This is a genomic window from Actinoplanes sp. NPDC049598 (genome assembly GCF_040675435.1).
Classification (GTDB): Bacteria; Actinomycetota; Actinomycetes; order Mycobacteriales; family Micromonosporaceae; genus Actinoplanes.
The window spans coordinates 1-339,540 of the sequence record NZ_JBFAOX010000010.1; the positions used below are offsets into that span (position 1 = coordinate 1).

Here is a 339,540-nt window from a genome sequence, read left to right on the forward strand (position 1 = left end):
GGCATTCCTGCACGACTACAACCATCACCGGCCCCACACCGCAATCGGCAAGAACCCGCCGATCACCCGGTTGACCAACCTGGCTGGACATCACATCTAGCTCAGGCTGTGGCCGGTGATGGCGTTCTAGCTGAGGCTGTTGCCGGTGATGGCGGAGGTCAGCACGGTGGCCAGGCCGCCGCCGACGACCGCCGCGGCCAGGCCGACGCTGATCGCCTTCCAGGAGTGGCTGATCCACCGCAGGCCGACCGCCACCAGGACGCTGAGCACCAGCGAAATGCCGAACTGCGGCGCCGCCTTGCCGAGGGTGTCCAGCGCGTGCGTCTGCGTACCGGCCCCGAAGACCACCATGTAGACGACGAACAGCACGACCGGCACGCCGTACCAGAGCAACGTGTAGCCGACCGCGGCCAGCGGCCCGCCGGCCTCCTGCTCGTCCTCCTCGTCGTCCGGGTCGAGCAGGTCGCTCTTCGGGCGGATCGTGGGATAGCCGCCGGTGACCGGACGACGCTCGTACGACCCGCTCAGGCCCGGATAGCCGGCCGCGACCGCCTCGCGCTGCTCCCGCGGCACAGGCGAGATCAGCGACGTGGACGTCATGGATAAGTTCGATGTTCCCTCGACGGCGGCTGAGCCGCTCGACCGAAAGGGCACGTAATCCGAGGTGCCGTACCGCCGGGACTCCCCCTCGGCGAGATCACTCTGATCGGCGAGATCCCGCCGCCAGTCGTTACCGCCGCCCTCGCGGTAGGACGCGCTGCCCCGGGCCCGCTCCTCGCGCTCGGCCAGATGCCAAGCGCCGGGCTCGGGGCGCTGCCTGATTTCGGTGGTGCCGCCGGGCGACCAGGGCGGCGCGTCCCCCTGCGGGGAATCGCGGCGCCAGGCGTCGGGACTCAGCGGCTCCTGGGCGTACGCCGTGGGATCGAGCTCGCCACGGCGGGTGGGAGGTTCCTGGTCGTCGGCGCGGCGCCGGCCGGCACCGTACTGCGGGGCTCCGGGGGTCTCCGCCGCCGGGAGGCCGCTGGCCGGGGTGGCGCTCGAATAGCGCGGGGCGATGGCGGGTTGGCCGCTCGACGGGAGGCCGCTCGCCGGGGCGGACGCGGAGTAGCGCGGGGGCTCGGCCGGGAAGCGGCGGGTCTCGCCGCCGAGATCGTCGGTCGGCGAGTAACGCGGGGCACCCGTGGGCAGGCCGCTTGCCGGAGCAGACGCGGAGTAGCGCGGGGTGTCGGCGGGCAGGCCGCTGGCGGGGGCGGACGGCGAGTAGCGCGATGTGTCGGCTGGTAGGCCGCTCGCGGGGGCCGAGGCCGAGTAGCGCGGGAGGCCGCTGGCCGGGTTGGCGCTGGAGTAGCGCGGTGGGCCGGGCTCGCGATCGGGGCTGGGGTAGCCGGTCGGACCGCCGGGGTAGCCAGCGGGGCCATCGGGGTAGCCGCCGGTGGGAGTTGCGCCGTAGCTGGGGGCGCTGCGTGGGGCGCTACTGGGCGGGGCGCTGCGGGGGCCCGCGCTGCTGCCGTAGCCGCCTCCGCTGTAGGGCGTGCCGCTGCGAGGGGCGGCCGCAGGGTCGTCGTAGGAGCGGCGGCCGGGCGAAGCCTCATCTGGGTAGCCGCGACCGGTCGGAGGGCTGTCGGGGTAGCCGCGGCCGGTCGGAGGGCTGTCGGGGTAGCCGCGGCCGGTCGGAGGGCTGTCCAGGTAGCTGGGGCGGCCGGGTTCGGGGCTGTCCGGGTAGCTGGGGCGGCCGGGTTCGGGGCTGTCCGGGTAGCTGGGGCGGCCGGGTTCGGGGCTGACCGGGTAGCTGGGGCGGGCCGGGGCCTCGCCGTAGGTGCCGTACGGAGTGCCGCTGCGCGGGGCCGGAGCGGGCGGGAGGGCCGGTGGGGTACGCCTGGCCGGGGGTTCCGGCTCCGGGCGCCGTACGGGCTGCTCCTGGGCCTGTTCGGCCGGTCCGGCGGTGATGGCGCGCGGGGCCTCGCCCATCGCCTCGCGGCGGGCCGCCTCACGACGCCAGGCCAGGATGCGCGGGTCGTCCTCGGAACGGCTCCACTGGCCGGTGTCCGGATCCCGGGTCCAGCTGCTGGTGTCGGGCTCGGCTTCCCACGAGCCGGTCTGCTCGCGCCAGTCGGCGGAGCCGGGGTTGTAGCGGGCCTTGGGCGCGGCACCCGGCCTCGGCTCGCCGCGGCGCGGATCGGCCGGGGACGGGCCCGGCTGCGGCCGGGCCGGCGGGGTCCGGTCCTGCTGGGGGATGCCGCTCGGCGGCGCGGCCGGCCACGGTGAGCTGGCCTGCTCCGGGTACGCCGTGGGGGCGGCGCCGAAGGTGGACGTCTCGTCGCGGTCGATCGGCTGGGCGGCGCGAGCTCGGCGGGCGGACCGGGTTTCCTGTGGATAACCGGTGGGCGGGCCGGCCAGGCCCGAGGTGGGTGCGGCGCCACTGCGGCCCGGGGTGTCGTCGTCCGCGTACCTCGGGCCCCGCTCGCGACGGCTCCGCGGGGCGGGTGTGTCCTGCGCGTAGCCCCGCGGCTCGCCTGTGTCCTGCGCGTAGCCCCGCGGCTCGCCTGTGTCCTGCGCGTAGCCCCGCGGCTCGTCGTAACGGCCGGGCGGCAGGGCCGGAGCGCCGGCGGTGTCGTCGTAGCGGGCGGGGCGCGTGGACTCGTACGCCGTCGCCGGAGGAATCTGGTAGCCCGGCTCGGTTTCGTACGGCTTGGTCTCGAAAGATCTTGACTCGTAGGGCGAGCTTTCCGGGGAGAAGGACCGGCGGCCGGTGCGCTCCTCGCTCCGCTCGCTCGGCTCACTCCGCCAGGACGAGGTCGTCGAGGCGCCGGGGTCGCCGTAGAGCTGGATGTTGCCTGTGTCGGCGTGCCCGGCCCAGTTGTCGGCGTCCCAGCTGTCGCTCTCGGAGCGGCCGGTCGACCAGCCGGAACCGCCGGACGGACCCGGCTCGGGCGCGCGGCGGCGACCGATCGGGCCCGGGGTCTGCTGCGCGCCACGGCGCCAGGCGGCCCGGTCGTCCTCGCGCACCAGATGGCGGCCGTCGTCGCGGGAATTGTCGGTGCGCAGCCAGCTCGCGTCGGTCGTGCTGCCCGTGTCGTTCCAGGTGGCGGAGCCCTCGATGGCGTCGCGCCGCCAGGATGGCGAGCTTTCCGCGGGCGTACGCGGAGACGGCTGCTGCCAGGTGCTCGAATCGCGCCAGCTTGGCGGATCCTGCCGGCTGTAGGTCGTGTCGGGCTCGGTGAACTGCTGCCAGGAGGGCCGCGTGTCGGTGGCCGGGCTCGGCTCGTCCTCGGTGGCCGACCAGGCCGAGCTCGAGATGGCCGGCTGCGAGGCCGGGGTCTCGGCGGCGGGCGGGTAATCGCGGCGGCCGCCGCTCTGCCACGCCTCGGTGGTGGACCGCCAGCCGTGGGAGCCCGTGGTGGAGCGCCACTCGGTGGTCTGCTTCCATCGGGCGCCGGTCGCGCGCCACTCGGCGGTCTCCGTGCGCCAGCCGACGCCGTCGGCCGGGAAGGTGGTGCGACCGGTGGACGCGACCTCGGACCAGCGGCTCGCCGGCTCGACCGACTGGCTCTGGTCGGACTCGGCCTGCTGCGCCCACGCGTCGGCGCGGCGCTGCCAGTCGAGGGCCTCGGCGCTGGGCTGCATGCTGCCGGTGTCCGTCAGGGACGACCATTTCTGCTCAGGCTCGGCGAAATCCGGAGAATCCGGACTTCGAGTGGCCCACGAGTCCGCAGCGCGCCGATCGCGCGACATGCGGGCGCCGTAGTCCCACTCCCGTTGGTCCACCCGAAAAGCGTGCCGTGCCGACGGGCGAACCGCAACGCCTCCGGGCGACGGCTTGCTCACGCCCGGCATCTTTTCGCACTTGTGCAGGTGTTTTTCTGCTCTCCACAGTTGGGGACGGCGTAATCCCTGCTGGTGAAGGGACGTTCGGCGTCACGGCCGAGAGTTGTCCACAGATATCCACAGAGATATCCACAGGCTCAGGCGGGATGTCCACAGGTTGTCCCAAGACTCGTCCACCGATGCAGTTGGGCAGGTGGCGGACGGGTTCGTACAGTGGGCCAGCCGCTCACGCGGGCTTGATCAGGATGGTGCTGCTGATCAGGGTGGGGAGTTCAGCCGAAAGTGTCACACCCCGGTTGTTGGATCAGGGCGTGTTCACGTACGGCAAACGGAGGAGGTCCGGGTGTCGATCACCGATGACGCGAGGCCGGAGGCGCGCGCTCCCGGCCCGCAGTCCGGATCAGGGCCGGCCGCTGGCGGGTTCGACAAGTCGCCGCCGCAGGACGTGGCGGCCGAGCAGGGTGTCCTCGGCGGCATGCTGCTCTCCAAGGATGCGATCGCCGACGTGGTCGAGATCCTCAAGACCCACGACTTCTATCGCCCGGTGCACAGCACGATCTTCGACGTCATCCTCGATCTGTACGGACGTGGCGAGCCGGCCGATGCGCTGACCGTCTCCGCCGCCCTGGCCGACTCGGGTGACCTGCAGCGGATCGGCGGCGTGCCCTACCTGCACACGCTGATCGAGAGCGTGCCGACCGCGGCCAACGCGTCGTACTACGCGCGCATCGTCGGCGAGCGGGCCATCCTGCGCCGCCTGGTCAACGCGGGCACCAAGATCGTCCAGCTCGGCTACGGCGCGAACGGCAACGGCGGCCGCGACGTCGACGACATCGTCGACCTGGCCCAGCAGGCGATCTACGACGTCACCGAGAAACGCGTCAGCGAAGATTTCGCCTCCATCGGCGACATGCTCCAGCCCACGGTCGACGAGATCGAGGCGATCGGCGCGGCCGGCGGCGGCATGGCCGGCATCCCGACCGGCTTCTCCGATCTCGACCGGCTGCTCAACGGTCTGCACCCCGGTCAGCTGATCATCGTGGCCGGGCGACCCGGTCTCGGTAAGTCGACGGCCAGCATGGACTTCGCCCGGAATGCGGCTATTCGCGCCAACTGCGCAAGCGCCATCTTCTCCCTCGAAATGAGCAAGATCGAGATGGTGATGCGTCTGCTGTCGGCCGAGGCGCGAGTTCCGCTGCACGTGTTGCGCTCCGGGCAGCTCACCGACGACGACTGGAGCAAGCTGGCCCGCCGGATGGGCGAGATCAGCGAGGCGCCGATCTTCGTCGACGACACCCCGAACATGAACCTCATGGAGATCCGGGCCAAGGCGCGCCGCCTCAAACAGCGTCACAACCTCAAGCTTCTGGTGATCGACTACCTGCAGCTGATGTCCTCGCCGAAAAAGACCGAGAGCCGTCAGCAGGAGGTCTCCGAGCTGTCCCGTGGCCTCAAGCTCCTGGCCAAGGAGATCGAGTGCCCGGTGATCGGCGTGTCCCAGCTGAACCGTGGTCCCGAGCAGCGCACCGACAAGCGCCCCCAGCTGTCCGACCTGCGTGAGTCCGGCTCCATCGAGCAGGACGCCGACGTCGTGATCCTGCTCCACCGCGACGACTACTACGACAAGGAGTCCCCCCGCGCCGGCGAGGCCGACTTCATCGTCGCCAAACACCGAAACGGCCCCACCGACACGGTGACGGTCGCCGCCCAGCTCCACCTATCCCGCTTCGTCGACATGGCCATCGTCTAGGAGGCCTACGAGCGCGGAGGACCGTAGGCCCAACCGTTCGCCTCACCCTCGTCGGACATCTCGGCGAGGGTCTCCTCATTGGGCAGTTCAGTGTCGAGAACGTCGCGCGCGATCCGCTCGGCCGTTTGACGATCTACGCTGCGACCCCGGTCCTGCTCCTGGTCGTCATAAAGGATCGGGGCCGCGATGTTCGGCGCATACATCCATTGCTGGCGGCGGGCGCTCCAAATGACGGCCCGAAGTTTTCGATCGTGTGGTGCTTGGTAGGCCATCATGCTTGTGATAGTCGACCGGTCGTCACTTCTCAGGATCACCTTGTAGGCAAAGCCGCGTTGTGTCATTCGAGCAAGCCCATCTCGTCGAGGCCAGGCACGTCGGCGGGCTCGAGGCCATAACGCCGTAGGTGGTCCTTGAACGATAAGTCGTGTGCTGAGAGCCCTTCTCGATACTGGCCCAGCAACTCCTCCTCAGAGTTCAACCACTCCGCCAAGGTGCTCGTCTTCAGCTTGACGGAGCCTATGAGTCCAAGATCCGTGGGTCGATGAGCGCTGATCTCCAAGGTTTTGTTGATCGCGAGCATCTTGAGGAACGCGCTCACGCGTTCGAAGCTATCGAATCCACCAAATCGCATTATTTCGTAGCTGCGGTGAGTGAGCTTGCCGATCTGACGAGACAGAGGCGTTGGGAACTGGACCTCGACGAGGAAACCTTGAGGGTCCGACAACCAAACATTGAGACCGTTGTGGCGTCCGCACTCCGCCCAGAAACTGGCTGCTTGCCTCGTGCGGTAACCGAGACGCCTGAGATCCGCAAGTACTCGGGCAACCGTTGCCCCGTAGTTCCCCTCCGGCGTTTCGACTGAGAAGCGGACACGATCTTTGACCTGGTTCAAGAACTGTTCTGGCGAGAGATTATCTGTTTCGGCTGCTTCCAGGTACTTCCGTCCGAGCGATTCTACTGACTTGACCTGGTGTTCCTCGTCTGTGACGCGTGCGCCCACGCTGAGTCTCTCCACCACCGCATGTAGGTCTCCGGACATCCGCGCCGCCGCTACTTCAGCGTCTGCAAGAGAAGCCGACAGGACGGCGCGCTCAGCCGAATCGAGCGAGTCGAACGCTTGCCGTTCAGCGGCACGAATCGCCTCTATTGAGGCAGGGTCGTCCGGGAGGTCTTCGAGGCCGGTGGGTGGGGTGGTGGACCACTGGCCTGGGGGGTGGTGGGGGAGCGGGGCGGGGGTGCCGTTGGCGGTTACGACCAGGGCGTCCATTGAGGTGATGTTGGAAGGGGTGGGGGTGCCGGTGTGGTGATAGAGGGGGGTGGACTCGGAGAGTTGCGAGATCTGGGGGTCCAGGAAGAGGACGGTGCCCTGGTGGTTGATGGCGGCCCAGGAGTGGCAGCCGCCGGCTTCGAGGTCGGTGATTATGAAGGCGTAGGCGCCGTGGCCGGTGTTGAGCAGGTGGTTGGACAGGTTGGCGAAGGCCAGGTCCATGGCCTGTTTGGCCTCGGTGGGGGTGGTCCTGTCCAGTGGGGGGCAGAGGGACTGGAAGTCGCTGCCGGTGGCCTGGCGGATGCGGTCCACGCCGGCCTGCTCGCCGCCGAGGGGGCGGGTGGGGTCGCCGTGGGCGTAGGTGTCGAAGGTTCGGGGGGCGGAGACGCGGGGGCGGCCGTGGATGTAGGTGTCGAAAAGGGACAGGACGCCGTCCACGCAGTTGAGGCCGCGGGTGGGGTCGGCGGTGGGGCCGCCGTCGTTGGCCAGGCGGAACCAGCGGCCCGATCGGGGGTCGGGGAGTCGAGCCGGGCGGCCGTCGGGGTCGCGGGGGACGGCGTTTTCCAAGTCGACCTGGTGGATGGCCAGGGGCGGGCGTAGGCCGCCGACCGAGTTGTAGTGCCGGGTGGCGTCGATCGGTGGACGGTTCCCGGCGCTGGTCCGGGCGGTGTGATCGCCGGTCGGCATGCCGGTGGACGAAGTAGTCGGCGTGTTGTGGGAGGACGGGCGGGCGAGGGCGGAGCGGTCGCCGGTGGTTACGCCGCCGGGGGCCAGGTTGCCGACGTCGCGGTTGATGCGGGACCACGCCGCGGGAGACACCTCGACGGTGTCGGGGGTCAGAGTGCCGGCGCGGACCTGGTCGATCTGGGATTCGATTTCGGCGACCATGTCGCTGAGGTCGAGCGCCTGCTTGCGGTAGTGCTGGGCCTCCAGGGTCGAGCCGGTGCGCAGGACCTGATCGGCGTGGCGGCTCAGGTTGAAGATCTTTGCCCGGTTTTCGTCCGCGACCCCGGTGAGGTAGGTGGCGTAGTCGTCGCGGCGGTTGAGCTCGTAGGTGCGGCGGGCGTGATCGGCGTAGCCGAAGTAGGCGGCCTCGGCTTGGGCCGGGGTCGGCTGGGGAGCCGGGGTTCGGTTGACGTAGGGGCGGGCGTCGAGCGGGGCGTTCGTCTGGCTGCGGGGACGGTCGGACAGCGGCGACGGTTTGACGCGCGGCGCCAGCGCCTGATCCAGGCGTGCTGCTTCCGAGGGGCGGGGGGTTCGGTCCAAGGGGAGCGGCGGCTGCCGGCGCGTAGTGGTGGGGCGGGGGCCGAGGGCGTCGGCGATGCGGTCCAGGTCGGACAGTGGGGACCGCCGGGTGGCGCCGGGTGGCCGCCGGTCGGGAGAGGCGGCGGGGCGGCTGGGCATGGCCGGTATCCAGGGAGTCATGCCGGGGCCGGCCACCGGCGAGACCGCGGGCGCCGGAGGCAGTGGGGGCGTCGGAGGTGCGGTGGCCGGAGCCGCAGTCGATTGCCCGGCCAGATCTGGCGAAGGCGACGGCAAAGGTGCGAGCGAGGGCGAGGGCGAGGGCGAGGGCAAAGGCGAGGGCGAGGAAGAGGGCGAAAACGAGGACGAGGCAGGGGACGGGGCAGGGGACGAGGGAGAGGGCGACGCCGAAAGCGAGGGAGAAGACGAGGGCGACCCCGAGAGCGAGTGGGAGGAGGAGGGCGACCCCGAAAGCGAGTCCGAGGACGAAGCGGAAGCCGACGACGAGATCGAGGTAGCGCCGGAATCCGCGGGCGGAATGTCGGGACCGGGCGATACGTCGGGGACGGCCGAGATGCCGGCGACGGCGACCACGGACGCGGGCGAAGAATCAAGGGTCGGGGCGAAAGAGGAAACCGACGGCGCCTGAGCGTCAACCGCCGCCGTCGGCAAAGGCCCGGGGACGACGTCGGCGGAAATAGGCGCTGGTGAGGCAGCGACCTGACCGCCACCGGCGAACGGGACATTCTCAGGAAGCGGCCCGGTGAACACCCCACCGTCGAAATCGGGCGCGCTCAGATCCGTACCGCCGAAAGCGAAGTTGAAATTGGACGGCAGGGAATGCACAGCCGATCCCGCCGCGCCCGAAGTCGCAGACTTCGCGAGATTGCCTGGATCGGGCAGATCGCCGAAGGCCGCCGCCGCCCCGAACTCGGCCAGCACCTCCCCGCCGGCGCCGCGAGCGACCCCGTGGTGACCGTGGGATCCCACCCCGGCCCCGCTGGCCGCCGCCCCGCCGGCGAACCCGGCCACCGCCGACGTCCGTAGATCGCCGAGGTCGAACCCGTCGGCCCGGCCTGTCGTCTGCTGATAGGTCTGGATCGCGCCGTTGGTCGCCAGTTCTTCGCGGGCCTCGTCGAAGCCCTCGTCGAGCGCCTCGCGGCCGAGCTTGCGCAGCCCTTCCTTGGTGGCCAACTGCTTGATGGCGTGGGTGGCCGTCTGTTTCAGGGCCTTCGCGCCGAGCTGCTCGACCAGCTTGCGGAAGATCTGCTGGATGGCGAGCCGGGTCGCCACGATCATCCCGCCGGCCGCCGGTGAGGCGGCCCCCAAGGTCAGGATCACGGTGATGCCCATGCCGATGAGTTCGGTCAGGAAGATGCCGATCTCGATCCAGGCCTCGAGCTTCGCGCCCTCGATGTCGCGCCCGGCTCCTTCGACCAGCCCGCCGAGCTGGTGTGAGGCCTCGAGCAGGGCGTTGAGCGGCGCGCTCTCGTCGCCCGCGAGTCGATGCCAGGCGTCCTGGAAGCTGTCGGCGCCGGATCCCTCGTAGCCGGCGAGAATGTGCGAGACCGCGCCGAAGGCGGCGTCGTTCGGCTCGACCAGGGCCGTGGCCAGGGCGTACCAGCGGTCGGCGACGTCCCAGGTGCTGACCTCGTTGCCGGCCGGCCAGTCGAAGCCGACCACCCACTCGAGCGCCGTGTAGGCCCAGCCGGGCACGTCGAACGGGCTGTATTCGAGCGGATGCGGTACGGGGCTGGGCAGCACGCTCATGATCGGCTCCGGTGGACTCGCCCGGCCGCGGCCGCGTCGGCGGCGAGGTTGTCGTGGACGGACTTCGCGACCGCCTCGCCGAGACCCGTGACGTGGGCCGCGATCAGCCGCCAGGCGTCGAGGACCTGCTGCTCGACCGGGTGGTACTGACGCTCGAAGGACTGGCCGTACTCGTCGCGGCCCCACGGTGACGCGGCGGTCGCGGCGGCGATCTCGGCCCCGGCGTGGTTGCGCCGCGCGGCCAGGTCCTCACCGGCCGCGGCGAGCAGGCGCGAGCCGTCGAGAGCGTCTTCGGAGTCGAGCCGGACGAGAGCGTCAGACATGGCGGCCGACGATCTCGTCGGAGCGGCCGAGCAGCGAGCCGAGGTCGCCGCTCTCCAGGTAGCGCAGCGATCCGGAGTCGGCCGGCAGGTAGTCGGCCATCATCGCCTGGACCTGCTGCCGGGCCTGGGCGGTGGCACTTTGGACGGTGGCCACGATCGTGCGGGAGACGTATTCGTTGTCCATGTTGCGGGTGGCCCGCCGGGTCAGCCGCAGGTCGATCAGTTCGCCTCGCGGCCCGACCGTGGCCCGTACCAGGCCGTCGGTCGAGGTGGCGGTGATCCGCAGGGCTTCGAGGCGGCGTTGGAGGACGTCCAGATCGGAGCGGAGCCGCGAGTAGCGCCCGTGGATCTCCTCGAGCCGGTTGCGCAGGTCCCGGTTCGCGTCGCGGTTCGCCGTCGTCGCCATCGTCGCCACCCTTCGAACACTTTGCGTGGTCGGTTAGCTTCAATCTGCGAACGTCATCACGCCGCAAAGGGTTCAGGGAGGGATACAAATGGCGATCACCAGGGCCGAGGCCGAAGAGATCGCCGCCCGCTGGGCCAGCACCCAGGACGGCGAGCCGATGGTCGCGGAGTTCGACCTCGGCTACGTGATCTGGACCAAGCAGGTGGCGCCGCAACAGCCGGGCGACGGCTCGCGGACGGTGATCGACCGGGAGACCGGCGTGCTGTCGTCCTGGCCGAGCGTGCCGACCGAGGAGATCGCGGAGATCTACCGCGAGCGTCGCCCGCTGCCGCCGGGCACGGTCGACCCCGCCGTCGCGCTGCGGCGGTTGACGCACCGGTCGCCGGCGCCGACCACCGTCGCGCACCTGACCGCCGGCGATCGGCTCTTCCGAGCGCAAGGCGCCAAAGGGGATCAGGAAATCAACCACCACCCGCTCGTACGGGCGCGGCTGGCGGAGGCTGATCCGGCCGGTGTGGTGCGCGGCGCCGAGCGGCACGCGGAGCTGATCGCGCTCTCCGACGCGCTGCACTCCCGCGGCCCGGAGATCACTCTCGACGAGGCCCGGGCCTGGCTGCTGTCCGCGAGCTTCGAGTCGTTCCTGGTCCGCGAGCCGGGTGACCCGCTCGGCGGCACGGAGGGCCGGCCGTGCGAGACGTGCATCGCCGTGCTGGTCGACTTCGCGGTGCTGCCGTGGTCGGATCTTGCGTTCACGACGGAGTGGCGGCACGGGTCGGAGCGGGTGCCGGAGCCGGGCCGCTTCCCGCACGACGTGGCGCGGACCTTGGCCGGCGGCGGCTGGGTCGGCCCGCTGGATCAGTCGGCCCTGGTGGACCGGGCCGTGGAGATCGGCGGCGGGCGGTTGCGGCCGTCGGAGGCGGCCCGGAAGGCGATCGCTGAATTCGCCGGCGTGCGATGTGGCCGGCGGGGGCCGGGCGCGCGGCGGGCCGTACGGCTGTTGCGCCTGGATCCGGTGCCGGGCGCGTACGCGGCGACGGCGCTGGCCGAGCTCGGCGACGATCTCTTCCCGATCGGCCTCGAGGGCGACGACGCCGTGGTGGCGATCGACGCGCACGGCCGCGTCTTCGTGCTCGATCAGGGCGGGGAGTGGATGGTCGGCGCCTCACTGGACGAGGCCTTGGTCAACCTGCTGACCGGGGACGGGCCCGAGCGGCGCCTGAACGATCAGGGCAGCTGGTGACGCCGCCGGGCCGTGACGGGCCCGGCGGCGGGAAGCCCGATGGTCAGTCGAACAGGTCGTGCAGGAAGCCCTTGCGCTTGCGGTAGTGGCCGTGGTGGCCGCCGTGCCGGTAGTGGCCGTGGTGGCCGTAGGCCGGAGCCGGCGCGTAGCCGGGCACCTGGGCCGGGTAGCCGTGGGAGGGCTGGCCGTACGCGGGCGGCGGGGGCGGCGGCGCGTAACCGCCAGGCTGCGGCGCGTGCGGCACCGGCGGCGGGGCGGCCGCGGGACGGGAGGCCTGGCGAGTGTTGTAGCTCGACTCAGCGTCGAAGAGTTTCTCGAGCTCACCGCGGTCGAGGAAGATCCCCCGGCACTCGGTGCACTGGTCGATCGTGACGCCGCTGCGCTCGTACACCCGCATCTCGCCGTGACACTTCGGACAGGTCATCTGCATCTCACAGACGGTACAAGGCTGTGTCATCCGTCGGGGCTCTAAAAGCTGTGTGGTTCCTGTGTGGCGCGCGCAGGGCGAGGCCCCAGACGAGGAACGCGATCGGATACAGCAGGTAACCGAAGCGGGTCGTCGGCATCAGCAGGATCGCGGCCAGCAGGCCCCACCCACAGATCATCGAGGCCGTGGCGGCGGTGCGCGGTGGACTCAGCACAATGCGCACGGTGATGGCGACCGCCACCGCACCGAGCAACCCCAACGCGACGAAGCGGCCGGCCGGAAGATGCTCGGCGATCAGATAGCCCGGGAACGGCGACTGGGCCGGGCTCTTGACCAGACCGTGCCCGAGCGGAAAACGGATCACGTTCTCCAGGAAGGCGTCCCGGTTGACCAGGAACGGCGGGATCAGCACGAGAATCGGCAGACCGATCGCGGCCGGGGCCAGATGCCGAACGCGCTTCGCGACGATGGCCAGCACGATCAGGACGGCCACGACCGGGAAAGCGAAGAGCTTGCACGCAGCGGCAGCACCCACGGCCACACCGGCCCAGCCGTAACGATCGGTAGCGGCGCAGGCGAGCGCGAGCAGGCCGAGCGCCAGCACCGGGATGTCGTCGCCGCCGGTGGCCAGCGTCAGCGCGCAGATCGGCAGCACGGTCACGGCCTGTAGGGCCCGCACGGACCACGACGACTCCCCCAGCAGCCGCATGGCCACGACGAGGGCGACCGCAGTGACGACCGCGAACCAGACCCGCGAGTCCGTCCACCAGAAGTCACCGAAAATCGCGCGGGGCAGCCCGAAGATCGCCATGCCGGGTTGGTAGGGGCTGTAGCCCATGAGCCGCTCGTCCAGCGGCAGGGCGGCGATCGCGTCGCGGCTCAGATAGGGCGTGCCGTCGTGCAGCAGCCGCTCGCCCATCCGCTCGACGACCAGCACCTCCTCCTGCGCGCGGTCGGTGCGCCCGCCGGCCCGCTGCACCGCCTCGACGACGAGGGGCAGCAAGGCCGCGGCCGTCCAGGTGGTCCAGGTGAGTGCGATGCTCAAATTCTTGCGGTACGCGACGAGCTGCGCGACTGTCACGAGGGTGGCCGCGGCATAAGCCCAGACCGCGATCGAACCCCAGGCGCGGTGCGGCAGCAACGTCGACGAGGTGGCGGTGAACCAGGCGAACCCGGCCGAGAGGGCGTACAGCGCCAGGTCGATCACGTACTCCCGGACACCCCGGCCCCCAGCTGCTGTTTCCGCACTCACGCGGGCAAGTGTGGCAGAGAAGATCTCCCTGTTGAGCCGGACCGCCGCGGCGACATGCGCACCACCGCGCCGCCGTCGTGCAGCGACGCCGCCAGCGCGCCCGTCCGCCCGCCGGTGCCCCGCTGCATGGTCGCCAGCAGCCGGTCGGCCGACATCGAACGCGCGAAGAGGTGACCCTGCCCGGCCACGCAGCCCAGCTCCCACAGCGAGTGCCGCTGCGGTTCGCTCTCCACGCCCTCGGCGATGACGGTCAGGTGCAGGCTGCGGGCCAGGTCGACGGTCGACCGGATGACCGCGACCGCCTCGGACGAGGTCTGCACGGCGCTGACGAACTCGCGGTCGACCTTCAGCTGACTGACCGGGATGTGCGACAGCACCGACAGCGGTGACACCCCGGTGCCGAAGTCGTCGAGCGCGAGGCGCACACCGGCCTCGCTCAGCTCGTTGAGCGCCCGCCGCACCACGTCGAGCTGGGTGAGCGTCAGCGTCTCGGCCAACTCGAAGATCAGCATCTCGGGCGGCACCCGGTGACGGCCGAGCCGGGCCAGCACCATCTTCGGAAAGCTCGGGTCGAGCAGGCTGCGCGGCGACACGTTGACCGCCACCGGCATGTCGAAGCCGGCGTCCCGCCACTGGTTGGAGGCGTCGAGCGCCTGCTCGAGGACGGCGTCGGCGAACGCGGGCAGCTGACCGGAGCGCTCCACCGTCTCGAGGAACTGCATCGGCGACAGGTAGCCGTGCTCGGGGTGGTGCCAGCGGGCCAGGGCCTCGGCCCAGATGACCTCGCCGCTGCCCAGGTCGACGATCGGCTGGAACTCGACGACGAACTCCCGCTCGGCCACCGCCCGCTGCAGCTCGCCGCCGAGGACCAGGCGCTCGACGTCGGCCGTGTCGCGCGCGTGTGCGTACGTCGCGGTCTGCTGTCCGGCCCTTTTCGCCTGGTACATGGCGATGTCGGCCCGGCGCATGAGCTCGTTGACGCCGCCGCTGCCGGGCGCGAGCGCGATGCCCGCGGCGGCCGAGACGGTCAGCTGCATGCCCTCGACCTCGATGGCGTCGTCGAGCGAGGCCAGGACGGCCTCGGCGCGGTGCCCGGCCATGGCCGGGGTCGGCAGATTGGTCAGCAGCATCGCGAACTCGTCGCCGCCGAGACGCGCGACCAGGTCACCGGGCTCGGCGGCGGCACTGAGCCGGCGGGCCACCTTGCGCAGCACCGCGTCACCGGCAGCGTGCCCGAGCGTGTCGTTGACCTCCTTGAAGTGGTTGAGGTCGATGAGCAGCAGGGCCACCACGCCCTCGTCGCTGTCACCGGAGAAGTGGCGGGTGGCCCGGTCGTAGAGGTGGCGGCGGTTGGCCAGGCCGGTGAGCGCGTCGTGGGCCGCGTCGTGCGCGTTCTGGGCGCTGATCCGCGCCAGCTCCGCGTACGCCGCGGCGTTGCGGATGGCCGTGCAGAGCGCGGAGGCGAAGGTCTTGAGCTTGTACTGCTCGAACTCGGTGAGCTTGACGGCGCCGCCGAAGCGCAGCCGCAGCACGCCGACCCGCAGCGTCCCGTCGTGGGCGATGAGGTCGGTGGTGACCTCGCCCCGGTGCTTGTTCTTGGCCGTGCCGGGCGGGCCGTCGTGCCGGATGCCGGCGGCCGAGCCGATCACCACACGGTCGTCGGTGCCGGCCACGGCCAGGTCGATCTCGGCCTCGCTGGCCGAGAAGATCACGGCGGCCCGGGACACCGCGGAGTGCAGCACCTGGGTCAGGTCGACCGCGTTGAGGGCGTCGGTCGCCTCGGCCAGGCGCTGCCAGGAGTCGCGCTCCTCGCGGGTGCGCACGCGGCCGGACTGCCACAGCTGCAGACACGCCACGATCAGCGGCAGGAGCAGCAGGAGCAGCGGATCACCGTTGTAGGCCAGGAACGCGAGCGTCACCAGCGTGGCGGTCAGCCGGACCACATATCCGACGATCTTGACGTCGAGATTGCGGCGGGCGATGTCGCGAAGCCGTGCATGCGAGGAAATCGCCATTACCGGCACAAAAGCCAATTGCTCGATCACGGCCATCGCGCAGAGCGCCAGAACGACGGTGCCGACCGCGAAAGGCGGATGCTCGGCGTCCGGCTCGACACCGACGAGCAGGAAGACGCCGGCGGCGGACGAAGCGGACAGGGTGTCCTTGGAAACCTGCCACACGTTCTTGACCAGCGGGCGACGCGGCACCAATCGGTTGATCGTGATGGCCAGCGCGGTGCCCAGGATGACCCACGGCCCGGGGACCAGGGCGAGCCCGATCAGGACCGGCACCTCGGTCCAGCTGGTGACGTCCCGTGTGGACATGACGCGGAAGTGCACCCGCAGCCGGTTGGCCAGGATGATCGCGCCGAAGATGAGGACGATCACCAGGTAGTTCGGCGGGGGAGCCGGCCGGGTGAACGTGATCGCGAAGACCCCGGCTGCCGCACCGAGCGCCAGAACGACGACGAGACCGACGAACAGCCTCAGCTGTCGATCGGTCGCGTCGTCGTTGGAGCTTTGAGGGGGCATCTCCAAGGTCCTGTCACTGAGCGCATCGAAGCCGTCGCTTCCGGCTCAAGCCTAAGCACCCGGTGCCCGTTCGCGCACTAGCAGTTCAGTCCCAGTCCTGGCTGTAGCGCATGGCCATCTCCCTAGCTGATCTCGGCGGCGGGTAGTGCAAGCAATTCGTCGCGACACCGGAAAGGTATTTGGCTTTCATCCAGGTTCATAGCGTTTCGTGTCGGTATGAGCAGAAAGTGATAACCGTTGAGTCGGTTGTTACTCACTGCTTATGAATGGAAACTCAGAGCGAGCTGGAATACCGTTATGGCCGCAGTGTCCAAATCGCACGCTGTGCCTTTGTTCTTACGCTCCGAATAGCCATTTCCACGCCGGCCTCCACCCGCTCTGAGCAGCGCATAGGCGCCCGACATTCCGTTTGCGATTTAAATTGTGCAGGCTTGATCGCGGCCGCGCTGGACCACGGCCGTATGAGTTTTTCTATAAGCTCCTGGTATGCCCGACGAATCCCAGCTCACTCACGTCGACGAGGCCGGCGCCGCCCGTATGGTCGACGTCTCCGCGAAGGAGATTTCGGCTCGCCGTGCGATAGCCGCCGGCCGAGTCGTCACCACCGCGGAAGTCATCACCCTGTTGCGCGGTGACGGTCTCCCGAAGGGTGACGCGCTCGCCGTCGCCCGCCTGGCGGGGATCATGGGCGCGAAGCGCACGCCCGATCTCATCCCGCTCTGCCACCCCATCGGGTTGCACGGTGTCAAGGTCGATCTGACCCTCACCGACACCACGGTCGAGATCACGGCGACCACCAGGACCGCCGATCGCACCGGGGTCGAGATGGAGGCGCTCACCTCGGTCGCCGTCGCCGGGCTGGCCATGATCGACATGATCAAGGCCGTGGATCCGGCGGCGAGCATCGAGGCCGTCCGCGTCCTTCGCAAGGAGGGCGGCAAGACCGGTGATTGGGTCCGTCCGGAGGATCGTCCGTGAGCGAGATCACCGCCCGCGTCATCGTGGCGAGCAATCGTGCCGCCGCGGGCGTCTACGAGGACACCAGCGGCCCACGACTCGTCACTGGACTGCGTGAGCTCGGCTGCACGGTGACCGGCGACCCGGTGGTCGTCCCGGACGGCGAACCCGTGGCCCGGGCGCTGCGCCAAGCCGTCGCCGATGGCATCGACGTCGTGCTGACCAGCGGCGGAACGGGTGTCACCCCAACCGACCGCACCCCTGAGGCGACCCGTGGCATCCTCGATTTCGAGATCCCCGGGATCGCCGAGGCGATCCGTGCCCACAGCCGCGACAAGGTGCCTGCCGCGGCGCTGTCCCGCGGCCTGGCGGGGGTCGCGGAGCGCACGCTGATCGTCAATCTGCCGGGTTCAACCGGCGGGGCTAAGGACGGTCTTGCCGTGCTGGGCCCCCTGCTCCGGCACACGGTAGACCAGATCCGCGGCGGCGACCACCCCCAAAGCAGTGGGGCTGGATAGGCTCGTCCGGTGAGCGCAGACGACACGACCCCGGTCGACTGGGAGCAGGCCCGTGCCCTGGCCTACGAGGCCGGCCGCTCGGCGGCGGGCGCGGCCGAGCCGGTCGCGCTGCCGGAGGCGGACGGGCGCACCCTCGCCGAGCCGCTGCGGGCCCTGACCGACCTGCCGGCCTTCCCGACCTCGAGCATCGACGGCTGGGCGGTGCGCGGCCCGCAGCCGTGGCGGCCGGTCGGCCGGGTGCTGGCCGGCGGCGTCGCCGACCCGCTGACCGAGGACGGCACCTGCGTCGAGATCGCCACCGGCGCGATGGTCCCGTCGGGCGCGGCCGCCCTGGTCCGGGTGGAGGACTCCACACGCGACGGTGAGGGCCGGGTCAGCGGCGAGCCCCGCCGCCACGCGGTGCCCGACTGGCGCATGCCGGGCGAGGAGGCGGCCAAGGACGAGGTGCTGCTGCCCCCCGGCACGGCCATCGACCCAGCGGTGATCGGCGTCGCCGCCACTTGTGGGTACGAGGCGCTCAGCGTTTACCCGCGGGCGCACGCCGGCCTGCTGGTCTTCGGCGACGAGCTGCTGACCGCCGGCCCGCCCGGGTCCGGCCGGGTCCGGGATTCGCTCGGCCCGCAGATTCCGGCCTGGCTGCGGCGCTACGGCGCGACCATCGACCCGTCGGCGATCACCGGCCCGGTGCAGGACACATTGGAGGCTCACCTGTCCGCGGTGCGCGGTGCGCTGCGGTCGGCCGACCTCGTCTGCACCACCGGCGGCACCATGCACGGCCCGGTCGACCACCTGCACCCGGCGCTGGCCGAGCTCGGCGCCGAGTACGTGGTGAACACCGTCGGCGTCCGCCCCGGCTTCCCGATGCTGCTGGCCCGGGTGCCGGGCGAGGACGGCCGCCCGCGCTTCCTGGCCGGCCTGCCGGGCAACCCGCAGTCCGCCGTGATCGCGCTGATCACCCTGGTCGCGCCGCTGCTGGCCGGTCTGCAGGGCCGTCCCGCCCCGGCGCTGGCCACGGTCGAGGCGGCCGCGGTGGTGCGCGGCCGCGGGAGGGACACCCATCTGGCGCTGGCCCGTCTCGACCGCACGGGCCGGACGGCCATGCCCGTCGGCCACGTCGGGTCGGCGATGCTGCGGGGGCTGTCCACCGCGCACGGCTTCGTCGTCGTCCGCCCGGGCACCGAGGTCGCCGCGGGTGATCTCGTCCCGTTCCTTCCACTTCCACTCGTCACCGGGGAGCGCCCATGACCGGGATCATCGCCGTCAGCGACGTGCTGGACACGCCGCTCGACCTGGCCGCGCACGAGAAGGCGGTGACCGACGTCCGGGCCGGTGCCGTGGTGTCGTTCCAGGGCGTCGTCCGCGACCACGACCACGGTCGCGGCGTGACCCTCCTGGAGTACGAAGGGCATCCGAGCGCGGCCGCGGTGCTGCGCGAGGTCGCCGAGGAGATCGCGGCCGACCCGGACGTCTACGCGGTGGCGGTCTCGCATCGCGTGGGCACGCTGGCCATCGGTGACGTCGCGCTGGTGGCCGCGGTCAGCACGGCCCACCGGGCGGCGGCGTTCGCGGCCTGCGCCCGGCTGGTCGACGAGGCCAAGGCCCGGCTCCCGATCTGGAAGCGCCAGGTCTTCACCGACGGCACCGACGAGTGGGTCAACTGCCCCTAGGGCCGGGGATCGAGGGCACCCGTCGTACGGCCGTGGCGGGAACAGGGGGCGGGCGGCGCCGTACGGGCGCTGCGGGCCGCCACGGCAGCGCGTTGAGCAACACGATGACCGTGATGGCGTAGAGGTTGCCCACAGGTGGCAGGGCGAAGACGAGGGCGACCACAGCCGCGGCGACAAGAGGCCCGAGGCCGCTGAGCCGGCGCGGGTCGGCCCGCTGCCGGGCGGCCGCGTCGACGAGGATCAGGATCGCCGGCAGCACCCAGAGCAACTCGTTGCTGCTGGTGACCGGGCAGACGGCGGCGCCGGCCAGCCCGACCAGGGTGAAGGCGGCGATCTCGTCGCCGTCGGCATGGGCCGAGCGGGCCCGGATCAGGCCGACCGCCAGCAGCAGCACCGCGAACGACAGCCAGACCAGCACCGGGGTGCTGGTCGAGTCGTACAGCCGGGCCAGCACGCCGGCCAGCGACTGGTTGGCCGGCGAGTCGAGCGGGTCCCCTCGGTCGAACCCCGGCCACAGCCGGGCCGAGGTGGCGCCGGGTGCGACCAGCCAGGCCGCACCGAGAAGCACCGCCGTGGTGGTGAGAGCGGTCAGCGCGGCCCGCCACTGCCGGGTCAGGCCGAGGAAGACGACGAACAGCAGGGTGACCGGGGCCAGCGCCGACGCCAGGCCGATGCCGGCGCCGGCCCAGGCCCCGGTCGACCAGATTCGCCGCCACCGGCCGCCCCGAGCCGTCCCGGGCCACCAGGTGGCCCGGGTGCGGGCCCAGGCCGACCGGCGCAGGGCGACCAGGTCGGCCACCACGAGACCGAACAGGACCAGATCGACGTGGGTGAGGCCGATCGCGGCCCGGGCCGGCTCCAGGAGCAGGGCCAAGGCGGCCGCGACGACCACGACCGGGCGCCGGGCCCGGCCGTAGCGGCGCGCGACCGGGCCGGCCAGAGCGGTCAGGCTCACGACGAGGATCGCCACCCCCACCGAGAGGGCGACGGGAATCAAGCTCGTCGCGGCCAAGGCAACCCATAAAGAAACCGCAATTATCCACAAAGCGGACTTTCTACCCCGCAGGCGTTCCACCGCCGACATGGCGCGACCCCCGTCGCTCTCGATCGCCAGGCACAGCGGCCCCGCGAGGGGACTGCCGCAGCCGGGCGGAGCGAGCTTCAAGGCCCCTCGTCGGCTTTAACGCAAAGATCGCGAGGAGGTTGTTAGCCGGGCATCCGGCGCGCGGCCGTCGCGCTCATCGCCGCGATCTTGGCTTCACGCTTGGCCGTCCGGACGGCCCGCCGGACCTTGCGCTGGGAGCGGTCGACCGCATGCGAGGTGCGGTAACGCAGGTTCGGCCGGCCCTCGGTGTCGGCCGCGGCGAGCAACAGGCCGCCGAGCAGGCCCAGGTTCTTGAGGAACTGGGTCTCCTGCTGGGCCCGGTCCGGGCGGGACCGGTCCCAGAACGGGTGACCGGCGGCGGTCGTCGGCAGCAGGCCGGCCGCCAGCACGGCGGCCGCGGGACGGGTGAGGTGGCCGGTGGCCAGGGCCAGCCCGGCGACCACGTCGCTCGCCGCCTTCACCTGCACGAGGGTCCGGGTGTCGGACGGGAGGCGCGGATCGGCCTTCTCCAGCCACGGGCCGACCTTGTCGGTGACCCGCTGAGCGGTCTCGACCTTGGAATCGGGATTGAGCAGGGTGCGGACGCCGCTGACCACGAAGATCGAGGCCAGCATCGCGCGGGCGACGGTGCGTACGGGCTTCATGACCCTGGTTATACCCGCCGGCGGGCGATCACACCGGCTGGGTGCGCAGGTACCGGCCGAAATGGGGCACCGTGAAGGCGACCGTGCCGCGCTCGCCCGAGTAGATCAGGCCCTTCTTGATCAGAGCGTCGCGGGCCGGGGAGAGGCTGGCCGGTTTGCGGCCCAGCGCGATCGCGATCTCCGCGGTCGGCACGGCCGCGTCCATGTCGTTGTCCTCCTCGCCGGAGAGGGTGGCCATGGCCCGCATGTACTCCCGCTCGGCCGGGGTGGCCCGCTCGAACCGCGAGCCGAAGAAGCCGACGGCCAGCTCGACCTCGGCCTCCGGGGCGGCCACCCGCACGTCGGCGTCGGTCACCGGCGACTGCGGCGCGTGGTCCCAGGTCGCCTTGCCGTAGGCCTGCACGAAGTACGGATAGCCGCCGGACTTCTCGTAGAGCAGGTCGAGCGCCTTCGGCTCGTACTCCACCTCCTCGCGGGCGGCGGGCGCGCAGAGCGCCAGGTCGGCCGCGACCCGGTCGAGCCGGTCGATGCGCTGGTAGCGGAAGAGCCGCTCCGAGTAGGACTTCGCCGCCGACAGCACGGCCGGCAGGTGGGGCAGCCCGGCCCCGACCACGATCAGCGGCGCGCCGAGCTGGGACAGCTCATGACAGGCGGCGCAGAGCGCCGACACGTCGGCCGGCCCCAGATCCTGCATCTCGTCGATGAACAGGGCGATGCCGGTGCCGACGTCGGTGGCGAGCGAGGCCGCGTCGGTGAAGAGCTCGACCAGGTCGATCTCGATGTCGCCGGAGTCGGCCCGGCCGCGGGCCGGCGGCACGTCGATGCCGGGAGCCCAGCGGTCGCGCAGCTTGGCGTTGCTGTCGTTGGCCCGCAGGGCGAACGCCTTGAGCACCCCGAGCACCTCGTCGACCCGGTCGGGGTCGCGGTGGTGCGGCGCGAGCTCGCGGATCGCCATGTGCAGCGCGGCCGAGACCGGGCGGCGCAGCGACTGGTCAGGGCGGGCCTCGATCTTGCCGGTGCCCCAGAGCCGGCCGATCGCGGCCGAGCGCAGCGTGTTGAGCAGGACGGTCTTGCCGACGCCGCGCAGGCCGGTCAGCACGAGGCTGCGCTCGGGACGGCCGCGGGACACGCGCTCGAGCACCACGTCGAAGGCATCCAGCTCGCGGTCGCGCCCGGCCAGCTCGGGCGGGCGCTGGCCGGCGCCGGGGGCGTACGGGTTCCTCACCGGATCCACGGATTGCACAGTATCGGGCCGTCTAGCTTCAACGCTAGAGATGGCTAGTTTTCGGTCACAAGCGTCTCGATGATGCTCTAGCCATATCTAGCTTTGAAGCTAGAAAGCGCTAGAGCGACCTATGAGGCCTTGTGCTCCTTCAGGCAGAGCACGAAATCGAGGTCGTCGAAGGCGCTGTCGTAGAAGTACCACTTCGTGTAGCCGGTCACCGAGGAGCACTTCTTCTCGGCGTCCTTCACCCCCGAGGTCTTGCCCTTGACCTGCTTGAGCACCTCGAAGGTGCCCGAGGTGCAGGCCGAGGTGCGCATGTCGGGCGCCACGTCGGAGCCCTCGTTGACCACGCAGTCGCCCTCTTTGACGTAGAACCGGGCGTCCTCGCTGCCCCGTGGCGCGGGCCCGCCCGGCTCGGCGGTGGCCGAGGCGGTCGGTGACGCCTGATTGCCCTGGTTGTCGTTGCGCTCCTTGAGCAGCCAGGCCGTCGCGCCGAGCCCGATCAGGATCAGCACGCCGAGGGTCACGACGAGGGCGATGATCGGGGTGTTGCGCTTCGGGGGCGACGGCGGCGGCGTCCGCAGCCAGTCACCGTCGGGACTGACCGGCGCGTTGATCGGGGCCGAGTGGTAGGCGACCGGCTGCTGCGGGATCGACGGCGGGTGGGCGCCCCACGCCGGCTCCTGGACCGGGGCGCCGTGGTCACCCCACGGGTCGGCAGGCTCCGCATACGGCTCGTCGGAGCCCCCGCTCGACCACGGCGGGCCTGAGTACGGGCCGTTCTGCGACATCAGGGATCCTCCGGAGGCGGGTTTGCGCTCTCACCGTAGCGTGCACCGCCGACACAAACCCGCACGGAATCGCCGCCGGTGTCGGCAACACGACGCCCCACCCGCTGTCCCGGCCCGCTACGGTCCACGTCCGTGTCCGCACTCCTAGTGATCTTGGCGGCGACGTTCGGCGCGTCAGCCGCCGCGTTCCTGCCCCGCCTCGCCTATCGGCTCGCCGTCCCCTTCGGCTCACCCCCACGATCCACTTGCGGCTCGTGCGGGCTCGAGCTGACCACCTGGGTCCGGGTGGGTGCCTTCTGTCGCTGTTCCCGGGGGTACGCGGTGACGACCGTGGCCGGTGCGGCGGTGGCCACGGTCCTGGCTGTCGAGATCGGAGCGTCGCCGCTGTTGCCGGTCTACCTGCTCGCCATGGTCCCGGGGCTGCTGCTCGCGATGATCGACCTCCGCTGCCTGCGGTTGCCCGATCCGTTCGTCGGTTTGCTGGCCGTCGTCGCCGGCGGGCCGCTGATCATGCTGCGGCCGGGGCGGATCGGCGTGGCGCTCGTGGCCTCGGTGCTGGTCGTCACGGCGTACGGCCTGATCGCTCTTATGCCTGGGGGTGGTCTGGGTCTGGGCGACGTGAAGCTGGCCGGGGTGCTGGCCTTCGTGCTCGGCTTCTCCGGATGGCCGGCGGTGGTGGCCGGGCTGGTGGCGCCGCATCTGATCAACGGGCCGATCGCGCTGGCGCTGCTGCTCACCCGGCGGGCGAGCCGGCGCCGGGCGATCCCTTTCGGACCGGCCCTGCTCGCCGGCGCGCTGATCGCGGTGGTTACAGCAGCCTGAGCTGACGGTCCTTCGGGCGGGACGGCACGGTGTCGCCGAGCCGCTCGAAGAGGCCGGAATCGATCACGTCGAGGAACGGGCTCGGCGTCTGCTCGCGTTCACTGCCGTGCCGGAACCGGCGCGCCGCGTGGCTGACGTAGAGGCGGTCCTGGGCCCGGGTCAGGCCGACGAAGAAGAGCCGGCGCTCCTCGGCGATCTCGTCGTCGGTCGTCCGGCCACCCGGCCAGCGCAGCGGCAGCAGGCCGTCCTCGCAGCCGACCAGGAAGACCACCGGGAACTCCAGGCCCTTGGCCGCGTGCAGGGTGAGCAGGTTGACCGCCTCGGCCCGCGGGTCCAGCGCGTCCACCTCGGCCCCGGTGGCGATCTCCTGCAGGAAGCGCGGAAGGTCGTCGCCGATCCGGTGGGCCAGCGGCAGCAGCAGCTCGGCGGCGGCCCAGATGTCCTCGGGAGCGATCTGCTCGCCGTCCAATGTGGGCGCCGCGAAACGCTGGGCCAGCACCTGCGCGGTCAGCTTGACCCGGGCCGCCAGCGAGCCGCCCAGGCCGCCCTCGTGCCGGAGCTCACGCGCGATCTCCTGCACCCCGGCCCGGTCGCGCAGCCGGTTGTGCGAGCGCTTCTGCACCGGGACGCCGGCCCGGGAGAGGGCCTCGACGATCGCCGGCGACTGCGAGTCGGTGCGGTAGAGCACGGCGATGTCCGAGAACGACAAGTTGCCGGCCACGCCCGCCCGCGAATCGACTCGGCCCGAGTCGAGCGAGCGGTGCGAGAGGCCACCGACCAGCTCGTCGATCGTGCGGACGACGAAGTCGGCCTCGTCGGCCACGCTCCCGGCCGGGTAGCGGCCGACCAGCGGCGCCTCCGGATCGAGCCGCGCCGGGTCCAGCCGCCGGCCGTTGACCAGCGACGACGGCGCGATGGCCTGCACCGCGGCGGCGAGGATGGGGGCCGACGAGCGGTAGTTGCGGGTCAGCCGGACCAGCCGGGCGTCGACGAAGTCCTCGTTGAAGCGCAGGAAGTACTTCACGTCGGCGCCGCGGAACGAGTAGATCGCCTGATCCGGGTCGCCGATCGCGCACAGGTTGCCGTCGGCCGGGCTGAGCAGGCGCAACAGCTCGTACTGGGTGTCGTCGACGTCCTGGTACTCGTCCACGAAGATCCACTGCCACTGGCGGCGGTACTTCTCCACCAGCGCCGGGTCGTCGCGCAGCAGGGCGACCGGCATGCTGATCAGCTCGTCCAGATCGACCAGGTCCTGCTGGCGCAGCAGCTTGGCGTACGCGAGATCGTCGTCGCCGGCCTGTTCGCGCGCCTCGGCCCGCTCGCTCTCGTCGGCGATGCGCCAGTTTGCGCCCAGCCCGGCCGCCTTCGCGTTGTCGCGCAGGATCGACAGGCCGACCGAGTGGAAGGTGCCCACCGTGATGTCCTCGCCCATGTCGCCCAGCAGGGCGTCGAGGCGCTCGCGGAGCTCGCCCGCCGCGCGCCGGGTGAAGGTGATGGCCAGACAGCGCTCGGGGAAGACGCCCAGCTCGGCGCAGAGGTAGGCGATGCGGTGGGTCAGCGTGCGGGTCTTGCCGGTGCCCGGGCCGGCCACGATCAGCAACGGGCCGCCCGGGGCCGACGCGGCCACCCGCTGCATGGCGTCGAGCCGGTCGAGCAGGCCGGTGCCGACCTCCTCCATGCCGGAGAGCATCGGCTCGAACGGCTCGTGCGGGCTCGGCGGCGAGGCCAGCGGCGGGACGACGGCCCTCTTGGGCTCCTTGACCGGCTTCGGCTTCGGCTTGGGTGCTGGGGCGCGGCCGATGGCCGGCTCGGGCTTGCGCTGCTGCGGCAGGTCGAACAGCGTCTCGACCTGCGGGGCGCTGGTGCGGTTGCGCAGCTCTCCCTGATCGAAGAGCGTGATCACACCGTACTCGCCGTCGTAGCCGGGCACCCGGCGCACGTCACCGGCACGCAGCCGGGTGATCGCCTCCCGCAGGTCGTCGCCGCCGGCCTGGCCGATCTCGTCGAGCGGCACCTTGCGCAGGATGTCGAGCTCGGCCCCGAGCGTGGCGACCAGATGGTTGAGCTGCGACTCGACGGTCTTGGACTTCGGGCCGACCCCGTTGATCTCGCCGAGGATCTCGTGGATCTGGATCAGGTGCTCGACGTGGACGTCCTTGTGGAAGCCGGCCGGGCGGTCGGCCAGGTCCTCGACGCGGCTCAGCACCCCCACGGTGAGCGGCTTGCCGCACTCGGGGCAGCGGCCGGCGTTGGCCCGGGTCCGCTCCGGCTCCCAGTTCACGCCGCAGGCCCGGTGGCCGTCAGCGTGATACTTACCCTCCTCGGGGAAGAACTCCAGCGTGCCGGCCAGACCGGCCCCGGTGCGCACGGCCTCGTAATCCGGCGTGCCGGTGAAGAGGGTGGCCTCGCGGGCCAGCGCGGCCGGCGAGTGGGCGTCGGAGTTCGAGACCAGGCGGTACCGGTCGAGGCTGGAGACGCGCCAGTTCATCTCCGGGTCGGACGAGAGGCCGGTCTCGACCGCGGTGACATGCTCGGCCAGATCGGCGTAGCAGTCGGCGATCGCGTCGAAGCCCGACTTCGAGCCCAGGGCGGAGAACCACGGCGTCCAGATGTGGGCCGGGATCAGGTAGCCGCCCGCCTCGAGCGTGATCTCCAGCAGATCGCGCGAGTCGAGCCCGAGGATCGGCCGGCCGTCGGCGGTCAGGTTGCCGATCCGGCCCAGCGCGGTGTTGAACCGGGCCGCCGCGGCCAGGTCGGGCATGTAGATCAGGTGGTGCACCTTGCGGGTGCGGTCGTCCCGCTTGTAGATGGTCGAGATCTCGACGCTGAGCATGAAGCGGGCCGGGACACTGGCCTGCAGCGAACCCGGCAGCCGCTTGGTGACCTCGGTCTCGTCCTGGTCGGCCAGCCGGTAGAGGCCGTGGCCCGACTCGACCAGGCTCTGCTTGAGGTGATCGAACCAGGCCGGGTGGGTGAAGTCGCCGGTGCCCAGCAGGGCGATGCCCTTGCGCCGGGCCCACCAGGCCAGATTGGGCAGCGTCAGGTCGCGGCTGCAGGCTCGCGAGAAGCGCGAGTGGATGTGAAGATCCGCGACATATGTGTCCGCGGCGACCGAGGACCCTGCGTTGTCCGAGGGCACGGGCTGCATCCTGTCACGCCCCCCATCCCTCGCACGAATCGCCACGCCTCACAAACTTACGGATCTTGATGCCCCGGGGCCGCATCAGGTCCATCACATCTCACGTCGAGCGCAACTCGATCACGCTGACCTGAGGCGGCGCGCCCACCCGCACGGGCGGACCCCAGAAGCCGGCGCCGTTGGTCACGTAGACCGGCACCCCATCCACCCGGCCGAGGCCGGACACGACCGGCTGCTGGAGCTTCACCAGCAGGTTGAAGGGTGCCATCTGACCGCCGTGCGTGTGCCCGGAAACCTGGAGATCGACCCCGAACGGGGCGGCGTCGCGCACGGCCACCGGCTGGTGCGCCATCAGGACGACCGGCTTGGCGGTGTCGCGATCACCCAGCGCGCGGGCGAAATCGGGCGCGTCACCGTGCTCGGCCCCACCGAGATCGTTCACGCCGGCCAGGTCGAGCCCGTTGATCTCGACCCGCTCGTTGCGCAGCGGCCGCACGCCGAGCCCCGCCACCTCCTCGACCCACTCCTGATAGCCCGAGTAGTACTCATGGTTGCCGGTCACGAAAAACGCCCCATGCCGCGACTCGATCTCGGCCAGCGGCGTCGCGAGCCGCCCCAGTTCCGCCACGCTGCCGTCCACAAGGTCACCGACGACGCACACGATGTCCGCCTGCACCGAATTGATCTGGTCGACGATCCGCCGCGTGTGATCGATGCCGGTCAGCGGCCCGAGGTGGATGTCGGAGACCACGGCCATCCGGAAGCCGTCCATGCTCCGCGGCAGTTTCGCCAGCGGCATCTCCAGCCGGTCGATCCGGGGGCCGCCCAGCGCGGTCCTGACCCCGTAGCCGGTGACGGAGGCCGCCGTGAGCCCCGCGAAGATCGCCGCACCCCGGGCGAGCAACAGCCGCCGATCGATGCCTTCCCTGCTCGCGGGGCTCTCGTCGGCCGCGCCCGGTGCCGCCACGGCTGGGCCGGCTCCGGCGGTGGCCATAGCCTTGTCCGGTTTTGCGGGCATTTGCCGGCGCCACACAAGCAGGATGGCGAGCCGGGGGATCTCCAGGATGGCGAGGGTCACCAGCAGGTAGAACATCAGCGCGATCCATAGGTAGCCAGGCCAGGCCAGCCACGGCACCGCCCCCGACCGCACCCCGATCAGCGTCGCCGGCGCGAGCACCGCCAACAGGATCGCGATCGCCGCACCGGCCCGCCGCGCCGTACGCGACCGCAGCGGGTCCTTGACGAGCCGCTTCCACAGATAGAAGTGGACCAGGCCGATGACTATGAAGACCAGCCCGACGAACACTGCCAACGTTCCTCCCCAACCGCGTGCGAGCCCAGCAAGTCTCCCGATCGCGGCTGAGAGTCTGCTGATGGGCACGGTACCGCCCCGGCTCAGAGCAGGCGGGCGAAGAGTTTGATCCCCTCGACGAAGGCGGGCAGGTCGGTGATCCGCTCGACGGCCTGAGTCTCGATCGTCGCCCGGTCATGGGGGCCCAGCGGCTCCAGTCCGAGCGACATGCGAAGCCGCTCGGCCAGCCGCCCGAGCCGCAAACCCACCCGCCGGACCAGCACGTCCTCCCCCGCGAAGCGCGCGCCGCCGCCATCGGCGTAAGCGTCGACCGTGCGCCGGACGACCGCCGCCTCCGGCATCCCGGCCCGCGTGGAGAAGCTGAACGTCGCCTGCGCGGCCTCGAGCCGGGCACTGTCCGGCCCCGCGACATCCCAATCGATCAGCACCGGCCCTTTGCCGGTCATCAGCACGTTCCAGGGCTCCACGTCCCGGTGCGTCACCACGTGGTCGCCGGCCTGCTCGAACACCCGCCGAACCCACGACGCCGCGTCGACGACGCCGGCCATACCCTCCCGCAGCGCCGGCGCCCACGGCTTTCCCAGCCGCTCACCCTCCCGCAGCCATCCCGCCCAGCCCTCCGCGTCGTCGAGCCGGTACCACTCGGGTGCACCCTCACCCGCGGGCCCCCGCTCCGGGGCGAGCGGCTCAATCCGGTGCAGACGGGCCAGGGTCGTACCCAGCCACTCGCTCACGTCGTCGGTGTCGTCGAGCGACCGCCCATCGATCCACTCATAGGCACGAACCAGGCCGACCCCCTCGACCTCGACCGCGTAGCCGAACGCCGCCCCCGGCGGCCGCACCGGCCGGCCCATCGCGATCCCGGCCGCGAGCGCTTTCTCCTCGAACCGCATCGCCCGGGCGAAGTCCTCCCGCCACTCCTCGGTCGCGCCCTGCTTGACCAGCACCCGCCCATCACGCGTCGACAGCGTCCAGGTCCGCGAACTCCGATAGCTCAGCGGCACGAGAGGCCCAGTGGCCCGCCCCAACCCGAACGCCGCCGCCACCGCTTCCCCCGCCCCGAGCACGCCGAGCAGCGTATCCAGCCCTCCGCCCCACCGCGGCCCCGTCAACCGCTCCACCACGGCCCCGCCCCACCGCGGCCCCGTCAACCGCTCCACCACGGCCCCGCCCCACCGCCGCCGCGGTACGCCGCCATCCCGCCGCTGCGGTCGGTTGCCGCCTCGCCGTCGCCGCCTCGCCGTCGCCGTCCCGTCGCCGTCGCGGTGCCGCCGACCCGGCCCGCCGCGAGCCCGCCGCGGTCTCGCACCCCCTCCTGCCGTCGCGGTCCGTTGCGGCCTCACTGCGGCGCCCGCCGCCCTGCCGTCGCCCGCCCGCCTCATCCTCGTGCCCACCGCGTCCTCTTGGCCGCCCTTCCGCGGGTCGTTGGCCGCAGCGAGTGATACCGGTCGGCGGCCGGGCGGGTGCTGTTCGCGGCCCACCAACCGGACGGAACCCACCGCCCGATCCTTTGCCGGCTAACTACCAAGGAATCCCTGCTCAGAGTCATCGTTCGCCGGCTAAGCGTCGTTAGGCGAGATCGAACGCGCCGTCTTGGCGTCGCCGTGGCGGGAAGCCACCAGCCGGCTTGGCGTTGCCGGAGTGGAGGGGCAGCGGCGCGGCCTGGGGTCAGTCGCCGGCTTGGCGTTGCCGGAGTGGAGGGGTAGCCGCTCGCCGAGCGGCGGAGCCAACGGTCAGCCGCCAGTTTGGCGCTGCCGAGGGAGGGCCAGCTGCTGACCGGACACTGCCGCCGAGGACCAACCGCTGACCGAGCAGCGCCGCCGACGGCCGACCGCTGACCGGGCCGTGCCGCCGAGGACCAACCGCTGACCGAGCAGCGCCGCCGACGGCCGACCGCTGACCGGGCCGTGCCGCCGAGGACCGACCGCTGACCGGGCAGTGCCGCCGACGGCCGACCGCTGACCGGGCAGTGCCGCCGACGGCCGACCGCTGACCGGGCAGTGCCGCCGACGGCCGACCGCTGACTGAGTGGTGCTGCCATAGGCCAATCGAACCGGGCCGTGCCGGCGTGACGTCAGCCGCTGAACCGGATGGTGCTGCCGTGAGTCAGTCGCTGGGCGGGCGGTGTCGCCGTGGGGTCAGCCGCCGGCGAAGGGAGGGAGGACGTCGATGGTGGCGTCGGTGGGGAGGGGGGCCTGCGGGTCGTGGCAGGTCAGGCCGTCGACGAGGAAGCTGGCGGCCTTGAGGACGACGCCGAGGCGTTCGCCGTGGCGGGTGGTCAGGGTTTGCTTCAGGTCGTCGAGGGAGGTGGCCTCGACGGGCTCGGTCGAGGTGCCGTGGGCGGCGGCGCGGGCGCCGGCGAAGTAGCGGACGGTCAGCTGGGCCACTCATCCTCCGATCGCGGACATGGGGCGGGCGGGCTGCAGGAAGCTGGGGTCGTCGATGCCGTGGCCGGCCCGCTTGCCGCGCATGGCCACCTGCCAGGCCGTGGCCAGCTCGTCGTCGGTGGCGCCGCCGCGCATCAGGTTGCGCAGGTCGCTCTCCTTGGTGGCGAACAGGCAGTCGCGCACCTGGCCGTCCGCGGTCAGCCTCGTCCGGTCGCAGTCGCCGCAGAAGGGCCTGGTCACTGAGCCGATGACGCCGACCCGGGCCGGGTCGCCGGCCGCGTCGACGTGGCCGGGGACGAGCCAGGTCTCGGCCGGCGCCGTTCCACGTGAAACCGAATCGGGCCGCAGGGCGAAGGGCGCGAGGTCGGCCAGGATCTGATCGGCGGTGACCATGGTGTGCCTGTCCCACTGGTGCTGGGCGTCGAGCGGCATCTGCTCGATGAAGCGCAGTTGATAGCCGTGGTCCAGGGCGAACTGCAGCAGCCCGGCCGCCTCGTCGTCGTTGATACCGCGCATGAGGACCGTATTGATCTTCACGGGGGTCAGGCCGGCCGTGGCGGCCGCCTTGAGCCCGCGAAGCACGTCGGCGTGACGGTCGCGGCGGGTCAGGGCCTGGAAGCGGGCCGGGTCGAGGGTGTCGAGCGAGACGTTCACCCGGTCGAGCCCGGCGTCGCGCAGGGGCTCGGCCAGCCGCTCGAGCCCGATGCCGTTCGTGGTGAGCATGAGCCGCGGACGGGGCTCGAGCTGCGCCACCGCTTGGATGATGCCGACCAGCCCGCGTCGCAGTAGTGGCTCGCCGCCGGTGAAGCGGACGTCACGGATGCCGAGCCGCTCGACGCCGACCCGGATCAGCCGGATCACCTCGTCGTCGGTGAGCTGATCCTGTTTCGGGAGCCAGGCCAGGCCCTCCTCCGGCATGCAGTACGTGCAGCGGAGGTTGCAGCGGTCGGTCAGCGAGACCCGCAGATCGGTCGCCACCCGCCCGAACCGGTCGGCGAGCGCGCTCATCGACGGCACCCCCGGGCGTTGTCGGACCTCCACCGCATGCTCACCCACCGAATCTATCCGCTCGCCCGGCCGTCCGCCGATGCTGATTTCGGCCTGTGGACAACCGAGAGCGATCACACAGCCCGGAGAGCGGCCTCGGCGGTGACGCGTACGGCATCTCGGTAGGCGGCGCCGAAGGCGGCGGTATGAACCAGCATCAGGTGCAACTGGTGCAGCGGGACGCGAGCCGGCCAGCCGTCGGCCAGCGGATGCACCTCTTGATAGGCGGCGAGCACGGTCTCCAGGTGGGCCACGCCGCCGAAGAGGGCCAGCTCGGCCAGGTCGGTCTCGCGGTGGCCGCCCTGCGCCGCCGGATCGATCAGCCAGGCCCGCCCGTCGGCCGCCCACTGGACGTTGCCGGGCCAGAGGTCGCCGTGTGTGCGACTGGGTGGCTCGCTGATTTCGTACGTCTCAATGGTGTTGATGATCCTCTCGACCAAGGCCGCCTCGGTCGCCGAGAGCGCGCCACGGTCAAAAGAGCTTTGGAGGTACGGATGCAGGCGGCGCTCGGCGAACCAGGGTGCCCACGATCCGCTGGTCAGCGTGTTGTCCAGCGGTAGGGGGCCGATGAAGCCGGTCCACGGGGCGCCGAAGGCGTCGGCCCCCGAACGGTGCAGCGCGGCCAGGTCACGGCCGAACCGCTCGGCGCCGGCCCGGCTCGGCTCGCCGGGCTCGATCCACTCCATCGCGATGAGCTCGGGCAGGGCCACGATCACTTCCGGTACGGGCGCACCGGCCGCCCGCAGCCAGGCCAGACCGGCCGCCTCGGCGGCGAAGAAACCCTCGGGCGCCGATCCCGAACGCCACGTCTTGGCGAACAGGGAGGTGCCGTCGTCGAGGGTCAGACGGTTCGCGGCCGAGACGCTGCCGCCGCCCACCGGCGTCTCCCGGATGCGCTGGTGGGTGAGAAATGTCGGGAGGTGCTCGGGGTGCGCGCGCAAGTACGCCTGGTCCACCGCCTTATCTTCCGCTTCGGCTTACGGTCGCCCGAAATCGGAGTCAAAATGTCGGCATGAGCCCTGTCACAGTGCGTTCGTACCGTCCGAGTGATCACTCCGCGGGCCGTCGCCTGTGGGCCGAGCTGACCAGTCAGCACAACGAGATGTACGGCGAGCCCGAGCGCGACAACGGCGAGGGCTTCGAGGAGTACCTGACCCGGCTCGACCTGGGCGGCCTGTGGGTGGCCGACCACGCCGACGACGGGGTGATCGGCCTGGTCGGGCTGGTGCTGCGCGGTCGCGCGGGCGAGGTCGAGCCGGTCGTGGTCACGATCTCCCACCGGCACAAAGGCGTCGGCCGCAAGCTGTTGCGGCACGTCGCGAACGAGGCCCGGCGGCGCAACATGACCCAGCTGACCATCTCCCCCGAGTCACGGAACGTGGACGCGATCCGCAGCCTGCACGCCGCCGGCTACGACGTGGTGTCGTCGATCGAGCTCACTCTCGATCTCGGCCGCGCGCCGAACGAGCGCCAGCAAGAGGGACTGGAGCTGCACGACATGCAGTTCCGGTCCTAGCGCCTGTGGACAACCGCGTGTCGTCCACAGGCTGACGATTCGGCCCGCCACGGCCGGGCCGGAGCGGGCAGGCTGCTCCGCATGACGCCCGAGTGTTCGATCTCCGTTCGCAACCCCGCCGAGCTGATCACGGTCACGCCGTTCGTGATCGGGTTCCACCCGACCGACAGCATCGTGGTCATCGGGGTGGCCGGCGGCCTGATCGCCTTCGTGGCGCGGCACGACCTCCCGCCGCCGGGCGAGGAGCTCGATCCCGGTCGGCTCGCCGCCGTGACGGGCGACCAGGGGATCGGCACCGTCGCGATCATCGGCTACGGCGAGGCCGCGCGGGTCACCCGGGCCGTGGAGCGGACGATCCCCGCGCTGCGCGCGAACGGGCTGTTCGTCTTCGAGGCGCTGCGGGTGACCGAGGGCCGCTGGTGGTCCTACCTCTGCCCGGAGCCGGAGTGCTGCCCGCCCGAGGGCACCCGCTGTCTCCGGCCGGACGACCCGATCGCCGCCACCGCCGTCTTCAAGGGCATGGTGGCGCTGCCCAACCGCAAGGCTCTCGAGGGGCGGGTCGCTCCGGTCGACGGCGAGGCCCGGGCGGCGATGGTGGTGGCGACCGCGCGGGCGCGGGTCCGGGCGGCCGAGCTGAGGGCTGCCGGCCGAGAGGGCCACACGGTGCCGCGGGCCGGGCGTCTTGCGGTGCGCGAGGCCGAGAAGAAGACGCGGGCCCGGGGTGCCCTCACCGACGACGAGGTGGCCTGGCTGGGGGTGCTGCTGGTCGACGCGGTGGTGCTCGGTTATGCGGCCGACCGGTTCGGCCCGGAGCCGTGGCGGATCGATCTGTGGACGGCGGTGCTGCGGCGGGTCGAGCCGGGCTTCGTCGCCGGCCCGGCGTCGTTGCTGGCCCACGCCGCCTGGCGGGCCGGCGACGGGGCGCTGGCCCGGGTCGCGCTCGACCGCGGGCTGCGGGAGGAGCCGGGGCACCGGCTGCTCGGGGTGATCGACGGGCTGCTGGCGGCCGGCATCGGGCCACAGTCCGTTGAGGACTTCGCGCCGCCGCCCCGCCCCGCGCGACGGCAGTCGCCCCGGCGCTCCGCGCCCCGGACGCGCACTGAAAGCAGCCGGCGCCGGAAGCCCCGAAAGCGGGACGGGCAGGCCCGGGCCGGCGAACGGAGGCGGCAGTGAGCCGGTCAGGGCCGCGCAGTCTCCTGCCGGATCGTCTCACGGCCCAAGTCGGCCGGCCGCCTCGCGACGGGCCGGCCCGTCGCGGAGGCGACCTGCGGGGTCGGCGCGTCGGCCAGCTTGTGCAGGCCGGGCACGCGGTCCTCGATGGCGAAGGTGGCACGAGTGTGCGCCGGCGCTCCGGGCATGGTCACGTAGGGCAGCACCCGGAAGTCGGCGGTCATCGTGGTGGGCTCGATCCGGGTCCGTACGTAACCGCGCTGGTTGTTGTGGAAGCGCAGGTGCGGGTTCCAGGCGGCCCATGGGTGCCGGCCGTCCGGCACGTCGGCGCCGTCGCCGTTGGAGGTGATCGACGAGCAGACCAGCTCGGCCCCGACGGCCGGTGCGGCCGGGTCGGTCCAGTCCAGCTTGAGCTCGTTGGCCCAGTGGGAGTGGACGTCCCCGGTCAGCACGACCGGGTTGCGCACGCCGGCGTCGACCCAGCCCCGGCTGACCCGCTCGCGCGAGGCCACGTATCCGTCCCAGGTGTCCATCCCGGTCACCGTGGCCGGTCCGGGGTTGCTGTCGCGCCGGGCGAAGAAGACCTGCTGGGCCAGCACGTCCCAGTGCGCGGTGGACTCGCGGAAACCGTCGAGCAGCCAGCGTTCCTGCTCGGGGCCGGTGATCGAGCGGGCCGGGTCGGCGGCCGCGGCACAGTCGCGGTAACCGTCGTGGCACGCCTGGTCGTCGCGGAACTGTCGCGTGTCGAGCAGGTGGAAGGTGGCGAGCCGGCCCCAGCGCAGCCGTCGGTGGACCCGGATGCCGGGCCCGTCCGGGATCGAGGCGCGCCGCAGCGGCATGTTCTCGTAATACGCCTGGAAGGCGGCCGCGCGCCGGGCCGTGAAGTCCGGGTCGGGCCGGGCCGGGTGGTCGCCGGCCCAGTTGTTGCTGACCTCGTGGTCGTCGAAGGTGACGGCCCACGGCGCGACGGCGTGCGCGGCCTGCAGGTCCGGGTCGGTCTTGTACTGGGCGTGGCGCCGGCGGTAATCGGCGAGCGTGCGCGTCTCGGGGCCGGCGTGGTCGCGCGGATTGCCGCCAGGCAGAACGTAGGAGTTCGGGCCGTACTCGTAGAGATAGTCGCCGAGATGAAGGATCAGCTCGGGTTCGTCCTCGGCCAGCCGGCGGTAGGCGGTGAAGAAGCCGTGCTCGTACTGCGCGCAGGAGGCGAACGACATCGCCAGCGAGCGGGGCCGAGCCGTCGGCGCCGGGGCGGTGTGGGTGCGGGCGGCCGGCGAGAGGTAGCGCTCGACCCGGAAGCGGTAGAAGTAGTCGCGGCCGGGTGGCAAGTCGGTCAGCTCGACGTGCACGCTGTGGCCGAAGTCGGGGCGGGCGACCTCGACGCCGCGCCGCACGATCCGGCGGAAGCCCTCGTCCTCGGCGACCTCCCAGTCCACCGGGACGTCGCGCGGTGGCATGCCGCCGAGGCCGTCCTCGGCCAGCGGTTCGGGCGCGAGCCGGGTCCAGAGCACGAAACCGTCCTCCGCCGGGTCGCCCGAGGCGACACCGAGGGTGAACGGGTCGGATCGCAGCGGGCCACGCGGGCGGCTAGCGGCCGCGACCAAAGGCCAGATCGATGTCGCGGTGCCGAGCAGAAGGGAACGCCTGGAGAGAGCCATGGAGAAGCCCTGTCGTCATCGGATGGCCGGGTGTCGAGGCCGGACCCGACGACGGAAGGGTGTCGCGTGATCAGACGGTGACTCGCTGTGGGGAAGTGTATATGTTCATGCTCTGACCACGGAGGAAACCGACAAGAGTCATGCCGGCCTCGTCGGCCAGCTCGGCCGCGAGGGTGCTCGGGGCGGAGACGGCGGCCAGCATGGGCAGACCGGCCATCCACGCCTTCTGGGTGAGCTCGAAGCTGGCCCGGCCCGAGACGAGCAGGATGTGCCCGGTCAGCGGCAGGCGGCCGTCGCGCAGCGCCCAGCCGATCACCTTGTCGACCGCGTTGTGCCGGCCGACGTCCTCGCGGAGGACAACCAGCTCGCCGGCCGCGGTGAACAGGCCGGCCGCGTGCAGGCCGCCGGTGCGGTCGAAGGTGCGCTGGGCGGCGCGCAGCCGGTCGGGCAGGGCGGTCAGGGCGGTGGCCGGGATGCTCAGCGGGTCGGCCGAGACGTCGAAGCGGGAACGGGTGCGGACGGCGTCGATGCTCGCCTTGCCGCAGACGCCGCACGAGCTGGTCGTGTAGAAGTTCCGGCTCGGGTCGGTGACCGGGGGCGGGACATCGGCGCCGAGCACGATGTCGACCACGTTGTACGTGTTCGGGGTGTCGGTGCCGGCGCAGAGCTGGGCCGTGACGACATCGCCGGCCGCGCCGATGATGCCCTCGGTCAGCAGGAAGCCCATGGCCAGATCGATGTCGTGGCCGGGGGTGCGCATGGTGACCGCCAGCGGCTGTTTGCGCAGCCGGATCTCCAGCGGTTCCTCGGCCGCGAGGTCGTCCGGGCGGCGGCGCGGCTCGCCGGTCGCGGCCAGGTTGATCTTCACGACCGGCCGCCGGGTGCTCGTCCTCGCCATGGGTCGAGAGTAGGCCGGTTCGGCCTTGGCGGCGCGGCTCGGGCGGCGGGCCGCGGGGAGTGATCCACCACAGGTAACTGAGCGCGCGGTCACGCTCGACACGCGGTCGGGATACGGTACGTACGTGGGGGGATTTGCGGCGGTGGTGCTGGCCGGTGGTGCGGCGCGGCGGATGGGTGGCGCGGACAAGCCGACCCTGCCCGTGGCCGGTCAATCCATGCTGACCAGAGTGCTGGCCGCGGTGCACGACGCCGACCCCCGGGTCGTGGTCGGGCCGGTGCCGCCCGACCTGCCCGTTCCGGTGCACTCGACCCGGGAGGATCCGCCCGGGGGCGGCCCGGTCGCGGCGACGGCGGCGGGTCTCGCGCTGGTGCCGGAAGGCGTGACGTTCACCGCGCTGCTCGCGGCCGACCTGCCGTTCCTCACCGGGGAGGCGATCGACGTGCTGCGGCTGACCGCGGAGTCGGCGCCGATGCAGGGCGCGGTCTACCGCGACGCCGAGGGGCGGCGGCAGATGCTGTGCGGCGTGTGGCGCACGGCCCGGCTGCGCGAGGCGATCAACAAGCTGTCCGAGGAGCGCGGCGGGTTGCACGGCGCCTCGGTGCGGGAGCTCATGGAGCACCTGCGAGTGGCCGAGGTGTCCTGGCGCCGGCCGGGACCGCCGCCCTGGTTCGACTGCGACACCGACGACGACCTGCGCGCCGCCGAGGAGTGGGCACGGTGACCTGCGAGGCCGGCGAGTGGGCGCAGTGACCTGCATGGCTGAGGAGTGGGCGCGGTGATTGATCTCGATGCTTGGGTCCGGGCGCTCGGGGCGGAGCTGGGCGTTGATCCGGCCGAGGTTCCTACCGGGGCCGTGCTGAACGTCGCCAAGGATGTGGCGCACAACGTCGTCCGGCCCGGGGCGCCCGTGTCGGCGTACCTCATGGGTCTGGCCGTGGGGCGGGGAGCGGACCCGGCCGAGGTGGCCGAGAAGGTCCGGGGTCTCGCGCTGGGCTGGCCGGGCGGCGGGGACGAGGCCTGAGCGGTCCAACCTCCGATACGGGCGCGTGGGGGCGGACGCCGCTCGATAGGGTGGCGGGAACGGAGGTGACGATCATGACGGCAGAGAGCGCCGAGGGCGCGTCCACCGAGGCTGTTTTCCTGGACGAGCCGACCACGGCCGATCTGCGGGCCAAGGTCGTCGACGCGTGGCGGGAGTTCGGGACGGCGCTGGCCGGCCTTCTTCCCACCCTGCAGGCGGGCGGGCACGTCGACCTGACCCTCGACCCGACCGCGTCCGGCACCGGCCTGGCGGTCTACTCGGTGAGCATCCGGGTGCGTGACGGCGGCGTCGTCGAGGCGTTGGCCACCGGGAACGCCGGGCTGCCGGAGGGCTTCCGGATGGACCGCTCGTCGATCGGCGATCTGGTCGCGCTGGGCTGGTCGCCGCCGGGCGTGCTGCCCGGCTCGGGTGACTCGTTCGGTCTTAGCTCCACCCAGGAGAAGGCGAACCAGCTGGCCACCATCATCGTCCGCACGCTGCGTGACGTCTACGGCGCGCCGCACCCGGCCTTCCTCGTCTACCTGGTGCACGACGAGAACGACGAGCCGATCGAGAGTGCCCCGCTGGGCACGGCCCGGCACGAGCCGAGCATCGACGCCGAGCTGAGCCTGGACGACCTCGACGACGACGGCGCCCTGGCCGCGGCGCTGGCCGACGCGGCCGACGAGGTCGTGCCGCTGGACGAGCGGGTCCGCACGGTCGTCGCCACCATGTCCAAGACCACCGTCGACCAGCTGCAGTACGACGCGGACGGTGACATCGGCATCCGGGCCGGCTCGGCCATGGTCTTCGTCCGGGTGCGCGACAACCCGCCGCTGGTCGACGTGTTCTCGCCGATCCTGACCGAGGTCGAGCCGACCGAGCAGCTCTACGTCAAGCTGTCCGAGCTGACCAACCGGATGCCGATCGGGCGTCTGTACTGCGCGAAGGACACGGTGTGGGCGTCCATCCCGGTCTTCGGCCGTAATTTCCAGGCCACCCACCTCATGCTGGCCGTGCAGGTGATGACCGGCCTGGCCGACGAGCTGGACGACCGGCTGCACGGCGAGTTCGGTGGCAAGCGCTTCTTCGGCGAGGGCGACAAGCCTGTGCCCTCGAAGGAGCCGGTCGCCGACGACCACCGCCCCGGGATGTATCTCTAAGAGCAAAGGGGTGGGGCCTGCCCGCCGGTCACGCGGGGCTGAATCCGCGACCGGCGGGGCAGGCCCCGGCTCATGTGGCGGCGACCCACGCCAGCCGGTCCAAGGTGGACGCGTTGGAGGCCAGCAGGCCGGAGTCGGCGATCGACCAGAGCACGTCGCCGATGACCAGGGAGCGCCGCACCGGGCCGGCCACGGTGATGCGGTCGGTGGTCTGCAGCTTGCCGCCGGTGACGTGCAGCGCGAGCGGTCCGTCATCGAGGGGGATGACCAGCAACGACGTCGCCGGCCACCACAGCACCGCGTGCGGATCGACCTCGGCCTCGGACATGGCGCCGGGGACGACGTGCTGGTCGAGGCGGCGCGGCGCGGCCGGGTCGCTGACGTCGAAGAGCGAGATCTGGGTGCCGACCGGCCGGCCGTCGGCGGTCGCCTCCTGGCCGATGCCGATCAGCTGGTTCTCGCCGGCCGGCTGCAGGTGGGCCGAGTACCCGTTGATCTTCAGCTCGCCGGTGACCCGGGGATGGGCCGGGTCGGCCAGGTCGAGGCTGTAGAGCGGGTCGGTCTCGCGGAAGGTGACCACGTATCCGCGGTTTCCGGCGAAGCGTACGGAATAGATCCTCTCGCCCTGGCCGAGCCCACCCACCGAGCCGACCTCGGCGAGTTTGCCGTTGTTCTCCCGCAGCACCCGCACCGCCGAGCTCTGCGTCGACGGGTCGGTCGTGGCGACGCGGAGGTGACCGTCCCATTCGGACATCGAGTATTGGTTCAGCAGCGTGCCGGGCACCTTGCCGGCCGCGTCGTAGACCGGCTTGCCGGTGGCGGGCAGGCTGAACCGGTAGATCTCGGTGTCCCGCCCGGTCGACTCGGCCCGGCGGAAGGACGGGCTCTCGTTGTTGGCGATGTAGAGGCTGCTGGGCGTGGCGTAAACGGCGTCACCGTCGGCCACGACCGCGACCGGCGAGCCGTCACTCAGCGCGTTTGCGCCGAGGTCGAAGGTCAGCACCCGCAGCATCGAGGCACCGGTGAACGTCTCCGGCTTGGTGATCTGCGCGCAGTCGAGTTTCCCGGACGAGCGGGCCGAGCCGGTCGTGATCTCCCAGTTCGGCACCCACGAGTCGATCTGTGGCCGGCTGCTCAGCACGACCCGGGCCACGCTGCCGGTCTGGCGGGCGTCGACCAGCGAGCCGTCGCCCTGGTAGCGGCTGAGGACCCGCGGCGTCCCGGCGAGATCGATCAGCAGGATCTCGGAGCGGCCACTGCCCGGCCGCTGGAGGCGGGCGCTGTCCTTGAGGTACGACGGTCCGCCGTCGGAGAGCACGAGCGCGTGGTCGCCGGCGAGCAGCATCTTCGGCTCGCCGGACGATTCGAGGCCGAGATCCAGCCGTCCGGTCTGGGCCCGGGAGCCGGCATCGACGACGCGCAGGACGCCGCCGGTGATGGTGACGATCCGCCGCCCGTCGGTTTTCACGATGTCGGGCTCGTCGGCGCCCGCCTCGTGCACGTTGGTCCCGGAGTAGGACTTCTCGGCCGGGACGCTCCCCCGTGCGGCCTCCGGCATGGCCCGCATGTCGTCGATGGCGACCGGCTCGCGGCCGTACTTCTTGGCCGCCGCGCGCAGCTCCTTCTCGAGCTGGGCGCAGGAGTCGAAGGCGACGAGCTTCAGCGCGGGCCGGGGCGGCGGCGAGTCTTTCACAGGCGAACCGGTGCAGCCCGCCAGCGGGAGGACGGCCAGTGCGGCGAAGAGCCAGGATCGACGGGACATGTCCGGTTGGACGGCGCCTCCTACGAAGCGGTTCCCTCCGGCGCGGGGACCGCGGTCGGCGTCTCCACCAATCGGGACAGCACGATCATGCTGCGGGTCGAGGTCACGAACGACTCCGCCCGCAGCCGCTCCAGCGCCTGCTCGAGGTGGCCGATGTCGGCCGCCCGCAGGTGGACCAGGGCATCGGCCTCGCCCGAGACGGTGTATGCCCCGACGACCTCGGGATGGCGCCGGGTGGCCACCGTGATCTGGGCCGGAGTGGTGCGCCCGGTGCAGTAGAGCTCGACGAACGCCTCCGTCGTCCAGCCCACCGCGGACGGCTCGATCACCGTGGTGAAGCCCTTGATGACCCCACTGGATCGAAGCCGGTCGACCCGGCGTTTCACGGCCGGGGCCGACAGCGAGACCTTGGCGCCGATCTCGGCGTACGACGATCGGGCATCCGCCACCAACAGCGCAACGATTCGCTGGTCCACCGCGTCCATCTGCAACGATTCGCCTCCACTGAGCAAGAATTCTCGCTGTTTCGTGCGCCTGAGCCTACCTACGCTCTAGGTCATGAACCACAGCGAGCGCCAGCCGCGGAATCGGACATATCTCATGTGTCCCCCGGAGCATTTCACGGTCGAGTACGCGATCAACCCCTGGATGGACACGACCGTCCCGGTCGACGCGGCGCTCGCGGTCAAGCAGTGGACGATGCTGCGCGACACGCTCGGTGACCTCGGCCACACGGTGCACGTGCTCGACCCGGTGCCCGGCCTGCCCGACATGGTGTACGCGGCCAACGGCGCGTTCTCGGTCGACGGCACCGTCTACGGCGCCCGTTTCCGCTACCCCGAGCGGGCCGGTGAGGCCGACGCCCACGCCGCGTTCTACGGCGCCGGCAGCTGGCGCTTCGCCGGCCCGGCGCACATCAACGAGGGTGAGGGCGACTTCGCGTATCTCCCGGGCGCCTATGGCGGCCTGGTCCTGGCCGGTTACGGATTCCGGACGGAGCCGGGGGCGCACGCCGAGGCGCAGGAGGTGCTCGGCCGGCCGGTGCTCTCGCTGCGCCTGGTCGACCCGGCCTTCTACCACCTGGACACCGCGCTGGCCGCGCTCGACGACCGCACCATCGCGTATTACCCCGGCGCCTTCTCCGCGGCCTCGCAGCGGGTCCTGGCCCAGCTCTTCCCGGACGCGGTGATCGCCGACCGGGCCGACGCCGAGGCGTTCGGGCTCAACCTGGTCAGCGACGGCCGTCACGTGATCCTCAACACCGAGGCCATCGCCATGGGTGACCGGGTGCGTGCGGCGGGCTACCGCCCGGTCCACGTCGACCTCTCCGAGCTCAAACGTGGCGGCGGCAGCGTCAAGTGCGCCGTGGCCGAGCTGAGGCCGTAGCGGATGAATGGAACGGGTGCGGGAAGATAGACCTCATGACCGACGAGAATCGCACCTTGGAGAAGCAGGACGACGGCTCTGTGATCGTGGTCGGGCCTGACGGGCGCCCGCTGGGCACCATGGACGCCGACGGCAAGCTCGATCCCGAGGAGCCGGGCAACCTGATCGAGCAGCCGGCCAAGGTCATGCGGATCGGGAGCATGATCAAGCAGCTGCTCGAGGAGGTCCGCGCCGCTCCTCTGGACGAGGCGAGCCGGGGCCGCCTGCGCGAGATCCACCAGCGGTCGATCACCGAGCTCGAGGACGGACTCGCGCCCGAGCTGCGTGAGGAGCTCGAGCGGCTGTCGCTGCCGTTCGAGGGCGAGACGCCGCCCAGCGAGTCGGAGCTGCGCATCGCCCAGGCCCAGCTGGTCGGCTGGCTCGAGGGTCTCTTCCACGGCATCCAGGCCGCGCTGGTGGCCCAGCAGATGGCGGCCCGGCTCCAGCTCGAGCAGATGCGCGGCGCCGGCGGGGGCCGCCCGGCGCTGCCGATGGGTGCCCTGCCCGGCGGCGGCTTGCCCACCCAGCCGGGTGAGGGCGGCCGGACGGGTCAGTACCTCTAAAGGTCGAACAGCTCCTCGAGGTAAAGCGCCACCCCGTCGTCGTCGTTGGTCCGCCCGATCTCGTCGGCCACCTCTTTGACGGCGGGGTGCGCGTTGCCCATCGCCACCCCGCGCCCGGCCCAGGCCAGCAGCGGGATGTCGTTGGGCATGTCGCCGAACGCGACGACCTGTTCGGCCTTGATGCCCTCGTTCTCACAGAGCCAGGCCAGGCCCGCGGCCTTGGTGACGCCGGCCGCCGAGATCTCCACCAGCGCCGTGCTCGACGAGTGGGTGGTCTCGGCGACCCCGCCCAGGGTGCGGCTGACCAGCTCGAGGAACTCGTCCGGCTGGTGCGCGGCCGACCGGGCCAGCAGCTTCACGGCCGGCACGGAGGTGAGCTCCTCGGGGGTGGACAGCACCCGGACCTGCTTGTGCTCGGGCTCCCAGCGCACCGGCCAGGCCTCCTCGTACCAGAAGGCGCGGCCGTCCTCGACCTCGACGGCGAGGGCGACGTCGGGCACCGCCTCGCGCAGCTTGGCGCTGACGTCGAGCAGCAGCTCGACCGAGAGCGGGTCGGCCCGCAGGATCTCGTCGGCCTCCGGGTCGTAGACCACCGCGCCGTTGGCGCAGATCGCCGGCACCGGCGCTTTCATCTGGTCGAAGAGCTGCCGCAGCCAGCGGACCGGCCGGCCGGTCACGACGACGAACGGCACGGGCAGGGCGTCGAGCACCTCGATGGTCCGCTTGCTCAGCGTTCCGTCGGTGCGGATGAGGGTTCCGTCGATATCCGAGGCGACCAGCTTGAAAGGCGACATCACCTCGACATTAGCCGGTCGAGGTACACCGCCACGCCGTCCTGATCGTTGGTGAGAGTCACGTCATCGGCGACCGTGAGCAGCTCGGCGTGCGCGTTGGCGACGGCCACCCGGCCCCAGCCGGCCCAGGCGAACATCGGCAGGTCGTTGGGCATGTCGCCGAAGACCAGCACGTCGGCCGGGTCGACGCCGACGGCCTCGGCCACCACGGCCAGGCCGGTGCCCTTGTCCACGTTCGCCGGGCAGATCTCGACGTAGTCGAGACCGGCCTGGGTGACCGAGGCCACCTCGGGCGGGACGATGCGGCGGGCCACCGCGAGCAGGTCGTCGACGTGGTGGTCGAACGAGCGGGCGAAGGCCTTGATGACCTCGCCCGAGCAGCACTCGGCCCGGGTGCGCGGCTCCACGACGACCGGGTAGCGCCAGGTCGGGTCGTAGTCGCCCCAGAGCGGCGAGTCGTCGTGCTCCAGCGCCTCGACCATCACCGAGAGGGGACCGACCTCCGCCTCCAGGGCGGTCAGGACCCGGCCGAGCATCTCGCCGCTGAGCCGTGACCGCAGCAGGTAGGTGGACTCGGCCTGGTCGAGGACCCAGCCGCCCTGCGCCATGACCAGGAAGTCGGCGTCGCGGATGTCGTTGCGGGTCAGGGAGGTGAGCCGGGGGCCGCGGCCGGTGGCGCCCACGACCCGGATGCCGGCGGCCCGGACGCGGTCCAGGACCTCGTGGGTGTACGCGGACACGGTGTCGTCGCTGCGGACCAGCGTGCCATCGAGATCGGTCGCGACCAGCTTGGGGAGTCCAGGCTTGACCATCGATTACCTCCGGGGTGTCGCACACCCCCGCGGAGGGCGGAAGGAGAACGGTACACCCGCCCGACTACCAGCGGCTATAACTTCCGGTAGCCGGGCGGTGTATGGACCGTTAGCCCTTGATCAGCGGGTCGGCTCGAGGACGTCCCGGCCCCCGAGGTACGGCTGGAGCGCCTTCGGGACGCGCACCGAACCGTCCGGCTGCTGGTGGTTCTCGAGGATCGGAATCAGCCAGCGGGTGGTCGCCAGCGTGCCGTTGAGCGTGGCCGCGGTCTGCGGCTTGCCGTCGGCGTCCCGGTAGCGGATGTTGAGCCGCCGGGCCTGGAAGGTCGTGCAGTTCGAGGTCGAGGTGACCTCGCGGTAGCGGCCCTGCGACGGCACCCAGGCCTCGCAGTCGAACTTGCGCGAGGCGCTCGAACCGAGGTCGCCGGCCGCCACGTCGATCACCCGATAGGGGATCTCGACCTTGGCCAGCATCTCCTCCTCCATCGCGAGCAGGCGCAGGTGCTCCTCGGCGGCCTCCTCCGGCTTGCAGAAGGAGAACATCTCCACCTTGTCGAACTGGTGCACCCGCAGGATGCCGCGCACGTCCTTGCCGTACGACCCGGCCTCGCGCCGGTAACAGGACGACCAGCCGGCGAAGCGCTCCGGGCCGCTCTCGAGGTCGAGGATCTCGTTCGAGTGGTACGCGGCCAGCGCGACCTCCGACGTACCGACCAGGTAGAGGTCATCGGCCTCGAGCCGGTAGACCTCGCTCGCGTGCGCGCCGAGGAAGCCGGTGCCCTCCATGGACTCCGGCTTGACCAGCGACGGGGTGATCGACGGGACGAAGCCATGCTCCACCGCCTGGGCGATCGCCATCTGCAGCATGCCCAGCTGGAGCAGCGCCCCGACCCCGGTCAGGAAGTAGAACCGCGAGCCCGAGACCTTGGCCCCGCGCTCGGTGTCGATCGCCCGCAGCGCCTCGCCGATCTCGAGGTGGTCCTTCGGGTTGTCGATCTGCGGGCGGTCGCCGACCTCGCGCAGCACGACGAAGTCGTCCTCGCCGCCGGCGGGCACACCCTCCTGCACCACGTTGGGCACGGCGAGGTGGGCCTGGCGCAGCGCCTCGTCGGCCGCGCTGGTCTCGGCCTCGGCCGCCTTGACCTCGGCCGCCAGCTCCTTGGTGCGGGCCAGCAGGGCGGCCCGCTCGTCGCCGGAGGCCTTGGGCACCTGCTTGCTCAGCGATTTCTGCTCGGCCCGGATCGCCTCGAACCGCCGGGTGGCGGAGCGGCGGGCCTCGTCGGCGCGCAGCAGCTCGTCCACCACCTCGGTGGACTCGCCGCGCACTCGCTGGCTGGCGCGGATCCGGTCGGGGTCGTCGCGAAGCAGACGCAGGTCAATCACGATTGACGAGCCTACCGGCGACCGGGACCGTTCTTCATCCGGATATACCCGGGTGTCCCGGTCAGCGAGCGTCGTCGGAGTACGTGGTGAACGGCTTGGCCGGGGCCACGGTCAGGTCGAGCGGCTCGTCGGGCTGCTTCTCCTCGTCGCGGTCGCGGGCCGGCGGGCGCCGCCACGACCACGGATCGGCCGGCTCGGCGGTCTCGCCGGTGGCCGCCTCCCCCGGGGCCGCCGGCGCGCCGAGGTAGCGGCCGGCCAGGTAGAGGGCGGCCAGGGTCAGCGCCATCGCGACCAGGGCGCACCAGATGCCCCGCCCGTAGGTGAAGGAGATCTGGTCGGTGTCGAGTGCGATCTCGTAGACCCGGTCGATCGCGCCGCTGCGGTCACCCAGCGAGGCGGCCAGCGCGATCAGCAGGCCGAGCGACGTGCCGGCGAAGCTGAGGCCGGCCAGTCGCGCATAGCGCCGGCCGGCGGGCGGGCCGAACAGGGTCAGCACCACGGCCGGGATCACGAGGAACAGGCCGATCAGGTAACCGGTGCCGAGCGCGCCGAGATCGCCGATCTCGGCCGAGACCGTACGCGGGCCCGAGTCGCCGCCGAGCATCTCGGCGTCGATCGTCGTGACCTGCCACTCGGAGAAGAGCGAGGCGAGGGCGGCGACGGCGGCCAGGCCCCCCAGCAGCGGCACGACCCGCCGGTCGGACACCAGCTCCCGGACGGAACCGATGGACGGCCACCGCGAGCGGCGGGTGGGTGGCTCCGGGCCGAAATCGACCACCGACTCGGCGGGGGCGACGCCGAGGTCGATCGGCTGCTGCTGGGCGGGCATGGGAACCATGATGACCGGTGCGCAGGTCCCCCGGCCACCGGCCGAAGGATGGACTAGCGTTCTCGATATGCCTATTCGTACCGCAACCGCCCGCTGGCAGGGGAACCTCACCGAAGGTTCCGGCACGATCAAGACCGGCAAGGGCGGCATTCAGGGGAACTACTCGTTCAAGTCGCGCTTCGAGGAGGGTGAGGGAACGAACCCGGAGGAGCTGATCGGCGCCGCCCACTCCGGCTGCTACTCGATGGCCTTCTCGAAGGCGCTGGCCGACGAGGGCTTCACGCCCAACTCGGTCGAGACCGTCGCCAAGGTGCACCTGGACAAGACCGACGCCGGTTTCAGCGTCACCCGGATCGACCTCGAGACCGTGGGCGACGTCCCCGGCATCGACGACGCCGCCTTCCAGAAGATCGCCGAGGCCGCCAAGGAGGGCTGCCCGATCTCCCGGCTGCTCTCGCCCGGCGCGCAGATCACCCTGAGCGCCAAGCTCGCCTGATCCTGATCGACCGGCGCGCCACGGGCACAATGGTGGCGTGCCGGTCGAGATGAGCACCGAACGCTTCGAGGAGTTGGTGGGCGAGGCCCTCGACGAGGTGCCCCCCGAGCTCCTGCGGATGATGAACAACGTCGTGATCATGGTGGAGGATCTCCCACCGGACGGCAGCGACGATCTCCTCGGGCTGTACGAGGGAACGGCGCTCACCGACCGCGGCTGGGACTACGCCGGTGTGCTGCCCGACCGGATCACCATCTTCCGCCTGCCCACGCTGAAGATCTGCGACACCGAGACCGACGTGATCGACGAGGTCGCGATCACCGTGGTGCACGAGATCGCCCATCACTTCGGCATAGATGATCACCGCTTGCACGAGCTCGGCTGGGGTTAGCCCAGTTGAGAGCCCCTCCTACCCTGTGATCCAAGGCCACACAACAGGAGGACGTTCATGCGCAGTGAGCTTTTCTCGGCGGAAAATCTCGAGAAGGAGTCGGCCCAGCCCGGGTTGCGGCTGCAGAACTCCAAACTGCTCAAGGCGGAGCTGAACGGCGAGTTCATGGCCCGCGTGGGTTCGATGGTCGCCTACCAGGGCCAGGTCAACTTCGAGGCGCTCGGCTCGGGGGGCATCGGCAAGTTCCTCAAGCAGAAGCTCACCGGCGAGGGCGTCCCGCTCATGCGGGTGAAGGGCCACGGTGACGTCTTCCTGGCCGAGCGGGCGGCCGACATCCACCTGATCGACCTCGAGCCGGGCGACGCGCTCTCGATCAACGGCGCCAACGTGCTCGCCTTCGACTCGTCCCTGCAGTACGACATCAAGATGGTCAGCGGGGCCGGGATGATGTCGAACGCGGGCCTGTTCAACTGCGTCTTCAGCGGCCAGGGCCGGATCGCGGTCACCACGCACGGCACCCCGGTGGTGCTCACCGTCGACCAGCCCACCTATGTCGATCCGCAGGCCGCGATCTGCTGGTCGGCCACCCTGCAGACCGGCTACCACCGGGCCGAGCAGCTCGGCATGGGCACTCTGCTGGGCCGCAGCACGGGCGAGCGTTTCACGATGAGCTTCGCCGGTCAGGGCTTCGTCGTCGTCCAGCCGTCCGAGGAGCCCCCGGGCGGCCTGGCCGGCCTCGGCGGCGGCAACCAGCAGCAGGGCGGCGGCGGCATCCTGGGCAACCTCTTCGATTGAGCCTCCTGGCGCCCATCCTACGGCTTCCCGGTCGCGGCGAGGCTCTGAGAACGGCACCCGTCTAGCCACGGGTGCCGTTCGCTTTGCTGGGCCGGCGGCGGAGTGAACAGTCACTTCGACCTCCGGCAAAAGGTCCGTCGGGCTGATTTCTCACTACGGTATGTGTCGTCACCCGCCGGTCTCTCACCGGACGCACACCTGTCTCATGATCTAGTCGCAACGTCATCGGGCGACCGCGGGGCGTTATGAATCTGATGCCGGGCGCGTGAGAGTCGGCGGCGCGAGTTGTTGCCAGACCGGTAGGTCGCTGGTGTCAGGCCGTTTCGCCGGAGCGGATCTGGGCGAGCCACGCGGCTGAGTCGGCGAAGTCGGCGTTGGAGAGCCCTCGAGGTGAGGCGACGGGGGCCTCGGGAACGAGGCGGTGCCGGGGGTAGCTCCCCAGGAAGCGGACCTCCGCGCAGATGCGGCGCAAGCCCTGGAGGGCCTCGCCGAGGCGGGGCTCGGCCACGTGGCCGGTGCAGTCGAGGAAGAAGACGTACGTGCCCAGCTGCTCACCGGTCGGGCGGGACTCGATGCGGGAGAGGTTGATCCCGCGCACGGCCAGCTCGGTGAGCACCGCCAGCAGGGCGCCGACCTGGTCGCGCCGGATCGAGACGGCCAGCGACGTGACGTCGTCGCCGGTCGGCCCGGCCGGGCGGCTGGGGCGGGTGAGCAACGCGAAGCGGGTGACCGCCTCCGGGTTGTCGGCCACCTTGTCGGCCAGCACGGTCAGGTTGTTGCGGGTGACGCCGATGGGGGCGCAGAGCGCGGCGTCGTGCTCGCCCGCGGCGGCGCTGATCGCGGCGGCCGCGTTGGAGAGCACGTCCACGATCACCGCGTCCGGCGCGTGGGCCCGCAGCCAGTTGCGGCACTGGGCCGAGGCCTGCGGGTGGGCGGCGATGGCGCGGATCGCGGGCAGCGGGGTGGGCTGCCGGGCCGCCAGCACGAACTCGACCGGGAGCACGACCTCCTGGGTGATCACCAGCGGGGTGCCGGTGGCCAGCTCGTCCAGGGTGACGGGGACGGCGCCGCCCACCGAGTTCTCCAGCGGGACCAGCGCGGCGTCGGCCTCACCGGCGCGGACCGCCTCGAGGGCCTCGGGGACGCTGCGCGCGGGGCGGCGGTCCCCCTGCTCGGCCGCGGGGATCGTGCGCAGGGCGGCCTCGGTGAAGGTGCCCTCCGGGCCGAGATAGACGAAGCGCATGGGGCGAAGTCTAGGTGCTCAGAAGCCGCAGGCGAGCACGCGGATGCCGGGCGGCGCGCTGTTCTGCACCGGGTCGATGCAGACCTCCGTGCCCGCCGCGACCAGCTTGAGCGTGGCGCCCGAGCCCGTGGCCACCACCATGAACGGATCCTCTTCGACGCCGCTGAGCTCGAGCGCGGTGAAGGACCACACGCCCGAGCAGCGCGGGCCCTCCTGCACCTTGAGCGGCTTGCCGGCCATGCCCTGCTGCTGCTTGGCCAAGGCCACGATCTCCGGGCCGGTGGGCGCCGTCGTGCACTTGGGCGCGTGCGAGGGGGTCGGCGTGGGCGATTTCTCGGTCGGCGCCGTGGTGGTCGGCGGCAGGGTGGTCGCCGTGATCGCCGTTGTCGGCGCCACGGTCGGATAGGTCGTGGGCAGCGGCGGCACGGTGACCGGCGGGGTGGTCACGGGCGGAGTCGCCGGCAGGGCGAGCGACGGGTCCAGCGGGATCGGCGCCACGCTGGCGGTCGCGTAGGTCGGGGAGGTCGGCTGCGGTTGCGGCGGCTCACCGCAGGCGGCGAGGAGCGCCGGACCCACGATGATCAGGGGGATGACACGTGTGCGGGGGAACACCCGGACATGCTAAGCCCGCCGGATCAGGACGCAATGCGATGACCGGCGGCGTGCAGGGTGTCCATGGCCTCGGTGAGACGCACGGCCGGCACCAGCAGGTAGTCGGTCGTGTAGGTGGAGAACGTCACGATGTTCACGCGGGCGTCGGCCAGTGGGCCGATCAGCGAGGCCAGCACCCCGGTCAGCGCGAGGTCGAGCGGCCCCACCACCCGCAGGCAGCGCCAGGCGGTGTCGGCCGTGGCGCCGTCGGGCACCCGGTCGCTGGGGCAGATGATCGACAACTCCTCGGGCGCCCAGCTCAGGGAGATCACGCTTTTCTCGTCCGGCCCCTCGCTCAGCGAAGCCGGAATCGGTGCGCCGGCCGGAAGGCGGCACACCGCGTACTCCCCTGGTAGCAGGTCGAGATCGAGCATGAACGCAGACTACGTTTCGCCGATCTTTCCTGCCTATGCCCTCCAGGTGCGGTAAACACCACAGCGCTTAATAACGCACCGGGGAGAAGAAGGTCAGCGAGCCCGCCACGCGCTCGTTGTCGAACAGCGGCGTGGCGATGGCGTCGACCGTCAGCGGCGGCTCGCCCGGGCTCGGCACCACGCGCAGCAGGCCCCGGGCCAGGCGCTCGCTGCGCACCGCGAGCAGCGGCGGGATCTTGTCCGCGTCCGACTCCTCGAGCTCGCCCGCGCCGGCCGTGAAGTCGATCAGGTGCAGCACGCCGCCGAGCGGTTTGCCGATCACCTCCGGCGGCTTGCCCAGGCCGAGCAGCTCAGCGGCCGAAGCCGAGAGCGCCTGGATCGTGGTGGAGTTGTCGATGATCAGGCACGGCTCGGCGGCGGCCGCAACGGTCGCCGTCCACCTCTCGAGACTGGGGACGAACTCGGCCTCGGACGGTGTGCGCGCCTGGGGGACGAACGCTCCGGAAAGTGAGAGTTCGACGTGCGCCACCCGGTCCTCCTCGCTCCTGCGGATCGACGGCGGCGCCGCGGCCGCGACCGGTCACCCGGGCGCTCGCCGCGGCGATGAAGCCGTCGACATCAACCGCAAGGAACGTTACCGGCGAGCCGGACGCTTGTCAGCGGCCGTTTGTCCGTCAGCGTGCCAGCGGTAGTCGCCGGCCGGCCGGTACGGGGCGTTGGCCCAGGTCGCGGGGTGGCTGGCCACGGCTGAGAGCTTGCTCGCGGTGGCCGGCGAGATGCGGGCGCCGCCGGCGATCAGCAGACGGTCGAGCTCCTTGTCGGTGGCGACCAGCACCTCCTTGGGCAGGCCGTGGACGCTGATCACGCCCGACCCGACGAAGGTGAGCACGGGGGTCACGGGGACGCTCAGGCCGACCGCGGCCGAGAGGGCCTTGCTGGCGCGGCGGGCCTCACGGCGGGCCTCGGCGATGTACGCCGGGCGCTTGCCGTTGATCTGGACGACGTCGCCGGCGATGAGCACGCGGGCGCGGCCGTGGTCGGCGACGGTCACCGCGTAGACCCCACCGGGGCCGATCGCCAGGAAGCCGGCGCGGTCGTCGGCCGGGTCGGGCTCGTAGTGGCCCAGGGCGTCGGTGCGCGGCCAGTCGACGATGTGCCAGGCCGGGCCGAGACGGTCCAGGCGGGTCAGGGCGCGGTTACCCGCGGCCTCGAGACGCTTGGCGTCGCGCTCGGTGCGGCGGCGCTTGAAGTACTCGGTGGGCGTGGTGCGGGGCGGTGCCTCCAGCGCTGCGGGCTGCGCGAGAGATCGATCGATGAGGCTGGTGGGCTTCGCGGGCAGAGCGGGGCGTGCGGGGAAGACAGTCACTTCGACCTCCGGCAAAAGGTCCTTCGGGCTCTCTTTTCACTACCGTAAGTGCTCGACCCCATACGGAAGCAAGACACCAGGGCGGAAAGAAAGGGGAGTGAGTGGGGATGAATGCCGCATTCACGCATCGCTACTTCTTGCGGATGGTGCATCTCGGCGCCTGTTCCCCTGTTCGACTGGTTCTCGGACAAAGTTAGTCGGATCCTCGGGACCATGCACGGCTGTCTCATGATCTAGACAGAACGTCATCGGCCGATCGCTGGGAGTGCCGGGAGATCGACTGGGGAGTACCGTCGGCCTGTGGCGCACTACGTCGACAGCGAGGTGGGCAGGCTCCGTACGGTGCTCCTGCACCGCCCGGGGCCCGAGCTGGCCCGCCTGACCCCCCGGAACAACGACTCGCTGCTGTTCGATGCGATCCCCTGGGTGGGCCGGGCCCAGGAGGAGCACGACGCGTTCGCCGCGGCCCTGCGCGAGCGCGGCGTCGAGGTGCTCTACCTCGGCGAGCTGCTGGCCGAGACGCTGGCGGTCACCGAGGCGCGCGACGAGCTGACCGCCGGGGTGCTGGCCGACCGCCGGCTCGGTGACACCCTGCGCGACAGCGTCGGGCGCTACCTGGCCGATCAGGATCCGCGCCGGCTGGCCGACGTGCTCATGGCCGGCCTGGCCCACGAGGAGCTCAAGCCGGGGCCGGGCGGCCTGGTCTACGAGCTCATGGACCGGCACGACTTCGTCATCGACCCGCTGCCCAACCTGCTGTTCACCCGCGACTCCTCGGTCTGGGTGCGCGACCGGGTGGCGGTCACCAGCCTGGCCATGCCGGCCCGCAACCGGGAGACGAAACTGACCCAGGCCATCTACCGCTACCACCCGCGCTTCGCCGCGGCCGAACTGCTCTACGACCCCGGGCTGGAGCACCTCGAGGGCGGCGACGTGCTGCTGCTGGCGCCGAACGTGCTCGCCATCGGTGTCGGCGAGCGCACCACACCGGCCGGCGCCGAGCGGCTGGCCCGGCGGGTCTTCGCGGCCGGGCTGGCCCACACGATCCTGGCCGTGCCGATCGCCCAGGAGCGGGCGACCATGCACCTGGACACCGTGTGCACGATGGTCGACGTCGACGCCGTGGTCATGTACCCGAACATCGCCGACACCCTGAAGGCGTACACCGTCACGCCGGACGCCGACGGGGAGCCGCGGGCCCGCGGGCCGAGGCCGTTCCTGGAGGCCGCGGCCGAGGCGATGGGCATCGAGCGCCTGCGCATAATCGACACCGGTCTCGACCCGGTCACCGCCGAGCGCGAGCAGTGGGACGACGGCAACAACACGCTCGCGATCGGCCCCCGGCTCTGCGTGGCTTATGAGCGGAATGTCGAAACCAACGCCCAGCTGGAACGGGCCGGCATCGAGGTCGTCCGGATCAGCGGCAGTGAGCTCGGCAGCGGCCGCGGCGGTCCCCGCTGCATGAGCTGCCCCATCGAGCGGGTGCCGCTCGGCTAACCGGAGTGCTTCACCCGCGAGACGACCAACTCAGGCACCGGCACCGGGCCGTCAACCGCCCGATCAGGAAAGTCAAAGACCGCGATCTCCAGCTGTACGGGGTAGTCCGGCGCCTGATTCACGCGCTTGACCACCTCGCCGTCGATCGTGAACGTCAGCGATCCAGGACGCCACTGCACGCCATACCGGTGAAAGTCCGAAATGTCACCCGAGAAGTGGACCGTTTCCCAATCCTCGGTGAGCTTGGGATCACGGAAGCGGTGCAGGCCCATCCCGACCTCGTGCGGAGCGGTGCCGAAGACCTCCATCACGCAGATCTCGCCGGAGAGCTCAGGAATGGTCTCGATGCCGGAGAGCCAGCAGGCGACCATCGACCGGGGCGTGACGACGCCGCGCATGGTGATCTCGAAGTCGCCGTAGAGCGGCGTGAAGCCCCAGAACTCACCCTGCTCCTCGCGAACTCGGAGCCCGTCCTTGAACGGCTGGCCGCCCTCGGTGCTGCCGAGCGGCCCGGAGTAGTTCGCGCTCTGGATGCCGGAGACCCGCAGCGGCGTCTCGTGTACGCCCTCGGCCCACAGCGGCTGGCCGGCGGGGATGCTCAGCCGAAGCTCCCCGCCGCCCACCTCGTACGTCGCCTCCGAGCTCGCCCGCGAGCTCCAATGCGGCAAATACCACGGAACCCAGACAGAGCGGTCCAACTCGTCCGCTGCGAACCGCTCATCAAGCACGTCAAGCCCTCTATGAGCGCGACCAAAGTCGCATTGCGCCCGTCGGTGTCGAGGGCGCCGAAAACGACAAGGCGCAGCCGAGGTCGTTTTCGGTGACCACGACACCGGCTCCTTGGGGCGCAATGCCCGCCGAGCGCAGCGAGGCCATCAGCACAGCCATTAGCGGAGCGTGAGCTGCCGGCCGATCAGGCCCTGCTTGGCGCGGCGGGCGTCGGCGTCCAGCGGGCCGGTCTCGGCCAGGGTGTCGGCGTAACGCTTGGCGAAGTCGGCCAGCGGGGCCTCCCAGTCGGCGCCCTCGGGCTCGCCGGGGATGTCCCAGACCGGCACGAGCAGGCCGTGGGCCCGGAACATGCCGGCGAACTTGGTGTTCTCGCCCAGCAGCAGCTCGCCGGCGGCCGAAAGGCGGGCCAGCGCGTCCAGCGCCTTGTCCTCCTCCTCGGGCAGGACCCAGCGGACGTGACCCTTGTCCGGCGCGATGCGGCACCAGTACGCCGCGTGGGCGCTCTGCAGCCGTACGGTCGGGTAGATCGAGGCGTTCGCCCGTTCGAGGGACGCCTTCACGTTCGGGTCCTCGGCCTGGTCGGCGTCGAGCCAGTACTCGAAGCCGTCGTGCATGGTGATCTCGAGCGGGCCGTCGACCAGAACGTCCTGCAGGCGCGGGCCCTCGCCGGGCAGCGCCGGCACCGACACCGTGTCGCCGGGCCCGGTGCGCAGCGCGCTGAGGATGGCCACCGCGAGGTCGCGGGAGACGTCGCCGGACTGCACGTGCCGCTGCAGGCCGATGAAGACCCGGCCGTCCTGGCGGGTCATGGCCGGCCAGGCCATCGGCAGGACGGTGGACAGGGTGACCGGGCGGTCGCCGTACTCCTCGATGATCTCGGGCTTGAGGGTCAGCGGCGCGGAGGCGGCCGGGACGAGCTCACGAAGCGCGATCCACTCCGGCTCGTCGGCCATGCCCTCGAAGGGCCGGGCCACGAAGATGTCCCGCACCTTCTCGCGTTTCGGTGCGGACTGGCGTTGGTTGCGACGCTTGCTCACGGCGACACAGCCTAGGCGGTGAAGCGCCGCGTGTCTTTTCAGGCTCGCGGGAGGCGTACCTCGGCGGTGGTGCCGCCGCCCTCGCGCGGGCGCAGCGAGACCCAGCCGTGCTGGCGCTCCACGAGCCGGCGCACCAGGTAGAGGCCCAGGCCGGCGCCGGGGTGGTGCTGCCGGTCGCCCGACTCGGCCTGCCAGTAGCGCTCGAAGGCCCGCTCGACGTGCTCGGGCCGGATGCCGGCGCCCCGGTCGGAGACCCGGAAGCGCAGCGTCTCCTCGTCGGCCCCGGCGCAGAGCTCGATCAGCGAGTCGGGCGGCGAGTACTTGTCGGCGTTGGTGGTCAGCTCGGTCAGGATCGTGGCGATCGAGTCGCGTTCGCCGTACGCCTTCGGCAGCTCGGCCGGCAGGTTGCCGGTCAGCATGCGCCGGCGCAGGTCGGCCGGCAGCTCCTCGACCGCGGCCCGCAGCGTCTCGGACAGGTCGAACGGCCCGGCCGGGGCGCCGCCGATCTCGCCGTCGGCGCTGGCCGCGGAGAGCAGGCGGTCGACCAGGCGGGCCAGCTCACCGGCGCGGGTGCCGATGATCCGGACGGCCTCCTGGCGCCCGGACTCGCCGAGCGAGTCCCAGTGGTTGGTGAGGGTGTCGGCGTACCCCTTGATCACCGTGACCGGGGTCCGCAGCTCGTGGCTGGTGACGGCGACCCAGAGGTCACGGTCGTCCTGCCGGGCGGCGCTGTGCACCGGCAGGCCCGCGCGGGCCGCGTAGAGCCGCCCCACGTGCGCGGCGAGCAGCTCCAGCACCGCGTGGTGCTCCGGGCCGGGATCGCCGTCAGCGTCGCCGAAGTAGACGTGCAGCGAGCCGACGATCGTCTCACCCACCTCGCAGCGGGCGCCGAGCATGCGCCGCACGTCGCCACCCTCGACGTGCTTGGCGAACTCGTCGTTGAGCGAGTCGAGCGGGATGAGCAGGGTGCGGCCGCCGCGCAGCCGGGAGTCGGCGCGGTCGACCCGGCGGCCGATGGCCGGGGCGCAGGCGCCGGTGGCGGCGATGATGCGGCCGTGGTCGGGTGCATACTCCGCGAAGCCGGCGCCGCGGCCGCCGAGCGCCTCCTGGGCCAGCCGGACGACGTGCTGCAACGCCGGCAGGCCCGTCTCGCCGGCGTTGATCCGGTCGAGGATGGCGATCTGACCTCGCGTCAGCGCGCTGTAGTCGGGGCGGTCCGGCATGCTTGCGAGTTTGCCTCGCTTCCCCGGCTTTGGGCAGGGCCGGAGAGTGTCGTGCGTCACACTTGGGCGAGACGGTCCAGGACGAAGCGCGGCCGGTCGGTGATGATCCCGTCCACCCGCTGCTCCAGCACGAGCTCGAGGTCGGCCGCCTCGTTCACGGTCCAGATGTACGCCTGATGGCCGGCGGCCCGGATCGCGGGGACCAGCCCCGGCCGGGCCCGCACCAGCCCCACCCCCGGCCCGGCGATGCGGGCCCCGAACGGCAGCCGCCCCCGGGTCACCCCGACCCCGGGCGGCAACAGCTCGACCAGGTAGACCGTCGGGATGGTGGGCGCCTGGGCCCGGATGCGCCGCAGCGCCAGCGCCGCGAACGACATCACGGTCACCCGGACGGGGTCGTCCGGCTTCTGCTCGGCCAGCCCGTGCCGGCGCAGCATCTTCACGAGCCGGCGCTCGACCTCGGCGCCGAAGCGTGACGGATGCTTGGTCTCGATGAGTAGCCGTACCGGCCGGCCGCTGTCACGCACCGCTCCCAGCAGCCGGTCGAGGGTCAGCAGCCGGGTGAGGTCGGGCAGCGGCTCCTCGTCGACCGGGTAGCCCGGGTGCCAGGAGCCGAAGTCGAGCGAGTCGAGCTCGGCCAGCGTCTTCGTGCTGACCAGGCCGCGGCCGTTGCTGGTGCGCCCGAGCCGGCGGTCGTGCACGCAGACCAGGTGGCCGTCGCGGGTCAGCCGGACGTCGCACTCGAGCCCGTCCACACCGTCCTTGAGCGCCTGCAGGTAGGCGCCCAAGGTGTGCTCGGGCAGCTCGTCCCCGCCGCCTCCTCGGTGCGCGAAGACAAGTGGGCGGTAGTGACTCACAGGACTTGGGCCGGCTGCCCGTTCTCGCTGATCACCTCGCGACCCGAAGCCTCCCAGGACTTCATGCCGCCGTCGAGGTTGCGCACGTTGTCCCAGCCGTTGCCCATCAAGTAGGACACGACCTGGCCGGAGCGGCCGCCGGAGCGGCACACCACCACGACCTCGACATCGGTCGGCACCTCGGCCACCCGGGCCGGGATCTCCATCATCGGGACGTGGTGGGCGCCGGGCGCGTGGCCCGCCGCCCACTCGTCGGGCTCGCGAACATCGAGCAGGTACGCGCCGTCCTCGACCTCGACGGCAGTCACGCTGGGCACTTGGGGTCCGAACACGGCATCAAGCCTACGGGGCTCAGCCGCCGGCGTTGGCGGTCGACCCCTTCTTGAGGTTCGCCGTCATCCAGGAGCCGAGCTCGTCGGCCGCGACGGCCTTGTAGAGACCCAGCGCCTTCTCCCGGTCGGCGACCACCACGGACTGCCCGGAGATGGTCTCGCTGCCCTTGTTGGGGCTGGTGATGAAGGTGAGGTTGTCGCCGCGGACGCCGCGCAGCTCGGAGGCCATGTCGGTCAGCGAGAAGTCGTTGTCGACGGTGACGGCGGCGGTGACCGACTTGAGGAAGGAGTTGAGCTTGCCCGGGTTGGTGATCGTGCCGGAGCTGGTCGCCTTCTCCATCAGGGCCTTGAGGAACTCCTGCTGGTGCTGCATGCGGGCGAAGTCGCCGCGGGCGAACTGCTTGCGCTGACGCACCCAGTCGAGCGCCTGCTCGCCGTTCATGTGCATCATGCCCTTCTTGAACACCCGGTGCGGCTTGTGGATCGACGTGATCGTCTGCTCCACCTTGAGGTCGACGCCGCCGAGCGCGTCGGTGACCTCCTTGAAGCCGCCGAAGTCGATCGCCATGACGTGGTCGATCTTGACGTCGGTCATGCACTCCACGGTGTGCACCGCGCGCGGCAGGCCGCCGAAGGCGAAGGCCGCATTGATCTTGGCGCGGCTGCCGTCGCTGCACTGGGCGTCGTTGCTCTTGGGGATGGTGACCCACAGGTCGCGGGGGATCGAGATGAGCTGGGCGCTCTTGTGGTCCTCGGGGACGTGCATGAGGATCAGCGTGTCGGCCCGCCACTTGCCGGCCCCGTCGTCCTTCGAGTCGGGGTCACGGGAGTCGCTGCCGACCAGCAGGATGTTCTGCGCGCCCTCGATCGCCTTGGCCGGACGGTCGTCCGACAGGCCGTTGAAGGCGTCGGTGCGCTTCAGGTCGTTGTCGAGGCCGCGGGCGTACCCGTAGAGCGAGATGCCGGCGATGACCGCGATGATCAGCAGCGCCAGGCCGCTGAGCAGGGCGATACGGCGCCAGCGGGGCCGCGGGCGGTTGCCCCGGTAGGAGTTGCCACCGCCTCCGCCCCCGCCGGGCGGCCGGCCACCGCGCCCGCCGCCGCCACCCCCACCGCTGCCGCGGGGCGGCCACTCCTCGCCCGGCCCGGACGGGCGTGACGGACGTGCCGATGCCCGGCCCGCGGGCGGAACGGAGGCTCTTCCCGACTGGTTGCCGTACGGAGAGGTGGGAGCAGACATGAAAGCAAGGTTACGGACCCCGCGCCCGTTCGCCTCGTCTTAGCGGGCGACGCGGCACGAAGGGGGGAGAGGACCGCTCTCCCCCCTGCCAAATGTGCTGGTCAGTGCGCCCCGTGGCCGGTCAGCGACCGGACCTCGAGCTCGGCGTACTTGTCGGCGTCGGTCTCCTTCGAGATCACCGTGCCGATCCAGCCGGCCAGGAAGCCGGCCGGGATCGAGATGAGACCCGGGTTGGAGAGCGGGAACCAGTGCCAGTCGTGGTCGGGGAACATGGCCGTGGCCGAGCCGGAGACGACCGGCGAGAAGAACACCAGGCCGACCGCCACGATCAGGCCACCGTAGATCGACCACATCGCGCCGGAGGTGTTGAACCGCTTCCAGAACAGGCTGTAGAGGATCGCCGGCAGGTTGGCCGAGGCGGCCACCGCGAACGCGAGGGCCACCAGGAAGGCCACGTTCAGGCTCTGCGCGAAGATCGACAACGCGATCGCCACCGCGCCGATGACCAGGGCCGAGATCCGGGCGACCCGGACCTCGTCCCGCTCGGAGGCCTGCCCCCGCTTGATCACGTTGGCGTAGAAGTCGTGCGCGAGGCTCGACGACGAGGCCAGGGTCAGACCGGCCACCACGGCGAGGATCGTGGCGAAGGCCACCGCCGCGATCACGGCGAGCAGGATCGCCCCGCCGGTGTCACCGCCGAAGTAATCGATGCCGAGCGCCTGGGCCAGCTGCGGCGCGGCCGTGTTGCCGGCCTTGTCCTGGGCGGTGATGTTCTTGCCGCCGACCAGGGCCGCCGCACCGAAGCCGAGGGCCAGGGTGAACAGGTAGAAGACGCCGATGATGCCGATCGCCCAGAGCACGCTCTTGCGAGCGATCTTGCTGGTCGGCACCGTGTAGAAGCGGGTCAGGATGTGCGGCAGGCCGGCCGTGCCGAGCACCAGCGCGATGCCCAGCGAGAGCAGGTCCATCTTGCTGTAGAAGGTGGCCGACGCGCTCGCCGTCTCGACGCCGTAGCGCAGACCCGGCTCGAGGAAGGCCGCGCCCTTGCCGGACTGCTCCGCGGCGTCGCCGAGCAGGTTCGACAGGTTGAACTTGTAGTGCGCGAGCACCAGGATCGTCATCAGCAGGGCGCCGGTCATCAGCATGAACGCCTTGACGATCTGGACGTACGTGGTGCCCTTCATGCCGCCGACCACGACGTAAACGATCATCAGAGCGCCGACCAGGATGATGGTGGCGACCTTGGCCGTGTCCGCGTCCATGCCGAGGAAGGTCGTGCCCGGCTTGATGCCGAGCAGCAGTGAGACGAGCGCGCCGGCGCCGACCATCTGCGCGATCAGGTAGAAGATCGACACGACGATGGTGGAGACGCTGGCCGCCGTACGGACCGGGCGCTGGCGCATCCGGAACGCCAGCACGTCGGCCATCGTGTACCGGCCCGCGTTGCGCAGGTACTCGGCCACCAGCAGCAGGGCCACCAGCCAGGCGACCAGGAAGCCGATCGAGTAGAGGAAGCCGTCGTAGCCGTAGAGGGCGATCAGGCCGGCGATGCCCAGGAAGGACGCCGCCGACATGTAGTCGCCGCCGATCGCCATGCCGTTCTGGAAGCCGGAGAACTGGCGGCCGCCGGCGTAGAAGTCGGTGGCGGTCTTGGTCTGCCGGCTGGCCCAGATCGTGATCCCCAGGGTGATCGCGACGAAGACCAGGAACAGCGTGATCGTGAGCCCGCGCGAGGAGGAGGCGGTGGCCTCGGCGGCGAACAGGTGGCTGTGCATCAGTCGTCGCTCCCCTTGGCGTTCGGGGTCGGGCCCGCGGACAACTCGGCGTGGATCTTGTCGGCCAGCGGGTCGATCTTCTGGGCCGCGTAGCGCGAGTAGTACCAGGCGATGAGGAACGTCGTCACGAACTGGAGCAGGCCGAAGACCAGCGCCACGTTGATGTTTCCGACGATCTTGGCGCTCATGAAACCGCGGGCGTACGCGGAGAGCAGGACGTAAAGGGCGTACCAGAGGAAGAACGCGGCCGTCATCGGGAAGACGAAGCTGCGGACAACGTGGCGCAGCCGTCCGAATTCCTCGGACTGCTGCACCTCCAGGTACCTCTCGGCGGAGGTCGAGGGCACTTCGGTAGTCACCGGGTTTCACCACCTTCGGTGGGGCGGACTTTCCGGCAACGTACGGAGATATCGCAGCCGCCACCGACGCCCGGTCGGCCGCTGCGCCGAGTGGTGGTCTGAATGCGCCGAGCGGGTCAAAGCTCCCGGTACCGCCCTCGATAGTGGATCAACGGCGCGCTCGCCGAATCGATTGTGATCGACTCGATCACCGCTTCCACCAGCATTGCCCACCCGAACGGCCGCGACGACTCCAGCCGGCAGCCGGCCCACGAGCCGTGCCCGGCCGGTATCGGCCCGTACTCGGTCTCGGTCCACTGCTCGATCGTGAACAGCCCGCCGGCGGCCGGCATCAGCCCGGCGAACCGGTCGGCCAGTTGACGGTCGGCCGGGGTCAGCGGGATGACCGTGAACCGGCAGGTGCTCTCCACCGCCTCCCAGAAGTCGCTCTCGTCGTCGATCAGGCCCAGGGCCCGGCCCGGGTCGCCGTCGGCGATCAGGGTCGACGACACGGTCAGCCCGGCCGGGCCGGGCGTGGTCCAGAGGGTGACCGGGCTGGCCAGCCGGCCCCGCAGCCGGCGGACGGCGGACTTCTCCTCGTCGGGGGTGGCGAAGGGATCGGTCGAGTGAATCGTCACGACGACCATTCTGGCTTCGCCGGCCGAAGGCGTACGACGCCGGGCGGGATTACGCCCCGCTCACTGAGAGATTCCTGCGAGTAACGTGGCCCTTCTACTCAGGGAGGGTCGCGGATGGACGAGGCGTTGCCGCGACCCGGCGACGTGCTCTACGTGGGTGGTGCGGCCAGCGTCCAGTTCCAGGGCGATCGGGCCCTCACCCTGCGGGTGATCCGCGTCGACGAGCGGCTGACCTACAACGGCTGGCTCTGGATCGACGGCTACGTGCTCGGCCCGTCCGGCGAGGCGATCGAGCGGCGGGTGATCTTCGTACGGCAGGACGGCCTGGTCAAGCGGCGCTGACTCACCGGCCGGCCGTGACCGCGGCCAGCACCTCGGGCATGCGCTTGTCCAGCAGGTCGCCGGCCACCCCGGAGCCGATCAGGTAGGCCGCGCAGCCGTAGGCGATGCCGGCCGGCAGCCCGAGCCACAGCCAGGCGTCGCCGAGGAAGAAACCGACGACCTGCAGCGGGGCCGACACCACGATCGTGGCCAGGATCGCGCCGAGGGTGAGCAGGCCCTTGGCCGCGCCGCCGCCCGAGGAGAGCGCGAACGGGCTGGTCGTCTCGGGTAGCGCGTAGGCCGCGAGCACCGAGATCGGCAGCACCACGCCGAGCCCCACGCCGTACGCCGCGACCAGGCCGCCGAACTGCGCGCCGATCGCCTCCGGCCGCCCGCCGACCACGGTCGCCACGATCGCCACGACCACCAGCAGCGGCATCGTGAACAGCGCGTGCGCGGCCGCCCGCGAGTGGATCTCGGTGCGGCCGGGCACACCCGCGGTCAGGTTCGCCGCGTACGCGCTGCCCTCGTACCCGAACTGGTTGGCCAGCCCGATCGCGGCCAGCGCGCCCACGAACAGGGCCACCGGGCTGACCGACCCACTGCTCATCGAGATCGAGACCGGCAGGAAGAGACCGACCACGGTGAAGGTGATCAGCGAGGCGCGCCGCCGGGTCTCGCGCAGCCAGTAGCGGACCTCGCGTGCGACCAGGGCGCCGAACCGGGTCGCGGGCAGCCGGCGGCCGAACAGCAGACGGCCCACGAGCCGGTCGACCGGTGATCCGGTCTCGGTCGCCTCGCCGCCGCGCCCGCTCGCGGCCGCGCCGAGCATGGCCCGCTCCAGGGTCGCGCTCCACCACCACAGCAGGGCGGCGATGGCGGCGCAAGCGATCAAGAGCTTGAGCGGTACGGCCCACACGCGCCCGGCGGCGACATCGAGGCCGACCGAGAACGGCGCGCCCAGCGGAGTCCACCCGGCGATGTCGGCGACCGTCCCGAACGCCGCCCAGTCGGCTCGCTGCAGGGCGGCCAGCACCGCCAGCTGCAGCGGCCCGAGCAGCGCGGCCGTCACGGCGAGCAGGACGACGGCCAGGTCGCGGGAGCGCCGCGACCGCAACCCGGTGGCGAAGGCGCTGGTCACCGCGCGGCTCACGGCGACGCAGAGCAGGAGCCCGACGAGGATCCCGGCCAGCTGGACGAGAGCCGCCGGGGCGCCGCCGAAATGGGCGGCCGTGGTGACCGCCCCGGCCGTGGCGACGAGGGTGGCCACGGCCGGCAGCCCGACCAGGGCGGCCACGAACAGCCCGACGATCAGGGTGCGGCGGCGGAGCGGGAAGAGCGCGAAGCGGGCCGGGTCGAGCGACTCGTCGACGCCGAAGAAGACCAGCGGCAGCACGACCCAGCCGAGCACCAGCGCGGCGCCGCCGAGCGGCAGCAGGATGCCCGCCGCCTGCTCGTTGTCGAGCACCCCGGGCGAGGCGAAGATCGCATAACCGGCGACCGCCCAGATGCCGGAGACCAGCAGGCCGGTCACGAACAGCGCGACGCGGCCGGGGCGGCCGCGTAAGCCGTTGGCGATCAGCCGCAGCTTGAGCCGGACGAAGGCTAGAGCCACGCCAGCTCCGACCCGGTGGCCACCCGGGCCCCGACCACCTGGACGAAGACCTCCTCCAGGGACTTCTCGCCGCGGACCGCCTCGAGCGTGCCGTGCAGGCGCAGCACGCCGTCGGAGAGGATCGCCACGTGCGAGCAGAGTCGCTCGACGACCTCCATGACGTGGCTCGAGAAGATCACCGTGCCGCCGCCGGCCACGTACCGCTGGAGGATGTCGCGGATGCGCGCGGCCGAGACCGGGTCGACCGCCTCGAACGGCTCGTCGAGCACCAGCAGCCGCGGCGCGTGCAGCAGCGCGCAGGCCAGGCCGATCTTCTTGCGCATGCCGGCCGAGTAGTCGACCACCATCGTCTTGTTCGCCGTGCCCAGCTCGAGCACGTCGAGCAGCTCGCGGGCGCGCTGGTCGACGGTCGCGGCGTCCATCCCGCGCAGCAGGCCGTGATAGGCCAGCAGCTCAGGACCGGTGAGGCGGTCGAAAAGGCGTACCCCGTCGGGCAGCACGCCGAGCCGGGACTTGGCCGCCACCGGGTCGGCCCACACGTCGTACCCCAGCAGTAGAGCCTGACCGGCATCGGGGCGTAAGAGACCGACGGCCATGGACAGAGTGGTGGTCTTGCCGGCCCCGTTGGGGCCGAGCAGGCCGTAGAAGGAGCCGGGGGGGACGTCGAGGCTGACCCCGGAGACGGCGAGCTTGGTGTCGAAGCGCTTGACCAGACCGCGCAGCGACATCGCCACCGGTAGCTGTTCTTCGGAACGCTGCGCCGGCACGGTCATGGTCTCGAACGTAGCATTTCACGACACCCGCAACGACTCCGGCGCGTGCAGGCGGAGCATGGTCGCGCCCACGTCGCGGGGCACCCGCCGGCCGGTCAGCAGCGAGCCGGTGACCATGACGAAGAAGGCCAGCGGAACGGTCCAGGCGGCGGGCTCGCCGATGAACTGGGCCGGCCATCCGTGCAGCGGCGGGCCGAGCACGGTGATCAGGACGGCCGCCATCGAGGCGCCCCCGCCGACCAGGATGCCGGCGATCGCGCCGACGTCGGTCAGGCGGCGCCACCAGATGCCCAGCACCAGCAGGGGACAGAAGCTCGACGCGGCGACGGCGAAGGCCAGGCCGACCACCCGCGAGACGTCCATGTTGGAGACGTAGAGGGACAGCAGCACGGGTACGACCGCGGCCAGCACCGTGGCCAGGCGGAAATCACGCACCGAGCCGCCCCGGCCGGCGTGCATGACGTCGGTGAAGACCACTCCCGCCACGCTGGTGAGCAGACCGGATGACGTGGAGAGGAAGGCGGCCAGCGCGCCCGCGGTGACGAGCGCGGCCAGCAGCCGGCCCAGGTGACCACCGCCGAGCGCGGCCTCGGGCAGTAGAAGGACGACGGCGTCGGTACGGCCTGTCATCAGCAACTGGGGCGTATAGATGCGGCCGAGCACGCCGTACAGCGTCGGCAGTAGATAAAAGAGCCCGACCAGACCGAGGACGACCAGGGTGGTCCGCCGGGCGGAAGCGCCGTCGGGGTTGGTGTAGAAGCGGACGAGCACGTGGGGCAGGCCCATGGTGCCGAGGAAGGTCGCCAGGATCAGGGAGTACGTGGTGAAGAGCGTGCCGTCGCCGCCGGGGAGCAGCCAGCCCGCGCCGAAATGGGCGTCGACCGTGCTGACGACGGGCACGGGCTCGCCCGCGGCGTAGGTGAGCTCCTGTCCTTTTTGTACGGCAGCGCCGTCGATCACCGCGTCTTGTTCGACGACGACGGTGGTCGCGGTCGGGAACACCGTGGGCGTGACCTCGGGGCGGCCGTCCGACTGCCACTGCAGCACCAGGAAGATCACCGGGACGGCGAGCGCGGTGAGCTTGAGCCAGTACTGAAAGGCCTGTACGAAGGTGATGGCCCGCATGCCGCCGAGCGCCACGTTCGCGGTCACCACCACCCCGACCAGCAGGGCTCCCCACGCGTACGAGCCGCCGGTGACCGTGGTGAACGTCAGTCCGGCCCCCTGCAGCTGCGGGACCAGGTAGAGGCAGCCGATGAAGACGACGAAGACGCTGGCCAGCCGCCGCAGGGTCGGCGAGCCGAGCCGCACCTGGCAGAAATCGGGCAGGGTGAACGCGCCCGAGCGCCGCAGCGGCGCCGCCACGAAAAGCAGCAGGGCCAGATAGCCCGCGGCGAAACCGACCGGGTACCAGAGCACGTCGACGCCGTAGCGCAGCACCAAACCGGCCACGCCCAGGAACGAGGCCGCCGACAGGTATTCACCGCTGATGGCAGCCGCGTTCCAGGCCGGGCTCACCGACCGCGAGGCGACCAGGAAATCCGAGGTCGTCCGGGCGAAGCGCAGCCCGTAGACACCGATCCCGACGGTCACCAGAACCACGACCACCAGGCCGGGCACGACGTACGGGTTCACCGCTCCGGCCTGCGGATCACAGCCACGAAATCCTGCTCGTTGCGCTCCGCCCAGCGCACGTAGGCCCAGCCCACGCCGAGCAGGAACGGGAACGACAGCCCACCGAGCAGCAGCCACGGCAGATGGACGCCGAAGACCTTGACCGACGCGACGCCCGGCGCGGCCACGAACAGCAGCGGCAACGCGCCGAGGGCGATCACCACCACCAGGGCCAGCCGCAGCGCGAGCGCGAGCTGGGCCCGGACCAGGCCCTTGATCAGGGCCTCGCCCACCGGCGTCTGCTCGGCCAGATCGGTCCGGGTCAGGTCGGCCGGGCGGCTCCGGGCCGCGACCTCGCCCAGCACCACCCGGGTGCGGCGCGGGGTCTCGTCGTCGGCGGCCATGCCCCGGAGTCTGTCCGCCGGGGACAGGATGTCAAGACCCGCACCGCGTATTGGCGCCGATCAACTGACGCGCGTGCTCCCGGCCCCAGTTCCAGCTGCGCCAGTCGCCGGTGGCGATCTCGATGTGGCTGAGCACGCAGTCGCGCCGGTCACCCGGCATCCGGGCGATGACGGGCACCGCGTCGGGCGAGAGGTTCTGCAGGTAGACCAGGTCGATCTCGCGGTGGGGGGCCGGGTGGAGATTACGCTCGGCGATCATCGCGTCCGGGTTGGCGGCGGCCAGGCCGAGCAGGGCCAGCACGCCGGCCGCGATCGCCACCCGGGGCAGCCAGGGCGCCCGGATCCGTACGCCGGCCAGCAGCACCAGGCCGAGCGCGAACATGATCCAGAGTTCGCAGCAGAAGACCAGCAGGCGGAGCCGGGTCAGCCCGTACTCGGCGGTGTAGATGTTCATCCGGTGCAGCGCGGTGGCCGCGATGACCATCGTGAGCGTGGTCAGGGCGCCGAGGATGACCCGGATCAGCACCCGGTCGGCGGGCCGGTCGCGCGGGGCCCAGCGAGCGGCGCCGGCCAGCACCACCAGGGTCAACCCGGTGACGGCGCTGAGCTGGAAGAAGCCGGTGCGGGCGGCGTTGGCGTACTCGGCCACCACGTAGTTGCCGTGCAGCAGCACGACCGCCTGCACGCCGACGAACGCGCCGAACAGCATGGTGAGCAGGCCCAGCGGCACAGCCCACTCCCAGCGGTGCACCTTGCGGCCCTCGGTCTCGTCCAGCTTGGACAGGTGCGGAGGCGACGCGACCAGGAAGGCCGCCCCGCCGACGATCATGACGGTGACCGTGAAGATGAAGACCCAGCGGATGAACGAGCCGCCGCTGAGGTCGGGAATCACGCTCGCGAGAGCCTGCGAGAAGTAGAGGTCGGCCGAGGCCAGCAGACCGCCGAACGCGGCCAGCAGGACGATCGAGACGGCGGCGGTGGCGGCGATCCGGACCCCGGCGCCCGCCCCGGGACGGTGCAGCCGGGCCAGACCACGCGCCAGCCAGGGCACGGCACGGAAGGAGGCGATCAAAGGCATGGTGTACGCCGCGTAGATGCCCCGCAACGATCGGCCGCCGGCCAGGGTGAGAGCCAGGGTGATCGTGGCCGTGGCCAGGCACAACGCGAAGAGCCAGCCGGCCGAGCGGACGGTGCCGACGGCGATGAGCGCAACCGTCGCGAAGGCCCAGGCGAGCCGTGCCTTGCCGGGTCGGTGCTGGGGGCGTACCACCAACGGGGTTGGACCGGTCGGGGCCGGCCTCGCTTTTTGCGTCACCATAAGGGCGGCGGCGCTGGTCAGGGCGATGATCAGCCAGCCGAAGCCGATGTGGTCGGGGAAGACGGCGGCCGACACCGCGGCGGTGGCCAGGACGGCGAGCAGGGCGAGGCCCCGGGGTGGGGCCGCGGGGCCGGACCACTGCCGTCCCCAGGGGCCGTCGGCGGGCCATGGGCCGTGCAAGGGGCCTCGCTGTCTTTGTTCGGTCGTGGTCGTGGACATGGCGACCTCGCTTGATCGTTTTTGGGCAGCGTTGATCGCGCCCGCTGCTCGGGCTGTGTGGGCTTGGGCTTTACAGCGGCAGGGTCACGTGGATGTGGCAGCCGGGGCGGCCCCGGTCGGGGTCGACGACGGCGATGGTGCCGTGGTGCATCTGAACCACCCAGCGGGCGATGGCCAGACCCAGGCCGGTGCCGCCGCCGGCCGGGCGCTCACCCCGGGTGAAGCGCTCGAAGACCCGGTCCCGCTCGGCCCGCGGAATGCCCTCACCCTCATCGGCCACCGCGACGAGCAGGTGCTCGCCGCGGCGCTCGGCCCGGACCTGCACGGTCCCGCCGGGCGGGCTGTGCCGGGCCGCGTTGTCGATCAGGTTGGCGAAGACCTGGTGCAGCCGCTCCCGATCACCCGGCACGACGATCTCCGGGGCGGTGACCTTGAACAGGACGTCCCGGCCGGCGCCGGCCGCGTTCACCTCGGCCTCGCGGACCACGTCGTCCAGGAACGACGGCACGTCGATCGGGGTGCGGGCCAGCGACGTCACCCCGGCGTCGACCCGGGAGAGGTCGAGCAGTTCGGTGACCAGGCGGCCGAGGCGCTCGGTCTGGTTCAGGGCGGTCTGCATCATCGCGGGATCGGCCTCGGCGACCCCGTCGACGATGTTCTCCAGCAGGCCTTGAAGAGCGGTGATGGGCGTACGCAGCTCGTGCGAGACGTTCGCGATGAGCTCGCGCCGCTGGCGGTCGGCCGCACCCAGGTCGGCCGCCATCTGGTTGAACGCGCTGGCCAGCTCGCCCACCTCGTCGGCCGAGGTGGCCCGGACCCGGAGGTCGTAGTCGCCCTGGGCCATGGCCCGCACGGCGGCGGTCATCTCGCGCAGCGGCGAGGTCATGCCGCGGGCCAGGAACTGGACGATCGTCACGCCGATCACGGTGGCGGTGACGCCGGTCCAGATCGGGAACCAGCCCAGCCACAGGTAGAACCAGAGCAGCCCGCTGAAGCCACCGGCGAACAGCACCATGATGATCTTCATTTTGATCGACCGCACCGGGTCCAGGGGGCGCGGCAGCTTGAGCTTCACCGTTCCACCTCGAGCGCATAGCCCACCCCGTGGACCGTACGGATGAGGTCGGAACCGAGCTTGCGGCGCAGGCCCTTGATGTGGCTGTCGACCGTGCGCGTGCCGGAGGCATCGGCCCAGCCCCAGACGTCGGCCAGCAAGCGCTCCCGGGGCAGGACCGTGCGCGGGTGGGCGGCCAGATGCGCCAGCAGGTCGAACTCGGTCGGGGTCAGGTGGGCCTCGACCCCGGCCCGGGTCACCCGCCGCTCGGCCTGGTTGATCTCGAGATCGCCGAACCGCAGGCTCTGCTGGCCGGCGCCGCCGGTCTTGGTCGCCCGGCGCAGCAGCGCGTGCACCCGGGCCGCCAGCTCCCGCATCGAGAACGGCTTGACCATGTAGTCGTCGGCGCCGACGGCCAGGCCCACCAGCAGGTCGGTCTCGTCGTCGCGGGCGGTCAGCATGAGGATCGGCACCGGGCGCTCGGCCTGGATACGCCGGCACACCTCGAGACCGTCGAAGCCGGGCAGCATCACGTCGAGCACGATCGCGTCGGGCGGGGTACGCCGCGCCGCCGCCACCGCCGACGGGCCGTCCCCGGCCACCTCGACCGTGAAGCCCTCGGCCCGCAGCCGCGCCGCGACCGCGTCGGCGATCGTCCGCTCGTCCTCGACGACCAGGACCCGTCGCTCGGTCTCCACGGCCCACCCCTCTTCGTCGTTGTGGCGCGGCCGGTGCGCCCCCGTGACCCACCGGCCGAACGGCGCTGAGCCTATTGATCACTCGTGCCCCAGCGGCGGTGAGTTTGTGAACGACCTGTGGAGATCTCCCGTCTCCGCAGACTAGCCGCGGACACTTTCGCCGGCCGGGACGTTCTATTCCTCAAAAGCCTCCAAAAGCGGCAAAGGAGGGCAAGTGGACATCCTGGAACCTCTGATCGGCGCGCTGATGACGCTGCTGATGCACATCGCGACCGGCCAGCTGCGCATCGACATCCACATCACATGGCACAAGAGTCCGCCTTGCTGACCTTCGAGGAGTTCTACACCCGGCACTTCAAGTGGCTCTTCGTCCGGATGGTGCTGGCCGGCCTCGACCGGCAGGAGGGCCGCGACGTGGCTCAGGAAACCATGCTCCGGCTCTATCGGAAATGGTCCGATCTGGACGGCGACTCCTCGGAGGAGGGCCTGAAGTTCTACGCCCTCACGACGGCCCAGCGCATACGAGCCGATCAGGTCGACCGGGCGGTGCGGCAGCGGGACGGGCTCGCCAAGATGGCGCCGCTGGTGCGGGTCGCCGAGGAGAACGCGTACGCCCGGACCGAGGCCCTTGACGTTCTGCGGGCCCTTGACGAGGACGACCGCGAGGTCATGTCACTCGTCTACGACGGGCTGCGCGTCTGCGAGATCGCCGAGCGCCTCGGCCGGAACGCCTCCACCGTCCGGTCGCAACTGAAGAAAGCCCGCGAAACCATGCAGGCCCTGTTGGCCCACGAGAAGGAGACAGACCATGGCCGATGAGGACCTGACGGCCGAGGAGCGCGAGCTCTTCGCCCGGGCCGAGGCGGAGGCCCTGGCCGGCCTGACCTTCGACTACGAGGCCGGCCTGGCCGACCTGCGCGCCCGGCCGTTCCCGCCGGGCCCGTTCGTGCCGCGGCCGAGATCCGGCTCGGCGTGGGGCGCCCGGGTCCGGATGGGCGTGGTCGGGCTGGTCCTGCTGGCGTCGTTCGGAACCAGCGTCGGGCTCCAGCGGGTGATGAGCCAGGAAGAGGTGGCCGAGCCGCCGCTTTTCTCCGCGCCGTCACCAGCACGGGTGACGCCGGCGCCCGGCACCTCGACCCGAGACGGAGACCGAGTGGGGCCCGGTGGCGCGGCAGCCTCCCTGGGCCGGCCCGCCGTCTCCCCGCCGGTCACCCCACCTTCTGGCCGGCCCGGCCCCTCCAGCACGCCTTCCGCCCAGCTCAGTCGCCCCTTCACCCAGCCGGGGCCGCCTTCCGCGGAGCCCACCTGGCCTTCCGACGCTGAGCCCACCCGGTCTTCCGCTCAGCCCACCCGGTCTTCCGCTCAGCCCACCCGGCCGGACTCGGAGTCGCCGCCCTCGAAGCCCGGGTCCTCCTCGCCGTCGCCTTCATCGCCGCCAGCCGAAGAACCTCCCTTTCCTTCCACCTTCCACGTCCGCTATCAGGCCACCCTCGTCCCGGTTCCGCTCGGCGGGGCCGGCACCGGCACCGGGACCCCGAGCCTCGAGCTGACCGAGCCGAAGGTCGTCGACGACGGGCCGGTCCGCATCAGCGGGGCTCCCGGCACCGGCGACTCGGTCCTGACCAACGACGCCGGCGTCCTGACCGCGGTGGTCCCGTCTCCCGGCGCCGGTCCGGACGACTGCGCCGCAGCTCTGCGGGAGACGACCGGCTCGGAGTCCCCGGTGCCGCTGCGCGAGGACCGCTCGTACTGCCTCATGACGGCGAGTCGCGGCGAGCCGCGGACGCTCGTCCGCCTGACTGTGGAGCAGCCGGAACAGGACGGCGAGATCTTGCTTCGCGTGAAGGCCTGGGACGTGACGCCGTGACCGGCTCTTCTGGGCGAGTCCGTTCCAACCGGTGCCGCTGAGTGCTCTCTGGCGCTCATGCGGTAGACCCGGGCATGAGCACGGCCGAGCCGGGCCGCCGCCCGTCGCCAACGTTTCGACGCGCGGCGCCCGGTGCGCCGGTCCGAGCCGCTCTTGCGCGACAGCGCCCGCCCGAGCGCCCGTAGCCCGGCCTGGGCGGTCACCAAAGTGGCGCGGGTTGTCGATCAACTCGCCGGTCGACCACACGGCAAGGTGTTTGATGTGACGTCCACCCGGACCGCCGAGCCGGGCCTGGTCCGGGTACGGGCAGCGCACTGGACCTCGAGCCGAGAGCCTGTGGATAACTCTGTGGACAAGCCTATGGGGCTGTGGATAACTGTGTGGATTGGGGTGGGGACAGGCAGGAGTCAGCGCTGCCAGCGGGGTGGGACGGGCGGGGGTCAGCGCTGCCAGTCGTGCTTGGCGGCGCGGATCAGGCGGTCCTTCAGCTCGCGTGTGTGGCGGCGGCTGACCGGGAGTTCGACGCCGTCGACGGAGACCACGTAGCCGGAAGGGGTCAGGCGGAGCTCGGCGATCAGGCGGATCTGGACCAGGAAGGATCGGTGGATGCGGACGAAGCCGGCGTCGGCCCAGCGTTCGGCGAGGGTGGCCAGGGAGACGCGGACCAGGTGGGACGCGTCCGCGGTGTGCAGGCGAGCGTAGTCGCCCTGGGCTTCGACCCAGCGGACCGACGAGCGGGGCAGCATGCGGGTGGTGCCGGCCAGCTCGACGGGGATGGCCGGCTCGTCGGCGGGTGCGGCGGGGACCGCGGCCGGGACCGTACGCAGGCCGGCCACCCGCCGCAGGGACTCGCCCAGGCGTTCGGCCCGGACGGGTTTGCGCACGTAGTCGGTGACGCCCAGGTCGAAGGCGTCGACCGCGCCGTCGTCGTAGGCGGTGACGAAGACGATCGCGGGTGGGCGGGCGAAGCGGCGCAGGATGCGGGCCAGCTCCATGCCGTCGAGCCCGGGCATGCGGATGTCCAGGAAGACCGCGTCGACTTCGGTGTCGCGCAGGACGCGCAGCGCCTCGGTGGCGTCGCCCGCCCGGTGCACGTGCGCGACCCGGCCGTCGGCGTTGAGCAGGTAGGCCAGCTCGTCGAGGGCGGGCGGCTCGTCGTCGACGGCCAGCACGACCAGGCTCACGCGCGTACCTCCGGGTGGAACTTGGGAACTCGCATGCTCACCTTCGTCCCCGCGCCGGGCGCGGTCTCCACCACCAGGCCGAAGTGGTCGCCGAAGACCGAGCGGAGGCGCTCGTCCACATTTGCCAGGCCGACGTGCTGCCCGTCGTCGGTCTCGGGCCCGCCCGTCGCGAAGACCTCCGGATCCATGCCGACGCCGTCGTCCTCGACCGTGATGTGGCATTCGGCCCCGGCGTCGCGTGCTTCGATGCTCACCATACCGACGCCCGGCTTGCGGGACAGTCCGTGGCGGACGGCGTTCTCGACGAGCGGCTGCAGGCACAGGAAGGGCAGGCCGACGGGGAGGACCTCGGGGGCGATCTGCAGGCGTACCTGCAGGCGGTCGCCGAAGCGGGCCCGCTCGATGGTCAGATAGCGGTCGATGGAGCGAAGCTCCTCGGCCAGGGTGGTGAAGTCGCCGTGGGCCCGGAAGGAGTAGCGGGTGAACTCGGCGAACTCGAGGATCAGCTCGCGGGCGCGCTCGGGGTCGGTGCGCACGAAGGACGCGATCGCGGTGAGCGCGTTGTAGATGAAGTGCGGGCTGATCTGGGCCCGCAGCGCCCGTACCTCGGCCCGGGCCAGGCGTTCGCGGGACGATTCGAGCTCGGCCAGGGCGATCTGCGTGGCCGCCCAGCGGGCGGTCTCCAGGGTCGCCTGTACGAGTCCGGGCGCGGGCTGGTCGTCGGCCACCGCCACCAGCGCGGCTGTGGCCCGGCCGTCCGGCCCGGAGAGCGGGGCGATCACGGCCCCGCGGACCACGCAGTCGACCCGGTCGCAGGGCAGGTCGGCCGTGGCGAGCACGACCGAGCGGTGGGTGTCGAGGGCACGGGTGGCGGCGGCGGTGAACTGCTCGCTGTGGTGGCTGCCGCGGCCGTCGAAGGCGAGGCAGCGGTCGCGGTCGGCGATGGTGAGCCCGGGCGCGCCGACCAGGGCCCGCAGGTGACGGGCGGCCTTGCCCGCGCTAGCCGGGCTGAGGCCGCCCCGCAGCGGTTCGGCCGCGAGCGCGGCCGTGTGCAGGACGTCGTAGGTGGCCCGCTGCATGGCGGTGGCTATCCCGCGGCGGGCCCGCAGCCGCACCACGGCGACCACGGCGGCGCCCAGCGCGGCGAGCACAGCGACGACCGCGAGCACCTGAGCCACGCAGCGATATTGACGGTTCTGCGGACAAAGGTCCACCCGTCATATCTTGTTGGCAGGGTGCCAACTGGTATTACCTGAAAGTAACAAGGCGATCAACAATCGAACTACATCGATACATGCGCGACACCCCACACCCCAGGGAGTGCTCCATGAGAAAACTCGCGCTGATCGCCGCGGTCACCCTCGCAGTAGCCGCGCCGGCAGCACCCGCTCAAGCCGCCAACCCGTACGAGCGGGGCCCGGCCCCGACCACCGCCAGCATCGAGGCCTCGCGAGGATCGTTCGCGATCGCGCAGACCACCGTGGCCCGCGGTTCGGTCAGCGGCTTCGGCGGCGGCACGATCTACTACCCCACCAGCACCGCGTCGGGGACCTTCGGCGCCGTCGCGATCTCCCCCGGCTTCACCGCCTCGCAGTCCAGCGTCGCGTGGCTCGGGCCCCGGCTCGCCTCGCAGGGCTTCGTGGTGATCACGATCGACACCAACAGCACGCTCGATCAGCCCGACAGCCGCGGCACCCAACTGCTGGCCGCGCTCGACTACCTGACCGGGCAGAGCTCGGTCCGGACCCGGATCGACGCCACCCGGCTCGGCGTCATGGGCCACTCGATGGGTGGCGGCGGCAGCCTCTCGGCCTCGCGCACCCGGCCCAGCCTGCAGGCGGCGGTCCCGCTGACCCCGTGGCACGGCACCAAGAGCTGGACGACCGACCGGGTGCCGACGATGATCATCGGCGCCGAGAACGACACGGTGGCGCCGGTCAGCTCACACTCCGAGCCGTTCTACACGAGCCTGACCAGCGCTCCGGACAAGGCGTACCTGGAACTCAACAACGCCAGCCACTCGGCCCCGACCTCGACCAACGTGACCGTGGCCAAGTACTCGCTGTCGTGGCTCAAGCGCTTCATCGACAACGACACCCGTTACGACCAGTTCCTGTGCCCGGCCCCGTCGGGATCAGCGATCCAGGAGTACCGGGACACCTGCCCGCATAGTTAAGGGTTTAGTAGGCGCCCTTGCGCTTGAGCACCACCCAGATGGTGCGCCAGAGGATGCTGAGGTCGTACGTCAGGGACCAGTTGTCGACGTAGTACAGGTCCAGGCGTACGGCCTCGTCCCAGGAGAGATCGGACCGGCCGGAGACCTGCCACAGGCCGGTGATGCCCGGCCGGACCAGCAGGCGGCGCCGCACGTCGCCCAGATAGTCGCCGTCGTCGGCGGGCAGCGGGCGCGGCCCTACCAGCGACATCTCGCCCTTCAGCACGTTGAGCAGCTGGGGCAGCTCGTCGAGCGAGGTGGCCCGCAGCTTGGCCCCGAAGGCGAAGATCCGCGGATCGTTCTTCATCTTGAAGAGCATGCCGTCGGACTCGTTGAGCTCCTCGAGCGTGCGCTTGCGCTCCTCGGCGTCGACGTACATGGTGCGGAACTTCCACACTCGGAACGTCCGGCCCTCGTGACCGACGCGGGGCTGCCGGAAGAAGACCGGGCCCGGGTCGGAGAGCTTGATGCCGGCCGCGATGATCAGCAGGATCGGGCTCAGCAGGAGCAGGCCGAGGCCGGCGGCGACCCGGTCGATCAGGTTCTTGATCAGCCAGCCCGGGCCGGAGAGGGTCGGCTCCTCGACGTGCAGCAGGGGCAGGCCCTCGATCGGGCGGATGTGCACCCGGGGCCCGGCGATGTCGGTGAGCTGCGGGGCGACCACCAGGTCGACGCCGGTGCCCTCGAGCTGCCAGGCCAGCCGGCGCAGCTCGCCCGGCTCGGCGCTGGCCGAGCCGCAGACCGCGATGGTGTCGGCGCCGACCTCACGCACCAGCGAGAGCACGTCGCGGGCGGCGTAGACCGGCACGGGGGTCTCTATGCCGCGGGCGGCCGCGTAACCGTCGGTGATGTGGATGGCGACCGGGATCAGGCCGGCGGCCGGGCTGCGGGTGACCGCGGTGTAGACCTCGAGCGCCTCGGGCAGGGTGCCGACCAGGACCATCCGGTGGGCGCCGTGGCCGGTGCGACGGCGCGCGAAGTGCAGCACCTGCCGGGCCAGCACCCGGTCGAGCAGCAGGAACAGCACGGCGCTGAGCGAGACCAGGGCGACCGTGCCACGGGAGAGCTGGGTCTTGGTGGCGAAGGCGAGCAGCGACACGCAGGCCACGACGGTGACCGACGTGCGCACGATGCGCTTGAACTCCTCGCTGCCCAGGCCCAGGTAGCGCCGGTCGTACGTGCCGTTGGCCCAGAGCAGGATCAGCCAGCCGAGCGGCAGCACGAGGTACGCGAAGAAGTAGAAGAGCTCGGCGCCGTGCAGGAACCCGAGGGTCCGCTCCTGGAAGCCGGACTTCGCCTTCTCGAGGTAGGTCGCGGCGAGGTAGCTCGCCGACAGGACCGAGAGAAGATCGAGAACGAGCAGAACCGCGGTGTACGGACGGTGCCAGCGCGACAGGCGCTTGTGCTGCCGGGTCCAGGCCGATCGGGGTACGCCGTTGCTCGGCGGCGGCTCCTGCTGCCACTCGAAGCTGTCGTACGGCACGGGTCTGCTCCGGCTGCTGTCGGTAACTGGGCGATGCAGGCTAGCGGTCACCTCGCCTACGTCCTCCCGCATCCGGAAAAGATTACGCACCGCCACGGAATTCGCGGCCGGCCGCGACTCCGGGGCCCGCTCGAACGTGTGACGCTTACGTTGGACCGGGCCACTATACCGATGGATCGGGCGGAAAGAAGCGGACGTTCAGGCCGCTTTCCCACTCCTGTACGCAGGGTGACCGTTGCGGCGCTAACGGATCAACTTGGACAGGCGTCGGTCGGCCAGCGGCTTTCCTCCGGTCTGGCAGGTCGCACAGTACTGGAGGCTCTTGTCGGCGAACGACACCTCCCGCACCGTGTCGCCACAGACCGGGCAGGGCAGCCCCGTACGGGCGTGCACCCGCATGCCGGCGCGCTTCTCACCCTTGAGCTCGGCCGCCTTCTGCCCGACGGAGCGGGCCACCGCGTCGGTCTCGACCTCGCGCATGGCCGCGTACAGCGTGTCGATCTGCTCCTCGGTCAGCTTGCCGGTGAGCTGGAAGGGCGACATCTTGGCCACGTGCAGGATCTCGTCGGAGTAGGCGTTGCCGATGCCGGCGAGCACCTCCTGGTCGACCAGCACGCCCTTGACCTGGCCGTTGCGCCCGCGCAGGCGCTCGGCGAACTCGTCCCGTGAGACGGCCAGCGCGTCGGGGCCGAGCCGCGACACGCCGGGCACCTCGGCCGGGTCGCGGACGAGGTAGGCGGCGAGGGACTTCTGGGTGCCGGCCTCGGTCAGATCGAAGCCGGAGCCGTCGTCGAGGCGGACCCGGAGGGCGATGGGCCCGCTGCCGGGCTTGAGCGGCGCCGGCGACTTGAAGGAGTCGCGGTAGTGCAGCCAGCCGGCCCGGGCCAGGTGGATCACGAGATGGAACTCGGGGCCGAGCCCGATGTCCAGGAACTTGCCGTGCCGGCCGGCGGAGGTCAGCTCCAGGCCGTTGACGGCGGTGGCGGGCGGATCGTACGTCTTCAGCGCGCTGAACGAGGAGACCTCGAAACGCTGCACGGTGTGGCCGACCGCGCGCTCACGCAGGTAGGCCGCGAGCGCCTCGACCTCGGGAAGTTCGGGCACGACGTCAACGGTAGCGTTTCTGAGCGTGAAGGTCGTCGTTGCGCACAACCGGTACCGGGAAGCGATGCCGTCCGGTGAGAACGTCATCGTGGACACCGAGATCGCCCAGCTCCGCGCGGCCGGGGCCGAGGTGCTGCCGTTCCTGCGCAGCTCGGACTCGATCGGCGAGCTGCCGCTGGCCGAGAAGGCGCTGCTGCCGCTCTCGCCGATCTACGGCCGGGCCGCCCAGCGCGACCTTGCCCGGCTCCTCGAGGCGGAACGACCGGATGTGCTCCATCTGCACAACCCTTACCCCCTGCTGTCGCCCTGGGTCGTCCGGACGGCGCATCAGCACGGGGTGCCGGTCGTGCAGACCGTGCACAACTACCGCCAGGTCTGCTCGTCCGGGCTGTACTTCCGCGACGGGCACAACTGCCAGGACTGCCGGGGCAAGTTCTTCGGCTGGCCCGCGGTGCAGCACAAGTGCTACCGGGGCTCGGCCGCGCAGAGCGCGCTGATGGCGACCACGCTGGCCGTGCACCGGCCGACCTGGCGCTCGGTCGACCGGTACATCGCGCTGACCGACCGGATCGCCGCCCACCTGCGTGACTACGGCATCGCCGACGACCGGATCGTGATCAAGCCGAACGGCCTGCCCGACCCGGGTGAGCCCGAGCCGCTGGGTGAGGGGTTCCTCTACGGGGCCCGGCTCTCCCCCGAGAAGGGCCTGGGTCTGCTGCTGGACGCCTGGCAGCGGCACCCGGACGGCTCGCTGGGCACGCTGCGCATCGCCGGCGACGGCGAGCTGCGGCCGCTGGCCGAGCAGGTCGCCGCCGCTCGCAACGACGTGCGGTACCTCGGGCTCCTCGACAAAGCGGGGATCGAGGCGGCCCGGCGCGAGTCGGCGGTGGTGGTGCACACCCCGACCTGGAACGACACTCTGCCCACGGTGCTGCTGGAGGCGCTCTCGGCGGGCCGGCCGGCCCTGGGCACCGCGGTCGGTGGCATCCCCTACATCGTCGGCGACACGGGCTGGGTCGTGCCGCCGGAGCCCGAGGCCATCGCCGCCGCCCTGCCCCTGGCCCGGGCCGAGGCGCCGGCCCGGGCCCGGGCGGCCCGCGAGCGCTACCTGCGCCATTTCCACCCGGATGTGCTCACCGCCCGGCTTCTGGAGATCTACGCCGGACTCACAGCGAACTCCGAGCGCTCGCCTAGGTAGAAAAACATCTAAGCGGGGAAGCCTTGATCGGTGACGACCCGCAGAAATCTTCTGATCGGCGCCGGCGCGGCCGCGCTGACCGGAGTCGCCGGCGGCGGCTTCGGCTATGCGCTGGGCAAACCCGCCGCCAAGGCGGCCGCTCCCACCACCCCCGTGGTGAAGTACCGCTCGCGCCCCGACTTCCAGAACATCGCCGACGTCACGATCACCACGCCGGCGTCCGGCACGGCGCCCGGGCAGATCTTCCTCAGCCCGGCCTCCGGGACGAGCCTGTGGGGACCGCTGATGGTCGACGAGGCCGGCTCGCCGGTCTGGTTCCGCCAGACACCGGCCCCGGCCACCGTCTCGATCGACTTCAAGGCGCAGACGTACCGCCAGCAGCCCGTCCTGACCTGGTGGGAGGGGACCATCGGGGGCACCGGCGGCCAGGGTGTCGGCCAGGGCGAGTTCGTCGTCGCCGACACCTCCTACCGCGAGATCACCCGGATCCGGGCGGCCGGCGCCGAGCAGGCCGACCAGCACGACCTGATCATCACGCCGCGGGACACGGCGCTGTTCTGGGTGTACGACCCGAAGGCGTACGACTTGACCTCGGTCGGTGGCCCGAAGGACGGGGTGCTGCACGACGGCGTGCTCCAGGAGATCGACATCGCGACCGGCCGGCTGGTCTTCGAGTGGCGGTCCAGCGACCACGTCGGCGTCGACGAGTCGTACGCGCCGCTGCCGCAGGGCGACTCGGCCCACCTGCCCTACGACTACTTCCACGCCAACTCGGTCGGCCTGGCCGCGGACGGCGACCTGATCATTTCGGCCCGGCACACCTGGGCCGTTTACAAGATCGACCCGAAGTCCGGGGCCGTGCGGTGGCGTCTGGGCGGCAAGAAGTCCGACATCGCCGTCGACGAGCGGACCAGCTTCGCCTGGCAGCACGACTTCCGGCAGCGGCGGGACGGCTCCTGGAGCGTCTTCGACAACGGCGCCGGCGTGACCAAGGTCCGCGACTACTCGCGCGGGGTCGTGTTCACAGTGGACGAGGCGGCCAAGACAACCACCTTCGTCGCCGAATACCTGCACCCCGACAAGATCTCGGCCCCGACTCAGGGCAACTTCCGCGAGCTGGCCGACGGCGGCTCGTTCATCGGCTGGGGCCAGATGCCGCACTTCACCGAGCACAACACCGACGGGTCCGTACGCCTGGCCGGCCACATCCCGCTCGACAACCAGTCCTATCGCGCCTACAAGACCGAGTGGACCGGCACCCCGCCCGACCGCCCCGCCCTCGGCCTGACCGTCGACGGCGACAATGTGATCGTCTCGGCCAGCTGGAACGGCGCCACCAAGGTGGCGAGGTGGCGGGCCCGCTGGGGCACCCAGCCCGGCGCCCTCACCGGTGGCACCATCGAGGCCGCCCGCTCCGGCTTCGAGACCCGCCTGACCGTCCCCGGCACCCCCGAGTACGTGGTCGCCGAGGCCCTCGACAGCAACGGCGCCGTCCTCGGCGTCTCGTCAGCCGTCCCCGTCCGAGTGTGATGCCGCGTTGAGCAGGATCTGCGGGCCGCTGCCGTTCGAGGCGAAGCGGTCGCCGGGGTTGATGAGCTGGCAGCGGTGCAGGGAGAGACAGCCGCAGCCGATGCAGCCGGTCAGCTGGTCGCGCAGGCGTTCCATCAGGGCGATCTTCTCGTCCAGGCGGTGCCGCCAGTGGGCCGACAGCCGGGCCCAGTCCGCCTTGGTCGGTGTGCGGTTCTCCGGCAGGTCGGCCAGCGCCGCTCGGATCTCGTCGAGCGAGACGCCGACCTGCTGGGCGATGCGGATGAAGGCGACGCGCCGCAACTCGGCGCGGTCGTAGCGGCGCTGGTTGCCACCGGTGCGGGTGGAGCGGATCAGTCCCTCACGCTCGTAGTAGCGCAAGGCCGAGGGCGCCACGCCGCTGCGGGCCGCGAAGTCGCCGATGGTCAGGGTCTCCATACGGGTCCTTGAGTTGAAGTGAACTTCAACTTGCACCCTATCCTCATGACAGTCACCGCGATGCATACCGACCGGCTCCGCCCGTTGTTGCGGCGGCTGACCGGTGACGAGAAGCATGCGCCGAGCGCCCACTCGACGCTGGACGTTCTCTGGGTCCTCTACGACCGCGTCCTGCGGGTCAGCCCGGAGACCGCCGACGACCCCGGCCGCGACCGGTTCCTGCTCTCCAAGGGGCACGGTCCGGCCGCCTACTACGCCGTCCTGGCGGCCAAGGGCTTCATCCCGGAGTCGGCATTGGACGACCTCGGCGGGTGGGACAGCCCGCTCGGGCACCACCCGGACCGCGTACGGATCCCGGGGGTCGAGATCGGCACGGGATCGCTGGGACACGGTCTCGGCCTGGGTGTCGGTGTCGCCCTCGGCCTGCGGGCCCAGGGCTTCTCGGGGACACGCACGTTCGTGCTGGTCGGCGACGCCGAGCTGGACGAGGGGGCCAACCACGAGGCCATCGCGTACGCCGGCGCGACCGGTCTGCCGCTGACCGCCATCGTGATCGACAACCAGTCGGCCACGCACGGCTGGCCGGGCGGGATCGCCGCCCGCTTCATCGGCTGGGACGTCGCGGTCGTCGACGGTCACGACCGGATCCAGCTGGAACGCGTCCTGCAGGCCCGGCACGACCGGCCCAACGTCATCGTCGCCACCGTCGAGAGGAAGGGAAGCTGAGATGCGCCAGACCTTCGTGGACACGACCACGCAGCTCCTTCGGGACGATCCCCGTACCGCGCTGGTGTTCGCCGACATCTCCGGTGACGCCTTCGCCCCGGCCCGGCGGCGGCATCCCGACCGGGTCATCAACGTGGGCATCCGGGAACAGCTGATGACCGGGGTCGCGGGCGGGCTGGCGCTCACCGGCATGCGGCCGTACGTGCACTCGTACGCCCCGTTCCTCGTCGACCGGGCGTACGAGCAGGTGAAGTTGGATCTCGGGCACCAGGACGTGGGCGCCGTGCTGGTGAGCATCGGCGCCTCCTACGACGCCGCGGCCGAGGGCTACACGCATCAGTCGCCGGGCGATGTGGCGCTGCTCGACACCCTCGACGGCTGGACCGTGCACGTGCCGGGACATCGCGACGAGGTGCCGGCGCTGCTGCGCGACGCCGCCCGTCACGACGATCGCGTCTACATCCGGCTCAGCGTGCAGGAGAACCACCGTGCCCAGACCGCGGAGAAGGGCCTGCAGGTCCTCAAGCGTGGCGGCGCGCTGATCGTGGCGGTCGGCCCGATGCTCGACCCGGTGCTGGCGGCCACGCGCGACCTGGACGTCACCGTGGCCTACACGAACACGCCGCGCCCGCTCGACGCCGAGGGGCTGCGCGCACTGACCGAGCACGCGGTGGTCATGGTCGAGCCCTACCTGGCCGGGACGTCGGCCGCCGCGGTCAGCTCGGCCCTGACGAGCCTTCCGCACCGGGCGCTGCACCTGGGCGTGGGCAAGGCGGAGGTACGCCGTTACGGCAGCTGGCGCGATCACGCACGGGCCCACGGGCTGGACGCCGAGGGCCTGCGCGCCGCGCTGGACGCGTTTCTCTAAGCGGCTATCGCGCGGGGCCGGGCGAACACGGTCTGCAGGAGCGTGTCGAAGCGCATGACGGCTTTCGGATGGGCCAGCCGCAGCCGGAACTGCTCCCGGACCCCGTCCACCGCCGTCGCGGTGATGTCCATGGTGGACCGCTCCGGCTCCGGCCGCCACGACACGTTGCTCAAATGGCGCAAATTGGCGTTGAGGTGCAGCCGGAGCCGGTGCAGCACCTTCGTCTCCTGCGTGATGACGAGCCGCCGGTAGGTCAGCACCATCATGAACTCGCCGGCCAGCGGCGCGTCCGGTCGCAGACATCGGCTGACCAGCACGGTCTTCTCATCCGGCTCGATGCAGCGGCGGAAGATGGGCATGTGCCGGCTCACGGTCGGGATGGCGACACCGGCCTCGGCGGCAGCGGGGAGGAACGTACGGGAGAACACGTCCATACGGCGTTCAACGGTGCCGGGCCGAGGAAGTCACTGCATAGTTGGGGCATGCAGTGGCGCGTCAAGCCGGTCCTCCCGGTCTCGAAGCTGATGGGTGCGGTCGCCGTGGTGATCCTGGCGGTGGCCTTCGCGGCCGGCGACCCGGTGCGGTGGGCGCTCGGCGGGGCCCTCGCCGTCGCGCTGGCCCTGTGGGCGCTGCGCGATCTGATCGCGCCGGTCCGCCTGGCGGCGGATCCGTCCGGGGTCACGGTGGTCACCGGCTTCGCGCGCCGTCGCCGGTTGCCCTGGGATCAGCTCGAGCGGGTACGCGTCGATCGCCGCACCCACCGCGGTCTGCGCAGCGAGATGCTCGAGCTCGACGCGGGTGACGCGATCTATCTTCTCAGCACCAACGACCTGGGCGCCGAACCGGAAGAGGTGGCCGCCGCCCTGGCCGACCTGCGCCTGGCGCCGTCTTCAGGCGAGCAGCATCTGGGTGCGCACGACGGCGCCGATCAGTAGCAGTGCCAGCACCACGGCGCAGCCGATGAGCTGGATGCGGTTGCGGTTGGCCGAGGGGGCGTAGGCCAGCACGTAGGCGACCGCGCCGCCGATGATCAAACCGCCGAGGTGCCCGGCGATCGACACGTTGGGCACGGCGAACGTGAAGAGCAGGTTGACCACCAGCAGCGGGATGAGCTGGCTGATGTCGCGCTGGAGCCGCCGGTTGACCACGATCATGGCCAGGAACAGGCCGAAGATCGCCGTCGAGGCGCCCGCGGCGGGCTGATTCTGCGGGGTGAACAGGTACGCCGCGACGTTGCCGCCGAGGCCGGCCAGCAGGTAGAGCGCGGCGAAGCGAAGCGGCCCGAGCTGGACCTCGAGATAGCGGCCCAGCTGCCAGAGCAGGTACATGTTCAGCAGCAGGTGCAGGATGCCGTAGTGCAGGAACATCGCCGTCACGAGCCGCCACCACTCGCCGGCGGCGATGCCGTGCGGGTCGCCACCGAGCACGTACGGCGCGTAGCCCAGCACCTCACCCCAGCGGGTGAGCGGGGTCTCGGAGCCCATCAGCCCGAACCAGCCGCCGGACCCGGCCAGGGCCGTGGCCCCGCCCAGGATCGCCGACAGGGCCATCACGGCCACGTTGATGCCGATGAGCGTGCGGGTCACGTAGCCGGCGGTACCGGCGCGGCTGCCGCCGAAAGCGGTGCGCGCCGGCCGCTGGCTTCGCTTGCCCTCCGCGACACACTCCGGGCACTGGTGACCGACGGACGCCTCGTTCATGCAATCGGGGCAGATCGGCCGGTCACAGCGGGTGCACCGGATGTAGGTCTCCCGCGACGGATGGCGGTAGCAGACCGGGACCGTCGAGGGAGCCTCACTCATGTATCAACGGTACTTCAGGACTGCACCCGCTCGATTTCCACCCGCTCCACGACGACGTCCTCCCGCGGACGGTCGCCGGGGCCGGTCGGGGTGCCGGCGATCGAGTCGACGACCTTGGCCGACTGCTCGTCCGCGACCTGGCCGAAGATCGTGTGCCGCCGGTTGAGGTGCGGGGTCGGGGCCACGGTGATGAAGAACTGCGAGCCGTTCGTGCCCGGGCCCGCGTTCGCCATGGCGAGCAGGTACGGGCGGTCGAACTGCAGCTCCGGGTGGAACTCGTCGGCGAACTGGAAGCCCGGGCCGCCGCGGCCGGTGCCGGTCGGGTCGCCGAGCTGGATCATGAAGCCGGCGATGACCCGGTGCGAGATCGTGCCGTCGTAGTACGGCCCGTTGCCCTTCTGGCCGGTGCGCGGGTCGACGTAGTCCTTCGTGCCCTCCGCGAGCTCCACGAAGTTGCGCACGGTCGCCGGGGCGTGATCCGGGAACAGCTGGAGACGGATCGGGCCATGGTTGGTGTGCAGGGTGGCGTAAAGCGTCTCGGCCACGGGTACTCCTGTCTGTGTCACGGTCGCCCCACAGGTACCTCTCAGGGGGCGATTGGACAGTTCTTTGCAGTTCGGATCCTCCCCCATGTGTCTGAAAGCGGCAGCGCGGGGGTACCGAAGCAGGGCACGATGACGTGGGAGAGAGCCACAGGAGGTGGGCACTGGTGTTCGCAACGATGCGCCGTAAGAACCGCAGCCGGCGGATGAAGAACGAGCTCAATCAGGGCGTGGATCACTTCAAGCGCGCCGCCACGCTGGCCGCGCAGGAGACCAGCGCGACCGTGGGCCCGACGCTGACCGCCGCCGTCGACCGGGTTCAGCCGGCCGCCGTCAAGGCCAAGGACGCGGCGTCGAGCGGTTGGGGCAGCGCCGTGGCGACCATCACTCCGCTGGTCGCGGCCGCGAGCGACAACGTGAAGCAGGCCGGCAAGGTCAGCAAGCGCTCGGTCAAGAAGTCGGCCAAGCAGAACAAGAAGGACGCCAAGAAGCTCCAGAAGCGCGCGAACAAGACCCTCGCCCGCGCGGAGAAGAAGCAGAAGAAGGGGCGTGGCTCCAAGCTTCTCGGCTTCGCCCTGATCGGCACGGCGATCGGCGTCGCGGCGGCGTACGCGAACAAGCGCCGCCAGGCCGCCCAGTGGGACGAGTACGAGCCGGCCGCCCCGCTGACCACGACGGACCGCGCCACGTTCGAGCCGGACGAGGCGCAGACCTTCCCGTCGTCGCCGAACGGCACCGTGCCGGAGCCGGCGCCGAAGAACGTGTAGTGATCGGGCTCCGCGTCATTGCGGGGCTGTCTGACGGGCCCGGGCTGGATCCAGCGCCGGGCCCATCGGCATGAGCGACATCAGCTCGGCCGGGATCTGCTGCGGTTTCACCCCGCCGTAGCCCAGCTTGGTCAGCAGGGCGCGGTTGGCCAGCGGGTACTGCCGGCCGGTGTCGGTGACGACGCTGACCGTGCCCGAGCCGGCCGGAGCGGTCGGTGAGGCTGCCGACACGGTGACCGCGCCCTTGCCGCGCTCGACGAACACCCGGTCGGCCTGCACGCTGTTCTCCGCGCCGGCGACCCCGGCCACGGCCAGGCCCTGCGGAATGGTGGGGTCGATCCGGACGCCGTCGCCCGCCTTGTCGACCGGAAGGGTGACGCAGGCCCGGCTCGGCGTCCCGTCGGCCAGCGCCGGCACGGTGGGCGGCAGGCCCTCCGGGTCGCCGGCGTCGCTCACCCTGGTCCGTGAAGTGGGGATGGCCAGGAAGTCGTTGCCGATCGCCACCGGCTGCTGAGCGCCGGGCACCGTCTGCATCAGCGCCGCCTGCATCTCGGTCAGCACGGCCTTGCCGTCGGCCAGGATCACCGCGACCTGCCGCCCGTCGGTGACCAGTTGGCCGACCCGGAAGTCGCTGCCCGCCGAGCCGCCGCCGACACCGCGGATCTGCGGGGCGACCAGGTCGGGACCGGCCGGCACGGCGTTGATCCAGGCCACCGAGACCGGCCACGGCGACTGGGCGCCCAGGCGCAGCGCGTTCAGCGTGACGTCGACCCGGTTGGCCGGGATGGCGAAGCGCCGGTTGCCGGAGATCAGATACGTACGGTCGTCGGGGTCGCTCACCAGCAGCGCCTTGCCGTCCCGGGCGACCACCGATCCGTCGGTCAGCCGCACGCCGGCCAGCAGCGTGCTGGTCGGCGAGCCCGTCGTGTTGTCGGTGCAGACCGACCAGCGCTCCGTGAGCAGCACCTTCTTGCCGGGTAGGGAGTCGGGCGCGTCCGGGATGCCGAGCGGGTCGCCCAGCGGCACACTGGACAGCTTCTCCGACGAGATGCCCTTCATCTGCGGCGCCTCGGCCGTGGCGAGCAGCAGACCCGAGGTGTAGTTGAGCACCGGGTGCAGCCGGCTGTCGGCCTCCGAGTAGACGAAGCGGGCGCCGGTGCCCTTCTCCTGGAAGACGACGCTCGCGTCCTTCGGGCTGACGTTGCTGTTGCCGGTGACAATGCCGTAGATCGTCGCCGCGAGCACCGCGAGGGCGGCGATCAGCAGGCTGACCAGCGCCGTCGTGCCGGCCCGGCGCAGCGGCGAGCGCTGCGGATCGGGGTCGTGCGTGACCAGCGCGGCCACCACTCGCTGCAGCGAGTACTGGTACGAGTGGAGCTGGTCCTGACGCGACGGCACGGCCTCACTCTAGGGGCCGCCGTCTATATGGGCACACTCAGTGATGTCGTTACAACCAGCCGCTGCGCCGCAGCGCTCGGTAGAGCAGCACCGACACGATCAGAATGACCGTCCACCACGCCGGATAGCCGTACTGCCAATCCAGCTCGGGCATGAACTTGAAGTTCATCCCGTAGATGCCGGCGCCGGCCGTCCACACGGTCGCGATGGCGGCCCAGGCGGCGATCTTGCGCATGTCGTTGTTCTGGTCGACCGTGACCTGGGCCAGGCGGGCCTGCAGGATCGAGTTGAGCAGGTCGTCGAAGGAGGAGACCTGCTCCACCGTGCGCGTGAGGTGATCCTGCACGTCACGGAAGTACTTGCCGATGCGCTTGGGGACGAGCGCGACGATCATCGCCAGCGGGCGCTGCAGCGGCGTCACCGCCCGGCGGAACTCCACCAGCTCCCGCTTCATCTGGTAGATGGCGGGGATCGGGCTCGCCTGGTCGCGGGCGAACACACCCTCCTCGATCTGGTCGAGGTCGACCTCCACCTTGTCGGCCACCGCGACGTAGTGGTCGACCACCCGGTCGGTGACCGCGTAGGCCACCGCCCACGGGCCCTGCTCGAGCAGGTCGGCCCGCTCCGACTCCAGATCGGCCCGGACCGAGCCCATCTCCGAGGCGTCGCCGTGCCGGACGGTGATCACGAACTGCTCGCCCACGAAAATCATCATCTGGCCGGTCTCGACCACCTGCGAGGTCTCGGTGATCTGGCTGTGCGGCACATACCGCGCGGTGCGCATCACCAGGAAGTGCACCGAGCCGAAATTCTCCAGCTTGGGCCGCTGCTCGGCCTTGACCGCGTCCTCCACGGCCAGCTCGTGCAGGCCGTACGTCCGGGCGATGGCGGCCATCTCCTCCTCGCCCGGCTCGTGCAGGCCGAGCCAGACGAAGGCGTTCTCCTGCGAGCAGGCCACCTTCAGCGCCTCGTCCGGCGAGTGGTCACCGGGCAGGCGCTGCCCGGCCACGTAGACCGCGCAGTCGACCACGGCGCTGCCCGCGCCGTGACCGGGCCGGGCGCCGTTGACACTGCCGTCGGCCGCGCCCAGCACCCGGTTCATCGCCCGCAGAGGTGCGGAGAGGGCTCGCGACAGCGGCCTGTTCCGTTCGCTCACTTGAACCTCCCCACACAGACGGCGACCGGGCAAGGGTAGACGTACCCGCCCGGTCGCCGGTCATGACTCTCGCGTCAGGCGCGGACCTCGTCGATGGCGGCGGCGAGGCGGCGCACGCCCTCGTCGATCTGGTCGACCGTGACCGCCGAGTAGGCCAGGCGCAGCGAGTGGTTGCCACCGTCGAGCAGGAAGTCGCTGCCCTTCACGACCGCCACGCCCTTCTTCATCGCGGCCGGGAACAGCTTGTCCACGTCCACGTCGCCGGGCAGGTCGACCCAGAGGAAGTACCCACCGTCGGGCTCGGTGAAGCTCGCGCCCGGGATGTGCTTGCGCAGCGACTCGGCCAGCACCTGGGCCCGCTCGGCGAGCGCCGTGCTCACGGTCTGCACCGAGCGCTCGATGTCGCCCGAGACGCAGAACTGGTGCACGATCGCCTCGGAGACCATACCGGGCGAGATGTACAGGTTGGTGGCTTTCTTGGCGATCGCGTCGATCAGCGCGGCCGGGCCGACCAGGTAGCCCACGCGGACACCGGGGCAGACCGTCTTGGTGAAGCTGGAGGCGTGCACCACGGCGTTCTCACTGTCCATCGACAGCATCGAGGGCAGCGCGTCACCGCGGAACCGGATGTCGACGTACGGGTCGTCCTCGAAGATCGTGAAGCCGTACTCGACGGCCAGCGCGAGCAGGGCCCGGCGCTTCTCGACCGAGAGCGTGATGCCCGCGGGGTTCTGGTAGTTCGGGATGATGTGCGCGAGCTTGGGGCGCACGCCCGACTCGAGCAGCGTGCGCAGCTCGTCGACGTCGATGCCGTCGGACTGCAGCGTGACCTGGTGCACCTTGGCCCCGAGGTTCTGCAGGCTCAGCAGCGTACGGTCGTAGGTCGGCTTCTCCACGACGACGTCGTCGCCGGGCTGGACCAGGTGGTTGAAGAGGAAGGCGTCGGCCTGCAGCGAGCCGTTGGTGACGATGACCTGGTCGGGCGAGACGTTGTGCTTCTCGGCGATCCACTTGCGCAGCGGGACGTAACCGACGGAGGTGCCGTAAGCGGTCACGCCGGCCGGGTCGGCGTCGAAGGCACGCGTGGCGGCGGCCTTGAGGCCCTCGACGTCGATGATGTCCAGCGACGGAGCGCCACGGGCGAAAGAGATCAGCTGCTCAGCGGTCATGCTGACAAGCTTACGAGCAGCCTCTATAGAATTTTCGTCTGCCTCGCGCGGTCCGGGCAGTGGGACACGGGCCGTATTGTGCTGCTTTTACGAACACTCGGGAGACACCTTCATGATCGGCTTGATCCTCGCCGCCGGCGCCGGGCGCAGACTTCGTCCGTACACGGACACGCTGCCCAAGGCCCTCGTCCCGGTGGACGGGGACACCACCATCATGGATATCTCGCTGCGCAACCTCGCCGCCGCCGGGCTGCCCGACGTGACGATCGTGGTCGGCTACCGCGCGAGCGCCGTCGAGGAGCGGGTGCCCGCCTTCGAGCAGAAGTACGGCGTGAACATCACCCTCGTGCACAACGACAAGGCCGAGGAATGGAACAACGCGTACTCGCTCTGGCTCGCCCGTGACCACTTCGCGCAGGGCGCGTTGATGGTCAATGGGGACACCGTCCACCCGGTCAGCGTCGAACAGACCCTCCTCGATCACCGTGGCCCGAGCATCCTGCTCGCCATCGACAATCTGAAGAAGCTGGCTGAAGAGGAGATGAAGACCGTCTTCAGCCCGGATGGACAACTGACCAAGATTACGAAGCTGATGGAGCCCGGCGACGCGTTCGGCGAGTACATCGGGGCCAACATCATCGAGGCCTCGGCCGCGTCCGCCCTGGCCGACGCGCTCAAGACGACCTGGGAACGCGACCCCAACCTCTACTACGAGGACGGCTTCCAGGAGTACGCGAACCGCGGCGGCGAGGTCCGCGCGGCGACCATCGGCGAGGTCGACTGGGTCGAGGTCGACAACCACGACGACCTGGCCAAGGCCCGGGGCATCGCATGCCGCTACTAGCCCGCAGCGTCCAGGCGCCGCTGCACATCATCGTCCGCCGCGGCGCCGTGGCCGACCTGGGCCGGATCCTGGCCGACGGCCGCATCTCGGCCGGCGGCGACGTGGCGGTGGTGGTCGGGCCCGGTCTGGGCGAGCGCATCGTCGAGCTGATCCGCCCGTCGCTGCGGTCGGCCGACATCTTCACCACGACCGGCGGCACCCTCGACGCCGCCCTCGAGCTGGCCGACAAGCTGCGCTCCCGGCCCTACGACGCGGTCGTGGGCATCGGCGGCGGCACCACCGTCGACGTGGCCAAGTACGCGGCCAGCCGGTGGGGCCTGCCGATGATCTCCGTGGCCACCAGCCTGGCCAACGACGGCATCGCCTCCCCGGTGGCCAGCCTGATCAACGACGGCCTGAAGAACTCCTACGGCGTCCACATCCCGTTCGGCGTGATCATCGATCTCGACTTCGTGGAGACGGGCCCGGACCGGGTCAACCGCGGCGGCATCGGCGACGCCATCAGCAAGATCAGTGCGTTGGCCGACTGGGAACTGGCCCGCGAGGTGCGCGGCGAACCCGTCGACGGCCTGGCCGTGTCGCTGGCCCGGATGGGCGCCGAGGCCGTGCTGGCCATGCCCGGCGACCTCAACGACGACGCGTTCGCCACGGTCCTGGCCGAAGCGCTGATCTCCAGCGGCCTGGCCATGGCGGTCTGCGGCAGCAGCCGCCCGGCCAGCGGCGGGGACCACGAGATCATGCACGCGATCGACTCGCTCTACCCGGGAACGGCCTCCCACGGCGAACTGGCCGGGCTCGGCGCGCTGTTCTGCACGTTCCTGCGGGGCGACGAGCGGCGATTCGCCCAGATCTCCGACTGCCTCAGCCGGCACCACCTGCCCCGGGTGCCGTCGGACGTCGGGCTGACCGACGAGCAGTTCGTCGAGGCCGTTCTCTTCGCCCCGCGTACGCGTCCCGACCGCTACACGATCCTCGAGCACCTCGCCATGTCCCCCGACGAGATCAGCCGAAAGCTGGCCAGCTATGTCGAAGCAGTCGCCGCCCACTGACGCCCCCGCCCCCACCGCCGCCGACTACTACGCGGTCAACCGGGGCGGCGGCCTGTTCAGCGAGGGCCTCAGTCAGCACATCGGCGCCCGGATCGCGGTGCGGGCCTACAAGCACAAGATCGCGCCGTCGGTCCTGACCGTGCTCAACCTCGGCCTCGGCTGCCTGGTCTCATTCGTCGTGGTGGCGGCGGCCGGCCCGGTCGCCGACGGCCAGGTCTGGGCCTGGCCCATCGGCCTTCTCGCGCTGGTCGGCTGGCAGTTGGCGTACGCGTTCGACTGCGCCGACGGGCAACTGGCCCGGGTCACCGGCCAGACCAGCGTGGCCGGCGGCCGCCTCGACGTGCTGTGCGACGTCGCGGTCCAGATCTCCCTGGTCGCCGCGATCGCTGCCACCGCCGAGGCCCAGGTGCCGGACACTCCGGCCTGGCTGCTGGCTGCCTTCGCCGGCACCTGGATGGTCAACCTGGTCACCTCGGTCATGCAGACCGGCGCCCAGGCCGCCAGCATGGTCACCAGCCGCTCCCTGCCGGTCCGCGTGGTCAAACTGGTCCGCGACTACGGCGCGGTGATCGCCCTGGCCGGCGTCGTCCTGGCCGTCGCCCCCCAGTGGACGATCTGGTTCGTCGGCCTGTTCACACTGGTCAACGCCGCCTTCCTCGCGGCCAGCGTGGTCTTCTCCGCCCGCGAGGCCCTCCGCGGCTCCTGAGGTGGCCGGCCGCGACAGTCGGCGTTCTGCACCTCATCGTCATTCGCGCTCCGATGACTTTCCCGAGGCCGGGTGGTCTATCGGGAAACCGACCGCTCAGGAGCGCTCATGACCTCGATCCAGCCCGTCATCAGCACACCCGGCCTGCACCGGTTGCGGGCCTTCTACGAGAAGGTGCTCGGCGCCACCCAGACCCTCCGCGTGCCCGAGGACGGCCCCGAGTTCTACGTCGAGTTGCGGATCGGCGCGACCACGCTCGGGCTCGTGCAGGAGGAAGACACCCCGATCGGCGCGCCGGTGCGGATCGTTCTCAGCGCGGACGTCGCGGACGTCGACGCGCTGCTTCCCACGGTGGAGCCGGCCGGTGGGACCGTGCCGGGACCGGCCAACGACATGCCGTGGGGGCAGCGGGTGGCGCACGTCCTCGACCCCGACGGCAACATGGTCAACCTGACCATGTGGCTCTGACGGCTGATCAGGCCTGCGCGGCCGGGCTCGGCCGCCGGTTGGTTGTGCAAGAGCTCAGCCCGGCAGGACAGCCCGGCGGCGGCGTGAGGAGGGTGACCCACGACGGCGCCGGGCGATGAGGCGGGTGCTGTCCGGCGATGCGTGCCTCGGTCTGGTCCTCAGCTGATGTCGGGGCCGGTGAGCACGGCGCTGGGGTTGTCGACCAGGTGGCGGACGTCCCAGACCCAGGCGCCGCCGGTCCAGGTGGGCTGGAAGCCGAGGAGGTTGGTCATGGCGCGCAGCATCTCGGTGTCGCGCAGCTGGGGGGTCAGGAGGATGACGGCGGCCTTCCAGTAGCGGAGGTCGGCCAGGGTCATCTCGCGGCGGGTGTCGGTGATCTCGGGGATCGGGTTGCCCTGGCGGATCGAGGCCATCAGGCCGCTGGTGGGGCGCCACGGGGGTGAGAAGAGCGCGGTGCGGTCGTCCGGGTTGAGCGGGTTCTGCGTGGGGAGCAGGGCGTAGGCGCCGGCGATGCGCATGTCCTGGCCGGTCATGGCCGACCAGCGCATCGGGTCGGGGTAGCTCGAGTCGGGCAGCGGCAGGGTGACGACGGTGTGGTTGTCGTCGACCAGCTGCTTCCAGGCGCCCGAGGTGACGAACTCGGGAGTCGGGGCCATCGGGGCGATCTGCAGCTGGACCGGGGCGAGCGGGACCAGGGCCATCGCGACTGCGGTGATCATGGCGACCCGGACCGGGCCGCGGGCCGACGGCTGTGCCTTGACCAGGTCGGCCGCGCGCTGACAACCCAGGGCCAGAATGATGCCGACGACCGGGGCGATGGCCAGCGCCCAGCGGGTCGGGACGGCCGAGTTGAGCACCGGGACGCTGTGCAGAACGGACCAGATGCCGGGGATGCCGGTGTTGATGCCGTTGAGGAAAATTCGCGGTCCGAGCGACATCGCGGCGAACAACAGCGCCACCGCGCCCAGGGTGACGATCGTGGCGGTCCGGCGCATCCAGACGATCAGACCGAAGAACAGAATGATCAAGCCCCAGCCGAAGAACGCATTTTCCTCGGCCGGGTTCTGCGCGAGCTCGGCCGCCACCGCGGAATTGCCGGCGACGGAACGGCTCGAATAGGCGGTGAACGAGGCCAGGTCGGCGCCGAAGTTACGGACGAACTGCGGCAGGCCGTGGTAGCTCTGCGGCCCGAAGAACTGCACCGACAGCGGGTACGCGAGCACGGCCAGCGTCACCGCGCCGGCGACGGCCAGCCCGCGGATGAACCGCCGGGTCTCGCCGCGGTGCGTCTTGCGCCGGACGAACGCCATGACCAGGCAGAACACACCCAGGCCGACGGCCGTCATGAAGAGGATCTCAAGGTTGATGAAGGCCTGCCAGATCAGCAGACCGGCCAGGATCAGGCCGTTGCGCACCGTGCGGCCCGGATCGCGCAGGCGCAGGGTCCGCACGATGATCCACGGCACCAGGAATTGCGAGACGATGTTCGGGTGGCCGCCCGCGTGGGAAACCATGCTCGGGGCGAAGGTGCAGAACAGGGCGCCGACCCAGGCCGCGAGGCGCGAGCTGACGAAGTGGCGGGAGAGCGCGAAATACCACGAGACGCCGGTGATCGCCAAAGCCAGAGTAAGAAATACGTTGAACGCCACATGGGGACCGAACAGAAGGGTCACCGGTGACATCGACAACGAAACGGCCAACACCGAGGTGTTGGCCATCATGTTCACCCCATCGGGGTAATTCATGCGATCGGAGAAGAACGGATATGCGCCATCGGTGAGCACTCGCGCACCATGCGCCATCATCCACTCAAAGAAAGCCTGGTCCTGTGGATCATCACGCAACTGATGATCAAGATTGAGCCAGAGCGGCGCGGTGATGTAGAACGCGATGACGACGAAGGTCGCGCAGGCCAGTAGATCCCGCCATGCGGGAAATCGCAGGCGGCGGACTATTGGCTGCTCAGCGCGCCGGTCCGGAGCGGGGGCGATGGCTGATTCGAGCGCCACCAACTCGGCGTCGAGATCCTCGGTCCCGGTCACTTGACGGGGCGGAAGCACGTTCCCGCCGGCCGCCTGGCCTGTCGAGTCAATACCCGTAATCGTCATAGCGTCGGCGAGCCTATCCGAGGTCCGTAACGTTGCAGTGACAAGCGGGCCATGCGTGACCGAGCCGATATGAACGGGGCTATCCGGACGCGAAGCAACCACACGTAGTACCCACCATGCCTATGTCTCAATCAGGCAAATAATGGGCGGCCGGCCCGGGCTCAACTTTTGGTTACGAGCCGAAGATGGTTAACTCTTCCGGTCCCGCTGTCAGCTTCGATCGGCAAGACGAGGGAACCTTACATATGGCAGACATCACTGGAGACCAGCGGATCCAGTCCGAAGTGCTCGAAGGCCTCGCCACGGCCGTGAACCACCGCCGGTGGTTCGTCGAGCTCGCTCTTCCGTACCTCGGCGACAACCCGATCGAGATCGGCAGCGGTCTCGGGGACTACGCGATCGAGTGGGCGGAGCACCTTCCGCGGTTCACGGCGACCGAAGCCGACCCCGACCGTCTCGTCCTGCTCAAGGAGCGGATGGCCGAGCACCCGAACATCGACGTGAAGCAGATGCTGCTCCCGGCGTCCGACGCCTCGGGTGAGTACAGCGCCGCCGTGTCGTACAACGTGCTCGAGCACATCGAGGACCACGTCGGCGCGCTGCGCAGCATGGCCGAGCTCGTCCGCCCCGGCGGCCGGGTCATCATCATCGTGCCGGCCTTCATGTTCGCCATGAGCCAGGTCGACATCGCCACCGGCCACATCCGGCGGTACACGAAGAAGACCATGCGCGCGGCGATGACCGAGGCCGGGCTGCAGATCGAGAAGATGCACTACGCGAACGCGCTCGGCCTGATCGGCTACTACGGCGCGACCAGCATCTTCAAGCTGGCCCCGAAGGAAGGCCCGATGGTCAAGGTGTACGACACGCTCGTGCTCCCGGTGACCAAGGCCGTCGAGCAGGTCGTCCGGCCGCCGTTCGGCCAGTCGGTCTTCGTGGTGGCGCGCACGCCCGCGGCCTGACTCTCATAGAAAAAGGGGGCCGGTCGGCCCCCTTTTCTCATGCCTGGAACGTCGGGCGGATCGTGGCCCGGGCCAGCGTGTGGAACGCCAGGTTGAAGCCGACATAGGCGGGCGTCGCATCCGGGCCCACATCGAGCTTGTCGACGTCGATCGCGTGCACCGCGAAGACGTACCGGTGGACGCGGTCGCCGGGCGGCGGGGCCGAACCGCCGTAGTTGCGCTCGCCGTAGTCGTTGCGGACGCAGAAAGCGTCACCGGGCAGCGGGTCGACGCCACGGGGCAGCTCGGTGACGGTCGCGGGCAGGTTGACCAGGACCCAGTGCCAGAACCCGCTGCCGGTCGGCGCGTCCGGGTCGAAGCAGGTCACCACGAAGCCGCGGGTCTCGTCGGGGAAGCCCGACCAGGCGAGCTGGGGTGACACGTTCTTGCCGCCCGCGCTCGGGTGCGCGAACAGCTCGTCGAGCGGCCGGCCGTCCTGCAGATCTGTGCTGGTCACCGTGAAGGACGGGACCGGGGGCAGCAGATCGTACGGATCCGGGGCTTCGGCGCGGTCGAGACTCATGGTGATTTGTCCTCCGGCCAGACGGTATTGGGGCTCTCTGTACGGAGCGTAGCCCGTGTCACCCGATCGGGCGGACGCACACGTGGTGCGCGGGGTGCCCGCCGGGCCGGGTGATGCTTCTGTCGACATCCGATCGGGTGTGTGCGGCAGAGATCCCCGCGCCCGATGGCGATAAGCAAGTCGGCACTCGCTCCCCGGGAGCGAGTGCCGACTGCTTTCCCGTCCAACCACCCCGCCGCCACCCTTGACCGGACTGAAGGCTGCTATATCGGCTTAAAAAGGTGAGACGATCGAGCCATGAGAGCGCCGATGCCCGCCAACGAACCGGCCCGGCTCGCGGCTCTGCACGACGCGCAGGTCCTCGACACCCCGCCCGAGGAGGACTTCGACGACATCGCGCTGCTGGCGTCGGAGATCTGCGGCACCCCGATGGGTCTGGTCAGCCTGGTCGACCGGGACCGGCAGTGGTTCAAGGCCAAGGTCGGCCTCGAGCTCGAACAGACCGCCCGGGACCTGTCGTTCTGCGCGCACACGATCAACGGGCCCGACCTGCTCGAGGTGCCCGACGCCACGGCCGACCCGCGGTTCGCCGACAACCCCGTGGTGCTGCCGGAGAACGGGGCGGTCCGCTTCTACGCCGGGGCGCCGGTGGTGCTCGACGGGACGTACTCGGTCGGCACGGTCTGTGTCGTCGACCACGTCCCGCGCACCCTCACCGCGTCCCAGCGGCGGGCCCTGCGCAGCCTGGCCAAGCACGCCTCCGTGCAGCTGGAGCTGCGCCGGTACGCCCGGCACGCCGGCGAGATCGCCGACCGGACACGCCAGCTCGACCGGATGAAGGACTCGTTCCTGGCCACGGTCAGCCACGAGCTGCGCACGCCGCTGTCCACGATCCGCGGCTACCTGGAGATGCTGCTCGAGGACGACTTCGACACCGACACGTCACGCCGGTTCCTGTCGGTCATGTCCCGCAACTCCGACCGGCTGCTGCGGCTCATCGACGAGTTGCTGCTGGTCGCCCGGCTGACCGACGAGCGGATGCAGCTCGACCGGACCGAGATCGACCTGGCCGACCTGGCTCACCAGGCCGCGACGGCGTGCCGCCCGCTGGCCGATCACCGCGAGGTGAAGCTGCGCGACCGCACCGAGAACCCGGTGCCGGCCCGCGGCGACGCTCAGCGGATCGCCCAGGCGCTCAACCATCTGCTGGTCAACGCCATCAAGTTCACCCACCCCGGCGGTGAGATCACCATCGACTCGACGTCGATCGGCGAGCCCGAGCTGACCATCACCGACAACGGCGTGGGCATCGCGGCCGACGAGCTGCCGCACGTCTTCGACCGCTTCTACCGCTGCCAGGCGGCCGAGGTGATGGCGGCTCAAGGCCCCGGTCTGGGCCTGGCCATCGTCAAGTCGATCATCGACGCCCATCACGGCAGTGTCCATCTCGAGAGCGAGCCCGGCGTCGGCACGACGGTGCGGCTGACGCTGCCGCGCTCTTGACGCTGCCGCGCTCCTTCTCCAGGAGCGCGGCAGCGACAATGCTATTTCAAACGCTCGACCCGCAGCCCCGAATAGAGCTTGCGATAGACGACTCCGGTGCGTGAGTTACCCGCGTCGATCATCATGCCGCGGCCCATGTAAATGCCCACGTGGCCGGGGCCGACGACCAGGTCGCCCGGCCGTGCGTCATCGGTGGAGATGCTCCGGGCCCGGGCCGCCTGCGCACCCGAGGAATGCGGCAGGTGAATGCCGGCCAGGGCGTACGCCCGTTTGGTGAAGCCCGAGCAGTCGAAGCCGCCCGGGCCCGTGCCGCCGTGGACGTACCGCTTGCCGACCTGGGCCCGGGCGAACGCGATGACCGCCGTCATGCCACCCCCGAGCGGGACGACACGCTGGGCCCGGCGGGCCGTCGTGTGCCGGGTGACGATCACCCGGACGCGGTGACGGGCCTGACGCTCCCGGATCCTTTCCCGGATCCTTACGCGGATCCGCTCCCGAGTCCTTCGCTCGGCTTTGGCCGCCTTGACCACGGCCTTGTGCACGACCGGGATCCGTGGCACGGTCCGCAGCAGTTCCGGGCCTTCCCGGAGCAGCTTCGGGCCGTCTCGGAGCACCGCACGGGCCTCGGCCGCCGCCTCGGCGGCCGGGGAGCGCAGGGCCTCCCGCCCGTCGACCGCGGCGAGGGAGACCGCGGTCCGGACGGCTTCGTGGCGGACCTCCTCAAAAGCTTCGGGGCTCATTTCCGGCAGGGGGGTCCCGCCGGAGAGCGTGTGGAGGGCCAGCGGGGTCGCGGTCAGCCGGCGTTCCCCGGCAGTGCGGCGCTGGTGGGTACGGGAGGCACGTTCCGTGGCGGTGGCTCGCTCGGTGACCGTCTCCGCGAATGCGGCGGCGGCTGCGGTCTGGTCGGAACCAGCGTGCTCAGCGGGCGGAACGGCCTCGGCGGCGTGCTCGGCAGGGTCGAGGGCCGGTGAGATGACGGCCAGCGCGATAGCGCCGGCGGTCAAGGCCCGGCTCGGGGACGGACGATGCAGTGTTGCCTCCGAAATCGGCCCGGGGCACTCGCGCGAATCCCTGTCGACGTGGCATTACCGTTTGCCGCGCCGGACACCGTGCGTTCGACGCACGGCAATGGGAACCCGGACAACTCGCTAATTCCGACGATCATGCCAACACACATCAGGAATGTTCCGGGGCGGATTTCCGATAATCACCCTCGTCCCATCGTGGAAAGAAAGGACTTTTGAGGTGTAAATCCATGGTGATGGATTTTCGAAATACGCCCGTGATCTGCGTTAACGCACGTTCAACTGACCGGGACGCGAGCCCCGGCACTGTCCATGGCGCTGTGCAGGACCAGCTCCGACAACTGGGTCTGAGCCGGAACGTCGAACGGCAGGACGCCCTTCACCGTCGCCCCGGGCGCGATCTCCTCGAGCAGGGTCGGCTGGGCCTCGTTGAGGAAGACCAGGGCCTGCTCGGCCAGGGGGTGCTCGGCGCCCTGGGCGTCGATCGCGCGCTGGGCGCCCGGGTCGAGCAGCTCAGCCTCGCTGCTCGTGTTCTGAACTTCCACGTCGACCAGGCAGAACTGGCCCTGGGGACGCTGCGGCAGATCCTGCGGGCCGACCGAGGTCACACCGCAGCGGCTGCCGAGCACGGTGAGCTCGAAGTGGCCCTCGAAGGCCGACGGCGGCTGGGCGGCTGGATCCGGCTCGTCGCGCGTCACGGCGAAGGCGGCCACGCCGATCGCCACCGCGGCGACGGCGGCGGCAACCAGCCACGGCCAGCGCTTGCGGCGCTGTCTCGGCACCGGTCTTTCCGGCAGCTTTTCCGCCAGCGGTGAGCGCGCGGGGCGCAGCGGCGTGTCGGTCACGAGACCTCCCGGGGCCTGGATCGGGTGCGGCCCTCATGCTGTGCCGCTTGCGACCCCCGGATGCGGAACCACGCCGCAAATCCGGACTAACCCGACCCAAACTCCCGCTACTTGTCACCCGAAGGTGGTAACTTCCTCCTGGGGATCACGGCAGCAGCAGGATCTTGCCCAGGTGGTCGCTCGACTCCATCAGGCTGTGCGCCTCGGCCGCCTCGGAGAGCGGCATCGTCGTGTGGATGATCGGCTTGATCGCGCCGGCCTCGACCAGCGGCCACACGTCGCGGGTCACCGCCGAGACGATCCGGGCCTTGTCGGCGAGCGGGCGGGCGCGCAGCGACGTGGACGAGATCGAGCCGCGCTTGGCCATCAGCAGGCCCAGGTCCAGCTCGGCCTTGCGGCCGCCCTGCATGCCGATCACCGAGATCCGGCCGTTCGGCGCGAGGGCCTCGATGTTGCGGGCCAGATATTTCGCCCCGACGATGTCGAGGACGACGTCGACGCCGGCGCCATCGGTGAAGTCCTTCGTGGCGGTGACGAAGTCGTCGGCCGTGTAGTCGATGCACAGGTCGGCGCCGAGCTCACGCAGCCTTTCATGTTTGCCGGCCCGGGCGGTCGTGATCACCGTGGCGCCGAGCGCATGGCCGAGCTGGACCGCGAACGTGCCGATGCCGCTGCCCCCGCCGTGCACCAGCAGGGTCTGCCCTTTGCGGAGCCGATCGCGGTCGACGACGTTGGACCAGACCGTGCAGCTGACCTCGGGCAGCGCGGCCGCCTCGTGCAGCGACAAGCCGGTCGGCACCGGCAGCAACTGGCCGGCGGGCACGGCGACCCGCTGCGCATAGCCACCGCCGGAGAGCAGGGCGCTGACCCGCTCACCCACGTGACGGCCGGTGACGCCGGGACCGACGGCGCTGATCACGCCGGCGCACTCGAGGCCGGGATAGACCGGTGCACCGGGTGGCGGCGGGTAGAAGCCCTGGCGCTGGGAGACGTCGGCCCGGTTGACACCGGCGGCAGTGACATCGACGACGACCTCGCCCTCCGCGGGCACCGGGTCGGGCACCTCGCGGAGGGCGAGCTTCTTGTCCTCGATCACGATCGCGTGCATACCTGCAGTGTGCCCGAGGGGTATGACGGAAAACCTCGCGGGCTAACTCACAGTGACCACTTCTGGTTCGCCGCGCCCGTACAGGCCCAGATCTGCAGTTTCGCCCCGTTGGCCGTGCTGTTGTCCTTCACATCGAGACACTTGCCCGAGGCGGTGTTGACGATGTCGCCGCCCGCGGTGACCGTCCACTTCTGACTGGCGACCGTGCCGATGCAATCCCAGAGGTGCACCGCGGCGCCGTCCGCGGTCGAGTTGCCGGCCACGTCCAGGCACTTGCCGAGCCCGGTGATCGTGCCGTCGGCGTTGCGCGTCCACTGCTGGTTGGTGTTGCCGGACGTGCAGTCCCACAGCTGTGGCTGGTTGCCGTTCGCGGTCGAGCCATCGGTCACATCGAGGCACTTGCCGCCGAGACCCTTGATCGTCCCGCCGGTCGAGCCGTTGCCCGACTGCGTGCCGCTCCAGGTGAAGGTGGCCGACGTCCGCGCGGGCAGACTGTAGACAAAGGACTGACCGCCCCAGTTCACCTTGACGCTCTGCGTGCTGCCGCTGGTGTTGTAGGCGATCAGCGCCTTGGACCCGTCGGAGTTACGGAAAGCAACATTCGGCACCGTTCCGTTGGCGCTGGAGTCGATGCGTACGGCCCCGGGCCTGACGAACTTGGTCAGGTGACCCATGGTGTAGTACTCGATGGTGTAGTCGACCTGACCCCGCCGCGCGTCGTTGCGGTGCACCGTCACCAGGCCGGTGCAGGTGCCGCAGCCACCGTTGTGCGGGCCCATGTTCTCGTCCACCGCCATCGACCACTTGGTCCAGCTACGACCCCAGTTGCGGAAGTAGTCGATCAAGTCACCCATGTCCTCGGCGTGCTGGTTGCTCACCCAGGTGCCGCCCGAGTGCTCGGTCATGTACGCGTTGACCTGCGGATACTGGTTGTGCACGGCGGTCGCGGTGGACGGGTTGCCGCCGTAGTCGTGCCACGCCACACCACCGAAGTTCGGGTGGTTACGGATCGCGGTGTCGGCCAGCAGCGGCGCCACCCACGTGTCGTACGTGTCGAAGTTCCAGTCACCGACCAGCAGCTTCGTGCTCAATCCGGCGCTCTGCAGGGCCGGCAGCAGATTGGTCTTGGAGAAGTACTGCAGCCCGGCCGCGTTCCACTGCATCGACGGGTAACCGGCGCAGCAGGTCGGCTCGTTCTGCGCGGTGACGTACCGGATCGGCACGCCCTGCGACTGGTAGCCCTGGATGTACTTCACGAAGTACTGCGCGTAGGCCGGGTAGTACTGAGACTGCAGCCAACCCTGGCTGTACGCGTTGTTGTCCTTCATCCACGGCGGGGCCGACCACGGCGAGGCCATCACGAACATCGACGGGTTGAGCCCGACCGCCTGCTTGGTCAACGCCATCACATCGGCGTCCCGGCTCAACGAGAAGTCGTTCACGTCGCAACACGTGTTGTCGTACGAGAAGTTGCCCTGCGCCAGATCCGACGAGCCGATGACGTTGCGCAGCGCGCTCACCCCGATGCCCTGCGACGGGCTGAAGAGCTTGGTCATCACCTCGTTCTGAGTGGCCGCCGAGAGCGCGCCGCTCCCGCGGATGTCGAAGGCGGCGGTGTCGGTGAACGACGCGCCGGCCCCCTCGAACTGCTGATAGGTGGTGTTCTCGTTGACCGTGATGGTCTGGTTGGCGCTGCCCGAGCTGCCGCCGAACGCGACGTTCGCCTGCTGCTGCAGCCCACGCGAGACGGTCCGCCCGCCGGCGTCGCTGGTAGTGGTGAGATAGACGTTGACTGCCTCGCCGGCGGCGACTGACGCCGACGGCACGCTCAGGACGGCCGCCGAAACGACCACGGCCGCCGAAGCGGCCCATCCGATCTTCATGGGGACTCCCTTGCCGGAGGTGGGGGCCTAGCCGGGAAAAGGTTAAGACGGTGAACAATAAACATCTGTGTCGATGCCGTGTCAACCGTCACGCCCGCGTCAGAGTCGGTTGTTTGCGCTGGCCAGACCTATTTTCACAACCTTGATACAAGTTGCTTCGCGAGTGCCTGCGGACGGCGCGGCCCCCGTCTGGCAAACTGGGACGGCAACATCGGGAGGGCTCGCCTAGTGGCCGATGGCGCCGGTCTTGAAAACCGGTAAGGGGAAACTCTTCGTGGGTTCGAATCCCACGCCCTCCGCTTTTGTCTGCCTGGGGACGACGGCCGCTGGGTAGGTGAACGTGTGCCCGGTGCCGAGGCAATGCCTCGTTGACCGGCTTCGCGGCCGGCGCGCCAGCGGAGCCCTCGTCGGTGCCCAGCCTGATCAGGTGCTCGCTGTCTGTCGGCAGCCTCGGGCGGCTAGGAGTTGCCGGGGGAATCGCGGACGTAGACACCGACGCCGGGCAGTGTTTCGGTGAGCTCTTTGACGCGCAGAATCTGCATCGCGCGGTCGATGACCGGGGCCGTCACCTCGTAGTGCGCGGTCAGTTCGCCGCGGCTGGGCAGGTGGGAGCCGGGCGGGAACTCGCCGGCCTCGATGCGGTTCTGCAGGTCGTCGGCGATTTCTCCGTATCGGTAGCGCGGCGGCACGGTATCTCCTCGGTCGGCACCCCGCGTAGACCACCAATGACTACCCCTCAACCATCCAACGCTGGTTGTGGAGGTTGGCATTGGGCAACCTCGGTTAACGCTAAGGAGGCCCAAGACAGCGAGGCCGGAACAGTGATGATCCGCCCGTGGTCGAGGCGAAAGCCCGGAGCAGACATAGTGCTCCGGGCTTTCACCTGCGCATGTCACGCGGGCCAGCGGGCTTGGGTCAGGATCAGCCTGGCCACTGTGGTTGCTTGGTCGTTGTTCGCTACGGTGAAGTCCTCGAGGGCGAGCGAGTTCAAAGCTGCCTCACGATCGGCAAGCCAGTTCAAGTGGCGCCGTGCGGGCACCTCGCCGTCGCGCGCCTGGAGCCGACGGCGGATGGTGTCCAGGTCGGCGGTCAGCCGGACCACTTGAACCTCGCATCCGTCGAGGCTGTCGACGTATCGGTTCCGGAGGCCAGCCCGGTCGATGTTGGCGCTGACTACGACGAACTGGGCGCCACGATCGCGAAAATGAACCCAGACCGCGGCCAGATTGGCGCATTTCAGGGCGTCGTAGAAATCGGGGTTGGCGGGGGATGGTGGAGGGCCGAACTGCGCCAGGGCATCGGTGTCGATGACCCCGGTGGTGTGGCCGGCGTCGGTGAGCAGTTCGCCGATGGCTTGGGCCACGGTGGATTTGCCGACGCCGGATACGCCGATGAGGATCAATGCCCGTCTCATGGACCGATCATGCGCCGTACTTGTTGTAGGGGACGGTCCAGTCGCCGAGGCCGTCCCAGGTGGGGAGGGGCTTGGGGCTGTGGGTGACCTCGACGACGTCGCCGATCAGGAAGTTTTTGTAGACCCACTGAGCGTCGGCGGTGCTCAGGTTGATGCAGCCGTGTGAGGTGTTCGCCTTGCCCAACTGGGTGTTCCAGGGGGCGGCGTGCAGAAACTCGCCCGAGTAGGAGATGCGGGTGCAGAACTCGACGTCCTCGGGTTCGTAGTAGAACGGGTTGTTCTTGTCGCTCAGGCCGTAGCTGGCCGAGCTCATGCTGTGCGTGCGTTCTTTCGACAGCACCACGTGCGGGCCGTTGTGGGTCCAGAAGTGGATCTGCTCGCCGTTGGTGATGGTGGTGTAGCCGCCCTGGCCGTTGCTGCAGGCCATGTCGCGGGCCAGCTTGCCGTCGATGTAGACCCGGGTGCGGCGGGTGCTGTCGTCGCTGATCGCGATCAGGGAGCGGCCGATCGTGAAGTGGGTGCTGGCGTTGGCTTTGCCGTACAGGCCGTTGCCCAGATCGACGCCCAGGGCGTTGACGCTGACCTTGATCGTGGTGCCGCGCGCCCAGTACTTCGCGGGGCGCCAGTGCACGATCGTGTTGTCGACCCAGAAGAATTTGCCGTCGACGGCCGGCGTGGTCTCGACCTTGATGGCTTTCTCGGCGGCCGCCCGATCCTTGACGGCTTTGCTGAACGCCACGATCACCGGCTGGCCGATTCCGTACGTACCGCCGGTCTCAAGCGCGGTCAGCGCGTTGGCCTGAAAGGTGACTCCGGTGACCGCGCGCGGTTTGACGGTCCGGAAGGTCGCGGTCTTCGTGACGGCGGCGCCGAGGCTGTCGAGCAGGTGGGCGGTCAGCTTGTACGTCTTGTCGTAGGCCAGCGGCCCGCTGGAGCGCCAGGTCACACCGTCGGCCTGGACCGTTCCGGGCAGGCCGCTGACGGACTGGAGAGTTCCGCCGTCGACCTTGATGACGACCGGATCGGCCGGGGAGATCTGCCCGGAGGGCGCCGTCAGCCGCAGGGGCGCCGCCGTCGGTTGTTCCCACGTCAACTTGGCCGTGGTGGGGGCGGAGGAGCAGGCGGCCAGCCCGGTCACGCCGAGGGCGCCGATGAGCAACTTGCGTCGTTGAACCACACCTACCTAGATGCGGCTGCCGCCTCGAATGTTGTCCGCATCTGCTGAGCGAAACCTTCGGCCATCTCCAACTGCGCGCGCAGCGCCCGAACCCTCTCGTCGGCGGCCGCATGAAAAACGGCCAGCCGATCGATCAAAGCCGCCCGGCCGGCGTCTTGCGTGACGGAGAGGCCGTCGATGATCTCCAGCAGGTCGCGCATCTCCTCCAGGGTGAAGCCGAGCGGCTTCATCCGCTTGATGACGCGGAGCCGGTCGAGGTCGGGTTCGGTGTAGAGCCGGAACCCGCCCTCGCTGCGGGCCGACGGGACGACCAGGCCGGCTTCCTCGTAGTGGCGGATCGTGCGGATGCTCAGCCCGACTCGTACGGCCGCCTCACCGATCTGCATCAATGGGAAGCTCCGAGCTTGCCGCTGAGGTTCTCGTGGAACCGCGTGCTGGCCTCGTTCAACCCGATGATCTCGGCCCGCTTGCCGCGCGACTCGTACTTGGTGGTGATGGCGTCCAGCGCCGCCACCGAGGACGCGTCCCAGATGTGGGCCGCGCTCATGTCGATCACCACCCGGCCCGGGTCGCCGGCGTAGTCGAACTGGTGCACGAGGTCATTGCTGGAGGCAAAGAACAATTCGCCATGTACGTGGTAGATGCGCGTTCCGCCCTCGGGAGCCGGCGTGCTGGTCACGGTGGCGAAGTGGGCCACCCGCCGGGCGAAGACCACCATGGCCGCCAGCACGCCGAGGACGACGCCCACGGCCAGGTTGTGGGTGGCGAGCGTGCCGGCCACGGTCACCAGCATGACGACGATCTCCCCGGCCGGCATCCGCTTGAGGGTGGCCGGGGCGATGCTGTGCCAGTCGAAGGTGCCCACCGACACGATGATCATGACGGCGACCAGTGCCGCCATCGGGATCAGGGCGACCACGTCACCCAGCGCCACGACCAGGATCAGGAGGAAGACACCGGCCAGGAACGTCGAGAGTCGCGTACGGGCGCCCGAGGTCTTGACGTTGATCATCGTCTGGCCGACCATCGCGCAGCCGCCCATGCCACCGAAGAAACCGGTGACGATGTTGGCGACGCCCTGGCCCCAGGACTCGCGGGTCTTGTCGGAGCGCGTGTCGGTGATGTCGTCGACCAGCTTGGCCGTCATCAGGGATTCCATCAGACCCACGAGCGCGATGCCCAGAGCGTACGGCGCAATGATCTTCAAGGTGTCGAGGGTGAACGGCACATCGGGCAGGCCGAGCGCGGGCAGGCTGTCCGGCAGCCTGCCCTCGTCGCCGACGGTGGGCACGGCGATGTGCGCGAGCAGGGTGACGGCCGTCAGCACCACGATGGCGACCAGCGGCGCCGGCACGGCGGTGGTGAGCTTGGGCAAAAACCAGATGATGGCCAGCGCGACCGCCACCAGCGGATAGACCAGCCACGGTACGCCCGTGAGGTGTGGCAGCTGCGCCGAGAAGATCAGGATCGCCAGCGCGTTGACGAAGCCCACCATGACGCTGCGCGGGATGAAGCGCATGAGCTTGGCCACCCCGGCCAGGGCCAGCACGATCTGGAAGACGCCACCAAGGATCACCGCCGCGACCAGGAACCCCAGCCCGTGCTCCTTGGCCAGCGGCGCCACGACCAGCGCGATCGCCCCGGTCGCGGCCGAGATCATGGCCGGGCGGCCGCCGGTGAAGGCGATCGTCACCGCCATGGTGAACGAGGCGAACAGCCCGATCCTGGGATCGACCCCGGCCAGAATCGAGAACGAGATCGCCTCGGGAATCAGCGCCAGCGCGACGACCAGGCCGGCCAGGACTTCGGTACGGAACACCCGCGGTGACGCCAGCCAGGCGGGACGGGCACGTCGGTTGAGGAGCACAGACATAAGGTTCCCGACCGTACTCTTCCGTAGGGGGAGAGTTGGGCGGCTCGTGGCAATGATCACGCGGCGCAGGGCCTGGTGGGGCAGCATGGCAGTCATGAAGCGTCGCTGGCTGTTCGCCGACCAGCTCGGCCCGCACTTCCTCGACGAGCCCGGCCAGCCGGTGCTGCTCATCGAGTCGAAGGCGGTCTTCCGGCGCCGCGCCTTCCACCGGCAGAAGGCTCATCTCGTGCTCTCCGCCCTGCGGCATCGGGCTGAGGACGACAACGTCCTCTTCAAGCAGGCCGAGACGTACGCCGGCGCGGCGACCGGCCCGCTCAGCGTGTGCCACCCCACCTCGCGCGCCGCCCGTGGGCTGGTGACCCGGCTGCCCGGCGTCGAGGTGCTGCCACCGCGCGGCTTCGTCACTGCCCCGCAGGACTTCGTGTCCTGGGCGGCTGGGCGCGACCATCTGCGTCTCGAGGACTTCTACCGGTTTGCCCGGCAGCGTCACGGCGTACTGATGGAAGGCGCCGAACCGGCCGGAGGCCGATGGAACCTCGACGCCGACAACCGGGAGCCACCCCCGCGCGGCGCCGAGCGGCTCGGCGTGCCGGCCCCGCCCGAGATCGTCGAGGACGAGATCGACGAACAGGTACGGGCCGACCTCGACCGTTGGGAACGCGACGACGGCATCACCTTCGTCGGCCGTGACGGGCCACGCCTCTTCCCGGCGACCCGGCCCGAGGCGCTGGCCCGCCTGCGGCACTTCGTCGAGCACCGGCTGCCCGCCTTCGGCCCGCACGAGGACGCGATGCTGGCCGGCGACCCGCTGATGGCCCACAGCATGCTCAGCGCGGCCATCAACCTCGGCCTGCTCGACCCGCTGGAGGTCATCGAACGCGCCGAACAGGCGTACCTGGCCGGTGAAGCGCCGCTGGCCAGCGTCGAAGGCTTCGTCCGGCAGATCCTCGGCTGGCGCGACTTCATCTGGCACCTCTACTGGTACTTCGAACCCTCATACCGAGCCGAGAACGAACTGCACGCCCGCCGCGAACTGCCGAAATGGTTCGCCGACCTGGACGCCGACGCCGTCGAGGCCCGCTGCCTGTCCGACGTCCTGGCCGGCGTCCGCGACCGCGGCTGGGTCCACCACATCCCCCGCCTGATGATCCTCGGCAACTACGCCATGCAGCGCGGCTGGCGCCCCGGCGCCATCGCCGACTGGTTCCACCGCAGCTTCGTCGACGGCTATGAATGGGTGATGACGGCCAACGTCGTCGGCATGAGCCAGTACGCCGACGGCGGCCGGATGAGCACCAAGCCGTACGCCGCCGGCGGCTCCTATGTGAACCGCATGAGCGACTATTGCGGCGGGTGCCGCTACGACCCGAAGGTCCGAGCCGGCGACAACGCCTGCCCTTATACGGCGGGGTATTGGAGCTTTCTCGCCCGCCATGAGCAGACCTTCGCGGGCAACCACCGCATGCAGCAGCCCCTCAAAGGCCTACATCGTCTGCAGGACCTGGACGCCTTGCTGGAGCAGGAGAAAGCCCGCGGTTCCCGGGCGCCGTGAACCCTTTCGCTTCGGGTGACGGACAACAAGCGTCACCGAAGAAAGAGGATCAGGGATGGATGACGCTTCGATACTGCTCCGGTCGCGAAGCCGGCCGGAGGAGTTCGCGGTGCTGTTCGATCGGCACGCTCCCTACATTCACCGGTACCTGGCCCGCCGTCTCGGCGACCAGCATGCCGACGACCTGGTCGCCGAGACGTTCCTGGCTGCCTTCCGGCGCCGCGACACCTTCCGGCCCGAACACGGTGACGTTCGGCCCTGGCTCTACGGCATCGCCACCAATCTGATCGCCCAGCACCGCCGCGACGAGGCGCGCGCCCTACGGCTGAAACGAGCCGTACCGCCGGACACCGACACCGTCTGTCATGCCGAGCAGGTCGCCGTGGATGTCACCGCCGCCGCATTGTGGCAAGTGCTCACCGCGGCGTTGGCCGACCTGGCCGACGGCGACCGCGACGTGTTCCTGCTGATCGCACAGGAGGAATTGACGTACGAGCAGGTCGCGGCGGCCCTGCGAATCCCGGTGGGCACGGTTCGCTCGCGTCTGCACCGCGCCCGTACCCGACTGCGCGCCGCGCTCGGCGGCAGCAACCCGTTGACCACCGTCGAGCAGGAGATACGCCATGGATGAGATCACGCTGACCCGCGAGCTCGGCCGGGGAACGCCGCTCCCGTCGCCCGATCGGCTCGCCCCGGCCCGGGCCCGGCTGCTGGCCGAGCTGACGGCAGACTCGGCCCAGTCGCCGGGCGAAACGTCGCCACAGACCCACCCTCGGCGGCTGACCCGTCGAGTCCTCGCGCTGGCCGCCGCGGTCGCCGTTGTCGTAGCCGGCGCGACGACGACGCTGGGCGATCGGGGCCCGGAAACCCCGCCGGTCGCGACGGTGCCGGTCGCCCAATTCCTCGACACGGCCGCCGCGGTGGCCGGCAAGGAGCAGGACGTCGTGCCCCGCGGTGATCAATTCGTCTATGCCAAGACGATCGGCCCGGACGGTACGTCGCGCGAAAGCTGGTACTCAGTCGACGGCCGGCACGACGGCCTGGCGCGAACCTCCAAGGGCGCGGAAGAGGTCATCCCCGGCTGCATCGAGGGCCGGCAGAAGGGCTCCGACAGCACGGGACAGGCCGTCCAGGTTTCGTGCGAGCCTGAGCCGCACGTCCGGCCCGACCTACCGACCGATCCGTCGGCCTTGATCACCTGGCTGACCAAGCGCAGCCTCGACAAGAACGGCAAAAGGAACGTCAACGGCGTCGCCAAGGACATGTGGTCGCTCAGCGACGGATACTGGCTCCGTCCGGCCCAGCGAGCCGCCCTCTACCGTGCGGCCGGCATGATCGACGGCATCAGCCTGGTGCCGAACTCGAAGGACAGCACCGGCCGAACCGGCACCGGCGTCGCCTGGACCTCCCCAGGCGAGTCCGAGCCCCAGGTCATGTGGATCTTCGACGCCACAACGCACGTGCTGCTCGGTTCGCCGCTTTCCTCGCTGGTGACGCCGCCGCTCATCGTCGACGAGCCGGGCCAACGCCCCTGACCCACCACGAAAGCGGAGCGGCGCCCCTGAGCTGGCGTCTCCCGGTTGCTCAAGTGGCGGTGGATCCGACCGATCCATGCGGCGATCCCGCCCACTCGAGAGGTCCTGCCGGTATGTCACAGCATCCGTTCTCGCCGTCGTACGCTCCGATGCCGCCCTTCGCCCCGCGGCCGGTCCGGAGCCCGTTGCCGCTCTGGGCGCTGGGCACTGGGATTGCCGCTCTCGTGTTGTCCTGGGTGCCGGTCCTGGGGCTGCTGCTTGGTCTGGCGGCGGTCGCCCTCGGGGCCGTCACTCTCGCTAAGGCGATGAGCAAGGCCAAGGCGGCGATCGGTCTGGCGCTCGGCGTCCTCGCCTTGATGATTAACGTCATCGTGCTCGCGGCATCAGGCTCGGCTCCCTCGAACGAGGTGAGCGCCGCCGCCACCGCGCCCACGACGGCCGCCACCACGGTTGCGACCGCTGACCCGACTGTCGAGCCCGTCGTCGACGTCACCAGCGAGCCGCCGACGGAGCCGCCGACGGTCGCGCCGACCACCGAAGCGGCCGCGCCGACCGTCGCGCCCACCACGAAGGCAGCCCGGCCCACGGTCAAGCCGACCACGAAAGCGCCCACCGCCAAGCCGGTGTCGTTGGAGGAGCAGAACGCCATCGAATCGGCCCGGAGCTACCTCGAGTTCACCGCGTTCTCCCGTAAGGGCCTGATCGACCAGCTGTCCTCCGACGCGGGCGAGGGGTACCCGGTGAAGGTGGCCACCCGCGCGGTGGACTCTCTGCACATCAACTTCAACGAGCAGGCCTACAAGTCTGCCAAGAGCTACCTCGAGTTCACGTCGTTCTCACGCAAGGGTCTGATCGACCAGCTCGAGTCGGACGCCGGCGAGGGCTTCACCCACTCGCAAGCCGTCTACGGAGTCAACAAGGTGGGCCTCTGACCAGCAGGTCCGCGGCAAGCTCCAGGCCCCGCCCGACCGCGACCTCGCGGCCCGGCGGGGCCTTTCCGGCTGTTCAGCGGTTGTCGCCGCTGCCGCCCACCTGATCCGTGGGCTTGGTGTAGAGGATGTCGCGGGCCTGTTCGGCGGCGCGGATGATGCTTTCGGCGACGAAGTCCATGAAGCGGGCGACGTTTTCCAGGCGCACGGCGGCGGGGGTGCCGGGGCCCAGGATGGGGATGCCCTCGCGGGCGGTTTTGGCCAGGTCGATGTTGGATTGGGCGCTGGCCAGCATGGACTGGAACCAGACGTCGTCGTCGACGCGGTAACGCTCGCGGCGGCGGTCGTCGCGTTCGCGGCGGATCAGGGTCAGGTCTTCGAGCAGGGCTACGGCTTTGGAGACAGAAGCGGGACTGACCTGCAGGCGCTGGACGAGCTCGGCGGCGGTGAGGCTGCCCTCGTCGGTGGTGAACAGGCAGGTCAGGATGCGGGCGGTCATTTTCGGCAGGCCCTGCGACATGATCAGGGTCGTGAAGGTTTCCTGATATTCGAGCAGGGCGGCGGGGTCGCGGCCGGGCGTTGGTGGGGTGGCCGGGCTGCCCGCGGCGGGTGGCCGGCGGCGGTGGGCGCGGCGTTCGGTGGCGCGGTGGGCCAGGTCGGAGCGGTAGCCGGTGGGGCCCCCGTTGCGCATGACCTCGCGCGTGATGGTCGAGGTGGGGCGGTCGAGGCGGCGGGCGATCTCCGCGTACGCCAGGCCGTCGGACAGGCCCAGCGCGATCTGCTGGCGTTCCTGCTGGGTGAGCCTGCCTCCAGGCATGCCGTCTCCCTTCACTGGATCGGTGTCAGCCTAGCGTTCACTTCGGCCCAATGCAACGCAACGTTGCGTTGATCGCCACTCTAGTGCAACGATTAGCCGGTCTTGAGCTGGCAAAACTATAACTCAGTGCAACAAGTACATTGCCTAATCCTTGAACGCAACGTAGCGTTTCCTGCATCGGAAACAACGACTGCAAGGAGCAGGCAATGACAACGTTCGAGACCCCCGCCCCGATCGCCGCCGTCCTCGACATCCCGGCCGGGCGAGTTCAGTTCATCGCCGCCGACCGGGCCGACACCACGGTCGAGGTCCGGCCGGCCGACGCTTCGAAGAGCCGGGACGTCAAGGTCGCCGAGGAGACGACGGTCGAGTACGCCGACGGCGTTCTGCGGATCGCGGCCGCCGCCCGCAACCAGCTGCTCGGCAGCTCCGGCTTCATCGAGGTGACCGTCCAGCTGCCGGCCGGCTCGCGGGTCGAGGCCAAAGCGGCCAGCGCCGAGCTGCGCGGCGTGGGCCGGCTGGGCGACGTCGTCTTCGAGGGCGCCCTGGGCGAGATCAAGCTCGACGAGGCGGCGAGCGTCCGTTCCACCACCTCGGCCGGCGACGTGGCGATCGGCCGGCTGACCGGGCCGGCCGAGATCACCACGGTCAAGGGCGACGTGCAGATCTCCGAGGCCGTACGGGGTGCCGTCGCGCTCCGGACGCAGGCGGGCTCGATCACGGTCCTCGCCGCCCCCGGCGTGTCGGCCTCGCTCGACGCCGGCACCGGTTACGGCCGGATCAGCAACGACCTGCGCAACGACGGTGCCGCCGTCCTCGACATCACCGCCACCACCGGCTACGGCGACATCGTCGCCCGCAGCCTCTGAAAGGGACAGTCATGACGAACTTCGCTATCGAGGCCCGCGGTCTGCACAAGTCGTACGGGGACAAGGTGGTGCTCGACGGCATCGACCTCGCCGTACCGGAAGGAACGATCTTCTCGTTGCTCGGCCCGAACGGGGCCGGCAAGACGACCGCGGTGAAGATCCTCTCGACTCTCGTCGCGGCCGGGGCCGGCTCCGGCGAGACCCGCGTCGGCGGTCACGACCTGGCCGCCGAGCCGCAGGCGGTTCGCGCCGCGATCGGTGTCACCGGGCAGTTCTCGGCGGTCGACGGTCTGATCACCGGAGAGGAGAACATGCTGCTCATGGCGGATCTGCACCACCTGCCGCGGGCCGAGGGCCGCCGGGTCGTGGCCGACCTGCTGGCCCGCTTCGACCTGGTCGAGGCCGCCTCGAAGCCGGCGTCCACCTACTCCGGTGGCATGAAGCGCCGCCTCGACATCGCGATGACCCTGGTCGGGCGGCCGCGGATCATCTTCCTGGACGAGCCGACCACGGGTCTCGACCCGCGCAGCCGGCACAACATGTGGCAGATCATCCGCGAGCTGGTCACCGGCGGCGTCACCGTCTTCCTCACCACGCAGTACCTCGAGGAGGCGGACGAGCTGGCCGACCGGATCGCCGTGCTCAACGGCGGCAAGATCGTGGCCGAGGGCACGGCCGAGGAGCTCAAGCGGCTCGTCCCGGGCGGGCACATTCTGCTCCGCTTCACCGACCCGGCCGCCTACCAGGCCGCCGGCACGGCCCTGCCCGGCGCCGTCGGCGACGACACCGCCCTGACCCTGCAGATCCCCAGCGGCGGCAGCCAGCGCGACCTGCGCGCGATCCTCGACCGGCTCGACGCGGCCGACGTCGCGGCCGACGAGCTGAGCGTGCACAGCCCCGACCTGGACGACGTCTTCTTCGCCCTGACCAGCACCGAAGCCCCGACCAGCACCGACACCCTGACCAGCACCGACACGGAGGTTGCCCGATGAGCTCGCTCGCCCTGGACTCGACCACGATGCTGCGCCGGAACCTGCTGCACGCGCGGCGTTACCCGTCCCTGACGCTGAACCTGCTGCTCACGCCGATCATGCTGCTCCTGCTGTTCGTCTTCATCCTGGGTGACGCGCTGAGCGCCGGCATAACCCACGGTGAACCCGACCGCTCCCGATATCTGGCCTACCTGGTTCCCGGGCTACTACTGATGACCATCGGCAGCACCGTGATCGGCACCGCGGTCTCGGTCTCGAACGACATGAGCGAGGGCATCATCGCCCGCTTCCGGACGATGGCCATCCACCGGGGATCGGTGCTCGTCGGGCATGTCATCGGCAGCGTGCTGCAGTCGGTGATGAGCGTGATCCTGGTCGGCGCCGTCGCCGTCGCGATCGGCTTCCGCTCGACCGATGCCACGCTCCTCGAGTGGCTGGCCGCCTTCGGGTTGCTGGTCCTCTTCGCCCTGGCCCTGACCTGGATCGCGGTCGGCATGGGCCTGGTCAGCCCGAACGCGGAAGCGGCCAGCAACAACGCGATGCCGCTGATCCTGCTGCCGCTGCTGTCCAGCGCCTTCGTCCCGGTCGAGTCGATGCCCGGCTGGTTTCAGCCGATCGCCGAGTACCAGCCGTTCACGCCGGCCATCGAGACGCTGCGGGGCCTGCTGCTCGGCACCGGGATCGGGCACAACGGCTGGCTCGCGGTGGCCTGGTGCGCCGGTCTGGCGATCCTCGGCTACTTCTGGTCGACGTCGCGCTTCAACCGCTCCTGAAGCAAGAAAATGGGGGCCGGTGAAAACCGGCCCCCATTTTTACATCAGCTGACGCGGCGGCACGGGTCGCCGTAGTCCGGGTCGACGTGCTTGATCGCCTTGCGGGTCAGCGGGCCGTACATGCCGTCCGCGCCGGTGCCGGCGACGCTCTGCACCTTCTTCAGCGCCTTCTCGGTGTTGCCACCGAAGTCGCCGTCGATGGTCAGCGGGTAGACGTCGACCGCCTGGAGCGCCGACTTGTAGCAGTCGTTCAGCGTGTCCTGCAGGCGGCGGACGCCGTCGCTGTTGGCGCCGCGGACCATGCCGCAGTTCACCGAGCCGTTGGAGGCCGCCGGAACCAGGGCGCCCTGGTAGGTGACCGACTTGGTGCAGACCGGGTTGGCCAGGATGGAGACCAGCGGGTCGGCCGAGGCCGGGCCCGCCGCCACCAACTGGAAGCCACCGATGCCGGCGGTCACGAAAGCCGCGGCTGCTACTCGTTTTGCCCAACGCGTTGCCATGACACACTCTCCCCGTTGTTGGTACACAGTGGAACTGGACCGCCGCGTACGGTAACAGAGGGCAGAGGAATTCATCTATCCCGTCAGGGCAGCTGGGACGGCCGCAGCTCGGTGGTGCCGCGGGCGGTGTGCACGACCACGGTGAACGTGTCCGGGCCGTCGCCACCCTCGGGACCGGGCCACCAGGCGCCCCACCAGCCGTTGCGGACGCTGGCCTGGAAGGTCTTCCCCCGGTCGAGCCGGATCTCGACGGCGGTGACCTCGGGGCCGGCCAGACCGACGATGTTCGACCACAGGTTGTCGCCGTCGCCGGCCGAGCTGCGGGTCTCCAGAGTCACCGAGTCGGGGGCGGCCGCGGGCGGTGGGGTGACGCCGTCGGTCAGGCCCATCGAGGCGAACCGGTCCTTGTCCACGCTCAGGCACTCGACCAGCGCGCCGTTGTTCTTGCGCAGGATGAGCAGGGTCATGTCGCCGCGCTGCTCGGCCAGGATCACGTCGGACGGGCTCACCTTCCCCGGCGGGCCGCCGGTGTCGCCGGCCCCGCACGTGGCGGCTTGGGGCATGACCTGCTCGCCGGTACGGGCACTGGGCATGGCGGTCCACGAGGCGATCGCCTTCTCGCCCGCACCGGGAAGGACCGCCGGCACGACGACCGCCGCCACCACACCGGCCGCCGCCGCGACCGCTCCGACGGTCAGCATCCGCCCCCTCCGCGCCGGGACCCGGCGCTCGGCCATGGTGCGCTCGACGAAGGCTCGGGAGCGGGCCCACTGCTCCGGGGTGGGTTCGTGGCCGAGGGCCGGATCGAGAAACTTGATGTCGTTCACGACTGCTCCTGAAGGGTGGGGCGGGTGTCGGCCGGTTCGAGGGCGGCCTGCAGCCGCTGACGGGCCCGGGAGAGGCGCATCGCGAACGTCGAACGGCGGCAGCCGAGCACGGTGGCGGCCTGCTCGGCGGTCAGGCCGTCGAAGCCGACCAACGCGAGCGCCTCGCGGTCGGCCGCGCTCAGCGTGCGCCAGGCCCGCTGCAGGTCGAGCCGGGCGGCCGCGCCGAGCGACTCGTCGTGCCCTTGCGGCTTTTCGGTTGACGTCAGGCGTACATCCAGGGCCTTTCGCCGCAACCAGCCCCGGGTCTGGTTGGCCATGACCCGGCGGGCGACCGCGAACAGCCACGGCCGGGCGTCCTCGGGCAGATCGCCGAGGCGTCGCCAGGCCGTGAGGTACACGGTCGAGACGACGTCCTCGGCCTCGTCGTCCGGTACCCGCCGTTGCACGAAGCGGAGCAGGTCGGCGAACGTGTCCTGGTGCAGCGCCCGGAACCGTTGTTCGCTTGCTTGGTGGTCCATGCCCCCTACCTGTCCGGCTGGGCGGAGACTGTCACACCGGTTCGACGACCTTGATGACGGCCCGGCCGGCGGCGAACGCAGCGGGCGCCTCGGCGAGCGGATGCACGGGGTTGGGCAGCGGCTTGAGGCGGCCGTCGCGCACGCGTGCGGCCAGGTCGGCGAGCCGGGCGCGATCCGCTTCGACGACGAAGAAGACCGCACGCCCGTTGCGGGGCAGGGTCTTGGGCGGCGTCACGATGCTGACCAGCGTGCCGCCGGCCCGGACCAGGGCGGCCGAGCGGTCGAGGATGTCGCCGCCGATCACGTCGAGGACGACATCGGCCTCGCCGGCGTCCTCGAGCCGGTCGCTCTCCAGGTCGATGAACGCGTCGGCCCCGAGGGCGAGGGCCCGGTCCCGGGCGGTGGCCCGGCCGGTGCCGATGACGCGGGCGCCGGCCTCGCGGGCGAGTTGCGCGGCGATCGAGCCGACGTCGCCCGTGACGCCGTGGATCAGGACGGTCTGGCCTGCGGCCAGGTGGCCGTGGTCGAACAGGGCCTGCCAGGCGGTCAGCCCGGAGATGGGCAGCGCGGCGGCCACGGTGTGCTCGATGTCCGCCGGCAGCGGGGCGAGATTGCGGGCCTCCACCGCCGTGTACTCGGCCAGCGTGCCGTTGCGGGCCCAGTCGGTCAGGCCGAACACCCGCTGGCCGACGGTCAGGCCGGTGGTGCCGTAGCCCAGCTCGGCGACGACACCGGACACGGCGTGGCCGGGCACGCTCGGCGTCCGGTCCCGGCCGGCGCGGTCGGTCCAGGTGGTCGGCCAGTCCAGCTCGGTGCGGGTGTACGCGGCGGCGTGCACCCGCACGACGACGTCGTTCTCGGCCGCGTGCGGGTAGGGCAGCTCGGCCAGGGACAGCCCGGTGGTGCGATCCCGGACGATGACGGCTTGCATGGTGTGCTCCTTCGTCTTTTCAGGGAGACGAGGTAGCCCCCCGGGGTGTGACGGCCCCGAGCTTTCGAGGATTGATGACCCGGCGGTACGCGGTGACGCGGCCCCCGGCGATCTCCATGGTGTCGACCGAGTAGACGTGGCCGTCCCGGTAGTACACGAGGGCGAGCTCGCCGCCGACCTCGGCCACCTGGACCCGCCCCAGCTGCCACTGGCGCTTCACACGCAGGAGGACCTCGCCGACGCGTACGCCGCCGCGAATGGGTTTGCGGGCCGCGAAGGCCTCGCCGCCCCCGTCGGTGAGATAGACGATCTCCGGATGGAGCAGCGCGACCAGCCCGGCCAGATCGCCCTGCTGATACGCGGCGCGGAAGGCCGTGAGGACACGTTGCCGCTCCGCCTTCGACGCCTGGGGCGCGGACTCCTTCGCCTTGGCCACCCGCTGCCGGGCCCGCGAGGCGTACTGCCGGGCGTTGGGCGCCGCGACGCCGAGCACCTCGGCGATCCGCGGGAAGCCGATCCCGAAGACGTCGTGCAGCACGAAGGCCACCCGCTCGGGCGGGCTCAGCTCCTCCATGATCAGCAGCATGGCGGTGCTCACCGACTCGTCCACCAGCACCGGCTGCGCCGCGTCGGGCCCGGTCAGCAGCGGCTCGGGCAGCCACGGCCCGACATAGGTCTCCCGGCGGACCCGGGCGCTCTTCAAGATGTCGTACGCCCGTCGTGCCGCCACCGTCACCAGCCAGGCCCGCAGATCCGTGACGCCGGCGAGCTCGGCCGCGGACGCCCGCAGCCACACGTCCTGGGTCACGTCCTCGGCGTCGGCCACGCTGCCCAGCAGCCGGTAGGCCACCCCGAAGACCGCGGGCCGATGCGACTCCCACTCGGCGCCGAGCCGGTCCTCCATGCCGACCAGCGTAGCTACGAGGCCGGATCGGAGTCGGAGGAGATGAGCACGACGTTGCCGTCCGGGTCGTCGATCATCGCCGCGTAGGGCCCGGCGGTCTTCCTGGGCGCCATCCGCCCGTGATAGCCGGCCGCGGTCAGTTGGCCCACTCGGCGTCGACCGCCGCGTCATCACCGACGAAGAACTCCAGGAACTGCTGGTAGCCGCGCTCCGGGCGCACCCAGTCGGGGTCGTTGAGCGCCGCGAAACCCTCGGCCAGCACGAGACTGACTCCGCTCGGCATCCGGTAGAGCGAGAAGGGCCGGTCGGGAGGCGGCTCCGGCATGTCCAGGCCGAGAAGCCGGTAGAACTCGATCGACCGTCCGAGATCCCGTACGTCGAGGCCGATCATTCCGAACTTGATAGTAGGCATGCGCTTATCGTCTGCGTTAGCTTACGATCTGTCAAGCCATGAAAGAGTGAGACCCGTGGGTGACGACAGCGAGCGGGCGGATCTGGCGGCCATGGCCGTACGGCTGACCCGGCGCCTGATCGCCATGGAGGAGCCGATCCTGGCCCGCCACGACATCGCGATGTGGGCCTACGCCGTCCTCAGCGCCCTGCGTGAGCGGCCCACGCGCACCCAGGCCGCCCTGGCCACCGCCATCAACGCCGACAAGACCCGCCTCATCCCGGTCCTCGACGACCTGCAGCGCCGGGGGTTGATCACCCGCGACCCCGACCCCGCCGACCGCCGCGTCCGCCTGTTGAGTCTCACGCCGGCCGGCCGCGCCCTCCACCAAGCCGTGCAGGCCGACATCCGCGCCGCCGAGCAGACCCTGCTGGCCGACCTCGCCGAGGATGACCGCGCCGGTTTCCTGGCCGCGCTCGACAAGCTCAGTCATTGAAGTCCAGCACCACCCGCTCGGCGCCGCCGTCAGCAACCTGCTGACGGAAGTCATCGAGTTGAGGGGCGGTGCTCATGTCTATTTGACCGCCACGTGCACCACGGTGCAGGCCCGGCCCACCCGCGCGGACAATTGCAACTCCACGACCGCCTCCGAACCGACGCCCTTGCCGGCGCCGCTGAGCACTCCGCTACATCAACAACCCAGGGGGCGAGCGCCGAATCAAGCCTTGCCGCTCTTCCACAATGGCCGGACCGGCCGGGCTCAGGTCGCGGTGGCGGCCCGCCTCACCGTCGGCGACGAACTGGCCGAACGGGGCGAGGACCGGCCGAGATGACACCATGATCGACATGACTGCTGACGAGCATGCTGCCCGCGCGGCCGAGCTCACCGCCGAAGCCGAACGCCTCTACCAGATCTGCTTGGTCGACTATCAAACCAACATCAACGAAGACGACCACTCGGACGAGCCGTACGTTCCCGGCGCCGACCTCGCGATGCTCACCGCCACCACACAACTCGCCCAGGTCCACGCGACGCTCGCCCTGCGGTGAAGCGCGGCCGAAGGGACTCGAACCCCTGACTCATCCGCAAAGTCAAGAGCGAAGCCGGTTCGACTGCCTCGTCAAAGTCAGCGGATCCCCCCGGTACGGCTCCACGACCTGTGCCACTGCGCCGCCACCTACCTACGCCACGGCGGCGCCGACATGAAAGAGATCCAGGAAGTCCTCGGCCACTCCACCATCGGCCTCACCTCCGACACCTACACGTCGGTTATCCTCGAGCTGCGGCGGCCGAACGCCGACGCGGCCGCCAAGCTCATCCCTCGCGATGCCGCGTAGCTTCCGCAACAGGAACGCAGGCCCGACGCGCTGCACGGGTCGGGCGGCGAGAGGCACTAACAACGGGCGGTGCAGATGGTCAGGGCTTCGCGCGGAAGGGCGTTTGCGCCGTCGCGTAGTTCACCGACTTCTATCGGGACGTCCGGAGTCCTGCAACGCTTGACTCATGACTCTGTTGCCTAACGCCACAAGCGCCGACGAGCGGAGGCGCGGGGCGAAAGTCGCGGTGCTACCAGTCGGAAGCTTCGAGCAGCACGGCGCCCATTTACCCTTGGCGACCGATACCGTCGTCGCTTGCTCGATCGCCGAGCGCGTCGCTGCTGCGTACGACCTGTTCCTGCTTCCTCCAGTGACGATCTCCTGCTCGCACGAGCACAGCGCCTGGCCCGGCACCGTAAGCATCAGTCACTCCACGCTGAGCGCGATCGTCTCCGACGTGTTCGGCTCACTTCGGCTATCAGGGATCGAGCGGCTGGCTTTGGTGAACGGGCACGGCGGCAACTACGTGCTCGGCAACATCGTGCAGGAGGCGAACGTCGCAGGGCCCACGATGACCCTGTTCCCGGCACGCGAGGACTGGAACGTCGCTCGGCAGGCGGCCGGCCTCGGTAGCAATAGCCACGACGACATGCACGCCGGTGAGCTTGAAGTCTCGGTGCTACGCCACGTCGCCCCCGAACTGGTGAAGCCTGGAGTCGAGGATAGCGATCACCGCGCCCGGGAACGCAAGCTTCTTCTGGTCTATGGCATGGCCGGGTACACCGAGACTGGAGTGATCGGAGTGCCATCGAGCGCCTCCGTCGACAAGGGCCGTGCGGTTCTCGACAGCCTCACGGCAACCTTCAAGGAGCATCTCGATGCGCTGACGGCCGGTCATTAACCCCGCCGGATGGTCAGCGATCGCCGTCTCACACGGCTGATCGATGCCGACGAGGACGTGGTCAGGATCCTGGGGACGGGAAGCGTCGGTCTTGACGACTCCGCTGCATTCGCCCTATACCGACCGGACGTCGCTCGGTTCACCGCAACCGAGGTACCGGACACGGCGGCCGTGCTCACCGCCGGCGCAACGGCCTGAGCGTCAGGGCACACCATCAACCCGTCCCGCCGCCTTCGCGGCTGCGGGACGGGCCCAATCAGGACGCGCTGCTTGCCGCCGGCTCGGCGCTCGCCATGACCTGATCGACGGCCACCCGCCGCCCGGCGATGGCCGTGGCGGCCGCCGCGGTGATCAGCAACAGGCCTGCGCCCGCAAACGCGGTCTTTGGGGCCGCGTCGACGGCGAGGGGCAGGGTCAGCATGCCGACGGTTCCGGTGGTCCGGATGACGGTCTGGTCGACCGTGAGCAGGCGCAGCCGTTGCGCCGGGGCGAATCCGGCGAGCCTGGTCCGCAGGGTGACCGCAGCTGCCGGGGTGGCCAGGCCGGCGGCGAACCCGACGGCCAACAACACCGGCAGCGTCGGTGCGACGCTGTATCCGATAAGCGCCAGCCCGGTCACCGACCAAGCGCCGCAGTACACCGTCAACCATCGGCCCAGGTTGAGGTTCCCGATGAGCAGATTCCCGGCGAGCGCACCGGCGCCGACGGCGGACAACGCCAGCCCGTACCCGGCCGCGCCCTGCCCGAGCCGCATCGCGAGCAAGGCTGGCAGCCCTACAGCGGACACTGCTGCGACGAAGAACCCGATCCCGTGCAGGCCGACCGCGACCGCGATGTCGGGGTTCCGGCGCAGCACTGGCCACGCCGCGACTGGCTCTGTACGACCGGGCGGCGCGGCGGCGGTGCCCGGCGTCACCGCCCGTGCGGCACGGCAGGTGTGCCCGCGTAGCCACCACATCGCGATCGCCGAGACAGCGAACGTGACACCGTCCAGCGCGAAAAGTTGGACCTCGGAGACGACCATGAGGATCAATCCGACGCAGCCGGGTCCGGCAACCACGGCGATCCGGTTGGTCAGATCCAGGAGCGCGGTAACCTGGCGCACCTGGTCCCGCTCGACCAGATCGGGGACCAGACCACCTAGGTTCGGGTCGAACAGGACACCGAGGGCACCGAGCGCGAAGACCAATACCAGCAGCACGGCGATACCCGACCGGCCAGGCGTCCACAGCAGCGGCACCGCACAGGCAACAGCGGCGCGGCCGGCGTCCAGCCAGCCCAGCGCACCGAACGACGAGAATCGGGCGATCAAGCCCCGGCCGAACGTCCCGATCAAGATGTACGGCAGCGACTCGACCACCGCGGCGATACCCATCCACACCGCCGACCCGGTCGCCTCGTAGACGACCCACATGATCGCGAGCCCGTAGAGCCGATCGCCGAGGACGTTGAGCGCGGCCGAACTCCACAGCACCAGAACCGGCCGCTGCCGTAGAAGTCCCAGATATCCCACGCGCCGTACCTCCAAGATCGGGTGATGCGGAGCCGGGCCCTGATCCCCGTCCACTAGCCACCGACCCGGGCTCGGGGTCACCGCGGCAACCTAACGACTCCCAAGGCGCCGTGAGGGCGCTCGACACACCTTCGACGGAACCTGTCACCCCATCTACGTATGACGTAGAGGTCATCAATGGACGACTGTGGACTCTTCGACCAGCAGGCAGCCCACTGGGATCAGTGGGCACCGTTCTACGATTCCGACTCCGTGGGCCACCTCGATCATCGGCCAGCGGTCGACCTGCTCGCCGAACTGGCCGGTGCCGGCCCGGCGCTGGAACTGGGTATCGGCACCGGTCGGGTCGCCCTTCCGCTTGCCGACCGGGGAGTGCCTATCAGCGGCATCGACGCCTCGCCGGAAATGATCGACGTTCTGCACCGTCATCGCGGCGACCGCAAGATCGACGCGCGGATCGCAGACATGGCCAATTTCCGGCCGCCAACGTCGTCGCCGTTCCCGTTGATCTACGTAACCAGCTCGACGTTCTTCCTATTGGGCACCGCCCAACGGCAGATTGCCTGCCTCCGCAGTGTCGCGGACTCCTTGACGGTCGATGGTTGCTTCGCTATCGAGGCGTCCTTCCCGGACGTCATCACCGCGCAGGGTCAGCAAGTGATCGTCCGTGATGTCGATGACAGCCACCTGCGGCTGACCATCCAGGCTCACGATCCTGTTGGACAGTTAGTCACCTCTCAAGAGATCCGCCTTCAGAGCGATGGCACGTGGCGAATGCTTCCGTCGGTGCGCAGGTACGTCAGCCCCGCGGAGCTTGACCTCATGGCACAGCTGGCCGGGCTGCAGCTCAGGGACCGCTACGGCGGCTGGGACCGCAGCCCGCTGACAACAACGAGCACCCGACACGTCTCCATCTATCGGCGTGGCAAGGTGGATCGCTTTGCCTGACGGCGAAACTGCGCCGATCCATGTCTCTGGGTCAGCCGCCAACGGCAACCGGATGCCTTGCAAGGAGCGAGGACAGGGCAGACGGCCACGCGCCGGACTCCCTGCATGCGGGAGGTCCGGCGTCGCTGCCACAGCGTGGATCAACCTGCGATCTCGCCACGGTGCCAGCCGGTCGCATCAGCGCCCGGCTGGGTACACGAACGATTGCGTGACTCGCCGCATAGATCAAGTCAGATCGATCGGCTTGGGGAGGGTGCCCTGAGTGACTGACTCCGGCGGCAAAGACAGGGCCGGATCGGCCGTCGGAAAACTGCCGATCACCCTCGGATCACCACGGTCCCGGTAGGCGGGATGTCGGCGAGCGGGAATGGGAAAGCAAGAAGGCCGTGCCCCTGCTTTCGCAGGTCACGGCCTTCTTCAAACGTGCGCCCGAAGGGACTCGAACCCCTAACCTTCTGATCCGTAGTCAGATGCTCTATCCATTGAGCTACGGGCGCTTGCCTTGGTGCTCGACCAGCATACACACCGGCTTCACACGCGGAGACTCCGGGATTCGAACCCGGGATGGGCGGTTAACCCAAACCGCATTAGCAGTGCGGCGCCATAGACCAGACTAGGCGAAGTCTCCCCGGCAGCCACAGGGCTGCCGACGGTTGAGAATACCGGACCGGCTCCGGGTGGCACAAAGAGGGCCACGCCAGGCGGGTCGCACCGGTTGCCAACAGGTGAAATGTGCTCGTTCCGGCTAGGCTCCCACGGCATGGAGGAGAACCCGCCCAGCGAGCCCCGGCGTGCACCGCGAGCCCGTGGCCCGCGGCCATCGTTCAGCGCTCCCGCGGAGCCGGAGACGCCCGAGCAGCCCAAGCCGAAGCCTCCTCGCCGGGCCGCCAAGGCGGCGCCGCCGGTCACGTTCCAGCCTCCCAGTGCGGAAGATCACCCATCCGGGGGTCCCGCTCCGGCCGACACGCCCGGCCGTCCGCCTTCCAAGACCCCTGGCCGTACGCGGGGACAGCGCGCCACGCCCGCACATGCGGACGCGGAGCAGCCGACCGGGTCGCCGCCTGTGCGCAAGGCCACACCTCGCAAGGCTCGCCAGCCCAAGCCCACCCCGCCGCCCACCGCCAAGCCGGCCTCTGCCGAGCCGCCCCAGTCCGGGTCCGCCGGATCGGCCCGGTCGGCGTCCGCGGAGTCGCCCCGGTCGGCGTCCGACGAGTCGCCCCGGTCGGCGTCCGACGAGTCGCCTAAGCCGGAGTCCACAGCCCTCAAGCCGACCGACGCGCCGCCAGTGGAAGCCGAGCCCGCGGCGGGTGAGCCCCGGCCGACTGAGGCGGCGACGGCGCCGGCCGAAGGTTCGTCGGCTGAGGGGGTAGGCGCTGCTGAGGCGGCGAAGGGCGAGACGACGGCTGAGAAGCCTGCCCCGCGGGCACGCCGAAGCCGCGCAGCGAAAGCGGCCGGTCAGGGTGGCGACTCCAACAACCGCAAGGTGGCGACTGAGACTGCCAAGCCGGAGCCGGCTCGGCACGTGCAGGAGGAGCTGATCCCACAAGGGCGGCAGCAGGAGCCTGCCGGCCCAGCGCAGGAGCCCAGCTCGCCACAGCAGGAGCCGATTGCGCCCGTCGGAGAGCAGTCAGTGGAGAAGGCGCCGGTGAATGTCGCGGCGGAGGAGCCGGCGGCCACCGTCTGGGTGGAGCCGGCCGAACCAGCGAAGCCAACGGCGCCAGCGGAGCCCGTTCAACCGGCGGCCGCGGCCGAGCCCGCAAAGCAAGCCGAGCCCGCGAAGCAAGCCGAGCCCGCGAAGCAAGCCGAGCCCGCGAAGCAAGCCGAGCCCGCGAAGCAAGCCGAGCCCGCGAAGCAAGCCGAGCCCGCGAAGCAGCCGGTGCCGGTCAACCGCGTCGAGCAAACAGCGCCGGTCGAGCCCGCGAAGCAAGCGGCGCCCCCGAAGCCCGTACGGCCGAAAGCCGAACCCGCCCAGAGTGACCACACGGATCCGTGGGCGGCGTTGATCGCCGACCCCGCGCGGGCACCCGAGCTGCTCGCCATCGCCGCTGTTCAGACGCTTGGGCCCAGGGCGCAGGAGTGGGCGGCCCGCACCCGGGAGGCCTATCCGACGGCGACGCCGGAGGCGCTGGTGCGGCTGGCGACGCGGCAGTTCACGCGGTTCGGGAGTCTGACCGGGATCATGGGGGCGGTCGCCGGCTCGTATGCCCCGATTGCCCTGCTTGGGGCGGCGGCGATCACCGATGCCGAGCTGACGCTGCATATCGCGGCCGCGCACGGGCTTGACCCGACCGATGAGGAGCGGGCGGCCGATCTGCTGGTGGTGGCGCGGGTTCATGCGACCAAGGACGATGCGCTCGGCGCTCTGGCCGAGGCGCGCCGGCCCGCGTACGACTCGAAGGAGCCGCTCTGGCGTCTGGCCGGGCTTCTCACCACGCAGGCCGCGGCCTGGGTGGCCATCCGGACGATCAACCGTCGTTTTCCGGGGACGAGCCTGCTGGCGGCGTTCCTGGCCAACACGGCGGCGGCCAACGCGACCGCCGCGCGGGCGGCCAAGTACTTCAGAGCCAGTTGAGCCAGGAGTCGGGGAGCAGGGTGTAGCCGACGAAGGCGACCACGTCCAGCAGCGTGTGCGCCACGATCAGCGGCATCACCCGCTTGTAGCGCAGGAAGAACAGCGCGAAGAGCACGCCCATGACCGCGTTCCCGACGAAGGCGCCGAAGCCTTGGTAGAGGTGGTAGGAGCCGCGCAGCACGGCCGAGCAGACGACGATCCAGACCGGTGACATCTGGAGTTGGCGGAGCCGGGTCATCAGGTAGCCGACGACGACGACCTCTTCGAGGATCGCGTTCTGGGCGGCGGAGAGGATCAGCACCGGCACCGCCCACCACACCGGCTGGAGGGCGGCCGGGACGATCTGCGCGTTCAGCCCGAGGACCGAGGCCACATAGACCAGCCCGAGGCCGGGGATGCCGATCAGCGCGGCCAGCCCGTAGCCCCAGCCCGTGTCGAAGGCGGGACGGTCGAACCCCAGGCCCAGCTCACTGCGTACGGCCAAGCGGTCTCGAAGCAGCAGGTAGAGCGCGAGCGCGACCGGGATCAGGTCGAAGAAGATCCCGAGCAGCTGATAGGTCAGGTCGAGGTAGGGGCGGGTCGACTGCGACGCGTTCAGCACGGCGGCCTGGGCGGACAGCGGTTTGCCGGCGGTCAGCTTGGCGATGAGCGACACCACCGCGTAGATCGCGCTCTGCCCCAGCGACAGCAGCAGAACGATGATGATCTCGCCGGTCAGGAGCTTGCGGCTCACCTGCTGATCAAGAGTCACGCGATAAAGCTACTCACCCGAACGAGGAACCCAGGCACCACCTAAACGGACTTTTCCGGTCAAGGGTCACGGCGTGAATGGAGATGAGTCGCACGTTCCGTGCGTCGCCTATCCGACTGTTGTGAGCAGGCTGCATTCATGGGAGACCTCGGACGAATGCTCAAGGAGAGCTGGAGCCTCATCGAGGAGCATCAGGAAAAGGTCGCCGGCTACTTCTACGCCCGGATGTTCCTGTCGCATCCCGAGCTGAGGGATCTCTTCCCGGTCCACATGGACATGCAGCGGTCGCGGCTGCTGAACGCGATCGTCACCGCCGTCCAGACGCTCGAGGACCCGGAGAAGTTCGATTCGTACCTGCGCGGCCTCGGCCGTGATCACCGGAAGTTCCACGTGGAACCAGAACACTACGAGGTGGTGGGTGGCGCTTTGATCGAGGCCATGCGGCAGTACGCCGGCGAGAGCTGGAGCGTCGAGTACGACCAGGCGTGGGCGGACGCGTACGCGGTCATCGCCTCCAAGATGCTCAGCGGGGCCGAGGCCGACACCAACCCGCCCTACTGGTACGCCGAGGTGGTCTCCCACGAGCGCCGGGCCCAGGACATCGCGGTCTTCACCGTCCAGCCCATGCAGCCCCTGGAGTTCCGGGCCGGGCAGTACCTCAGCATCGAGTGCCCGCGCATCCAGCCCCGGCTGTGGCGCACCTACTCGGTGGCGAACGCACCCCGCCGGGACAACACGCTGGAGTTCCACGTGCGGGCGGTCGGCGCCGGCTGGGTCTCCAGTGCGCTCGTCCGCCGGCTCGAGGTCGGCGACATGGTCCGGCTGGCCGCCCCGATGGGCTCGATGACCCTGGACCGGCGTTCGACCCGCGACACCGTCTTCGTGGCCGGCGGCACCGGACTGGCCCCGATCAAGTCGCTGCTCGAAGAGCTGACCCGCTACAACCGGACCCGCTGGGTGCATGTCTTCTTCGGCGCCCGCAACCGTGAGGACCTGTACGACCTGGCCGAGCTCAACCGGCTCGCGGCGCGGTATCCCTGGCTCTCGGTGGTGACCGCGTGCAGCGACGACCCCACCTACCCGGGCGAGCAGGGCCAGATCTCCGACGTCGTGGCCCGGTACGGCCCGTGGAACGAGCACGACTTCTTCGTCTCCGGCTCCGGCCCGATGGTCAAGGCCACCCTGAAGACCCTGGCCGAGCAGCAGGTCCCCTCGATCCGCATCAAGTACGACAGCTTTTCCGAAATGGGTTAAACCGCCCACGGGCGCTGATAGTCGGGCACGAGGTTCGACTCGGCGTTCATCCGATCGACGTAGAGGCGGCCCTCCAGGTGATCGATCTCGTGCGCGACGAGCCGGGCCATGGTCCGCTCGAAGCGCGTGATCACCCGCGTGCCGTCGTACCGGGCGTGCTCGACGTCGATCCGCAGCGGCCGTTTGACCAGGCCGCGGTAGTCGAAGAACGACAGGCACCCCTCGTACTGCTCATCGCGCTCGGCCGACTCGCCGACCACCCGCGGGTTGAGCAGCACCACCGGCTCGGCCGCGCTGTCGGCCGGGCGTACCACCGCGACCGCCACCGACCGCCCGATCTGCGGCGCCGACAGCCCGACCCCCTTGGTGAAGTCGTGCACCTGCTCGAGCCGGCTCAGGGCGCCCAGCAGCGCCTCGACCGTCTCATGGGCCTCGACCTCCTCGCGCGGCAGCTGGAAGTGCCGGGCCCGCTGCCGCAGCAGCTCCGAGCCGCGCTGCACGATTCCTGTCCCGCGCGGCGGGCCGCTGCCGTTGCTGGTGGTGGCCGGGGCCACCGCCGGGTACGACGGCGCGTTCGCGCCCCGGAACCGCCACTCGAGCCGGTAGCGCGCGTTGAGCTGCGGCGCGTCGGTCGACCATTCGAAGACCGCGCGCTCGCCCTCGTCGTGCCGTTCCATCGGAGTGCGCACCGGCACCTCGGCCGCCAGGGACGTCTCAACGCCCCACACCTGCGGGTCGAAGGCCACCGGGAAGTCGAGCCGCACGGTCAGGTGGCGGGTGGGCAGCCGGACGGCCCGCTGGAACCACTGGCCCCACTTCTCGACGCCGACCGTGTACGCGTACTCGATCGTGGTCCGCTCGCCCGGATAGAGGGCGAACTGGCCGCGCTCGTTGGCGAACAGCAGCCAGACCTCCTTGGAGGCGTCCCGGTCGAGCTTGACCCGCCACTGCATGGGCTCGATCGCGTCGCCCTCGCCGGCACAGGCGACCAGCGCCATCTCGTCGAACGAGAGCGGGTGCTCGCGGTGGTGCCGGTTGGAGCCGGTGGGGTCGTTCGGGTAGCGGTCGACCGCGATCTTCACCAGGTAGCGGGTGACCGGTTCCGAGCCCGCGTTGTAGAGGGCCCGGCGCACCCGGCAGCGGTAGGTGCCGTCGACATACGTGAGCTCGGCGACCTCCCGCTCGACGATCAGGCCGGTGCCCGGCGGCAGCCATTGCACCGGGACCGGCGGGTCGCGGTGCAGGGCCGTGCTGCGGGCGTGGCGCAGCTGGTCGTACTCCTGGAAGCGTTCCCAGATGGCGCCGCCCGCGCCGAGCACGGCCTCGGCGCGCCGCGCGAAGTCCTCGGTGGGCTTGTGCCGCCGGCCCTCGACGTGGCTGACGTACGAAGGGTCGAAACCCATGCGCGCGGCGAGCTGCTTCTTGCTCATCCCGCGCTCGACCCGCCAGTGCGCCAATGCCGTAACGAATTGGTCAGCGGCCCGCTCGACGGGCGAGGTGGTCATCATCGATGTCCCCTTCGCGACGAGAATTTCAGTGTCGCCGCCGCGCGTGTCCGCATCGCGCTACTAGCGCGTTGCCGACAGATACCTTGACGAATCTGGCAACGTGGGTGCCCCACGTTAGGTCACCCTTGCTGTGGGTATTAGTCCGAAAGATCGGCTTGGTTAGCCTACCCTTAGAGGTGTACGGTGGGTCGTCATGACGGGCCCGTTTCGGCCCCCCGGCTTTAGCGAGGTGAATGCGGTGGCAGCTCCCCAGATGTCGCCGCGGGCGGGCAGCTCCCGGTGACCACAGCGCTCCACCGAGTGACACGCTCCGTCACGAAACCGGACCCCCTCGCGCCGGTGATCGCGACCCTTCGTGCCATGTTCGGCACGAGCACCGAGATCCCCGGCGTCGCCCCCGATCTGGTCGTCACCGATCCGGCCGGCTGGGTGCCCGCCGCCACGCTCGCCACCGAAAATCTCGACACTCTCCTCGACTCCGCCCGCCGCCGCTGGAACGCCCAGCCCCACGCCGCCGCCGCGCTGGCCTGGAAGGCGTACACGTACTGGCTGGCCCTCCCGGCCGTGCTCGGCTGGGCCTCGGCCCGCCGCGTCCCGCTGCTCACCGGCGACAACGTCCTCATCCACTTCAACGACGCACGCCCGCTGGTGACCCTCGGCCTGCGCGCCGACACGCCGATCGCGGTCCTGCCGGGCGACCCGATCGCCATCGCCGGCCTTCCGCGGGTCCGCGTCGTCCCCGACGAGGAAGCCCTGCTCGGCGAGCTGCGCGCGTCCCTGCTCGACGCGCATCTGACGCCGCTGCTCGACGCCATCCACAGCCGCGTCCGCCTCGGCCAGCGCACCCTCATGGGCTCCGTGAGCTCGGGCGTCGCCCAGGCCGTCCTGCGCTCGGCCGACGTCATCCCCGGCCCCTCGGCCGACAACATCGCCCGCCTCCACCGCGCTCTCGGCGTCGAAGACCTGATCGACCTGGTCCCCGGCCCCACCGGCAAGCTCGAGGTTCAGCGCAAGACCTGCTGCCTCGCCTTCACTCTGCCCAAGCCCAAGGTCTGCCAGGGCTGCTGCATCAAGGCCTAGAGGTACGGATCGTCGGAGAACCGCCGCCGCTTCCACGGGCCCGGGCCGTCGTGGGTCACCCTCCGCGCGCTGCCGCCGGGCTGTCCCGCGGGGTCAAGCCCGCCCGTCTACCCCCTTTTCGAGCGGGCCAACGAGCAATCATCTGATCCCCCCGTGCGGGGAAACCGCGCTTGGCGGGCACTGATCCGCGGCTATACGCTCGCCCCCTTCGACAGGGGGAAAGGCGATGAAATCGACGCCGACGGAGCACATCTCCGCGACCTGTCTCGACGACGTGACGGCCGCGCTGGCCGACGGGCACACCTCGGTGCTCGCCGGCGGGCAGAGCCTGTTCACCGACTCGGCCCGGGGCGTTCGCCGGGTGGTGGACATCAACCGGGTCGCGGGGTTCGACACGCTGGCCGTGACGGACGGCCGGTTGCGGATCGCGCCGCTCGTCCGGCACCGGACGTTCGTGATCGGCGGGGCCGACGGTCCGCTCGGCCGCCTGCTGTGCCTGATCCTGCAGAACATGGGACATCCGCCGGTGCGGGAACGCGGCACGGCCCTGGGCAGCCTGGCCTACGCGCATCCGGGCGCGGAGTGGCCGGTGGCCGCGGTGCTCCTGGACGGCGAGTTCGACCTGGTGGGGCCGGACGGGTCGCGCACGGTGGGTGCCGACCGCTTTTTCGTCGAACCGTTCACCACCGTCCGCCGGCCGGAGGAGTTCCTGGCCGAGGTGCGCCTGCCGTTGCCGCCGCCGGCGGCCGGCATCGGTTACGCCGAGGACCGCCCCGGCGCTGGGTGCTTCGTCCAGGCGGCCACCATGGCGGCCGTGACAGTGACCGACGATGTGGTCAGCGCGGCCGCGGTCGGCCTGATCAACGCCGGGCCGTGTCCCGTGCGGGCCCGGGCGGCCGGGGCCGCCCTGATCGGGGCGGCGTTCTCCGACGCCGCCATCAACACCGCGGCCGAGGCCGCCGCAGACCTCGACGCGCCATTGGACCTGGTCCCGGAGGCCCAGCGGAACAAGCGGCGGCGCCTGATCCGGCTCCTGACCCGCCGGGCCCTGACCCAGGCCCGCAGCCGGCAACCTCAGCTCGGTGACGGGAAAGCCGGCTCCGCCTGCTCGACCCGGAGGATCTGAAAAAGGCCGGTGATCTCCAGGACCTGGCGGACGTCCGCGCTGACCCACGGCATCGACATGCGCGAGCCGGCCTCCTCGATCATCCGGCGACAGCTGAGCAGCGACCGGATACCGGCGGAGTCGAGGAAATCCAGTCGACTGGCATCGATGAGAACGGGCGCGGGCGCGAACCGGGTCACGACCTCCGCCATCGTGGCCCGCAGGAACTCGCTCTCCTCGCCGTCGAGCTCGCCGGACAGGCCAACGTGGATCGAGCCGTCGGGGGCCGGCTTGGGATCTTCAATGTGCAGCCGGCGCGCCGGCTGATAGTCGAAGGATGTCACGGAAGGCTCCTGCCCAAGGTAGTCAGGTGTTGCCTCGCTGTCGAAGGCCTTCAAACTCGACCGTACAGCGCGATCGGCGCGGCAGCAGGCGACGAATGGACCTCAGTGGTTCTGTCACTGTCACCCCGTGTCTGACCATTGCGAGCAACATGAAGTGGTGTCTTCCCTGAGATGCGATGTCGAGACGATGGGTGCGCGCCTACTCGTCCGGGTTCGGGGCGAGCTGTCGGTGGCCTCCGCTCCCATGGTGCGCACCGCCATCCTCAAATGTCTGGTCGAGCAGCCGGACGTCGTCGTCATCGACCTGTCGGGAACGACCCTCGCCGAACCCACCGCCGCGGCGGTGTTCCGCGCGGCGTCCCGCCAGGCGTCACTGTGGCCAGGCACCCCGATGCTGCTGGCCGCCCCCGATCCGGCGCTGTCCGAGCTTCTGGCCCGCAGTTACGGCCGGCTGGCGGTCTACGACTCGGTCGAGGAGGCGCTCGACGCCGAGCCGCGGCCGCCGACGCCGAGCATCAACGACACCCTCCTGCCGGCCAGCGGGGCCGCCCGGCACGCCCGCGACCTGGTCTCCGAGGGGTGCCGCCGATGGGATCTGGCCCACCTGACCGGCCGCGCCCAGGTTGTGGCCAACGAGCTGGTCACCAACGCGGTCGTGCACGCCCAGACGATGATCAATTTCCGGGTCACGCTGGGCCGCCGATACTCATCCTGGCAGTGTGCGACGGCAGTGACGCCGAGCCGGTGCTGCCGCCGGTGGCTTCGGCCGACCCGGCCGGCCGGCGCGGACTGCAGCTGGTCAACGCCATGGCGTACCGATGGGGCGCGCTGCCCGCGTACGGCGGGAAGGTCGTCTGGGCGACGTTGCTCCGGCAGCCGCCGGAGGCCTGAGGTCTCAGCTCCGAGGCTGCGGGTCGCCCAGCACGCGGCTACGGACCACCTCGATGTCCCGGCGTACCCGTTCCGCCTCGCCCTCGTAGGTTTTCCGGGACTGCTGGTCACCGGCCCGCTCGGCCTCCGCCGCGAGCCCGCCCAGCACCGTCACCTTCTCCTGCATGGCACTGATGGCCGTCCACAGCGCCTCCTCGATGCCGTCGTCGCTGGCCGCGACGAATGACTGCGGCGACCAGGAATGCCCGACGTGGCACACGTAGTGAACGGCGTGCCCGGTACGGATCGCGAACATGCCACCCCGGCACTCGGGACAGCCCAGCCCCACGGGATCTCCCGGAGTCCTACCTTCCGCACGGCCCTCGGCGATCATGTCTGTCTCCCAGATCAGTTCGTCCTGCGGGGTTCCCACTCCCTCGAGCGGGCGCCCGGCGATCTCGCCGATCAGGCGGCCGAGCTCCGCCGCCGGCGCCGGCCGGGCCGACGGGACCGCGGTCCGGGCGGCCGTCGGCATGCCCGGGAACCTGGCCTCGCCCGGATCCTGAACCAGTGCCACGCCACCCTGCTGGGCCACCGCGGCCAGACCCGCCGCCCCGTCGTCGAGGGACCCCGACAGCACCACACCGGTGACCCGTGGGCCGCACCACCGGGCGGCCGCCCGGAACAGCGCGTCGACCGCCGGGCGGGTCCGGTTCTCGCGCGGCCCGGTGGTGAGCCGGAGAACGTCGCCGGCGCTGATGACCAGGTGCCGATCCGGGACCCCCACGTGGACCCGGCCGGGGCGGGCGGGCTCACCGTCGACCGCGGTGCTGACCGGCAGGGCGCAATCGCGGTCCAGGATATGAGCCAGGTTGCTGCGGGCCCCGGGCGCGAGATGGGTGACGACCACGACGGCGGCCGGCAGATCGGCCGGCAGCTGCGCCAGCAGACTCAGCAGCGCCGCATGGGCCCCGGCCGAGCCGCCGATCACGATAATGTCGCGCTGCGCCATCAGTCCCCTAGGTCGTTGGAGCCGCCGAGTTCCCAGCGCGGGCCAGGTGAAACCGCTCAGTGTGGCCGGACACCCTCCAGGGCCAGTTGCACGAGCCGAGTGGCCTCCCCGGCCGCGTCCGGGCTGCCCTCGGTCGCCAGCGATACCGCGTTGACCAGGGTCAGCAGGTCGACGATGGAGACGCCGGGCCGCACCGCGCCGGCGTCACCGGCCCGGCGCAGCAGCTCACCGCCGGCGTCGACCAGCATGGCCTCACAGGTGCTGTCCGTCGGCCGACCCGGCTCGCGAACACCGCTACCGCCACCGCCACCGCCACCGCCGAGCAGAGAGCGGGCCAGCCCTCGCGTCGTCGCCCCGTAGACGGCGACCGCCTGCAGCCACTCGCCGAACGCCGCGCCCACGTCCGGACCGTCGGCCAGCTCGCGCGCCCGGGCGCACAACAGCTCGACCCGGTCGTGGAACACCGCCTCGAGCAGCGCCTGCCGGGACGGGAAGTGGCGGTGCAGCGTGGCCGAGCCAACCCCGGCCCGGCGCGCGATCTCCTCCAGGGAGGCGTCCGCCCCGTGCCGGGCGATCTCGGCCTCGGCCGCCGCCACGATCTGGTCGTAGTTGCGCCGCGCGTCCGCCCGTCTCGGCCGTTCCGGTGCCACTGACGCCTCCCCTTCGCTGGTGCCCCGGACTTGCTAACCGGGGGGCCACCCCATATCGTACTGACGTGAAACGGGGTGCCACCCCATTTTGCAACCGAGGAGGACGTCATGGCAGTCACGCTGGTGACCGGCTCGAGCTCGGGCTTCGGCCGCTTGACCGTGGAGGAGCTGGCCCGCCGCGGCCACACGGTGTTCGCCGGGCTCCGCGACATCCGCGGACGTAATGAGAAAGCCGCTGCGGAGTTGGAGTCACTCGGCCTGAACGTCGTCGAGCTGGACGTCACGGATCAGACCTCGGCCGATCGGGCCGTCGCGGAGGTGCTCGCCACGGCCGGCCGCCTCGACGCCGTCGTGAACAACGCCGGCATGATCTTCCCCGGCCCGCTCGAGGCCTTCACCGCCGACGAGGCCCAGCGCCAGTTCGACGTGAACGTGCTCGGCGCCCTGCGGGTGAGCCGGGCCGCGCTGCCGCACATGCGCGAGCAGCGCAGCGGCGTCCTGATCCAGGTCGGCTCGATCTCCAGCCGGGTCACGATCCCCTACTCCGGCCTGTACGCGGCGAGCAAGGCCGCGCTGGCGAGCCTCACCGAGGCCTGGCACCACGAGCTGGCCCCCTTCGGCGTGCAGTCGATCATCGTCGACGCCGCCCCCTACCCGACCAACATCGGCGCCAACGCGGTCATGGCCGCCGACACCGACCGGATGGCCGCCTACGCCGACGGCTTCGGCCGCTTCGTCGCCACCCTCACCGGCTTGCAGACGGAAGCACCGGCCGACCCCACCGCCGTCTCCGACGCGATCGTCGCCCTGATCGAGTCCCCGGCCGGCCAGCGCCCCCTCCGCACGGTCGTCGCCCCGCCGTCCCAGCGCGAGGCCGTCGAAGCCCTCAACACGGCCGCCGCCGCGACCGCCCGAACCGTGAGCGCCGACATGGGCGTGGCAGCCTTCCTCGCGCCGTAGCAGGAGGGCACAGCACGGCGGCACGGCTGGGAGTTCGTCGATCAGACTCCGGGCATGCTTCGTTCCACCATCAACTTCCGCCGCGCGAAGAAGCCGGTCCCGTGGCGCCTGATCGGCGCTGGGCGGCGGTGCTCGCGGTCCTGATCGGCGGGATCGTCGTTGCTTCGGCACTCGGCGGCGGTGGCGAGAAGAAAGAGAAGCCGGCCCAGGCGGCTCCAGCTTCGACTTCGGCCTCTCCTGAAGCTGCGCCTGAGCCGGCCGCCCCGAAGGTGATCACCGCCCAGAACAATCCGGAATTCGCGGCGCTGCTGAAGGCGGACGACTGCGACCAGGCCAACGTGAACTTCGCCAACCGCCACCAGGGCCAGAGCGTCGCGTTCAACGGCTCGATCGTGAACATGGCGCCCCACGATGGCTAAAAGACCCGTTACGACTTGCTGCTCGGCCCGGGCGACAAGGGGCCGAACACGACGACCGGCCCGGCTTTCAAGTACGAGGACGTCAACATGCTCGACCTGAAGCTGACCGTGAAGGCGACCGTGGGCGAGGGCGACAAGTTCCGCTTCGTCGCCACGGTGGGCGAGTTCAATGCCGACCAGTGCCTCTTCTACCTGGACCCGGTCTCGACGGAAGTTCGATAGCCGAACGGCTATGGACGACGTAACGGTACCGTTCTATGATCTGGCCCGCGGATCACGGGGAGGATCTCTATGGTGCGGTCCAGGTGGCTGACTTGTGTCGGTCTGGCCATGCTCACGGGCGTGTCGGGTGGCGTGGTGGCGGCGCCGGCTCAGGCGGCTGAGGGTGAGACGGCCAATGTGGTGGTCGAGGTGACGGCGAAGCGCAATCTTCTCGACACCTCGGGCTGGTCCAGTGTGGACGTGTTCGTCCGCAACGACGGGGCGGCGCCGGCGGCGGGGGTGACGGTGGCGCTGACCGTTCCGGCCGGGCTTCGTCCGTTCGGCGGCTCGAGCACGAGCGACTGGGATTGTGACTGGGGCACTTCGGTCATGACCTGCACGTATCTCGGCGAGCTGGCGCCGGGGGCGTCCGAACGGCCGATCACCCGCTCGGTCGAAGTCGAGGGGCTGGCGGTCGGCGCCGTGCTCCAGGTCGGCGCGAGCGTCACGACGTCGACGCCGGAGAGTTCGACCGCGGACAACGCCGCCTCCGCCCCGATCCGGATCGTGGAGACCGGGGAGATCCGGGGGCGGATCTGGAACGACCTCAACGCGGACGGGATCCGGCAGGCGACCGAGCCGGGCGCGAACGACGTCGGCATGTCGATCCGGTCGCAGGACGACGAGGACAGTTACGGGACGGCCAACACGTACGACGGCTCGTTCCGGTACGAGGTGCCGAGCAAGCGCTTCAAAATCGTCACCGACCTGAACCCGTTCTTCTGGCTCTTCACGAAGCCGGACGTCGGCAGCGACGCCACCGACTCCGACCTGCGGATGATCAGCGACGACAGGTACAGCCAGGTCGGCGAGAGTCCGGTGTTCCCGGTCACCGCGGCCAAGCCGGCCCTGCTCGACCTCGGTGTGGTGGCCGCGTACCGGCCGACCGCGATCGTGCCCGCGGTCGCGCTGCAGGGCACGACGGCCGTGGTGAAGCTGACCGGGCGAGCGTTCACCTCCAGCCTGGACGTCAAGCTCACGCGGTCCGGCTCCGAGCCGATCACGGGCACGCTTTCGAACATCGCGGCCGACGGCCGGTCCATGGACGTCACGTTCCCGCTGGCCCAGGCGGCCGCGGGGGCGTGGACGCTGACCGTGGACCGGCAGTACGGCCCGCACGCCGAGGTGGCCGGCGCTTTCACGGTCACCCTGCCCCAGCTGCGGCTGGCCGCGGCGCCGGTGATCTCCGGAGCGGCCGCGGTCGGTTCCACGGTCAAGGCCTCGGGCGGTACGTGGACTCCCACGGCGACCAGATACGCGTACCAGTGGGCCGCGAACGGCGTGGCCATCGCCGGCGCCACCGGGTCGTCCCTGACGATCCCGGCGTCCGCCCTCGGCAAGCGGATCACCGTCAAGGTGACCGCGGCCCGGGACGGCTCCGCGCCGGGCGCCGCGTGGTCGGCGGCGACGGGCGTCGTGGCCCGGGGCAAGGCCCCGGTGGCGACCAAGAAGCCGGTGATCACCGGCACCGTCAAGGTGGGTTACACGCTGAAGGCCGCGGCCGGGACCTGGAGCCCGGCGGCGAACAAGTACGCCTACCAGTGGACGGCCAACGGTGTGCTCATCCCCGGCGCCGGCGGGTCCGCGCTGACGGTCTCGGGTGGGCTGGCCGGCAAGCGGATCGCGGTGAAGGTGACCGCTCTGCGCGACGGTCACCTGTCGGGGGCCGCGTGGTCGGCCACCACGGGCGCGGTGGCCAAGGGCAAGGCCCCGGTGGCGGCCAAGCGGCCGGCGATCAGCGGCACGGCCAAGGTCGGCCGCACGGTCAAGGCGGCCGTCGGCGCCTGGTCACCCGCGGCCAACTCCTACCGGTACGAGTGGCGGCTGAACGGAAAGCTGATCAGCACCGGCGCCTCCCTGAAGCTGACCTCCGGTATGCGCAACAAGAAGCTCACGGTCACCGTCGTCGCCCGCCGCACCGGCCACCTGGACGGCCGGTCCACCAGCACCATGGTCACCGTCAAGGGCTGATGTTCTGTCGTGTTGCTGACGGGGCTCATGTTTCGGCGTGCGCCCCGGTCAGTGACGTTCGCCACCTTCTCAGGTTGATCAATGCCCTGAGCTGCGATGTTTCCGCTGGTCCTCAGCCACCCGGGCCGGTGACGGACCGAAAGCTGCGAAGCTGAAAACCTGGTGCAAGCGATCGGTGTGTAATGCAACCATCGCCGTCTGCCGGGCGCGCGCGGCCCTTCTGACCTGCGGGCGCGTCGATGCCGGAAGCCAAGGACCCTGGAGTTCTCCGTGACAGAGCAAACCGCCGCGCCACCCAACAAGCTCGACGGCGCCGTTTTGAAGATCGCCGGGGTCGTGGTCCTCGGCGCGATCATGTCGATCCTCGACATCACCGTGGTCAGCGTCGCGCTGCCCACCTTCCAGACCCAGTTCGACGCGACGTACGCCGAGGTCGCGTGGACCATGACCGGGTACACGCTGGCGCTGGCCACCGTGATCCCGCTCAGCGGCTGGGCCGCCGACCGGTTCGGCACCAAGCGGCTCTACATGCTGGCGCTGCTGCTGTTCACCCTCGGTTCGGCCCTCTGCGCCACCGCCGGGTCGATCGAGCAGCTGGTCGGCTATCGCGTGCTGCAGGGCCTCGGCGGCGGCATGCTCATGCCGATCGGCATGACGATCATGACGCGGGCGGCCGGCCCGGAGCGGATCGGCCGGCTCATGGCCGTGCTGGGTGTGCCGATGCTGCTCGGCCCGATCGGCGGCCCGATCCTGGGTGGCTGGCTGATCGACGTTGCCAGCTGGCACTGGGTCTTCCTGATCAACCTTCCGATCGGCGCCATCGCGCTGGTCTACGCGTGGTTCGTGCTGCCCAAGGACGAGCCGCATCCGTCCGAGTCCTTCGACTTCGTCGGCATGCTCATGCTCTCGCCGGGTCTCGCGCTCTTCCTGTACGGGGTCTCGTCGCTGCCGGAGACCGGCACCATCACCGCCACCAAGGTGTGGGCGACCATGCTGATCGGCGCGCTGCTGGTGATCGGCTTCGTGCTCTACTCGTTCAAGCCGAAGCATCCGCTGCTCGACCTGCGGCTGTTCCGCAATCGCAGCCTGGCCATCGCGACGATCTCGCTGTTCGTCTTCGTCATCGCCTTCATGGGCGCCGGCCTGCTCTTCCCGAGCTACTTCCTGCAGGTGCGCGGTGAGTCCACGCTCAACGCGGGTCTGCTGATGGCGCCGCAGGGCCTGGGCGCGATGCTGACCATGCCGATCGCCGGCATGCTGGCCGACAAGATCCCGGTCGGGCGCACGGTGCCGTTCGCGATGGCGCTGATCGCGGCCGGCTTCTTCACCTTCACCCAGGTCGGCACGGACACGTCGTACCTGCTGCTGTGCGGCTCGCTGTTCGTGATGGGTCTCGGCATGGGTGGCACGATGATGCCGATCATGACGTCGGCCCTGCGGACGCTGTCGCACGCCGAGGTGGCCCGCGGGTCCACGCTCGTCAACATCCTCCAGCAGATCGGCGGCTCGATCGGCACCGCGATCATGTCGGTGATCCTGACCAGCCAGCTCAACGGCTCGGCCGACATCCCCGGCCTGAAGGGCCCGAGCGGCGACCCGGTCACCGAGGCCGGCGCGGCCATCGCCGTGCAGCAGGGCGCCCAGATCCCGTTGCCGCCCGACATCCTGCAGCGCGGCCTGCAGTGGGCGGCCGACTCGTTCGCGACCACCTTCTGGGTGGGTTTCCTGCTGACGGTGGCGACGCTGATCCCGATCGCCTTCCTGCCGAAGAAGCGCGTCGTGAAGGACGAGAGTGGCGAAGGTGCGGTCGAACCGCCCGTTCTGATCCATTAAGGATCGTTCAAGTCTATGGCCCCGTCTCGCGGATAAAACGAGGCGGGGCCAAGCTTTTACCTGCGGCAATGCTTACTCGTTACCTGAAAGAGAATCGATCGTCATTCGCGATCCATAATCTCCGACGGATCAACGTCCTTCGGAGGATAAATCTCTATGCGTCGATATAAACGGAGCGTGGCCGCCACCGGCCTCGTCACCGCGCTCGGCCTGACCCTGGCCGGCCCGGCCGTCGCGGCCGACGCGACACCGTTCATCAGTGAGATCCACTACGACAACGTCGGCACCGACAGCGGCGAGGCCATCGAGATCCAGGCCCCGGCCGGCTTCGATCTCAGCGGCTGGCAGATCGCCCTCTACAACGGCTCGAACAACGCCGTCTACAACACCGCCACCCTGAGCGGGGCCGTCCCGGTCGCCGGCGTGGTCGTGCAGAACTACGGCGTGGACGGCCTCCAGAACGGCGCCCCCGACGGCGTCGCCCTGGTCAAGCCGGACGGCTCGGTCGCCGAGTTCCTCTCCTACGAGGGCACGATGACCGCCGCCTCGGGCCCGGCCGGAGGGCAGACCAGCGTCGACCTCGGCGTGGCCGAGACCTCGTCGACCCCGGTCGGGCAGTCGCTGCAGAAGGTCGACGGCAAGTGGCTGGCCCCCGCGGTCAGCTCGTTCGGGACGAAGAACGGAACCGCGCCCGAGGAGCCGGAAGAGCCGCAGCCCGGCTGCGACACCCCCGCCACCACGACGATCGCCGCCGTACAGGGCACTGGAGCGGCGACCGGCCTGGCCGGCAGCAAGGTCACCGTCGAGGGTGTGGTGACCGCCGACCACCGCTCGGGTGGCTACAACGGCGTCTACCTCCAGACGGCCGGCAGCGGCGGCGACCGCCCGGTCCAGGCCGGTACCGCCTCGGACGGCATCTTCGCCTACTTCACCACCAACACCGCGATCCACCCGTCGGTCGCCGTGGGCGACCTGGTCCGGGTGACCGGCACGGTCAGCGAGTTCAACGGCTTCACCGAGCTCACCACCGCGGCCAAGACCGACGTGCAGGTCTGCGCGAGCAACGCGCCGCTGCCGGCCCCGGTCGCGCTGAGCCTCCCGCTGGACGACGCGGCCCGCGAGTCGGTCGAGGGCATGCTGGTCGCCCCGATCGGCCCGTTCACCGTCTCCGACGTCTACAACACCAACCGGTACGGCGAGATCATCCTGGCCGCCGGTGACAAGCCGGCCAAGGTGCCGACCGACGTGGCCCGGCCCGGCACCGACGCCAGCGCCGCGGTCAAGGCCGACAACAAGGCCCGCCGGCTCCTGCTGGACGACGGCAAGACCACCAACCTGTCGAGCGCCGGCCTCGCGCCGCCGTACCTGGCCCAGAACGACCCGGTCCGGGTGGGCGACACGGTGGAGAAGTTCGGCCCGGCGGTGCTGAACTACAGCCTCAACGACTGGCGCCTGCAGCCGGCCACGCCGGTCGACGCCGGCACTCCGGCCGCCGCGCGGACGACGTTCAAGGACACCAACCCGCGTACCGCCGGGCCCGCGAACGTCGGCGGCGACGTCAAGGTCGCCAGCTTCAACGTGCTCAACTACTTCGTCCACTTCGGTGGCGAGGCCCGGGGCGCGACCGACGCGGCCGCGCTGGCCAAGCAGCAGGCGAAGATCGTCTCGGCCATCTCGGCGCTGGACGCCGACGTGGTGGCGCTCATGGAGATCGAGAACTCGGTCCGCTTCGAGCCGGACGACCCCCAGGTGGCGCTCAAGACCCTGGTCGGCGCGCTCAACGCGGTCGACGGGGCGGGCACGTGGGACTACGTACGGTCGCCGGCCGAGCTGCCCAGCCCGGCCGAGCAGGACTTCATCACCACGGCCATCATCTTCAAACCGGGCAAGGTGGCGACCAAGGGGGCCTCGAAGTCGCTGAGCGACGAGACGGTGTGGGCCAACGCCCGCGAGCCGATCGCGCAGACCTTCACCGCCGGCGCGGCGACGTTCACCGTGGTCGCCAACCACCTCAAGTCGAAGAGCGCGTCGGTCGCGCCGACCGGGGACAACGTCGACACCGGGGACGGGCAGGGCCCGTACAACGGCGACCGGGTGCGTCAGGCCAAGGCCCTGGCCACCTTCGTCGACGGGGTGAAGACGGCCAGCGGCAGCAACGAGGTGCTGCTGCTCGGCGACTTCAACGCGTACACGCAAGAGGACCCGATGCAGGCCCTCTACGCCGCCGGCTACAGCGACCTGCACTCCACGTTCGCGCCGGACAAGAACTCGTACGTCTTCAGCGGCGAGTCCGGCTCGCTCGACCACGCGCTCGCTACCAGCGAGATGGCCAAGCGGGTCACCGGCGTGGACATCTGGAACATCAACTCGGGGGAGTCCTTCGCGTACGAGTACGACGGCTACGCGCCGTTCTACGCGCCGGACCCGTACCGGGCCAGCGACCACGACCCGGTCGTGATCGGCCTCAGGACCACAGCAAGCGGCCCGGTCGACCTGCAGCTGCTCAGCGTCAACGACTTCCACGGCCGGCTCGAGCAGCCGACCGCCGGCAACGGTGGCGCCGCCCAGCTGGTCGGCATGATCGACGCGCTCCGGAAGCAGAACCCGAACACCGCGTGGGTGTCGGCCGGTGACAACATCGGCGCGTCCACCTTCATCTCGGCCATCGACGGCGACAACCCGACGATCGACGCGCTGAACGCGGGCGGCCTGGCCGTCTCGGCGGTCGGCAACCACGAGTTCGACAAGGGCCTGGCCGACCTGCAGGGCCGTGTCGAGGACCGGGCGAAGTTCCCGTACCTGGCCGCGAACGTCTACCAGAACGGTGAGCGGGTCCTCCCCGGCTACAGCGTGCAGACGGTCGGCGGCGTCAAGGTCGGCTACATCGGCGTCGTCACCGAGCAGACCGCGTCGCTGGTCAGCCCGGACGGCATCGCCGGGGTCGAGTTCCGCGACCCGGTGGCCGAGACCAACACCCTGGCCACCCAGCTCTCCGACGGCAACGAGGCCAACGGCGAGGCCGACGTGCTCGTGCTGCTGGCCCACGAGGGCGCGGCGACCGAGAACATCGGCTCGGCCCAGGCGCTGCAGAACGACCCGGTGTTCGGCGACTTCACCCGGGTCGACGCGAACATCGACGTCATCTTCAGCGGGCACACCCACCAGCCGTACGCCTTCGAGGTGCCGGTCCCCGGCACGGACCGGACCCGTCCGGTCATCCAGGCCGAGGACTACGGTTTGAAGGTCGGCCAGGCCGTGCTGACCTACGACCCGGCCACCAAGGCGGTCACCAAGTCGACCGCCGAGCTGCTCAATGTCAACGGCTACCCGGCCGACGCCGAGGTGGCGGACATCGTGGCCAAGGCCAAGGTGACCGCGGACGAGCTCGGCAAGCAGCCGCTCGGCAAGATCACCGCGGACATCAACCGGGCCTACAGCGCCGCCGGCGCCGAGGACCGGGGCGCCGAATCGGTGCTGGGCAACTTCATCGCCGACGTCCAGCTCGACCAGACCAGCGCGGCCGGTCGCGGCGGGGCGCAGATCGCCTTCATGAACCCGGGCGGCCTGCGGGCGGACCTCAAGTACGGCGCCGACGGCACGGTGACCTACGCCAACGCGTTCTCGGTGCAGCCGTTCGCCAACGACGTGGTGACCCAGACCCTCACCGGCGCCCAGATCAAGCAGGTGCTGGAGGAGCAGTGGCAGCCGGCCGGGGCGTCCCGCCCGGTGCTGCACCTGGGCTCGTCGAAGGGGCTCACCTACTCCTACGACGTGAACCAGCCGCAGGGCTCGCGGATCATCGCCTCGACCCTGAAGCTCAACGGCGCCAGGCTCGACCCGGCCGGCGCCTACCGGGTCACGAGCAACTCGTTCCTGGCCGCGGGGGGCGACAACTTCCTCACCCTGGGCAAGGGCACCAACAAGGTGACCACCGGCGACAACGACCTGACGATGCTGGTCAACTACTTCGCCGCGCACTCGCCGGTCACCGCCGACCCGAAGCCGCGCTCGACCGCGGGCGTGCTCGACGGCACCGCGCCGACCGGCACCTTCACTCTCGGCCCGACGGCCGGCGCCCTGTGGGCCGGCCAGTCGGTGACGCTGACCCAGGTCGCGCTGAGCGACGACGTCAGCGCCGCGGCCGGGATCAAGCGGGTGGTCACCTGGGGCGACGGCAGCGCGCCGGAGACCCTGGCCGCCGGCACGACCACCGCGACCCACAAGTACGCCAAGACCGGCACCTACACCGTGTCGGTGGCGCTCACGGACGAGGCCGGCAACAGCGCCGCGGCCACGTTCCAGGGTGCGGCCACGGTCAAGGTGTCCGCGCAGCCCACGGGCCGCAACGTGCTCGCGCCGACCTCGATCGGGGCCGGCCAGCCGGCCGTGCTCGTGGTCGGCCAGGTCACCGGGGCCGGCAAGCTCGTCGTCGCATGGGGAGACGGGGCCACCACCACCGTCCCGGCCAAGGGCGGCGTGGTGACGCACGCCTACACCAAGGGCGGCTCGTTCGCGGTGACGGTCACGCCGTGGAACACGGCCGGCGCCGGCATGCCGGCCACGGCCGGCACGGTGAAGGTCAAGGCGGACACGGCCGCGCCGGTCGTCTCGCTGACTGTGCCGTTCCGGGCCACCGAGGCGTCGTCGTGGCGCTCGCTCTCCGGCCTCGTGGCCGACGCGGGCACTGGCGTCGACAAGGTCCAGGCCACTCTGATCCAGGAGCGTTCGGGCAAGTGGTACTACTTCGACGGCGCCAAGTGGGTCAAGGCGGCGTCGCAGTCCGAGGCGGCCGGCCAGGCCAAGGTGCTCGCGGACGACAACCCGTTCCTGGGCATCCTGTGGAACATCGGCGTCCAGGGGGTCGAGAAGGGCACGCTGAAGGTCACCTACTGGGCGACCGACAAGGCGGGCAACTCCTCGGCTCAGAAGTCCTACTCGGTGAAGGTCACCAAGTAACGTCTCCCAGGTGGAGATAGCGCCGTTCCGTCCGGCCGCCCGCGTCGTCTGTGTCGACGCGGGCGGCCGGATTCTTCTGCTGCGCTGGCACGACCCGTACGACGGCTCCTATCTCTGGGAACCGCCGGGCGGAGGCATCGAGGCCGGCGAGGCGCCGGCCGAGACCGCGCGACGCGAGCTGCTGGAGGAGACCGGCCTGACCGCCGAGATCACCGGCCCCGGGCTCGAGGTGCACCGGGACACGCAGTGGAAGGGCCGCCGCTACGTCGGCCCGGAGCAGTGGTTCCTGGCCCGTTTCCCGGTCCATGAGCCGCCAGTGGTCCGGGACGGCCTGCTGGACTACGAGCAGACCGACCTGGACCGGCACGCGTGGGTGCCCTGGCCTGATATCTCGGACATGCCGGATCGGATTGAGCCGCCGGAGATGCTCGACGTGCTGCGGCGGCTCGACCCGGCCGGTCCGTGGGTCACTTCGTGAACGTGAAGTACTGGTACGACCCGTACGTCGTGTAGTTGACGTTGTCGCCGGAGGTCCCGGTGACGTAGACCGCGCGGACCCGGTAACGCGCGCCGGCCGGGTGGGCGCCGGTCAGCGTGAAGGCCGACTTGCCGGCGCTGGTCAGCGGGACGTCGAGCACGCGCCACGTCTTCCAGGCGTCGCCCGAGGCGACCTCGAAGATCAGCCGCTGCTTGCGGCCGGGGTAGGCGGTCATCGTGGTGACGAAGTACGGGTGGACCGTGGTGCGGTAATAACGGTAGGGCACCGACCCGATCTTGGCCGCCTTGTACTGCCGCGAGGGCTGCAGCGCGATCGCGACCCGGGTGTTGAGCACCGCCTTGGCCGTGGCCGGCAGGTACTTGGCGTCGCCGGCGAACTTCACCTGCACGGCGGTGGTCCGGGTCAGCTTCAGCGAGGCGGTCAGGTTGCCCTTGGCGTCGACCGTGGTCTTGCGCAGCAGGCGGGCGGGCTCGGTGCCGTTCGGGTCGGCCCAGATCTCGACCACGCGGTTGGTCGCGGTGGTGCCGAGACGGGCGGTCACCGTCACGGTCGAGCCGTACGCGTTGACCGTGTTGTTCGGCGTCAAAGTGAGCGCGGGACTGACCCGGGTGACCGGCGGCGCCGCCTGTTCGGGGCCGTTGATCACCCAGAGCCGCCACTCGGCCTTGTAGTTGTAGCCGAGGGTGAAGACCCGCTGGCCGCCCGGCTCCCAGGTCACCTTGCCGACCTGATCGGGGATCGGCTTGTTCTCGGGCGCCGTGTTGGGCAGCTGGAACTCCTGGCCGGCGGTCTGCGAGCCGGCCGGGTAGAGCGCCACATCGGTGGTGCTGTCGTTGTTGCTGTAGCCGATCGCCACCCGGCCGTCAGTGTTGACGTCGATCGAGGCCGGGCTGCAGATCTTGTTGTCGTACGCCGTGGTCTGCGAATGAGGGCTGGTGATCGGCGCCTGCCAGATCGGGCAGCGGACCCCGAACCCGAGCAGCGAGGCGCCGTCCGCGGTGAACGCAGCGCCGCGCAGGAACGAGTCGCTCGACGTGGTCTTGACCTTCAGCGTCTCGGCCGCGCCGGACACGTCGTAGACGGCGACCGCGCCGCTGGTCACGGCGTTGTTGGAGACGTCGGCGACGACCAGCGTGTTCGGGGCGCCGGGCGAGGTGAGCAGCTGCGGCGCGTCGTGGAACGAGGTGCGGTCGGCGGTCGAATCGTGGAACGTCAGCGGCAGGCCGCCGGAGTGGTCGAAGAACCCGAAGCCACCGACGTAGTCCTTCTCGGCCGAGCCGTCGTAGCCGAACCACACCTTGCGGCCGGCCAGGGCCAGCGTGCGCGGGTACACGGTCGCGCCCAGGTCGTAGCGGGCCGTCTCGGCCAGGGTTTGCGGGTCGAAGGTGACGAGCGCGTGCGCCTCGGCCACCGCGGCGTACAGGGTCGATCCGTCGGCTGACAGCTTCAGGCCCCGGATGCCGGGCAGGCCGGTCTTCCTGGTCACGACCGCGCCGGCGTACGTGGTCTGCACGAGCTGGCCGGTGTTCTCGTCGCTGATCAGCAACCGCTGGTGGGTGGTGTCGACCACGACGTCGCTCGGCGTGGAGATCGGCAGCAGGGTGCCGCTGCCCAGGGCAGTGGCGGCCGAAGCGTCGAGGGTGCCCACGGCCACTGCGGCGGCGGCGGTGCCGAGGACCGCCGCCGCCGTCAGAGCGGCCCGAATTTTGCGCATGGAGCAGGAGCGTACGGCACCTGATCTTGCGTTGTTGATCAGCCGATCAGGTCCTACTTCGTGAACGTGAAGTAGTAATACGGGCTGGCCGTGGAGTAGTTGACGTTGTCACCGGACGACGTGGTGATGTAGTCGGCCCGGACCCGGTAGTAGACGCCGGTCGGGTGGGCGCCGGTCAGCGTGAAAGCGGACTGCCCGGCCGAGTTGAGCGGCAGGTAGAGCACCCGCTGGGCCTTCCACTTGCCGCCCGAGTAGGCCTCGATGGTCAGACGCTGCTTACGGCCCGGGTACGAGGTCATGGTGGTGAGGAAGTACGGGTGCACGTTCGCCCGGTAGAAGCGGTACGGCACCGACCCGATCTTGGCGGCCTTGTACTGCCGGGACGGCTGCAGGTTCAGCGCGACCCGGGTGTGGAGGAACGAGACCGCCTGAGCCGCCGCGTACTGCTCGTCGCCGGTGAACTTGGCGACGATCGCGGTGGTGCGGGTCAGCTTGAGCGAGGAGGTCAGGTTGCCCTTGGCGTCGACGTTGGTCAGGCGCAGCAGCCGGGCCGGCTCGGAGCCGACCGGGTCGGCCCAGATCTGCACGGCCCGGTTCGAGTACGTCGAGCCGAGGTGGGCCGTCACGGTGACCGTCGAGCCGTACGCGTTGACCGTGTTGTTGGGGGTCACGGTGAGCGTGGGGGTGTTCTTCCGCATGGTCACGACCGCACTGGCGGACGACGGCGCGTACTTGTCGGTCCCCTGATACTGAACGGTGTAGGTGAGCCGGCCCTGCATGGTCGGCTGGTCGATGAGGGTGAACCGGCCCGAGGCGTCGGCGATGGCAGTGCGCATCGGCGTGTAGTCGTAAGGCGCCTGCGCGTAGTCCCGGATGAGCTCGACGTGGGCGCCGGGCACGGCGATCGTGCCGGTGATCTTCACGTCGGTGTCCGGCACGGCCGTGGCCGGGGCGTTGAGCGTGATGGTCGGCCGGAACGCGGCGGAACCGTGGACGGGCCAGAAACGCCACTTGCCCTTGTAGTTGCTCGCGCTGTGGCTGAGCACGAACAGCCGCTCGCCACCCGGCTCCCAGGCGACGTCCCAGACCTCGTCGGGCAGGGTGTTGACGTCGTCGGTGACCGGGGCGGCGAACTGCTCGGCCGGCAGCTCGGAGCCGGCCGGGGAGATCGCGACGTCGGGCGTGCTGCTGGTGTTGCCGTAGGCGAACGCGACTTCCCCGTCGGTGTTGACGTCGACGGCGTGGGGCGTGCAGATGCCGTTGTGGTAGGCGTTGGTCCGCTTCTCCAGCTCGGCGATCGGCGCCTTCCAGATCAGGCAGCTGTTGCCGAAGCCGATCAGCGTCTTGCCGTCGGCGCTGAACCCGACATCGTTGAGCAGGCCGTCGCTGAACCGGCCCTCGTTCTTCAGCTTCGCCGTCCCGCCGGTCACGTCGTAGACGTGGACGTCACCGCTGCCCGGGGCGTAGGGCCCGGCGTCGGCCACGACCAGGGTCCCCGGGGCGCCGGGCGAGGTACGCAGCTCGGGCGCCCACCGGTTGCCGATCAGGTCGTGCCCCGTGGTCTTTCCGGTGGCCGGGTCGAGCGAGCCGAAGCCGCCGTCGTAGCCGAACCACAACTGGCCACCGGCCACGATGGCCGTGCGCGGCCACACCTCCTGGCCGAGCTCGTAGGTGCGCCGCAGATCCAGGGTGGCCGCGTCGAACACGTGGATCTGGTGGTCGTCGGCGACCGTCACGTACAGCGTGGAGTAGTCGGCCGAGAACGCCATCCCGCTGACGCCGCGCGCGATCGGAACGTACTTCTGCACGCCACCGAAGTACGACACCGAGACCAGCTGCCCCTTGAGCGCGTCGCTGATCAGAACCCGCTTGTGCACCGGGTCGACGGCGACATCGGTCGCGGCGTCGATCGGCAGGATGACACCGTTGCTGAGCGCCGGCGGCCCCGCCGTGGCGGGCCCGGCGCCCGCGACGACAGCGGTGACAGTGGCGGTGCAGGCGACCGCCGCGGCCGCCAGAGCGGCTCGAAACCTGTGCATATGTAGACCCCCGTGGTCGATGGTGGCCGACAGCATACGGTCCATGATCGACAACCGTGATCGGCCGATCGGGCATCGATCGTAATGATCCGGCTACGACCGCTTAACCGGTTCAGGATTGGGTGTGGCCACATCCAAGTACGTGATGCTCCTCTGAGGAAGGGAACTCGTGGCCACGAGCCTCCGAGCGCTCTCGGCGCTCACTCTCTCGCTCACCCTGACCGCAGCCGGTCTCGGTGGGCCTGCGCACGCCCGGGCCGGCACACCCCTGCCCGACCTGGGGCTGGTGCGCGAAGGACGGACACCGGCGCCGCTCACCGGCGGCGCCGCGCTCCGTTCGCAGCCGGCCGCGGCCGGTCTGACCGACGGCCAGTACATCGTCCGGCTCCGCGAAGCGCCCGTCACCTCGTACGCCGGCGGCGTCGAAGGGCTGGCGGCCACCCGGCCGGCGGCCGGCCAGGAGTTGGCGCCGCACTCGGCCGCGGCCGAGAAATATCGCGGGCACCTGGGCGCGGCGCAGCGCGACGTGCTGGGTGACCTGGGCATCCAGGCCCGGCAGACCTACACCACGGCCTTCAACGGTTTCACCGCGAAACTGACCGGAGCCCAGGCCACGGCGCTGGCCAAAGACCCCCGGGTGGCCGCCGTCAGCCGGGCCCGCGTGGTCAAGGCCGACGCCGCGACGCCCAGCGGGCCGGGTGGCGCGGCCCCGGCCACGACCATGGCCAAACCCGTGCCGGGCAAAGGATCGGGCGTCGTCGTCGGCGTGATCGACACCGGGATCTGGCCGGAGAGCGCGTCCTTCGCGGCGACCATGCCGGCGCCGAAGGGCTGGCACGGCACCTGCCAAGGCTTCCCGGCCGGCACCTGCAACGGCAAGATCCTGGGAGCGCGGTACTTCGCCGACGGCTGGCTCGCCATGGCCGGTTCCCTGCCCGACGGGGAGGTGCTCTCACCGCGCGACATGCAGGGGCACGGCACGCACACCGCGTCCACCGCGGCCGGGTTGCCGGTCGAGCACGCGATGGTGCTCGGACGCGACCTCGGCCGGATCTCCGGGGTGGCGCCGGACGCGCAGATCGCCGTCTACAAGGCGCTGTGGGGCGGATCGGGCAGCGACGCCGACATCATCGCCGCAATCGACGCCGCGGTGGCCGACGGCGTCGACGTCATCAACTACTCCATCGGCAGCGCGATGGGCGACTACCAGGCGAACAGCCCGATCGGGAACGCCTTCCTCAACGCGTACCTGGCCGGGGTCTTCGTGGCCGCCTCGGCCGGCAACGACGGCATGTCCGGCATGATCAGCAACGCCGAGCCGTGGGTGACCACGGTCGGCGCGGCGGTCGAGCGGGCCAACGAGGCGACCGTACGCCTCGGCGACGGCACCAGGATCGTCGGCACGTCGATGGACGTCCTGCCGCCCCGGGCGCGGACCCCGATCGTCTTCGCCGACCGGGCCGGGTCGGCCGAGGACGGCGCGCAGTTCTGCCTCGGCGGCAGCCTCGACGCGGCCAAGGTGACCGGCAAGATCGTCGCCTGCGACTTCGACAGCGCGACCGGGGCCGTCGAGGAGGTCAAGGCCAAGGGTGGTGTGGGCGTCGTGCTCTTCCAGACCAACGGCAACGCGCGGCTCAACGTCATCTACGACTTCCCCACGGTCTACCTGTGGAGCACCGAGCAGGCCGGGCAGATCTTCAACTACCTGTGGGCCCACCGCGACGACGGCACGGCGGCGCTGGTGACCGGGGGCGACGGGTCGAGCCTGGCCGGGCTGCCGAGCGTGGCCGGGCTGTCCTCGTACGGGCCGGACCAGGTGCACACCGGACTACAGAAGCCGGACCTGGTGGCCGACGGCATCGACGTCGTGGCGGCGGTGTCGCCGATGACCGGCGGGCGCCTGTTCGACGCGTACTCCGGCACCTCGATGGCGGCGCCGCACGTGGCCGGCATGGCCGCCGTCCTGCGCGCGCAGCACCCGGGGTGGTCGCCGGGCGCGGTCGCCTCGGCCCTGCGGACCACCGCGGCCGACACCAAGGCGACCAGCAGCCCGCTGCAGCAGGGTTCGGGCCGCCCCACCGTCGCCCGCGCCACCGACCCGGGCCTGATCGTCGAGCCGTCGGCGGCCTCGCTGAGCGCGTTCGCCACGGCCACGGCGCCTGACGGCAAGGAACTCAACCTGCCGTCCATCGCGCTGCGGGAGTACGACGGCCTGCACCCGGTCGTCGTGACCCGGCGCCTCACGAACGTGGGCACCCGGACCGAGACCTACCGGGCGCGGGTCGAAGGCCTGTCCGGCATGGACGTCACGATCAACCCCAAGGTCATCACCGTACGGCCGGGAGCGACGGCGACCGTGACGATCAAACTCGCCCGGGGCAGCGCGACGTGGGACCGGTACGCGACCGGATCGCTGGTCTTCGCCGGTGACCAACACCGGGTGCGCTTCACCGTGGCCGCACGGCCGTGGGGCTTCACGCCCCGGACGTACGACGACACCGGCATCGAGTTCGGCCGGGTCGGCGGCGGCGGCCAGGGCTACCTCGAGCCCGGCTTCACCGGCCCGCTCACCGGGCGGACCACCGGCTACAAGCCGGTGACCTGGACGGGCAAACAGCTCAGCACGACCGTCAGCGGCGGCGCCTTCGCCCCCGGCGGCGTCGGCACCCAGGGCACGAAGATCGTCGTCCCGCGCGGGACGGCCGGCCTGATCGTGCAGACCGCCTCGGACGACCCGAACCTCAACCTCGACCTGTATCTCTACCAGGACGGCAAACTGGTCGAGCGGAGCTGGGCGTTCTGGCACAGCAACGAGCGGATCGTGCGTTTCACCCCGCCGCCCGGCGTGTACACGGCCTACGTCCACGCGCAGTCCACGTACACCCCGGACGTGCCGTACCAGCTGGGCGTGACGGTCGTGCCCGGCGCCGGGAACGTCCGGAACGCCACGATCGAAGCACCGGCCCGGGTCACGCGCGGCGGCTCCGGCCAGGTCACGCTGACCCCGGCCGGCCCCCAGCCGGACGTCGAGCAGTGGGCCTACACGGAGTTCCGCACCGGCCGGACGGTCGTGCCCGGTCTGCTGATCAGCTCCCGGTAATCGAGGATCCGGAGCGGCCTGCCCTGCTTCCGGGCAGGCCGCTCCTTCAGCGCCGGCCGTTGCGGATCGCCACCGACACGGGTCGAAAGAACTGCTCCCGCGGGGGCGGTCTCGGCGGGCGCTCCCGCCTCGACCTTGGTTTCCACGTTGAGCTTGACGCCGTCCGCACGGTAGCGCCTGACCAGCGCGAACACCTCGCGCAGGAGGGGCCTGCGAGCGCCCGGCACGGCGACCCGGCCAGGCTTGTCGGGCAGCGTCTTCGAGCCGCAGTCCAACGTCCGGACCTGGGCCAGGTCAGCGCGTTGATGTTTTTAAGCGAAGCGATGGTGACGTGGGGCCGCCAGGACGGCGAGGGCCGTGGTGATGGGGACCGAGGCGACCAGGCCGATGGTGCCGACGGCGCTGCGCAGGATCTCCTGGGCCAGCAGCTCGCCGGTCAGCAGGTCGCCGACCGGCTGCGTGCCCGTGGAGATCAGGAGCAGCAGGGGCAGGGAGGCCCCGGCGTACGCGAGGACGATGGTGTTGACCGCCGATCCGACGTGGGCGCGGCCGACCCGGATGGCCGCCCGGTACAGCGGCCGGCCCGAGGCGTGAGCGCTCATCTCGGCCACGGTGACGGCCTGGGTGACGGTCACGTCGTCGAGCACGCCCAGCGCGCCGATCACGATGCCGGCCAGCAGCAGGCCGCGCATGTCGATGCCGCCCAAGGTGGCCGACAGGAACGCGTCGTCGTCGGTGGCGACGCCGGTCAGGTGCAGGGCGGCGGTGAAGGCGACCCCGAGCAGGCCGGTGAGGACCAGGCTGGCCAGCGTGCCGGCGACCGCGACCGAGGTGTGCGTGGTGACGCCGTGGGTCAGATAGAGCGCGGCGAACATGATGGCCGAGGCGCCGACGACCGCGACCAGCAGCGGTGGTGAGCCTTCGAGGATGGCCGGGATGATGAAGAACAGCAGGACGGCGAAGCTGATGGCCAGGCCGGCCAGCGAGGTGAGCCCGCGCCAGCGGCCGAAGGCCAGGATGACCGCGATGGTCAGGGCGAGCAGCCAGGTCATCGGCGTGCCCCGCTGGCGGTCGACGATCGCGTAGTCGGTGCCGCCCGGCACCGCGTTCGGTGTGTGGAGCAGGACGACACCGTCGCCGGTATGCACCCCGGCGGCGCCTTCCGCTGTGATGTGGCGGCCGTCGTCGAGGCGTACGGCTGCGGTCGGGCCGTTGATCGTGGTGACCGTGCCGTTGATCTTGGCGGAGGCGGTGGGGGCCTTCGTGAGGCCGGGCCAGAGCGCGATCATCGCGATCAGCGTGGCCACGGCGGCCGGGATGAGGATCGCGGCCACCACCCGTCGCGAGGCGCCCGGAAGCTGATCGTGGGAATGGGTGTGTCGACCGGCCATGGCGGCAAGATTAGTTCCGGTAATACATGCGCAATTGCTTATATCAGTGCCCAATCAACGACAGAGGGATTGACAAATTCGTTTTATGCATGCGCAAACAAGAATGAGTGATTGACTCATCACTGCGGGTATAGAAAGTGGTCCGACCATCGGTTAGGTTGGGACAACCGCCAAGCGGGAGGTCGCCATTGTGCCCGGTCTGTCACCGCTCTATCTGACCCCGAGAATCGAACCACCGGTCCAATCGGTTCTGGACCAGGACGAGCTGCTGAGGCAGTTGGTGAACGGCCTCGGATCGCCCCTCAACATCGTCCTTCCCGACCTGCTGGAAGCGAATGTCGAGGCCTTTCGGCAGTCCTATCGTCACCACCGGTTGCGCGGCCGCATCTACTTCGCGCACAAGGCCAACCGGTCGGCCGCGTTGGTGCGCCGGCTCGCCGCCACCGAGGCCGGGGTCGATGTGGCCTCGGTGGCTGAATTGCAGCACGCGCTCGGCGCGGGATTCGGCCCGGAACGGATCATGGCCACCGGCCCGAAGAACCGCGAGTTCCTCTGGCTGGCCGCTCGAACGGGTGTCATCGTGAACGCCGACTCACTAGGGGAGCTCACGGACCTCGCGTCGCTGGTCGCCGAGCACGGCCTGCCGCGGGTGCGGGTGATGGTGCGCCTGTCCGGCTTCGCGTCCCAGGGTGTTCAGGTGGTCAGCCGGCGCAGCCGCTTCGGCGTGCCTTCGGGGGCTCTCGCGGAGGTGCTCGACCAGCTGGAGAAGCACCGCGAGGAGCTGGAGCTGGTCGGCGTCGCCTACCACCTGGACACGATCGGCCGGCCCGAGAAGGCGGTCGCGCTCGAGGGCTGCCTGGCCGCGCTCGAGGAGTGCGAGGCGCGCGGGCTGGGGGTGCGCTCGGTCGACATCGGTGGCGGCTTCGGCGTGAACTACCTGGCCGACGGCGCGCAGTGGGAGCGGTACACGTCCGAGCTGGCCCAGGCCGTGCTCGGCCGGCGGCCGCCGATGACCTGGAACGGGCACGGCTACGGGCTGCGCAACGAGGCCGGGACGCTGCGCGGGGTGCTCGGGCTCTACCCCTCGTACCGGCCGGTCTCCGGTGCGGGCTATCTCGATCAGTTGCTCGAGGCGGACGCCCCGGGGCGGCGCCGGCCGCTCGGGTCGCTGCTGCTGGACAGCATGTACGAGCTGGACATCGAGCCCGGCCGGGCCCTGCTCGACCAGTGCGGGATCGTCCTGGCGACGGTGCTCGAGGTGCGCGATTCGATGATCCGATTGGACTGCAACGCCCGCGATGTGAGCCTGGAGGAGCACGGCGTGCTCATGGACCCGGTGCTCCTGCCTCAGCGCGAGGGGCCGGGCGCCTTCCATCTGCTGGGCAACCTGTGCCTGGAAGCCGATCTGATCACCCGCCGCCAGGTGTTCCTGCCCGGCACGCCGCGGCCCGGCGACCTGCTCGCCTTCGTGAACACCGCCGGCTACTTCATGGACTTCAGCGCCACGCACGCCCTGCACCAGCCGATCGGCCGCAAAGTGGCGGTCTACCGCGACGGCGGCGCCTGGCGCTGGTGCCTCGACGAGCAGTACTGGCCCGTCCACCCGCGCGCGGAGGAATCATGAGATTCGACGACATGACCGAGGCGATCGGCAACACCCCGCTGGTACGCATCGAGCCGGCCGTCCACGGCCTGCGCAACATCGACCTGTACGCCAAGATGGAGCTGCTCAACCCGTTCGGCTCGCTCAAGGACCGGGCCGCCTGGTCGATGCTGCGGCCGCTGATCAACGGCGCCCGCCGGCGCGGGGACACCGTGGTCGAGCTCTCCAGTGGCAACACGGCCAAGGCGCTGGCCATGCTGGCCGGCATGCACGGCCTGCCGTTCAAGAGCGTGACCAACCGGATGAAGGTTCCCGAGGTCAAGGACCTCCTGCTGCTGCTCGGGGCCGAGATCGAGGAGCTGCCGGGCCAGGCCGAGTGTCTCGACCCGACCGACACCGAGGACCCGCTGACCCGGATGCATCAGGTGCTCGCGGCCAACGGCAGCGGCTACGTGCACACCGATCAGTACTTCAACGACGACAACGTCGAGGCCCACTTCGGCGGGACCGGGCCCGAGATCGTCAAGGACCTGGACGGCCGTGCGCCCGACTACTTCTTCGCCTGCGTGGGCACGGCCGGCTCGTCGACCGGGGTCGCCCGCGCGCTGCGCCAGCACGACCCGGACGTCCAGGTCATCGGTCTGGTGGCCGCGAAGAGCGACTTCATCCCCGGCATCCGCACGATCGACGAGGTGCACGAGGTCGGGCTGTTCGACCCGGGCGTCTACGACGCCGTCGAGACCATCGGGGCCGACGAGGCCATCGACGGGATGCTCACCCTGATCAGACGATGCGGTACGCCGGCGGGCCCGACCGGGGGCGGCGCCTACCAAGGAGCCGTACGGCATCTGCGCGCGCTCGACTCTTCCCTGACCGAGCGCCGCACGGCCGTCTTCATCGTCTGCGACCGGATGGAGAGCTACCTGAGCTACCTGCGGGAACGCCGGCCCGCGCTGTTCGGCCGGCCGGCCCGGCCCAACGACCACCGGGCGCTGACCTCCTCGGAGGTGGCGGCCGCGCCGACCGTCGACGTGGAGGAGGCGCGGCGCTGGCCCGGCCTCGTGGTCGACCTGCGCAGCCCGTACGCGTTCCAGGCCCGGCACATCGCCGGCTCGATCAACATCGTCGACGAGATCTTCGACGAGCTGCTCCACGGTGGACTTCCGTTCAGCCGGCGACAGCCCGTGCTGCTGGTCTGCCCGGTCGGGGAGAAATCGGCCCGCTACGCCGCGCTGCTGAGGCGCATGGGGCATCCCGAGGTGCGATCGCTGGCCGGCGGCATCATCGCCTGGCGCGACGCCGGCGCCGACCTGGTGCGTGACTGATGCTCGACCTTCAGACGGACACCATTGGCGAGCTGCTGCTCTGGCAGGCCGGGGTACGAGCGCAGTTTCCCCAGCTCATGGCCCACCCTGGGGTGGCCTACCTGGACAGCGCGGCCACGTCTCAGAAGCCGCAAGCGGTTCTCGACGCTGTGATGTCCTACTTGTCCACCGCCAACGCGAACGCCGCGCGTGGTACCTACCCGTGGGCAAATCGGACAACTAACCGGATTACGCAGGCGGCCGACGGCGTGCGTTCGTTTTTGTCGGATTTCTCGGACATCTCGGGTGTGCACTTCGTCAGCGGCACCACCGAGGGCTTGGCGATGGTGGCCCGGGACTGGCTGGGCCCGCAACTGCGCGACGGGGACGAGATCATCGTGCCGTTCGCCGATCACAGCGCCAACATCGTCCCCTGGCTTTCCGTGGCGGGGGCCCGGGTCAAGGTCAAGGCCATGCCGTACGACGAGGCGCATGACTACGACACGGCCCGGTTGGCCCGGATGGTCGGGTCGCGGACCCGCCTCGTCGCCGCGACCCACGTGCATCACGTCTACGGCAACGACATGAACATCCACCGGCTGCGGTCGGCCGTGGGGCCGGACATCCCGATCTGTCTGGACGCCGCCCAGGCCTTCGGTCATGTGCCGATGGATGTGGCCGCGCTCGACGTCGACTTCGCCGTCTTCTCCGGGCACAAGGCCATGGCCCTGCCGGGCATCGGCGCGATCTGGGCGGCCAACAAACGCGGCCCCGCCTTCGAGCCGGCCGGCTGGCGGGGCTCGCCCAACACCAGCGGCATCGTCAGCCTGGCGGCCGCCATGGAGTGGCTCGATCGCACCGGACTGGACCGGATCGCCCGCTGGAGCCGGGCCCTCGGCGCGCGTCTCACCGACGGTCTCGACCGCCTCGGCAGCTACGAGGTGCTCGGGTGCCAGAGCAGCCTGCCGGCGGCCTCGACGGTGCAGCGCCGGCAGGGCATCGTGACCTTCCGCCACCGCGGGATCTCCTCCAACGACCTCGGCTTCATCCTCGAGAGCGAGGGGCTGCTGGTCCGGGCGGACGGTCACTGTCAGGGCGATCAGGGCGAGAAGACCTCGTCGGTACGGGTGAGCCTGCACGCCTACACGACGGTCGAGGAGGTGGATCGTCTCCTGGACGCGCTGGCGGCCCTTGACCGCTGACGGGACGGTCACCTGATAGAAATGGGTGTCATTTCCGTTAACCGCCGAGGATGGGCCCATGCCGTCGACCACGCTCGACTCCGACCGCTGGCGCACCGCCTGGGACGAGGTCATGGCCGGTTTCGTGCCCGGCCTGGCCGCCCTCGAGTCGGCCATCGCGAGCACGGTCGAGGCGGTCCGCGGCGGCCCGCCCGGCCGCTACCTCGACCTCGGCGGCGGCCCGGGTGTGCTGGCCGAGCGCATGTCGGCCCGCTGGCCGGACTGCTGCATCACCCTGGTCGACCTCGACCCCGTACTGCTCGAACTGGCCCGGGCGGCCGCGCCCCCGGCCATGTCGGTGATCGACGCCGACCTGAGCACCGGCGCCTGGGCCGGCCGGGCCGGCGGCGGCCACGACCTGATCACCTCGGTGATGACCGTGCACTACCTGCCGCCGCCGGCCATTCGCGCCCTCTACCGCCGCTGCCGCCGCGTGCTCGCCCCCGGCGGCCTGCTCGTCGTGGCCGACCTCATGCCCGACGACGGCCTGCCCTCGGTCAGCCGGGCCCTGGACCCGGCCCCCGGCGAGGCCGCAGCCGAGCTGGCCTGGGTGCAGTGGTGGAGCGAGCTGGCCCGGGCCGACGGCTTCCGCGACCTGATGGCCGCCCGGGCCGACGTCTTCCGCGACCGCCCACCGGCCAACTTCGCCGGCGCCCTCTCCTGGCACCTGGCCGCCGCCCGCGCTGCCGGCTTCACCGAGGCCGGCCTCATCTGGCGCGACGGCCGCCACGCCGCCCTGGCCGCCCGCGCCTGATCCGCCCAATCGGCCGATCGTCCGCAGTGGATCGGCGGCCTTACGCTTCCCCCGTTCCTTGACCACGGGGGTCCTCAAAATGCATAAGCTTCGAGCCGCTCTGGCGGCTGCGGCGGTCGCCTGCGCCGCCGCCGTCACGGTCACCGCCGGCCCCGCCTCGGCGGCGGGCCCGACCATCCTCACCACCGGCGTTCAGCTGCCGATCAACTCGATCGCCGAGGTCGCCGTCGACCCGGTGCACGAGCAGGTCCTGGTCACCGACTCATTGAGTGGCACGGTCAACGTGCTGTCGTACTTCGGCGGGCCGCAGAACTCGATCGGGGTCGGCCAGACGGCCTGGGGAGTGACGTTCTCCGCCGACTATGCGACCGCTTACGTCGCGGTTCCCGACGAGCACGAGATCGCCGCCTTCGATGCCCGGACCATGCGCCTGAAACGCACGTACGGCCTGGCCGGCGAGGTGTGGCCGCGGCACGTCAAGGTGGTGGCGGGCAAGGTCTGGTTCTCCTCCGACGGCGGCGGGCTGAACTCGCTCGACCCCGCCTCGGGCGAGGTGAAGCCGTACTCCATCGGAGTCGACACCTCGCTCGGCGCGCGGTTGCTGACCGCGCCGGGCGCACCGGGGCTTCTGGTCGCGGCCCTCGCCAATCAGGGCGAGCCGAACGACGGCTTCGTCGCCGCCTACGACGTGTCGGACGGCACGGCGGTCCAGACGAGCAAGGGCAGGTTCGGCGACGTAGCCCTGCGCGACATCGCGCTCACGCCGGACGGCGCCACTCTCATCGCCATCAACACCGGCATCGGCGTCGGTCCAGGCATCGAATGCCAGATCTGGAAGGCGCCGGTGGCCGAGCCGGCGAAGTTCGCCGTCGCGTACGACAACAAGATCTGCCGGCCGCAAGCGGTGGACATCAACAAGGACGGACGGGTCGCGTTCGGCTACGGCAGTGTCGGCGCCGCGCCCACGGTCGCGATCACCGCGGCCGGCTCCGAGGTCCCGGCCGAGCAGTTCACGACCCCGAGGTCCGAGGACGTCTGGAAGGTCGTCTGGGAGCCGGACGGCGACCGGCTGTTCACCTTCGGCAACTACGGCCAGGACTGGTGGATCTTCCCGATCCACGGCTCCGCCCCGGCGGTCCGCACGACCATGACCGTCACCGGGCCGGCCGTGGCCGCCCCCGGCACCGTCGTGCAGATCAAGGGCAAGATCAGCCGGCCGGGCGCCGTCGTCACGCTCACCCGTAGCTACGGGCCGAGCTCGCAGGCCCTCAAGGAGCAGGTGGACAGCGCGGGGTCCGATGATGCGGGCGAGTTCGTCCTGACCGACCTTCCGCGGGCCGAGAGCAATATCATCTACACGGTCACCTACGGCGGGGACAGCATCAACGGGCCGGTGACCGCCTCGATACCGGTGAAGATCGCCCGGAGCGCTCCCGCCCTGACGTTGACCCCGAACAACACGGTCAACAACTACGGCAGCACGGTCACCATGACCGCGCACCTCGGGCCGACCCACACCCACCGTACGGTCGAGATCTGGGCCGACCCGTACGGCACCGACCCGCTCCGGCTGCTCCGCAAGACGAACGTCGACGCCAAGGGCAACCTGACCGCCTCGCTCAAACTGACCCGCACCACCGCCGTCCAGGTCAAGTTCGCCGGCGACGACCGCTACGCGCCGGTCTCGGCCCGCTCGGTGCTCAACACGCGAGTCGCGCTGAATTTGCAGCCGTCCCGGCAGTACAAGGCTGCCAAGATCGGGTCGGTGCCGTACCGCTTCTACCGGGCGAACGTGCACCCGTACTTCCTCACCACCATGACCCCGTACCCGGGCCGTAAGCAGCGTCTGACCATCGAGGCATACTCGGGCGGCAAGTGGAAGGCCCAGCGGGTGCTCTACCTGCCGCTCAACTCGGCCGGGCAGTCCGCCTTCACGCTGACCGGCACCCACCCGGTGGGCGGCAAGTTCCGGGCTCGCACCGACTACGTGACCACGTCGTCGGGTGACTCGGTCAACTACACCACCGGCAGCGCTTACTACTACTTCACATTCACGAAGTAATACATCCGCATCTTGCCATTAGACGATAATTGTTGAAAACGATTACCGTTTCGCGGTGTGAAAGCACTGGGAATTCTCGCCGTCTCGGCGGCACTGATCACGCTCGCCGGCTGCGGCTCCGATGACGGGGCCGCAGCCGCTCCCGAGGGCGCCGCCCTCTCCGTGGTCGCGACGACACCCGAGGTCGCCGATTTCGTCCGCAACATCGGTGGCGACGACGTGGCCGTCACGCAGATCATCAAGCCCAATGTGGACCCGCACGAGTACGAGCCGACGCCGGCCGACATCAAGGCGATCGGCGAGGCCAAGGTCGTCGTCAAGAACGGCGTCGGGCTCGAGGCCTGGCTCGACCAGACCATCAGCTCGGCCGGCTTCAAGGGCACTGTCGTCGACTCCAGCCAGGGCGTCACCCTGCGCGAGGGCGGCCACGAAGAGGGCGAGGAGGAGCACGCCGAGGGTGAGGGCGAGGACCACGACCCGCACATCTGGCACGATCCCCGCAACGCCAAGATCATGGTCACCAACATCGAGAAGGCGCTGGCCGCGGCCGACCCGGACGACGCCGGCGCGTACGCCAAGAACCTGGCCGACTACACCGCCAAGCTCGACAAGCTGGACGCCGACAACGAGGCCGCGTTCGCCAAGCTGCCCGCCGCCGACCGCAAGCTGGTGACCAACCACGACGCCTTCGGCTACTACGTCGACCGCTATCACCTGCAGTTCGTCGGCTCGGTCATCCCCAGCCTGGACACGTCGGCCGAGCTCTCCGCGCAGCAGCTGACCGACCTGGTCGCCAAGATCAAGGCGACCGGCACGAAGGCCATCTTCACCGAGAGCTCGCTGCCACCGAAAAGCGCCGAGGCCATCGCGAAGCAGGCGGGCGTCAAGGTGATCGGCGGTGCGGACGCCCTCTACGGCGACAGCCTCGGCGAGCCGGGCACGCCCACCGGCACCTACCTCGGCGCCGAGGAGCACAACACCAAGGTCATCGTGGACGCGCTGGCCGGCTGACATGGTCCTCCGGTTCACCGACGCGAGCGTCGGCTACCGCGGCACCCCGGTCCTCACCCACGTGGACCTGGAGCTGCCCGCCGGCCGCGCGCTCGCCCTGGCCGGCCCCAACGGCGCCGGCAAGTCCACCCTGATCAAGGCGGTCCTCGGGCTGACCGAGGTGCTCGCCGGCGCCGTCGAAGTCTTCGGTCAGGCCCCGGCCCAGGCCCGGTCGCAGTGCGGTTACGTACCGCAGGTCGGCGACCTCGACCCGGACTTCCCGGTCACCGCGGCCCAGGTCGTGCTGATGGGCCGTTACCGGCGGATCGGCTGGTGGCGGCCCACCCGGGCCGCCGACCGCCGGGCCGCGGCCGAGGCGCTCGACCGGGTCGGCCTGGCCGACGCCGCCGGCCGCCGCTTCGGGCTGCTCTCCGGCGGTCAGCGCCAGCGGGTGCTGCTCGCCCGCGCGCTGGCCGCCGAACCCCGGCTGCTCCTGCTCGACGAGCCCTTCAACGGCGTCGACGTGGTCAGCCAGGAGGCGATCCTCGCGGTCCTGCGGGAGCTGACCGCGAGCGGTACGGCGTTGCTGCTGAGCACGCACGACCTGGCCCTGGCCCGGGACGTGGCCGACCTGGTCTGCCTGATCAACGGGCGGCAGTGGGCGTTCGGGCCGCCGGGTGAGGTGCTCACCGCGGACCGGCTGCGCGACGCCTACGGCGGGCAGACGATCGAGCTGGCCGACGGGCGGACGGTGCTGGTCGAGCCATGATCTTCACCGTGCCCTTCATGGCCCGGGCGCTGGCCGAGCTGGCCCTGCTCGCGCTGATCTGCGGGCCGGTCGGCGTCTTCGTCTTCCTCCGCCGGCTCTCCTTCGTCTCGGACGCGCTGACCCACACGGTCTTCCCCGGCGTGGTGATCGGCTTCATCGCCGGTGGTGTCGAAGGTCTGGTTGTCGGAGCGCTCGTGGCCGGGCTGCTCACGGCGGTCGTGCTGACCCTGCTGACCCGCAGCGGGGCGCTCTCCGACGACGCCTCCACGGCCGTCGTGCTGACGGCGATGTTCTCGATCGGTGTCGTGCTCGTGTCCAGGCGGTCCTCGTACACCTCCGATCTGTCGTCCTTCCTCTTCGGGCGCCTCCTGACCGTGACGCCGCGGCAGATCGCCGAGACCGCCGTGCTGGCGGTGGTGATCCTCGTGATGCTCGCCATCGCGGCCCGGCCCCTGCTGTTCCGCACGTTCGACCCGGCGGCCGCGGCCGCGGCGGGCTACCGCACGTTCTGGCTGGACCTCTGGCTCAACGTGATCGTCGCTCTGGTCGTGGTGGCGGCCGTACGGGCCGTCGGCACGATCCTCGTCGTCGCGCTGCTGATCATCCCGGCCGCGGCGGCCCGCCTGATCACGGCCCGGCTGGCCGCGATGGCGGTGATCAGCACCCTGTTGATCCTCGCCGCCGGCTACGGCGGGTTGTGGATCAGCTGGACCGCCTCGGTTGACCACGGCATCGCCCTGACCTCGGCCTCCGCCGTCGTCCTGCTGCTCGTCGCCGCTTACTTGCTGTTGCTCCCGCTCGCGGCCGCCCGTCGGCGATCAGCCCCCACCCGGAAGGGATCCCCACATGAGCTGGCGGGATGACGCCGCACCAGCGATCGGCCTTCACGCGGATGGGTTCGCTCTTCGCGCGGATCGGATCGCCGCATGAGCTGGTTTGACGACGCGCTGCACCGGGCGATCGCCGAGGTGATCCTGGCCGGCGCGCTCGCCGGCATGATCGGCGTGCAGGTGGTGGTGCGCCGGCTGTCGTTCTTCACCATGGCGCTGACCCACGCCACCTTTCCCGGCGTGGTGGCCGCCTCCCTGATCGGCGTCAACGTCTTCGCCGGCGGTCTCGTCGCCGGCGCGGTGGTCGCGCTCGGCGTGGCCGCCCTCAGCCGCCGCCCGGGCCAGAACTCGGCCGCAGCCACCGGGGTCGTGCTGTCGGCCGGCTTCGCCCTCGGCGCCGGCCTGGTCGCCACCCAGAGCGGCTTCAGCCGGGACCTGTCGGCCCTGCTGGTCGGCTCGATCCTCACCGTCGGTACGCCGGACCTCCTGGTCACAGCCGCGATGCTGATCGCCGTGGCCGCCCTGCTGCTGGTCTGCGCCCGCCCCCTGACCTTCGTCGGCTTCGACCCCGGCGGCGCCCGCGCGGCCGGCCTGCCCGTCGGCGCCTGGGACATCATCCTGCTCCTGACCGTCGAAGCTGTCGTGGTCACGATCGTCCCCGCGGTCGGCACCATCCTGGCCGTCGCCCTGATCGTCGCCCCCGCCGCCGCGGCCCGCCTGTGGTCCACCCGACTGCCCGTGATCACCGTCTTGGCCGTCGCTTTCGCCATCACCAGCGGCCTGGGCGGCCTCTACGCCTCGTACGTCTGGAATGTCGCCGCCGGCGCGAGCATCGCCCTCACCGCAACCCTCCTCCTGGCTCTGTCCTCGGCCCTGGCCCGCCCGATCCGGCGAACGGCGGCGGCATGACCCACCCCGATGACGATGTCCTGGAACGGGCGGTGACCGTCCTGCGCGGCATGGCCTACGAACACCGCCTCCGCATCCTCATCATGCTGCGCGCCGGCGAACGCAGCCCCGCCGAGATCGCGGCCGCGGTCCCCGCCGACCCGACAGCGGTCGCCCACCACCTCCGCTTCCTGCTCGACGCCCGCCTGATCCGCCGCCGCCGTCGAGGCCGCCAGGTCTTCTACACCCTGACCGGCGAGACCACCGCCCACCTCGTCACCGAGGTCATGCGTTACGCGGGAGGCGACTAGGCGCCCCTCAGCTTCCGCCTCCGCTTCCAACTTTCGGAAAAGTGGCCCATAATCGAAAGTGTGGAGCGACGGCAGGGGCCAGTGCGATGAGCCATGCGGCCGACAAGGCAAGGCGGCGTTCACTCCGAAAGCCTCGCCGTAGGTCGAAGCGGGCCGAGGTCGAGAAGGTCCTTTCCAGGGCCGGGACTCTCGAGCGGATCGCCAGTCGGATAAGCGAGGACGATCAGAGCCGCGCCGAGCTGCTGCGTGTCAGCAGGGATGTGCTGAGCGATCTGGATCCGGTTCCGGTTTCAGTGGCTGCTCCTCTGCTAGGCGTCAGCGAGCCCACTGTGCGCAGCTGGACGCGTCGCGGCCTGCTGATATACGCCGATGGGCAGGACAGCGGCCTCGACGTGCGCCGCCTGTATGAGGTCCTCGCTCTGGTCCGCGAGCTGCGTGCGGCCGGCCAAACCCATGATCTGCTCAACAAGGTCTGGCACCGGCTCGCCGACGAGGCAGTCCTCGAACGCGCGGACCTGAGAGAGAGCCTGGCGCAGATGCGCCGAGGTGACGGCATCCCGACAGACATCGACGAGCTGGAAAGAGAGCTCGGCACCGCAGACTAGTCGCATGACGGTGAAGATCTTCCGCACGCGGCGTGCTGACCAGCAGTTGAGGGGCCGGCGGAAGGACGAGCAGAGGAAGGTCATCGCATTCCTGCGCGACCTCGAGGCGAACGGATGCGCAGCCCTCTCCTACCGTCTTACTGGCGCGGATCCGCTGGAGAGATTGTGCGACAAGCACTTGGGTGCGCGCCTACGCGTCATCGTGGCGTTTGAGTCTGAGCAGACGGCTTGGCTTTTACTGGTCGCCGATCATGATGACAGTGATCCGGAATTCAATATCTATGCCGAGCTGTACCGCCTTGTTGGTCACGAGCCAGATCCGTCCGAGAAGAGAACCAAACCTCCCTGCTGCGGCAAGGATGGTTCTCCTCCTTCCTTGGGCCGAGCAGCTGAGGACCTCGCGTTGATGGCGTCAGAGATTCGCAGGACTCGTAGGTGAAGGCGGCGAGGGCGCTCAGCTGAGCTTTCCAGCCGAGCGCCCTCGCCTTGCCAGGAATAGGCCCGCGGTCAGCTGCCGACCGGGCCGCCGTCCAAACGCCAGGTGACTACGACGGCCGGTTTGGCGAAGTCGCCGTCGGGCCAGGTTGAGGCGGGGTTGTCGAGGGTGGCGCCGGTGATCTCGCCGGGGTGCTGGACGGCGACGAAGACCGACCGGTCGTCGGAGGTGATGAATGGGCCGCAGGTCTCGGCGCCGGGCGGCACGGTCAGGAACTGCTTGAGGTGGCCTCGTGAGGGGCCCTCGATCGGCGTTGCGAAGAGGCCGTCGTTGCTGCCCAGGGCGTTGCCGTCGGTTGCGATCCACAGGTTGCCGCCGCGGTCGAAGGCGACGTTGTCGGGGCAGGAGATCGGCGAGACCTTCGTCTTGTCGAAACCGGCGAAGTAGGTGGACGGGTCGGCCGGGTCGCCGCAGACGATCGGCAGTGACCAGCGGAAGGACGTACCGGTGTGGTCCCCGCCGTCCTCGACGATCTCGAAGATCTGGCCGTGCTTGTTGGCGGTGCGCGGGTTGGCCTCGTCGACGCCCGGGTAGGTGCCGACGCCGCGGTTGGTGTTGTTGGTGAGCGCCGCGTAGATCTTGCCGGTCTTCAGGCTGGGCTGGACGTCCTCGGGACGGTCCATCTTGGTCGCCTTGACCGCGTCACCGGCCAGCCGGGCGAAGGTGAGCACCTCGACCGCGCTCATGCCGGGCACGTACGAGGTGTCGCCGGAGACCAGCTTGATCCACTTGCCGGTGCCGTCGAACGCGCCGTCCGACGGCAGTTTCCCGGTGCCGTCGATCTCCGCGGCCGGGCTGTCCCCGGTGAGCTGGGCGACGTAGAGCGTGCCCGACTCGAGCAGGGTCAGGTTGTGCCGGCGATCATGCGGGCGGTAGGTGCCGGCGGACACGAACTTGTAGAGGTATTCGAACCGCTCGTCGTCACCCATGTAGGCCACGACTCTGCCGTTACGGGCCACGATGACGTTGGCGCCCTCGTGCTTGAAGCGCCCCATCGCGGTGTGCTTGCGCGGCGCTTCGCCCGGCGAGAACGGGTCGACCTCGACGATCCACCCGAAGCGGTTGGCCTCGTGCGGATGCTTGGCCAGGTCGAAGCGTTCCTGCGCCCGTTCCCACCGTCGGGAGCCGGTCGGGTAGCGCGCGGTGGTCGTGATGCCGTACCGGCTGAGGTACGGCTTGTCCGCGGCCGGGACGGCGTCGCCGCCGACGAAGTACTGGTTGAAGTTCTCCTCGCCGGAGAGCACGGTGCCCCACGGAGTCACCCCGCCCGCGCAGTTGTTGAGCGTGCCGATGACCGTGACACCGCGTGGGTCCGCCGACGTCCGCAGCAGCGGCGAGCCGGCGGCCGGTCCGTCGACCCGGAACGGGCTGGCCAGCATGGTGAATCGCTTGTTGTAGGGCCGCCGCCGGCCACCGACCGGCCGCCACTGCCCGGTGCGGCCGACCCGTTCGAGTTCGACCACCGACATCCCGTGCGCGGCCATCGCGGCCCGCACCTGGTCCACGCTGAGCGCCTCCTGGCTGGTGAAGCCGGGGAACATCAGCTCCTCGTTGGTGTACTCGTGGTTCGACACCAGCAGGGCTCGGTCGTCGCGGCCCGGGAAAGGCAGCACGCCGAGGAAGTCGTTGTTGAAGCCGAACTGCTTCGACTGGGTCTCCCCGGTCTGGTGGTGGATGTCGAGCGCCGGGGCGCCGGGCAGGATCGGGTCGCCCCAGCGGATCACCACGGCGTGGTCGTAGCCGTTGGGGACGATGAACGAGTCGAGCTCGTTGGGCGGGATGGGCTTGAAAGTGAGCGCGCCGGGCGAGGAGGACGCCGGAGCTGTAGGCGTGGCCGCGGCGACGTCCACGTTCACGCCGAGCACCAGGGCGCTCGCACCGCCCGCGGCCAGCAGACCGCGACGGCTCACCGCCGCGTTGATGACATCACCCAGGTACGGATTGTCGGATCGGTTTGGTTCCGGGTGGTCACACGCGTTCCCGCAGCGGTAAAGGCACGTCTTCGCGTCCCGCCCTCCGTGGCCCAGCAGGGGTAACAGCTCACGCATCTCAAGATCTCCCTTGACCAGAGTGCAATCGGCGTCCGTCGATCCCAGGTGAACGCAGCGTAAACAACTCCACGCCAGAGAGCGACCCCCTTGAGTTTTGTGGCCCCCGTCGCAGCGGCGTCAAAAACGCGTCAAAGAACCCCCGGAGGCCGTACGCAACGCGTCAACGCCGATGACGACGGCTCCTGGGCACGGTTCGCTTCACGGCGTACCACTCATCCCTTGTCCTAGGAGTCACCCCGTGGCTGATCTCGGGTTCGTCGTGCTGACGGTCGTGCTGTTCGCAGTGCTGACCGTGCTGATCAAGGCGGTCGAACGCTCGTGAGCGCCGTCAACGTCATCGGCGTCATCGTCGCCGTCGCCCTGGCGGGGTTCCTCATCGCCGCACTGTTGTTTCCGGAGAAGTTCTGATGGCCGGTTGGCTTTTCGTCATCACCCTGGTCGTCGCGGTCGCCGCGGCGTACCGGCCGCTGGGTGACTACATCTACCGGGTCGTGTCCGGCCGGCGGCACAACGTCGTCGAGCGGGGCGTCTACCGGCTCGTGGGGGTCGACCCGAACGCCGAGCAGACCTGGGGCGTGTACGCCCGTAGCGTGCTCGCGTTCTCGGCCGTCTCGATCCTGTTCCTCTACCTGTTCCTGCGGGTGCAGGACAAGCTCTGGCTGTCGCTCGGCTTCGACGGTGTGCCCACCCACATCGCCTGGAACACCGCGGTCAGCTTCGTGACCAACACCAACTGGCAGGCCTACTCGGGCGAGTCGACCATGGGTCATCTCGCGCAGATGGCCGGCCTCGCGGTGCAGAACTTCGTCTCGGCCGGCGTGGGTATCGCGGTCGCGGTCGCGCTGATCCGCGGCTTCGCCGCCCGCAAGAGCAATACTCTCGGCAACTTCTGGGTCGACCTGACCCGGATCACGCTGCGCGTGCTCCTGCCGATCTGCGCCCTGGCCACGCTGATCTTCATGATCGGCGGGATGGTGCAGAACCTCTCCGGCGGCACCGACGTCACCACGCTGACCGGAGCCGCCCAGCACATCACCGGTGGCCCGGTCGCCTCCCAGGAGGCGGTCAAGCTGCTCGGCACCAACGGCGGCGGCTTCTACAACACCAACTCGGCCCACCCGTTCGAGAACCCGACGACGTGGACCAACTGGATCCAGCTCTTCCTGATCCTGTGCATCCCGTTCGCCATGCCCCGGGTCTTCGGCCGGATGGTCGGCCAGAACCGGCAGGGCTACGCGATCGTCGCCGTCATGTCGGTGCTCGCGCTCGCCTCGATCGCGCTCACCGTCGGCTTCGAGGTGCACGCCGGCGGCACGGTGCCGCAGGCGGTCGGCGCGGCCATGGAGGGCAAGGACGTCCGGTTCGGCGTCCCCGACTCGGCCACCTTCGGCGCGGTCACGACGCTGACCTCGACCGGCGCGGTCAACTCGTTCCTCGACTCGTACACGTCCTTCGGCGGCATGATGCCGATGGTCAACATGATGCTCGGCGAGGTGGCTCCCGGCGGCGTCGGGGCCGGCCTCTACGGCCTGCTCATCCTGGCCACCATCACGGTCTTCGTGGCCGGCCTGATGGTCGGGCGCACGCCGGAGTACGTCGGCAAGAAGATCGGCGCCCGCGAGATGAAGCTCGCGTCGCTCTACTTCCTGGTCACGCCGGCGGTCGTCCTGATCGGAACGGCGGCGGCTTTCGCCACCGGCCACAACTCCACGGCCCTCAACGTGGGACCGCACGGTCTCTCCGAGGTGCTGTACGCCTTCACGAGCGCCGGCAACAACAACGGCTCCGCCTTCGCGGGCATCACGGTCAACACGCCGTGGTGGGACACCGCCCTCGGCCTGGCCATGCTGCTCGGCCGCTTCCTGCCCATCGTCCTCGTGCTGGCCCTGGCCGGCTCGCTGGCCCGGCAGCGCCCGGTGCCCGAGTCCGAGGGCACCCTGCCCACCCATCAGCCCCTGTTCGTCGGGCTCGTCGTCGGCGTCACGATCGTGCTGGTCGCGCTGACGTTCCTCCCCGCGCTCGCGCTCGGACCCATTGCGGAGGGTCTCTCATGACCGACGTACTAGACAAGCCGGCCACCGACACGGCGACGCCGGTCCGGGGCGGCCTCATGGAGCCCCGCCAGCTGTGGCGGTCGCTGCCGGACGCGCTCCGGAAGCTCGACCCGCGCCTCATGTGGCGCAACCCGGTCATGTTCATCGTCGAGGTCGGCTCGGTCTTCACGACCGTCCTGGCCATCACCGACCCGAGCGTGCTGGCCTGGATCATCACGGTCTGGTTGTGGCTCACGGTCGTCTTCGCCAACCTGGCCGAGGCGGTCGCCGAGGGCCGGGGCAAGGCCCAGGCCGCCACCCTGCGGGCGGCCAAGCAGGACACCATGGCCTACCTGCGGGACGGCCGCGAGATCCCGGCCACCGAACTCCAGCAGGGTGACGTGGTCGTGGTCGAGGCCGGCCAGATCATCCCCGGTGACGGCGACGTCATCGAGGGCATCGCCAGCGTGGACGAGTCGGCCATCACCGGCGAGTCGGCGCCGGTGATCCGGGAGTCGGGTGGCGACCGCTCGGCCGTCACCGGTGGCACCAAGGTGCTCTCGGACCGGATCGTCGTCAAGATCACCCAGAGGCCCGGCGAGAGCTTCGTCGACCGGATGATCGCCCTGGTCGAGGGGGCCAACCGGCAGAAGACGCCGAACGAGATCGCCCTGAACATCCTGCTGGCGGCGCTGACGATCATCTTCCTGCTGTCGGTGGTGACGCTGCAGCCGCTGGCCATCTTCTCCAAGGCCTACCAGGCGGCGGCGCCCGACACCATCGCCATCGACGCGCACGGCGTCACCGGCATCGTGCTGGTCTCGCTGATCGTCTGCCTCATCCCGACCACGATCGGGGCGCTGCTCTCGGCCATCGGCATCGCCGGCATGGACCGTCTCGTCCAGCGCAACGTGCTGGCGATGTCGGGCCGCGCGGTCGAGGCCGCCGGCGACGTGAACACGCTGCTGCTGGACAAGACCGGCACCATCACCCTGGGCAACCGCCAGGCCGCCGAGTTCGTGCCGGTCGACGGCGTGACCGCGGCCGAGCTGGCCGACGCCGCGCAGCTCTCCAGCCTGGCCGACGAGACCCCCGAGGGCCGCTCGATCGTCGTGCTGGCCAAGAACGAGTTCGGGCTGCGCGAGCGGGAGCCCGGCCTGATGACCGGCGCGACGTTCGTGCCGTTCACCGCACAGACCCGGATGAGCGGCGTCGACATCGGGCTCAGCCTTCAGTCCGGTGAAGGGCGGGCGGTTGGGGCGGCAGCCGGGGACAGGCAGATCCGCAAGGGCGCCGCCGGCGCCGTGATCAAGTGGGTCGGTCACTCGTCGGACGAGGTCACCGAGATCGTCGACGGGATCAGCGCCTCCGGCGGCACCCCGCTGGTGGTGGCCGAGAAGGGCCGGATCCTCGGCGTCATCCACCTCAAGGACGTCGTGAAGTCCGGCATGCGGGCCCGCTTCGACGAGATGCGCAAGATGGGCATCCGGACGGTGATGATCACCGGTGACAACCCGCGGACCGCCGCCGCGATCGCGGCCGAGGCCGGCGTCGACGACTTCCTGGCCGAGGCGACGCCCGAGGACAAGCTCGCCTACATCAAGAAGGAGCAGGAGGGTGGCCGACTGGTCGCGATGACCGGCGACGGCACCAACGACGCCCCGGCGCTGGCCCAGGCCGACGTCGGCGTGGCCATGAACACCGGCACGTCGGCCGCGAAGGAGGCCGGCAACATGGTCGACCTCGACTCGGACCCGACCAAGCTCATCGAGATCGTCGAGATCGGCAAGCAGCTCCTGATCACCCGCGGCGCGCTGACCACGTTCTCGATCGCCAACGACATCGCCAAGTACTTCGCGATCATCCCGGCCATCTTCGCGGCGGTCTACCCGGGCCTGGACGCGCTCAACGTCATGCGGCTGCACTCGCCGGGCTCGGCCATCCTGTCCGCGGTCATCTTCAACGCGCTCGTCATCGTCGCGCTGATCCCGCTGGCCCTGCGGGGCGTGCGGTACCGGCCGTCGAGCGCGAGCAAGCTGCTCAGCCGCAACCTGTGGATCTACGGCCTGGGCGGCGTGATCGTGCCGTTCCTCGGCATCAAGCTCATCGACCTCATCATCCAGTTCATCCCCGGGATCTGATCTCAAATGCGTCTTCCCGCTTGGCTCGCCCAACACCTCGCAGCGTTCCGTGCGCTGCTCGTCCTGACCGTCCTGCTCGGACTCGCGTACCCCCTGGCCTTTGTCGCGATCGGTCACCTGCCCGGCCTCGACCACAAGGCGAACGGCTCGATGACCACCGTCGGCAGCACGCTGATCGGCCAGTCCTTCACCGACGCCGACGGCAACCCGGTCCCGAAGTACTTCCAGAGCCGCCCGTCCGCGGCCGGCGAGAACGGCTACGACCCCACCGCCACCGCGGCCAGCAACCTCGGCCCCGAGAGCGTGGTCGACACGCTCTCCGACAACCCGGACGATGCTTCGCAGAGTCTGCTCACGCAGGTCTGCGCCCGCAGCCTGGCCATCGGCAAGCTCGAGAACGCCGACGGCAGCCGGCCCTACTGCACCAACGACGGCGTCGGCGCCGTGCTCGCGGTCTTCCACCGCGACGGCCTGACCGGCCCGATCACCCGGGTGGTGTCGGTCAACCAGACCGGCACGCCGTTCATCGACTCGTACCACGGGGTCAAGGTCGAATCCGCCCAGGAAGGCACGGATTACGTGGCCGAGGGTGGCGTCATCACGCCGATCCGCGGCACCGCCCCGGCCGACCCGGTCGTCCCGGCCGACGCCGTCACGGCCAGCGGCAGCGGCCTCGACCCGGACATCAGCCCGGCCTACGCCAACCTGCAGGCGCCCCGGATCGCCCGCGAGCGCGACCTGCCGCTCAGCCGGGTGCACGAGCTGATCAAGGAGCACACCGACGGCCGGGCCCTGGGCTTCCTGGGTGAGCCGGCGGTCGACGTCCTGGAGCTCAACCTGGCCCTCGACGGAAAATAGGCGACGTCATGGCCAGGGGAGAACTCCGGATCTATCTGGGCGCCGCGCCCGGCGTCGGCAAGACGTACGCCATGCTCGAAGAGGCCCACCGCCGGGCCGAGCGCGGCACGGACGTGGTGATCGCCCTGGTCGAGACGCACAGCCGTAAGCACACCGCCGTGATGATCGGCGACCTCGAGGTGCTCCCGCGCAAGCGGGTGTCCTACCGGGGCGCCGACTTCACCGAGATGGACCTCGACGCCGTCCTCGCCCGCAAGCCCGAGGTCGCGGTGGTCGACGAGTTCGCGCACACCAACGTGCCCGGCTCCCGGCACGCCAAGCGCTGGCAGGACGTGCAGACCCTGCTGGAGGCCGGGATCAGCGTGCTGACCACGGTCAACGTGCAGCACCTGGAGTCGCTCAACGACGTCGTGGCCCAGATCACCGGCGTCGAGCAGCGGGAGACCGTGCCGGACGCGGTGGTGCGCGCGGCCGAGCAGGTCGAGCTGGTCGACATGACACCGGAGGCGCTGCGCCGGCGGATGGCGCACGGCAACATCTACCAGCCGGAGAAGATCGACGCCGCGCTCGGCAACTACTTCCGGACCGGGAACCTGACCGCGCTCCGGGAGCTGGCGCTGCTCTGGCTGGCCGACAAGGTCGACGACCAGCTCGGTCAGTACCGGGCCGAGCACGGCATCGACAAGACCTGGGAGGCCCGCGAGCGGGTGGTGGTCGCGCTGACCGGCGGGGCCGAGGGCGAGACGCTGATCCGCCGGGCCGCCCGCATCGCCGCCCGCAACAAGGGAACCGACCTGCTGGCCGTGCACGTCACCCGCAACGACGGCCTGGCCGGGGCCGACCCGGCCCGGCTGGCCCGGCAGCGCGTGCTCGTGGAGTCGCTGGGCGGCACCTACCACCAGGTGTCCGGTTCGGACGTGCCGCGGGCGCTGCTCGATTTCGCCGGCGGGGTCAACGCCACGCAGATCGTGCTCGGCGCCAGCAGCCGCGGGAAGTTCGCCCAGATCCTCGCGGCCGGGGTGGGCGCCACCACGATCGCGCAGTCCGGCTCGATCGACGTGCACCTGGTCCCGCACGAGCGGGCCGGTCAGGGCCGCCGCCGGGTGCGGGTGCCGGCCGCGTTGTCCCGGGCCCGGCGGATCGCCGGCTTCGCCACCGTCGTGGCCGGCCTGCCGGCGCTGACCCTGCTGCTCAAGCTGGGGCCGTCGCTGTCGCTGACCAACGACATCCTGCTGTTCCTGGGCGCGGTCATCGGCGTCTCGCTGATCGGTGGCCTGTGGCCGGCCCTGCTGGCCGCGGTCGCCGGGTCGCTGCTGCTCAACTGGTACTTCACCGCGCCGGTGGGCCGGTTCACCATCGCCGAGCGGGACAACCTGCTCGCGCTCGGCATCTTCGTGGTGGTGGCCCTCGCGGTGAGCTGGGTGGTCGACACCGCCGCCCGCAAGACCCGGCAGGCCGCGGCCGCCTCGGCCGACGCGCAGACCCTGGCCACGGTGGCCGGCAGCGTGCTGCGGGGCGAGCGGCCGCTGATGGCCCTGTTGGAGCGGCTGCGCGAGACCTTCGGCTTCGACTCGGTCACGTTGATGGAGAACGGCGCGCCGGCGGCCGAGGTCGGGGCCCCGGTCTGTACGCGGGCGGCCGAGGCGGACGTCGAGGTGAAGGTCGACGAGCACATCACCATGCTGCTCAAGGGTCATCCGCTGCAGGCCTCGGACCGGCGCATCGTGGAGGCGTTCGCCGCCCAGGCGGCGGTGGCGCTGCGCCAGGAGAAGCTCAGCGCCGAGGCGGCCACGGCCAAACCGCTGGCCGAGGCCGACAAGATGCGCACGGCCCTGCTGGCCGCGGTCAGCCACGACCTGCGCACCCCGCTCGCCTCGGCCAAGGCGTCGGTGGCCGGGCTGCTCAGCGACGAGGTCCACTTCGACGAGCAGGACCGGCACGAGCTGCTGGTCACGGCGGACGAGTCGCTCGACCGGCTCGACCGGCTGGTGGCCAACCTGCTCGACATGAGCCGCCTGCAGGCCGGGGCGCTCGGCGTCGGGCTGGTCGACATCGGGGCCGAGGAGGTCATCCCGCGCGCGCTCGACGACCTGGGGCCCGACGGCCGTACGGTCGCTCTGCACATCCCCGACGACGTGCCACCCGTACGGGCCGATCCTGGTCTGCTCGAGCGGGTGCTGGTCAATCTCGTGGCCAACGCCCTGCGCTACAGCCCGCCCGAGCACCCGCCGGTGATCACCGTGAGCCGCTACGGCGACACCCTCGAACTCCGCGTCATCGACCACGGCCCGGGCATCCCGCAGGACCGCTGGGACGACGTCTTCCTGCCGTTCCAACGCCTCGGCGACCGGGACAACCACACCGGGGTCGGTCTCGGCCTGGCCCTGTCCCGCGGCCTGACCGAGGCGATGGGCGGCCGGCTCACCCCCGAAGAGACCCCTGGAGGCGGCCTCACCATGGTTCTTTCCCTCCCGGTCAGTGCCTCATGACCCGCGTGCTCGTCGTCGACGACGAACCGCAGATCGTCCGGGCCCTCAGGATCAACCTCAAGGCCCGGCGGTACGAGGTGGAGACCGCCCCCGACGGCGCGTCCGCGCTCCACGCCGCGGCCCACCACCGTCCCGACCTGGTCGTGCTCGATCTCGGCCTGCCCGACATGGAGGGTGTGGAGGTGATCCGTGGCCTGCGCGGCTGGACCGGCGTGCCGATCATCGTGCTCTCCGGCCGGGCCGGCAGCGCCGACAAGGTGGCCGCCCTGGACGCCGGCGCCGACGACTACATCACCAAGCCGTTCGGCGTCGACGAGCTGCTGGCCCGGATGCGGGCCGTGACCCGCCGCGCACAGCCGGGCGACGAGACCGGCCCGGTGATCACCATCGGCCGTACCACTGTGGACTTCTCCACCCGCACCCTCACCGGCGGCGACCACGAGGTGCGCCTGACCCCGCGCGAGTGGGAGCTGCTGGAACACCTGGCCCGCCACCCCGGCAAGCTGATCAGCCAGTACCACCTGCTGCAGGAGGTGTGGGGCCCGCAGTACGGCACCGAGACCAACTACCTGCGCCAGTACATGGCCCGGCTCCGCCGCAAACTGGAGATCGACCCGGCCCACCCGCGCCACCTGCTCACCGAGCCGGCGATGGGCTACCGCTTCGTACCGTGAACAGTCTTGTGCTATTCGGCGGCCGGTCACCTCGGCCAGGTACACCGGGAGCATGACGGAGCTGCGTTGTGCCATCGAGAGAGACACCGACAAGGCCGGCAACACCACGTATCTGCACCTGAGCGGCTCTTTCGACAAATCGGCCCACCGTGAGCTGCGCAAGCAGCTGTGGGAGGCGTTCGCGCGCAGGCGCCGGGGCCGGGTCGTGCTCGATCTCGGCCGGGTCGACGAGCTCGGCAGCGAGTGCATCGAGGTGCTGCTGGTCGGTTACACCAGGGCGATGCGGGGCGGGCACGGCTACGAGATCACGAACGCGCGCGGCGGCGTACGGCAGATGCTCGAAGCGACCGGCCTGTGCGAGCGTCAGGACGACGATGTCCTCTACCCGCCCGCGTGGCCGGACGTCTTCGACTACACGCCGCTGGGCGCCCCGGACCGGCTGGGGTGAACCTTCTCGGCCGGCCCGGGCCGGCCGAGGTGGTAACCCTGCAGCAGGTCCACGCCGGCCTCGGCCAGCGCGGCCGCGGTCGGCTCGTCCTCCACGCCCTCCGCGACCACGGTCAGGCTCAGGGCCCGGGCGATCGCGATGACCGAGTCGATGATCACCGCGTGCGGCTTCGAGTCGTGCATCCGGATCACGAACGAGCGGTCGATCTTCAGCTCGTCGATCGGCAGCTGGGGCAGCAGACCCAGCGACGTGTAGCCGGTGCCGAAGTCGTCGATCGCGACCCGGATGCCGGCCGCCCGGATCTCGGCCAGCCGGGCCGCCGCCTGTTCGGGGCGGGTCAGCACGGCAGTCTCGGTGATCTCCACGGTGAGCAGCGACGCCGGCAGCCCCTCCAGGCGCAGCAGGGCCAGGATGGTCGGGACGGCCCGGTCCTGGGCCAGGTACGCGGCCGACAGGTTGACCGAGACCGGCACGCTGCGGCCCTCCCGGTGCCAGACCCCGGCCTGGTGGACGGCCTCGGCCAGCACCCAGTCGGTCAGCTCGAGGATGACGTCGGAGCGCTCGGCGTCGGGCAGGAAGACGCCGGGCGGCAGCATGCCGCGCTGGGGGTGGTTCCAGCGCACCAGCGCCTCGGCCCCGCAGACCTCGCGGGTCCGGGCGTCGACCAGCGGCTGGTAGTGCAGCACGAGGTGACCCGAGCGGATGCCGGTGCGCAGCTCGGTGAGCTGGCGCAGGTCGGCCCGCTGGCCGAGACCGGTCTCCTCGGTCCACCGGACCACGCCGGTGCGGTCCTGCTTGGCGCTCTGCATCGCGGCCGCGGCCCGGCGGAAGACCACGGCGGCGTCGCGGTGGTCGGCGTCGGCCACGCCGACGCTCGCCTCCAGGCTGACCGGCACGCCGTCGACCGTGTGGGGGCCGCGGATGGCGTCGGTGAGCCGGCGGGCGAGCCGGGCCAGGTCGGGGTCGGGCGACGGCCGGGCCAGCAGCACCACGAACTGGTCGCCCTCGAGCCGGCCGACCAGGCACTCGTCCCGGCAGACCGCGCGCAGCCCGTCGGCCACCCGCTGGAGCAGCACGTCGGCCCCCTGCCGGCCGAGCATGTCGTTGGCCTCCTGGAACCGGTCCAGGCCGAAGTGCAGGACGGCGGCCAGCGTGCCGTCGGCCAGCCGCTGACGGCCCTCGGCCAGCGTGGTGGCCCGGTTGGGCAGGCCGGTGAGCTGGTCGGCCCGGGACAGCCGGGCGTAGCGCCCGGCCATCGCGGTGAGCAGCCCGATGACCGGCGCCACGCCGTACCGGTCGCCGGGCCAGCGGACCACGATCGGCTCGTCGAGCTCCTCGGCCGGGCGGGCCAGGGCGGCCTCGGCGGCCAGGTCGACGTCGGTGTCGGCGGCCAGCACGAGCGGGTCGTGCAGGGTTCGTGAGCTGCGGCTGAGCAGCCGCGGGCCGGTGGGGGAGTCGATCAGGACGCCGGGCCGGGCCGGGTCGTCGCGCAGCAGCGCCACGATCTCGGCCAGCGGCGTCCCGGCCGGCACGGGCTCCATCGGCACGGCGGCCTCGCCGACCTGGCGGGGCAGGTGCATCGGGCGGGGCCGGTGCGTCGCGCCGGTCATCGGGTCACCAGCGGGAAGCAGAAGCCGTCGATGACCAGCCGGCCCTCGGCCCGGCGGGGGCGCAACCGTACCCACAGCCCACGCTCGGGCAGCTCGACGTCGGCCGGGCGGCCGGCCCGCGCGTCGGCCCAGGCCGCGTCCATGCCGCCGTACGTCAAGGGGTCTTCCCCGGTCGACTCGGTGACCAGCAGGCGGCCCCCATCACCCGGGACCACCGTGAAGCGGTGGACGGCCAGCCGCCGGGTCAGCTCGTCGAGCTCGACCTCGGTGCGGTGCTCGCAGGTGCGGTCGACCAGCATGCCGTCGCAGACCGTGGAGCCGTCGGCCAGCCGGTGGGGGCGGGCCACGCCGTGCAGCCAGCGGCGCTCGCCGTCGGGGCGGATCACGCTGCCCTGCCAGCGCCACGGCTGCAGGGTCAGCACCGCCTCGGAGACGCTCGCGCTGAAGGCGGCCCGGTCCTCCTCGGCCACGATCTCGGTGATCAGCTCGGGGTCGGCCATGACGGCCCGCGGCTCCAGGCCGTAGATCTCCCGGCAGGCCTCGGAGACGAAGGTGAACGACGTCGCGCCGTCGGCGGCGATCCGGAACTGGAACAGCATGCCGGGCGCGTTGTTCACCGTCGCCCGGAAGCGGCGCTCGCTGGCGCCGAGCGCGGCCTCGCTGTGCCGGCGCTCGGTGTCGTCGATGGCGATCGCGCAGACGCCGTAGACCGAGCCGTCCGGGTCGGCGAGCGGGAAACGCGTGACCACGTACTGCCGGACGTCGTCGCCGAAGGGCACCTCCTCGAGGGCGGTGACCGCCTCGCCGGTGGCCGCGACCTGCGCGTTGCTGCGACGCCAGGCGGCGGCCACGGGCTCGGGCAGCGTCTCCGAGCCGAGCCGGCCGACCAGGTCGGGCGCCGACACCTGGAAGACCCGCTCGTACTCGTGGTTGACGAACAGGAACCGCCCGTCCAGGTCCGTGGCCGAGATCATGGCCGAGGTGTGCTCGAGGATCGAGCTGATCAGCGTCGTGCTGCGCTGCAGCTCCTGCTGGGACCGGTGCCATTCGGTGCGGTCGGAGAGGAACGCGCAGTAGCCGTCCTCGAGCCCGTTGATGACCATGGTGACGAGCAGTTCGGCGCCGTCGCGGTGGCAGGCGGGCACCTGCACCTGCGTACCGGCCCAGGCATCGTCCCCGGCGACCAGCCGCCGGGCGAACCCGGCCGCGTGCGCGGCCCGCAGGTGCGCCGGGACGAGGGTGTCGGCCAGGGCCCGGCCCAGCACCTCGGCCCGGGACCAGCCGAAGAGGCGCTCGGCGGCCGGATTCCACTCGCGGATCAGACCCGACCGGTCGATCTCGACGTAGGCGAGCGAGGTGGCGCTCAGTGCACCGGTGATCCCGGTCGAGGAGTCCGCAGCAAGCATGGTGATTTGATCGGACACCGACGTGGCCGTCTGAGGATTTTGAAAGGTGTCAGGCGAGGGAGCCGGTGCCGCCGCAGGCGTCGCACATCGTCTTGGGGGTGTGCCTGTCCTGGAAGCCCTGCCCGTCGAAGTCGAGGGTCCGCTCCTGACCGCCGCCGACCCAGCCGGTGCCGTGGCAGCGCACACAGCGCCGCCGGGCGGCCGGGCCGCCGGTCTGCCCGGCCTGGCGGAGCAGCACGCGGGCGGCGACGACGGCAACGATCACGAGTAGGAGGAGAAGCAGTAGCCACTTCATGGGTACATCTTTCACTCTGGTTGACTGATTTGACCGACCCACATCCGCGGATGGTGAGATGACGAACGACGATCCGCTGCCCCGGCTGGCCACCGAGGGTGAGCGTCTCGGGTGGATCTTCAGCGACCGGAACCTCTACCGGCGCCGCTTCACCGAGCCGCCGCCGCAGCCCGCGCCCGTCCCGCCCGAGCTGCGGGAGCGCCTGGAGCGCGCCGAGCGCGGCCGGACCAGGCGGATCCTCGTCTCGCTCGGCGCCGGTGTGCTGCTCGCGGTCCTGATCGGCTGCTGCGGCGGCGTGCTGGCCGCCGACGACGACGGCGGCGCCCGGGCCCTGGTGTTCTTCGTCGCCGGTCTTTCGTTCGTGGCCGGCATCGCCGGGGCCGTGATCGCCGCGTTGATGCCGGGCTGGGCGCGCAAGGCGGTCGCCACCGCGCAGCAGAAGGCGAAGGACGACTACACCCGCGACCACGCCGCCTGGGCCAGCCGCCGCGAGTGGCACGACCAGCAGCAACAACAGGAAGTCGACGCCCGCACGGAGTGGTCCGCGGCCAGCCCGTCGCCCGGCACCCGCCGCGTCGACATCATCGGCGGCACCATGTACGGCTGGGAGGCCGTGCTCACCGTCTTCGGCGGGTCGCTGCTGGCCACCCGGGGCCGGATGGTGCTGGCCGACTTCACCGGCGAGGCCCTCAGCGGCGAGCTGATCCGGCTGGCCGAGACGACCGGGCGCTCGGTCCGTGAGCTTCTGCTGCCCGAGGAGCTGGCCGAGTTCGACCTGGTCGCCGGCCTGTCGCCCGCCGAGCTGGTGGACGGCCTGGTCGAGGCCATGTACGGCGACGCCCCGGAGGGCAACCGGGCCGAACGCTCGCAGGACGCGCTGCTGCTGACCGAGGTGAGCACCATCCTGGCGCCCCGGCTGACCATGGCCCGCCTGCTGGCCGGCTTGCGCGTGCTGGCCGGCCGCCCGGCCTCGGCCCAGCTGACCCCCTCCGAGCGCGAGCAGCTGCTCACCCTGCAGACCGACCCGGCCCGGGTCCGGCGGATCGAGGCGTTCCTGCACCCGCTGGAGGAGATGGGCACGTCACCCTCGGACGCGCCGATCACCGACCTGACCTGCCTGGTGGCCGGTGGCAGCGGCGGACAGGCGCAGAACGAGCTGCTCAAGGACCTGACCGTGCAGTGGCTGGGCCGCCAGGTGCGCCGGGAGGAGCCGGCGATCGGCTCGCTCGTGCTGCTCGGCGCGGACGAGATCCACCACCGGGCGCTGGAGCGGCTCAGCACCCTCTGCGAGCGGCGCGGCATCCGCCTCGTGCTGTTCTTCGCCCACCTGCGTGCCGACTCGCTGCGCACGATCGGCGGGGGCGAGGTCGCGCTCATGCGACTCGGCAACCACCAGGAGGCGCAGCAGGCCGCCGAGTTCGTCGGGCGCGGGCACAAGTTCGTGCTCAGCCGGCTCACCCGCTCCTTGGGGGGCGAACAGACGCACACGCTCGCCGACACGTACGGCGAGACCGAGACCAAGGGCGGCGAGCGCGGCTCCCGGTCGTTCGGCCGCCACCTGCGCCGCTTCTCCAGCACGAACTGGAGCAAGAGCCGCAACTGGAGCCAGACCGAGTCGACCGCCCAGGGCACGAACTGGAGCGACGCCTCCTCGGCCGAGCGCGTCTACGAGTACACGGTCGAGCCGCGGGTGCTGCAGGACCTCCCCGAGTACGCGATGGTGCTGGTCAAGAACGAGGGTGCGGGCTCCGTCGTCCAGGCCGTGGAAGTCGACCCGGCGATCGTCACGCTGCCCCGTGTGTCGATGAAGCCCCTCGCGGCCGAGCCGCTGCCCGACCCGTCCGAGGCGGTCATCCCGGCTCCCCGGGCGCTGGAGGCGTCGCCGGAGGCGGCCTGGGGAGCGATCAGCGATCCGCCGCGGGACCGGTCGAATCGCGAACGATGAGCTCGGTGGCCAGCTCTACGTGCAGCGCGTCGAGCCGGTGCCGGTCGAGCAGCCGGACCAGCAGGCCGACCGCTATCCGGCCCATCTCGGCCAGCGGCTGGCGCACGGTGGTGAGCATCGGGTTGGTCGCCTGGGCCAGGTCGATGTCGTCGAACCCGGCGATCGACAGGTCCTCGGGCACCCGCAGCCCGCGCCCGGCCGCCGCGGCCAGCGCCCCCGAGGCCGCCTTGTCGTTGAAGCCGAGCAGCGCGGTCGGCCGCTCCGGCTGGTCGAGCAGGTGCTGCGCGGCCTCGTAGCCGAACCGGACGGTCGGCTCGCCCGGCAGCACCAGGGCCGGGTCGGGCAGCACCCCGGCGTCGGCCAGGGCCGACACGTGCCCGGCCCGCCGGGCGCTGCTGGCCAGCCAGTTGTCCGGCCCGGCGAGCAGGCCGATCCGCCGGTGACCGAGCCCGGTCAGGTGCTCGGTGAGGCTGCGGGCCCCGGCGAAATGGGCGGCCGAGACGGCGGCGATGTCCCGGGGCACGGCCTCCCTCGGGTCGACCACGACCAGCGGAAAGCCCGCCGCCTGCAACGCGGCCAGCTCCTCACCCGGCTCGGGCGGCAGCACCACGATGGCCCCGCCGATGCCCGGCCGCCCGGCCAGCGCGGGTAGCACGGAGCTGTGCTGGGCGGCCTCGCCGGCGTTGAGCACGAGCTGGCGGCCGTGCAGGTCGAGCGTCTCGGCGATCGACGACACGATCAGTCCGAAGTAGTCGGTGAGCAGGTAGGGGCAGCGCACGAAGACGGCGCCGGTGCGGGCCGGTCTCTTGCGCGGGCCCCGGCCGCCCAGCTGCTCGACCGCCCGGTGCACCAGGTCACGGGTCTCCGGCGCGACGTGTTCCTGGTCGTTCAGCACCCGGGAGACGGTCGCGATGGAGACGCCGGCGTGGGCGGCGATGTCCCGTACGGTCGGGCCCGCTCTCATACCGGAAGCATAGACATTGACAGAAGTCACCGTAACGGGTTTGACTGCCTGTAACAGAAACGTTCCGTTGTTGTTTCAGTTTGTTACATGGGAGAGACCCGTGGCTCACTTCGGAACCGCCCTCGTGGCGTTAGCGGCATCCGTCCTGTTTGTCCCGCAGGCATCGGCTGACCGGGCGCACGTCTGGCTCACCACGCCGGACGGCGCCTACCGGATGGCCGACCGCGGCACCGTCGCGTTCGGCTCGACAGCGCCGGATGTCCCGGCCGTCGTCGTCGACCCGAACCGCCGATTCCAGACCATCGAGGGCTTCGGCGCCTCGATCACCGACTCGTCGGCCGCCGTCCTCCACCGGCTCACCCCGGCCGCCCGCGACGCGGCGATGGTGTCGTTGTTCCGCGACGACAAGCTCGGCTACCTGCGCCAGCCGATCGGCGCCTCCGACTTCACCGACGAGCCGGCCTACACCTACGACGACGTGCCGGCCGGGCAGACCGATTACGGCCTGCGGCGTTTCAGCATCGCGCACGACCGGGCGCAGATCCTGCCCCTGCTGCGCCAGGCCCGCCGGCTCAACCCCGGCCTGAAGGTCATGGCGACCCCGTGGAGCCCGCCGGCCTGGATGAAGACCAACGGCTCCCTGATCGGCGGCCGGCTCATCGACTCACCGGCCGTCTACCGGGCGTACGCCACCTATCTGCTCAAATTCGTGCAGGCGTACCGGGCCGAAGGCGTACCGGTCGAGGCCCTGACGCTGCAGAACGAGCCGCAGAACCGCAACCCCGCCGGCTACCCCGGAATGGACCTGCCCTCGTGGCAGGCGGCCGAGGTGATCACGCGGCTCGGGCCGATGCTGCGCGCGGCCGGGCTGCCCACGAAGATCCTGGGCTACGACCACAACTGGTCCGAGCACCCCAACGACGCCGCCAACACGCCCCCCGACTCGGTGGCCGACATCGACCACTATCCGCAGGAGCTGCTCGCCTCGCCGGCCGCCAAGTGGGTCTCCGGCACGGCCTACCACTGCTATTCCGGCGACCCGAGTGCGATGACCGCGCTGCACAACGAGTTCCCGCGCAAGGACATCTACTTCACCGAATGCTCGGGCAGCCAGTCGAGCAACCCCGCGACCACATTCTCGGACACTCTGAAGTGGCACGCCCGCAATTTGATCATCGGCACCACCCGGAACTGGGCCAAGACGGTGATCAACTGGAACCTCGCCCTCGACGAGACCAACGGCCCGCACACCGGCGGCTGCGGCACCTGCACCGGTGTCCTGACAGTGGCCTCCGACGGCACGGTCACGCGCAACGCCGAGTACTACACGCTCGGGCACGTGGCCCGCTTCGTCCAGCCCGGCGCCGTGCGGGTGGCCAGCACGTCCTTCGGCACGACCGGCTGGAACGGCCAGATCCAGGACGTCGCCTTCACCAATCCCGACGGCAGCACCGTGCTCGTGGCCCACAACCAGAACGACAACCCCCAGACCCTTGCCGTACGCGTCGGAGCACGCACTTTCTCGTACGAGATGCCCGGCGGCGCCCTGGCGACTTTCGTCTGGCGTGGACGGTCGAGTGACCACCCCATCGCGCCCACAGACTGGACGGCGTCGGGTTCGTCCCCGACGCCGGAGCTGGCCGTCGACGACGACGCCACCACCCGCTACACGACCGGGGGCCCGCAGCAGCCCGGCCAGTATCTGCAGGTGGACCTCGGCCGCCTGCAGCCAGTGGGCCGGATCGTCTTCGACACCGGCGCGTCGCTGGGTGACGCGCCGCGCGGCTGGACCATCACCGCCTCTTCCGACGGCCGGCGCTTCTTCACAGCCGCGACCGGCAGCGGCGGCCAGTTCGCTTCCGCCGCCCTCCGCGGCCGTCACCTTCGCTATGTCCGGATAACCCTGACCGGCTCGGATCCGGCGGCGTGGTGGTCGGTCGCCGATGTCCGCGCCTACCGCTGAGCGGTGGTGCGGGGCCGGTTCGACCCGGCCCCGCACCGTGATCGTCAGACCCGTGACCAGGGCCACTGCCCACTTGATCGACATCCGGATACGCTCGATACCTGACGTTGACGTCAGACGTAAGAACCGCGAGGGGAGTCACTGTGCGCATCGGTGAACTGGCAACACGCGCGAAGGTCAGTGTCCGCGCCCTGCGCTACTACGAGGAGCAGGGCCTGCTGCTCTCCCACCGCAGCCCGAGTGGCCAGCGGCACTACGGCGAACCCGCCGTCGACCGCGTCCAGCTGATCCAGGACCTCTACTCGGCCGGCCTGACCAGCAAAACCATCGCCGACCTGCTCCCGTGCGTGGACGCCCAGGTCAGCACCCCCGAGTCCCGGGCCCGCCTGGCCGCCGAACGCGACCGGATCGACAGTCAGATCGCCGACCTGATCCAAACCCGCGACCGCCTGGACGCAGTCATCGCCCTCACCGGCACCCAGGCCAGCGGCTGCGCCTACGTCTGACTCCCGCCGCGCTCCGCGCCGCCACAGCCCGCAGCTCGCTCGCGTGTGGCCCACCCGCCTACGGCCCGCCCTCCCCAAGGGGGCCCCCGTCCTTGAGCTGATCCTCCCGCAAAGGCGCTAGATCACGTCGGTGCCCTGTGGATAGGCCGCGATTGTGGATAACTCCCGCGCGACCGGCGGAGTGCGCTAAGCCACGTAAAGCTTGCGCAGCGGAGACGTCACGGTCCAGACCGTTGCCGTGCCGGCGGTCAGGCGGACCACGTCGCCCGCCTTGATGGCGACCGGCTCGGCGCCCTCGACCGCGATCGTCGCCGCCCCCTCGAGCACGACGAAGACCTCGTCGACCTCGACATCACGCATAGCGCCCGTGCTCATCTCCCAGACGCCGATCTCCACCCCGGTGTCCCCGAGTTTCGTGATCGGTGTCGTGCCGGTGGTCGGCGCCCCCGCGACCACCGCCGCCGGGTCGGCCGGTTCGTGGGTCACCGACGTGCGGGCCAGCGAGAACACTTCCATGATCGACAGCGTAGTAGCACAGTCGCGGGCACCTCGGAGCGATTCGGCGAAAGCTCCGCTCAAAGCGCTATTTGCGCCACAAACCGCCGTTTGACCGTTTCGGAGCCCCTAGCGTGATCCGCGATGACCGAGACGAGGATCAGCGCCAGAAACCCGGCACCCGCCGGGTCCGCGCCCGTCTTCCGACCGGACATCGAGGGCCTGCGGGCCGTCGCGATTTTGTTGGTCGTCCTCTTTCACGCCGGTGTTCCCGGTGTCGCCGGCGGCTATGTCGGTGTTGACGTCTTCTTCGTCATCTCCGGCTTTCTCATCACGTCGTTGATGCTGCGGGAGCTGGCGGAGAGCGGCCGGATCTCGCTGTTCGCCTTCTACGCCCGGCGTTGCCGTCGGTTGTTGCCGGCGGCCGCCTTGGTTCTGGTCACCGTCGTCCTGGCCGGATACCACTGGCTCGGCTTTCTGCGTGGCGACGACATCGGTACCGACGCCACCTGGGCCGCGCTGTTCATGGCGAATTTCCGTTTCGCCGGCCAGGGCGTCGACTATCTGGCTTCTCAGTCGGCGCCCTCGCCCGTGCTGCATTTCTGGTCGCTCGCCGTCGAGGAGCAGTTCTACCTGGTGTGGCCGATCGCCCTGGTGCTGCTTCTCTGGCTGGGTTTCCGGTGGGCCCTGCCGTACTGGTTGACCGGCGCCGTGATCCTGTCCCTCGCGTACGCGATCGGGCAGCCCACCACCTGGTCCTTCTTCTCGCCCGTGGCCCGCGCCTGGGAGCTCGGCCTCGGCTGCCTGCTCGGCCTGGCCGCCGGCCGGCTTCGTCTGATCCCCTACCGGGTCGCGAGCACGATGGCCGCGGTCGGCCTGGCGCTGATCGTGATCGCCGCGCTGACCTTCGACGAGCAGACCCAGTTCCCGTCGTACGCGGCGGCGCTGCCGGCCGGTGCGGCGGTGCTGGTGCTGGCGGGTCGCGGCGACGCGCTGCTGGGCAGCCGGCCGCTGAGGTGGCTGGGCCGGCTGTCGTATTCGCTGTATCTCTGGCACTGGCCGGTTCTGGTGATCGCCGCGCAGGCGTACGGCGGCCCGCTGCCGGCCCGGGCGCGGGCGGCCCTGGTGCTGGTCAGTCTGGGGCTGGCCGTGACCACGTACGTCTGTGTCGAAGACCCGATCCGCCGCAACCGGCGCCTCAAGCGCTCGCACCTGCTCAGCCTGGCCCTGGCCGCGGTGTTGATCGCCGCGCCGCCGGCCGTGGCGCGCTGGATGGCGTCCACCTCGCCCGGCGCCGGCACCGAGTTCCCACCCCGACTAGGAGCGCCGGTCACCCATGTTCACCTTTGACCGCCGGTCGGTCCTCGCCCTGGGCGTCTTGGTGCTGCTTTCCGGCTGTACGGGTGCTCCGCCGCCCCGGCCGCGCCAAGCCGCCGAGCCCGTGCCCCAGGCCGCGCTCTCCAGCGTGCTCGAGGCCGTCCGCACCGCGCCGGCGACGCGCAAGCTGCCGCCGGATCTGACGCCGGCGCTGGCCACCAGCGCGGCCGATGTGGGCTACGACAACGAGAAGTGTGAGGCCGGCCCGAAAGCGGACCGGATCGAACCGTGCGTCTTCGGCGACCGGGCCAGCGCGACCGACGTCGTGCTCTACGGCGACTCGCACGCGGGGATGTGGCTGCCGGCGATGAAGGAGATCGCCGAGCGCCGCCACTGGCGCCTGCAGTTCTTCGGCAAACCGGGCTGCCCGGCGCTGAACCTCACGTTGTGGAACCAGCAGGAGGGCCGGCTCTTCGCCGAGTGCGACCGGTTCCGGGCGTTCGTCGCGGCGCGCGTGGCCTCCGTACGGCCGGAATTGCTCGTCGTGACGAACGAAAGCTTTTCGCAGAAGCGGGACCGGGACGAACTGATCACGCCCGGGGAATGGCAGGAAGGCCTGACGGCGACCCTGCGGACGCTGCGGCGGTCGGCCCGCCATGTCGTCGTGCTGGGCAACACGCCGGTGCTCGATCAGAGCGGGCCCGAGTGCCTGAGCGCCCACGCCGCGGACATCTCCGCCTGCTTCACCAGCCGTACGGCGGCGACCGCGCGCATCTGGAACGCCGCCGACTCCGCCGCCGCCCGGGACACCGGCGCCGGCTATGTGTCGGTGCTGCCCTGGCTCTGCACGAGGGTGTGCACCCCGGTCGTGGGCAACGTCGCGGTCTACCGCAACCGGTTCCACCTGACCGGGACGTACGCCCGGATGATGAACGGCGTCCTGGAGGAGGCTCTGATCAAGCACTTCCCCCAGGACGCGGTGCCGTAGACGTTACTTGCGGCGGCGGGCCCGCAGGACCATGCCCGCCGCCGCAGCGATCGTCAGGGCCACCCCGGCGATCACCGCACGCGGGAACGGGCGGCGGCCCGGCTCGCGGGTGAGAAGTTGTTCCCTGGTCTCGGCGGCGGCCTCAGCGACACGGGCTGCGGTCTCCGCCGTGGTTTGTTTGATGTGCGCGATGCCGGACTCGGAGGCGGCATGCTTCGGATGCTCGTCCGGGCCGGCATCGCCACTCTTGATCTCTTGCGCCTTGTCCTTCACCTCGGCGGCCTTCGCGGCGGCGGCCTCTTTGACCTCGGCCGCTTTAGTCGCGGCGGCGTCCTTGACGTCGGCCGCTTTGGTCACGGCAGCGTCCTTGACGTCGGCCGCTTTGGTCACGGCGGCGTCCTTGACGTCGGCCGCCTTCGTGGTGGCGGCCTGTTTGGCGTGTGTGGCGGCCTGCTTGACCTTGTCGGTCTTCTCGGCCGCGACCCGCTTGGCCTGGGCCTTCACGTCCGTCTTGGCCGCCAGCGCCGCCGCGGTCTCGGCCAGCTCGGCCCGAGTCTCCGCGATCTCCTGCTTCACCTCGTCACGTGACCTGGTGTCGCTCATGCGTGCCGTCCCTCCCGGATAGCGCCCTTGACCGCCTCGACGTCCTGCTTGCCGCTTTCCATGGCGGCCACCGGCTCCGGCGGCAGCGCCTGCTTGACCTGTTTCTTGCCGATCAGCGCGGCCACCCCCGCCGCGGCGAACAGCACCACGGTCACGATCAGCGCGGCCACCCAGACCGGCATCCACAGCGACAGCACCGCGCCGATGGTCACCAGCAGCGCCCCGACCCCGTACAGCGCCATGACTCCGGCGCCGCCGAGCAGCCCCGCGCCGGTGCCGGCCCGCTTGCCCTTCTCCACCATCTCCATCCGGGCGAGCGTCAGCTCGTCCCGCACGAGCGTCGACACCTGTTCGCTCAGCTGGCTGACCAGCTGCGCGGTGGGCTGTTGCTCGGTATGCGTCGTCATCAGTGAGCTCCCTTCCGTCTCGTGATCAGGTACCCCCCTCACCGGTTCCTATGCAGCAATCGGGGCAAATCCCCAGCTAGTGCGGTGGCCACGAACGGTCACCGGGTTTGACAGCTGTGGCACACTAGCTTCATGCCTAGACGGCGTGGGCCTAGTGCCGATCCGGTGGTGCACCGCACCGCCCGGATCGGACTACGCCTGACCCGAGCCCAACGGCAACGCTGCTTCGGCCTGCTGCGCTCCGCCGGCGACCTGTGGGCGTGTGTGCTGGAGATCAATCATTGGCGGCGCCGTCGCGGGGATACCCCGGCCGCGGGCTATCAAGAGTTGTGCCGCCTGCTCGCCGCCTCAGGTGTGGGCACATTCGGAGAGCTGGACAGCACCGGCGCCCGCTCAGTGCTACGCCGCTACTCCGATGCCTGGTTCTCCGCGGCCGCCCGGCGCAAGGCCGGCGCGGCCGAGGTGCGCTATCCGCGCCGCCGCCGGTCCTTGATGCCGGTGCGCTTCTATCACGGCACCTTCAACCTCGACGGGTGTCGCCTGCGGTTGCCGACCGCGCGGGGCTGTCCGCCATTGCAGGTCCGGTTGGACCGGGCGGTGCCGTATCCGGCAGCATCGGTGCGGTCGGTGACCTTGCTGTCCGACGCTGGCCGGCTGTGGATCGATGTCACCGCCGAAGTTCCCGTCACCACCCACCCGGCCGGACTACAGCCGGATCCGGAACGGGTGGCCGGAGTGGACCTGGGCATCATCCACCCGTTCGCGGTCACCACCCGTGACGGCCCAGCGCTGCTGGTGTCCGGGCGCGCAATCCGGGCCGAGCACCGCATGCATCTGGCCGACACCAAAGCCCGCCGCTGCGCCACCGCCTCCCACGCCCCACCGAAAGGGCAGCGCGGGTCACGGCGCTGGCGCAAGATGCGCCACCGCGCCCGGCTGGTCGAGGGCCGGCACCGGCGCCGGGTCCGCCAAGCCCTGCACGAAGCCACGACCACGGTGATCGACTGGGCCGTGCAGCAGCGGGTCGGCACGTTGACCGTCGGCGACCCCCGCGGCGTCCTCAACCTGCCGGCCGGGCGGCGGCACAACCTACGGCTACGCCAGTGGCAGATCGGCCGCACCCTACAAATCCTGCAGGACAAAGCCGAGCTGGCCGGGATCCGGGTGCATCTGGTCGACGAACGCGGCACCTCCTCGACCTGCCCACACTGCGGCAAGAGGATCAGCAAACCCCGCGGCAGAGTCATGCTCTGCCGACACTGTCAGTTCGCCGGGCATCGCGACCTTGCCGCGGCGTTCACCATCGCCGCCCGCACCCCGGGCGGCGCCATCACCACCTGCACCCCAGCAACGCCGCAGGTGATCACGCACCGTCGAGCCGGACGACACCTCCCCGGTGCCGGTACGGCACGGCGTGACCCCCGCCGCCGGCCTCCCTGGGCTACGACGGAAGGGTCTGTTGGCCGGCGGAGGCCCGCCCCACCACCATTGGTGGGGAGTCGCTCGACCACGACCGTGGGCGAGGATCCACAACACCACCGCAACCATTCCGGTGGACGTTCGTGGACACCGCACTAGAGGAACCGCCCGGTCAGCGAGGCGGACCGGGCGGCGTCGGGAGTTGTCAGGCGGGCTGTTCCGCCGCGCGGCGGAAGAGGACGAGCGTGGGAACCAGGGACTTGCCCTTCACGCGGGCCAGGGCGATCGTTCCGGCCACGGCGGCCAGAGTGGTGACCGCGCCGGCCAGCACCAGGGCCTCACGGGCGCCCAGCGTGTCGCACAGCCAGCCCACGGCCGGCGCGCCGACCATGCCCGACAGCGACGACACCAGACCCAGCGTCGCCAGGACCCGGCCGCGCATGTCCTCGCGGGTGTCCAGCTGAATGCGGGTCGAGACGACCGTGTCGAAGATGACCGCGCCGGCCGCGATCGGCAGGATCACCGCGGCGAAGCCCAGCACGTTCGGCATCAGGCCCGAGCAGAACTGCAGCACGCTGATCACGAAGCCGGTCGCCAGCAGCACCCGCAGCGTGGACCGGCCACTACCCGCGAGCAGCAGGCCGCCGGCGACGGCGCCCACAGCGAAGACCGTGGACAGCAGGCCGTAAGCGCCCGACGAACCGGACAGCGGCCCGGCCACCATCGCCGCCATCGACACCTGATAGTTGCGCCCCAGCGACCCCAGCACGAACGACAGGCCCAGCACGATCAGCACCGCCGGCTGCGACAGGACGTACCGGAAGCCCGCCACGATGCCCCGCGACGACGCCGGCGCCACCGGAAGCGCGCGCATCTCACCCGTACGCATCAAGCCCAGAGCACCCACCACCGCGAGGTAGGAGACCGCGTTGATGGCGAACAGGGCCGAAGGCCCGGTGATGCCCACCAGCACCCCGCCGAGCGCCATGCCACCGATGCGCCCGGCCGAGCTGAGCACCGAGCCCAGCGCCAGGGCCGAGCCGAGCTGTGACGCCGGGACCAGGGCCGACCCGAAGCGGCCCAGCATCGGCCCCTCGAAGGAGCTGATCACGCCGGACAGCAGAGCCACCGCGAAGATGATCCAGCTCTCGGAGGAGAACAGGAGAGCCACGGCCAGCAGCGCGCGCAAAAGCTGGAACGCGATCAGGAACGGTCGCGCCGGCAGCCGGTCGGCCAGTGCGCCACCCCAGCTGCCGAGCAGCAGCACCGGCAGCGCCTGCAGCATGACGACCAGGCCCATGGTGGCGGCCGAGCCGGTGGCGGTCAGGATGAGCCAGTTCAGCCCCAGCACCTGCATCCACGTGCCGCCCACCGAGACCAGGTCGGCAGCGGCCCAGAGACGGTAATTGCGCACTCGCAGCAGCGCGAACATCGCGGCGGCACCCCCACAGGAAAGCGACGCCGTATCTCAGCGCCGCCTGCCTGTTCGGGAAGCGTCCCGGTCCGCCTTCGCCCCAATCGAGCCGCACTACCAGACCGCAACCGGCGAAGTTGTAAAGGACCAGACCTTGGAGGTACGCAATCGGGGGCACCGCCGATCCGGTAGAACCCGAGGCAGCGGCCGGCCGGCTGCAACTCGAGCTCCTCACCGGGCTTCCGGCCGGTTCGTCACCTGGGCTGAAAGACCAAAAAGGCGGCCCCGCCAGGCCGCCTTCTCGGTTGTCACGCTACTACCCGTTCATCAACTTCAGCATCTGCTGAATCTCGCCCTGGCGGGACTGCTTGACCCGCTCGCCGAACTTCTTGGCCTCGGCGTTCTGCCCGCCGGTGGCCTCGATCTTCGACATCTCCATGGCCTGGTGCTGGTGGGCCAGGAACAGGTTGAGGAACGCGGTGTCGAACTCGGCGGCCTTGACCGTGCTCAGCGCCTTGATCTCGGCCGCCCCGGTGCCGGGCAGGCCGCCGTGATCGGCGTGCAGGCTGGGCGCGGTGCCGGCCTCGGTCTCGGCGCCCCAGCCGGTGAGCCAGGACTGGATCATCGCCAGCTCGTCCTTCTCGGTGGCCTGGATGGCCTCGGCGAGCGTGCGGAGTTCGGGGTTCTGGGCCCGCTTGATCGCCGTGGAGGTCATCTCGAGCCCCTGCTTCTGGTGGTAGGCCAGCATCTGCAGGAACATCACGTCGGTGTCGTTGTGGTCGTCCCCGGCCTTGATCTCAGCGACGGCCACGGCGCTGCTTTCGGTTCTCGGTGCTTCTTTGGCAGTGCCACAAGCCCCGATTAGGAGGGGCACGACCAGGGCGACCGCGAGCAGACGGCGCTTCACAGCGGCAGCCACAGCGCGAGCGTGTAGATCGACGGCTCCCAGCTGACGATCGACGTGTGCGACTGGCGGGTCTGGTAGCGCGCCCCGTTGTAGGTCACGACGTCACCCGTCTTGTAGGAGACGCCGGGAGCCCAGGCGGTGCCTCCGGCCGCCGGTGCTTTTGTCGTCGGCGCGGTAGTCGCGGGTGCCTTGGTAGGTGGCGTAGTGGCCGTCGGAGCGCTGGTCGGGGCCGTGGTGGGCGCCTTGGTGGGCGCCTTGGTGGGCGTCGTCGAGGACGACCCGCCGACGTTCAGGTCGACGCAGTTGTAGAAGGCGTTCGCGGTGTCCGCGATGTTCCAGACGGCGAGCACCTTCTGCCGCCCTGGGAACTTCGACAGGTCGACGGTGTGGTTGACCACCGCCGCCGGCTGCGCTCCGCCGTCGTCGAACGACGCGACCTTCGTACCGCCGATGAAGTAATCCCACGTCGAGGTCCTGTGCCGAGCCGTGAGGACCCAGCTGAAGTTGACCGAGGAACCGACGGTCTTGGCCGGCCAGTCGCGCGACTCGTCGGCGAGCACCGAGAACTGGGAGACCCCGCCGTCGCACGACTTCAGGCCCTTCGGCCCCTCGACGGACTGGGGCTCGAACTGGATCTGCCCGCAGTCCTTCACCGCCCCCGACGCGCACAGGGCCTGGCGGCTGGGCGGCGAGGACACGTACCCGTGGGCCGATGCGGGCGAGGCAAGCGTCAGAGTCGCTCCCGCCGTCATCCCGAGGGCCAGCAGTGGGTAGGCGATCTTCCTGCGCATGTCAGCTCTCTCCGTCGATCGTCGTCCCGGCATCTACAGCGGGGACGCTATGCGGAGCTGCCATAACGGAGCCTTAAAGGGACCGGAAGGGATCATGAAACCAGGCGGCGGCCCCGGTCCGGCGCTTGGAGGACGATGCCGACCCGGGCCCCGCCGAGCGGGCTGCGCGAGAGCACCAGCTGACCGCCGACCTCCTCGGCCGCCCGGCGGACGATGTCCAGGCCCAGCCCGGTCGAGCCGGCCCCGCTCACCCCGCGCTGCACCGACCGCGCCGGGTTGGCGATGCCCGGGCCGGCGTCGTCGACCAGCAGCCCGGCCGCCGAGATGCTGACCCGGAACGCCGTCCCGTCCGGGGTGTGCGAGAAGACGTTGCCCAGGATCGCGTCGACCACGCCGATCAGCTCGCTGCGCGGGATCGTCACCATGACCGGCTCGTCCCCGCCGACGACCTCCCACGGCCGTTCCTGGTCCTCGGCCAGCACCGACCAGAACGCCAGCCGGTCGGCCAGCACCTCGACCAGGTCGGTCTCCTCGCGACCGCGGGCCTCGACCCCGAGCCGGGCCCCCTTGATGATCGCCTCGAGTTCCTCGTCGAGCAGGTCGCAGGCCTGCCGCATCCGCTCGCCGATGGGCCCGGGCGGCATCGCCTCGGCGTCCAGGCGCAGCGCGGTCAGCGGCGTCCGCAACCGGTGCGAAAGGTCCGCCGCGAGCTCACGCTCCTTGTCCATCAGGCTGCGCAGGTCGTCGGCCATCGCGTTGAACGCCGTGGCCGCCTCGCGCAGCTCCGGCGGCCCGTCCGGCTTGACCCGGGTGCCGAGCTCCCCGCCGCCCAGCCGCCGGGCCGAGCCGGCCAGCTCACGGGTGGCCCGCACCAGCCGGCTGCCGAGCCGGTCGGCCAGCAACGTCGAGCCCGCGACCAGCACGATGGCCAGGCCGCCGAGCACGAACCAGGCCGGCCAGACCCCGCGGCGCATCTCCGAGTCGGGCACGAAGACCTCGACCACGACCGTACGGCCGTCGGTCAGCACTGTCGGTTGAAGGTAGGCCAGGCCGTCCGGGGCGGGCGCGAGCACGGACTTGCGATTCTGGGCGGCGATGGAGATCTGCGCGTCCGACAAATGCGACAAACCGATCGCCGCGACGTCGGGCAGGTGCACCGCCATGCGGCCCTCGCTGCCGGCCGTCGTACTGGCCACCGCGTTGGTCAGCAGGGTCGGATCGGCATCCACGCCCAGCACGGTGACCAGCGACGTCGCCTGCTGCCGGGCGTCGCTGACCGCCCGGTCGTACGCGATCTGCCGGGTCGCCACGGCCAGCGGCACGAGAAACGCCAGCGCCACCATCGACGTGATCGCCAGCGCGAGCCGGTTGAGCGCCCACCTCATCGAGGATCGACCATCATCACGCCCACCCCGCGCACGGTGTGCAGGAAGCGCGGCTTGGCCGCCGTCTCACCCAGCTTGCGGCGCAGCCAGGAGATGTGGACGTCGATCGTCTGCTCCTCGCCGATCCGGGCCTGGTTCCACACCTCGTTCATCAGCTCCCGCCGGCTGATCACCTGCCCGACCCGCTCGGCCAGATAGGCCAGCACATCGAACTCGCGCCGGGTCAACTGCAACGGCTGCCCACCCAGCTCCGCCCGCCGCTGTCGCGGATTGATCACCAGGTCGCCCACGGTGATCGCCGTCGGCTTCTCCTCGGCCAGGCTTCGCGACCGGCGCAGCACCGCGGCGATCCGGGCCAGAATGTGCCCACCCGAGAACGGCTTGGTCACATAGTCGTCGGCCCCCGCGCTCAGCAACTGAATGATGTCGGCCTCCGACCGCCGCGCCGTCGCCACGATCACCGGCACATCCGACACCGACCGCATCATGCGCAAAGCGTCCGTACCGTCGATGTCCGGCAGCCCCAGATCAAGAATGACCAGGTCCGGCCGCTCATCAGTGACAATCTTCAGGGCCTCCGTGGCCCGCCCGACCGGCCGCACGACATGCCCCGCATCCGTCAGGGCCCGAGACAGCGCAGCCGTGATGATGCGGTCGTCCTCGACCAGCAGGATCATCGCCATGGCGTACACCATAGGTGTATCTGAGATCATGGTCGCCGTGCGATCTTCCCGGTGGACCCCGATCGTCGGCTGGCTGGCCGCCACAGCCAGCGCCACCGTGCTGGCCTCGGTAGCCCTGCTCCCGGTCCTGCGAACCGCGGCCCCCGAAGACAGCGCCCTGGCCGCCCTACCCGCCGCCGACTCAAGCAGCTTCCCGGCGCCACTACCCCGCGCAACCACCCCACCACCCGCGGCCCCTACCACCACCCCGCCGGCCTCGGCGACATCCCGCGCCCGCCCCCCAAAGACGACGACCACCGAGCCCACAACAAAGCCGCCGGCCAAACCGACGACCACCCCACCACCGAAGACCGCCACCACCCCGCCGAAGACAACCACCGAGGACGGCTGGACAGTCACCACAGGCGCCGACGGCGTCCGCACGTACGTCCGCTCGTTCCGCGTAGAAGGCGGCCAAGCCGTCATCCGAATGACCTCGGACAGCGTGGTCCAGCTGGTAACTGCAACCCCCGCCGACGGCTGGTCCGTCCAAAAGGTCCAGGACTCCCCCGACAATTTGGCCGTCTACTTCAACGAGACCAACCACAGCTTCATCATCCACGCGACCTGGTGGGACGACCGCCCCTTCGCCGAGGTCAGCGAAATCGGCTCCTAGCTTAGGGTTCGTAAATGTCCCGGCCGGCCGCAAACTGTCGGTCGCGCACAATTTTTCGCAGGCCCCGGGCACGCTCAGCCCGGTCGATTCCGTGGTGCAGACGGTCGTGGCAAGTTCCGCAAACGGCTCCGATCCAATCCACGAGGTCGATGTCCGGGTCGATGTGGTGGGCTTGGAAGTGAGGACGGCCGAAGTCATCCGTCCAGCCTGGTGAGATTCCGCAGGATTCGCAGGTGCCGCCGTGGTTGATCGCACGTTGCAGCACGTACTCGGTGAGAACGGGGTCGGAAACCCGTCGGTTCCGACTCGTCCTTGTTGCTCGCTTGCGCTTTCCGGAAGTCGTCTTCGCGCGCGCGTCGATCAGCTCCCAAAGCTCTTCCTCGGACGACAGCCGAGGCGGCAAGGCCGGACGAGGTTTCGGGAGAGGCTGCGAGATGACATCTTCTGCATTGCGGAGAAGATGAAACCGGATGTCATCGCGCAGGTGACCGAGCTCGTCCCGACTGACGCCGGAGATCATCTCCATCACTGAGAAGCCGCCGAGGTGCAACCAATTTGAGCCCTCGCGCTGCGTCTTAACAAAGACCAAGACTGGCGTTCCCTGGAGGTGACTGTTTTTCAGTCGACGATTGCCTTAGGGGGATCGCAGACCCGTGCCTAGAGGTTGATCGGCTCTTCGCGGGTCAGGCAACGGCGGCGGCGAAGGCGGCGAAGAGGTCGCCCGAAAGCGGAATGTGCAGCTTCCAGGTGACAGCCATGGGTCGTTCGCCCTCGTGGCTGACGTAGCTGGCCGGACCGAGGAACCAGAATGCGCGCTCGTCGGTGTTCTCGCGGGCGAACAGCAGGATGTGCCGGCCCATGGCCGCGTGCTGCTGGTATCGGCGACCGGTCGGACTATCCGCCGAGGTCATCGACTGGCTTTCCCAGTGGATCAGGTCGGGGCTGATCGCGTAGTCGCGGTAGCGGGTCGTCGGCGAGAAGTCGCCGCTGGTCTTGTCGAGCGTGAATGCCAGCAGGTCCGCCCCCGCCATGGAGGCGTCATACACGCCTTCCCGCCACTCCGGCGTCTTCGCGTTCTCGTCATCCCGCACCGCCGCCAGCATCTCGATGCGCGTGTAGCGGCTATGGACCTGAAGCGGGATATCCGGCAGAGCTTCGTAGGACAGGTGGTTCGGTGCGTCGTCGAGGGCCTCGAGGAGTTCACGCGTCTCAGCCAAAACCTGAGGATGGGCCCAAATGAGGTCGACCGCGTTCTGCATCGACTGATGCTTGTGCAACACCTGGTCGCCGAGATTGGCGACCAGCATCCGAAGCAGCCGGCGTTCTGTCTTGCTCATCGTGCTGACGTCGGGGCGATCCGTCAGAAATGGCCGGTAGCCGGTCAGACGCTCACGATCGTCCACATGCAGCATCCGTCCGATGGCTCGGCGAAGCGACTTCTCGTGCGGTCCAGCCTCCGCGACGGGGAGATGCGCGCTCTCCAGCATCTCGGACCAGCTTCGGTTGTTCCCGTAGATGTCGGGCAGCTCCAGACCCGTTTCGTGCAGGTAATCGACGAGCGACACGGCACCGCGAGCCTGGTGTAGCGCGCGGAGTTCCTGCACCTTGGCCGGCCACCTCGACGGCACTGCCTCGCGGACGTTGCGGAGCACGATGTCCTGGGCAACTCGATCAAGCTCCATGTGGCAACCGGGCGGAAGGAACGGAAAGCCTTCCTCGATCGCATGCTCGAGGTCTCGCCGTGTGCCGCCGAGTAGGGCGCGGTATCGACGATCGAATCGAAACTCCCGGCGGTGATGCCCGACGAAGTCGAGCACGGTGCAGAACGTCTTTCCCCGGGCGAGGCGCAGGCCCCGGCCGAGCTGTTGAAGAAAGAGCGTCGCGCTGTCGGTGGGGCGCAGCATGAGCAGGGTGTCTACGCTGGGCAGGTCGACACCCTCGTTGAAAAGGTCGACCGAGAAGACGACCTGGACGTCGCCCTTCTCCAAGTCGGTGAGCGCCTTCGTCCGCTCGGCGGCGGGAGTGTCGGCCCAGATCGCTACAGCGCTAAGTCCGATCTTCTGGAACTCCGCGGCCATGTGCTGCGCGTGAGCGACGCTGACACAAAAGCCCAGGCAGCGGATCGCCCTAACGTCGTCGACGTGGTCCATGAGCTGCTGGAAGACCAGGCTTGCCCAGCCACCGTTGGAGATGTACTTGTCGGTGAGGGCATCGGAGTCGTAGCCCTGTCCCCGTCGCCAGGGCACGTCGGTCAGATCGACGCCGTCGTGGATGCCGTAGTACACGAACGGCACGAGGCGATGCTGCTCAATGGCGTCCCAGAGCCGCAGTTCGGCCGCGATGCGGTCGCCGAACCAATGCAGGACTGACTGCCCGTCGGTCCGCTCCGGGGTGGCGGTGAGACCCAACAGCTCTTGAGGCGCAAGCTTCCCGAGCAGGGCCGTGTAGGTGGGCGCGGCTGCGTGATGAAATTCGTCGATGGTGACCACGTCGAAGTGGTCCTTGTCCATCAGTGCCAGGCGCTTCTCGTTGAGATTCTGGATCGATGCGAAGACGTGGTCGAAGTCGCGAGGTCGGTCGTTACCCACCCACAGTTCGCCGAAGGACGGGTCGCGGAGCACCTGCCGGAAGGTGTCCCGGCTCTTGCTCAGGATCTCCTGACGGTGAGCCACAAAGAGAAGCCGTGCTCGGGGAAGCCGCTCGCGTAGCTGGGCGTAGTCGGTAGCGGCCATCACGGTCTTACCCGTGCCCGTAGCCGAGACCAGCAGGTTGCGGTGATGCCCGTTGGTTCGGGACAGCTCGATGAGCTCGAGGAGACGCTCCTGGAAGGGCCGTAGCTCAAACTCGAGCGGGCTCAGGGTGAAGGCATCCTCCGTGCCGGCCTTCCGCATCCGCTCAACCGACTTGTCGAACTGCTCTCTGTCGTACGGAACGAAGTCACCATTCGCCCAGTAGCTCTCAAAGACGGCGGCCACCTTGTCGATGACGTCAGGGTTGCGCGCCGCCGAAACCCGGACGTTCCACTCCATCCCCGCCGTCTGGGCCGAGTGCGTCAGGTTGGACGACCCGACATAGGCGGTGCTGAAGCTGCTGTTGCGATGAAACAGCCAAGCTTTAGCGTGTAGGCGAGTGGCCGTCGTGTCGTAGGAAACGCGGATGTCAGCACCGAGTGCGGCCAGTTCGTCGAGTGCGGCTGCTTCGGTGGAGCCCGTGTAAGTCGTGGTCAGAACCCGAAGCCGACGGCCTCGTCCGGTATGCCGACGTAAGGCGTCCAGCAGGCGCTTAATGCCGCTCTTACGAACGAAGGCCATAACCACGTCGATCGCGTCGGCCGACTCGATCTCTCGCTGCACTTGGCTGCCCACCGTGGGCTCGCCCCGGGAGTTGGTAAGCAACGTCGTGTCGAGCAGCGGGATCATGGGGGACGAGGGCACGTGGCCGGATCCGTCCGGCCGCAGCTCCGCGATGCCCGAAAGGATCTCGCCGGGCGCGACCGCGCGGTCAGCGGCAACACCCGCTTTGGGTAGGCGCGCTGCCAGCGCATCGGTGATCAGCTGGGCTACCTCGACGCCGACGGCAACACGATCGTCCTGCCCGACTGACTCGAGGGCACGAAGGACCTGGCGCGCAATCAACTGGGCGATGCGATCCGACGCATCAGCCGGTCGCAGGCTGCTCGTTCTGATCAGTTGCGGGTCGAGACCCTGAAGGGCGATCAGGAGGGAATCGGTGATAACCGTCTCGTACAGTCCGGCTGAGAGCTCGTCTGGCACCGCGACAGTTTGCCCGATCACTCCCCGGCCCGAGTCGCCAATTCGGGTACCACCGGGTCGGATAGCGTGAGCAGCGGACACCGACTGGGCTGAGGGGAAGCACGTGGAGCTGTTGCACTCGGGAAAGATTCGGGAGATCTACGCGGATGGCGACGACATCCTCCTGGTGGCGTCGGATCGGATCTCCATCTATGACGTTGTGCTGCCTACGGCTATCCCGGACAAGGGGAAGATCCTCACCCAGCTGTCGCTGTGGTGGTTCGAGCAGCTGAGCGACGTCGTGCCGAACCACATCATCTCCAGCACCGACGTGCCGGCGGAGTGGGCCGGTCGCGCCGTGCGGTGTGAGCGGCTCGACATGGTCATGGTGGAGTGCATTGCTCGGGGCTATCTGGCCGGGTCGGGGCTCAAGGAGTACGAGCGCGATGGGGCCATCTCCGGCGTCTCCCTCGAAGAGGGGCTGATCGAGGGGTCGCAGCTGCCCGAGCCGATCTTCACTCCTACCACCAAGGTGCCGCCGGGGCAGGGGCATGACGAGTTCATGACCTACGCCGACGTTCAAAAAAAGCTCGGGGACGACGCCGCGGCCGAGCTCAAGCGGATCACGCTCGAGGTCTATAAGCGCGGGTCGGAGATCGCGGCGGCCAAGGGGATCATCATTGCGGACACCAAGATTGAGCTGGGGCTGTCGAAGGACGGGACGCTCAAGCTGGGGGACGAGCTGCTGACGCCCGACTCGTCGCGGTTCTGGTCGGCTGATGAGTGGAAGCCGGGCAGCGTGCAGCGGTACCTGGACAAGCAGTTCCTGCGGGACTGGGCCACCCACAATACCGACTGGGATCGGACGGCGCCGGGGCCGGAGATTCCGGACGAGGTGGTCGAGGCGACCCGTAACCGGTACGTCGAGGTCTACGAGCGCCTTACCGGGGAGAAGTGGCGCTAAACCCCGCCTAAAGCGCCGGCCGGTGCCCTCGCGTCGCTGTCCACCACAGGGGCGCGGGGGTGTTGCCGTTGCGCTTGGTCCACAGAAAGGTGCCGTAGCCGACGGCGAGGGCGGCCATCAGCAGGCCGGTCCAGCCGCCGAAGACGATGCACAGGGGTGCGGTCGTCCACAGCAGAACCGCCAGGACGGTGCGGAGCCCGCGCTTGGGTTTGCTCATGCGGTCCACGCGCCGGCAGAAGCGCGGGTCGATCTCGCGGAGCTGAGACACCATGCCGTCGAAGGCGGCCTTGTCAGTGGGATCGAGCACGGTGACCACCTCCGAGAGATGCCCGACTCGGAGATAGATACCCGCCACCGTCTGCCAAAAACGTACGCTGCGTCACGTGGCACACCTACGATCGAGGGGTGGATTACGGTCACCCGCTCGAGTTCGGGACGTTCATCACTCCGGTCAACAATCCGCCCAAGGCGGCGGTGGCCCGGGCCCAGCTGAGCGAGCAGCTCGGCTTCGATCTGGCGACCTTCCAGGATCATCCGTACCAGCCGGCCTTCCTGGACACGTGGACGCTGCTGAGCTGGGTGGCCGCCCAGACGGAGACGATCCACCTGGCCGGCAACGTGCTCAACGTGCCGATGCGGCCGGCCCCGGTACTGGCCCGGGCCGCGGCCAGCCTGGACCTGCTGTCGGGTGGGCGGCTGGCGCTGGGCCTGGGGGCGGGGGCCTTCTGGGACGCGATGGTCGCGATGGGCTTTCCGAGGCGTACGCCCGGGGAGTCGGTGGAGCAGCTCGGTGAGGCCATCGACGTCATCCGTGAGCTGTGGAACGAGGCGGAGCAGGCCCAGCTGCGCCACGACGGCACGTATTACCACCTGGCCGGGGCCAAGCGCGGCCCGGCGCCCGAGCATGAGGTGCCAATCTGGGTGGGCGGCTACAAGCCGCGGATGCTGCGGCTGATCGGGACTAAGGCGGACGGCTGGCTGCCGTCGCTGTCGTACATGAAGCCGGGTGATCTGGCCCGCGGCAACGAGCTGATCGACGAGGCGGCGGTGGCCGCCGGCCGGGACCCGCGGGAGGTCCGCCGGCTGCTCAACATCGGGGGCGCGGGCAAGCCGCCGGAGGAGTGGGTCGACGAGCTCGTGCCGCTGGCGCTGGAGAACGGCGTGGCCACCTTCATTCTCGGCACCGACGATCCGCAGGAGATGCAGCGTTTCGCGGCCGAGGTCATTCCGGCGGTGCGGGAGGCGGTCGGCCGGGAACGGGCCCGGGAGGGGGTCACGACCGGGCCGGTACGCAGTGCGGCCGTGCTCGCCCAGCGACGCGACGACATCGACTACGACGGTCTTCCGCCCTCGCTCGCCGCCATCGAGCCTGGCGATTTCGGTTACGCCAAGGTCCGCTCCACCTATATGCGGGGTGGCGCCCCGGGCCTGGTGATCCAGCCGCGGGACGCCGGCCAGGTCGCCGAGGCGCTGGCCTTCGCCCGCGATCAGGACGTGCCCCTGGCGGTACGCAGTGGCGGGCACGGCATCAGCGGACGGTCCACCAACGACGGTGGCATCGTGATCGACCTGTCGGCGATGCGGGAGATCACCGTCTTGTCGGCCGAGCATCGTCTGGTCCGCGTCGAGGCGGGCGCCCGCTGGAAGGACGTGGCGGCCGTGCTGGCGCCGCACGGATGGGCGCTCAGCAGTGGCGACTACGGCGGCGTGGGCGTGGGCGGCCTGGCCACGGCCGGGGGGATCGGCTGGCTCGCGCGCGAGCACGGGCTGACCATCGACCACGTCCGGGCGGCGGAGATGGTGTTGGCCGACGGACGCCGGGTGCGGGTCAGTGAGGAGGAAAATCAAGATCTTTTCTGGGCTGTACGGGGTGCCGGCGCCAATTTCGGAATCGTGACCGCCTTCGAGTTCCAGGTGGACGTGATCGGCGACGTCGGCTTCGGCCAGTTCGTGTTCGACGCGTCGGACGCGGCCGGGCTGCTGCGGTCGTGGGGCGAGGCGATGGAGGCCGCGCCGCGCGACGTCACGACCAACCTGATCATGAGTCCGCCGCGCCGCGGGCAGTCGCTGGCCCAGGTGTACGGCGTGGTCGACTCGGTGAAGCCGGAGACGATCATCGAGCGGTTCACGCCCATCGCGCGGATCGCCCCGCTCCTCGATCAGCAGGTGCAGCTGGTTCCGTACGCCGGGGTGATGAACGTGCCCGACGCGACCCACGAGGGCCAGGGCGAGCCGGTGGCCCGCTCGGGCCTGATCGACCATCTGACGCCGGAGTTCTGCCAGGCCGTGGGCGAGTTGCTGGCCTCGGGGACGGTCTACTTCTTCCAGGTGCGATCGGTCGGTGGAGCGGTCGCCGACGTGGCCGAGGAGGCCACGGCCTATTCGCACCGATCGGCTAACTTCTCAGTCGTCGCCTTTGGTTCGTCCAGGGAGGAACTGGATGAAAAGTGGGCGGCGCTGGGGTCACACTTCCGGGGTCTCTATCTCTCGTTCGAGACCGACCTCAGCCCCGAACGTATTCACGAAGCGTGGCCGGAGAAGTCGCTGACACGGCTGCGGGCGCTGAAGGAGCAGTACGACCCGGCCAACGTCTTCCGGGACAACTTCAACATCGCGCCCCGGGCATACGAAAGAGCACCCGCCTGATCGGCGAGTGCTCGGAGGTGCCGGCAGAGGGCAGGAGACGCCGCTCAGGCCGCCGAGTGGCGCAGCGGAAGGCCGGACTGCGTGTAGAGGTGGCCGCGGCCGGGGTGGCGACGGTCGACCGCCGGGTCCTCCGACGAGCGGGCCGTCACGTAGGGGGCGGTGAAGGTGTCGACGCCGGTGCCGAGGTGGGGGCCGGGGCGGTAGGTCACCGTCACCGCGCGGGGCGAGGCCGCCTCGATCACGCCGGCGCGCCAGCCGTCGCGGAAGACCCAGACCCGGTCGGACGGGTGGTAGCTGTCGGCGGGCGCGACGTCCGCCGGGTCTCGCTGAGGTGGGGCGATGGTGGGGGTAGCGGTCGGTGCCGTGGACATCGAGTGGACCCTCCCAGATCTCGCCGAACACGAGGTCAGGGCGGCAATCACCACCACCCGGGCACCCGCATCGGCCGAGAAGCCGAACTTTCAGCACGCTCTGTCAGCAATCGGTGCGTGTCTGTCAGCTATCATCCTCGCCGACAGGTGCGTTCGCAAGGCCGGATGCACGTGCATCCGGCGGGGGCGAATGTCGCGGGCGTTGCGCTCGTCGTGTTTCGCCGTGGAGGATCTCCCCCTTAGGATGCTGGGGGACTGCGGCCGGCAGCCCCCAAACAGCTACGACGAGGAGTCAAGTGAGCGCGGGTACGCAGCAGGAGGAGGCGCCGACCGGCGGTCCCACCGTCCTGCGCATCCTGCTCGGCACGCAGCTTCGGAAACTCCGTGAGGCCCGCGGGATCACCCGCGAGGACGCCGGCTGGGAGATCCGGGCCTCGGGCTCGAAGATCAGTCGGATGGAGCTCGGCCGGGTCAGCTTCAAGGAGCGCGACGTCAACGACCTGCTGACCCTGTACGGGGTCAAGGACGCGGCCGAGCGTGAGTCGCTGCTCGTGCTGGCCCGGCAGGCCAACAACCCGGGCTGGTGGCAGCAGTTCAGCGACGTCATGCCGGGCTGGTTCCAGTCGTACCTCGGGCTCGAGGCGGCCGCCACGCTGATTCGTACGTATGAGATCCAGTTCGTCCCGGGCCTGCTCCAGACGGCTGACTACGCCCGCGCGGTGATCATGCTGGGCCATGCCGGGGTGACCCCGGAGGAGATGGACCGCCGCGTCGAGCTGCGCCAGCAGCGACAGGCGATCCTCGACCGGCCGGGCGACGCGCCGCAGCTGTGGGCCGTCATCGACGAGGCCGTGCTCCGCCGGCCGATCGGCGGCGTGGACGTCATGCGGGCCCAGATCGAGTTCCTGATCGAGGCGGCCAAGAAGCCGAACGTCCGGCTCCAGATCATTCCGTTCCACGCCGGTGGGCACGCGGCCGCGGGTGGACCGTTCGCGATCCTGCGCTTCCCCGAGCCGGAGCTGCCCGACGTCGTCTACGTCGAGCAGCTCACCAGCGCGATTTACCTCGACAAGCGCGAGGATGTCGATCAGTACGCGATGGCTATGGAGCGTGTCTGTATCGACGCCGAGCCGCCGAACCACACGCCGGAGATCCTCGGCAAGCTGCTGCACGAGATCGGCCGACCGGCCTGACGGCTTTTTTCGGGTTTCACACTAGAGGCGTACGAGCTGCAGTCTCGTACGCCTCTAGTTTTTGGTCTTTGACCGTTTGAGGTCTCAGGCGAGCAGGTTGTCGAAGTCGCCGTCGCGAACTCCGCCCAGGAACGCCTCGATCTCGGCCGGGGTGTAGATCAGAGCCGGGCCCTCGGGGTCCCGAGAGTTGCGCATGGCCACGTCCCCGTTCGGGAGGACGGCGGCCTCGACGCAGTTGCCGCTGGGGTTGCTGCGCCGGCTCTTCTGCCAGGTGACACCCTCCAACTGCCCGGCGGGGATGCCGTTAACCGCGTGCGTCATGTGAAGCTCCCTCTGTTTGCTCCGGTCGGGGATCGTCCGGAGGCAGATGCTCTCCTGTGAGCAATCATTGCCTCACACCTTGTGCAAATGCACGTGCATTTGGCCTTGCGTACTCACGGGATTGTGAGCATGATAACGCACGTACGCACACTCTTGGGGGTCACTAAGGGTGACATCTTTGAGTGACGGATCGGTCGCGGAAACGGCGTCTGCGGCCTCGGCGCGAGGCTCCCTGGCGGGGGCGTCCGAGCGAGAGGTACCAGAATGTCCGTTCCCAACATCGGCCCGGAGCACTTCGATCAAGATCCACAAACGACGGACGGGACGCGTCGCGGCAACCCGGCGCCGCTCTATCGAGATGAGACAGTGACCGACGATGTGACCGCCGCCTCGGCTCGTGCGAGCGCTGTCACACATCGATTCGGGGGGAGCAGGGTGGCCCTGACCCGCCCCGATGCGCCGACGGCGGATCCGCGACCGTCGACTGAGGAGGGTGATTCGGATAGGCACGGGTAAAGGTCGACGTCACTCTTTCGGAGGACGCGGAGCCCGGCTGTCCAAGCGGGAAGGCGAGGCGGTGTCACAGCGGTCACGCATGGTCCGCGCGCGACCGAAAGAGGCACGGCTTGATTACGCCTCGTGTGCATTGCTCGATCGCCGGAGGCCGCTCGCCGAGGCTGTAAACGGCGGCCACCACCCCGCCGGTGAAAGCGACCGACAGAATTTTCCTGGAAGCTACTCGTCGGTTACCCAAGATTACGGACTTGTAAACAACTGAATTGGCGGGCGTGACGCCGTAACACCCGCCCACGCGCCCCTGCGGGCGCGCCACCAGGCTCCGGCCGGGTGGTCCGGTTCCCCCGTGCCGGATCGCCCGGCCGGTTGGCTTCACCGCTCGCCGGCCCGCCCCGTGCGTCGAGCGCCGCGTCCGCGCGGCGGGCGGGCGCCCCCGTGCGCGGGCGTGAGGGCGCCCCGTGCGCGGGCGTGAGGCCGCCTCCCGTGCGTGGGCGTGAGACCCCCCGTGCGTGGGCGCGAGTCCGCGTCTCCGCTCCGCGCTGTGGACGAGAGGCTGCCCTCGCGCTGTGGACGAGAGGCTGCCCTCGCGCTGTGGACGAGAGGCTGCCCCCGTGCCGTGGGCGAGAGGCTGCCCCCGTGCCGTGGGCGAGAGGCCTCCGCCCGTGCCGGGGTGAGAGGCCGCGCTGGAGGTGGGGGTGGGTCCCGCGCCAAGAGGCAGGGCTGGGTCAAGCGGCGGGATGGCCGGGCCTGGAGGTGGGTCCCGGCCGGACGGGTGTTACGGCTTGCGGGCGACGCCGGCCCAGTAGTAGACGGACTCGGGGTTGGCGACCGGCTCGTCGGGGCGCCAGCTCGGGACGGGGACCAGGCCGGGGTCGAGCAGCTCCCAGTCGCCGAACAGGCGCTCCACGGCCTCGCGGGTGCGGGCGACCAGGGTCATGCCCGCGTTCGTGGCCGCGGCCACCGCCTGGGCCACGGGGCCGGGGTCGAAGTCGGCGGTCGGGTGGGTGATGGCCAGGCAGCTGCCGGAGGGCATGGCGTCGCGCAGGGCGGCCACCGCGGTCCACGGGTCGTCCTGGTCGGCGATCAGCATGAGGATGGCGATCATGGTCAGCCCGATGGGCTCGTCGAAGCTGAGCGTGTCCCGCAGGGTCTTGTCGTCGAGGATCGACCCCGGGTCGCGGATGTCGGCCGAGATGTACTCGCTGCGGCCCTCCCTGGTGCTGATCATCAGGGCGCGGGCGTGGACCAGCACGATCGGGTCGTTGTCCACATAGACCACCCGGGCCTCGGGGATGATCTGCTGGGCCACCTCGTGCAGGTTGGGCCGGGTCGGGATGCCCGTGCCGATGTCGAGGAACTGGCGGATGCCTTCCTTCTCGACCAGGTCGCGGGCGACGCGGTGGACGAACTTGCGGTTCTCGCCGGCCATGTAGCGCATGCTCGGGATTGCCTTGATCATGGCCTCGCCGACCGCGCGGTCGACGGCGAAGTTGTCCTTGCCGCCCAGCCAGTAGTCGTAGATGCGGGCGGAGTGCGGCACGTTGATGTTCACGCCCGGGGGTGGGACCTCGTTGTCCACGACCGCCTCCTTGAGACCCCGCACCGCACAGGGCCGACTGTCCGTCAGTGCGGTACAGCCTAGCGGTCCTAATTGATCAAATTGAGTCCCAGCTCAGGCCGCCGCGGCGGCCTGAGCGCCGCGGTGGACGACACAGTCGCGGCCGGCGTGCTTGGCCGCGTACAGGTGGCGGTCGGCCAGGCGCAGGAGACCGTCACTCCCCGTTTCGGCCAGGCCGGCCAAGCCGGCACTGATCGTGACGGACAGGCCCCGGGCGATCGTGGCCCAGTCGTAGCGGCGTACCGCGCGGCGGATGGTGTCGACCTCGTGGGCCGCCTGGGTGACGGGCCGGCCCGGCATCACCATCACGAATTCCTCGCCGCCCAGCCGGGCCACGAAGGCCTCCTTGGAGACGGCCGCCAGCTCGGTCTCGAGCAGCTTGGCCACCTGGACGAGCACCTGGTCGCCGACGTCGTGTGAGAGCTGGTCGTTGATCCGCTTGAAGTGGTCGAGGTCGATGATGGCCACGACCAGGTCGGGGTCGGTGTCGATCAGGCCGGGCAGCTGCTCGTCGAGGAAGCGCCGGTTGCGCAGGCCGGTCAGCGGGTCACGCCGGGCCTGCTCGCGGAACCGCTCGGCCTCCTGGCGGGCCTCGGCCGTCTCGAACAGCGCCTGCCGGGTGCGGGCCTGCGCCTCCCGCTGCCGCGAGTGCAGGCTGGTGAAGGCGGCGAAGAAGGCCTTGTGGAGCTCGTACGCCTCGGCGAACTCACCGCGGGCCGCGTGCAGCTCGGCCTGCTCCTGGTGCACGCGGACCAGGATGTCGCCGAGCTCACGCTCGAGACACAGGTTGCGGCAGGCGTCGAGGCTCGCCTGGGCCCGGTCGTACGCCCTCTGGCCGCGCCGGGCCCGGGTCAGGGTGAGCAGGTACTCCGGAAGGGCGTCGGCGTCGTCCTCCCGGCCGGCCAGATGGCGCTCGATGCAGACCTCGAGCGTGTGCTCGGCCTCGGCGTAGCGGCCGCGGCCGATCTCGATGTGGCCGATGGTGTCGAGCAGCGACGCGTCGAGCTCGAAGCCGTGCTCGGTCGCGTGCCGCTGCAGTCGTTGGGCGATCCGCTCGGCCCGTTCGTGGTTACCGGCGGCGTACTCCGCGTAGGCGAAGTTGTTGAGCACGGCGAGCTGCAGATCGGGCCGGGCGTACTGGACGGCCAGCCGTTCGGCCTGCTCGAAGCGGTGGCGGGCGGCGTCGATGGAGTGGCTGAAGGCGAGGGCGTCGGCCAGTTTCACCCGATGCCAGATGCGCATGTGGTCGGTGGCGGTCTCGTCGAGCAGCTCGACGCTGAGCACGGCGTGCTCCAGGCACTGGGCCGCGTCGCCCAGGTGGCGGTGGATGTTCGACCAGACCAGGTGGGTGCGGGCGGTGAGCTGGCGGGCGCCGTTGTCGACGGCCCACTGGTGCACCTTCCAGATGCGCTGGGCCGCGCCGGCCACGTCGCCGGCCCGCATGCGCAGGTTGGCCTGGCTGAGCCGGGCCCGGGTGGCCAGCAGCTCGTTGCCGAGCGCGTGGGCCTGGCGCTCGAGCCGCACGGCGCGGTCGAGCATCGCCTCCGCATCCCAGTTGATCTCGTCCTCGAGCTCGAGCAGGGCGGCGGAGAGACTCTCGGCGTCCAACCTGCCACCTCCCTTCGGCTCCGAGTCGAACGATCGGCAGCGTGCACCCGCGAATGAGGATGATCAGCGCTCTGCTTTCGAAGGCTAGCTCTGCGTGAGTCGTCTCTTCCACGTCTGCGGCCGTGAGCAATATCGCCACACCAGTAACGAGCCGGACACAGAGCGGTGCGGCGCCCCCGAAGGGACGCCGCACCGTGATGATCGGAAAGGGTCAGTGGGCGAGGGCCTCTTCCTTCTTCGCCTCGGCCGCCGGCGCGTCCATGTCGACCGTGGTGCGCAGCGCGATCGGCTTGAGGAAGGCGGCGGCGATCACACCGACGACCGCGACCGCGGCCGAGATCAGGAAGATGTGGCCGGTGGCGTCGCCGTACGCGGCCCGGACGATGTGCTGCACGGCGTCCGGCAGGGCCGACAGGTTGAGCGTGCTCACGCTGCCGCCGGAGCTGCTGCCACCCGAGACGCCGGCGTTGGCCAGGTCCGAGGTGATCGTGTCGGAGACCCGGCGGGCCAGGACCGCGCCGAGGACCGAGACGCCGATCGTGCCACCGAGCGAGCGGAAGAACGCGACGGTCGAGCTGGCGGCGCCGATGTCCTTGAGGGCCACCGTGTTCTGCACGGTCAGCACCAGGTTCTGCATCGACATGCCGACGCCCGCGCCGACCAGGAACATCGAGGCGCCGACGTACCAGAGCGGGGTGTCGTGGTCGAGGAAGGACAGTCCGGCGAAGCCCGCGACCAGGATGATCGTGCCGGCCAGGATGTACGGCTTGATCTTGCCGTACTTGCTGATCAGGCGGCCCGAGATGGTCGACGAGATCAGGATGCCGCCCATCATCGGGATGGTCAGCAGACCGGCCTCGGTCGGGCTGTAGCCGCGGCCGATCTGGAAGTACTGGCCGAGGAAGACGGCGCCGCCGAACATGGCCATGCCGACCGAGAGGCTGGCCAGGATGGCGAGGGCGGTGTTGCGCTTGGCCACGATGTCGAGCGGGACGACCGGCTCGGCGACCCGCTTCTCGGTCCAGACCGCGGCGGCCAGCAGGACCAGGGCGCCACCGACCATCACGGCGCTCTGCCACGAGACCCAGGCGAACGAGCTGTCGACGAACGAGACCCAGATCAGCAGGACGCTGACGCCGGCGGCGATCAGGGACGCGCCGAGGTAGTCGATCTTCACGTTGGCCCGGCGGATCACCTCGAGGTTGAGGGTCTTCTGCAGGACGACCAGGGCGACCACGGCGATCGGGGCGCCGATGAAGAAGCACCAGCGCCAGCCGAGGCTGCTGTCGACGATCAGGCCGCCCAGCAGCGGGCCGCCGACTGTGGCCAGCGCCATCACGCCGCCCAGGTAACCGTTGTAGCGGCCCCGCTCGCGGGGCGGGATCATCGCGGCGATCGCGACCTGGACCAGCGCCTGGACGCCGCCCATGCCGAGACCCTGGAACGCGCGGGCGGCGATCAGCTGGCCGCCGGTCTGCGAGAAGCCGGCGATGATCGAGCCGAGCACGAAGACCACAATGGAGATCTGCACCAGCAGCTTCTTGCTGTACAGATCGGCCAGCTTGCCCCAGATCGGGGTGGACGCGGTGGCGGTCAGCAGGGTGGCCGTGACCACCCACGTGTACTGGGTCTGTGAGCCGTCGAGCGCGCCGATGATCGTCGGCAGCGCCGTCGAGACGATGGTCGAGGAGGCCATCGCGACGAAGAGCACCAGCAGGAGGCCGGAGAGGGCCTCCATGATCTGGCGGTGGGACATGGCGCCCGGTCGGGCGCCGGTGATGCTTGGGGCGCTCATCGCGCAGCCTCCATCAGATCGTCAGTGAAGCGCTGAAGCATCGTCGAGAGGGCGCGTCGCTCCTCGGGTGTCCAGTCGCGCAGGGCATCGGCGAGCTGCCGATGGTGGTAGGTCATGACCTCGTCGAGGACCTGTTGGCCGCGCTCGGTGGCGGCGAGCACCGCGGCCCGGCCGTCGGTGGGATCCGCGGCCCGCTCGACGAGGCCGGCCTTGACCAGCGCCGCCACGGATCGGCTGACCGTCGAGGGGTCCAGCGCACATTCGGCCGCCAGCGACTTCACGTGAGTGCCGCGGCCGGTGGCGATCATCACGAGGGGGCCGAGCGTGCCGGGCGGAACGGCCGCGGAGTGCGGCGCCAGCCTGGTCTTGAACACCCGGACGGCCCGGAGCAATTCCTGCATCTGCGTCAGCAGATCGACGTCGGTCACGGCCGCTCCCTCCCACGGATTGATTGCTACACACAACTATCCGCTGAAGGTGCCCAGTGCGCAAGTTTTCTCATTGAGAAGCGAGTCACACGCCGGTACTCTCATGTCATGAGCACCACGGCCGAGCCCGGACTGCGCGAACGTAAGAAGGCCGCCACCCGCCAGGCGCTGCACGAAGCGGCGATGCGGCTGGCGATCGAGCACGGCGCCGACCGGATCACGGTCGAGGCGATCGCCGACGAGGCCGGCGTCTCCCGCCGCACCTTCTCGAACTACTTCAGCAGCAAGGAAGAAGCCCTGCTGTACGGCGACTACCAGCGCATCCACTCGATGATCGCGCTGGTCCGGGCGCGGCCGGCCGACGAGCCGGCGTGGGCCGCCCTCACCGCGGCGGCCGAGCAGTTCTACCTGGAGCTCGGCGACGTCGACCCGCAGTGGATCGCGCGCAGCCGCCTCGTGCGGACCCAGGCGTCGCTGGTGGGCGCCCAGGTGCAGACCTTCGCCGCGCTCGAGCGCGAGCTGTCGGCCGAGATCGCGGCGCGGTCCGGCGGCGACCCGGCGAGCGTACGGGTGAAGATGACGTCAGCCGCGTTCCTGGCCGCGCTGCGGGTGGCGCTGCACATCTGGCTCGACCGGCCGCCCGGCACGAGCCTGTGGGAGCTGGTGTCGGAGACGCTGGCCGAGACGGGGCGCGGGTTCGCCTGACGACCCGTACCGCTAAAAGGCGTGACTCCGGGTGGGGGCCCGGAGTCACGCCTACCTGGGGATGGGGAGGGGTCGTCAGCCGGTGAAGCCGGCGAAGATCTTGCTGAAGTCGAACGGCGACTGGGCCACGTTGGTGCACTGGAAGAGGGCGCCGTTGCAGGCGTTCTTGTCGCGGTTGGCCTCCCACATCGAGACGAAGCCGATGTGGTTGGTGTTGGCGAAGGCGACCAGGTCACGGGCGTCGGCCAGGCCGAAGACGCCGTTGTCGTCGTTGACGCCGATCATCGGGGTGACGCCGACCATCTTGAAAGCGGCCGCGTCGCTGTTGCCGTAGATCGACTTGAGCTGGTCCTTGGTCGCCTTGACGGCCTGGATGGCCAGGTCGCCGTAGTCCTGCCCGGCCCGGCCGTAGTCCATCGCCATGATGTTGACCAGGTCGAGGTCGACGCCGGCGTTCTTGGCCGAGCGGACCACGTTGAGACCGTCCGCGGTCAGGCCCTCCGGCAGCACCGGCAGGGTCAGCGAGATCTTCAGGCCGGGGTTGGCCTTCTGCAGCGCGGCCAGCGCCGTCGAGCGACGGGCGATGGTGGTCGGGTCGGCCACCGCGGCGCCCTCGATGTCGAGGTCGATGTACTTCAGGCCGTACGCGGAGACGACCGCCTGGTACTCGGCCTGCAGGGCGGTGACACTGGTGCAGGCCTGGGCCAGCTCGATGCCGGTGGCCCCGCCGAACGAGACCTTGACGTCGCCGCCGGCCGCGCGGACCGCGGAGATCTGGTCGGCGAACTGCTTGGAGCGCGGGTCGAAGGCGTTGAACCAGCTCGCCTTGCAGCCGGTGCTGGTGACGAAGGCCAGGCTGAACGACTTGGCGCTGCCGAGCTGGGTCAGGGTGGTGCTGCCGTTGGAGAGCAGACCCATGTCGACGTAGGGCGCGAACCGGACATTGCCGCTATTCCCGGTCGGCGGGGTGGTGGTTGCCGGCGGGGTGGTGGTGGGCGGCGCTGTGGTCGGGGCGGTGGTCGGCTTCGTCGGCGGCTGGGTGGTCGGTTTGGTCGGCGGCTGGGTGGTCGGTTTGGTCGGCGGTGGGGTGGTCGGCTTGGTCGTGGGGGCGGTCGTCGCTGTTCCGCCGCCGCAGGGCGCGCCGTTGATGGTGCAGCTGGTGGGTGCGCCGCGGCCGGTCACGATGAAACCGAACTCCACCGAGGCGCCGGCCGCGATCGTCGGCGCGTAGCCCGGGTTCTTGGCCGTCGAGACGCCGCCCGAGGTGGTGACCGTGGCATCCCAGACGCTGCCCAGCTTGGCGCCCGACGGCAGGCCGAAGGCGAGCTGCCAGCCGTTCACAGCGGCGCTCGAGCCGTTCTTGATCGTGTACCGGGCCTGGTAGCCGGTGCCCCAGTCGCTGTCCTGGCTGAACGTGGCGGTCAGGCCGCCGGTCGCGGCGGTGGTGCCGGCCGGGGTGGTGGCCGCGACTGCCGCGCCGACGCCGCCGGCCACGGCGAGGACCGCTGCCGAGGCGTAGATGGCCAGGCGCAGACGGCTGCGTTGCATGGGATGACTCCGATCGCAGGGGGTGACGACGGAAGTCGAGTCTCGTCCGCTGCGCGTTAAATGACCTTGGCAAACGCCTTAAACATCCTTAAATGACAGGCCGTCAACAACCAGTGACAGGTGCCGCTTCCAGGCCGAGGGGTCCGCCGAGCTGCGCAGCACCCCGGCGTTGGCCCGCATCAGCAGGCTGATGTCCTGCCGGGTGAAGTCCTCGCGCAACCGGCCGGTGTCCTGGACCCGGCGGATCACCTCGGCCGCGCCCCGCTGGGCGGTCGCCTTCAGCTCGGCCAGCCGCTCGTCGTCGTCGAAGCTGCTGGTCACGAGGATCTCGGACAGGCCGCGGTCGGTTGCCTGGATCTCGAAGAGGCGGCGCAGGTAGCCGACGAAACCCTGCCACGGATCAGGGTCGGCCAGCGCCTTGTCGGCCAGCTCGACGTAGCCGGTCATCTGGCCCGCGAAAACCTCGGAGATCAGGTCACGCCGGGTCGGGAAGCGCCGGTAGAGGGTGGCGTTGCCGACGCCCGCGCGGCGGGCGATCTCGTCCAGCGAGGCGTCCAGGCCCTGCTCGCCGAAGACCTCACGGGCAGCGGCGAGAAGAGCAGCACGGTTACGCTGCGCGTCGGCCCGCAGTCGATCTGCCATGGTGCACAGGGTAACGACGCTCTACTGCTCGTAGAGACCCGGGAAGAAGCGATCGGTGGCCGTCACGTCGTACACCTGCCGGACCTCGGTGATCCGGTTGTCCTCGATGCCGAGGAACTCGACCATCCGGACCGTGCCGAAGGGCGCGACCAGGTCGTAGAGCAGCGCCGCGCCGTCGACGGCCCGGGCCTGCTCGATCACCGTGACCGTGTCGGCGAAGACGGCGATCCGGTGCAGAGTCTGCATCAGCTCCTCCTCGTCGACCGGGGCGTCGAGGTTCCACTCGATCTCGGCGTCGGGCGCGAGCAGCTGCCGCGCCGCGACCCGGTCGTCGCTGGTCCACGAGTTCGTCCAGAAGGTGACGACGTCCATCGCGCTCTCCCTCATCGGGCCACGCCCGCCACCGGCCGGGCGGGCATCGGGTCGGGGAACTGGCCGTGCCCGAGCAGGGCGGCGGTCGCCTGGGCGACGCGGTACGAGGCCAGGCCGTCGCCGTACGGGTTGCCGGCGGCCGCCATCCCGTCGCGCCGCACCCGGCTGTCGAGCAGGTCGGCGACCGCGCTGGTGATCGCGGCCGGGTCGGCGGTGACGAGCCGGACGCTGCCTGCGTGCAGCGCCTCGGAGTACTCGGTGCCGGAGGCGATGGCCAGGACCGGGGTCCCGAAGGCCAGGGCCTCCTCCAGCAGGTCACCGTCGTCGGTCACCACGACGTACGCCTCGGCGAGCGTCCGAACCTGGTCGGGCGCCACAACTTCGAGATCCGGGTGGCGGGTGGCCAGGTAACGCAGGGCCGGCCCGATCGCCTGGGCCCGTTGCGCCGGGACGCCCAGCACGACCCGGCGCTGGTGCGGGCGGCGCTGGAGCAGCTTGGCCGCCGCGTCGGCCGCCGTGCCGCCGGTCAGCAGCAGGTCGCCGGCGACCACGCGCTCGTCCAGCAGGTTCATGGCGGCCAGCGGGGTGGCCGCGAGGTGCACGGTGGCGACCTGCGCCAGCAGTCGGCGCTGGGCCTCCCGGGCCGAGGCAGCGACCAGGTCACCGTCGCGCCGGCCGGCGTCCAGCTGCATGATCGGGATCCGCCGCCAGAACGCGGCCAGCGCGGCCGGCAGGTCGTCGCGGACCACGACCGCGTCCGGCGTGCGGGCGGCCCAGAGCTCGTCGAACCGCCGGACCGTCCCGGTCTGGTTGTCCGCCGCGGGCAGGGTGATCTTCGGGGTGAGCCGGAACCGGGCCAGCGTCGCGTCGACCGCCGCCGGGTCGGTGCCGGTGGCCAGCAGCACCGGTGTGAGCCGGCCCTGCTCGCGCATGGCGAGCGCGACCGGGGCGAGCCGGAACGCCTCGGCCGGGGTTCCGGCGACCAGGTGAACTTCGGGCAGCGACGACATCGAACTCTTCTCCGGTGCTGGCTGGGGGAGGGCCGCGTCGAACGCTATGTAGTTACGGAGCGTGATTCAAGGGTGCCGGGATCAAAGTGGCCGAACGGCCTAACCCAGACATGTCAGGCGCTGTCCAAAGCACTTAAATCGGGCACGCGACCGGCCGCCTGACCGCGACGTGAACATTACGATCTGTTACTGCTGCTCCAGCAGGGTGGGGTCGTCGCGCAGCATCGCGGCCAGCCGGCGGGCGGCCATCTCGGTCTCTTCCGGGCGCTCGACCTGCAGCGGCACCGGCTTCGGCAGCGGGGTCGGGGTGATCCGGCGGGTCGCTTCCTGCGCCTGCTCGGGGACCCGCGGTGGCGGGGTCGCGGCGAAGGGGTGCGGTGGGGGCTCCTCGCGGGAGGAGGACGCCATGCCGAGGTCACGCAGGCGGGCGCCGAGGTCACGGGAGGACTCGCCCACATCATGCGGCTCGGGGGCCGGAGCCGGGGCCGGGGGATGGTCGAAGTTGCCGTACTGCCGCTCGGCGGTGTCGGACTCGTCGTAGAACGGCTGCGGCGGCGGTGTGTATCCGTACCGCTCCTGGTCGTCGTAGCTGGCCGGTGGAGGCGGGGCCGGGGACCAGGGGCGCTCGACCGGCTCGCCGACCTCGATGTCGACGTCGGCGTGCCGCGGCGCGTCGGCGTCACCCGGCTGGAGGGCGGCCGCGTTCTCGGCGCTGACCTGCACCTGGCCGTCGGCGACGTAGAAATGCAGCAGCAGCGGCTCGCCGGAGCCCTCGACGCCGACACTCACGCCCAGCTCGGGGTGGCGCCCGACCACTCCCGCGACCGCCTCGACCAGCTCCGTCACGGCCGCTGGGGTGCCCGTAGTCTCCCCCGCCGCTCGGCGGCGCAACTCATCACGGCGCGCCAGCTTGTCGAGCGCGTCGTCCAGGCCACCTCGCACCTGATCGTCCTTCCGTAGCGGGTCGCCTTCCACTGTGCCCGCTTGGAGGCCGATTTGGGAACCTCGATTAGCGCGACGCGCCGCACACCCTACGTCGCCTTCTGACGAATGGCCTTGTCGAGCGCTTGATCCAGGACGACCAGGAGGGCATCCCGTACGGAGGCGCGGAAGCGGGCGTCGTACGCGAGGACCGGAACGTCGTCGCGGATGGCCAGCGCCCAGCGCACTTCGTCCAGGCTGTACTGCATTTGCCCGTTGAAGGTGTTGACGCCGACGACGAAAGGAAGCCCGGCCCGCTCGAAGTAGTCCACCGCGGGATAGCAGTCGTCGATCCGGTTCGTGTCGACCACCACGAGCGCGCCCAGCGCACCCTTGATCAGGTCGTCCCACATGAACGCGAAGCGCGTCTGCCCCGGCGTGCCGAAGATGTAGAGCTTGAGCGTCTGGTCGATGGTCAGCACGCCGAAGTCCATGGCGATGGTCGTCGTCGTCTTCGTCGACCCCAGGCCGGGGTTGTCGATGCCGACCGAGGCCGAGGTCATCTCGGCCTCGGTGGTCAGCGGGGCGATCTCCGAGATGGCGCCGACGGTCGTCGTCTTGCCCACGCCGAAGCCACCGGCAACGATGATCTTGACCGGGACCGGCGCCTTCTTCGGCGGCCGGCCCTCGTTGCCCACGGCGGCCGCGCCGTAGGCACGGTTAGGTGATTGCTCGTAGTCCACGGATCACTCGCATGATGGTCTCAGGGTCGGGGGAGTCGTTGTCCAGCACGTGGACGTCCAGCTGGCCGGCGGCCCGGAGGTCACCGACGAGGATGCGGGTGACGCCGAGGTGCAGGCGCAGCCGGGCCGAGATCTCCGCCACGGAGACGGGCTCGACACACAGTCCCACGATCGCGCGCATCTCGGGTGAGAGACGGACGGGAGTCGCGGCGAGGTTGACGGTCACCTGGGTTTCCATCCCGATCTCGGGATCGGCGCCGTTGGTGCGCCCGGACGTGATGACGAACGGGCGGAGAGTGGCGGTCGGGTCAGCGGCCGGAGGCTGCTCGTCCCGCGGGGCGGGGCGGTAGCCGCCGGCCGACTGCGGACCGGACTGCAGGAAAGGTCGGACACTCGGCCGAGCCGGGTGTGCCGGGTCGTCGGGGTCCGGGTAGGTCATTGCTGAACGGCGTTCTTCAACTCGGCGATCAGGCGCGGGCTGAGCGCGCCGCCGGCCCTCGTCGCGAACAGCGTCATCTCGTAGGCCAGGGTCCCGAGGTTGGCCGACCGGTCGGCGATGACCCCGAGCACCGAGCCGGCGCTGATCGCGGTCACCAGCAGGTAGCCCTCGGCCATGTCGATGATGACCCGGTTCAGCGAGCCCAGCCTGTACCAGCTCGCGGCGCCGCCGGCCAGGCTGGTGAGGCCCGAGACGACCGCGGCCAGACGCTCCGCGTTCGGCCGGTCCTTGATCGCGGACATCGCCATCAGCAGACCGTCGGACGACACCGCGATCGCCTCGATGACGCCCGCGGTGCCGGACGTGAACGAGTCCAGCAGCCAGTTGAAGGTCTTGGCCTCCGCGCTCAGCTGGGGCTGGGCATAGCCGTGGCCGGTATCGGTCGAGTAGGGGGAAGTCATCGCGGTTGTCCCTCGGGTTGTGGCTGAGTTTCGTTCAGTGCGAGTGCGACGCCGTACTCGAACTGTTCCATCAGGGCCCGGGCCTGATCCGGATCCAGCGGCAGGCTCGGACTTGCCGGCGGCGGGTAGTTGGGTTCATCCCGCGGCAGAGTGGCGCCCGGTACGCGCCGGGCGAGCGGTGCATGACCGGCCGACGGGGGCGCGGTCATCTGGGTCTCGGCCGCGTCGAACTGGGCGCGGCTGACACCCGCCTCGAAGTCGTCGAACGCCGAGCGCGCGGCGAGCGCGTCGTCCTGGGACGGCAGCCGGGAGGGCAGCGTGGGCGCGGCCGCCTCCTCGGGAAGCTGGCTGCCCGGCACGCGGCGCCGCAGCGGGGTCCCGTTGCTGGGAGCCGGCGGCGACGACGGCGCTTCGAAGGCCGTCGGGCTGTTGTGGCGGTAGTCCTCCTCGGGCGTGCGCTGCTGCGGGATCGCCGGCATGACCGGCGGGGGCTCCACGGCCGGCGGAACATTCCATGTCGGCGCTTCCACGGCCGGCGGGGCGCTCCACGTGGGTTGCGGGGCCTCCACGGCCGGCGGGGCGCTCCAGGTCGGCTGCGGGGCCTCCACCGCCGGCGGCGTGCTCCACGTGGGCTGCGGGGCCGGGGCGGGCTGGTGCCAGGCCGACGGGCCGGCGGCCGGGAGTTCCGGCATCGCGGCCGGGACGCGGCCGGCGACCGGCGCGTTCAGCTCGTACGCCGGGTCGACGGCGGGCTGCACGATCGGCTGCTGGTAGGCCGGGCCCGGCGAGTACACCGGCTCGGCCTCGTACACCGGCTCCTCGAGGGCCGGGGCCGTCCGGGCCGGCGCGAACGCGTTCCACGACTGCCCGGTCTCGAGGGTCTTGGTCGCCCGCTCCAGCACGTTCGCGTCGAACGGCTGCTGGCTGCCGGGCACCGACGCCCGGGCCGCCGATCCGGCGATGACCTGGGCGAACTCGGCCGTGTGGTAGCCCTGCGGGGCGGCCGGGGTGGCGATCGACGGGAACGGCGCCACCTCCGGCGAGGAGAGGCTCGGCACCCGGGCGATCAGGTGGGACGGGTTCAGGTCGACCCACGCCGTGACACCGGAGCCGGGCGTCTCGGTCAGGGTGACCTCGATGCCGTGCCGCCGGGCGAGCCGGCCGACCACGAACAGGCCGAGCACCTCACTGGGGGCCAGGTCGAGCCGCTCGCGGCGGGTCAGCCGGGCGTTCTCCTCGGCCATGCGCTCGGGCGGCATGCCCAGGCCGTTGTCGACGATCGCCAGGCGGGCGCCGCCGCGCAGCTCGGTCGCGCTGACCACGACGCGGGTGTGCGGCGGGGAGAACGCGGTGGCGTTCTCCATCAGCTCGGCCAGCAGCAACGTGAGGTCGGCCAGGACGGCCGGCACGACCACGATCTCCTCGGGGACGTCCACGTCCACGCGGGTGTAGTCCTCGATCTCACCGAGGGCGAGACGCACCACGTCCTGCAGCGGCAGCGGTGCCATGTGCTCGTTGGCGCCGGTGTCACCGGAGAGCACGACGAGGCTGGACGCGTTCCGGCGCAGACGGCTGGACATGTGGTCGAGGCGGTACAGCTCGCCGAGGCGGTCGCTGTCGGTCTCGCGGCGTTCCAGGTTGTCGATCAGGGCCAGCTGGCGGCCGACCAGGTTCTGGGTACGACGGCCGACGTGCGCGAACATCTGTGCGACGTTGCGCCGGCCGAGGACCTGGCGCTCCACCAGCCGTACGGCCGTGGTCTGGACCCGGTCGAACGCGCGGGCCAGGTCGCCGATCTCGTCCTGGCCCTCGACGTCGACCGGGTCGAGGCGGATCGGGCGGATGGACTCGGACTCGTCGTCGGCCACCCGCTCGAGCTCGGCCTCGGCGGCGCGGGCGATCCGGTCGGCCGAGACGGTGAGGCGGCGCAGCGGCCGGGCCACCGCGCGGGCCATGAACAGGCTCAGGCCGATCACCAGCAGCAGCAGCACGAACGAGCCGCCACCGATGAGGAAGGCGTCCCGGATGGCCGCGTCGCGGTTGCTGGTCACGATGGCCTGCACGTCGGCGGCGACCCGCTTCTCCACGAAGCCACCGAGGACGAGCACGGAGCGCAGCGACGGGAAGAGCGTGCCGATGTTCAGCAGGGCCACGGCGTTGGTCGGGTCGGTCGCCGCCAGCTGGAAGAAGTCGGCGCCGACGCGGGAGGTGAAGGCGTCCTGGGCACCCAGGTACAGCTTGTACTGGGTGTCGGTGAAGAACGCCTGCGAGTTGGTGATGACCTGCTGGATCTGCACCAGCGTGGAGGAGAACAGGCCGACCAGGCCGGTGTCCTTGGTGATCGTCGCCGCGGTCAGGTAGCCGGAGGCCTGACTGATCAGGTCGTCGGTGCGCAGCGCCTGCTCGAGGGCGAACAGCTGCCGGCCGACGCCGGTCTTCAGGTCGGCCGTGGAGGAGATGGCCAGGCCGTTGACGACCGGGGTGATCCAAGTGGTGAACTCGGTGACGATCTGGTTGGGCGGGATGGCCCGGTTGAGAACGTTCTGCCGGGTGTTGTCGAGTTTGGACGTGTTCCGCAGCGCTCGGGCGAGCTCCTTGGAGACCGTCACGCCGTCGTCGACCCGGGCCACGGCGTCCTTGGCCCGGGCGCTCTGCACCGACAGGGTCGGCTGGTCGACCAGGTTGAAGTAGAAGCCGACCGCGAGCAGGCGCTCCTCCTGGAGCTCCTGAACCGCCGTGCCGACGCGGCCGGCCAGCTCGACCGTGTCCGACGTGGACTGGGCCTCACCGGCCGCGTCGATACGGTTGACGATGATCGGCACGCTCAGCGCCACGACGCCGAGCAGGGGTACGAGCACCAGCAGGGCGAGCTTGCCCAAGATGCGGAATTTACCGAAGAGCACCGAATCGCTCCCGCTGTGTCGGGTCGACCTCGCCGTAGGCCGGGATCTGGCCGTACGGGTTGCTGGCGTAGCCGGGGCCGCTGCCCGGCTGGTTGAGCGCGACGTCCCGGCTGGGCTCGCCGGGCTGCTGCGGAGCGGGGGCGGGGGTGGACGGGCCGGCGGCGGCCTCGCGGCGGCGGCTGATCACCGGCCAGGCGACCGCGCCGAGGACCAGCAGGATCGCGAGCAGCCCCATGACCACGGACTCGGTGCGCTTGTAGTTCAGCGAGCCGAGCCGGTCGTCGAGCAGGCGCTCCATCTCCTTCAGGGTGATGCCGGAGAGGGTGCTCAGCGCGGTCTGCAGCGTGCTCTGCGCGGTCGACATGGTGGCGACGTTGACGTTGGTGAGCGACGCGCCACGGGTCATCGACTCGACGCCTCGGCGGAAGGAGTCGAGCGAGCTGACCAGGCTGCCGCTCAGCGTCGGGCTGCTGGTGTTGTCGACCGCGGCCTGCAGGTTGTTGGTGAGCTGGTTGACCGACTCCTGGACGGCGAGGACCTCCTGGCCGAACTGGATCCGCAGGTTCTGGGCGGCGGCGCCGCGGGCGGTCTGCAGCAGGTTGGCCTGGTCGCCCATGCGGTTGACCCGGACGACCGTGGTCGGCATGTCGACCGCGGTGGCCTCCTGCAAATTCGAGATGTCGCTGTCGGGGTCCCGGTTGAGCTCGGCGTTGCGCCGCACCGTCACGTACAGCTCGAGGATCAGGTCGGTGACCTCGACGTGGGCCGCGTAGATGGTGGTCGCGCCCTTGAGCGTGGCCAGCTTGCCGATCTTCGCCTGGAGGTCGGTCCAGCGCTCTTTGGTCTTCAGCTCGTCGCCGAGGCTGTTGTCCACGGCGGATACCTTGGCCACCGCGGCCTTGAGCGAGTCGGGTGGGTCGGTGACGCCCTGGATGCCAGTCGACTCCGACTCGGCGAGCGCGCTGACCAGCGGCGAGAGGGCGGTGAGGTACTCCACGCCCTTCTTCTCGAGCTCGGTCTGGTCGCGGTGGTCCGCGTTGTCGGTCCACACCCGGCCGAACAGCACCGCCGTCGGCACAAGCACCAAAACAGTCAAAATCACCGCGAGCGCGGAGCCTAAACGGGTTCGCCGGCTGTTCATTGCTTTTCGTCCTCCGCCATGCACACGCGATGAGCCGTTGCGACGGCTACTTTCCGTAGCCGGTTGGGCGCACGGATCCGGGCCAATCTATCCGAGAAAACCTCAAGAAACGCCTTTCCAAGGGACAGATCTCTCTCGGCTGATCGGGGGATACAGGCTCCGGCCTTCGTGGTTGTAACGAGCGTTCAGTTTCCGGTGCCGGGGGGATGAAGGTGCAGCCCACACCGGTTCCAGAAGGAAGGAAAGTTGTCGCGGCGATGGTAACGGCAGAGTGGCGGCACGAAAAGCCACAAGATCCATAATGGGTACCCGATAAGACCCGCGTCTATTAAACGCTCAGTAGTGGATCGAGTGCTCTAAGCCAAAAAGTAGCGCTGTGTCGTGGTGCGCATACGGCAGAAACGGGCTTTTCCCCAGTCACTTGGCGGGGAAAAGCCCGAATCCGGTCAAAGCCGTGCGAGTGCCTTACGCAGGGGGTCCAGGCCCAGCGAACCGAGGTTCAGCGCGTCCCGGTGGAATGTCTTCAAATCGAAATCAGCGCCCTGGCGCTGCCGGGTCTCGTCGCGGGCCTGGAGCCAGATCCGCTCGCCGACCTTGTACGACGGGGCCTGCCCGGGCCAGCCGAGGTAACGCTTCCACTCGAAACGCAGCGTCTTCTCCTCCATGCGCGTGTGCGCGCGCAGGAACTCCCAGCCCAGCTCCGGCGTCCACCGCTCGCCCGGGTGGAAGCCGAACGGGTTGTCGCGCGGGATCTCCAGCTCGAGGTGCATGCCGATGTCGACGATGACCCGGGTCGCCCGCAGGGCCTGTCCGTCGAGCATGCCCAGCCGGTCGCCCGGATCGGCCAGGTAGCCCAGGTCGTCCATGAGCCGCTCGGCGTAGAGGGCCCAGCCCTCGCCGTGCCCGGAGCACCAGCAGAGCAGCCGCTGCCAGCGGTTGAGCGTGTCGGCCCGCAGCAGCGTCTGGCTCACCTGCAGGTGATGGCCGGGCACGCCCTCGTGGTAGACGGTCGTGACCTCGCGCCAGGTGGAGAACTCGGTGACGCCCTCCGGCACCGCCCACCACATGCGGCCGGGCCGGGAGAAGTCCTCACTCGGGCCGGTGTAGTAGATGCCGCCGTCGCTGGTCGGGGTCAGGCAGCACTCGATCTTGCGGACGGGCGGCTCGATGTCGAAGTGCGTGCCGTTCAGCTCGGCGATCGCCTTGTCGGCCAGCTGCTGCATCCAGTCGCGGAACGCCTCCTTGCCGGCGATGTTACGGGCCGGGTCGGCGTCGAGCGCAGCCACCGCCTCGTCGATCGAGGCGCCGGAACCGGCGATCGCGGCCGCCGTCGCGCGCATCTCCTCCTCGATCCGGAACAGCTCGGCGAAGCCCCATTCGTAGGTCTCCTGCAGGTCCACCTTGGCGCCCAGGAAGTACTGCGAGGCCAGCTCGTAGCGCTCCAGGCCGGCCGCCTCCTTGTCGCGGCCCCGCGGGGCGAGGTCGCGGCGCAGGAACTCGGCGAAATCGGCGGTGGCCGCGGTGGCGGCGTCGGCCCCCTGCACGAGCCGGGCCGCGAGCGCACCGCCGGCCTGCAGCCGCCCGGCCAGGCCCCGGTAGAAGTCGTCGCGGTCGGGGTCGGTCCAGGCGTCGCACTGCTCGGCCACGGCCAGCATCTGGGCCCGGGGGCTGACGTTGCCCTTGTCCGCCTCCGCCAGCAGCGTGCGCTTGTACTGCTCGAGGGCGTTCGGGAGGTCGTTGAGGCGGGTGGCGATGTTGGCGATCGCCTCCTCGCCCTCGGTCGGCATCACGTCGAAGACGCCGCGCAGGGCGTGGATGCCGCTGGAGATCACGCTGACCGCGCTCGCCGTCTGCCCGGCGTCGGCCTGAGCCAGCTCGAGGCCCAGGCGCTCCATCATGGCGTCCTTGGCGACCTGCTCGGACTCGTGCTCCGGCTCGATCACGTCGAGGTCGTTCAACGTACGGCGGACGAGCTCCGTCTGAGCCTCGAAGCCCTCCGGCGAGAAATCGTCGGTCTTGCCGTCGTGCCCGGCGATGCCGGTGTAGGTGGCGCCGATCGGGGTCAGCTCGGCCCATTCGTCGACGTAGCGGTCGGCCAGGTCATCAATTCGTCCCACGGGGCGACCCTACGGGAGATCAGGCATGGCTCGCGGTCCACTCCAGCAGGCTTTCCATCTCCCAGGTGTTGACCACCCGCTCGGGCGGCACGCCGCACAGCGCGGCCCGCTCGCAGCCGAACCGCAGCCAGTCGAGCTGGCCCGGCGCGTGCGCGTCGGTGTCGATGGAGAACAGGCAACCGGCCTCGACCGCGACGGTCAGCATCCGCTTGGGCGGGTCGAGCCGGTCGGGTCTCGAATTGATCTCAATCGCTTTGTTGTGCTCCACGCAGGCGGCGATGACCTTCTCCAGGTCGAAGGTGCTGGGCGGGCGGGTGTGCCCGGCCCGGTGCCCCTTGTCGCCGCCGCCCGCCGCGGCCACCTTGCGGCCGGTCATGTGACCGAGGATGTCCAGGTGCGGGTTGGCCAGCGCGTTGACCATCCGCTTGGTCATCCGCGGCGATTCGTCGCGCAGCTTGCTGTGCACCGAACCGACCACCACGTCCAGCCGGGCCAGCAGCTCGTCCTCCTGGTCGAGGGAGCCGTCATCCAGGATGTCGACCTCGATGCCGGTGAGGATGCGGAAACCCTCGGGCAGCGCGTCGTTGAGCCGGGCGACGTGGTCGAGCTGGCGGCGCAGCCGGGCGGCGGGCAGGCCACGGGCCACCGTCAGCCGGGGCGAGTGGTCGGTCAGCACGAGATATTCGTGGCCCAGCTCGACGGCGGCCAGTGCCATCTCCTCGATCGGCGAGCCGCCGTCCGACCAGTCCGAGTGCGCGTGGCAGTCGCCGCGCAGAGCGTCCCGCAACTTGCCGGCGGCGCCGCTCAGATCCGTACCCTCCGTGGTCTGAAGCCGGCGCAGATAGACCGGCTCCTCCCCGGCCAGGGACTCGGCGACGCAGCGGGCCGTGACCTCGCCCACGCCCGGCAGCTTGGCCAGCGTGCCCGCGGCGGCCCGTTCGGCCAGCTCCTCCGCGGACAGCCCGGCCACGGTGGTCGCGGCGCTCCGGAACGCCTTGACCCGGTACGTGGCCTCGTTCGCCCGTTCGAGCAGGAAGGCGATGCGCCGCAGGTCCGCGACCGGATCACGAGATGGCATGCCGACCAGCCTAAGCGTCCGCTGGCTAGCATCGCGGTCATGCGGACGATCGACTGGGTTGACGGGGCCATCGAGATCATCGATCAGACGGCCCTGCCGGGTGAGCTGCGGATCCTGCGCCTGCACACGGTGGGTGAGCTGGTCGCGGCCATTCAGTCCCTGGCCGTACGGGGTGCGCCCGCGCTCGGTGTGGCCGGCGCCTTCGGTGTCGCGCTGGCCGCCAAGGTGCATGCCGACGATCCGGCCGCGCTGGCCCTGGCCGTGGAAAGGGTGTCGGCGGCCCGGCCGACCGCGGTGAACCTGGCCCGCGGGGCCCAGCGGGCGGCCCGGCGGCTGCCGTCCTTCCCGGACGTGCTGGCCGAGGCGTGCGCGGTGCGCGACGAGGAGATCGCGGCCTCGGCCGCGATGGCCGCCCGCGGCGCCGACCTGCTCGTCGAGCTCTGCGGTGACCGGCCCCGGCTGCTCACCCACTGCAACACCGGCGGCCTGGCCGCGGTCACCCTCGGCACGGCGCTCGGCGTGGTGCACGAGCTGCACCAGCGCGGGCAGCTGGCCGGGGTGATCGCGAGCGAGACCCGACCCCTGCTGCAGGGGGCCCGGCTGACCTCGTGGGAGCTGTCGCAGTGGGGCATCGAGCACCGGGTGGCGGTCGACTCGGCCGGGCCCTTCCTGATGGCCCGGGGCGAGGTGGACGCGGTCATCCTGGGGGCCGATCGGATCTGCGCCAACGGCGACGTCATCAACAAGGTGGGGACGTACGCGCATGCGCTCGGCGCCCGCCGCGCCGGCTTGCCCTTCGTCGTGGTCGCGCCCGAGTCCACGGTCGACCCGGACACCGCGACCGGGGCCGACGTGCCGATCGAGGACCGGGGGCCGGCCGAGGTCACGTCGTGGGCCCCGGCGGTGAACCCGGCGTTCGACGTGACCCCGTACGACCTGGTCACCGCGATCGTGACCGACCAGCGGGTGATCAGGCCGGCTTCGTCCAGGGCTTGAGCCAGTCGGTCGCGGGCCAGCCCTCGGCCGCCGCCATCAGCGGGTACGCGGTGGCCCCGTCGACCGACTGCCGGATGATGTCGGCGTGGCCGGTGTGCCGTGCGGTCTCCTGGATGAGGTGCAGCAGGATCCAGCGCAGCGTCCAGTGGGTCATGTCCTTGCTGTTCCACGGTACGGAGTGGTCGATCGGGATTTGGTGCCCGAGGTTGTCGAGCTCGGTGACGGTCTTCTCGGTGCGGGCCGCGACCCGCTCGTACCGGGCGAAGATGTCGTCGATGGTCTCGCCGTCGGCCATCCGGAAGTTGTCGGCGTACGCCTGGTAGTCGAGCTTCTGGGGCTCGCCGCGGACCTGGCCGATCCAGCTCTCCTCGGTGGCGGCGCAGTGCTTGACCAGGCCGCCGACGCTGAGCTCGCTGGCCGACGGCGTGGCCCGCAACTCCTCCTCGGTGAGGCCGTAGGCGGTCAGCCGCAGCACGTAGCGCATCTGGGCGAGGTAGGCGAGAAGGCCCTGCTGTTCGTTGTCGATGGCGCCGACCTGACCTGGCATGACTTGCTCCTCTCGGTTTTTCTCAACCTAGGAGGAATTGCGGTCAGTTTTCCGGCCGGATCGCTTCGACTGTCGTCTTGTTGACCGCTGTCACCCATCCGCCGGCGCGGCCCAGGTCGAGCAGGGCGCCGATCTCGGCCGGCACGTCGGTGACCTCGCCTGCCCGGGAGGGCCAGGCCCGGCGCAGATCGACCGCCGGGCGCAGGGCCGGCAGCAGAGCCGCCACCGGGTCGGGGGCATCGAGCAGGGCCCGTACCTCTTGCAGCTCGGTGATCAGACGGTCGAGCTCGGTCCCCACGGCCGGCGCGTTGCCGCCGCACATGGCCGCGATCAGCTCGGCCCGAGTCGCGGCCACCCTCGTACCGTCCCGGAAGGAACCCGCGGCCAGAGCCCCCGCCAGGGGGTTGTCCTTGAGCCGGCCGGCCAGGGCGGTGGCGAACAGATGCGGTACATGGCTGACCTGGGCCACGGCGCGGTCGTGCTCCTCGGCGGTGACCGGGACGACCCGGGCGGCGAGCCCGGTGAACAGCGCGGCCAGGGTCAGCCAGTCGTCGAGGCGCGTCTCGCCGGGCTCGAGGCAGAGAACCCACGAGCAGCCGCCGAACAGGGTGGCCTCGGAGGCGGCGAAGCCCGAGGTCTCCTTGCCGGTCATGGGATGACCGCCGACGAAGCGGGGAAGCTTTTTCGCCAGCTCGCGAACCGGGCCCTTGACCGAAGTGACGTCGGTGACGAGGCCGGGGAAATCGGCGAGGGCGTCGACGATCGGCGGCAGGGCGGGCAGAGGCACGGCCAGCACGACCAGGTCGGCGTCGCGGACGGCGTCCTCGAGGGTCCCGGCGATCGTGAAGCCGTCGGCCTCGGCCGCCTCCGCCGCCTGCGGGTCGTGACCGGTCACCCGGTGCCCGGAGGCGTCCAGCGCCCGCAGCACCGATCCACCGATGAGGCCGAGTCCCACGACAGTCACGTTCACGCGGAGAACCTATCCCCGTTTCGAAGATCAACCGTTCGGGGTCGCCCGTACCTGCCGGGGAATTCGTCCGTTTCGCGCCTGGTTCGCGGAGAATTCCTGCCATTACGGTGATCACGTGACTTACCGGGGGAAAACGTTCACGACGGTGCTCATCGCCGTCCTGCTGTCTCTGGCCGCGCCGGCCCTCGCCCAGAGCTCCGACGCCATGCCCAGCTTCAACGGCACGGTGCTGGCCGTCGCCTACTCCGGCAACATCGTCTACGTGGCCGGCGACTTCACCGCCGCCGTCGTCAACGGCAAACCGGTCGCCCGCGGCCGCCTGGCCGCCGTCGACGCCCGCAAAGGAACGCTGCTGCCCTGGTCGCCCAGCGCCGACGGCCGGGTCAAGGCCATCGTGGTCAGTGGCGGCTCCCTCTACGTGGCCGGCGACTTCACGGCGATCGACGGCGTGAAACGCGACAGCCTGGCCCGGCTCGACCCGGTGACCGGCGACCTGCACAGCACCTTCAAACACACGATCAGCGGGCGGCCCCTCGCCGCGTACGCCGCACACGGCCGGCTCTACCTCGGCGGCTCCATCACGGCGGTGGACGGGCAGGCCCGCGGGCGGCTGGCCGCCTTCAACCTCACCACCGGGATGCTGGACAAGCGCTGGACGCCCACGGCCGACGACCAGGTGGAGACCATCGCGGCCGGCGGCGGGCGGGTCTACGTCGGTGGCAAGTTCCACCGGATCAACAGCACCCCCGGTTACGACCGGCTGGCCGCCCTCGACCCGGCCACGGCGGCGGTCGTCACCACCTTCAAGCCCAGGCCGCCGGTCATCACGTACGCCCTCGCGGTCACCGCCGACACGGTCTACTCGGCGCACGGCGGGCAGGGCGGACGGGTCAGCTCATACACCCACGCCGGGGATCTGCGCTGGTCGGCCACCTTCGACGGGGACGCGCAGGCGGTCACGGTGCTCGGCGACACCGTCTACGCGGGCGGGCACTTCGACCGGGCGTGCAGCACGGCCCGTACCGGCTCCCAAGGGGTCTGCGTGGACGGGGCCGACAACCGGGTGAAGCTGGCCGCGCTCTCGGCCGCCGACGGGCACCTGCTCGACTGGACGGCCGACGCCAACGGAATCGAGGGGGTGCTGGCGCTGGCCAGCAACCCGCGCCTTCAAGCGGTGGCCATGGGCGGGGCCTTCACCACCATCGAAGGGCGGCAGCAGAAGCGTTTCGCGCAGTTCAGTTGAGCTTTTCTCCCGGCATGCATGGGGCCGCACCTATCGGGCGATGGTGCGGCCTCATGCATGCTCAGGCCTTGCAGTTGTGCGAGCGGTTCCAGGCGGCGACCGTGGCGACCGGGCTCTTCTGGCCCTTCTTGCGCCAGGAGTCGAGGAAGGTCGCGGGCCAGACGACGCCGCGGCGGACCTTCCAGTCGCCGACCTTGGCGCAGGACGGCGAGATGCCGTAGTGCAGGTGGCAGACGCCGTTGGCGTTGCCGGTGTGGCCGACCTTGCCGAGCAGCTGGCCGGCGGTGACCCGGACACCCTTCGTGATGCCGGTCTGCACCTTGCTCAGATGCGACCCGTAATAGCGGACGCCGTCGTCACCGAGCAGCGACACCGAGAGGCCGCCGTTGTTGGGGCCGTCGGGCGAACCCTTGACGTAGACGTCCTTGAGGCTGATCTCCAGGACGACGCCGCTGGTCGTGGCCACGACCGGCTCGCCGCAGTCGGCGAAGATGTCGGTCGCCGGGTATTTGGAGTGGGTCGGGTGATAGTCGACGTTCGACGCCTTGACCGGGAAGACGTATTTCACCGTCGTGGGGGCGGCCGCGGTCGACTGCTTGGCCGGAGCCGAAGACGTCGGGGCCGCGCTCGTGGGCGTGGCCGCCGGAGGCGCGGAGCTGGGCGCGGCGGCGGGGCTCTCGCTCGCGCCGGCGCTCGCCGTCACCTCGGGCTCGATGAACTGCGGCGTCTCGCTCGCCGAGGGCGAGCCGGTGACGCTGCCGCAGCCGGCCAGGCAGACGGCCAGGACGGTCAAACCGGAGAGGGTACGGAACAAAGGCACCGAGCCAATATGGCAGACAGACCTCGATCCTGCCGACCGGCGGCGGGCCCCGGTGGATAACCCGCTCGGCCCGTACGAGGGTGGATAGGCTGGCACCCACCGGCCGGCACACCCCGCCGCCGGCGGCGATGAGCCCACGCTGGAGGTGGCCGGTGACCGACGCGAGTGACGCCTGGCGCACGAGCCCGCCCTCCGCCGCCTCCGGGCCGCATGCTGTTTCGCCGCCGCCGCCGCCGCCGCCGCCCGTCGCCTTCGGGCCGCCTGCTGTTTCGTCGCCGCCTGAGTTCCCCGGCGGTGCTTGGGGCGCGCCTCCGCATCCCGCCGCGCCGCCGATGCGTGGGTCGGGGCTCTTCCCCGGGCCGTCGCGGCCGATCTATCGCGAGCCGCATCCGGTCAACGCCGGTCCGCTGCTGGCCGGGCTCGGCTCGGGCCTTCTGTGGATGGTGCTCTTCGGCACGCTCGGCCGTGACCTGGCCAGCTACGCCTGGTGGAGCCTGCTGGCCGCGATCAGCGCCTGGGGCGTCGCCCTGGTCCTGACCCTCCTGGGCGACCGCGGTGTCGCGGTCGGCGTCGCCCTCGCCTCCGGGCTCGGCCTGTCGATCGCCACCGCCTTCGTCGGCGGCCGCTGGATCACCACCGAAGACTGGCCCCTGTGGTGACCCCGGTGTGGTTTTCGCTACATCGCTGAGTGGCGATTTTGTCCGATCTTGACCGGCTTGTCGGCGACCAGATGTGCCCTCTTGATTGCGGTGCGCACTGGGCCTTGACGAACGGTTGGTGGTCGGCGAATCTCGGCATCATGGCCCCCTCACCGCCCCGGCTCGACCCCGATCGGCGCCGTCGCCGGCTCGAGTTGCTGGCAGCTCTCGCGAGTGCGAAATCGGCCCGGGAGAGCACCCAGCCGCAACGGCTGCGCCGGGCCCGGCTGCGGGAGCTCATCGCCATGCGTCGTCGCCTGGTGAACTGACGTTTGACCTGACTTCGCCCACGGTCAAGGCGTGGCGCGCCGCACCCGCCGTTCTTCCCGCTACCGTCACTCGCTGAAGACAAAAGTCGCGTGGGGGGAAACTTGTCGACATTCGCTGCCGCCGTCGCTCGGGGCAAGAACGGGTGGACGGCGTCCGAGCTGGATCTGACCGGTCTGGCCGACATCGACGAAGTGGTCGATGCGCTGCGTGACGTGGAGCCGGACGCCGACCTGACGTTGCTCTTCGTCGAGAGCGACGACCAGTACCTCGCCATCCTGCGCCTCGACGAGGGTGAGGACCTGCGGGTCTTCGGCTCCGACTCGGCGTTCGTGGACGAGTCACGGATCGGCTCGGTGCTCCTGGGTGAGATCGAGACGCCGCCGGCCCTGGAGATCGACGACCTGGCCGCTGGCGAGGACGACGACGAGGACAGTGACGAGCCGGCCGCCGATCCCGACGCCGATCCGGTCGGCGACGCCGACCTGCTCAACGACCTCGGCGTCAACGCCAACCGCCTGCTCGCGCTCTGCGGCATGGAGGGCATGCTGCCCTCGGACGTGACCGCCGAGATCTGCCAGCGGATCGGCTGCGGCGACGAGATGGAAGAGCTGCGCGAGGCGTGAGCCTGGCCATCTCGCCCCGCCACGAGTCGTGGATGCGGCGGGCCCTCGAGGTGGCCTCCGCCACCGGGGACGACGTGCCGGTGGGTGCGGTGATCTTCGGCGCCGACGGCACGGAGATCGCCGTGGGCGGCAACGAGCGGGAGGCGAGCGGCGATCCGACCGCGCACGCCGAGATCCTGGCCCTGCGCCGGGCGGCCGCGCGGACCGGCAGCTGGCGGCTCGCCGGCTGCACGCTGGTGGTGACGCTGGAGCCGTGCACGATGTGCGCCGGCGCGCTGGTCCTGGCCCGGGTGTCCACGCTGGTCTTCGGGGCGTGGGAGCCGAAGACGGGCGCGGTCGGCTCGCTGTGGGACGTCGTGCGCGACAGCCGGCTCAACCACCGGCCCGAGGTCTACGCCGGGGTCCTCGAGGACGAGTGCGCCGCCCTGCTCCGCGGCTTCTTCGGCCGGCCGGCGAGCACCGAGGGCTGATGTCGGGCGTACGGCCGAAAGCCGCGGCCCGGTCGAGGCCGAGCCGCGGCAATCAGATCAGGCGGCGCCGGTGATCGCGGTCTCCAGACCGATTTTGACCATGTCGCCGAAGCCCTGCTCGCGCTGGGCGGAGTCCATCTTGGCGCCGGTCTTGATGTGATCGCTGACGGTCAGGATGGTCAGTGCCTTCGCGCCGTAGCGGGCCGCGATGGTGTAGATCGCGGCGGATTCCATCTCGACGGCGAGAACGCCGTAGTCGGCGAGCGCGTCGTAGAGGTCCGGGCGGTCGGTGTAGAAGGCGTCGGCGGCCAGGATCGGCCCGACACGGATCGGGGTCCCCTGCCGCTCGGCGACCTCGACCGCGGTGCGCAGCAGACCGAAATCGGCCACCGGCGCGTAGTCGATGAGTCCGTCGAAACGGGACCGGTTCATGTTGGAGTCGGTGGCCGAGCCGATCGCCGCGATCACGTCACCCAGCTGAAGGTCCGGCGCCAGCGCGCCGCAGGAGCCGATGCGGATGACGGATTTCACGCCGTACTCGTTGATCAGCTCGTGGGTGTAGATGGAGGCCGACGGCATGCCCATGCCGGAGCCCTGCACGGACACGCGGACGCCCTGGTAGGTGCCGGTGAACCCGAGCATGCCGCGGACCTGGGTGTAGCACTTGGCGTCCTGCAGGAACGTCTCCGCGATCCACTTCGCCCGCATCGGATCGCCCGGGAGGAGCACCCGCTCGGCGATGTCGCCCGGCTGCCCGCCGATGTGCACGCTCATGGGCGCGTCTCTTCTCGCTCGTTCATACCTGGATCCTGCCAGGTCGCGCGGGGTCTGCTCGGCAAAGGGGAACCCGGCGACAGACGCCGCCGGCGGTCGGGTAACGTACTTCCCGGTGGTGTGTCCGAGCGGCCTAAGGAGCACGCCTCGAAAGCGTGTGAGGGTGCAAGCCCTCCAAGGGTTCAAATCCCTTCACCACCGCCACTGAACCCGGTGGCTCCCTGTGGAGCCGCCGGGTTTTTTGCTGCCCGCGTTGGTCACGCTTCGTGGTTATGAAGGACTTTCATGTACGCGGAGTGAGGGGCCCTCGCCGGAGGCTTTTCCAAGATCAGGTATCGTGCGCGTAACGACGCCGTTTCGGCCCTGAGGGCCGCCGCCACGACCTGTGGCGATGACCCACCGTGATGACGGGGGAACGGCGCAAATACGATGCCTGTAGCGCAAGTCACCAAGCCAAAAACTACCGGATCAGACAATGCGCTTTTAACCACCTGGTGAGAAAGTTTCACAAGATTGCCCAGCGCCGATTCCTCAGAAGTGTCCTAGATTTGACTCCGTGAGAGTTGAGCATCACTGGTGGAATGGTGACGTCCGGCTCGCCCGCCGGGACGTCTACATCCGCACCGACGGCGAGTTCTGGGAAGTTGAGGCCCAGATGGGCGGCCCAGAGGGCAAGTCGAAGGTGCAGCAGTGTCCAGGACGGGCTTCGGCCATGATCCTGGCCGACGCGTGGCGAGGCCCACGCTGGCAGTGGCGCAAGCTGTAAACGCCAGGAGCCGAGGCTGCGCCGAACCAGCTTGACATCACACGGCCAGCCGATCTTTCCATCGGGCCGGGATCCCTTTCGGGGTTCCGGCCCGATTGCTTTCTTCGCCGCCCGCACCGCTTGTCCGGCGACAATTAGTTGATCGCTTCTAGCCTGGGTTCCCGTCAACCCCAGAAAGCGATCCCATGCAGGCCACAGTCACCGATCACCGCCCAGACATCGCCGTGCTCCACCTGAAGGGCGAGCTCGACGCGGACACCGCCGGCCAGCTCCACGGGATCCTCGCGGATCTGCTGGAGCGTCCGGTACCCCGGATCGTGGTCGACCTCTCCGATCTGAAGTTCTGCGACTCGGTCGGGTTGAGCGCCTTCATCACCAGCAAACAGGTCATCGCCGCCCGCGGCGGATGGCTCAGCTTCGCCGGCGCCAACCCGTTCCTGGCCCAGCTGCTCGAGACCGTCGGCCTGAGCCGCTACTTCGCCATCTTCCCGGAGGTCGACGACGCCATCGCGGCCGCGCAGCTCTGAAAAAACACGTTGGGGCTGGACTCATCGAGTCCAGCCCCAACGTGCTGTTTGGCGGAGGATACGAGATTCGAACTCGTGAGGGGTTTCCCCCAACACGCTTTCCAAGCGTGCGCCCTAGGCCACTAGGCGAATCCTCCGTCGGCCAGAATACAGATGCCCGCCGCGGGTGTCGCACGGGTCCCCGGCACGGCGCCCGGCGGGGTTGGGTACGCTAGGGGCCAGCCTCTCGTGCGGCGTGCATCTCGTGAACCTCCCCAGGGCCGGAAGGCAGCAAGGATAAGCGGGCTCTGACGGGTGCACGGGAGGCCCTTTACGTTCCGGGGCGCGACCCCGGCCACCCCAGCGGTACAGAGTTGGTTCTTGTCATACCCCCGACGGACAATGGCGCGGTCGTTGAGGAGGGGCTGGAGTGGCACTCGCGCTATACCGCAAGTACCGGCCGCGTACGTTCGCCGAAGTCATCGGGCAGGAGCACGTCACCGAGCCGTTGTCGCAGGCGCTGCGCAGCGGGCGGTTGCATCACGCTTATCTCTTCTCGGGGCCACGCGGCTGCGGCAAGACGTCCAGCGCGCGCATCCTGGCCCGCTCGCTCAACTGTGAGCAGGGCCCCACGCCCGAGCCGTGCGGGGTCTGCGCGTCGTGCCGCTCACTGGCCAACGACGGCGCCGGGTCGATCGACGTCATCGAGATCGACGCGGCCAGCCACGGTGGCGTCGACGACGCCCGCGAGCTGAGGGAGAAGGCGTTCTTCGCCCCGGCCAACAGCCGCTACAAGATCTACGTCATCGACGAGGCCCACATGGTCTCGTCGGCCGGCTTCAACGCGCTGCTCAAGCTCGTCGAGGAGCCCCCGGAGTACGTGAAGTTCATCTTCGCGACCACCGAGCCCGAGAAGGTGCTCGGCACCATCCGCTCCCGGACCCATCACTACCCGTTCCGGCTGATCCCGCCGGCGGTGCTGCGGCCGTACATCCAGCAGCTCACCGAGGCCGAGGGCGTGGCGGTCGAGCCGGCGGTGTTCCCGCTGGTGGTGCGGGCCGGCGGCGGCAGTGCGCGCGACACCCTGTCGGTGCTCGACCAGCTGATCGCCGGCGCCGGCCCCGACGGGGTCAGCTACTCCCGCGCGGTCTCCCTGCTCGGCGTCACCGACGTCGCCCTGATCGACGAGATGTGCGACGCGATCGCGGCCGGCGACGGCGCCGCGGCCTACTCGACCATCGACCGGGTCGCCGAGGCCGGGCACGACGCCCGCCGGTTCGCCTCCGACCTGCTCGAGCGCTTCCGTGACCTGATCGTGCTCCAGCAGGTGCCCGACGCGGTGGACAAGGGCCTGATCGACGGCCCGGCCGACCAGCTCGAGGCCATGGGCGCCCAGGCGTCCCGGCTCGGCCAGGCGACCCTGTCCCGCTGCGCCGACATCGTGCACAACGGCCTGGTCGAGATGCGCGGCACGACCGCCCCCCGCCTCCTGCTCGAGCTGATCACCGCCCGCATGCTCCTGCCCGGCGCCGACGACTCGACGGGCGCGCTGCTCCAGCGCCTGGAGCGCATGGAGCAGCGCCTCGCCCACGGCGCCCCCCTTGCCGTACGAGCTGACGACGCGCCCCCGGCCCCCGCGCCGGTAGCCACCCCCACCGGCGAGCCCGCCCCCGAGCGCGACCTCGGCGCACCCCCCGCCGCGGGCCTCCCGGCCGGCGGGGGCCTGTCCGCCGCCCGCGCCGCCGCCAAGGCCGCCGCCGCCCGCCGTTCCGGCCCAGCCGCCGGCCGCGCCCCGGCCGCCCCTGCCCCGGCCTCCGCCGCACCCGTTTCCGCGGCACCCGTTTCCGCGGCACCCGTTTCTTCCACGCCCGTTTCCGCGGCACCTGTTTCTGCTGCGCCCGTCTCGGCCGCGCCTGCCGCTGCCGCACCCGCTTCGCCTGTCTCCGCCGGACCCGCTTCGCCTGTCTCCGCCGCGCCTGTTTCGGCGGGGACCGGCTCGGCCGCATCGGCTTCCACCGCGACCGTTTCCGCCGCACCGGCTTCGGGTCCGTCGGCGCCGAGCGCCGCGTCGTCGGCGTCTGCCCCGGGTGGCCCTCCGGCCACACCCGAGCCCGACTGGAATGACGTGGCCGACGGCGGGTCCGACCCCTACGACGAGCCTCCGTGGGACGACGAGCCCGAAATGTCCGAGCCGCCGCAGCCTGCGACCCGGCCCGCGCAGAGCCCCCTTGCGCAGGCTAAGCCAGCAGGGGACCAGCCCGCCGGGGTAGAGGCCGGGGCCCAGCTCGGGGGCCAGTCCACTCCGCTCGGGGGCCAGCCCGCTCAGGCCGCGGGTCAGCCTGCTCAGGTCGCGGGTCAGCCTGCTCAGGCCGCGGGTCAGCCTGCTCAGGTCGCGGGTCAGCCTGCTCAGGTCGCGGGTCAGCCTGCTCAGGTCGCGGGTCAGCCCACCTCGCCGGCTCGGCCTGTTCCCGAGGTCGGCTCCGCCCCGGCGGATCATGCTCAATCCGGGCTGGGACAGGTGCAGCAGGCGGCGCCGGTGCAGCGGGGGGAGCCGGCTGGGGTGCTGCCGGATGCGCCGGAGGAGCCCGGGGCGGCGGCGGTTGAGGCCGTGGCCGCGGGGCCGGGGCAGCCGAGCGCTGAGGAGATTCGGCAGGCCTGGCACGACATCTTGGAAGAGGTGAAGAAGCAGCCGGGCGGGAAGGTGCTCCGGGCGGCGGCCATCAACGCCACGGTTCGGTCGGTGGACGGGCAGAGCGTTCTTCTGACAGTCGCGGCCGGGTCTCTGCAGCAGCGGATCTCGCAGGGGGCGCCGCTGATCGCCAACGCGCTCTACGAGATCTTCGGTAACCGCTGGGAAGTTCGCTGCGAGATCGCCGGTGCGGGTGGGACCACTCAGCCCGGCCCGTCTCAGGGTGGTGGCCGTCCGGCCCGCAACGAGGGCGCCCAGCGGGCCACTGCCGCACCGGCGGCTCGGCCCGCTTCGGCTGCGCAGCGGTCCGCGCCGGTGGCTCAGCCCACGGCGGCCGCCCGCGAGCCGCAGAACAGGCGCAGCGAGGCGGCCGCGCCGGCTGCCTCCGACGACGATTGGCCAGAGCCGGTCAAACCGGGCGGCCTGGCCGCTCCGCCATCGCCCGCGGCAGCCGCTGTCGACGATGACGACGACTGGCCGGAAGTCAGCCCGATCGGTTCTCAGGCGGCCACCAGCCATCCGGCGGCACCGGTTGTCTCCCTTCCCGCTGCCGCCGCAAGCCCTGCTCCCGCCGTCGTGGTGCCAGTGCCCGAAGTCCCGGCGGCAACAACGCCGCCCCGGGAGGAGCCGCGGGTTGTGGTCCCGTCAGCGAACGAGAGTTCACACGACGGCATTGCCGATCCTGTTGCGGGTGATGAGCCGGCTAAGTTCGTCTCGGGCGTCGCTGGTGGAGCGGGTACTGCCGCCGGCACGCAGGCCGGGGCCGGCAATGCCCAAGGCGGCCCTGTCGCCGACGGTGCTGCTGGAAGCGGGGGGCTCAGCGCTGCGCGAGCTGCGGCGACGCGGTCCAATCGGCCCGCCGCGGGTGGGGCGGATGCGAACCGGCCGGGTGCGGGCGGGGCAGACGCGAACCGGCCGGGTGCGGGCGGGGCTGAGGTCGGTGCGGCCGGCGGTGGCGTCGCTGGTGGTGGGGCCGGGAACCCGGCTGCGGCGCGGGCGGCGCGGAATGCCGGTAGCGGGCTGGCGGCGGCACGGGCGGCGGCGGCCCGGTCGGCCGGGGGCGGGGCCCGAGGGGCGGCGGCGCGGCCGGCGGCGGCCAAGCAGGCGTGGTCGGACGGGTCACCCACGGAGGAGGCTCCGTACGACCCGGAGTTCGACGGGCCGCCGAGTGCCAACGGTGCGGCCAAGGGCGGGGCCAAGCCGAGCTTCGAGGGCTTCGACGAGGGTGATGAGCCGCTCGACGACGTGCTGGACGAGAAGACCGCTCGGGAGAGCGGCGAGCAGATGGCCTTCCGTCTCCTGCAGGAGGCGCTGGGCGCGGAGAAGATCGGCGAGAGCTGACGCCGGAGTGGCCGCTGTGGCGTGCGGGGCGGTCGGTACCGGGCGGCTACGCTGGGCGGCGGTTACCCGGCGCCGCCGTCGGTTATAGACGGGCGTCGGTTTTGACGGATCAGGACTTTGAGGAGCGGTGCGATGCGCCCCGGTGGACAGCCGAACATGCAGCAGATCATGAAGCAGGCGCAGAAGATGCAGGAGCAGGTCGCCAAGGCGCAGGCCGAGCTGGCGGCGGCCGAGCTGACCGGCACGGCCGGCGGCGGGCTGGTCTCCGTGGTCGTCACGGGGCTGGGTGAGTACAAGTCGGTGAAGGTCGACCCCAAGGCGGTCGACCCGGAGGACGTGGAGACGCTGGAGGATCTGATCCTCGCCGCCATCCACAACGCCGCCGAGGCGCAGCGGGAGCTCACCGAGGAAAAGATGGGCCCGGCCACCGGTGGCCTGAGCCTGCCCGGGTTCTGATCGCGTGTACGAGGGTGCCATCCAGGACCTGATCGACGAGCTGGGTCGCTTGCCGGGCGTGGGCCCGAAGAGCGCCCAGCGGATCGCCTTCCACGTCCTCTCCGCCGACCCGGCCGACGTCAACCGGCTCTCCACCGCCCTGCGCAAGGTGAAGGAGCTGGTCCGCTTCTGCACGACCTGCTTCAACGTGGCCGAGTCCGAGCAGTGCCGGGTCTGCCGGGACCCTCGCCGCACCAACGAGGTCCTCTGCGTCGTCGAGGAGCCCAAGGACGTCGTGGCCATCGAGCGGACCGGTGAGTTCCGTGGGCGCTATCACGTGCTCGGCGGGGCCATCAATCCGCTCGAGGGCATCGGCCCGGACAATCTGCGGATCCGTGAGCTGCTCATGAGGCTGGGCACGGGCGAGGTCAAGGAGTTGATTCTCGCCACAGACCCCAACACTGAGGGTGAGGCCACTGCCACTTATCTGGCACTGATGGTCAAGCCGATGGGGATTGCCGTCACAAGATTGGCAAGCGGTTTGCCGGTTGGCGGTGACCTGGAGTATGCGGACGAGATCACTCTCGGTCGCGCTTTTGAGGGCCGTAGGGCCGTATGAACGCACATGCTGTGATCGTATGATCACGGCCCGATAGCATTTTCGCCCGGAATCGCTCCTTGCTGCCCATCTACACGGTAGTTTCCGATTGGTCGGCGCGGCAGGTCACGGTCACATCACGGCGGGGACACGGAACTGTTCGTGTGCGGTCAGTGAACTTGACCTGAAGCGACGCAATAGGTGAGTGTTCCTATCCGATGGCGGCACACCCGCCGTCGAGTGCCTTCGTGGCCGGAGTCTGATCTGACCTTCGGCGACGAGGGTCGGCACTCGAGGCATGCGATAACCGATCGGTTGCCGTTCGCTGCGTGGGCCATCGTCCTCCGGTCTCACGGGTTCGTCGCCGAACCCTGTGCCCCGGATGGCCGTGGACTCATGCACGTCCGGCCGCCGGGGAAGGACCGGCGCTTAGATGTCGCTTGGCCCAGAGGCGTCGGTCACCGACGAACAGACCCCGCCTACCGCCGACGCGGCCGACCGCCCAGGCGAGCAGGCCATCGCCGGTCGATCGCTGAAGCAGATCGCCTGGCGTCGCCTGAAGAAGGACAAGGTGGCGATCGCCGGTGCGTGCGTCGTCATCTTCCTGATCCTCGTCGCGCTCCTGGCTCCGCTGCTGATCAAGTGGTTCGGCCACCCGATCGACGAGTACCACCAGGACGCGCTCGACCTGCAGACCGGCACCGGTCTGCCCAAGGGCGCCCTCGGTGGCATCAGCTGGGACTACCTGCTGGGTGTCGAGCCGCAGAGCGGCCGCGACATCTTCAGCCGGATCGTCTTCGGCGCGCAGACCACCCTGTCGGTCGCGTTCCTCTCGGCGTTCGTCTCGACCGTCCTCGGCACCGTCTTCGGCCTGGCGGCCGGCTTCCTCGGTGGCTGGGTCGACTCGGTGATCAGCCGGATCATGGACTTCCTGCTGGCCTTCCCCCAGCTGCTGTTCGCGATCGCCCTTCTCTCCGTCCTGCCGGACGAGTTCCTCGGCCTCGGCACCCGATGGTCGCGAGTGTTCGTGCTCGTCGGCGTCATCGGCTTCTTCGGCTGGCCGTACATCGGCCGCATCGTCCGGGGTCAGACACTGTCGCTGCGTGAGCGCGAGTTCGTCGAGGCGTCCCGCAGCATGGGCGCCCGCTCGGGCCGCATCCTGTTCCGCGAGCTGCTGCCCAACCTGGCCGCCCCGATCCTCGTCTACACGACGCTGATCATCCCGACCAACATCCTCACCGAGGCCGCGTTGAGCTTCCTCGGTGTCGGCATCCCGCCGCCGAACCCGTCCTGGGGTGGCATGTTGTCGGACGCGGTGCAGTTCTACCAGGTCGACCCGATGTACATGATCGTTCCGGGTGCAGTCATCTTCATCACCGTGCTCGCCTTCAACCTGTTCGGTGACGGCCTGCGCGACGCACTCGACCCGAAGGCTCGCTGAGCCCTCCGGGGCGCCAGCAACACCGCGGACCGGCCGGGTTCGCTTTCGAGAAGGTAGGAGAACAGGTGGCACGCAAGACAAGGGCGCTGGCGGCGTCAGGCGTCGCCCTCGCGCTCGGGCTGACCACCGCCGCGTGCGGTGGCGGCTCGGACAGCAATAGCAGCAGCAGCGGTAGCTCGAACGGCAAGACGGAGTTCAACGCGGCCGTCACCAGCGTGGTCAACGCCAACACCAAAAAGGGCGGCACGCTGAACCTCTGGTCGTCGCAGGACGCCGACAGCTGGGACCCGGCGCGTGGCTACTACGCGTTCGTCTGGAACCTCAACCGCCTCTACACCCGCAAGCTGGTCGACTACTCGGCCAGCCCGGGCAAGGACGGCCTGAAGCTCCAGCCCGACCTGGCCGAGGCCGAGCCGACCCTCAGCGCGGACAAGACGACCTACACCTTCAAGCTGCGCAGCGGCCTGAAGTGGGACGACGGCGCCCCGATCACGTCGAAGGACGTGAAGTACGGCATCGAGCGCGTCTGGGCGACCGACGTGATCAACGGTGGCCCGTACTACCTGCCGAACGTCCTCGACCAGGGCCAGAACTACCCCGGCCCGTACAAGGACACCGCTCCCGACAAGCTGGGTCTGAAGTCGGTCACCACGCCGGACGACAACACGATCGTCTTCAAGCTGGCCAAGCCGTACTCGGACTTCCTCTACCTGCTGGCCATGCCGGGCTCCGGCCCGGTGCCGCAGAAGCGGGACACCGGCGCCCAGTACGGCCAGAAGCCGGCGGCTTCCGGCCCGTACATGTTCAAGGAGATCCAGCCCGGCAAGAGCGTGTCGTGGGTCCGCAACCCGAACTGGGACCAGGCCACCGACCCGATCCGCAAGGCCCTGCCGGACGCGATCAACCTGACCATCACCACGAACGCCGATGACCTCGACAACCGTCTGCTCTCGGGCACGGCGGACCTCGACGTCGGCCAGACCGGTGTGCAGGCGGCGGCCCGGACCAAGCTGCTCACCGACGCCAACCTGAAGAAGAACGCGGACGCCCCGAACACCGGCTTCCTGCGCTTCGCCGACTTCACGCCGGTCGCCCCGCTGAACAACCCCGACTGCCGCAAGGCCGTCATCTACGCGGCCGACCCGACGTCGATCCAGACCGCTCGCGGTGGCGAGTTCGCCGGTGGCGACATCGGCACCAGCATCCTGCCGCCGAACATCGCCGGCTCGGACGCGAACTACGACCCGTACAACCGCAAGCAGGGCAAGCCGCAGGTCGACAAGGCCAAGGAGGCCCTCGCAGCCTGTGGTCAGCCGAACGGCTTCAGCGTGACGATCGCCGCCCGTAACAACCGGGCCGCCGAGGTCAAGACCGCCGAGGCCCTGCAGGCCTCGCTCAAGGCGGTCGGCATCAACGCGAAGATCGACCAGTACGACGGTGCGCAGGACTCGGCCATCGGTGGTTCGCCGGAGATCGTGAAGAAGCGCGGTTACGGCATCATCATCACCGGTTGGGGTGCGGACTACCCGACGGGCGCCGGCTACATGCAGCCGCTGGCCGACGGCCGGTTCATCACCAAGAACGGTAACTTCAACCGTTCCGAGATCAATGACCCGGCGATCAACAAGCTGTTCGACGACGCGGCCGCCGCGCCCGACGCCGACGCCGCCGCCGCGATCTACAAGCAGATCAACGAGAAGATCATGGAGGGCGCGTACGTGCTGCCGTTCGTGGTCGACAAGGCGCTCAACTACCGCAACCCGCGGCTCACGAACGTCTACGTTCACGAGGCCTTCGGCATGGTCGACTTCCAGGCCCTCGGCACCAACGACGGCAAGTGACGTCGTTCCACCCCTGTAACAACGGGTAATTCGAAGGGTTGGTGAAGGCCGCCCGCGACGGGCGGGCATCGGTTTCCGCGAGGACTCCGGTGCCCGCCCGCCCCTCGGCCGAATGTCGTGCTGTCTTACATCGTTCGTCGCGTGATCAACGCGATCATCACGCTGCTCGTGGTGACCGCGGTCACCTTCGGCATCTTCTTCGCGATTCCGAAGGCCACCGGTAGTGACCCGGCGCTGCTCTATATCGGTAAGCAGTCGGACCCGGCGGCGATCGAGGGCATCCGGCAGAAGATGGGGTTCGACGACCCCATCTACGTGCAGTACGGCAAGTTCATCAAGGGCATCGTGGCCGGCCGGGACTACGCCAACGGGCCCGACGTCACGCACTGCCCGGCGCCCTGCCTCGGTTACTCGTTCGCGACCGACCAGGAAGTCACCCCGCTGCTGCTGGAGGACATCCCGGTCACCCTGTCGCTGGCTCTCGGCGCCGCGATCCTCTGGCTCATCATGGGCATCTCGTTCGGCGTGATCTCGGCGCTGCGAAGAGGCTCGTTCATCGACCGGGCCGCGATGACCACCGCATTAGCGGGCGTCTCGCTACCGGTCTACTTCACCGGTCTGCTCTCCTCGGCGATCTTCGTGTACTGGCTGGGCTGGCTCCCCCAGGGTCAGTACGTGCCGTTCCTGGAGAATCCGGGCGACTGGTTCGTCAACCTGCTGCTGCCGTGGATCACGCTCGCGTTCCTGTTCGCCGCGACGTACGCCCGTCTCACCCGGGCCAACATGTTGGAGACCCTGGGTGAGGACTACGTGCGTACGGCCCGGGCCAAGGGTCTGACCGAACGCGTCGTCATCGGCAAGCACGCGCTCCGGTCGGGTCTGACCCCGATCGTCACCGTCTTCGGCCTGGACCTCGGCGCGCTGCTCGGCGGCGCCGTCCTGACCGAGACGGTCTTCAACCTCCGCGGCCTCGGCTACCAGGCGCTCACCGCGATCCGGCAGAACGACCTGCCGATCATTCTCGGAGTAACGTTGATCGCCGCGTTCTTCATCGTGTTCGCGAACCTGATCGTCGACCTGGTCTACGGCTGGATCGACCCGCGCGTGCGGCTGGCCTGAGGGAGAATCACGTGTCCATCGGCGCCACCAACGCCCGCCCGTTCCTCGAGATCAAGGACCTGCAGGTCCGGTTCGAGACCGACGACGGCATCGTCCAGGCCGTCAGCGGCTCGACGTTCAGCCTCGAGAAGGGCAAGACCCTCGGCATCGTGGGCGAGTCCGGCTCCGGCAAGAGCGTGACCTCGCTGGCCGTCCTGGGTCTGCACCGCACCCGCAGCAACGCCAAGGTCGCCGGCGAGATCTGGCTCGACGACGAGGAACTCGTCACCGCCTCCGACGAGCAGGTCCGCAAGCTGCGCGGCGGCAAGATGGCGATGATCTTCCAGGACCCGCTGAGCGCGATGCACCCGTACTTCACGGTCGGGTCGCAGATCGTCGAGGCGTACCGGGTGCACCACCCCGGGGTGAACAAGAAGGTCGCCCGCGAGCGGGCGATCGACATGCTCGCCCGGGTCGGCATCCCGCAGCCGGAGCGTCGCTTCAACGACTACGCGCACCAGTTCTCCGGCGGTATGCGCCAGCGCGCGATGATCGCGATGGCGCTGGTCAACGACCCGGCCCTGCTGATCGCGGACGAGCCGACGACCGCCCTCGACGTGACCGTCCAGGCGCAGATCCTCGACCTGATCCGTGATCTCCAGGAGGAGTTCGGCTCCGCGGTCATCATGATCACCCACGACCTCGGCGTGGTGGCCGAGCTGGCCGACGACGTCCTCGTGATGTACGGCGGCAAGGTGATCGAGAAGGGCCCGGCGGTCGACGTCTTCCGGCAGCCCCAACATCCGTACACCTGGGGTCTGCTCGGCTCCATGCCACGTCTCGACCGTGACGTGCGGGACCGGCTGAACCCCGTCAAGGGCTCGCCGCCGAGCCTGATCAACCTGCCGTCCGGCTGCGCCTTCCACCCGCGCTGCCCGTACGCGGGACGCAACGGCAACCGGTCCTTCACCGAGGTGCCGGAGCTGCGCGGGGATATCCACCAGGTCGCCTGCCACCTGCCGGCGGAAGATCGCACGAAGATCTTCCAGCAGGAAGTGCTACCCAATCTCTGAGCATGGAGTGAGTTGAGATGAGCGAGAACCTGCTCGAGGTGAAGGGGCTGGAGAAGCACTTCCCGATCACGAAGGGCCTGTTCAAGCGCCAGGTCGGCGCCGTGCGGGCGGTCGACGGCATCGACATCGAGGTCAGGTCCGGCGAGACGCTGGGCCTGGTCGGCGAGTCCGGCTGCGGCAAGTCGACCACGGGACGGCTCTTCACCCGGATCCTGGAACCGACCGGTGGCACCATCACCTTCGAGGGTGAGGACATCAGCCACAAGTCGGTCACCCAGCTGCGCCCGCTGCGCCGCGACGTTCAGATGATCTTCCAGGACCCGTACTCGTCGCTGAACCCGCGGCACACGGTGGGCTCGATCATCTCGGCCCCGCTGCAGATCCAGAACATCCCGACCCCGCAGGGCCTGAAGAAGGCCGTGCAGGAGCTGCTGGAGCTCGTCGGCCTCAACCCGGAGCACTACAACCGGTACCCGCACGAGTTCTCCGGCGGTCAGCGCCAGCGCATCGGCATCGCCCGGGCGCTCGCCCTGCGGCCCAAGCTGATCATCGCCGACGAGCCGGTCTCGGCCCTCGACGTGTCGATCCAGGCCCAGGTGGTCAACCTGCTGGACGACCTGCAGCGCGAGTTCGACCTGACGTACGTCTTCATCGCCCACGACCTGTCCGTGGTGCGCCACATCTCGGACCGTGTGGCCGTCATGTACCTCGGCAAGGTCGTCGAGGTGGCCGAGCGGGACGACCTCTACAAGAACCCGCGCCACCCGTACACGGTGGCCCTGATGTCCGCGGTGCCGGTGCCCGACCCGGTCCGGCGTGACCGGGCGCAGCGCGACCGGGTGCTGCTCACCGGCGACGTGCCGAGCCCGATCAACCCGCCGTCGGGTTGCCGGTTCCGGACCAGGTGCTGGAAGGCGCAGGACATCTGCGCCACGGAGGAGCCGCCGCTGGTCACGCGGCTCGACGACCCGGCCAGCCACCTGACCGCCTGCCACTTCCCGGTGGTCGAGGACGAGGCCGTCGCCGGTCGCCGTCCGGCGACGACCAACGCCTGACCAGCTGTACGCAGAAAGGGCCGTTCCCGCGCGGGAACGGCCCTTTCTCGTCGGGTGCTAGTAGTACTCGACCTTCTCGCAGTTGGTCATCGCGTCGCCGGTGTCCACGGAGCAGTAGTCGTTGACTCCCGCGCCGCCGTCGATGTGGTCGTCCTTCTTGGCGTCAGCGGCGTAGAGCTTGTCGTCGCCGGCCTCGCCGTAGAAGGTGTCCACCCCGAGGTAGCCCCGGATCACGTCGTTGCCGGCCCCACCGCGCACGGTGTTGTTGCCGCGGCCGGCGTCGATGTCGTTGGCGGCCGCGTTGCCGGTGATCCGGTCGTTGCCGTCACCGCCGAACACGTCCTCCACGTCGGCCGCCACGGTGTCCTTCTCGCCGGCCTGCCCGTCGTCGCCGGCCGAGCCGTCGAGGTCGACGGTGACCGGCTTCTTGTAGGCGGCATAGCTGACGTAGTCGCGCCCCGGGCCGCCGATCAGGGTGTCGGCCACCGGAGTGTTGTGGTCCGGGTCGTCCCCGAAGAGCGCGTCGTTACCGGCGGCGCCGTTGAGGTAGTCGCGGCCCGCGCCCCCGAGGAGGACGTCGTTGCCACCGCCACCGGCGATGACGTCGTTGCCGGGCCCGCCGTACAGCCACTCGTTGCGGGCCGTGCCGAGCAGCCGGTCGTTGCCGGAGCCGCCCTTGATGTACTCGACCGAGGCGCCGATCGTGTCCCGCTCGCCCGCCTGGCCGTCGTCGCCCTTGACCGCGTCGGCGTCGGCGACGATCGGCTTGGTGCTGGACTCGTAGCTCACCGCGTCCATGCCGGCGCCGCCGATCCAGGAGTCGGCGTCGGCGCCCGAGGGCGCCCATTCCTGCGTGAGCTCGTCGTCGCCGTTGCCGCCGTCGATGATGTCGTTGCCCAGGTCGGCGGTGACCAGGTCGTTGCCGTCGCCGGCGTAGACGCGGTCGTTGCCGGTGCCGTCGTCTAGGACGTCGAAGCCGGCGCCGCCGTACAGCGTGTCGGCTCCCTCGTGGCTGAAGACACTGTCGTTGCCGTCGCCGCCGGAGAGCGCGTCGTTGCCGTCGTTCCCCTCGAGCTGGTCGTTGCCGCCCTGACCCCAGACCGCGTCGTTGCCGTCCTCGCCGACCAGGAGATCGGGCCGGGAGCCGCCGGTGAGCCGGTCGGCCCCCGCGCCGCCCCGAGCCGTGATGGCGACGTCGGTGCGGTTGACGACGGTGTCGTTCTTGGGCCCGAGGTAGACCCGCAGCCGGGTCGGGTCGGCCTTGAGCGCGCACCGGACCTTGGTGCCGTCGACCTTGGCGCAGCCGGCCCCGGCGGTGATCCCGACGACGTCGTCGACCGTGATCGTCCGGCCGGAGCGGGTGATCACCGCGTTGTGGGCCCGGCTCGAGGAGTCGACCAGCGCGACGATCGACCTGTCGATCACCGAGACGGTCCCGGTGGCCGCCGCGTCGGCCGGCAGCGCCACCACCCCGGCCGCGGCCACGGCCGCCCCGCCGAACACCGTGGCCACGATGCGCTTGGACTTCCTGGTCAGCTTCACGCCGCCTCACATCCCACCAGGGTGTCGCCGGTCCCGCGCTCGCACTGGTCGGTGCCGGCGCCGCCGTTGACGTTGTCGCGGCCCGGGCCGCCGATCAGGAGGTCGTTGCCGGCCACGCCGGTGAGCACGTCGTTGCCTTCCTCGCCGTAGAGGTAGTCGGCCCGGGCGGTGCCGATCAGCCGGTCGTTGCCGCGGCCGCCCATGATGGCCTCGACCGAGGCGCCGATGGTGTCGCGTTCGCCCGGCACGCCGTCGTCGCCCCGGACGGCGTCGGCGTCGGCCGTCACCGGCTTGACCCGGAAGACGTACGAGACCGTGTCGAGCCCGGCGCCCCCGACGAAGGAGTCGGCGTCGGCGCGGTCCGGGTCGTCGTTCTGCGAGAAGTGGTCGTTGCCGGCGCCGCCGTCCTCGATGTCGTTGCCGACGAAGCCGTTGAGCTCGTCGTCGCCGTTGCCGCCGTACAGGCGGTCGCTGCCCCAGCCGCCGACGAGCACGTCGTTGCCGTCGCCGCCGGAGAGGGCATTGGCGCCGTCGGGGTCGCTGAGGTCGTCGTTGCCGCCCAGCCCCCAGATCGCGTCCGAACCGGCGTTGCCGTCGATGATGTCGCGCTTGGGGCCACCGGTGATCCGGTCGTTGCCGGCGCCGCCGTCGGCGGTCATCGACAGGTCGGTCCGGTTGACCAGGACGTCGTTGTAGCCGCCGAGGACGATCCGGAGCCAGGTCGGATTGACCTTCAGGGTGCAGCGGGCCTTGGTCCGGTCGCCGCTGACCGCGGCGCAGCCCTTGCCCGCCTTGACCGGCACGGAGTCGTCGACGGTGATCGTGCGGCCGGAGCGGGTGATGCTGACGTTGTGCCGGGCCGTGCCGACCGCCGCCACGTAGGCCACGATGGTCGATCGCTCGACGGCGACCGTGCCGACCGCGGCGGCCTGGGCCGGCGTCGCCACGGCGCCGGCGATGAGGGTGGCGGCCACGGGCAGAACGAGCCGGGCCGGCCAGGGGGAGCGATGCATGGGCACCTCGGGGATGAGGGAAGAGGGGGAGAGAGGGAAAGAGGGCGACCCCGGAACGGGGCCGCCCTCTTTCGGGAAGAACTCTCAGCGTCAGCTGAGCGCCTTCTCCTTGGCCCGGACCGCCTCGGCGTCGAACGACGCCCGGCCGTTGGTGGCCTTGGCCGAGAGGTCGCTGGAGAGCTGCTCGCAGCTGATGAACGTGTCGTTGTCGTAGTCCTGCAGGCAGGAGTCGATGCCGGCGGCACCGTTGAGGGTGTCGCGGCCCTCCTCGCCGGCCAGGAAGTCGTTGCCCGCACCGGCGCCGATCACGTCGTTGCCGGGGCCGCCGAGCAGGTAGTCGACGCGGGACGAGCCGACCAGCACGTCGTTGCCGGCGCCGCCGAGGATGGCCTCGATCGTGCCGCTGATGGTGTCCTTCTCGCCGGCCGCGCCGTCGTCGCCCGCGACGCCGTCGGCGTCGGCCCGGATGGCCTTGGTGCGGTAGACGATGCTGTAGTCGACCGCGTCGAGACCGGCGCCGCCGACCAGGACGTCGGCGTCGGTGCCGGCCGCGTACTGCAGGAGCTGCAGGAACGTGTCGTCACCGCCGTCGCCCTGCTCGCTGTCCTTACCGGCCTGGCCGGCGATGATGTCGTCGCCGTTGCCGCCGAGCAGGCGGTCGTTGCCGTTGGCGCCGTCGAGGACGTCGTCACCGTCGCCACCGGCGATGGCGTCGTTGCCGTTGCCGCCGACGAGGTTGTCGGCGCCGCCCTGGCCCCAGATGGCGTCGTTGCCGTCGTTGCCCTGCAGGCTGTCGGCCTTCGAGCCGCCGTAGATCCGGTCGTTGCCGGTGCCGCCGGCGACCGTGACCGCGACGTCGGTCTTGTTGAGGAACGAGTCGTTGCCGTCGAGCAGGCTGACCACGATCCGGCCCGGCGCGACCTTCAGCGCGCAGCGGATCTTGGTCTTGTCGCCGCTGACCGCGCCGCAGCCCGAGCCCGCCTTGATGGCGGTCGTGGTGTCGTCGACGACGATCGTGTTGCCGGACCGGGTCACGATGACCTGGTTGGTCCGCTTCGCGGCGGCGGTGTAGGTGACGCGGTTACCGGAGACCGAGACGATGCCGCCCGTCGCCGCTTCGGCCGGCATGGCCAGCCAGGCAACCCCCGAGACGCCGACGGCGCCGACGACAGCGATCGCCACGCGCGCAGGCTTCTTGCCGATCTTCATTACTGCTCCTTTTCGCAGTACGCAAAGTCGAGGCCGTCGCGCGAGCTTCTCCGGATAGAAGAGTGTTCGCGTTGCGAGGCTCCAGGAGCATAGGACGGTACGGACCCGTTCTGCTGCCCCGTACCGGCTATGAAGATCAGCCTTCCGGACGATTTAGGATGCCCGATACGACGATGTGGAGGGCCTCGGCGTCCGCCGGGTCCTTCAGGGTCGCCTTGGCGCCGGTGACCGTGTACCACTCGTCGGCGTCCTTGTACTGCACCCGGACGACCGCGTCGGGGCCGGTGAGCTCGGTGCGCAGGGTCAGGTCGCCGGTCACGACGCCGACCTCGTCGGTCATCACCCCACCCGGCCCGGCCACGATGTCTGTCGTGGGCACGGCCGGGGCCGCCGTCTCGGACGGGGGCGTGGGCTCGGGCTCGGTCATCAGCACTTCTCCAACATGTCGGCCAGCGCGGACTTCTCCTTGTCGGTGACCGTGAGTTTCCACGTGGTCTTCACCGCAATCCAGTCCTGCGCATATTCGCACCAATGCCCCGTATCAGTGGGCTTCCAGGTCGACGGGTCCTGGTCGCCCTTCGACCGGTTCGAGCCGGCCGAGACCGCGATCAGCTGCGGGTGGTCCAGGTCGTTGGCGAAGTCGCCGCGCTTGTCGGTGGTCCACTTCGAGGCGCCGGACCGCCAGGCGTTGGCCAGCGGCACCATGTGATCGATGTCGACCTTGGTCGGGGAGTTGAGCACCTTGCCGTCGTAAAGGCTGGTCCAGGTGCCGGCGACGACGTTGCAGCCGGAGAACTTGACGTTCTTGCCGTCGCGCTTGAGCACCGAGTCCCGTACGTCGCAGTTCGAGCCGGTGTCGCGCCAGTGCGGGAACTTCTCGCGGCTGTAGCCGGCCATCGAGCCGGCCTTGGCCTCGGTCAGCTTGGCGAGCTGAGCGGAGGCGTTCTTGGCGTCCTTGGTGGAGGCCGGTGGCGCCGTCGTCCCGCCGGGATCGACGGAGACGGGCTCACAGGCGGTCAGGGCGAGCAGGGCGGCGGCGAGGGCAAGCGGGATACGAGGGGACACATCCCTCAGCGTAAAAGCGCGGCGCCTCCTCCGCTCGGGCAAGATCACCCGATGGGAGGAGACGCCGCGGGAAAATCACCGAGCGCGGTTGATCGCGCTGTTCACGGCCTTGATGGAGGCGCTGACGATGTTCTCGTCGATGCCGACGCCCCAGATCGTACGGTCGCCCACCTCGACCTCGACGTAGGCCGCGGCCTGGGCGTCGCCACCCGAGGTCAGCGCGTGCTCCTGGTAGTCCAGGACCCGGGCCTTGATGCCCAGTGGCTCGATGGCCTGCACGAAGGCGTCGATCGGGCCGTTGCCGACACCGACCAGCGGCCGCCGCTGGCCCCGGTGGAAGACCTCGACGTCGACCTCGACCTTGCCGTCCACCGTCGACGTGCCGAAGTCGACGACCTTGAAGGCGGAGCCCAGCTGGTGCTCGACCAGGTACTCGCCGGCGAAGATGTCCCACATCTGCTGCACGCCGACCTCGCCGCCCTCCTCGTCGGTGTGCTGCTGCACCACGCCGGAGAACTCGATCTGCAGCCGTCGCGGCAGGTCGAGCTTGTGCTCCTCCTTCATGATGTACGCCACGCCGCCCTTGCCGGACTGCGAGTTGACCCGGATGACCGCCTCGTAGCTGCGGCCCAGGTCCTTGGGATCGATCGGCAGGTACGGAACGGCCCAGGTGAACTTGTCGATCTCGACGCCGGCCGCGTCGGCGTCGGCCTGCAGGGCGGCGAAACCCTTCTTGATCGCATCCTGGTGGGAGCCGGAGAACGCGGTGTAGACCAGGTCGCCCACGTACGGGTGGCGCTCGTGCACCGGCAGCTGGTTGCAGTACTCGACGGCGCGCTTGATCTCGTCGATGTCCGAAAAGTCGATCATCGGGTCGAGGCCCTGGGAGAAGATGTTCAGCCCCAGGGTGACCAGGTCGACGTTGCCGGTGCGCTCGCCGTTGCCGAACAGGCAGCCCTCGATGCGGTCGGCCCCGGCCAGCAGGCCCAGCTCGGCCGCGGCGACCGCGGTGCCGCGGTCGTTGTGCGGGTGCAGCGACAGCACCACCGACTCGCGCCGGGGCAGGTTGCGGTGCATCCACTCGATCGAGTCGGCGTAGACGTTGGGGGTGGCCATCTCGACCGTGGCCGGCAGGTTGATGATCAGCGGCCGGTCCGGCGTGGGGTCGATCACGTCGATGACCGCCGAGCAGATCTCCAGCGCGTACTCCAGCTCGGTGCCCGTGTAGGACTCCGGCGAGTACTCGTAGAAGATCTCGGTGTCCGGGGTGTGGATCTCGGCGTATTTCTGGCACAGCCGCGCGCCGGTGGTGGCGATGTCGGTGATGCCGTCCTTGTCCAGGCCGAAGACGACGCGGCGCTGCAGCGTGGACGTCGAGTTGTAGAAGTGCACGATCGCGCGCTTGGCCCCGCGGATCGACTCGAACGTACGGTCGATCAGGTGCTCCCGGCACTGCACCAGGACCTGGATGGTGACGTCGTCGGGGATCAGATCCTGCTCGATGAGCTGCCGGACGAAGTCGTAGTCGGTCTGGCTGGCGGCCGGGAAGCCGACCTCGATCTCCTTGTAGCCCATCTGCACGAGCAGCATGAACATGCGCCGCTTGCGCTCGGGGGACATCGGATCGATCAGGGCCTGATTGCCGTCGCGCAGGTCGACCGCGCACCAGCGGGGGGCCGCCTCGACGTGCTTGGTGGGCCATTGCCGGTCGGGCAGGTCGACGGCGAACTGCTTCTCGTACGGCACGTAGCGCTCGAACGGCATCTTGCTGGCACGCTGCGACGCGAAGGGGGAAGTGGACATGTGGAACTGCTCCTAAGAGGGCGAGGCGAGAAGGCGGCGCGCGTCAACTCCGCGACGAGGTGCCGGCCTGGGATGGGGCCTCGTCGCGGCAGCGAAGAAGAAGGAATGCCTGCCACATGTCGGTTGCGACGTTACGCGCTCGGCCCAGAGGTGGCCAGCAAGACGCCCGGATCGTGGGAAGTCAGGCGGACGGGGCCAGGGAGGGCTGAACGACCGGGGGCGGCGCGTCCTGGCCCATCGGCGGGCCGCCGACCACGGCGCCCGGCAACTGCACGGTGGCCGGGCCGGTCGACTCGCTGACCATCTTGAGCACGCCGAAGCTGACCCGGGCCGCGGTCAGCACGCCGTCGGTGGAGTAGCAGTAGATGCCGATGTCGACCGGGTCGGCCAGTGACGCCGCGGTCGAGTCGACCGAGAAGCAGTCGCCCTTCGCGCCGGCCAGCGGCTGCACCTCGGCCACCGCGATCGCCGCCTGGCGGTCGGTGAAGACGCTGAGCCACTGCCGGAAGAGCCGCTGCACCTGCAGGTCGTACTCCTTGGGCACGCGCTTGCCCGCCTCGGCCAGCTTGACGCAGGTCGGCGTGATCGGGTTGGTCGCCGAGGAGATGCTGCACTGGTAGACGCCGGTGGCGATGGAGACGAGCGACACGTCGGCCGTGCCGCCCAGCGCGCCGCCGCCGACGTCGACCTTCCAAGTGCCGTCGGCGCCGACCGTGGCCACCACGTTGCGCACCTTGCCACCGCCCTCGTCGAGCGAGTAGAGCGCGGCGTACGCCTTGTCCATGGCCGCGGCGGCCCGCCCGGCCAGCTCGGCCCGGCCGTCGGTGGAGGCGGCGGTCGCCGCCGGGGCCGAGGCCGATCGGGTGGGCGGCGTGGTCGTGCCGCCCGCGGCGTCACCGCACGCGCCGGCGGCCGCCACGAGCAGGACGGCGGCGGACAGAGGCATCAAGCGAGGGCGCACCGAGACATTCTCGCCTCCAACGGCCGTATCGCTCTTCTCGCACGTCGGCGTGTCGTGCGTGTCCCGGGACGCGGCCCGCCGGAATCTGGGATCGCCTGTCGGCCGTCAAGGCGGTCACGGCTACTGTGGTGGCGACTTCTACTGGAGGAATGGATCGCCGTGGCACTGGTGGTGCAGAAGTACGGGGGCTCGTCCGTCGCGACCGCCGAGCGGATCAAACGGGTCGCCGAGCGGATCGTCGCCGCCCGCAAGGCCGGTGACGACGTCGTCGTCGTGGTCTCCGCGATGGGTGACACCACCGACGAGCTGATGGACCTGGCCAACCAGGTCAGCCCGCTGCCCCCGGGCCGCGAGCTCGACATGCTGCTCACCTCGGGCGAGCGCATCTCGATGGCGCTGCTGGCGATGGCCATCCACAACCTGGGCTACGAGGCCCGGTCCTACACCGGCTCGCAGGCCGGCGTGCTGACCACCTCGACCCACGGCAAGGCCCGGATCATCGACGTCACCCCGGGCCGGCTGCGCACCGCGCTCGACGAGGGCGCGATCGCCATCGTGGCCGGCTTCCAGGGCGTCTCGCAGGACACGAAGGACATCACCACGCTGGGCCGCGGCGGCTCCGACACGACCGCGGTGGCGCTGGCCGCCGCGCTGCACGCCGACGTCTGCGAGATCTACACCGACGTCGACGGCGTCTTCACCGCCGACCCCCGCATCGTGCCGGACGCCCAGCACATCAAGCAGATCACGTACGAGGAGATGCTCGAGCTCGCCGCGGGTGGGGCGAAGGTGCTGATGTTGCGATGCGTCGAGTACGCGCGCCGCTTCAAGGTGCCCATCCACGTACGCTCGTCGTATTCCCACAAGCCCGGCACCATGGTCACCGGATCGATGGAGGACCCTTCCGTGGAACAAGCGCTCATCACCGGGGTCGCGCACGACCGGAGCGAAGCCAAGATCACGATCGTGGGAGTGCCGGACGAGCCCGGCTCGGCCGGCCGGATCTTCGAGACGGTGGCCCAGGCTGAGATCAACATCGACATGATCGTGCAGAACATCTCGACCGAGGGCACCGGGCGCACCGACATCTCCTTCACCCTGCCGAAGGCGGACGGCCCGACCGCGATGGCCGCCCTCGACAAGATCAAGGATCAGATCAAGTTCAAGAGCCTGCTCTTCGACGACCACGTCGGCAAGGTCTCGCTGATCGGCGCCGGCATGCGCTCGCACCCGGGCGTGGCGGCCTCCTTCTTCGCCTGCATCGGCGAGGCCGGGGTCAACATCGAGATGATCTCCACCTCGGAGATCCGGGTCTCCGTGGTCTGCCGCGACAGCGACCTCGACACCGCGGTCCGCGCCGTGCACGACCAGTTCGAGCTGGGCGGCGGCGAGACGGCAGTGGTCTACGCGGGCACCGGCCGGTAGCGGCCCGGGCCATGGCGCAGCCCACGCTCGCCGTCGTCGGAGCCACCGGCTCCGTCGGGACGGTCATGCTCGAGCTGCTCTCCTCCCGGCGCAACGTCTGGGGCGAGATCCGGCTGATCGCCTCGCCGCGATCGGCCGGCAAGCAGCTGAGCTGTCGCGGAGAGCAGCTCACGGTGGCCGAGCTGACGCCCGAAGCGTTCGACGGCGTCGACGTCGCGATGTTCGACGTGCCCGACGACGTGTCGCTCGAGTGGGCGCCGATCGTGGCCGAGCGCGGCGTGACCGTGGTCGACAACTCGGCCGCGTTCCGGATGGCGCCCGACGTCCCGCTCGTGGTGCCCGAGGTCAACCCGGAGGCGCTGCGCCACCGCCCGCGCAACATCGTGGCCAACGCCAACTGCACGGTGATGGCCATGATCATGGCGATCGCCCCGCTGCACCGCGAGTACGGCCTGCGCGAGCTCGTCCTCGCCTCCTACCAGGCGGCCTCGGGCGCGGGCCAGTTCGGCGTGGACACCCTGCACGACCAGCTCAGCAAGGTCGCCGGCGATCGGCTGCTGGGATCGCGGCCGGGCAACGTGCGCCAGGCCGTGGGCGATGATCTGGGCCCGTTCCCGGCGCCGCTGGCGCTCAACGTGGTGCCCTGGTCGGGCGCGTTCGAGCCGCTCGGCTGGTCCTCCGAGGAGCTCAAGCTCCGCAACGAGTCCCGCAAGATCCTGGAGCTGCCGGCGCTGAAGGTCTCGGCCACCTGCGTGCGCGTCCCGGTGGTCACCGGGCACTCGATCGCGGTGCACGCCGTCTTCGGCTCCGAGGTCGACGCCGAGGGGGCCCGGCAGACGTTGCGCAACGCGCCCGGGGTGATCCTGGTCGACGACCCGGAGGCCGGCGAGTTCCCGATGCCGATCGACGCGGTCGGCACCGACCCGTCCTGGGTCGGCCGCATCCGCCGGGCCATGGACGATCCGCGGGCCCTCGACCTCTTCGTCACCGGCGACAACCGGCGCAAGGGGGCCGCCCTCAACACCGTGCAGGTCGCCGAGATGCTGGCCGCCGAGCTCAGCAAGTAAGCCCGGCGGCCGCCGGGGTCTACGCCGCGGCTTCCAGGTCGGCCCGGGTCAGCAGCGCCCGCAGCGTGATGCCGTCGGCCGCCAGCGCCTCGGTGCCGCCCTCCTGCCGGTCGATCACGCAGAGCGCGTGGTCGACGTGGGCCCCCAGCTTGCGCAGGTCGTTCGTCGAGATGACGACCTGGCCGCCCGAGGTCACCACGTCCTCGACCACCAGCACCCGGCGGCCCGCCACCTCGGCGCCCTCGGCCAGCCGCGCGGTTCCGTACTGCTTGGCCTGCTTGCGGACGAAGGCGGTGGGCAGGTTGGCGTGCCGGGCGACCGCGGTCACCACGGCGATGCCGCCCATCTCGAGGCCGGCCAGCACCTCGGTGCCCTCGGGGATCAGCACGGCCATCTGCTCGGCCAGCTTGTCGAGCAGCACCGGGTCGGCCTCGAACTGGTACTTGTCGAAGTACTCGTTCGCCACCCGGCCCGAGCGCAGAACGAACTCGCCGGTCAGCCGGCTCACGGCGCGGACCTGCCGCGCAAGATCAGAGTCAGTCACAGCTGTCTAGCCTGTCAGGCCGTCCGGGGACGGACGACAGCACCCCACAAGCAACCACTCAGCAACCGACAAATCGTGCCGATCAGAGGATCATGCAGATCAACCCGCACCGCTGGTTCGGCGTGGGCCAGAGCGGCACGCCCGACTCCGCCCGGGCGGGGGCCGAGGCGGCTCACGCGGCCGTCGGAGGTCGTCCGCCCAAGGCGGTCTTCGTCTTCGCCTCGGTGAGCCACGATCTGCCGGCCCTGCTGGCCGCCGTGCGGGCCGAGGCGGGGCCGGACGCGGAGATCGTCGGCTGCACCACCATGGGCGAGCTGGGCAGCGCCGGGGTGACCGACGGCGGCGTGTCGGTGGCGGCCCTCGGTGGCGACGGCTTCACCGTGCGGGTGAAGGTGGCGCCGATCAACCAGTCCGATCCCCGGGCCGCCGGCGCCGCCGCGGCCGACGCGGTGCACGGCCTGCACGACGACAACCAGGTGCTGATCCTGCTCTGCGAGGGCCTGTCCGGGCGCCCGCACGAGATCGTCCGCGGCGCCTATTCGGCCCTCGGGGCGACGATCCCGCTGGTCGGCGGTTTCTCGGCCGACGACCGCCGTTTCCGGCAGACGTTCCAGTTCTACGGCGACGAGGTGCTCAGCAACGCCGTGATCGGTGTCGGGCTCGGCTCGGACGGGCCGATCGGCATCGGTGTCGCCCACGGCTGGCGGCGGACCGAGCCGCCGATGGTGGTCACCAAGAGCCACGGCCCGCACGTCTACCAGCTCGACGACCAGCCGGCCCTGGACGTGCTTCTGCGCCGCAACAACTTCGACGGCTCGGCCGAGGAGTTCTTCGACCGCGGGCGCCAGCTGCAGCCGCTCGGGCTCTCCCGGCGCAGCGGCGAGGACATCCGGGTGATCCACGCCGGGGACGACGCCGAGCGCTCGGTCTGGGGCACGGCCGACGTCCCGCAGGGGGCCCTGGTCTGGCTCATGGAAGGCGACCGCCAAGCGCTGCTGGACGGGGCCACCCAGTCGTGCGCCGAGGCGGTGGCCCGGCTCGAGCCGCTGCCGCCGCTCGGCGTGCTCGCCTTCGACTGCGGCGGCCGGCGGGCCGGTCTGATCGAGGGCGGCCTCGACGCCGAGATGCGGGCGATGCACGCGGCCCTCGGCGACGCCCCGTACGCCGGTCTCTACACGCTCGGCGAGATCGCCCGGGTCCGCGGCGCGCTCGGCATGCACCACCTGACCCTCGTCACCCTCGCCCTGGCCTGAGCCATGCCGTCCTGGTCGACACATCTGCTCACCGAGTACTTCACCGCGGTCAACGCGGCCGAGGACGAGCGGTCGGCCATCGCCGGCGCGGTCGAGCGGGCCGCCGAGATGGTCGACGCCGAGGTCGGCGCGGTCGTTCGCGACGGGCGCGTGCACGGGGCGTACGGCTTCGGACCGGTCGTGCCGGAACCGGAGGTCCTGGAGGTCGCCGCCGGTCAGCCCCTGCTTCTCGTGCCGAACGTGGGTGAGCTGCACGCGGTGGCCAACCCGCTCGGCGACCAGGCCGGCGAGGCGCTGGTGGTGGCCCGGCTGGCCGAGCCGTTCGCGCCCGAGGAGCGGCAGATGCTGCAGGGCATGGGCCAGGTGCTCGGCCTGGCCCTGCGCAGCATCCGCGTGCTGGCCGCCGAGCGGCACCTGCGAGCCGAGAAGGAGCGGCAGGCGACCTCGGCCCAGACCCGTCAGCGGCTGGTGGAGACGCTGCTGACGATCCAGCGGGCGATCTCGGCCCGGCGGCCCCTGCCGGAGATCCTGGACGCGGTCACCGGCGGCGCCTCGAGCCTGCTCGGCGGGACGACGGTGGCGTTGATGCTGGCCGAGGGCGGCGCCGAACGCCGGCTGACCGTCGCCTCGACCTCGGGCGGCGGCTGCGTGCCCCCGGAGAGCATGGCCCGGGCCGCGATGGCGGGAGGGTCCGTGCTCGTACGGATCGACGCGCGCGGCGTCATGATGGCCGCCCCCGTCCGGGTCACCGGCGAGATGGCCGGCTGCCTGGTGGCCCTGCTGGCCGGTGCGGCCGCCGAGGACACCGAGCGCCGCGACCAGCTGGCCGCCTTCGCCCAGCAGGTGAGTCTGGCCCTGACCGACGCCCGCACGGTCGAGGCGGTCCGCGAGGCCCACCACGACCCGGTCACCGGGCTGCCCAACCGGGCGCTGTTCCTGACCATCCTCAGCCGCGTGCTCGCCTCGCGGGCCACCGTCGAGGATCCGACCAGCGTGCTCTTCGTCGACCTGGACCGGTTCAAGGCGGTCAACGACAGCCTCGGCCACGACGCCGGCGATCAGCTGCTGGCCCAGGTGGCCCGGCGGCTGAAGGGCTGCGTGCGGGCCAGCGACACCATCGCCCGGCTCGGCGGCGACGAGTTCGCGGCCCTGCTGCACGACTCCTCGGCCGAGGCGGCCACGCTGATCGGCGAGCGGATCGTGGCCGCCGTCAAGGAGCCGTTCCGGGTGGCCGGCCGCGAGATCTTCATCGGGGCCAGCGTCGGCGTGGCGGTCTCGCGGGAACCGGACCAGAAGCCCGAGGAGCTGCTGCACCACGCGGACGTGGCGATGTACCGGGCCAAGAAGGACGGGCCGGGGCGGGTGCTGGCCTACCAGCCGTACATGCACGCCGAGGCCCTCGACCACCTCAGCCTCCGCGGCGACCTGCAGCGGGCGCTGCGCGAGGGCGAGTTCCGCGTGCAGTACCAGCCGCTGATCCGGCTCGCCGACGGCAAACCGGTCGGCGTGGAGACGCTGATCCGCTGGTTCAGCCCGACCCGCGGGTTCGTCTCGCCGGTCGACTTCATCCCCATCGCCGAGGAGTTCGGCCTGATCGTCGACATCGGCCAGTGGGTCCTGGAGACCAGCGCGGCCCAGGTCGCCCGGTGGCGGCGCGACTTCCCCGAGCTGGGGCTGAACGTCAACGTTTCGGGCCATCAGCTCGTCCACCCGCGCTTCGCCGACAACGTGATGCGGGCGCTGGCCATCGCCGGGCTGCCCTCGAGCGCGGTGACGCTCGAACTCACCGAGTCGGTGCTGATGAGCGAGCCCGACCTCGGCAAGGCGGCGCTGCATCAATTGCGCGGGCTCGGCGTGCAGCTGTCCATCGACGACTTCGGCACCGGCTATTCCTCGCTGGCCTATCTCCGCGAGCTGCCGGTGGACGAGCTCAAAATCGACCGGGCCTTCATCGCGCGGGCCGAACTCACCGGGGAGGATCTGGCCCTCGTCCGCACGATCGTGGACCTTGCGCAGATTCTGGGGCTTCGGGTAGTCGCCGAGGGCATTGAGAACGCGGCCCAGCTCGCCGCGCTCAGGCGGCTGGGCTGCGGATATGGACAGGGATACCACCTGTGCCGGCCGACCGACGCGGCCGAAGTGCCGGCAAAACTGCTGAGCGCATCGATCGCCGTACTGGGTTGATCTTCACCCGTTGGCGTACTTGATCACCGCTCTACCGCATGCGGGATCCTTGAGAGGTACTTTTCGCTTAATTAGGACATAAACCCCGGAAGGAAAATAACGGTGACACCCTTCGCGTTGCTATTCCTGCTTGCCCTCGCCGGCTCCACGTGCTTCGCCCTCGGCCGAGCCCTCGGCCGCGGCGAGCGTTACGAGAAGGGCTACCGCGAGGGGTTCCGCGACGGCGAGACCGGCTCGCTGGCCCGCGCCGCCCGGCTCATCCAGCTCAACGACCGCCCGGCCATCGCCCCCGCCATCGAATCGATGCTCGGACCCTACGCCGTGCCCCAGCAGCAGCTCCCCGGCCGCAGCGTCGGCCCCGCCGTCACCGCGGTCCCGGTGCGCCCGCAGCTCGCGCTCTGAAGACCGGGGGTGCGTGCCCCGTTTCGCGTCAGAGCAGCCGCAACGCCGCGCTGGCCGCGAAGCCGAGCACGGTGCCCACGATGGCGACGATGAGGCCCAGCCTGCCGAGCCGCTCACCCCGGCGCAGGGCCACCGCTCCGAAGATCACCCCCAGCGCCCCGAGCAGCGGAACCAGGAGGAAGGCCACGCCGGCCAGCACAAACGCGGCGATACTGAGGTTGTTGCCCACCGCCCGCGGCGCCATCGGCAGCGCCCCATAGGGCAGATTCTGCGGCACCCCATACGGCGGAACCGCGGCGTTCACATACGGCTGCCCCTGGTAGGCGGGCGGATACCCGCCAACCGGCTCCGAGCCCGGCGGCGGATATCCGTGGGCGGGGGCCTGGCCGTAGTCGTAGCCCGCCGGGTTGGGCGAGCTGTACCCCGCGGTCGGGCCGGGTGCGGCCCAGCCGGCCTGCGGTGCGGCGGCCGGTCGGCCACAGGTGGCGCAGTAGCCGTTCGGCCGGACGGCCGTCGAGCCACAGCTGGCGCAGGTCATCGACTTCTTCTCCCGGGGGTCGGCGTCACCCCCGGAGCGATCGGCCCGGCACCCGCCGACCTGAGGCCTATTCGTCGCGTTCGCCGCTCCGCAGACTGACCAGCGCGGGCCTGTGGGCCCGGATCCAGGCCTCGATGTCGGCCACCTTCCACACCCGCCCCTGCGCGAGATGGTCATACGGTTTCGGCCAGTCCTTCCGCAGCGCCAGCTGATAGACCCGCTGCCGGGTCAGCCCACCGAGCCGCGCCCGAATCTCCGTGACACCCATCAAACGTCGCCTAGTCATGAGAACACTTTACAAACGACTACCAGCGATGTCACCCCCGGGCAAGTGCCAATCAGTTCGGTCTTTCGAGCGGGGCCGGAGTGAGCAACAGCACTCGCCGGATGCGGGACGGGCCCCCACCCGCGGCGCCCGGTGGGGCGCTGGCGGTTGGGGGCCCGTACGACGCGTACGTCTGGGTCTCAGCCGAGCTGGCGGCGGACCTCGGCCGCCACCCGGCCGCCCTCGGCGCGGCCGGCGACGGCGGCCTGCGCGGCCTTCATCGCCGGCCCCATCTGGGCCTTGCCGCTGAAGCCGCCCGCGGCCAGGGCGTCGCGGACCAGGCCCGCGATCTCCTCGTCGGTGAGCTGTTTGGGCAGGTACTGCTCGAGCACCTCGCCCTCGGAGCGCTCCTTGGCGGCCTGCTCGGCCCGGCCCGCGTCGGCGAACGCGGTGGCGGCCTCGCGGCGCTTCTTGGTCTCGCGGGTCAGGACAGCGAGGACCTCGTCGTCGGTGAGGGCACGGGCCTCGGCGCCGGCGACCTCGGCGTTGCGGACGGCGGCGAGGGCCATGCGCAGCGTGGAGGTGGTCAGCTCGTCGCGGCCCTTCATCGCGGCGTGCAGGTCGTCGTTCAGGCGGTCCTTCAGCGTTCCCATGGACGGAGAAACTACTCTTTCGGTCATGCGTAAGCGCTCCTTTATCGCCCTGGGGGCCGGGGTGGCCGCCGCGGGCGGCGCGACCTTCGCCTATGCCTCGCTGATCGAACGCAACATGTTCGCCCTGCGGCGCTTCGACGTGCCGGTGCTCGAGCCGGACGCCGAACCACTGCGGATCCTGCACATCTCGGACATGCACATGATGCCCGACCAGCGACGCAAGCAGGCATGGGTGGCCGCGCTCGGCGGCACCGACCCCGACCTGGTCATCGTCACCGGCGACAACATGGCCGACCCGGCGTCTGTTCCCGGCGTCCTGCGCGCGCTCGACCCGCTGCTGTCGGTGCCCGGCGCGTTCGTCTTCGGCTCCAACGACTACCGCGGCCCCCGCTGGAAGAACCCGCTGCAGTACCTGCTGCCCGAGCGCGAGTACGTGCAGGGCGTCGACCTGCCGACCGAGGACCTGCGGGCCGCCCTGATCGACGCCGGCTGGGCCGACCTGAACAACGCCCGCACCATACTGAAAGCCGGTGGCCGCTCGATCGAACTGGTCGGCGTGGACGACCCGCACGTGGAGCGCGACGACTACCCGTCCGTCGCCGGCCCCATCTCCGGCGGCGCCGACCTGCACCTGGGCGTCACCCACACGCCGGCCTCGCACGTCCTCGACGCGATGGCGGCCGACGGCTTCGAGCTGCTGCTGGCCGGCCACACCCACGGCGGCCAGGTCTGCGTCCCGTTCTACGGCGCGCTGACCACCAACTGCGACCTGCCCACCTCGATGGCGAAGGGCCTGCACCGCTGGCCCGGCTCGGACAGCTGGCTGCACGTCTCGGCCGGCCTGGGCACCCACCCCACCGCCCCGATCCGCTTCGCCTGCCGCCCCGAGGCCTCGGTGCTCACCCTGATACCTCGCTGACCTGCGGTTTTACGCTTCCGGGGATACCGATTTCGCGTCCGGCGAGGCGTCGGATAGTATTTCCTGGCAGCTCGGGGTGTGGCGCAGCTTGGTAGCGCGCTTCGTTCGGGACGAAGAGGCCGTCGGTTCAAATCCGGCCACCCCGACCAAGAGCAGTGCATGTGAGGGCCGGTCTTCCGAAGAGGGAGATCGGCCCTCATTGTTTCTCCGGCCGATAACGCGGTGAACAAAGACGGTGGCCCGGAGCATCACAGTTGCTCCGGGCCACCGTCTTGACCACGTGCCGACTGTTCCGTCGGCCTCGCTGTCATTTCCGACGGTACTCGTCTCTGGTCTACACGTCTAGACGCATATACGGCTACCGGGCTATTCCACTGGACGTAGCGTATCCGTATGATCACGCCAGATCGCGAGGGTGCTGCATACCGGCAGCTGGCCGCGGTGCTGCGTGAGCGAATTCGTAGCGGAGAGCTGGCCGTCGGTCAGCGAATGCCGTCCGAAAAGGACCTGCACGACGAATTCGGCTTCGCCAGGGAGACCGTACGCCGCGCCCTGGCGATCCTGCGCAATGAGGGCTTGGTCGAGGTCCGACACGGGCACGGCACGTTTGTCGTGGAGGCACCTGGCCGAGTGGAGCTTCGCCCTGGCGACAGCGCGACCTCGACGACAGCCGTGACGATCACTCGCGCCGACGGGAAGATTGAGACCTATCCGGCCGGCACCACGTTCGTAGCCGCCAAGGGATAGATAGGCGTTGGCCTGCATCGACCAGCGGATCCTGTCTGCAAAGATGCGCCGTGCGGATCTCCTGGGAACAGCGCCGAGTGTGCCGGCGATTCGGCGTTCGCGGGGTGGCTCCGGCCCGGCGGTCGATGATCGGGATCGCCCTGTCGCAAGGTCTGGAGCTGTTGCCGCTCAACGCCGTGCGGCACCTTCCGGCGGGTCGGACCAATGGCTGGTACGTGTGGCGTGGGGAGGCCGATCCGGTCGGCGACGATTTCTTCAGCGCCGACCATGTCGAGCACCTGTCCGGCTCGGCCCCGGAGCTGATCCCGTATCTGGCCCTGCCGCCGGGCTGGGGAGTGGTTCTGGCCCCCGGCCACGAGGACGTGTTCTTCGACGAGGCCCTCATCGTGGAGTAGCGGTCAGGGCCTCCAATTGCCGCGCGACCTCGGCGGCGGGCAGGGTGGCGTCGAGTTCGGTGGTGGCTGTCGCCCGCAGGAGAGGCTCGATGACGGCGAGGTTGTGGAGGATCTCGGCGCGTTCGGCTGGGGTTTTGCCGTACGCGTTGGTGGTTCTCGCCTCGATGCGGGCCAGCAGGACGTCGGCGGGGGCGCTGAGCAGCACGATGTGGTCGAACAGCGGGTAGAAGCGACCCTGGTTCGATTTGCAGCCGGCCACGAACACGTGCGCGTGGGTGGTCAGCAGCGCGGTGATCGGCTCTGGCCGCCACACCCAGTCGTTGCTGGCCCACTCGCTCCACTCGTCCGTGTCGGTATCGACAGTGTGGTGCCCCCGGGCGGCCAGCAGTTGCAGGGCAGTCGACTTGCCGGTACCCGACATCCCAGTGACCAGAACGCGCGGCATAAAGCCTCCTGCACACGGCCGTCGGCGGGCGGGTTATCCCCCGCCCGCCGAATGCTCAACTTGTCAGTAGGTCGGTCAAGGCCACCAGATTAGGTACTTGATCGCGATGCTGCCTCGCTTGCAGCAGCAGGTTCGCTACGACGAGAGCCGCATCGACGTCAGGAACATCGAGATCCAACCTCTGCCGGGCCCAAGGAGCCACCTCGCTCCACCGGTAGAACGTCGTGCCGGAGCGGGTCGGGCTGACGGGCGGCGGGAAGCCGCCGGGCCCGCGTTCTCCGGTGGAATAACGGCGCACGGCCTCGCGACTGAGGCCGAGCTTGTCGGCCAGATCGGCCAGGGTCAGCAGATCCTGGTCGATGAGCCGTAGCGCTCTGATACCGACGGCGTCCAGTTCCTTGACGGCTGAGGCGATCGCTTCAGCCATGGTGGGAGCCTCCCGATCGAACTCAGCGATCGGGAGGCCGTTCTCGACGCCGTACGCTGCGTCGTCCCGCCCGTGGGCGAACAAGGACTTGAGCTCGTCATCGGTAGGCCGGCGATTCATCACGATGGTGAACGCGTAACTGTTCAAAATGGCCTACCCCTTCCCCCTCAGTGGCTGTGGTTGTGGATGAAGCGGTCGATCTGCCGAATCTGAATCTCAGGTCGGCTGGAGGTCAGCTGCAGGTCACGACTGTCGCCGCACCGCATGCAAGTCAATTCGGCCCACTCGTGAAGCCGGTACACCAGCAGGCCGGATTGCTCGGCCCGGTCGAGCATCTCGACGACCTTGCTCGACGCCTGGTGATCCTCGTTCGGCATGTCTTTCTCCTCTAGTCGGCTGCCGGAGTGAGCTGTTGAAGCGACGCATGATTCCTCCTGGATATTTGGATCCGGGGTAATAGTACACCGGAGCGGGGTAAAAGTGCACCGGACGTGGTAAAAAGCGGGCGGGACATCCGTGGATGTCCCGCCCGCTTCCCGTGACGTCAGCGGCCCGGAGGCGGCTTGGGGCCGTTGCCGGGTGGGGTCTTGCTCGGCGGGGTCGCGGCCTTGCCCCGGCTCACCTGGATGACGACGACGCCGCCCTTGATGGTCTTGCCGCCGGGGTCGGTGCCGGCCGCGGTGCCCTTGGGGCAGTCGGAGTCGACCTCGTTGCCGACGACGGCGTCGAAGCCGGCGCCCTCGATCTCGTCGCGGGCGTCGTTGATCGACTGGCAGGCGACGCGGGGGATGGAGCGCTGGTCGCCCTCGGCGATCTTCTTGCTGCCGGGGACCTTGAACTGCTCCTTGGGCTTGCCCTTCATGTAGTCGGCGAGCGTCTCGTAGACGGCCGGGTTGACCTTGTCGTGGCTCATCCGGTCGGTGTGCTGCGGCCAGTCCGGGTTGACCAGGTAGCCCGCGACGACCAGCTTGGTCGTGCCGGCGATCAGGGCCGCGGTCTTGTCGTTGTCGGTGGTGCCGGTCTTGCCGAACACCGGGTGCTTGACCGTGGAGCGGACCGCGCGGGCGGTGGCGCCGTTGCAGTTGCCGAGCTGGGCCGAGTCGCCGACCGGGCAGCGGGTCGCGTCGAGCGTGGCCCGGGCGACGTCGGAGCTGGTGGCGCGGATGCAGCGGGGCTTGCCGATGTCGAGTTTCTCGCCGTTCTGGGTGGTGATCTGCTCGATCGGGGTGGGCTCGCAGTACATGCCGTCGCCGGCCAGGGTCGCGTACGCGTTGGCCATGTCGAGCGGGGTCGAGGCCGACACCCCCAGGGTGAAGGCGCCCCACTGGTTGGCCGCGACGGTGTTGTTGGCGAAGTCGGCGTCCTGCTTCACCCGGAACTGCACGCCGAACCGCTTGGCCACGGCGACCACGTTCTCCGCGCCGACTCGCTCTTCCAGCGGTACGAAGTAGGTGTTGATCGACTTACCGAAGGCGCTCCACATGTTGTAGACGCCCTCGCCGCCGCCGCCCGAGTTGCTGGGGCACCAGAAGTGGGTGCCGGGACAGGCGGACTCGCTGCTCGACGAGATGATGTATCCGGATTTGTAGCGCTTCTCCGCCTTGATCGGGTACGCCAGCGGGTAGCCCTTCTCGAGGGCGGCCACCATCGTGAACATCTTGAACACCGAGCCGGCCTGGTAGCCGCTGATGTCGCCGCCGCCGGAGAGCAGCGGGTTGGTCGTGTTCGGGTACGTCGCGTGGACGCCGGCCTTGGCCTTCCGCTTGTCCGAGGAGAGCGGGTTCTGCGGGTTCGACGGGTCGTCGAGCTTGAAGCGCCGGTTGGCCGACAGGAAGCGGACCTTGCCGTCGCCCGGCTCGATGCCGGAGAGCAGCAGCGCGTTCTTGTTGTTGACCGAGACCTGGTCGTTGATGCGCTTGCGGGCGGCCGCGGTGCCCTTGACGTCCATCGTCGTGATGATGCGGTAGCCGCCGCTCTTGAGCCGGCGCTCACGGTCGTACGTCGTCGCGCCGAACGCCTCCTGGCTCATCCACCAGCGGTAGAAGTAGTCGCAGAAGAAGCCCCAGTCGTTCTTGGCCACCGAGACGCAGCCGTTGCTGATCGGCTTGACCTTGCGCGGGATGGACTCCTTGACCGCCTTGTCGGCCTGGGCCTGGGTGATCGAGCCGGCCTCGACCATGCCGGGGATGATGTAGTTGTTGCGGCGGTCGCGGATCTGCGGGTAACCCTCGGAGGTCGTGGGGTTGAAGCTGGTCGGGGCCTTGACCATGCCGGCCAGCATCGCCGCGTCGCCGATCGTCAGGTCCTTGGGCTTCTTGTTGAAGTAGACCTGGCTGGCCGCGTAGACCCCGTACGCCTGGTTGCCGAAGGGGGCGATGTTGAGGTAGCGCTCCAGGATCTGGTCCTTGGAGAGTTCCTTCTCCACCTGAAGCGCGTACTTCATCTCCGTGACCTTGCGCTTCGGGGTGTCCTTGGTCGCGTCGACGACCTCCTGCGGGTTGGTCGCCGAGTAGGCCAGCGAGAGCCGCACGTACTGCATGGTGATGGTCGACGCGCCCTGCTTGGACTCGGACTTGCCGCTGTTGTTGACGAACGCGCGGGCCACGCCCTTGAGGTCGACGCCGTTGTGGTGGTAGAACTCCCGGTCCTCGGCGGCCACGATCGCGTCGCGCATGTATTTCGAGATGTCCTTGATCGGGACATCGCTGCGGAATTCGTCGTAGAACTGCGAGATCTGCGTGCGGCCGTCGGCGGCGAAGATGCGGGTGATCTGCGGGGAGCTGAAGTCCTTGAGCTCACTGGGCAGCTGCGCGAAGGTCTCGCCGCCGGCCTTGGCGGCCAGACCGGACATGGCCGCGGCCGGGAAGGCGGCCGCCGCGACGACGACGCCGGCGAGTAAACCGCAGATCAGCAACGAGGTCGCATTGGCGAAGATGTTGTGATCGCGTCTGCGCATCCAGGAGGTCACCCGAGCAGGGTACGCGAGGACCGCACGTCGACGCGCGTCGAGAGAGTCACGGTTCGCCCAGAATCAGCCTGCCCTAACGGAGGATTTTTCGTGGGCTTTTGTGAAGTAGGCTTCGCGGCCTTTGCCCGGAAGAGCCGGGCTGTACGTATTTGAGGGACAACGTTGCGTAATCGCCCAACTACAGAGCATGATGGTCCGGCGAGCCAATCGCACGACGTCCGCGTGGTTCGGGGGGACACACGCCCCGCGGGCGTCAGGGGGTAACGCTAGGGGGGACGTTTACAGATGGGGATGATCAGCGACTGGCCGAGCATGGCGGCGTGTCAGAGTGGCGACCCTGACGCGCTTTTCGTGCAGGGCGCCGAGCAGAACGTGGCGAAGAGGATCTGCCGCAGCTGCCCGGTTCGCTATGAGTGCCTCGCCGATGCCCTGGACAACCGGATCGAGTTCGGCGTCTGGGGAGGAATGACCGAACGGGAGCGGCGCGCGCTGCTGCGCCGCCACCCGCACGTGGCGAGTTGGCGCAAGATGTTCGAGGCCGCGATGAAGGACAAGGGCGCCGACAAGGTGCTCGTCCCGACCCGCTAGGCGAGAAGCGCGCCGATCGTCCGCAGCCCGTCGACGTCATGAACGTCGGCGGGCTGCGCCGTGACGGCGACCGCCGGGACGTCCGGAAAGGCGTCGGTGAAGGTCGCCGCGACCTTCTGCTCCCGCTCGGTCTGCCGCACCAGGTTCGCGTGGATCCGCAGCGCGCCGGCGGTGAGGCTGCTCTCATCGAGACCCGCGGCCGCCTCCTCGCTGCGGTCGGCGCCGAGCTCGGGCGCCTCGGAGCGGTGCATCCGGTTGAGCACCAGCCCGGCCAGCGGCATCCGCTCGGCCACCAGGCGCTCGGCGAAATAGGCGGCCTCGCGCACGGCGTCCCTTTCCGGGGCCGCCACCAGGAGAAAGGCCGTCTGCGGGTCCTGCAGGATGCGGTACGTCTCGTCGGCCCGCTGCCGGAAACCGCCGAACATCGAGTCGAGCGCGGCCACGAACCCCGACAGGTCGGTCAGCAACTGGGCGCCGAGGACCTTCTGCACCGTACGGGAGAAGAGCCCGAACGACGCCGTGACCAGGCTGAACATGCTGCGCCCGCCGCTACGGGCCGGGGCCAGCAGCATCCGCAGCATGCGGCCGTCGAGGAACCGCGAGAGCCGGGCCGGAGCGTCCAGGAAGTCGAGCGCGGAGCGCGAGGGCGGGGTGTCGACGACGATCAGATCCCACTCGTCGGTGGCCCGCAGCTGGCCCAGCTTCTCCATCGCCATGTACTCCTGGGTGCCGGCGAAGGTCGAGCTCATGGCCTGGTAGAAGGGGTTGGCGAAGATCTCGGCGGCGCGCTGCGGCGTGGTGTGCTGCTGCACCACCTCGTCGAAGGTGCGCTTCATGTCGAGCATCATCGCGTGCAGCTCGCCGCCGCTCTCGGTGTCGATGCCCTTGACCTGGCGCGGCGTGTTGTCGAGCTCGCTGAGGCCCATCGACTGGGCCAGCCGCCGGGCCGGGTCGATGGTGAGCACGACCGTGCGCCGGCCGTGCACCTCGGCCGCCCGCAGGCCGATGGCGGCCGCGGTGGTCGTCTTGCCCACCCCGCCGGCCCCGCAGCAGACCACGATCCGGGTGGCCGGATCGGCGAGCAGACCGTCGACGTCGAGCCGTTCGGAAGCGGTCACGTCACCCACTACTCCAGAGTAGTCCGCAGTTGATCCCGTTCACGCGCGCATCAGCGCCGCGGCCAGCTCGTCGAGCCCGCCCTGATCGACCCCGCGGGGCAGCAGGGGGAGCTCGACCAGCGGCAACCCGGTCTCGGTGAGCTCGGTGCGCAGCGTCTCCTCCAGCTCCTGGCGGGTCAGGTAGTCCTTCACCTCGCCGGCCAGGCCGGTCACCGTGGCCGGGTCGCTGGGCAGGCCGGCCTCGGCCAGGCCGCGCTTGAGCTCGGCCTTGGTCACCCGGCCCGCGGTGACCAGGGCCGGGCGGGTGGCGTTGAGGATGATCCGGCCGACCGGGATGTGCAGGGCGGTGAGCTCGGCGATCGCGTCCAGCGTCTCCTGGACCGGCATCTCCTCGAGCAGCGTGACCACGTGCACCGAGGTGATCGGCGAGCGCAGCAGCGCGGCCACGCTGTCGCTCTGCGTCTTGATCGGGCCCATCTTGGCCAGCTTGGCCGTCTCGGCCGTGACGTTCAGGAAGCGGCCGATCCGGCCGGTGGGCGGGGCGTCGAGCACCACGGCGTCGTACGCCCGCTTGCCGTCCTGAGAACGGGTCGTGGCCTCCTTGACCTTGCCGGTGAGCAGCACGTCACGCAGGCCCGGCGCGATGGTGGTGGCGAAGTCGATCGCGCCCACCTTGCGCAGGGCCCGGCCGGCCGCGCCCAGGTGGTAGAACATGTCGAGGTACTCGAGCAGGGCCTCCTCGGGGTCGACGGCCAGCGCGCGCACCTCGCCGCCCCCCGCGACCTTGGCGATCCGCAGCTCCTTGTAGGGCAGCGGCTCGGTCTCGAAGAGCTGGGCGATGCCCTGGCGGCCCTCGACCTCGACCAGCAGCGTCCGCTTGCCGCCGGCGGCCAGGCCGAGCGCCAGGGACGCGGCCACGCTGGTCTTGCCGGTGCCGCCCTTGCCGGTCACCACGTGCAGCCGTGCTGGCCACCGGTTCACTTGCTCGCCCATGGGCTCAACGGTAACCGGGGCGACTCAGCCGGTGACCTCGCAGACCAGCCAGCCGGTCTTGCGGATGACAGTGAACTGCAGGTCCTGGGCGGCGGTCTTCTCGTCCGTGGTCGACATGGTGACCTGCGCCGCAACCGTGGCGCGATCCTCCTCGGCGCCGGAGACGACCGGCTCGGCCCAGCGGAAGACCGGATCCTGATAACCCTGGGCGTACGCCTTGATCTCGTCGACCCGTTCCGAGATCTTCTGCTTGTCCCGGGCCTCGCGGCAGACCAGATCGTCGGCCGCGGCCGCGTCCTGCTGGGTGTAGACGGCGGTCAGGAAGCGGTCGACCGCGGTCGCGGCGTCGGGCGAGCCCGGGTTGTCGGCGTTGCGCAGCAGGAAATAGGCCGAGGTGGCGCCGCCGCCGCAGAGCAGGAGCGTGCCGATCAGGGCGGCCGAGACCCAGAGGGCGCTACGGCGCGATTTCGGCTGTTGCTGGGGGCCGGCCCAGATCGGCTCCGGCGGGACCAGGGGCGGCGCGGTCGAGTGCTGATAGGCCAGATGCTCGGGCGGGGTGGTCTGCCACTGGCCGGGCGCCTCGTGCTGGGCGTGCCAGGGCGCGGTCGGGGGCGGTGCCTGCCAGCCCGCATCGGGCGGGATGACCTGGGTCTCCTCCGGTGCGGCGGCCGGCACGACGGGGATGGAGTCGGTGTGCCGCTCGTCCGAGAAGGCACCGGGCGGCGGCCACTGGAGAGCGGGAGCGTCCGGGGCGGCGTCGATGAAGTCGGCGTGCGGCGGCTCCGGCGCGGGGATCGGCTCCTCGGGCGGGATCGGCAGAGGCGGCTCAGGGTCGGGCGTCGGCACCGGCGCCGGCTCGGGATGGCCTGGCTCGGGAAACCCCGGCCGGCCGGCCTGCGGGTGCGTCATGTCGCCCTCCGTGATGTGACGTGTCCGGCTTGCTCAGCCTAGTCAAATCGGCCCGATCGTGGGCCCTAAGCTGGGCGCGGTACCGACTCTTCAGGGGAGTAATAGCGATGCAGAAATGGGAGTACGTGACCGTGCCCCTGCTGGTCCACGCGACCAAGCAGATCCTCGACAACTGGGGCGAGGACGGGTGGGAGTTGGTTCAGGTCGTGCCGGGCCCGAACCCCGACCAGCTGGTGGCCTACATGAAGCGGGCGAAATCGTGACGCTGCCGATCGCCGGTGAGGGCGGCGTCGACGCGTACGCCAAGCTCGCCGAACTGGGTCTGACCCTGCCGACCGTGGTGCCGCCGCTGGCGTCCTACGTCCCGGCCGTGCAAACGGGCAACTACGTCTATGTTTCCGGGCAACTTCCGCTGGTCGAGGGCAAGTTGCCGTACGAGGGCAAGCTCGGCGCCGAGGTCACGCCGGAGCAGGGCGCCGAGCTCGCGCGCCTGTGCGCCCTCAACGCCCTGGCCGCGATCGAGTCGCTGGTCGGCCTGGGCCGGGTCGGCAAGGTCGTCAAGGTGACCGGTTTCGTCGCCTCGGCCCCTGGATTCACTGGTCAGCCGGGTGTCGTCAACGGCGCCTCGAATCTGTTCGGCGACGTCTTCGGCGAGCAGGGGCGGCACGCCCGCAGCGCGGTCGGGGTGGCCGAGCTTCCGCTCAACGCCCCGGTCGAGGTCGAGGTCATCGTCGAGTTGGCCGAGTAGCTGTACCGGTTAACTTAACCTGATCTTTCAGCCTTTCTGGTTGCTATCCGTAACCTGAGCAGGCACTGAGATCGCACATCCGGTCCTCTCCGTTCACCCCATGCGCGACGTAGGATTTCGCGCATGGGGGGTGCTGAGCCGAAGGAGCTGCCGGATTGGGTGACGCTGCTGCGCGCCCCCAACCCGGGCCCGATGACGCTGGACGGCACGAATACGTGGATCTTGCGGACGCCGGGCCAGAGCCGGGGTGTCGTGATCGATCCCGGCCCGCTCGATGAGGGGCACCTGTCCCGCATCGCCGGTCACGGTCCGTTCCAAGCGATTCTGATTACTCACGGTCACCATGACCATGTCGAGGGTGCGGCCCGCCTCTCCGGGCTTCTCGGCGGCACGCCGGTTCTCGCCGCCGACCCGGCGCACGCGATCCCCGCGCAGCCGATGACGCCGGACGGGCTGATCGCCGTCGACGGCCTCAAGGTCGAGGTGGTGGCGACTCCGGGGCACACCGGCGACTCGGTCAGCTTCGTGGTGAACGACGCCGCGGTGTTCACCGGCGACACGATCCTGGGCCGGGGCACGACCGTGGTCGCCCACCCGGACGGCGATCTGGGCCGGTATCTGTCGAGTCTCCGACGCCTCAGCGGGTACGACGGGGTCTTGATGTTGCCGGGCCACGGCCCGGCGCGCGCCGACACGGCGGCCGTGGCGAAGGAGTACCTCGCCCACCGCGAGGAGCGGTTGGCGCAGGTCACGGCGGCCATGGCGGCCGGCGCGGAGACGGCCGAGCAAGTCGTCGACATCGTCTACCCCGACATCGATCCGGCCGTCCGGTTCGCCGCGATCTGGTCGGCCGCCGCCCAACTTGATTACCTCAATCACAAAAACCGGGAATCAGGAACAGGCGCGAGCGGGTTGGATCGGCTGTGACCTGTCCCGTGTGTGGAACCGTCGCCGTTCCCGGCGCCCGTTTCTGCCACAACTGCGGCGCCGCCCTGCCGGCCGCGGCGACCCTGCCGGCGGCCGAGCGGCGCATCGTCACCGTGCTCTTCGGCGACCTGTCCGACTTCACCTCCTGGTCGGAGGACCTCGACCCCGAGCGGGTGGGTGCGGTCACCGACCGGGTGCTGGCCGCCCTGGCCGGCGCGGTGAAGACGTTCGGCGGTCACGTCGACAAGCTCACCGGCGACGGCATCATGGCGGTCTTCGGCGCTCCCGTGGCCCACGAGGACGACGCCGAGCGGGCCGTGCGGGCCGCGCTGAGCATGCAGCGGGCCGTGCGCCGGGTGCTGGACGACGAACGCGGTGGTGGAGCTCCCCTCGGCCTGCGGGTCGGCCTCAACACCGGCGAGGTCGTGGCCGGCATGCAGGCCGGCATCGAGTACACCGTCATCGGCGACACCGTGAACACGGCGGCCCGGCTGGCCGACGCGGCCGCGGTCGGCGCCGTCTACGCCGGCTCGCGCACCAGTGGCGGCACCCGGCACATCGCCTCCTGGCGGCAGCTGCGCCCGCTGCGGCTCAAGGGCAAGCGCGAGCCGGTCCCCGCCTTCGAGCTGCTCGGCCTGCACGACGCCCCCGGCACCCGGTCCGGCCTGGGTGACGAGGCGCCCTTCGTGGGCCGCGAGACCGAGCTCGGGCGGGTGGCCGGCCGGCTGGCCGAGGCGATCGACGCCGGCACGCCCCGGGTCATGGTGATGACGGCCGAGGCCGGCATCGGCAAGTCCCGCTTCGCGGGCGAGGTCAAGCGGCTGGCCGCCGGCTACGACGTCGGCAACGGGCGGTACGCGGCGCACACCGGGGCCCGGGTGCTGCGGGTGCGGTGCCGCGCGTTCGGCGAGCGCCGCCGGTTCGCCCCCCTGGCCGACCTGGTGCGCAAGTCGGTCGGCCTGCCCAAGGACGTGGTCTCCACCGTCGGCCGGACGGTCGTCGAGGAGCGTCTGCGCAAGCTCGCGAGCCGGCTCGGCCCGGCCCGGCTGGACATCGACCGGCTGCTGGCCCTGCTCGGCTACGGCGAGGCCCCGGCCAACCCGGTCGGCCCCGCGGCCGGCGCCGACTGGCAGCCCAGCAAGCGGCTCGACCCGGACGCGATCTCGACCGCGGTCGCCGAGCTGCTGACCGCGCTGGCCACCGAGACCCCGCTGGTGGTCATCGTCGACGACCTGCACGACGCGACGGCCTCGACCGTGGACGCGCTCGGGCGCACCCTGTCGATGCTCGACGGCCCGGCCGTGGTGCTGCTGCTGGGCCGGCCCGAGCTGGTGCGCACGGCCGGCGCGCTGACCCGGCTGGCCGACGCCGAGGTGCACACGCTCCCCCCGCTGCGCGGGGCCGACGCGTCGCGGCTGCTCACCTCCTATCTCAACGGCGGCAAGCTGCCCCAGCCGGACACCGACCGGCTGCTCGCGACCGCCCAGGGCAACCCGTTCTACCTGGCCGAGATGGTCACGCTGCTGATGGAGCGGGGCGCGCTCACCCCGGCCGTCGGGGCCAACGCGGCCGGCAAGTGGATGCTGGCCGACGGCTCGCTGGGCCGGCAGCTGCTCTCCCGCGACCTGGCCGCGGTGCTCGCGGCCCGCATCGACGCGCTCCCGCCGGAGCCGCGCTCGGTGCTGCGTGACGCCGCTGTCGTCGGCGACACCGTGCCCTCGGGCGTCATCGAGGCCCTCCGCGAGCGGCGGGCGGCCAGCGACGCCCGGCCCGGCGCGGTGGCGGCGGTCGAGCTGGAACGCTCGGTCGACGAGCTGCTGCAGCGTCGCATGATCCACCGGGTCCGGGGCGGGTACGCCTTCACCACCCCGCTGATGCGCGAGGCCGCGTACTCCGGCATCGGCAAGGCCGACCTGGCCGACCGGCACGCCTACCTGGCCAACTGGGCCGCCCCGGAGGCGATCGACCGGCTCGGCTACGACAGCGCGAGCCGGCTGAGCCTGAGCGAGAACGAGCGGGACGCGTTCGTGGCCACCCACGCCGAGTGCGCGGTCGAGCTGGCCAACGCCGTGCGCCTGCGGCCGGACGCGGCGGTCCGCGACGTGGCGCCGCTGGGCGTGGCCGCGCTGGGCCGGATGGCCCGGCGGGCGCTGGCCAACATCGAGCCCGGCGCCTCGATCGAATATGCCGAGCGGGCCGCCACGATGGCCCCCGACGGCGTGCTGCCCCTTCCCGACCAGCTCGTCCACGCCCGGGCGCTGCTGCGGCTGGGCCGGGCCGAGGAGGCGCTGGAGCACGGCGAGAAGATCACCGTCAGCGCCGACGATGAGCCGGTCAGCAAGGCCGAGGCGCTGATCCTGGTCGGCCGCGCGCACGAGGCGCTCGGCGACACGAACAAGGCGGTCGCGGTCTGGCAGGACGCGCTCGAGATCGCCACCGAGGCCGAGCTGCTGCCGGAGCGGGCCAACGCGATGCGCCGGCTCGGCATGGCCGACTTCCTGGCCGGCCGGCTGAGCCAGGCCAGCAGCCGGTTCGCCGCGGCCTACCAGGTCACACTGGCCGCCGGCGACCGGCACGGGCAGGCCTGGGCGCTGCAGAACCTGGCCTGGGTGACCACGACCCGGGGCGACTTCGCCGGCACCGACGCGGTGCTGGGCCGGGCGGCCCGGCTCTTCGCCGAGCTGGGTGACCCGGTGGGCCGCTCCTGGCTGCGCGGCACCACGGCGTTCGCCCGGCTGCTGGCCGGTCGCCTGCAGGAGTCACGGCGCCTGGCCCGGGTCTTCCTGCCCTTCGGCGACCGGGTCGGCGAGGGCTGGGCGGTGGGCACGCTGCGGGCCGTGGAGGCGTACGCGGCGGCCGAGCTGGGCGAGCTGGCCGAGGCCGACGGCGAGGCCCGCCGGGCGTACCGGGACTTCAACGCCGTGGCCGACGACTGGGGCCGCGGGCTGGCGCTGGTCGTGCGGGGTGCGATCGCCCGCGGGCTGGGCGAGTTCGACCACGCCTTCGACCTGCTGACCGACGCCCTCGGCTATGCCGACAAGACCGGCCACCCGCTGCTGCTGGGGATGGCCGGCACGCTGCGGGGGTTCGTCGCCCTCCACCGCGGCGACCTGCCGCAGGCCGAGGCCGACGCGCGCCGGGTGATGACCGCCGTCGAGCCGCACAACCCGCTGGCCCCGGCCCAGGTCGGCCCGCGGGTGCTGCTGGCCGAGGCGCGGCTGCGGGCGGGTGACGCGGCGACCGCGATCGGGCTGCTGGCGCCGATCGCCACCGACACCGGCACGCCGTCGCTGCTGTTCTCGCGGCGGCACGCCCTGGCCTCGTACGCGGGGGCGCTGCTGGCCGACGGCCGGGTCGACACCGCGACGACGTGGATCGAGCGGGCCCGCGAGGTGCCGGCCGAGGACGTACGCAGTGGCGTGCTGGCCGCGATGGTGCACGCGCGGGTGCTGGCGGCCGCTCAGCGCTACGACGAGTCGCGCGAGGCGGCCGAGGAAGCGGTCCGGCTGGCGTCGGCCACCGAGCAGACCAGCGAGCGCTGTGCGGCCGAGGACCTGCGGGACGCGCTCGCCTCGGCGGGCTCGGAGCCGCCTCCGCCGGAAACTGTCGCGTACGCGTCCGACGTGCCCGGATGATCTCCGCGCCCTCTGGGATATTTTCAAACCCATGACCGAGACGCCGCGCGGAGCCCTACCGGTCCCGTACGTGCCCGGCATGTCCGGACTGTCGGTCATGGCCAGGGGTGGATACGCGACCGTGTACCGGGCGATGCAGGATTCGGTCGGCCGCGAGGTCGCCATCAAGGTGGAGAACCGCCGCCTCGAGAGCGACCGTGACCAGGCCCGGTTTTTGCGCGAGGCGCGGGCCGCGGGCAAGATGTCGTCCCATCCGCACGTGGTCGACCTGTTCGACGTCGGCGTCACGGTCGACCAGCATCCGTACCTCATCATGGAGCTCTGCGACGGGTCGTACCTGGACCGGATGCGCCGGGCCCCGCTCGGCGCCGAGGAGGCCCGCGACCTCGGCATCAAGATCGCCGACGCCCTGGTCCACTCGCACGCCAACGGCGTGCTGCACCGCGACGTGAAACCGGCCAACATCCTCTACTCCGAGTTCAACTCGGCCGTGCTGGCCGACTTCGGCCTGGCCGTGCTGGGCGAGATGCGCGACTCGTCGGTCACCCTCGAGGTGCTCACCCCGGCCTACGCGCCGCCGGAGATGTTCCGCCACGACGACCCCTCGGACGCGGTCGACGTCTACGCGCTCTGCGCCACGCTGTACGCGGTGATGCGCGGCCGCCCACCCCGCTGGGACGGCGACCGCAGCCCCAGCCTGATCACCCTGATGGACCTGTTCAACCAGCCCATCCCCGATCTGCCCGGGGTGCCGCCGCAGCTGACCCAGGTGCTGCGGTACGGCATGGCCAACGACCCCAACGCCCGGCCGACCGCCAAACAGCTGCGTGAGCTGCTCACGGGCGTGCAGCTGGGTGGTGGAGCGCCGCCACCGGTCCCGCCGCAGCGCTGGTCGCACGGCGACGAGACGCCGACCGTGCGCACGGCCAAGCAGACCAAGAAGAAGTGGCTGTTCGGCCTACTCGGGATCGAGGACCGCTAGCAGCTCGCCGGTGTCCACCTCGGTGCCCGGGTGCACCGGCAGCGAGGCCACCACCCCGGCGCTCGGCGCGTGCACCGGGTGCTCCAGCTTCATCGCCTCCAGGGTGAGCAGCAGCTCCCCGGCCCGGACGCGCTGGCCCGGCACGACCAGAACCCGGCGGACGGCGCCGGGCAGCGGGGCGATCAGCGAGCCCTCGACCGCCTCGGGGGCCGGCATCGGGAACCGTGACAGCTCGCGCAGCGCGACCGAGCCCTCCGGGCTGTCCACGTACGACACCTCGCCCACCCGGTGCACGTTGAAGGTCAGCCGGATGCCGTTGACGTCCAGCACCACCTGACCGTCGCCGGCCCGCACCACCACCGTCTCCGGGTAGTCGTCGACCACCGGGGCCTGGCCCAGCCCGGCCAGGTCCAGCTCCTCCGGGTCCACGGTCCGGACCCACCAGCCGGCCAGCTCGCCGTGCCGGTTCATCCGGTAGCCGACCTCGACCGGGCCGGCCGGGCCGTCGTAGACGGCCGTCTGCGAGCCCGAGGGCACGTTGCGCCAGCCCGACGGCACGGCCGCGAGCACGGCGGCCTCGGCCCGGCGGGCGGCGGCCCCGGCCAGGGCGGCGGCCAGACATGACAGGCGTACGGCGTCGACCGCCGACAGGAGCGGGGCGAACACCTCCGGGCGGCGGTCGAGGAAGCCGGTGTCCACGTCACCGGTACGGAACGCGTGGTGCCGCAGGGCCCGGACGAGAAGGTCCCGGTTGGTGGCCACGCCGTGGATCTGCGACCGGGTGAGGGCCGAGGCCAGCATCCGCGCCGCCTCCTGCCGCGTCGGCGCCCAGGCGACCAGCTTGGCCAGGGTGGAGTCCTGATGGGCGGAGATCACCGAGCCGTCCTCGACCCCGGCGTCCAGCCGCAGGCCCGGCGCCGGCAGCGGGCGGAACCGGCTGGCCACGTCCGGCACGGCGAAACGGTGCAGCGTGCCGGTGGCCGGCAGCCAGGCGTAGGCCGGGTCCTCGGCGCAGACGCGCACCTCGATGGCGTGCCCGCGGATCGGCGGCGGCCCCGGCATCGGCAGGCTCCCGCCCTCGGAGACCAGCAGCTGCAGGCGCACCAGGTCGTAACCGGAGACGCACTCGGTCACCGCGTGGTCGGCCTGCAGGGTCGGGGTGAGCTCCATGAACCAGAAGTCGCCGCGGGCGTCGAGCAGGAACTCGACCGCGCCCGCGCCGACGTAGCCGAGCGCCCGGACGGTGACGATCGCGGCCCGGCACAGCTCCTCCCGCAGCCCCGGGTCGACGGCCGGCGACGGCGTCTCCTCGACGATCTTCTGGTAGCGGCGCTGGATCGAGCACTCGCGCTCGCCGAACGGCACCACCGCGCCGTGCTCGTCGGCCAGGATGGGCACCTCGATGTGGCGTACGTCCTCGACGTAGGGCTCGCAGTAGACCTCGCTGCCCACCTCCCGCCGGGTCGAGGCGATCGCCTCGGCCAGGGTCGTCACGTCGCGGACCACGCGCAGGCCGGTGCCGCCGTTCCCGGTGTCCGGCTTGATCAGCACCGGGAAGCCGGGCACCTGGGCCGGGTCGGTGTAGCTCGGCAGCACCGGCACCCGGGCCTCGGCCACCAGCGTCTTCGTCTCGGTCTTGCTGCGCAGGATGCTGAGCGTCTTGGCCGGCGCGCCGACCCAGATCATCCCGGCGTCGGCCACGGCCGCGGCGAAATCCGGATCCTCGGCGAGCTCGCCGTTGCCCGGGTGGATGGCGTTCGCCCCCGAGCGCTGGGCGGCCGTGATGATCAGGTCGCCGCGCAGGTACGACGAGCGGGGGGTGCCGCCGTCGAGGCGTACGGCGTAGTCCGCCTCCCCGACGTGCGGCGCGTCGGAGTCGGCGTCGGAGTAGACGGCGACCGTCTCGATGCCGACGAGGCGGCAGGTGGCGAACACCCGGCGGGCGATCTCGCCACGGTCGGCCACCAGAATGCGTCGGATCACTGGTCTACCTTTCCGGGCCGGAACACGCCGATGTGCCCGGCGCCCTCGACGGCCGCGCTGTGTGCGGCGGACAGGCAGAGTCCGAGGACGGTACGCGTGTCACGGGGGTCGATGGTGCCGTCGTCGTCGCCGTTGGCGACCGGACCGTCGGCGGGCCAGCTGAAGGCGAAGCGGGGATCGCCGGTGCGGCCGCTGTTGAGCGCGAACAGGGGGACGGTGGAGTGCGCGAGCGCGTCGATCTCGCCCGGGCCGAACGACTCGGCGGTCTCGTCGTGCTGGATCAGCAGCAGCGACGTGTCGGTGGCGTTGGCCAGCTGGATGAAGTGCACGGCCTTCTGGGTCTCGGCCGGGGTGTGCGGGGCCCCCGAGGCGGCCAGGACGCCGACGGGGTAGCCGTGCAGCTCACCCCAGCCGGCCAGCAGGGCCGGGCCGACCGCGGGCTTGAACTCGTCGAAGTCGCTGCCGTCGAGCACGCGGGCCAGCAGCTCCCGCGGGTCGTGGAGCGCGGTCAGCGCGAGCAGGTCCTCGGCGTCGTACTTGGGGCCGATCGGCGAGCTGGTGCGCGGCTGGGGCCCGCGCTTGCGCCAGTTGAGCCGGCGCACGCACTGGCGGGCCAGGCGCAGCCCGTCCCGCTCGTCCTCGGCCAGCTGGTCGGCGACGTCCTTGGTGGCCCGGGCCGGCTGCGGCTTGACCGTGATCGTGTAGTCGGAGAGCGCGGGCAGATAGGCCGCGATGCCCTCGGCCGGCCCGAAGACCACGCAGATCGCGGGCACCCGGTCGGCGGCGAGGCGGCTCAGGTCGCGGGCGATGCCGCCGCGCGGTTGCGGGCCGCCGGGCGCGGTGTCGGCGGCCGATTCGACCAGGTTCACCAGCGGCAGCCGGTTGCAGGAGGCGATCCGGGCGGCCCGGCGGATCTTCTCCACCGCGTACGGGTTGACGGGCCCACCGTCCACGGTGGGGTCGGTCGCGATGATCATGCACTCGACACCCTCGACGGCGCCGATGCCGGTGACCACCCCGGCCCCGACCGGGAACTCGGTGCCCCAGCCGGCCACCGGTGAGAGCTCGAGGAACGGGCCGTCCTGGTCGAGCAGCATCTCGATGCGCTCGCGGGGCAGCAGCTTGCCGCGGGCGTGATGGCGGGTGACGGCCCGTTCGCCGCCGCCGGCCCGGGCTTCCTCCAGCGCGGCCTCGAGCCGGGCCAGCCGATCCATGGCGGTGGCGCAACCTTCGAGATAGCCGGGGGTACGCGGATCGAGGGCAGTGTCCAGCACGCTCACGATGGAACCCCTGCCATGTTCAAAGCCGCGCCTCTCGTATCCGCCGGTGCCTCTCGACCACCTCCACAACGAGTGGTCAAGCAGGTGCGACACGGATGCGAAAGGCGCGGCTTTGTCGCCTTTTCAGGGGGTTAGAGGCTTTCGCCCAGGGGCACTAAACCCGAGCCCGGCGAGCGAGGCGCTCCGGGTCGAGGATGATCACGCTCTTGCCGTCGAGCCGCAGCCACGCCCGGGACGCGAAGTCGGCCAGCGCCTTGTTCACCGTCTCGCGCGAGGCGCCGACGAGCTGGGCCAGCTCCTCCTGGGTCAGGTCGTGCGTGACCCGCAGCACACCACCGTCGCGGGTGCCGAACCGGCCGGCCATCTGCAGCAGGTTCTTCGCGACGCGGCCGGGCACGTCGGTGAAGATCAGATCGGCCAGCGCGTCGTTGGTCCGCCGCAGGCGCCGGGCCAGCACCCGCAGGAGCTGCTCGGCGATCTCCGGGCGGTTGTTGAGCCACGGGCGCAGCGACGTCTTCTTGAGCCGGGCCAGCCGGGCGTCGGTCACCGCGGTCGCGGTCGCCGTCCGGGGGCCGGGGTCGAACAGGGAGAGCTCGCCGACCATGTCGGAGGGTCCCATGATCGAAACCAGGTTCTGCCGGCCGTCCGCGGCGCGGCGTCCCAACTTGATCTTGCCGGACAGCACGATGTACAGGCTGTCACCGGCCTCGCCCTCGTTGAACAGGACGTCGCCCTTACGGACTTCGACCGTGTCCATCTCCTTGGCGAGCGCCTCGGCCGCCTCCGGGTCTACACCCTGGAAGATTCCGCTGCGCGCCAGTACCTCATCCATCTGCGCACCTCCGAACACGCGCAACGCCTGCGCTCGATCAGTCTAGGCGCACGCGGGCGGGAATCGGGCGGGCACCCCTCGATCTGAATACCGCAGGGTAACCGTTCCGACCGTGACAGGCTGTGCTTTTCGCCGCTTCAGGTGGGCGACGACAAGCCTTTCGACGGGTCGTCCGCGTAGCAGCCCGACGGTATCGTCGCGGTCGATGAATTCCCACCCCCCGCATCGAAGGCAGGGTCTTTTCGGCCGCCCTGTCCTGACAATCACGATTGTCCTGGCGGCTCTGGCCGGTATAGGCGCCGCCGGTGTCGCTTTTGCGAACCGCGACCGCTCCTCTTCGTCCTCCTCCGAGACGGCGTGGCAACAGCCCGGCACTCCGGTGGAGAAACCGGCGCCGACCACAGAATCCGGCGAGGTCGCGCCCGCCTCCGACACGATCACCTTGTCGGCCACCGGCGACATCATGATGAGCAACGCGCCCAGCAAGATGCCGCCGAACAATGGCGATGGCTTCTTCGACTCGGTCAAGGCGAGCCTGAAGTCCGACCTCGTCATGGGCAACCTCGAGCAGCCGCTGACCGACGACACCGGCACCTCCAAGTGCGGGCCCGGGTCGGGCAACTGCTTCGCCTTCCGCTCGCCGCCGTCCTACGTCAAGCACCTCAAGGACGCCGGCTTCGAGCTGATGAACACGGCCAACAACCACGCCAAGGACTTCGGGGCCAAGGGCGCGGCCAACACCCGGGCCGCCCTCGACGGGGCCGGCATCAAGGCGACCGGCAACTCCGAGGAGATCACCGTCGTCGACGTCAAGGGCGTCAAGGTCGCGGTGGTGGGCTTCGCGCCGTACACCGGCCTGAACAACCTGAACGACGTCGACGCGGCGGCCGCCCTGGTCGAGCAGGCCAAGGCCGAGGCCGACCTGGTCGTCGTGCAGGCCCACCTGGGGGCCGAGGGTGCCGAGAAGCAGCACGTCAAGCCGGGCACCGAGACGTTCTTCGGCGAGAGCCGGGGCGACCCGATCAAGTTCAGCCACGCGGTCATCGACGCCGGGGCCGATCTGGTCGTCGGGCACGGCCCGCACGTGGCCCGCGGCCTGGAGTTCTACAAGGGCAAGCTGATCGCCTACAGCCTGGGCAACTTCGCCGGCGGCGGCAAGACGCTCAGCCGCACCGGCGTGCTCAAGTACGGCGCGATCCTTCAGGTCACGCTGGGCAAGGACGGGTCGTACGCGGGCGGGAAGCTCTTCTCGACGTACATGAACGACCTCGGCCTGCCGACCCGGGACAGCAAGAACGAGCAGAGCCGGAAGATCATGGCGCAGCTCAGCACGGCCGACTTCCCGTCGACCGGGGCCCGCATCGGTGCGGATGGTGCGATCAAGCCGGCCGGGTGAGCAGCGACGTACTCTGTAGCGGTGGATCTGGTGGTGCGGTCGGGCAAACGGTTCGCGGCGGAGACGCCCATCGGGCGCAAGAGGCGGGCTCGCAAGATGGCCCGGGTCCTGACCGAGACGCATCCCGACGCGCACTGCGAGCTCGACTTCACCAATCCGCTCGAGCTCGCGGTGGCGACCGTGCTCTCCGCGCAGACCACCGACGTCCGGGTCAACCAGGTGACGCCGGGGCTGTTCAAGCAGTACCGCACGGCGGCCGACTACGCGGCCGCCGACCGGGCCGAGCTCGAGGCCACGCTCCGCCCGACGGGCTTCTTCCGGGCCAAGACCGACTCGCTGATCAAGCTGGGCAACGCGCTCGTGGAAAATCACGGTGGCGTCCTGCCCGACAAGCTCGACCAGCTCGTGGCGCTGCCCGGCATCGGCCGCAAGACGGCCAACGTGATCCTGGGCAACGCGTTCGGCATCCCCGGCATCACGGTCGACACCCACTTCCGCCGGCTCACCAACCGCTTCGGCTGGGTGCGGGAGGAGGATCCGGTCAAGATCGAGTTCCAGGTGGCCGATCTGATCGAGAAGCGCGACTGGACCATGCTGTCGCACCGGGTGATCTTCCACGGCCGCCGCGTCTGTCACGCCCGTAAGCCGGCCTGCGGCGCCTGCACCCTGGCCGCGATGTGCCCGTCCTACGGCACCGGCCCGACCGAGGCCGCCCCCGCGGCCAAGCTGCTCAAGGGGCCCCGCGCCCGGGAGCTGGCGGTGGCCGCCGGTGTCGACCCCGATCTGGTCCCGGCCGCCGCGGTGACCGCGCCGGACGCCCCGTGAGGGTCAAGCGCCTGCTCGCGGCGCCGCTGATCGTGCTGCTGCTGGCTGTCACCGCGGCCTGCGGCGACTCCTCGGCCTCGGCTTCCCCGTTCGGCGGCTGTGCCGACCTGACGGGTGCCACGGCCCCCAACGATCTGCCCGACCTGACCCTTCCCTGCTTCACCGGGGACTCCTCGGTGTCGTTGCGCTCGCTGAAGGGGCCTGCGGTGATCAACATGTGGGCGTCCTGGTGCGGGCCGTGCCGGGCCGAGCTGCCGGTCATGCAGAAGCTGTCCGAGACCGGGAAGGTGACCGTGATCGGCGTCGACGCCGGTGACAAGCGGGAGAACGGCGCTTCTTTCGCCGCCGACAAGGGCGTCACCATGCCGACCCTCTTCGACGCCGACCTCTCGCTGCCGCACGCGCTGTCGCGCATCAACCTGCCGGTCACTGTCTTCCTCGACTCGGACGGGAAGTCGTACGTGCACATCCTGCCGCTGGACGCCACCTCGCTCACCGAGCAAGTCGACAAGCGTCTCGGCCTGAAGGTGACGCTGTGAGCCGCCCGGCCGATCTGCCGTCCTGGTTCGAGCCGTTGCTGACCCGGGCCGCCGAGGCCCGGATCGAGGACTTCACGCCCCTGCGCGCGCCGGCGGGCGCCGGGCGGCCCAGCGCGGTCCTCGTGCTGTTCGGCGAGGGCGACGACGGCCCCGACCTGCTCGTGCTGCAGCGGGCGGCCACCATGCGCAACCACGCCGGCCAGGTCGCCTTCCCCGGCGGCGGCACCGACCCCGAGGACGCCGACCCGCCCGCCACCGCCCTGCGTGAGGCCAACGAGGAGGTCGGGCTCGACCCGGCCAGCGCCGAGGTGCTGGGCCTGCTGCCCGAGCTCTACATCCCGGTCAGCGGCTTCGTGGTGACCCCGGTCCTGGCCTGGTGGCGCCACCCGCACGAGGTGTGCCCGCGGGAGCCGGCCGAGGTGGCGCATGTGGCAAGACTGCCGATCGGTGAACTGGTCGACCCCGCGAACCGTATCCGGGTGCGGCATCCCAGCGGCTGGGTCGGCCCGGCCTTCCAGGTCAGGGGGATGCTGGTCTGGGGCTTCACGGCAGGGGTGATCTCGACGTTGCTCGACATGGGTGGCTGGACCAAACCGTGGGAGCCGGGCGCTCTCCTCGAGTTGCCGGACGCGGCCGCGCCGGTGCCGGCCACCCGGGCCGGCGGACCGGACGAGGTTCTTCCGTGAATTCCGGCTGGCCTCGCGCCTCTACTCTGAGTGAGTGCCAGTGGTCGATGTCCTCCTGATCGTGCTCATGCTGATCTTCGCGATCAGCGGTTACCGCCAGGGTTTCGTGATCGGCGCGCTCTCGCTCGGCGGCTTCTTCAGCGGCATGCTGATCGGTCTCCAGCTCGGCCCGCTGATCGCCGACCGGTTCACCGACGACTGGGCCCGCCTCGTGGTCTCGCTGGTGGTCATCTTCGCGCTGGCCGTACTCGGCCTGACCCTGGCCGGCTGGGTCGGGATAAGGCTGCGGCAGGCCATCACCAACAAGCCGCTGCAGATGATCGACGACGCCGGCGGGGCGGTCATCTCGCTGCTGTCGGTGCTGGTGGTGGCCTGGCTGATCGCGGTGCCGCTGAGCACCACCCCGTTCGAGGGTCTCAACCGGGAGGTCCGCAACAGCGCCATCCTGCGCGGCGTCAACGACCTGATGCCCGAGCAGGTGCAGGACCTGTCCTCGGCGCTGAGCGAGACCCTCAACACCAACGGCTTCCCCGACGTGTTCGGCGGCCTCGCCCGCACCCAGGCCCGCCAGGTGGCGGCGCCCGACCCGGCGCTGAAGAACTCGGCCGTGGTGCAGAAGAGCAAGCGCTCGGTCATCAAGGTGCTGGGCACCGCACCGAGCTGCTCGCGGCGCATCGAGGGCTCCGGCTTCGTCTACTCCGACGAGCGGGTGATGACCAACGCGCACGTGGTGGCCGGCACCCGTGACGTCTCGGTCGAGGTCAACGGCCGCCGCGAGGACGCGACCGTGGTCGTCTACGACCCCCAGCGCGACCTGGCCGTGCTCTACGTGCCCGGGCTGACGTCGCCGGTGATGCCGTTCGTCAAGAAGCAGGCGGCCACCGGCGCCAGCGCCATCGTCCTCGGCTACCCGCAGGACGGGCCGTACGACGCCCAGTCGGCCCGGGTGCGCGACGTCGGCGACATCACCGGCCCCGACATCTACGAGTCCCGCGACGTGACCCGGGAGATCTACACGATCCGGTCGCTCGTCCGCAGCGGCAACTCGGGCGGCCCGCTGGTCAACCCGAGCGGCCAGGTCGTCGGCGTCATCTTCGCCGCCGCGGCCGACGACAAGAACACGGGCTTCGCCCTGACCGCGGCCGAGGCGGCCCCGGTCGCCTCGGCCGGCGTCACCCGTACCCGCGGCGTGAAGACCGGCGAGTGCGCCTGAGCCCTCAGGTGGTGCCGGCGAAGCGGCGGATCGTCAACAGGGCGGCGACCGCCGAGACGAGGAAGAGGATGGCGGCGACCCACCAGTTGCGGTGGGAGCTGATCGGGGTGGCCACGATCGGGGCGGCGCCGCCGCCGGACTCGACGCCCTCGGCCCGCGGGGTCAGCGGGGTCAGCGCGTCGGGCGCCGACTGGGCCTGACCGGGGACCGGGGCGCTGCCGAAGCGGGCGATGCCGGGCGACGGATTGGTGTCCAGCGGGTTGTCCAGCACCGCCGGGACCTGCTGGGTCAGGGCGGCCACCGGGTTGACCATGCCGAAGCCGAAGGTGGCGTCGCGGCCGGGCGTGCCCAGATCCTTCGCGGTGCGGACGATCCGGTTGATGACCTCGCCGGCCGGCATCGTGGGCCAGCGGGAACGGATCAGGGCGGCGGTGGCCGAGACCATCGGGGCGGCGAAGCTGGTGCCCTGCACCTTCCAATAGGTGCCGCCGGCCCGGGCCCCCACGAGCTGGGTCGCCGGGGCGGTGACCACCGTTTCCTTGCCGGTGATGGAGCCCGACCAGAGGGACGTGCCGTCGCGCTCGGTGCCGGCCACGGCCAGCACGCCGGGCTCCCGCGCCGGGTACCACACATCCGTGCCGGACGAGGCGCTCGTGTTGCCGGTGCAGGCGACGACCACGACGTCCTTGGCGAACGCGTAGTCGAGGGCCGCGGCCAGGGCGGCGCTGCTGCCGTTGCCGCCCAGCGACAGGTTGATGACCCGGGCCCCGTGGTCGACCGCCCAGCGCACCCCGCGGGCGACGATCAGGGCGTCGTCGTAGCGGTTCTGCTCGTCGAGCACCCGTACGGGCAGGATCTTGGCCTTGGGGGCGATGCCGACGACGCCGTTCTGATCGTCGTTGCGGCCGGCGATGATGGCCGAGACCGTGGTGCCATGACCGACCAGGTCGGTGTCGCCGTCGCCCTCGGGGTCGACCAGATCGCGGCCCGGCAGCACCTGGCCCTGCAGATCGGGATGGGTCGCGTCGACGCCGGAGTCGATGACCGCGACCGTCACCCCGGCGCCGTCGGCATAGGTCCAGGCGTCGGGGACGTCGAGCGTCTCCAGCTGCCACTCGTCGTCGCGCACGGAATCCGACAACAAGGGGGCAGGCTCGGCGAAGGCCGGCGAGGCGGGCACCACACCCAGCGCGAAGACACCAGCCACGGCGGCGGCCAGCAGCCGGCGGGCACGCGGAGACTTCAGGCTCGCAACACTCACGGATCGCATCGCCATTCTGGGTCCGGAACGGTCGATGCAGATTACTCCGAAACCGCGCCCGTTTGTCGTGATCGGTCTATGCCAGTCGCACCCACAGTCTGTTAATTCCCTTGGTCGACTCAGTGCGGGGGCAGGTGCGCCAGCTGAATCAGGCGGACGCCCTCACGCCGGGTGAGCAACCGCCCACGCCCCGGCGGCATCAGGGCCGGCCGGATCGGCCCGATCAGCGGCCCCTCGTCGGACGGCCCGGACATCACCAGACCCGGCGCCGACAACTCGCGCAGGCGCTGGATCACCGGCTCGTACAGCGAACGGCCGGCGCCACCGGCCCGGCGGGTCAGGATCAGGTGCAGGCCGACGTCGCGGGCCTGGGGCAGGTACTCGAGCAGCGGGGTGAGCGGGTTGGTCGGCCCGGCCACCACCAGGTCGTAGTCGTCGACCAGCACGAACAACTCGGGCCCGGTCCACCAGGACCGGTCGCGCAGCTGCTGGGCGGTGACGTCGGGGCCGGGCAGGCGGCGCTCCATGTAGCCCGCGACCGACTGCATCAGCTCCAGCGTCTTGGGCGCCTGGATGCCGTAGCCGATGCGGTGCTCCGACTCGGGGAGATCCATCAGGCTGCGCCGGTAGTCGACCAGGATGATCCGGGCCTCCTCCGGCGCGAACCGCTTGGTGATCGTCGTGGCCATCGTGCGCAGGAACGTCGACTTGCCGCACTCGGCGTCGCCGAAGAGCAGGAAGTGCGGGTCCGAGGCGAAGTCGATCTCGACCGGCTGCAGGTCGGCCTCCGAGATGCCGATCGGCATGCGCAGGCCGGCGCCGCTCTCCACGTGCAGATCGGCGTACGGCACGACGGCCGGCAGCAGGCGCACCTTGGGCGCGCTCGCCCCGTGCCAGTTGGTGGCGATCTCCTTCACCAGGTCGCTGGTGTCGGCCATCGTGGAGAGCTCGGGCCGCACGGTGAGAAGGTGCAGCGCCTTGTTCTTGTCGGTCGGGTGCTCCTTGATGCCGCGGCCCGGCTTCTCGGGCACGGTCATCGCGGCCCGCCGGTTGATCGAGGAGTCGCTGGGGTCGCCGAGGCGCAGCTCGAGCCGCGAGCCGAACAGGTCGCGGATGCCGGGGCGGAAGTCCATCCACCGTGAGCTCGCGGCCACCACGTGGATGCCGTAGGACAGGCCACGCGTCGCGAGGTCGGTGATGACGGGATCGAGCTCCTCAAACTCCTTGCGCAGGGTCGACCAGCCGTCGATGACCAGGAACACGTCGCCGAACGGGTCGTCGTCGGCGGCCGGGTTGGCCGGGTTGGCCCGGCGGCGCCGGTAGGAGGCCATCGAGTCGATGCCCATCGCGGCGAACCGGGCCTCACGCTCGTTGAGCAAAGTGGACATCTCGCCGACCGTGCGCCGGACGCCGACCGTGTCCAGACGGCTCGCCACCCCGCCCACATGCGGCAGGTCGCGCAACGTGCCGAGCGAACCGCCGCCGAAGTCGAGGCAGTAGACCTGCACCTCGGCCGGCGTGTGGGTCAGGGCCAGGCCGCAGATCATCGAGCGCAGCGCGGTCGACTTGCCGCTCAGCGTCGAACCCACCACGGCCACGTGACCGGCCGCGCCGGCCAGCTGCAGCCACATCACGTCCCGGATCTGCTCGCGCGGCCGGTCGACCAGCGCGATCGGCACCTGCAGGGCGCCGTGCAGCTCGGGGTTGGCGAAGGCCAGGCCGCGGGCCGGGTCGGCCACGACCGGGCCGAGCAGCTCGTCCAGCGCCGCCGACTGGGTCAGCGGGGGCAGCCACACCTGGTGGGCCGGCGGGCCCTGACCGCCGAGGCGGTCGACCATCACGTCGAGCACGCTCTCGCCGGCCGGGATGGACTCGGGCGGCGGCTCGACCGGCTTCACCGGCTTGGGGGCCGGGACATAGCGGGTCGAGTACGCCAGGACCTGCGGGTCGGCCCCGGCGCCACCGGTGGCGGCGCGCGTGCCGGCCTTGCGCAACGGCCCCGAGACGTACGCCGCCTTGAAGCGCAACAGAGGCTCCGTGCCGAACTTGAGATAGCCGTGACCGGGTGAGCGCGGCAGCTCGTACGCGTCCGGAACACCCAGCACCGCGCGTGACTCCAGCGCCGAGAAGGTCCGCAGGCCGACCCGGTACGACAGGTGGGTGTCGAGCCCGCGCAGCCGGCCCTCCTCCAACCGCTGGCTGGCCAGCAGCAGATGCACGCCGAGCGAGCGGCCCAGCCGTCCGATCTGGACGAACAGGTCGATGAAGTCGGGCTTGGCCGAGAGCAGCTCGGAAAACTCGTCACAGATGACCAGCAACGACGGCAGCGGCGGCAACGCGGCCCCACCGGCCCGGGCCTTCTCGTAGTCGCGCAGGCTCGCGTAGTTGCCCGCCTTGCGCAGCACCTCCTGCCGCCGGATCATCTCGCCGTCGATCGCGTCGACCATGCGGTCGACCAGCGGCAGCTCGTCGGCCAGGTTGGTGATCACGGCGGCGGTGTGCGGCAGGCGGTCGAGCGAGGCGAAGGTCGCGCCGCCCTTGAAGTCGATCAGGACGAAGTTCAGCGTCTCCGACGAGTGCGTGGTGGCCAGCGCCAGCACCAGCGTGCGCAGCAGTTCCGACTTGCCCGAGCCGGTGGCGCCGATCAGCAGGCCGTGCGGGCCCATGCCGTCCTGGGCCGACTCCTTGAGGTCGAGCTCGATCGGGCTGCCGTCGGCCCCCACGCCGATCGGCACCCGCAGCTTGTCCCGGTTGGGCCGCGGCATCCAGGCCTGGGCCACGCTGAACGTCTCCGGGTCGCCGATCCCGAGCAGGTCGGCCAGCCCCATCTCGGCCGAGAGCGGGGTGTCGGACGACTTCGACATCGCGGCCAGCCGCAGCGGCGACAGCCGCCGGGCGACCGCCTCGGCCTGCTCGACGGTGAGCCGGTCGGGCGTACCGACCTCCGCCTCGTGCTCCATCGAGTAGGTGTTCAGGACCCGCCGGCCGCCCGCGTGGGCGACCTCGAGCACCAGCAGCGACCGGTCGAGCAGGCGCGGCGGCTGCTCGTCGAGGTCGAGCACGGTCACGCCGTCGATGCCGTCGTCGAGCTGGGTCGCGCCGCGCAGGTCGGCCCCGTCGAGCACGATCACCACGTGCGGGGTGCTGACGCTCGCGCCCATCGGGTTGAACCGGGGCCGGTTGCCGATCACGTCCTCGAGCAGCTTCTCCAGGTCGGGCCCGGAGCTGGCGACCAGCCGCACATGGCCGAGCGCGTCGGTGCGCGCCGGGTGCAGGTTGTGCGGCAGCCACTTGATCCACTCCCAGTCGGCCCGCCGCTCGGGGCCGGCGCAGACCGCGACGATCAGGTCGTCCGGCGCGTGGAAGGTGGCCAGCTGACAGACGATCGCGCGGGTCAGGTCGTGCTTCTCGCCCCGGATGAGGTCGTGCTTCTCTCCCCGGATGAAGACGCGGGCGAAGCCGCGCAGCGAGGCGGCCACCGGCAGATCGGGCACCACGGAGTACGCGTCGAGGAAGCGCCGCAGCGCGCCCGCGGTCATCGGCTCCAGCTCGTCGAGCGGCCGCGTGACCGGCGGGATCAGGGGTGTGGCGAGGGTCTGCGGGCCGACGGCAAGGCGTACGACACCGAAGTCGGGGTCGTTGGTGCGGCGCTCCCAGACCCGGTGACTGTTCGCCGTGGACCACAGTTTGGTCGGGTCGGGATGGCGGTAGAGCAGGCCGATCCGCTGCTTGTCGGCGGTTTCCCGGACGCGCTTGCGCAGGCCCGACAGGTGGCGCAGGTATTCGCGGCGGGCCGCCATCATCTCGGCCTTCTTGGGCGAGCCGCTCGCGCCGAAACTCGTGGTCAGCATGGCGATCGAGGAGATGCCGAACAGGCCACCGATCACATAGGAGTACGCGCCGCCGCGCCCCTGGCCCATCATCATGGCCATGGCGACCGAGCCGCCCAGCATCGGCAGCGCCATCATGGCCTGCTGCCAGCGCCCGCCGGCCTGCTGCGGGATCTCCGGCGGCGGCTCGACAGCGATCTCCCCGGTCGGAATCTCCGGCGCCGGACGCCGAGCCGACCGTTTGATCACCACCGTACTCATGCCGCTATGTAACCCTTTCATCCACAAGCGTGGCTGTCCCCGTTGTGGCCCATCGTAGGTAAAGTCGGCTAGCCACCGCATTCACCTATGGAAAAGGGTCAAACCCATGAGTATCGGGCTGGCTCGCGTCACCATCAGTGCGCCGCAACGCCGCATCGATGTCGCGCTGCCCGAGCACGTGGCGCTGGCCGAACTGCTGCCCGAGGTGCTGCGGCACGCCGGCGAGGGCCTCGCCGACGACGGGGAGAAACACGGCGGGTGGGTGCTCCGCCGCACCGACGGGGTCGCGCTCGCGACCAGCCAGGGCCTTTTCCCCCAGGGCGTACGCGACGGTGAGGTGCTCCACCTCGTGCCGGCCCACGACGAGTGGCCCGAGCTCGAGTACGACGACGTGGTCGAGGCCATCGCCGAGGGCGCCCGCCGCCGGGGCAGCGCCTGGACGCCGGCCTCCACCCGCACCGCCACCCTGGTCGCGGCCGGGATCCTGCTGGCGGTCGGGTTGATCGCCGTCCTCGCGGCCGGTCCCGGCTGGCCGGGGGCGGCCTACGCCGGTCTCGGGCTGGCCGTCGTGCTCGCCCTGGCCGGGGTCACGGCTTCCCGGGCGTACGGGGACGCGCGCGCCGGCGCCGCCCTGGGGGCCTACGCGATGCCGTACGCCTTCGCGGGCGGAGCGGTGCTCGTGGCGACCGACGACCGGGTCGGTGTCTTCGGACTGCTGCCCTGGCTCGGCGGCTCCGAGCTGCTGGCCGGCTCGGTGGCGCTGCTGCTGGTCGCGGCGCTGGGCGGGGTCGGGGTGGCGGCGTCGCTGCGCCTGTTCACGGCCGGCGGCGTGATCGGGCTGTTCGGCGCGCTGACCGCGCTGGTCGCCATGGTCACCACCGCGTCCGGCGCGGCCGCCGTGCTGATCTCGGCCCTGGTCTGCGGCATCGGTGTGCTGCCGCTGCTGGCGATCCGGTTCGGCAAGATGCCGACCCCGCCGGTCACGCTGCCGACCGGCGCCGACGCCGCCGAGGGGTTCACCGGGGCGACGGCGAGCTCGCGCTCGCTGGATGCGGCTCGGGACCGGCCCGACCGGGCGACGGTGTTCGCGGCCGTGACCCGGACCGAGGAACTGCTGGCCGGCATGCTGCTCGGGCACGCGGTCCTCGCGGTGGCGGCGTTCGGCGTGCTGGCCGTGGCGGGCACGCTCTCGGCCCGGATCCTGATCATCGTCTCGGCCGCGGCGCTGTTGCTGAGGTCGCGGCTGTTCGTGACGCTGCGCCAGCGGGTGCCGCTGGTCGTGGGCGGGCTGGCCGGCGCGGCGGCGCTCGGGTTTGACCTGCTGCGCGGGGCGAGCCCGGCGGTGCTGCTCGGACTGACCGCGGCCGCGCTGGCGCTCGCGCTGATCACCGTGGTGGCTGGGGCGACCTATTCGCGCAAGCCGCCGTCGCCCTATCTCGGCCGCGCCGCCGATCTGCTGGACACCCTTGTCGTGGTGTCGGTGATCCCGGTGGCCTGCGCGGTCGTCGGTTTGTACGACGCCGTCGGAAATATCAGCCTCTGAAAGCTTGATGGGCGGCCGCCTTTGAGCGGCCACCCATCAACGGGCGATCATCAGGCGCTTCAGTGCTCGAGGCCCTCGGCCTCCGCGGCCTCGGCCCGCTTGAACGAGGCCCGGATCTCCTCCTCGGCCTCGACCCGGCCGGTCCAGGTGGCGCCCTCGACCGACTTGCCGGGCTCCAGGTCCTTGTAGACCGTGAAGAAGTGCTGGATCTCCATCCGGTCGAACTCGCCCAGGTGGTGGATGTCGCGCAGGTGCTCCTGACGCGGGTCCTCGAACGGGACGCAGAGGACCTTGTCGTCGCGGCCCTTCTCGTCGGTCATCCGGTACATGCCGATCGCCCGGGCCCGGATCAGGCAGCCGGGGAAGGTCGGCTCCTGCACCAGCACGAGCGCGTCCAGGGGGTCACCGTCCTGGCCCAGGGTGCCCTCGATGAAGCCGTAGTCGGCCGGGTACTGCGTCGCGGTGAAGAGCGTCCGGTCCAGCCGGATGCGACCCGTCTTGTGGTCGACCTCGTACTTGTTGCGCTGGCCCTTGGGGATCTCAACCAATACGTCGAAATCCATCTATCTGCTCCCTTGTTCGCCCGCTGAAGAGAAGACCGGTCCGGCGGGCGGTGAACTGCGGCCGGAACGGGCCGACAGGATCCGCGCGCGACGGTGTGCCGGATGTCGCTAGTCTCCCCTAAGTCCGACGCCGCGTACTAGGAGGGCCTCGTGGGGAGGCAAGATTCACACGACGGACCCGGGTACGACGGCGTGTCCGAGTCGCAGAACGACCCCAAAAACGGTAACCCGCCGGCGGAGGGCGGCAACGTCACTTCGCCCACTCCGCCGGACAATGGCGATATCGACCACCCCAATAGACTCTCTAATCCGCATTTATCCCCCGCAGTGCCGTCACCGGTACGAGCGGAGCCGACGCCGGATATGCGACAAGAAGCGCCCACCGCGCCCACCGAGTCGGAAGATCGACAGGTGCAGCCGCATGACCAGGCCCCCGAACCCGCCACGGACCTGACCTCCGCCGCCCGGCCCGCCGCCGAACGCGCGGCGGGCTCTCCGATGGTTGAGGACGATTCCGCGCCCGAGCGGCCCGCCGCTTCCCCGTCCGGTGAGCGGGGCCTTTCCCCTTCCGGCCAGGCAGGTAGTTCCGCCCCTACGGTGACGGGTGGTTCTGCGTCTGTGCCGGCGAGTGGCTCCGCGCCTGGACAGGCGGGTGGGGCGGCTGGGGAGCCCGGCATTTCCGCTGCTCGGCCGCCCGGTGGGTCTCTGGCTGGGCAGGGGGGTGGCTTCGCGTCCGGTTCTGGGTCAGGCTCTGCGGATCGTGGTTGGTTCGACCAGCCGGCGGTATCGGATGATCGCGCCGCGATCTCACATCACGGCGGGTCGGAGCAGGCTGGGAACGTCGGGCGGGCGGTCGCGGGCTCCGCGGCTCGTGGGTTCGATCAGCCGGCGGCGGATGATCGCGCTGCGACCTCGCATCCCGGCGGGTCGGGGTCGGCTGGGAACGTCGGGCGGGCGGTCGCGGGCTCGGCGGAGCGAGCACAAGGGCCGTGGGCCACGGCCCCGGGCAATTCGTCGAGGCCCGGCTCGCCGGGCGGCGGGACATATGGGCAGCCGGCGGCCACGTCGAACGTGGCTGGACCGGAAACGCCGGCGAAAGCCGTTCGACGGCCTGATGCGGCAGGTGATTTCGGGGCGCAGGGATCGTCCGCCGGTGCGGCGAGTGGCGCCGGCGGGCAGACAACTTCCGCCGCCGCGGAAACCGGGCAAAAGGCAGGAAGTCACTCCCGGACCGGGCAACTGGCGCGGGCGGCGAAAGAATCGTCGGGAGGGCCCGAAAGCCAAGTCCCCGGATCCGGCGTCCATGGCGTCCCGGCCCCGTCTGCCCCGTCTGCCCCGGTTGGCTCGGCGGCATCGCAGAGCCTCGCGGAGCAGTCCCAGCTCTCGTCCGCCGGCCAGACGGCGCCGGGCGGTAACGCGGATGGCTCCGCGGCGATCGGTCAGACGGCACCGGGCGGCAATGCGGCTGGCTCCGCGGCGGTCGGTCAGACGGCGCCGGGAGCGGGCGTTTATGGGCGGCCGGTGAGCGCAGGCGGTAGTCAAAGCGATCACGCGGGCGGGCCGGACCGAGCCGAGGGGCAGAAACCGGCCCAGGTCGGACCGACTCCATCCGCGCCTGGGGGCGGGGGTGTCTACGGCGGGCCCACTCAGCCGGTTGGTGGTGGCTTGGCTTCGGCTGGGCCGGTTGGTGGTGGCTCGGCTTCGGCTGGGCCGGTTGGTAGTGGCTCGAGTTCGGCTGGGTCGTCGGCAAGCGCCGGGGTTTTCGGCAGTGCGGCGCAGGCGCTCGGGGACTTGATCTCCAATGACGGGCCCCGTGGCGGGAAGGCGCGGCCTGATGGTCAGCAGGCCGCCGGGGAACGGCCGTCTGGTGCGGGCGTCTATGGCGGGCCGGCGCGGGCGGACAGCGGTCAGGCGCCCCGGGACCTGTCAGTGCAGCCGCCGGGTGTGGGTCATGGCGGGCCGGCGCGGGCGGACAGCGGTCAGGCGCCCCCGAGCTCGTCAGGGCAGCCCCCGCGCGTGGGCGATGGCGAGGGGCCGAAGGCAGGCACTGGGGGTTCGGGCCAAGGCGTCCAGCAGGGTGTTGTCTACGGCGGATCGCCGCGGGCCTTCGCCGGATCGGCGCCCGGTGCGGGTGGCGATGGTGGGACGGCGCAGGCGGACCAGAGGCAAGCGGCCGGCAGCGCGGGTCACGGCCCTCAGCAGGGCAGCGCGGGTCACGGCCCTCAGCAGGGTGGCGCTGGTTCCAGCGGGCCGGCGCGGGCGTTGGAGTCGGGTGTTTACGGTGTCCCGGCGTCAACGGCCGGTGTCCCGGCCTCGACGGCCGGTGCCGCGGCGTCGACGGCCGGTGCCGCGGCGTCGGCGGCCGGGGGATCGGGGTCCACGCGGGGATCGGGGCCGGGGGTCGAGGATCGGGCTTCGGTGGCCGGCGATGCCGGTGCTGGGCCGGGCGGCAATGTCTATGGCGGGAAGCCGCAGGAGTCAGGGCCGGCGGCCGGTGGCGTGTATGGCGGCAGATCGCCGGGCTCGGAGCCGGGCGGGGCCGGAGACCTTACGCAGGTCGTGGGCGGGGAGACCGTTGATCTTGCGGCGCATGTGGCGCGCGGGGGCGAGCTTGCCGGTGGTGAGCCGCCGGCGGAGGCGAAAGGGTTCGAGCCGGCTCTTCGGGCGGTAGCGCGCCCGGCGGCCGTGAGCGGCGACGGAGGGGGCCCTGAGCAGCCGGGTGGGCGCCGGAGGACGCGTACGGCATGGGTTGTCGCCTTGGTTGTCGCGCTGATGGCGGTGGTCGGCGTTGTCGCTGTGGTGCGGCCGGGGCCGGTCGAGGGGTGGCTGGGGGCGGAGCCGAGTGCGGCGCCGACCACGGCTGGGCCTACGCCTGAGGCGGCGCCGACGCCCGTGCTGGCGGCGGCGGCCGGGGGTGGGACGGCGCTGACGGCGGCGGGGGTCAAGAAGGCGCTCGATCCGCTGGTGGGGTCGGCGGCGCTGGGGACCAAGGTGCACGTCCGGGTGCTGGATGTGGCCTCGGATGAAGTGCTCTATGCCCGCAACGCGGACACCATGACGACGCCGGCCTCCACGACCAAGCTGTTGACGGCGGCGGCTGTGCTGTCGGCTCGGGGGGCGGCCTACCGGCTGAGCACGCGGGCGGTGGCGGGGAGCGCGCCGGGCGAGGTGGTGCTGGTCGGGGGTGGGGATCCGTCGCTGTCGGTCGACGCGAAGGGGCAGTTCCCGGGGGCGGCCCGGCTCGATCAGCTGGCGGCGCAGGTCAAGAAGGCGCTGGGGGCGGCCACGGCGACGAAGGTGACCGTCGATACGTCGCTGTTCAGTGGCCCGGAGACCGCCGTGGGGTGGGATCCCTCCGACATCTCGCCGGGTGGGCAGGTGTCGCGGATCCAGCCGCTGATGACCAACGCCGGGCGGATCAAGCCGGTGCACAACGAGTTCGGCGGGGATCCGCGGTCTCCGGATCCGGCGATCGCGGCCGGCAGGTCCTTCGCGAAGCTGCTCGGGGTGCCGGTTTCCACCGTCAAGAGGGGCAAAGCGCCGGCGGCGGGGGCGGCGCTCGGTGTGGTTCAGTCGCCGCCGATGGTGCAGCTCACCGACTGGATGCTTGAGCAGAGCGACAACACCATGGCCGACGTGCTCGGGCGGCAGGTGGCGCTCGCGGCGGGGCAGCCTGCCACCTTCGACGGGGCGACCGATGCCATCGTGAAGAAGATGCAGGAGATGGGGCTGCCGTCGGACGAGGCCGATCTGTACGACGCGAGCGGGCTGTCCCGGAAGAACGGGATCAGCCCGACGATGTTGACCCAGCTGCTGGCGCTCGCGGCCAGTGGGCGGGAGCCGTCGGTCAGCTCGATGTTCGGCGGGCTGCCGGTGGCGGGGTGGTCGGGGACGATGACCAAGCGCTTCGTGGCGCCCCAGGCCAACCAGATCGGCCAGGGCGTCGTACGGGCCAAGACCGGCACGCTGAGCGGGGTGAACACGATGGCCGGGGTGGTCACCACCCGGGACGGGCGGCTGCTGGTCTTCGCGATCATGGCGAGCGGGTCGGGGAACGCGGTGACGGCGCGGGCGGCGCTCGACAAGGTACCCGCGCGGCTTGTTACCTGCGGGTGCTGATCTCGGGGTTTTACCTGAGGTGGGTGCTGGAAATCCGCGGGTACGGTGGGGTGCATGGCGCAGTTCGTTGATTGGGATCTGGCCGCCGCGACCGCTGGCGCGCTGTCGAAATCCGGGCCCGCGGTCTCCTACGACGATGCGATGGCGGTGGTCTCCGAGCTGCGGGCGCTCACCGACGAGGCGGCCGGCCACGTCGCCGCGTACACCGGTCTGAGCTCGCAGGTCGAGGTCCCGCCGGTCCGGGTGGTCGACCGCAAGGACTGGGCGGCCGTCAACATCGAGGGTCTCAAACAGGTGATCATCCCGCTGGTCACCCGGCTCTCCGGTGACAAGCAGCCGGGTGGGCTGGCCGACGCGATCGGCTCGCGGGTCACCGGCGTTCAGGCCGGCACCATCCTCGCTTATCTTTCCGGCCGTGTGCTGGGGCAGTACGAGGTCTTCTCCGGCAACCCGGGCCAGCTGCTGCTGAACGCGCCGAACATCGTCGAGGTCGAGCGCAAGCTCGGCGCCGACCCCCGCGACTTCCGGCTCTGGGTCTGCCTGCACGAGGTCACCCACCGCACCCAGTTCACCGCGGTCCCGTGGATGCGCGGCTACTTCCTCGGTGAGGTGCAGGCCTTCGTCGACGCGTCGCAGAGCAGCGAGCACATCCTGGAGCGGCTGCGCCGCGGCGTGGCCACCCTGTCGGACGCGCTGCGCGATCCGGAGTCGCGTTCGTCGGTGCTCGACATCGTGCAGACCCCGGGGCAGAAGGCCGTGCTCGACCGGCTGACCGCGTTGATGACGCTGCTCGAGGGGCACGCCGAGTTCGTCATGGACGGCGTCGGCCCCGAGGTCATTCCGAGCGTGGAGGCGATCCGGGCCAAGTTCAACCGTCGCCGCGAGACGGGCAACCCGTTGGAGAAGGCGATCCGCCGGCTGCTCGGCATCGAGGTCAAGATGCGGCAGTACGCGGAGGGCCGCAAGTTCGTGCACGGCGTGGTCGAGCGGGTCGGCATGGACGGCTTCAACAAGATCTTCGACTCGCCGCTGACCCTGCCCCGGCTCGACGAGCTCGGCGACCCGGACGCGTGGGTGACCCGCGTGCACGGCTCGCAGCCGGCGATCGGGGGGTAGGTGGCGCGGATCCCGCCATCGGTGGCCGCGGTGCGGCTGGCCGTGCGGCGGGCTCTTCCGGCCTCCGGCCTGGTCCTCGTGGCCTGCTCGGGTGGGGCCGATTCACTGGCCCTGGCGGCGGCCGCCCGGTTTGTCGGCCGCGCCGTGGGGCTCGTGACGGTTGATCACGGGCTGCAGGACGGCTCGGCCGGGCGGGCGTCCGACGTCGCTCTATGGGCGGAGAGGTCGGGGTTCACCCCAGTCGAGGTGGCCACTGTCTCGGTGGCGGGACGGCCGGGTGGTCCTGAGGCGGCGGCCCGGGCGGCTCGTTATGAGGCGCTGACCGCGGCGGCCGAGCGCCATGGGGCCGTGGCGGTGCTGTTGGGTCATACGCGCGACGACCAGGCCGAGACTGTTCTGTTGGCGCTCGCGCGCGGCGCCGGCACGCGAGGGCTGTCCGGAATGCCGGCCGTGAAGGGCCTCTTCCGCCGGCCTTTGCTGGATGTCGCCCGGGCCGACACCCGAAAGGCTTGTGTGGAGCTGGGGCTGGCTCCCTGGGAGGACCCGCACAATTCGGATCCGTCTTTCGCGCGCTCCCGGGTGCGCGGGTCGGCTCTGCCCGCCCTGGTGGAGGCGCTGGGGCCGGCCGTGGTGGCCAATCTGGCCCGGTCCGCCGGGCAGATCGGGCAGGACAACGAGGCGCTGGATGCCCTCGCGGGGGATTTCTCGGGCGAGATGACCGTGGAAGCGCTGGCCGGGCTGAGGCCGGCCATCCGGAAAAGGGTGCTGCACTCCTGGGCGCTGCGACTAGGCGCGCCCGGCGGAGCGTTGTCGCATCGTCACGTGGAGGCGCTGGACGCCCTTGTCACGGCCTGGCGCGGGCAGGGCCCGGTGTATCTACCGGGCGGAATACAGGTGGCTCGTGACCGGGGAGCACTCGTTCGGGTGTCCTGACAGTCTGTGAGAGTCATCACTAGGCATGTCCGATTCGTCGGTCCTACTGCCCCGAACCGGGGGTTTTCCTGCGGTTAGAGCCGACTTGGCGGCCGCCCCGTGCGCCGGCCGGCAACCTGCATGCGGCACGCTGGTGCCATGGCTGATGGCTCCTGGTACGACGCCGACATCGACCACGTGATCATCTCTGAGGAGCAGATCCGGGAAAAGATCGGCGAGCTGGCGAAGCAGGTCTCCGCGGACCACGCGGACGCGGAGGGCGGCATCCTGCTCGTCTGCGTGCTCAAGGGCGCTGTCATGTTCATGGCTGACTTCGCGCGGGCGCTGGGCCACCATGGTCCGTCCACCGAGATGGAGTTCATGGCGGTCTCCTCCTACGGGCAGGGCACCACCACCTCCGGCGTGGTGCGCATCCTCAAGGACCTCGACCGGGACATCACCGGCCGCCACGTGGTCGTGGTCGAGGACATCGTCGACTCCGGTCTGACGCTGTCGTGGCTGATGAAATACCTGCAGTCGCGCTCGGCGGCCAGCGTCGAGGTGGTCGCGCTGTTCCGCAAGCCGGACGCGGTCAAGGTGCAGGTCCCGGTGAAGTACGTGGGCTTCGACATCCCGAACGAGTTCGTGGTCGGCTACGGTCTGGACTTCGCCGAGCGCTACCGCGAGTTGCCGTACGTCGGGGTACTCAAGCCCGAGGTGTACGCCCGTAGCTGAACCGTTTCTCAGCCTCTTCTCAGAAATCCGTCTTTATGGGCGGTTTTGCTCCGAAAGCTCGCTGAACGGGCGGGGGCCACGAGGTGTCCGGCCAGCGGGCTCACGGGTTCGCGACCGGCACCCACGGTGTACCGTCGAGTGACCGACGGCGCAGTCACACCTTGCGCCGGAGGGCCGGGACGATTCACCGTCGCTGGATTTCGAAAGTCACTGGGCGGGGTATCGGACCGGCAAGCCGCCGGTGGGCGGCACCGTTGAGGTGACCAGGACGCCGATCAGGAGGGTCCGGGCGCTTGGCGCCCGACAACAGTATGGAACGTACGCGTTTCTTCCGCCGCCCGGTGGTCTGGATCATTCTGGTGATCATCGGCGTGATTGCGCTGAGCTCGTTCTTCACCAGTGGTCCGAGCTACCAGCGCGTAGATACCTCGGTGGCGCTCGAGCGCCTCAATCAGCCCGGCATCAAGAAGGTCGTCCAGAAGGACAAGGAGCAGACGCTCCAGATCGACCTTGCTTCGCCGGAACGATTCGACGGCAAGACCACTGACAAGATCGAGACCCAGTACCCGTACGAGGTCACGCAGACGATCTGGAACGAGGTCAACGAGGCCAAGACGGCCGGCCGGATCACCGGCACGGTCGACGCCACGGTCTCGGGCGACAACATCCTCTTCAGTCTGCTGATCAACCTGCTGCCGATCGCCATCCTGGTGATCCTGCTGCTGCTGTTCATGTCGCAGATGCAGGGTGGCGGCTCGCGGGTGCTGAACTTCGGCAAGTCCAAGGCGAAGATGATCACCAAGGACACCCCGAAGACCACCTTCGCCGACGTCGCCGGCGCCGAGGAAGCGGTCCAGGAGCTCCACGAGATCAAGGACTTCCTCCAGAACCCGGCGAAGTACCAGGCGCTCGGCGCCAAGATCCCGAAGGGCGTGCTGCTGTTCGGCCCGCCCGGAACGGGTAAGACGCTGCTCGCCCGCGCCGTCGCCGGTGAGGCCGGAGTGCCGTTCTACTCGATCTCCGGTTCGGACTTCGTCGAGATGTTCGTCGGTGTCGGCGCCAGCCGTGTCCGCGACCTGTTCGAGCAGGCCAAGTCGAACGCGCCGGCGATCGTCTTCGTCGACGAGATCGACGCCGTCGGCCGCCACCGCGGCGCCGGCATGGGCGGCGGTCACGACGAGCGCGAGCAGACGCTCAACCAGCTGCTCGTCGAGATGGACGGCTTCGACACCAAGGGCGGCGTCATCCTGATCGCTGCCACCAACCGGCCCGACATCCTCGACCCGGCGCTGCTGCGCCCGGGCCGCTTCGACCGGCAGATCGCGGTCGACAACCCGGACATGGAGGGTCGCAAGCAGATCCTCCGCGTGCACGCCAAGGGCAAGCCGTTCACGCCCGACGTCGACCTCGACTCGGTGGCCCGCCGGACGCCCGGTTTCTCCGGCGCCGACCTGGCCAACGTGATCAACGAGGCCGCGCTGCTGACCGCCCGGAACGAGAAGCGGGCGATCTCCAACGAGTTCCTCGAGGAGTCGATCGACCGGGTCATCGCCGGTCCCGAGCGGCGCACCCGGGCCATGAGCGACAACGAGAAGAAGATCACCGCGTACCACGAGGGCGGTCACGCGCTGGTGGCGTACGCGCTGCCGCACTCCGCCCCGGTGCACAAGGTGACGATCCTTCCGCGGGGCCGCTCGCTCGGTCACACGCTGGTCCTGCCGACCGAGGACAAGTACACCCAGACCCGCGCCGAGATGATCGACACCCTGGCCTACGCGCTGGGTGGCCGGGCCGCCGAGGAGCTCGTCTTCCACGAGCCCACCACGGGCGCCGGCAACGACATCGAGAAGGCGTCCGGTCTGGCCCGGGCCATGGTCACGCAGTACGGCATGAGCTCCAAGCTGGGCGCCGTCAAGTACGGCACGAGCGGCGACGAGCCGTTCATGGGCCGCAACATGGGCCACGAGCGGGACTACTCGGACTCGGTCGCGGCCGACATCGACGCCGAGGTGCGCGCGCTCATCGAGCTGGCGCACGACGAGGCGTGGGAGATCCTGGTCGAGTACCGCGACGTGCTCGACAGCATGGTCCTCGAGCTGATGGAGAAGGAGACCATCACCCGCGAGGACATGGACCGGATCTGTGCCCGGGTCGTCAAGCGCCCGCCGATGTCGCCGTTCAACGGCTTCGGCAAGCGCATGCCGTCCGAGGCGCCCCCGGTGCTCACCCCGGCCGAGCGCGAGAAGCTCAAGGCGCAGGCGGTGGCTGACGGCCAGGCTGCCATCGGATCGAACCCGAACGGCAGCGGCCCGGAAGGCAGCAACTGATTTCCGACGACGACGCCCTCGACTATCTCGCCGCCCGCCTGGTCGACGGAAAGCTCACCGGTACCCCGGTTGAGCAGTCCGTCGACCTCGGGCGGATCGAGAAGGCGGTCCGGGAGATCCTCATCGCGATCGGTGAGGACCCGGACCGGGACGGGCTGGAGCGCACCCCGGCCCGGGTCGCCCGTGCCTACGCCGAGCTCTTCGCCGGCCTGCGAGTCGACCCGGCCCAGGTTCTGAAAACCACCTTCGAGGCCGACCACGAAGAGCTGGTGCTGGTCCGCGACATCGAAGTGATGAGCATGTGCGAGCACCACCTGCTCCCCTTCAAGGGCGTGGCGCACATCGGCTACGTCCCCGGCACGCACGGCCGGATCACCGGGCTCTCCAAGCTGGCCCGCCTGGTCGAGGTCTACGCCCGCCGCCCGCAGGTGCAGGAGCGCCTCACGTCGCAGATAGCCGATCTGCTGATGGAGAAGCTCGAGGCTCGCGGGGCGATAGTCGTTCTCGAGTGCGAGCACCTCTGCATGGAGATGCGGGGCATCCGTAAGGTGGGCGCCCGCACGGTCACCTCGGCCGTCCGCGGCGCGTTCCAGACCGACGCCAAGATCCGGGCCGAGGCCATGGCCCTGATCAACGCGCGCTGACCATCCGGTTGGCCAGGGTCGACATCGTGTACGTCCCGATGCCGAGCACGACCTCCAGCGCGTTGCGCCGCGTGTAACCGGCGGCGAGAAAGCCCTCGACAGGCGTGTCCCCGGTCGTGGCGAGCACCTCCAGCGTGAACCTTCGCAACGCCTCCAGCCGGGGATCGGCCAGCTCCCGCTGCTCGCGCAGGGCCGTGATCAGCTCCGACCTGGCGTCGAGCTGCCGTAGCCGGCCGGTGTGCAGGGCGATGCAGGTCCGGCAGCCGTTGCGGGTCGCGATGACCATGACCACCACCTCCCGGGCCAGCGGATCGAGCGTGCTCGCCTCGAAGAGGCCGTTGACGTGCAGGAAGCCGCCGAGCATCTCGGGGGACTCGGCCAGCCGGGCCACCTCCGACGGCAGGTGGCCCAGATGGGCGACGGTTTTCTCCATCAGCGGGCGCGAGGCGGCCGGGGCGGAGTCGAGGGTGTGCTGAGTGAACATCATGGCTCCGATAGGATCGACAACGTGGTTGTCGAAACCGTAAACCAGGTTGTCGAGTTTGCCAATGGGTGAGGCCTACGAGCTGCCGTTGCTGCTGTTCGCCGGCTTCCGCACCCTGATCGACGAGCTGCACGAGGAACTCGCCCGGCGCGGCCACCCCCATGTGCGCCCCGCCTACGGCTTCGCCATGCAGGCGATCGGGGTCCACGGCGCCTCGGCCAGCGACGTCGGGCGCCGGCTCGGCGTCTCCAAGCAGGCCGCCGGCAAGACGATCGACCGGCTCGAGGCGCTCGGCTACATCGAGCGGGTGGACGACCCGGCCGACGCCCGGCGCAAACTGATCCGGCTCACCGACCGCGGCATCGACTCGCTCCACCAGGCGGCCGAGATCTTCGAGCTGCTGCGCGATCGATGGACGGCCGAGCTGGGACCGGACCGGGTCGAACTCATCGAATCGTCGCTGCGCACCGTCGTCCGCGGTCCGGTCTTCCCGGTCGACGTGCCCGGCTGGCTCAGTTGAAGAACGACGCCAGCCCGACGCCCATGCAGGTCAGCAGGACGGGAGTCAGGCAGGCCAGGGCACCCACAATGGGCGTACGGTCGACGGTCCCGGGCTCGCCACCCCAGACGAAACCGATCGTCGCCCAGCCCAGCCCGAACGCCACCAGCGGCATGCTCAGCCCGCACAGCAGCGCGTAGGTCGGCACCGAGCCGGGCGAAGCCACCAGGTAGAGCGCGATCTGCACGATCAGCACGACCACCGCGAACGGGCCGTAAACCAGCAGGTTGCGCGCCCACGGGCGCCAGGTGCGGCTCGCCGACGGACCGGTCAGCAGGGCGTCCGCGGTGTCGGCGGTCCGCCGGGCCTGCTGCAGCGCGGCCAGGGCGGCCGCCGGGCCACCGGCCACGGCCCGGGCCGCCACATCCAGGTCGGCCTGGGTCGGCCGGAGCTCGGTCACCGGGATCCCCAGCTCCCCGCCCAGGCGTGCCTCCTGGTGGGCGAGCTGCGAGCGTACGGCCGAAAGCTCTTGCCCGGCCGCCGCGGTCGCGGCCTGCTGCTCGCCCGCCACCGAGCTCGCGGCCCGGCGAACCGCGTCGAGCCGTTGCGCGGCGGCAAGGTAATCGGCCCAGGGGCCCGGCGCCGGCGGACCGGTCTGGGCCGGGATCGCGTTGGTCTGCTGATCGGTCACGACTCGTCCCCGTCCGGCTCGAGGAAAGGCACCAGCGTCACCGTACGGTCGGCCTGCCGGTCGTGCAGCAGCGCGCGGTTGGGCCGCGGCTGCCACTCCAGCGGGCGGCCGATCATCGCTGCCACCTCGGCCGCCGGAACGTTCAGGAACAGCAGGCCGGCCACGTCCTGACCATCGGTCTCCTCGGCGAACCGGCGCGGATCACGCCACCAGGAGAGCAGGTGAGCGCCCCGGCCCGGTCCGTCACTCAGCAGCGCGGGCAGCCCCGGCAGGCCACCGCGCGGCGTCGCGTCCATGCCGAACACCACCCGGTAGCCGGGCCGCTCCGGATCCAGCTCCGCGGCCAGCCCGGCCGCGTCGACCACGACGACCTCCTGCCGATGGCCGATCTCGGCGGCGAGGGCCTCGGCGAGCCGGTCACCCTCGGCGACCAGGGAGGCAATGACAAACCGGGCGGTACGGGGTTGGTGGTACGCGGCGACACTGCGAGCCGCCGCGTCGAGCACCTCCGACCCGGCCGCCTGTGTGCCGAAAACGGCCAGATGCCGGCCTGGCGACGCTTCCAGCGGGAATGCCGCGGTGGACAGGTTCACGTCGAGGACCCGGCCCACCAGCGCGGCCGGCCTGGCCCCACGACCAGCCAGCGCGGCCCGATACGTCGGGTCGTCGGCCAGATGCTGAGCCGCGTAACCGGCGAACACGCGCGGCGGCTGGGCCTCCGGATCGCGCGCGCCCCACAGCTTGTGCCGCAGGTCGCTGAGCAGCTCGTCGTCCGCGTGCGGATCGGGGAACCGGACCATCCGCTCGTGACCGCGGGTCGCGCCGCGCGGGCCACCCAGCCCACCGGCCGTGTTGACCACGGCCGTGCCCAGCGGCAGCCCGGCCGCCGCGTCGTTGGCCGGCTCCAGCACGTCGCCGCCGCCCGGCAGCGCTATACGCACCGGGAACTGGCCGAAGAAGTCCCGCGTGACCTGCACATTCTGGCTGGCCAGGATCAGATGGATGCCGCACGAGCGACCCGTCCGGGCCAGCGAGTCGAGCAGCGCGGCGGCCTCGGTGGCCACCGGGTCGGCCCCGGCCAGCAGCACCGGGAACTCGTCGATGACACAGAGGATGCGCGGCAGCGGCCGGTCGGCGGCCGCGGCCCGCAGCTCGGGAAAACGCGACACGCCCGCCCGCTCGTACGCCACGGAGCGCCGCGCCATCTCCGCGTCCAGCTCCCGCAGCACGGCCAGGCCGTACTCCCGGTCGGCCTCGACCCCGACGGCCCGGGCGTGCGGCAGCCACGTGCGGTCGCGCCGGGTCGGCACGAACTCGGCGAAGGTCACGCCCTCCTTGAAGTCGAGCAGGTAAAGCGACAGCTCGGCCGGGCTGTAACGAGCCCCCAGCCCGTAAAGCACATTCACCAGGAAAGCGGTCTTGCCGGCGCCGGACCGGCCGCCGACCATCCAGTGCGGAGTCAGATCGTTGAAGCGCAGGGCCAGCGGGATCTCCCCGTCGTGCCCGACAACCGTGCTCAGACCCTCGGCGGCGTCACCGGCCCACAGCTGATCACCCGGCTCGGGCAGCAGATCGGCCAGCGTGACGTGGGAGGCGGCGGCCGAGTGGGCGGCCAGCTCCCGGCAGACCGCCTCGAGAAGATGCGGCGGCGGATCCTCGTCGAGGAAGACCGGGGCGTTCAGCCAGGACACACTCGGGATCGAGCCGTACGTGGCCCCGGGCGGATCCCCGATCACCGCATAGGGATTACGCACCGAGATCATCGTCGTACGCGGCAACGGCGCCTGAGTGGTCTCGGCCGTCAACGGTGGCGGCGGCCAGCCGGCCACGATCAGATGCAGCCCCGAATCGGGCCCCTGCTGGGCCAGCGCGGCGATGCGGCGCAGCTCCTCACCCTCAGTCAACTCGGGCAGGCTGGCGATGACCACCAGCATCATCCGGTCGCGGCGGCTCCGCCGGGGCGCGACACCGCGGCCCGGGCGCAACCACTTCTCGGCCTCGGCCAGCACATCCCGCAAACCCTGCCGATCGGTGGCCGGCGGCGACATCAAGCCGGCATCCTGCAGCCCGGCGAACGGGGCGAAGACCTCACCGGCGCCGACCCCGTCCACGGCCCGCACAAGAAGAGAACCGGCCGGCGCGGCGGCCAGCAGACGCACCAGCAAAGATCGCAGAAGCCCGAACACCCGGGAGTCAGTGGCGGTGGCGTCGATCGTCAGATGCCCGGTCCCCAGCAGCGGCACCAGGGCCGGGAACTGGGCGTCGTCCAACGGCTGAGCCGCACCCAGCCGCACGAACTGCGGCGGATAGACCCCACCCAGCGGAGTGTTGAGCGACTGCGCATCGAGATCAGCGCCCAGCCAGCCCGGAGCCAGCGCGGCCGCGGCGATCCGCAACTCCTCGACCAGCCGATGCTGCTCGAGCGGATCGGGCTGGGCCGCCCCGTCCCCCTCGAGCACGGAGGTTGCGGCCTCGGCGATCGCCGCCGCCTGCCGATGCAAAGCGGCAGCCTGATGGACCCGCTCGGCCGAATCCGCCACCGCTCTCACCTCCTGTGTGTGCGGATAAAACCTATCCCAGAGCCGGACCGCCATCGCGTTCCCGGTGCACCGTCCCCGCCCGAGTCGCGAGGGTTGTGCCCCTGGGTAGCCGCCCGGGCGATTACGAGTGACGAGGCACTACTGTCGTATGTGTGCAGCCGCAGGAGCCCGTGACCGGAGCACCAACCCAGCCCGAGCTGCCCCGCCAGCCGGACGGGGGAGTGACGCCGGAGCCCGTGGAGAAGCCGGCGAAGGGGCGCAACCCCCGGCGGCGGTTGTGGTTGGCGGTGGGTGCGGGGATCTTCGCCCTGCTGTGCATCGGGGGGATTGGCGTGTTCGTTCTCCTCTACGACAAGGAGACCAAGATCGACCGCGCCGAGCCCGACGCCGTCGTGGACAGCTTCCTTCGGGCTTACCTCATCAACCGGGACGACCAGAGAGCCTCGCTGTACCAGTGCAAATCCGGCGGGGACTTCCAAGCGATCGCCGACTACCGGGCTGACATCGTCGCCCGGGAGAAGCAGTTCTCGGTCGGCATTCGTGTCAACTGGTCGACGTTCACGGTCCAGAAGAACGGGGCCGAGGGCGAAGTGACCACGGACCTGATCAAGACGGCAACGGATCAATCGGGCCGTGTGAGCGAGTCATGGAGCTTCGGGGTGGTCGACGACAGTGGGTGGCGTGTCTGCAGCACTACCAAGATCGGCTGAACTTACTCCAGCCAGAGCATGTGCACCGGCACTTCAAGGGTTCGCGGGGTGCGACCGCTCCAGGCCCAGCGATACCACTCCAATTCGGTAGCCACCCGGACGCAGATGTCACCGTCGTTGTTTGTGTGCATCTCGGTGACGGCTCGCAGGTCACGTTGCTCGTTACCCGACTCGAGCATCTGCACCACCCGGAGGCCGGTCAGCCGGGCCGCGTCGAGGGTCTTGACCGGGCTGCGCCGGGATGGTTCGTCCAGCGACACCAGCCGCGAGGTCAGATCGGCCGACTCGATGGTCAACCCGCTGATGCCGTAGTCCTCGACCCACACCCGTTCGACCGGAATCAGAGGGGCGAACACCTCGGTCTGCTCGGACTCCGCCCGGTACCACTCACCCTCGGGCATGACCGGGACGTAGGTACGGCTGCCCTGCACGACCTTTTCGTCGGCGCGCAGATCGCCTCGCCAGCCGTGCCCCGGCAAGCCGATCAGGACCCGTCGGCCCCGGAGCGTGCCCGTCATGGCGGCGGGCGTGGGTACGATCGGCCGCGGCGCCTCCAGGGCTCCGTCCGACATTGCGAAGGGGTCCGGCACCGGTCCGCCGATCATCCCGCACCTCCCAACGGTGCTCCTTGCGTCCGCATGAACGTTACGGGGTCGATGGCGCCCGCGCTCGACCGATCGTTGTTGAGGTGCACCTCGAAGTGCAGATGGGGACCTGAGGAGTTGCCACTCGTGCCGACCCGGCCGATGATTTCGCCCGCGGTCACCTCCTGGCCTTCCTTGACGAAGGGCCGCTGCACCATGTGGCAGTACCGGGTCATGACGTTGCCGGCATGCTGGATCTCCACCATCCAGCCGCAGCCGCCCTTACCCGGGTAGCCGTCGACGTTACAGGTGCGCCGTCCACTGTGGTCCTCGTCGCATTTGACCTTCGAGACGATGCCGCTCGCGGCAGCCGCGATGGGCGTGTAACGCCCGATGATCAGGTCGACACCTTGGTGGTTGGAGCGTTCGCGGGTGCGGAAGCCGGATCCGACGACGGCATTGACCGGGTTGGTCCACCCCGAGGCGGCGATCTGGCCGGCTGAAGCGCAGACCATGGCGACCGAGCTACCCACCGCGTTCGCCGCGCCGTCGGCCAGCTGGTTCACGATCTGTGTAGCGGTCGGCTCGTGCTTGGCGTACGCGTCGGGATAGGCGCTGATCTGAACCTTCTGGGCGGCCTCGGTAAGCGCCATCGTCTCCCAGCCGGGAACGGTCTTGAGCTTCTCGTAGAACTTCGTCGCCGCGTAGGCCGGATCCATGACCTGTGCCGGCGTGCCCCAGCCGGAGCTCGGCCGCTGTTGGAAAAGACCCAGCGAATCGTGATCGTTACGCTTGCCGAGGTTGCCCAGGTTGGTCAGACGGGATTCCTGCATCGCTGTGGCGACGGCGATAACCCAAGCGCGTGGCGGCATCTTCAAGTCCGCGCCCACGTTGATGATGACCGCCGCATTGCGCATCTGCGTCGCGCCATAGGACCGGATCCGCGGCATCTTCGAATCAGGATCGACCGGGCCGCCCTTTCCGCAACCCATCGCCAGATTCAGTTTGGGGTTTTCGTCGGTGAGCCCGCCGACGAGCAGGGCAGTGATGCTCCCACCGCAGCAGAGCAGGGCAAGCGTCGCCACGAGGGCGACAAGCAGGACGATCTTCCGGCGCCGCGGAACGCTCACGCCGCTTCCCAGTCGATGCCGTCCACCAGCCAATGGCCGCTGGGAGATATCAAGCGGAGGCTGAGCTTGCCGGAGTCCATAGTGACGACCGCGTTGACCACGGTCGCGGTGACCGGTACCAGGCTCGGCCGACCGACCACCCGGTCGGCCGGAACGCCGGCCGGATCAACCCCGTCCAGCTCGTTGGCCAGTTTCTTCGTGGAATTCGGTAGCAGCCGGTCGCGCCAGGCCTTCGGGGTGATGCTCTGATGGTCGGCCCAGGCGGACGCGAAGGCGTAGGCAACAGCCTCGGGTTGCGCCCGCCCGGCGCTGGTGGATGGGCTCGGCGGCGGGGCCGTGTCGATGACGCTGTCGTCCTCGGAAGGGTCGATGCTCACCGCTGGCGCAGGTGACCCGGCGCCCACAGACGGCGTCGCCGCGTCATCCCCGCTGGAGAAGAGCCGGCCGAGCCCGACGATGGCCAGCACGATGACGGCGAGGACGATGGCGACGCCCCACCGGGACCGGAAGATCCGGTTCAGTCCGAGTTCAAGTGAGCGGGCCATCGGATCACTTCGCCTCGGTGCGCACCCGCGGAGTAGCCGGTGGCGCCGGCTCCGGCGCGGTAGTACCGGTTTCTGGCCGGTAGATCGCGAAGGACGCCGGCCGCTCTGCCTCGTCCGGCTCGGTCCAGGTGGACGTCGCCCGCGCCCGCGAGGGGGCGGCCTTCTCCCTCTGCCCGGCGGAGTCCTTCTCGGGCGCCGGTGTGTCCGCAGTGTCGCGAACCGATTCTGTGCCGTCAGGTCGCGTCGGCCCGGAGCCGCCGCCGCGTCGGCCGGATCCGGCGGTCACCGGTTCCAGGCTGCCACGAGCCGTCGCTGAGTGCGACGGGTCCTCAAGCCGGGCCTCGGGCCGGAGATTACCCTGGTCGACGTAGACCGTGCGACCGTCCTTGCCCACGACCTGACGGCTGTCGGTGTCGGCGGACTCGGTCTTCGCCGCCTCCCGCATGTCGCGGAAGAAGTTTCGGGTCCAGGAACCGGTGGCGATAGTGCGCGCGCCGTCCTTGCCGCCTAGCTGTGTGATGCGTCGGTAGGGACGAAGCAGAATCCAGCCCGCGACGCCGCAGAGCCAAACCAGTACTACCTGAAGCCAACCGGCAAGGCTGGCCGTACTCATAATCATGTCGACGGCGAACAGATAGATCGCCGCGCCCGTGCCGAAGATGAGGATGTTGAATACCGCGGCCACGACGGCGTTGCCCAGACGCTTGATTCCCGCGCTCGCCGGTCGGAGCAAACCGATGGTGCCCAGGATCGGCGCCGCGATCACCGCCCACCGGAAGATAAGGAAGCCCAGAAGGACCAGCACGGAAGCAGTGAGGTCGAACATCGCGAACAGGATCGCCGCCAGGACCGCGATGAATCCGGCGCCGATCCGATCCATGCCGTTGACGCCCTGCAGATACTCGTATGCTTCCGGGTCTTCGGTCTTGATCTGCTCGGCAACTCGCTGCCACTGTTCTTTCTTGCCGTCCAGGACGCCCGGACGTGTGGCCGGATTCTCGCGGATCCGCTCCGCTTCGTCCCACGTCAACGATCGGGCGTCGTAAAGAGCCGCGCCGTACTTCTTGGCCGTTTCGCTGTCGGCCGATCCGAGGAGCCCACGTAGCCAATTTCGGTAAAGCATGGTCTCGGTAACCGTGTCGCTGGCTCGGACGGCCGGCGGGCGGTTGTCCTTACAGGCGTCGCCACCGAGTGCACAGCCCGCGGGCGGATCGTCCGGTCGTGGACCAACCGCATCGTGCACGACGCCGAGGGTGTTGATCAATGTGCCGTCGGCGATGTTGGCCGAGCGCACCGGCCATGCCGCGATCGCCGTCACGGCGACCATCACGAGGATCGCCCAGCCGGCCGTGGTCGTAGCGGCTCCCATTTCGGCTTGCCTCGATCGCCAGATGAGATAGACCCCCACGATGGCCAGAGTGATGACGCCGAAGACGCTGAAGACCTTCTCGTAAACGGCCTTGGTGGCCTGATCGACGAGCGGGTCGGCCCAACCCCAGAGCGCCTGCGGATCCCAAGCGCGCTCGCGCAGGGCATTGGACGCTCCGATGACCGCTGTGGCGATCATGAATTCGCCGTTGGCGATGGTGGTCTCGACTTTGTAGTCCGTGTCGACCACTGCGGCAGCACAACCGCTTTCCAGGTCGTAGGTCGTGTAGTTGTACCCGGCGTATCCGTAGTCACTGTAGAGGCCGGGGAAGCTGGTCTTCGAATCCTCGGTCTTGGGCCGCTCCGCGAACCAGCCGGCGAGCCCTGAGTCAGGCGTGCTCGGGGTGGGTGCTTTGAGGCAATCCGCGCGGTCAGCAGCCACCTTGGTGAGCCGGCCCACGCATCCTTGGATGTCCTGCTGCCACTCCTCAACGCTGCATGCGCCGCCTGGAACTTTGAGTGGAACCCCCGCCGGAGCGGCCGACGCCGGGGCGACCGCCCACACGATCGACGCCACGACGACGACGAACATCGTCATCAGCAGCGCCAACCCCCGCCGCACCATCTCATACCTCCAGGTCGGACGGTGACATCGGAATCGCCGTGGGCGGCGCCTTCGCGGCCGCCGGCGTCGTGTCGAGGTGTTCGAGCAGACCGTCAACGTACGACACGTCGACGCGGACCTTCTGCACGCGACCGTCCACGTCCCGCATCACGAACTCGCGGAACCCGAGCCGGGTCGACGAGGAGGTGTCCACCTGGGACAGCGAGGCCAGCGTGGCTTCGTACCCGTCGTGGACCGGGACCCGGAGCAGCCGCAGCGCCTCCGACGCGATCTCCTGGTCCTCCGCGATGCGGCCGACGAAGACCGTCGACACCAGGTTCTGCACGTCGAGGCCGAGGATGTCGCGCGGGTTCTGCGAGGCGACCAGGGCGGCCAGGTTCCACTTCCGGGAGTCGCGGGCGAGCCGGACCAGGAAGGACCGGCCGGAGCGCCAGCCTTCCATGAAGTGCGCCTCGTCCAGCCCGACCATCTTGCGGCTGGACATGGACCCGCCGTAGCAGCGGCGGACCGCGAGCCGGTGGGCGGTGTGCAGCATCGGCAGGGCGAGGGATTCCTCGGCCGACCAGTACTCGCGTTCGATCTTCAGGTCGGGCAGGCGCAGGCCGGCCATCGTGATGACCGTCAGGGCGGCGTCCGCGCCGAGCAGGTGTTGTGGCGGGGAGCCGAAGAACAGCAGCGCGAGCGGCATCTCGGCCGTGTCCAGGAGCAGGTTGGCCAGCTCCTTGCCCTCGTCGTCGTCCAGGCCCTGCAGGGTGCGGACCACGTCGTCGAGGGTGGACGTCTCCTCGGCCGGCACCTGGCGTACCGCGTGCCGCAGCAGCGTCGCCGTGGACGCCTCCTTGGCCACCTGGGGCGGGACCAGCATCGAGCAGATGTCCTGGACGAGCATGCGGCGTTCGGCGCGGGCGTTGGAGACCGCGATCTCGTACTCGCGGTCGCCGCCCGGGCCGGTGGCGAACTCGGAGCGCACCGGGGTCGGGATCAGCGCGTACGGCGCCAGTGTGCCCTGTTCAGAACCGGTCAGGTTGAGCACCCGCGAGTAGGGCCGCAGCTCTGGCATCTGGCACAGCCGGGCCAGCGGGCCGGACGGGTCGAGCAGGGTCACCTGGACGCCGCGGCGGGCGTTCAGGTAGCCGAGCGCGCCCATCAGGGTCGACTTTCCACCGCCGGGCTCGGCCACGAAGACGCCGAGGCCGGAGCGTTCCCGGACCTCCATCGGGAAGTGCAGGTCGAGGAAGACCGGCCGGCGGCAGGTGCCGGCGGTGCGCCCGATCAGGTCGCCGCGCCGGTCGCCGACGGTCGAGGCCGCCTGCGGCAGGGCCGCGGCCAGCAGTTTGACCGGCATCCGGCGCACGTAGCCGGTGTTGGCGATCGGCTCGCCCGGGATGAACTCGCGGGCCAGCTGGTCCTGGTTCTTCGGGTGCTGCAGCGAGATCCGCATCTCGCGGCTGTAGAGCTGGATGAGCCGGCGGGCCCGCTCCAGGCACTCCTCGCGGGTGGCGCCGCCGACGGCTATCCGGTGCCAGCCGTGCGCGCGGGCCGACTCGACCGGCAGGCCGGTGGTCATCTCGTCGCCGATGACCAGGGCCCGCTTGGCCAGGCGTTCCAGCTCGGGTGGGGCGTCGATGCCGTGCTCGGCGTAGTCGAGCTGCTGCGACCGGATCATGCGGAGCCGATGCTCGAGGTTCTTGAACGAGCTGCCGGAGCCGAGGATGTCGATGCGTGAGGAGATCTCCATGGGCCACGGCAGCCGCTCGTGGAAGTGCAGCCACGGCTCGTGCTTCTCGGGGATCTCCAGCGGCTCCATCCGTCCGACGGACAGGACCGCGACGTGCCTTTCCTCGCCGGTCATCCGGTTGACCAGCTTCACCGTCGAGCCGTACGGGGTCCGGTAGCGCTCCACCTGCTCGGTCAGCGCCAGCAGGTCACCGGTGTCCCACTGCCCGTTGGTGACCGGCGAGAGCGGCCCGGGTGGCGACATGCACAGCGCGACCGAGCGGAACAGCAGCCATTCCAGCTCCTGCGGGGTGACCCGCCGCCCGCGCATGCCGAATGCATTGAGGACCTCGTCGAACTGCTCGACCGTGCGGCCGAGTTTGCGCCGCTCGCTGTCCGACGTGCCGCGGCCGAAGATCCGCAGGATGCGCTCGGAGAACGTATCGCCCAGCGACCGTCGCGCGAACGTCACGCCCAGGTAGGTCTGCCCCTCGGCGTGGTTGACCGAGAGCAGGTGCCGCTGGGCGGCCACGAGGTGGTCGGACCACGAGGTGCCGCCGCGCACGTCGGGCAGCGGCTTGGCGGTGAACGAGTCGACCGTGCGGGCCCACTCGTCGGCCGGGAACGGCCGGTTGGTGCGGCGCAGGTGGAGCCGGAAGCCGGCCAGGCCCGCGTACTGCTCGGAGATGGCGCTGAGCAGGGCCTCACGCTCGGCGTCGGGACGGAAGGCCCACCGCACCTCGGGCAGCGAGTACCAGGCGGTGACCGTGCTCTGGGTGAAGGTCAGGTGGCCGGCGATCTCGCTGATCTCCAGCTCCATGGCCGGGTCCCGGTCGTTGAACTTCAGCTTGTGCGGCCGCAGCGGCGCCGGGCGCGCCTCTTTCTTCTTGTCCTGCCGGACGGGCAGGTTCCGCGGCTCCTTCTTGCGCTTGGCCGGCGCTTTCTCCTTGCGCTTGGCCGGAGCCTTCTCCGGCGCGGGCACGGGCAGTGCGGCCTCTTGCGCCTGCGGGGCGCCTTGGGTGTACGGATCAACAAGAGCATCCCGCTCTTGCCGGTCGCGCACGGGCGGCAGACCGGAACTGCCCACGGTCTGCCACAGCGGCGGCGTCGAGACGGGTGGCGCCGAAACCGGGCCGGGCGCCGGCGGGCTGGCCGCGCCGACCTGCGGGGAGGCCGGCCAGTCGTCGAAGTCGGGCCACTCCTCCAGGCTCGGGTCGCCCGTCGCCTGGAAGAAGTCGGCCTGCGGACCGACCGGGGCCCGGCTGAACGGCGACACCGGTTCCGGCACGCCCCACGCCCCGGCCTCGCCCTGATCGAGCCCATGGTCGGGATCGCGGTCAAAGCCCTGATCGAAATCGGACGCCGGCACCGCCATCGGCGGACCGGCCACCGGCGGCGCGGGGGGCTCGGCCGACGGCAGCGGCTGCGCCGAGACCGGCTGCGCGGAAACGGGCCGCGACGCAGGCGAAGACGAAACAGGCTGCGACGTAGGCGGCGATGAGATGGGCCGCGACGTAGGCGGCGATGAGACGGGCCGCGACGTAGGCGGCGATGAGACGGGCCGCGACGTAGGCGGCGGCGACACCGGACGCGCGGCCGGGGGCGACGACATCGGGGGCGACGCCATCGGCGGCGAGGACACCGGCCGGGCGGCGGCGGGCTGCGCGGAAACGGGCCGCGAAGCAGGCGGCGAGGCGGGCGGCGAAGAGATCGGCCGCGGAGCAACCACCGGCGCGGCTTGATCAACCGGCGGCGCTGGGTCAGCGGGTGGCGCCGGGTCGGCCGGCGGCGGCCCGAACCCGTTGCCCACGGCCGGCCGGTCGTCGAAGTCGAACCCGAAGTCGAAGTCGGCCCCGTCGTCGGGAACCGCGCGCGATTCACCCGGCGGCGTCGCCGGGGCCGGGGCCGCGACTCCGCCGAACAGATCGAGGAACGGCGAATCGATGTCCAGCGACGTGTCGACCGCCGCGCCCCGCGGGCGTACCGGCTGGGGTGGCTGGAAGACGCCGACCCCACCGTGCCCGGGCGCGGCGACGAGCTCCTCGTCGCCGGAATCCGACGAAACGTAGTTGTCCGAACGCACACCGTTACTCTGCAAGCCCGGCCGCGAGGAATCCGCGCGGGGATGCCCGGGCGGAACTGGTCCGGTCATGCGCCCGCTCCGAGGGAGTACGCGATGGAACTGGTCATACCAACTCCTCCCGAACCCGGATGCGAGTGGCGACAAGGCGGGGATCGCGCCGCTCGTCGGCCGGCTCGCGGGTGCGGCGCCAGTCGGTGAGCGCGGTGCGGATGACGACCCGGGCCGGACGGTCGGGGTCGACGTGGCGGAACACGTACGACGTGGTGACCATCGCGAGCGCGATCTCCCAGGCGGGGAACGCGTCGAACTCGAACGTCATCAGGTAGTGCAGGACCATGAATAGGGGCACCAGCGCCACGAACATGCCGTACTGGGCGTAGGGCAGGTGGATGGGCAGGGTGTATCCCGGGGGGCCGAGGTAGAGCAGCCGCGCCCGGTAGATGTCGTCGTCGGTGCGAAGCCGCATCTCAGCTGAAGATCAGATCGATGAGGAAGTCGCCGACGAAGAACAGGGTCGCCGCGCCGGCGATGAAGGCCAGGCCCACGATGGCGATGGCCGAGCTGGTGAGCACCTTGGAGATCTCACCGCGGCTGGCCCGTCCAATGAAGATCACGCCGAGCACCGCGAGCAGGATCGGCGCGATGTTGCTGGCGAAGAACTTGACGACGCCATTGGTGTCGATGCCCTTGGGTTCGGCGGCGAGCGGCGTAATCTGCTGGAGCACGGCCGCGGCCTGTGTGGCGAGCTCAGTGGCGATCATCGGTAAACCTCCCCGCGCCCGGTTAGGGGGTTCCGGGCACGCTGCAGTGGTGAAGCCTCACGGCAACGCCCATATCGTGCTACCTCCCACTCGATGCGTCGAGTGAGCGTTTCGGGCAGTGCCATGCTCGTCTGCTCTCTTCGGTCCTTCAATGATGCCCAGTTCCGAAGAGTACGGCTCGTACTTCTTGGCTACAAGCGTCTCAAACGTTACTCAAGGTGATGGCGTGCGTGAAAATGAGTCACGAGCCATCGTACGCACGTGCGACAACTCGGACCGCCGTACCCTCGTTCCGTGACGACTCAGCCGACGGAATCGCAGGTCGCGGCCCACCGCCTGATGCATGAAGATCATCCGGTCGTGATGGGGGTCCTCAATGTCACGCCGGACTCGTTCTCGGACGGTGGGAAATACACGGACGAGGAGTTCGCAGTTGCGCACGCGTTGGATCTCCGGAGAGCCGGCGCGGACATCGTAGACATCGGTGGGGAGTCCACCCGCCCGGGTGCCGAGCGCGTGGACGCGCCGACCGAGATCGCCCGCGTGGTGCCGGTGATCAAGGCCCTGGCCGGGGCCGGGGTGCCGATGAGCATCGACACGACGCGGGCCGCGGTGGCGGCGGCCGCCCTGGAGGCCGGGGCGAGCGTGATTAACGACGTGTCGGGCGGGCTGGCCGATCCGGACATGACCCGGGTCGCCGCCGAGGCCGGCTGTCCGCTCGTTCTCATGCACTGGCGGGGCCACTCGCGGCACATGAATGAATTGGCCGTCTACTCCGATGTCGTGACCGAGGTTCGCGACGAGCTCCGTCAGCGGGTGGACGAGGCGCTGGCGGCCGGGGTCGCGCCCGGACAGATCATTCTCGACCCCGGGCTCGGCTTCGCCAAGACGGCCGAGCACAACTGGGCGCTGAGCGCCCACCTGGACGTGCTGATCGCCCTCGGCTTCCCGGTGCTGTTCGCCGCGAGCCGCAAGACCTATCTGGGCCGTCTGCTGGCCGGTCCCGGCGGCGCCCCGCGCCCGGTCGAGGGCCGGGAGGCGGCCACGCTGGCCACGTCCGTGCTGGCCGTCGCGGCCGGCGCCTGGGGCGTCCGGGTCCACGACGTGCGATCCACGGCGGACGCGCTGGCGGTCTGGCGCGCCACCGGATCTCCTCGGCTCCGTACGGCAAGCTGACGATCATGACCGACGAACTGGGGCGGATCTCGCTCAGCGGGCTGCGGGTCCGCGGCCGGCACGGCGTCTTCGACTTCGAGCGCGAGCAGGGCCAGGACTTCGTCGTCGACGTGCGGCTCGACCTCGACCTGGGGCCGGCCGCGGCGAGCGACGACGTGACCGACACAGTGCACTACGGCGAGCTGGCCGAGCGTCTGGCCGCGATCGTCGCCGGGGAAACGGTCAATCTGATCGAGACCCTGGCCGACCGGCTACTCGACGCCTGCCTGGAGGACCACCGCGTGGCCGCCGCCGAGGTCACCGTCCACAAGCCCCAAGCGCCGATCCCGCTGGAGTTCGCCGACGTCGCCGTCACCGTACGCCGGAGCCGGTCGTGACCCGCGCGGTCCTCTCCCTCGGCAGCAACCTCGGTGATCGCCAGAAAAACCTTCAACTGGCTGTACGCCTGTTGGGCGACAGTGTCGCGGTGGCGTCCGGCATCTACGAGACACCACCGTGGGGCGACGCCGACCAGCCTCCGTACCTCAATGCCGTGGTCCTGGCCGTCGATCCCAGGGCCGCACCGCACGACTGGCTGGAGCAGGCCCGGGCCGCCGAGGCCGCCGCCGGGCGGGTCCGTGACCCGGAGCGCCGGTTCGGCCCGCGCACGCTCGACGTCGACGTCATCGCGGTCTGGGACACCGACGACCGGCCCGTGATCAGCGACGACCCCGAGCTCACGCTGCCGCACCCGCGGGCCCACCAGCGGGCCTTCGTGCTGCGCCCGTGGATCGACATCGAGCCCTACGGACAGCTGCCCGGGCACGGCCGGCTCACCGATCTGCTGAACGACCCGGCCCTCGCGGGTGACCTCGCCGGGCTGAGCCCCCGGCCCGATCTCCCACTAGAGTCGGACGCGTGAGCAGCAACCCGCAGGCGCCCAAGTCGGACCCGTCCATGCGCCCGACCAGCATCTCGGTGCTGATCGTGGCCGGGCTGGCCGCGGCCGCCGTGGGCTGGCTGCTGCTCAGCTTCTCCTATTCGGCCCTGCCCGAGCTGCCGTGGTCGCCGGTGATCGTGCTGGCCGTGCTGGCGGTGGCCGAGGGCCTGCTCGCGCAGAACACGACGGCCCGCATCCAGCGCAAGCCGGGCACGATGCCGGTCGATCCGCTGGCCGTCGCCCGCTACGTCGCCCTGGCCAAGGCGTCCTCACTGGTCGGCGCGATCTCGGCCGGCTTCTCGGCCGGCCTGCTGGCCTGGCTGGCCATGGAGCCGACCCAGGCCGCGCACGACGACATCCCCAAGGCGGCGGGCGGCGTGGTGACCGCCCTCGCCCTGGTCGGGGCGGCTCTCTGGCTCGAGCGCTCGTGCCGGGTCCCCGAGCGCCCCGACTCCAAGGACGAGGAAGATTCCGGACTGCGCTGATACCGCGAAAACCGGGGGGTTTCGGGCTTGAACTGAGCCCGACTCGTTTCCGTATGCTCTGGGCGCGGGGCCAGGACCCGGCGGATCTCCGCGCGCCCGCGCGCGAGGTCGTAGTGGAGGAGGCGCGGCCATGGCGTACGACGAGACGACCTACCGTCGGCCGGCCGGCGACCAGCCGAGCGACCCCGCCGCCTACCGGGCCAACACCCTGGCCGCCGCCGAGCAGCGCCGCCGGGCCGAGCAGCTCGACGATCCGGGCGACACCACGACGACCGATGTGATGCGCCGGGTCGAGGCCGACGAGGACGGTCGCGACCGGCTCGGCATCCACCTCGGCTGGGAGGTCGTGCTCCTGGTGGCCGCGGCGGCCATCGGCTACATGCTCTGGCGGGCCGACTCGGCGGCCCTGCAGCGGCCCGGTCTCGACAATCTGCTCGTCTCGGGCGCGGCGATCGGCCTTCTCACGCTGGGCGCGGGGCTGACCCTGCGGGCCGGCGTGCCCAACCTGGCCCTGGGACCGATCGCGCTCGCGGCCGCCCTGCAGTACGCCGAGCAGGGCGACCAGGGCCTGGTCAAGGCCGTCGTCCCGGCGCTGGTGATCGCGGCCGCGGGCGCCCTGGTGATCGGCGTGCTGATCCTCGTGCTGCACGTGCCGGGCTGGGCGGCCACCCTCGCGGCCGGCCTCGGCGTGATCGTCTACGACCAGCTGCGCGTCGCGCCGGTCGCCGTGCAGGGCGACTACGACCCGACCAACCAGGCCTTCTTCCTGTTCGGCGGCTTCGCCCTGCTGGCCGTGATCGGCGGCGCCCTGGGCACGGTCGGCCCGGTGCGCCGCTGGCTGGGCCGCCTGCGCCCGGCCGGCGACCCGGCCACCCGCCGCGGCCTGGCCGTGGCGGCGCCGGTGATCGGCACGCTGCTGCTCTCCTCGGTCTTCGCGGTGGCGGCCGGCGTGCTGTTCGCCGCGCAGTCGGCCGGCCCGCTCGTGCCCGGCACCGGGCTGGAGTGGACGGGCATCGCGCTCGGTCTGGCCATGCTCGCCGGCACCAGCGCCTACGGCCGCCGCGGCGGCATCTTCGGGTCGCTGTTCGCGGTCGTCGCCCTGACCCTGTTCCTCGACTACCAGGCGCGGGAGAAATTCGACATCGCGCTGTTCGCGATCGCGGCCGCGGTCTTCGGCGGCGGGCTGATCGTCACCCGGCTCGTCGAGACGTACGGCAAGCCCCTGCCGGTGACCGGGGAGCCTGATTGGAACGCGGCGCCCGCCACCACCGGGGCCAACTGGTCGCCCGATCTGCCGGAGACCTGGTCCACCACGAGCACCTCGACCGGGCGCACCGACCGCTGGGACGCGGGTCCGTGGGGCACCACCAGATGATCGCTTTATGCTTGCCGGTATGACCTCTCCGAGCTTCGCCGAGCTGGACGCCCTGCCCACCGAGGAGCTGCGCGAGCGCGCCTTCGCCCTGGCCCGGGAGCGGCACGACATCAAGTTCTTCTGGACGGTCTTCAAGAACCTGCCGGACGCCGACGAGGCGGCCGAGCTGGACGGCGCGCCCAACTCGATCGGCCCGATCGTCGACGAGGCCGTCGCCCTGTGGCGCGAGTTCGAGGGTCACATCGCCTACGGAGAGCAGGAGCCCCTGCTCCGCGCCGCCTTCATCGACTACCTCCAGAACCATCCAACCGCCCCGCCCGCCACCCTCAATTCGACTGAAGACTGAGCCCCACCTGGGCATCCACGCCCATCGTTTGAAACGTGAACCGCGCTGGGAATTAGCCGCGCATGGCTCTCGGTAACCGTTACAAGTCTGCGCCTGGTGCGGGCACTCTCGCCGCGCTCATACTCGTGCTCGTCTTCGGCAGCCCCTGGTACGCCGAGTGGGCGGTCAAGAACGCCAACCCGGAAACCGCCGGCGGCTGGTTCCTCAATCTGCTCGCCTGGCCGCGCTGGTCGTTCGACACCAGCGACTCGCTGCGCGACATCATCGTCACCGACCTCAAGGCGATCCTGCTGGTCGTGCTGACCGCCCTCTTCCTCTATCTGCTGCCCGGCTCGCAGCTGTCCCGGGCCCGCGGCACCATCAGCCAGCTGTTCTCCGGCTGGGCCGCGTACGTCTTCGCGGGTGGCTTCGCCGCCCTGCTCACCACCCTGTTCCTGGCCAACCCGTCGCTGATCACCGCCTTCCGGGCCGCCGCCAACGGCGCCGCCTACGGCCTGTTCGTGGGCTGGATCATCGGGCTGGCCGCGCTGGGCGGTTACCGCGGCACACGGTAGTCAGGCCGGCTCCTTGGCGGGCGTGTCGAAGATGGCCGACCGGGAGACCGTGCCGACCGGCCGGCCGTCCTCGACCACCACGACCTCGGTCGAGTCCACCGTGAGCATCGCGGCCAGCGCGTCGTAGAGCGTGCCGTCGAGCTCCACGGTGGGCCGATCGCCGGCCTCCAGGCCGGACGCCGGCTGCAGCGCGTCGCGCACGGGCGTGACCGCGAGCCGCCGGATGCCCCGGTCGGCGCCGACGAAGGCGGCCACCGCGGGCGAGCTCGGCCGGCTCAGCAGCTCGGCCGGCGGCGCGAACTGCTGCAGCTTGCCGCCCTCGGCCAGCACCGCGATCCGGTCGCCGAGGCGTACCGCCTCGTCGATGTCATGGGTGACCATGACGATCGTCTTACGGACCTCGGCCTGCAGCTTCAGGAACTCCTCCTGCAGGCGGCCGCGGGCGATCGGGTCGACCGCCGAGAACGGCTCGTCCATCAGCAGCACCAGCGGGTCCGCGGCGAGCGCGCGGGCCACGCCGACCCGCTGCCGCTGGCCGCCGGAGAGCTCGTGCGGGTAGCGGTCGCGATAGCGGGCCGGGTCGAGACCGACCAGCTCCAGCAGCTCGTCGGCGCGGGCCTTGACCCGGGCCTTGTCCCAGCCGAGCAGCTTGGGCACGGTGCCGATGTTGGCGCCGATCTTCTGATGCGGGAAAAGACCGACGTTCTGGATCACGTACCCGATGTGCCGGCGCAGCTCGACCGGGTTGCGCTCGAGGATGTTCTGCCCGTCGAGCAGGATCTTGCCCCTGGTCGGCTCGATCAACCGGTTGATCATCCGCAGGATGGTCGACTTGCCGCAGCCGGACGGGCCGATCAGAACGGTCAGCTCACCGGCGCGCACGTCGAGGCTGAAGTCGCCGACCGCGACCGTACCGTCGGGGTAGGTCTTGCCCACGTCCTGGAGGGTGATCGAGGCTGCGCTCCGGGCGGGCCCGGGCTCAGTGATCGCGGTAGCGTCCACGTATGTCCTTCCTGTCGTGGGCCCCGGCGGGCGCCCCGCCGCTGGCCGCACCCGCCGACGACGGGCCGGGGAATCCGTGGTTCTCCTGGCAGTACGTCCGAGACAACTCCGACATCATCCTGGACAAGCTAGGATTTCACGTCGGCATCACGATCGAAACCGTGATCATCGCCTTGGTCGTGGCCGTCCCGCTCGCCGTCCTCGCGTACTGGATCAAACCGCTGACCGGGCCGATTCTCGCACTGTCGGGCATCCTCTACACGATTCCCTCGCTGGCCCTGCTGGCCCTGCTGGCCCCGCTGCTCGGTGCCACCAGCCGCGTGCCCGTGCTGATCGCCCTGGTGCTGTACGCGCTGCTCATCGTGATCCGCAACGCCCTGACGGGGCTCACCCAGGTCCCGGGCGAGGTCAGGGACGCCGCGGCCGGCATGGGCTACGGCCGGTTCGGCCGGCTGTGGCGGGTCGAGCTGCCGCTGGCACTGCCCGGCATCGTCACCGGTCTGCGGCTGGCCACCGTCTCGACCGTGGCGTTGGTCACGATCGGCTCGATCATCGGCAACGGCGGCCTGGGTGACCTGATCCTGGGCGGCTTCGCGAACAACTTCTACAAGGCGGAGATCCTCACCGGCACCGTCCTCTGCGTCGCCCTCGCCCTGGTCCTCGACCTGGCGCTGGCCGGCCTGGGCCGGCTGCTGACGCCGTGGGGCCGGAGGAGGGCCTCGTGAGCTACTTCCAGGACGGCATCACCTGGCTCAACGACCCGCTGAACTGGACGAACCCCGGCGGCCTGTTCGACCGGCTCCGGGAGCATCTGGTCATCAGCTTCTGGGCGGTGCTGATCGGCTGCGTGATCGCCCTCCCGCTCGGCATCTGGCTCGGCCACCGGGGCAAGGGCGGCGGCTTCGTGATCACGGTGGCCAACCTGACCCGGGCCGTTCCCACGCTCGCCCTGCTCACCATCCTGCCGCTGACCGCGCTCGGCTTCGGCAAGCTCCCCGTGATCGTCGCGCTGGCCGTCTTCGCGGTGCCCCCGCTGCTGGCCAACGCGTACACCGGGCTGCAGTCGGTCGATCCGGAGACCAAGGACGCGGCGAAGGGGATGGGGCTCTCCGGCGGGCAATTGTTGCGCCGGGTCGAGCTGCCGCTCTCCGTGCCCTACCTGGCCGCCGGTCTGCGGACGGCCGCGGTGCAGGTGGTGGCGACGGCCACGCTCGCAACATTTGTGAACGGCGGCGGGCTCGGGCAGATCATCACGGCCGGTTTCGGGCTCGGCATCAGCGTCGGCGGCGGTCAGATCGTGGCCGGCGGCATCGCTGTGGTGGTCCTCGCACTTTTGGTCGAGGGCCTCTTCGCTATCGTGGAACGCCTGGTCACGCCGCGTCCGCTGCGGTCGGTAGGCCGCCGGAAAGTGGCCGCGACCGACCCGACCGGGTAACAGAGCCGCATCTTTGGCAGAAGTTGTCACACCCACCGGGTAGACCTTCTAGAGCAGGGAAACGGGCAACGCGCAGCGGCTGCCCGTCCGGACACGCGGCGCGACCCTTGATCGCGCCGGGACACAGAAGGCGGCAGTATGCGTCGAAACCTCTTCCTGGCGGCCGCCACCGCGACGGTCGCCATCGTCTCGCTCGCCGCGTGCGGCGACGCGGGCTCCTCCGGCACCGAGGCGCCCCCCTCCGCAGCCGTGGGCGCCGGGTGCGCGCCCGTGGCCGGTGACGCGCTCGTCGTCCTCGAGGACGACAAGAAGCTCCAGAACACCGACAACGTGATCCCGGCGATCAACAAGAAGGCCTCGTCGCCGCAGCTGATCGCCGCCCTCGACAAGGTCTCGGCCGCGCTCGACACGACCAAGCTGATCGCGCTCAACAAGGCGGTCGACATCGACCGCAAGTCGTCCAAGGCGGCCGCGCAGGAATTCTTCACGGCCAACAACATCGCCGCCGGCCTGGCCAAGGGCTCCGGCGGCAAGATCACCGTGGGCGCCGGCAACTTCACCGAGAGCGCCACCCTCGGCGAGCTCTACGGGCTCGCCCTGACCGCGGCCGGCTACACGGTCACCGTCCAGCAGATCGGCAACCGGGAGCTCTACGAGCCCGCCCTCGAGAAGGGCACCGTCGCCGTCGTCCCGGAGTACGCCGCCACCCTGGCCACCTTCCTGCAGGGCAAGGTCGACAAGAACGGCGCCGACCCGTCCTCCAACGAGCTCGACACGACGGTGAAGAACCTGACCGCCCTCGGCGAGAAGGTCGGCCTGGTCTTCGGCAAGCCCGCCGCCGCCCAGGACCAGAACGCGTTCGCCGTGACCACCGCGTTCGCCGACAAGAACGGCCTCAAGACGCTCTCCGACCTGGCCGGCAAGTGCTCGGGCGCGGCCACCGTGCTCGGTGGCCCGGCCGAGTGCCCGCAGCGGCCGAAATGCCAGCTCGGCCTGAGCGAGGTCTACAACCTCCAGGCCGGCAAGTTCTCCAGCCTGGACGCGGGCGGCCCGCTCACCAAGACCGCGCTCAAGCAGGGTCAGATCAGCGTCGGCCTGGTCTTCAGCTCCGACGGCTCGCTGGCCGCCGGATGAGCGAGAGCTGTCGACCGGTTTGATTGTTTAGCTACCGTTTAGGAGGTCAACGCCGGGTTTCGGCTATCTGACGCCCGGCGTTGAACATTTGCCCTCGCGCGTGGTCTGGGTAATATCGGCGGCCATGCCGGAAGAGGAACCTGTCGCGGGTCACAGCGCGCGTCTGCTCCGCGGTCTCGTGTGGGCGGGTGTCCTGCTCGCGCCGCTGGCCGCGGTGATCGTGCTGCTCGGCGACAACTCGGGCTCCGTGCGCTTCGCCGTGCTGCTGATCGCGGCCAGCGTCGCGCTGATCGGCGCCTCGGTGCTGATCCGCGGCGACACGGTGCTGCAGCGGGCGCACGTCGAGGATCGCGTGGCCGAGGAGATCGCGGTGCTGCGCCGCGAGCTGCGGGCCGAGTTCGGCCAGGCCGCGGCCAACGCGCCGTTCGGTCCCCCGATGGCGCAGGGCGGTGTCCCGATGCGCGGTGCGGCCGTGCCACCGCCGCCGCCGTTCGAAGAGGCGCAGTACGACGACTCCCCGTTCTTCGCGGACGATCCCATGACGCCGGACGACCCGATGCCGGAGCCGATGCCCGCCGACGAGGGTTACGCCGCGCCCCCGGCGCCCGGCCGGGCCGTCGTCGCGAGCGCGTCCGGCGCGGTGCGACCGCCGGCCCGCACCGGCCCCGGCATGACCACCGGCGGCCGCCAGATGCCCGCTCCGGCCGCCGCGGCCGCCGCCGCGGTCCAGGTGCCCCCGGCCGCCGGCGCCGCCCAGATTCCCGCAGGCGCGGCGAGAGTCCCGTCCGGTGCCGCCCAAGTCCCGTCGGGCGCGGCCCCGGTCCCCTCCGGTGCGGTCCAGGTCCCCGCAGGCGCGGCGAGGGTCCCCGCCGGCGCGCCGATGCCGCGTCAGCGGGGCGCCGCCTCGGTGCCGCCGCCCGCCCCGCCCACCGGCCCGGCATCGCGGGGCACCCAGTACGGCGGCCCGCCGCCCGAGTACATCGAGGACGACTTCGGGGCGAGCAACGGCTACCTAGACGCCCCTCAGCCGCCGGCCACCGGTGTCTACGGCTCCCAGGCCGCCGGCAGCACCTACGGCGCACCGGCGCCGTCCCAGGACCAGTACGCCCCCGGCTACGAGGGCGACCAGGGCTACTACGACGAGGGCTACCCGGAGGCGACCGGTTACGGCGGCCCCACCGAGTACGGCCGCCCCGCCGACCACGACGAGGCCGCCGCCTACGACCACAGCGGCGAGTACGGCCGGTCCGCGACCTACGGCCGGCCGGCCGAATACGACCAGGCGGCCGAGTACGGCCCGGCGCCGGTTTACGACCAGCCCGGCTACGGGCCGCCCGGGGGCTACGACGAGCCGGCGCGCGAGCCCGGCGCGACCACCGGCGACCCCACGTACCGGGCCAAGCGGCACCGTCCGTCGGCCAACGACACGAACATCGGCAGCCTGGCCGACTTCGCCTCGTACCCGGCCGGCAGCGACGAGCACCACCACAGCCCGCGCGGCTACTGAGGGCCTACTTGTCGATGTCCCCGACCACGAAGAACATCGAGCCCAGGATGGCGATCAGGTCGGGGACCAGGCAGCCCGGGATCAGCGTGGCCAGCGCCTGCACGTTCGCGTAGGAGGCCGTGCGCAGTTTCATCCGCCACGGCGTCTTCTCGCCGCGGGAGACCAGGTAGTAGCCGTTGATCCCGAGCGGGTTCTCGGTCCACGCGTACGTGTGTCCCTCGGGGGCCTTGACCACCTTGGGGAGTCGCACGTTGACCGGCCCGCCCAGGCGGTCGACCCGGTCCAGGCATTCCTCGGCCAGGTCGAGCGACACGTACACCTGATCGAGCAGCACCTCGAAGCGGGAGTGGCAGTCGCCCGCGGTCCGGGTGACGACCGGGACCTCGAGCTGGTCGTAGGCCAGGTAGGGCTCGTCGCGCCGCAGGTCGAGGTCGAGCCCGCTGGCCCGCGCCACCGGCCCGGACGCCCCGTAGGCGGCGGCCTGTTCGGCGCTGAGCACCCCGACCCCGACCGTGCGGGCCAGGAAGATGTCGTTGCGCCGGATGATGTTGTCCAGGTCGGGCATCCGCGAGCGGACCGTCTTGATCGCCTCGCGGGCCCGTCCGGTCCAGCCGGCCGGCACTTCCTCCTTGAGGCCGCCGACCCGGTTGAACATGTAGTGCATGCGGCCGCCGGAGACCTCCTCCATGACGGCCTGCAGCGTCTCGCGCTCGCGGAACGCGTAGAACATCGGCGTGATCGCGCCGATCTCCAGCGGGTACGACCCGAGGAACATCAGGTGGTTGAGCACCCGGTTGAGCTCGGCCAGGGCCATCCGCAGCCAGGTCGCCCGTTCCGGCACCTCGATGCCCATCAGCCGTTCGACGGCGAGGGCCACTCCGAGCTCGTTGGAGAACGCCGACAGCCAGTCGTGCCGGTTGGCCAGCACCAGGATCTGCCGGTAGTCGCGCACCTCGAACAGCTTCTCGGCGCCGCGGTGCATGTAGCCGACGATCGGCTCGCACGAGACCACGCGCTCGCCGTCGAGCGTGAGCTTCAACCGCAGCACGCCGTGGGTCGAGGGGTGCTGCGGCCCGATGTTGAGCACCATGTCGGCGGTCTCTAGGCCCGCGCCCGTTCCAACGATGAGTTCAGACGGGCCTTCAGTCTGGTCAAGGGCGGTGGCGGGGCGGTCGGATGGGGTCACAGTGGCATGCTCCCATGTGCTTGAGCCCCGATGCTGTGCAGCAGCCACCAGTGACTCCCGAGGCCCGCCGGCTCGATCAGCTCGGCTGCCGCGCCGGCGGCGGCAAGGCCTCGGACGTAGCCCGCCGGGTCCGTCCGAGCCAGGTCCATCGGTGGCCGCGCGCCGTCCACGCCCAGCGCTTTCAGCGCCTCCCGCTGACGGACCAGGCGGTACGGAGCCCCGGCCGCTGCCGCCACCGCGTCCACCGCGACGTGCGCCGTCACGTCACAGGAACCGTCCGGTACGGGGGTCACCTGCCGCCCAGCCCGGAATCCGGTCAGCGTCCCGAACGAGGGCCGCTCCGAGCGCAGATGCCCGTAGTCCACGGCCAGCGCGTATCCGTGGCGCACCCGCTCGACCGCCTCGGCCCAGGCGGCGTCGCGCGGCCAGCCGATCTCGGCCCGTCCGCCGCCGGGCCACCAGCGCCGCAGCCAGAACAGGTCGGCCGCGTCCACGAGCCCGCCCAGCGACTCCTCCCCGGTGGCCGGGTCGACCAGCACCTTGCGCAGCCGCCCGGAGTCGTCGAGATCGGCCACGTCGAGCGGCACGTTGTCCAGCCACTCGGTGGCGATCAGCAGCCCCACGATCCCGTCCGGCACGTCGCGTCGCCAGGCGATCCGCTCGTCCAGCCGCTCCGGCCGCGAGGCCACCTCCACCCCGGTCAGCCGTACGCGCCCGGCCAGCTCGTCGGGCAGCATCGCGCCCAGCGTGGTGAGCAGCTCACCGCGCCCGGCCCCCACGTCGACCAGGTCCAGCACCTGGGGCCGGCCCAGAACCGCGTCGACGCGTTCGATCAACCGCAGCAGTGCCCCGGCGAACAGCGGCGACGCGTGCACGCTGGTCCGGAAGTGCCCGGCCGGCCCGTCGCCGTCGCGCACGAAGAACCCGTCCGGCCCGTACAGCCCGGTCTGCATCGCCGCCCGCCACCCGGTCATACCGCCACCCTAAGCGCGGCCCGGCAAACCCGGTCCTGAGCGCCGATGGTCTTCTTCACATGGTCTTGTCACGCGCGTGTTACAGCGGCGCATACTGGCGCCACGACCGGTACCCGCACTAGTGGACTGGATCTTGTACATGAGCACATATCGCTTGACCGTCGGCGTGGTCGGCGCCGGGCGGGTGGGCGCCGTTCTCGGTGCCGCCCTCAGCGCCGCCGGGCATGACGTCGTAGCCGCCGCGGCCGTCTCCGCCGCCTCCCGCGAGCGGGCCGCCCGCCTCCTGCCGGGGGCCGCGATCCGCCCGGCCGACGAGGTGGCCCGGGCCGCGACCGACCTTCTGCTGCTGTCCGTGCCCGACGACGCCCTGGCCGGCGTCGTCTCCGGCCTGGCCGCGACCGGCGCGCTGCGCCCGGGCCAGGTCGTCGCCCACACGTCCGGCGCTCATGGCGTCGCCGTTCTGGGCGATGTAGAGGGCATGGCCCTGCACCCCGCGATGACCTTCACCGGCGCCGCGACCGACCTCGACCGCCTGCCCGGCATCGCCTGGGGCGTCACCACGAACGACCGGGCGTTCGCCACCCGGCTCGTGGCCGACCTCGGTGGGGTGCCCGAGTGGGTCGCCGAGAATGCCCGGCCGGTCTACCACGCGGCCCTCGCCCACGGGGCGAACCACCTGGTCACGCTGGTCAACGAGGCCGCCGACCTGTTGCGTACGGCCGGCATCGAGCACCCCGATCGGATCCTGTCGCCGCTGCTGCACGCCGCGCTGGACAACGCCCTGCGCCTGGGCGACGCCGCGCTGACCGGCCCGGTCTCGCGGGGTGACGCCGGAACCGTGGGCAAGCATCTCGACCGGATGCCGCCTGAGGCCGTACCGGCGTATCTGGCTCTGGCCCGGCGGACCGCCGACCGTGCCATCGCCGCCGGCCGCCTGAGGCCGCAGGACGCCGCGTTGCTCTTGGATGTTCTCTCTCGTGTCCAGGTGGGGAGCCCGGCATGACCGACTGCACCGGAGCGAGTGGGCGGGGCGTAGGGCCAGGAGGGCATGTCAAAGGAGGCTCAGCATGACGTATCTGATCCACACTCGGGCCGAGCTCGCCCAGGACGTCGCGCACGCCAACGGCCGGGTCGCGGTGGTGATGACCATGGGCGCCCTGCACGACGGGCACCGGCAGCTCATGCGGGCGGCCCGCGAGCGGGCCCAGTTCGTCATCGTCACGATCTTCGTGAACCCGCTGCAGTTCGGCCCGAACGAGGACTTCGACAAGTACCCGCGCACGCTGGAGGCCGACGTCGAGGCCTGCCGGGCCGAGGGCGTCGACGTCGTCTTCGCCCCCGGCCGCGACGAGATGTACCCGGGCGGCGCGCCGGCGATCACCATGAACGCGGGTCCGCTCGGCGAGATCCTCGAGGGCGCCAGCCGTCCCGGCCACTTCTCCGGCATGCTCACGGTCGTCCAGAAGCTGCTCATGCTGACCCGGGCCGACGTGGCCTTCTTCGGCGAGAAGGACTTCCAGCAGCTCGCCCTGATCCGCCGCATGGTTTACGACCTCGAGCTGAGCGTCGAGATCGTCGGCGTGCCGACCGTGCGTGAGCCGGACGGCCTGGCCATGTCGAGCCGCAACCGCTACCTCTCGGCCGACGAGCGCCGGGCCGCCCTGGCGCTCTCCCGGGCCCTGCGGGAGGGCGCCGCGCACGCCGACGCCGGCTCCGCCCTGGCCGCCGCCACCAAGATCCTTGAGGACGAGCCGGCCGTACGCGTCGACTACCTGTCCCTGACCGGCGCCGACCTCGGCCCCGCGCCCGCCGAGGGTCCGGCCCGCCTGCTCGTGGCGGCCCGGGTCGGCACCACCCGCCTGATCGACAACATGCCCCTGACTCTGGAAAAGGCCGCCTGATGTTCCGCACCATGCTCAAGTCCAAGATCCACCGAGCCACCGTGACCCAGGCCGACCTGCACTACGTCGGCTCTGTGACGGTCGACCTGGACCTGCTCGAGGCGGCCGATCTGCTGCCCGGTGAGCAGGTCGCGATCGTCGACGTCACCAACGGGGCCCGCCTCGAGACGTACGTCATCCCGGGTGAGCGCGGCAGCGGCGTGATCGGCATCAACGGCGCCGCGGCCCATCTGGTGCACCCCGGTGACCTGGTCATCCTCATCTCGTACGGCCAGATGGACGACGCCGAGGCGCGCTCCTACCAGCCGCGCGTGGTGCACGTCGATGCCACCAACAGGATCATCGAACTCGGCGCCGATCCGGCCGCCGCCGTGCCCGGGATGGCCGATGGTCTCGTACGGGGTGACCTGACGCTCCTCGGCTGAAACGCCATCCCATGCCCGGTTGATCACCATATGATCGGGTCCGGGCATGGGCGCGTTCGGAAGGCGGAGGTAGATGCGACACCGGCTGGGCATCGGGCTCGCCGTTGTCACCTCGATCCTGCTGACCGCGGGGTGCGGGCGCCCCAGCGGCGTCGACGGCGACCTGACCAACGGGTGGGGCGCGATGGCGCCGGCCACCGGCTTCGAGCCGACCGCGGGGGCCTGCCACGGCGCCAACTTCAGCGCCGTCGGCGCCCGGAGCACGTACGAGGAGATCGACTGCTCGCTGCGGCACCGGACCGAGACGGTCTACGTGGGCACCTTCGAGTCACCGGCGGCCGACGCCGACGAGCCCCCGGCCGACGGCTCGGCCGGGGCCCGCTCCGCCTACCAGGTCTGCGACCAGAAGACGACGACCTATGTCGGCGGCCCGTGGCGCAGCGCCCGGCTCTGGATCGGCGTCACCCGCCCGACCGCCGCCGCCTGGTCCGGCGGCGCCCGCTGGTACCGCTGTGAGGTGCTGGAGCTGAGCTCGGTCGAGGACGACGGGAGCCTGGTGCAGCGCGACACCAGCCTGCGCGACGAGCTCGCCGACGGCACCTCGGAGCTGCTGCTGGGCTGCTACGCGATCCAGCTCGACGGCAACGGCTCGATCGCCACCATGCCCGGCGTCGACTGCACGGCCAAGCACAACGGCGAGTTCGCCGGCCTGTGGATCGCCCAGGACCTGGAATACCCCAAGGACACCAAGGGCTGGGCCCGGTTCCACGACGGCTGCCGCGCGCTGATCGCCGATTACGCCGGCGTGCCCAACGACAAGGACCTTCAATACCGTACGGGTGTGGTCTCGCTGCCCGGCGGCGCCGACGTCTGGGCGCTGGGCGACCGTGGGGTGCGCTGCTACCTCTGGCTCGAGGGTTCCGAGCTCACCACGTCGCTGCGCGGCAAGGGCGTCAAGAGCCTGCCGATCCAGTACAAGTAACCGTTGCCACTGATGCCGCCCCCGCCGCGAAACTGTCGTACCCGCGGGGTGTACTGAGCAGATGTCACCTCTCGCGGATCTCCCGGAGCTGCCGCGCCGGCTCGCCGCCGCCGACCCAGGATGGAGCGAGACCACCGACGTGCTGGTCGTCGGCTCCGGCGTCGCCGGCCTGACCGCCGCGCTCCACCTGCGCGAGCAGGGCCTGCACGTCACCGTCGTCACCAAGGTCAACATCGATGACGGCTCCACCCGCTGGGCCCAGGGCGGGATCGCCGCGGTCCTCGACCCGCTGGACACCCCGGCCGCCCACGCCAACGACACCGAGATCGCCGGCGTCGGCCTGTGCGACCCGGCCGCGGTGCGGGTGCTGGTCGAGGAGGGCCCGGCCCGGGTCCGTGAGCTGATGCGGCTGGGCGCCGCCTTCGACCGCCACGCCGACGGCTCGCTCATGCTGACCCGCGAGGGCGGCCACCGCGCCGATCGCATCGTGCACGCCGGCGGCGACGCCACCGGGGCCGAGGTGCAGCGCGCGCTGCACGAGGCCGTGCACCGCGACCCGTGGATCCGGCTGGTCGAGCACGCCCTGGTCCTCGACCTGCTGCGCGCGCCCGACGGCCGGGCCTGCGGCATCACCCTGCACGTGCTCGGCGAGGGCAGCGAGGACGGTGTCGGCGCCATCCTGGCCCGCGCGGTCGTGCTCGCCACCGGCGGCATGGGCCAGATCTACTCCTCGACGACCAACCCGTCGGTCTCCACCGGCGACGGCGTGGCCCTGGCCCTGCGGGCCGGGGCCGTGGTCACCGACGTCGAGTTCGTCCAGTTCCACCCGACCTCGTTCGTGACCGCCGATCTCTCCTCGGTCCAGCGCCCACTGATCTCCGAGGCCCTGCGCGGCGAGGGCGCCCACCTGGTCGACGAGACCGGCCGGCGTTTCATGGTCGGCCAGCACGAGCTGGCCGAGCTGGCCCCGCGCGACGTGGTGGCCAAGGGCATCCACCGGGTGCTGCGGGCCACCGGCGCCGACCACGTCTACCTGGACGCCCGCCACCTCGGCAACGACTTTTTGGAGCACCGCTTCCCGACCATCGTGGCCTCCACCCGGGCCGCCGGCATCGACCCGGCCACCGAGCTCATCCCGGTCGCCCCCGCCGCCCACTACGCCTCCGGCGGCGTCCGCACCGACCTCCACGGCCGCACCAGCATCCCGGGCCTCTACGCGTGCGGCGAGGTGGCCTGCACCGGCGTCCACGGCGCCAACCGCCTGGCCAGCAACTCCCTGCTCGAGGGCCTGGTCTTCGCCCGCCGCATCGCCGACGACATCGCCCGCGACCTGCCGGCCCAGGCCGACCCGGCGCCCGCCGCGGCCGGCCCGGGCTGGGTGGCCGACCCGGCCGTCCGCGCCGAGCTGCAGCGGGCCATGACCCGCGGGGCCGGCGTGCTGCGCTCGGCCGACTCGCTGACCGCCACCGCCAAGGAGCTGGCCCGGCTCGCCGAGCAGCGCACCACCCCGCACAACGCGGCCTGGGAGTCGACCAACCTGTTGACCGTGGCCACGGTGCTGGTCGCCGCCGCCCGCACCCGCCGCGAGACCCGGGGCTGCCACTGGCGCGAGGACCACCCGGTCGCCGAGGACGAGTGGCGCGGTCATCTGCTCCACACCCTCGACCGCAAGGCCCAGCTGACCCAGACCTTCGAGGAGATGCCGTGATCACCCAAGGACTCGACCTGGCCGAGGTGGAGCGGGTCGTCTACACCGCGCTGGCCGAGGATCTCGGCGACCCGCCGCGCGACGTGACCAGCGAGGCCACCATCCCCGGCGGCCAGACCGACACGGCCGAGCTGGTGGCCCGGGCCGACGGTGTCGTGGCCGGCCTGCCGGTGGCGGCCCAGGTCTTCGCCGTGACCTCGGGCGGCACGGCCACCTTCGACCAGCTCGTGGCGGAGGGGGCCCGGGTCACCCGCGGCGACGTCCTGGCCGTGGTCAGCGGCCCGACCCGCTCCCTGCTGACCGCCGAGCGCACCGCGCTCAACCTGCTCAGCCGCATGTCCGGGGTCGCCACCCACACCCGCCGCTGGGCCGACCTGCTCGAGGGCACCAAGGCCACCGTCCTGGACACCCGCAAGACCACGCCCGGGCTGCGCGCCCTGGAGAAGTACGCGGTCCGCGCCGGCGGGGGCACCAACAAACGCATGGGCCTCTACGACGTCGCCATGATCAAGGACAATCACAAGCTGGCCGCCGGCAGCATCACCGCCGCCTACCGCCTGGTCCGTGAGCGGTTCCCCGACGTGCCCGTCCAGGTCGAGGTCACCACCCTGGCCGAGGCCCACGAGGCGGTCGACGCCGGCGCCACCTTCCTGCTCTGCGACAACATGACCCCCGAGGCCCTGCGCGAGGTGGTCGAGGCCGTGGGCGACCGGGCCGAGCTCGAGGCCACCGGCAACCTCACGCTGCAGACGGCCGAGGCCTACGCGGCGACCGGGGTCGACTATCTCTCGGTGGGCGCCCTGACGCACTCCTCGCCCATCCTCGACATCGCTCTGGACCTGCGACCATGATTCCCACTAGCCGTTTGTGGAAGGGACCGCACCGTGCTGCTCTGTATTGACATCGGTAACACGAACACGGTGCTGGCGACCTTCGACGGCGACAAGCTCGTGCACAACTGGCGGATCAAGACCGACGCCCGCTCCACCGCCGACGAGCTCGGCCTGATGTTCCGCGGCCTGCTGGCCGGTGACGCGGTGGAGATCACCGGCGTCGCCGCCTGCTCGACCGTGCCGGCCGCCCTGCGCAGCCTGCGGACGATGCTGGCCCGCTACTACGGCGACCTGCCCAACGTCATCGTCGAGCCCGGGGTGAAGACCGGCGTCCAGCTCGCGATCGACAACCCCAAGGAGGTCGGGGCCGACCGCGTGGTCAACACCCTCGCCGCCCATGCCCTCTACGGCGGACCGTCGATCGTGGTCGACTTCGGCACCACGACCAACTTCGACGTGATCAGCGCCAAGGGCGAGTTCCTGGGTGGCGCCTTCGCCCCCGGCATCGAGATCTCCTTCGACGCCCTGGCCGCCCGGGCCGCCCAGCTCCGCAAGGTGGAGCCGGCCAAGCCCAAGTCGGTGATCGGCAAGAACACCGTCGAGTGCCTGCAGTCCGGCATGTACTTCGGCTTCGCCGGCCAGGTCGACGGCATCGTCACCAAGATGATCGAGGAGATCGGGCCGGTGAGCGCCGTGATCGCCACCGGTGGCCTGGCCGGTCTGGTCAAGGACGAGTGCAAGACGATCACCGCCCACGAGCCGATGATCACGCTGATCGGGCTGCGGATGGTATATGAGAGGAACGTCTGACAGCGGCTGAGTAGGCTTTCAGGGCCCACATGCCAGCCGTACAGAGAGTCGTGCCGTGACCGAGCAGAATGTGCCCGCAACTGACCCCGCCGAGGACCTACCCGAGCAGATGCGGGTCCGCCGGTCGAAGCGGGACCGGCTGCTCGCCGAGGGCATCGCGCCCTACCCGGTGACCGTTGCTCGGACGGCGACGCTCAAGGAGCTCCGCGAGAAGTACGTGGAGCTGCCGATCGACCACGCCACCGGTGACCAGGTCTCGATCACCGGCCGCGTGATCTTCATTCGTAACGGTGGAAAGCTGTGCTTCGCCACCCTGCGCGACGGCGACGGCACCGAGCTGCAGGCCATGCTCTCGCTCGACAAGGTCGGCGAGCAGGCCCTGACCAACTGGAAGCAGCTGGTCGACCTCGGTGACCTGGTCGCCATCACCGGCGAGGTGATCACCAGCCGGCGCGGTGAGCTGTCCGTGCTCGCGAGCACGTGGCAGATGAGCGCCAAGGCGCTGCGCCCCCTGCCGGTGGCCCACAAGCCGCTCTCCGAGGAGACGCGGGTCCGCCAGCGCTATGTCGATCTGATCGTGCGCCCCCAGGCCCGGGAAACGGTGCGGACCCGCGCGACGGTTGTTCGCAGCCTGCGCGAGTCGCTGTTCCGCCGCGATTATCTCGAGGTGGAAACGCCAATGTTGCAGTTGCTGCACGGCGGCGCGGCGGCCCGGCCTTTTGTGACGCACAGCAACGCCCTGGATACCGATCTCTATCTGCGGATCGCGCCGGAGTTGTTTTTGAAGCGCGCCGCCGTCGGTGGCATCGACCGCGTCTTCGAGATCAACCGCAACTTCCGTAATGAGGGTATGGACTCCACCCACTCACCGGAGTTCGCGATGCTCGAGGCGTACCAGGCCTACGCCGACTACAACGTGATGCAGACGCAGGTCCGCGAGTGGATTCAGGAAGCCGCGGCGGCGATCACCGGATCGCACGTGGTGACCCACTTCGACGGTCGCGAGTTGGATCTCGGTGGCGAGTGGGCGACGGTCACGCTCTTCGGTTCGCTCTCGGCCGCGCTCGGCGAAGAAGTGACCATCGAGACCGATCTCGCGCAACTCCAGCGGTATGCGGAAAAGCACGACCTTTCCGTCGACCCGAAGTGGGGCCCGGGCAAGCTCGCCGAGGAGCTGTTCGAGCACCTCGTGCAGCACACCCTGCAGGAGCCGACTTTTGTACGGGATTATCCCGAAGAGACCGCTCCGCTGACCCGCGCACACCGGGAAACGCCCGGTCTCACCGAGAAGTGGGACCTCTATGTCATGGGCTTCGAGTTGGCCACCGCCTATTCCGAGCTCGTCGACCCGGTGGTGCAGCGCGAGCGGCTGGTCGCCCAGTCGTTGCTCGCGGCCGGCGGCGATGCCGAGGCCATGCAGCTCGACGAGGATTTCCTGCGGGCCATGGAGTACGGAATGCCGCCGACCGGCGGGATGGGAATGGGAATCGACCGGCTTCTGATGGCGCTCACCGGCCTCGGCATTCGGGAAACGATCCTCTTCCCGCTCGTGCGGCCCGAGTAAGGCGGCCCGGCTAAGACTGTCGCCGAAATGTTCTGACCGCCATTGACGCACCGCGCCGCCCTGGCGTTATTGTCTGTGCGTTGCTTTAAGGGGAGAACCTGTGCTCGGGAGGATTGCGGCGCGTGGCCAAGCAGATCATTCACAAGCTGGTCGATGACCTCAGCGGAGGTGACGCCGACGAGACCGTGAAGTTCGCGCTCGACGGCATTCAGTACGAGATCGATCTCTCGGAGAAGAACGCCGCCAAATTGCGGGAGCTCTTCGAGCCGTACCTGTCGGCCGGTTCCAAGGTCGCCCGGGGCGGCGTGGTCGTCGGTGGCCGGGCGGCTCGTGGCCGCGGCGGCGCGACGGCCGACCGGGAGCAGAACAAGGCGATCCGGGATTGGGCCAAGAAGGCCGGCAAGGACATCTCCGACCGGGGCCGGATCCCGCAGGAGATCGTCGACGAGTTCCACAGCAAGGGCCCCGGGAGGGCCTGATGGATCTTCGGGAGGCCCGTCGCGCGGTGCGCGGCGGGCCTTCCGCGTCTTTCGGTCGTTCTTCGGTGAGGGTCCGTAGAGTTATCCACAGGCCGAGGGGTGTTGTCCACAGGCTGTGGACAGAGCTTTCCGGGGATTTCGCTGTCCGCGTAGTCGTTCGGCTGGGGGAACAGCCGCTGAGCGTGCGAAGTTGGCTAAATCAACGTTGCGGACGGTTTCAAGGGACCGCGAGGACCCAGCAGAACCACCCAGCGGCGATAGAGTAGTAACAGCACGGGCATCACCGATGCCGAGTGCGCTGGCCCCGCCAGTCACATTGGCGCACGGCACGTGAGGAGCACGAGGGCATGTTCGAGCGGTTCACCGACCGAGCGCGACGGGTTGTCGTCCTGGCCCAAGAAGAGGCCCGGATGCTCAACCACAACTACATCGGGACCGAGCACATCCTGCTCGGCCTGATCCACGAGGGTGAGGGCGTCGCCGCCAAGGCTCTGGAGAGCCTCGGCATCTCTCTCGAGGGAGTGCGGCAGCAGGTCGAGGAGATCATCGGCCAGGGTCAGCAGGCGCCGAGCGGGCACATCCCGTTCACGCCCCGCGCCAAGAAGGTTCTCGAGCTGTCGCTGCGTGAGGCGCTGCAGCTCGGCCACAACTACATCGGCACCGAGCACATCCTGCTCGGCCTGATCCGCGAGGGTGAGGGCGTCGCCGCCCAGGTCCTCGTGAAGCTGGGGGCCGACCTCAACCGGGTCCGTCAGCAGGTCATCCAGCTGCTCTCGGGCTACCAGGGCAAGGAGCCGGCCGCGGCCGGCGCGGCGGCGGGCGAGGCCGCGCCGTCGACCAGCCTGGTGCTCGACCAGTTCGGCCGCAACCTGACCCAGGCCGCCCGCGAGGGCAAGCTCGACCCGGTCATCGGGCGCGAGAAGGAGATCGAGCGGGTCATGCAGGTGCTGTCCCGCCGCACCAAGAACAACCCGGTGCTGATCGGCGAGCCCGGCGTCGGCAAGACCGCCGTCGTCGAGGGGCTGTCGCAGTCCATCGTCAAGGGCGAGGTGCCCGAGACGCTCAAGGACAAGCAGCTCTACACGCTCGACCTCGGCGCCCTGGTCGCCGGTTCCCGCTACCGCGGTGACTTCGAGGAGCGCCTGAAGAAGGTGCTCAAGGAGATCCGCACCCGCGGCGACATCATCCTGTTCATCGACGAGATCCACACCCTGGTCGGTGCGGGCGCCGCCGAGGGCGCGATCGACGCGGCGAGCATCCTCAAGCCCATGCTGGCCCGCGGCGAGCTGCAGACCATCGGCGCGACCACCCTGGACGAGTACCGCAAGCACCTGGAGAAGGACGCCGCTCTCGAGCGCCGCTTCCAGCCGATCCAGGTCGGCGAGCCGTCCCTGGCCCACACCATCGAGATCCTCAAGGGCCTCCGCGACCGCTACGAGGCGCACCACCGGATCAGCATCACCGATGCCGCCCTGGTGGCCGCGGCGACGCTGGCCGACCGGTACATCTCGGACCGGTTCCTGCCGGACAAGGCGATCGACCTGATCGACGAGGCGGGCGCGCGGATGCGCATCCGCCGGATGACCGCGCCGCCGGACCTCCGCGACTTCGACGAGCGCATCGCTCAGGTCCGCCGGGACAAGGAGTCCGCGATCGACGCGCAGGACTTCGAGCGGGCCGCGCAGCTGCGCGACAAGGAGAAGCAGCTGCTGGGCCAGAAGGCGCAGCGGGAGAAGGAGTGGAAGGCCGGCGACCTCGACGTCGTCTCCGAGGTCGACGACGAGCAGATCGCCGAGGTCCTGGGCAACTGGACCGGCATCCCCGTGTACAAGCTGACCGAGGAGGAGACCTCCCGGCTGCTGCGCATGGAGGACGAGCTGCACAAGCGCGTCATCGGCCAGGAGGACGCGGTCAAGGCCGTCTCCAAGGCCATCCGCCGCACCCGGGCCGGCCTCAAGGACCCGAAGCGCCCGTCCGGCTCGTTCATCTTCGCCGGCCCGTCCGGTGTCGGTAAGACCGAGCTGTCCAAGGCGCTCGCCGAGTTCCTGTTCGGCTCCGAGGACGCGCTGATCCAGCTGGACATGTCGGAGTTCCACGACCGGTACACCGTGTCCCGTCTCGTCGGTGCCCCTCCCGGTTACGTCGGGTATGACGAGGGTGGTCAGCTGACGGAGAAGGTGCGGCGTAAGCCGTTCAGCGTGGTGCTGTTCGATGAGATCGAGAAGGCCCACCCGGATGTGTTCAACACGTTGCTGCA

The 339,540-nt window shown here is 70.5% G+C and carries 312 protein-coding genes, 6 tRNA genes, 1 other RNA gene and 3 pseudogenes; 159 read left to right on the forward strand and 163 right to left on the reverse strand.

Features of this window, described 5'->3' with window-relative positions:
- Window positions 1–126: 126 nt before the first annotated feature.
- Window positions 127–3,765: a hypothetical protein gene (locus tag AB0J66_RS22990; protein WP_364663961.1), complete on the reverse strand. Its 3,639-nt coding sequence runs from the start codon at window positions 3,763–3,765 to the stop codon at window positions 127–129.
- 403 nt (window positions 3,766–4,168) lie between these two features.
- Here AB0J66_RS22990 and dnaB point away from each other — a divergent pair, with 403 nt between their 5' ends.
- The gene (gene dnaB, locus AB0J66_RS22995; protein WP_364663964.1) at window positions 4,169–5,575 is read left to right on the forward strand and encodes a replicative DNA helicase; all 1,407 of its coding nucleotides are present in this window, start codon (window positions 4,169–4,171) and stop codon (window positions 5,573–5,575) included.
- Window positions 5,576–5,580: 5 nt separating this feature from the next.
- Here dnaB and AB0J66_RS23000 read toward each other — a convergent pair whose 3' ends face one another.
- Genes AB0J66_RS23000 through AB0J66_RS23015 form a run of 4 tightly spaced genes read right to left on the reverse strand, consistent with a single transcriptional unit; the run spans window position 5,581 to window position 10,583 of the window.
- Window positions 5,581–5,916: a hypothetical protein gene (locus tag AB0J66_RS23000; RefSeq protein WP_364663967.1), complete on the reverse strand. Its 336-nt coding sequence runs from the start codon at window positions 5,914–5,916 to the stop codon at window positions 5,581–5,583.
- Window positions 5,913–9,854: a toxin glutamine deamidase domain-containing protein gene (locus AB0J66_RS23005; protein WP_364663970.1), complete on the reverse strand. Its 3,942-nt coding sequence runs from the start codon at window positions 9,852–9,854 to the stop codon at window positions 5,913–5,915. Before AB0J66_RS23005 ends, AB0J66_RS23000 begins: the two co-directional genes overlap by 4 nt.
- On the reverse strand, window positions 9,851–10,177 hold the full coding sequence (locus AB0J66_RS23010) for a hypothetical protein (RefSeq protein WP_364663973.1): 327 nt from the start codon (window positions 10,175–10,177) through the stop codon (window positions 9,851–9,853). The genes AB0J66_RS23005 and AB0J66_RS23010 overlap by 4 nt, the downstream gene beginning before the upstream one ends.
- Window positions 10,170–10,583, reverse strand: coding sequence for a YbaB/EbfC family nucleoid-associated protein (locus AB0J66_RS23015; RefSeq protein ID WP_364663975.1), 414 nt, complete (start codon window positions 10,581–10,583; stop codon window positions 10,170–10,172). Before AB0J66_RS23015 ends, AB0J66_RS23010 begins: the two co-directional genes overlap by 8 nt.
- Before the next feature lie 88 nt (window positions 10,584–10,671).
- Here AB0J66_RS23015 and AB0J66_RS23020 point away from each other — a divergent pair, with 88 nt between their 5' ends.
- Window positions 10,672–11,823 carry an SUKH-3 domain-containing protein gene (locus tag AB0J66_RS23020; protein WP_364663978.1) on the forward strand — a complete coding sequence of 384 codons (1,152 nt, stop codon included), beginning with the start codon at window positions 10,672–10,674 and terminating at the stop codon, window positions 11,821–11,823.
- A gap of 43 nt (window positions 11,824–11,866) precedes the next feature.
- On the opposite strand, the gene AB0J66_RS23025 is transcribed toward AB0J66_RS23020, so the two are convergent.
- The 3 genes from AB0J66_RS23025 to AB0J66_RS23035 are packed head-to-tail and all read right to left on the reverse strand — an operon-like array spanning window position 11,867 to window position 16,033.
- Complete coding sequence (locus AB0J66_RS23025; protein ID WP_364664721.1) at window positions 11,867–12,247, reverse strand: zf-TFIIB domain-containing protein; 381 nt, start codon at window positions 12,245–12,247, stop codon at window positions 11,867–11,869.
- A gap of 7 nt (window positions 12,248–12,254) precedes the next feature.
- Window positions 12,255–13,502: a glycosyltransferase 87 family protein gene (locus tag AB0J66_RS23030; RefSeq protein ID WP_364663981.1), complete on the reverse strand. Its 1,248-nt coding sequence runs from the start codon at window positions 13,500–13,502 to the stop codon at window positions 12,255–12,257.
- Window positions 13,499–16,033 (reverse strand): bifunctional diguanylate cyclase/phosphodiesterase, encoded by a 2,535-nt coding sequence (locus AB0J66_RS23035; protein WP_364663984.1) that lies wholly within the window; start codon window positions 16,031–16,033, stop codon window positions 13,499–13,501. Before AB0J66_RS23035 ends, AB0J66_RS23030 begins: the two co-directional genes overlap by 4 nt.
- A 486-nt stretch (window positions 16,034–16,519) precedes the next feature.
- Between AB0J66_RS23035 and moaC the strand changes: the two genes are divergently transcribed.
- From moaC to AB0J66_RS23055, 4 genes are read left to right on the forward strand one after another with little or no spacing between them, the layout of a single operon-like run.
- Window positions 16,520–17,011, forward strand: a complete 492-nt coding sequence (gene moaC, locus AB0J66_RS23040) for a cyclic pyranopterin monophosphate synthase MoaC (protein ID WP_364663987.1) — start codon at window positions 16,520–16,522, stop codon at window positions 17,009–17,011.
- Window positions 16,984–17,508, forward strand: coding sequence for a MogA/MoaB family molybdenum cofactor biosynthesis protein (locus AB0J66_RS23045; protein WP_364663990.1), 525 nt, complete (start codon window positions 16,984–16,986; stop codon window positions 17,506–17,508). The genes moaC and AB0J66_RS23045 overlap by 28 nt, the downstream gene beginning before the upstream one ends.
- Before the next feature lie 9 nt (window positions 17,509–17,517).
- Window positions 17,518–18,753 carry a molybdopterin molybdotransferase MoeA gene (locus AB0J66_RS23050; RefSeq protein ID WP_364663993.1) on the forward strand — a complete coding sequence of 412 codons (1,236 nt, stop codon included), beginning with the start codon at window positions 17,518–17,520 and terminating at the stop codon, window positions 18,751–18,753.
- Entirely contained in the window at window positions 18,750–19,175 is a 426-nt protein-coding gene (locus AB0J66_RS23055) for a molybdenum cofactor biosynthesis protein MoaE (protein WP_364663996.1), read from the forward strand. Before AB0J66_RS23050 ends, AB0J66_RS23055 begins: the two co-directional genes overlap by 4 nt.
- On the opposite strand, the gene AB0J66_RS23060 is transcribed toward AB0J66_RS23055, so the two are convergent.
- From AB0J66_RS23060 to AB0J66_RS23075, 4 genes are all read right to left on the reverse strand, one after another.
- Window positions 19,162–20,187 (reverse strand): glycosyltransferase 87 family protein, encoded by a 1,026-nt coding sequence (locus tag AB0J66_RS23060; protein ID WP_364663999.1) that lies wholly within the window; start codon window positions 20,185–20,187, stop codon window positions 19,162–19,164. The genes AB0J66_RS23055 and AB0J66_RS23060 overlap by 14 nt on opposite strands.
- 194 nt (window positions 20,188–20,381) lie before the next feature.
- A complete protein-coding gene (locus AB0J66_RS23065) occupies window positions 20,382–20,924 on the reverse strand; it encodes a DoxX family membrane protein (protein WP_364664002.1) in 543 nt (180 codons plus the stop codon).
- 28 nt (window positions 20,925–20,952) lie between these two features.
- Window positions 20,953–22,158, reverse strand: coding sequence for an ATP-binding protein (locus AB0J66_RS23070; protein ID WP_364664004.1), 1,206 nt, complete (start codon window positions 22,156–22,158; stop codon window positions 20,953–20,955).
- Between the two features lie 119 nt (window positions 22,159–22,277).
- Window positions 22,278–22,940, reverse strand: a complete 663-nt coding sequence (locus AB0J66_RS23075; RefSeq protein WP_364664007.1) for a hypothetical protein — start codon at window positions 22,938–22,940, stop codon at window positions 22,278–22,280.
- A gap of 132 nt (window positions 22,941–23,072) precedes the next feature.
- On the opposite strand from AB0J66_RS23075, the gene AB0J66_RS23080 reads away from it, so the two are divergent.
- A complete protein-coding gene (locus AB0J66_RS23080) occupies window positions 23,073–23,762 on the forward strand; it encodes a prepilin peptidase (RefSeq protein WP_364664010.1) in 690 nt (229 codons plus the stop codon).
- Here AB0J66_RS23080 and AB0J66_RS23085 read toward each other — a convergent pair.
- From AB0J66_RS23085 to AB0J66_RS23110, 6 genes are all read right to left on the reverse strand, one after another.
- Entirely contained in the window at window positions 23,749–26,910 is a 3,162-nt protein-coding gene (locus AB0J66_RS23085; RefSeq protein ID WP_364664012.1) for a UvrD-helicase domain-containing protein, read from the reverse strand. The two genes, AB0J66_RS23080 and AB0J66_RS23085, sit on opposite strands and share 14 nt — an antisense overlap.
- 91 nt (window positions 26,911–27,001) lie before the next feature.
- Window positions 27,002–28,213 carry a metallophosphoesterase gene (locus AB0J66_RS23090; protein WP_364664015.1) on the reverse strand — a complete coding sequence of 404 codons (1,212 nt, stop codon included), beginning with the start codon at window positions 28,211–28,213 and terminating at the stop codon, window positions 27,002–27,004.
- 83 nt (window positions 28,214–28,296) lie between these two features.
- A complete protein-coding gene (locus tag AB0J66_RS23095; RefSeq protein ID WP_364664018.1) occupies window positions 28,297–29,364 on the reverse strand; it encodes an aminoglycoside phosphotransferase family protein in 1,068 nt (355 codons plus the stop codon).
- A gap of 987 nt (window positions 29,365–30,351) precedes the next feature.
- Window positions 30,352–30,600: a MoaD/ThiS family protein gene (locus tag AB0J66_RS23100; RefSeq protein ID WP_364664021.1), complete on the reverse strand. Its 249-nt coding sequence runs from the start codon at window positions 30,598–30,600 to the stop codon at window positions 30,352–30,354.
- A complete protein-coding gene (gene moaA, locus AB0J66_RS23105; protein WP_364664024.1) occupies window positions 30,601–31,608 on the reverse strand; it encodes a GTP 3',8-cyclase MoaA in 1,008 nt (335 codons plus the stop codon).
- 113 nt (window positions 31,609–31,721) lie between these two features.
- Complete coding sequence (locus AB0J66_RS23110; protein ID WP_364664027.1) at window positions 31,722–32,603, reverse strand: fructosamine kinase family protein; 882 nt, start codon at window positions 32,601–32,603, stop codon at window positions 31,722–31,724.
- A gap of 56 nt (window positions 32,604–32,659) precedes the next feature.
- On the opposite strand from AB0J66_RS23110, the gene AB0J66_RS23115 reads away from it, so the two are divergent.
- Together AB0J66_RS23115 and AB0J66_RS23120 are read left to right on the forward strand one after the other, a co-directional pair.
- Window positions 32,660–33,163, forward strand: a complete 504-nt coding sequence (locus AB0J66_RS23115) for a GNAT family N-acetyltransferase (RefSeq protein WP_364664030.1) — start codon at window positions 32,660–32,662, stop codon at window positions 33,161–33,163.
- 81 nt (window positions 33,164–33,244) lie between these two features.
- A complete protein-coding gene (locus tag AB0J66_RS23120; protein WP_364664032.1) occupies window positions 33,245–34,336 on the forward strand; it encodes a DUF4192 domain-containing protein in 1,092 nt (363 codons plus the stop codon).
- 5 nt (window positions 34,337–34,341) lie between these two features.
- Here AB0J66_RS23120 and AB0J66_RS23125 read toward each other — a convergent pair whose 3' ends face one another.
- Window positions 34,342–35,988 (reverse strand): alkaline phosphatase D family protein, encoded by a 1,647-nt coding sequence (locus AB0J66_RS23125; protein WP_364664035.1) that lies wholly within the window; start codon window positions 35,986–35,988, stop codon window positions 34,342–34,344.
- A gap of 70 nt (window positions 35,989–36,058) precedes the next feature.
- Window positions 36,059–36,886 carry a formate dehydrogenase accessory sulfurtransferase FdhD gene (gene fdhD / locus AB0J66_RS23130; protein WP_364664038.1) on the reverse strand — a complete coding sequence of 276 codons (828 nt, stop codon included), beginning with the start codon at window positions 36,884–36,886 and terminating at the stop codon, window positions 36,059–36,061.
- Between the two features lie 124 nt (window positions 36,887–37,010).
- On the opposite strand from fdhD, the gene AB0J66_RS23135 reads away from it, so the two are divergent.
- The 3 genes from AB0J66_RS23135 to AB0J66_RS23145 all read left to right on the forward strand — a co-directional run bounded on the left by AB0J66_RS23135 (window position 37,011) and on the right by AB0J66_RS23145 (window position 39,073).
- Window positions 37,011–37,610 (forward strand): NTP transferase domain-containing protein, encoded by a 600-nt coding sequence (locus AB0J66_RS23135; protein ID WP_364664041.1) that lies wholly within the window; start codon window positions 37,011–37,013, stop codon window positions 37,608–37,610.
- A gap of 54 nt (window positions 37,611–37,664) precedes the next feature.
- The gene (locus tag AB0J66_RS23140) at window positions 37,665–37,910 is read left to right on the forward strand and encodes a DUF6457 domain-containing protein (RefSeq protein ID WP_364664044.1); all 246 of its coding nucleotides are present in this window, start codon (window positions 37,665–37,667) and stop codon (window positions 37,908–37,910) included.
- A 74-nt stretch (window positions 37,911–37,984) separates the two neighbouring features.
- Window positions 37,985–39,073, forward strand: coding sequence for a hypothetical protein (locus tag AB0J66_RS23145; RefSeq protein ID WP_364664047.1), 1,089 nt, complete (start codon window positions 37,985–37,987; stop codon window positions 39,071–39,073).
- A gap of 70 nt (window positions 39,074–39,143) precedes the next feature.
- Here AB0J66_RS23145 and AB0J66_RS23150 read toward each other — a convergent pair whose 3' ends face one another.
- Together AB0J66_RS23150 and AB0J66_RS23155 are read right to left on the reverse strand one after the other, a co-directional pair.
- Entirely contained in the window at window positions 39,144–40,835 is a 1,692-nt protein-coding gene (locus AB0J66_RS23150) for a beta-propeller domain-containing protein (protein ID WP_364664050.1), read from the reverse strand.
- A 20-nt stretch (window positions 40,836–40,855) separates the two neighbouring features.
- Complete coding sequence (locus AB0J66_RS23155) at window positions 40,856–41,326, reverse strand: Lrp/AsnC family transcriptional regulator (RefSeq protein WP_364664724.1); 471 nt, start codon at window positions 41,324–41,326, stop codon at window positions 40,856–40,858.
- Between the two features lie 67 nt (window positions 41,327–41,393).
- On the opposite strand from AB0J66_RS23155, the gene ddaH reads away from it, so the two are divergent.
- On the forward strand, window positions 41,394–42,221 hold the full coding sequence (ddaH, locus tag AB0J66_RS23160) for a dimethylargininase (RefSeq protein WP_364664053.1): 828 nt from the start codon (window positions 41,394–41,396) through the stop codon (window positions 42,219–42,221).
- A gap of 35 nt (window positions 42,222–42,256) precedes the next feature.
- The gene (locus tag AB0J66_RS23165; protein WP_364664056.1) at window positions 42,257–42,823 is read left to right on the forward strand and encodes a bacterial proteasome activator family protein; all 567 of its coding nucleotides are present in this window, start codon (window positions 42,257–42,259) and stop codon (window positions 42,821–42,823) included.
- Here AB0J66_RS23165 and AB0J66_RS23170 read toward each other — a convergent pair.
- The 4 genes from AB0J66_RS23170 to AB0J66_RS23185 form a co-directional block, all read right to left on the reverse strand.
- Entirely contained in the window at window positions 42,820–43,617 is a 798-nt protein-coding gene (locus tag AB0J66_RS23170; RefSeq protein ID WP_364664058.1) for an HAD family hydrolase, read from the reverse strand. The two genes, AB0J66_RS23165 and AB0J66_RS23170, sit on opposite strands and share 4 nt — an antisense overlap.
- Entirely contained in the window at window positions 43,617–44,429 is an 813-nt protein-coding gene (locus AB0J66_RS23175) for an HAD family hydrolase (RefSeq protein ID WP_364664060.1), read from the reverse strand. Before AB0J66_RS23175 ends, AB0J66_RS23170 begins: the two co-directional genes overlap by 1 nt.
- Before the next feature lie 120 nt (window positions 44,430–44,549).
- On the reverse strand, window positions 44,550–45,812 hold the full coding sequence (serS, locus tag AB0J66_RS23180) for a serine--tRNA ligase (RefSeq protein ID WP_364664062.1): 1,263 nt from the start codon (window positions 45,810–45,812) through the stop codon (window positions 44,550–44,552).
- Window positions 45,813–45,873: 61 nt separating this feature from the next.
- Window positions 45,874–46,641, reverse strand: coding sequence for a hypothetical protein (locus AB0J66_RS23185; protein ID WP_364664064.1), 768 nt, complete (start codon window positions 46,639–46,641; stop codon window positions 45,874–45,876).
- A 67-nt stretch (window positions 46,642–46,708) separates the two neighbouring features.
- Here AB0J66_RS23185 and AB0J66_RS23190 point away from each other — a divergent pair, with 67 nt between their 5' ends.
- From AB0J66_RS23190 to AB0J66_RS23200, 3 genes are read left to right on the forward strand one after another with little or no spacing between them, the layout of a single operon-like run.
- Window positions 46,709–47,137 carry an OsmC family protein gene (locus tag AB0J66_RS23190; RefSeq protein ID WP_364664066.1) on the forward strand — a complete coding sequence of 143 codons (429 nt, stop codon included), beginning with the start codon at window positions 46,709–46,711 and terminating at the stop codon, window positions 47,135–47,137.
- 49 nt (window positions 47,138–47,186) lie between these two features.
- Entirely contained in the window at window positions 47,187–47,528 is a 342-nt protein-coding gene (locus tag AB0J66_RS23195) for a metallopeptidase family protein (protein ID WP_364664727.1), read from the forward strand.
- Between the two features lie 57 nt (window positions 47,529–47,585).
- Window positions 47,586–48,323: an AIM24 family protein gene (locus tag AB0J66_RS23200; protein ID WP_364664069.1), complete on the forward strand. Its 738-nt coding sequence runs from the start codon at window positions 47,586–47,588 to the stop codon at window positions 48,321–48,323.
- A gap of 313 nt (window positions 48,324–48,636) precedes the next feature.
- Here AB0J66_RS23200 and pheA read toward each other — a convergent pair whose 3' ends face one another.
- From pheA to AB0J66_RS23225, 5 genes are all read right to left on the reverse strand, one after another.
- Entirely contained in the window at window positions 48,637–49,566 is a 930-nt protein-coding gene (gene pheA, locus AB0J66_RS23205) for a prephenate dehydratase (RefSeq protein ID WP_364664072.1), read from the reverse strand.
- An 18-nt stretch (window positions 49,567–49,584) separates the two neighbouring features.
- Window positions 49,585–50,178, reverse strand: coding sequence for a hypothetical protein (locus AB0J66_RS23210; RefSeq protein WP_364664074.1), 594 nt, complete (start codon window positions 50,176–50,178; stop codon window positions 49,585–49,587).
- Between the two features lie 23 nt (window positions 50,179–50,201).
- Window positions 50,202–50,591 carry an ACT domain-containing protein gene (locus AB0J66_RS23215; RefSeq protein WP_364664076.1) on the reverse strand — a complete coding sequence of 130 codons (390 nt, stop codon included), beginning with the start codon at window positions 50,589–50,591 and terminating at the stop codon, window positions 50,202–50,204.
- 67 nt (window positions 50,592–50,658) lie between these two features.
- Window positions 50,659–51,120 (reverse strand): PAS domain-containing protein, encoded by a 462-nt coding sequence (locus tag AB0J66_RS23220; RefSeq protein ID WP_364664078.1) that lies wholly within the window; start codon window positions 51,118–51,120, stop codon window positions 50,659–50,661.
- 105 nt (window positions 51,121–51,225) lie between these two features.
- Entirely contained in the window at window positions 51,226–51,906 is a 681-nt protein-coding gene (locus AB0J66_RS23225; protein WP_364664730.1) for a hypothetical protein, read from the reverse strand.
- A 351-nt stretch (window positions 51,907–52,257) separates the two neighbouring features.
- Here AB0J66_RS23225 and AB0J66_RS23230 point away from each other — a divergent pair, with 351 nt between their 5' ends.
- Complete coding sequence (locus AB0J66_RS23230; RefSeq protein ID WP_364664081.1) at window positions 52,258–53,454, forward strand: arginine deiminase; 1,197 nt, start codon at window positions 52,258–52,260, stop codon at window positions 53,452–53,454.
- Here AB0J66_RS23230 and AB0J66_RS23235 read toward each other — a convergent pair.
- The 9 genes from AB0J66_RS23235 to AB0J66_RS23275 all read right to left on the reverse strand — a co-directional run bounded on the left by AB0J66_RS23235 (window position 53,451) and on the right by AB0J66_RS23275 (window position 61,632).
- Window positions 53,451–54,182, reverse strand: coding sequence for a glycoside hydrolase family 16 protein (locus tag AB0J66_RS23235; RefSeq protein WP_364664083.1), 732 nt, complete (start codon window positions 54,180–54,182; stop codon window positions 53,451–53,453). The two genes, AB0J66_RS23230 and AB0J66_RS23235, sit on opposite strands and share 4 nt — an antisense overlap.
- A gap of 159 nt (window positions 54,183–54,341) precedes the next feature.
- Entirely contained in the window at window positions 54,342–55,220 is an 879-nt protein-coding gene (locus tag AB0J66_RS23240) for a DUF5926 family protein (RefSeq protein ID WP_364664085.1), read from the reverse strand.
- 38 nt (window positions 55,221–55,258) lie between these two features.
- Window positions 55,259–56,443 (reverse strand): HAMP domain-containing sensor histidine kinase, encoded by a 1,185-nt coding sequence (locus AB0J66_RS23245; RefSeq protein ID WP_364664088.1) that lies wholly within the window; start codon window positions 56,441–56,443, stop codon window positions 55,259–55,261.
- Window positions 56,444–56,499: 56 nt separating this feature from the next.
- Entirely contained in the window at window positions 56,500–57,300 is an 801-nt protein-coding gene (locus AB0J66_RS23250) for a glycerophosphodiester phosphodiesterase family protein (RefSeq protein ID WP_364664091.1), read from the reverse strand.
- On the reverse strand, window positions 57,297–57,632 hold the full coding sequence (locus AB0J66_RS23255) for a rhodanese-like domain-containing protein (RefSeq protein WP_364664094.1): 336 nt from the start codon (window positions 57,630–57,632) through the stop codon (window positions 57,297–57,299). The genes AB0J66_RS23250 and AB0J66_RS23255 overlap by 4 nt, the downstream gene beginning before the upstream one ends.
- A gap of 19 nt (window positions 57,633–57,651) precedes the next feature.
- Window positions 57,652–58,872, reverse strand: coding sequence for an LCP family protein (locus AB0J66_RS23260; protein ID WP_364664097.1), 1,221 nt, complete (start codon window positions 58,870–58,872; stop codon window positions 57,652–57,654).
- Between the two features lie 101 nt (window positions 58,873–58,973).
- Window positions 58,974–60,647 carry a cation acetate symporter gene (locus AB0J66_RS23265; RefSeq protein WP_364664100.1) on the reverse strand — a complete coding sequence of 558 codons (1,674 nt, stop codon included), beginning with the start codon at window positions 60,645–60,647 and terminating at the stop codon, window positions 58,974–58,976.
- On the reverse strand, window positions 60,647–61,006 hold the full coding sequence (locus AB0J66_RS23270; RefSeq protein ID WP_364664102.1) for a DUF485 domain-containing protein: 360 nt from the start codon (window positions 61,004–61,006) through the stop codon (window positions 60,647–60,649). The genes AB0J66_RS23265 and AB0J66_RS23270 overlap by 1 nt, the downstream gene beginning before the upstream one ends.
- Before the next feature lie 116 nt (window positions 61,007–61,122).
- On the reverse strand, window positions 61,123–61,632 hold the full coding sequence (locus tag AB0J66_RS23275; protein WP_364664105.1) for a flavin reductase family protein: 510 nt from the start codon (window positions 61,630–61,632) through the stop codon (window positions 61,123–61,125).
- 105 nt (window positions 61,633–61,737) lie between these two features.
- On the opposite strand from AB0J66_RS23275, the gene AB0J66_RS23280 reads away from it, so the two are divergent.
- A complete protein-coding gene (locus AB0J66_RS23280) occupies window positions 61,738–61,965 on the forward strand; it encodes a hypothetical protein (RefSeq protein ID WP_364664108.1) in 228 nt (75 codons plus the stop codon).
- A 1-nt stretch (window position 61,966) separates the two neighbouring features.
- On the opposite strand, the gene AB0J66_RS23285 is transcribed toward AB0J66_RS23280, so the two are convergent.
- The 7 genes from AB0J66_RS23285 to AB0J66_RS23315 form a co-directional block, all read right to left on the reverse strand.
- Window positions 61,967–63,559, reverse strand: coding sequence for an ABC transporter permease (locus AB0J66_RS23285; protein WP_364664111.1), 1,593 nt, complete (start codon window positions 63,557–63,559; stop codon window positions 61,967–61,969).
- Complete coding sequence (locus tag AB0J66_RS23290) at window positions 63,550–64,332, reverse strand: ABC transporter ATP-binding protein (protein ID WP_364664114.1); 783 nt, start codon at window positions 64,330–64,332, stop codon at window positions 63,550–63,552. Before AB0J66_RS23290 ends, AB0J66_RS23285 begins: the two co-directional genes overlap by 10 nt.
- A gap of 18 nt (window positions 64,333–64,350) precedes the next feature.
- Window positions 64,351–65,967: a cation acetate symporter gene (locus AB0J66_RS23295; protein ID WP_364664117.1), complete on the reverse strand. Its 1,617-nt coding sequence runs from the start codon at window positions 65,965–65,967 to the stop codon at window positions 64,351–64,353.
- The gene (locus tag AB0J66_RS23300) at window positions 65,964–66,350 is read right to left on the reverse strand and encodes a hypothetical protein (protein ID WP_364664119.1); all 387 of its coding nucleotides are present in this window, start codon (window positions 66,348–66,350) and stop codon (window positions 65,964–65,966) included. The genes AB0J66_RS23295 and AB0J66_RS23300 overlap by 4 nt, the downstream gene beginning before the upstream one ends.
- A gap of 31 nt (window positions 66,351–66,381) precedes the next feature.
- Complete coding sequence (locus AB0J66_RS23305; RefSeq protein ID WP_364664122.1) at window positions 66,382–67,848, reverse strand: DUF4173 domain-containing protein; 1,467 nt, start codon at window positions 67,846–67,848, stop codon at window positions 66,382–66,384.
- A gap of 109 nt (window positions 67,849–67,957) precedes the next feature.
- Window positions 67,958–68,914: a HAMP domain-containing sensor histidine kinase gene (locus tag AB0J66_RS23310; RefSeq protein WP_364664732.1), complete on the reverse strand. Its 957-nt coding sequence runs from the start codon at window positions 68,912–68,914 to the stop codon at window positions 67,958–67,960.
- A 44-nt stretch (window positions 68,915–68,958) separates the two neighbouring features.
- A complete protein-coding gene (locus tag AB0J66_RS23315; protein WP_364664125.1) occupies window positions 68,959–69,639 on the reverse strand; it encodes a response regulator transcription factor in 681 nt (226 codons plus the stop codon).
- Window positions 69,640–69,942: 303 nt separating this feature from the next.
- Here AB0J66_RS23315 and AB0J66_RS23320 point away from each other — a divergent pair, with 303 nt between their 5' ends.
- Window positions 69,943–70,458: a sigma-70 family RNA polymerase sigma factor gene (locus tag AB0J66_RS23320; RefSeq protein ID WP_364664127.1), complete on the forward strand. Its 516-nt coding sequence runs from the start codon at window positions 69,943–69,945 to the stop codon at window positions 70,456–70,458.
- Window positions 70,448–71,506 carry a hypothetical protein gene (locus AB0J66_RS23325; protein ID WP_364664130.1) on the forward strand — a complete coding sequence of 353 codons (1,059 nt, stop codon included), beginning with the start codon at window positions 70,448–70,450 and terminating at the stop codon, window positions 71,504–71,506. Before AB0J66_RS23320 ends, AB0J66_RS23325 begins: the two co-directional genes overlap by 11 nt.
- A 440-nt stretch (window positions 71,507–71,946) precedes the next feature.
- Here the strand turns inward: AB0J66_RS23325 and AB0J66_RS23330 are convergent, their stop codons facing one another.
- Entirely contained in the window at window positions 71,947–72,690 is a 744-nt protein-coding gene (locus AB0J66_RS23330) for a response regulator transcription factor (RefSeq protein ID WP_364664133.1), read from the reverse strand.
- Entirely contained in the window at window positions 72,687–73,868 is a 1,182-nt protein-coding gene (locus tag AB0J66_RS23335) for a histidine kinase (RefSeq protein WP_364664136.1), read from the reverse strand. The genes AB0J66_RS23330 and AB0J66_RS23335 overlap by 4 nt, the downstream gene beginning before the upstream one ends.
- A gap of 149 nt (window positions 73,869–74,017) precedes the next feature.
- Here AB0J66_RS23335 and AB0J66_RS23340 point away from each other — a divergent pair, with 149 nt between their 5' ends.
- Window positions 74,018–74,866 carry an alpha/beta hydrolase gene (locus tag AB0J66_RS23340; RefSeq protein WP_364664139.1) on the forward strand — a complete coding sequence of 283 codons (849 nt, stop codon included), beginning with the start codon at window positions 74,018–74,020 and terminating at the stop codon, window positions 74,864–74,866.
- Between the two features lie 4 nt (window positions 74,867–74,870).
- On the opposite strand, the gene AB0J66_RS23345 is transcribed toward AB0J66_RS23340, so the two are convergent.
- Window positions 74,871–76,460 (reverse strand): sugar transferase, encoded by a 1,590-nt coding sequence (locus AB0J66_RS23345; RefSeq protein WP_364664142.1) that lies wholly within the window; start codon window positions 76,458–76,460, stop codon window positions 74,871–74,873.
- A gap of 171 nt (window positions 76,461–76,631) precedes the next feature.
- Entirely contained in the window at window positions 76,632–77,492 is an 861-nt protein-coding gene (locus AB0J66_RS23350) for a DNA-formamidopyrimidine glycosylase family protein (RefSeq protein WP_364664145.1), read from the reverse strand.
- 25 nt (window positions 77,493–77,517) lie between these two features.
- Here AB0J66_RS23350 and AB0J66_RS23355 point away from each other — a divergent pair, with 25 nt between their 5' ends.
- Complete coding sequence (locus AB0J66_RS23355) at window positions 77,518–78,690, forward strand: glycosyltransferase family 4 protein (RefSeq protein WP_364664147.1); 1,173 nt, start codon at window positions 77,518–77,520, stop codon at window positions 78,688–78,690.
- 30 nt (window positions 78,691–78,720) lie between these two features.
- On the forward strand, window positions 78,721–80,220 hold the full coding sequence (locus tag AB0J66_RS23360) for an arylsulfotransferase family protein (RefSeq protein ID WP_364664150.1): 1,500 nt from the start codon (window positions 78,721–78,723) through the stop codon (window positions 80,218–80,220).
- On the opposite strand, the gene soxR is transcribed toward AB0J66_RS23360, so the two are convergent.
- Window positions 80,197–80,655: a redox-sensitive transcriptional activator SoxR gene (soxR, locus tag AB0J66_RS23365; protein ID WP_364664153.1), complete on the reverse strand. Its 459-nt coding sequence runs from the start codon at window positions 80,653–80,655 to the stop codon at window positions 80,197–80,199. The two genes, AB0J66_RS23360 and soxR, sit on opposite strands and share 24 nt — an antisense overlap.
- A 45-nt stretch (window positions 80,656–80,700) precedes the next feature.
- Between soxR and AB0J66_RS23370 the strand changes: the two genes are divergently transcribed.
- Together AB0J66_RS23370 and AB0J66_RS23375 are read left to right on the forward strand one after the other, a co-directional pair.
- Window positions 80,701–81,381 (forward strand): transketolase, encoded by a 681-nt coding sequence (locus AB0J66_RS23370; RefSeq protein ID WP_364664156.1) that lies wholly within the window; start codon window positions 80,701–80,703, stop codon window positions 81,379–81,381.
- A gap of 1 nt (window position 81,382) precedes the next feature.
- Window positions 81,383–82,249 carry a transketolase gene (locus AB0J66_RS23375; RefSeq protein ID WP_364664159.1) on the forward strand — a complete coding sequence of 289 codons (867 nt, stop codon included), beginning with the start codon at window positions 81,383–81,385 and terminating at the stop codon, window positions 82,247–82,249.
- Here AB0J66_RS23375 and AB0J66_RS23380 read toward each other — a convergent pair.
- Window positions 82,246–82,683, reverse strand: a complete 438-nt coding sequence (locus AB0J66_RS23380) for a hypothetical protein (protein ID WP_364664162.1) — start codon at window positions 82,681–82,683, stop codon at window positions 82,246–82,248. The two genes, AB0J66_RS23375 and AB0J66_RS23380, sit on opposite strands and share 4 nt — an antisense overlap.
- Window positions 82,684–82,731: 48 nt before the next feature.
- On the opposite strand from AB0J66_RS23380, the gene AB0J66_RS23385 reads away from it, so the two are divergent.
- The gene (locus tag AB0J66_RS23385; protein WP_364664164.1) at window positions 82,732–83,184 is read left to right on the forward strand and encodes a PH domain-containing protein; all 453 of its coding nucleotides are present in this window, start codon (window positions 82,732–82,734) and stop codon (window positions 83,182–83,184) included.
- Here AB0J66_RS23385 and AB0J66_RS23390 read toward each other — a convergent pair.
- Together AB0J66_RS23390 and AB0J66_RS23395 are read right to left on the reverse strand one after the other, a co-directional pair.
- A complete protein-coding gene (locus tag AB0J66_RS23390) occupies window positions 83,140–84,051 on the reverse strand; it encodes a rhomboid family intramembrane serine protease (protein WP_364664167.1) in 912 nt (303 codons plus the stop codon). The genes AB0J66_RS23385 and AB0J66_RS23390 overlap by 45 nt on opposite strands.
- A gap of 14 nt (window positions 84,052–84,065) precedes the next feature.
- A complete protein-coding gene (locus AB0J66_RS23395) occupies window positions 84,066–84,596 on the reverse strand; it encodes a peptidylprolyl isomerase (protein WP_364664170.1) in 531 nt (176 codons plus the stop codon).
- 164 nt (window positions 84,597–84,760) lie between these two features.
- On the opposite strand from AB0J66_RS23395, the gene AB0J66_RS23400 reads away from it, so the two are divergent.
- Window positions 84,761–85,360 (forward strand): hypothetical protein, encoded by a 600-nt coding sequence (locus AB0J66_RS23400; RefSeq protein WP_364664173.1) that lies wholly within the window; start codon window positions 84,761–84,763, stop codon window positions 85,358–85,360.
- A gap of 15 nt (window positions 85,361–85,375) precedes the next feature.
- Here the strand turns inward: AB0J66_RS23400 and eccB are convergent, their stop codons facing one another.
- From eccB to AB0J66_RS23415, 3 genes are all read right to left on the reverse strand, one after another.
- Entirely contained in the window at window positions 85,376–86,758 is a 1,383-nt protein-coding gene (gene eccB, locus AB0J66_RS23405) for a type VII secretion protein EccB (RefSeq protein ID WP_364664176.1), read from the reverse strand.
- Window positions 86,759–86,807: 49 nt separating this feature from the next.
- Window positions 86,808–87,914 (reverse strand): magnesium and cobalt transport protein CorA, encoded by a 1,107-nt coding sequence (locus AB0J66_RS23410; protein ID WP_364664179.1) that lies wholly within the window; start codon window positions 87,912–87,914, stop codon window positions 86,808–86,810.
- Between the two features lie 74 nt (window positions 87,915–87,988).
- Window positions 87,989–89,083: a PLP-dependent aminotransferase family protein gene (locus AB0J66_RS23415; RefSeq protein WP_364664181.1), complete on the reverse strand. Its 1,095-nt coding sequence runs from the start codon at window positions 89,081–89,083 to the stop codon at window positions 87,989–87,991.
- Window positions 89,084–89,195: 112 nt separating this feature from the next.
- Between AB0J66_RS23415 and AB0J66_RS23420 the strand changes: the two genes are divergently transcribed.
- From AB0J66_RS23420 to AB0J66_RS23435, 4 genes are all read left to right on the forward strand, one after another.
- Complete coding sequence (locus AB0J66_RS23420; RefSeq protein ID WP_364664184.1) at window positions 89,196–89,927, forward strand: phosphocholine cytidylyltransferase family protein; 732 nt, start codon at window positions 89,196–89,198, stop codon at window positions 89,925–89,927.
- The gene (locus tag AB0J66_RS23425) at window positions 89,915–90,976 is read left to right on the forward strand and encodes an iron-containing alcohol dehydrogenase family protein (RefSeq protein ID WP_364664187.1); all 1,062 of its coding nucleotides are present in this window, start codon (window positions 89,915–89,917) and stop codon (window positions 90,974–90,976) included. The genes AB0J66_RS23420 and AB0J66_RS23425 overlap by 13 nt, the downstream gene beginning before the upstream one ends.
- The gene (locus tag AB0J66_RS23430; RefSeq protein ID WP_364664190.1) at window positions 90,951–91,682 is read left to right on the forward strand and encodes a CDP-alcohol phosphatidyltransferase family protein; all 732 of its coding nucleotides are present in this window, start codon (window positions 90,951–90,953) and stop codon (window positions 91,680–91,682) included. The genes AB0J66_RS23425 and AB0J66_RS23430 overlap by 26 nt, the downstream gene beginning before the upstream one ends.
- 108 nt (window positions 91,683–91,790) lie before the next feature.
- Window positions 91,791–92,150, forward strand: a complete 360-nt coding sequence (locus tag AB0J66_RS23435) for a VOC family protein (protein WP_364664192.1) — start codon at window positions 91,791–91,793, stop codon at window positions 92,148–92,150.
- 158 nt (window positions 92,151–92,308) lie between these two features.
- Here AB0J66_RS23435 and AB0J66_RS23440 read toward each other — a convergent pair whose 3' ends face one another.
- A complete protein-coding gene (locus tag AB0J66_RS23440) occupies window positions 92,309–94,258 on the reverse strand; it encodes a hypothetical protein (protein WP_364664195.1) in 1,950 nt (649 codons plus the stop codon).
- Between the two features lie 245 nt (window positions 94,259–94,503).
- Here AB0J66_RS23440 and AB0J66_RS23445 point away from each other — a divergent pair, with 245 nt between their 5' ends.
- On the forward strand, window positions 94,504–95,220 hold the full coding sequence (locus AB0J66_RS23445) for a class I SAM-dependent methyltransferase (protein ID WP_364664198.1): 717 nt from the start codon (window positions 94,504–94,506) through the stop codon (window positions 95,218–95,220).
- Between the two features lie 37 nt (window positions 95,221–95,257).
- Here AB0J66_RS23445 and AB0J66_RS23450 read toward each other — a convergent pair whose 3' ends face one another.
- On the reverse strand, window positions 95,258–95,782 hold the full coding sequence (locus AB0J66_RS23450; protein ID WP_364664201.1) for a YbhB/YbcL family Raf kinase inhibitor-like protein: 525 nt from the start codon (window positions 95,780–95,782) through the stop codon (window positions 95,258–95,260).
- Between the two features lie 297 nt (window positions 95,783–96,079).
- Here AB0J66_RS23450 and AB0J66_RS23455 point away from each other — a divergent pair, with 297 nt between their 5' ends.
- Window positions 96,080–97,285 carry a GAF domain-containing sensor histidine kinase gene (locus tag AB0J66_RS23455; protein WP_364664204.1) on the forward strand — a complete coding sequence of 402 codons (1,206 nt, stop codon included), beginning with the start codon at window positions 96,080–96,082 and terminating at the stop codon, window positions 97,283–97,285.
- A gap of 41 nt (window positions 97,286–97,326) precedes the next feature.
- Here AB0J66_RS23455 and AB0J66_RS23460 read toward each other — a convergent pair whose 3' ends face one another.
- From AB0J66_RS23460 to AB0J66_RS23475, 4 genes are all read right to left on the reverse strand, one after another.
- Entirely contained in the window at window positions 97,327–98,289 is a 963-nt protein-coding gene (locus tag AB0J66_RS23460) for a C40 family peptidase (RefSeq protein WP_364664207.1), read from the reverse strand.
- Window positions 98,290–98,588: 299 nt separating this feature from the next.
- Window positions 98,589–99,155, reverse strand: coding sequence for a DUF4352 domain-containing protein (locus tag AB0J66_RS23465; protein WP_364664210.1), 567 nt, complete (start codon window positions 99,153–99,155; stop codon window positions 98,589–98,591).
- 145 nt (window positions 99,156–99,300) lie between these two features.
- Window positions 99,301–100,263: an NAD(P)H-quinone oxidoreductase gene (locus AB0J66_RS23470; protein WP_364664213.1), complete on the reverse strand. Its 963-nt coding sequence runs from the start codon at window positions 100,261–100,263 to the stop codon at window positions 99,301–99,303.
- Between the two features lie 47 nt (window positions 100,264–100,310).
- Entirely contained in the window at window positions 100,311–102,146 is a 1,836-nt protein-coding gene (locus AB0J66_RS23475) for a ricin-type beta-trefoil lectin domain protein (RefSeq protein ID WP_364664216.1), read from the reverse strand.
- Between the two features lie 214 nt (window positions 102,147–102,360).
- On the opposite strand from AB0J66_RS23475, the gene AB0J66_RS23480 reads away from it, so the two are divergent.
- Window positions 102,361–102,445, forward strand: a tRNA-Ser gene (locus tag AB0J66_RS23480).
- Between the two features lie 159 nt (window positions 102,446–102,604).
- Here AB0J66_RS23480 and AB0J66_RS23485 read toward each other — a convergent pair.
- The 5 genes from AB0J66_RS23485 to AB0J66_RS23505 all read right to left on the reverse strand — a co-directional run bounded on the left by AB0J66_RS23485 (window position 102,605) and on the right by AB0J66_RS23505 (window position 106,610).
- Window positions 102,605–102,835: a GntR family transcriptional regulator gene (locus tag AB0J66_RS23485; RefSeq protein WP_364664219.1), complete on the reverse strand. Its 231-nt coding sequence runs from the start codon at window positions 102,833–102,835 to the stop codon at window positions 102,605–102,607.
- 203 nt (window positions 102,836–103,038) lie between these two features.
- Window positions 103,039–103,560, reverse strand: coding sequence for an AAA family ATPase (locus AB0J66_RS23490; RefSeq protein ID WP_364664222.1), 522 nt, complete (start codon window positions 103,558–103,560; stop codon window positions 103,039–103,041).
- 7 nt (window positions 103,561–103,567) lie between these two features.
- Entirely contained in the window at window positions 103,568–104,737 is a 1,170-nt protein-coding gene (locus AB0J66_RS23495) for an Ig-like domain-containing protein (RefSeq protein WP_364664225.1), read from the reverse strand.
- Window positions 104,738–104,739: 2 nt separating this feature from the next.
- Window positions 104,740–105,123 (reverse strand): MerR family transcriptional regulator, encoded by a 384-nt coding sequence (locus AB0J66_RS23500; RefSeq protein ID WP_364664228.1) that lies wholly within the window; start codon window positions 105,121–105,123, stop codon window positions 104,740–104,742.
- The gene (locus AB0J66_RS23505) at window positions 105,123–106,610 is read right to left on the reverse strand and encodes a SulP family inorganic anion transporter (protein ID WP_364664231.1); all 1,488 of its coding nucleotides are present in this window, start codon (window positions 106,608–106,610) and stop codon (window positions 105,123–105,125) included. Before AB0J66_RS23505 ends, AB0J66_RS23500 begins: the two co-directional genes overlap by 1 nt.
- Window positions 106,611–106,704: 94 nt before the next feature.
- Between AB0J66_RS23505 and AB0J66_RS23510 the strand changes: the two genes are divergently transcribed.
- The 4 genes from AB0J66_RS23510 to AB0J66_RS23525 all read left to right on the forward strand — a co-directional run bounded on the left by AB0J66_RS23510 (window position 106,705) and on the right by AB0J66_RS23525 (window position 110,629).
- Window positions 106,705–108,162: a cryptochrome/photolyase family protein gene (locus AB0J66_RS23510; RefSeq protein ID WP_364664234.1), complete on the forward strand. Its 1,458-nt coding sequence runs from the start codon at window positions 106,705–106,707 to the stop codon at window positions 108,160–108,162.
- A 55-nt stretch (window positions 108,163–108,217) separates the two neighbouring features.
- Window positions 108,218–108,793, forward strand: a complete 576-nt coding sequence (locus AB0J66_RS23515) for an RNA polymerase sigma factor (RefSeq protein WP_364664237.1) — start codon at window positions 108,218–108,220, stop codon at window positions 108,791–108,793.
- Window positions 108,786–109,697, forward strand: coding sequence for a CU044_5270 family protein (locus AB0J66_RS23520; RefSeq protein WP_364664240.1), 912 nt, complete (start codon window positions 108,786–108,788; stop codon window positions 109,695–109,697). The genes AB0J66_RS23515 and AB0J66_RS23520 overlap by 8 nt, the downstream gene beginning before the upstream one ends.
- Before the next feature lie 113 nt (window positions 109,698–109,810).
- On the forward strand, window positions 109,811–110,629 hold the full coding sequence (locus AB0J66_RS23525) for an Ltp family lipoprotein (protein ID WP_364664243.1): 819 nt from the start codon (window positions 109,811–109,813) through the stop codon (window positions 110,627–110,629).
- A gap of 73 nt (window positions 110,630–110,702) precedes the next feature.
- Here AB0J66_RS23525 and AB0J66_RS23530 read toward each other — a convergent pair whose 3' ends face one another.
- A complete protein-coding gene (locus tag AB0J66_RS23530; protein ID WP_364664246.1) occupies window positions 110,703–111,443 on the reverse strand; it encodes a helix-turn-helix domain-containing protein in 741 nt (246 codons plus the stop codon).
- A gap of 206 nt (window positions 111,444–111,649) precedes the next feature.
- Here AB0J66_RS23530 and AB0J66_RS23535 point away from each other — a divergent pair, with 206 nt between their 5' ends.
- From AB0J66_RS23535 to AB0J66_RS23545, 3 genes are read left to right on the forward strand one after another with little or no spacing between them, the layout of a single operon-like run.
- A complete protein-coding gene (locus tag AB0J66_RS23535; RefSeq protein ID WP_364664249.1) occupies window positions 111,650–112,312 on the forward strand; it encodes a DUF4097 family beta strand repeat-containing protein in 663 nt (220 codons plus the stop codon).
- An 11-nt stretch (window positions 112,313–112,323) separates the two neighbouring features.
- On the forward strand, window positions 112,324–113,304 hold the full coding sequence (locus AB0J66_RS23540) for an ATP-binding cassette domain-containing protein (protein WP_364664253.1): 981 nt from the start codon (window positions 112,324–112,326) through the stop codon (window positions 113,302–113,304).
- Window positions 113,301–114,077, forward strand: coding sequence for an ABC transporter permease (locus tag AB0J66_RS23545; RefSeq protein WP_364664256.1), 777 nt, complete (start codon window positions 113,301–113,303; stop codon window positions 114,075–114,077). The genes AB0J66_RS23540 and AB0J66_RS23545 overlap by 4 nt, the downstream gene beginning before the upstream one ends.
- A gap of 44 nt (window positions 114,078–114,121) precedes the next feature.
- Here AB0J66_RS23545 and AB0J66_RS23550 read toward each other — a convergent pair whose 3' ends face one another.
- The 6 genes from AB0J66_RS23550 to AB0J66_RS23575 form a co-directional block, all read right to left on the reverse strand.
- Window positions 114,122–114,535 carry a peptidoglycan-binding domain-containing protein gene (locus AB0J66_RS23550; RefSeq protein ID WP_364664259.1) on the reverse strand — a complete coding sequence of 138 codons (414 nt, stop codon included), beginning with the start codon at window positions 114,533–114,535 and terminating at the stop codon, window positions 114,122–114,124.
- A gap of 125 nt (window positions 114,536–114,660) precedes the next feature.
- Entirely contained in the window at window positions 114,661–115,404 is a 744-nt protein-coding gene (locus AB0J66_RS23555; RefSeq protein WP_364664261.1) for a hypothetical protein, read from the reverse strand.
- Window positions 115,401–115,922: an RNA polymerase sigma factor gene (locus AB0J66_RS23560; RefSeq protein ID WP_364664263.1), complete on the reverse strand. Its 522-nt coding sequence runs from the start codon at window positions 115,920–115,922 to the stop codon at window positions 115,401–115,403. The genes AB0J66_RS23555 and AB0J66_RS23560 overlap by 4 nt, the downstream gene beginning before the upstream one ends.
- A gap of 31 nt (window positions 115,923–115,953) precedes the next feature.
- Entirely contained in the window at window positions 115,954–116,853 is a 900-nt protein-coding gene (locus tag AB0J66_RS23565; protein ID WP_364664266.1) for an NADP-dependent oxidoreductase, read from the reverse strand.
- A gap of 19 nt (window positions 116,854–116,872) precedes the next feature.
- On the reverse strand, window positions 116,873–117,757 hold the full coding sequence (gene sigJ, locus AB0J66_RS23570; RefSeq protein WP_364664268.1) for an RNA polymerase sigma factor SigJ: 885 nt from the start codon (window positions 117,755–117,757) through the stop codon (window positions 116,873–116,875).
- A gap of 136 nt (window positions 117,758–117,893) precedes the next feature.
- Window positions 117,894–118,169: a hypothetical protein gene (locus AB0J66_RS23575; protein WP_364664271.1), complete on the reverse strand. Its 276-nt coding sequence runs from the start codon at window positions 118,167–118,169 to the stop codon at window positions 117,894–117,896.
- 55 nt (window positions 118,170–118,224) lie between these two features.
- On the opposite strand from AB0J66_RS23575, the gene AB0J66_RS23580 reads away from it, so the two are divergent.
- The 4 genes from AB0J66_RS23580 (at window position 118,225) to AB0J66_RS23595 (ending at window position 120,366) form a co-directional block, all read left to right on the forward strand.
- On the forward strand, window positions 118,225–118,644 hold the full coding sequence (locus AB0J66_RS23580) for a MarR family transcriptional regulator (RefSeq protein ID WP_364664273.1): 420 nt from the start codon (window positions 118,225–118,227) through the stop codon (window positions 118,642–118,644).
- 350 nt (window positions 118,645–118,994) lie between these two features.
- Window positions 118,995–119,198, forward strand: coding sequence for a hypothetical protein (locus AB0J66_RS23585; RefSeq protein WP_364664275.1), 204 nt, complete (start codon window positions 118,995–118,997; stop codon window positions 119,196–119,198).
- A gap of 108 nt (window positions 119,199–119,306) precedes the next feature.
- Window positions 119,307–119,486, forward strand: coding sequence for a hypothetical protein (locus AB0J66_RS23590; RefSeq protein ID WP_364664735.1), 180 nt, complete (start codon window positions 119,307–119,309; stop codon window positions 119,484–119,486).
- Window positions 119,487–119,652: 166 nt separating this feature from the next.
- Window positions 119,653–120,366: a creatininase family protein gene (locus tag AB0J66_RS23595; protein ID WP_364664277.1), complete on the forward strand. Its 714-nt coding sequence runs from the start codon at window positions 119,653–119,655 to the stop codon at window positions 120,364–120,366.
- A gap of 256 nt (window positions 120,367–120,622) precedes the next feature.
- Here AB0J66_RS23595 and AB0J66_RS23600 read toward each other — a convergent pair whose 3' ends face one another.
- Entirely contained in the window at window positions 120,623–121,960 is a 1,338-nt protein-coding gene (locus AB0J66_RS23600; protein ID WP_364664280.1) for an MFS transporter, read from the reverse strand.
- 96 nt (window positions 121,961–122,056) lie between these two features.
- On the opposite strand from AB0J66_RS23600, the gene AB0J66_RS23605 reads away from it, so the two are divergent.
- Window positions 122,057–122,827 carry a class I SAM-dependent methyltransferase gene (locus tag AB0J66_RS23605; RefSeq protein WP_364664283.1) on the forward strand — a complete coding sequence of 257 codons (771 nt, stop codon included), beginning with the start codon at window positions 122,057–122,059 and terminating at the stop codon, window positions 122,825–122,827.
- A 424-nt stretch (window positions 122,828–123,251) separates the two neighbouring features.
- On the opposite strand, the gene AB0J66_RS23610 is transcribed toward AB0J66_RS23605, so the two are convergent.
- Window positions 123,252–123,324: transfer RNA gene (locus tag AB0J66_RS23610), tRNA-Arg, on the reverse strand.
- A gap of 41 nt (window positions 123,325–123,365) precedes the next feature.
- A tRNA-Ser gene (locus tag AB0J66_RS23615) sits at window positions 123,366–123,455 on the reverse strand.
- 894 nt (window positions 123,456–124,349) lie between these two features.
- Between AB0J66_RS23615 and AB0J66_RS23620 the strand changes: the two genes are divergently transcribed.
- A complete protein-coding gene (locus tag AB0J66_RS23620; protein ID WP_364664286.1) occupies window positions 124,350–125,399 on the forward strand; it encodes a hypothetical protein in 1,050 nt (349 codons plus the stop codon).
- Here AB0J66_RS23620 and AB0J66_RS23625 read toward each other — a convergent pair.
- Window positions 125,386–126,150, reverse strand: coding sequence for a CPBP family intramembrane glutamic endopeptidase (locus AB0J66_RS23625; RefSeq protein WP_364664288.1), 765 nt, complete (start codon window positions 126,148–126,150; stop codon window positions 125,386–125,388). The two genes, AB0J66_RS23620 and AB0J66_RS23625, sit on opposite strands and share 14 nt — an antisense overlap.
- 138 nt (window positions 126,151–126,288) lie before the next feature.
- On the opposite strand from AB0J66_RS23625, the gene AB0J66_RS23630 reads away from it, so the two are divergent.
- A complete protein-coding gene (locus AB0J66_RS23630; RefSeq protein WP_364664290.1) occupies window positions 126,289–127,404 on the forward strand; it encodes a globin domain-containing protein in 1,116 nt (371 codons plus the stop codon).
- Here the strand turns inward: AB0J66_RS23630 and AB0J66_RS23635 are convergent.
- Complete coding sequence (locus AB0J66_RS23635; RefSeq protein ID WP_364664738.1) at window positions 127,401–128,909, reverse strand: peptide deformylase; 1,509 nt, start codon at window positions 128,907–128,909, stop codon at window positions 127,401–127,403. The two genes, AB0J66_RS23630 and AB0J66_RS23635, sit on opposite strands and share 4 nt — an antisense overlap.
- Window positions 128,910–129,272: 363 nt before the next feature.
- Here AB0J66_RS23635 and AB0J66_RS23640 point away from each other — a divergent pair, with 363 nt between their 5' ends.
- Window positions 129,273–129,992, forward strand: coding sequence for a ferric iron reductase (locus AB0J66_RS23640; RefSeq protein ID WP_364664293.1), 720 nt, complete (start codon window positions 129,273–129,275; stop codon window positions 129,990–129,992).
- A 226-nt stretch (window positions 129,993–130,218) separates the two neighbouring features.
- Entirely contained in the window at window positions 130,219–131,118 is a 900-nt protein-coding gene (locus tag AB0J66_RS23645; RefSeq protein WP_364664296.1) for an FAD binding domain-containing protein, read from the forward strand.
- Here AB0J66_RS23645 and AB0J66_RS23650 read toward each other — a convergent pair.
- The gene (locus AB0J66_RS23650; protein ID WP_364664298.1) at window positions 131,067–131,495 is read right to left on the reverse strand and encodes an STAS domain-containing protein; all 429 of its coding nucleotides are present in this window, start codon (window positions 131,493–131,495) and stop codon (window positions 131,067–131,069) included. The genes AB0J66_RS23645 and AB0J66_RS23650 overlap by 52 nt on opposite strands.
- A 190-nt stretch (window positions 131,496–131,685) precedes the next feature.
- Here AB0J66_RS23650 and AB0J66_RS23655 point away from each other — a divergent pair.
- Window positions 131,686–131,823 (forward strand): annotated as a pseudogene (locus AB0J66_RS23655) (ATP-binding protein); the annotation flags it as partial.
- A gap of 335 nt (window positions 131,824–132,158) precedes the next feature.
- Window positions 132,159–132,332, forward strand: a complete 174-nt coding sequence (locus AB0J66_RS23660) for a hypothetical protein (RefSeq protein ID WP_364664772.1) — start codon at window positions 132,159–132,161, stop codon at window positions 132,330–132,332.
- 4 nt (window positions 132,333–132,336) lie between these two features.
- On the opposite strand, the gene AB0J66_RS23665 is transcribed toward AB0J66_RS23660, so the two are convergent.
- Window positions 132,337–133,323 carry a chemotaxis protein CheB gene (locus AB0J66_RS23665; RefSeq protein WP_364664301.1) on the reverse strand — a complete coding sequence of 329 codons (987 nt, stop codon included), beginning with the start codon at window positions 133,321–133,323 and terminating at the stop codon, window positions 132,337–132,339.
- Window positions 133,324–133,379: 56 nt separating this feature from the next.
- The gene (locus AB0J66_RS23670) at window positions 133,380–133,973 is read right to left on the reverse strand and encodes a TetR/AcrR family transcriptional regulator (RefSeq protein ID WP_364664303.1); all 594 of its coding nucleotides are present in this window, start codon (window positions 133,971–133,973) and stop codon (window positions 133,380–133,382) included.
- Window positions 133,974–134,081: 108 nt separating this feature from the next.
- Between AB0J66_RS23670 and AB0J66_RS23675 the strand changes: the two genes are divergently transcribed.
- The 6 genes and pseudogenes from AB0J66_RS23675 to AB0J66_RS23700 all read left to right on the forward strand — a co-directional run bounded on the left by AB0J66_RS23675 (window position 134,082) and on the right by AB0J66_RS23700 (window position 144,851).
- Entirely contained in the window at window positions 134,082–134,933 is an 852-nt protein-coding gene (locus AB0J66_RS23675; RefSeq protein WP_364664305.1) for an SDR family oxidoreductase, read from the forward strand.
- A gap of 128 nt (window positions 134,934–135,061) precedes the next feature.
- A pseudogene (locus AB0J66_RS23680) lies at window positions 135,062–135,574 on the forward strand (DUF4839 domain-containing protein).
- Window positions 135,575–135,643: 69 nt separating this feature from the next.
- A complete protein-coding gene (locus AB0J66_RS23685) occupies window positions 135,644–137,584 on the forward strand; it encodes an SdrD B-like domain-containing protein (RefSeq protein ID WP_364664307.1) in 1,941 nt (646 codons plus the stop codon).
- A 270-nt stretch (window positions 137,585–137,854) separates the two neighbouring features.
- Complete coding sequence (locus AB0J66_RS23690; RefSeq protein WP_364664310.1) at window positions 137,855–139,417, forward strand: DHA2 family efflux MFS transporter permease subunit; 1,563 nt, start codon at window positions 137,855–137,857, stop codon at window positions 139,415–139,417.
- Window positions 139,418–139,594: 177 nt separating this feature from the next.
- A complete protein-coding gene (locus AB0J66_RS23695; RefSeq protein WP_364664313.1) occupies window positions 139,595–144,373 on the forward strand; it encodes an ExeM/NucH family extracellular endonuclease in 4,779 nt (1,592 codons plus the stop codon).
- Window positions 144,374–144,389: 16 nt separating this feature from the next.
- Window positions 144,390–144,851, forward strand: a complete 462-nt coding sequence (locus AB0J66_RS23700) for an NUDIX domain-containing protein (RefSeq protein ID WP_364664741.1) — start codon at window positions 144,390–144,392, stop codon at window positions 144,849–144,851.
- On the opposite strand, the gene AB0J66_RS23705 is transcribed toward AB0J66_RS23700, so the two are convergent.
- Window positions 144,841–146,586, reverse strand: a complete 1,746-nt coding sequence (locus AB0J66_RS23705; RefSeq protein WP_364664316.1) for a hypothetical protein — start codon at window positions 146,584–146,586, stop codon at window positions 144,841–144,843. The two genes, AB0J66_RS23700 and AB0J66_RS23705, sit on opposite strands and share 11 nt — an antisense overlap.
- A 53-nt stretch (window positions 146,587–146,639) precedes the next feature.
- Window positions 146,640–148,670, reverse strand: coding sequence for a hypothetical protein (locus tag AB0J66_RS23710; protein ID WP_364664319.1), 2,031 nt, complete (start codon window positions 148,668–148,670; stop codon window positions 146,640–146,642).
- A gap of 124 nt (window positions 148,671–148,794) precedes the next feature.
- Here AB0J66_RS23710 and AB0J66_RS23715 point away from each other — a divergent pair, with 124 nt between their 5' ends.
- Window positions 148,795–151,725, forward strand: coding sequence for a S8 family serine peptidase (locus AB0J66_RS23715; RefSeq protein WP_364664321.1), 2,931 nt, complete (start codon window positions 148,795–148,797; stop codon window positions 151,723–151,725).
- Between the two features lie 311 nt (window positions 151,726–152,036).
- Here the strand turns inward: AB0J66_RS23715 and AB0J66_RS23720 are convergent, their stop codons facing one another.
- A complete protein-coding gene (locus AB0J66_RS23720; protein ID WP_364664323.1) occupies window positions 152,037–153,116 on the reverse strand; it encodes a YibE/F family protein in 1,080 nt (359 codons plus the stop codon).
- A gap of 190 nt (window positions 153,117–153,306) precedes the next feature.
- On the opposite strand from AB0J66_RS23720, the gene AB0J66_RS23725 reads away from it, so the two are divergent.
- The 12 genes from AB0J66_RS23725 to AB0J66_RS23780 all read left to right on the forward strand — a co-directional run bounded on the left by AB0J66_RS23725 (window position 153,307) and on the right by AB0J66_RS23780 (window position 164,912).
- The gene (locus AB0J66_RS23725; protein WP_364664326.1) at window positions 153,307–154,740 is read left to right on the forward strand and encodes a Y4yA family PLP-dependent enzyme; all 1,434 of its coding nucleotides are present in this window, start codon (window positions 153,307–153,309) and stop codon (window positions 154,738–154,740) included.
- Window positions 154,737–156,044: a pyridoxal-phosphate dependent enzyme gene (locus AB0J66_RS23730; protein WP_364664328.1), complete on the forward strand. Its 1,308-nt coding sequence runs from the start codon at window positions 154,737–154,739 to the stop codon at window positions 156,042–156,044. The genes AB0J66_RS23725 and AB0J66_RS23730 overlap by 4 nt, the downstream gene beginning before the upstream one ends.
- Entirely contained in the window at window positions 156,044–157,225 is a 1,182-nt protein-coding gene (locus tag AB0J66_RS23735; RefSeq protein WP_364664331.1) for an aminotransferase class V-fold PLP-dependent enzyme, read from the forward strand. Before AB0J66_RS23730 ends, AB0J66_RS23735 begins: the two co-directional genes overlap by 1 nt.
- 58 nt (window positions 157,226–157,283) lie before the next feature.
- Window positions 157,284–158,018 (forward strand): class I SAM-dependent methyltransferase, encoded by a 735-nt coding sequence (locus AB0J66_RS23740; protein WP_364664333.1) that lies wholly within the window; start codon window positions 157,284–157,286, stop codon window positions 158,016–158,018.
- Window positions 158,019–158,097: 79 nt separating this feature from the next.
- Window positions 158,098–160,080: a hypothetical protein gene (locus tag AB0J66_RS23745; protein ID WP_364664335.1), complete on the forward strand. Its 1,983-nt coding sequence runs from the start codon at window positions 158,098–158,100 to the stop codon at window positions 160,078–160,080.
- A gap of 57 nt (window positions 160,081–160,137) precedes the next feature.
- On the forward strand, window positions 160,138–161,091 hold the full coding sequence (locus AB0J66_RS23750; RefSeq protein ID WP_364664338.1) for a metal ABC transporter substrate-binding protein: 954 nt from the start codon (window positions 160,138–160,140) through the stop codon (window positions 161,089–161,091).
- Window position 161,092: 1 nt separating this feature from the next.
- Window positions 161,093–161,839: a metal ABC transporter ATP-binding protein gene (locus AB0J66_RS23755; RefSeq protein ID WP_364664341.1), complete on the forward strand. Its 747-nt coding sequence runs from the start codon at window positions 161,093–161,095 to the stop codon at window positions 161,837–161,839.
- The gene (locus AB0J66_RS23760) at window positions 161,836–162,702 is read left to right on the forward strand and encodes a metal ABC transporter permease (RefSeq protein WP_364664344.1); all 867 of its coding nucleotides are present in this window, start codon (window positions 161,836–161,838) and stop codon (window positions 162,700–162,702) included. The genes AB0J66_RS23755 and AB0J66_RS23760 overlap by 4 nt, the downstream gene beginning before the upstream one ends.
- A gap of 63 nt (window positions 162,703–162,765) precedes the next feature.
- Window positions 162,766–163,578, forward strand: a complete 813-nt coding sequence (locus AB0J66_RS23765) for a metal ABC transporter permease (RefSeq protein ID WP_364664346.1) — start codon at window positions 162,766–162,768, stop codon at window positions 163,576–163,578.
- A complete protein-coding gene (locus tag AB0J66_RS23770; protein WP_364664349.1) occupies window positions 163,575–163,868 on the forward strand; it encodes a metalloregulator ArsR/SmtB family transcription factor in 294 nt (97 codons plus the stop codon). Before AB0J66_RS23765 ends, AB0J66_RS23770 begins: the two co-directional genes overlap by 4 nt.
- Window positions 163,869–163,954: 86 nt before the next feature.
- Window positions 163,955–164,473, forward strand: coding sequence for a hypothetical protein (locus AB0J66_RS23775; protein WP_364664352.1), 519 nt, complete (start codon window positions 163,955–163,957; stop codon window positions 164,471–164,473).
- A gap of 4 nt (window positions 164,474–164,477) precedes the next feature.
- Window positions 164,478–164,912, forward strand: coding sequence for a hypothetical protein (locus AB0J66_RS23780; protein ID WP_364664354.1), 435 nt, complete (start codon window positions 164,478–164,480; stop codon window positions 164,910–164,912).
- 68 nt (window positions 164,913–164,980) lie between these two features.
- On the opposite strand, the gene AB0J66_RS23785 is transcribed toward AB0J66_RS23780, so the two are convergent.
- On the reverse strand, window positions 164,981–167,017 hold the full coding sequence (locus AB0J66_RS23785) for a PhoX family phosphatase (protein WP_364664357.1): 2,037 nt from the start codon (window positions 167,015–167,017) through the stop codon (window positions 164,981–164,983).
- A gap of 321 nt (window positions 167,018–167,338) precedes the next feature.
- Between AB0J66_RS23785 and kdpF the strand changes: the two genes are divergently transcribed.
- From kdpF to AB0J66_RS23820, 7 genes are read left to right on the forward strand one after another with little or no spacing between them, the layout of a single operon-like run.
- Window positions 167,339–167,428 (forward strand): K(+)-transporting ATPase subunit F, encoded by a 90-nt coding sequence (kdpF, locus tag AB0J66_RS23790; RefSeq protein ID WP_364664360.1) that lies wholly within the window; start codon window positions 167,339–167,341, stop codon window positions 167,426–167,428.
- Entirely contained in the window at window positions 167,428–169,074 is a 1,647-nt protein-coding gene (gene kdpA, locus AB0J66_RS23795; protein WP_364664362.1) for a potassium-transporting ATPase subunit KdpA, read from the forward strand. Before kdpF ends, kdpA begins: the two co-directional genes overlap by 1 nt.
- Window positions 169,071–171,194 carry a potassium-transporting ATPase subunit KdpB gene (gene kdpB, locus AB0J66_RS23800; protein ID WP_364664365.1) on the forward strand — a complete coding sequence of 708 codons (2,124 nt, stop codon included), beginning with the start codon at window positions 169,071–169,073 and terminating at the stop codon, window positions 171,192–171,194. Before kdpA ends, kdpB begins: the two co-directional genes overlap by 4 nt.
- A gap of 6 nt (window positions 171,195–171,200) precedes the next feature.
- The gene (locus tag AB0J66_RS23805; protein WP_364664367.1) at window positions 171,201–172,052 is read left to right on the forward strand and encodes a potassium-transporting ATPase subunit C; all 852 of its coding nucleotides are present in this window, start codon (window positions 171,201–171,203) and stop codon (window positions 172,050–172,052) included.
- Between the two features lie 8 nt (window positions 172,053–172,060).
- Window positions 172,061–174,541: a DUF4118 domain-containing protein gene (locus tag AB0J66_RS23810; RefSeq protein ID WP_364664370.1), complete on the forward strand. Its 2,481-nt coding sequence runs from the start codon at window positions 172,061–172,063 to the stop codon at window positions 174,539–174,541.
- Complete coding sequence (locus AB0J66_RS23815) at window positions 174,538–175,215, forward strand: response regulator (RefSeq protein ID WP_364664373.1); 678 nt, start codon at window positions 174,538–174,540, stop codon at window positions 175,213–175,215. The genes AB0J66_RS23810 and AB0J66_RS23815 overlap by 4 nt, the downstream gene beginning before the upstream one ends.
- 52 nt (window positions 175,216–175,267) lie before the next feature.
- Window positions 175,268–175,663: an STAS domain-containing protein gene (locus AB0J66_RS23820; protein WP_364664376.1), complete on the forward strand. Its 396-nt coding sequence runs from the start codon at window positions 175,268–175,270 to the stop codon at window positions 175,661–175,663.
- Here the strand turns inward: AB0J66_RS23820 and AB0J66_RS23825 are convergent.
- From AB0J66_RS23825 to AB0J66_RS23835, 3 genes are read right to left on the reverse strand one after another with little or no spacing between them, the layout of a single operon-like run.
- Window positions 175,627–177,273: a bifunctional diguanylate cyclase/phosphodiesterase gene (locus AB0J66_RS23825; RefSeq protein ID WP_364664379.1), complete on the reverse strand. Its 1,647-nt coding sequence runs from the start codon at window positions 177,271–177,273 to the stop codon at window positions 175,627–175,629. The two genes, AB0J66_RS23820 and AB0J66_RS23825, sit on opposite strands and share 37 nt — an antisense overlap.
- Complete coding sequence (locus AB0J66_RS23830; protein ID WP_364664381.1) at window positions 177,270–178,679, reverse strand: PAS domain S-box protein; 1,410 nt, start codon at window positions 178,677–178,679, stop codon at window positions 177,270–177,272. Before AB0J66_RS23830 ends, AB0J66_RS23825 begins: the two co-directional genes overlap by 4 nt.
- Window positions 178,680–178,728: 49 nt before the next feature.
- A complete protein-coding gene (locus AB0J66_RS23835) occupies window positions 178,729–178,974 on the reverse strand; it encodes a hypothetical protein (protein WP_364664384.1) in 246 nt (81 codons plus the stop codon).
- 58 nt (window positions 178,975–179,032) lie between these two features.
- Between AB0J66_RS23835 and AB0J66_RS23840 the strand changes: the two genes are divergently transcribed.
- Window positions 179,033–180,919: a hypothetical protein gene (locus AB0J66_RS23840; protein ID WP_364664387.1), complete on the forward strand. Its 1,887-nt coding sequence runs from the start codon at window positions 179,033–179,035 to the stop codon at window positions 180,917–180,919.
- Here the strand turns inward: AB0J66_RS23840 and AB0J66_RS23845 are convergent.
- The gene (locus AB0J66_RS23845; RefSeq protein WP_364664390.1) at window positions 180,879–181,883 is read right to left on the reverse strand and encodes a LacI family DNA-binding transcriptional regulator; all 1,005 of its coding nucleotides are present in this window, start codon (window positions 181,881–181,883) and stop codon (window positions 180,879–180,881) included. The two genes, AB0J66_RS23840 and AB0J66_RS23845, sit on opposite strands and share 41 nt — an antisense overlap.
- 100 nt (window positions 181,884–181,983) lie before the next feature.
- Here AB0J66_RS23845 and AB0J66_RS23850 point away from each other — a divergent pair, with 100 nt between their 5' ends.
- Together AB0J66_RS23850 and AB0J66_RS23855 are read left to right on the forward strand one after the other, a co-directional pair.
- Window positions 181,984–183,846 (forward strand): glycoside hydrolase family 30 beta sandwich domain-containing protein, encoded by a 1,863-nt coding sequence (locus AB0J66_RS23850; protein ID WP_364664392.1) that lies wholly within the window; start codon window positions 181,984–181,986, stop codon window positions 183,844–183,846.
- Window positions 183,847–183,989: 143 nt separating this feature from the next.
- The gene (locus AB0J66_RS23855) at window positions 183,990–184,352 is read left to right on the forward strand and encodes a MerR family transcriptional regulator (RefSeq protein WP_364664395.1); all 363 of its coding nucleotides are present in this window, start codon (window positions 183,990–183,992) and stop codon (window positions 184,350–184,352) included.
- Window positions 184,353–184,538: 186 nt separating this feature from the next.
- On the opposite strand, the gene AB0J66_RS23860 is transcribed toward AB0J66_RS23855, so the two are convergent.
- A complete protein-coding gene (locus AB0J66_RS23860; protein ID WP_364664398.1) occupies window positions 184,539–184,868 on the reverse strand; it encodes a cupin domain-containing protein in 330 nt (109 codons plus the stop codon).
- 123 nt (window positions 184,869–184,991) lie between these two features.
- Between AB0J66_RS23860 and AB0J66_RS23865 the strand changes: the two genes are divergently transcribed.
- Together AB0J66_RS23865 and AB0J66_RS23870 are read left to right on the forward strand one after the other, a co-directional pair.
- Window positions 184,992–186,197: an acyltransferase gene (locus tag AB0J66_RS23865; RefSeq protein ID WP_364664401.1), complete on the forward strand. Its 1,206-nt coding sequence runs from the start codon at window positions 184,992–184,994 to the stop codon at window positions 186,195–186,197.
- Window positions 186,184–187,152, forward strand: a complete 969-nt coding sequence (locus tag AB0J66_RS23870) for an SGNH hydrolase domain-containing protein (RefSeq protein WP_364664403.1) — start codon at window positions 186,184–186,186, stop codon at window positions 187,150–187,152. Before AB0J66_RS23865 ends, AB0J66_RS23870 begins: the two co-directional genes overlap by 14 nt.
- A gap of 3 nt (window positions 187,153–187,155) precedes the next feature.
- Here the strand turns inward: AB0J66_RS23870 and AB0J66_RS23875 are convergent, their stop codons facing one another.
- Together AB0J66_RS23875 and AB0J66_RS23880 are read right to left on the reverse strand one after the other, a co-directional pair.
- Window positions 187,156–187,755, reverse strand: a complete 600-nt coding sequence (locus AB0J66_RS23875) for a DUF3618 domain-containing protein (protein WP_364664406.1) — start codon at window positions 187,753–187,755, stop codon at window positions 187,156–187,158.
- The gene (locus AB0J66_RS23880) at window positions 187,752–188,162 is read right to left on the reverse strand and encodes a phage holin family protein (protein WP_364664409.1); all 411 of its coding nucleotides are present in this window, start codon (window positions 188,160–188,162) and stop codon (window positions 187,752–187,754) included. The genes AB0J66_RS23875 and AB0J66_RS23880 overlap by 4 nt, the downstream gene beginning before the upstream one ends.
- A gap of 132 nt (window positions 188,163–188,294) precedes the next feature.
- On the opposite strand from AB0J66_RS23880, the gene AB0J66_RS23885 reads away from it, so the two are divergent.
- Window positions 188,295–189,740, forward strand: a complete 1,446-nt coding sequence (locus tag AB0J66_RS23885; RefSeq protein ID WP_364664412.1) for a transposase — start codon at window positions 188,295–188,297, stop codon at window positions 189,738–189,740.
- A gap of 46 nt (window positions 189,741–189,786) precedes the next feature.
- Here the strand turns inward: AB0J66_RS23885 and AB0J66_RS23890 are convergent, their stop codons facing one another.
- From AB0J66_RS23890 to AB0J66_RS23910, 5 genes are all read right to left on the reverse strand, one after another.
- Window positions 189,787–191,013 carry an MFS transporter gene (locus AB0J66_RS23890; protein ID WP_364664415.1) on the reverse strand — a complete coding sequence of 409 codons (1,227 nt, stop codon included), beginning with the start codon at window positions 191,011–191,013 and terminating at the stop codon, window positions 189,787–189,789.
- 298 nt (window positions 191,014–191,311) lie between these two features.
- Window positions 191,312–191,806: a DUF305 domain-containing protein gene (locus AB0J66_RS23895; protein WP_364664418.1), complete on the reverse strand. Its 495-nt coding sequence runs from the start codon at window positions 191,804–191,806 to the stop codon at window positions 191,312–191,314.
- A 92-nt stretch (window positions 191,807–191,898) separates the two neighbouring features.
- The gene (locus AB0J66_RS23900) at window positions 191,899–192,693 is read right to left on the reverse strand and encodes a lytic polysaccharide monooxygenase (RefSeq protein ID WP_364664421.1); all 795 of its coding nucleotides are present in this window, start codon (window positions 192,691–192,693) and stop codon (window positions 191,899–191,901) included.
- Between the two features lie 92 nt (window positions 192,694–192,785).
- Window positions 192,786–194,078, reverse strand: coding sequence for a HAMP domain-containing sensor histidine kinase (locus tag AB0J66_RS23905; RefSeq protein WP_364664424.1), 1,293 nt, complete (start codon window positions 194,076–194,078; stop codon window positions 192,786–192,788).
- A complete protein-coding gene (locus AB0J66_RS23910; protein ID WP_364664426.1) occupies window positions 194,075–194,761 on the reverse strand; it encodes a response regulator transcription factor in 687 nt (228 codons plus the stop codon). Before AB0J66_RS23910 ends, AB0J66_RS23905 begins: the two co-directional genes overlap by 4 nt.
- Window positions 194,762–194,789: 28 nt before the next feature.
- Between AB0J66_RS23910 and AB0J66_RS23915 the strand changes: the two genes are divergently transcribed.
- On the forward strand, window positions 194,790–195,416 hold the full coding sequence (locus AB0J66_RS23915) for a DNA mismatch repair protein MutL (protein WP_364664744.1): 627 nt from the start codon (window positions 194,790–194,792) through the stop codon (window positions 195,414–195,416).
- A gap of 1 nt (window position 195,417) precedes the next feature.
- Here the strand turns inward: AB0J66_RS23915 and AB0J66_RS23920 are convergent, their stop codons facing one another.
- Together AB0J66_RS23920 and AB0J66_RS23925 are read right to left on the reverse strand one after the other, a co-directional pair.
- Window positions 195,418–196,005 carry a hypothetical protein gene (locus tag AB0J66_RS23920; protein ID WP_364664428.1) on the reverse strand — a complete coding sequence of 196 codons (588 nt, stop codon included), beginning with the start codon at window positions 196,003–196,005 and terminating at the stop codon, window positions 195,418–195,420.
- A 94-nt stretch (window positions 196,006–196,099) separates the two neighbouring features.
- Entirely contained in the window at window positions 196,100–199,189 is a 3,090-nt protein-coding gene (locus tag AB0J66_RS23925) for a DUF3427 domain-containing protein (RefSeq protein ID WP_364664431.1), read from the reverse strand.
- 103 nt (window positions 199,190–199,292) lie between these two features.
- Between AB0J66_RS23925 and AB0J66_RS23930 the strand changes: the two genes are divergently transcribed.
- Window positions 199,293–200,132 carry a phosphoribosylaminoimidazolesuccinocarboxamide synthase gene (locus AB0J66_RS23930; RefSeq protein WP_364664434.1) on the forward strand — a complete coding sequence of 280 codons (840 nt, stop codon included), beginning with the start codon at window positions 199,293–199,295 and terminating at the stop codon, window positions 200,130–200,132.
- 7 nt (window positions 200,133–200,139) lie between these two features.
- Here AB0J66_RS23930 and AB0J66_RS23935 read toward each other — a convergent pair whose 3' ends face one another.
- Window positions 200,140–200,439 carry a DUF3040 domain-containing protein gene (locus AB0J66_RS23935; RefSeq protein WP_364664437.1) on the reverse strand — a complete coding sequence of 100 codons (300 nt, stop codon included), beginning with the start codon at window positions 200,437–200,439 and terminating at the stop codon, window positions 200,140–200,142.
- Window positions 200,440–200,537: 98 nt separating this feature from the next.
- On the opposite strand from AB0J66_RS23935, the gene AB0J66_RS23940 reads away from it, so the two are divergent.
- Window positions 200,538–202,778, forward strand: coding sequence for an LLM class flavin-dependent oxidoreductase (locus tag AB0J66_RS23940; protein ID WP_364664440.1), 2,241 nt, complete (start codon window positions 200,538–200,540; stop codon window positions 202,776–202,778).
- A gap of 44 nt (window positions 202,779–202,822) precedes the next feature.
- Here AB0J66_RS23940 and AB0J66_RS23945 read toward each other — a convergent pair whose 3' ends face one another.
- The gene (locus AB0J66_RS23945) at window positions 202,823–203,149 is read right to left on the reverse strand and encodes a hypothetical protein (RefSeq protein ID WP_364664442.1); all 327 of its coding nucleotides are present in this window, start codon (window positions 203,147–203,149) and stop codon (window positions 202,823–202,825) included.
- 296 nt (window positions 203,150–203,445) lie between these two features.
- Here AB0J66_RS23945 and AB0J66_RS23950 point away from each other — a divergent pair, with 296 nt between their 5' ends.
- On the forward strand, window positions 203,446–204,342 hold the full coding sequence (locus AB0J66_RS23950; protein WP_364664445.1) for a helix-turn-helix transcriptional regulator: 897 nt from the start codon (window positions 203,446–203,448) through the stop codon (window positions 204,340–204,342).
- An 84-nt stretch (window positions 204,343–204,426) separates the two neighbouring features.
- On the opposite strand, the gene AB0J66_RS23955 is transcribed toward AB0J66_RS23950, so the two are convergent.
- From AB0J66_RS23955 to AB0J66_RS23975, 5 genes are all read right to left on the reverse strand, one after another.
- Complete coding sequence (locus AB0J66_RS23955; RefSeq protein WP_097317473.1) at window positions 204,427–204,663, reverse strand: DUF397 domain-containing protein; 237 nt, start codon at window positions 204,661–204,663, stop codon at window positions 204,427–204,429.
- A 1,291-nt stretch (window positions 204,664–205,954) separates the two neighbouring features.
- On the reverse strand, window positions 205,955–206,758 hold the full coding sequence (locus AB0J66_RS23960) for an SAM-dependent methyltransferase (protein ID WP_364664447.1): 804 nt from the start codon (window positions 206,756–206,758) through the stop codon (window positions 205,955–205,957).
- Window positions 206,759–206,851: 93 nt separating this feature from the next.
- Window positions 206,852–208,405 (reverse strand): diguanylate cyclase, encoded by a 1,554-nt coding sequence (locus AB0J66_RS23965; RefSeq protein WP_364664450.1) that lies wholly within the window; start codon window positions 208,403–208,405, stop codon window positions 206,852–206,854.
- A gap of 211 nt (window positions 208,406–208,616) precedes the next feature.
- The gene (locus AB0J66_RS23970) at window positions 208,617–210,200 is read right to left on the reverse strand and encodes an MDR family MFS transporter (protein ID WP_364664453.1); all 1,584 of its coding nucleotides are present in this window, start codon (window positions 210,198–210,200) and stop codon (window positions 208,617–208,619) included.
- The gene (locus tag AB0J66_RS23975) at window positions 210,197–210,628 is read right to left on the reverse strand and encodes a MarR family transcriptional regulator (protein WP_364664456.1); all 432 of its coding nucleotides are present in this window, start codon (window positions 210,626–210,628) and stop codon (window positions 210,197–210,199) included. The genes AB0J66_RS23970 and AB0J66_RS23975 overlap by 4 nt, the downstream gene beginning before the upstream one ends.
- 108 nt (window positions 210,629–210,736) lie before the next feature.
- Between AB0J66_RS23975 and AB0J66_RS23980 the strand changes: the two genes are divergently transcribed.
- The gene (locus tag AB0J66_RS23980; RefSeq protein ID WP_364664459.1) at window positions 210,737–211,333 is read left to right on the forward strand and encodes a TetR family transcriptional regulator; all 597 of its coding nucleotides are present in this window, start codon (window positions 210,737–210,739) and stop codon (window positions 211,331–211,333) included.
- Window positions 211,334–211,408: 75 nt separating this feature from the next.
- Here AB0J66_RS23980 and AB0J66_RS23985 read toward each other — a convergent pair whose 3' ends face one another.
- The 12 genes from AB0J66_RS23985 to AB0J66_RS24040 all read right to left on the reverse strand — a co-directional run bounded on the left by AB0J66_RS23985 (window position 211,409) and on the right by AB0J66_RS24040 (window position 224,708).
- Window positions 211,409–212,881 carry a cellulose binding domain-containing protein gene (locus tag AB0J66_RS23985; RefSeq protein WP_364664462.1) on the reverse strand — a complete coding sequence of 491 codons (1,473 nt, stop codon included), beginning with the start codon at window positions 212,879–212,881 and terminating at the stop codon, window positions 211,409–211,411.
- A 78-nt stretch (window positions 212,882–212,959) separates the two neighbouring features.
- A complete protein-coding gene (locus tag AB0J66_RS23990) occupies window positions 212,960–213,523 on the reverse strand; it encodes a helix-turn-helix domain-containing protein (protein ID WP_364664465.1) in 564 nt (187 codons plus the stop codon).
- Between the two features lie 21 nt (window positions 213,524–213,544).
- Window positions 213,545–213,895 carry a hypothetical protein gene (locus AB0J66_RS23995; protein ID WP_364664467.1) on the reverse strand — a complete coding sequence of 117 codons (351 nt, stop codon included), beginning with the start codon at window positions 213,893–213,895 and terminating at the stop codon, window positions 213,545–213,547.
- Between the two features lie 11 nt (window positions 213,896–213,906).
- Window positions 213,907–214,905: a UDP-N-acetylglucosamine 2-epimerase gene (locus tag AB0J66_RS24000; RefSeq protein WP_364664470.1), complete on the reverse strand. Its 999-nt coding sequence runs from the start codon at window positions 214,903–214,905 to the stop codon at window positions 213,907–213,909.
- A gap of 186 nt (window positions 214,906–215,091) precedes the next feature.
- A complete protein-coding gene (locus tag AB0J66_RS24005) occupies window positions 215,092–215,847 on the reverse strand; it encodes a hypothetical protein (RefSeq protein WP_364664473.1) in 756 nt (251 codons plus the stop codon).
- A gap of 89 nt (window positions 215,848–215,936) precedes the next feature.
- Window positions 215,937–216,524 (reverse strand): ATP/GTP-binding protein, encoded by a 588-nt coding sequence (locus AB0J66_RS24010; protein ID WP_364664747.1) that lies wholly within the window; start codon window positions 216,522–216,524, stop codon window positions 215,937–215,939.
- Between the two features lie 22 nt (window positions 216,525–216,546).
- Window positions 216,547–217,008 (reverse strand): DUF742 domain-containing protein, encoded by a 462-nt coding sequence (locus AB0J66_RS24015; protein WP_364664475.1) that lies wholly within the window; start codon window positions 217,006–217,008, stop codon window positions 216,547–216,549.
- A complete protein-coding gene (locus AB0J66_RS24020) occupies window positions 217,005–217,469 on the reverse strand; it encodes a roadblock/LC7 domain-containing protein (RefSeq protein WP_364664477.1) in 465 nt (154 codons plus the stop codon). Before AB0J66_RS24020 ends, AB0J66_RS24015 begins: the two co-directional genes overlap by 4 nt.
- Window positions 217,466–220,348, reverse strand: a complete 2,883-nt coding sequence (locus AB0J66_RS24025) for an ATP-binding protein (RefSeq protein ID WP_364664480.1) — start codon at window positions 220,346–220,348, stop codon at window positions 217,466–217,468. The genes AB0J66_RS24020 and AB0J66_RS24025 overlap by 4 nt, the downstream gene beginning before the upstream one ends.
- Window positions 220,349–220,358: 10 nt before the next feature.
- Window positions 220,359–221,456, reverse strand: a complete 1,098-nt coding sequence (locus AB0J66_RS24030) for a hypothetical protein (protein WP_364664482.1) — start codon at window positions 221,454–221,456, stop codon at window positions 220,359–220,361.
- A gap of 503 nt (window positions 221,457–221,959) precedes the next feature.
- Window positions 221,960–223,630 (reverse strand): DUF885 domain-containing protein, encoded by a 1,671-nt coding sequence (locus AB0J66_RS24035; RefSeq protein ID WP_364664485.1) that lies wholly within the window; start codon window positions 223,628–223,630, stop codon window positions 221,960–221,962.
- A 19-nt stretch (window positions 223,631–223,649) separates the two neighbouring features.
- Entirely contained in the window at window positions 223,650–224,708 is a 1,059-nt protein-coding gene (locus AB0J66_RS24040; RefSeq protein ID WP_364664487.1) for a PHP domain-containing protein, read from the reverse strand.
- A gap of 39 nt (window positions 224,709–224,747) precedes the next feature.
- Between AB0J66_RS24040 and mtnA the strand changes: the two genes are divergently transcribed.
- Window positions 224,748–225,704, forward strand: coding sequence for an S-methyl-5-thioribose-1-phosphate isomerase (gene mtnA, locus AB0J66_RS24045; RefSeq protein WP_364664489.1), 957 nt, complete (start codon window positions 224,748–224,750; stop codon window positions 225,702–225,704).
- On the opposite strand, the gene AB0J66_RS24050 is transcribed toward mtnA, so the two are convergent.
- Window positions 225,679–226,251, reverse strand: a complete 573-nt coding sequence (locus tag AB0J66_RS24050) for a DinB family protein (protein WP_364664492.1) — start codon at window positions 226,249–226,251, stop codon at window positions 225,679–225,681. The genes mtnA and AB0J66_RS24050 overlap by 26 nt on opposite strands.
- Before the next feature lie 43 nt (window positions 226,252–226,294).
- Window positions 226,295–227,221: a prephenate dehydrogenase/arogenate dehydrogenase family protein gene (locus AB0J66_RS24055; RefSeq protein WP_364664495.1), complete on the reverse strand. Its 927-nt coding sequence runs from the start codon at window positions 227,219–227,221 to the stop codon at window positions 226,295–226,297.
- A 115-nt stretch (window positions 227,222–227,336) separates the two neighbouring features.
- On the opposite strand from AB0J66_RS24055, the gene AB0J66_RS24060 reads away from it, so the two are divergent.
- Window positions 227,337–228,464, forward strand: coding sequence for a PQQ-binding-like beta-propeller repeat protein (locus AB0J66_RS24060; protein ID WP_364664498.1), 1,128 nt, complete (start codon window positions 227,337–227,339; stop codon window positions 228,462–228,464).
- Between the two features lie 61 nt (window positions 228,465–228,525).
- Here AB0J66_RS24060 and AB0J66_RS24065 read toward each other — a convergent pair whose 3' ends face one another.
- Window positions 228,526–229,284, reverse strand: coding sequence for a M23 family metallopeptidase (locus AB0J66_RS24065; RefSeq protein ID WP_364664500.1), 759 nt, complete (start codon window positions 229,282–229,284; stop codon window positions 228,526–228,528).
- Between the two features lie 332 nt (window positions 229,285–229,616).
- Here AB0J66_RS24065 and AB0J66_RS24070 point away from each other — a divergent pair, with 332 nt between their 5' ends.
- From AB0J66_RS24070 to tadA, 4 genes are all read left to right on the forward strand, one after another.
- A complete protein-coding gene (locus AB0J66_RS24070) occupies window positions 229,617–229,943 on the forward strand; it encodes a hypothetical protein (RefSeq protein WP_364664750.1) in 327 nt (108 codons plus the stop codon).
- 140 nt (window positions 229,944–230,083) lie between these two features.
- Entirely contained in the window at window positions 230,084–230,251 is a 168-nt protein-coding gene (locus tag AB0J66_RS24075) for a hypothetical protein (protein ID WP_364664503.1), read from the forward strand.
- A 102-nt stretch (window positions 230,252–230,353) separates the two neighbouring features.
- Complete coding sequence (locus AB0J66_RS24080; RefSeq protein WP_364664506.1) at window positions 230,354–230,875, forward strand: tRNA adenosine deaminase-associated protein; 522 nt, start codon at window positions 230,354–230,356, stop codon at window positions 230,873–230,875.
- Between the two features lie 8 nt (window positions 230,876–230,883).
- The gene (tadA, locus tag AB0J66_RS24085; protein ID WP_364664753.1) at window positions 230,884–231,345 is read left to right on the forward strand and encodes a tRNA adenosine(34) deaminase TadA; all 462 of its coding nucleotides are present in this window, start codon (window positions 230,884–230,886) and stop codon (window positions 231,343–231,345) included.
- Between the two features lie 57 nt (window positions 231,346–231,402).
- Here the strand turns inward: tadA and deoD are convergent, their stop codons facing one another.
- Window positions 231,403–232,119, reverse strand: a complete 717-nt coding sequence (gene deoD / locus AB0J66_RS24090) for a purine-nucleoside phosphorylase (RefSeq protein WP_364664509.1) — start codon at window positions 232,117–232,119, stop codon at window positions 231,403–231,405.
- A 114-nt stretch (window positions 232,120–232,233) separates the two neighbouring features.
- Between deoD and AB0J66_RS24095 the strand changes: the two genes are divergently transcribed.
- The 3 genes from AB0J66_RS24095 (at window position 232,234) to AB0J66_RS24105 (ending at window position 233,412) form a co-directional block, all read left to right on the forward strand.
- Window positions 232,234–232,323: transfer RNA gene (locus AB0J66_RS24095), tRNA-Ser, on the forward strand.
- Window positions 232,324–232,675: 352 nt separating this feature from the next.
- Window positions 232,676–232,885 (forward strand): hypothetical protein, encoded by a 210-nt coding sequence (locus AB0J66_RS24100; RefSeq protein WP_364664512.1) that lies wholly within the window; start codon window positions 232,676–232,678, stop codon window positions 232,883–232,885.
- 185 nt (window positions 232,886–233,070) lie between these two features.
- On the forward strand, window positions 233,071–233,412 hold the full coding sequence (locus AB0J66_RS24105; protein ID WP_364664515.1) for an STAS domain-containing protein: 342 nt from the start codon (window positions 233,071–233,073) through the stop codon (window positions 233,410–233,412).
- A gap of 49 nt (window positions 233,413–233,461) precedes the next feature.
- On the opposite strand, the gene AB0J66_RS24110 is transcribed toward AB0J66_RS24105, so the two are convergent.
- Window positions 233,462–233,549: transfer RNA gene (locus AB0J66_RS24110), tRNA-Ser, on the reverse strand.
- 81 nt (window positions 233,550–233,630) lie between these two features.
- Between AB0J66_RS24110 and ffs the strand changes: the two genes are divergently transcribed.
- The 9 genes from ffs to AB0J66_RS24155 all read left to right on the forward strand — a co-directional run bounded on the left by ffs (window position 233,631) and on the right by AB0J66_RS24155 (window position 244,962).
- An RNA gene (ffs, locus tag AB0J66_RS24115) (signal recognition particle sRNA small type) lies at window positions 233,631–233,725 on the forward strand.
- 96 nt (window positions 233,726–233,821) lie between these two features.
- Window positions 233,822–237,421, forward strand: a complete 3,600-nt coding sequence (locus AB0J66_RS24120) for a DNA polymerase III subunit gamma and tau (RefSeq protein WP_364664517.1) — start codon at window positions 233,822–233,824, stop codon at window positions 237,419–237,421.
- 156 nt (window positions 237,422–237,577) lie between these two features.
- The gene (locus tag AB0J66_RS24125) at window positions 237,578–237,877 is read left to right on the forward strand and encodes a YbaB/EbfC family nucleoid-associated protein (protein WP_364664756.1); all 300 of its coding nucleotides are present in this window, start codon (window positions 237,578–237,580) and stop codon (window positions 237,875–237,877) included.
- A 4-nt stretch (window positions 237,878–237,881) separates the two neighbouring features.
- Window positions 237,882–238,475, forward strand: coding sequence for a recombination mediator RecR (gene recR, locus AB0J66_RS24130; protein ID WP_364664520.1), 594 nt, complete (start codon window positions 237,882–237,884; stop codon window positions 238,473–238,475).
- 412 nt (window positions 238,476–238,887) lie between these two features.
- A complete protein-coding gene (locus tag AB0J66_RS24135) occupies window positions 238,888–239,895 on the forward strand; it encodes an ABC transporter permease (protein ID WP_364664522.1) in 1,008 nt (335 codons plus the stop codon).
- A 65-nt stretch (window positions 239,896–239,960) separates the two neighbouring features.
- Window positions 239,961–241,736, forward strand: coding sequence for an ABC transporter substrate-binding protein (locus tag AB0J66_RS24140; protein WP_364664524.1), 1,776 nt, complete (start codon window positions 239,961–239,963; stop codon window positions 241,734–241,736).
- 117 nt (window positions 241,737–241,853) lie between these two features.
- Window positions 241,854–242,855, forward strand: a complete 1,002-nt coding sequence (locus tag AB0J66_RS24145) for an ABC transporter permease (protein WP_364664526.1) — start codon at window positions 241,854–241,856, stop codon at window positions 242,853–242,855.
- 11 nt (window positions 242,856–242,866) lie between these two features.
- A complete protein-coding gene (locus tag AB0J66_RS24150; protein WP_364664529.1) occupies window positions 242,867–243,907 on the forward strand; it encodes an ABC transporter ATP-binding protein in 1,041 nt (346 codons plus the stop codon).
- A gap of 17 nt (window positions 243,908–243,924) precedes the next feature.
- The gene (locus tag AB0J66_RS24155) at window positions 243,925–244,962 is read left to right on the forward strand and encodes a dipeptide ABC transporter ATP-binding protein (protein ID WP_364664531.1); all 1,038 of its coding nucleotides are present in this window, start codon (window positions 243,925–243,927) and stop codon (window positions 244,960–244,962) included.
- 57 nt (window positions 244,963–245,019) lie between these two features.
- Here AB0J66_RS24155 and AB0J66_RS24160 read toward each other — a convergent pair whose 3' ends face one another.
- From AB0J66_RS24160 to AB0J66_RS24190, 7 genes are all read right to left on the reverse strand, one after another.
- Window positions 245,020–246,504 carry a calcium-binding protein gene (locus AB0J66_RS24160; protein WP_364664534.1) on the reverse strand — a complete coding sequence of 495 codons (1,485 nt, stop codon included), beginning with the start codon at window positions 246,502–246,504 and terminating at the stop codon, window positions 245,020–245,022.
- Window positions 246,501–247,517, reverse strand: a complete 1,017-nt coding sequence (locus AB0J66_RS24165; protein ID WP_364664536.1) for a calcium-binding protein — start codon at window positions 247,515–247,517, stop codon at window positions 246,501–246,503. The genes AB0J66_RS24160 and AB0J66_RS24165 overlap by 4 nt, the downstream gene beginning before the upstream one ends.
- A 90-nt stretch (window positions 247,518–247,607) precedes the next feature.
- Complete coding sequence (locus AB0J66_RS24170) at window positions 247,608–248,726, reverse strand: calcium-binding protein (RefSeq protein ID WP_364664539.1); 1,119 nt, start codon at window positions 248,724–248,726, stop codon at window positions 247,608–247,610.
- A gap of 136 nt (window positions 248,727–248,862) precedes the next feature.
- Entirely contained in the window at window positions 248,863–249,255 is a 393-nt protein-coding gene (locus AB0J66_RS24175; protein ID WP_364664542.1) for a hypothetical protein, read from the reverse strand.
- Window positions 249,153–249,791, reverse strand: coding sequence for an HNH endonuclease family protein (locus tag AB0J66_RS24180; protein WP_364664545.1), 639 nt, complete (start codon window positions 249,789–249,791; stop codon window positions 249,153–249,155). Before AB0J66_RS24180 ends, AB0J66_RS24175 begins: the two co-directional genes overlap by 103 nt.
- A gap of 75 nt (window positions 249,792–249,866) precedes the next feature.
- Window positions 249,867–251,594 (reverse strand): 2-isopropylmalate synthase, encoded by a 1,728-nt coding sequence (gene leuA, locus AB0J66_RS24185; RefSeq protein ID WP_364664547.1) that lies wholly within the window; start codon window positions 251,592–251,594, stop codon window positions 249,867–249,869.
- A gap of 181 nt (window positions 251,595–251,775) precedes the next feature.
- Complete coding sequence (locus AB0J66_RS24190; RefSeq protein WP_364664550.1) at window positions 251,776–252,540, reverse strand: hypothetical protein; 765 nt, start codon at window positions 252,538–252,540, stop codon at window positions 251,776–251,778.
- Window positions 252,541–252,714: 174 nt separating this feature from the next.
- Between AB0J66_RS24190 and AB0J66_RS24195 the strand changes: the two genes are divergently transcribed.
- Both AB0J66_RS24195 and AB0J66_RS24200 read left to right on the forward strand, forming a co-directional pair.
- Window positions 252,715–253,980, forward strand: coding sequence for an aspartate kinase (locus AB0J66_RS24195; protein ID WP_364664553.1), 1,266 nt, complete (start codon window positions 252,715–252,717; stop codon window positions 253,978–253,980).
- Between the two features lie 11 nt (window positions 253,981–253,991).
- Window positions 253,992–255,047, forward strand: coding sequence for an aspartate-semialdehyde dehydrogenase (locus AB0J66_RS24200; RefSeq protein ID WP_364664556.1), 1,056 nt, complete (start codon window positions 253,992–253,994; stop codon window positions 255,045–255,047).
- Window positions 255,048–255,066: 19 nt separating this feature from the next.
- Here AB0J66_RS24200 and pyrE read toward each other — a convergent pair whose 3' ends face one another.
- A complete protein-coding gene (gene pyrE / locus AB0J66_RS24205; RefSeq protein ID WP_364664558.1) occupies window positions 255,067–255,591 on the reverse strand; it encodes an orotate phosphoribosyltransferase in 525 nt (174 codons plus the stop codon).
- Window positions 255,592–255,683: 92 nt separating this feature from the next.
- Between pyrE and AB0J66_RS24210 the strand changes: the two genes are divergently transcribed.
- The 3 genes from AB0J66_RS24210 to AB0J66_RS24220 all read left to right on the forward strand — a co-directional run bounded on the left by AB0J66_RS24210 (window position 255,684) and on the right by AB0J66_RS24220 (window position 259,430).
- Window positions 255,684–256,844 carry an FIST N-terminal domain-containing protein gene (locus AB0J66_RS24210; protein WP_364664561.1) on the forward strand — a complete coding sequence of 387 codons (1,161 nt, stop codon included), beginning with the start codon at window positions 255,684–255,686 and terminating at the stop codon, window positions 256,842–256,844.
- Window positions 256,845–256,847: 3 nt separating this feature from the next.
- On the forward strand, window positions 256,848–259,028 hold the full coding sequence (locus AB0J66_RS24215; protein ID WP_364664563.1) for an EAL domain-containing protein: 2,181 nt from the start codon (window positions 256,848–256,850) through the stop codon (window positions 259,026–259,028).
- 102 nt (window positions 259,029–259,130) lie between these two features.
- Window positions 259,131–259,430 carry a hypothetical protein gene (locus tag AB0J66_RS24220; protein ID WP_097317520.1) on the forward strand — a complete coding sequence of 100 codons (300 nt, stop codon included), beginning with the start codon at window positions 259,131–259,133 and terminating at the stop codon, window positions 259,428–259,430.
- A gap of 28 nt (window positions 259,431–259,458) precedes the next feature.
- On the opposite strand, the gene AB0J66_RS24225 is transcribed toward AB0J66_RS24220, so the two are convergent.
- The 3 genes from AB0J66_RS24225 to AB0J66_RS24235 form a co-directional block, all read right to left on the reverse strand.
- Window positions 259,459–259,968, reverse strand: coding sequence for a DUF4190 domain-containing protein (locus tag AB0J66_RS24225; protein WP_364664565.1), 510 nt, complete (start codon window positions 259,966–259,968; stop codon window positions 259,459–259,461).
- Window positions 259,969–260,035: 67 nt separating this feature from the next.
- The gene (locus AB0J66_RS24230; protein WP_364664567.1) at window positions 260,036–260,254 is read right to left on the reverse strand and encodes a DNA-binding protein; all 219 of its coding nucleotides are present in this window, start codon (window positions 260,252–260,254) and stop codon (window positions 260,036–260,038) included.
- A gap of 179 nt (window positions 260,255–260,433) precedes the next feature.
- On the reverse strand, window positions 260,434–260,886 hold the full coding sequence (locus AB0J66_RS24235; protein ID WP_364664569.1) for a GatB/YqeY domain-containing protein: 453 nt from the start codon (window positions 260,884–260,886) through the stop codon (window positions 260,434–260,436).
- Between the two features lie 25 nt (window positions 260,887–260,911).
- Between AB0J66_RS24235 and AB0J66_RS24240 the strand changes: the two genes are divergently transcribed.
- The 4 genes from AB0J66_RS24240 to AB0J66_RS24255 all read left to right on the forward strand — a co-directional run bounded on the left by AB0J66_RS24240 (window position 260,912) and on the right by AB0J66_RS24255 (window position 262,947).
- The gene (locus tag AB0J66_RS24240; RefSeq protein ID WP_364664572.1) at window positions 260,912–261,805 is read left to right on the forward strand and encodes a metallophosphoesterase; all 894 of its coding nucleotides are present in this window, start codon (window positions 260,912–260,914) and stop codon (window positions 261,803–261,805) included.
- A 72-nt stretch (window positions 261,806–261,877) separates the two neighbouring features.
- Window positions 261,878–261,954 (forward strand) — tRNA-Pro (locus AB0J66_RS24245).
- 244 nt (window positions 261,955–262,198) lie between these two features.
- Window positions 262,199–262,552, forward strand: a complete 354-nt coding sequence (locus AB0J66_RS24250) for a GntR family transcriptional regulator (protein WP_364664574.1) — start codon at window positions 262,199–262,201, stop codon at window positions 262,550–262,552.
- A 50-nt stretch (window positions 262,553–262,602) separates the two neighbouring features.
- Window positions 262,603–262,947, forward strand: a complete 345-nt coding sequence (locus AB0J66_RS24255) for a hypothetical protein (protein ID WP_364664576.1) — start codon at window positions 262,603–262,605, stop codon at window positions 262,945–262,947.
- Here AB0J66_RS24255 and AB0J66_RS24260 read toward each other — a convergent pair.
- From AB0J66_RS24260 to AB0J66_RS24275, 4 genes are all read right to left on the reverse strand, one after another.
- Entirely contained in the window at window positions 262,934–263,392 is a 459-nt protein-coding gene (locus AB0J66_RS24260; RefSeq protein ID WP_364664579.1) for an AAA family ATPase, read from the reverse strand. The genes AB0J66_RS24255 and AB0J66_RS24260 overlap by 14 nt on opposite strands.
- A gap of 55 nt (window positions 263,393–263,447) precedes the next feature.
- Window positions 263,448–263,966, reverse strand: coding sequence for a helix-turn-helix transcriptional regulator (locus tag AB0J66_RS24265; protein WP_364664582.1), 519 nt, complete (start codon window positions 263,964–263,966; stop codon window positions 263,448–263,450).
- Between the two features lie 20 nt (window positions 263,967–263,986).
- On the reverse strand, window positions 263,987–264,196 hold the full coding sequence (locus AB0J66_RS24270; RefSeq protein WP_364664584.1) for a hypothetical protein: 210 nt from the start codon (window positions 264,194–264,196) through the stop codon (window positions 263,987–263,989).
- 167 nt (window positions 264,197–264,363) lie between these two features.
- Window positions 264,364–266,775 (reverse strand): transglycosylase domain-containing protein, encoded by a 2,412-nt coding sequence (locus AB0J66_RS24275; protein ID WP_364664586.1) that lies wholly within the window; start codon window positions 266,773–266,775, stop codon window positions 264,364–264,366.
- A gap of 297 nt (window positions 266,776–267,072) precedes the next feature.
- On the opposite strand from AB0J66_RS24275, the gene AB0J66_RS24280 reads away from it, so the two are divergent.
- Window positions 267,073–267,375, forward strand: a complete 303-nt coding sequence (locus AB0J66_RS24280; protein WP_097317528.1) for a WhiB family transcriptional regulator — start codon at window positions 267,073–267,075, stop codon at window positions 267,373–267,375.
- Here the strand turns inward: AB0J66_RS24280 and AB0J66_RS24285 are convergent.
- The 3 genes from AB0J66_RS24285 to AB0J66_RS24295 are packed head-to-tail and all read right to left on the reverse strand — an operon-like array spanning window position 267,372 to window position 270,395.
- A complete protein-coding gene (locus AB0J66_RS24285) occupies window positions 267,372–268,502 on the reverse strand; it encodes an ArsA family ATPase (RefSeq protein ID WP_364664589.1) in 1,131 nt (376 codons plus the stop codon). The two genes, AB0J66_RS24280 and AB0J66_RS24285, sit on opposite strands and share 4 nt — an antisense overlap.
- 30 nt (window positions 268,503–268,532) lie before the next feature.
- Complete coding sequence (locus AB0J66_RS24290; protein ID WP_364664592.1) at window positions 268,533–269,486, reverse strand: ArsA-related P-loop ATPase; 954 nt, start codon at window positions 269,484–269,486, stop codon at window positions 268,533–268,535.
- Window positions 269,487–269,510: 24 nt separating this feature from the next.
- Window positions 269,511–270,395 carry a hypothetical protein gene (locus AB0J66_RS24295; RefSeq protein WP_364664595.1) on the reverse strand — a complete coding sequence of 295 codons (885 nt, stop codon included), beginning with the start codon at window positions 270,393–270,395 and terminating at the stop codon, window positions 269,511–269,513.
- Between the two features lie 107 nt (window positions 270,396–270,502).
- Here AB0J66_RS24295 and AB0J66_RS24300 point away from each other — a divergent pair, with 107 nt between their 5' ends.
- The 5 genes and pseudogenes from AB0J66_RS24300 to AB0J66_RS24320 all read left to right on the forward strand — a co-directional run.
- Complete coding sequence (locus AB0J66_RS24300; RefSeq protein ID WP_015625975.1) at window positions 270,503–270,658, forward strand: DUF4177 domain-containing protein; 156 nt, start codon at window positions 270,503–270,505, stop codon at window positions 270,656–270,658.
- On the forward strand, window positions 270,655–271,143 hold the full coding sequence (locus AB0J66_RS24305; protein ID WP_364664598.1) for a RidA family protein: 489 nt from the start codon (window positions 270,655–270,657) through the stop codon (window positions 271,141–271,143). Before AB0J66_RS24300 ends, AB0J66_RS24305 begins: the two co-directional genes overlap by 4 nt.
- A gap of 123 nt (window positions 271,144–271,266) precedes the next feature.
- Complete coding sequence (locus tag AB0J66_RS24310) at window positions 271,267–272,070, forward strand: MBL fold metallo-hydrolase (RefSeq protein WP_364664600.1); 804 nt, start codon at window positions 271,267–271,269, stop codon at window positions 272,068–272,070.
- Window positions 272,067–275,705 carry an adenylate/guanylate cyclase domain-containing protein gene (locus tag AB0J66_RS24315; RefSeq protein ID WP_364664603.1) on the forward strand — a complete coding sequence of 1,213 codons (3,639 nt, stop codon included), beginning with the start codon at window positions 272,067–272,069 and terminating at the stop codon, window positions 275,703–275,705. Before AB0J66_RS24310 ends, AB0J66_RS24315 begins: the two co-directional genes overlap by 4 nt.
- A 31-nt stretch (window positions 275,706–275,736) precedes the next feature.
- Window positions 275,737–276,552: pseudogene (locus AB0J66_RS24320) on the forward strand (serine/threonine-protein kinase); the annotation flags it as partial.
- A gap of 111 nt (window positions 276,553–276,663) precedes the next feature.
- Here the strand turns inward: AB0J66_RS24320 and AB0J66_RS24325 are convergent.
- The 3 genes from AB0J66_RS24325 to AB0J66_RS24335 form a co-directional block, all read right to left on the reverse strand.
- Window positions 276,664–278,670, reverse strand: a complete 2,007-nt coding sequence (locus AB0J66_RS24325) for a biotin carboxylase N-terminal domain-containing protein (protein ID WP_364664606.1) — start codon at window positions 278,668–278,670, stop codon at window positions 276,664–276,666.
- Entirely contained in the window at window positions 278,667–279,950 is a 1,284-nt protein-coding gene (locus AB0J66_RS24330) for a carboxyl transferase domain-containing protein (RefSeq protein WP_364664609.1), read from the reverse strand. Before AB0J66_RS24330 ends, AB0J66_RS24325 begins: the two co-directional genes overlap by 4 nt.
- A 154-nt stretch (window positions 279,951–280,104) precedes the next feature.
- The gene (locus AB0J66_RS24335) at window positions 280,105–280,782 is read right to left on the reverse strand and encodes a Crp/Fnr family transcriptional regulator (protein WP_020515203.1); all 678 of its coding nucleotides are present in this window, start codon (window positions 280,780–280,782) and stop codon (window positions 280,105–280,107) included.
- Between the two features lie 379 nt (window positions 280,783–281,161).
- On the opposite strand from AB0J66_RS24335, the gene AB0J66_RS24340 reads away from it, so the two are divergent.
- From AB0J66_RS24340 to AB0J66_RS24360, 5 genes are all read left to right on the forward strand, one after another.
- On the forward strand, window positions 281,162–282,178 hold the full coding sequence (locus AB0J66_RS24340; protein WP_364664613.1) for a CapA family protein: 1,017 nt from the start codon (window positions 281,162–281,164) through the stop codon (window positions 282,176–282,178).
- Window positions 282,179–282,274: 96 nt separating this feature from the next.
- Entirely contained in the window at window positions 282,275–283,003 is a 729-nt protein-coding gene (nth, locus tag AB0J66_RS24345; RefSeq protein ID WP_364664759.1) for an endonuclease III, read from the forward strand.
- Window positions 283,000–283,542 (forward strand): TlpA disulfide reductase family protein, encoded by a 543-nt coding sequence (locus tag AB0J66_RS24350; protein WP_364664616.1) that lies wholly within the window; start codon window positions 283,000–283,002, stop codon window positions 283,540–283,542. Before nth ends, AB0J66_RS24350 begins: the two co-directional genes overlap by 4 nt.
- Window positions 283,539–284,228, forward strand: a complete 690-nt coding sequence (locus AB0J66_RS24355) for a CoA pyrophosphatase (protein WP_364664619.1) — start codon at window positions 283,539–283,541, stop codon at window positions 284,226–284,228. The genes AB0J66_RS24350 and AB0J66_RS24355 overlap by 4 nt, the downstream gene beginning before the upstream one ends.
- A 34-nt stretch (window positions 284,229–284,262) precedes the next feature.
- The gene (locus AB0J66_RS24360; protein WP_364664621.1) at window positions 284,263–285,441 is read left to right on the forward strand and encodes a MarP family serine protease; all 1,179 of its coding nucleotides are present in this window, start codon (window positions 284,263–284,265) and stop codon (window positions 285,439–285,441) included.
- Window positions 285,442–285,445: 4 nt separating this feature from the next.
- Here the strand turns inward: AB0J66_RS24360 and mycP are convergent, their stop codons facing one another.
- Together mycP and eccCa are read right to left on the reverse strand one after the other, a co-directional pair.
- Window positions 285,446–286,630 carry a type VII secretion-associated serine protease mycosin gene (mycP, locus tag AB0J66_RS24365; protein ID WP_364664762.1) on the reverse strand — a complete coding sequence of 395 codons (1,185 nt, stop codon included), beginning with the start codon at window positions 286,628–286,630 and terminating at the stop codon, window positions 285,446–285,448.
- Between the two features lie 191 nt (window positions 286,631–286,821).
- Complete coding sequence (gene eccCa, locus AB0J66_RS24370; protein ID WP_364664623.1) at window positions 286,822–290,793, reverse strand: type VII secretion protein EccCa; 3,972 nt, start codon at window positions 290,791–290,793, stop codon at window positions 286,822–286,824.
- 106 nt (window positions 290,794–290,899) lie between these two features.
- Between eccCa and eccD the strand changes: the two genes are divergently transcribed.
- Complete coding sequence (gene eccD / locus AB0J66_RS24375; RefSeq protein WP_364664625.1) at window positions 290,900–292,336, forward strand: type VII secretion integral membrane protein EccD; 1,437 nt, start codon at window positions 290,900–290,902, stop codon at window positions 292,334–292,336.
- A gap of 59 nt (window positions 292,337–292,395) precedes the next feature.
- Here the strand turns inward: eccD and AB0J66_RS24380 are convergent, their stop codons facing one another.
- The gene (locus AB0J66_RS24380; RefSeq protein ID WP_360247293.1) at window positions 292,396–292,899 is read right to left on the reverse strand and encodes an inorganic diphosphatase; all 504 of its coding nucleotides are present in this window, start codon (window positions 292,897–292,899) and stop codon (window positions 292,396–292,398) included.
- 2,757 nt (window positions 292,900–295,656) lie between these two features.
- Here AB0J66_RS24380 and dacB point away from each other — a divergent pair.
- The 6 genes from dacB to folE all read left to right on the forward strand — a co-directional run bounded on the left by dacB (window position 295,657) and on the right by folE (window position 302,752).
- A complete protein-coding gene (gene dacB, locus AB0J66_RS24385; RefSeq protein WP_364664627.1) occupies window positions 295,657–297,018 on the forward strand; it encodes a D-alanyl-D-alanine carboxypeptidase/D-alanyl-D-alanine-endopeptidase in 1,362 nt (453 codons plus the stop codon).
- 54 nt (window positions 297,019–297,072) lie between these two features.
- Entirely contained in the window at window positions 297,073–298,134 is a 1,062-nt protein-coding gene (locus tag AB0J66_RS24390) for a zinc-dependent metalloprotease (RefSeq protein ID WP_364664630.1), read from the forward strand.
- A complete protein-coding gene (gene tilS, locus AB0J66_RS24395; protein WP_364664632.1) occupies window positions 298,135–299,067 on the forward strand; it encodes a tRNA lysidine(34) synthetase TilS in 933 nt (310 codons plus the stop codon).
- 138 nt (window positions 299,068–299,205) lie between these two features.
- Window positions 299,206–299,781, forward strand: a complete 576-nt coding sequence (gene hpt / locus AB0J66_RS24400) for a hypoxanthine phosphoribosyltransferase (RefSeq protein WP_364664635.1) — start codon at window positions 299,206–299,208, stop codon at window positions 299,779–299,781.
- A 311-nt stretch (window positions 299,782–300,092) separates the two neighbouring features.
- Window positions 300,093–302,108, forward strand: a complete 2,016-nt coding sequence (gene ftsH / locus AB0J66_RS24405; protein WP_364664637.1) for an ATP-dependent zinc metalloprotease FtsH — start codon at window positions 300,093–300,095, stop codon at window positions 302,106–302,108.
- Window positions 302,105–302,752, forward strand: coding sequence for a GTP cyclohydrolase I FolE (gene folE, locus AB0J66_RS24410; protein ID WP_364664764.1), 648 nt, complete (start codon window positions 302,105–302,107; stop codon window positions 302,750–302,752). Before ftsH ends, folE begins: the two co-directional genes overlap by 4 nt.
- Here folE and AB0J66_RS24415 read toward each other — a convergent pair.
- Complete coding sequence (locus AB0J66_RS24415; RefSeq protein ID WP_364664639.1) at window positions 302,739–303,239, reverse strand: carboxymuconolactone decarboxylase family protein; 501 nt, start codon at window positions 303,237–303,239, stop codon at window positions 302,739–302,741. The two genes, folE and AB0J66_RS24415, sit on opposite strands and share 14 nt — an antisense overlap.
- A gap of 61 nt (window positions 303,240–303,300) precedes the next feature.
- On the opposite strand from AB0J66_RS24415, the gene AB0J66_RS24420 reads away from it, so the two are divergent.
- The gene (locus tag AB0J66_RS24420) at window positions 303,301–303,756 is read left to right on the forward strand and encodes a MarR family transcriptional regulator (protein ID WP_364664642.1); all 456 of its coding nucleotides are present in this window, start codon (window positions 303,301–303,303) and stop codon (window positions 303,754–303,756) included.
- Here the strand turns inward: AB0J66_RS24420 and AB0J66_RS24425 are convergent.
- The gene (locus tag AB0J66_RS24425) at window positions 303,749–304,426 is read right to left on the reverse strand and encodes a hypothetical protein (RefSeq protein WP_364664644.1); all 678 of its coding nucleotides are present in this window, start codon (window positions 304,424–304,426) and stop codon (window positions 303,749–303,751) included. The genes AB0J66_RS24420 and AB0J66_RS24425 overlap by 8 nt on opposite strands.
- Window positions 304,423–306,975, reverse strand: coding sequence for an FtsK/SpoIIIE domain-containing protein (locus tag AB0J66_RS24430; protein ID WP_364664646.1), 2,553 nt, complete (start codon window positions 306,973–306,975; stop codon window positions 304,423–304,425). Before AB0J66_RS24430 ends, AB0J66_RS24425 begins: the two co-directional genes overlap by 4 nt.
- A 143-nt stretch (window positions 306,976–307,118) precedes the next feature.
- On the opposite strand from AB0J66_RS24430, the gene AB0J66_RS24435 reads away from it, so the two are divergent.
- Window positions 307,119–307,676: a hypothetical protein gene (locus AB0J66_RS24435; protein WP_364664649.1), complete on the forward strand. Its 558-nt coding sequence runs from the start codon at window positions 307,119–307,121 to the stop codon at window positions 307,674–307,676.
- A gap of 2 nt (window positions 307,677–307,678) precedes the next feature.
- Here AB0J66_RS24435 and AB0J66_RS24440 read toward each other — a convergent pair whose 3' ends face one another.
- The 5 genes from AB0J66_RS24440 to AB0J66_RS24460 are packed head-to-tail and all read right to left on the reverse strand — an operon-like array spanning window position 307,679 to window position 315,019.
- A complete protein-coding gene (locus AB0J66_RS24440; protein WP_364664766.1) occupies window positions 307,679–308,278 on the reverse strand; it encodes a hypothetical protein in 600 nt (199 codons plus the stop codon).
- A complete protein-coding gene (locus tag AB0J66_RS24445; RefSeq protein WP_364664652.1) occupies window positions 308,278–309,390 on the reverse strand; it encodes a M23 family metallopeptidase in 1,113 nt (370 codons plus the stop codon). Before AB0J66_RS24445 ends, AB0J66_RS24440 begins: the two co-directional genes overlap by 1 nt.
- Window positions 309,387–309,935, reverse strand: a complete 549-nt coding sequence (locus AB0J66_RS24450; protein ID WP_364664654.1) for a hypothetical protein — start codon at window positions 309,933–309,935, stop codon at window positions 309,387–309,389. Before AB0J66_RS24450 ends, AB0J66_RS24445 begins: the two co-directional genes overlap by 4 nt.
- A 4-nt stretch (window positions 309,936–309,939) precedes the next feature.
- The gene (locus AB0J66_RS24455) at window positions 309,940–311,928 is read right to left on the reverse strand and encodes an MFS transporter (protein ID WP_364664656.1); all 1,989 of its coding nucleotides are present in this window, start codon (window positions 311,926–311,928) and stop codon (window positions 309,940–309,942) included.
- Window position 311,929: 1 nt separating this feature from the next.
- Window positions 311,930–315,019, reverse strand: a complete 3,090-nt coding sequence (locus AB0J66_RS24460) for an ATP-binding protein (RefSeq protein ID WP_364664658.1) — start codon at window positions 315,017–315,019, stop codon at window positions 311,930–311,932.
- A gap of 127 nt (window positions 315,020–315,146) precedes the next feature.
- Here AB0J66_RS24460 and AB0J66_RS24465 point away from each other — a divergent pair, with 127 nt between their 5' ends.
- Window positions 315,147–315,386, forward strand: coding sequence for a hypothetical protein (locus AB0J66_RS24465; RefSeq protein ID WP_364664660.1), 240 nt, complete (start codon window positions 315,147–315,149; stop codon window positions 315,384–315,386).
- Between the two features lie 444 nt (window positions 315,387–315,830).
- Here AB0J66_RS24465 and AB0J66_RS24470 read toward each other — a convergent pair whose 3' ends face one another.
- Window positions 315,831–316,193, reverse strand: coding sequence for a hypothetical protein (locus tag AB0J66_RS24470; RefSeq protein ID WP_364664664.1), 363 nt, complete (start codon window positions 316,191–316,193; stop codon window positions 315,831–315,833).
- 1 nt (window position 316,194) lies between these two features.
- Complete coding sequence (locus tag AB0J66_RS24475; RefSeq protein ID WP_364664667.1) at window positions 316,195–316,488, reverse strand: hypothetical protein; 294 nt, start codon at window positions 316,486–316,488, stop codon at window positions 316,195–316,197.
- Between the two features lie 339 nt (window positions 316,489–316,827).
- Between AB0J66_RS24475 and folP the strand changes: the two genes are divergently transcribed.
- From folP to AB0J66_RS24510, 7 genes are all read left to right on the forward strand, one after another.
- On the forward strand, window positions 316,828–317,664 hold the full coding sequence (gene folP / locus AB0J66_RS24480; RefSeq protein ID WP_364664768.1) for a dihydropteroate synthase: 837 nt from the start codon (window positions 316,828–316,830) through the stop codon (window positions 317,662–317,664).
- Between the two features lie 5 nt (window positions 317,665–317,669).
- Window positions 317,670–318,041, forward strand: a complete 372-nt coding sequence (folB, locus tag AB0J66_RS24485) for a dihydroneopterin aldolase (RefSeq protein ID WP_364664669.1) — start codon at window positions 317,670–317,672, stop codon at window positions 318,039–318,041.
- A complete protein-coding gene (gene folK, locus AB0J66_RS24490; protein WP_364664671.1) occupies window positions 318,038–318,565 on the forward strand; it encodes a 2-amino-4-hydroxy-6-hydroxymethyldihydropteridine diphosphokinase in 528 nt (175 codons plus the stop codon). The genes folB and folK overlap by 4 nt, the downstream gene beginning before the upstream one ends.
- A 35-nt stretch (window positions 318,566–318,600) precedes the next feature.
- Window positions 318,601–319,068 (forward strand): DUF3180 domain-containing protein, encoded by a 468-nt coding sequence (locus AB0J66_RS24495; protein WP_364664770.1) that lies wholly within the window; start codon window positions 318,601–318,603, stop codon window positions 319,066–319,068.
- Window positions 319,069–319,198: 130 nt separating this feature from the next.
- Window positions 319,199–320,443: an ABC transporter permease gene (locus tag AB0J66_RS24500; RefSeq protein ID WP_364664673.1), complete on the forward strand. Its 1,245-nt coding sequence runs from the start codon at window positions 319,199–319,201 to the stop codon at window positions 320,441–320,443.
- 19 nt (window positions 320,444–320,462) lie between these two features.
- Complete coding sequence (locus tag AB0J66_RS24505) at window positions 320,463–320,789, forward strand: hypothetical protein (protein WP_364664676.1); 327 nt, start codon at window positions 320,463–320,465, stop codon at window positions 320,787–320,789.
- 62 nt (window positions 320,790–320,851) lie between these two features.
- Window positions 320,852–321,343 (forward strand): hypothetical protein, encoded by a 492-nt coding sequence (locus AB0J66_RS24510; protein ID WP_364664679.1) that lies wholly within the window; start codon window positions 320,852–320,854, stop codon window positions 321,341–321,343.
- Here AB0J66_RS24510 and AB0J66_RS24515 read toward each other — a convergent pair whose 3' ends face one another.
- Window positions 321,344–322,345 carry an ABC transporter ATP-binding protein gene (locus AB0J66_RS24515; protein WP_364664681.1) on the reverse strand — a complete coding sequence of 334 codons (1,002 nt, stop codon included), beginning with the start codon at window positions 322,343–322,345 and terminating at the stop codon, window positions 321,344–321,346.
- A 2-nt stretch (window positions 322,346–322,347) separates the two neighbouring features.
- On the opposite strand from AB0J66_RS24515, the gene AB0J66_RS24520 reads away from it, so the two are divergent.
- The 4 genes from AB0J66_RS24520 to AB0J66_RS24535 all read left to right on the forward strand — a co-directional run bounded on the left by AB0J66_RS24520 (window position 322,348) and on the right by AB0J66_RS24535 (window position 326,421).
- Complete coding sequence (locus tag AB0J66_RS24520; RefSeq protein WP_364664683.1) at window positions 322,348–323,070, forward strand: ABC transporter permease subunit; 723 nt, start codon at window positions 322,348–322,350, stop codon at window positions 323,068–323,070.
- Window positions 323,067–323,780, forward strand: a complete 714-nt coding sequence (locus AB0J66_RS24525) for an ABC transporter permease (protein ID WP_364664686.1) — start codon at window positions 323,067–323,069, stop codon at window positions 323,778–323,780. Before AB0J66_RS24520 ends, AB0J66_RS24525 begins: the two co-directional genes overlap by 4 nt.
- Before the next feature lie 138 nt (window positions 323,781–323,918).
- Complete coding sequence (locus tag AB0J66_RS24530; RefSeq protein WP_364664689.1) at window positions 323,919–324,914, forward strand: glycine betaine ABC transporter substrate-binding protein; 996 nt, start codon at window positions 323,919–323,921, stop codon at window positions 324,912–324,914.
- Between the two features lie 124 nt (window positions 324,915–325,038).
- Window positions 325,039–326,421, forward strand: coding sequence for a hypothetical protein (locus tag AB0J66_RS24535; protein WP_364664691.1), 1,383 nt, complete (start codon window positions 325,039–325,041; stop codon window positions 326,419–326,421).
- Between the two features lie 4 nt (window positions 326,422–326,425).
- Here AB0J66_RS24535 and AB0J66_RS24540 read toward each other — a convergent pair whose 3' ends face one another.
- Window positions 326,426–327,511, reverse strand: a complete 1,086-nt coding sequence (locus AB0J66_RS24540) for an NADH-quinone oxidoreductase subunit D (protein ID WP_364664693.1) — start codon at window positions 327,509–327,511, stop codon at window positions 326,426–326,428.
- Window positions 327,512–327,603: 92 nt separating this feature from the next.
- Entirely contained in the window at window positions 327,604–328,581 is a 978-nt protein-coding gene (locus AB0J66_RS24545; protein WP_364664696.1) for an SAM-dependent methyltransferase, read from the reverse strand.
- A gap of 139 nt (window positions 328,582–328,720) precedes the next feature.
- Between AB0J66_RS24545 and AB0J66_RS24550 the strand changes: the two genes are divergently transcribed.
- The 10 genes from AB0J66_RS24550 to AB0J66_RS24595 form a co-directional block, all read left to right on the forward strand.
- Complete coding sequence (locus tag AB0J66_RS24550; protein WP_364664698.1) at window positions 328,721–329,584, forward strand: Rossmann-like and DUF2520 domain-containing protein; 864 nt, start codon at window positions 328,721–328,723, stop codon at window positions 329,582–329,584.
- Window positions 329,585–329,648: 64 nt separating this feature from the next.
- Window positions 329,649–330,482, forward strand: a complete 834-nt coding sequence (gene panC, locus AB0J66_RS24555; RefSeq protein WP_364664700.1) for a pantoate--beta-alanine ligase — start codon at window positions 329,649–329,651, stop codon at window positions 330,480–330,482.
- Entirely contained in the window at window positions 330,482–330,907 is a 426-nt protein-coding gene (gene panD / locus AB0J66_RS24560; protein ID WP_364664702.1) for an aspartate 1-decarboxylase, read from the forward strand. The genes panC and panD overlap by 1 nt, the downstream gene beginning before the upstream one ends.
- Before the next feature lie 73 nt (window positions 330,908–330,980).
- Window positions 330,981–331,889, forward strand: a complete 909-nt coding sequence (locus tag AB0J66_RS24565) for a septum formation family protein (RefSeq protein ID WP_364664704.1) — start codon at window positions 330,981–330,983, stop codon at window positions 331,887–331,889.
- A 61-nt stretch (window positions 331,890–331,950) separates the two neighbouring features.
- The gene (locus AB0J66_RS24570) at window positions 331,951–333,597 is read left to right on the forward strand and encodes an L-aspartate oxidase (protein ID WP_364664705.1); all 1,647 of its coding nucleotides are present in this window, start codon (window positions 331,951–331,953) and stop codon (window positions 333,595–333,597) included.
- Window positions 333,594–334,448, forward strand: coding sequence for a carboxylating nicotinate-nucleotide diphosphorylase (gene nadC / locus AB0J66_RS24575; RefSeq protein WP_364664707.1), 855 nt, complete (start codon window positions 333,594–333,596; stop codon window positions 334,446–334,448). The genes AB0J66_RS24570 and nadC overlap by 4 nt, the downstream gene beginning before the upstream one ends.
- Window positions 334,449–334,481: 33 nt before the next feature.
- Window positions 334,482–335,240 carry a type III pantothenate kinase gene (locus AB0J66_RS24580; RefSeq protein ID WP_364664710.1) on the forward strand — a complete coding sequence of 253 codons (759 nt, stop codon included), beginning with the start codon at window positions 334,482–334,484 and terminating at the stop codon, window positions 335,238–335,240.
- 55 nt (window positions 335,241–335,295) lie between these two features.
- A complete protein-coding gene (gene lysS / locus AB0J66_RS24585; RefSeq protein ID WP_364664713.1) occupies window positions 335,296–336,804 on the forward strand; it encodes a lysine--tRNA ligase in 1,509 nt (502 codons plus the stop codon).
- A 122-nt stretch (window positions 336,805–336,926) separates the two neighbouring features.
- Window positions 336,927–337,283 (forward strand): Lsr2 family protein, encoded by a 357-nt coding sequence (locus AB0J66_RS24590; protein ID WP_364664715.1) that lies wholly within the window; start codon window positions 336,927–336,929, stop codon window positions 337,281–337,283.
- Window positions 337,284–337,630: 347 nt separating this feature from the next.
- A partial coding sequence (locus tag AB0J66_RS24595) for an ATP-dependent Clp protease ATP-binding subunit (protein ID WP_364664718.1) occupies window positions 337,631–339,540 on the forward strand: 1,910 nt, incomplete at its 3' end.

Bases quoted from the DNA above. Each gene is read 5' to 3' on its own strand.
- AB0J66_RS24170 (WP_364664539.1), bottom strand. From the start codon at position 248,726: ATGAAGATCGGCAAGAAGCCTGCGCGCGTGGCGATCGCTGTCGTCGGC.
- AB0J66_RS24545 (WP_364664696.1), bottom strand. From the start codon at position 328,581: ATGACCGGGTGGCGGGCGGCGATGCAGACCGGGCTGTACGGGCCGGAC.
- AB0J66_RS23525 (WP_364664243.1), top strand. From the start codon at position 109,811: ATGTCACAGCATCCGTTCTCGCCGTCGTACGCTCCGATGCCGCCCTTC.
- AB0J66_RS23120 (WP_364664032.1), top strand. From the start codon at position 33,245: ATGACGCCCGAGTGTTCGATCTCCGTTCGCAACCCCGCCGAGCTGATC.
- AB0J66_RS23280 (WP_364664108.1), top strand. From the start codon at position 61,738: ATGGACGAGGCGTTGCCGCGACCCGGCGACGTGCTCTACGTGGGTGGT.
- AB0J66_RS24020 (WP_364664477.1), bottom strand. From the start codon at position 217,469: ATGACTTCCCCCTACTCGACCGATACCGGCCACGGCTATGCCCAGCCC.
- AB0J66_RS23375 (WP_364664159.1), top strand. From the start codon at position 81,383: ATGCGCCAGACCTTCGTGGACACGACCACGCAGCTCCTTCGGGACGAT.
- AB0J66_RS23890 (WP_364664415.1), bottom strand. From the start codon at position 191,013: ATGTTCGCGCTGCTGCGAGTGCGCAATTACCGTCTCTGGGCCGCTGCC.
- AB0J66_RS23705 (WP_364664316.1), bottom strand. From the start codon at position 146,586: ATGCGCAAAATTCGGGCCGCTCTGACGGCGGCGGCGGTCCTCGGCACC.
- AB0J66_RS24495 (WP_364664770.1), top strand. From the start codon at position 318,601: ATGCGCCCGACCAGCATCTCGGTGCTGATCGTGGCCGGGCTGGCCGCG.
- mtnA (WP_364664489.1), top strand. From the start codon at position 224,748: ATGCGGACGATCGACTGGGTTGACGGGGCCATCGAGATCATCGATCAG.
- AB0J66_RS24040 (WP_364664487.1), bottom strand. From the start codon at position 224,708: ATGCCATCTCGTGATCCGGTCGCGGACCTGCGGCGCATCGCCTTCCTG.
- AB0J66_RS23860 (WP_364664398.1), bottom strand. From the start codon at position 184,868: ATGGAAGTGTTCTCGCTGGCCCGCACGTCGGTGACCCACGAACCGGCC.
- AB0J66_RS23785 (WP_364664357.1), bottom strand. From the start codon at position 167,017: ATGCGTGAGCTGTTACCCCTGCTGGGCCACGGAGGGCGGGACGCGAAG.
- moaC (WP_364663987.1), top strand. From the start codon at position 16,520: ATGCCCGACGAATCCCAGCTCACTCACGTCGACGAGGCCGGCGCCGCC.
- AB0J66_RS23175 (WP_364664060.1), bottom strand. From the start codon at position 44,429: ATGGTCAAGCCTGGACTCCCCAAGCTGGTCGCGACCGATCTCGATGGC.
- AB0J66_RS23310 (WP_364664732.1), bottom strand. From the start codon at position 68,914: ATGAAGATCATCATGGTGCTGTTCGCCGGTGGCTTCAGCGGGCTGCTC.
- eccCa (WP_364664623.1), bottom strand. From the start codon at position 290,793: ATGAGTACGGTGGTGATCAAACGGTCGGCTCGGCGTCCGGCGCCGGAG.
- AB0J66_RS24000 (WP_364664470.1), bottom strand. From the start codon at position 214,905: ATGTCGTCGCTGCCCGAAGTTCACCTGGTCGCCGGAACCCCGGCCGAG.
- AB0J66_RS23835 (WP_364664384.1), bottom strand. From the start codon at position 178,974: ATGAAGTGGCTACTGCTTCTCCTCCTACTCGTGATCGTTGCCGTCGTC.
- AB0J66_RS23010 (WP_364663973.1), bottom strand. From the start codon at position 10,177: ATGTCTGACGCTCTCGTCCGGCTCGACTCCGAAGACGCTCTCGACGGC.
- AB0J66_RS23115 (WP_364664030.1), top strand. From the start codon at position 32,660: ATGAGCCCTGTCACAGTGCGTTCGTACCGTCCGAGTGATCACTCCGCG.
- AB0J66_RS23065 (WP_364664002.1), bottom strand. From the start codon at position 20,924: ATGAAGCCCGTACGCACCGTCGCCCGCGCGATGCTGGCCTCGATCTTC.
- AB0J66_RS24505 (WP_364664676.1), top strand. From the start codon at position 320,463: ATGACCTCTCCGAGCTTCGCCGAGCTGGACGCCCTGCCCACCGAGGAG.
- AB0J66_RS23675 (WP_364664305.1), top strand. From the start codon at position 134,082: ATGGCAGTCACGCTGGTGACCGGCTCGAGCTCGGGCTTCGGCCGCTTG.
- AB0J66_RS23875 (WP_364664406.1), bottom strand. From the start codon at position 187,755: ATGAGCGACACCAGGTCACGTGACGAGGTGAAGCAGGAGATCGCGGAG.
- AB0J66_RS23185 (WP_364664064.1), bottom strand. From the start codon at position 46,641: ATGCCCGCCCAGCAGCAGCCGATCGACCTCGGCGTCGCCCCCGCCGAG.
- folB (WP_364664669.1), top strand. From the start codon at position 317,670: ATGACCGACGAACTGGGGCGGATCTCGCTCAGCGGGCTGCGGGTCCGC.
- AB0J66_RS23055 (WP_364663996.1), top strand. From the start codon at position 18,750: ATGACCGGGATCATCGCCGTCAGCGACGTGCTGGACACGCCGCTCGAC.
- AB0J66_RS23345 (WP_364664142.1), bottom strand. From the start codon at position 76,460: ATGCGGGAGGACGTAGGCGAGGTGACCGCTAGCCTGCATCGCCCAGTT.
- AB0J66_RS23745 (WP_364664335.1), top strand. From the start codon at position 158,098: ATGCATAAGCTTCGAGCCGCTCTGGCGGCTGCGGCGGTCGCCTGCGCC.
- AB0J66_RS24250 (WP_364664574.1), top strand. From the start codon at position 262,199: ATGATCACGCCAGATCGCGAGGGTGCTGCATACCGGCAGCTGGCCGCG.
- AB0J66_RS24135 (WP_364664522.1), top strand. From the start codon at position 238,888: ATGTCGCTTGGCCCAGAGGCGTCGGTCACCGACGAACAGACCCCGCCT.
- fdhD (WP_364664038.1), bottom strand. From the start codon at position 36,886: ATGGCGAGGACGAGCACCCGGCGGCCGGTCGTGAAGATCAACCTGGCC.
- AB0J66_RS23000 (WP_364663967.1), bottom strand. From the start codon at position 5,916: ATGACACAACGCGGCTTTGCCTACAAGGTGATCCTGAGAAGTGACGAC.
- AB0J66_RS24530 (WP_364664689.1), top strand. From the start codon at position 323,919: ATGCGTCGAAACCTCTTCCTGGCGGCCGCCACCGCGACGGTCGCCATC.
- AB0J66_RS24240 (WP_364664572.1), top strand. From the start codon at position 260,912: ATGCGTAAGCGCTCCTTTATCGCCCTGGGGGCCGGGGTGGCCGCCGCG.
- AB0J66_RS23085 (WP_364664012.1), bottom strand. From the start codon at position 26,910: ATGCAGCCCGTGCCCTCGGACAACGCAGGGTCCTCGGTCGCCGCGGAC.
- AB0J66_RS23765 (WP_364664346.1), top strand. From the start codon at position 162,766: ATGAGCTGGTTTGACGACGCGCTGCACCGGGCGATCGCCGAGGTGATC.
- AB0J66_RS23445 (WP_364664198.1), top strand. From the start codon at position 94,504: ATGGCAGACATCACTGGAGACCAGCGGATCCAGTCCGAAGTGCTCGAA.
- panC (WP_364664700.1), top strand. From the start codon at position 329,649: ATGACGTATCTGATCCACACTCGGGCCGAGCTCGCCCAGGACGTCGCG.
- AB0J66_RS23420 (WP_364664184.1), top strand. From the start codon at position 89,196: ATGATCGGCTTGATCCTCGCCGCCGGCGCCGGGCGCAGACTTCGTCCG.
- AB0J66_RS24070 (WP_364664750.1), top strand. From the start codon at position 229,617: ATGCGTGGGTCGGGGCTCTTCCCCGGGCCGTCGCGGCCGATCTATCGC.
- AB0J66_RS23380 (WP_364664162.1), bottom strand. From the start codon at position 82,683: ATGGACGTGTTCTCCCGTACGTTCCTCCCCGCTGCCGCCGAGGCCGGT.
- AB0J66_RS23190 (WP_364664066.1), top strand. From the start codon at position 46,709: ATGCCTATTCGTACCGCAACCGCCCGCTGGCAGGGGAACCTCACCGAA.
- AB0J66_RS23870 (WP_364664403.1), top strand. From the start codon at position 186,184: ATGTTCACCTTTGACCGCCGGTCGGTCCTCGCCCTGGGCGTCTTGGTG.
- AB0J66_RS23470 (WP_364664213.1), bottom strand. From the start codon at position 100,263: ATGCACGCGATCGTGATCGAGGACAAGAAGCTCGCCCTCCGCGAGGTG.
- AB0J66_RS23980 (WP_364664459.1), top strand. From the start codon at position 210,737: ATGAGCACCACGGCCGAGCCCGGACTGCGCGAACGTAAGAAGGCCGCC.
- AB0J66_RS24290 (WP_364664592.1), bottom strand. From the start codon at position 269,486: ATGGGCGAGCAAGTGAACCGGTGGCCAGCACGGCTGCACGTGGTGACC.
- AB0J66_RS23990 (WP_364664465.1), bottom strand. From the start codon at position 213,523: ATGGCAGATCGACTGCGGGCCGACGCGCAGCGTAACCGTGCTGCTCTT.
- AB0J66_RS23865 (WP_364664401.1), top strand. From the start codon at position 184,992: ATGACCGAGACGAGGATCAGCGCCAGAAACCCGGCACCCGCCGGGTCC.
- AB0J66_RS23575 (WP_364664271.1), bottom strand. From the start codon at position 118,169: ATGCCTACTATCAAGTTCGGAATGATCGGCCTCGACGTACGGGATCTC.
- eccD (WP_364664625.1), top strand. From the start codon at position 290,900: ATGAGTATCGGGCTGGCTCGCGTCACCATCAGTGCGCCGCAACGCCGC.
- AB0J66_RS23605 (WP_364664283.1), top strand. From the start codon at position 122,057: ATGGACGACTGTGGACTCTTCGACCAGCAGGCAGCCCACTGGGATCAG.
- AB0J66_RS24050 (WP_364664492.1), bottom strand. From the start codon at position 226,251: ATGCCAGGTCAGGTCGGCGCCATCGACAACGAACAGCAGGGCCTTCTC.
- AB0J66_RS23415 (WP_364664181.1), bottom strand. From the start codon at position 89,083: ATGACCGCTGAGCAGCTGATCTCTTTCGCCCGTGGCGCTCCGTCGCTG.
- AB0J66_RS23385 (WP_364664164.1), top strand. From the start codon at position 82,732: ATGCAGTGGCGCGTCAAGCCGGTCCTCCCGGTCTCGAAGCTGATGGGT.
- AB0J66_RS23200 (WP_364664069.1), top strand. From the start codon at position 47,586: ATGCGCAGTGAGCTTTTCTCGGCGGAAAATCTCGAGAAGGAGTCGGCC.
- AB0J66_RS23265 (WP_364664100.1), bottom strand. From the start codon at position 60,647: ATGCACAGCCACCTGTTCGCCGCCGAGGCCACCGCCTCCTCCTCGCGC.
- AB0J66_RS24455 (WP_364664656.1), bottom strand. From the start codon at position 311,928: ATGGTGCGGCGGGGGTTGGCGCTGCTGATGACGATGTTCGTCGTCGTC.
- AB0J66_RS23830 (WP_364664381.1), bottom strand. From the start codon at position 178,679: ATGCTTGCTGCGGACTCCTCGACCGGGATCACCGGTGCACTGAGCGCC.
- AB0J66_RS23290 (WP_364664114.1), bottom strand. From the start codon at position 64,332: ATGACCGTGCCGGCGCAGCGTTCCGAAGAACAGCTACCGGTGGCGATG.
- AB0J66_RS23475 (WP_364664216.1), bottom strand. From the start codon at position 102,146: ATGAAGATCGGATGGGCCGCTTCGGCGGCCGTGGTCGTTTCGGCGGCC.
- AB0J66_RS23215 (WP_364664076.1), bottom strand. From the start codon at position 50,591: ATGCTCGATCTCGACCTGCTACCAGGGGAGTACGCGGTGTGCCGCCTT.
- AB0J66_RS23435 (WP_364664192.1), top strand. From the start codon at position 91,791: ATGACCTCGATCCAGCCCGTCATCAGCACACCCGGCCTGCACCGGTTG.
- AB0J66_RS24200 (WP_364664556.1), top strand. From the start codon at position 253,992: ATGGCGCAGCCCACGCTCGCCGTCGTCGGAGCCACCGGCTCCGTCGGG.
- pheA (WP_364664072.1), bottom strand. From the start codon at position 49,566: ATGCGCTTCGTCTATCTCGGCCCGGAGGGCACCTTCACCGAGGCCGCC.
- AB0J66_RS24295 (WP_364664595.1), bottom strand. From the start codon at position 270,395: ATGACGCACCCGCAGGCCGGCCGGCCGGGGTTTCCCGAGCCAGGCCAT.
- hpt (WP_364664635.1), top strand. From the start codon at position 299,206: ATGGCTGATGGCTCCTGGTACGACGCCGACATCGACCACGTGATCATC.
- AB0J66_RS24520 (WP_364664683.1), top strand. From the start codon at position 322,348: ATGTCCTTCCTGTCGTGGGCCCCGGCGGGCGCCCCGCCGCTGGCCGCA.
- AB0J66_RS23595 (WP_364664277.1), top strand. From the start codon at position 119,653: ATGACTCTGTTGCCTAACGCCACAAGCGCCGACGAGCGGAGGCGCGGG.
- AB0J66_RS24015 (WP_364664475.1), bottom strand. From the start codon at position 217,008: ATGACCTACCCGGACCCCGACGACCCGGCACACCCGGCTCGGCCGAGT.
- AB0J66_RS24275 (WP_364664586.1), bottom strand. From the start codon at position 266,775: ATGCGCAGACGCGATCACAACATCTTCGCCAATGCGACCTCGTTGCTG.
- AB0J66_RS24390 (WP_364664630.1), top strand. From the start codon at position 297,073: ATGGCGCAGTTCGTTGATTGGGATCTGGCCGCCGCGACCGCTGGCGCG.
- AB0J66_RS23005 (WP_364663970.1), bottom strand. From the start codon at position 9,854: ATGAGCGTGCTGCCCAGCCCCGTACCGCATCCGCTCGAATACAGCCCG.
- AB0J66_RS23900 (WP_364664421.1), bottom strand. From the start codon at position 192,693: ATGCGCAGGAAGATCGCCTACCCACTGCTGGCCCTCGGGATGACGGCG.
- AB0J66_RS23845 (WP_364664390.1), bottom strand. From the start codon at position 181,883: ATGAGAGCGGGCCCGACCGTACGGGACATCGCCGCCCACGCCGGCGTC.
- AB0J66_RS23905 (WP_364664424.1), bottom strand. From the start codon at position 194,078: ATGAGGTGGGCGCTCAACCGGCTCGCGCTGGCGATCACGTCGATGGTG.
- AB0J66_RS23535 (WP_364664249.1), top strand. From the start codon at position 111,650: ATGACAACGTTCGAGACCCCCGCCCCGATCGCCGCCGTCCTCGACATC.
- AB0J66_RS23150 (WP_364664050.1), bottom strand. From the start codon at position 40,835: ATGTCCCGTCGATCCTGGCTCTTCGCCGCACTGGCCGTCCTCCCGCTG.
- AB0J66_RS23540 (WP_364664253.1), top strand. From the start codon at position 112,324: ATGACGAACTTCGCTATCGAGGCCCGCGGTCTGCACAAGTCGTACGGG.
- AB0J66_RS23455 (WP_364664204.1), top strand. From the start codon at position 96,080: ATGAGAGCGCCGATGCCCGCCAACGAACCGGCCCGGCTCGCGGCTCTG.
- moaA (WP_364664024.1), bottom strand. From the start codon at position 31,608: ATGAGCGCGCTCGCCGACCGGTTCGGGCGGGTGGCGACCGATCTGCGG.
- AB0J66_RS24335 (WP_020515203.1), bottom strand. From the start codon at position 280,782: ATGGATGAGGTACTGGCGCGCAGCGGAATCTTCCAGGGTGTAGACCCG.
- AB0J66_RS24420 (WP_364664642.1), top strand. From the start codon at position 303,301: ATGGGTGAGGCCTACGAGCTGCCGTTGCTGCTGTTCGCCGGCTTCCGC.
- AB0J66_RS23300 (WP_364664119.1), bottom strand. From the start codon at position 66,350: ATGGCCGCCGACGACGAGACCCCGCGCCGCACCCGGGTGGTGCTGGGC.
- AB0J66_RS23730 (WP_364664328.1), top strand. From the start codon at position 154,737: ATGAGATTCGACGACATGACCGAGGCGATCGGCAACACCCCGCTGGTA.
- AB0J66_RS24260 (WP_364664579.1), bottom strand. From the start codon at position 263,392: ATGCCGCGCGTTCTGGTCACTGGGATGTCGGGTACCGGCAAGTCGACT.
- AB0J66_RS24190 (WP_364664550.1), bottom strand. From the start codon at position 252,540: ATGCCTCTGTCCGCCGCCGTCCTGCTCGTGGCGGCCGCCGGCGCGTGC.
- AB0J66_RS23560 (WP_364664263.1), bottom strand. From the start codon at position 115,922: ATGGACCACCAAGCAAGCGAACAACGGTTCCGGGCGCTGCACCAGGAC.
- folP (WP_364664768.1), top strand. From the start codon at position 316,828: ATGCATGAAGATCATCCGGTCGTGATGGGGGTCCTCAATGTCACGCCG.
- AB0J66_RS23450 (WP_364664201.1), bottom strand. From the start codon at position 95,782: ATGAGTCTCGACCGCGCCGAAGCCCCGGATCCGTACGATCTGCTGCCC.
- AB0J66_RS23500 (WP_364664228.1), bottom strand. From the start codon at position 105,123: ATGCAGATCGGTGAGGCGGCCGTACGAGTCGGGCTGAGCATCCGCACG.
- AB0J66_RS24475 (WP_364664667.1), bottom strand. From the start codon at position 316,488: ATGATCGCCACTGAGCTCGCCACACAGGCCGCGGCCGTGCTCCAGCAG.
- nth (WP_364664759.1), top strand. From the start codon at position 282,275: ATGGCCCGGGTCCTGACCGAGACGCATCCCGACGCGCACTGCGAGCTC.
- AB0J66_RS23915 (WP_364664744.1), top strand. From the start codon at position 194,790: ATGGTCGCCGTGCGATCTTCCCGGTGGACCCCGATCGTCGGCTGGCTG.
- AB0J66_RS24165 (WP_364664536.1), bottom strand. From the start codon at position 247,517: ATGCATCGCTCCCCCTGGCCGGCCCGGCTCGTTCTGCCCGTGGCCGCC.
- AB0J66_RS23995 (WP_364664467.1), bottom strand. From the start codon at position 213,895: ATGGACGTCGTCACCTTCTGGACGAACTCGTGGACCAGCGACGACCGG.
- AB0J66_RS24450 (WP_364664654.1), bottom strand. From the start codon at position 309,935: ATGGCCCGCTCACTTGAACTCGGACTGAACCGGATCTTCCGGTCCCGG.
- AB0J66_RS23490 (WP_364664222.1), bottom strand. From the start codon at position 103,560: ATGAGACGGGCATTGATCCTCATCGGCGTATCCGGCGTCGGCAAATCC.
- AB0J66_RS23665 (WP_364664301.1), bottom strand. From the start codon at position 133,323: ATGGCGCAGCGCGACATTATCGTGATCGGCGGCTCGGCCGGGGCCCAT.
- AB0J66_RS23955 (WP_097317473.1), bottom strand. From the start codon at position 204,663: ATGACGCACGCGGTTAACGGCATCCCCGCCGGGCAGTTGGAGGGTGTC.
- AB0J66_RS23760 (WP_364664344.1), top strand. From the start codon at position 161,836: ATGATCTTCACCGTGCCCTTCATGGCCCGGGCGCTGGCCGAGCTGGCC.
- AB0J66_RS23510 (WP_364664234.1), top strand. From the start codon at position 106,705: ATGAAGCGTCGCTGGCTGTTCGCCGACCAGCTCGGCCCGCACTTCCTC.
- AB0J66_RS23970 (WP_364664453.1), bottom strand. From the start codon at position 210,200: ATGAGCGCCCCAAGCATCACCGGCGCCCGACCGGGCGCCATGTCCCAC.
- AB0J66_RS23320 (WP_364664127.1), top strand. From the start codon at position 69,943: ATGGCACAAGAGTCCGCCTTGCTGACCTTCGAGGAGTTCTACACCCGG.
- AB0J66_RS23825 (WP_364664379.1), bottom strand. From the start codon at position 177,273: ATGACCGGCGCGACGCACCGGCCCCGCCCGATGCACCTGCCCCGCCAG.
- AB0J66_RS24225 (WP_364664565.1), bottom strand. From the start codon at position 259,968: ATGACCTGCGCCAGCTGTGGCTCGACGGCCGTCCGGCCGAACGGCTAC.
- AB0J66_RS24460 (WP_364664658.1), bottom strand. From the start codon at position 315,019: ATGGCGGTGCCGGCGTCCGATTTCGATCAGGGCTTTGACCGCGATCCC.
- AB0J66_RS23425 (WP_364664187.1), top strand. From the start codon at position 89,915: ATGCCGCTACTAGCCCGCAGCGTCCAGGCGCCGCTGCACATCATCGTC.
- AB0J66_RS24540 (WP_364664693.1), bottom strand. From the start codon at position 327,511: ATGGTGCTCAACATCGGGCCGCAGCACCCCTCGACCCACGGCGTGCTG.
- AB0J66_RS23520 (WP_364664240.1), top strand. From the start codon at position 108,786: ATGGATGAGATCACGCTGACCCGCGAGCTCGGCCGGGGAACGCCGCTC.
- AB0J66_RS24105 (WP_364664515.1), top strand. From the start codon at position 233,071: ATGCAGGCCACAGTCACCGATCACCGCCCAGACATCGCCGTGCTCCAC.
- AB0J66_RS23880 (WP_364664409.1), bottom strand. From the start codon at position 188,162: ATGACGACGCATACCGAGCAACAGCCCACCGCGCAGCTGGTCAGCCAG.
- sigJ (WP_364664268.1), bottom strand. From the start codon at position 117,757: ATGGAGGACCGGCTCGGCGCCGAGTGGGAGTCGCATCGGCCCGCGGTC.
- AB0J66_RS24500 (WP_364664673.1), top strand. From the start codon at position 319,199: ATGGCGTACGACGAGACGACCTACCGTCGGCCGGCCGGCGACCAGCCG.
- AB0J66_RS24215 (WP_364664563.1), top strand. From the start codon at position 256,848: ATGCCGTCCTGGTCGACACATCTGCTCACCGAGTACTTCACCGCGGTC.
- AB0J66_RS24510 (WP_364664679.1), top strand. From the start codon at position 320,852: ATGGCTCTCGGTAACCGTTACAAGTCTGCGCCTGGTGCGGGCACTCTC.
- AB0J66_RS24300 (WP_015625975.1), top strand. From the start codon at position 270,503: ATGCAGAAATGGGAGTACGTGACCGTGCCCCTGCTGGTCCACGCGACC.
- AB0J66_RS23770 (WP_364664349.1), top strand. From the start codon at position 163,575: ATGACCCACCCCGATGACGATGTCCTGGAACGGGCGGTGACCGTCCTG.
- AB0J66_RS23910 (WP_364664426.1), bottom strand. From the start codon at position 194,761: ATGGCGATGATCCTGCTGGTCGAGGACGACCGCATCATCACGGCTGCG.
- AB0J66_RS23145 (WP_364664047.1), top strand. From the start codon at position 37,985: ATGACGGCAGAGAGCGCCGAGGGCGCGTCCACCGAGGCTGTTTTCCTG.
- AB0J66_RS23630 (WP_364664290.1), top strand. From the start codon at position 126,289: ATGGGAGACCTCGGACGAATGCTCAAGGAGAGCTGGAGCCTCATCGAG.
- AB0J66_RS23440 (WP_364664195.1), bottom strand. From the start codon at position 94,258: ATGACGATTACGGGTATTGACTCGACAGGCCAGGCGGCCGGCGGGAAC.
- AB0J66_RS24280 (WP_097317528.1), top strand. From the start codon at position 267,073: ATGGGGATGATCAGCGACTGGCCGAGCATGGCGGCGTGTCAGAGTGGC.
- AB0J66_RS23515 (WP_364664237.1), top strand. From the start codon at position 108,218: ATGGATGACGCTTCGATACTGCTCCGGTCGCGAAGCCGGCCGGAGGAG.
- AB0J66_RS23370 (WP_364664156.1), top strand. From the start codon at position 80,701: ATGACAGTCACCGCGATGCATACCGACCGGCTCCGCCCGTTGTTGCGG.
- AB0J66_RS23740 (WP_364664333.1), top strand. From the start codon at position 157,284: ATGCCGTCGACCACGCTCGACTCCGACCGCTGGCGCACCGCCTGGGAC.
- AB0J66_RS24470 (WP_364664664.1), bottom strand. From the start codon at position 316,193: ATGCGGCTTCGCACCGACGACGACATCTACCGGGCGCGGCTGCTCTAC.
- AB0J66_RS23025 (WP_364664721.1), bottom strand. From the start codon at position 12,247: ATGACCTGTCCGAAGTGTCACGGCGAGATGCGGGTGTACGAGCGCAGC.
- AB0J66_RS23275 (WP_364664105.1), bottom strand. From the start codon at position 61,632: ATGGTCGTCGTGACGATTCACTCGACCGATCCCTTCGCCACCCCCGAC.
- AB0J66_RS23720 (WP_364664323.1), bottom strand. From the start codon at position 153,116: ATGGCCGGTCGACACACCCATTCCCACGATCAGCTTCCGGGCGCCTCG.
- kdpA (WP_364664362.1), top strand. From the start codon at position 167,428: ATGGCCGGTTGGCTTTTCGTCATCACCCTGGTCGTCGCGGTCGCCGCG.
- AB0J66_RS23810 (WP_364664370.1), top strand. From the start codon at position 172,061: ATGGCCAGGGGAGAACTCCGGATCTATCTGGGCGCCGCGCCCGGCGTC.
- AB0J66_RS23125 (WP_364664035.1), bottom strand. From the start codon at position 35,988: ATGGCTCTCTCCAGGCGTTCCCTTCTGCTCGGCACCGCGACATCGATC.
- deoD (WP_364664509.1), bottom strand. From the start codon at position 232,119: ATGAGCGTGCACATCGGCGGGCAGCCGGGCGACATCGCCGAGCGGGTG.
- AB0J66_RS23805 (WP_364664367.1), top strand. From the start codon at position 171,201: ATGCGTCTTCCCGCTTGGCTCGCCCAACACCTCGCAGCGTTCCGTGCG.
- AB0J66_RS24570 (WP_364664705.1), top strand. From the start codon at position 331,951: ATGTCACCTCTCGCGGATCTCCCGGAGCTGCCGCGCCGGCTCGCCGCC.
- AB0J66_RS24125 (WP_364664756.1), top strand. From the start codon at position 237,578: ATGCAGCAGATCATGAAGCAGGCGCAGAAGATGCAGGAGCAGGTCGCC.
- AB0J66_RS24155 (WP_364664531.1), top strand. From the start codon at position 243,925: ATGAGCGAGAACCTGCTCGAGGTGAAGGGGCTGGAGAAGCACTTCCCG.
- AB0J66_RS24230 (WP_364664567.1), bottom strand. From the start codon at position 260,254: ATGACTAGGCGACGTTTGATGGGTGTCACGGAGATTCGGGCGCGGCTC.
- AB0J66_RS23015 (WP_364663975.1), bottom strand. From the start codon at position 10,583: ATGGCGACGACGGCGAACCGCGACGCGAACCGGGACCTGCGCAACCGG.
- AB0J66_RS23640 (WP_364664293.1), top strand. From the start codon at position 129,273: ATGTTCGGCACGAGCACCGAGATCCCCGGCGTCGCCCCCGATCTGGTC.
- AB0J66_RS23545 (WP_364664256.1), top strand. From the start codon at position 113,301: ATGAGCTCGCTCGCCCTGGACTCGACCACGATGCTGCGCCGGAACCTG.
- AB0J66_RS24270 (WP_364664584.1), bottom strand. From the start codon at position 264,196: ATGCCGAACGAGGATCACCAGGCGTCGAGCAAGGTCGTCGAGATGCTC.
- ftsH (WP_364664637.1), top strand. From the start codon at position 300,093: ATGGAACGTACGCGTTTCTTCCGCCGCCCGGTGGTCTGGATCATTCTG.
- AB0J66_RS23645 (WP_364664296.1), top strand. From the start codon at position 130,219: ATGAAATCGACGCCGACGGAGCACATCTCCGCGACCTGTCTCGACGAC.
- AB0J66_RS23260 (WP_364664097.1), bottom strand. From the start codon at position 58,872: ATGTCTGCTCCCACCTCTCCGTACGGCAACCAGTCGGGAAGAGCCTCC.
- AB0J66_RS23020 (WP_364663978.1), top strand. From the start codon at position 10,672: ATGGCGATCACCAGGGCCGAGGCCGAAGAGATCGCCGCCCGCTGGGCC.
- AB0J66_RS24075 (WP_364664503.1), top strand. From the start codon at position 230,084: ATGGCCCCCTCACCGCCCCGGCTCGACCCCGATCGGCGCCGTCGCCGG.
- AB0J66_RS24310 (WP_364664600.1), top strand. From the start codon at position 271,267: ATGGGGGGTGCTGAGCCGAAGGAGCTGCCGGATTGGGTGACGCTGCTG.
- AB0J66_RS24235 (WP_364664569.1), bottom strand. From the start codon at position 260,886: ATGGGAACGCTGAAGGACCGCCTGAACGACGACCTGCACGCCGCGATG.
- AB0J66_RS23075 (WP_364664007.1), bottom strand. From the start codon at position 22,940: ATGTCGCAGAACGGCCCGTACTCAGGCCCGCCGTGGTCGAGCGGGGGC.
- AB0J66_RS23565 (WP_364664266.1), bottom strand. From the start codon at position 116,853: ATGCAAGCCGTCATCGTCCGGGATCGCACCACCGGGCTGTCCCTGGCC.
- AB0J66_RS23195 (WP_364664727.1), top strand. From the start codon at position 47,187: ATGAGCACCGAACGCTTCGAGGAGTTGGTGGGCGAGGCCCTCGACGAG.
- ddaH (WP_364664053.1), top strand. From the start codon at position 41,394: ATGAACCACAGCGAGCGCCAGCCGCGGAATCGGACATATCTCATGTGT.
- AB0J66_RS23635 (WP_364664738.1), bottom strand. From the start codon at position 128,909: ATGACCACCTCGCCCGTCGAGCGGGCCGCTGACCAATTCGTTACGGCA.
- AB0J66_RS23735 (WP_364664331.1), top strand. From the start codon at position 156,044: ATGCTCGACCTTCAGACGGACACCATTGGCGAGCTGCTGCTCTGGCAG.
- AB0J66_RS23170 (WP_364664058.1), bottom strand. From the start codon at position 43,617: ATGTCGCCTTTCAAGCTGGTCGCCTCGGATATCGACGGAACCCTCATC.
- AB0J66_RS23710 (WP_364664319.1), bottom strand. From the start codon at position 148,670: ATGGACCGTATGCTGTCGGCCACCATCGACCACGGGGGTCTACATATG.
- AB0J66_RS23815 (WP_364664373.1), top strand. From the start codon at position 174,538: ATGACCCGCGTGCTCGTCGTCGACGACGAACCGCAGATCGTCCGGGCC.
- kdpB (WP_364664365.1), top strand. From the start codon at position 169,071: ATGACCGACGTACTAGACAAGCCGGCCACCGACACGGCGACGCCGGTC.
- AB0J66_RS23390 (WP_364664167.1), bottom strand. From the start codon at position 84,051: ATGAGTGAGGCTCCCTCGACGGTCCCGGTCTGCTACCGCCATCCGTCG.
- AB0J66_RS23755 (WP_364664341.1), top strand. From the start codon at position 161,093: ATGGTCCTCCGGTTCACCGACGCGAGCGTCGGCTACCGCGGCACCCCG.
- AB0J66_RS24550 (WP_364664698.1), top strand. From the start codon at position 328,721: ATGAGCACATATCGCTTGACCGTCGGCGTGGTCGGCGCCGGGCGGGTG.
- AB0J66_RS23530 (WP_364664246.1), bottom strand. From the start codon at position 111,443: ATGCCTGGAGGCAGGCTCACCCAGCAGGAACGCCAGCAGATCGCGCTG.
- AB0J66_RS24415 (WP_364664639.1), bottom strand. From the start codon at position 303,239: ATGATGTTCACTCAGCACACCCTCGACTCCGCCCCGGCCGCCTCGCGC.
- AB0J66_RS23885 (WP_364664412.1), top strand. From the start codon at position 188,295: ATGCCTAGACGGCGTGGGCCTAGTGCCGATCCGGTGGTGCACCGCACC.
- AB0J66_RS24465 (WP_364664660.1), top strand. From the start codon at position 315,147: ATGGGCCGCGACGTAGGCGGCGATGAGACGGGCCGCGACGTAGGCGGC.
- AB0J66_RS23245 (WP_364664088.1), bottom strand. From the start codon at position 56,443: ATGCCGGACCGCCCCGACTACAGCGCGCTGACGCGAGGTCAGATCGCC.
- AB0J66_RS23945 (WP_364664442.1), bottom strand. From the start codon at position 203,149: ATGTCCACGGCACCGACCGCTACCCCCACCATCGCCCCACCTCAGCGA.
- AB0J66_RS23820 (WP_364664376.1), top strand. From the start codon at position 175,268: ATGACGGAGCTGCGTTGTGCCATCGAGAGAGACACCGACAAGGCCGGC.
- AB0J66_RS23780 (WP_364664354.1), top strand. From the start codon at position 164,478: ATGACGGTGAAGATCTTCCGCACGCGGCGTGCTGACCAGCAGTTGAGG.
- AB0J66_RS23585 (WP_364664275.1), top strand. From the start codon at position 118,995: ATGACTGCTGACGAGCATGCTGCCCGCGCGGCCGAGCTCACCGCCGAA.
- AB0J66_RS24565 (WP_364664704.1), top strand. From the start codon at position 330,981: ATGCGACACCGGCTGGGCATCGGGCTCGCCGTTGTCACCTCGATCCTG.
- soxR (WP_364664153.1), bottom strand. From the start codon at position 80,655: ATGGAGACCCTGACCATCGGCGACTTCGCGGCCCGCAGCGGCGTGGCG.
- AB0J66_RS23430 (WP_364664190.1), top strand. From the start codon at position 90,951: ATGTCGAAGCAGTCGCCGCCCACTGACGCCCCCGCCCCCACCGCCGCC.
- AB0J66_RS23775 (WP_364664352.1), top strand. From the start codon at position 163,955: ATGAGCCATGCGGCCGACAAGGCAAGGCGGCGTTCACTCCGAAAGCCT.
- AB0J66_RS24535 (WP_364664691.1), top strand. From the start codon at position 325,039: ATGCCGGAAGAGGAACCTGTCGCGGGTCACAGCGCGCGTCTGCTCCGC.
- AB0J66_RS23685 (WP_364664307.1), top strand. From the start codon at position 135,644: ATGGTGCGGTCCAGGTGGCTGACTTGTGTCGGTCTGGCCATGCTCACG.
- AB0J66_RS23165 (WP_364664056.1), top strand. From the start codon at position 42,257: ATGACCGACGAGAATCGCACCTTGGAGAAGCAGGACGACGGCTCTGTG.
- AB0J66_RS23840 (WP_364664387.1), top strand. From the start codon at position 179,033: ATGACGAACGACGATCCGCTGCCCCGGCTGGCCACCGAGGGTGAGCGT.
- leuA (WP_364664547.1), bottom strand. From the start codon at position 251,594: ATGTCCACTTCCCCCTTCGCGTCGCAGCGTGCCAGCAAGATGCCGTTC.
- AB0J66_RS23340 (WP_364664139.1), top strand. From the start codon at position 74,018: ATGAGAAAACTCGCGCTGATCGCCGCGGTCACCCTCGCAGTAGCCGCG.
- AB0J66_RS23505 (WP_364664231.1), bottom strand. From the start codon at position 106,610: ATGTCTGTGCTCCTCAACCGACGTGCCCGTCCCGCCTGGCTGGCGTCA.
- AB0J66_RS24380 (WP_360247293.1), bottom strand. From the start codon at position 292,899: ATGGATTTCGACGTATTGGTTGAGATCCCCAAGGGCCAGCGCAACAAG.
- panD (WP_364664702.1), top strand. From the start codon at position 330,482: ATGTTCCGCACCATGCTCAAGTCCAAGATCCACCGAGCCACCGTGACC.
- AB0J66_RS23325 (WP_364664130.1), top strand. From the start codon at position 70,448: ATGGCCGATGAGGACCTGACGGCCGAGGAGCGCGAGCTCTTCGCCCGG.
- AB0J66_RS23985 (WP_364664462.1), bottom strand. From the start codon at position 212,881: ATGCAACGCAGCCGTCTGCGCCTGGCCATCTACGCCTCGGCAGCGGTC.
- AB0J66_RS24210 (WP_364664561.1), top strand. From the start codon at position 255,684: ATGCAGATCAACCCGCACCGCTGGTTCGGCGTGGGCCAGAGCGGCACG.
- AB0J66_RS23035 (WP_364663984.1), bottom strand. From the start codon at position 16,033: ATGCCCCCTCAAAGCTCCAACGACGACGCGACCGATCGACAGCTGAGG.